This window comes from Rhodococcus sp. 05-2255-3B1 (genome assembly GCF_002258545.1).
GTDB lineage: Bacteria > Actinomycetota > Actinomycetes > Mycobacteriales > Mycobacteriaceae > Rhodococcoides.
Genome location: NZ_NOZC01000003.1, coordinates 1 through 341,519, shown reverse-complemented (window position 1 = coordinate 341,519; position 341,519 = coordinate 1). Strand labels below are relative to the sequence as shown.

The following is a 341,519-nucleotide window of genomic DNA, read 5'->3' as shown; positions in this document are numbered from 1 at the left end:
GGAAACGCCCGGTCCCATTCCGAACCCGGAAGCTAAGCCCTCCAGCGCCGATGGTACTGCACTCGACAGGGTGTGGGAGAGTAGGACACCGCCGAACACAATTTCCCAGAACACCCCCAGACCACCCGGTCCGGGGGTGTTCTGCATTTCGAAACCACACCCCACAAAACACCACACCCGACACCACACCCACACCCACCCGTGCCGAGTTAGCCCGCACCCACAGGGGCGAACGCGCGCGCAATTGCCGTGCGCGCGCACAATCGCACCCCGACCGCTCCCCAATCTGCGCGCACCTGACAAATGCGCGCGCATTCGCGACGATCAGGGCCGAACCCGGATGCCGGCGCGCACACCGGCGGCCACCCGAGCGTCTCGGCACCCCGACTGCCGCCCCTCCTCGCACCCCCTCCGACAAACGCGCGCGCATTCGCCACCTGCGCGCGGAATCGCACCCCGACCAGCCCCATTTTCCGCGCACCCGACGAACGCGCGCGCATTTGCGACGAGCGGGGTCGCGGCCTGAACTCGGGTGCGGGCAGACGACGCGACTGCGGACCGCGAATACGAGCGCAAAGGCGCGCGCATTCGCCGTCCGCGCGCACAATCGCACCCCGACCGCTCACCAATCCCCGCGCAGCTGACGAACGCGCGCGCATTTGCGGAATGCGGTACCGACGCGACGGGCTGCGGCAACTGCAAGGACCGGTAATGCGAGTCAGGCGTGCACGGCAACAGGCTCGTCGGCGGTGACTTTCACATCCTTGGGGTTCGCGAGGACCGTCTCGGCGGATCGACCTCGGAGCGTCACGCGATCGCCGAATTCCCAACGCTGCGCTTCGTCGTCCGAGGCGCCGTCCACGGCGGTCTTCGATGCAAGGATCGCTCCGGGGGAATTTTTCGCCAACTCGGACAGGCGAGCGGCTTCGTTCACCGGGTCTCCGATGACCGTGTACTCGAATCGGGACTTCGCACCGACGTTGCCGGCGACAGCGCGTCCCGCCGCGACGCCGACGGCGGCGCTGCATTCGGGAACTTCGACCACGAGTCGTCGGGCAATTGCTCGTGCCGCAGCCAGCGCCGAGCCACAGTGGTCGGGAATTTCGTTGGGGGCTCCGAAGATGGCCAGAGCCGCGTCGCCCTCGAACTTGTTGATGAAGCCGCCGTGCTCGTCCACCTCGTCGACCACCACGGCGAAGAACCGGTTGAGCAGGTCCACGACCTCGGTAGGGGGTCGGGATGCTGCCAGCTCCGTCGATCCCACGAGGTCGATGAAGAACACGGCGATATCGCGTTCCTGTCCGCCGAGCTCGCTCTCGGACTGCAGGGCCTTCTCGGCGACCTCGTGTCCTACGTGTCTGCCGAAGAGGTCTCGAATCTTCTCCCGATCGCGCACTCCGTCGGCCATGCGGTTGAACCCACTCTGCAGCTCGCCGAGCTCGGTGCCGTCGTACACCGCAAGGCGGACATCCATGTTGCCCTTCTCCACCTCGGCCATGCCTGCCCGCACATTGTTGATCGGGGACGTCGTCGCGAAACCACCGAGCACGGTCAGCGCAAGGCCGAAGACGATGGTGATTCCTCCGAGGGACAGGATGCAGACCGCGAGCTGTGTCGCTGTCGTTTCGGGGTTGATGAAGCGGAAGATGGCGATGATCATCAATCCGCTGACCGGCACGCCGGTGCCCAACAGCCACGACAGAATCGATCGGCCCATGACTCCGGCAATACGGATTCGGCGAGGATCCCCGGCTTCGAGGGCCCGAGCGGCAGCGGGACGAAGCGCGAATTCACTGAGTAGGTAGCTGAACGCGCAGACGACGGTGCCACCTGCCGCGATCGTGAACGCAACCTTGGGAATCGACGCCGCGTCGATGATGCCGTCGATCGTGGTGAGCAGCAGCAAGGCTCCTATCCAGAGCAGAATCTGGATTCGAGTCAGACGCCACGGCATTGCGAGGGTCGCGACCTGCTCCTCGCGGCTGGGTTGACGGTCCTCGATTGCCCACCGCAGGCTGTGCAGAGCGTGCGTGGTGCCCCAGACAGCACCGACGACGAAAGCCACGAACACGTATACCGGGACGACGATGAAATTCACCCACCAGTACTGATCCGTTCGCAGAACGTCCGGTCCGGGCACCACTACGCTGATCAGAACCCCCACGATGACTGCACCGATCAGGTTCGACAGGATCAGAAACACCGTCAGCAACAGCTGGATTCGGATCCGTCGTCGACGCGGCGACTCGGAGGTGTCGCCGAGCAGGCGGGAACCCAGGGGAGCGGCAGATCGTCTCAATTGCGGCATGGTCGTCACAGACTAACGGGGCTCCTGCCTTAAGGTGGTCGAGTGCGTCTAGTTATTGCTCGTTGCCAAGTCGACTACGTCGGCCGCCTCACCGCACATCTCCCGTCCGCTCGTCGCCTGCTACTCGTCAAGTCCGACGGATCGGTCAGCGTGCACGCGGACGACAGGGCCTACAAGCCGCTGAACTGGATGTCGCCGCCCTGCTGGACGGTAGAAACCACCGAGGGCGAGACGATCAAGTGGGTCGTCACCAACAAGGCCGGCGAAGAACTTCGTATCACCATCGATGACGTCGAACTCGACTCGAGCCACGAGCTGGGCATCGATCCCGGATTGGTGAAAGACGGTGTGGAGGCCCATCTTCAGGAGCTGCTGGCCGAGCATGTCAGTACCTTGGGTGACGGTTACACGCTCGTGCGGCGCGAGTACATGACGGCTATCGGACCAGTGGATCTGCTGTGCCGCAACGCTGATGGCGGAACCGTGGCGGTCGAGATCAAGCGACGTGGCGAGATCGACGGCGTCGAGCAGTTGACCCGGTACTTGGAGCTTCTCAACCGTGATCCGCTGCTGGCTCCGGTGAGCGGTGTCTTCGCTGCCCAGGTGATCAAGCCTCAGGCGAAGACGCTGGCCACCGATCGCGGCATTCGTTGTCTCACACTCGACTACGACGTCCTGCGCGGAACCGACAGCACCGAGTTCAGGCTTTTCTGACGACCGTCCGTGTCCGCCGGCGTGTTCTCTACACTGGACGGGTGCCCCGTCGTAATCAGCCCCGCAGAGCGAATCGGAGCGGCCCGAGTGTTCTCGGCCCGCCGACCGATTCCGTGCTGGGCGGCAATCGGGTCGAGGTCGGTCCGGACGGAGACGCTTACACGACTCGGATGATCCCCGGTGCCAAGGCGGTCAAGACGTATCGCTGCCCCGGCTGCGATCACGAGGTGCGGCCGGGCGTCGCACACATCGTGGCGTGGCCGTCGGACGATTTCGGCGGTGCCGACAATCGTCGGCATTGGCACACCGGGTGTTGGTCCGGGCGAAACACGCGAGGCCTCACCCGTAGATGGTCGTAGCGGGGGAGGCCAGGCGCAGGATCAGCTGAATCAGGACGAGGAGTCGGCCGATTCCTTCTGTTCCTCGGCCTTCGCGGCCGCTTTCTCTTCTTCCTTCTTCAGGATGGCCGTCGGGTCGGGGTTGTCGAGCAGCTCGCTTTCGCGATTGACCGAGGCGAGCATCGCCGGAACCGAATCGAGCTGGCCCCGGATTCCGAGCAGCTGGGCCAGTACGCGGCTGCGCAGCACACGCAGCTCCTCGGCCAGTTCCTTGGAGTGCGCGATCCGCCTTTCGGCCTGTTCACTGGCGGACTGAAGCCGTCGAGCAGCCTCGGTCGTCGCCTCTTCGATGCGTCGGGCGGCATCGGCCTTGCTGGACGCCTCTAGTTCCTCGAGGGCCGTGAGCACCTTGGTTCGGCGCTCGGCCATCGTGATCTCGAAGTCTTCCTGAACCTTGGCGCGCTTGGCCTCGGATTCGGCGGCCAACTTGTCGCGCTCGGCCTGCGCGGCCTCGACCACTCGGGCCGCCTCCGTGCGCGCCTGAGCCATGGTCTGCTCATGTTCGGCTTCGAGTGCCGTTCGGCGCTCTTCGAGTTCGGCCACCAGTGACTCGTGCCGTCCGCGCAGTCGGGCACTCTCCTGCTGCGCAACGGAGATCATTTCCTCGGACTCCGAGTGCGCCTTGGCGCGTACCTCGGATGCCTCGTCCGAGGCCAACCGCAGCATGCGTGAGATTCGATCGCTCATCCCCTCCGCCGTGGTGGGCGGAACCGACAGGCGATCGATGTCCTTGCGCAGTTCGTCGATCTCGTCGCGGGCGTCGTCGAGCTGCTTGGCCAGATCACGAGCCTGCGCTGCGGCCGCGTCACGATCTGCGGTCGTCAGCCGTAGTTCGGCGTCGAATCGCTCGAAGTAGTTGGTGACTTCGTCGCGATCGAACCCTTTCCGGACGATGGAAAAGGGAAGTTGCACCGTGGAAGTGCGCTCATGATCGATGGCCATGGCCGTCAATTTACCGGTGAGTCAAGTAGAGGGCCATACGGTTCGCTCACCGAGTTCGCTCAGTGCGAATTGTGATCAGGTTCGACGAGTTCGATGAGCACTCCACCGGCGTCCTTGGGATGGACGAAGTTGATCCGAGAATCGGCGGTGCCGCGGCGCGGGGCGTCGTACAGCAACCGAACTCCGCGAGCGCGCAACTCGGTCGAGATCTCTTCGACGTCGGTGACGCGGTAGGCCAACTGCTGCAGTCCCGGGCCGTTGCGGCCGATGAACTTGGCGATGGTGGACGACTCGTCGATCGGTGCGAGCAACTGCAGTGCAGCGGACTTCTCCGTCGCTCCGGGGAAGGACAGCATCGCCTCGCGGACACCCTGTTCCTCGTTGATCTCCTCGTGCACGGCAATCATGCCGAGGTGGTCTGTGTACCAGGCGATCGCGGCATCGAGATCGGGCACCGCGACACCCACGTGGTCGATAGCCGTCACCAGGTCGGAGCGCAGCGGGGCTCCCGTGTAAGACTGCGTGCTGGAGGTCATGGCCATGACGTTAGCGCCAGCTGCGTTTCGGTGTTCCGCCCGGCCGGTATCGGAAGGGAGCGTCGGAGCGTTGATCTCGACAAGGCCGTCTTCATACTTTCGGAGGAAATCGTGACCACAACAGTCATCGTCGCCGGTGCTCGTACGCCCGTCGGGCGCTTCTCGGGTGCACTCAAGGACTTCTCGGGATCGGACCTCGGCGGTATCGCCATCAAGGGCGCACTCGAGAAGGCCGGTGTTGCTCCGGATCAGGTCGACTACGTCATCATGGGCCAGGTTCTCACCGCCGGTGCGGGCCAGATTCCAGCCCGTCAGGCTGCGGTTGCTGCTGGTATTCCGATGACCGTGCCTGCCCTGACGATCAACAAGGTGTGCCTGTCCGGAGTCGACGCCATCGCATTGGCCGACCAGCTGATTCGTGCCGGTGAATTCGAGATCGTCGTTGCCGGTGGCCAGGAGTCGATGACCCAGGCACCGCACATGCTCGAGAAGTCGCGCGCCGGGTTCAAGTACGGCGATGTCACAATGCGTGACCACCTCGCGTACGACGGTCTGTACGACATCTTCACCGATCAGGCCATGGGTGCGCTGACCGAGCAGCGCAACCAGAGCACCGAGGTCATCACTCGCGAGGAGCAGGACACCTTTGCCGCCGCGTCGCATCAGAAAGCCGCAGCGGCCTGGAAGAACGGCGTCTTCGACGATGAGGTGGTTCCGGTCTCGATCCCGCAGCGCAAGGGTGAGCCGATTCAGTTCACCGCAGACGAAGGCATCCGCGCCGACACCACCGTCGACTCCCTCGGCAAGCTTCGCCCCGCATTCGACAAGGCCGGCACCGTGACCGCCGGATCGGCGTCACAGATTTCCGACGGTGCCGCCGCCGTCGTGGTGATGAGCAAGGAGAAGGCGGAGTCGCTCGGTCTGACCTGGCTCGCCGAGATCGGTGCCCACGGAGTGGTCGCCGGTCCCGACTCCACACTGCAGTCACAGCCGGCTCGCGCGATCGTCAAGGCATGCGAGAAGGACGGCATCGACCCGAAGGATCTCGACGTCGTCGAGATCAACGAGGCGTTCGCAGCGGTCGGAATCGCGTCGACGCGTGAGCTGGGCATCGATCCCGAGATCGTGAACGTCAACGGCGGAGCGATCTCGATCGGGCATCCCCTCGGCATGTCGGGAGCTCGCATCGCCTTGCATCTGGCACTCGAGCTGCAGCGACGCGGCGGCGGAGTGGGCGCGGCCGCCCTGTGCGGCGGCGGTGGACAGGGCGACGCCCTCATCGTTCGAGTCCCGAAGCAGTAGGCGGGTGGTGGCTCTGGCGCGGGACTGAGACCAGAGCCACTACGTTCCGTCGTAGCAAACCGGGCACAATAGCGGGTATGACCAACTTCTTCGACCTGAGCAGTACAGCCAAACGCTTCCGCTTCGTCGCTGTGCTCGAAGCGTTCACCTGGCTGGGTCTGCTGATCGGAATGGCGTTCAAGTACATCCCTGCCGATGGCAACGAAATCGGCGTGAAGATCTTCGGGCCCATCCACGGCGGCGTGTTCGTCGTGTATCTGGCCGTTGCCGTGTTGACGGCGGTCAAGCTCAAATGGGACATCAAGGCGACCCTGCTGGCGCTCGTCGCGGCGTTCCCCCCGTTCGGCACCGTGATCTTCGAGATCTGGGCCGCGCGCACCGGCCGTCTCGCCGAGTTGAGCACCGGCAGGCCCGCAGCCGATGCCAAGGTTCTGTCCTGACCGACCTGCACCGCCCGCCAGTGGATGACGCATCGCGTTAGTGACAAACTGTAGGGCGTGACTCGACCCGGTTCCCGTCCTCCCGTCCGCCCGTCAGCTGTTGTTCCCGCATCCATTGCCGGTGCCGTCGACCTGTCCGTTCTCAAGGACCGTCCGGCACCTGCACCCGCGGCCGAATCCGCAGGCGACGCGGGAGGACTGGCACCGATCGTGGACGTGACCGCGGCTACGTTCGAGGCCGAGGTTCTGCAACGGTCCACGCAGGTTCCGGTGATCGTCGACCTGGGGTCTGCTCGTTCGCCGCAGTCCCAGGCGTTGACGCGTCAGCTCGGACAGCTGGCCGTCGAGGCCGCGGGAACGTGGGTGCTCGCGCGGGTCGACGTGGACTCCAACCCGCAGATCGCGCAGGCATTCGGCGTTCAGGCCATTCCGACGGTCGTTGCCGTGGCAGCGGGCCAGCCCCTGGCCGACTTCCAGGGCACCCAGTCGGACGAGCAGTTGCGTCAGTGGCTGCAGGCAGTGGAGCAGGCCACGGCCGGCAAGCTCAGTGGTCCGCCCGGAGTCGCGGCTGCCGAACCGGAACCCGAGATCGAGGATCCGCGGATCGTCGCAGCCGAAGAGGCCATCGACGAGGGTGATTTCGTGAAGGCAGAAGCTGCCTACCAGGCGATCATCGACGCCGAACCGAAGAACACCGAGGCCGTCGCCGCACTGCGTCAGGTCAAATTCCTTGCGCGTGTGCAGAATCTGGCACCGGACGCGATTGCACTCGCCGACGCCGACGCCGCCAACGTTCAGGCTCGGATCGATGCCGCAGACGCCGAGATGGCCGGTCAGCAACCGGAGCAGGCTTTTGCGCGGCTGATCGACGGTATCAAGATCAGCGCCGGCGACGACCGAACTGCGCTGCGCACCCGTCTGCTGGAGCTGTTCGAGTTGTTCGATTCGGCCGATCCGCTGGTGGTTTCTGCGCGACGCAAGCTTGCGTCGGCCCTGTACTGACAGCGGTACTCAGCTGTAGCGTGCGTCGCACCGTTCCTTGCCGCCGAGAACTCCCGAACGGAAGGCATCGACTCGGGAGAAGCCGGACGGCAGGGTCGTACCGTTGACATCGCTGGCGGCGAGTCCGTCACTGAGCAGTCCGGACACGGCCTCGTCGAGATCGCCGGGGGAGAGCCAGACTTCGAGGTCCGTCGTTCCGCTCTCGAGGCTCATCGCCGAGGTGATCACTCCGGACAGACAGGCCGATCGCAGGGCGGCCTGCGGATCGTCGAGCGACTGGCCTGCTTCCTTCTGCACCGCGAGCGTGTAGCGCGAGGCGAACAGCACGTAGGCGCTGTAGTCGCCGGAAACGTTGAGCGGCAGGATATCTCCGCGTCGGGGTGTCTCGGGCTGTCCGACTTCGGCCAGGTCCTCGACGTCGACACCGATGGTGTTGGTCGACGGGCAGTACGACACCGGCGCGGTGGGCTCGGCGTCGGAGCATCCGGTGTCCGAACCGGAATAGTCGATGTTCGGCGGAACAGCGACGGGCAGCACGGTTTCGAAGGATCGAGTGAAGGCACCGAGGGTGTCCTCGGTGACCGGTAGCTCACCGGAGTCGTCCGGGTCGCTGAACTTCTGCGGCAACGATGCTCGACGCGAATCGATCTCGGCCTCGTCGATACCGGTGCAGATTGCCGCGCCGTTGGTGAAGCCGAGCTGCACTGCGGTGACGCGCTCGAAGGCAGAGCCGTGTACCGATTCCGGATCGTTGGGGTCGACGTCGCGCACGGCGACTGTCGCGGCGAGAACGCCGTTGAGTCCGTCCGAGGTGTTGATGGTGAAGTGCGGTGCATCGTCTTCGGCGACGTGGCGGATGAACGCGCCGGCGAAGCAGTCGGCCTGTTGCTCGGCAACGATGGTCGGAGTGTCGTCGCCGACCAGGCCCGATTGATGCTGAATGGCGTGGCCGTATTCGTGGGCGATCACCATGACCACCGACATCGGTCCGAATGCGTCGACGAGAGCCGGGAGCAGAATGGTGCGATCCCACCCGATCGAGTCGTCGCGAGTGCAGTAGGCGGCGTTGGGAATACCGCCGGTGCGGTCTCCGCAGAATCTGATGCCCGATCCCTCGTCCTCGGACGCGTCCCACGAGACGACCTTCGAGACCGGGGTGAACGAGCCCTTGAACAAGTTGGGGTACTGCTCGGCCCAGAACTGCTGGATGTCGTCGATCGCGTTCGTGCCGAGAATGTCCGAGTCGGTGCCCTCGGCGTTCTCCACGGTGATCGTCGAATCGGGGACACCGGGACGGGGCCCGCTCGGCCCGTTCGTGACCGGAAGTCCGGCGACGGTGAACGGGTTCTCGTAGATCGATACCGCGTTTCCGCTGACGGTCTGTGCGCACGAGGTCAGCAGGAGCAGCCCTGCAGTGGCGGCCGCGGCCAGAAGTCGGGGTGTGCGGCCGCCACTCATCTATCGCTCCAGTTTTATCCAGATCGCCCCGTTGGCAGGAAGGGCGACCTGGCCAGACGCCGGTCGACCGTGCCACGAGTGCGATGTAGCCGTCACTTCACCCAGGTTGCCCACGCCGGAGCCCCCGTACTCCGTTGCATCGGTGTTGAGGATCTCGATCCAACGGCCGGGTTCCGGTAGTCCCACACGATAGCTGCCGTGCTCGTTCCCGGAGAAGTTGAAAATACACGCGATGACCGAACCGTCGGATCCGTACCGCAGAAAGCTCAGCACGTTGTTCTCGGTGTCGTTGGCGTCGATCCACGAGTATCCACTCGGCGAGGTGTCGAGCGTCCACAGTGCCGGATGGGTCTTGTACGTCGAGTTCAGATCGGACACAAGGGTTTTCACGCCATTGTGCAGAGGTTCCTCGTCGATCTGATACCAGTCGAGGCCGCGTTCCTCGGACCACTCACGGGTCTGCCCGAACTCCTGTCCCATGAACAGCAGTTGCTTACCGGGGTGCGCCCACATGTAGGCGAGCATTCCGCGCAGCCCTGCTGCCTTGGCGTAGTCGTCTCCGGGCATCCGAGTCCACAGAGTGCCCTTGCCGTGTACCACCTCGTCGTGGCTGATGGGGAGCAGGTAGTTCTCACTCCACGCATAGACCAGGGAGAAGGTGATCTCGTGGTGGTGGTAGCTGCGATGGATGGGGTCACGCCCGAGGAAGCCAAGGGTGTCGTGCATCCAGCCCATGTTCCACTTCATGTTGAACCCGAGTCCGCCGACGTTCGTCGGGCGGGTGACGCCGGGCCATGCGGTCGACTCCTCTGCCACCGTGACGACACCGCGGTGCTTCTTGTGCACCGTCGCGTTCATCTCCTGCAGGAAGGTCACGGCCTCGAGGTTCTCGCGGCCGCCGTAGATGTTCGGCGACCAGCCGCCCTCGGGACGGGAGTAGTCCAGGTACAGCATCGACGCCACGGCGTCGACGCGCAGTCCGTCGATGTGGAACTCGTCGATCCAGTACAGCGCGTTCGCGACCAGGAAGTTGCGGACCTCGCGCCGCCCGAAGTCGAAGACCAAAGTGCCCCAGTCGAGTTGCTCGCCGCGCTGCGGGTCACCGTGCTCGTAGAGCGGGCCGCCGTCGAACCGAGCCAGGGCCCATTCGTCCTTGGGGAAGTGGGCGGGAACCCAATCGACGATGACACCGATTCCGGCACTGTGGAGGTGGTCGACGAAGTAGCGGAAATCGTCGGGGCTGCCGAAGCGAGAGGTCGGTGCGTAGTACGAGGTCACCTGGTATCCCCAGGACCCGCCGAACGGGTGCTCGGCGACCGGGAGCAGCTCCACGTGGGTGAAGCCGGTTTCGGTGACGTATTCGGCCAACTGCTCGGCGAGTTCGCGGTACCCCAGTCCCGGCCGCCAGGACGCCAGGTGGATCTCGTAGACGCTCATCGGTGCCTGCGTCGGCTCGATGCCGGCCCTCGTATCGAGCCAGGACTCGTCGTTCCAGGTGTACGAGGATGCAGTCACCACCGAGGCCGTCGACGGTGGAACCTCGGTGGCGAAGGCCATCGGGTCGGCCTTGTCCTTGACCGAGCCGTCGGAGCCGTGGACGCGGAACTTGTACAGCGCGCCCGGCGCGATGTCGGGCGCGAAGATCTCCCACACTCCGGTCGAGCCCAGTACGCGCATCGGCCATGTGCGGCCGGTCCAGCCGTCGAAATCGCCGACCAGCGTGACGCCCTGGGCTGCGGGTGCCCAGACCGCGAACGACGTGCCGGTGACGGGGCCGTCCGGTGTCGCGTACGACTGTTGGTGCGCGCCCAGAATGTCCCACAGACGCTCGTGTCTGCCCTCACCGAACAGGTGCAGATCGAGTTCGCCGAGAGTGGGCAGGAAGCGGTATCCGTCGGCGGATTCGGAGACGTGTCCACCGGGCCACGTCACTACGAGGCGGTAGTCGATCAGGTCCTCGAACGGGAGGAGAGCAGAGAAGACTCCGTGCGCGACGTGGGTCAGCTCGTGGTCGACGCCACCGATGCGGGCAACGACCTTCTCGGCGTCGGGCTTGAGGGCCCGGATCGCGGTTCCGCCCGGCACCGGGTGGGCACCGAGGACGGAATGCGGGTTGTAGTGCCGCCCTGCAGCGATGAGTTCGAGATCGTTGTCGGGCGGGGCTGCGACGGTGTCTTCGGGCGTCGTCGGATTCTCGGTCACGTTGAATCCCTTCACTTTCGGTTGCCGCGGTAGGCCAGTTCGATTCGTGCCGGGTACGGGATGTGGGGGAGCGTGAAGATGTGCGCCACCGACGTCCAGGGCTCGAGCCGAACGAAATTGGTGTGGCCCCAGTCGTAGTGAACGCCGCTCACTTCGTCCTTGATCGTGAGGGTGTCCTGCCAGTCGTGACCGAGGGCGGGCATGTCCAGGTGGATCGTGCCTTCCTCGGCTCCGAAGGGATTGAGGTTGATCACCACCAGGATCGAGTCACCGGTCTGCGGGTCGAACTTGGAGTATCCGATCAGCGCCTCGTTGTCGATGGTGTGGAAGTGGATGTTGCGGAGTTGCTGCAGCGCCGGATGCGCACGCCTGATCGCGTTCAGCGTGGTGATCCACGGTTCGAGCGACTCGCCGCGGGCGAGTGCACCCTCGAAGTCGCGCGGACGCAGCTGGTACTTCTCCGAGTCCAGGTACTCCTCGCTGCCCTCTCGCACGGCTTGGTGCTCGAACAGCTCGTAGCCCGAGTAGACGCCCCAGGTGGGAGCCATCGTCGCCGCGAGAGCTGCTCGGAGAGCGAACATTCCGGGCCCGCCGTGCTGCAGGCTCTCGTGCAGGATGTCCGGGGTGTTGACGAACAGGTTCGGCCGCGCGTCGTCGGCGCGTCGAGCGTGTTCCTCGGCGAACTCGGTGAGCTCCCATTTCGCGGTACGCCACGTGAAGTAGGTGTACGACTGCGTGAAACCGCGCTGCGCCAACCCGTACATACGCACCGGGCGGGTGAACGCCTCGGCCAGGAACAGCACGTCCGGGTCGGTCTTCTTCACCTCGGCGATCAACCATTCCCAGAAGTCCGGCGGCTTGGTGTGTGGATTGTCGACTCGGAAGACCTTGACGCCCAGCGAAATCCAGTATCGGACAACGCGGAGCACCTCTTCGTAGATGCCGCGTCGGTCGTTGTCGAAGTTGACCGGGTAGATGTCCTGGTACTTCTTCGGAGGGTTCTCGGCGTAGGCGATGGTGCCGTCCGGAAGGACGGTGAACCACTCGGAATGTGTTGCAGCCCAGGGATGATCGGGAGCAGCCTGGAGAGCGAGATCGAGCGCCACTTCGAGGTTGTGTTCCTGCGCGGCGGCGACGAACGCGCGGAAGTCGTCCTCGGTGCCCAGTTCGGGATGGATGGCGTCGTGCCCGCCGTCCTTCGAGCCGATGGCCCACGGCGACCCGACGTCCTCGGGGCCGGGCGTCAGCGTGTTGTTCGGGCCCTTGCGGTTGATGGTGCCGATCGGGTGGATGGGCGGCAGGTAGACGATGTCGAATCCCATCCGCTCGATGCGGGGCAACTGCTCGATCGACGTCGCGAACGTGCCGTGCCGAGGCGAACCGTCCTCGTTCCACCCACCGGTCGACCGGGGGAAGAACTCGTACCACGCACCGTTGAGCGCGAGATTGCGATCGACCCACACATTGACCGCGCGAGATCGAGTCACCAATTCGCGCAGCGGATGCGCGAACAGCAGTTCGGCGACCGCCGGCGCGAACGCCGAGGACACGCGAGCCGGCAGCGGGCGGTCGGTATCGCGCAGCGCGGCGGCGACATCGGCCAGCATCTGCCTGCTCTCGGCCGGAACTCCGGTGGCGGCCCGCAGGAACAACCGGGCCCCGATCTCGAGATCGTTGGCGAGTTCGTGGGCACTCTGGCCCACTCCGAGCTTGGCTTCGACGGCGTGACGCCAGGTGCTGATCGGATCGCTCCACGCTTCGATGCGGCAGATCCAGTAACCCGGCCGAGAGGGGACGAACACCGCGTCGAACGTGTCGGGTTCGCGGCCCGGTGTCATCGGGATGCGTTCGAGTTTGCCTCCAGGCCCGCGCACCGACAGTGTCGCGGCCACCGCATCGTGACCCTCGCGCCAGACGTCGGCGGAGACTGGAAACGTCTCGCCCACCACCGCTTTCGCGGGGTACTTCCCGGTCGTCGTATCTGGAAGGACATTGTCGATACCAAGTCGACCTGTCACTTCACACTCCATTCTTCGCTAGAGGTATGGCTGCGCGGGCGCAACCTCTGATCGAACCGATATTGGTGTGCTTCTACTCGTCAACCGTAGTGCAGCAATGCAGATGGCGCGTGCGCCGACGCATACCGCCCGCGGTGGGCACTACATCTCGGATTTCGTCCAAGCCGCCCATCGACACAGGTGTGCGTGGGTAGGGTTCGACCCTGTGAAAGCTTTGCGTCGATTCACCGTCCGAGCCCACCTTCCCGCCCGCCTGAATGCCCTCGCCGAGCTCTCGACAAACCTCAGGTGGTCGTGGCACCCGTCGACGCAGGATCTGTTCGAGCACATCGATCCACTGTTGTGGACCGAGCTCGAGCGCGATCCGGTGGCCGTATTGGGAGCCGTCGCACCTGCGCGTCTCGAGGAACTCGCGGCCGACGAGCACTTCCTGGCCGAGTTGGACGCCGCCGAGGCCGATCTCCACGACTACCTCGCTCGACCGCTCTGGTACCAGAACGAGCTGGCCGAGGGGCGTGCTCTGCCGTCGGGCATCGGGTATTTCTCGATGGAGTTCGGTGTCACCGAGGTCCTGCCGAACTACTCCGGCGGGCTCGGAATCCTCGCCGGCGACCACCTCAAGGCTGCCTCGGACCTGGGCCTGCCGTTGATCGGTGTCGGGCTGCTCTACCGCTCGGGCTACTTCCGTCAGTCGCTGACGGCCGACGGCTGGCAGGCCGAACGCTATCCGTCCCTCGACCCGCACGGTCTGCCACTGCGGTTGCTCACCGACGACGGCGACTCTCCGGTGCTGATCCACGTCTCGATGCCCGGATCTCGGGTGCTGCGAGCGCGGGTGTGGATCGCCCAGGTGGGACGCGTCCCGCTGCTGCTGCTCGATTCCGATATCGCCGACAACGACCCGGAGCTGCGCGGGGTCACCGACCGGTTGTACGGCGGCGACCAGGATCACCGCATCAAGCAGGAGATACTCGCCGGTATCGGCGGAGTCAGGGCGATCCGGGCCTACACCCGTGCGCACGGACTGCCCGATCCCGAGGTGTTCCACATGAACGAGGGCCACGCCGGATTCCTTGGCGTCGAACGGATACGCGAACTCGTCACCTCGGGAACACTGGACTTCGATGCAGCGCTGGCGGCGGTGCGAGCGGGCACCGTCTTCACCACCCACACCCCGGTCCCCGCCGGAATCGACCGGTTTCCGGCCGATCTGGTGCGGCACTACTTCGCAAGCGCGGACGGCGGCGCGGACTCGGCGCTGCTGCCGGGGTTGCCGATGGATCGAATTCTCGCCCTCGGCGGCGAAGCCGACGCCTCGGTGTTCAACATGGCGCACATGGGACTGCGTCTGGGGCAACGTGCCAACGGGGTGTCGAAGTTGCACGGCATCGTCAGCCGCGAGATGTTCAACGACCTGTGGCCGGGATTCGACGCATCCGAGGTGCCGATCGGATCGGTCACCAACGGCGTTCATGCTCCGACGTGGTCCGCCCGGGAATGGGCGGAGTCGGGGCCGATGTCCTCGGACGAGGTGTGGTCCACGCGCAACGCCCTGCGGGCACAATTGGTGGACGAGGTACGGCGTCGGGTACGGCGCTCGGCCCTAGAACGCGGCTCGACCGAGGCCGAGATCAGTTGGACAGCAAACGTTTTCGATCCCAATATTCTCACCGTCGGATTTGCTCGACGAGTGCCGACGTACAAGCGCCTGACCCTGATGCTCCGCGAACCTGAGCGACTTCGCGCCATGTTGCTCGACCCGGTTCGCCCGGTCCAGTTGGTGGTCGCAGGCAAGTCGCACCCCGCCGACGACGGCGGAAAGGCGCTCATCCAGCAGATCGTCAGATTCGCCGACCAGGCCGACGTACGGCACCGCATCGTGTTCCTGCCCGACTACGACATGTCCATGGCTCGATTCCTGTACTGGGGATGCGACGTGTGGCTGAACAATCCGTTGCGACCGCTCGAAGCCTGCGGTACCTCGGGCATGAAGTCCGCGCTCAACGGCGGCCTGAACCTGTCGATCCGCGACGGGTGGTGGGACGAGATGTACGACGGGGAGAACGGCTGGGCGATCCCCACCGCGGACGGCGTCACCGACGACAATCGGCGGGACGATCTCGAAGCCGCTGCTCTGTACGAACTGCTCGAACAGGCGGTACTACCCAAGTTCTACGACCGCGGTGACGACGGGGTACCGAGTCGCTGGATCGAAATGGTGCGGCACACCCTCGAGCAGCTGGGCCCGAAAGTGCTGGCGTCGAGAATGGTTCAGGACTACACGCTGGGTTACTACGCCCCCGCTGCCGAGTCCGCCCGCGCGGCTTCGGCCGAGAACAACCGCGGTGCCTCGGATGTCGCGTCGTACCGCCGGCGCGTCGAACAGGCATGGAGCGCAGTCAAAGTCACCCGGGTCGACAGTGACGGTCTGCCGGACACCCCGGTGATCGGCGCGGATCTCTCGCTGCGCGCCGACGTCGATCTCGGCGGACTCGACCCGTCGGACGTCGTGGTGCAGGCGGTCGTGGGACGCGTCGATGAGGAGGAGAACCTCACCGACATCCGCACGACGGCCATGACGCACGTGGGTACCGAGGGTGGTGAGCACATCTACGCGGGCGAGACGCTGCTGCCGCACAGCGGCGCAGTGGGATACACGGTGCGGGTGCTACCTCACCACCACGGCCTCGCCTCGGATGCCGAGCTCGGTCTGGTGGCGACTCCGTAGCCGGGCGCGCTACTTTCCGGCCAGCCGGGTGAGCGCCTTGCGCACTACCTCCGGATCCGAGGTCTCCCAGAACGGCGGCAGCGAGGCGCGCAGGTAGCCGCCGTAGCGGGCAGTGGCAAGTCGTGAATCGAGAACGGCGACAACACCTTTGTCGTCGACGCTGCGGAGCAGTCGGCCGACGCCCTGCGCCAGGAGCAGGGCTGCGTGGTTGGCGGCGACCGCGAGAAAGCCGTTGCCGCCCCGGGATTCGACGGCCTGCTGCCGGGCGACCAACAGCGGATCGTCGGGCCGCGGGAACGGAATGCGGTCCAGGATCACCAGGCTCAGCGATGGGCCGGGGACGTCGACGCCCTGCCACAGCGACAGCGTCCCGAACAGGGACGTGGCCTCGTCGTCGGCGAACTTCTGCACCAGTGCGCCGGTGGAGTCGTCGCCCTGGCACAGAATCGGGGTGTCGAGGCGCTCGCGCATCTCCTCGGCGGCGGCTTTCGCGGCCCGCATGGACGAGAAGAGTCCGAGCGTGCGACCACCGGCGGCGCTGACCAGCGACTCGATCTCGTCCAGAGAGGACTTCGAGAGGCCGTCGCGTCCGGGCGGAGACAGATGCTTGGCGATGTACATGATGCCTGCCCGGGCATGGTCGAACGGCGAGCCGACGTCGAGCGAATTCCACCGAATCGACCCGGTGTCGGACGGTGGTTCCACACCCGACGCCATCGCGGTGTCACTGCGCGAGGGCTTCTCTGCAGGCAGGCCCCAGTTGACGGCCAACCCGTCGAACGATCCGCCGACGGTCAAGGTCGCGGAGGTGAGCACCACGGTGGACTCGGCGAACAGGCGAGCCCGCAGCAGTCCGCCCACCGACAGCGGCGCGATACGGACCGTGCGTTTGACGTTGCCGCGAAAGTCGTCGACGGCATGCCAGACGACGTCCTTGCGCTTGGCCGGATCTGGTTCGTCGAACGCCGTGAGGACACGAACCGCGCTGTCGTGAACCTCGTCGACCGCGACCAGAGCCGCGCTACGAGCCGCGGCAGCCTCGGGATCGCTCGCTGCCATGCCCTGCTTGTTGGGGCCGATCGCGGTGCGCACTGCCCAGGCGGCATCACGAATCGAAGCCAGTGCTGGGCCGACGCCGTCGGGTAGGGACTGCCACCGGCTCGGCGGAAGCTCGTCCAGAATCGCGGCCCAGTTCTCGGCGGCACCCTCGAGCTGATCGACCGTCTCCTCTTCGATCAACTTGGCGCTCCGCCGAGCCGCGGCGGTGACGGTTGCGGCCGACAGCTCCTCCGTGGCCACACCGGTCACCCGGTCGACCAGTTCGTGGGCCTCGTCGACGACCACGACGTCGTGCTCGGGCAGGATCTGAATTCCGGTGATCGCGTCGATCGCGAGCAGCGCGTGATTGGTCACCACGACGTCGACCTGGGCGGCCTCGGTGCGGGCGCGTTCGGCGAAGCAGTCCTCGCCGACGGGGCAGCGGGACTTGCCCAGGCATTCGCGGGCGGTGACGCTGACCTGCCGCCAGGCCTGATCGCTGACCCCGGGCACGACGTCGTCGCGGTCGCCGGTCTCGGTCTCGGACGACCACTTGGTCAGCCGTACCACCTCGCGGCCCATGCGTGAGACGGCGAAGGGGTCGAACAGTTCCGCATCCGGGGCCTCCTGCGCAGCACCGGTGTGGATCTTGTTCATGCACAGATAGTTGTTGCGGCCCTTGAGGATTGCGAATTTCGGTCGACGGCCGACAGCCTCGGTCAGGGCGTCGGACAGGCGCGGGAGATCGCGGTCGACCAGCTGCCGTTGCAGTGCGATGGTGGCCGTGGAGACGATGACGGTCCTGCCCGATTCCACAGCGTGCCGGATGCTGGGAACGAGGTAGGCAAGAGACTTGCCGGTTCCGGTGCCTGCCTGCACCGCCAGATGCTCACCGGTGTCGATCGAGTGCGCCACCGCCGAGGCCATCGTCAGCTGATTGCTGCGCTCCTTGCCGCCGAGCGAGTGCACCGCGACCTGCAGGAGAGCGGGAACGGTTGGCAACTCGGTCTTCGACGGCACCGAAGCAGACTACTGCCGATCGCCCACTCGCTTCGGTACCGACACCGCTGTCACCCCTCGACGAAGCGGGTGGGTATGGCCGGTTCGCCCTGAGACAGTTTCAGACCCTCCCACGGGAGGCTGACGAGGCGTCGGGCCAGCAGGTTACGGCCGTCGGCGAGCGTGGGGAGGTCGGCGACTCGTTCTCCGCCGCGGACCAACGGCGTGGTCAACGTCTCCACCGTCAGATCGCTCTCGACGGTCGGCGGAGCGTCGAACGGGTGGACGATCTCCTCGACTGCGGTGCCGGTGCTCCGCGCGGTGCGCAGCGCCGCTTTGGTACCGCCGCGCGATTCCTTGTGACTGCTGCGCTTGGCGACGGGGATTCCGTCGACGGTGACCAGTTTGTAGACCATGCCCGCAGTCGGGGCACCGGAACCGGTCACCAGAGACGTTCCGACGCCGTAGGAGTCGACCGGCTCGGCCCGCAGCGCGGCGATGGCGTACTCGTCGAGGTCGCCCGAGACGACGATCCTGGTCTTCGGCGCTCCCAGGGCGTCCAGTTGGTCGCGGACCTGGCGCGCGAGCACGCCAAGGTCGCCGGAGTCGATGCGCACACCGCCGAGTTCGGGCCCGGCGACCTCGATGGCGTTGGCGACACCCTGGGTGATGTCGTAGGTGTCGACGAGCAGGGTGGTGGCCACTCCGAGAGCGCGTATCTGAGCCACGAATGCGGACCGTTCGTCGGGGCCGTCGGCGGTGGTGTGCAGCAATGTGAAGGCATGCGCCGACGTGCCCGCGCCTGGAACGCCGTGCCTGCGGACGGCTTCGAGGTTGGACGTCGCAGTGAATCCCGCGAGGTACGCCGCGCGCGAGGCGGCGACGGCGGCTTCCTCATGGGTGCGACGCGATCCCATCTCGATGATCGGACGGGACTTCGCGGACGCCACCATCCGTGCTGCCGCGGATGCGATCGCACTGTCGTGATTGAGGATGGAGAGCACGAGCGTTTCGAGGACGACGCACTCGGCGAAGGTGCCGCGAACGGTCAGAACGGGAGAGCCCGGGAAGTACAGCTCACCCTCGCGGTAGCCGTCGATGTCGCCGGTGAAGCGGTAGTTGCGCAGCCATTCGACGGTCTCGGCGTCGAGGAATTCGGCGACGATCCGCAACTCCTCCTGGCCGAAGCGGAAACGTGCAATCGCATTGAGGATGCGTCCGGTGCCCGCGACGACTCCGTATCGGCGACCGCCGGGCAACCTGCGCGCGAACACCTCGAAGCTGCAGATTCGATCTGCGTAACCGCTGGCCAGGGCCGCCGACAGCATCGTGTACTCGTACTGATCGGTCAGCAGTGCTGTGCTGGCACCGTCGCCGGGATTCGCGTGATCTGTGGTCGCATCGTTGCTCACCTCGCACACACTACGAGCGAAGGGGCGAGCGTGGGACGCTGGCCCGATACGCCGTACCCTGTTGGGCATGCCTTGGTTGACGGTGGATGGATCGCTTCTGCCCGTGGACGGCTTCTCGGCAGGGGACGTCGTCGCCGCGTCTCCGCAAGCGGTCCCGGCACAGACCGAGGCCGTCGCGGCCGACGAAGCGCACGACACCCCCTGGGTCACCATCGTCTGGGACGATCCGGTCAACCTGATGCACTACGTCACCTATGTGTTCCAGAAGCTGTTCGGCTACAGCAAGGCCAAGGCCACCGAGCTGATGATGCAGGTGCACTCCGAGGGCAAGGCCGTGGTGTCGAGCGGAGAGCGCGACGCGATGGAGAACGATGTTCGACGGCTGCACGCGGCCGGTCTGTGGGCCACCATGCAGCAGGACAAGTAACCAGCTCACCACCTTTTCGTCAGTGAAGGACATCAGCAACAGTGCGCACGTGGACGAGACGGAATTCGTTGTCCGGGGTCAAGATAAAATCCGAGATCGATGCGCGTGAGGCTGCCGTGCTTCGGTCTCTCGTCGGCTCGGTTCTCGGCTTGCTGCGTGACCGTTCCGCCGCCGCTCCCACCGACGAGCTCGCAGCGCTGACCGGTCTGCGGACCGGCCACAACAGTCCGCCCGAGGATGCCGCACTGGCCCGGCTGCTGCCGGACTTCCATCGCGCCGATCCCGACCGCGACGAGGAGGATCCGACCGATCTCAACGGGGCTCTCCGAGGACTTCACGAGCCCGAGATCATCGACGAGAAATTGGCTGCCGGATCGATGATCCTGGCCACTGTTCCCGAGTCGGGTGGCAAGATCGTGCTGACCCAGGAGCAGGCGGACGCATGGTTGACCGGCCTCAACGACGTGAGGCTGGCGCTCGGCACGACGCTGGGGATCAGCGCGGACACGCCCGACGTCCTCGACGAGGGTGATCCTCGCGCTCCGCATCTCGACGTGTATCACTGGCTGACCTGGATGCAGGATTCTCTCGTGCAGGTCCTCATTCCCTAGGACGCGCGCGTGACCGCTGCATTCCAGACACCCGGACCACGGGACAGCCTGACCGATGTGACAGGTCTGCTGGTCGGCCATCATCACGACCTCGACGACGACGCCACGATGGGGTCCGGTTCGGCGACCGGCTGCACCGTCGTACGTGCTCTCGGAGGTGCCACGGCCGCGGTCGACGTTCGCGGCGGGGGGCCGGGAACGCGCGAGACCGATCTGCTCGATCCGAGCCATTCCGTGCAGCACGTCAACGCGATTCTGCTGACCGCGGGCAGTGCCTACGGGCTGGCGGCCGCGGACGGCGTCATGCGATGGCTGGAAGAGCACGGCCAGGGCATTCCGATGGGCAGTCCCGATCATGTCGTTCCGATCGTGCCGGCCGCAGTGATCTTCGATCTTCCGGTAGGCGACTGGGCGGCGCGTCCGACGGCGGAGTTCGGTTACCTCGCTGCCGCCGCAGCAGCAACCGAATTCGAGACCGGATCGGTCGGAGCAGGAGTCGGTGCTCGCGCCGGAGTGCTCAAGGGCGGCGTCGGTACCGCCAGCACGGTGATCGAGGGTGGCCCTGCCGACGGAGTCACCGTGGCGGCACTGATGGTGGCCAATCCGGTGGGGGCCGTGTTCGATCCGCGCACGGGGCTGTTGTGGGGAACCGGCACGTTCGGGCCCGCGGCGTTCGGTATGCGCAAGCCCGATGTGAACCAGCTGTGGGCCGCGCTCGCCCTCGAACCCAAGGGCACCGCGCTCAACACCACGATCGGTGTTGTCGCCACCGATGCTGCGCTGTCGTCGGCGTCGTGCAAGAGGATCGCCGTCGCCGGTCACGACGGTCTGGCGCGTGCCGTTCGACCGGCACATTCCCCACTCGACGGCGACACGATCTTCGCCGTGTCCACCGGCACCAGACCCGTCGGCCCGGAGTCCTCGGTACCCGCCGCGTTCTCGGTGGAACTTCCGGTACTGGCCGCGGTCACCGAGGCCGCGGCGATCGTCGTCGAGCGCGCCATCGTCCGGGCCCTGCTCGACGCCACCTCGGTGGCCGGCATTCCTACGTATCGCCAGATCTTCACGTCCGCGTTCGGTGGCTCGGGAGTCTGAGGGACGCGGGCCTGTCACCTCTGTTCGGTACCGTGGTGGGACCGAATTCGGAGGCGATCATGAGCGAGATCAGTAACCGTCCTGCCCAGCGTGAGCGGCCGGTCTGGATGCAGGCCGCCATGCTGGTGGGAGCATTCACGGTGCTGCTGTGGGTCATCGAGTTCATCGATGTGGCCAGCGGATCGAGACTCGAACGCAACGGTATCGAGCCGCGCTCGGTCGAGGGGTTGTGGGGCATTCTGTTCGCGCCCGTGCTGCACGACGTCTGGCAGCATCTGATCGCCAACACCGTGCCCATCGTCGTACTCGGGTTTCTGGTGCTGCTGTCCGGACCGGCGCGTGGGCTGGCGGCCACCGGGGTCATCTGGGTGGTCGGTGGGTTCGGTACCTGGCTCACGGCCTCTTCGTACACCAATACGATCGGTGCCTCGATCCTGATTTTCGGCTTCATCGCCTACCTGCTCGTCCGCGGCTTCTTCACCCGCAGACTCGGCCAACTCGCGATCGGCGTCGTGGTGTTCGTCCTGTACGGCAGCGCCCTGTGGGGCATCCTTCCGAGCGAGCCGAACGTCTCGTGGCAGGGACATCTGTTCGGCGCGGTGGGCGGAGTGGTTGCCGCTCGACTGTTGTCCGCCGATGCGCGGGCCGAGCGGGCGCGGATGAAGTCGCTCGACCGGCCCACTCCGTAGGCGCTGGGTAACTACGGACACAGCTGTCGCCTACGGTGAATTTCGCCGACTCGCGCTGTGAATACTGCCCGAACGTTTCGAGCGATGCGCTCGGCGTGGCAGCATGGCTTTCATGCGAATTACCGTCCTGGGATGTTCGGGCAGTGTGTCCGGACCCGATTCGCCCGCGTCGGGCTACTTGCTGGAAGAAGAGGAGACCTCCCCGGTCGTCCTCGACTTCGGTCCCGGCATCCTCGGGGCATTGCAGCGCTACGCCGATCCGGGAGATGTGAGTGTTCTGCTCTCACATCTGCATGCCGATCACTGCCTCGACGTTCCGGGGCTGCTGGTGTGGCGGCGCTACCATCCCACTCCGCCGGAGGGACGAGCGATCGTCTACGGACCGAAGGACACGGCGTTCCGGCTCGGCGTCGCCTCGGCCGAGTGCGGTGGGCAGATCGACGACATGTCGGACACCATCGACCTGCGTCGCTGGGTGGACGGCCGCACCGTGGAGTTCGGAAAGTTGTCGATTCTGGCTCGGCAGGTGTTCCATCCGCCGGAGTCCTACGGCATGCGTGTCACCACCGCGCAAGGCCGCACGTTCGCGTACAGCGGAGACACGGGAATGTGCCAGGCGGTGCGAGAACTGGCGGACGGAGCCGACGTGTTCCTGTGCGAGGCGTCCTGGACCGACAGTCCCGAGCGGCCGGAGGGAGTGCACCTGTCCGGAACCGAGGCCGGCCGAATCGCGCGAGATGCAGGGGTGGGGGAGCTGCTGCTCACGCATATTCCGCCGTGGACCTCACGGGAGGATGTCATCGCCGAGGCGAAGGCAGAGTTCAGCGGACCGGTGCACGCGGTACTGCCAGGGGACGTCTTCACCGTCTGACGACGCGCTAGGCTTCGAGTCGTGTCCAGACGAGAAGACGGCAGGGCGGACGACGAGCTCCGCACCATCAAGATCACCCGCGGATTCACCAGCCACCCGGCAGGGTCGGTGCTGGTCGAGTTCGGCAACACCAGGGTGATGTGCACGGCCAGTGTCGAGGAGGGTGTGCCGCGCTGGCGAAAGGGATCCGGTCTCGGCTGGCTCACTGCCGAATACGCGATGCTCCCCGCTGCAACCCACACCCGTAACGGCCGCGAGTCCGTCAAGGGCAAGGTCGGCGGCCGCACCCAGGAAATCTCTCGATTGGTCGGACGCTCACTGCGAGCATGCATCGATCTCGCTGCGATCGGCGAGAACACCATCGCCCTCGACTGCGATGTACTCCAAGCCGACGGTGGTACCCGCACCGCGGCTGTGACCGGCGCGTTCGTCGCTCTCAACGACGCAGTCACCTATCTGCGCGCCGCGGGACGACTGGCCGATCCGCAGCCGATCTCGTGCATGATCGCCGCGGTCAGCGTCGGCGTCGTCGACGGCCGAGTGCGCCTCGATCTGCCCTACGAAGAAGATTCGCGCGCCGAGGTCGACATGAACGTCGTCGCCACCGACACCGGCACGCTGGTGGAAATCCAGGGAACCGGGGAGGGCGCGACGTTCCCGCGCACCACACTCGACAAGTTGCTCGACTCCGCGTTCGTCGGTATCGAGAAATTGTTCGAGGTGCAGAAGGAAGCCTTGGCGTTGCCGTATCCCGGCGAACTGCCCGAGCCTGCAGCCGCGGAATCGAAGAAGAAGTTCGGTGCCTGAGTCGAAGCTTCTGGTCGCGAGCCGGAACGCGAAGAAATTGCGCGAACTCCGGCGGGTGCTCGACGCCGCCGGAGTGGCCGGAATCGAACTGGTGGGCCTGGACGAGGTGCCGCCGTTCCCGGAGGCTCCCGAGACCGGAGCGACCTTCGAGGAGAATGCGCTCGCCAAGGCGCGTGACGGCGCGGCGGCCACCGGAATGCCTTGTGTGGCAGACGATTCCGGGATCGAGATCGATGCCCTGAACGCGATGCCCGGGGTGCTCTCGGCGCGCTGGTCCGGTACGCACGGGCAGGACGAGGCCAACACCGCACTGGTTCTGGCGCAGTTGAGTGACACCCCGGACGAGCGTCGCGGAGCCGCATTCGTCTCGGCGTGTGCCCTGGTGATTCCGGGCGGCACCGAGACGGTGGTCCGGGGCGAATGGCGCGGGGTAGTGGGCCGAGAGCCAATAGGGGAGAACGGCTTCGGCTACGACCCCATCTTCGTGCCCGAGGGCGACGGCCGCAGCGCCGCGCAGCTGAGCCCGGAGGAGAAGGACGCCGCCTCGCATCGTGGTCGCGCGCTTCGCATGCTCGTTCCGAGCCTCGGCGAGCTGGCGGGGCGGTAGCTCGTGGCGATGCGAACCGTTTCGATGCGGACGTCGGTTGTGTTCGCCGCCGCAGCCGCACTGTGCCTGGCGGGCACCCCGGCCGACGCGGCACCCGCGGCCGGCTCCTTCGCCGAGGCCCTCGCCTATTCGATCGCGCACCCTGGCGTGACGCCTCCGGGCGCGAACGATTTCTCGTGTGTTCCGAGCGCGCAACATCCCGAGCCGGTGGTGCTGGTGCACGGGTTCCTGGAGAATTCCTACGACAACTGGGCATCGCTGTCGCCGACGCTGGCCGAGGCCGGATACTGCGTGTTCGCCATCGACTACGGCAACACCGGGCCGGTTCGGGCGTTCGGTGCGCTCGAACCCATTCCGGAGAGTGCCGCGGAACTGTCGATGTTCGTCGATTCCGTACTGGAGTCGACGGGCGCGCAGAAGGTGTCGATCGTGGGGCACTCGAAGGGCGGCACCGTGCCGCGCTACTACGCCCGCTTCCTCGGCGGAGACCACACGGTGGCACGGATCGTGGCGTTGTCTCCACCGAACCACCCGACGGCGGGCCCGCCGACCCAGGACGACGTGCTCGAGCGTCTGAACGAGGGCAGCGACACCGTCTCGGGTATCGACTACACCACCATCGTCACCCGGTACGACCAGATCGTCGTTCCGTACACGGCGTCACTGCTCAGCGGCGCGGGCAACACGAACGTGGTGTTGCAGGACCTGTGCCCGGCCAACGTCGTCGAGCACACGGGAATCTCGTACGATCCGCTGGCTCAGCGGCTGGTGCAGAACGCATTGGATCCGGAGAACGCGCAGCCGGTCGACTGCTGACGTCAGACGCCGAAGTCGGCTTTGACCTGCTTGGTGCGCTTGTGCTCGACGTAGAAGGACAGGAACGGGATGGTCCCGGCGAGCAGTGTGCCGATCGTGCGGGCGGCGGGCCACCGCACCTTGATGGCGAGATCCACCGTGAGCACGAGGTACACGAGGTAGACCCAACCGTGCACGACGGCAATCCAATTGGGCACGTTCTCGACCTTGAAAACGTACTTGGCGACCATCTCGGTCACGAGAACGAGCAGCCAGATTCCCGTGGCGTAGGCCAGAACGCGATAGCGCAGCAACGCGGAAGCGATCTTCTGGGTCTTGTTCGCAGACGCCTGCGTCTTGTCCGGTGCCGAACTCACGTGGTGCTCCTGTCGGTCCCGCGGGATTCGTTCAGCTCCGCGAGGTAGCTGTTGTATTCGAGCAGTTGCCTGGCTTCGGGATCGTCGAGGTCCCTGGCGTCGGCCGCCGGGGCCTGCCGCTGGGGGAGCAGGTCGAGGGGCACCTCGGTGGGTCCGTCGGGCCGCACTGCCGCCGCCTCGTCGGAGTCCTCGTCCTCGAGGCGGACGAACTTGCGGTAGGCGTAGACCACGAACACTGCGAACAGGGGCCATTGGAACGCGTATCCGAGGTTCTGACCGTTGCCGCCTACTGCCTCGAAGCGTTCCCACTGCCACCAGCCGAGTCCCAGGCAAACCGCCGCGGACACGATGACCAGCGCAATCAATGCTGGCCGACGGTTCGGGCGGGAAGAAGTCACCCTTCGACGGTACCGGAGGTACTACTACTGGAGGTAGTCGCGTGCTGCGGCCCGGCGGTGATTCTCACCATGGACGGCTCGGGTGCGACTCATGCCCGACGACGGTTGGCCCGTGCCTGGGCGAGTTGCTCGGCCCCGGGCCCGGCCACGTCGGCGAGAGCGCTGCTCCGTCCGGTCAGAACAAGTGCCAGGGTGCCGGCCGTTCCTTCGATGACCGGGCCCTCGCCACGGCTCCAGTCGAGATCGGTCGCGCGCCATTGCAGCCGAAGTTCGGGGCCCTTGAACGGTGCCGCGCCGGTTGCGGGTACCAGGGAGTCGAGCATGGTGATCATGCGTTGCTCGGGGACGTGGTGTTCGATGCCCAGCGGCCTGCACACGTCGAGTCCGTGCACGATGACGTCGGACAAGGGGGCGAGCGGACCGTGGCCGGGCGGGGTGAATTTCTTGTCTGCGTGAGCGGTGAGCAAGGCGGGCAAGTCGTCCTCATGCTCGCGACGAACGCGCGTGGTCATCAGTTGATTGGCGCGGTCGAAGTTGCCGCGCGTACGCACCATGACCAGTCCGAACTGCCAGAGCGGGACGATCAGCGGCACCACCAGATGGGCGGCGACGTCGCGGACCGTCCAGGCCTCGCACAGCGAGGGTGTGTCCCATTGTTCGGGAGTGAGCGTCTCGAGAGTCGTTGCGAGAGAACGTCGTTCGTCGGAAATCTCGGCGAAGATCGCGTCGTCGTCGGGGTTGCTGGACATTCGAGCCGCCTTCACACGTCGGAACCTGCAGAAGTCTCGAGAAAATCCGGGTCGAACGACCGTCGTGCGCGAGGGGGGACTTGAACCCCCACGTCCGAAGACACTGGAACCTAAATCCAGCGCGTCTGCCAATTCCGCCACTCGCGCGTGCCGATGAAGTCTACAACCTGGGCGGTCACCGTCGCCGGTGCGGGCGAACGTTGCAGGTGTACACCGTACGGCGCCCGCTACACTCGGCGAGTGGCATCGAAAAAGGACGTCCCCTTCGACCCGGCCCGGACCCTCGGGCTGCTGTGGCGAGTCGACGCCAAGCCGAGTCGCACCGGACTGAGCGTGGATGCGATCGTCGACGCCGCCATCGAACTGGCCGATGCGAACGGCCTCGAGTCGGTATCGATGCGGAACGTGGCCGAGCATCTCGGGGTCGGCGCGATGTCGCTCTACACGCATGTGCCGGGTCGGGAGGACCTGGCCGACCTGATGATCGATCGAGCGCTTGCAGGTCTCTACTCTCGCGTCGACGAGCCGTCCTCCGTAGCTGGCGGATGGCGTCCCGCGATGCACTTCGTCGCCGAGCGCAATTGGACTCTGTACCAACGGCATTCGTGGCTCCTCGAAGCGGAGGGTGCACGCCCCGTGCTCGGTCCGCACACCAACGACAAATACGAGGCCGAGTTGCGTCCCCTGGTCGGCATCGGCCTGAGCGACGTCGAGATCGACTCCGTTCTCACGCTGGTACTCACTCACGTCTCCGGAACCGCGCGAGCCCTCGCCGGCGTGGCGCGTGTCAAGGAACAGTCGGGCATGTCCGACGCCCAGTGGTGGGCGGCTACCGCGCCGATCCTCGAACGGGTCATGGAGCGCGAACGATTTCCGGTGTCGTCTCGGGTCGGGACGGCCGCGGCGACGTCGTACGACGCCGCCAGCGACCCCGTGCACGCCTACCGGTTCGGGTTGGAGTGCATTCTCGACGGCGTGGAGGCACTGGTGTCTCGCGGTCAGGATGCCGATCGCAGTTCCGCTTCGGAGTGACGCTGCTTCGGCTTGCGTGATTTGTGCTGGTATCGCCACACGGCATGCTCGAGCGAGGCGAGATCGATGCCGAGTGCGTTCGCTGCCGCTGTGAGGATCACGGGGGAGCGGTCCTCGGCGATTCCGGCGGCGAGGTTCCGGTGGAGGGGTTCGAGAGCGTCGGCGACGAACGAGTTCGAATGGGCGGTCGCCTTGTCGGTACGCACGCCGAGATTGACGAGCATGCACTCCCAGGTGGTCTCGCCGAGACCGGGGATCGCGCGGAACGCCTCGAATTGTTCTTTCGTGTGCTGCTCGAAGTCGGTCGAACAGCTCAACCCCACCGAGATCATCGTCTGTGCCGCTACGGCTGCAGCAGCTGCCTTGGTTCGACTGTTTCCCGGAACCAGTTGACGGTTGGACAGAATCTCCACGGGTAGATCCGGAGTAGTGGTCAGTTCGGCGAGGGTTGTCAAGTCGTCGAGTCGGTTATCGCCGCGATGCGATCTCCATCGTTGGACCACCGCGCGGACCCCGCTGGTCGGGCTCCCGTACGGAGCCCGTGCGGAGAAGATCGCATCCAGCAACGCCGCCTCGCTCTCGCCGCGCCATCCCGGTGTCCAATGCGGCGAACGCGATTGCGGCACATGCGATTCGATGTGCAGAATCATCGCGTCGAGTTCGTCCACGGTGCAGATGTCCGTTACCGATGAATACATGAATTCCCCCCGGAGTTCGTCGACCGCTCTCGGCGATGAGCGGCTCGTTCGCACAAGGTAGAGGACCGCACCGACAAGGTCGCGTGGCGCTCGTCTGTGCTCGAGATCACATCACGAAAAGATAACGAAAAATGCGAGGCTTTCCTCATGTTCTGACGTCGCGCCCGATGCTCTCGCCAGCGTGGATGCGGGTTACCGATGGGTCGGGTAAACAAAAAGTAAAGCCGGTTCGAGCGACGTACTCGCTGGTAGCACTCGGACGTCCGAGCAAACCTGAGGATTTCCTCATGATTTTGTGTCAACCTTGAGCAGCGCGGAGAAGACCTGTCGACGAGGACCGGCTCACCGCTTCGACCCTGTTGCCCACGACGCGCCAGGGCAGTCATCACAGCGAACGCCCCGACCCCCGAGGCGTCCACGAGAGGAATCTTCAGCCTTGACGATCAACGAGAGCACACCATCACACGGACGAGGTTCGCGAAGCACCGGCAACGCAGACAAATCCCCTAGAAGCAATGGCGGCTCTCGGACTCTGGCAGATCGTTTCGCCGCGGGCGAGCCGTACGCACTGGCCTTCGGTGGCCAGGGTGCACCGTGGCTCAGCTCCCTCGAAGAACTGGCTCGCGACTCCGCGCTCGAACCCGAACTGACCGATCTCGTCAACGAGGCTGCAGTCACTCTCGCACCCGTTGCCGACGAGCTGCTGGTCGTACGCTCGGTCGGCTTCGACCCGATCGGCTGGATGCTCGAACAGGACCTCGCCGACGACGACACCGCCGGCTCGTACGGACCCTCCGAGGCTGCACTGACCTCCGCTGCCGTCTCGCTGCCCGGAGTGTTCCTCACTCAGGTCGCGGCACTGCGCGCACTGAAGTTGCAGGGACTCGATCCCGCCCAGAGCCCGCCGGTCAAGGTCGTCGGACACTCGCAGGGTCTCATCGCCGCCGAATCCGTCGCAGCGGACGGCGCGAAGGACGCGAGCTTCCTCGCGATCGCCCAGCTCGTGGGTGCCGCTGCAGGTCTCGTCGGCCGCCGCCGCGGCATCATCGGTGCCGGAGACCGCGCGCCGATGGTCTCGGTTGCCAACGTCGAACCCGCACGACTGCAGTCGATCATCGCCGAACTCGCGATCGCCGGAGCGCCGGAGCGATCCGCAGCCCTCGCCATCCGCAACGGCCGCCGTCGCGTCGTACTCTCGGGACCTCCCGCCCAGCTGGCCCGCGTGCAGGAGAAGTGCGAGCAGATCGCTGCCGAGGAAGAGCGCGACCGCGACGCCAAGAAGCGTGGCGGTGCCGTGTTCGCCCCGGTCTTCGAGCAGCTTCCCGTCGAGATCGGCTTCCATCATCCCGCCCTGGCAGACGCTGTCGAACTCGTCAGCGCCTGGGCACAGCGTTGTGGACTCGATGTCGAGCTCGCACGCGACCTTGCGCAGAAGATCCTCGTGGACTCCGTCGATTGGGTCGACGCCATCGACGGTGTCGTCGACGCCGGTGCCGACTGGATTCTCGATCTCGGTCCGGGCGACCTGCTCACCCGCATGACCACTCCGGCGCTGCGCGGACAGGGCGTCGGCATCATCGCCGCGTCCTCACGCGGAGGCCACCGCAACCTGCTCACCCCGGGAGCTGCTCCCGAGGTCCAGCCCGCATGGTCTGCCTACGCCCCCACGCCGGTCACGCTGCCCGACGGCCGAGTCGTGGTCGAGACCTCGTTCACCAAGATGACCGGACGTTCGCCGATCCTGCTCGCAGGCATGACGCCGACGACGGTCGACGCGAAGATCGTTGCCGCAGCTGCCAATGCAGGCCACTGGGCCGAGCTGGCCGGTGGCGGCCAGGTCACCGAGGACATCTTCACCGATCGTGTCGCCGAGCTCTCCACCCTCCTCGAGCCCGGCCGCGCCATCCAGTTCAACTCTCTCTTCCTCGACCCGTACTTGTGGAAGCTGCAGCTCGGCGGACGCCGCATCGTGCAGCGCGCTCGCGCAGCGGGTGCGGCCATCGACGGCGTCGTCGTCACCGCAGGCATCCCTGAGCTCGACGAGGCCGTGGCTCTCATCGAAGAGCTGTCCGAGGCCGGAATCAGCTATGTCTCGTTCAAGCCCGGCACCGTCGCGCAGATTCGCGCCGTCATCCGTATCGCCAACGAGGTTCCGTCCTACCAGGTCAACGTTCACATCGAGGGCGGCCGCGCAGGCGGACACCACTCGTGGGAGGACCTCGACGACCTGCTGCTGACCACCTACGCCGAGCTGCGCTCACGGCCCAACCTCGTCGTCTGCGTCGGCGGCGGCATCGGCACCCCCGAGCGGGCAGCGGAATACCTCACCGGTACCTGGTCGGCCGTGCACGGCTACCCGAAGATGCCGCTCGACGGAATCCTCGTCGGCACCGCAGCGATGGCGACCCTGGAGGCCACGACGGCTCCCGAGGTCAAGCAGCTTCTGGTCGACACCCCCGGAACCCCCGACTGGGTCGGTGCCGGTACCGCCACCGGCGGAATGGCCTCGGGCCGAAGCCAGCTCGGTGCCGACATCCACGAGATCGACAATGCGGCATCTCGGTGCGGCCGACTGCTCGACGAGGTCGCCGGCAACACCGACGCCGTGGCCGAGCGTCGTGACGAGATCATCGCCGCACTCGACGGCACCGCAAAGCCCTTCTTCGGTGACGTCGCCGACATGACGTACCAGCAGTGGCTCGTTCGCTACCTCGACCTGGCTGTCGGAACCGACTCGCGCAGCGAATTCGACTGCGGCGGCGAGTTCACCGATGCCGTGACCGAGGCACGCGAATCCGTGTGGCTCGACATCACCTGGCGGACACGCTTCCTGGAGATGCTGAAGCGTGCCGAGGCTCGCCTGCATCCGGTCGATCGCGGACCCATCCCCACCCTGTTCGCCGACGCCGAGGTTCTCGAACGCCCACGCGCCGCACTGAAGTCACTGCTCGCGCAGTTCCCCGACGCCGCCGACGTGGTTCTGCACCCGGCCGACATCACCTTCTTCACCTCGCTGTGCCGCATGCCCGGCAAGCCGGTCAACTTCGTCCCCGTCGTCGACGGCGATGTGCGTCGTTGGTGGCGCAGTGACTCGCTGTGGCAGGCACACGACGCCCGCTACTCGGCCGATCAGGTCTGCGTCATCCCCGGTACCGTCGCCGTCGCGGGCATCACTCGCGTCGACGAGCCCGTGGGCGAGCTGCTCGATCGCTTCGAGAAGGCCACCGCAGATCAGCTGCTCGCCGAGGGCATCGAGCCCACGGCCGTCGCCAGCCGTCGCCACGCCGAGATCGCACCCGGACTGCTGGGTATCGTGCTGGCTGCTCCCGACGTCACCTGGGCCTCTCGCATGACGCAGAACCCCGTTGCACGCCTGGGTGATCCGGCCGACTGGACCGTGGAATCCGAGACCGTCGCGGCGCACCCGCAGACCGGCTCGTCGCTCACCGTGCTCGATTCCGAGCACGTGGAGCTGCTGGTTCCGCTCGCTCCGGGCAAGGAAGTTCGCATCCGCCTGACGGTTCCGGCCTCGACGATCGACGGCGGCGCGCCCGTCGTCACCGCACAGGACGCCCAGCAGGCCATGTCGGCTCTGCTCGGAGTTGCTGCAGGCCAGGAACTTCCGGCTGTCAAGAGCGGCGTTGCCCGGCTGAACATCGCGTGGATCCCCGATCTGATCGCCGACCACGCAGGCGTCACCGGATCCGGACTGCCGGACTCGCTGACCGTCAGCGGCAAGGCCGTTCCCGACGTCCTCGTCGGTGCCTGCTGGCCCGCCGTCTTCGCCGTCCTGGGTGCCACTCGCAACGCCGAAGGCATCGACGTCATCGAAGGCATGCTCGACCTGGTGCACCTCGATCACAGCGTCGCCCTGGTCGGCGAATTGCCCACCGACGCCTCCATTCTCGTGGTCAAGGCCGCGGCCGGAGAGGTGCTCGACACCGATCTCGGCCGCGTCGTCGAGGTCACCGTCGAGATCGGTGCCATGCTCGGTGAGGGGCTCGACGCTCCCGCCGTCGCAACTCTGGTGGAGCGCTTCGCCATTCGCGGACGCACCGGCAAGGGCGAGCTCGTCGACCCGGCTCGCGCCGGCGGCTCGGTGAGCGCCGACGCACAGGACACCCCGCGTCGTCGCCGTCGTCAGGCCACCATCGTCGCCCCTCGCAACATGGCCGCGTTCGCTCAGGTCTCGGGCGACCACAACCCGATTCACACCTCCGACGCCGCGGCTCTGCTCGCCGGTCTCGGCAGCCCGATCGTGCACGGCATGTGGCTCTCGGCCGCTGCCCAGCAGACGGTCACCGCAGTCGACTACGCGGACACCAAGACTCCGCCGCGTCGCCTCACCGCATGGACCGCACGCTTCCTCGGCATGGTTCGACCCGGAGCCGAGATCGACGTTCGCGTCGACCGCACCGGATTCGACCAGGGTGCCGAACTGATCGAGGTCTCCTGCCGTGTCGCAGGAGAACTGGTCATGGTCGCCACCGCTCGCACCGCGCCGCCGAAGACCGTCTACGCCTTCCCGGGCCAGGGCATCCAGCGTGCGGGCATGGGCCTGGACGCACGGTCCCGCTCGAAGGCCGCACGTGAGGTGTGGGAGCGTGCCGACAAGCACACCCGCAGCGCGCTCGGCTTCTCCATTCTCGCTGTGGTGCGCGACAACCCGACGTCGCTCAAGGCGCGGGGCGTCACGCACAAGCATCCTGACGGTGTGCTGCACCTGACCCAGTTCACCCAGGTCGCGATGGCCGTTCTCGGCGTCGCACAGGTGGCCGAACTGCGTGAATCCGGTGCGTTCGTGGAGAACTCGATCCTCGCCGGCCACTCCGTCGGTGAGTACAACGCCCTCGCAGCCGTCGCCGGTGTGCTCCCGCTCGAAGCCGTCCTCGAGGTCGTCTTCCAGCGTGGATCGGCCATGCACGCGCTCGTTCCGCGTGATGCGAGCGGCCGCAGTGACTACCGCATGGCAGCGATCCGCCCGTCGCAGATCGGCCTGGCCGACGAGGACGTACAGGGCTTCGTCGCCGGTGTCGCAGCAGAATCCGGTGAATTCCTCGAGATCGTCAACCTCAACCTGCGCGGCTCGCAGTACGCCATCGCAGGCACGGTTGCCGGCCTCGGCGAGCTGGAGAAGAAGATCGCGATCCGCCGTGCCGAGTTCGGTGGCAAGGCCGCCTACATCATGGTTCCCGGCATCGACGTGCCGTTCCACTCCACGGTGCTGCGTGGCGGAGTCGACGACTTCCGCAATCGCCTCCAGACTCTGCTCCCCGAGCAGATCGATCCGGCGATCCTGGTGGGTCGCTACATCCCGAACCTGGTGCCCAAGCCGTTCTCGCTCGAGCGCGAGTTCGTTCAGGAGATTGCCGATCTGGTTCCGTCCGAGCCGCTGAACGCCGTTCTCGCGGAGTTCGATTCGTGGGCTGCTCGGCCGAGCGACCTGTGCCGCGTGATTCTGACCGAGCTGCTTGCTTGGCAGTTCGCCAGCCCGGTGCGCTGGATCGAGACCCAGGACCTGCTGTTCGCAGACGAGTCCGACGGTGGCATGGGCGTCGAGCGCTTCGTCGAGATCGGCCTCGGTGCAACTCCGACCGTGGCGAACCTCGCGTCGCAGACCCTCAAGCTGCCGGGCCGCTTCGGCCACCCGGTCGAGGTACTGAACCTCGAGCGCGAGGCTGCGATCATCTACGGCACCGACACCGACCCGGCTCCGGCCGACGAGGAAGAGTCGGCACCGGTGGAGGCCGCTGCTCCGGCAGCAGCTTCGGCCCCTGCCGCGGCACCCGCGCCCGCTCCGGCCGCAGCACCGTCCGGCGGACCTCGTCCGGACGACATCGCGTTCGTCGCGGCCGATGCGACCAAGATCCTCATCGGTCTGTGGACCAAGCTGCAGCTCGATCAAATCGGGCCCGCCGACACCATCGAGGCACTGTGCGACGGCGTGTCCTCGCGTCGTAACCAGCTGCTCGTCGACCTCGGTTCCGAGCTCTCGCTCGGTGCCATCGACGGCGCAGCCGATGCCGACATGGGTGCGCTCTCGGGCACGGTGAACAAGCTGGCTCGTACCTACAAGCCGTTCGGTCCGGTGCTCAGCGACTCCATCAACGACCACCTCCGCAAGGTCTTCGGCCCCTCGGGTCGACGCCCGGCCTCGATCGCCGATCGCGTCAAGAAGACCTGGGAACTGGGCGACGGCTGGGCGCACCACGTCACCGCCGAGGTCGCTCTCGGTACCCGTGACGGTGCCTCGGTTCGTGGTGGCGCACTCGGCGGCCTGGCCGACGGCGCTCTCGCCGACGGCAACGCAGTCGACAACGTCATCGACGCGGCCGTGGCCGCGGTGGCCGCACGCCGCGGCGTCGCAGTCTCGATGCCGCAGGCAGGCGGCGGGGCCGGCGGAACCGTCGACGCTGCTGCTCTCGGTGAGTTCACCGAGCACATCACCGGCCGCGACGGCGTCCTCGCCTCCGCAGCCCGGCTGGTACTCGAGCAGCTCGGACTCGCCGATGCTCCCAACGCAGTGCTGGCCGAGGATCCCGATGCCGCTCTGGTCGAGCTGGTTTCGGCCGAGCTGGGATCCGACTGGCCTCGCCTCGTCGCCCCGGCGTTCGACGCCAAGCGCGCCGTCCTGATCGACGACCGATGGGCAACCGCGCGTGAGGATCTGGCCCGGTTGTGGCTCGGTACCGCAGGCGACATCTCGGTCGAGTCCTTCGCCGGCGCAGGCAATGCCGTTGCGTCGCAGGCACAGTGGTGGAAGGCCAAGGCCGACCACGAGAACAAGACGGTGCTCGCCGAGACCTTCGGACGCATCGCGGATATTGCGGTCGCATCCGAGGACAAGGGTCAGTGGTCCGACGAGGTCGCAGTGGTCACCGGCGGCAGCAAGGGGTCCATCGCAGCTGCGGTGACAGCCAAGCTGCTGGCCGGGGGAGCGACGGTCTTCGTCACCACCTCCAGGCTCGACGACGAGCGACTCGGCTTCTACCGCAGCCTCTACCGCGACAACGCACGCAGCGGAGCATCGCTGTGGGTGGTTCCGGCCAACATCGCGTCGTACACCGACGTCGATGCGCTCATCGAGTGGATCGGCAGCGACTTCGTCGACACTGCTGGTGGCGCGAAGACCTTGGTCAAGGCCGCAGCGACGCCGACGATGCTGTTCCCGTTCGCCGCACCGCGGGTCATGGGCGAGATGTCCGACGCCGGAGCTCGCGCCGAGATGGAAATGCGCGTGCTGCTCTGGTCGGTCGAACGGTTGATCGGCGGACTGTCCAAGGTCGGTCACGACACCGACATCGACACCCACCTGCACGTGGTGCTGCCGGGATCGCCGAACCGCGGAATGTTCGGTGGCGACGGTGCCTACGGTGAGTCGAAGGCGGCACTCGATGCAGTTGTCGCCAAGTGGGGCTCGGAGAAGAACTGGGCCGAGCGGGTGTCCATCGCCCACGCACACATCGGGTGGGTGCGCGGCACCGGCCTGATGGGTGGCAACGATCCCATCGTCGAGGCCGTCGAGGCCGAGGGTGTGCGCACCTGGTCGACCGACGAGATGGCGACCGAGCTGCTCGAACTGTGCACGCCTGCCGCTCGCCGACAGGCTGCGCAGGAGCCGATCGTCGCCGATCTCACGGGCGGGCTGGCCAGCACCAAGCTCAACCTCGTCGAACTCGCTCGAGACGCAGCTGCGGCCGTGGCCGAGAAGACCGAAGAGGTCGTGGACAGTTCGGTTATCGCGGCACTGCCCGCACCGCCGCGGCTGTCGACGACGACCACCGCTCCGGCGTGGCCGACACTCGATGTCGACCCGAAAGACCTCGTCGTCATCGTCGGTGCGGGCGAGCTCGGACCGTACGGTTCGGCACGTACCCGCTTCGAGATGGAGGTCGACGAGCAGCTCTCTGCCGCAGGCGTTCTCGAACTAGCGTGGAACACCGGCCTGATCGCCTGGGAGAACGATCCAAAGCCGGGTTGGTATGACATCGAGTCCGGTGACCTGGTGCCCGAGGAGGACATCGCCGACAAGTACCACGACATCGTGGTCGAGAAGTGCGGCATCCGCACCTACGGCGACGACGGCGCGATGGTCGGCAACACCGCTCCGCTGATGACCTCGGTCTTCCTCGACAACGACCTGACGTTCGTGGTCGGAACCGAGATCGACGCCCGGTCGTTCGCAGCAGCGGATCCCGAGCACACGCTGATCACGCCGGTCCCGGATTCGAGCGACTGGCAGGTCACCCGCAAGGCGGGCACCGAGATTCGCGTCCCGCGCAAGATGAAGCTCACTCGCACCGTCGGTGGGCAGATTCCGACCGGATTCGACCCGACCAAGTGGGGCATCTCGCCCGACATGGCCAGCTCGGTCGACCGTGTCGCACTGTGGAACATCGTCACCACGGTCGACGCGTTCATCTCCTCGGGCTTCAACCCGTCGGAACTCATGCGCTGGGTGCACCCCACGCTGGTGGCCAACACACAGGGCACCGGCATGGGCGGCATGGAGTCCATGCGCTCGCTGTACATCGACACCCTGCTCGGTGATGCTCGTGCGAACGACATCCTGCAGGAGGCTCTGCCGAATGTCGTTGCTGCGCACGTGGTCCAGTCGTACATCGGTAGCTACGGCGCGATGGTTCACCCCGTCGCCGCCTGCGCCACCGCGGCCGTCTCCGTCGAAGAAGGCGTCGACAAGATCAAGCTGGGCAAGGCGCAGCTCGTGGTCGCCGGCGGCTTCGACGACCTGAGCAACGAAGGCATCATCGGCTTCGGTGACATGTCGGCCACGGCGGACTCGGCAGCGATGACCGCCAAGGGCATCAGCGATCGGCGGTTCTCGCGGGCGAACGACCGCAGGCGCGGTGGTTTCGTCGAATCCCACGGCGGCGGAACGATTCTGCTCGCTCGCGGCGACCTGGCACTCGAGATGGGCCTGCCGGTCCTCGGAGTGGTGGCCTACGCACAGTCGTACGGCGACGGAGTGCACACCTCCATCCCGGCTCCGGGACTCGGTGCGCTCAGTGCCGGTCGCGGCGGGAAGGATTCGGCGCTCGCACTCTCGCTCAACGCACTCGGCGTCAGCGCAGACGACGTGGCCGTGATCTCCAAGCACGACACCTCCACCGCAGCCAACGACCCCAACGAGGCGGAACTGCACACCCGCCTCGCCAAGGCCATCGGCCGTTCGGACGGCGCTCCGCTGTTCGTCGTCTCGCAGAAGAGCCTTACCGGACACTCGAAGGGTGGAGCGGCTGCCTGGCAGCTGATCGGCCTGTGCCAGGTGCTGGCGAACGGTGTCATCCCGCCGAACCGCAGCCTCGACTGCGTCGACGACAAGATGACCGCGTTCGAGCATCTGGTGTGGGCACGGGAGCCGCTGCGCTTCGGTGACTCGGTGCCGCTCAAGGCAGGTCTGCTCACCTCGCTCGGATTCGGCCACGTGTCCGGACTCATCGCCCTGGTGCACCCGCAGGCATTCGTCGAGGCCGTTCCGGCGGACCGGCGTGCGGAGTACATCGCGAAGGCGAACGAGCGCCGGATCGCCGGTCAGCGCAGGCTGATCTCCGCGATGGTGGGGGGAGACTCCCTCTACGAGCGGCCCGACGATCGACGGCTCGGACATGACGGGACGCCGGCCAAGACGTCACGTGAACTGGAGGCGAACGTGTTGCTCAACGAGTCCGCTCGCCTCGGCGAGGACGACGTCTACTCCTCCGGTCTGCCGGGTGCCATCTGATGGCGATCCTGGGAGTGGGTTTCGACCTGGTGACGGTGTCCGACTTCGCCGAGCAGATGGAGAAGGTCGGCACGACGATGATCCGCGACAGCTTCACCGCGGGCGAGCGCCGTCATGCCGCGACGAAGAGTTCCGATCCGACCCGCCACTACGCAGCACGGTGGGCGGCCAAGGAAGCAGTGCTGAAGGCATGGGCGACATCGCGATTCGCTCGGCCGCCGCAGATCGGTGACAACCCGTATCCGCTGATCGAGGTCGTCAACGATGCGTGGGGCCGGCCGTCCATCAAGTTGCACGGGATGGCGCAGGAGTTCCTGCCGACGGTGAAGATTCATCTGTCGCTGACGCACGACGGTGACATCGCCGCTGCCGTGGCCATTCTGGAGGAGTGAGTTCGCTCCGACAACGAGTCAGGCCCGTCCGATCCAGGTGATCGGGCGGGCCTTTCGTCTGTGCGGGCTCGGGTTGCTCAGGCTTGCTCGGTGTCGCTCGCCGAGCCGCCGGAGCGCCTGCTCTCCTTCTCGGCGACGAGCAGGTACGCCATCATGATGCGTTTGAGCTCGGCGACGGCGTCCTCGTGGCTCTGGCCGTCCTGCACGGAGAAGTTGAGCATCGAGTAGACGATGTGCACCAGCACCTGAGCCATGAGGTTGCGGCGATGCCGAGGCGTGCGCGGAGTGAGCGGTCCGAGCATGCGCGAGACCTGCTCGGCGAACTCCCGCTCGTGGATCACCCCGGTTGCGCGGGTCGACGGTGTCGACTGCATCGCGAGCCACACTTCGCGGCGCGACGGATCGGTCATCCACATGCCGGCCATGTGGTCGACGAAGTTGTTGAGGAAGCGCACCCAGTCCAGGGACGGCACCTCGCCGTCGAACTCGGCCAGCTCCTGTTGCACCCCGACGAGGTCCTGGCGGTTGAGCTCGCAGACGATGACGTACTTGTTGGCGAAGAACTGGTACAGCGTGCCGATCGGGAGTTCGGCGCGCGACGCGACTTCCTCGCAGGTGAACGACTCGAAACCGACGTCACTGAGCAACTCGCGTGAGGCTTGCAGTAGCGCGTCGAACTTGCGCTGGCTGCGTTCCTGGGTAGGACGCCGTCGCGGCATGAGCTCCTGAGTCTGTGCCGTCGACTCGAGCGCGGCGTCGAGACGGCGCGAGGACTGGGCACGAGCAGAGGATTCCACCCGGTCAGGCTATCCGGCGCGGGTGCTCGATATCCACAATGGTCCGCGAGGTCACGCCCGCAGGCTGCGCATCTGGCTCGAACAGGCGGGTTCCAGCCTAGGGTTTCGAAGAATCCTGGGGTCGATTACAAACGCCGGATCCTCATACTGTGACAAACTCCAAGACCGATCTGGGCCAATGTAACCGTCAGCAGGTATGGTTTAGGTAACAGAATCAAATTCCGTGCAGGGTGATCGTCGTTCGGAACCGCTGAACGACGTTCATGGTCGGGTGCCTCCACCCTGAGCACAGGGAGACTGCCATGGCAATTATTGGTATAGCGATCGAATCTGGCTCGATGCAGACAGTGCTGTTGGAGCCGACCTCGGGCGAGGTTCTCGCCGACCGGACGACCCCGCTCGATCCCGACGCCGCCTCGGTTCTCACCGCCGCGATCGAGACGATGCGCAGCGAGGCGGCGACGCTCGACGAAGACGTGGACGCAGTGGGAGTGGTGTATCGAACCGAGGAGGAGCGCGCGGAGTTCGCGGATGCCCTCGGCGACGAACCCGCAGTGCTGTCGTCGGTGACCGAGTCGTTCCTCGGCTGGCTGGCAACCTCGAATGAATTCGCCGACGCGAAGACCGTCCTTCTGTACTACATGGGCGACACGGGCGTCTCCATTTCTCTCGCCGACGCAGCCGACGCCTCGATCACGCCGGCGAAGACTGCTGCGCTGGACTCGATGTCGCCCGAGCGCATCGGCAGCACCATCCCCCTGGCGTGGGAAGTGGTCGATCAATCCGGCAAGAAGCCCGAGTTCGTTGCGTTGTTCGGCGACCGGTCCAGTAGTCGAGACCTGGTCGACATCCTGTCCCTCGGACTCGGCGTTCCCGTGGTGCGCGTGGGTGATGCGGACCAGGTCGCAGCGCGGGGAGCTGCGCTGCTGGCACATCAGGAGGAGCCGACAGCAGTGGCCGCACCGCCGGTGGCGACCGAGGAGTCGGAGCAGGTCGAGGCCGTCGAGACCGAGGTCGTGGAAGCGGACGAGATCGACGCCCGGATCGCCGTCGTCGAGGCCGCGGAGTCCGATCCAGAGGTAGCGGCGGACGCGGATGTCGACAGGGTGGTAGCGCCGCTTCCGGTGCCTGCCGTGCGGTCGGTCGTCGGGGCCGAGCCGGTCCGGTCGGCAGGCTCCGGGCGCAAGCTCGTGTTCGCCGCAGTGCTGCTGGCCGGGGTGCTCTCCGCAGGTGTCGCGGTCGCTGCGACGTTGCCGGATGAATCCGAGACGACTGCCGAACAGAGCGTCGATCGACGCGACGCCGGTACGGATCTGGTGGGGGCGACTCGGCAGGCGGGCCCCACCACGTCCGACCCGGTTGCGGCCGTCGTTCCACCGGCACCGGATATTGCTCCCCCGACCGAGGCGATTCCCCCGACAGTGGACCCGTGGGCGGTTGTCGAGCCCGCACCGACCACTGAGCCTTGGGTGCCACAGGATCCGCCACGTCAGGCCGTGGCGGCTCCGCAGCCGGCAACGACCACGGTGGCCCCTCCGCAATTCACCGTTCCCGTTCCCATTCCGGAGCCGGGTAAGTCGCCCGAACAGCTCGAACAGGAAGCGTGGGATCGGCACTGGCAGCAAACCGGTGAGTGGATTCATCAGGAGCTCTCCGGCGGCTGACGGTGAACGGTTTCGTATGACGAGTGATGACAGACTGGCTACGGCCCGTCTGTCATTTTCTCGTTTGGAGGATTCATGCCCGCCGATTCGCGACCCGTCGACGTTCGATCTGCAATCGCATCGCAGATGCCCCGAGCGAAATCGGAGCTGGCAGAGTTGGTCCGGTTCGCCTCGGTGCACGATCCTCGGCAGTTTCCGGTCGAGGAATGCACCGGTGCGGCGCAGTGGGTGCAACGGGCATTCGTCGACGCGGGAATTCCCGACGTCCAACTGATCGAGACGGTCGACGGCTCACTGGCGGTCGTCGGTTCGCGGCCGGCTCGCGCGGGAGCGCCGACCGTTCTGCTGTACTCGCACTACGACGTTCAACCTCCGGGTGACCGAACACTGTGGAACAGTGAACCTTTCGAGCTGACCGAACGGGACGGCCGTTGGTACGGGCGGGGTTCGGCGGACTGCAAGGGCAACGTGATCATGCATCTGCTGGCGCTACGGGCACTGGGGGAGTCACTCGACGTCGGCGTGCGCATCATCTGCGAGGGTTCGGAAGAGATGGGCACGGGCGGGTTGGAAGCGCTCGTGGAGCAGCGACCCGAACTGTTCGTCGCAGACATGGTCGTCATCGGCGATACCGGGAACACGAAGGTGGGATCGCCGACGGTGACGACCACGCTTCGCGGTATCGCGAATGTAGTAGTGCACGTGGAAACGCTTGCAGGAGAAGTGCATTCCGGAATGTACGGCGGTCCCGCTCCCGATGCGCTCGCAGCCTTGGTGCAGGTGCTCTCCACGTTGCGGAACGAGCAGGGCGACACCGTGGTCGACGGTCTGGACGGAACGCAGACCTGGGACGGGGTCCAGTACGACGCCGAGCAGTTCCGTGCCGATGCCGGGGTACTCGACGGCGTCGGGCTGGCCGGCTCGGGCTCGGTAGCGGAGGCGGTGTGGGCGCGGCCCGCTCTGACGATTCTGGGGATCGACTGTCCACCGGTGGTGGGGTCTGCTGCTGCGATCTCGCCTCGTGCGTCGGCACGGCTCAATCTGCGGGTACCGCCTGGAACGGATCCGCAGCGGGCTCAGGATGCCCTGGTGGCTCATCTGGAGGCGCGTACGCCGTGGAATGCGCGCGTCACCGTCGAGCGTGAAGCGATCGGATCGCCGTTTCGAGCCGGGACCGACGGGCCGGGATATGCGGCGCTGTCCGAGGCGTTGGAGGAGGCATTCGGGCATCCCATGGGGACGGCCGGCCAAGGTGGGTCGATTCCGCTGTGCAACGCGCTGGCTCAGGTGTTGCCGGACGCCGAGATCGTGCTGATGGGCGTCGAGGAACCTCGGTGTCGGATCCACGCTCCCAACGAGAGCGTGGATCCGTCGGAAATCGAGAAGATGGCCGTCGCCGAGGCGTTGTTCCTGCAGCGACTGGCCGGGTCCGGCAGTGAGGACTCAGACAGCTAGATCGCGGCGAAGCTTGGCGACGTGGCCGGTGGCCCGGACGTTGTACTGCGCCACCTCGATCTTGCCTGCCTCGTCGACGAGGAACGTGGAGCGAATGACGCCCTCGTAGACCTTGCCGTAGTTCTTCTTCTCCCCGAATGCGCCCCACGCCTGCAACGTCGTCTTCTCCTCGTCGGAGAGCAGGGGGAACGTCAGCTCTTCCTTGTCGCGGAACTTGGCGAGCTTGGCTGGCTTGTCGGGGGAGATGCCGATGACTTCCAGGCCTTCTCCGTTGAGCTCGGCAAGGCTGTCCCGGAAGTCGCAGGCCTGCTTGGTGCAGCCGGGGGTGCTCGCGGCGGGGTAGAAGTACACGATCACCTTCTTGCCTGCATAGTCGGCGAGAGAGACGTCGTTGCCGTCGGCATCGGGCAGGGTGAACGCCGGAGCGGTGTCGCCCGGCTCGAGCTTGCTGTATTCGGTCACCGCACGAGAGTATCGAAATGTCGTCGTGCTCTAGGCTCGACTGCGACAGAGACTATTTGCAACAAGTTGGAGGACACGTGGCCAAGGACACCGACCGGATCGAGCGCGAGATCGAGGCCGCTCGCAATCAGCTCGCCAGCACCCTGGACGAGCTGAGCGTCCGTGCCAGCCCAAAGAACATCGTCGCCAATACCAAGCAGTCCGTGGTGGCCAAGATCAACGAGCCGGCAGTGAAGTTCACTCTCCTCGGAGTCGGCGCAGTGGTGGCAGTTCTCGTGGTTCGCCGGATCTTCAACTGAGTCAGCAGGCGCTCCGACCAGCCGATTTCACATCTGGCGGTATCTGCTGTTAATGTTTCTCCCGCACCGCAGAGAACACGCGGTGCGGATCGGCGCCATTAGCTCAGTTGGTTAGAGCAGCTGACTCTTAATCAGCGGGTCCGGGGTTCGAATCCCTGATGGCGCACTGAGACCCCCGTTCGGATCATGATCCGGACGGGGGTTTTCTGTATGCACACCCAGCATCCAGGCAGCGGTCACTCGTCCGCGCCAGCGCATCTCGATCCGCTTCGCGACGGCGACGATGTTGTCGGGAGTGTTCCTGCCTGATTCCCACGCCTCGTAACGAGCGCGGGTGACACCCAGCTCTGCAGCCATCTCGGCCTGAGTCATCTGGGCAACCGACCGACGAACCTTGCGCAGGCAGTCGGCGAAGTCGAATTCGGGGTTCTCGGACGCCCGATCATCAACAGAGATTGTCATGTGGAAGAAGCTACCCATAACTACCGGAGACAGCAAGAGCTATGGGTAGGTAGTGGTAGCAATCACGGGTTAGTGCTTGCCATGTTTGTGTAGCTATGGCTACTCTCGGCCATATGACCGATAGCCATACGTACCCAGACGAGGTTATTGCGATCGGTGAGGCTGCCGTCATCCTCGGCGTCTCGGTGAAAACCCTTCGTAACTGGGAGGCCCGCGGTGCCATCTCGGCCATCCGCTCTCCCGGTGGCCAGCGCAGATTCAGACGTTCTGACGTCGAAGCGCTGGTAACTCCCTCGCAGTCCGCCTGACCCCACGAGAAAGGCCCGCCGAGTGCGTGCTCGACGGGCCCTGCGACACCCACTGAATTGGAGTGAAGATGTCAGACCCACATTCTACGGCCTTCCGATACATCCGACCGCGAGTAATTTTCGCCGCCGCCCTGCTCGGCGTCCTGCTCGCCGCATCCCAGAGCGCGGGGTGGTTGTGATGAGCGAGCCCAGCGAGAACCCGATCCTTGCTACCGACGTCGAGATGACGCCCGAGCTGGCAGCGAAGGTCGGCGATCTGTTCGACTACGCGCACCTCCACGTCGGGATCGGCGTGAACCCCGACAACCCCGACGACGCCTACATGCAGGCCATGACGGTCCCGAAGTCGCGACCCGTGTGCTTCAACCTGGCAGCGAAAGCATTGCGCGACTTGGCCGATTCGCTGGAGAAGCTGCACGAGATCGATGGGTGCAACAGATGAGCGCACTTGTCGAGAGTTTCGTCCGGGCCTTCACCGAGGCGGCCGAGAAGATCCCACTCGCCTGCTCCGTCTGCGGCAAGGTCGTCGCGCACGTGCACCCGCCGGCCCCGTCCGTCGCCCTCACCTGCTCGAAGTGCCGGGAGGTGACTCCGTGAGCGCCCAGAAGATCGTCCTGACCAAGACCCGCCTGTCGGGCAACGTCATGATCCGCGCCGACCGGAAGGAGCTCGACGAGCAGCTCGGCGCGGGCACCTGGGTGAACCTCACACTGCGCGGTCTCCCGAACTCGGCCGCGTACGCCCGCGAGAAGGCCGAGCAGTACGCGGCTATCGCCGACGAGCTCGACTCGTTGGTTGCATCGGAGCAGGAGGCGGACTGGTGAGCGAATACATCCAGGTCGACCACGGCCGCATCGTCGACGCACCGAACCCGAAGTCCACGCTCGACGTCTGGTGCGTGATCATTCTGCTCGTCACCGTCGCGATGATGGGTTTCGTCCTGTGGGCAGCGTCATGACGGCGTCGAAGATCTGCGGACCGGATGCGTTCCGCGAGGAGTACACCGAGATGCGCGGGCGTGGAATGTCTCACGACCGGATCGCTCAGATGCTCGGTGTCCAACGCGAGTCGCTGCTGCGTCGGTGCCTGCGCACCGGCATCTACATTCCGGAGAAGCCCGAAGTCGAGATGCGCGCCGCGCTCGATCGACTGATCGATTCCGGCCGGCCGTTCGTCGCATCCGATCTCGCGGAGTTCGAGCCCGGACCGCTCGGCAATGTCTTGAGACGGGCCGCGCGTGAAGGTCGAATCCGATCGATGGGCACCCGGGCTCGGTTTCAGGGCGGCACCCGCGTGCAGATCTGGTGCGCAGCCGAAGCCAGTCAGTCGGTGGCGTCATGACCGAGTATCCCACCAACCTCACCCTGCGCCCGATCGTCACGTGGCCCGGCAAGCCGACCGCCGTCCGTGAGCGATCGAAGTTCTCGGCCACGTGGAGCTCGACGCTCTCGCTGCTCGACCGCGAGCTGTCCAAGCTCGGCAAAGGGGCGCGCAACGCACCGGCTGTCCTCCAGATTGCCATGCGCGAGCAGGACTTTCGCCAGGATGGAATGCCGAGGGCGAACGCACGACCCGAACACCCCGGAGTCATCCTCGCGATCACCGACTCGATCAAGGGTCCGCTGTCGTTTCCGTGCGACAAGTACGACCTATGGCAGGACAACCTCCGCGCGATCGCACTCTCGCTCGAAGACCTGCGAGCGATCGACCGACACGGCGTCACCCAGAACGCCGAGCAGTACGTCGGGTGGAAGGCGATCGAATCCACCACCACCACGACGCCGCTGATCAGCCCCGAAGCGGCCGAGGAGGTTCTGAGAACAATCGCCGGTGACAACCACTCGGGTCTTGAGCTCGGAACGCTTGCTCAGGTTTACCGCCGCGCGAGGCGGAATGCGCACCCTGACCGACACGGTGGCGATCGATTGTTCTGGAACAAGGTCGAAGCTGCTGCCGCAGTTCTCGATTCAGTCGGGAGGCTCCGATGAAGGACTTCACATCCGAGATCGTCAGCGCGCCAGGCGTTTACTACGGCGTCAGTGACGTCGAGTACCACTCCGATCGGCTCACCCTCTCGTCGTCCGGAGCTCGCAAGTTGCTCCCGCCGTCGACGCCTGCGCAGTTCCAGTACGACCGCGAGCATCAGGCCCCGCCGAAGAAACACTTCGACGTCGGCCACGCCGCACACACGCTCGCTCTCGGTGAAGGTGCGCAGTTCGTGCGCATCGACGCCGAGGAGTGGCGCACCAACGCGATCAAAGCCGAAGTGCAGGCGGTGCGCGACGAGGGCAAGATCCCGCTCAAGCCCTCCGAGTACGACGCGGTTCGTGCAATGGCCGAGGCGATCCTGCGGCACCCGATCGCCCGCACTCTGTTCGAGGACGGCCGAGCCGAGGTCTCGCTGTATCACGTCGACCCCGAGACGGGCGTGAGCCTGCGCACCCGCCCGGATTGGCTCACCGAGCTCGGCCGGCGCACGCACGTCGTCGACTACAAGACGGCGGTGTCCGCATCGCCGCACCACTTCGCGAAGTCCGTCGACGACTACGGCTATCACGTCCAGGACGCCTGGTACACCGACGCCGTTCGCGCACTGGAGATCTCGGACGATCCCGGATTCCTGTTCGTCGTCCAGTCGAAGACCGCGCCCTACCCGGTCAACGTCTTCGAGCTCGATCCCGAAGCTCGCACCGTCGGCCGTGAGCTCGCTCGTCGCGGTATCCGCACCTATGCCGAGTGCACGGCATCCGGTCAGTGGCCGGCTTACCCGATCGACATTCACCAGATCAGCTTGCCGCGTTGGGCTGCAAGCAAATACGCAACGGAAGGCGTCCTGTGACCACCAACGACATTGCACCCTACGAGGCACCCGGCGGCGTTCAGATCTTCGACCAGCAGTCGGCACCGAACCGCGTCATGGAGCAGCTCCAGCAGCACGCCGACGCCATGAGCCTCGCCCTCGACCTCGCGAGGAAGATGTGCAACACCGATCTCGTCCCGAGGATGTACAAGAACAATGCCGAGAACGGCACTGCCGCAATCCTCTACGGAATGGAGATCGGGCTCAACCCGATCCAGGCGCTGCAGAACATCTTCGTCGTGCACGGCACCCCGGCGATATACGCGCGCACCATGGTTGCGCTCGTGAAGGCGCGCGGCTACTCGGTGTGGACCGTCGAGTCGACGGACGAATCGGTGACGGTGTCGGGTCGTGCGCGGGGTGACGAGCACGAGACGACGTCGACGTGGACGATCGAGCGCGCGAAGAAGGCCGGCTACGTGCCCACCCCCTCCACCGAGGATTCGCAACGTCGCCCAGACATCAAGGACGACTGGGTGACCGTCACGAAGACCTACAACGGCAAGTCGACAGTGTCGATCGTCGGCAACATGAAGTACGTCACCGACCCCCAGGCGATGCTCTACGCGAAGGCCGCGTCCGAGGTGTGCCGAAGGATCGCACCCGAAGTGCTGCTCGGTCTGGCGCACTCGGCCGAAGATCTGCAATCCGAGCCCGAACCGATCCAGGCGACGTCGACAGTCGATCGACCCGAGCCGAAGAACGTCGGCTGGCAGGACCGCCTCGGCGTCTCCGCTCCTGCTCCGGAGAAGTCTATTGAGCCCGAACCGGTTACCGACCGAAAAGCGGACGAGCCGAAAACGGTGCCGGAAACCGAGACACCCGAGCCGCCGAAGGAAGCGCCGAAAAAGCGTGCAACTAGCGCAAAAGCCCAGGCCAAGCCCGCCGAGAAAATGGACGACACTCCGGCCGAACCCGCCTCGGATCGGAGCGCAGAACCGGAACAACCGCAGGCCAAGCCGTCGTATTCGGTGCCCAAGGATGCCGCGACGGACGCGCAACTGAAAAGGCTCGGCGAGCTGCTCGACATCGAGAAGCTCGGCACCTCGGCCGAGAAACTCGAGTGGATCAACTCGACGTTCACGACGGCGTACATCAACCCCAAGCAGATGACGAGCAAGCAGGCGAAGGAAGCGATCGACTACCTCGCGGGCGAGCAGGCCAAGGAAGCGCAGCAGTGACCGCCGTCATTCGGGCGTGGGACTCCCGACACAACCCGGTCGGGTACGCGGTAGCCGAGTTTCAGACCAAAGCCGGAGCCTTCGAACTCTCGGGCGATCACCCGCTGGTCAAACTGGTCGAGCACAACGAGGCCGCTATCTCGTTCTTCACGATCCTCTCGACCGAAGAGCTGCAGTGGCGCTTGATCAACATGCGGCACGTCGGCGACCCGGTCGAGTACAACGTGCGCTTTGTCTCGCGGCCGTGGATCTCCGAGCTCCGACGTGAGCTCGTGTCCGATCAGTGGTTCGTCGAGAACGTGATCGAGCCCGCCGGTGGAACGGTGGTCGAGCCGTGACCGATCACCTCGAGGCCTCGCTCGACGCATTGAACAACACCGACATCAGCTCGTCGCTCGCCCACGGCCAGGCCGCATCCGTTCAAGCTCTGCGCGCCATCGACGGACGGCTGGACGCGCTCGTGGAGATCGCCACGCACGCCGTCGGCGTCCTGCTCGACGGTCGCGACGTCGAGGCCAATCTGTCGACGGATACGACGTTCGACAACGGGCCCGTGCCATTTACGCCGGTGCCGGATCCGGCTGCCGCCCGTGCCCATTTGATCGAGCAGCTCGCGGAGCATCTCGAGGCGACGTACATGCGGATCACCGTTACCCCTCATTGGCCGATCCTGGCCGAAGCCGCACTCGAATGGATGGAGAAGAACCGATGGTGAAAAAGAAGACAGTCAGCAACCCCCGCCCGCTCATCGATACCGCCCGGGTGAGTTTCGGCGGTATGTCGGAGGAGGCCTTCGAGGCTCTCGGCGAGGAGAACATCGGCGACATTCGGTACTTCACGGTCAAGGTGCGCGTGAAGAGCTTCAACGCCGTCGACATGGCCGAGTCCGGTGTCCGCAGGGCCGCGAACTGCAAGATCCTGAAAGTGGTCGAGGGCGTGAGCGAGGCCGTCAAAGAGGAAGACGACGGCCAAGGCTCGATGCTCGACGACGACGGCAAGGTGCCCGACGTCGATCCGGACGAGAAGGGCGAGCCTGAGAGCGAGAACGTCACCCCGATCAAGGCCAAGGCCGCGGGCCCGCAGTTTTCCGGTGGTGACGACGAGTGAACTACCCCAAGGCCGACGGCAGAATCGTCGTCATCCTGTGCCGGGGTATCGGTGAGCCGTACGGCAAGAACACCCTGTGGCTGGCGACCAGGAACCTCGATCCGAAGAGGTTCCTGGTCGTCGAGCTCGAATGGTCCGCACAGTTCGGCGCGATCCCGGTGTGGAACGGCCAGAGCTTCGGAGCGAGCGTGCACGCGGCCGAGACGGCGTTGCTCGAGCTCATTCGTGCCTACCCGGGGGCGGTCATCGTCGGCTACAGCGGCGGCGCTCAGGTGGCCGGCAACGTTGCATCCGAGATCGGCAAGGGCCTGCACGGGAACCTGTGGATCAAGGCCGTCGGCCTGCTCTCCGACCCGTCGAGGCACAAGGACCAGATCGTCGGCTTCGAGAACCGCGGCACACAGGGAATCATGGGTGGCCGGCTGATCCTGGGAAACTTCCAGCTCTGGCAGCTCTCAGCACCCGGTGACCCGATCTCCGATCTCCCGATCGGCAACGGCCTCGCCGAGCTCGCGAAGTACATCGAGTTCTGGTCGCTCGTCGATCCGGACGCGTGGATACGAGATCTCACGCGCAAGGCGCTGATGGGCCGACTCCGGTTCTGGGATCACTCGATCGACTGGCTCGGTGCCTACCAGTGGTCGCTCGGCTACACCCGCGACAAGCGGCACACGAGCTACCACGTCGATCGGATGCCGGGGCAGCCCTACACCTACGTTGAGCGTCTCGGCACGCTGATCGCAGGCCTGCGGTGAGCACCGAACGCGAATTCCGGACCGAGCTCGCCGAGGTGATCAATCGCCACTCGCGCGAGAAGCACTCGAACACGCCGGATTACATCCTCGCCAACTACCTCGCAGCCTGCCTCGGCGCATTCGACGCCGCGGTCGAGGCGCGCGGGATTCACAAGGGGGACATCACGTGACAGCAAACGAGGCGCTCGCCGAGGCGCTCGGTTGGGACTGGCAGGCGGCGGTGGGAGTCCCGACCGCCCACGACGCCGTCGAGGAAGTCATCCGGGATCTCGACGAGCTCGGCTGGGTCATCGTGTCGAAAGCCGACGCGGACGCACTGGGCGAATTCCGCGCCGAGGAGACGCGGCAAGTCCGGTGGAACGCATTCTGCGAGCTCTCGGACCTGCGCTGCCTGGACTGCAATCTGAGATACGGCGAGCGTAAGGACTATCCATGCCCACCCGGTTACCCCGGGGAAGGCGGGGACCACAGCTATGTCACGGCCGACGTCGAACGACTGACCAAGGAAGCGGGGCACGACAAATGAGCGCCGCAGCAATCTTCTACCTCGCGACGTCGGCCGTCATCGCGCTAGGCCTCATCGGGATTGCGATCGCAGTGCGCGTGAGCCCGTACGAGCGCCGCACCCTGGAAGGACTACGACCATGAATGACACCCTGGATGAGGACGCCCTATGCGCCGCGGTCGACCTCGTCGGCCGTTCCGGTGCAACCGGATTCGAGCTTGGCCACCTGCACGAGAATGTGCCTGTTGAAGAGGCGGGCTGGTACGCCCACGCTCAGTACCGCGGAGCTCGCATCACCGTCGAGGACAAAGCCGGACCCGTCGAAGCCGCCGAGGCTCTCGCGCGACGCGTCCTCAACGGCGCGCACTGCGCTCACTGCGGCAAGACGGTTTCGATGAACGGGTTCTCGAAGAGTCGGTGCCGCTGGACGCGTGAGGGTCGCAAGTGGGTGCGCGCATGCGAGACCAAGCGATGAAGGCACTCACCGTTCAGCAGCCGTGGGCATGGGCAATCATGCACGGCGGCAAGGTGATCGAGAACCGCACCCAGAACTGGAACTACCGCGGGCCGCTCGCGATTCACGCCGGCCAGCGTTGGTCGGACCGCGGCGAGCAATCACCGTTGGTAACGGCCGAGTACCGAAAGTTTGTGGTTAAGCATCACCTGCATAACCCACCCATGCCAGGAACGGGATGGATGTTCGGCGGCAAAATGGTCCGCTGGCCGTTCCGCTTCGGCGCGATCCTCGGCGTCGTCGATCTCGTCGACGTCCACCCCGAGGCCGGCTGCTGCAAGCCGTGGGGCGAGTCTGCGTACGTCGAGCACGGAGGCCGTGAGCGTCGTCGCATCGTGCACCTGGTCCTGGAGAATCCACGCCCGCTGGAAGAGCCGTTCCCCTGTAGCGGTGCCCTCGGCCTGTGGACGCCGCCCGAGTTCGAGGTGGCGTAATGCCCGCTCGAATTCAGCGCAGGCGAACCAAGGGCTGGAAGATGCCCCGCGGCGCGGTGTACGTCGGACGCCCGAGCATCTGGGGTAACCCGATCTGCATCACGCCCGAGGTCGACGAGCGCGGTCAGAAGTGGTTTCGCGTGCACGGAAGCCCGATGGACCGGTCGGGTGGTCCTGCGTTCGTCGGAGTCGAGACGGCACGCTATTTCGCCGCCAGGTACTTCGAGTGGGATCTGCGCAACGGACGGTATGGCCGTGACTATCCAAGTATCGCCGAGATCCAGCGCAAGCTCGCCGGCCGAGACCTCGCGTGCTGGTGCCCGCTCCCGCGAATCCTGCCGAACGGCATGACGAGCACCGAGGTGATGTGCCACGCAGACGTGCTGCTCGACATCGCAAACCAGGAGGTGAACTGATGCCCTACTACCAGGACGACACGGTCACGCTGCACCATGGTGACGCCCTCGATGTGGGCCGGCAGCTCGAACCCGGATCCGCCGATTGCATCGTGACCTCGCCGCCGTACTTCGGCCTCCGCGACTACGGCGTCGACGGGCAGATTGGGAACGAGCTGACGCCGACTCACTACATCGGACGTCTCGCGTTCATCTTCGACGAGCTGCATCGCGTTCTCGCCGACGACGGCACCATGTGGGTGAATCTCGGTGACAGCTATGAGCCGAGCAAGAACCTGCGGCTGATGCCCGCGCGCCTGGCGTTTGCGCTCCAGGGCATGGGCTGGATTCTCCGCAACGACGCGATCTGGGCGAAGCAGAACGGCATGCCCGAGAGTGTCACCGACCGCCTGACCAACCGTCACGAGCACCTGATGCTGTTCGTGAAGAACCGCAGCTACCACTTCGATCTGGACGCGATACGCGAGCAGTACGACGGCGACCGGCCGCTGTCTCGGCGATCTCGGTCCGGCGCAACCAACAAGGAAAACAGCATCGCCAAGCCGTGGGGACGGCCCGAGGCGACACCGCCCGGGAGCGCACCTCAGAGCAATTTCGGGCCCTCCGGTGAGCGCAACGGCAAGTTTCACCCCCAGGGCCGCAATCCCGGAGACGTGTGGTCGATCGCTACACAGCCGTTCCCTGGCGCGCACTTCGCGACGATGCCCGTCGCATTGGCCGAGCGTTGCGTGATGGCCGGATGCAAGCCCGGAGGAACCGTCCTGGACCCGTTCTCAGGCAGTGGCACAACAGGGCTCGCAGCCGCCCGTCACGGCCGCAGATACGTCGGTATCGATCTGAACCGCAGTTACCTCGATCTGTCGCTGTCGACTCGGCTCGCACAGGGCGGACTCGATCTATCGGGGGCACCGAGCTCGTGACCGCATCCCCCCTCTTCGACCTCGAGGACGGCGCTCAGCCGATCGATCGCTTCGACTGGGAGCGAGTCATCCGACGTGTCTCCATGCCCTCCGGAGCGATGTTTCTCGGTCTGACCCTCGCGACGTACGCGGACACGAACGGCTCGCGTGTGCGGCCAGGTACGGACCGTCTCGCGCGCGTCATGGGTGTCTCGGTGCCGACGGTGAAAAGGGGCCTGGCAACTCTGCGCGAAACCGGATTCATTCAGCGAGTCAAACAGGGAAATCGGTGGGCGCATCAGGCCGACGAATATCAATTGACGGTGCCGCCGAATTTGTTCGATCTGGAAATGCTGGAGCCCGGAGAGAGCGACAGCCTCGAAAGTCTGGGGATCATCGATGAGCCATAGAGAGTTATCCACAGGCCCCGGTCTACGGATCACCCATGATCCCCAGACCGACCACCCGACGAAAAGTCTGGGGATCATCTGGAACGAGTCTGGGGATCATCTGGCGAAAGTCTGGGGATCATTTCGGCAAGTCTGGGGATCACCCATGATCCCCCACCAACCCAAAGACACCAACCCAACTACACCAACCACAACACCAACCCACCGAACTCGCCTTCGAACTCAACTCACTACGGCGCGGGGTCGGGCAGGCAGCAGAAGAAATCTCTCGAATTCGGAATCGAAGGGGAATTGACGATGAATAAATTGACCGCTGGAGTTATCCACCGACTCGAATTGCCCCTCGAAGACACCGTCGAATTTCATCTCCCGGGATTCCGCAGAATGCTTCACGTGGCCGAGCATCGAAACCACGAGAAGTCCGGCAACGCGTTCGAGGTCTGGTACGAGCGCAACGCGTTCCCTCACGAGTCGGAGCTGGCGAAAGTCCGGTTCCGGATCGTCGGCACCGGCAGCCCGATCACGTTCCGCACCGGACCGACATACGCCGAGTACCTCGGCACCGTTACGACGCACCACGGCCTGTACGTCTGGCACGTGTACGTCGAGTATCCCGTGGTCGAGGAGGCGTGATCGTCATGGAGCAACGGAGTTTCGAGTGGCTGGAACAGCGCGACCTCGCCCTCACGATCCCGTGCCGAGGCTGCAAGGCACCCATCGGCCAGCCGTGCCGCGTGCGAGGCCGTGACGGCGAATGGCATGAGCTGGAGCACTTTCCGGCGCACCACGCCCGCCTGAACCGCGCCGAGCGTCTCCAGCGCATGCAGGACGCTCCGAAGCCCGACGTCACCTGCATCGTCGACGGCTACGGCACCATTCGCTCGACGATGGTGGACCCGATATGAGCGTCTGTGAAACATGCTGGGCAACAGCCAGCTTCACTGCCGCAATGGTCGGCGGAGACGTCGTCGAGCACTACCACGCAATTCTGGCCGACATCGAGAACCGCGGGATTCACCACCCCGAGTGGGTGACCCCGTGAGCGGCGCAATCGTCGGTCTCGACCCATCGATGGGCGCGGCCGGCATGGCGATTCTGCGCAACCCGCGCGTCGTCGAGGGCCGCAACCGTCCTGAGCTCAAGACCATCGGCACCCAGAACACCGGCGGAACCATCAGCCAGCGAGCAATGCGGATCGGCCTCCAGGGCGATCGCATCGTCGAGGCTCTGCCCGATCGGATCCGCCTCGTGCTGGTCGAGGGCATGCCGTTCCGACAGCCGAAGTTCAGCGGCCTGTATCAGGAACGCTGCGCCTTGCTGTACAGCGTCACGAGATTCCTTGCGCGCCGCGGAATCCCGGTCATCGAGGTCTCGGTCACGACGATCAAGTACTTCGCTACCGGTAACGGTCAGGCCGAGAAAGAGGACGTCGAGAAGGCCATGGGCGAGCTGTGGCCGGACGCGAATATCCACAACGACAACGAGTCCGACGCACTCGCCATAGCCACCATCGGAGCCCAGAAGCTCGGCTGGTACGAACCCGAGCTGCCCTGCCACTACGCACCGAAGATCGACTGGACGGGAGTCAACGGGTGAGCACTGTTGCACAACGGAGCGCAAGGCGATGGGGCCGTTTGCGAGCGGCACGGTCGAAGGCGACATCGCCTTGGGCGGAGGTGATGAGATCGATGTACGGATCGTCGCAGTGGCATTGCGAGCTCTGGTCAACGGGATCGCTGACGGCCGATCCCGTTGCTGCGGATTCGACGAAAGACGACCAGTTATGAGCTCGATCGCCTGCTTTCACTGCGGCCGGCCAACCGGCGACGGTCTCCCGATCTGCACCAAGTGCACCGAGATTCTCGTCCGGATGCTCCAGTCCGTGCCCGGGCTCGTCGCGGACATGACGATCACGCAGGCCCGACTCGACCGCATGAGCCGCGGCCGCGTCGGCGGAAAGAGTGCCGACACACCGCTTCCCATCTCGATCGACAAAAGCGGAAACGTCCCCATCCGGCGGCCGTTCGACCTGCTGGAAAACGAGATCACCACGTGGTCGCGCGACTTCGAGTCCCGCATTTCGCCGTCGGGCAGTCTGCTGGCGGCGATCGAGCGTCCCGGCCTTCTGCAGATGACATTGAATTGCAAGACCGGACGTCGGCACGACCAATCGACACTGTCCACGCAACCGACGCGCCTTTTCGAGGAGTTCGCGGTCTGGCTCGCGTGCCATCCGCACGACCTCCGCATGCACCCGGCGATCGACGAGATGTTCGACAGCCTGAGCGACGTCATTGCGATAGTGAACAAAGCGATCGACCAACTGCCCGAGCTGCGCTACAAGGGTGTTTGCCAGTACGTCGAATACGACCAGGGTCGCGAAAGGCGCTGCAACGCGGACCTCTACGCCGAGAAGGGCGAGGAATGGGTCCAGTGCCCGCGGTGCCGAGCGAGCTACGCCGTGGCCAAGCTCGATCGAGACATCCTCGCCCAGATGCGCGAAATGAACTACACCGCAGTCGAACTACAGTCCTTGCTCCGCGAGCTCGGCAAACGCGTCCCGAAGTCCACCCTGTATCGCTGGATCAACGAGCGAAAGCTGACGCCGCGCGGGTGGATGCGAGACGGCCGAATCATCCAGCGATGGATTCACCGCAACGACCCTGCCGTGTACCGCCTCGGCGATGTTCTCGATCTGGCGACGCGCACGGAACGTGTGCGCTCTTGACCAGGGCGTGTGTACAGTGGGACTCAAATCCCGCACTGACGAGGGCACCCATTTTCCGGATGCAGCCCCGTTTTCGTGCCACTCGAACCCCCTCGATTCGGCGTCAAACCTGCGCTCCGCCGTCATGACGCACCTCCGGGCAAGCACGCGCACCACGAAGCGTCCGCTGCGCCGCGCTCCAATCGAGGGCCCTACCTGAGAGGTGTCGATGAGCTACCCGAGTGAGCGCGCCGGCCACGGCCGCTGGACCCCTGTGATCCGCCCGTCGATCGGCATCCTGTGGGTGACCGATGACGAGGCACTGGGCTTCATCCCCCAGAACGGCATTGACCCCGCACCCATGGTCGAGCTGATCGAGACCTTCCACGCCGCAGGCAAGAGCGCGAACGAGGCCTTCGACGCGCTGCTGCTCATCGTCGGATCACAGGCCAGCTCAGGCGACGTCGACGACTGGCGACCCGACCGAGTCAACGGCCGGCGCACCCAGATCGGCCCCGTGCTCACCAGCACCTACGAGCAACCGCTGTGAGCGCCACCGGCCAGATAGGCGAGATCGTGGCATTCATTGCCACCATCACGGCCGCACGCAAGGAAGCCACGCCCGAGCAGCTCGAGGAACTCCAGCGCAAGCTCATCCCCCAGCTCGCGGCGATGCGAGTCACCAAGTCCATCGAGGGTGCGAAGACCGTACTCGCCGAGATAATGGGCGCTGAGTGGAAGCCCCGCGGGGAGCTCGCGGTGAGCCCCGAGTCGGCACTGACCCTGGTGGAGCAAGGCCTACGCGAGCGTGGCCATGACCCCGAGACCGTGTTCGCACCACCGAAGTAGGAGGCAGGGCCATGGCGGAGATTCCACAGAAGGTCGATCGCAGTGTCGTGGACGAGTTCCTCGCCAAGCTCGGCCTCGACCTGAGTAGCAACGTCAGGCAGGTCACCATCATCCCCGGTGGGATCGAAGTGGTGCAGATGCGCAAGACGCAGCCGGGTAGGAGCGGCGTCACCTATCGATACGGGCGCGAAGAACTCGCTACGGTGACCACTCGCATCGAGGTCGCGTTCCCGAAGTACACCGAGTGCCCCCACACCGATCGGGTGATCTGTGGATATGACGGTGATGACAACCCCAGTCTCGAATGCCTGTTGTGCGGATACATCGTCACCGGGCCCCAGATCGTCTCTGCACCACCGAAGTAGGAGATGATCGAGTCATGTCGAACAGCGAACGCGAGTACCTGCGACTGCGGGCGATGGCCATGCAAGCGGAGATGGAAGCAGCCAAGCTGAGGTTCGCTGCTGCCGCTGTCCGTGCGAGCGCTGCGATGCGAGCGTTCGCCGAGGCGTACCAGGACGGATTCGATGCCGAGGTAGCGCAGCATCCCGACCTCGCCGAGCTGAACGTCCAGATGGATTCGTTCTACCCCGATGCCTCGCGCTCGTAACCGCGTCTGCTCCATCCCCGGCTGCCACCTCATGCAGCCCGAGAGTCTCTGCCCCGCCCACCGGCAAGCACGTGAGCGGGGCAGAGGTACCAAACAGCAGCGTGGATACGGCGTCCAGCATGACCGCTTGCGTGCCCAGTGGAAGCCACGCGTCGCAACCGGGAACGTGCGCTGCTCTCGTTGCTCGAAGCTCATCAACCCGAGCGAACCATGGGATCTCGGACACGACGACCACGACCGAACCAAGTGGACAGGGCCCGAGCACGAGGCCTGCAACCGAGCAACAGGGGGGCGACGATGAGGCAGGAGCTCGACGCAGTGAAGGCTACGACCACGTGGCCCAACCCGTTCCTTGGTAAGCACGTCTATCCCGACTGGTCCAACACCCACGAGCGCAAGCAGATCGAGATGCTGTTCGGTACTGGTGATCGCTCGGCCTTCACGCTCGATTCGCTGCCCGCACAGCGCACTGGTTGGTATCGACCGTGACCAAGCATGAGCAGACGAGCGACGATGCCGAGCTGATCATCGACGCGGCCGACGGTCGTGTCGATCTGTTCTTCGCGACGGCCTACGAAGAGACCTTCCGAGTTCGTTACTCCCGCATCGAGTTTGCCCGCCTGCTATGGCAGGGCTGGGTCGTTCTCATCCGCTCTCTCTGACGCGCTCAGGGGGTGGGGGGTACCCCCTTCGAGGCCGGGGGGATGAACCGCGGGGGAGGGCGCTGAGTTGCGCGGAGGGTTCAAGAAACGTCGGTGAGCGCGATGCTCACCGAATCCGAGGCGGCGCGATGCCGTTGAAGGAGATCGAAATCAGATGGCCGGCAACCATGGCGGAGCGCGCAATAACTCGGGTCCGACCCGCGATCCGAACTCGGAGAGGTCCGAGAGTCTCGGCATCAAGTACCTGCTTCTGCCCGCCGCGGGCTGGAAGGGTCGAGCACCGAAGTGGCCGCTCGAAGGACAGTCCGATCGCGAGAAGGTGGTGTGGCGTGAGGTGTGGAAGACGCCTCAGGCCAAAGTCTGGTCCGAAGAGAAGCTGTGGCGTCTGCGGACAATCGCGATGTTCGTTCGATGGTCGGTCCGCGCGGAGCAGCCGGACTGCTCGGCGTCGATCTTGACGCAGGTCAACAGGCTTGCCGATCAGCTCGGCCTCACTCCGGCGGGGATGCTTCAGAACGGCTGGAAGATCGCGACCGACGAGGTGGGCGCGGCGCGCGAGCGCGCGAAGGCTGCCGCGGCCAGCGCTGATCTGCAGCCCCTTCAACCTCAGCCTCGACGCTCGCTGGCAGGGCTCGATGGCGGGGCCTGACGGCTTTCCGACTCTCGGTCATCTGGCCGAGGCATGGGTGCGCCAGCACTGTCGAGTGCCCGACAAGATGCGCCGCGGCGATCCGTTCGTATGGTCGGACTGGCAGTTCTGGATCTCGGCGAAGTACTTCGAGATTCGGGCGCACGCCGAGTTGCCGTCGACGGGCGATCTGCTGCTGAATCAGGCGTTCAGGTACCGGCGAGCGCAGATTATCGCGCCGCAGAAGACCGGAAAGGGGCCTCACGGAGCCTCGATGACGTGTCTGCATGCTGTGGGCCCGTCGGAATTCGGCGGTTGGGCGGGCAAGGGCGACGGCTATGCCTGCCTCGACCACGGGTGTGGCTGCGGTTGGGAGTACCCGTACCTCGAGGGCGAGCCGATGGGTGTCCGGCACCCGTCGCCGGTCATTCAGCTCACCGCGGTCAACCAGGACCAGGTCGGCAACGTCTGGAAGCCGCTGACGGCGATGATTCGGTTGGGTCCACTGTCGGATCTGCTGTTTCCGCACGACAACTGGATCCGAATTTCGGGAGACGTCGGCGGCGAGGATTTCGACCGCATAGATGCGGTCACGTCGAGCGCGTCGGGCCGTGTCGGTAACCCTGTCTCGTGGGTACTTCAGGACGAGAGCGGGTTGTACCTCAAGTCGAACAAGATGGTCTCCGTGGCGCAGACTCAGCGTCGCAACGCTGCCGGTATGGGCGGCCGATCGATCGAGTACACGAACTGCTTCGACACCTCGCAGAATTCCACTGCTCAGCAGACGTTTGACTCGGTGCGCGAGGACATCTTCAAGTTCTACCGCAAGCCGCCAGCGCACCTGTCCTGGAAGAACAAGCTCGAACGCCGCAAGATCCTCCAGTACGTCTACGAGGGCTCGCCGTGGGTGATCCTGGACTCGATCGAGGCCGACGCTGCGGAACTGAACGAAACCGATCCGGATCAGGCGGAGCGGTTCTTCGGCAACCGGAACACGTACGGGTCGGGCGTGTGGCTGCGAGATGGATTGTGGGACGAGCATTATGCCCAAACCGCAACCCTGGCTTCCTAATCCGCCGAAGGGTACGCAGGTCGCGGGCGCGTTCGACGGTTCGGAGAACGATGACTGGACTGCGATCCGGATGGAGACGCGCAGCGGGTTCCTGTTCACTCCGCGGTACGGTCCGGATCGGCGACCCGCGATCTGGAATCCGGCGGAATGGGGCGGGGAGATCCCGCGTGGTGAGGTCGAAGCCGCGGTCGACGAGATCTTCCGAACGTGGCGTGTCTCGCGGTTCTACCCCGACCCGTCGGGTTGGTACACCGAGATCGGCGCGTGGGCGCTCAAGTACGGCGAGGATGTCGTGTCGGAGTGGCCGAACGACAAGATCACGCGCATGCACGCGGCGCTGGTGCGCTTCCAGACCGACCTGAAAGCCGGACGGATCACACACGACGGCTGCCCGCACACCAGGATCCACTTCGCCAACGCCCGCAAGGTTGCCAAACCCGGTGACAGGTTCGTGCTCGGCAAACCGACCAACCATCAGAAGATCGACTGCGCGCAGGCGTCCGTCGTCGCGCACGAGGCCGCGTCGGACGCTCGCGCAGCAGGTTGGCCGAATGCGAACGCCAACAAGACATCCAACGTCATGTACGGATTCAACTGACAGCATCAGGAGGTGGCGTGGACGTACGCACAGCGCGCCGATACCTCGATATCGGTCTGGAGCGGCTCAAGCAGCAGCTCCCGCAGTGGCAACGCCGCCAGGAGTATTTCGAGGGCATCCAGGACGACCCGTTCGCGCCGGAGGGTGTGAATGCCGAGTACGCCTCGCTGCAGAAGCAGTCGATCGCCAACTGGCTCGGTCTGGCAATGAAGGCACCGGTCCAGCGCATGCGCGCCGACGGCATCATGGGCGGTGACGGCAAGGTCGATCTGGAGATGTGGCGCAACGTCATCCAGCCGAACCACATCGATGCCCGGCAGCAGATCGTGTTCCTGCAGGCCCAGATTCACGGCCGCGGAATCTGGTCGGTGTCGAAGAACCCGGCGAACCCGGACCGCCCGAAGATCTCCGTCGAGAACAGCAAGCGCGTGTGGATCGAGCCCGATCCCGAAGACCCGTTCACCGGAAAATTCGCGATCAAGACATTCTCGGAGGACCCCGATAGGTCCCCGAGCTCGCTTGTGTTGCCGAGCTCGCTCATGGCGTCGTACGAAACCCTCTGGGTCACCTACGTCTACGACGCCACGGATTGGAAGCGCTTCGAGCGACGCGGATTGAACGGCGAGTGGACGATGACCCGCGAGGGCCAGCACGGCCTCGGCGAACTGCCCTTCGTGGCCTGCGATTTCAACGTCGACGCCGACGGAATCCCGCGCTCTGCGATCGAGCCGCTGATGCCGCAGCAGGACGCGGTGAACACCATCCGCTTCAACACCCTGCTCGCGATGCAGTTCTCGGCGTTCCGGCAGCGCGTGTTCTCCGGCTACGACCCCGTGATGCGCGACGCGCAGGGCAACGTGCTGGTCAAGCGAGACGAGAACGGCAGCCCGATTCTCGACGCGAACGGGCACGAGCAGCCGATGCTTCGCTCACCGGGCAGAATCGGCGTCGATCGAGCGCTGGTGTTTCCCGGCGTCGATACCAAGGTCTACGACCTGGACGAGTCGAACCTGCAGAACTACATCAGCGTGTACGACACTTTTCTGACCAGCCTGTTCGCCACCGGCCAGGTTCCGCCCCAATACCTGCTCACCCGCATGGCGAACCTCTCCGGAGACGCGCTCACCGGTGCCGAATCCACACTGAAATCTCTTGTCGCAGAGATGAAACGCGCTGGCGGCGAGTCTCTCGAAACTGTCGTCCGACTCGCCAACATCGCCCGCGGCAAAGAGGGCAAAGACGACTACTCGATAGAGATCATCTGGGGTGACACCGAGGCCAAGAGCTTCTCCCAGATCATCGACGGCGTCGTGAAGCTCATCGGTGCCGGGTTCCCGAAGCAGGCGGCTTTCGAGATGCTGCCCGACGCCACACCGCCGAAGGTCGACGGTTGGATGACGCTGGTCGACAAAGAACGCACGCAGCAGAACGAGGTCGCCATGGCGGCCATGGCGGCGCTGACACCCGCTCCGGAGCCGACGGACGATGGCAACGCAGCCAACGACGGCGGCTGACCACTACCGAGACCAGCAGAAGGTCACCGCCGCGGCGATCTACGCGACGGGGAACCTCTGGGGCACCACTCCGCCCGAAGACTTCGACGGATGGTTCGAGGCGAACGCAGACCTGCTCGTCGGAGTACTCACCGCCGCGCAAGCTCGCGCGGTCAGTGGCGGCGGCGACTACGTCAAGAGCGCACTGAGTGAGATCGGTGCCGACCGAGATCCGGAAGCGTCGATCGACCCGTCCAGGCTGGTCGGTGTCGCCTCCGATGGCCGGCCCCTGGACTCGCTGCTGTACGGCGCGGTGATCACCGCGAAGTCGGCGATCGCACAGGCCGACGAGGTCAACGACGCCGTCGTGCGCGAGGCCTGGGGCAAGGGCAGGACCGCGCTCGGGGAACGAGTACTGACGCAGGTGGCCGACGCGGGCCGCTCGTCGACGATGCTGGAGCTGACGGTGCGCCCGGGCATCGGATACACCCGGCTCGTTCGTGTCGGTGGTTGTTCACGCTGCTCGGTCCTCGCGGGCCGGTTCTACCGCTGGTCGGATGGATTCCTGCGCCACCCGCGGTGCATGTGCCGCCACATCCCGACGACCGAGAAGGCCGCGCCGGAGCTCATCACGGATCCGCGCGAGGCCTTCGACGCGCTGTCCGAGGAGCAGCAGAACAAGATCTACACCCGCAACGGTGCCGACGCGATCCGCTCCGGAGCCGACATCGGCCAGGTGGTCAACGTCCGCCGTGGAAACGCCGGCCTTTCCACCGGGGCCGGACGGATCACGCGCACGAACGTCTACGGCCAAGACCTGTTCATCTCCACCGAGGGCACCACTAAGCGCGGATTCGCAGGCAAGCTGATTCGCTCACGCGGGCAAACACCTGCGACGTCGCCGAGGCTCATGCCCGAAGCGATCGCCGAGATTGCCGAGTCACGCGAGGAATACCTCCGCCTGCTCGAACTCAACGGCTACGCCTTCGACCGCAGCAAGCCTGGCAATCGTGGCTCGCTCACCGGCAAGACTCCACCACCGCCGAAGCCTCGCCCGCAGCCGAAACCGTCGATCGACCTCGATGCGAAACCGGCGCCGAAAAAGCCCGAGCTCACGGCCGAGGAGAAGAAGGCAGCGCGGGCGGCGGCGAAGATCAAGACCGCGCAGAACAAGGTGGCCAAGTCCGCGACCGCGCTCGATGCCGTAGCCGACAAGACCGCGATCGACGTCATGCCGTTGCATGCCCGGGCGATCGTCGATCGAGCGAACCTGAGAGACCTCCGGGACGGCAAGCGCGCGAAGATCGACGACGTCGAGAAGATCGCACGCAAGTTGCTCAAGGTCGAAGACGAGCTCAACGATCCGGACTTCGACATCTTCTATCTCAGCAGCGAGATTGGGCCGAAGTGGGCAACCGAGTATCGCGCCGAGTGGCGGCGCAATCTGCAGGACGCGTTACATCTGGCCGGCGAAATTAACGTCGCTCCGACCTCGGAGTGGCCGCTACCGGGACTCAAGCGCAAGGGCGCACTCGATCGGCACCGCACCTCGATCGAGCGAGACGTTCGGGCGACGAACCCGAACTACCTGTCCGGGACCGAGTACCAGATCAACTGCCAGCGCGTTGCGCAGGCCTACGAGCTCCGATCTCGCGGTTACGACGTCACCGCGAACCCGAACTACCGGAATCATCCAGGTAAGCCCGACGACCAGGGACTGACCGACGAAATGATCTTCGGTAGCTGGACGGACACCGGCCAAGCCCCGTCGTCGGGGCAGAACTACCTCACCGCAAAGTCGGCGGGGAACCTCGCCTCCATTGCACAGGCATGGGGTCCGGGCACGCGCGGATGGATCACAGCCGAATGGAAGGCCGGCGGCGCGCACATCTTCAACTTCGAGGTCGGCAAGAACGGGAAGGTCCGGTTCTACGATGCACAGCCAGGCGACCTCGACGCCTCCGATCACCTTGCGCGCATCGACTTCCACGGGCCGCGCAAAGGCGCGCGCATCTACCGAGTCGACGACAAGCTGCCCGTAGACAGCACGCGTACACTCGTCACACCAGCAGAGCTCATCAAGCCGATCGAGGAGGTACCGCGATGATCACATTCGACGACGCGCGGCACCGCGTCGAGCTTGAGTTCCCGCGAAGCGACTACGCCGGCCACTTCCCATCGATGGAACCGTTCGTCGCCAGCGTCGACGGAGCCGAAGACGGCCAGTCGTTCCTGATCCGAAGCGAGAAGCCTGCACTCGACGCCGCCGGTATGCCCGCGATGGACGTTCCGGTGATATTCGTCGAGAAGTCGAGCGGGATGGTCACATTCGAGCCGGTCATCCTGAACTTCAAACGCCTCGACAAGATGACGCCGGTCCACTCGACCGAGGTACCTACCAGCTAGACCACCCGCACGAGAGCAAGGCCCCGTGAGCAATTCGCTCCGGGGCCTTTTTCGTGCGCACATTCTTCCCCGCCGCGACGGCTGGGATGTTCCACCGCCCAGGGCGATCCTCGGCGGGCGACTCCGCGATGGAGGAAAAATGCAGGTCAACAAGCTCCCGCAGTTCACCGGCCCCGCTCGTGTGCGATGCACGGCGGCAACGGCATTCGAGGAGCGGTACCCCCGGCTCCGGTTCTTCAACGAGCCCGAGGGCGGGGCAGGCGGCGACAACGGCGGCGGTGCCGGTGCAGGCGGTTCGGGCGATCCGGACGGCGGCGACAACGGCGGCGCTGGCGGCGACGATGACGACAAGCTCGGAGACGGCGGCAAGAAAGCCCTCATCGCCGAGCGCAAACGAGCTGATGCCGCTGAGGCAAAGCTCAAGGCAGCCGAGGACGAGAAGCTCACCGCCGATCAGAAACTCCAGCGCGATGCTGACGAGTCGAAGACCAGGGTGGGCCAGCTCGAATCCGACAACGGCAAGCTGACGCTCGAAAACGGCCGTCTGCGAGCAGCTCTCACCGAAGGACTTCCCGTCGACTGGGCAGACCGCGTCCGCGGGGAAACGGACGAGGAAATGCTGGCCGACGCCAAGAAAATCAAGGCGAGCCTGCGTAGTTCCGGAGAAGGCGACCACACCCCGGGCGCGGGCGCTCGGGGCTCGGACGTCGAGGAAGCGACCACTCCCGGTGCGGGCACGTTGCGTGCTGCCTACAAGGAACTCAACAAGTAACAACACCGCGCGGCCAGTAGCCGGCGGCATCCGAACGACAGAAAGGCAGGTCGGCTATGGCCGTAACCCTGGTCGAGGCAGCGAAGCTGTCCACCACCAAGCTGCAGAGGGGCGTCATCGAGACGTTCATCCAGCTCAATCCGATCCTCGATCGCATCCCGTTCTTGTCGATCGAAGGAAACGCGTACGCGTACAACAAGGAAGCGAGCCTCCCGGGCGTTGCCTTCCGTTCGGTCAACGAGGCCTACACCGAGTCCACGGGCACGGTCGTCCAGGCCTCGGAGTCGCTGGTCATTCTCGGTGGCGACGCCGACGTCGACCGCTTCATCGTCAAGACGCGCGGTGATCTCAACGACCAGCGCGCGATCCAGACCGGCATGAAGATCAAGGCTGCATCGTTCTACTTCACCGAGCAGTTCTTCAACGGCGACGTCGCGGTCACCCCGAAGGGCTTCGACGGAATCAGGAAGCGGCTCACCGGCAACCAGGTGATCGACTACGCCACCAACGGTGCCGGCATCAACGTCGACGACTCGACGCGTCACGGATTCTTCGACGCGCTCGATTCTCTGGTTGCCGCCGTTCCCGGGCTGAACGCCACGAACGGCGCGCTGTACACCAACTCCAACATCATCGCGAAGACCAAGTCCGCCGGGCGGCGGATCGGCGGCGTGGAGATGGTCCGCAGCGACCTCACCGGCAAGCGTGAGGTCACGTGGAACGGAATCCCACTGCTCGATGCCGGATTGACCGCTTCCGGCGCGAACGTCATCCCGCAGACCGAGACTCAGGGCTCGGCAACCGACGCAGCGTCGGTGTACGCGGTGCGGTACGGCGAGGACGAAAGCGACGGAGCTGTCACCGGGCTGACCAACGGCGGAGTCGACGCGTACCAGGTCAACGACGGCAAGGAACTGCCCGACAAGCCCGCATACCGGACTCGTATCGAGTTCTACTGCGGCGTCGCGACTTTCGGCGGCAAGGCCGCAGCTCGACTGCGCGGCGTTCGGAACCTCTGAACCCGTCATAGTGCCCTCGCGGGCGCTATCCCCCAACGCACTTCGATCGAAAGGAAACACCATGGCTGACAAGCTGACCGGACCCGCCCTCGAAGAGGCGCTCGCAGCACGCGGGCTCCCCAGCGAGGGCAACGCCGACGACAAGCGCGCCGCCGTCGCCAAGTTCGACGCCGACAACGAGTCGTCGATCACCGAGCCCGTGCCCGTGGCGACAGCGGCACCCGAGACCACGACCGAGGAGTCGCCCGTGGTCGAAGAGGTCGCGGCCGAGCTCGGTATCGCTCCGTCGACGTCGACCGCGAGCACCACTCTCGACTCGGACTTCACGAAGCCGTCGGTGACTGCTCCGGGCGACGGTCCGGCCGACACGACCGATCCGCTCGAACGCGCCCAGAGCGTGACGCCGATCCCCGGTGCCGAGGCGCTGGCGGTCGGAACGGTCAACGCCGTTGTGCCCGCGCAGTTCCCGACCAAGCCGCAGCGCGACGAGTCGAAGGACCGTTTCGAGCAGTTCGAGTCCACCGCGCCGAACGGCTCGAAGGTCTGGGTTCGCCGCAATCTGGAAACCGGCGAGTCGGTGGTCCTGCGCACCGAGACAGGGGCAGTGGGAGGCCAGCGACTCGATGGCTGATACGCCACTCCAGTTGCTGGTCACCGTGGAGGCCGTACAGGCTCAGCTCGGCGAGGAATTCGCTGAGCCTGTACGGGCCCAGGTGGAGGTGTTCATCGCTCGCGCCTGCTCGGAGATGCTCCGGGCGGTGCCGACGATCAACGCGCACCTCACCGCGGCCGCGCTCGATCCTGTGCTCGTGCGCGGGGTCGGGGTCGACGTCGTCACCCGTGCGATCGAAAACATGCGCATCGGATGGCGCGTCACCGAGGAGACGTATCCGGACGTGACGACCCGGTTCGCGGCCGCGCCCGAGGAGTTCATCTACCTCACCGCGGCCGAGACCTCGAAGCTCCACCCGACGTCCACCAACGGTCCCCTCGCAGGATCGGCCGGCGCGTACATCGTGTCGCTGTCGGGCTGATGCGCCCCAGTTCGTTCCGGACGCCCATCGGCGTCGAGCGGCTCATTGGAGAGAACGCGATCGAGAACGAGTTCGCGCCGAAGGTGGTCATTCCGGGGCGGCGCACAAGCCGCTCTCGGACCTCGGCCGACTCCGAGAGCTCCGAGGTGGTCTCGGACACGCTCGTGCTCTTTCCCGCCGGTGTCGCAGTCGTCCCGTCCGGATCTCGCCTGACTCTCCCCGAGGGCGAGCAGAACCGCGTCTGCATCGTCGAGAAATCCCGCCTGGTCTACAAGCGCGACAACGTCACCGTCGCATACCAGGCGCTCGAAATCGTCTAGGAGGTTCCATCGTGCCTATCGATTGGTCCAGGGCTCACCAGGCCGAGCAGGCAGCCGAGGCGGGCGTAGCGGCCGCGGCCGAAGCACTGCTCGACGAGGTCCGCTCGGTGTACATCCCGGTGAAGTCCGGCGCACTCAGTGCCAGCGGCATGGCCAAGGCGAAGGGTCTGCAGGCGTCCGTCGGATTCACGAAGGCCTACGGAAAGAAGCAGCACGAGCGCGAGGACTTCGAGCACAAACGCGGTCAAGCGAAGTTCCTCTCGGAGCCGACGGAGAAGTTCGGCCCGCAGCTCGAACAGCATGTCGCCGAGGCGATGTCGCGAGTACTCGGCGGATGAGCCAGACCACCCGCAGCCAGCTCCGGACGGCCCTGGCGCTACACCTCGCCGCGGCCGGCCTGGCTCGCTACTACGAGTCCGAGCAGTACGGCACCACCAACGATCCGGTCAAGCCGGCGGTGTACCTCCGCGCGGTCATGCCGGACACCCCGGACACCGCGGTCACCATCTCCGTCATCGACGACAGGCGCGATCGGGATGCCCACAATCCCGATCTCTACGTCCGGCTCCGATTCCGCGGTGCCGGCCGATCTGTCCGTGCCGTCGACGACCCGGCGGATGCGGTGTTCAACCACCTTCACACCTTCGAGTCGACCGCAGATCGCCAGCGGTGGCCCGGAGGCGTGAACGTACTCACCTGTTTTCGGACGGTGAGCACGGAGTCCACTCCGGACACCACGGGCCGCTACATGCGGGCTGACACCTATCGCATCACCCTCAACCCAGGAGATTGACAATGCCTGTACTCAAGCCCCCGAATTCCGGTCTGCTGTTCACCTTCCGCGCCGCAGCGTGGGCGATGCAGATCAACACCGGCACCTACGCGTCGCCTGTCTGGGCGTGGCTGCGCGGTACGTCGAAGATCGAGCCGAAGACGACGGCGACCAAGCAGGACGACTCCGACAACGACTCGGACGGCTACGGCTCGGAGCTCGTGACCAAGCAGAAGCTCGACATCGCGATCGAGGGCAAGGTCAAGGGCGAGCGGTCACTGTCGACCGTCGTGCCCGATCCCGGCACCACATTCCTGCGAGCACTCGGCACCCAGGTCGGCTACGACAACGTCGCCGACATCCGGTACTGGCGAACCGATGACATCGACGAGGGCTACCGGTGCAACTTCGCGGTCGAGTACACCGACGTCGGTGGCGGCAACGAGGATCTGCAGAACTACCAGGCCACGCTGTCCGGCCGCGGCAAGCCGACCAGGATCGCCCGCCCGCAGACGACGCCGGTCAACGAGGTTCAGCGGATCCGCCTTATCGGCACCGGCCTCGGTGGCACGTTCATCGCGAAGTTCCTCGGCCAGTCCACGGCAGGTCTCGCGCCGACCGCCACGGCTGCGCAGGTGCTGACCGCGCTCACCGGTCTGTCGACCATCGGTGCGGGCAACGTCGCCGTCACCGCGGTGGCAGGCCTGAACGCGTGGGACGTCGCATTCCAGGGCACCCTCGCAGGCATCGACGTGCCGCTGCTCGTGCTCGACACGTCGGCGCTCACCGGCAGCGCTGACAAGGGCGGCGAGGTCACCACCCTGATCAACGGTCAGGCCGCATAACCCATGGCCTACGACAACCTTCGGGAGTTCTTCGACCCGGATCTCCTGCTTCCCGTCGGAGAGAAGACGTACCGGATCGCCTCGCCGAGCGCCGACGAGGGTCTGCGGATTCATCAGGTGTTCGCCGAGAAGGACGCGATGATCGACGACGCACAGGAACTCTCGCTGGTGTTCGGCCTGCTGGGCGCAACTCGCGACGACAGGACCGGGTTGTGGTCTGGCGGTGTGTACGGCGAGATGCGCGCCGACGGCGTGAGCTGGGCCGAGATCTGGCACGTCGGGCGCACGGCGCTCATGCATTTCGGCATGGGGGCCACCGTCGCACAGATCGCCTGGCACACCGGCGTCGGTGACCAGGGAAACCCGAGGCCCCCGGAGCCGAGCAAGAAAGCGGCTCCGGGGGCGAAGGGCGCTGCTACTGCAGAGGCGAGTGCAACGGGGCGCTCACGTGCGCCCCGGGCACGTACGGCCCGGAAGACCCCGGCGGGGGGCCGTTCGAAGAAGAGTTCGGCATCCGCGCCTGGTACCGCGACCTGACCGAACAGCCGAACAAACGGCCGGCGGCGGTCGTGGAGAAGTGGACGTGGCACGACGTCCTCAATGCCTGGACCGCCGTCGAGCTCGACTTCCAGGACCAGAGCATCTACGGAATCGACCTCGACTCCGGAATTCTCCTCCAGCGTTCCTGGCGCTGGCTCCAAACCCGAATCGTCGGGCTCATCACCGACTCCGACTCTCGGCTGCACCGAGTACTCAAGGCGACCGCCGGGAAGGAGGGCTGACCCATCGCACTCGACGTCGGCACGATCCGCGCGAATCTCGAACTCGTAGACAAGAACTGGAAGTCCACGCTCACGCGCGCCCAGTCCGACGTGAAGACGTTCGAGGGTCAGGCGCAGCGCAGCACGAAGAACGCAGGCACCGGGTTCGAGCAGGCCGGTGGCAAGGTTCTCCAGTTCACCGGCAACGTCAAGAACGCCGGCACCGCGGCCGCGGGCGCGAGCTCGGGACTCGCCACCGCGGCCAACGCTGCCAAGTCCACCGCGGGCGAGATGACCGGCCTACAGACCGCCACTCAGCACGCGGTCTCGACGCTGTCCGGATCCGGATCCGCCGGCGTCGCAGCGGGCGGCGGACTGACTGCCTCCGGACGCGCTGCCGGCGGCGCATCGAAGAACATGAGCGACTTCGCTCAGTCGGCTGCCGCCGCTGCTACCGCGATGAACAGCGCGGGCGACGCGACGAGCTCGGTCACATCTCAGTGGGAGAAGGCCGAACAGCAAGCGGCGCAGACCGGTTCGTCGTTCGGCGATCTCGTGGCCACCACGGTCGGTGTCTCGGCCGGACTCGAATCGGCCGCCGATGACGCCGACGTCGCCGAGGGTGGCGTCTCCGACCTCTCGCAGGCTGCCGATCGAGCGAAGGAAGCTCTCGGCGCAATGGGCCTGGCAGCCTCGGCCACTGGCTTGCTCGCGTTCTTCCAGGAATCAGTCATGGCTGCATCGGATCTCGACGAGTCCATGAACGCGATCGACACGATCTTCGGTACTGCGAACGGCACGATCTACACCTTCGCCGAGGGCGCGGGCAAGGCCATCGGCATGACCGAGCTCTCCGCACGCGAGGCCGCGGCTACGTTCGGCACCTACGGCAAGCAGGCCAACCTCGCCGCCGGAGAGAACGCGAAGTTCTCGGTCCAGATGGCCACGCTCGCAGGCGATATGGCCAGCTTCAAGAACACCAGCCCCGAGCAAGCCATCCAGGCTATCGGCGCGGCGTTCCGCGGTGAGTCGGATCCGATCGAGGCCTACGGCGTCATCATGAACGAGACGATTCTCAAGACCCGGGCCATGAAAATGGGACTGATCGAGAACACGTCCGAAGCGCTCGAACCGGCCGTCCGAGTCCAGGTCGCCTACGCCGAGGTGCTCGCCCAAACCGCCTACATGCAAGGCGATTTCGAGAAGACGTCCGGCTCGCTGTCGAACCGGCTCAAGACCCTGCGCGCCGACTTCGAGGCCCAGTCGGTCGCTGTCGGCAACAAGCTCATGCCTGCCGCCCAGGCGCTCGTGTCGCTGCTCTCCGGACCCGGCATGGCCGCGCTGTCCGGAACCTCGGCCGTCGTCGGCATGCTCGCAGACGGCGTCGGCGCTCTCGCGACGTTCCTCGCAGGCCTGCCCGGTCCGATTCAAGCCGCGATCGGCGCGCTCGTGGCGCTCAAGCTCGCGTCCATGTTGGCCGGCAGTCAGATCGGCCAGAGTCTCGTCCAGCGAATCGGTCAGGGCCGTGCAGCCATCGCCGGACTGGGAACCACGACGACCTCCGCCGTGAGCGCGATGCGCACCCAGTTCGGCTACCTGCAGCAGGCCACCCGCAATGCCAACGGTGGCGTCACGACCCTCGGTAGTACCATGCGGAACGTCGGCACGATGGGCATGTCGGCCTTCCGTGCCGGTGCTGGCTCGCTCGTCGGGTTCCTCGGTGGACCGTGGGGCGTCGCCTTCGCCGCTGCCGCTGCAGGTCTCGCGATCTTCATGCAGAACAACGCCGAGGCCAAGCGCTACGCAGAGAACCTCAAGGCTGCCGTCGTCGACACCGCCACCCAGGTCGAGCTCTCCGGCGGCAAGCTCACCGCGCAAGGCCAGCAGGCCGCGGCTGCGGCGCTCGAGACGATCAAGCTGCGTGACGGGTCGAAGTCGCTCGGCGAGGCACTCGACGACGCGGGGATCTCCACGGACCGCGCAGCCAAGGGCCTCGCCGGGATGCAGTCGGCCGCTAAGGCAACGCGCGCAGAGCTCATGCGCATGCACGACGAGCAGGTCTCGCAGATGGGATTCTGGGACGAGGTCAAGGGTGACTTCGGCAAGTTCTTCTCCGGTGAGCTGTTCGAGGGCGACGGGCAGTACAACGCGGACCAGGACACTCCCGCCGGCCAGATGCTCGACGCGTACGACAAGGCGACGGCGGAGATCGCAGCCAAGCAGGCCGAGCTCAAGCGGATTGCCGCATCCGGCGGCGACGTCGCATTCGCCAACGATGGCACCGCCGAGCTCGGTGCCATGGCCGAGGCGATGGACGAATTCGCGAAGTCGACCGACGGCGCTGCGAGCAAGGTCGACGCACTGGCGAAGGCGCTGTCCGGACTCAAGGAAGACAAGCTCGCGCTGCCCGAAGCGCAACAGGCCGTGAACGATTCGATGCGCGACCTCGACGGGCTCAAGGGCACCCTCGGCGAGGTCGGCGTCGACGACCGCGGCAACATCGACACCAAGACCGAAGCCGGATCGAAGGCACAGGACTCGGTGAGCTCGTTCGCGGACAGCTACAACCAGCTCGCCGCGGCGATGTACACCGTCACCAATTCCTCGGACGCCGTCAAGGCCGCGCTGCAGCCGCAGTACGACGAATTCCTACGCACTGCCGAGGCGATGGGCCTGACGCGCACGCAGGCCGAAGCCGTTGCGCTGCAGATGGGTTTGCTCCCGGAGAACGTCGCAATCAACCTCGATACGAAGAGTGTTCAGGCCGCACAGGAGCTCGTCGAGACCCTCGGCGACACGATCACCGGGATGCCGGACTCGCAGACGATCGAGGTGAAGTCGCTCACCGACGAAGCCCGAGCTGCCCTGGAGGCGATGCACTTCACGGTCGACGAGCTGCCCGATGGAAAGGGCTTCACCCTCACCGCGAACACCACATCCGCTCAGCAGGCTCTCGACGCAGCTCGCGGCACCATCGACGGACTGCCGCCCATCAAGGCCATCACGGTCGACGCCCCGGGCGCACAGGCAGTCGTGGACAAGCTTCGTGAGGTCGGGGTCGAGACGACGATCAACAACGACAAGAACATCGTCGTCACCGACAACTCACCCGAGACGATCCAACGGCTCATCGCGGTCGGTGCGCACGTCACCCAGCTCCCGGACGGCTCGTTCGCGATCTCGGACAACACCGACGTCGTCCGGGCCCGCGTCGACGGCCTGAACGGACTGAACACCAGCTCGACTCACGTCGTCACCGTCGAGGAGCGGAGGTTTCGCACTCAGCTCGGCATGGACGATGCTGCGTACGCCAGCCTGCAGCAACAGTTCGCGGCCAACGCGAACGGCAACATCATTCGCGCCTACGCTGCCGGCGGACTCTCGCCCATGTCCGGACGGGACGCGAAGGTCGTGCCGCCGAACACCTGGCGCGTCGTCGGTGACAGGCAGCAGAACGACGAGTTTTTCATTCCCGACACCGACCAGCGGCAACACGTCGCAATCGGCGCCGAATGGGCTCGACGTCGCGGCCTGACTCTCGTCGACGCGAAGAGTGCACGCGAGCGCTACGGACTGACCGCGTTCGCCAACGGCGGCGTGAGTCCGGGCTTCGGCGGTTACAGCGGCCCGGACCGGTCCGACTCGATGAAGCCTCGGAACATCTATGAGGCAGCGTCACTCGGCATCGGAATGGGCTTCGCAGCGCTGTCCGGAGCGAGCGGGCTGATCGGCATGGCGCAGTCCGGCCAGTGGGATCTCGGCCAGCTCGTCAAGCCGGAGTTCGACACGAGCTCGAACACCATCCCCGGCGGCGAGGCGATCATCGGCGCGCTCAATCAGCTCGTCGAGCAACAGCAGGAGATGATCAAAACGCTGCAGGCAGGTGGGTTGGTGCAGGCCAAGATCGATCTCGACACCAACTCCGGCGCAGCCGACATGGCGCTGATGAAGGCCGGCTTCGCGTGAAGGCGATCGAGTACGAGCTGCTCGGCGTCGACGGTTCGGTGTGGCCGTTCGGAGGCCTCGGCGACCCGATCGCTCGCATGCGCATCGTGACGATCGACGGACTCGGCGGCGCGGAGTTCACCCACGCGGACGTCCAGAACGTCGACGAGCATGGCGTGACGTGGAACGCGACAATGTACGACCCGAACTTCGTCACCATGTTCGTACGCTCGCAGCTCTTCCCGGGTGAGCTCGCAGTGGAAGTCGAGAAGGCTTTCCGCCGCGCGATCGGTGACGGAAAGAAGTTGGGCCGGTTCACTGCGCGCTCGCCTCGCTCCGACGGCACGGTCGAGGAGCGCTTCCAGCTCGTCCGCAAGGCCAAGCTGCTCCCCAGTCCGGACTACACCCGTACGCGCTACCTCGGCTGCTTCGAGTACGACGGCGTCATGCTGCGCTCGGACGAGTCCTGGTGGCGCACCCTGCCGTACGAGCGCACCTTCACCTCCGCGCAGTTCGCCGGGGCCAGCGTCGTGAACGTCTCCGACGAGCGCGTGTGGCCGTACTTCGAGCTCACCGGGCCCATCACCAACCCCACACTCGGACTCGACGGTGAGGCCGTCGCGCTGCCGAGCATCGGCGCGGGCCAGAAGTGGACGATCGAGACCGATCCGGATTGGTTCGAGATCCGTGACCACCTCGGCGTCGAGCGGTCAGCGATCGGCCGGCGCTGGTACAAGCGAGCTCCGGCCAGCGATCCGAAGAATCCCGTTCCCATTCCGGTGACGATCACCGGATCCGGTACCAGTGCAGCAACTCGCTTGAAAGTCGTTCTGCCGCAGCTCTACTACGAGGCCGCATGAGCCCCCCGGGTTGGGCTCGGCCGAACACCGTCGACGTCGACATACTCAACATCGAGCTCGGCACGCGCTCCGGCCAGATCATCGAGTGGACACCGCTCGGCTCGTACACCCAGGCCGAGATCATGTACCACTGGTACCTCCCGGGCACCATCAGCTTCGAGCTCAAGCCGGGTCACCGCCTGATCCCGCGTCTACGAGCACTGCGGCGCAAAGCGATTCACATTCGCGTGATTCGCAACGGCATCCCGTGGACCGGACGCCTGATGACGCACAACACGTCCGGCAACCCGCGCAATCCGACGATCCGATTCACCGGGGTGGACTACAAGTTTTGGCTCCAGCGCGGTCTCGCCTGGGTCAATTCCATGTTCCCTCCGGAGTTCCAGATCGGCCTCACCGGCAAGCAGGACGTCATGTTCGGCAACCCGGATTTCGTACTCAAGTACTTCGGCACGAAGACGTGGGTGCGGACGCGCCGGCCGATCTGCGCCGCGATGCCGCTGCACACCACGACCAGCGACTATCCGGACCTCGCGTCGTTCAACTCACTCGATTCGTTGCTCAGCTTGGTCGGTAACGCGATCGAGGAGCTCGCCGTGATCTCGATGCGCTTCACCCAGCTCAACGACGGTTTCTCGCTCACCCGCGATCGCCTCGATTTCGGGTGGAAGCTCGACCTGTGGGACGGCATCGGCCCGTCGCCGAAGGTGTTCAACGCGACGACGCTCTCGCAGCTCCAGTCGATCCTCGACGTCACGAGCGACAACTTCCTGAACTTCACCAATCCCAACAACTACCTGGGCCTGACCGATCCGAGCAGTTGGGGACGGATGCCCAGGGCCGGTTACGTTTTCGACACCATCGCGAAGAAAGACAAGCGTCAGGTGCAGTGGAGCACCGACGGCACTCAGGTGCTCGAGATGAACTACGACACCTCGCACGCAACCGCGACGAGGGCCGTGGTCGGCGGCAAGGCCCCCGAGATCTTGAACCAAGTGATCGAGTGGGGTGCGAACTTCGCGATTCAATTGCTGCTCAACGCAATTGCTCCCGGTCTCGGTCTCGGCCTGGTCGTCGGAGATCTGTTCGACAACATCTTCTTCGCCTACCAGCAGTTCATCGATTACGACCTCGAAGCGGAGATCGGAATCGACGACGCGTTCGCCGACATCTTCGCCGACAACACCGCCGCGTACAGCCTCGACGCGTACGCCACCGCGCAAGGTGCTCTCAAAGAGCACTCCGGTAGCGAGGCAATAGAACTCACCGTCCAGTCGGGCGGTGCAGACGGGCGCGGCATGAGCTTCGGAGTCGACGACGGCTCCGGACGCCGCTACCAGCTCGGTGACATTCACACCTTCTACGACCAGGGAACCACGATCGAGCAGTACATCTCGAGCGTGACGGTCACCGACAAACGCGACGGTCGAATCGTCGAGCGTCCAGTACTCGGCGAGGGCAACCGCATTCGCGGAATCTACGAACGGCTCGTCGTCGGGCAACAGAGCCTCGTGAGCTACTCGCGCGGCAACTCCAACAGCGTCTAGGAGGCGTGATGTCATTCAGAACTGTCTACGGGAACGACTGGTCGGAGAACGGTTGGCGGATGTGCAACCGGGACGAGTGCGTGACCGTCGATACCGCCCCGTACATGGATACCGCGCCACTTCGCAGAGGTGCACCGGCGATCATCCTCGGTGCATTCGCCGGAGTGCTGCATCGGACGGTCCGCAACTTCACCTCGCCCGTCTGGGGGTGGTCGAGAGACAACCTGGTCAAGAACTCCAACCACCTAGCGGGCACCTCGTTCGATGCGTGGGCACCGATCAGACCATGGGGCCTGCGGACCATGCCGCGCAACGAGATCGACGCTGTCAATCGCGCGCTGCAGGCATTCCCCGAGGTGTTCTGGGGCGCGGCGTGGGGCAAGCCCGACGAGATGCACTTTCAGATGCGCTATCCGGAAGGCGACCCACGCAACGACGCCGGCGTAGCGCGTATCAGGGGCGCGGGCATTCCGTCGCTTCCGCCGGCACCGAGTCCGGCACCATCGACCGGTCGGCCGACGATCCAGCGCGGCTCGACCGGCGAACACGTCCGCTTCCTGCAGGAATTCCTCAATCGGGTTTACCCCGCGTACTCGCGCCTCACGGTCGACGGCGATTTCGGGCCTGCAACGGAATCCGTCGTCCGCAACTTTCAGAGCCGCCGCGGTCTCGCCGTCGACGGCATCGTGGGTCCCGCCACCTGGAAGGCCCTCGGCCTGTGAACTATCGCTGGCCGTTCCTCGCTGCAGCGGTGATCCTCTCGGCCGGCGCGGCCGCGATCGCCTACGTCCTCGCTGTCGACATTCAGTCCGATGCCGATCTTCTCACCGAAAAGTCCTGAACACCAACACGAAAGAAGAGAACCATGACTACTCCCGATGCAGGCCTCGACGTGCTCCGCGATCTGCTCGCCGAACAGCCACTCGTCAAGCGCTACAGCAACACTGTCACCTCGCTCATCGGCCTGGCCGTCAATGTCGTCTGGGTTCTCGTAGGCCTCGGCGTCGAGATCCCGCTGCCGGTCCTCGGCGGTATCGCGATCACGATCCAGACTCTCGCCACCGTCGGAATCCGTTTCACCCCGAACGGTGTGACCGAGAAGCAAGTGATCGAGATCGAGGAATACGCCGGACGTCACCGCGAAATCGAGAACTGATCTACCGGTGGCCACCGCGGAGGACGGGGACGGTTGTGAGCGAAAGGCTATGTAGCAGTGGACGAGAAGACAGTCTCCCGCCTGCTCACGATATTGATCACCGTCGTGACGCTGGTGTGGGCAACGACGGTGCTGGTGGTGCTGTTCGTTCCCGATGCCCACGTCCCTCCCGAGGTGAACGTGATCATGCTGGCGCTGGTCGGATTCCTGACCGGCTCGTACGTCAAGGCGAAAAAGCCCGAGGATACGACGAAGGACGGCGAATCTGATGTCGACCAGTGATCTTATTTACTCGACGGTGCTCGCCGCTGTCGCCTTCCTGGCTGGGTTCCTGGTCGGGCAGGCGACAGCATGGCGTCGATCCGTCAACGGCGACGGGAAGACGGTGATCACCCCCGCAATTGCGGACAACGTCACGCGGAAGCGGTATTTCGGTGCATTCCTGGTCCTGATGGCGGTCGTGACCCTCGGCCAGGGCACGTACTACAACTACGAGCAGGGCAAGTGCAACGCCGACTTCCGGGCGACCCTGGAGGCGCGGTCGGCGATTCAGCGCAGCGACAACGCAAATGTCGTTCGGCTCTTCACCGACATCACCGACGACATCGCCACCGACCCACCCCTGACCGACGCCGAACGAGCCGAGCTCATCGGTCAATTCCAGGCACGGGCGCAGGAGAACGCGCGCGAGCGAGCAGCAACGCCGTACTCCAGTTCGGGCTGCTGAGATGTCGCTCCGGATACCGGATCGGACCCCACGGGGCAACGACGCCGCGCAGATCGACCTTCCGAAGTGGCTGCTCAGCCACGTCGCCGGGGCGATTCTCGATGGCCTCGACGGCATCTCGTTCGGAATCTTCAACCTCGACGACTTGGCGGACGAGCTGCGCGGCACGAAAACTGCAGCGAGCAATGCGAACACGAACGCGAACACGGCGATCAGCATCGTCACGACGGTGCAGCAGCAGGTCACAGCGTTCGACGTGAAGACGAATCGGTCGATCGGCGAGACGATCACACCGCTGGGATATCCGTCGTTCTCACGCTCGCAGCTCGTCATGCTTCCGAACACCAGCACCGGCACCGGTGGTAGCGGAGACAACAGCCACAGCCACACCATCACGCTCGGTCGAGAGCCGGGTAAGGCCTTCACGAACACCACGATCGTGACCTTCGTCCGGATCACGGCGGACGATGCGATCAAACTGATGTACTTCTACGCCAAGGGCGCACCGACGTCGTTGGTGGCACGTTTCTACCGCATGAATGCGGCCGGTGATCTCGCCGAGTTGCTGGGCACCTCAAGCGACCTGTCCGGGAACATCCTCTCCTCGTACACCACACAACTGGTCACGTTCCCCGACGAAGCTCTCGCCCGGACCGGCGACCACATCGCGATGGCCCTGACAGTGCAGGGGACGGTGACCGTCGCCGGTGTCGAGATATTCGATCCCGCACCGCTGCCGGGATTCAATCCGGTCAAGAACGGCGCGGTACTCGCGACAACCTCACCAGGGTCGACGGTCTCGCAATCCGCCTTGGACTTCACGTCGGGCTGGGTGACGTACGTGGAAGCGTCGCGGTCGATCGGCCAGGAGACTATCAAGCGCGCTCTGCAAGATCTCTACGACCGAGCCGACGGTCTCGGCCTCGGATCGTCGTACTCGACGTCGGGCGCAGGCCTCGGCCTGGGGATCAAGTCCAACGCCGCGGCATGGACAACAACGAACGACGGCTACGCCCACGTGCTCCACACGACACCCCTGGCGACGACGAAAACGCACGGCCGAATCACCGTCGGCTCGGTGAACTCCAGTGCAAGCGAACGTTTCGCGGGACCGGTCATGCGATCGAATGCGAACCGCTCGTCGTGGGGCGGCCTGTTCTTCGATAACAACGAGTACTCGTTGGTGAAAGGCACCGGCCCGAACGCGTTCTCGAAGCTACTGACTCTGCCGGTGACACCTATCGCAGGCGACGTACTTGAGTGGGATCTGCTCGACGCGCACTGGCTCGTCAGACGCAACGGCGCGGTCGTCATCGATGACAACTTCCCGACCATCGCCTACGGCCCGACGAACCTCTACGAAGGCATCTACGTCAGTCGCAGCAACTTCCAGTCCAGCGGAACCATCGCCGACTGGCTGGCCAACGACGTCGCCGACGTCGAAACCCCTGTCGCAGCATGATTGGAGCGCAGCAGTGACCGTACTCAGCGACCCGGTGAAGAACCTGGCCAAGATCGCCGACTTCGACGGCTCCGGATACCTCGAGGTGTGGACGAGCATCCGCGACGGCGGCGCAGACGGCATCCTGACCGACGATCCCGTCCACGTCCCGATCACCTCGACCGGCATCACGACTCCCGACCTCATCCCCGGGCCGGCCTTCTTTCGTCTCAAGCCCGGCGCTATGCGGCGCTCGATCGAAGGGCGCATCGTCATACCCGACACCGCGACGGCCCGGGTCATGGACGTCATCGCGGCCGCGGTCCTGGTCCCGGAGGACACTCCGGCAGATCTGATCGCACGCGCCACCGAGGCCTATTTCGCGACCAATCCCGGGATCACGTTCGTCGAGGACTCCGCCCGCCCCGGGTTGTTCTACCTCTCGAACGACGTCCCCGAGCCGGATCCGGACGGCGCTCTCGCAATCGCATCGCCGACGTACAAAGCCGCAGCCAAGGCCGCGGCCACGACTCGCCTGCGCGTGTTGTTCCTGGGTGATTCCACTAACGACGGCTACGGCAAGCCCGGTGGCCCCGATTCGTGGCGCAAGACCTGGCCGAGCAGGCTGATCGAGTCGCTCCGGACCGAGCTCGGTGTCGGTGCAGGCGGTCGAGGATGGGTGCCTGTCAGTCCACCGCTCGCACCGGGAAACTATGTCTACACCGACGTTTCGGAACTCTCGTCGAGCAATGGTCCGACAGTGACCGGGCTCGACCAGCTCAACAATCAGATCGGCATTCCCGGTGCCCTTTGGCTCCAGCGCGGCCATGCCAGCAACGTCGACACCGTTCGCTGGGCACTGAGCGGAGGAACCACCCGCGTCGACGTCGTCCACACCGGCTACGGGCCCGCAGGATCACTGGTGATCACCACCGCCAACGAACCTGCTCGAGCTGCAGCGGACTCGAACGGCGATCGCATCGTCACCCAGATCTCCAACCCCGGCGCGTGGGTGCAACTGACCTCGTCGGCCGGCAACGGGCTCGCGGGCCTGGGCATCGTCGAATACGTCGGTGACGTCGTATCCGGTGTGACCGGATACAACCTCTCCCAGGGATCGATGGCGGCGTTCGAGTACGCCGGGTGGCTCACTAACGGCGCGTACTCCACCAAGCCGATGATCACCGCGTTCGCCCCGCACGTCGCCCTGATATGCCTCGGCGCGAACGACTATCAACGCGGCCGCACAACCGCCGAGCTCGCGTCGGCCATGACAACCATCCGAGACCAGCTCGTGTCGGCCCGGGCAGGTATCGAGATCGTCTTCATCATTCGCCCGCTGCCGAACAACTCCTCCGGAGCGACGTGGGCGAGCTACTCCGAAACGATCAAGACCACCGCGGCGTCCATCGGCGCACAGTGCCTGGACCTGCGCGGCTTCACCGGCTCCGGTCTGTACATCGCAGACAACGTGCACTTCACGGACGCAGGCAATCTCGCCTTCGCCGGCCAGGTACTCGACTACATGAAAGTAGGTGCCTGACATGGCACGAGCGTTCGTGACCACCGGCGCGGATTCCACGCTGCCCGTCGACGTCCAGAAGAAACTCCCGGTCACAGTCGGCCCGACTGCGCCGACCGCACCCGGCGAGTACGCGTGGGTCGAGACCGACGGCAACGGCAACTTCATCGACCTACACACAGGAGAGAACTGACATGCCGAGCGTCTTCCAGAACCTCGAAGCAAGCAATGCTGCAATCGCTGCCGCGATCGGCGAGCGCGATGGCGTCGCGCAGCCCAACGCGAAGGGAATCGTGATACTCGGCGTCCGACGTGACGCGGACGGCGCGGTCCCGGCAGACGGCGACTGGAGCGCCTTCCAGACCGACGAAGCCGGACGGCTCAAGGTCGCGGGTATGACCGCCTCGTTCCCGGCCACCGTCGGCAACGTCGCGGCTGTCAACGACGCCGTCGTCGTCGACGTCTCACGCGCATCGAACATCGTCTTCCACGTCAAGAACACCGGGACCGCAGCGATGGCTGCGGGTGTATGTGCGTTCGAGGCGTCCCTGGACTCGACCAACGGCGTCGACGGAACATGGTTCTCGATCCTCGCCGCACGCACCAACGCCAGCACCGTCGAATCGGCCACGCCCGCACTCGCTCTCGCAGTGAACGTCGGCAGCGGGTACGCCTGGGAAGCCTCGGTCAACGCCTACAAGTTCGTGCGCGTCCGGTGCACCACTGCGGTCACCGCCAGCTCGATCGCCACCTGGACACTCATCCGCGGCGCATATGCCACCGAGCCAGCGCCAGCGATCCAGACGCACCCCGTCTCTCAGTCCGGGGTCTTCACCACCACCCCGGTGACGCCGACTCAGTACCTGCTCACGACAGCCGCATCGACGAACGCCGCGGTGGTGAAGGCCTCCGGCGGCAACCTGTTCGAGATGAGCTGCTTCAACCCGTCTGCCTCGGCGGTGTTCTGGAAGATCTACAACAAGGCAACCGCGCCCACCGTGGGTACCGACGTACCCATCCTCACAGTCCCCGTCGCCGCCGGTGCGCTCGCACAACTCCAGTTCGGCGCGGTCGGTAAGCGGCTCGGCACTGGCATCGCTTCCGCCCTCACTGCGGCCGCGGCCGCGACCGATACGGCTGCGATCGCCGCCGGAATTCAGCTCTCCGCCAGCTACACCTAAGCCCCCTCGAAGTACTTCAACCAACCCCGAAAGGTTCACTCGCATGCCCGAACTCGTCACACCGCACTGGGTCAACCGTCTCGTCCGACGCGACGAGCGCGCGATCCGCCTCGCTGTCCTCTCCGACTCCCAGGCCGAAGGCTTCGCGGCCGGATACACAGACGGTGTGCCCGACGTCCGCAAGACGTGGCCGGCACTGCTCGCCGAGGACTTCGCCCGCAAGGCCGGAGTGCGTGCGAGCCTGTGGCTGCAGGCCGACACCCCGAACGCCGACCACTGGAATTACAACTTCCGACCCACCTCGTTCGACGGCACGACCACCGCAGACCGCACAGGCGACACGAACGGCGTCCCGGGTTCGGTGTGGCTCAACGAGAACAACACGGCAGGGCAGACCAAGTCGCTGACCTGGCCGCTCCGAGACACGTACGCGGTCGACGTCTTCCTCGGTGGCTACCCCGAGTACGGCACCGGTGCCGTGACGATCACGCTCACCCTCGGCGACAACACCCTCGTCAACCACACGGTCACCCCGACCTCCCACGTGGAGGTCTTCTCGTACACCGACGCCAAGGGAATCGCATCGGTGAAGGTCCACAACGCGGTGAACGGAATCCAGGTGCTCGGTGTGCTCGAACGTCAGACCAGCAGCGACGACGTCGACGACCGCACCGGCATCGAGGTCTACAACTTCGGGTTCGCAGGCAAGCCCGCTGCGGACTTCGCGCAGTACACAGACATCAGTCTCGGCACCGTCCTGCCCGAGCTGCTCGCCGCGATCGAGCCGGATCTGGTGATCATCGCGCTCGGCGGAAACGACGCAGAGCAGGGCCGTACCGCCGCGCAGCTCGAAGCGGACCTCGTCACCATCGCGACCCACGTCAACGCCCAGACTCCGGACTCGGAATTCCTGTTCGTTGCAATGCAATACGACTACACCGGTGCAACGCCGCCGATCACCTGGGCCGACTACCGCACTGCGATCGCCAACGCGGCCAGCACCGCGGCCGGCAGCCTCGTCGTCGATACCCAGTACACGACACCCCCCGGTGGTGAGGGACTGTTCGTCGGAGACGGCGTGCACTTCAAGATCGCCGGAGCTCGATCGGTGTCCGACGCGATTCTTCCGACCTTGTGGCCGCGCTGATCTAGGATCGATCGCAGCGTCCCCCCCCGGCGCACACAAACCGCCCCACCTCGCTATCTCCGAGGTGGGGCGGTTTTCGCGTTTCGGCGGCTAGTTCCCGAGCTCCTCGAGCACGTCCGGTAACTGGTCCGGGCAGTACTCGCGCACGCTGGCCGTGAGCATCGTCGCGGCGTCCTGGGACGACATTCCGTTTCCGACCAAAACACCGAGGGATTGATTGACGCTCAGCCCGTCGCTGGCGATGCTCTTGCAGATCCGATGGCCGACCGCGATCTGATCGTCAGCCGAACCCGACAGGCCTCCGCTCTCGGCCGCGTCGATCACTGCCTGATCCGAGTCCGATCGAGCCGTACCGTCGGTCTGACTGCTACACCCGACGCAGAGTAAGACCGCTGCAAGCAGGACGGCTGCTGTCGATTTCACTCACGATGTGTACCAGATCAGGCAGCGGCGCTCTCCTGTTCCCGTGACATCTTCCAGCTACCCGCGAGGTCGGGTACCGACGACTTGTGATTCTTCACATCGGCCGGCCACAGCGGGACGGGCTTGCACAGCTCGTGCTCGTCCGCGGCCGGCACCGATCTTCTCGACAGCAGTACGACGAGGTGGGTTGTCGCGAGCAGCAGCACCGGCGGCACGGCGGCAATGGCAATGGCGATCGGGCCCGAGTCCCACACGTGGGCGACGTTGCCGGAGATCGAGAGCGCGGCCGACAGCGCGAGCAGCGACCAGGCGAAGGCCTTGCCCTCATCGAGCGCGACCACAGCAAGGGTTGCGCCGAGCACTGTCGCGTCGACGATGAGCGGAACTATCCAGGCCAGCGATGCCGGCACCTCGTTGTGAGCGGCCAGGTCTGCGAGCGCGGTGAAGGACAGGATGGACGAGCCGGTGGCCACCAGTATCGCGACAGCGACGGCGACGTTATGGGCAGTGATGCGAGGTCGAGTCATGGTTCTCTCCTGAGTTCAGGCAGCGTGACGGGTGAGTCCGAGTCCGGCTCCGGAGGCAGCCCGGCGGAGCGAGTCTTCTGGGACGTAGGTGTAGATCTGGGTGGTGGTTACCGAGGCGTGACCGAGCAGCTCCTGCGTTGCTCGAATGTCGCGTTCGACGGAATAGACGAGGCTGGCGTAGCGATGGCGGAGGCTGTGGGCCGTCCACCCGTCCGCCATGGCGCGCGAGACGAGCTTTCCGACGTAGCCGGCCGACAAGTGCCCGTCGATCTGACCGGGGAAGAACCAGCCGCGGGGGAGTAGGCGCAGGGTGGCGGCGAGCTCGTCATCGATGGGGATGATCCGCTCGTGCCCGCCTTTGCCGATGACTCGCAGCTGCCATCCATGCAGGTCACGCTCGATCTGATTGGTGTGCAGTCGGCTGCATTCACCGCGCCGGATACCGGTGAACACGAGCATGAGCAGCATCAGCTTCACGCGGGGATCGACGGTATCCAGGGCATCCTCGACGACGTCGTTGGGGGCCGGCCTCGGCCGAGCGCGCGGGATCTTGACGGGTTCGAGCTCGTGCGCCGGATCGACGGTGATGTGACCACGAGCCTGTGCCCAGCGAAAGAAGACACGCAGGCTTGATCGGTAGCTGCGCCGTGTCTCCGCTTTCCATTCGTGGCGTGCCATCCATCGTATGACGTGCTGGTCCGTCATCATCCATGGATCTACGTCGGGGTGGTCGTGGGCCAGTCGGCGAAGGTGGTACGTGCGGGTGTATCGCGTGTCGGCCGACTTGCCGGCCGCACGCAACCACTCGTCCCACGACAGGATCGCTTGTGCCCAAACATGATTCACAATGAGCATCTTCATGCCGGACATAGGTACAGGGCGAGCGGTACTTAACGGGCGGAATGAGCTGTTCGTAACCATCTCTATCCCTCAACGTGACATTGAGCTGTGAAGTGACACAAACTCTTTCGGCTGTTCCTGGACGCCTGTACCAAATGTGCTCGTGCTAGGCCCGGAGGCGTCGAATGCCTCGGCATGGCCGGCAGCCGCGTGGACGGCAGCGTGCAGGGCATCGATCCACTCGCGGGCCGCGTGCGGCGTGAGACGGCCGGACCACTCACCTGGCATGGAGAACTCCACGACCCCTTCGCGCGCGTACGCCATCGGATAGGTGCCTGGCGCGGTGATCCCGAACAGGGGGTCCCATTTCCCGAACTGCGCCACGCTCATGCCGGAATCGATTCGGGCATCGAGAAGTGCCGCTTCGCTCCAATGCTGGTCACAGGCGCGCAACCCTTAACCAGCGGGTCCGGGGTTCGAATCCCTGATGGCGCACAACAGGTGCCCCTGAACAGCATATTTGCTGGTCAGGGGCACTTTTTGTTGTCTGGTTATGTGTAGCCGACCGCAAGCTTCGCGAAAATCGCAACTCCCTGACCTGCGGGTTTTCAAGCGGCGGAGGACGTTTCAGAGACTTGACTCCCAATCGCAAATACCGGGAGTCAGGTCCCGGTTGCTATGCCGCTGACCTGCGAGTTGTGTGCCGGATTCGCACCGCCGGGTAGCTGATGGACGTCTGTGGATGCTCCAGTCATCACTTACTCATCTTTTTGAACCCTCGCAATCGAACGCAAGTGAACCGTGCAAGGCGGCGACTCACCTCGTTGAGGGGCTCCTCGCTCGGTGGTGCCAGTTCCCGGCCGAACGTGCTGGTGCCGAGCGCGACATCTTCACCGAAGCTCGTTCTATCGGCTGGTCGGGGGTTCGCGCGCCGAGGGATACGGACGGTCTCAGCGGCTGGTACGCACACTCACCCGAAGACTCCGGCGTCACCGGCCTTGAGGCGGACGCTACCAGTGACGGTCCCGCGCGTCGTGTGGTCGACGATCAGGCGTGACCGCGACACGAAGATCGGTGACGCACTGTGACTGTGAACCGGCTCGCGGCGGCCACGGGCCGTGGGGGAATGGTCGCCCACGTCAGCATCCTGGTCGAGGCAATCGCGCGTGGGGATCGGTGGGCGGTGGCGCGCCGCGCGACGGGCCCACTGCTGGAGCAGCTGCTGTCGGGCGATTTCGACGACACGTTCGGAACGGCATCGGAATCCGATCGATCCGTGGGTCTGGGCGGAGCGCCGGTGGTGGTGATCGACGAGAACGTGGCGATTGTGGTTGCGCCGGTGACGAACTCAGGATCGGGGTCGGTGGGCGCGGTGACGGCGCTGCTGATCCGGGCTTCTACAACTGGCACGGTGAGGCCGTGGTTCGTAGCGTCGCTGACGCAGGACCAGATGCTGCATAACGAGTTTCAGCGACGGGTGCAGCACGAGTCATTTCCGATCGACGCCGACCTCGACATCATCGCCGCCCACGGACCCCTCGATGCACGCGCTGCCTCGATCGACTGGGACGACGACTCGGTGATTCTTCGGCGCTCTGACACCGGCGTGGTGACCGTGGCGGACGCGCGCGCCGAGGCGGCAACGTGGCCGCGGGAAAGCTGGCATTGGCTCACGAACGCGGCCGACCGCGCTCTGCGCGGCCGGACTACAGGCGGGTGTAGCCCTCTCTCGACGTTACGTCGCAACGCGATAGTCGCATTCTCCGTTACCCAGCGTAGCCAGCGTCGATATTTTCGTACCTGCCCGCGACGGCGTCTGAATGCCCTAGCGCAGAAACTATTCCAACCCGAGTTGGGGCCTTCGTATCCGTAAGCGCAGACAATAGACGATCGCGGCTGTCGCTGTCGTGGGCAATCAGCCACCGTCCCCACCCGACACCCACGTCCGTGTCGGTCTCCGGGTGGGGTGGGGTGATGAGGGTGTGGGCGGCTACGAGCTGCCGAACAGGTTCCCCATCTCCACGCTGCCGAAGAACCCGCCGCCGGGAGGCGGGGGCGTGACCAGGGTGACCGGTACGCCGTCACCGAGGTTGAATGAAGCGATAGGCGGGATATCGGGGGTCAGAGTAAGACCGGTATCGGAGTCTCTGCAGAGAGCGGCGACAAGGTAGTCACCGTCGGGCAGTGTCGTGGTGTAGGTAGCCGTCCCGCCCACGGCCGGGGCAAAGGATCCGCCCACAACCGGCACGAATTGCTGGTCGACGATCACCGTGGTCGCGGGGTCGTCGGTTACCCAGACTTCGCAGCCGAAGAGGACTCCGTCGGACTTGACGTTGGCGAACTGGACGGTGATGACATTGCCTTCGGCTGTCACCTCGGCGTTGCCTGCGAAAACGACGGCTCCAGCCAGGGCGGGGTTGGCAATCAGGGCAAGGGCGGTCGCGCCGGATACGGCAGCGGCGGCAGCCAGGCGGCGGGCGGCGAAATTCATCAGGGGCTCCTTGCTATGGGCGATCAAGACTGATCGGTTCGATGCTGTCACGGGGATTGGTGTCCAAGCGTGTCTTTGCCATAAACCCAATCCCGCGACGAACCGAATCGAGACGCTCGCCGATGACACCAGAAAGGCGGGAGCATGCAGTCGATTCTCCCTACCGGGTGGCCACGGCGGCAGAAGAATTCGTTCTTCGGATGGCTTTCGAGTACTGCATGAACTGGAGCTTGGTTGCACGGTGACAGCGCGAAAGATGCTGTGGCGCAGTATATGCAGGGCTTACAGGTAACGCTGCATATCAAGTTCGGTCGTATTGTTCCGAGTTCGCGAGGAATGAGGCAGGCTGGGGGTGCGCCCGCGACGTCGGGCGCGGACCCACTGGGCTGACAGACTGACTCGGTGCGTCACAACGACTTGTCGAAGCGATTGTTGAGTGCCACGTGGTCTCCCTCGCTGGGATTCTGTGGGTGCGCCAGTACGGCAACCATATTGAACACCCTTGACGCCCGATGCCGTGACACGGTCACGGTCGTCGGCCTGAAGCGCCTGGATGGCTTCCGATGGCGACGCCGCGCACACTATCGTCGAGACGTATCCGCTTCCGATCCAGCCCTCGTACTGGGCAGGAATGAACATGTAATCCTCGAACAATCGCATACCACACGGTCTCATCTTGACGTTTTCAGACAATCCACATGGAGCTCCGCGTCTGTCCTGATCAAGCGGGGATGTGGACCTCTTGCGCACGATGAAGTGAAGTCGAGCGCGGCGAAGACAATCCCGGGTGGGGCTGTCGAATGTCCTTGCCACGCAGACGAGGAGTGCTGACGAGACTGGTCGAACGGGTACCTTGCACATGTCGCAGTCGGCTGCGGCTACCCGCATCGCAGATGCACTCGGGCGCAGTACGGCAACAGTTTCCGGTATGGCGAACCGAATATTTTCTTCGTCCTGCGGCTGCCAGTAGCGTGCCCAGTCCGTCACGGATCCGCACCATCGTCGATTGTCCGACCCATGCTGCATGATCGCCGTGAACCGCAACTGATGGTCAGTCGAAAGGAAGCTCTCCATGGCAGCCGAAACCGCCGTCCTGTCCGGTGTCACCGTCATCGTCTCTCACAAGACCCTGCCGAACCAACGCGACGCCGTCCGAGCCCTCTGGGAAAAGCACATGGCACCGGCCGTCCTCGACAACCCCGGACATCTCGCCTACTACTACGGTCTCGACGTCGACGATCCCGATGGCATCACAGCCTTCCAGCACTACCGCACCGCCGAAGACGCGCTCTCGTTTCTCCAGCAACCCGCCTACCGGGCGTACGAACGTGAAGTGGCACCGCTGTTGGCCGGCGCACCACAGGTGCGCAGCCTCGTCCCGACGTGGATCAAGTAGGTAAGTAGCGCCATGATCGTGATGGCGATCCGTGCACGCGGCCACCGCACTTGTTGCGGCGGAGCAGCGAATGCGGATTGGTGCGCAGCGCCGCATACTTGCTCGCGAGATGAAACTCCCACGGGTCACCTTCGCTTCGTTCGCCCTTGCCGGGGCGCTCGTCATGTCGGCTGCACCCGTCTCGGCGGCTCCCGTCGCTGCCGATTTCTACGGAGCGCCCGTCGTCGGCCTGGAGGCGTATGCACCCGGGTCCATCGTGCGCCGAGAACCAGTGCCGCAGCTCGACCTCCTGGGAGCACGCACCGAACGCATTCTGTATCGATCGGCCGATCCCCGCGATCGTGCGGTGGCGGTGTCGGGGCTTCTGGTGACACCGACTCGGGCGTGGGACGGTGCCGGACCCCGGCCCGTGATCGCCTATGCGCCAGGAAGTTACGGGGTTGCCGATCGTTGCTCGGGGTCGACCCAGCAGGGACTGACAACCACGATGCCGGCACTGCTCCCACTGCTGGCGCAGGGGTACCAGGTGGTCACGACGGACTACCAAGGGCTCGGAACCCCGGGTGAGTACGAGTTCCTGGGCCGGGTCGCCGGTGCCCGTGCACTGCTGGACGCGGCACGGGCCGCAGCACATGAGACCGGCGCGCCCGTCGTGCTCTACGGATACTCGGCGGGCGGCGTCGCATCGGCCGCCGCCGCAGAGCTCGCATCCACCTACGCGCCCGAGTTGTCCGTGGTCGGGGCCTTCGTCGGTGCCGCTCCGACCGATCCGGTGGTGCGCGTCGAAGGCCAGGACGGCTCCGCATGGGCCGCGACGATGCTGTACACGATCGACGGTCTGATCGGCGCACACCCCGACCTCGCCGACCGGATCCGCGCCCTCTTCAACGATCGCGGACGTGCGGCTCTCGATGCGGCACAGGACTTCTGTACCACCGACGCGCTCGCGTACGGACCGCTGCGATCCGAGGATCTGACTGCTGACGGCTCGTCCCTGGGAGAACTGATGACCGGGCCCGTGCTGGGGCCACTGACCGTGGCGAACACCGTCGGGTTCACCGCGCCCGTCGCGCCCGTGATGATCGTGCACGGCGTCCACGACGCGTCCGTCGAGATCGAGCAGAGCCGACTGCTCGCGCAGCGTTGGCGCGCCGCGGGTGCCGTGGACATCACCGTCCGCGAGTTCGATTTCGGAACCGAGCTCGTGCCGGAGTTCGACCACACGGCCACGAACGTCGCTGCCTACCCCGAGGTGATCGGGTGGATCGATCGACTTGTCGCGCGGGCGTGATGCGACGCGCAACAGGTGGTAAGTGACGTAGATCACCCGTGACCGATGTGCGCTTGCTCGCGTTCGATTCGACTCACTTTCGACAGCTACCAGGTGCAGGGCGTACCGGAAAGCCTGCTGCATCAGATAGCGGACCGACAGAACATGATCACCATTGGAAACGAGGCCACACCATGAGCAACCGCAGAAGTCTCTCCAGCCGACTCTTCGAGGGTCTCGGCCGCATCACATGGGGCTACGGCAAGCGAAAGCTGGAGGAACGGCGCGCACGCAAGCGCGGACAGCGATAAGCCGAACGGTGGGTGTCCGATTTCGGCACCCTCGGTCGGTACGGTGCAGGGATGGACGGATTCGAGGTAGGCGACGGAGTCACACCGCTGATCGGGCCCATGGCAGGTATGTACGGAACCGTGGTCTGGTTCTACGAGGACAAGCAACAGTTGCTCGTTCGCTTCGGCGCTTCCCAGCAGATGTACTACGCGGCGGACGAGCTGAAGCGATGGGGTGAGTAGTCGCCGGCTCGACCCAGATCGGAATAATTGAATCTTCACCGATGCTGATGGAGTCGACCAACCCGAATCGAAAGGTCCCACCATGCATCTGGGCGTAGACAGCTTCGTCTCTTCCGTGACCGATCCGACCGACGGCCGGGTGATCGCTCCCGAGGAGCGAATGGGTCACCTGCTGGAAGAGATCGCCCTCGCGGATCAGGTCGGGCTCTACTCGTTCGGCATCGGCGAGCATCACCGCAGCGAGTACTACGATTCGGCTCCGTCGATCATTCTTGCCGCGGCAGCCGCGCGCACCGAGAACATCCGACTCGGTAGCGCAGTCAAGGTGCTCAGCGCAGACGATCCGGTACGGGTGTTCCAGGAGTTCGCCACCCTGGATCTGATCTCCAAGGGCCGGATCGACCTGGTCGTGGGACGTGGATCCTTCACCGAATCGTTCCCGCTGTTCGGCCTCGACCTGGCCGATTACGACTCGCTCTTCGCCGAGAAGCTCGACCTCCTGCTGCAGATCCGCGACAACGTCGAGGTCACCTGGTCCGGTCGGCACCGCCCGGCGCTGACCCGCCAGGGTATCTACCCGCGTCCGCTGCAGGATCCGTTGCCGATCTGGGTCGGCGTCGGTGGAACGCCTGAATCCTTCGCTCGCGCAGGGCTTCTCGGGCTCCCTCTGATGATTGCCATCATCGGCGGAGAACCTCGACAGTTCGCCCCGCTCGTCGATCTGTACCGTCGCGCCGGAGCGCAGGCGGGCCACCCGCCGGAGCAGCTGAAGGTGGGCCTGCACGTGTTCGGCTTCGTCGCCGAGACCACGACGGCCGCAGCCGACACCATCTACCCCGGCTGGAACGAGATGTTCACCAAGATCTCTCGGGAACGTGGATTCGCTCGGCCCAGCCGGCAGCAGTTCGATGCCACCTCCGGTCCCAACGGTGCGTTCTTCATGGGAGATCCGAAGACGGTGGCCGACAAGATCCTGAGAGTGAGCGATCAACTGGGAGGTGTGGACCGGCTGTCGTTGCAGATGACCAATCCGCGACTGGCGCACAGTGACCTGTTGCGCGGGATCGAACTCCTCGGCACCGAGGTCGCTCCTCTGGTTGCAGGTAGTTAGCGCTGCGCTGGCGGCTCGGTCAGTTCGAGGCCCATTCCATTTCGTCGACGCCTGCGACAGGCGTCAGAAGAGAACGGATCTCGGCCGAGTACATGGTGCGTTTGATCTCGCCCAGGACGTCACCGCGGGTGCCGGCCAACTCGGCTGCGCGCGCGATGGCGTCCTCGCGCACCCGCTCCTGCGTCGAGACCGCGTCGACCAGGCCGAGCGCCATGGCGTCGCCACCGCCGTACCGGCGGCCGGTCGTCAGAGCCTCGTGGAACGCATGTGGAGCCAACCTGGCACGCACCATGTCGACGGTTCCCGGGCTGTACGTCGCACCGATGTTCACGCCGGGGAAGCAGAGAAATCCGCGATCGGATCGCATGATCCGGTAGTCGTGCGCCATCACGAAGAACGCGGCACCACCGTAGGTGTGTCCCTGCATTGCCGCGACGGTTTGCATCGGAAATGTCAGGAAGCGCACCAACATCTCCTGCACCGTCCCGATGAATCGGTTGATCTGGTCGAGGTTCTCGGCACCCCAGGACAGATCGACTCCCGTGGAGAAGAACTTTCCCGTCGCCGTCGTGACCAGCGCAGCAGGACCCGTTCCGGTCTCGATTTCGTCCAAAAGCGCGTTGATCTCGGCAACCCAGTTCGGGCTGATGCGGTTCTCGGTATCGTCCACACCTCGACTGCCGAGGTTCAGCACGAATACGTCGTCGAATCGTTCCAGGTATGGCATATCCCGAACGTACCCATTTTCTGTTGTTCTAGCTCACAACGAGGGAAGCGTCCGTGTTTGCCCGGGGGCGAAGCGGGTAGCTGTACGAGCACTATCGACGGAACGGAGGGCCGGTATGCCGACCAACGACGATCAACCACAGCTCAAGGACCAGGATCTCTACGAGAAATTGCGCGAGGACGGAAACTCGAAGGAGAAAGCCGCCCGCATCTCGAATGCCGCAGCGAAGAAGGGGCGAGACCAGGTCGGCAAGAAGGGCGGAGAATCCGGATCCTACGAGGACTGGACGGTCGACGAATTGACCGACCGAGCCAGGGAATTGGGTCTCGAGGGCTACTCGAAGCTGAACAAGGAAGAGCTCATCGACGCGCTACGCAGTCACTGATTCACTGCGGGCGAAGCGACGCGTAGTACTCCTGCAGCGACGGGTAGTAGTCGTCGAAACTCGGCAGCGGGGCGTCGTCCCTGGATGCGACGAGCATATCCAGGTAGTACTCCCAGCCGGGACCGATGTCGCCCAGACCGTCCGTGCTCTCGCAACTGTGCACCAGAACGACGACCGTCGAGCCGTCCCTGTCGTCGAGGCGAACCTCGAGCGGCCACTGCATCACGTCGAGCGTTCGCACGGCCAGCCGGCCGGGCGGCTCGCACGCTTCGATCGCCATGTCCGATGCAGGCTCGCCCTCCTCGAACCGCATCGTGACGCGAACGGTGTTCTCCGAGATGCGCTCCCACGGCCCGAACCACCTTGCCGTTCGCGACGATTCGGTGATGCTGGCCCACACGTCCTCGCGCGGAGCGGCGATGGTCCTGGTCAGCTCGAGAGCGAAGCCGGTGTCGGTGCTGCGCAGCGTGCCCGTGGGCGTCGGTTCCATCGACTGATTATGCGACTGCGGTGTCGCTGCCGTCGAGCACCATCATCATTGCGGTCGCGCGGGCACGGTGTTCGATCGAATCGACCGGGTACCCCACTGCTTCGGAGACCTTCGCAAGTCGGTGCGCCACGCTGCTGTGGTGCAGGTGCGTTCGGTCTGCTGTCGCCCGAAGGCTTCCGGATCCCAGGTACGCGCGAAGCGTGCCGAGCAACTCCCGGCCGTGAGGCGTGGCGCGCAGTTCGTTCGCGCGCACGAGGTCGGGAACGTCGTTGAGTGTCAACGAACTTCCCCTGTCCAGCAGGTTCAGCGCACCGAGCCGATCGGCGATCACGACGGGTCGGTACTCACTTGCCTGCGCCAGGGCGAATCGAGCATTCCCGAGGTGTCGATGGATATCGTCGGCGCGCAGGGCAAGGGAGACACCCAGATGGGAGCAGCCGACCGGCGGTGCGGACGGTTCGTTCGTCAGGAGGTAGAGGACGTGGTCGTCGACCGTGATCGGTACCGACCGACCGGCCGTCGGCGAGGCAGGTCCCGGCGGGGAGTCCGCGGCTGACATGGCCACTCTCACTCGGTCGGTCGGTTCGATGTGCAAGGCGGTCAGCGAGCTCAGCAGTGCGATGTCGTCCACAGGGAACAACACCGAACGGGTGTGTTCGGCAGCGGACGGACTGTGCCGTGGTACCAGAATGACGGCTGCGGTCAGGGCCATTCGATCGACGAGCATGTCGTCGAGAGCGAGCGCGGGTCCTGCGCGCTCGATCCACACCGAGCCCATCACGACGTCGTCGACGACAACGTCTTTGGCTGCCGACCGCTCGCCCGCGGCCTGAGTCAGCCAGCGGCCCTTCGGATCGCACCGCGCACGCTGGCGGTGTCCGCCGGACGTGCCGACGACGTCGATTCCGACCACGCAATCGGCGAGAGCAGCGCTGGCGCGGAGCATCGCGGTGGTGTCGGCGCCATGTCTGATCAGTGCGTCGAAATAGTCGATCACGCGCACCAGACCCGCGGAGTCGGCATCGAGCTCCGCGAGCCGGTACATCAGTCCTTGCATGAAGCGACGCTACGAGGCGGGTACGCGAAGGCGCAAGCCCCTACGCAGGGCGTCCAACGCTTCCGCATGTCCGCGCTTGCTCACCTCTGCTGTCGCCAGTAGCGCGGATCCGTGGAAAGTGCCGGGGAACGAATGCAATTCGACGCTCACGCCTGCCTGCAGCAACCGGACCGCGTAGTCGATGCCCTCGTCACGAAGCGGATCGAGCTCCATGGTCGAGACGTACGTCGGTGGGAGTCCGGCCAGATCGGTGGCACGAGCGGGAGCGGCGTAGATCGAGACGTTCGGGTCGTCCGGTCCGCTGTACGACTCGCCCAGGTAGTACTGCCACGACAGAATCGCGTTGGGCCGGTGCCACATCGGTGTGTCGACGAATTCCGTCATCGACACGGTGTGCAGTCGGTCGTCGAGTTCGGGAATCTCGAGCAATTGGAACGCCACCGGCACCACGCCCTCGTCTCGAGCCCGCAGCACCGTTCCTGCCGCCAGGCCGCCACCGGCGCTCTGACCGCCCACCGCGATTCTGTCCGGGTCCACGCCCAGTTCGTCCGCATGAGAGTGGATGTACGCCAGCGCCGCGTAGCAGTCGTCGAGCGGCCCGGGGAACGGCGTCTCGGGGGCGAGCCGGTACTCGACGTTGGCTACTGCGAAACCGAGTTCACGGACGACGTCCACGCAGTAGGGATCGCTGGACGCGGCTGTCCCGATGGCGAATCCGCCGCCGTGGATCCACACCAGCACGGGCAACGGTCCGTCGACGTGCTCCGGTGTGAAGAATCGAACGACGACGTCCGGTGCACCGTCGAGTCCAGGGACGGCGAGCTCGCGCAGGGAAACTCCGTCCATGGACAGGTCGGCGAGCATGGCGTCGACAAGTGCGGTGAAGGTCGATCGTGCTGCGGGAAGGTCGCCGAAATCGACACTCGGAAGCATCGTGACGGCAGCGGCGAGTTCGGGGTCGAGAGTGGGGAAATTGGTCATGAACCCATAGTCGGCACAATTGTGTCCTGTGTCACTTGTCGTATGGAGGAAGTGCAAGCGGTGCCGTCCGACGGGTGTCGGACGCCCGCCGTCGATCAACTCGGGGTGTAGAGCCTCTCGACCAAGCCGAGGGTCCACAGCGCGGTCAGCGGACCCCCGTCGTTGGTGAACTTGTCCGTCCGGACGATGCGGTCGCCGCGAACAGCCGGTAATCCGGTCCAGAGCGGGTTGGCGTTCATTGCCTGCAAGTCCTCTTCGGACGTGATGGCGGCAATCATTGCCACTGCGTCGGATGCGGCGGTGACGTTCTCAGGTCCGTACTCGATCTCCGGAGCGGCTGCGCTCCACGCGGAGCCGAAGCGGGCTCCCACATCCTCGAGCGCGATCGACGTCACCCGGTCACGTCCTATCGAGATCCCTCCTTCCTCCGATGTACTGATCGGCAGGACGGTGGTGTCGGCGATGGCATCGGCGTACTGCGTCGTGAGTTCGTCTACGCGAGTAGTGTATTCGTCGACAACTGCTCGGGCTCGGGCCTGCAGATTCAGTGCCGCGCCGATCGTTGCCACGTCCTGCTGCCAGCTGACTCCGGTTCCGGTGGAGCCCACCGGCAACACCGGCGCGATAGCACTCAACTGGTCGTAGATTTCTTCGATCACCTCGTCGCGGCCGATGATCAGGTCGGGATCGACGCGTGCGACGGCCTCGAGGTCGACGGTGTTTCGCGGATACAGCTCGGGCACTCCGTCTGCGAGCAGCATCCTGGTGGGCTCGGTCAGCGGGCCGGGAATTTCAGGTGGAGCCTCGGTTTCCACCGGCATCCCGACGATGGGTAGGTCGAACGCCAGGGCGATGTCCAGGTCGCGTCGTCCGTCGATCACGACGACCGACTCGATTCGATCCGGTACCTCGACGGTGCCGAACTGCGTGGTGACCGAATGGGTCGCCGAGTCCGACGTCGCCGGTTCGGTGTCGACACCGCAGGACGAGAGCAGGGATGCAACAAGGACCGCGCCGAGGACGACGTGCAAGCGGGGGAGTGTCTTCACAAATTAAGTAAACCAAACCTAAGTCGATGGTGAAGAGTCGGTCAATCGTCGTACTCGACTCGCACCGACACCGGGTCGGTCTGGAGCGCTCGGAAGCCCGCGCCGATGAGGCGTCCGAGCACCGGATTGTTCGAGAAGGATCGCGCTCGGAGCGCGACGTCGTCGTCGGGAACGAACGTTGCTGTGCCGGTACGCCATCGGCTGCCCACACGAATTCTGATTCTGGGTTCGTCGGTGATGTTGGCTCCCCAACCGGATCGGGTTCCGTGCTGGGAGATCAGCCAGGCTCCGGTCTCGTCGAACACTGCCGACACCGGTACCTGCCTGCGCAGGCCGGACTTGCGGCCGACGGTCTCGATATCGGTGACCAGGGAGGTTCGGACGCCGATCGACGTGAGTCCGTTGACGACCGGATTCGCGATGTGCTTGCCGATCCAGCGCTCGCGGCGAAACTTCGTCGCGGCAGCAGATGTCTCGACCCGAGCGGAGCCCCGGCGATTGCGGAACGCGTCCCAGCCGTTGCGCTGCATCATCGTAGCCGCAGTCTTCCATGCCGGACGGCTCGAATTCGGTTGCCGCCCAGCACCGATGAGCTGTAACTGGTCGGTGTGCCACTGCAGATCGAGAGCGCCGTTGATCTGCTTGAACGCACTGGATTTCGACGGGACGCGCAGAGCCACGCGCGGCGATTCGACCCGGTCGAGAGTGCCGTCGACCAGAGAGTTCGCGACGGCAGGGGTGAGGGCGGTCGGACGGCCGAGGCCCACCATGTCGCACTCACCCGATTGCACTGCCGCATTCATCACCGAGCGGGTACGGAAGCCGCCGGTGACCGCCAGTGGCACGCTTGCGGCCGCGTCTCGCACCGTCCGCGCGTACTCCAGGAAGTACGCCTCGCGATCGCGGGTGCTCGCGGTGCCCATCATCGCCGGTGATTCGTAACTGCCACCGCTGATTTCGATGAGATCTATGGATTCCCGAACGAGATGCTCGACGGTGATGCGTGATTCTTCCTCGCTGAACCCGCCGCGTTGGAAGTCCGCCGAATTCAGCTTGATTCCCACTGCGAAACTCGGCGACACCGCCGCTCTGATTGCGCGGACGACTTCGAGCACGAATCGCATCCGTCCGTCGAGGTCGCCGCCCCAGGCGTCGTCGCGTCGATTGGACAGTGGCGACAGGAACTGCGACACCAGGTAGCCGTGCGCCCCGTGGATCTGGACGCCGTCGAAGCCGGCCGTCTCGGCCACAGCCGCCGCGGTGGCGAATCGACCGATGATGTCGTGGATCTCGTTCTCGCTCAACGCCCGAGGTGCCGGAATCCCCGGAATGTTGGGTGCGATGGCAGATGGCGCAACGGGCTTGGTGCGGGTGACGAGCGGATTGGCCTGTCGACCGGGGTGATTGAGCTGCATCCAGATGGGTGCACCGCCGTCGGACGTCGCTTTCGCCCAGCGGGCCAGCGCATCGCGGTCGCGGTCGTCTTCGATGACGACATTGCCCGGTTCGCCGAGATGGGACCGGTCGACCATCACGTTGCCGGTCACCACCAGGCCGTAGCCGCCGGCACCCCACCGGCGGTACAGCGTTTCGAGGCGCGAGTCCGGGCCGTGCTCGGCGGTGGACAGTCCTTCGCTGAGAGCTGCCTTCATCACGCGATTCGGCAGGATCTGCCCGCAGGCGAGGGTGAGCGGGCTGCTCAGGTCGATCACGTCGGTGTCAGGGGACATGGCGTTGCTCCGGTTCCTGGACTGCGGCTCCAGCTATGATGGACAACATAGCTACAGAGGGACTGTAGATGTAACGAGTCGTCACGTCAATCATTGTGGCGTCCTCGGGAGGGGTTGGGATGGCGAATCGAAGCAGTGCTCGGGACGACATGTTGCGCAGCGCCGCACACCTGTTTCGTCGACGCGGTGTGGAGGCGACCTCGCTGGCGGACGTCATCGATCACGCGGGCGCACCGCGCGGCTCGATCTATCACCACTTTCCGGGCGGCAAACCTCAGTTGGTGGAAGAGGCGACCCGTACTGCGGGCGCCGCGATGAGCGCCATGATCTCGGCCGGCCTGGCTTCGGCCGGTCCGTCTGCGACCGTGCGGGCGATTCTGGACGGATTCCGCGGCGAACTGCTGGCCACGGACTTCGTGGCGGGCTGTCCTGTCGCGCCTGCTGCGCTCGACGGGTTGCATGCGCCGCAGGCGGTGGCCGCGGCAGGTGAGTCCTTCTCGTCCTGGGAGGACGTGATCGCGGCGTCGCTGTGGCAGCGCGGATTGACTCGCGAGCGATCGTACTCGTTGGCGACATTCGCGATCGCCGCCATCGAAGGTGCGCTGATCATGGCCAAGGCGCAGCGCTCCACGGCGGCGTTGGATCGGACCGAGGGGGAGCTGTCGGCCCTGCTGGAGGCGGTACTGGAGGCGTCGGCCGGCCGCTGACGTCGGTCAGGATGGGCGGCCGGTATTGCTATAACTGACAGTTACAGCTAACTTTCCTTCAATAACTATGCCGATCGTCATAGTGGAAGGAAATCAGATGTCGTCTCCCACCACCTCCCGTCATCTGGCGGATGTGCCGCAATTTCGTCGGCGATACCTCGCGCTGATCGTCATCTGCGCGGCCGAGCTGCTCGTCGTGCTGGACAACACCGTCGTCAACGTCGCCCTGCCCTCGATGGGGCTGCAGCTGCGTGCCGAGATGAGCGGATTGCAGTGGGTGGTCGACGCCTACACCTTGACGTTCGCTGGATTGCTGTTGGCGTTCGGGCACCTCGGCGATCGCTACGGCCGCAAGAAGGTCATGATTTTCGGACTGACAGGTATCGCGGTGATGTCGGTGGGCGGTGCCGTGGCCGCCGATCTCGGACAGGTGATCGCGGCCCGAGCAGCTATGGGTGTGTGTGCGGCCGCGGTGTTTCCGGCGACCCTTGCCCTGATCATCAACATCTTCACCGACGCCAAGGAGCGAGCGCTGGCCATCGCGGCCTGGACTGCCATGGCCGGGTTCGCCATCGCCATCGGCCCGACGGCGGGCGGATTCCTGCTCGAGCATTTCTCGTGGCACTCGGTGTTCTGGATCAATGTCCCTGTGGCACTGCTCGTTCTGGTGGCTGCGCTGGCTTGCGTGCCGGAGTCGAAAGCAGAGCACGTCGGTAAGTACGATCCTCTGGGCATCGCGCTGTCGTTGGCGGGCATCACGGTGTTGGTCTGGGCGATCATCGAAGCGCCACACAACGGTTGGTTGTCTGCTACGAGCATCGGAGCCTACCTGGCAGGATCGGCTGCCATCGTCGCATTCGTCTGGTGGGAGCTGCGAACACCGTCTCCGGTGCTGGATCTGAACCTGTTTCGGAACCGGCGATTCTCACTGCCCGCCTTGGCAATTGCCGTGGCGTACTTCAGTATGTTCGGCTTCCTGTTCATGATCACCCAGTATTTCCAGGGTGTGATGCAGTTGACCCCACTGCAGTTCGGTGTCCACTCGCTGCCCTTCGCGATATCCATCGCAATCGGTGCGCCGCTGGCGACGATCATCGCCCAACGCATCGGAACCACGGCCGTGATCGTCTTCGGTTTGGTGGTGATGAGCATCGGCATGTTCATCGCAGGGCAGGTGAAGGTCGAAACGCCCTATCTGGGGCCGGTTCTCGTCTCGATGGTTCTGATGGGCCTCGGCTTGGCGATCGTGCAGGGCCCTGCCACCGAGTCGATCATGTCCTCGGTGACGCTCGACGAGGCAGGTGCAGGATCCGCGGTGAACGACACCACCCGCGAGATCGGCGGAACTCTCGGAGTTGCCGTGCTCGGGTCGATCCTCGCATCGGTCTACACCGCACAGGTGAGTCCGAAGATCGATGCGATTCCCGACGCGATCATGGAGCCGTATCAGAAGGCGTTCGCTCGCGAGACCGTCGTCAGCGTCATCGAGATCGTGAAAGCACCCACGAACCCGATCTTTGCGACGCAGAAGGCCGACCTGATCCACGCGATGAAGGCGGCCTCGTTGGAGGGCTTCCAGCTCGCGTCGTTTGTCACCGTCGCGGCTGCCATGACGTGCGCGATCGCTGTTGCGCTGTTCCTGCCGTGGCGACGCCCCGAGGGGAGCGGTGTGCTTCTGGCGTGGCGTGAATCCAAGGACGCCGACGGGGTCAGTTGAACGGCGTTCCGCCGGTGACGGCGATGGTCTCGCCGGTGATGTAGCTCGACTCGTTCGATGCCAGGAACACATAGGACGGAGCCAACTCCGCGGGCTGGCCCGGGCGTCCGAGCGGTACGGTCTCACCGAACTTCTCGTACTTCTCGGCCGGCATCGTCGCGGGAATGAGCGGCGTCCAGATCGGTCCGGGTGCGACAGCATTGACACGGATGCCACGCTCTGCAAGATCGCCGGCGAGGCCTTTGGTGAAGGCCACGATTCCTGCCTTGGTCGTCGCGTAGTCCAGCAGTTCCGGAGAGGGATTCGATGCCTGAATCGAGGTCGTGTTGATGATCGTCGATCCTGCGTCCATGATTTCGGCAGCGCGTTTGGAGATCCAGAACAAGGCGTACAGGTTGGTCTTGAGTACCCGATCGAACTGCTCGGTGGTGATATCGGCGATGCCGCCCATCTGAGCCATTTGGAAAGCGGCGTTGTTGACGACGATGTCGAGCCCGCCGAGGACCTGGGAGGCGGTGTCGACCAGCTGCACGCACTGGGACTCGTCGGTGAGATCGCAGGCGATGGCTCTACCGGCGCGCCCCGCTCCCTCGATGAGGTCGACAGTGGTCTGCGCGTCCGGACCTTCGGATTCGAGGTGTGCGATGACCACGTCGGCACCCTCGCGTGCGAATGCAAGTGCAACAGCACGGCCGATGCCCGAGTCACCGCCGGTGATCAGTGCCTTGCGACCGTGCAGTCGATCCGATCCACGGTAGGTATTCTCGCCGTGATCGGGAGTGGAGACCATGTCGCGGGTCAGTCCCGGGTGCTCGAGGCGACCTTGCTCGGCCCGGTTGGGCATCGAAAATGCGGTGGTCGGGTCGGACTTGCTGAACTGGTCGGACATTGTCGATCCTTGCCTCGGTGTGCGTGAAATGCTCCACGCGGCAAGTCGAACGAGCCGCTTCGGTTCAGTGGAGACGACTCACGGCCGCAGCCCTTTGTGAGTCCATGTCAGCCCAGGGTCACCGAAACGACGAACTGGTAAACCTCGACAGGTCAGGCTGCGCGAGGATCGTCGACGATCGTCGCCAAACCCAGCGCGTCGAGGACCATGCGTGCGGGCCGCGTCGGAGCGAAGATCTCGAGGCGGTCTGCCGCGCGAGCGGCAGCGTCGATGATCACGCTCGCTGCGCCCGAGTACATGAACGACACCGCCGACAAGTCCAGCAGCACAACCGATTCGCCGCGCAGCGCCTCGTCGAGTTCCCCAGCCAAGCTGGAGCGCGATGTCAAATCGAGTTCGCCGCCGGCACGAACCACCGTCAGGCGAGGCGAGTAGGACTCGATACCGATCGAGAAGCGAGCATCGGCGGTCTCGGCGGTTGCGAAGCGGGAATCGAAGTGGTCGGTGACAGTCACGGTGCGAACCTCTCAGTTCGGATGGCCTAACGACCGACATGCGCTGGGTGGAACCCGAGGGCTACAGGTTCCGTTGCATGCCGTGCAGTAATCCTGACAGCGCAACGTCACCGAATCGAAGACTGGTCATCACAGATCGATAGCTAGTCGGTAACGAAGAGGTAACGGCAGATGTGACGGCGCTGAGCATCGTTCAGGGCAGTGTGTGGCCTGCCGTCCGGAACAGGCGGTACCACTCCTGCCTGGTCAGGCGTAGATCGGAACCTCCGGCGGCCTCGACGACTCGATCGGGGTTCGTGGTGCCGAGCACGACCTGGATGTCGGCCGGGTGCCGGGTGATCCAGGCCGTTGCCACTGCCGACGGGGTGGAGCCGTGTACGTCGGCGATCTCGTCGAGCGCCACGTTGAGTTCGGGGTAGTTCTCGCGGTCACCCACGAACACACCGGAGGACGTCCCGCTCTGGAACGGTGACCATGCCTGCAGGGTGATGCCGCGCGTTCTCGCGTAGTCCAGCAGACCGTTGTCGCGGTCGATCGACTGATCCTCGGTGCCCATGTTGGCGGTCAGCCCCGACGCGATCAACGGCGAGTGCACGATGCTCAGCTGTACTTGATCGAAGAGAATCGGTTGTTTCACAGCGGTTTTCAGCAACTCGATCTGGCCGGGTGTGTGATTGGAGACGCCGAAGCCCAGGACCTTGCCCGACTCGTGCAGGTGATCGAACGCTGCTGCGACCTCCTCCGGCCCGACGAGGGCGTCCGGTCGGTGCAGCAGAAGTGTGTCCAGGTGATCGACACCGAGGGCCGCGAGTGACGCCTCGACCGTGGTGACGATGTGTTCTTCGGAGAAGTCGAACCAGCCGTCGCGGATACCGACCTTGCTCTGAATGCTGATGGCCTCACGCTGCGACGGGGTCAGTGTCACCGCGTCGCCGAATCGCTTCTCGCACGTGTGCGGGGCACCGCCGTAGATATCCGCGTGATCGAACACCGTCACGCCCACATCGAGGGCAGTGTCCACCAACCTCCTGATCCGGGCGTCGTCCACGTCGGTGATGCGCATGAACCCCAGCACGATGCTCGAGACTTCTGTTCCGGTGTGGGGGAGGGGGAATGTACGCACCGTGAAATCTCCTGCTCGTCGACGAAGCGGTCCATGGAGTCTGTCAAAGTCCGCCGCGCGGTCGACACGGAAGGGCTTGTGCAAGGTATTGACAAGTTTGCGCAATATCTGCAATCGTTGTGCTCAGCATCACAACGAACCCCCGAGGTGAACCATGGCACCAACGCTCACGCAGGTGGCACAGCAAGCAGGCGTATCCCTGTCGACGGCATCGCGCGCGTTCAGCAATCCCGACCGTATCGGTGCCGACACACTCGCCCGGATCATCGCGGTCGCCGACGACATCGGCTACGTCGCCGCCTCGGGTCGATCGTCGGACACTCGCATTGCGGCGACCACCGTCGCGGTCGTGGTACCCGACATCGGCCACACCGTCTTCGCAAGCTTCGTCAAGTCTGCCCAGGCCCAGGGCTGGCATCGCAGGCAGACCATCGTCCTGACCGACACCGACGGAAGCGCCGACCGTGAGCGTGAGGTGATCGGGGAGTTGCAGGGGCGAGTCGACGCATTGATCGTCTGTGCGCCGCGCCTGCCCGCAGAGGACATCGTTCAGTTGGCAGGCGACACCCCGCTCGTGCTCGTCAACCGGTCCTCGGACGAATGTGATTGTGTCGTCGCCGATTCGGAGGACGGAATTCGGCAAGCCGTGGACTACCTGGCAGCTCTGGGGCACTCGCACCTCGCGTACGTCCAGGGATCGCCACAATCCTGGTCCAACGCCCGACGTGTCGACGCCGTCGAACAGTTCTGTGCCGCAAGAGGAATCGTGCTGGACGTGCTGGGCTGGCAGCAGGAAACCCTTGCGGGTGGTCACGCCGCCGCCGCCAGCGTCGTCGCGACGGGGGCCACCGCGGTCATGACCCACAACGATCCCATGGCCATCGGAGTCATGAACGGAGTCCGGTCGATGGGCCTGGCGGTTCCCGAGGATCTCAGCGTCGTCGGCATCGACGACTCACCTCTTGCCGAACTGGCGCATCCTGCTCTGACGAGCATCAGCGTGCCGATGGGTCGCGCCGGTCTCGTCAGCTCCGACCTGGTCTTCCAACGCGCAGCCGAGCCCGATTCGTCCGCGCGCACCATCCATCTCCCCACCCAACTCGTGGTCCGTGCCTCGTCCGGCCCCGTCCACACACGCACTCTCGTTCCGGGAAAGGACGAATCGAAGTGAAGGTCGTCATCGCAGATTCGAACCTGCTGCCCCATCGCGCCCGATTCGAGGATCGGATTTCCTCCGACGTCGCCCTGTCGTGGCACGAGAACTTCGACGTCGATGCGATTGCCGCCGACGTCGCCGACGCGACCGTGTACGTCGGCGGAAAGTTCCCGGCCGCGCTGGCCGAAGCATCGCCCAAGCTGCGGTTGGTGCACGTCGCCGGAGCCGGCACCGACGGCGTGGCCTTCGATGCCCTGAGCCCGCAGACACTGGTGGCCAACACCTTTCACCACGAGCGGTCGATCGCGGAGTACGTTGCCGCCACCGCGGTTGTGCTACGCCGCCGATTCCTCGAACAGGACCGGCAACTGCGGGAAGGCCGATGGGCGTCGCCGGTCTACGACCGGACGCTTCGGCAGTCCAGCTCACTGGGTTCGGCGACCGTCGGATTCGTGGGCTTCGGCCACATCGGCGCGCAGTCCTGGGCACTGCTGCGCGCATTCGGCTGCACCGGTATCGCGGTCACGGGCAGCGGTTCGGTCGACGCCGCTGAGAACGGATTGACCTGGGCTGCCTCGACGGACCGCCTCTCCGACCTGATGACCGAGGCCGACGTCGTGGTGGTATCCGCACCACTGAACGAGCGCACCACCGGAATGATCGGCTCCACGGAACTTGCGGCCCTGGGGGCCGAGGGGGTCCTGATCAACGTCGGACGCGGACCACTCGTCCAACAGGATGCGCTGTTCGAGGCGTTGTCGACCGGTTCGCTCGGGGGAGCCGCCATCGACGTCTGGTACGACTACCCGTCGGCGGACGGTGTCGGTGCACCATCGCCGCATCCGTTCCACACGTTGCCGAACATCCTGATGACACCCCACTCGTCCGGCATCACCGGCGAAACCTTCGAAGGCCGAGTCGACGACATCACCGCCAACATCGGTCGACTCGCAGCGCACGAACCACTGATCAATATCGTTGCCGGCAAGAACTTCATGGCAGAGGCAGTGATCTCGTGACCGACAGGATCATCGCTGCCGACGTGATCGTCTGCAGCCCCACCCGCAACTTCGTCACCCTCAAGGTGACCACCGCGGACGGCGTCGTGGGCTACGGCGACGCAACGTTGAACGGCCGGGAACTCGCGGTGGCGTCGTACCTACGCGATCACGTCGCGCCGTTGCTGATCGGCCGAGATCCGGCGCGCATCGAGGATACCTGGCAGTACCTCTACCGCGGTGTCTACTGGCGACGCGGACCGGTGACGATGGCCGCGATCGGGGCAGTCGACCTCGCACTGTGGGACATCAAGGGAAAATCGCTGGGGCAACCGGTCTTCCAACTTCTGGGTGGAGCCGTCCGGGATCGCATCCTCTCGTACACTCATGCCACCGGATGGGACACCGCGGAACTGATCGACTCGGTCGACCGGCGTCGGGCACAGGGCTTTCGCGCCGTGCGCGCTCAGTCCGGAGTCCCCGGGCTCGAGTCGGTGTACGGCGTGCACCGAGGGGCGCAGGGATACGAACCTGCTGGGCGCGGTGCATTTCCGGTCGAGGAAGTGTGGGATACCGACGCCTACCTCAACCATGTCCCCGGTGTGCTGGCAGCGGTGCGCGAGCACACCGGGTCCGACCTGAAGCTGCTGCACGACGCGCACCACCGGCTGACTCCGCAACAGGCTGCGCGGCTGGGCAAGTCGCTCGAGGACGTCGATCTGTTCTGGCTCGAGGACGTCACCACCGCCGAGGACCAGAGCGCCCTGCGGCTGGTGCGCCAACACACCACGACTCCGCTCGCCATCGGTGAAGTGTTCAATACCATCTGGGACTGCCAGCAGCTGATCTCCGAGAAGCTGATCGACTTCATTCGCGTCGCCATCGCGCACGCCGGCGGCATCAGTCATGTGCGCAAGATCTTCTCGCTCGCCGAGGTGCACCAGGTTCGCTGCGGACCCCATGGACCGTCCGACGTCTCGCCGATCACCCTCGCCGCGAGTGTGCACCTGGGCATGGCGACGCCCAACTTCGGAATTCAGGAATTCATGGGCTACGACCCGCTGGTCGACGAAGTGTTCCCACACGCATGGTCGTTCGCAGACGGCTATCTCACCCCGGGTGATGCGCCTGGCCTCGGCGTGGACATGGACGAATCGTTGGCGGCGAGCTATCCGTACGAACCCGCGTATCTACCGGTTGCGCGTCGCCTCGACGGTTCCATGACGGATTGGTGACGAGATGAGTGAAGCGAGACTGTCCCGTTCGGCACTCGCCGGCTCGGGGCTCGCCCCCACGCGGCCGGACGGAACCGGAATCGTGCACCTGGGACTGGGGAACTTCCACCGCGCACACCAGGCCGTGTACACCGCGGCCGCGCTGGCGCAGGACGGCGGACGCTGGGGAATTCTGGGTGTGGCCAACAGATCTCGGGCGATCACGGATGCCATGCTCGCGCAGGACCTGCTCTACGGGGTCGTAGAGATCTCTCCGTCCGGCTCGCGCGTGAGTGTGCCGGGAGCGCATACCGGAGTCATGGTTGCCGCGCACGACCCCGCGGCCGTCGTCCGAGCCATTGCCGACCCGGACGTCAGGATCGTCACGATCACCGTCACCGAGCTCGGCTACACGTTCTCGCCCCTGACCGGTGAACTGAATCTCGAATCGACTGCAGTGCAGCAGGATCTGGCCCGGCCGGACACGCCGACGACGACCGTGGGACAGCTCGCGCGAGCGTTGTCGGTGCGGGCTCGAAGTCACGGAACTCCGATCACGGTGGCCAGCTGCGACAACCTGCTGGGTAACGGGGACCGCACGGCGGCTCTCGTGCGCCAGTTCCTCACCCGCTGCGGTGCCGACGACGTGATCGATTGGTTGGCGACGTCGGTGACGTTCCCCAACTCCATGGTCGATCGCATCGTCCCGTCGAGCAGCGAGTCGTACGACGCAGAGTCCACTGCCCGATTGGGTGCAGTGGACACCATCGCCGTCCCGGCCGAGCCGTTCACTATGTGGGTGATGGAGGACAACTTCGTCGCAGGTCGTCCGCTTTGGGAGGCAGGCGGTGCCGTATTCGCTCGGCACGTCGAACCCTACGAGCTGATGAAGGTGCGGCTGCTCAACGGAACGCACTCTCTCATTGCTTATCTCGGCGCTCTGGACGGTCGCGCGACCATCCCGGATTCGATCGGACGGCCGTTCGTCGAGGCCGCGGCGCGAGCGGTACTCGTCGACGAATACCTCCCCACCGTGCCCGTTCCGGACGACGTGGACATCGAGGACTACATCGCTCAGCTGTTCGTACGGTGGTCCAATTCCGCTCTGGGCCACAGAACGGCACAGGTCGGTTCCGACGGCTCGGCGAAGCTGGCGCAGAGAATCCCGACCCCCGTGCTGTATCACCTACGCAACGGCGTTGTACCGCAACATCTATCGTTGACCCTGGCCGCGTATCTCTGCTGCGTGTGCCCTCCCGAAGGTTTCGATCCCGGCCCGCACGCACGTGCGATGGCCGACCCAGCACGTGCGCGATTGGCAGGACTTGCCGCCTCGGCAGCGTCCAGTGAAGATGTCGTTCGATCGGTTCTCGAACGTGGCGACATCCTTCCCGTCGAACTGGCCGAATATCCCGAATTCATCACACGCACAGCGGATTTGATGAATACTGTTGTCCGTCATGGTCCGATGGCAGCAGCCGTCGAAGCGGGGAGTTCTTCGCTCCGCCCTGTCGTCACAGCATCCCGGACCACACTCGACTGACTCCTTCCTTCCTTCCTTCCTTCTTCCTTCGTTCGGCTCAGGCCGTAACTTCACCCGAGGACAACCATGGACACGACCACAGAACCGTCGGATTCTCCGAGAATCGCTCCGGCCAAGCATGATCCGACCGCGGTACGACGCGCGGCGTGGGCCGGCCTCATCGGCACCACGCTCGAACAGTACGATTTCGTCATCTACGGCACGGCATCTGCGCTGATCTTCAACAAACTGTTCTTTCCCAACATCTCTCCGGCCGCGGGCATCATCGCCAGTTTCAGCGCGTACGCCGTCGGGTTCCTTGCTCGTCCGCTGGGTGGGCTGTTCTTCTCTCGCTACGGTGACCGCCTCGGTCGCAAATGGGTGCTCGTGGCGACCCTGATGCTGATGGGAGGAGCGACGATGGCCATCGGGCTGCTGCCGACATTCGAACAGGTTGGCCTACTTGCCCCGGTGTTGCTGGTACTGTGTCGGTTCTTCCAAGGCTTCGGAGCGGGAGCCGAACAGTCCGGTGGCGCAACACTTCTCACCGAGACTGCGGAAATCGGCAAACGTGGCCGATTGGCTGCCCTCGTCATGACCGGAGCGGCACTCGGCACCGCGCTCGGAGCCATCGCCTGGATTCTGGCCCAGTTGCTCCCCGATGACCAACTGATGTCCTGGGGCTGGCGAATGGTGTTTCTCAGCAGCATTCTGGTCACCGTTGCCGCGTTCATCATCAGGCGCAAGCTCAACGAGTCTCCGGTCTTCCAGGAGCTCAAGGCGGCCCAGGAGCGCCCGAAGGCACCGGTGAAGGAAGTGTTCGCCAACGGAAAGCGGCCGCTGTTCATCGTCATGTTCATGACCGTCGGCATCAGTGCACAGTCCTACACGTACCAGGTGTTCATGGCCTCGTACATGAAGAACGACGTCGGCGTGGACCCCACGTTCATCCCGAAGGTGTTGCTGATCGGAGCTATCTGTGGCGGCATCGCGGCCTGGGGCTTCGGATGGCTCTCGGACAAGGTGGGTCGCAAGCCGGTGTACATCGGCATCGTCGGCCTGCTCGTCGTTCTGCCGGTCCCGACCTTCATGGCGCTGAACACCGGCTCGCACACGTTGATCACCCTGGTGATGATCATCGGATTCATCCTGGCATGCCAGGGAGCAGTCGGCGTCACGATGAGCTACTTCCCGGAGATGTTCGGAGCCCGATACCGTTACGCCGGGGTGACATTGGGTCGCGAGTTCGCCTCGGTGTTCGGCGGCGGCATCGCTCCGCTGCTGTGCGCGGCTCTGATCACCGCGTTCTCCGGCTCCTGGGTTCCCGTCGCCGTGTACATGATGATCATGGCGATCTCGGTACTCGTGGCCGCGTCGTTCGCTCCGGAAACCCGCGACAGAGACCTGACCGATCCGGCCAACGCCACCGATCCTGTACTCGTCAAGGCTTGATCTGCAGTGTCGGTACTGACCTTCGGCGAAACCATGGCTTTGACCACCGCCCAGGACCCCGGTCCACTCGCACACGTCTCGACGATGCGGCTGGGTATCGGAGGAGCCGAGACGAATTTCGCAATAGCACTGCGGCGGTTGGGAGTTCCGGTCACCTGGGTGGGCCGAGTGGGTTCGGACAGCCTGGGTGACCGGGTGGCCAGGGAACTGCACGCCGAACGACTCGACGCACACGTCGTTCGAGACCCCGATGCACCCACCGGCCTGATGGTGAAGGAACGCCGTACTTCCACTTCGACTCGGGTCTGGTACTACCGAGCGGGGAGTGCAGGCTCCCGCTTCCGTATCGGTGACATCCCGGAGACACTCTGGGACGGAGTCAGGGCGCTGCACGTCACGGGAATCACCCCGGCGTTGTCGGATACGGCGTGCAAAGCGACGCTGTTCTACGTCGAGCGAGCCCGCGAGCGCGGCATCGCGGTGTCTTTCGACCTGAACTATCGCCGGGCACTGTGGACGAGAACCGAAGCGGCACCGGTGTATCGGCAGATCATCGAGCAGGCCGACATCGTGTTCGCCGGTACCGAGGAGGCAGCCATCGCCGTCGGTGACGGCACTGCCTCCGAGTTGGCGGAACGTTTGTGCGAGCTCGGCACGGACGAGGCCGTCATCAAGCTCGGCGACCGCGGTGCACTGGTACGGGCCCGAGGCACCGAATACGTCTGCACTGCAGTGCCGGTGGACGTGGTCGACTCGGTCGGCGCAGGGGACGGTTTCGTGGCCGGCTATCTGTCCGAACGGCTCGTCGATGCACCGATCGACCAGCGGCTGCGAACGGCGACGACCGTGGGTGCCTTCGCGTGCACGGTCCCCGGCGACTGGGAGGGCATGCCGCGCCGAGACGAGCTCGACCTGCTCACCTCGGAGGAGGCTGTCACCCGATGAACGAGAACGGACGGACGAGTACCACCATGACCGAAGTACCGCGCATTCCCGAGAAGACCGTCGCCCTGGTCGCCCATGCCGCCGACGATCTGCGTCTCGACACCGTCGCTGTGACACCCGCGGCACCGGACGAGGCAATCATCGCCATCGCCTACGGCGGGATCTGCGGATCGGATCTGCACTACTGGCAGCACGGTGCTGCGGGTCAGTCGGTGTTGAAAGCGCCGATGCGGTTGGGCCACGAGGCGTCGGGAACGGTGGTTCGTCGTGCCGAGGACAGCAGCGGTCCTGCCGAAGGCACCCCGGTGACCGTCCATCCGGCCACGCCCGGCGGAACGGGCGCGAAATACCCGGCCGATCGCCCCAACCTGTCGCCCGGCTGTCGGTACATGGGCAGCGCGGCACAGGTACCGCACAACGACGGGCTGTTCATCGGACACGTCGCCGTCCCGACGCGAATGCTCCGAGCCCTGCCGGCAGGACTCGATCTGAGAATCGCGGCGCTGGCAGAGCCCGCGAGCGTGGCCTGGCACGCTGTCGAACGCGCCGGAACCGTTCGGGGCGCAACTGTCCTCGTCGTCGGTACCGGTCCGATCGGTGCCCTCATCGTGGCGGTGGCCGCGCGGGCGGGTGCGGCGAACATCGTCGCGGTCGACCTGCAGGATTACTCGCTCGAAGTGGCACGTGCACTCGGTGCGCACCGGACGATCGATGCTCGCGACGGCGTGGCGATCGCCTCCGTCGAGGCAGACGTCACGTTCGAGTGCTCAGGTAATCACCGCGGTCTGGCGTCGGCGATCAACGGCACCATGCGCGGCGGACGCGTCGTGATGGTGGGGCTACCCCCGGCCGGTGATCAGCCGGTTCCGGTGTCGTTGGCGATCACGCGTGAGATCGACCTCGTCGGTTCCTTCCGTTTCAACGACGAGATGGACGACGTCATCGAGGCATTGGCCGACGGTTCCCTCGACGTCGGAGCGGTCGTCACGGCCGAATATCCCGTCACCGAGGCGCTCGACGCATTCGCGCTGGCGGCGGATGCATCGCGTTCGAGCAAGGTCCTGCTGACGTTCTGATCGAACAGAGCTCGACTACTCGAACTCGAGTCGCATGGATTGACTCGTCATCTGCAAGATGAGCACGAAGCCGGTGAGAGTCACCACGATCGGTGCCCACAGGACGACGGCGACGAACGTGTCGACAGCTCTGTCCACCACGATGTACACCGCGACGATGGAGGTAGCCAGCACACACAGCGCTATGTGTGCGGCCAGCCTCCATTTGTCGAAGAGGAAACCGGCCAGCATGCCGAGGGGTATGAGAAACGTGCACTTTCCGAGTGTCACCTCGGGCTCGAAGTCCGCGGTGATGGTGGCCCCGAAAATCGCGATATCGGCGATGACGACGAACGCGAAGGCCTGCCGGAGCGTCGGCCATGGACCGAACCACCAGAATGCGCCCATGATGTACGCGGCGATCATGCACGTCCACTGCACTATCGACGGGATCGGGGTGGTGGCACCGTAACCGAATGCCATCTCGAGGGTCACCACGACGGCCATGGCCAGACTCGCAGCCGAGACGACCCGTTTGACCCCCGTGGTCAGCGCGAGGGAGGCCATTACTCCGACACCCCAGTGATAGTGCTCGTTCGGCCGGTACGAAGCGCGTGTCACGTGTGTCCCCTTCCGTCGACCGCTTCAGGATTCAATCACACGCGACCGTAACGAGGATCATGTTTCTGCACTTCACCAGCTGATGCGTCCAGCGATCGAAGCGGCGTTCAGCCGATCAGCCGGTGTAACAGTTCGGGAAGCGTTTCGCCGATGTCGTGGCGACTGGCCACGCGGTAGCGAGCGCTGTCACCGAGTCGGCGCCGTCGATCCGCGTCAGCGATGACAGTCGAGATCGCCTCGGCCAGAGCCGCGGAGTCACCGGGTTCGACCAGTACCCCCGCGCCGTCGGAGAGAAATTCGTGGGTACCGCCGTGATCCGTTCCGATCACCGGCAGCCCGTGAGACATTGCCTCGAGTACCGACAACGGACCGGCCTCCGGGGACGTACTGGCCGAAATCACGACATCCCACCTGCGGAGTGCGGACTCTGCATCGGTGTGCCCGAGAAACTCCACCCTGCCGGCGAGGTCCGATTCGGCGGCACGTTCGTGGAGCTCCGATACGTAGTCGCGATCGCCGGGAAAGCTTCCGCCGGCCAACTCGACTCGGATGTCGGGGAGTGTGGCGACGGCATCGAGGAGAACTCGGTGCCCCTTCCAGGGTGTCAGCAACGCCAACATGCCGACCACCGGTGGGGTGTGAAGTTCGCCGCCGAAACGGGTCACCGGCCACGGCACTCCGTTGTGTGCCACCACCACCGGAAGGCCTGCCGCGCGGAGCGGAACGGCCGTTGCTTCCGAGACCGACACCGCGACCCGAATTGCCGGGCGGGAGAATCGAACCACCACGCGCTGCTTGAGAGAGTTCATGGTGTCGTGAACGAGCCAGGACGCACCGCGGGTCGGCCGGCACAATCGTGCGACCGGGAGCGCGAACAGGGAATTGACGACAGTTGTCGTGTCGGGTGCTCGCACGACGGAGCGCACTGCGCGTGCGGCACCGATCCACCTTACGAGCAGGCGCAGCGCGGCGATACCGCGTGCGGCACCGTGCTCACCCCCGAGCCCGAGTTCGTCGATCCGAATGTGCCGGGTTCCGCTCGGCAGGCGACGCGCCAATGGTCCAGCGGGGCAGGCGATCACAGTTCTGTGGCCGCGGCGCTCGGCCTCGTCGATCAAATTGAGCAGCACCTTCTCCGCACCGGAAACCTGTCCGGTGTGGGCCAGAAAGAGCACGGTCGACTCGTCGGTCATGTGTTGGCCCGTCTGTGTGGCAAGGGTGGTTCGCGAAAGCGAACTCGTGACTCGTCAGGCATGGTGCAGTAGAGCGACGGGGTCTCCGCACATCCTCTGCAGCGCTGAATCGACGACCGCGACGTCGATCATCTTGCTGCAGAACGATGCCGTGTAGGTCCGCCCACCGGCAATCTCGGCAATGAGCATCGTGCAGCCGTCCGGGCCGTCCGGTTCGAGTGATGCGGCCATCTGCGGTGGCCTACCGTCGTCGACCCAGTCGAGGTGATCGAACACTCGCACTCGCCCGAGGTCGCTGACGGCCAACCTCAATGTCCCAGGAACGTCGACGACCGAATCGTCGACCTGCGGTCCAGCGGACGACCGAACTCGCGTTGCGATGTCGCGGAGCTGCGACATCCCCAGTACCGCTATGGGCCAACCGGATTCGATCACCTCACGCATCGCCGTAGCGATAGCGACGGGTGTCGTGCCCGACGGCAGGTGAAGTGGAATACCGACGGCGAAGTTCCCGTGCGAATTCTGTTGTGCGGGATCGAGGTAGCGTCGACTGTTGAACAAGACCATGATGTGCTCGGCGACGTCGACGCCCTCTGCGCGCAGTGCCGCGCTCCACAGCGCGATCGAGATCGACGCGGCTGTCGCACCCGGCATGTTCTCGGCCGTCCAGTGCTTGAGTTCGTCCACCCGTGCTCGGCTCATGTACCCGGCACGGCTGACTTTCGCGGTTTCCCAGTTCTCGATTCTTCGGCGGGGAGCAGACCCGTCGTCGACCTCGGGTCTATGGCGTCCGCGCAGCCTACGGAAGTCCAAGATGGTCTTGGGGTTCCGAGAATAGTGACGCCACAATGCTTTCCACGTCGAACTCGCGGGCAATCCTGCCGCGAGCCCGGGAACCAGTGTCCCGTCGGCATCGTCGCAGAATGCCGCCAACATCATCACGCCGATCTGGCCATCTCCGATTCCGTGCGAGTAGTCGATGGCGAGATGGTCGTCGAACACGATCACGTCGAGCGGGCTGCGCTTGCCGTCTCGGGATCGAATCTCGGTGAGCATCCGACCCAGGTCGTCCGTGGGGCCGCTACTCGCGGTGACGTTCTCACCTGCGATGTCGGTGCGGTAGCGCCAATGCTGATTGTCCGACCGCGGTTCCAGTGCGAGGTGTGCCTCGGCATCGGCCTGTTCGGCGGCCGTGAGCGTTCGTCTCGTACGTCCGACGTCGAGACCACGAACCGGACCGACAGCGGTGATTATTCGGGTGTCGGCGAACACTCGATCCAGCGCAGTCGCGCGGTAGCGGTGCTCAGCGGACGGCATCGACGACCTCCTGCATTCGACTGCGGAAGTTGGCGCGAGAAAAGCCTTCCGCCCACGTACGGATGGCGGCGCGGTCGTAGTCCGCAGGGTCGAAGGAGCGCATGGCCTCGGCGAATCCGGCGATCACGTCGTCGTCGGAGCCTGGAGATACGTGCACCCCGGTCTTCCCGGGAACCACCGAGTCCATCGCACCGCCGTCGCCCAGGGCGATGACGGGTGTTCCGGTTGCCATGGACTCGACGGGGACGATCCCGAAGTCCTCTACGCCCGGCATCAGAAGGGCTCGCGTCGTGCGGTGCAGTTCGAGAAGCTTCTCGTGTGAAACTCGTCCCAAGAAGGTCGTTTTGGGTCCGGCAAGTTCTCGGCAGGCGTTCATCGCGCGACCGTCTCCTGCCACCACGAGGGGAACGTCGGCTTCGGCGGCAGCGCGGACCGCGATGTCCGGACGCTTGTAGGGGACAAGGCGTCCCGCGAGCAGGAAGAAGTTCTCTCGCTCGACGGACGGATCCGGTGTGAATCCCTCGGTGTCGACGGGAGGATGGACAACCACTGCGTCGTCGCGCCCCCACCAGTTGTCGATACGACGCGCAACTGCACTCGAATTGGCCACCACGGTGGTCAGTTTCGGTGCGGCGGCTATCTCGCATCGACGTGCGACGGCCGACAATGCCGTCAGTATCGCCGCTCCGGCTCGACCGCCACCCTCGCCTGCGCGCAACTCGGGGTCCCAGGCCCACCGTGCCGGGCTGTGTACATAGGCGATCACCGGGGAGTCGGTGGCGAACACGGCCTGGGTAGCGAAGGCATGGTGGCTGACGACCACGGCATCGAAACCGGTGAGCGGCATTCGGCGGAAGGCCAGCGGCATCAGCGGAAGAACGGGCGCGTACGACCGTTGGCCCAACGCGTTGTACACCCGATTGAGGCCGGTCGTGTGCGGCTCGCGACTGATTCCGGCCGGTACCCCTGACGGCCGAGAGATCGGCGCGAACACCTCGGCCGCAGGCCAGTGCAGAGCAAGTTGTTCGATGACGTGCTCGGATCCGGCGATCTCGGTGAATCTTTCGTGTACGACGGCAATTCTGTCAGCTGGCATGTCTCTGGCCTTCCGGCGCGATCGTCTGTGCGGTCCGTTCCACCCGTCGGGTCGACTTACCGCTCTGCAGGACCAGATGTACGGGGATGTCGAAGTCGTCGAGCAGCCGCAGTGCGGCGGTTGCCGCCTTCTTGTCTCGTCCGCGTTTCGAAACCAGCACCACCACGGTCTCGACGTCACCCACGTCGAGGTGCTGCCACCACTGGTCCGATACGCCGAATTCTGCGGTGGCTCGGCGAGGTTCGGTTGTCCGGTCCTGATCGTGATCCGACTCCGACACGGCACCCTCGCCGACCAACAGGACGATCACGCTCTCGCCCTTGGGAGCAGCGTGTCGAGCGCCTCTCGAGGCAGTCCGGTCGCCGCGTTCGAGCGCAGCGATCCGCGCAGCTACGGCAGGCGGCACCGTATCGCCCGACTTCGGGTCGAAGTGTGCACCGTACTTGCGCGAGACCCGACGGGCCCAGGAGCGAGAGGGCTTGCGTCCGAGGCGTCCTCGGAGCAGCACGATCAGTTCGGCCGCGACGATGAGAGCAGCGAGCGCTGCGACGAGTGCCTCCGAGACCGGTTTCGGCGATACCGGAGTGGTGCTCTGGTCGGGGTTCGACAGCACGACGAGTCGATCTCCGCCCGCTGTGGCCTGAACCTCGCTCAGGCGGGCGCGCAGATCGGCCAGCTCGGAGACGGCCGCGGGCCGACTCGGATCGTCGGGTGCCAGGGCATCGATTCGAGCCTGTTGCGCGTCGACTGCGGACTGTGCATCGCTCGTACGATCGCCGGAGTCGCGAATTGCATTGGCAGTGCTGGTGCTTGCCATGGTCGACACCATCGCCTCGGCCAGATCCGCGGCGAGTTCGGGAGATCGGGTTGTCACTGTCACGATGAGCAGTGCAGGCGAGGTGCCGGGGGAGAGCTCCACGCTCGAGGCGAGTTCCGCTGCGTCCATACCGGGATCGACCTGAGCGAGTACCTCGTCGAGAACACTGCGATCGGTTGCCAGTTCCATGAACGGCGCGCGCATCTGCTCGATGAACGCGTCACCGGGGACAAGAGTCTGGGCCGGTTCGATCTCGGTGACGACCGACGCGGCGTACTGCTTGTCGGTGAGTTCGCTCCTGAGGTAGAACACCCCTGCACCGACCAGCAGCGCGATGACGAGGGCTGGCAGAAATGCTCGGCCCAGCTCACGCATGTGGCCGGCCAGGTCGATGGGTGGGGGTACGTCGCCTCGGTGTACGGCATCGTGGACGGACATCAACCGCATATCCTTCCGTCGTTGATGCGAGCGGATGTACCGCTTCGGCGATTCGTGGAGCCGACGGGCTCGATGATAGCCGGGGTCGGGTGTCGGTCGCGTAGCCGTGCCGCCCGTGAATGAAATTGCACATCAACAACATTGGAATAACAAGCACGGTGATTTGTTGCGATCGCGAAACCGAACTTCGAGTCCGGACCGAGCCGCCCGAATCGGGCGATGTGTCCGTTGTTTCCGTGGTTCTCACTCGGATCGCGCACGGTGCCGTCCTTTCTCTGCCGCTCCCGGCAGTGGTGACTCGACGAGTCCGATCGCGACGAGCGCGTAGAGCACTATCGCGACCAGCAGCGCCGCCGCAGCGGAGACGAGCAGCCACAGGCCGGGGTGGTACTGCACCAGGAACCAGCCGCCGACCGTCGCAGCTGCCGCGATCACGACGACGACCGAAATCGACCGCACAGGAAACAGTTTGGAAATCGGCATACTCCGCGCGATCACTGCCCACAGCAGGACGAGCGTGGTTCCGATCGTCGCTACCGTGGAGATTGCAGCTCCGTCGTACGACATTCGCGGGATCAGAACGAGGTTCAACCCGACGTTCAGGGCCAGGCCGACCAACGCCACCACGGGGTAGTGTCGCTGCATTCCGGCCGATGCGAGCACGAAGATGCCCAGCATCACCAACGACATCAGCGCAGCGCCGATCACGAGCAGACGGGCTGCGTGCGCTCCGTCGATGAAACGGTCGCCGTACAGCAAGCCGATCAGCGGCTCGGCGGACGGTACGAACGCCGCGACAGCCATCGCCCCGAACAGTGCGAACAGCAGTGCAGCCGAACGTGTGCGCGCTCGAAATGCTGTGGTGTCGTGGGGCCACGACGCGACGAGCAGGGTGCTGATCGGTGCCACCGCGGCCAACACGAAGGTGTCGATCATGTCCGAGAATTTGTAGCCGATGGAGTACAGTCCCACGGCCTCGAACGTGTCGAGCAGGCTCAGCATCAACATGTCGATCTTGAGCATGGCGATGGTGAGAGCGAAGCCGATCGCCAGTGGTACGGCCTCTTTCAGATAGGGCCCCCAGCGACGGATTTCGATGTGCCGTGACGGTCGCAGACCCAAGGAACGGTTGCCGATGCCGAAGCCCTTGGTCACCAACTTGAACACTTCGTTGGCCACGGCCGGGAGAACGAAGATCAGCAGGGTGGGGGCAAGCACGGCCGCCAGGACGGTCAAGGCCAATTGGAGTGCTTGGCCTGCGCTTTCGGCGACGGCCACCAGGACCAGGCGATGACGGCTCTGGAAGAGGACGCTCAGGGCGTGGCCCGGCGTGGCGAACACGACAACCAGTCCACCCACGACCGTGGCGAGAACCACTTCGCTCGGATACTGCAGCAGGAGAACGTATGCGACGGCCAGCACGTACCCCAGCAGCCCGAGGACGGTCCGCAGAGCCAGGAACGACGATGCCGTTCGACCGATCTCCTCGGGATCGTCGTCCATCAACTTCGCCAGCACGACGCGTCCGACACCCAGATCGGTGACGACGGACATCAAGCCGAGCAGCGCGAAGACGAAGCTGAACTGACCCCAATCGTCCGGTCCGAGGGAGCGCGCGACCACGACGCTGCCTGCCCATCCCAGGGCTGCGATGATCACTCGGCTGATCAGGACGGCAATCGTGGCCTTGGCAGCGGCCTTCGGATCCGCGGCCACTGCACGGTAGTCGGGAGGTTGCTCGGTGCCGTCGAGTGCGAGGTCCTCGGCCATCAGACCACGCCTGCGGCTCGATATGCGCCGGCGGTGAGCTCTGCCGTTCGACGCCAGCTGATCTCGCGGGTTGCCACGGCTGCCGCGTCGACGAGGGCTGCGCGGGTATCTCCGTCGAAAGCGATGGGTTTCATCGCCTGTACCCAGTCGTCCACGTTCTCCGATTCGACGAGAACGGCACCGTCGCCGACGACATCGGGGAGGGCACCGACGGCACTGGCGACGACCGCGCCGCCCGAGGCCATCGCCTCGACGGGCGGGAGTCCGTAGCCCTCGTACCGAGAGGCGTACGCAGTGATGGTCGCGGCAGCGTAGAGGCCGGGCAGATCCTCGACGTCCACGTACCCGAGCCCCTGTGAATTGCGGGGGGCGTGGGGGCCGGTGGAGCCGGCCCCGGCCAACAGGCACGGTAGTCCGAGACTCTCCGCTGCGTCCGCCACCAGCTGAACGTTCTTGCGAGGCTCCACCGTTCCGACCTGCATGACGAAACGGTCCGGCAAGTCGTACTTGCGTCGAACGGCGTCCACCCGGCCCTCGCTGGGGACGCGAGCCCACGCTGCGGGTGCCAGGCCGACCACCGTGGCGTCGCGCCCGCTGACCGCCTTGATTCGATCGGCGGTGAACTGCGAGACCGCGATGAGCAGATCTGCGCGACGCAGTGCGCGCCGTACCAGTCTCTGCTCACCCAGTGCGCGAAATCGACTGGAAGCCGACGGCATGTCGATGACCGAGAGGTCGTGCACCGTCGCAACGGTGAAGGCCTTGGTGAGGAACGGCAGGTCGACGTCGAGGCCGTGCACCACATCGCAACGACCGACGGGGAGGGCACCGAGCACAGCGCGAGCCGCACCGCTGGTGACCGGCCTCTCCATCGCCGCGACCGAGGGTGGCAGATCGCCGACGGCGTCGCGCTGCACGCACGCGGCGAGATCGGTACCCGGTAGGCAATGTGGGAGCTCGTTCAGGAGTTCGCGAATGTAGGTCTGTACGCCGCTTCCGCCCGGTCGGAGGGCGAGCGCCCCGAAAACGATTCGTGTTGCGCTGCTGCGCATCCCACCACTCCTAACAAGAGCCAGAAATAGACATCGATCGGAAAGATCTCGAAATACGTGGAGACGAGACTGGCGAACATCGCGGCGACGATCGACGCACCGACTCCGAGGGCGAGCGCACCGTCGCTACCCGGTAGTGCCCGGGACAGGCGGGTGCACCACAGCAACGACGTCACCAACAGCGCCACGACGGCCCAGAGGCCGATCGGCCCCAGTTCGAGCAGCGCCTTGACGTAGTAGTTGTCCGGTTGATAGTTGGTCGACAGTCCGGATCGAGTGAACGCCTGACCCTCTGCGGTGGAAATGCGGTCTGCTGCAGACCCACTCGATCCCAGCCCCGTCCCGACTGGATGAACCAGAATGCTGGCGATGATGTTGGCCCAGCCGTCGCCGCGTTGACCCAGGCTGCTCGACGAGAAGAAGACCGACGTGATCTTGGGTACGAAGGGGACCGTGACGGCGACGGCCACTGCCGCCAGCGCGAACGGCGCGGCGAGGTAGCGGAAACGCACGGCGATCAAGTAGACGGCCCCGACGGCGAGTCCGAGGATCGCGCCTCGCACGATCGAGCTGGACATCGCGATCACCATCATCGGAGTCGCGCAGAGGAACAACAGGTTTCGCCGCCGACGCGGATCGGCCAGCGCTACCGCACCTCCGACCAGCAACGCCAACATCACGTACAGGCCGAAGGGGAACGGCAGATTGAACGTGCTGAACGTACGCAGCAGTCCGCCCGATGTTCGGACCTGCGTGCCGTATTCGTACCCCAGCGACACCAGTGCGGCGGGACCGGCCACCAGTTGCGCTATGCCGACCGCCGACGTGAACACGCCCATGCCCATGAGAACGGAAACGAGGTGGTCCCGATCGGTGGCGTCGAACGGTGCGAGCCACATGACGACCACCAGCAGGATGTAGAAGAAGGTGACTTTGATGCCGAACACGCCCACGACTCCGTACGTGGCGAACGCCGACACGCTGCCGAACACGACGAAGACCGCAGCGGCCGGCCACCACGGCACGAACACTCGAGGCGACGAGCCGCGGACGTGCCGTGGTCGACGCAACCACGCGCACAGGACCGTGAAGACGACGAGACCCTCCTTCCAGCCCGATACGATCCCGGGGAGGGGAACGAGAACCAGAAGTCCGTGCAGTGGAACAAGTCCGGCCAGCAGGAGAACCCCGCGCTGTGGCCGACGGTAGATCGCCGAGGCCACCGCACAGCCCAGCGCGAGCACCAGCGCTGCGCCGACACCGAGCGCGACGTACGTGATCACGCGGTGCCCCGAACGCGGTCGTGTTCGGCGTAGACCACGATCAGTCCTCGGCGCGCTTCAGAACGGCGAGAACCGTGAGAAACAGGATCTTGACATCGAGCCACACCGACCAGTTCTCGATGTAGTAGTTGTCCCACTCGGCGCGGTCGGCGATGGACGTCTGTCCGCGAAGGCCGTGCACCTGTGCCCATCCCGTAACACCTGCCTTCACGCGATGCCTCTCTCCGTACCGACGGATCTGCATCTCGAACAGGTCGACGTACTCGGGGCGCTCCGGCCGCGGACCGACCAAACTCATGTCGCCGCGAAGGACGTTGAGCAGCTGCGGAAGTTCGTCCATCGAGGTCTGTCGCATGATCTTTCCCACGCGCGTTCGTCGATCGACACCTTCGACGCCGCCGGGCGCGTCACCGGCCTTCCGCTCGAACTCGGCGTCGGAGGCACGGGGAGGCCGCATGGAACGGAACTTCAGGCAATCGAACGGCAATCCGTCGCGCCCGATTCGCTCCTGCTTGAAGAAGATCGGTCCAGGGGAACTCAGGCGCACGAGCAGCATAAGCGTCAGGAAGACGGGGGAGAGCAGCAGTAGGCCGAGCGCGGTCAGAACCCGATCGAGAACTCCCTTGAGTGCGAACTGCCACCCCTTGGGGTTCACGTGCGGTAGCACCATCAACGGCAGACCGCCGATGTGCTCGACGCGGGCGTTGACACCTACTGCGTCGTACAGCCTCGGCACCACCCACACTCGCATGCCGAGTCGATGCGCTGTCCTTATGGCACCGAGGAGCTCCCGATCCTCCGTCGGTGCGAACGCGACGATCAGTTCTTCTGCTGCCGTTCTGCGAGCGATGGTCTCGAAGTTGCTCGGAACTCCGAGGTGAGGCAGATCGGCCGGGTCGCCCGCCGAGGACAGGTCGGCGACCGGTGCCTCGCCCACGTAACCGACCGGAAGCAGACCGTACTCCGGGAATTGCCGTGTCCGTGAAACGAGTTGGTGGGCAATCGGATCGTTGCCCAACACGATGGTCGGTGCGGCGGAGCCGTACCTGGTTCGAATCAACCGCTGCACGACGACACGGATCAAGCGAGCAACGGCGATCGTCGCGGCACTCGCCACCCAGATTCGCAGTACGACGGCACTCGGCCGATAGTCGGTGTCGGCCACGAACATCGAGACCATCAACGCCAGTGATGCGAATGCGACGGCGGTTTCGGCCGGCCCGATCTCGTCGAGGAAGTTGCGCCGGAGTCCGCGGCGATACATCGACTTGGCGGCGAGGATGCCGACGAGGAGCGGCAGGAAAAGCCATGGCAGCCAGCCGGTCTCGGTCAGACTCCCCGAATACCACAGCAGTGCTGCAACCACGGCCACGACAGCAGCGAGGACGTCGACGGCCACGGTGATCGCCGAGTGCCACGGATCGACTCGGAGTCGATCCACGAGTGTTCGAGAGTCTACGACTGTGTCCGCCTCGGCAGCCCGAGAGCTGGTGCGCAATGAATCCAGGGTTTTGGGCACATCTACTTCCGGTGGCTAGTTCGGATCGGTGGTCCCGAATATCCCTTTTAATGTATACCGGGACGAAAGAGGCAACCCGGTCGACTTGTCAAAAAAACTCGAAGTCGGTTGTGGGCCGAAAAATGCTAATACCCGATGGGTATTTCGCCGGTTATTCGAAAATTCGCTCGCGAATGATCCATGCCAAATCCTGCAGTATCTGTACGTGGCCGGTAGTCCATTGACGGGGCTGCTGATCCCATACACAGAGGGTTCCGACTGAATGGCCCTCGTCGTCGGTGAGCGGGACTCCGAGGTAGGACACGAGCAGGTTGCCCTGCACCGACGGGTGATCCTTGAGCATGTCGTTGAGCCGTGCGTCCTCGACGACGAGTGGTTGTCCGAGGTCGATCGCGTAGCGGCAGATCGATCCGTCGAGAGGAACCTCCTGCGCGCCACCGAGTTCCGCAGGCAGCCCGAGAGCGCTCTTGAAGTACTGACGTTTGTCGTCGAGCAGCGAGAACGCAGCCGACGGAACGCTGAGGGCATCGGCCACCATGGCGACGACCCGGTCGTACCCGGCGTCGGAGTCGGTGTCCATCAAGCCCGTTCGGGTCACTGCGGCAAGCCTGTCCGGGTCGTCGATCGGGGTGCCGAACACTCGGGTGGCCTCGATCGGGTCGACACCGTTGTCCACGCCCTCCTGTAGAACTCGAAGCAGCGCACCGACCTCGGAATCGGGATCCTCGGACAGCTCTCGCACGATCTGATCGACCACAGCGCGTCGAATGTATGCCTCGGGGGACAGACCCGACTTCTCCGCTTGTGTGGCCAGCAACTCGTTCAGGCGGTCGTCGAAACCGGGAAATCCTGTTGTCATTGTCCAGATGGTAGTACAGGCCGTGACGTCTCACCGACGCCCGAGTCACTGCATTCCATAATTCGGTTTTCGGCGTGGTTCTGCGGCCGAGGACCGAGACAAACCCAGCTGCGAAGCAATATTGCCGGTATTCGATTTCGAATTCACCGAGGTTGCTAACATCTGCCGATGAAACCGAGTTCACCGCGGCGAGCGGCAACCGCGCTTGTAGTCGTGTTGTTGTCCCTGGCTGCCGGGTCGATGCCGGCGGCCGCATCCGTCCTGCGGGAGCAACAGGTACCGGGGGACAATCCGCCGTGTTCGCGGCAGTCGGATGCCGTTCGGATCGGAGTGTCACCGGGCGCTTCGATAGGTGCGCTGTCTCCGACGGATCTGGATCGAGAACTGACGCTCGCCCGCGACGCGGGGTCCTTCGCGGTTCGTCTCGACATCGATTGGTCTGCCATCGAGTCGACGCGGGGCAGGTTCGACTGGAGCCGAACGGATCGGGTGATCGATGCCGTTGTGGCCCACGGGATGTGCGTGCACGGCATCGTCGCGTACACACCGCGATGGGCACGTGTAGCCGGTGCCGTCAACGATTCGCACTCCCGTCCTGCGAACCCTGCGACCTTCGCTGCGTTCGCCAAGACCGTGGTTCAGCGGTACCAGAGCCGAATCAAGATATGGGAAGTGTGGAACGAGCCGAACATCGTGACGTTCTTCAAGCCCGTTCCCGATGTGGCGGCCTATTCGGCGCTGCTTCGAGCGACCTACACGGCGATCAAGCAAGTACAACCCGATTCCACCGTGCTCGCAGGCGGGATGGCACCCTCCGAGGACAAGGACGGCAACATCGCGGGTACGACGTTCCTGTCGAAGATGTACGCGCAAGGATCCAACAAGTACTTCGACGCCTTCAACGTTCACCCGTACACGTGGCCGTACCTACCCAACGACCCGGACACGGCGTCGTGGAACACCGCCATGAAGATGTGGTCCATGCGAGACACCATGATCGCAGGCGGCGACAGCGGCAAGCAGATCTGGATCACCGAGTTCGGTGCGCCAACCGGGACCGCACCCAACAGTGTCAGCGAGCAGGTGCAAGCGGACAGCATAGGGATCGTTCTCGATGCCGTCCTCGGCAACGACTGGCTCGGACCGGCCTACGTGTACAGCCTGCGCGACGCCGGCACCGACACAGCAGACACCGAGCAGAACTTCGGCTTGGTGCAGCGCGACTGGACGCCCAAGATCGCCTACGGACGCGTCGACGCCTACGCCGCCGAGCACTCCGGACGCTGATCGACCGACTCTCGGCCAATGCTTCGACCTGGTGAGCTATTGTCTGCGCATGAATTCGCAGCCGGGGGGCTCGATCCCAGATCGCATCGATGTCACGTTCGATTCTCACGGTGACGCCTGCGCGGCGTGGCTCTATCTTCCGAGGGACACCGGCCCGGCTCCGGTGATCGTGATGGGGCACGGCCTCGGCGGAACTCGGGAGATGCGGCTCGACGCCTATGCCGAGCGCTTCCGCGCCGCGGGATACGCCTGCCTGGTGTTCGACTATCGCTACTTCGGGGCCAGCGGCGGCGAGCCACGACAGCTGCTCGACATCGACGCGCAATTGCAGGACTGGGCCTCGGCGATCGCTCATGCCCGCTCACGTGCAGATGTGGACAACTCCCGAATCGTGTTGTGGGGCTCGTCGTTCGGCGGTGGTCACGTCATCGTCGCCGCCGCCCGAGACCAGCAGGTCGCGGCAGTGATCTCGCAGTGTCCGTTCACCGACGGAATTGCCTCGGGACTCGCGTCGAACACCTGGACATCGATGAAGCTGTCCGGCCGGGCACTGGGTGACCTGGCAGGTTCGGTGATCGGTCGACCTCCGCTGATGGTGAACACGGCCGGACGACCCGGGACGACCGCGCTGATGACCTCACCCGACAGCTACGACGGTTACCTGGCACTCGCGCCGGACGCCGACGAGACCTTTCACAACCGAGTCGCAGCCAGAGTTGCGCTGCATATCGTGCGGCACCGGCCCGGGCGTCGGGCCAAGGACGTTCGGTGCCCCATCCTGTTCGTCGTCTGCGAAACGGACTCGGTTGCGCCGGCGAAGGCCACTCTGCGTTACGCGCGTACGGCACCGCAGGGCGAGATCAAGACCTACGACGCCGGTCACTTCGAGATCTACCTGGGTGAGGCATTCGAGCGAGTGGTGGCTGATCAGATCGAATTCCTCACCCGCACGGTTCCACCGACTCAGTAGACGTCGCGTACGTATCGCTTCTCTGCGGCAAGGGCTTTGACGTAGGCCTCGGCACTGCTGGGAGCGAGTTTGCCGTGTTGTGCCACCACGCCCTTCAACGCGGCTTCGACGTCTTTCGCCATTCTGGACGCATCGCCGCACACGTAGAAGTGGGCACCGCGGTGAATCCAGTTCCACAGCTCGGCCCCGTGCTCGCGCATCCGATCCTGGACGTAGACCTTGTCCTTCTGATCGCGCGAGAAGGCGACGTCCAGGCGGTTCAGCGACCCGTCGCTCAGCATCGCAGTCAGTTCGTCGCGATAGTAGAAGTCCGTGTCGGCGTGCTGTTCACCGAAGAACAGCCAGTTGTGGCCGGTGTGCCCGAGTGCGCGACGCTCGTGCAGGAAGGCGCGGAACGGGGCGACGCCGGTACCCGGGCCCACCATGATCATCGGGGTGGTGGGGTCGTCCGGCGGCTTGAAGTGCGAGGTCTTCTGCACGAAGATTCCCACATCGTGGTTGGACGCATGGTCGGCCAGGTAGGTCGAGCACACGCCACGTCGCGGAACTCCGTGCACGTTGTACCGCACCGCCGAGACCGTCACCTGTACCTCGTTGGGGTTCTCCTTCGGACTCGACGAGATCGAGTACAGCCGTGGCTGCAACGGTTTCAGAACTCCCAGCCAGTCGTCCACCGAGGCTCGAACCGGGTGTGCAGCAAGCACGTCGATCGATTGACGACCCCACATCCAGTCGGACAGTGCATGCTTGTTGTCGGGATGCAGCATCGCCTCGAGATCGTCGTCCGCAGTCCGTCGATGGACGAACTTCAGCAGATCCGGTGTTGCACGGGCGATCTCGAGGTGGCGGCTCAGCGCCGTGCGCAGCGACATCGAGCCGTGTCCGGCGAGGTCGACGGCTGCATCGCTGTCCAGGCCGGTGGCGTCGAGCCACTCGTCGACATAGGCATCGCTGTTTCGCGGCCACACTCCGAGCGCGTCGCCTACCTCGTACTCGAGCGTGCCGTCGGGCAGATGGAATCCGAACTGACGGACATCCTTGACCGATCCGCGTGCGGTCAGTACCCGATTTCGTACGAGAGTCGTCACCAGCGGTGACTTCTTGCTGTACCGCTCCGGCTCCGCGCGGGTCTGCGGAACGGTGCGGGCAGACTCCACCCGTGCTTCCTCGATGGTGGTGTCGTCATCGCGCCGAAGCAGATCGACCACCGCATCGAGCCACGCCGCCGCCTCGCTCTCGTAGTCGGGCTCGCAGTCGACGCGCTCGAGCAGTCGCCGGCCACCCAGCTCGGCGAGACGCTCGTCGATCCTGCGTCCGTGGCCGCAGAAGTCCGCATAGCTCGAGTCCCCGAAAGCGAGTACGGCATAACGGATTCCCGGAAGCGTCGCCGCGGACTCGGCGGCGAGGCTGTCCCAGAACGTCGCGCCGTTGTCGGGCGCTTCACCGTCACCGGTGGTACTGCTGACGATCAGCACATCGGCCTCGGCGGGCACACGATCGACGGTGAACGTATCCATCGAGTGTTCGGCTATCGTCAGACCGGCTCCCCGCAGGTGGGCCAGGCAGGACTGGGCGTACTCCTCGGCGGTGCCGGTCTGCGAGGCCCAGAGCAGCAGCACCGGACGACCGCCTGGATCAGCAGTATCGGCCGATACGCCGGAGACAGCACCGTCGGTGTCGGGTCTACGCGAGAACAGTCCTGCGAGAACGCCGTCGAGCCATGCGTGGGTCTCGGGGGACAGGGGAGTCTGCGACGGCAGGGTGGGCGTTCCGGCGGCGCTGCGGCCCGCCTCACTGCCCAGACCGTCGAGAAGTCCTGCGATGTAACGCTGCTCGATGGTGGTCAGTGGTTCCGAAGGGCGCGCAGGGCGGCCGACGATCGTGGCGAGTGCATCGACCGGATCGTGGGAATGCTCGTCGTCCGCGGGTGAGGGTGATCGGGCTGCAACAACTCTCGTGAGCGTGACAGCGCACGCCTTGAACTCGGGTTGTTGAGAATACGGATCGATGGCGTCGTTGGTGACGGCATTGATGGCGAGATACTCACCGAATTCGTCGTTCCAGTGGAAGGGTGCGAAGCAGCTGCCCGGGAGCACTCGATCGGTGACGACGGCAGGGAGGACGGCTCGGCCTCGGCGGGACGCGACCTCGACGCTGTCGCCGTCGATCAGACCGAGCCGGTCGGCGTCGTGTGGGTGCACCTCGACGAAGGGCCCGGAATCGAGTTTGTTCAGTTTGGCGACCTTGCCGGTCTTGGTCATGGTGTGCCACTGGTGCGGCAGGCGCCCGGTGTTGAGCAGAAACGGGTAGTCGTCGTCGGGCATCTCGGCAGGCATCATGCTGGGCCTGGCGAAGAACTGAGCCCGACCGCTCGGGGTGGGGAAGGACAACGCGGGGATCGAACCGTCCTCGGCCACCCGTCGTCGTTGGCTGACCCCGTCGTTGAGGTAACGGATCGGGTGCCGGGTGGTCGACGCGTCGGGCGGACACGGCCACTGGATGGGACTTTCGCGCAGGCGATCGTAGGTGACTCCGCGAATGTCGTAGCCGGTGTTCGGATTCCAGAACTGCTTGATCTCCTCGAACACCTCCTCGGCGCTCGCATACGTGAAGGCATCGGAGTACCCCAGCGCGCACGCCATGTCGGCGATGATCTTCCAGTCCGGCAGCGCACCGCCCGGTGCCTCGAGCGCCGGTTGGAACAGCGTGAGGTTGCGTTCGGAGTTGACCATCACTCCGTGCGCTTCCGTCCACAACGCAGCGGGCAGCATCACATCGGCGTACTCGTTGGTTTCGGTATCGGCGAAGGCATCCTGAGTGATGACCAGCTCGGCGCGCTCGAGACCGTCGATCACCGTCGTTCTGTTGGCCACCGAGGCAACCGGATTGGTGCAGATGATCCAGCAGGCCTTGATCTCACCGGCAGCGAGCTTGGCGAACATCTCGATGGTTCCGCCGCCGACGTCGGTGCGCAGAGTTCCACGCGGAACGCCCCATCGATCCTCGACGAATTCGCGGTCGGCGTCGTTGACCACCGCTCGCTGTCCCGGCAGCCCCGGGCCCATGTATCCCATTTCCCGTCCGCCCATGGCGTTCGGTTGACCGGTCAGTGAGAACGGGCCGCTACCGGTCCTGCAGATGGCACCGGTCGCCAGATGGAGGTTGCACAGCGCATTGGTGTTCCAGGTTCCGTGCGTCGACTGGTTCAAGCCCATAGTCCAGCAGCTCATCCAGTTCTCTGCGCCGCCGATCATCGCGGCGGCGGCCCGCAGGTCTTGCTCGGCGAGACCGGTTGCGGCGCAAACCTTCTCCGGGGTGTAGTCGCTGAGGAACTCCGGCATGGCGTCCCACCCGTCGGTGAACTCCGCGATGAACTCGGGGTCGATGTCGCCGTTCTCGACGATGAGCGCGAGCAGACCGTTGAGCAGCGCGAGGTCCGAACCCGGTTCGAGTTGCAGGTGCAGGTGGGCCTTGTCCGCGGTGGCGGTGCGACGGGGGTCGACGACGATCAGCTTCGCGCCTGCCTTGACTCGGTCCATCATCCGCAGAAAGAGAATGGGGTGACAGTCGGCCATGTTGGAGCCGATGACGAAGAAGACGTCGGCGTGGTCGAAGTCCTCGTAGGATCCAGGCGGGCCGTCGGCACCGAGCGACTGTTTGTATCCGGTTCCCGCGCTCGCCATGCAGAGTCGGGAATTGGATTCGATCTGGTTGGTGCCGATGAAACCCTTGGCCAATTTGTTCGACAGGTACTGGGCCTCGATCGACATCTGCCCCGAGACGTACAGCGCGAGCGCATCGGGACCGTGTTCGTCGATGATCGCTCGCAGCCGCCGGGCGGTGTCGTTGATCGCCACCGACGTGTCCGTGCTCTCCGGGCGCTCGCCGCGGCGGTGCCGAATCCGAGCCTTCTCGAGCCGTCCGGGTCCGGCGAGCATGTCCGCGGTGGTGGTTCCCTTGGTGCACAGCCGGCCGAAGTTGGCCGGGTGAGACTTGTCGCCGACGGATTTGGTGACGACAGGCCTGGTCGCGGTGGTATCGGAGGTCAGGGATGGGCCGCCGACCTCGAGCACCATGCCGCATCCCACGCCGCAGTACGCGCAGAGTGTCTTCACCGTGGTGACCATGCATTCCACAGTGCCCGGCCCAGGGTGCGCCGTCATTACACCTCAGTTAGCCGGATATGACGTTGTCCTCACCATGCTCCGCCGAAGGCGGTGATGCGCGCCCGAGGAACGCAGGAAGCGGACGTGAGGTAACACGAACTTCCCGGTCTGCGATTGGTACTCGAACGTTACTCATCGAACGGGCTGTCGAGTGGAGTGTCCGATTCTTCGCTGGCACAATCGTCCCGGTCGGGTACGAAGTGGGAAGTGGTGTGGTTCATGAGGGTGTATCGCGGATTCGTCATCGCCGCGGTGGGAGTGGTTGCTTCGGTGGCAGTCCTGTCGGGATGTAGTTCCTCTTCGGACATCTCCGAACCGTCGGTGCCGATCGATTCCAACCCGATGACCGAGCTGATGAAGCCGAAGCTGACCTCCAGCGTTCTCGACGGTGCCGTCGGATTCTCGCCGGCGGACCCGGTGACCGTTTCGGTCGCCGACGGCAAATTGTCCTCGGTGACCATGCTCAACCCGGAGGGCGAGCCGGTCTCGGGTGCGATCTCGCCCGACGGATTGTCGTGGACCAACACCGAACCGCTCGGCTACGACCGCGAATACCGCGTTCAGGCCGACGCATACGGACTCGGGGGAGCGTCGAGCACCGTATCGAGCTTCACCACCAGCCAACCCGGTAACTTCACCAAGCCCTACGTATTGCCGAACCCCGGCGACGTCGTGGGTATCGGGCAGCCCGTCGCGGTTCAGTTCGACGAACCGATCACCGACAAGATCGCTGCGCAGAACGCGATCACCGTCACCACCACGCCCGCCGTCGAGGGCGCGTTCTACTGGGTCAACAACAAAGAAGTTCGCTGGCGTCCGCAGAACTACTGGGCACCGGGCACCAAGGTCGACGTGGCGGTGAACGTGTACGGGCGCGATCTCGGTGACGACATCTTCGGCCAGGAGAACGCCACGACGTCGTTCACGATCGGTGACGCCGTCATCGCCACCGCCGACGACAACACCAAGCAGGTGACGTTCAACGTCAACGGCCAGGACGTCATCACCATGCCGACGTCGATGGGCAAGGACAGCACCCCCACCGACAACGGGGTCTACATCATCGGCGACCGCTTCGAGCATCTCGTGATGGATTCGTCGACCTACGGCGTGCCGGTGAATTCGTCCAGCGGATACCGCACTCCGGTCGACTGGGCGACGCGAATGTCCTACAGCGGCATCTTCTTCCACTCCGCACCGTGGTCGGTGGGACAGCAGGGTTATTCCAACGCGTCGCACGGGTGCCTGAACCTGAGTCCCACCAACGCGAAGTGGGTCTACGACAACACCAAGCGCGGGGACATCGTCGTCGTGAAGAACACCGTCGGCGGAACGTTGTCGGGTACCGACGGCCTCGGTGACTGGAATATCCCGTGGGACGAGTGGAAAGCCGGGAACGCCACCACCGTCTGATCTCGAACCCGGCCCGGCCGGATCAGCTACGGTCGCGAGTCTGGTACAACGACGGGTCGATACCCAGGGTCTTCAGGTACGCCACCGGTTCGATGCTCGAACCGTTGTTGCGTACCTCGAAGTGCAGATGCGGTCCGGTCGAATTTCCGGTACTGCCGACTGCGCCGAGTACGTCGCCCGGTGCCACTTCGTCTCCGACGGCGACGGCGATGCTGGACTGGTGGCCGTAGTAGGTCTCGGTGTTGCCGCTCTTGACTCGGACGAGCTTGCCGTAGCCGTCGCCTGCGTCTCCGGCCTGAACGACGGTTCCGCCGGTCACCGCGTGGATGGGCGTTCCGCTGTCTGCGGCGAAGTCCACGCCCTGGTGGTACTGCGCTCCGTTACCGGTCGGGTTGTTACGTCCGCCGTAGCCCGAACTGATGCGGTACTTGCCCGCGTCGATGGGGAGCACCGCCCCGCCGAGCCCCACGGTCGGGGGCGCGGTCGGGAGTTCGATCTCGGGCAGGTCTGCCGTGGACGGTGCGTCGGCGACGTCGGGTGCAGAGAGAACGTCGCTGTCCAGAACGATGGCTGCGACCTGATTGATGAGCACGCCGGTGGCGTCGAGAACGGCAGCGAGAATGGCGGCCCGTTGCTGCGCATCGGGCTGCGGTATGGGGATCTGAGGTAGTTCGATCGTGGGTTGAGCGGTGGCCACCGCCGGGCTGAGCACGCCGGTTGTGCCGATGCACAGTGCTGCCGACAAGATCGAACCCGCTATGACTCTGTGCATTCTGCGACCCACGAAAAGCCTCCTCGTCTGCGTCCTCCGCGCACCGTCGGATGGGTGCGCGCAGAACGTAAGAACATGTTCGGTGACGCTTCGGGGCACGCTGAACTCACGTAGCAAAAAACACATGAATCACATTGGTACTTTTCTTCCCCAAAAGTGCCATTGGTAACCGTACGTCACATTAACCCCACAGGAAACCTGAAAGTTGAATTACAACAACGTAATTCGAGGTCAGGGTGGATGTGGGGGGTGACGGGGCGGCCCTCTGGGCTGGGTGATGGACGCACGAAAAAGGCCGGTCTCGCGAGGAGACCGGCCTTGTTCGTATGGGGTGAGTGACGGGACTCGAACCCGCGACACCCAGGATCACAACCTGGTGCTCTACCAGCTGAACTACACCCACCATGTGCGCATCAGCAGAACCGTTTCGGGCTCTCCATCAGCAGCGTCGACAATACTAGCGGGTTGAATCCCGGGTTGCTAATCCGCCCCTGCTTGCGTGTCGAGATCGTGAACGACTGCGGCGATATCGCTGGTAGAGGGCCCTGGCTGCGCCACGAATGCCGTGCGGCGGTAGTACTTCAGCTCTTTGATCGACTCCTTGATGTCTGCCAGAGCCCGGTGGGCAAGGCCCTTGGGAGGCTGTCCGTAGTAGATCCGCGGGTACCACCGGCGGGAGAGTTCCTTGATGGAGCTCACGTCGATCATGCGGTAGTGGAGGTAGGTGTCGAGCGCGGTCATGTCGCGGGAGATGAATCCGCGATCGGTCGCGATCGAGTTTCCTGCGAGTGGAACGGTCCCGGCCACCGGGACATGCTCCTTGATGTACGCCAGAACGCGCTGCTCGGCTTCCTCCAGCGTCACCGTCGACGCCCGCACCTCGTCGGTCAAGCCCGACTTGGCGTGCATGTCGGTGACGACGGCAGGCATGTTCGCCAACGCGTCGTCGTCGGCGTGGATGACGATGTCGACACCCTCCCCGAGGATGTTGAGCTCACTGTCGGTCACCAGCGCCGCAATTTCGATCAGCTTGTCCTTGCTCAGGTCCAAGCCGGTCATTTCACAATCGATCCACACGAGTTTGTCCTGCACTCGCACCACACTAGTGCGAGCTGCGATGCCACTAGGGTTTGCGGTGGCGATCGAGCCAGATCAGCATCAGCACACGTTCATGGAGGACGCGGACATGACAGTCGACCCGACGCAGCCGGAACCTACGCTCAGCCCGGCAGAGAAGGCGAAGGCAGCCAAAGCCGCTGCCGTCGAAGCAGCACGGGTCGCAGCCGAAGCGCTGGCCGCCGCCGACGCCGCCGAAGCCGAAGCGCTGGCTGCGGAAAAGGGGCAGCCGCAGGCATCGACCGGCAGAGCCGCCGAGATCGCCGCCGGATACGCCTCGGAGGGTGCCGCGTTGGAATTGGGAACCGTGGTGCTGGACGGCGTCACCGATCCGTCTGCCCGCATCCGAATCCCGTTGGCCACGTTGAACAGACACGGCCTCGTGGCAGGAGCCACCGGAACCGGAAAGACCAAGACGCTGCAGGGTATTGCCGAACAGCTGTGCGCCGCAGGCGTCCCCGTGGTCATGGCCGACGTCAAAGGTGACCTGTCGGGCCTGTCGAAGCCAGGAGCGGACAACGAGAAGATTCGCAGCCGAGCAGCGGACACCGGTATTGCGGACTGGGCTCCCACCGGCCATCCGGTGGAGTTTCTCTCGCTCGGCACCGAGGGAATCGGGGTGCCGGTCCGCGCCACCATCACCGCCTTCGGGCCGATTCTGCTCAGTAAAGTGTTGGGGCTGAACACCACTCAGGAATCCACCCTGGGCTTGATCTTCCACTGGGCCGATTCTCAGGGGCTGGCCCTGCTCGATCTCAAGGACCTGCGATCGGTGATCATGCACCTGACCAGCGACGAGGGCAAGGCCGACCTGAAAGGCATCGGCGGCGTCTCCTCGGCAACCGCAGGCGTCATTCTGCGCGCGCTGGTCAACCTCGAAGCAGACGGCGGCGACACCTTCTTCGGCGAGCCCGAGCTCGAGACCGAGGACCTGCTGCGAGTCGGGCCGGACGGACGGGGCGTCATCACGCTGTTCGAGCTCGGAGCGCAGGCAGCACGGCCGGTGATGTTCTCCACCTTCCTGATGTGGGTGCTGGCCGACCTGTTCCAGACGCTGCCCGAGGTGGGCGATGTCGACAAACCCAAGCTGGTCTTCATCTTCGACGAGGCGCACCTGCTGTTCGCCGACGCGTCGAAAGCATTTCTGCAGCAGGTGGAGCAGACCGTCAAGCTCATCCGCTCGAAGGGGGTCGGCGTCTTCTTCTGCACGCAGCTACCCACCGACGTCCCCAACGACGTTCTCTCCCAGTTGGGCGCGCGAATTCAGCACGCACTGCGCGCCTTCACACCCGATGATCAGAAGGCGTTGAACAAGACGGTGCGCACGTACCCCAAGACCGACGCCTACGACCTCGAGAAGGCACTGACGTCCTTGGGTACCGGCGAGGCCATCGTGACGGTGCTTTCGGAGAAAGGTGCCCCGACGCCCGTGGCCTGGACCAAGATTCGCCCGCCGCGCTCGTTGATGGACACCATCGGCAACGACGCCATCGCGGCGGCCGCGTCGTCGAGCACACTGTCCGTGAAGTACCGGGAAACGGTCGATCGTGAGTCGGCCTACGAACGGATGAACGCTCGGGTGGCCAACGCGCCCGCTCCGGCCGAGAAGTTCGACATCCCGCCGCTGCCGGCCGATCTGCCGGATCTACCGCCGAGCGAGCCGGACGGCCCGTCGGCTGCCGAGCGCATCATGGGCAACCCCGCCGTCAAGAGCTTTCTCCGCTCGGCCGCCTCGGCTGCCGGGCGGGAAATTTCGCGCAGCATCTTCGGAACCGGACGTCGCCGCAGGCGCTGAGATCAGTTGCCCAGCTTCTTGTAGAAGCTGCCGATGATCGGAGCGGAGATGCTACGCGGGCTGTACTGCCCGGCCGCCGACATGCCCTTGCTGAGCAGGCCCGGTACGACGCGCATCTTGTTCTTCGCCAGGCCGTCGAGGGACAGCTTCGCGGTGTAGGCGCTGTCGATCCACAGAAAGTCGGGAACCATCTTGTCCACGATCGAGGCCTCGGCCGGATCGGGTGTCTCGGTGCGGACCGGTCCCGGAGCCAGCAGGGTGACGTTGACGCCGGTGCCCGCGAGCTCACCGCGGAGCGATTCGGAGAACGTGTTGACGAAGGCCTTGGTCGCGGCGTACGTCGCATTGTTGGGGATGGCCATGTTGCCTGCCGCCGAACCGGTGATGAGGATTCCACCTGCTCCGCGGCCGATCATGCCGGGCATGACGGCCAACGTGAGGTCGTGTACCGCAACGGCATTGAGCTCGACCTGGTCGCGCTCGTACGCTGGATCGAGACCGGCCACCGGTCCGAACGTCGCGATACCCGCGTTGTTGCACAGGATCGAGATCTCGCGCTCGGCCAGCTCGGTGACCAGTTCCTGTCGCTGCTGACGATTCGACAGATCCGACTGACGCACCTCGACGGTCACGCCGTGCTCGGCTGTGAGCTTGGCAGCCAATGCCTCGAGCAGCTCGCCGCGTCGGGCCACCACGATCAGGGAATGTCCGCGGACGGCGAGTTCGGTGGCCAGGGCTTCACCGATTCCGGAGGAGGCTCCGGTGACGACGGCGCGGGCATCTGGACTGGGCTTGGGCAGGCTCACGGTGAGACAGGCTAGCGGAAAAGATCAGATCGTGGCCGCGAGCCGGGTGCCTTGCTCGATGGCCCTCTTGGCGTCGAGCTCCGCTGCGACGTCCGCACCGCCGATGACGTGTGTGGTGGTCCCCGCGGCCTTCAGTTCGTCGACCAGGTCGCGTACCGACTCCTGGCCCGCGCAGATCACGATGGTGTCGACCTCGAGAACGCGCGACCGTTCGTGCTTGTCACCGAAGGAGATGTGCAGCCCCGCGTCGTCGATCTTCTCGTAGTTGACGCCCGAGAGCTGATGCACACCTTTGGCTTTCAGCGCAGCGCGATGGACCCAACCGGTCGTCTTCGCCAGCCCGGCCCCGATGCGTCCCGGCTTGCGTTGCAGTAGGTACACCTCACGCGGAGACGGTGCGGGCACCGGAGTCGTCAACGCCCCCGGCGCGGCCTCGGGCTCGGTGACGCCCCACTCCTGCTTCCATTCCTTCAGATCCAACGTGGGGGAGGCGTCGGTGGTGAGGAACTCGGAGATGTCGATACCGATTCCGCCGGCACCGATGACCGCGACCCGATCGCCGACGGGCCTGCCGTCGCGCACCAGTTCTGCGTACGACAGCACCGACGGATGCTCGATGCCGGGGATGTTCGGAATCCGGGGAGTGACGCCGGTGGCGAGTACCACCTCGTCGAACTCGCCCGCGATCAGTTCTGCGGCGGTGACCCTGGTGTCGAGGTGCATTGCGACGTCGGCGGAGCGCAGTGCGCTCGAGAAATACCGGATGGTCTCGGCGAATTCCTCCTTGCCGGGAATGAGCCGCGCGATACCGAACTGTCCACCGATCTCGCTTCTGGCCTCGAACAGGCTGACGGCATGTCCGCGTTGCGCGAGATTGAGTGCGGCAGCCAGGCCTGCGGGTCCGGCTCCGACGACCGCGACCTTCTTGGTCTTCTTCGTCGGCAGCAGCTGCAGGTCGATCTCACGTCCGGCACGAGGATTGACCAGGCAGGAGACCTTCTTGTGGACGAACGCGTGGTCGAGGCAGGCCTGATTGCAGGCAATGCAGGTGTTGATCCGGTCCGCCGAGTCGGTCGCGGCCTTCTCGACCCAGAACGGATCTGCGAGCATCGGCCTGGCCATTGCGATCAACTGTGCGTCGCCGCGGGCGAGGATGTTCTCGGCGATCTCGGGCATGTTGATGCGATTGGACGCGGCGACGGGGATGGCCACGTGCTTCTCGAGCTTGCCGGTGATGTCCGCGAATGCAGCCCGTGGTACCGAGGTGACGATGGTCGGCACTCGCGACTCGTGCCAGCCGATGTCGGTGTTGATGATGTTCGCACCCGCGGCTTCGACGTCCTGCGCCAGTGCGACGATGTCGTTCCAACTCTGGCCCTGCTCCACCAGATCGGCCATCGACAGCCGGAACACGATGAGGAAGTCCGGGCCCACGGCTGCCCTCGTCTGCCGCACGATCTCCACGGCCATTCGCCGGCGGTTCTCCGCCGAACCGCCCCACTCGTCTCGTCGCTTGTTGGTGCGCTCGGAGAGGAACTGGTTGATGAAGTAGCCTTCACCGCCCATGATCTCGACGCCGTCGTATCCGGCGCTCTGGGCGAGCCGAGCGCAGCGCACGAAGTTGCGGATCTGCCAGCGGACGCCCCGCGAGGTCAGTCGCCTGGGCCGAAAAGGGTTGATGGGGGCCTTGATCGACGACGCCGAGACGCTCAGCGGCTGATAGGAATAGCGCCCGGCATGAAGGATCTGCAGTGCGATCTTGCCGCCCTCGCGGTGCACGGCAGCGGTGATCCGTCGATGTCGGCGGGCTTCGATGCGATTGGTCAGCTTGGCCCCGAACGGCAACAGCCAGCCGGTGCGATTGGGGGCATAACCCCCGGTGATGATGAGTGCGACTCCGCCGCGGGCACGCTCGGCGAAGTAGGCCGCCAATCGGCCGGTGTCGCGGGCGCGATCTTCGAGGCCGGTGTGAATCGATCCCATGATCACGCGGTTCTTCAGCGTGGTTGCGCCGACATCCAACGGCGACAACAGAATCGGATACGGGCCAGCGGTCTGCTCGATCGTCACAGCTTCTCCAATACCTCGGTGCACCACTCGGTGAATCCTTCTTCGACGCGAATTCCGCCGCGCAGCACCAGATATTGATGCAGCGCGGTGCCGGTGAGGGCAGCGGGAGCCGGAAAATCCTGTTTCTCGATCAGTCGATAGACGTCGAGGCGGGTGGCATGTACATCGCGATGGCGGGCGACCTCGACCTTGAGAGCCTCGATGTCGCCGTTGGCCGCACCGCGGATCTTGACGGCCAGCTCCTCGCGTAATTGCGAAGGGTCGGTCGACGCGGCGATCCAGCGGTCGAGTTCGGCCCGGCCCGCAGCGCTGACGGAGTACACCTTCTTGTCCGGCCTGCCGTCCTGCGCGACCGCCTCGCCGGTGATCCACCCGGCCCCGTCCATTCTCGTCAGAGTCCGATAGATCTGCTGATGCGTTGCGCTCCAGAAGAACCCGATGGACTTGTCGAAGCGACGGGCGAGCTCGTATCCCGAGCCGCTGAGCTCGGTCAGGGAAACCAGGATCGCGTGTTCCAAAGCCACACCCGAGAGTATGTATGCAACGCGGTGCTTATGCAACTAGGTGCACCTGGGCGCGAGTCCGACGCGGACTAGTGTTGGCAAACATGGGAACCCAGCCGGAGGCCGCTGTCGTCGGAGTCGCCACAACGCGCAAGCAGGTCACCGCCTGGGGGTTCTGGGACTGGGGCTCGGCGGCGTTCAACGCCGTTGTTCTCACGTTCGTGTTCTCGGTGTATCTCACCGATGCAGTCGGCGACGACCTACCCGGTTCGATCTCGGCCACCACCTGGTTCAGTTGGACGATTGCCGTGTCCAGCGTTGTGATCGCGCTCCTCGCACCGGTCTGCGGGCAATACTTCGACGCGCGTGGCAAACGCAAGTGGCTGCTCGGAGTGTTGACCACGCTGACGGTCGTCGCCATGGCAGGCCTGTTCTTCGTCCGAGACGACTACCACTATCTCTGGCTGGGCCTGCTGCTGCTCGGTCTCGGGTCCATCATGTTCGAGCTGGCCAGCATCCCCTACAACTCGATGCTGCGGCAGGTCTCCACGCCGGAGAACATCGGCCGGGTATCCGGGTTCGGTTGGTCCATGGGCTATTTCGGCGGAATCGTACTGCTGCTTCTGTGCTACGTCGGCTTCATCGCCGGCGATGGCGACACCCGCGGGGTTCTGGGTCTGAGTACCGACGGTGGACTCAACATCCGACTCGTCGCGCTGCTCGCTGCCGTGTGGTTCGCCGTCTCGGCCGTCCCGGTGATGTTCTCCGTTCCCGAAGTGCCGCGAGCCGTCGCCGATCCGAAGGCCGCCGAAGCCGGGTTCGCGGCCTCGTACCGTGTTCTGTTTCGCGATGTCCGTGAGCTGTGGAGCGCAGACCGGCGCGCCGTGTACTACCTGATCGCCAGTGCACTGTTCCGAGACGGACTTGCAGGTGTCTTCACCTTCGGGGCCGTTCTCGCCGTCAGTGTCTACGGCATCGGTGCGGGTGACGTTCTGCTGTTCGGCGTCGCCGCCAACGTCATCGCAGGCCTCGGTGCCATCGTCGCCGGGCGGTTCGACGACAGAATCGGACCCAAGAAGGTCATCGTCTTCTCGCTCACGTCCATGATCGCGGCCGGAACCGTTCTGCTGTTCGTCTCGGGACCGACGATGTTCTGGATCTTCGGGCTGATCCTGTGCCTGTTCGTCGGACCAGCGCAGTCGTCCGCTCGCACCTTCCTGGCCCGGTTGGCTCCGCCGGGACGAGAAGGTCAGTTCTTCGGACTGTTCGCGACGACGGGTCGTGCCGCGTCGTTCCTCGCACCGTCTCTGTTCGGCCTGTTCGTGTGGATGTTCGACGCCGACCGCGCGGGTATCGCCGGGTTGATCATCGTTCTCGCTGCCGGTCTGCTGGCGTTGCTGAAGGTGCGGGCTCCGGATCAGGTCTGAACGGAGTCGATACGGGCCAGGATCTCGGCCGTGAGTTCCAGTGGGGCTTCCTCCGGGATCCAGTGCGAGATGCCGTCCAGTTCGACGAATCGGTATGGTGCATCGACGAATTCGCCGCAGCGCTCCGCTCCCGCTCGACCGATGGCGGTGTCGCCGTTGCTCCAGACGTATGTGGTGGGCACGGTCACCGGCGTCAGGTTCGCGAACTCTCTGGTCATCGCGGCATACCAACTCGATGCGGCCGTCAGCGCCCCGGGGACGGTGAGATGACGAACGTACTCGTCGTCGAGGCTCTCGGCACCGAACATCGCGCGCAGACGCTGCGCGTCGTTCTCCACCAGAACTCGCTCGGCCTTCTCCGGCTCCCGAAGCAGGCCGAAGTACTTCGACCGCTCCTGCTGATCCGGATCCTGACGGATGGCCCAGTTGAATGCAGCCGAATGCGGGACCGACGCCGTGGTGAGCGTGGGCACGCGGTCCGGATGCTCGGCCGCCACGTGCCAGGCGACCACCGCACCCCAGTCGTGTCCGACCAGATGCGCCGAGGGCACCTCGAGTGCGTCGAGCAGGCCGAGAACGTCGCCGGTGAGACGTTCGATGCGATAGTGCTCGACACCGATCGGGCGGGCACCGGGGGAGTAGCCCCGCTGGTTCGGGGCGATCACACGACAGCCTGCGTCCACCAAGCCGGGCGTCACCGCGGTCCACGACGCGTTGGTCTGCGGAAAGCCGTGCAGTGCAACCACCGGAACACCGTCCGACGGACCCGATATCGCAACGTCGAACACGTACTCGCCGACTCGTACCTCGGTCATGAACATCCCTTCGCGGCCGTCTCGTTCTCGAACGGTCAAGCCCGTCGTGGTTCCCATCGGCTCATTCCGAGCATGATCATGCGGATCTGCTTCTCGGTCCGCTGAATCAGGTCCTTCTCGTTCTGACTACCCGGCCTGTCGATTTCCAACAGTCCGACCACCGCGGTGAGCATCGTCGAGACGAGTAGGTCGGCCGTCATCTCGAGGTCGGCGACGTCCCACTGCTCGAGGCCGGGCATGCGGGAGAGGTCGATGGTCAGCTCGCTGACGAACAGGCGTAGCTCGGTGGCGAAGGCGCGCCGCACCTCGGTGACGCCGCCGTACCGTTCACGACTGAGAAATCGGAACTGATCCTCGTGGGTACGAACCTGGCGGACCAGGATGCCGAAGGATTCGGTGGCGGTCGTGGCGCTCGGGTTGCGTCGAGCGTCGCGCAGCATCTGCCGCAGCATGCGCATGCTGTCCTCGACGAGCGCGACGCCGAGGTCCTCCATGGACGCGAAGTGTCGGTAGAACGCGGTGGGGACGATGCCGGCGGATCGGGCGACCTCACGCAGGCTGACGCTGGCGAAAGAGCGTTCGCGTAGCAGGTCGAGGGTGCCCTCGATCAATGCCTGACGCGTGCGTTCCTTGCGCTCGGCACGGGTCCCCGGTTCTGTCACAACGTCCAGTTTATGGGCGCGCATTCTGTGATCTCCCTTCCGGTTCCTCCCCGACACCCACGGAACGGTCGATTCGCTCTGTAACGGCTGTCACATAAACGTTGACAGGTACCGGTGTCGCTCTGCCACACTCATGTTAGTGCACAATCGTTCACTGAATGGGTCGTAGGTTTCGATCCGGTTAGGGAGGATGGAATGACGCTTCAAGAACGTCCGCCGCGGACCTCGGGTTTGCGCAAGTTCTCGCTTCTTTCCCTGTTCGAGGCCATGGCCACACCCCACGCGCTCGACCGGTACCTCGAACTGGTCGATCCCATGACGACCGTTCGAGACCTGCGCGGTGAGGTTACTGCGATACACCGGTCCACCGAAGAATCGTTGACTCTCACCATCCGCCCCACGCGTCAGTGGAAGGGATTCAAGGCCGGCCAGTTCGTTCAGGTCGGCGTCGTGATCGACGGTGTTCGTCACACCCGCTGCTATTCGCCTGCCTGCTCGCAGTACCGCAAGGACGGCCGGATCGAACTGACGATCAAGGCGCATCCCGAGGGGCTGGTCTCGCAGTACCTGCACAAGAACGCGCACGTCGGTCTGGTGGTCAGCCTGTCGCAGGCGGACGGCACGTTCGAGCTTCCCGAACCACGCCCGGCGAAGACGTTGCTGATCAGCGGTGGCAGCGGCATCACGCCGGTGCTGTCGATGCTCAGGTCGCTGCTGGACGAGGGGTACAGCAGCGACCTGACCTTCCTGCACTACGCGTTCACCGAGAACGACGTGGCGTACAAGAAGGACCTGGAGAAGATCGCTGCAGAGCACGAGAACGTGAACATCGTCTTCGCGTACACCGAGCAGAAGACGGGCGGCGACCTGTACGGGTTCTTCGGCCAGGAACATCTCGACGCAGTGGCCCCGTGGTTCGCCGAGGCCGACACGTTCCTGTGTGGACCTCCTGGGCTCATGAAGGGCGTGACGTCGTTCTTCGACGACGCAGGATTGAGCGAGCGGCTGCACCTCGAGGAATTCACGCCCTCGTTCGCCACCGTCAGTGACGACGTCACCGGAACCACGACGTTCTCCGGCAGCGATGTGACCTCGGAGAACGACGGCGAGACGCTGCTCGAACAGGCCGAGGCGGCGGGCCTCTCACCGGCGAACGGATGCCGGATGGGAATTTGCTTCACCTGCACCTCGGTGAAGAAGTCCGGCTGCACCAAGAACATCAAGACCGGTGAGACCGACACCGAATCCGACAAGAAGATCCAGCTGTGCGTGTCCGTTGCCGTGGGCGACGTCGACATCGACATCTAGATCCACCCCTGACACCGACAGTCCAGACCCATCTCGACCCGATCGAATTGGAGACCAGCAGATGCTCGGAACGATTCTCTCGATCCTGCCCACCACAGTCCTTCCCTTCCGCCGCAACGAGACGTTGCCGGACGAGCCGACCGTGCTGACCTACGAACAGGTCCAGGAACTCGGCCGCGAGCTCGACGATCTGCGCGCCCGCACCGTCGCCAAGCTCGGCGACGAGGACCGCGAATACATCTACAAGATCATCAAGGCCCAGCGCGGCCTCGAGATCACCGGACGCGCACTGATGTACCTGCCCTTCCTGCCGCCTGCGTGGCTGGCCGGAGTCGGTGCCCTCGGTGTTGCGAAGATCCTGGACAACATGGAGATCGGCCACAACGTCATGCACGGCCAGTACGACTGGATGCGTGAGCCCGGCCTGAACTCCGAGGTGTTCGAGTGGGACACCGTCTGCCCGGCGGATCAGTGGAAGCATTCGCACAACTACATGCACCACACCTTCACCAACATCGTCGGCATGGACCGCGACATCGGTTACGGCGTGCTGCGGATGGACCAGGAGCAGAAGTGGAACCCGTACTACCTCGGTAACCCGGTCTACGCGTTCCTGCTGATGACGTTCTTCGAGTGGGGCGTGATGCTGCACGACCTCGAAACCGAGAACATCGTGGCGGGCAAGCGCAAGTGGCACGACGTGAAGCCGCTGCTGCAGGGCATGTGGCGCAAGGCGGGCAAGCAGGCGCTCAAGGACTACGTGATCTTCCCGGCGCTGACCGGGCCGTTCTTCGTCTCGACCGTGGTCGGTAACGTGGCCGCGAACCTCATCCGCAACGTGTGGACCTACTCGATCATCTTCTGTGGACACTTCCCGACCGGAGTCCAGACGTTCAGCCAGGAAGAGACCGCAGAGGAGACCCGCGGCGAGTGGTACGTGCGCCAGATGCTGGGTTCGGCCAACATCGAGGGCACTCCGCTGTTCCACATCATGTCGGGCAACCTCTCGCACCAGATCGAGCACCATCTGTTCCCCGACCTGCCTGCGCATCGGTACCCGCAGATCGCGCCCGAGGTCAAGGCCCTGTGCGAGAAGTACGATCTCCCGTACAACACCGGCGGCTTCTTCCACCAGATCGGCACGGTGTGGGGCAAGATCTTCAAGCTCGCGCTGCCCAATTCGCTCACGGGATCGGCGGCGCCGGCCGGTGTTATCGTCGAGCGTAAGAAGACCAGCGCAGCGTGACGACTTCGAAGGGGGCGGTCCTGTTGGTAGGAAAGTTCGAGCGCAACAAGGACACCGTGCAGGAATTCACCGAATCTGCCGCGACTCACGTCGGCCGGATCGTGGTGATCATCGCCGGAGCCGTCCGCGACGTCACTCGTGAAATCGGTGACCTGATCACCGACGGAATCGAGATGCGCGAGGCCGCGAAGAAGGCGGAGCGTGACGCCCCGCTTGGCACCGTGATCAACGGTGAGTTCGAGACCCGCGAACGGTAGAGCGGTACAAGATCGACGCAGCGCCGCCCGAGCATCACTCGGGCGGCGCTGTCGTGTGTCCACGCTCAGCGTGCGCGCAGCCGCCACAACGACGTGGTCTCGCGCGAGCGCGCCTCGTGCAGCACATCGGAGCTGTCGGTGACGCGTGAGTGCGTCGGGGTGGTGTCGGTGCGGCCGACGACGGCCAGACCCGCAGCGTCGATGGCGGTGAGAAGGTCGGCGCGAGTGACCAGTTCGAGCAGTTCGGCGAGGTCGGAAACCACCAGCCATGCTTCACCGTCAGGCGTCAGGTGCCCGCGGAGCCGGCTCAGGAAGGATTTGAGCATTCGAGACCCGGGGTCGTACACCGCATGTTCGATGCCCGATGTCGGTTTCGTGGGGATCCAGGGCGGATTGCACACGATCAGTCCCGCGCGGCCGGACGGGAAGATGTCGGCCTGCACCACCTCGACTCGATCGGCGTACCCGAGAGCATCGATGTTGGCTCGTGCGCACGCGACCGACCGCGGATCCTTGTCGGTCGCGACCACCGAGGTCACCCCGCGCCGGGCGAGTACCGCAGCCAGCACGCCCGAGCCGGTGCCGATGTCGAACGCTCGGTCCGTGTCCGGCAGCGGGGCGTCGGCGACGAGCCGAACGTACTCGCCGCGGACAGGGGAGAAGACTCCGTAGTGCGGATGGATCGAGGCGTCGAGCGCCGGAACGAAGACGCCCTTGCGTCGCCACTCGTGTGCGCCGACCATCCCGAGCAGTTCGCGCAACGACAGCACGCACGGCGCGGCGTCCGGGCCGAGAGCGTCCGTCACGGCCGCCCGCACGTCCGGTGCCCGGCCGAGATCGAGACGGACATCCGAATCGAGTTCCACCAGAAGCATTCCCAGCACTCGCGCACGTCGCGCTTGGTACTGGCGGTGCAGATGGAACCGCTCCGCACCCGACGCGGCCGGCAGGTGTTTCGCTGCCGGTACCCGCCGGGCCATCGCCGTCAACAGCTGTCGTGCGTTGTTGTAATCGCCGCGCCACAACAACGCCTCACCGATCGTGGCCATCTTGTACGCGACGTCGGCGGTGGTCGAATCGTTCACGATCCGCACCACGCGCGGTGGGGGAGCGCCGTTCTCGGACTGCCAGCGAGACGTCCGCTCGCTACCGTCCTCGGTCCAGCCGATGATCGACGCTGCGTCCTCGTTCATGCGGCGGTGTGCGGGTACTCCGCACTGCGGTGTTGGAACGCAAGGATATTGGGGTTGACGATGACGCCGCTCCTGATCTCGATCGATCGCTCGATGGTGGCATCACGGCTCCAGGCCGAGGGGCCGTCGAGGACGGTTCGCAGGTACGGCAGCAACGATTCGCTGATCTCCCAGGTGGCCGAGTTCCACAGATAGGACGGGCTGTGGTCGACGGCGTAGTACTTGACGTTGTCGCCGACGGTGAACATGGGATCGGTGAACGAGGTGGGTCTGGCCCATTCGAAGCCCATTCCCTCGTCGCAGGAGACGTCGACCACGAGAGTTCCCGGTGCGAGAGTGGGCAGATCGTCGTTCGTCAGGAACGTCAACGGTGCATTGGTGTCCTGCAGAACACAATTGACGATCACGTCGTGGTCGGCGAGGAACTGGGACAGCGGCACCCGTCCCTCGGGCGTGAGAGCTCGGCTTCGTCGGGGATCGGCGTCGTCGAGATCGAAGTTCACGATGTTGGCCGAATGAATGGGCGACCCGACGGCCGTGACACCGCGTTGTGTCAGGACGTCGACGTCGTGGATGCCGTGCGCGTTCAGAGCGGTGACGGCACCGCGGGCCGTGGCCCCGAAACCGATGACCGCGGCACGCAACCGTCGGCCGTAATCGCCCGTGGAACCGATCAGCTGCAGTGCGTGCAGCACCGAGCAGTAGCCGGCCAATTCGTTGTTCTTGTGGAACACATGGAGATTGAACCAGCCGTCCTGCGTCCAGTGGTTCATGGCCTCGAACGCGATCAGTGTCAGTTTGCGTTCGACGGCGATCTGGGTGAGGGCTCGATCCTGGACGCAGTGCGGCCAACCCCACAGGGTCTGCCCGGGGCGAAGCGCGGCGAGATCCTCGGCCTGCGGCTTCGGCAGCAGGATCACATCGCAGCGAGCGATGAGTTCGTCGCGCGTGTGAATGCCCGCTACCTGGGTGGCCAGATGTTCGTCGGAGATTCCGAACGGTTCGCCGTAGCCCGATTCGAGAAACATGCGGGCTCGGATGTCGGCATCGATGCGATCGAGATGAAGTGGATGAATCGGCAGTCGCCGCTCATTCGGCTTGCGTGAACGTGAGAGGACTCCGAGAGTGAGCTGATGCACGTGTGACCCTTCGTTACCGTCGAGTCAACCACAGTGGGCCGAGGCGTCACGTGTTCGTGCTGGTCAGAGTGTGCGCCTGCGTGAATCGCTTTCACGCAAGGATACCCCGTTAGCGGTGCTGGATCGGGAGGTTGAGCTGCCTAGTTCGCCGGCCACGGACGGCGACGAACCGCAGGTCAGACTGGAGGAACGTCACTATCAACCCCAGCGTCGGCTCAGTGAATCGGAAGTGGATCTGCTGGTTTCGGAGTACGAAGCCGGCAAAACAGCTCCGGAGGTAGCCGAGCTGTTCGGGATCCATCGGCAGACCGTTGCGCGGCTGTTGGCGAGCAGGGGAGTGACGACTCGTTCGCGCGCTCGGATCGATGCCAAGCTCCTTGCGGAATTGACCTGGCACTACGAACGCGGGAGGTCCACCGTGGAGCTGGGACGGCAGTACGGGCTCGCTGCGAGCAGTGTCGGCAAGGCGTTGAAGAAGTCCGGCGTGACGCTCCGGCAGCCGAAGTTCAATCGGTGGGCAGCCCGAGACGAGTAGTTACGTTCAGGCAGCTCGGTCGTCGGCTTCGTGTGGATCATCGTGTTCAGGTGGCTTGCTCTCCTCCATTGCGAGTGCGACGAGAACCTTCGCAATCTGGTGGAGGTCGGGCTGTGGTTCGAGGACTGAGCGGACGTAGATGACCCCGCAGCCTCTGGTCATAGTCGACGGGGGAACGTACATTTCACCGCGCATAGCATCGCCGTCCGGACGTATCCGACTTTGCCTTAAGCGCCGACAAATGGTTGAGGAGTAGGGAAACACGCCTTGATGCTCTAACCAGACCGTTCTTAGCCGGTGGTGCTAGGTAAAGAATGCGGGCGAAATAGTTCAAGGCATATCAACCGCACACGACTACATCTGGAGTAGCTCTCGCATCGTCTTTTGACCCAAATAACTTTCTAGCGAATGCTCTCCTTCATGGCGTGATCCTGACTTCGCTAGTCTGCCAATTTGCTGTCCGACAAGAACCTCCCATGGCTTATCTGAGCCAAGAATTTGACCTACAAGAATCATACGAATTTCCTTTAGGTCAAACCCCTTTCGATCCAAACCGCCGTTTTGAAACTCTAAAACTTTGGAAGACTTTAGATGATCGGGATACCTATCAATCCAATCTCCAATGCTTTGCACTACCTCTGTCCACGACAAATTGACTGCCGCTAGAACGTCGTCGCAAAGTAGTAAATTCTCTGCTGCTCGGCACGATAGCCGCATCCGCTTCACGGGCCAAACATCCACTATAGCCTCAGGAGAATCATCGCGATCACGGAGGGAGAAACCCACGGCACCATCATATACCGAGTTAAGCACCTGACCTAATCTAGTCTCGTAACCGTCCATCATGGACACCCCACCGCACTCCACCGGATACATACGCAAATTTCCTTGGGCTGTCCTAACCGCCTGCTGCCAGATTCGGACATCGTCCTCACCTTCAACCAAAAGGGTTGGCGAATCACTGAACACCCGCGTCAACGGATGTGCACCAAATACGGGAAGGAGCTGACGATACATATCGTCAATTGGCTCGAACAGAAAGCTCTTTTGGCGAGCCGTCATTAGACAGACCGCAGCGTCTGTGTACTTGGCCAGCTCGCCAAGTATCGGTGTGCTGTGAGTGGCGAGCAGAACATCAAAGTCGAAGCGCTCGACGAGGTCTTTTAGGAAAATCATCAAGCGACTCTGAAGATCGGGATGCAGGTGAACGTCCGGTTCGTCAAGAATAAGTAAGCCACGGCCATCTTTGGACACCTTTTGCGCAAACACTAAACATTCAATTGCTAGTGATATTAATTCAGATTCGCCGCTACTTATATCCTTGGCTGGGATTTCACTACCTGTCGTCTTATCGTACATCTTGAACGCTACGTCAGTGCCCGTGGACTTTATTTCAATGTTATCTAACAATCCATTTATTTGGCCCAGATAATCCGAGAAAAACAGGTCCACTTTCAGGCCCATCTTTGTTTGCTGTTCAACCGTCCGAAGCACACCAAGCTCTAGCTGCCGGTATTGGGCAACCGTTTGTTCTCTGAATTGATTGAATCTGTTGGCGCGGCGAGTGTCGTCAATCCAGGTTGGAATCTGAGCCATGTTGGTGTCGACGGTTGGTTCATAAGACAAGGTGCCACCACGTTCAGGGGTAATATATTTTGACTGCGTCCAGTCGCTGGTCGCCGCAGGAACGCCAGCATCTATGCGTTTCAAGACGGTGCTTTTACCGCTTCCGTTTTTGCCAAGCAAAACGTTGATTCTCGACATGCCGTTGAAATTATAATCACCGAAATTTACAGTCACGCCATTACCGTCTTTCTAAATTGCACTCCTTTAGAGCCACGGTACACTAGGTAACCGACGTGTACCTGTAACACGGGAAGAGTCACCACATCACTACCCTGCCCTCAGCAGCTGTCCGCAGATCACGGTTCAACTGCGGCGTTGATTGCGATCTTCTCTAGTCAAGCCGGAGTGAAATCGTCGACCAGCGTCAGCGTCACGTGACCACCCTGACCGAGCGCTGACTTGTACGGCGAATCGCGGGCTAAATCGAGCAAAAGCAGTCGGAGCCTCGCCGGTCCCTCCAGTGCATTCAGGTCCGCGTTGACAACGCACGAGCGCTCTCGAGGACCGTGCGCATCTCTGCGCCATCGAGAGGGTAATTACTCCGCTCAGAGTTTCAGGGTGCGAGCGCGCTGCTGTGCGGCCACGGCTGCCTGCTGCTCGTGTGCGAAGAGCAGACGGGGTCTGTGACGCTTCTCCTGTTCGAGCGAATTCGGACAGTAGGTCCTCCCGATATCGCCCAGATGGCTGCATGTTCGTCGGGTGCACGAAGGCAAAGATATCGCGGGTTTCGCTGTAAGTACGGGACAGGTTCGCGGACGTACCGCACGCCCTGTTGACGGCCAGGATCTCAAAATTCGTGTCGTGAACGAGCGCGGGAAGCGGGATGTTTTCAACAAGCTGCTGCGCAGAGTCATTAGTGACGCATCTTCGCTGCCGCATGTCTTCACCTGCACAGAGTAAGCGGGCAGCGTTCGCCGTCCACCAAGAAGTTACCGGTTGGTAAGCAACGCCACAGCCTGAAAGGGCCCGCGCAAGCAAGTCAACCGCCGATTTGCCAAAAAGTGGAAGTGGCTGCTTGTTTACCGGCTGATTGGCACCCACCCGCACAGGTGCCTCATCGACGCGGGGGCGTGGTTCACTGCTCGACTGCTGGTGTCACATCTGTACCTGGAGCACCCGCGCGGGTGCTCCAGGTACAGATGATCTTCTATCTCATGCTTACCAGGGTCGACTGGCGTTGTCGCTGGCTATTTGTCGGCCACAGGGAAGTGACGTGAGACAAAATCCAGAATGGACTGCCGGAAGTACGGCGAGAACGATTCGTCGGGAGTGGCAGCCTGACTGAATGCATGGATGCCATTCACGTATCGCGGATCATCGCGGAGCAACCAGGGCCCACCGCTCGCGCCCTTACCAAGCTTGCCCTTTTTACCCACCACTTTTCCGCCGTCGAGGCTGCGTGTATATCGACCGTCGCTTTCAATCATGTATTTGCCACCGTCGATCGCCGAGGGGTAGCCGATGTCTATCCATTCACCCTCAGCAGGGCGCTCCACCTTCATTCCCAGGTAGCCCAGCAGGTCGCCAATATTTTTCCCGGTACTACTTGGATCGAGGCGGATCAAACCCACGTCGTAGGCATCAGTGTCATGCACAACCCATTCGTCGTACACCCACGCCTTATTCCAGTTCCACACACCAAACGGCGCGACACTGTCCGCGTAGGCCGGGACAAAATGAATCTTGGAGGACCAAGAACGCGATGCGCCGTCATAGAGATTGTGTGCTGCCGTTATTAGCCCGTCTTTGGCGATCGCACTTGCTGATCCGACGTAGTCCTTCCCGTCAGACACAAAAAACAACTTCCCGATCGTGCGGTACGGGTATGCCGTGGGGTCCGGTACACGGCGCGCGGCGAGCGTCGCCTCGCTGACCTGATGTTCGTCGGGGTTGAACCCGCTCCGGGAAGTACTGGTTGTGGCTTGCGGGGTGGGCGGCTGGGAGATGCCACGGTCGTCGTCTACGGCCGCTCGACCGAGGGCAGCTGGCGATACCGTCCGTCCTTTCGGTTGAGCATTCGCCATTCGCTCGGGCGTCCAGTAATCGGAAATTGCTTGCGGGTCGTCCGTTTGATTCGATTCATGGTCCATCAGAGGGTCCTTCAGTGGTTTCGGGAGGCCGGGCGGCAGATGTCGGTATTCGTGCCGCCCGGCATGGCTTCTGTGGTGGTGTCGGCTATTGCTGCTGATCTGGGCGCGCCGGCGACGGGCTGGCATACAAGGCGCTGCACACCGGATAGCATGCGCCTCAGCGCGAGGCCAGCCGCTATGCGACCGCCCGTCTATCAGTTCTGCTACTTACTACCTGCGACCGCAGCAATGACCGCCGAGATGCGATCGCTCACATCACTGAGCTGCTTGCTCTTACCGTCGGTAAGAGTCATGGTATTCAGCAGGTCTTTGAGGGTCCCGTATTGCTGGATTGTGATCTTGCCCGCCACGAGATTGTCATACAGCTCAAGAAGTTTCGCGTTTTTTGCGGCCTTCTCAGCGCCCAGACGCCGCTGCAACCCAGCTGACTTCTTGGTGTCGATGCAGCCGGTCTTTTGTAGTTGCAGGTCGGTGAAGTATTGCTGCGTGTCGCGGCCGCAGGATAGGGCGAGATTCATCGACGATGCGACGGGTACGGCGATTTTGCCTGTGAAAGAGACGTCTTGTTTGTAGGAAATGCTTTGTTGAAATGAATTTTTAGCAAACCCAAGATTGACCGACGCTTGCCATGGAAGCAGTGAGGAGCCCCAAGTATCCTTCTGCTCCGGCAGGACTTGCGGGTCGGGATTCGGCTCGAACCGAAACAATCCTTCTCCGGACGTTACTTGCTTGTTGATTGCCTCGAACACCGTTTTGGTGGTTTCCAGCAACTGCCGACCGAACTGGTCACCGCCAGAACCCTCACGGTAACGGATCTTGATGACGTTCTCGCGGATCAGCTTCTGCGCGATCTTGTCGTACTCGGTGCCGAACTTGAACCAGCCAAGATTGAGACCCGAGGAGACAGTGTCCCGCGTGTACTCCCAAACCTGCGATAGGTCGCATTCGATGCTCGCTTCCCACGGGTCCCCATAGAAGTCGGCCACGCCTGTGATGTTGGCTCCCACCTGCGGTGTCGACGGATCGTCTCCGCTGCCCGCGATCGACGCGCCAGCCATTTCAGCAAACAGACTGTTGCCAGAGGCGATCACGTAGTTGAACGTCGACCCGAACTTGACCGTGCTAGGAAACTCCGAGCTTGACCCTTCACCCATCTGAGCGAATGCCTTCGCAAATACTGGCTGTACCTTCACCTCTCGAACCTCAAGTGGGACGAGGCGAAATTTGTCGACGCTGTACTGCTGCGAGATCGCGTCGCTTATTGCGTCTCGCTGGTCCCGCGTGATATCAGGTGTTGCTCGGCCCGCTAGCACACCCCCGACGACACTCTGGACATTCGCGTCACCGCTCATCGCGCGGTAGTAGGGCTTCTCGTTGATACCGAAGTATTCAACGCTGAAATTGAGCAGCGTCTCCTTGTTTACGGCGTCAATACGGGCAGGTAAGTAGTGGAACAGGTCGGTTTGGTCAGAGTCTTGATACGCGATCACACCATCTGCTGCGATCTGTCGATTCAGTACAGCACCCATTGGTTTGCCCTCCAAGATGAATGAACCCCGCCGCGACGCGCTCACCCGTGGATTGGTCTCGCAATGAGTTCGGCGTTGTTCGCGTGAATTTGACCTTCTGATAATTTCACCCGCAGGGTGGCGCGTCAGTAGGCAATATTGTTCATTTCGCGAGAACGAGTACCCGAAACGAGCGCCGGCCGCGGTCACTGGTACTGCTCGAAGAAGGGAACCCGCTCATGGTGGCTGAAATCAGCGAGATATCGTACCCACACTTCCAAACGTGGGTCGCAGCTGGAACTTAGGACCACCGCGCAGGCACGCTGCACGGAGGACACCTCCAGCTTCTGGAACACGCGATTAACGTGATTTCTGACGGTTGAGACTGAGAGGCGGTTCACTATGGCAATCTCCGAGGGTGATGCACCGACGAGAAGGGAGCCCAGTACGGTGCACTCGCGGTCTGTGAGCGTCTCTATCTGGCGAGCCTCGTGTGCGCGAGCGAGCATTACTGAGGTGAGACGGCTGTCGGGGAGGAGACCCTCGTCAGAGAAGTAGGCGGTCATCAGATGATCAAGCTGGTCAAGGAGAATATTGAACGGTGAATCAGCGTTGAGGGCCGATAGTGCTCCCTGGGATGCGACTCGGGCTAATTCAGCAAAAGCGGACTTGCCGCCAACAAAGACCGTCTGCTCGATATTCTCGAAAGCGCTAGTTGTCAGGAACGTTGGCCCCGTCGCACGTCCGATGAGAGCGATGGTCAGCAGAGGTCGAGCTGGGGCCTCCGACAGCAGGTCTGAAGGTCCGATGCGCCGCAACGTCGTATTCCTCCATCCGATGACGGGGAGGGTGTAGGTCAACGCATTTGCAAGCGGACCACACTCATGCGGGTTGGTGTAGACAACATGAATGGGTTGACTGTGGTGCGAAAGCTGTTGTGGCGTCATCCGCTTGGCGAGGAAAGTGGCCAATTCGAGCAATCCCGACACAGAGCGCGAGGTGCATACACCGCGCAAGCTTGAGCGCGACCCGGGTGCGACATGCCACGATGTCGGCGTAGTTCATAACCACGCTAATCCTGCGCGGTGCGGGTCGGGTTCTGCTTGCTCTCCACCCCAGCTTTGCGGCCACTGCTTATCCTCGTCGTTTACCTGATGCGGCGAGCGTCCGTCCGCGCGGCGAACTCGCGCCGCACGGACGTCCTGCTGCAAGACAGCTACCTTTTAGGACCCTCCGCTTCTCGCTGACGACGTTGGATTGCCTCTCTGGCCGTTCCTGAACCAGTGGTCAAGGCTGATCATATCGATGTACCGTCGCTCGATACCGAGCGCTTCCGCTCGACCCAATGCGGCCGCACGGTCTATTGAAGTGGCGGGCACTGTCCATCCTGTTCGGTCGTGCTCACGCGCCAAGATGTCGATTACCGGCACAGGTTCAGAATCGTTGAGGTGCACAGTCTCGCCGCGCAGAAAGTCGGGCTCGTGTGCCAGTTGTGCGATACCGCGGGCGAGCCCGTCGACATGGATAGTTGACAGTAGCGCAGACCCGTCATCGATCACCGCAGCGAAACTGCCCACGATCGAGACCAGAGCAGGGATGAACCATCGGTCTCCCGGTCCGTAGATCAAGTGGGGACGGACCACGAGGCCACCGGCGTCGCGGATGTGTTGCTCCCCAGCCGCACGACTGCGGCTGGCGGGTGAACGTGGATTGAGTGGTGCACCGTCGACGGGCAAGTTCCTGAAGGGTCCGGTGCCATACACCGACGCGGTACTGACATAGACCAACCGTTCGACGCCTCGGTCGGTAGCCGCGCGGGCGACATTCGCAATCCCTCGGTCATTCACCTCTGTGCAGCGCTCTGCGTCACCGCCAACGTAAGAGACACAGCAGATAACGATGTCCGCCTGCGACATAGCGCTGTACATACTAAAAGGATCGAAGACGTCACCGGTTACGTAACGAACGCCGTTGACGCGGCCATCGATCGGTTCGGAGTGAACGAGACCAATTACCCGGTTATAATCGAGCAACGCCAGCCGTCGTGCGACCGCAGACCCGACGAATCCACCAGCTCCCAGCACCAGCGTTGTCATACGAGTTCCTCCCGACCCGAACTGTTCGGTAGCTTCTTGGAGGGTCGAAACGTTTCCGGCAGCGGAGACACGAGTGGAAAGCCAGGTAGTCGATGCAGGAGCGCGCTGAACTTACTCGCCATGCGGTGATCTTGGGGGCGGCAAAGAGTTTCGAGAAGTTCGGGTACGCAGCGAGTTTGAACACCATCTTGCAGTACTGCGGCGTCACGAAGGGGGCGATGTACTTTCACTTCAAGTCGAAGGAAGACCTGGCTCTGGCAGTTATCGCAGCGCAGCATGGCATGGCCATGGAAGGTACTAAGGTCGTTGCCGCCCACAGCGACTCCGCTGTCGAGTCTTTGGTTTTGGTGAGTCAGGAGATGGCGCGACAGCTCGTCACTGAACCTATTGCGCGCGGCGGCATGCGCCTGACAATGGAGATTGGCAGTATCCAGGGACCGATCGAGCAGCCGTACCGGGATTGGATCGAAGCGATCCGGCAGCTTGCGACACAAGCGGTGTCGGACGGTGATCTGGCCAAGGGCATCGATATTGATGGGCTTGCGACATTCGTGGTGGGGTCGTTCACTGGCGTCCAAATCCTGTCCGAGATGCTGACTGGCCGCGGTGACCTCTACCTTCGGCTGCGGCAGATGTGGGAACTGGTGCTTCCGACGATCGTCAGCAGGCCAAAACTTGCATACATGATGCGCCTGGCAGGGCTGCCGCCTCGGAATTGGAACGACCCGTTGAATTGACAGGTTGAGGGCCGTCTCCGCCCGGAACGAAGAGCACATCAGCACACAGATTCTGTCGAAATGTCGAACTGCGCTGTTGTGCGGCCTGACTGAGCAAACGTAACGAAAAATGGTCCGCGTTTAGGGCTGGAGGATTGCGCCACAACTGCGAGGTTGCAAGGCGAGTCCCACTCGGTGAAGAGCGGAAACTTTGCCGCCAGTCGCGTCAGTTGCAGAGTCGGATTGTTCTCGCGGTACCTGGACGCTTGGATTGCGGCATCGAACATAACCATGCCAGGAATGTGATCAAGTGGGTGGTCGAAGAGTGCGTGGTTCCTGGGATCTGGAGCGCAAAACAGCTCGTCCGCTGAGACGTTCGCGGCGATAACTACGTCTTGTTCTTCGGCACGCCCGACACAGTTTGCAGGGATCACGACACTGCCCGGTGGGTTAGTTCTGCGGTCGGCGAGAGTCGAATCTCGGCCACCCCTCATTCGCGAGTAACAGGTTGGTGTGACACACCGGGTGATCGCGTTGAACCGGGCAAGAATCCGCGTACCTTCTCGAAGCGTTCCGGCTACCTCAACGCGGGATACGGTCCCGTCGCGGGAATCCAACCCCGCCGTTGTCACATCGAGGACGAGTGGCGTGGGTGCTGGGCTTACCCGGAGCGCGTCGAGCATCTCGAAACTCAGCTGCTCCATGAGAAATTTGAAACACTGGGGAACGAGAAACTTGGTGTGACATAGCAATATGACGGCCTGGCGAAAAGCCTCGACAGCAATCAGCGGGTCATGCCGTTCCCGAGTAGGCCTGAAGCCCCGGTGTGAAGCCGGGACCTGCACAGCGATCTTGGCGTCGGCAGAGCCCTGCACGACTCGGTAGTCAGTAAGGAAGACCTCGCTGACCGCTCGTTTATGGACAAGCTGACGAGGAACCGTAGTCGTGTAACTCAACTGCATGGGCCTTTTGTACCCTACAAAAAACCAACTGGACAGAATTGTTACGGAAAACTTATGTGGCCATCCGACAACGGCGTGTTGGACAGCTGATGGCGAAATTCTGTCTGGACACCGTAGCTAATCGCTCCGCCCGATGCGGCCAATTGGCATGGTCAGCAGTACGCCTGACTCGGGTGCGGCAAGCGCTAGCGGCCCTGACCAGGACTTATTAACCGCCTCGCGCAAGAGGTGGGCCCAGCGTCCGCACGTCGCCAGTGAACGAACTATGCATGTCTGCATAGTCAAATGTTTGCGAGGATCAGTAGAGGCACGGAGAATCGCAGTGTGTCGCAGCTCACATACATTGCTGTGGCGTACCAACCTACCGGTATGGCATCTTGGGTCTCGGGTCCTAGACGCTCGATCGGGAATGGACAGATATCGCTCGCCCGCAAGATCTATGCCATGCCGGCATCCGACTGTGGGATCAAACTTCGGCGCTGATGAGGAGCATATGGCTGTATTAGGCATCTCGGGACTTTTCGGAACCGAGTCTGACGACTATGATCCTTCAACATTTTTTGCGTTCTATCACGACGCAGCCGCATGCCTTGTGGACGGCGGCGAGACCTTGGCCGCAATTGAGGAAGAGCGCCTGAATCGCGACAAACACACTAACCGGTTCCCGTTGTTATCGTCCCGTGCGTGCATCGACCTGTCCCAACTGCAGGTCTCAGATATCACACATATCGCGTATTTCTTCGAGGAGGAGTATACCGACCGAGATGTGGCAAGGATTGCTATTGACGATCCGTTGATGCCTTTAACGCCATCCAGGACGTTGTTGCACGACCGCTTGGGCGAGGCCTTCGACGAAGACGTTAGTGACCGACCCACGATATTCGTAAGCCACCATCACACACACGCCGCGTCGGCATTTTACGATTCGGGTATGGCAGAATCTCTAATAGTTATTTCTGACGGGAATGCCGAACGGGATGGAACAAGCATATTCTTTGGGGATAAAAGTGGCTTGAGGCTTCTCAGAACCTATGACAGGTCGGATTCGCTCGGACACTTCTACACCACGATCACAAAGATGATCGGCTATCGAAATTTCGATGAATACAAAGTGATGGGTCTTGCGTCCTTCGGTAATCCTCGGATTTACCGTGAGATGCTTGAGCGTACATATTGCCTATCCTCTGATGGCGGCTATCGGCTGCAAAACGAAAACCTGGTAGCGAACCTTTTTGAGGCCGGCTTTTCGCCCCGACGCTCCAGCGAGAAGTTGACGAAGCAGCATCAAGATTTGGCTGCGGCAGCGCAGGAAGTGCTAGAGCGAATAGCGCTGCATATTATCAGATATTGGCTGAGGGAAACGGGGTCTCAGAACCTCTGTATGGCGGGTGGGGTTGCTCAAAACACAACTCTAAACGGCAAATTGCTAAAGTTGTCTGAACTACGGCAGATCTACATTCCTCCGTCCGCTCACGATGCAGGAGCCGCACTCGGGGCGGCAATACTGGTCGACCAGGCGAATGGTGGCAATCCCGCCAACCGCAGCTATAGCCGAACATCATATCTAGGTCCAGACCTGGGGTCTGAAGAGAAAATTGCAGACCGTTTGGAGGAGTGGTCTGACTTCATCACTTATGAGAGGCCTGAGGATCTCAACAATGTTGTAGCCACCGCCCTGAACGGTGGATCCATAATTGGCTGGGCGCAAGGACGAGGTGAGTTTGGGCCGCGGGCACTTGGTAATCGAAGTATCCTTGCGGACCCGCGCCCGGCCGACAATCGGGACCGTGTGAATCTTATGATCAAGCAGCGGGAAGATTACAGACCTTTCGCCCCAGTAGTGACAGCCGAGGCTGCGGAGCGTTACTTTGAATTGTCGGGGGTTTCGGCTGATCATAGTCATATGAGTTTTGTCGTACCAGTTCGACCAGAATTTCGTGACCAGCTGGGAGCGATCACGCACGTGGACGGGACAGCCCGCGTCCAAGTTGTCAAACGCGAGCAAAATCAAAATTTATGGTCCCTCTTGCACGCATTCGAATCTATTGCCGGGGTTCCGATCTTACTGAACACCTCGTTTAACAACAACGCTGAGCCTATCGTGCAAACGATCGACGATGTCATTTCGACGTTTGTAACGACGGGCCTTGATCTCGTGGTAGTCGGCCCATACATTGTTCGTCGCCCGAACGCAGATCGGAAAGCGCTGACATCGGCCAAAGTCGAGCTAATGCCATTTGTGCGAATAGCCAAAGAGATTGACAACACCGGTGTTCGGTCCGAAATATTCCGGACAGCCGCTCCGAATCGCAGATTTTTTGTAAGCGAATCTCTCGCTGCGTTATTAAACGACTGTGACCAAAATGCAACCATTCCGGCCCTCCTCGTAGACGAATTGTGGGACCTGTGGGATCGTCGGCTGATTCGTGTAACGCCAAAGAAGAGTTAGAAAGTCCGTTTTCTATACCAGCTTTAGGAACGGCGACGGTAGAGCGGAAGGAGTGTCATAATGGAGGTTCCGTCACCTACGGTAAACCGAGGTACGGCTGCGGAAGACTTACGAACATTCGGATACTGCGTTGTAGCTGATGTCCTGAACGATGACCGGGTGCATGAGCTAAAGAGTCGGATTCGCGACGTTGCTGAAGCGGAGCAGTCCAATGGGTCGGCTTGGACGTCTAATGGCAACCAGAAAGTCTTCAATCTAATTAACCAGGGCTCAATTTTTCTGGATCTGGTTGAGCATCCGATTGCGATCGACTTCGCATGCCAGCAGCTGGGTCCGGACCCCTTGTTGTCCAGTCTGGTTGCGAATATCGCTCGCCCCGGTAACAAGCAGCAACAATTACACGCTGATCAGCAATACGTTCCTGACCCATGGCCGAACGTGTTCTCGATGAACATCGTTTGGGCGTTAGATGACTTTACTGAAGAGAATGGCGCAACGGTGGTAGTCCCGGGGAGTCACCGGGATGGTCGAGCGCCGTACTCGGGCGCAGGGCCCCTGCAATCCATTACTGGGCCGGCCGGGAGCATGGTTGTCCTCGATGGACGCGTTTGGCATGCGGCAGGTGCAAATCGGACTGCAAGTCAGTATCGTACCGCTGTGCTAGCACATTACTGTGCGCCGTATATAAGGCAGCAAGAGAACGTCTTTCGATCTATAGATCCCGAGGTAAGGCGAAAGCTCACGCCGACGCAGCGAAAGCTTCTTGGCTACGACATATGGTCAGGGCTGGGTGTCGTCAACGGGACCCCACGAGATTGGGTAGGAAGGACTATCCGGAGTGGTCCTACTAATGCCGACCAAATCTTCGACGAGTAGGCGATGATCCCCATGCACAAAGGTTTTTACACAAGGCACGCAGAGGGTTTGAGGGAAACGCCGAGTAAGGGTCGTGTTCTTTACCTTACAAACCAGTCTCCTTACCCGCCGCGTAGCGGTGGTCAAACACGAGAATGGCAACTACTGTCTCGCTTGGACAATGGTTATGAAGTTCATCTTGTTATCGTCACTCCCCATTTCAGCAGAGACATTGCATACTGCGACAACCTTCTTGACTGCTGCCGCTCGGTTACCATCTTTGAGGCTGAACCAAACTCCACGTTTGAATCGCAGATCCCACACCGTGTATCTGCCCATGCACGCAGTGAGGCGCAACAACACGTCCGCGACGTTCTGGATCAGACTTCGGTAGACCTGATTCACATCGAGGGCTACTTCATGATGCAGCATTTGCCGGACGAATGCGATGTGCCAATCTTCCTCTTGGAGGAGAACATCGAGTATGATCTCGATCGTTCTCGTGCCGAAGTGCTGGGCTCGTCGGCAACGGATTGGACTGTGGCTCGTGACATGGAGCATGCGGCCTGGCAGCGAGCCCAGCGATGCGGCACGGTCAGTATGGACGACGCGTCGGTGATGCGTAATGTCATGCCAGATATTGCCGTTGACTTTCTTCCAAACGGCTGCGACCATTTCTCCGCAGACGACGCCAGTGAATTACCAACGTTGGCCGCAGGGGCCGCACGAGTTGTCTACACAGGAAACACGGACTGGGGTCCGAGCAGAGATGCGACCCGCTTCCTAGTTCGGGACGTGTGGCCCCGCGTGCTAGCGGAACTGCCCGACGCTGTGCTCGATGTTGCAGGGAATGGGCCGGAAGCTGACCAATTTGGGGTGGACGAAGCTGACCAGACCGTGCGGTTCATTGGGGCGTTGCCCAGTTTTGGCCCGCTCTTGCACGCTGCCGACGTTTTTGTCTGCCCGCCACGATTTGGCGGCGGAGTCAAGTCAAAGATCTTGGAGAGCCTACACGCGGGCTGTGCAGTGGTCAGCACCCCGGTGGGATTGCAGGGTCTTCCCCACGTAATTCACGATGCGGTAATTTGTCGTGAAACCCCTGAGGAACTCGCAGCGGCAATTGTGGGATTGATCCGAGACCCAAAGCTTGCCGAAAGATTACGCGCAAAGGTCCGTCGGGCAAGAGTCGCGTTGACCACGTGGGACGACGCTGTTCGTCGGCTAGACAAAGCATGGACGGCTACGATTACTTCAGGAATTTCTGGACAAGTCCAATTCCAACCCAAACCCCAGTTTTCTTCAAGTCAATTTGAACCTGTCTAACTGTTCGACTGTACCGCCTAAAACCAACCTGAGGAGACAACTATGCCATCTGTTTCATCGTTCAACGAGTGGGATCCGCTAGAAGAGGTCATTGTAGGTACGGCCCGTGGTGCCGGAAAGCTCGCCTTCGAACCTGCTCTGAGTGCTTATTACCCGATGGGAGATTCTCACCGGACATTCGGCGGGGAGAGTTATGACCCAGCCGATATAGATCGCGCAGAAAGGCAGCTTGATGCTTTCGCTGCGACACTTGAAAAGGAAGGCGTAACTGTACGCCGGCCGGATCCGCTCGACTACATGACGGGGTACTCCACTCCTGATTGGAGTGTGCCTAACGGACACGCTCAGACTTGCCCGCGTGACACGCTGATTGTGGTCGGTGACAGAATAATCGAGGCACCGATGGCGCAGCGCGGCCGGTTCTTTGAGTATCGAGCGTACCGATCGCTCGTCCGTGAGTACTTCCGCGACGGTGCGCAATGGGTATCTGCGCCGCGACCACAGCTGACGGAGCGTTCGTATGTCGCTGACTACACCACTGAAGATGAACTCTATGACTTCACGGGTCATCCGGCACTGACGGAAGCGGAGCCACTGTTCGATGCCGCTTCATTCACCAGGTGTGGCAAGGACATCTTTTGTCAGCCCGACGTCGTTACTAATCAGTTCGGTATAGATTGGCTTGAGAGGTATCTCGGCCCCGACTACCGGGTCCGGACAGTCGAGTTTGTTGACCGCCACCCTCAGCACATCGACACTACGCTAGTGCCGCTACGTGCGGGTCTCGCTCTGACTAATCCAGAGCGCCCGTTCAAAGACAACATGGCCAAGTTTTTCGCCGACAACGATTGGAATTTGATTGATGCCGTGCCGTCGGTGCGTACGGGTGAGCCCTCGGCGCGCGACGTTAGCAATTGGATTTCGATTAACTTGCTGATGATAAACCCGGACACAGCCGTCATCGAAAGAGCGGAGGAGCCACTGAAGGAGCTCCTTAATTCTCATGGTATCGACGTGATTCAGTGCGAGTTTGATGCTGTGTTCCAGTTCGGCGGCAGCTTCCACTGCTGCACCTTGGACGTGCGCCGTAAGGGCGTGTTGGAGAATTACTTCGACTAAACGTCGGTTTGCGCAAGTAACGAGAGGCTGGACTGTGAATAGGCAACGTGCGTTGACCGATGGGGCCGTCGAGATCAATGCCGGTGTTCTCGCGAAACCTAGCTTGCTGGGTGGCGTTTGCAATGGATCGGAGCCGCTTTGGGCGCTTCGTGCCAAGGGCGCTCACATCTGGGATCAGCAAGAACGGTGTTACCTTGACCTAATGATGGGTTTTGGATCGGTGATTCTAGGTCACGCGGATCCTGTCGTTACGGATGCTGTCATCGAAGATATTCGTGGAGGAATCTCACCGACACTACGAAAAGTCAAGGAACAGGATCTCGCCGAGTTGCTGGCCAGTGTGGTACCCAACGCGGAAATGGTCATGTTCCTCAAGACCGGCTCGGACGCGACAAGCGCCGCAGTGCGCGTTGCCCGCGCTTACACTGGACGTTCGGTGGTGCTGCGGTGGGGATATCAAGGCTGGCACGACTGGTGTGCACCACGAGGCAGTGGAATCCCTACGGTCTATCGCGACTTAACTGAGAATCTACCCTTCAATGATATCGAGTCCCTCAGGAAAGCGTTTGCTCAAAACAAGGGCGAAGTAGCCGCCGTAATTGTTATGGTTGCCGATAGTGAAGTGCTAGACCGGGAGTACTTACTGGAGGTACGCCGGCTCGCGGATCTTCATGGATCGTTGTTTATCCTCGATGAGGTGCGTACCGGATTTCGTTTAGCACTCGGTGGAGCTCAAGAATATTTCAACATCGATGCCGATTTGGTTGCGATAAGCAAAGCGATGGCTAACGGCCACCCGATGGCGGCGTTGACGGGGCGTCGTGAGGTAATGCGTACGGTTGCTGATGTCTCAATGTCGTCGGTATTCTTCAGGAGTACGGACGGCATTTCGGCCGCGATCGCAACGGTTCAATCTCTGCAATCGACTGATGCTATCAGTGTTGTTTGGGAGCGGGGTAGGCAGCTGCAAGAAGGCATGATTGACGGTGCAGCTAAGGCGGGCCTTCCGGTGCATGTGATTGGGCTGCCTCCGATGCCTTTTCATCGGTTCGAGCTCACTGGTACGAGTCTGGTGCGCGCGCTCGACGTCTTTTACGAAACCACTTGGAAGGAGGGATTACTGCTCCACCGCGATCATCATTGGTTCACCTGTGCTGCAATGTCTGTAGCGGATATCGAGCGTGCAATTTCCATCATTGGGATGGGTTACCAGGCGGTGGCGAATGCGCTGTGACACCTACCGCTGGCTAGGTACTCAATGATCCTTGCTACCAATGACGACGGTATTAATGCGCGAGGTTTAAATTCCCTACGTTCTGCCCTCGTAAATTCCAATCGTGATCATATCCTCTGCGGCAACGTGCAGGGTTGGACTGCCGCAGGTACCTCTTTAGCGACTCCTAACGGATCGCCTCAGGTAGCTCGGTTTTCTGATCATGTCTGGCAATTCAAGGATTCACCTCCGGGTCTGATGGTGGCGGCTGCATGCTCCGGAGTTATGGGAACTGTGCCCCGCGCCGTGATATCGGGTGTAAATCACGGTCCGAACGTCGGGCGTCTGGTCCACCACTCAGGAACAGTTGGCGCTGCAGTTGCTGCTGTAGCTTTTGATCTCGCAGCAGTGGCGGTCAGTTGCGATGATGTCTATTCCACCGGAGGAGTTGAGGACGGGCCGCTACATCTGGACCTTGCCGCAAACCTCGGTCTGGCCATACTTGATATAGCCGCGGACAACGGCCCGGGCACATTACTGAACCTAAACGTGCCGAATTTGCCGGTCGATGCCATTGCGGGCATCCGTGTGGCCACTTGTGCAGATGTCGTCCCTGAAGTCGAGGTTGGTTTTGGTGGAAAGCTGCTGCTTGGAGTGCGTATTCGTGAGGCCTCTGATATTAGCGATGTCGCACTGCTGTCTGCAGGATTTGCGACCGTTACCGTGCTCCGGGGTCAGGTCGACCCCGTGACGTTTGCAGATCGTGTATCGGAAGCGGGGGACAGATTCTTTGAAACCAAATCTCTTTATCGCTGAAACCTGAGCATTAGGAGGACAAAATGGAAACTGTAGAGTCCCGGACCGACAAAACTACTAGATCAGCCTGGATTGCTGGACTAAACCACGGCGCGCATGATGCTTCCTGTGCTCTCTTGCATGATGGTGAGTTAATCGTCGCCGTCGAGCAGGAGCGCCTATCCCGCCGTAAGCGGGCCGTCGGCCAGTCTCCTGCGCATGCACTGCGCTATTGCTTGGACTACGTAGGTATAAACCTGTCTGATGTCGATGTGGTCGCGCTCGGATCTGATCACGACTTGCTAGCGAAGTGGCTTCGGATTGACGGAGCTGAACGCCAAAAGACGTTGCCCTTTGATCGACCAGAGTGGCTGTTTCCCTCCGAGGTGTTCGGAGGAGAGGTGCCGCGCAGCGTTCGCCCGGTTGCCCATCATCTGGCCCACGCAGCGAGTGCTTACTGGCCTAGTGGATTCGAGAACTGCGCGATACTGGTCATCGATGCTATGGGTGAGGAGACTGCGACATCCATTGGCATCGGGAGGAATGGCAAGATAGAAATTATCGAGGCGTTCGGAGTAGACACCTCGCTCGGCTTTTTTTACGAGGCCGCTTCCGAATTTGCTGGTCTTGGGCGCAACGACGGCGGGAAGCTGATGGGTCTGGCTTCATATGGGCGCGCAAAATACCCGGCAAGCATTGAATATCGAGATGGTGCCCTAGCCTGGAGTGGCGTACCAGCGCCGACTACTTTCGGCCGTTCTGCCATTGAGGAGCGTTCTGCCGCGCTTCAACACTATTTCTCGCAAAACTCGTACCCGTTCGCGCCGCGCCGGGGCGAGTCGATCATGGCGTACGCGGATTTCGCAGCGTCAGCGCAGGCCGCGCTTGAGAATACGGTGTTGGCCTTGGCGCGTCGAGCCCAGGAACTGACTGGTTCGTCTCGTTTGGTCGTTGCGGGCGGCGTTGGGCTGAACTGCACAGCCAATGGCAAACTCGCCGACGCTGGCATCTTCGAGGATGTTTACGTTCAGCCGATGGCTCACGATGCCGGAGTGGGGCTCGGTGCGGCGCTGGTCGTGGCGAGCGAAGTCGTCGCGCAACCACAAGCTCAAATGCAGCATGCCTACTGGGGGCCCGATCTTCCTGAGCACGATACTGTTGCTGCATTCGCTTCCGCAGGTATAAGAGCGGAGCGGCTTGAGTTTGAGTCGCTGCTTCCGCGTGTTGCTCAACTGATCAGCGCTGGCGGAATTGTCGCCTGGGGGCAAGGGAGGGCTGAGGTTGGACCGCGGTCCCTGGGTGCGAGGAGCCTGCTTGGTGACCCTCGTGACCGTGAAAGCCTGACCAAGCTGAACGTCGCGAAGGACCGTGAGATGTGGCGTCCGCTGGCCCCCAGCGTTCAGGAGGAGCGGTTTGGCGAATTCTTCGCCGGTACGCCGAACGCCTTCATGATCATGGCGTCTCAAGTTCACGCTGATGCCAGGAAACGCATTCCTGCCGTAGTCCACGTCGATGGGTCAGCTCGTCCTCAGGTTGTCAGAAAAACGGACAATCCCGCGTACCACGGACTACTGGACAACTTCGACAAACTTGCCGGGGTACCGGTACTTGTGAACACGTCATTGAATGTAGCGGAGGAGCCCGTTGCGTCTTCCGCAGAGGACATCCTGCGGACCTTCAGCAAGTGTGGTGCCGATGCAGTTGTCGTCGGAAACTACATGGCGATTCGGGACTAGGCGATGGATCTTGATGCCGTTCTACTTTCGGAAATCGCACCATCGGAAGTCCGCAAGGGCTGCAGCTTTCGCGCTGGACCCGACGACGAACAATGGTTTTTGGACTCTCGGCGTGACAACCGGCCGACACTAACTTCGCAATGCTGGTGGGAGTTGCCACCATCGGCCGATCCACAGGTCCTTGAGGTTGCCCTACGAGAAGTCGTGGCCGGCCACGACATCTTGTCTAGTCGATTTGAGTACCGTGATGACCAGGTGTGGTGCATACCTGGAGAGCATCCTCCTGAAATCCTCAGAGTCACGGAGAGCGGCCCAGAGTGGGCATCTACTGGTTTTGTGGGTGGTATTGATCCTCTAATAGACCCGTTGGTTAGGTGCCTGGTAGGCATCGGCGACACAAGAAGTCGATTTGGGATCGAATTGAGTCACGCTACTGTTGACGGCTGGGCTTGGGATTTACTTGTAGACGAATTATCGCAAGTGTACAACCGCATACTTGCGGGTAACAATGTCACGTTGAATCGGAGCCCACAGTTAGGGGACTGGGCTGATCGGCAATGGCGCAGAATTGGGAATGATGACGCGCTCATTCGTCGATGGGCTGACTACTTGGAGTCGGCCGGAATAAGACCCCCAGATATAGAGATCGATACCTCGAACCACTCTGGGTCACTGACTTGGTCGGTTTCGATGGAGAGTTGGAAGACGTTACAAACCGTTGCATCCCGACTTCGTTGTACCCCGACAATACTGTTGCTCGGCTTACTCGGGTGGTCGGCCGTCTGGGTTCATGGCGATGCCCGCGCTGTCCGTGTGCCTTCGCTAAATCGTGACCTGCCTGGGTCCACAGAGATCATTGGCAATTTAAGCAGCCAGCTTCTCGTTCCGTTCGCGGGTGATGGTTTTCACTCCGTGAAGGCCGCAGTGAGTTGTGCGCGATCAGGGTTGCTGTCCGGGGCCGATCTTTCACCGATGTCCTTCGACCGGGCCGCGCGGAGTCTGTGGTCAGACGAGCAAGTTTCTCAACTTCACTGCTGGGCCCCGTTTCTTGCCGTCGAAGCTCAGACTAGTTCTGGGGACGAGTGCGGGCCGGCTGGCGGTCAGGTAATTCTGGAGTGCTCACCGCCTGACGCTCAGCCTGGTGCCGAGATCGCGGTTGTCGCGGGTAAGCAAGAATTGCTGATCTCGGCAAATTGGCGAGGTATGCCACTAAAAGAGGCGCAGAGATTTATCGACGTGGCAGAGCAATTCGTTGGGCGAATCGAACGTGTGGATGTGTCGCGCCATGATTGATACCGTGCTTGTTGACGCTGGTGGCGTGCTATTCAATAATATCAATGAAGAAACTGACTTTCTCGATAGAATTGCACACAGATATGGCGCAAATCCCGATGGTCTAGCTAGTCACGTCCGACTTTTCCAGCGTGATTACGAATCGGATGACAGACACGTGCATGATGTCCTGAGTGAGGGGTTGAGGAATTCAGGTAGCCAATTCAATGACAATATTGACTGGACCTGGGTGGACGAACTCTATCTGGCAAGTGTGGTCCCTCAAAGAGCCGTGTTCGAGGCTATACTGCGATGTCGCTCCGAGAATTCCGACATCAAGTTTGCCCTAGTGAACAACGAAGCTGCACATTGGGATCGCTTAAAGAACCAAACTTTCCGGCATTTCGATTTGTTTGATTTTGCATGTTCCTCATGGTTACTGGGCCTGGTAAAGCCGGATCTGAATTACTTCGATCGGGTGCTTTCAATGTGTGAGGCAGATGCGAAGCAATGCCTTCTTGTGGACGATAGGCGGGATGTCGTTGCTGCGGCGGCGCGACTAGGGATCAGGACATTTCGTGTAGACAGTCCTTCGCAGATACGACATGCATTGAAAGGGCTGTTCTAAATGCGAGCCTCAGAGATCGCCATTCCGTCGAAGTTTGCCACAATTATGTCGTCCCGATACGGGGAGGCTGGGCAGAGCTGGCTCCTAAACCTCCCGGAAGTCATAGCGAGTCGCTGCGAAGCGTGGGACTTACGGCCAGCCGGACCAATTCGGCACGGAAACTGCGCAGTCGTAATACCGGTTGACCGGCCTGCTGGGTCTGCGGCACTGAAAGTTTCATGGGTCGACGGAAAGACACGACATGAGTCAGCGGCCCTCGCGCAGTGGAAGGGATCGGGCGCTGTGCGGCTGCTCGACGTAGACGCCTGCTCTGGGTCGCTACTACTGGAGTTGCTTGATGCAGATCGGACTCTCGAAGGCATCGAAATAGATGCAGCGGTGGCGATGGCGGCGAAGCTCCTGCGCCGACTGGCTATCCCGGCTGGCGGTGGCATTCCGCTTCTGAGCGCGCAAGCCGTCAGCTTGGCGGCTGACTTGAAGTTATTGTGGCAAGACGTCGGTCAGTCGTCGATACCGCAATACTGGCTGGATGCGGCGCTAGACGCATGCGCTCAACTCGGGTCGTCGTCAGCTCAGTTAATTGTTAACCACGATCTGCACTACGGCAACGTGCTCGCCGGCGAACGCGAGCAATGGTTGGTGATCGATCCCAAGGTTGTGATTGGTGATCCTGAGTTTGGAGTCGCGCCGCTTCTATGGAATCGGTTTGCAGACCTGGATGGACCAGCTGCTCTTCGTCGGCGATTCGACATGGTTATAGATAATGCAGCTCTAGATCATCAGCGCGCGGTCAGTTGGTCAGTGTTTCGTGTCGTTGACTATTGGCTTTGGTCGCTTCGAGATGGTTCGGACGTTCCAGCGTGCGCTGACTTAACACGTTGGTTAGTTAGTTTGGCTCGTTGATGACGTGCTCAACTCCAATTGTCCGATGCGGGCGGTCCCAGACTGTAATCTTCTACTCCATCAATTTGTACAGCCTAAAATTAAAAGGCGTACACAAGAAAAAGTCTGCAATTATTTGCAAACGGAATAAACAGATTCGGTGCTTTTTACATCCGCTTGTGCCTATCGTAAATTGCGCTCGCACGCTTAGCAGTGCCTGTAGAAAAGGGTGGTACACGTAATGGCAATTTCAAATGGGCTTGAGTTTGATGTTATAGCTAGCTTTCTGGAAATAGTTCGGACTCAACCCGACTATCCCGCGGTCGTTGAAAACGGTTCGGTTGTGACCTACCGCCGCTTGTCTGAACTAGCCGCAAGTGTTGCGAGTTCGATCAAACCTCGTACAAACTTGCATGACGCCCCCATTGCGATCATCGAAAATTTTAGCGCGTATTCGATAGCGGGAGTTCTCGGGATATTGGCAGCGGGTCGTTGTTTTTGCGCCGTTGACCCATCGATACCCCCCGACGGCCAGACCGCGATGTTAGACGCAGCAGGTGTAGAGGAATTGGTCGCTACGTTACCCGCGGACCCAATTCCTGATGTGCAGCGGGTACTTCGGCCGGTCTGGTCCGACGCCGAGCTGACGGTTGATCAAGTCGTTGCGCCGCCGCAGAGTTCGCCGGCCTACATCCTTTTCACATCTGGCACTACGGGGGTACGTAAAGGTGCGGTCTTACCCCGCAGTGCTCTTTCGACAGTAGTTCCGGAGCTCGTACGTCTGTACGATATTCGCCCTACAGACAAAGTTCTACATTTCACTCCACTGTTCTGGGATACGAGCCTTGAGGAGATTCTTCCCACACTGACTCAGGGCGCGACACTCGTTATCGACAATTACGCGACCACAGATCTACTCGGTGTCCTGGCGTCGCAGAAAGTTACGGTTTTGAACTTGCCCACTTCTTACTGGGGCGAGTTTGTCAGCGACCTGCTGGATAGTCGATCAGAAATTCCATCGAGCTTGCGAACTGCAGTTATTGGCGGCGAGGCCCTGCGTATGGACATGCTTGATAAGTGGCGTCGACTTGACGCCAAACACGTTCGATTAGTCAATACCTACGGTGCGACTGAAACAGGGATGGTCACTCATGCTATCGACTTGACCGAATTCGAGGTTGGTGTTGACGGAACGTCCTCCTCCGCATTGCCGCTTGGCAGGCCTCTCCCGCACGTAAGCCAAAAGCTTGTTGATAAGGCCGGGAGGGAAGTGACTGCAGCAGGGGCTGAGGGAGAGCTTTATTTATCAGGCGAAAATATTGCGCTTGAATACAGGGGGCAACCCGAACTGACGGCCAGGCGGTTACCGGAGCTGGATCTCGGGGATGGTACACGTCGTTACTTTCGGACTGGCGACATAATGCAGACGGACCAGTCTGGCTGCCTCTATTTTCGTGGCCGCGTGGACCACGTAATAAAAGTTCGAGGTATACGGGTCGATATAACTGAGATTGAAGCCTGGGTGGCCAGCCATCCGGACGTGCGTGCGGTAGCTGTAGTCGAGGCAATGAAGGGTGACCATAACACGCTAATCGGGTACGTTGTGGCGGAACCAAACGTTGACGAGCAGCTATTTATAGGTAGTATCCTGCGATATCTAGGTGCGAATGTACCCAGGTATTTGATACCAGGACGTTTACAGTCGGTACCTGCGCTTAAATACACCACAACTCGAAAAGTCGACCGGATCGCCACTCGGAGATATTACGAAAATGAACACCGTGTCCACTGATCTGTCGCGTTCTAAAATGCAGAGGGGTGCCGGTCCGTTCCAGTATCTATTGTGGCTGGTGAAACAACAGCGTGCGCTTTTAGGTTGCAGCATTTTTATGGGTACGTTGTGGATGGTGCCTGTTGCTCTGTTGCCCTTCGCGGTTGGTCAGGCGATCGACCAAGGTGTGGTGCATGGATCCATCACCTCGCTTTGGCTGTGGTCACTCGTGATCCTCGGATTAGTTTTGCTGCAGGCAGCGACCGGCGCTTTGCTTAATCGTGCAGCGGAATTGTCGGGTCTACATGCTCATGTATCAAGTCAGCGAGATGTCGTGATGCAGGTAACGGAGTTGGGGTGCGGTCTCAGCACAGTTAGGCGAACTGGAGATACGGTGGCCGTAGGAACCAATGACGTTGAACGATTGGACGACGGCTTCGAGGTTGTCGGTCGCGCGATCGGGTCTGCACTGGGGGTCGTGCTTGTGGTCGTCCTGACTTTCGCGATCTCACCAATGTTGGCGTTAATCGTGCTATTCGGGACGCCGCTTGCAGTGCTAGGTCTGGGCGCACTGCTGCGTCCGCTGCGAGACCGGAACGAGATCCAGCGCGACCAGATCGGAACGGTCACGGCGAGGGCCGTTGACATCGGCTTTGGACTGCGTGTCCTTACGGGAATTGGGGGCCAGGATCGCTTTGTAGAACGTTTTCTTAAGGCAAGCGCAGACGTCCGGAGGGCTGGAGAGGCAGCTGGACGCAGTGCTGGCGTTCTGGCCGCTGCGGGTGTGCTCCTGCCCGGTTTAGTGGTGATCGTGGTGACGTGGGCCGGTGCTCGGCTCGCGCTCTCTGGTGAGGTCGCAGCTGGGCAAGTCGTAGCGTTATACGGGGCATCCGGATTTCTGGTGCTAGCTCTAACTAATCTGACTGAGGCAAGCTCAGTGCTAACCGAGACTTGGGTAGCGGCCGGTAGAGTAAGTCAGTTCGTCCGTCTCACGTCACCTCTTGTGCCCGCGGCGAACTCGCGACCACTCCCAAATAGTCAGCTGTCACTGTACGACGGCACCACCCAGATTTCAGTAGCCTCAGGCGCATTGACCGTCATCGGCGGCTCGACAGTCGAATCTCGTGCGCTCGGTGCGAGGCTTGCACGGCATGTCGACAGTGACGATGGGCTGGACGTTCTTGCCGACGGTGTGTCTTTGAGATGCGCGGACCTAGACGAAGTCCGAACAAGGATCCTACTGTGTAGCCACACCGACGTGCTGTTCTCCGGCACCTTGAGTGAAGAGCTGCTGTCTGTCCGGTCAAGCATAGCCGGCCCCAAACTTGAGGATGCGTTGCTGGCAGCGAATGCCATGGACATTATCGACGCATTGCCCGAAGGTCTGGACAACACAGTTTCGGAGGGCGGGAAGTTCTTTTCTGGCGGCCAACGTCAGCGACTAATTTTGGCTCGTGCTATCTACGCGGACCCGGAAGTGTTGATTCTCGATGCGCCAACTTCGGCTGTTGATTCTCAGACGGAGGCCCGGATCGTTGACGCTCTGTATGAGCTAAGGCGCGGACGCACAACGATTGTTATGAGTAACAGCTCATTATGGAGAAACCGGGCGGACCACGTTTATGAGGTGCCAGCAGGGTCGGCAAGCCGGGCCAGGCCAGGGAACGGAGTGCCAAGATGAGGAAAGGGCTCCCTCTCGCGACAAGCGCCGAGGTCCGCAGTTGGGTGCGCGAATACCTCCGCGCAAACGCGCTCCGCACTGGGTGTGCCACGCTTTTGTTCTTGCTCGCAATGACAGCTGCGTTGATTGCACCTCAGCTGGTCGGAATCTTAGTGCAGTCCGTCAGGGAGGGGGCTGACACTAGCCGAGTAGATTTGATCGGCCTAGTCCTCCTGGTCTCGTTGGTAGTGCAGGCGACGTTGGCTGGAGCAGCGCGTGCACAGGCTGCAATACTTGGCGAGCATGTCCTTGCGAATACCCGCGACAAGTTCGTTGATCGCACAGTGAGGCTCCCGCTTGACGTTGTGGAGAACGCAGGAAATGGCGATCTTCTTAGTCGGGCGACTTCGGATGTTCAAAAGCTGAACGAGAGCGTCCGTTACGCGGTGCCACAGATAGCCATGGCGCTACTTACGATTGTTCTGACCGCGGGTGCAATGATATGGACGGCTCCGAAACTGGCGCTGGTAATGTTGGTCGGTACTCCAATTCTGGTTGTTGGTACTGGTTGGTATCGCAGACGTGCGCCTCAGGCATTTGAGCAACTGCTCGACGAGTGGGCTGAGGTGCGTGGCGGTGTACAGGAAACGATCGTTGGGGCGAGCACCGTCGAGTCCCTCCGATTGGCAGGTCGGAGAAGACGGCAAAACGACCGTATTGTTGGGAAGGCCGCCCGTACGCGGAGGCGCATTGTGAAACTTCAGACTGTCTTTTTGCCGTGCCTGGATCTTGGTGTGTTCTTGCCCATGGCAGCGATGGTTCTAGTCGGCGGGCTTGCTTATCGGCATGGCATGGTCGAACTAGCAGCGCTCACAGCGATGGTGCTTTACGTGGAGCGATTAGCAGAACCACTAGTGGACTTAGTTTCGTGGTTAGACGAGCTGCAAATGGGTAACGCAGCGCTACGACGTATCCTGGGGGTTCAGGCTATTCCTGTTGATCGCGGCAGTACCGATATATCTTCGTGCCCGACGGGACAGACTGTAGATATTTCCGAGGTCGGTTTTTCTTACCGTGCCAGCCGTTCAGTGTTAAACAACATAAATCTTTCTATACGCGCGGGCGAGTTTCTAGCGGTAGTCGGTGCTTCCGGTGCTGGTAAATCGACTCTCGGGAAGCTGATTGCTGGTATTCATCGTCCGACAGCTGGCGTTGTCCGGATCGGTGGTGTCGATATCGACAAATTTTCCTCGGCCGATCTCCGTAGCGTGGTTGCCATGGTTGCTCAGGAAACCTACATTTTTTCAGGTACCGTGCGCGACAACTTGACAATGACAGGACGCGCAGATCGCGAATGGAGCGAAGCTGAACTGTGGAAAGCACTCGAAGTAGGCGGTGCGTATGAATGGGTCAAGTCGCTCGAAAATGGCCTCGACACTGACGTTGGAACAGGGGAAGTTGCGGTCCCGGCTGGCGAGGCTCAGAGCCTCGCTTTGGCGCGTGTGGTGTTGGCTAACCCTCTTGTCGCCGTACTCGACGAGGCCACCGCAGAACTCGATTCATCGAGTACGCAGCAGCTGGAAACGTCCCTAGTCGCAGCTTTGCGGGGACGCACAGTTGTTGCAATCGCCCACCAACTTAGTATCGCGCAGACCGCAGACCGTGTCGCGTATATGGAGGGTGGATCGGTCGTCGAGTTAGGCACGCATGCCGAGTTGGTCGATGCCGGCGGCCAGTACGCGAAATTATGGGAGTCTTGGCAGCCGCCCGACCTGCAATCACGGCACGAGCAAAGAGAAATCTGTATGGAAGGATTAATGTTCGATGACGAGCGAATCGATTAAAGTCCAAGTTGTAAAGTTCATTCAGTCGGATATCTCAGAAACCGTTGGCGGACAGGTGAGTGAGCAGGATCTTAGGTCGTCTTTCTTCGAGCTTGGTGTGGACTCACTCGACCTCGTGAAGTTGGCTCGAGGAATATCGCGGAAATTCGGCGTCAGATTGACGATGGTGGACCTGCTTGCGGAGAATTCCAGTCCGCTCATTCTTGGCGGGGTCGTCGCCCAGCGTATGGGAGAAGGGGATCGGCATGAATCACAAGTACAATGAGTCATCGGAAATGCGTGAGACCATCTCAACAGATGAGGCAAACGGAGTCGCGGGCCAGCCAGTCCAGTACGTCCGGAAGGAGTTAGTCGAACCTGACTGGTGCCGGTTTCCCGGCTTTCGCACTGTAACGGCCCAACAGTGGCGTGACCCACAGTGGCAGCGCGCTCACTGCATCAAGAATGCTAGGCAGCTTCGAGATGCAGTCGGCGGGCTTCTTACTGATGGGTTCTACGAGGATCTTGCGGCAGATCAGGACGTAATGGCCACAATGTCAATGCTACTACCGCCCCACATGCTAAATACGATGGTGCCCACGAGCGGCATGGGAGGGGAGGACCCGGGCGAGTTCACCGAAGCGTTCTATCGGGATCCCGTGCGTCTTTACATGATGCCGGTGTTGTCTGACCGCGATCTTTGGTGGCCCGACCACCCGTACGCGTCCCGTGATTCGCTGCACGAGGCCGAAATGTGGGTTACTGAAGGGCTAACACACCGGTATCCAACCAAGGTGCTCGCAGAACTTGTCTCGACCTGCCCTCAATACTGTGGTCACTGCACTCGCATGGACCTTGTGGGTAACTCGACACCGCAAATCGAAAAAACTCGTTTCGTGCTGAAGCCAGTCGACAGGCAGTCGAAGATGATTGACTACATCCGGCAAACTAAGCATGTCCGCGACGTTGTCGTTTCGGGTGGAGATGTTGCTAATGTGCCTTGGTTGCAACTGGAATCGTTCCTAATGCAGCTGCTTGAGATTGATTCGGTTCGTGATATTCGTCTAGCCAGCAAGGCGTTAGCTGGTCTGCCGCAGCATTGGTTGCAATCAAAGGTAATTGACGGAATGGAGCGAGTCGCCAAAGTAGCAGAAGAGCGCGGTGTGAATCTTGCCTTGCATACCCATATCAATAATGTGCAGTCTGTGACGCCATTAGTGGCCGAAGCAGCCCGCGCTATGCTGGCGGTGGGAGTGAGGGACGTTCGGAATCAAGGTGTTCTGATGAGGGGGGTGAACAGTACTTCTCAGGGTCTACTCGATCTTTGCTTTGCTATGCAGGATGATGCTGGAATCTTGCCGTATTACTTTTACATGTGCGACATGATTCCGAACTCGGAGCATTGGCGAGTGCCGGTGTGGGAGGCGCGCGAGCTCCAGCGATCCATTATGGGATATCTTCCAGGCTATGCAACGCCACGGATTGTTTGTGATGTGCCGTACGTCGGAAAGTGCTGGGTTGATCAAGTGGTCGACTACGATCGAGTGCGAGGTATCTCTTACTGGTCGAAGAACTACAGCACCCCTCTTGAGCGCACCAATGACGGAGTGACGGAGGACCAATATGTCTACTATGACCCGATCAGTTCACTGTCGAGCGAGGGAAAGCAGTGGTGGATGTCACAGCAGCAGTCGTCCGGGGTGGCCTAGCAAATCTTAGGAATCAAAGATCCACCTCTGGGAGCAACCTCTGTTCTACCTATAACAGCAGCGTCAAGGGGACGGGCGGATCGTGCGGGGCGGTTGCTACGAAATTGTCCCACGGAGCCGGAGCAGGCCGACGATCTCACGAGCGTCCACCGCGATCGGCGAATGAATGAACGTCCACGCTTTGGGGACGACTCGCCTGTTGGTGGGGTTTGTGCGGTCGACAGCGCGATTGGCCTCAGCGGTGTAGCGGTCCCGCTGGTTCGTGTTGTGTGTTTTGGAAGCCGCTATGCATGGCGTGTAGGCTATGCCGGTGGCCGGGTAGACACTCGGCCACCACAGCTGCCATTGATATAGCCAGAAGTACAGATCAGGAGCTTGACGAAAATGCCCACAATCTCGCAACTCGTCCGTAAGGGACGCACTCCGAAGTTCAAGAAGATGAAGACAAAGGCGCTGGCTGACTCGCCCCAGAGGCGCGGCGTGTGTGTGCGCGTATACACGACGACTCCCCGTAAGCCGAACTCAGCCCTGCGAAAGGTTGCCCGCGTGAGGCTCACCAGTGGCGTTGAGGTCACCGCATACATCCCTGGCGAGGGCCACAACCTCCAGGAGCACTCGATGGTACTGGTTCGGGGCGGTAAGGTTCGCGACTTGCCTGGTGTTCGCTACCAGGTCATCCGCGGGGCACTGGACACGCAGGGTGTGAAGAGTCGAAATCAAGGCCGCAGTAAGTACGGAGTTAAGAAACCGTCCAGCTAATCCTTAACGGGCTCCTCACTGGTCTTCCAATCCCAGTGGGGTTCAGGAGTCAGGATGAACCCATCGATTCCTCGAAGGATTGAAGCAGTGAGCGATCCATTCCGCGACTTTGATAGTGCGTGCAGCTGCCTGGATCGAGAAGCGTGGGACGACGCGGTACGCCTTTTTCGGCGTGCACGAAACAGTTTCTTCATTCAGGGCAACCTGGACAGCGCATCGGTGTGCGATATGAACATCGGCGTCGCCCTTGAATCTTTAGGCGATTTCACTGGTGCGCTGAGCGCGCTGAACGATGCAGCAGATTTTTTCTCTCGTAACAACGAGAGTGAGAAGTTAGCCGACTGTCGGGTCAATCGCGGCGTGGTTCTTGAGGCCCTGGGGCGCAGTGGTGAAGCTCTTGCGGACTACGAATCCGCATATTCTTTATACGCAGAATTAGATATCCCGCAGAACGCGGCGGTATCGAAGATTAATTCTGGGATCGTTATGGAGACTTTGGGCGACTATCGGCACGCGGTGGTCGCATTCGAAGTGGCCAAGCGTTTGTTTGACGAGATCGGGGATGAGGAGGGTTCGGCAGACGCAAGCCGCGCCCTCCAGCGTCTTGATGTTTACGGCACGTAAGCCTGGCTCACTCGGTTGTGTCAGTTGTTGGCGTAGCCGGCGACCGACAACCACGATGTACCCGCCGGAGAGACGACCGTCAAGGCCCAGTACTGCGGGCAGTGATGACCGCAAATGAGTCGTAGGCTAAGTCGCTATTAGTTTGCGGGTAATCTCCTGAGCTACCGACGGGTACGCCACCAGCCCCTCAGTACCAGGCAACCAGCGGTCGGAGTTTGAGCCTATCAACCGGGTCAGACTCCGCTTAACGTCCGGCTGCCCGGAGACACCCGCGGCTCGAATCATCAACGATGAGCCCTGCCGACCCGCCCACCTCCGTTAATGCGCCGCGAATTCCCTTACGGGTCTGTCGAGTAGCAGGCAGCGCGTCCGCCCAATATCACGGGATTAGTACACAGATAGTGTTGTCGCGACCGTACGAGATTTCGCGATTATGGTAGCGAACGGGTACGTCGTTTATGTCTCCTGCTGGCGCGTCTATCAAATCAAGCAACCCATCGGTCGTTAATGCCTCATGGCGGGACTTTATCCAACGCTGACCGGTAGTCAAAACCGTGTCGTATATTCTCGCTGGGAGCCCGATTGCAATGCCTACTTCAGGAAATTTGCGGAAAACGTAAGGCATATCCTCCGCGGTCGAAGATTGGAGTCCGCCAGACCGAAATTCTGCTTGCTCGCGGTCGGCGATTGCGGAGACCAACGGCCAGTAATGCAGAAAATCGCCAAGGCTTGGGTTCAATATAAATTCCGGTGGCACCGGCGGCGGGTCATGTAGTTCTGCGACCCACGATCCGTTTGCAAAATGGCCAACGTGCACATATGAGTGTTCAACTGTGGCGGTTGAACCAATTCGCATGGTTCTTGCCTGGTCTTTTGCTCTAGCCTTTTCGGTGCCGCTGAGCGACGCTCCGAAACGACCCTTGGCTTCTAAGTTCACAAAAATACGCCTCCGTGGTCAAAACCAATAAAATCGGGCCGCGATCCGCTCATTGAACGGCCATTCGCAAGCAAGTAGCTTTCGTAGTGGACAAAGTAGTCAAGATCCAGTACATGTTCGGCGAACAGTTTAGCTTGCAACTGACCGAGAAAGAAGCTCACCATCCCCTTTTCGGTAGGATTCATATGATAGTAGCTTGCGCTTCGTGTCCAGCGGCTCCGCGACTCCACGAGATTCGCGTCTACCATTGCAGCCCTCTAAATCAAGTCTAAGAAACGTGGCCGGCGAAGGCCCTCCACACCAAACGGAGTTACTTGAATGGTGCTGGCCGCGTGCAGTAGGCGCGCACGGTCGACGGCAAAGCTGCCTCGTGTTTGCGCAGGTGGGGTGGGAAACGCATGTAACGAATAGTCTATGTAAGCCAAACTGTCCTCATTTTATTCACTAGTTGATTTGCGGCCTTGTTAAACGTTAGCTGGCGTCGCGGCAACGGAAGAAGCGGTCAGATCGGCTCCTGCCGGGTCGGCGCGCCGGCTGGCTAAATCCGGCTTGTATTTCGCCATGTCGATGCTGCTTCGGCAAACTACATTAACGATACCGTGGGTCGGGCCGGCGATCTCGACCATCCCTGCCCAGCAGCCGCGACGCCGGGACCCAATCTGCGGTGCTGCACAGTTCGATGTGTTCTCAGCCGAGTGTGAATTGCGGGCAGCATCATTGCGCGCTTTGTGGAGGTCTACATGTTGGCTTTAGGTATCCCACACCTTTACGCTAAGAAGCTCGGGCAGAAAACGGTAATTGATCGCATTCGGTCCTATCGGCGCTGGCAGCTATTGTATTTGTTAGGTTTCCACTTTGGCTAGTGCCTCGTACGCCAGAACAGGAAATTGAGCTGAAACCGTAGTTGTAGTTATGAAATCTGTGCCGTTCTTTTGGCTATAACAGTGGCCAACGAATGTAGGCAACCCGAAATGCTGTGCCGCCTCTTCGCGAGTGAGTGGGGGTGCTTGTTCGACGGATTTTGTTTCGTAAGTAAATCTTCCTTCAGTGACAGTGACCAGCGCAATTCCGTGAGTGGTTGCGTATGCTACTGCGCCTTTTTGAAATGGTGCCGTTGAGATAAGAACCGCCTTGTTGGCACCGACTGATTGCTGTTTGCTGTGGAGAACTTGAACCAAGTCGCGTTTAATCGGATGATTGTGTTGTTTGGCCTCGATCAGGGTGAGAATATTCATCCCTGCGAGCTCATACCGTACTGTCGCGTCGAAGTTGTATGCGCCGTCGGTCCCTCTGATCACTTCATGGTGCTGGATCTGCAGGTTGTCGATCCCATCTACGTTCTTAAGAGGGTCGAACAGCGAGGTCACAAACACCTCGAACTCTGCCGGGCTCAGTTCGACTTGCGGGTATCTCGCGGTCTCTGGTTCTATTGCCTCGTCATCCGGAGTTGTCATTGTCTCAGGATGTCACGCCGGTCGCGTCGGTGCGGTGGGTATACGATAGTTTCTTACTGTTGCATCTAGCCATGGGCGCGATGTCGGTTTCGGGCGAGCCGTGGTTTCTATCTCCTGTCAGGGCGCAACGTCGGCCGCTGCTTTACGGTTCGTTGTCTACCAGGACTGACTCAGGACGGTGATGTCCTTGGCTGTTAGCTTCGCACGGATTTGGGCGCGTTTGACGATAGTGATCGAATCAGGTGATCAGCGCTCTATCAATTGCGTCGGGAAGCGTTACGGCACCACGAAGAAATGCCGCTACCTGCCGTCGCATACGAGCAAATTCCTCGGGGTCGTGGGCGCTGATAGCTCTTAATGATCCTGCGGCTTCATGCCTCCGCCGCACGAGTCGTTCGGATACTACGAGGTCAGTGTTTCGAGGAAAATCTGCAATTCCCGTTGCGGTCTCAAGACGCGCGATCAAATCGATAAGCCCATCGGCCCAGTCCGGTGGTGTTGGCTGGAATGCACCCATTATCTCAACTTGCATCGCTGGGGGTGCTTTCAGCTCGCTCGCAACGTGCGCAAGGTAGGTGTCGAAAGCGTCGGCAAGGGCCCGCTGGTTGTGAGTGGGGATTTCACCTTCTGCGAGCCGATCCTTAACGACTGCTGCCCATTCACGCCCGTCAGAGACGCGGTAGAGGCCAACTAGCACGACGATGTGGAGGGTTAGAATGGAGAGCGCCTCAGCATACAGCCAGCGCAACGCTGACGTCTGGTCATCGTTGATCTGAGGAGTCCAGTGGAGGTGCAGCTCTTCGAGTGCTCCCAGAACCCGCTTTGCCGCCTGCCACGAATCCAGAAACCAAACTTCGGAACGTAGGAACCAGTAGGTCCTTTCGAGTTTGGGTTCACCCTTTACTGCCTTGCGCGCATGAAGATCGGCCTCGAACGCCAGCCGGCCATGTGCGCCAACGTCCTTGAGGTCTTCTGGAAGGTTTGCCGCTTCCCATCGGTCGAGGTCATTCATACTCATAGCTGTAACCCGAAGAGACCGGGCTGTGTGACGGACGCGAGTCGACGGCCGTTGTGCTGTTATTACAATTCCACTGTCCGCTTGAACAAGCTGCATCAGCCCGGCCATCCAGATAGCACGATCTAGGGGTTTTGGAGCGTTCTTGCCGGTGCCACTCTTGGCCTCGCCGATAGTTTTGGTGAGGGTTAGTCGTGCGGTTATGTCGAAGGACAGCAGATCCAAGTCTGTGACGATGAGCGGTTCAGGGTAGAAATGCCTCTCCAAGCTGATGCCCCTGCGGGAGTAAGCGCCTTGGAGGAACTGCATCCGAGCAAGCCGAATCTCAAGCTCATCGCCGGGGTTAATCTGATTCCGCGGTGAGATCGATTTCTGAGCAGCAGCACTTCGCCGCGCGGAGGTCGGCCGGCTGCCGGTCGACCTCCGCGCGGCTAGCTTTCCCCCGTCATCGTCGAACAGGGTGTTGTCGCCGTCTTGCTCAGGGGGTGTCGCGTCGGGTTGCACTTTGCGCCGCCTTTCGGGCTTCACGGAGCCGCAACACTGCGGATTCAGCGATTTCGTTTGTAGCGCCGGAGTCAGGCAAGTTCGTTCGATCAGCCTCTGGCGAGGTCCAGTTGCTTGGAGGTTGAAGTGATCCGAGGTCGGCCGCAGAGCCATCGCCACCGCCGTAGGAGGCTTTGATCCAGCCGAGGCCGCCTTCCACGATTTCGCGTTTTACCAGCTGAAGGTATGCCCGCCCAGGCGCACTGCTGGCAGGCGAAACCGCGACGATCCCATTGGCTTCGAGCAAATGGTAGTCCGATGCGATGTTAGATGCTGGTCCGACTTGTCCTCTGTTCAGCAGTGCTTGGACGAGCACGCGCGGATCGTAGATGCGCCCACGTTCCGCGATGGCTTTCTCGTGCCCGTAGAGGATGTGGGCGACGAACAGCTTTCGCTTGTGGAGCACCTCGGTAGTCTGCAGCTTGTCGTCTTCGGATTCCAACAGCGGAGAGAACAGATAGGTTTGGTGGCCGCCTGTAGCACTACTCTTGACCGTTGCTGCCTGGACAAGACCTACTTTTCGCGCGGAGGACAGCATTCCTGTCTGGAATCCACCGTATGAGCTGAGTACCATTCCTGGCCGATCGGCAGCCTGCTCGCACAGCCCAAGAAGTGAGTCGCGCTCAGCGGGCGGGAGGCTCTTCAGGAATGCGGCGATCGAGATATGTTGAGCGGACCAGACATTCGGGTTGTACACGACATACTCTCCGAGGTCCGCAGACCTAACGCGCTGGTTGACTCCCGCAGCATAAGTGAGCTTCATTGCCTCTTTGACAACCTCATCGGTATAGCCTCGGCCATGCAGTTGTTCTGCATGTTGATCGACAGTCAGAGGTGCCCAGCTCGCGAGCTCCGTGCAATGGAGCACTGCCCATTCCACGTCGGTCGGATGGTACTTCTCGGTCACCTTCATGGCCTGGTCAATGACTCGCCCAGATAGTCCGACAAATTCCTCGATCGACGCTACCCTGGCAGTGGCAAGATCCAACTTGTAGTCAATCAGGTCGGCGGCCTTGAGCTTCGGGAGCACTTCGGTGTATAGCCTTTGCTCGGCTATACCGGCGTGAGCTGCAAATTGCACAGCCATGGCGCCGGTGAGCAAAGCGTGGTCCTTGAGGGTAACGGCGTAGCTCATGGCCTCACCGGCCGCGATGAGCTGCCCCAGTTGGGCGCGGACGACATGATCGGTGATAACGCTGGCCTGTTGGTGGATAAAGAACAGGGCGCGGCCTAATCGGGGGCTGCTCGCTGGCGTCGATGTTGGTCCTAATGGCGCACTTGTCACGCCCGCCAGAGTATCTGGTCTGCACTAGCTGACGTGTTCGATCCCCCAACGATTTCGCGGTCGCGCACACACCAGGCCCGTACCAAGCGTTGGAATCAAAGACAACCCACTCCAGACAGGTCGATATCGAGCGGACTGACCATTTCCGTGACTTCCTCTGTTCTCGAAAATATTGGTTCCATGCCCAGCGGAACCAGCGCTGTATCGGCTGCGTCCAAGCTTGTGTGGACGAAGAACACCTAGCGATTGCCGAGATCGGCTATTCGCCCGACGATCCGGCTGTCATTGCAGCCGCGCTACGGGTTCGTTCTGAATTGGCTGTGCTGGGAAGGCGGTACGGGCGATTCGCTGACCTGGCAAGCCGATCGACGGATTGCTTCGCAACCGATGTGCTCAAGCACCATCGTCTACTGGAGGGCGGATGCTAGAGCCGCTGGTTGTGCAGCCAGACGAGTTGCGCACTCTCGCCGCAGAGGTTGACGGCGTCCAAATTGAGATCGCGTTCGACGCAACCGACACCCACCTGGCAGGGGCCGGATCCCTTGTCGCTGGGTCATTGGTCGCTGGTGAGCTGTCAAAGGTGGACGCCAGTTTGCTCATCGCCTTGTCGGAGGTAGTTGATCAGCTCGCGACCTTCGGCGCGCCTCGCCCAGTGCGCGACTGACTACGAGCAGGCCGACACGGCGACTGCCCGCACGATTGAAGCACCAACCGAGTGACGTGTCTACGAAGCACGATCAAATCATGGGATCCGGCGACTGCCGCTGACCAGACGAAGATGCTCGACGACATTGCTGAAAGGCTGTCGACGAAGACACAGCACCTCAGTTCGCGCGTGACGAATCTCCCCGACAGTGGATCCTGGAGCGGGGCAGCGTAGACAGCGGCAGACGAGACGATGCAGTCCTACGCGTGGGATGCAGCGGAAGGCTGAGCAGGGTCGGACCGTCCGCTCCACGGTTATTGCCGGCCTGACGAACATCGACTCGGCACGACTGCGTCAGCTACAGCTTGCCGAGCTGGCGGAGTTGGAAGGCATTGTCGTCGCTGACAATTGGAGTCTGGCGGCGCGTGACCCGACCGCGCAGGACGCTGCGTTGAAGCTCGCGGAGTGGAGGGCTTCGATCGACATGGGACTTGCCAGCCTGGCAGAAGCCAACATGACGTCGGCTGCAGCCATCCGTGCCGCGGTCGGGGAACTTCGCGGCGTGAACAACGGGATGCACGGCTTCTTTCCGATCGCGCTGGCAGGTCTGGGCCTCACTGTCGAGCTGGCCACCGCCGCAGGAGTCATCTAGCGGGGCAGTGCTCATCGCGCTGCTCCTCGACAAGTTCGCTGGTCTCGCCACGCCGCAGGACATCCTCGACAAGATTCCCGATGTCTTTCGATCCGAAGACGGTCCAGGTCAGTACGAACCGCGCAACCACCATATGTCCGAACGAGCGACGGACTACCAGGAGCAGGTGACCGGTAGTCCCCTTGGAATCGAGTACGTGGTCGACGGAGTCGCGTTCGATGGCTTCCGCGACGGCAGGTTGAAGGATGCCAAGGGGCCCGGATACGAGCAGTTCCTCGACGAGAGCGGCGAGTGGAAACCGTCTTTCAAGGGCGCTGCAGCTCTTGTCGAACAAGCCCGTCGACAGCTCGATGCACGTCGAGTCTGCCGGCCACAGTCCAGGTGTTGGGCTCGGGCAGCGGAACTTACCTGCAGCTATCTGGAGCCCCTATGGCACCGAGCTTGGACGATGCACTGGCAGTTCGGCAGGCACTGGTTTACGAGAACCACTGAACTCGGCGATGCTCTCGACACTCGCCGTCATGGTGTCGGCAGAATTGTCACGAACCGCGTGACCTAAAGCCCTGCACGCTGCATGGACCTAACAGCACCGAATGTTCAGATCAGTGTGCAGCGTTGAATGCTTCTTCTACGGAGACTGGAATGCGGCCGCGTGCGGAGATCTCGTATCCGCTTGCAAGCGCCCACTCGCGGATGGCACGGGTTTGAGCGGCGTCGCGCTTCGGCGAGGTGGCGGCAGTCGTACTGCCTCCTGCAGAGGGCTTACGACCTTTTCGTCCACCGACCTTGGTGCTGTACCCGATGTAGTAGTCGAGCTTGCGGTGGAACTCCTTGGCGTTCTTGTCGCTCAGATCGATCTCGTACTCGTTGCCGTTGACCGAGAATGTGATGTTCTCGCCGGTACCGTCTGGGATCTCTTTGTCGTCGAGATCATCAATCAGCTGCGTGTATATTTGCTTGGCCATCCGAATCGCTCCTGTTCTCTAACGTTCTAGACCGCAATCTGCGTGCCATGTTAGTACTATGTTCGAACGATTGGCCAAGTGAGGGGCAACGAGTGTTCAGTTCAGCCGTCAGTCCTCCGCTGCATCGTCACGACAGGCCATCGCGACAAGTTCGTCAGCCTCCAGAAAATGCTGGGCGCGTAGTTTGCCATCGTCTTTAAGGCCCCACAATGTAAAGCCATCAGGGCTCAACTTCTCAAAATCTGAATTGAACTCCCCAGGCGTGACGAACCGAATCAGGAGACGTAATGTATCAGATCGAGGCTTGACGCTCAGCAGCTTTCGTCCAGCGTCCTCTCGCAAAATGTGATGACCTTTCGTGTCAAAACAGATTACTGACGATTTCGTCCACACGACAAAGTCTGGGTAAAAGTTATCGGACTCACCAATCGAAATGAGGGGGATTCCGTAGCCTGAACGCGGATGGTTTCGCATCCATGTCAGACCGGAGCGATCGAGAGTGTAAGCAAACTCTTTCTCAAGGCCATTCATTCCCTCGTAGCCGGCATGGATCGAGTGCTCGAACCGCTCGATGTCAGTTTCTCGAACCAGGATCGGACCGACGATATACGGGTTGGGCTTTCTCTGTATCAGCGTCACGTTCTCAATAAAAACGCGGACGACCTTTTGTGCGACCTCCCGGACTTGAGAAAAAGCCGGGCTCCCCACGCCGATTTGAGCATCGAACCTGGGATCAGCAGTGCTAGCGACGTCGAGTGCGCGAGAAAATAGCCGAAGGACCTCACGATGAAATACCCAGCGCGCAGAAACTTTGCTTGGTTCTTCGTAGTCTTCCCATTCGGACTCGCTCGCGCTGCCCCCAACCAACTGTTCAGTGATTCGGCGACTGCCGGACCCGGCGATATTGGAATCAGGACCGGACGAATAATCGATCAGTTGAGCCAGAATCTTCTCAATCGGTTGAACGGCGTCGATTGGATTGGTGGCTGTCCTTGGTATTTCTCGGCGCACTCTTGGCTTGAGCTGTCTTGCTCGTGGACTTTGTGGAGCGGACGCCATGATCTTGACATCGGGTATGTCAGTTCCGAGACGTTCGGCCACGTCGGCCAAGATGGCATTGAACACCTCGTTTCGATCAACCCGGACGTAGAAATGAGCAGTGTTCAAACGTTCCGATGCGAAATGCGTCGCGTACGGCTGCCGAAGCACGCGTCCTATTACCTGAGTTACTTGCACATTCGACTCCATGGACTTGTCCACGTAAGCGAAGTAGACCTGTGGGTCGTCCCACCCTTCTTGAAGGGTCAGGTTAAAAATGATGTGCTTGTAGCTGCCTGCGGTAAAGTCTGTGTAATCGTTATCGCCACCTTTGAAAAGTACAAACTCATCGGGAAGCGGATAGTCCTTGTGGGTATCCAGGTTGGAGTACACGGCGATTGTGGCGGGGTCGATGTGGTGGTGTTCAACCAAGAACCGCCAAATGAGGATCGGGGGAGCCTGGCGTTGATCAAACGGCTGAGCAGGGTCGTCGCGCCGGAATGCGTCATGTGCGACGACATTAGTCTTGCAGATATAAATTGCTTTCGGATCTACGTCAACCCCGTAGTCCAAGGCGTCCTGTTCTGCCTCTGCCATGTCCGACAACAGGGCAGATACCGTCTCCTCCATGGGCGATTTGTACCCCGCGAGGCTGAGGGTGTTCTTCACTAGACCGTTTGCGACAACTGAGGAAGATCGAACTTTTGTGGTGAGCCAGTCATCCGAGTGGCCCGCAGCTCGCAGCAGATCGATTTCCCGGAGCATAAGAGGGGGAAGTTGCATAGTGGCACTAGCGAGCAAGAGCGCCTCCGGCTGCAGCTTCAAAAGCAGCTCCGTCTGCTGCTCCGATAAGTTGTGGGCTTCGTCGTAAACTATGAACAGCGGGCGTCGTTGTTCTGCGGAATCCAAGCGTTCCCGTAAAGCATCCCAAGTCGATCCTCCCGTCGAGTCGATGTCAGACCTGTAGATCGTGAGGCTTCCATTTTCCATATCTTTACGATTGAATGTGCCAACTGTCGCAAAAAATAGGGAAGGTTTGGTCGCCACTTCAACATCACTTGACGAATATTCCCCTAATGGGCGGACCGTTACATCTCCAAGAACGTGGTAGTACTTGCCGCTGGGCTGAAGATTTGCGTACGTTTGAGCGACAACGACCCTGCCACGTGAAAGCCAGAGAATCACCGGCGCGATCTTACAAGCGGTGGACATTTGGGCAATAGCGTCAGCCAGGATTAGCGTCTTTCCTGCACCCGTCAGGGCGGCAACGGATTGAAAGAAGGGTACCCACTGCGGGTTCTTTCGGGTGCCCTTCGAGACTTCATTTCCTTGGTATTCGATGAATCTCTCTGAAATTTGTGTTGAGGCTTCACGCTGGAAGGGGTACAGACTAATCACGATGTCACCTCGTCTGAGTAAGCTTCCGTCCGAAGGTCAAGGCCGAAATCAATTAAGATCTGATCTGGAATTCGATAGAATCGAACGTCTTCCGTGCCGAACATGTTGTATCTGGCGTATACGTGATAAAAGGGTTCAAGCTTCGCCCGACGCCCTTCCGCGACGCAGGCCTCGTAGACGTCTTCAGTCAGATCTGTGTTTCCGTCTGGACCACCCCAGATGAGGTAGAAGCCTTGACCCGCAGAGTTCGTTCCGACTAGATATTGGAAGGACGGGTCGTTAAAGGTGACGAGGGATGCCCCCCGTCTGCGGTTGGAATCATGATGGGATGCAATGACGGTATCTACCATCTCCTCGCGTTCCATCTGTAGCACGATTTTGGCATCGACCCTTTTGGTCAGGGACTTGAAGCCAAATCCGCCATCTAGCGGGACGCCCTTCTTATTTTTCCACTCGCCGGTGATCACACGCTGCAAGCGGTCGGCGGTAAGCGTTCTGGCGTAAGAGTCTCCACGCTGCGGGCGACCCTGCTCGATGAGTATGAAGCGTCGATCACTTCCGGCTGCTGCGTTCAACGCCAGGACCGCGTGACCTGTTGTGCCTGATCCCGCGAATGGATCGAGCACGAGTCCTTCCGGCGGGCACCAGAGCTGGAGTACTTTTTGCATTAGCTTCAGCGGTTTTACTGTTCTAAAACCGTGATCACGGCCAACAATCGCGCTGAGCTCGTTCACGCCTGTCTGGCTATGACCGGACTGCTCGTGGTCCCATGATATAGACCCCAGCGCCTCCGGGAAGTCATGATCCTGGTCGGCCCAGTAGGTCATGGGGACGATGCCTTGCTGGACGTTCTTCAAATATCGCTTGTGCTGGGGGCGACCGGTGCCCGAGACACCGAAGTAAACGATCGGCCACGGTCCATCTTTCAGTATTTTTTCGGCACGACCCTTTGACCTTGCTGGCTTCTTCATGACAAGGGCCTTTACACCCTTCAATACCTCGTCAGCGGGGACGCCAGCGACGCGAGCGCGGATCTCATCGTCGTGAAGGTCTCGTTCGGTGTATTCAGTTCCCCACTCCGACAAGGCCGCCCGGATGCTGGACCGCGCCAGCGACCAGCATCGGCCCTCAGGGGGATAGTGAAGTTCTCCTGTAAACGGGGATTGTATCGCGTATACCATTGGTTGATTCTTTGCTGCTTTGCCTGCTGAGAGGTCGCCAGATTTCCAGATCTGCGAGTCTCCGTCGCGGTTCTGATAGCGCGCGTCCATGTCGATCTCGCGGGGGAGTAGGGCAGTTGAGGCTCGATCATCGTCACGTGCATAGACGAGGATGTATTCCGTCGCCGTGCTGACGTGTGACTTGTCGGAGCGGGGTGAATAGGATTTCTGCCAGTTGATAATCGCTAGGCGGTTCGACTCCCCGAAAATTTCATCCATCATTTGTCCGAGATGAAACAGCTCTCGGTGATCAATGCAAATGGCCATGACCCCGCTAGGCTTGAGCATGGAATGCATCATCTGCAAGCGCGGGTACATGAATTTCATCCACTTGGTGTGCCGGGCAGGGTCGTCCGATGGCACCCACTCGCCAAGGCCTGAGTCGTTGGGATCGTCATCCCACCTATCGTTATAGCGAAAGTCGTTGCCGGTGTTGTATGGAGGGTCTGTCACGATCACGTCGACGCTCCCTCGCCAGCGGTACAACGAGGCGAGGGCTTGCAAGTTGTCTCCCTCTATGAGCAGGTTCTTCGATTGGGCCTCTGCATCGCCCACCGAGAGGGTCTTGTCTGACCGCTGAACCCGGGGCCTGACGAGCCGCGCAATCCGGCGGGCCTGCTGCTTGCCGACAAATGAGATGTTGACGCCGCGTTGTGACTTCTCGCTGACGAGGTTGATCAGGTCCTCGTACGTCAGATCGCGGCCTGCGGCCGCCGCAACTTCGCTGAGCAATTCCTCGGCGCTGAGGTGCGGAGTCGTCTCTGTGTCGTTCACGCGGCGTTCCTCGCGGTCGTAAGATGGGCGGTTTCAGGGGATGGCTGGTGATGGACTACGAACACCTAGGCCCTGCCGACCTTGATGTGCGGATGAGTGCAGTGGTCACCGCACAAGGTAATCACGAGTCACTGACAGGCCATAGCAACTGGTGCCCTCCGGATGCCCATTGCTTGGATGAATCAGGTATCCACGTGTGAGTTGTTGCGTAGGGGCACTCGATGTTGACCTAGCCGCTCGGCTCGTTCAACAGCTCGTGGGGGTCGATCTGGAGTATCGACGCCATTCGCTCCACGGTTCGAAGGGTGAGATTTCGTTCGCCGCGTTCTACGCCGCCCATGTAAGTCCTGTGTACGCCCACCACCTCGGCGAACGCCTCCTGGCTATAGCCGCGTTCCAGGCGATACCGGCGCAGATTGCGCCCCACGACCTTCTGCAGCTCACCTTCCATAACAACCCGATACGCTTCCGGGTTGCTACTTGTAGGTCTACATACTTACAAGTAGCATTGCCGTTCCGAGGAGAATGGAGCAGCGGTGAACGTACCGAAGGTCACGCCCTTGGCCCTTTCGTCGGTCCACGTACCCGAGGTCCTCCACGCGAGTGGCGACTGGGAGGAGCTTGCACCGTTCGGTCCGCCGTACTGGAGACCAAGGAGCGAGGCGGAGCTACAGCGCAAAATCAACGCAACAGCCGGCCCGGTGCCGGCGACCGAGTACACCTTCGTTCTCCAAGTCGAAGGTGGCCGCTTGGTAGGCGAGTGCTCACTACACGGCATAGATTGGCGGAACGGACTGGGACAGGCGGGAATCTGCCTATGGAACCCACAGGACCGTCGCAAGGGGTTTGGGCTGACTGCTGTCGACTTTGCTCAGACGTGGGCGTTCGACCACCTGCGTCTGCGCAAGCTCGAAGCCTGGGTGGTCGATGGGAACACCGGGTCGCTGGCGCTGTTCGCACGACTGGGCTGGCGGCAAGAAGCGACGCTACGGTCCCGTTACTTTCACGCTGGAAGTCACAAGGACGTTCATGTACTGGCGCAGTACTCGGGGAGATAGCCGCGCAAGCTCAATGTCAATCTATGCGTTGAGCTACTGTTTTGGTACAATAACCACAAGTAATGGCAAATCCACAACGTTCTACGATCGCATTTCGACTACGCAAGACAAAAGCAGCCTTGCTTGTTGTTGGTCTTACTTTCTCCGGGATAGTGTTGATTGCCGCGAATGGTTGGCTGTCATCTCTCGATCTCGGCGTGTGGAGCTGGTTGCATTCCATCCCTATTAGTGAACTCGGCGGAACCCTCTTCGGTGCGGGAGTTCTCGGCACGCTGTTCGAGTACAGCTTCCGGAAAGACCAAGAAGAGGCAACGGTCGAACAGTTCCGTCAAATTGTCCGCGAACAAGCACCGGCGATGCGGGATGCAGTTGTCGAAGGCTTCGCCATCCACCCCGAGGATCTCAAGCGCGTCGCGAATCCGGACCTCCTCGACGACATCGCTGCAAATGTTATGAGTCTTCGACTTGGCGATGCGCAGTTTGCGCGCGAGATATATACCGAGATCCGTGACCAGGCGATCCGGGCATCGGAACGATGGCACGACGTCGAAGTTCGGATCCGGCTCTCGGATGCACTAGAGAGAAGTGTCGAAGGCACTCCTCTGTTCGACGTTAGTGTGGAGTGGGAGTACACCACGGTTCCATCCGGCAGCGTCCGTCGGTTCGCCTGCGTGTCTGATCGTGCCGAATACAACGAGCTTCTACTCGACGTGCCGGCAACATCGCCGTGGTTCATGACGCCGCGACCCGGCATGGATGCTGCCGACCGCGAGTCATACGAGTTCCTTGAACTCACCGTCGACGGGGTACCGCAGTCAATTCGGCGCAGCTCGCGCAAGGGCGGCCAGATCTACACCGTCACACTCGACGAGCAGGCGCGGAGCGGCCAACCAGTCCGCGTGCGGCAAGTGTTCCGAACCGTCACGCCGACGTGGGGTCACCGCATGTACTTTGAGCTGCCGCAGCCATCACGGAATCTTTCCGTGTCGATGGATTATACGAATACGTCGATCTCACACCTGGGCGTCATCGATGCCGTCGCTACGGCCAAACCCGCTCAAGTTGTCCGAACCCCGGAGAAATCGTCCGGGCGGGAACTCACCGTAGAAGCGCAAGGGTGGCTTATGCCGAAAACCGGGTTCACCTTCACTTGGACCCTGGAGGCAGAACTGCCCCAGAACGGTGAACGTCCTAGGGCAGCCTGAACCGAACCTTCCCGCACTAGTCTCCGCCGCCCATGGTGGCCTCCCTCCGTTTCACACGTCCCGAAAATGCTACTTATAAGTGTACAGTGACGGGCGCGTTGGAAGCCATTGTGGCGGCGGTACCCAACCCGCCGGGAGCGAAGCTATTGCGCTCAGTAAGACTGCGCGCACAAGACGACGGTCAACACGACCATGCCGTCGCTGCGGGGCGTGCCACGGCAGGTGAACGCATCGGTGTTCGCTTCGGGTTCGCGGTGGCCCAGGACAGTCGACAGGTTCTCAATGCTTGCCTCCGACAACGTCCAGCCAAGAGGCACCTCCATCGAAGGACCGCGTGGCGGGGAGACGGTAATCATCGATCCGTTCACCGATTGCGTGATGTTGCGTAGCGCCTGATCGTCGCTCCTAACGCCGTCTGGTGGATAGAAGCGCGAGTTGGGGAGCTCGCGAGCCTCCCGGAACAGCAGATCTCTACACGGCTGCCCTGCGCCTTCTGGCCGCTCGGCGGTTTCATCCCTCTCCAGTTGGTCGAACGTGAACGTTCCATCCTTCGTCCTGGTCGGGCAGGACGAGTCGTAGGCCAAGCTGATTCGTTGCACCCACGCCGCGGATCGCGAGTGAGCACAGTGCCAACGTCGACGGCAGGGCAATGAACAGGGCTGCAGGTCCGGCGTCGATAAGCTTGGAGTGTCCGTCCTGGCGGAGTAGCCACGCTGCTAGCGCGCCTGCGGCCGGTCCGACGAACCAGATGACGACCGAGGCTGGTGGATGGAACTTTTGGCCGTTGGTGCTCGGGGTGTTCTGCACCCACAATTCGAACACCAAGCTGGTGCGACGGCGGCCAGACGCCAGAGGCCAAAGGCCAGGGCTGCATAGCCCACTAGAGCGATCAGACCGGACATCGGCGACTCGATCCACTAACGGAACCGTGCTTTAGCGCTTCCGAGCTTTTCTGCTAGCGGCCAGGTCGAACCGTTCGGGTAAGTCAGTGAGCGAGTGGGAGGTGCCTATATTGCGGTGGAGGGGAGCCTAGATGACAGCGAGGTGCAACCTCAGCCCCCGGTGGTCGAGGAGAACCGAATGAAGCGATGACCTCCGCGCAGGAAGTCATGCGACTGACTTGATGTTTGTATTCTTGCTCGAACCTGAAGTCATTCAATTGAATGAGAAGCCATCAGCGCTGCTCCTGGATCACGGGAATCCTGTAGCGTGACACTTCCCGGCAAGGAGGCGACATTGGGCACATTTGAACGCAGGTTCCGACTAGACGTCCTGCCAGACATCGCATTCACTCGGTCGGTAAGGATCCATCAAGTTTACTGGCGGCTCGGTCATGAATGGTCAATCCGCATTCGTCAAGAGGATGATCCTGCTGACTACAAGCACACCATCACTATTAAAGGTCCACGCACTGGCGCAGATCGTCCGCAGATCAGTGTCGATGTCTTCAAAGACGTTGCCGACTTGGATCGTGGTGAGAAACTTTATATCCTGGAGGCCTTTTTGGGCTCGGGCGTGCAACACGCTATCGATAAGACGAGGCATTTTGTAGAAATTGACGGAATTACGTGGGAGATTGACGATTTTGAGGGCGCTCCTGCTGGGTTAATTATTGCCGAAGTGCGCTCTGAAGACGAAGAGCTGATCCGTTTGGTCGAGCCTCCGTCCGAATGGAACGGGCGGGAAGTGACTGCCGATCCGTTGTACAACAACGAGAACCTCGCATATGACGAATGCCTGTGGGTAACAGGATGACGGACGCAACCGTTCTCTTAGGAGCTGGCGCGTCCAACGATGCCGGAATTTCAACGTCAGCGCAACTCGTTGATCAAGTTGGTGACCGAATCACAGATGACCCGCGTCTTCACGCGATTTATGATGCCATCAATGCCGGATGCCTTATGCGCTCGGCCTCGTCGAGAATTTCCGGAGTTAGTCTGCCGTGGCCGACTATTGAAGATGTCGCGAACACGATCGACGCGCTCATTGATCACAAGAACTCCGACATTGCGCCGTTCGTCGCTGTGTGGAGTCCCCTGCTCGCATACGTGGATGAAGCAGAGGATGTGTCCCACGCTACACGGCAGGCAGTGGCCAAAGTGTTTCAACAGAAGTTCGTCGACGCGTCGAGAGGCGAGACGGACACTATTGACACAAATTGGGCATCTTGGGCGGGTGACCTTATAGGCGCGCTACAGCGACGTCCGTCTGCCGACAATCTTCTTCGAAGCTTGAAGCGACGGATCCCCTTCATTATCGCTGAGCTCCTCGCAGTGCCGGCCGGCGCGGACCTCAGTTACTTGGCCCCCTTGCTCGAACTCCGGTCAGAAGGCGAGCAACTGACTATCGCGACTCTGAATTATGATCTCACAATTGAAGTGGTGTGTGGGAAATCTAAGGTCTCATATTCGGACGGCCTCGAAAGCTGGATCGGTGGCGAGCCGGACTTATTTGGCGATGCATCCATAGCGCTGCATAAGCTACACGGATCGCTCGATTGGGAGCGTGACGCGGAGGATCATTACCGAAGAAAGATTGTTACTGTTGACCCCGCGCAGCCCGGAATCATTTTTGGGGGGAGAAACAAGTTAACGACGCGAGGTCCCTACCTCGACCTGTTGTGGCGGTGGCGATCGGAGCTGGCACTCAAATCCACACTCGTCGTCATCGGCTACTCTTTCGCGGACAGCCATGTCAATGGGCTGCTGATCCAGTGGGCTCGCACCACCACGGCCCGGAGGCTTGTGATCGTCTCTAGAAGCACGTCGTGGCACTCGACTCGAACTGGCCAGTGGCTCCTGGCGCATGCAACGAAGACCAAGCGCTTCCAACTGGAGCATGTCGTAGGGACGGCGCGGACTGGCACCCCGCAAAGCGTAGAACACGCGATGAGACCGCTTTAGTGCGATGAGATGCGGTTTCGGTGCACGCGGGGACTGGACCCGCTTGTCTGCTCGGTCAAAGCACCGACCGTCGCGCTTGCTGGGTTTGTAGCCGGAAGGACCCTGTCGCTTCGAGTCTGCGGCCGCGTCCCCACGTTGTCGGCAGTCTCCGATAGCATCGCGTGGTAGGCAAGGGAAGCCACGTCTCGTGGCTCCAAATATCTGGAATACTTGACAAAAGGAGTAAAGTGATGATAATGGGAAATAGATATGGAACAAGACTGTCGCGCATCCCAGTACGAGACAACCAGTTGTCCAGAATGTGGACACGACTTGGATTTACCTCCGCCTGCGCTCATTGGGAGGTTTAGCGTTATGGTGTTCATGTCTGAAGCCGCGCCCCTAGCTCCAGCGTTCAAGCGTGAGGCGGAGCGTGAGGAGAAGGCGCGACGTAAATGGCAGCACACAGCAGAAACGGCGTCGCAGTTGCTCACGAAGCGAAAATTCTCTTCGTCAATGGACTTCCTAATGGCACTAAGCGCTGAGGCAGAGGTTAGTCGCGCAATTGCAAAACGTGTTTATGCAGATCTGAATGGCAGGGTCAATCCAGACACTGGCCGAGTAGAACTTGCCCAGCAGTAAATTTGGGCGCGTGCGCCCCCATGACCCGTCTAACGAAACTGCCGATGCAAGTCTTAGGGACTGTTTTGAGATTGACTTTGATCGCGTTCTTTACTCAGCTGAATTTCGACGATTAGCTGGCGTAACTCAGGTCATATCTCCGCAAGACGATTATGTTTTCCATGACCGGCTCACCCATAGTCTGAAAGTTTCTCAGATGGCGGCGAGGATCGCTTCGTATTTGAGGCGGTCTTACGAAGCGGGGCATGGTAAGGGCTCGGCTTCTAGTGAACTAAAAGTAAATCCGACGGTTTGCGCTACCGCGGGTCTTATCCACGACATCGGTCACCCGCCATTCGGCCACGCCGCCGAAACGGTGCTCCAAGAAGCGCTGAATGCTGGGGTTAAAATCGGACGTGGTACCAATAGGGCACTTCTGGCTGACTCGTTTGAGGGAAATGCTCAAAGCATGAGAGCAATCGCACGGTTAAGTATGCGCAAGCACCGTGAGAAAGAGCAACGCGGAATGAACTTAACCTGGCGTACGCTTGCGGCTGCGTCCAAATACCCTTGGACGCGCGATCAGCAGCCGCAGTTTTACAAGACGACTGGAGAAAAATGGGGGTTCTATGACTCCGAGAGGGACTACCTCGATCTTCTTGTTGAGAAACGTTTGATTGAACCTGCGCAGATCGGCAACGCTAAGAATGTCGAAGCGTCGATCATGGACTGGGCTGACGACATAGCGTATGCAGTCCATGACGTTGAGGACTTCTTTAGAGCTGGGCGCATACCTCTCCATTCGCTATCGCTCAGCTGGGAATCTCGCGACGATGACGAAAATGGAACGTGGAATCAACTTCTTCGTCGTACTAGCGAGAAGGTATCATCCTATTATAGTAAGCAGGAGGACGCCCCTACTCTTGGCGATATTAGCGAACTTGCCGCTGAGCATATTGTTACATGGCTTCCATCGCATCCGTTTGATGGCTCCCATAGGTCGCATGCTGACATTCACACTTTTGGAAGCGCGATAACTACATTCTTGCAGTCATCGTGTTCGATTAAGAACAGTGCGGTAGGTAATGGGCATGCATTGTTGATTTCTCCAGAGGCTCGTATAATTGCCGAGTTCTTGAAATCTACTACCGTGACTTTTGTAATCAACGATCCGGTGGTTGCTACAATGCAGCGCGGTCAGTCAACGGCAATACGCGACGTTTTCGAATATTTGTTAGAGACAACTCTAAAGTCCTTCAGCAAGAATGATTCGTGGCTTGCTCAGCGCAGCCTACCCCCACGTCTGCGTGAGTACGTTGGCACAAGCTACGCAGAGGCCGAGCCGTCGGATTCTGAAGATGCGTTAGCGGCCCGCGGTGTGGTCGATTTCTTATGCAGTCTCACCGATAAGCAGACCAGTCTCCTGCATCAGCGCATAACGGGAGACTCTATTCAAAGTCTTCCTCCTTACTGGCTTACGGCCTAGCTCCAGTCCCAAGGCGATTCCGGTTTCCAGTCGCTAATGTCATCCCAGGTGCTCACCGGGTTGGAGGCAAGATTTTCGTTGTTGAAACGCTTGTCGGATGTGACCTCGCGGTATGCCCACCTGGGCATCTTAGCTGCGCGTACATCGTCGTCTTCGGTGTCGTCGTGCTCGGTGCCTTTCATCGCCTCAAGTTCGGCCACGATTAGGCCCGCATTGTCGTCCTCGAATTCATCAATATCCCATATCTGAGCTGAGTCGGCGTCTACAAGGTGGTACCGCCGCTTGCGAATTACCAAATCGGACCGGTCAATAATTCCTTGGGCAAACTGCACCGGCACATCGATCTCGTACTCCTCGCGTTCATCTCCGTATTTCGGTCCCTTCGCAGTGATTTTTCCAGCTTTATCTTCATAGGTGAACTCGCCAGCGTTTCGCGCCGGGTCCTTGATTACGCGTGCGCGGATCGCGTAGCCGTCAATTTTCCAAATGTAGCCCTGAATTATGTATTCCCAGCTCAGTCCTTTGAGGATCGAGTGGTCGGCTAGGATGAACTTTCGCTCACGCTCATATACAGGTTTGTCAGCTGCGGTCATCGTGGTTTCCTTGCTTAGTAGGGTAATTCGAGTCTTTTTGTGAATTCTTCCAGCGCTTGAATCGTTGCTGTGCTGCTTGGGCGGTCACTCCCTGTGATTGACCGATGTGGCTCCAGCTGATGCCTTGCCGTTGCGCTGCCTCGATCAAGATTGACAAGTCTCGTTGCCGTACCTCGATTTCCACATGCAGCCGCCGGATTGCATTGAGCAGCTCGATCTGGCGTTCGGACGCGCTCTGCCGGTACGCGGGGGACCTCAGCAGGGCCTTCACGGAGGGGGTACCAGGCTCACGAGAGCTACTTTCCACGGGCTTCCTCCTTGTTTGCCCTGCAAGGAACGGGACTGGCCGGATGGACCAATTATCAATGCCTATTGACGTTTGTCAACCGAAGGCTGGCTGTTTGGTGAGTTCTGCATCGAGCATGAGGGCAACGGCGTACGTGTGCTAGTTGAGCGGCCGTGGGTAGCAAGCATCGTCCCGGCAGTGCGGAGCACGACTGGCGACTCCTTGCATCTGTTCGGTTAGAGGCAGTCTCGTCACTACGTTCCCGCACCACCAGGGGCGCGGTCGTCAGAATCTTGAGTTCGGCGTCGGTAGCGCGCGGACCGTTGTTGCGCCGCCTGCGGTGATAGAGCCCCTTGTGCCAGCCCAATCTTTCTCCAGCTCACCCCCTGCCGTTGGGCTGCATCGATCAACATATTGAGATCTCGCTCCTTGGTCTCGACCTCGACAAAAACGCGACGAATCGCGTCGAGCAGATTGCGCTCGCGCTCCGCTGCGCTAAGCGCGAGATCAGGCGAGCTCAGAAGCTTACCGATATCAACTCTGGTCTCCTCAGGCTCATCAGTCACAACATTGACCTTCCCTATAGACATCGCAGTGCCGCCGACATAGATTGATGACCATCAACGAAACGTTGATGAACGTCAACCTCGTGAGGCAGGTGGACATGACGGTACCAAGTATCGGCGGCAACGGAGTGGTGGTCGAACAGCTTCAGGTTTGGCGCTACGGCGTTTCAACTCCAAGTAGGGCTGCACCTCGCACGGAACGGCTCTGTGATGGTTGCAGATGCACTCAAGTTGGAGATCGTGTTTGTCGTCGCGGCGAGGGCGAAATCGTAGGTGGACCGCGCGCAGTACTACCGGTTCTTCTTCGGGCCAGATAGCGCACTTCGGGGTCGCTCAGTAACTGACAGGGAGAGGATTGTGATCGCGTGACCAATGAACTTGAACGCTGGGGGAACCTCACGTCGAATGTTGTCCCCAGCCGGGATGAACGTAATCACCGCAAGTCTCTGGCGAAGGTCGTCCAGGAGGCCCGGCTCGCTGGGCTGAAGGTTGATGCAGAGTCGGCGTTGACTGCCCGCATCATGGAGCGTGCGGTCGACATCGACGCGTATCGGAAGCAGCTGGCCAATGGTGACCCTGTGCTCGATGCGGTGCTGACCCGCATCGAGATCGGATTCGTCGACAAGGCTGGTCGGATCCAGCGGAACTTCGGGTCGGAGTTCCCCTCGTGATCGTCACTGTTCTTGTCGGCCTTGGGAGCTTTGCTCTAGGGGCGGCAGTTGCGCCGTCGGCCGCGCACGTGCAGCGCCGACGGCTTCGGAACGTAGCTGACGAGTCCGTGGTGCTGCGCGAGTTCGAGCGCGACGAGTTGGAGAGCGACTTTGCCGTTCACGTTTCGGCCGTCCGGTGCAAGGTCAGTGAGTTTGCCGACGAACTCGCCGACGGCGATGCGCAACTCCGCGACTGTATGCGTCATTTCGAGCAGGGCGGTGGTCGCCCGTGATGGTGCTCGCGATTCTCCTAGTCGCAGTCGGCCTCGTGATGCTGGGCGGCGGCATTCTGCTGGTCGATGCGTACGAAAGTGTCGAAACCCAAGAGCAGCGTCTCCGCCGCGACGTTCTTAGGGCAGATCAGCAGGTCCAGCGTGAATATCGCGAGGCTCGCCGCGCGATGAACATCGCGTCAGGTCAGGCGTGGCGAAACCTGGCCGACTGACAGGTGAGTCCGGCTGGGGGCGTTCGCAGCGCCCTCAGCCGGACCGCGTGGACAAAATGCAGCACCCACAGAACCCCACGGCAATGAAGAACTGAAAGGAACACACATGCCCACCTGGCAGTTTAGTCAGCAGACTGCTTCCCAGTCAGGCTTCGACGGCAGATGGCTTGCTGTTCATCCTGCTGGGCCGCCTGTCGACGCAGTTGTCGAGCCTGACGGTCCGGTAGTCCCTGTCGGCTTCCGCATATGCGCATGGTTTGGATGCACTGGCGGCGCACGGTTGATCTGCGCACGAAGCGCTCGGAGCAGTGATGAGCGGTAGCAATCCGAAATCGTGGCTCGATCAACTGATCGGTGCGGCATTCGCGATCCTCATCGCGGCTATCGCGCTGTACTGCGCAGTCGCACTTATCCAGTCAATTCTGCCGTTTCTTCTCATCGCAATTGGCATCCTTACAGTCGCTGGAACTATCGTATTCGTTGTGATTCTCACATCACGAAATGGATGGTAATTTTCAGCCAATTCTCAACCGAAAGACCCGCTGCGGTCGGTGTTGTGAAATTGTCATATGTCGTTGTTTGTTGCATGAAAGCAATGCATAGTAAACCTATCGCCGTTGCTTCAAAGCAATGGGAACGGCCGAAAAGGCTGAAAATACAAAACTAATGCTAAACGAAATGGAGGACAGCTATGTCGAAAACACGTCGAGTAAATCATCGTCGGGGGAGCCGTGGCACCAGAAAAGCCGACCGGCACCTCACCGTCACGTCGGAACGACGTAACCCTCCGGATCTCCGCAAACTGAGTCGTGCCGTCATTGCACTCGCCATGGCGGACATGGCCAGCGAAGTGCCGATGGGATCGGAGACGGCCGCTGGTCATGCGCCGCTCAGTACCAGCAACGCAGGCAAGTCCGAGGAGGGTCGATCATGAGCCTTGACCTCGCCACCGAACAGCTGACGCCGAACTCGATGGTCTGGCAGCAAGTGTTCTTTCCCCACCCGCTCACCGCAGCTGCGGCAACGTCCATTCTTCGGCAATGGTCGGCGGAACGGCATGCGCCACAATTGGTTCTTGAGGTACGCGCTGATGATCGCGGCGTCGAATACGTTGTCGGGAGTCAACTTCGGCACGCGTCCCGAGTTCGTCGCTCGATCGAACAGCTCGCGCCCGGAGCGGTCGTGACCGGGTTCGAGCCGGGTGATCGAAATGACGTCGCAACAGCTCGGCGTATGACCTTGACCAGTCGCAACCACCCGCTCGAACCGAGCGACCAGCCGGCCTCCAGTCGTGCCATCCTCCACGCCATGACGGCCGTGAAGCGCGGCGAGGAGCTCGTGCTGCAGCTGACACTCGGCCCGCGTCGACGCCCCAGCGCGCCGTCCAGCTCGGCAGCTCGCTCCGGGCAGTCCTACGTCAGCCAAGTACTCAGCGGCACCCAGCGTGAGCGCCCAGATGCCCGGCAGGCCATAGTCCGCAAGCTCGGCCAGCACGGCTTCGCTGCAACGCTGCGTATCGGGGCTCGGGCCACAGCGCCGGAGCGGCGGAAAACGCTGTTGCTGTCGTTGGCGTCGTCACTGAGCACGGTCGAGTCTCCAGGCGTTCACTTTCGCCTCCGCCGCGACGATGCGACAAAGCTGAACCGTCCCCGCTCGACGTGGTCGCTATTCACACGATCAGTTGATCTGTCCGTGCTAGAGGTAATGGTTCTGTCCGGCTGGCCAGTCTCCGACCGAGACGATCCATTTCCTGGGCAACCTCCCCGCCACCCAAAACCCGTCCGGCCAACTGACGCCGTACGGGCAGGAGAGCGCATCGTCGCCACCGCCAATGCTCCGGGCGCAGGATCGGACACGATCGGCTACAGCGTGACCGATGCCATGCGGCACAGTTGGATCATCGGACCCAACGGGGTTGGCAAGAGCACCCTGCTCCTGAACTTGGTCGTCCAGGACCTCGATGCTGGCCGACCTGTGGTGGTGATTGAGCCTAAGGACCTCGTCACCGACATCCTTAGTCGGATCCCGAAACACCGTCATCGCGACGTGGTGGTGCTCGATCCGCTCGACGCCGCACCCGTCGGCGTCAACATGCTGAGTCATGGCGTCAACGGCCGCTCGGACGGACGCAGTCCGGAGTTAGTCGCCGACTCAGTGTTCGGGACGCTCCACGCTCTGTACGGCGACAGTCTCGGACCCCGCTCGGCCGACATCCTCCGCAACTGTCTCTCCGTGCTCGCTCGCCGCGACGATGCATCGTTAGTGATGGTGCCGTTGCTGTTGATGAATCCTGGCTTCCGCCGCTCGGTCACTCAGCACGCGATGCGCGACGATCCGTATTCGGCCGGACCGTTCTGGCAGTGGTTCGACTCGCTTTCACCGGATGCTGCCGCGACGGTTGTGGCTCCACTCTCCAACAAGTTGCGGCCCCTCCTCACCCCACACATGCGGGCCGTACTCGCCCAGCGGCAACCTCGGTTCACGATGCGTCAGGTGCTACGGGAGGGGAAGGTGCTCCTCGTTCCTCTTCAGAAGGGCGTGATTGGACCCGATGCCGCCCAGCTTCTGGGAGCGCTGGTCGTCGCGGAGCTCTGGCAAGCGATTCGTGAACGCGCGTCGATCCCCGAGTCGGATCGCGATCCCGTGATGATCTACATCGATGAGGTGCAGGACTATCTGAAGCTTCCGACGGATCTCGGCGATGTTCTCGCGACCGCACGGAGCCTACGAGCCGGCCTTCACCTGGCGCACCAGTTCGAGGCGCAGCTGCCCAAACCAATGCTCGATGCGGTGCGCAACAATGCGCGATCACGAATCGCCTTCCAGTTGCAGGCCAGCGATGCCCGCGACATGGCCGCCGGACAGTCGGTCTTGGCGTCAGAAGACTTCACGTCGCTTCCGGCTCACCACGTCTACGCCAGCCTGATCCGCGATAACTCATCCCAGCCGTGGGCGTCAGGTACGACACTGCCACCGCCTCCGAAGATCAGCGATCCGGACAAAATCCGGGCGCTCAGCCGCGAGCAGTACGGCCAGCCGCTCGACGAGATCGAAGCCGGGTTTGCCGACTTACTCGATACGAACCGAATGGAGTCCAACGGACAAACTAGTGCCCAGCACGGGCGGAAAGTGAGGCGCTCATGATGACTCCTGCAGATCCAACATCACCGCATCTCCGCGACGAAACAGCAATTCACGCAGAACAACCGGATGTTGCAGTCGGTGTTCCGTCCGGGTCGGCAAGTCCTCCTGTGTCTGTGCCGGTCAGTGCGCATTCTGTCGTGTTACGGGAGGGGACTGATGCTGCCAATGCTGGCAGCACCACCGGCGCGGCGGCAACCAACCAGCCGAAGCGGCGGCGAACACGAAACCTCGCTGAGACAGCAGACCGGCTGTCGGACCGTGACTGGCAGATACTGCGGTCGGTGTCGGCCCATCGGTTTCTCACGACCGCCCAGATCGCCCGATTGCACTTCGCGGACCACTCAACGGCATCCGGCCCGACCCTTGCGCGACGAGTGCTTGGTCGCCTTAGGGACCGTCGATTAGTGGCAACTCTGGAACGCCGTGTCGGCGGGGTCCGGGCGGGGAGTGCTGGGTTGGTGTACTACGTCGATGTCGTCGGTGACCGTATTCTCCGTCGGGAAGCAGAGCGGCCGTCGAGGCGGCGATTTACGGAACCGAGCCCGACGTTTCTGCGGCACACGCTCGCCTTGGCCGACACCCATGTTTCACTCGTCGAGGCCGAGCGTCGGAACGAATGTCAGCTCGTGCGTCTCGACGTCGAACCAGCCTCGTGGCGTAAGCATCTGGGGCTCGGCGGCGCGCAGCTCGTACTGAAGCCTGACCTGTACCTCGAAACCGCAGTGGATGCTGCAAGCCCGTACATCAACAGCTGGTTCTTGGAGGTGGACTTAGGGACAGAACACCTGCCTGCCTTGATCCGGAAATCGCGTGACTACGACGCCTACTACCGGTCCGGAACAGAGCAGGCGGGCAGCGGATCGTTTCCGCTCGTGGTCTGGATGATGAGCGCGCGTGACTCGTCGACCACGGACAGGCGTATCGCCGCGCTTCGGAAGGCCATCGATGATGATGACCGGCTCGACGGCACCCTGTTTCGCGTCGTTCGGCCGGAACAACTGATGACCCTTATTCGGGGCGGAGGTCAGCGATGATGGCGCGCCACGGAGGCGAACGGGAGGACTATGCCACAGGGCGGCAGCGGACCAAGTATCGGGCGATCCTGGCCGATCCGCCTTGGGACGTCCATCAGAAGGGTGCACGGGGCGCCTCGCGCCACTACTCGCTGATGGACCTTGACCAGATCAAGCAAATGCCCGTGGCGGATCTAGCTGAGGACGATGCGCACCTGTGGCTATGGGTAACCAACGCCACGCTCCGCGACGGATACGACGTTATGGAGGCGTGGGGATTCACACCGCGCTCGCCACTGACGTGGATCAAGCCACGTATCCAGCTCGGTAACTATCTCCGAAATGCCACCGAACATCTGCTGTTCGGAACGCGCGGCAAGGCCCCGGTGAAGTTCCGATCGCAGCCGACATGGATGTTCGCACCGGTACAGGATCACTCCCACAAGCCGGAAGAGCAGTACGCCGTCATCGAACGGGTCAGTGGTGGACCGTACCTGGAACTGTTCGCCCGGAGGGCACAGCCAGGATGGGACGCCTGGGGGAATGAGATTGACTCGAACGTCACGATTCCCGGCTATCCGGTCCCGTCCGATCGGGTCGAATCCCCGCCGTAGCGAGCGCTGGTCGCTTCGTCGGTGTCATGCGGCCGTACCCGTCAACGCACTTCGCGCTGACCGGCCGCACAGCACCGAGGAGGCGCTATGTCCAACCCTGAAAGCAACCTCAAGACACTTGCTATCCGTCTCAAGCCTGAAGTCCATGCCCAGCTGAGCTTCATCGCCCAGCTGCGCGGACAGACGATTAACGATGAAGGGCTGCTCGCCGTCGCAGCGCACATTGCACAAGCGAAGGCGGATCCAGCGCTACTTGCCAAGGCTGACGAAGCTCGACAAGAAATCGAGCGCGATGCGGCTGTGAGACGCGACGCGATTGCGAGCATGTTCGATGCAAGCACAACTGATGTCGCTAACGAAACGCGCACAGCGCGCCCACGGCGAACGCCGAAAGGGGAAGGGGCAGCGCCCGACTGACAGATCGTCAGACCGGCGCAGAATACCGCCGGCCGGGTCGGTGGATAGAGCGGCCTAGTGCCACTATCCGCCGCCCGGACCGGCTAACCCACCGGGTGGTAGTGCACGAAGTGCCGCACGGGTAAGGAAGAAAAAGGTTCAAACCATTGATTTTCAGCGGGTTTGGTGTTGTAGAAAAGTCGAAGTTCATTGCATTGGTGCAATAGGCAGAGTTATTATCGAAATACGAACGGAGACAATAGAAATGACACCTAAGCAACTCAATGATCTTACGAAGGTCCTCAGGGAGAGGCGAGAGTCCCTCGCCTGGTCGGCCAACGAAGTCGCGCGGCGAGTGGGGATTAGCAACACAACGTATTGGCGCATCGAAGACGGTCAGATTGCGAGCCCAAAAGCTGAGACCCTCCAGGCGATCGGTGAGGTCCTTGGTATTTCAGCCGGAGACTTGTTCGCAAGTGCTGGATGGATACCCAAGAAAGAGCTGCCGACCCTCAGACCGTACCTGCGCATGAAGTACGACCTGCCGCCTGAGGCGATGCGTGAGATCGAGGCGCAATTCGATGAGATTGCCAAGAAGCACGGCATCAGCTTCGACGAAACGAGCGGTCCTCTCAATGGGGAAGACGAGTGACCCAGTAGATAAAGCAATACAGCGACACCCGAACCAGGGGGAGGAGGAGATAATGACAGATCGAAACCAATTACAGACGCATAGTGTTCTCGCACACCTGCGCTCAGTCATCCCGCGACGCAGCGACGTGACGCATGACGAGGCGCTCCGCATCGCCGAACTGCAGGCAAACAAACTACTCGCCGCACACGGCGTCATCAACGGTGCAACGCCAACCGAGATCATCAGCGAACTGCCGAAAATCGAGATTTCGTACACGGGCAGTCTCATTGCCGGAGCCAGCTACTGGGACACGGCACGGGGCACGTGGGTGATTCTCCTGAATCGCGCCGACTCGTTGCCGCGTCAGCGCTTCACGCTCGCGCATGAGTACAAACACATCATCGATCACGGTCGCAGTCGTGATTTGTACCGCGGAAGCAAGGTCGTCTCTGCCTCAACGCAAATCGAACGGATAGCTGACTATTTCGCAGGTTGCCTGTTGATACCCCGCCGCGCGTTGAAGGGAGCTTGGGGATCCGGCATGCAACGAACGGACGATCTCGCAGCGCACTTCGAGGTGAGCGCACTGGCCATCGCAGTGCGACTTCGCCAGACGGGGTTAGTCGATGTTCCCCAACGGTTTCGCAACCACACAACAATAGGAAGTTGCGATGCCGGGGAGAAGAACACGGTAAGTGCGCGAGCGAGGGAGTTCACATCGTGACCACCAATCAGGCGACGACAGAACCTGCTGACGCGCACCCGGCGAAGAGCGCGGTTTCCTACCTACGCGTCTCGACCAAGGAGCAGGCCGAACGCGACGGCGACCCCGAGGGGTACTCGTTGCCTGCTCAGCGAGAAGCGAACAGGCGCAAAGCGGCAGCGAAAGAAGCTGTCATCGTGGAGGAGTTTGTTGAGCGTGGAGAGTCGGCAAAATCGGCCAAGTCGCGTCCTGAACTCCAGAGATTGTTGGGATATCTGAAGACCCATACTGTTGATTACGTCATCGTGCATAAGGTCGATCGTTTGGCACGGAATCGTCTCGACGACGCTCAGATCCACTGGGCGATCAAGCAGGCTGGAGCAGAATTGGTGTCCGCCTCAGAGAATATTGACGAGACACCGTCGGGAATGCTCCTCCACGGCATCATGAGTTCGATCGCTGAGTTCTACAGCCAGAACCTCGCATTTGAGGTGAACAAGGGCATGGAGCAAAAGGCTCGCACAGGTGGCACGCCAGGGCGAGCTCCTCTGGGGTATCAGAACGTTCAGGTAATCAATGATGACGGGGCTCAGGTGCGCACAGTTGTCGTCGATCCGGAGCGAGCGCCGCACATCACCTGGGCATTCTCGGCTTACGCGACGGGAGACTGGACGCTCAAGTCGATGGCGTCCGAGCTCGAACATCGCGGTCTGACCACCCGACCGACGCCGAAGAGTCCTGCGAGACCGATCAAATACAACAGCCTGTACAGAATTCTGACTACGCCGTATTACAAGGGCGACGTCGTGTACCGCGGCGCGCAGTACCCGGGTCGACACCAGCCACTGATCGACGAAGTTACCTGGGACAAAGTCCAGGACGTGCTGTCTTCTCATGCAACCGGTGAGAAGCAGCGCGAACATCCGCACTACCTGAAGTCATCGGTCTACTGCGGCAATTGCGGCAGCCGACTGATAATCACGAACTCCAAAAACCGCTCCGGGACGGTGTACCCGTACTTTATTTGCTTGGGGCGTCATCAGAAGACGACTGACTGTCAGATGAAAGCAGTGCTCATCTCGGTCGTAGAGGAGTTGGTGGAGAAGCACTACCTCACCGTCCGGCTCGATCCAGAGCTTGCTGAACAAATCCGGTCGTTGGTACGGGACGACGTAGCGACATACCGGTCTGGCGTCGACCGGGAGCGGAGTGACCTGACCAAGCAGAAGGTTCGGCTAGAGTCGGAGCGGATGCGGCTTCTGCAAGCGCACTATGCAGGAGCTGTGCCGATTGATCTTCTGAAACAGGAGCAGGACCGGATCGCACACAGCCTCTCGGGCATCGAATCTCGGCTGTCAGCCGCAAACATCCAGTCCAACGCATTCGACAGCGCCGTCGAGAGAGCCTTGCAGTACGCAGTAAATGCCGAGCGGGCATACCGGGCTGCGGCGACCAAAGGTGGCGGAAGGCAGGCGAGGCGGTTGCTCAATCAGGCGTTCTTCAAGAGTATCTTCGTGCATGAGCACTATGTGACTGTCGAGTGGGCTGAGCCATTTGACACCATTATGAGTGCTGACATCGCAGCTGCGGCAATGCGGCACTCTCGTGGCCAGCGGAACCCTGCACTCGAAGCAGACGATGTCCCGCCATCGGTGCTGACCAGCGAAGACATAGAAAAACCTGCGCCTTGCGGCGCAGGTTTGAATGTGACTGCTCTGGTGCCCCCGGCAGGATTCGAACCTGCGACCAAGGGATTAGAAGGCCCTTGCTCTATCCCCTGAGCTACGGAGGCTGGCGCGTGCGGGGTGGACCCGCTCGAGCACGGTTGACGAGTGTACCTTTCCGCCCGTGCCGTCGAAGCAGGCACGGGGCGAGCTGGCATCCTGAGGGAAGCCGGTGTTCTCGGAATCCTTCCGACCTGTGCCGAAGGAGGTTCGATGCACGACATCTTGGACGACGTACTGCACAGCTGGCAGTCCGGCGACGTGGCCGCGGTCGCGACGGTGGTTCGCACCTTCGACTCGGCTCCGCGTCCGGTCGGTGCGTCGATGGTCGTCGGTTCGGACGGTGCCGTTGCCGGATCGGTCTCGGGCGGTTGTGTCGAGGGTGCGGTGTACGACCTCGCACAGGACGTGATGGATTGCGGCGCGCCCGTTCTCACGCGATACGGGATATCCGACGACGACGCTTTTGCCGTCGGACTCACCTGCGGCGGAACGCTCGACGTCTTCGTGCAGCGGATCTCTCGGCACACGTTTCCCGAATTCGAGGCTCTCGTCGCGGACGTTCGCGGCAACGTGCCCGTGGCAGTGGCCACCGTCGTCGCACACTCCGATCCGGAACGGCTCGGCCGAAGGATCGTCGTCGGAGAATCGGGCACCCGTGGCTCGCTGGGCAGCGCGCGGGCCGACGCCGCCGTGGCCGACGATGCGAAAGGGCTTCTCGCCGCGGGTCGTTCGGCTGTTCTGACCTACGGCCCCGACGGTCAGCGACGAGGGGAGGGGATGGAGGTGTTCGTCTCGAGCCACGCTCCGCCGCCGCGGATGCTGGTGTTCGGAGCCATCGACTTCGCCGCCGCGGTGGCGCAGCAGGGCGCATTTCTCGGCTACCGCGTCACCGTCTGCGACGCACGGGCAGTCTTCGCGACCCCGCAGCGGTTCCCCGCCGCCGAGCAGGTCGTGGTCGCGTGGCCGCACGACTATCTGTCCGAGCAGTTCGCGGCGGGAGAGGTGGACGAACGCACTGTCGTCTGTGTGTTGACGCACGACCCCAAGTTCGACGTGCCGCTGCTCGAAGTGGCGTTGCGCATCCCCTCTCTGGCGTTCGTCGGCGCGATGGGATCACGCCGTACCCACGACGACCGCACGGCTCGGTTGCGTGCGGCGGGTCTGACAGAGACCGAACTCACTCGTCTGGCCAGTCCGATCGGGCTCGACCTCGGGGCGCGGACGCCGCAGGAGACAGCGGTATCGATCGCCGCGGAGATCATCGCCCACCGTTGGGGCGGTACCGGTGAACCGCTGCGCGCCCGACGCGGACGCATCCACCACGACGCGACCGAGGCCGTGAGCACGGGCAAGTACGACGCTGTGTAGGACTCGCGTTTCGACTACCGCCGATCACCTCTTACTCTGGTGGTATGGCAACACCGGATCTCGAGAAGACCGAACCCTCGACCGCCGAATTGCAGGCGGACGATGTCCGGGCGGATGTGGATCCGCGTTCGGCCACGACCACGGTGTTCGTCACCGCGGGCGTCATCGCGGGTGTGGTTGCCGCACTCATCGTGATGCTCTCCGCGTCCGACGCCCTGGTGTTGCTCGGAATACCGGACCCGGGCCCGGCCACGACCTACGGTCTACCTGCCCTACGGGCGATAGGCGAGATCGCCGCCGTCATCGCCATCGGATCGTTCCTGCTGGCCGCGTTCCTCGTACCGCCGCAGAAGAACGGCGTGCTCGACGTCGACGGGTACCGCGCCGTGCGGACCGGTTCGGTCGCCTCGATCGTCTGGGCCGTCTGCGCGTTGCTTCTCGTGCCGCTGACACTCTCCGACACCTCGGGGCAGCCCTTCACCGAAGCCATCAAGCCGGCGAACCTGTGGGTCGCACTGGACCAGGTGGAGATCGCCAGCGCCTGGCGTTGGACCGCCATCATGGCCGTTGTGCTCGCCATCGCGTCGCGCACGGTGTTGCGGTGGGCCTGGACTCCCGCACTGCTCGGGTTCTCCCTGGCGACGCTGCTGCCGATCGCGCTGAGCGGCCACTCCTCGGCGGGCGGATCGCACGACATCGCCACCAACAGCTTGATCCTGCACCTCGGAGCCGCGTCGCTGTGGGCGGGCGGACTGTTCGCGCTGCTGGCACACGTTCGCAGGCACGGTGCGCATGCCGATGTCGCGGCTCGCCGATTCTCCACGATCGCCGGAGTCTGTTTCGTGGTGATGGGCATCAGTGGCGTCATCAACGCGTTGGTTCGCGTATCGATCTCCGACCTGTTCACCACCACCTACGGCCTGCTGATCGTGGGCAAGATCGTGGCCCTGATCGTGCTGGGAGGTTTCGGCTGGATGCAGCGTCGCCGCGCACTACCGGCCCTGGTCGCCGATCCCTCGGCCCGCGGGCCGCTGCTTCGCTTCGCCGGAGCCGAGGTACTGGTCCTCGCGGCGACCATCGGACTGGCCGTCGGGCTCGGCCGCACACCGCCTCCCGCCGAGATCGACCCCGATCTCACGCCGACCGAGGCTGCACTCGGATACGACCTCAGCGGCCCGCCGACGTTCGCGCGAATGGCGCTGGACTGGCGCTTCGATCTGATCTTCGGTACCGCTGCCATCGTCATGGCCGTGGTGTATCTGATCGGCGTTCGTCGACTGCGGCTGCGCGGCGACGCGTGGCCCGTCGGCCGTACCGTGGCGTGGGTCCTGGGCTGCCTGACGCTTCTGATCAGCACGTCCTCGGGAATCGGTCGCTACTCCACGGCCGTGTTCAGCGTGCACATGACCGGTCACATGATGCTCTCGATGCTGGCACCGGTCCTCCTCGCGCTCGGTGGTGCGTTGACGCTGGCATTGCGGGTGCTGCCCGCGGCGGGCAAGGACGGCGTTCCCGGGATTCGTGAATGGCTGTTGCTCGGACTGCACAGTCGAATCTCGCAGTTCCTGACCCATCCGCTCGTCGCCTCGCTGATCTTCGTCGGCGGCTTCTACGTCCTCTATCTCGGTGGCATCTTCGGAGCGGTACTGGACAGTCACGGCGCGCACCTGCTGATGAACCTGCACTTCGTGCTCAGCGGTTACCTGTTCTACTGGACCGTCATCGGTGTCGATCCGTCTCCGCGCAAGATCGCTCCGGTCACCAAACTCGCAGTCGTGTTCGGTTCGCTGCCGTTCCATGCCTTCTTCGGAGTGGCACTGATGAGTATGAACACCGTGATGGGTGCCTGGTTCTACCGGACGCTCGGGCTGGATTGGAACTCCGATCTGCTCGGGGATCAGAAGCTCGGCGGCGGTATCGCCTGGGCCACCGGCGAGGTTCCGCTGGTGCTCGTCATGCTGGCGCTGCTGATCCAGTGGTCCCGCAGCGACGATCGGGATGCCAGGCGTGGTGACCGCGCCGCCGAGCGCGATCACGATGCCGATCTGGCCGCGCACAATGCGATGTTCGCCGAGCTCGCTCGACGCGATCGAACCGGCGAGCGCTGATCGGCCTTCGGGTCAGTCCGTCTCGGCGATCTTGCTCAACAGTCGGTTCAGCTCGACGCGTTCCGCGGGCTCCAGGCCGTCGAACATGTCCGAGGACACCTGACGGCGTGCGTCGTCGATCCGGTCCAGCAGCGCACGGCCGGTGTCGGTCAGCTCGACCAGGACGGCTCGCCGATCGCTCGGATCCTGTTGCCGCGTCACCAGATGCGCCGCCTCGAGCGAGTCGACGATGTCGGTGGCCGACCGCGCCACGATCCGCAGGTGTTCGGCCAAATCGCGTAGTCGCACGGACTCGGGCTCGCGCGCCAACACGTGCAGGGCTCGGCTCTGCGAAGGATTGAGGCCGAACGGTTCCAACGCAGCCATGTGGCTGCGTCGGATGCGCCGCGCAACGGCCATGAACGAATCGCTCAGGTTGGGCGAGTGTCCGGTTTCCATGCAACGGATCATAGCGACGGTTGCCGGCTACCTCATAGTGAGGTAGCCTCTGCATATCACTTCGGTGACCCCGCACTTCAGCTACCACGGAGGTCTACTTGGAAAGCCGACCCGAACGTTCTCTCCTCGCGTCCGATCCAGCACCCGTGCGCCGAGTCCTGGCTCTGTTCACGCCCTACCGCCGCAAGATCGCCGCCGTCAGCGCGATCATCGTCGTCAGCGCGATCATCGCGCTCGCGTCCCCCTTGCTTCTTCGCGAACTCCTCGATCATGCGATACCCGACCGCGACGTCACGCTCGTCAGCTTCATCGCACTCGGCATGATCGCAGTTGCAGTCGCCACCAACACTCTCGGCGTCGTACAGACCTGGATGTCCAACGGCGTCGGTCAACGACTCATGCACGATCTTCGCGTCCAGGTCTACTCGCACCTGCAACGCCAATCCCTCGGGTTCTTCGCGCGCACCCGCACCGGCGAGGTCCAATCACGTATCGCCAACGACATCGGCGGCATGCAATCGGTGGTCACCAACACCGCCACGTCCATCGCGCAGAACGCCACGACCGTTGCCGCGACGGTGGTCGCACTCTTCCTGCTGGACTGGAAGCTCGCCACGTTCTCGTTGATCATCCTGCCGGTCTTCGTCCGCGTCGCCCGCCGCATCGGCGACGAGCGGCGCAAGATCTCCACGAAACGACAGAAGTTGCTCGGCGACCTGTCGGTGCAGATCGAGGAATCACTGTCGGTCAGCGGCATTCTGCTGGGCAAGACCACCGGTTCCGCCCAGGCTCTGACCGACAAGTTCGCCGCCCGGTCCCACGAGGTCGCGGGCGTCGAACTCGCGGCGATGATGGCCGGAAAATGGCGAATGGCCACCATCCAGATCAGCTTCGCCGTCATGCCTGCACTGGTGTACTGGTTCGCCGGCATCACCATCGGGCAGGGGAGCGCGCTGACGATCGGCACCCTCGTCGCGTTCACCGCTCTGCAGACCCAGTTGTTCCGGCCCACCATGCAGTTGCTCAACACCGGTGTCGAGGTACAGGCCTCGCTCGCCCTGTTCGGTCGCGTGTTCGAGTACCTCGATCTACCGATCGACGTGGCCGAGCCCGCCCACCCGGTGGCACTGCCCCGGGAGACCGTCCGCGGCGACGTCGCATTCCGCGGTGTCGACTTCACCTACGCCGCGGCAACGGTTCCGACCTTGAGCGTTATCGACCTCGCGGTCCCGGCCGGAAGCACTCTCGCCCTGGTCGGTGCCACCGGATCCGGTAAGACGACCCTGGGCTATCTCGTTGCGCGGCTACACGATCCGACGGCCGGAACGGTGACCATCGACGGCATCGATCTGCGGGAGCTCGCGTCGGAGACGATCGCGGACCTGGTCGGCGTCGTCTCCCAGGAGACGTACCTGTTCCACGCCACCATTCGAGAGAACCTGCGATTCGCCAAACCCGACGCCACCGACGAGGAGATCGTCGCGGCGGCTCGCACGGCGCAGATCCACGACTTCATCGACGGCCTCGACGACGGCTACGACACCATGGTCGGCGAGCGCGGGTACCGCTTCTCGGGCGGTGAGAAGCAGCGCATCGCGATCGCCAGAACGGTGCTGCGCAACCCGCCGATCCTGGTGCTCGACGAAGCGACCAGTGCTCTGGACAATCGCACCGAACGCGCAGTGCAAACCGCGCTCGACGGCCTGATGGAGGGGCGAACGACCATCCTCATCGCGCATCGACTGTCCACGGTGCGCTCCGCGGACCGCATCGCAGTACTCGACCACGGCGTCGTTCGCGAGGTCGGAACCCACGATTCGCTGCTCGAGAACGACGGCATGTACGCCCAATTGGTCCGTGCCGCAGACGATGTCGTGGACAGTGTGGCTGCATGAGAGTGACCGGGTGACCCCACTGCGCACCATCGCGAGCCGCGTCGAGTGCGAGACCGACGTCAAGAAGTCCAGGTTCGTTGCCGTCGTCGATCGCGCGGGCACCGAAGCGGAGGCGCGGGCGGTGATCGCCGCAGCTCGCAAGGCCGATCCTGCTGCCGGACATCATTGTTCGGCTTTCATCGTCGATTCCTCGGCCGGCGACACACTGGCCGACCCCGATCAGCGCATCGAGCGGTCCAACGACGACGGTGAACCCGGTGGCACGGCAGGTACACCGATGCTCGACGTGCTCCGCGGCCATCACCTGACCAACGTCGTCGCGGTCGTCAGCAGATACTTCGGCGGAACCAAGCTGGGCACCGGCGGACTGGCGCGTGCCTACGGCGGCGCGGTGACCGAGGCCCTGTCCGGAGCGACGTTCCTGACCCGGGAGCGACGCGAGATCATGACGCTCGAACTCGATCACGCCGAGGTCGGCCGGGTGGAATCGGAACTGCGGGGGCACGGAGTCCTGGTGGTCGGCACCTCCTACGGTGCGTGCGCGGTACTGACCGTCGCGGTGCCGGACGCCGATTCGACTGCGGCGCTTGTTGCTTCGCTCACTGCGGGCCGCGTGGTTCCCGTGCTCGACGGCCACACGTACGCCGAAATTCCCGACTAGCACACCTCCCCGACATTCTCGGCTCTCACGGACCCCGATTCCGGCCGTTCATCCACAGACCGGGCAGTTGTCCACATTTCGCCGACTCGTTCACCGCGGACGTTCTCCGCGTAGCAGTCTCGAACTCGATCGCAATCACGCGACATCGATCGAGGGGAAGACAACATGTACGAAGCACAATGCGCCGTGGTCGGCACGGTCATCACCAATCCCGTCAAGCGCTCCACGCCCACCGGCGACGAGGTCCTCAGCTTCCGGATGGCCAGCAACGCCCGACGGCAGGACCGCAACACCGGCGAATGGACCGACGGTGGAACCCTCTACCTGACGGTCACGTGCTGGCGTCGCCTGGTGCGCGGCGTCGGGGCGTCGCTGATGAAGGGCGACCCGATCATCGCCTACGGACAGCTACGCACCAACGAGTACACCAATCGTGACGGAGTCGAACGCGCAGATCTCGAGATGCGGGCCAGTGCCGTCGGACCGGATCTCGCGCGCTGCAACGTCTCGATCCACCGGACGCGAGCGGTGGCATCCGACGCTGCGACGGACGGCGATCCGGGAGCGACCGAACCCGTGGACGCGGATGAGGATCGCGATCACGACCGCATCGACGACGACGTGCGCGAGTCCGTTCCGGCCTGACGCAGACCCGGGACCCGCCGTCCGCGCTGCATCGGAACCTACGATCGGGTGTGGACGGCGGCTGCGCCCTCGGGCGGTGGTGCCGGAGACTCGCTCGCACCGATAAGCTGGGCGTCATGGCTGAATTCATTTACACCATGAAGAAGGTGCGCAAGGCGCACGGCGACAAAGTCATCCTCGACGACGTGACGATGAGCTTCTATCCGGGAGCGAAGATCGGCGTCGTCGGCCCCAACGGCGCCGGTAAGTCCAGCATCCTCAAGATCATGGCGGGAATCGATCAGCCCGGAAACGGTGAGGCGTTCCTCGCTCCCGGTGCCTCGGTCGGCATCCTCATGCAGGAACCGGTCCTCGACGACACCAAGACCGTTCGTGAGAACGTCGAGGACGGCCTCGGCGAGACGATGGTCCAGCTCAAGCGGTACAACGAGATCGCCGAGCTGATGGCCACCGACTACTCCGACGAGCTGATGGAAGAGATGGGCGAGCTGCAGGAAAAGCTCGACCACGCCGATGCCTGGGAGATCGACTCACAGCTCGAACAGGCGATGGACGCGCTGCGCTGCCCGCCGCCCGAGTCGCCCGTCACCAACCTCTCCGGTGGTGAGAAGCGCCGCGTGGCGCTGTGCAAGCTGCTGCTGAGCAAGCCGGACCTGCTGCTGCTCGACGAGCCGACCAACCACCTCGACGCCGAGAGCGTGCTCTGGCTCGAGCAGCACCTGGCCGCGTACTCGGGTGCAATTCTCGCCGTCACACACGACCGGTACTTCCTCGACCACGTGGCGCAGTGGATCGCCGAGGTCGACCGCGGACACCTGTACCCGTACGAGGGCAACTACTCCACGTACCTGGAGAAGAAGGCCGAACGCCTCGAGGTATCGGGCAAGAAGGACCAGAAGCTGCAGAAGCGCCTCAAGGACGAGCTCGCCTGGGTTCGCTCCGGTGCCAAGGCGCGTCAGGCCAAGAGCAAGTCTCGTCTGGCTCGTTACGACGAGATGGTGGCCGAGGCCGAGAAGACCAGGAAGCTCGACTTCGACGAGATCCAGATCCCCAACCCGCCGCGCCTCGGCGACGTCGTGGTGGAGGTCAAGAGCCTGGACAAGGGCTTCGACGGCCGCGTACTGATCAAGGATCTCTCGTTCACGTTGCCCCGCAACGGCATCGTCGGCGTCATCGGCCCCAACGGTGTCGGTAAGACGACGCTGTTCAAGACGATCGTCGGGCTCGAGGAGCCGGACGGCGGTGAGGTCAAGATCGGACAGACGGTCAAACTCAGCTACGTCGACCAGAACCGGTCGGGCATCGACTCGAAGAAGACGGTGTGGGAGACGGTCTCCGACGGCCTCGACTTCATCACCGTCGGCAACTCCGAGTTCCCGTCCCGCGCGTACATCAGTTCGTTCGGGTTCAAGGGTCACGATCAGCAGAAGCCTGCAGGAGTTCTGTCCGGTGGTGAGCGCAACCGTCTGAACCTGGCGATGACACTCAAGCAGGGCGGCAACCTGATCCTGCTCGACGAACCGACCAACGACCTCGACGTCGAAACACTCGGATCGCTCGAGAACGCGCTCGAGGAATTCCCCGGTTGCGCCGTGGTCATCTCGCACGACCGGTGGTTCCTGGACCGCACCTGCACGCACATCCTGGCGTGGGAAGGTGGCTTCGGCGACAACGAGGCCGCGTGGTACTGGTACGAGGGCAACTTCGAGGGCTACGAGGCCAACAAGGTCGAACGCCTCGGACCCGACGCGGCCCGTCCGCATCGCGTCACACACCGGAAGCTGACCAGGGACTGACGTGGCAGGAAAGACCTTCACCTGCACGCTCCAGGTGCGGTGGGGAGATTCCGATCGCCTCGGCCACGTCAACAACACCCGCTTCGTCGAATACCTCCAGGAAGGCCGCGTTCAGTTTCTGAACGCGGTCTTGGGAGGCTCGAAGCAACGGGGTGCGGCCGTGGTCCGAAAGCTCGTCACCGATTTTCTGCACCCGATTCTCGACGACTCCGGACCGTTGACGATCGAGCTGTGGGTCACGCGTATCGGGACCACCTCCTACGGCGTCCGGCACGTGGTGACCGACCGCGACGGAAAACTGTGTGCGGACGCCGAGGCGACGATGGTCGCCTTCGATCTCGCCACCTCGTCGTCGCGTCCTCTGGACGAGCACGAGCGGGGACTGCTCACCGAGTACCTGCACGTCGAATAGAGCCGTCGCGCAGTTCGCGCCACGCGCTGGGTCTGCGAGGTCACTGCGGTAACGGGGTGTTCGACACTAAGGTCGAGTAGTCATCGACGACCGGCGATCGGCGGGCGTCGGGAAAATCCTCACGAGGGAGTACTCGAACACCATGCCACGCTCGCTGGACCTGCCCGACAACGATTGGGCCAACGGGCTCGACGACCGACTCCTGGCCGAGCTGGCGACCCTGCGTGCCGAGTACTTCGAGCACGTGGACACGACGGCCGTCGGAGCGTCCGCGCACAGCCCCGACACCACGTCCTTTCATCGGCACGTCCGGTTGGCCGCGCAGCGGCGTCCCGAGACCGCGAACGTGGCGGTTCACCGACCGAGTGAGTCGAGTTCTGCCGCCCATCGGGCCGCGGGCAGCTACCTGCAGATCGTCACCGACGACATGCCGCTCCTCGTCGAATCGGTCATCTCGCTGCTCTCCCGACTCGGCATCGAGTACACCGACGTGATTCATCCCATCCTCTCGGTGGCCCGCGACGCCGACGGCAAGCTGACGGGCCTGACCCCCGACGGTCGACGCGAATCCTGGATTCACGTTCAGCTGCATCCCGCCACGTCCGAGGACGCGCTCGCCCGCGTCGAGTCGGAGGCGCGCCGGGTGTTGGCCGACGTGCGTCAGGTGGTCGGCGACACCGATCGAATGCGTCGGGTGCAGGCCGAAGTCGCCGATCTGCTCGACGAAGCGGCCCAGCGGGCCGGTGATCCGGAGTCCGACATCGCCGTCGATCATCGCGACGCCGCCGCGTTGCTGCGTTGGCTCGGGGACGGCCATTACACGCTCCTCGGCTACCGCCGCTACCGGATCGACGGAGTCGACGGCGCACGGACGGCCACCGGCGACGAGTCGAGCAGTCTCGGTGTCCTGCGCGACGCGGCGCACGAGGTGGACGGCTCGGAACTACTCGGTCAGCGCGATCTGGTGACCCTGACGCAGGGTGCGAGTCCGGCCACGGTGCACCGCGCGGTCTACCCCTACTTCGTGAGTGTTCTCGACAACGAGAACTCCGCCGAGCACCGCTTCGTCGGCGTCTTCACCGTCACGGCGCTGCACGAGAACGTGCTCGACATTCCGGTGATCGAGCGTCGGGTTCGATCGGTGATCGCCCGCGCAGGCCACGATCTCGGGTCGTTCTCCGGTCAGGCGATGCTCGAGGTGCTGCAGTCGATGCCGCGCTCGGAACTGTTCGCGACCTCTGCGGCCTGGCTGTTCGAGACCGCGAGTGCTGTTCTGGCACTTGGCCGTCGGCGCAAGGTCAAACTGTTCGTCCGGCCCGATGCCAGCGGCTCCTTCGTCTCCGCCCTGGTGTACCTGCCGCGCGATCGTTACACCACCCGTGTGCGTCTCGCCATCCAGGATCGGTTGCTCCGTGAACTCGGTGGTACCTCTCTCGACTACACAGCGCGCGTGACGGAATCGGACCTGGCGCTGTTGCACGTGACCGTTCGTCGCGCACCGGGAACGGCGTCGACGGAGCTCGGTGCCGAGGACATCACCCGGATCGAGGGGGCGCTGACCGAGACCACCAGAACCTGGGAGGATTCCCTCGGCGACGCAGTCTCGCTCGACCGTACGGTCGACCCGCTGCGTATTCAGCGGTACACCGAGGCGTTCCCCGAGGCCTACAAGCAGGATTTCAGTCCGGCTCGGGCGGTCACCGACATCGCGCGCCTCGAAGGGCTCGGTGCCGAGTCGATCGACATGCAGCTCTACCGCAACGAGCAGTCCGCCGTTGGCAGTTGGCGGTTTTCGTTGTACATCGGCGGCGCGGGCGTCTCGCTGTCGCAGGTGCTGCCCATTCTGCAGAGCCTCGGCGTCGAGGTCGACGACGAACGACCGTACCCCGTGGTTCGGCCGGACGGAATGTCTTGCTGGATATATGATTTCGGGCTCTCCGCCTCGCGCGAGATGCTGCGCTCGGCAATCGACGGTGACATCGATGCGGAATTGTCCGAGGCAGGCACCGCCGATCGTGAGAGCCGAGTGCAGCATCGGTTCACCGACGCGTTCGCGGCGGTGTGGAGCGGCGCTGCCGAGGCAGACCGGTTCAACGAGCTGGTCATGCGCGCGGGCCTGCACTGGCGGCAGGCCGTGGTGTTGCGCGCCTACGCGAAGTATCTGCGCCAGGCCGGTTTTCCCTACAGTCAGTTCAACATCGAAGGTGTGCTGCTGACGCATCCGCGCACCGCTCGGCTGTTGGTCGGGTTGTTCGAGGCGCAGTTCGATCCCGAGGCGAGCTCGGAGGAGAACGCGCAGTCGATCGGTACCCAGCTGGGGGAACTGATCGACGAGGTCGTCAGCCTCGATGCCGACCGAATCCTGCGCAGCATGTTCGAGCTGATTCGCGCGACCTTGCGAACCAACTACTTCGTGGTGGGAGTCGACGGCGAACATCGCGAGTACCTCTCGCTCAAGTTCGACCCGCAGTCGATCGCCGAATTGCCCAAGCCGAAGCCGAAGTTCGAGATCTTCGTGTACTCACCCCGCGTCGAAGGTGTGCACCTGCGGTTCGGGGCCGTGGCTCGCGGCGGACTGCGCTGGTCGGATCGACGTGAGGACTTCCGGACCGAGATCCTCGGACTCGCCAAAGCCCAGATGGTCAAGAACGCCGTCATCGTGCCGGTCGGAGCCAAAGGCGGATTCGTCGTCAAGCGGCCCCCCGTCGTGACCGGTGACGCCGATCGAGATCGTCAGGCCCATGCCGAGGAAGGCAAGGCCTGCTACCGGCTGTTCATCGCCGGGTTGCTCGACATCACCGACAATCTCGACCGTGCCACCGGAACGGTGACGGTTCCCACCGGCGTCGTACGCCGCGACGGAGACGACACCTACCTGGTCGTTGCCGCGGACAAGGGCACCGCGACGTTCTCCGACATGGCCAACGACGTGGCCGCGAAGTACGGCTTCTGGCTCGGCGACGCCTTCGCCTCCGGTGGTTCGGCCGGCTACGACCACAAAGCCATGGGCATCACCGCCAAGGGTGCGTGGGAGAGCGTCAAACGCCACTTCCGCGAGCTCGGAATCGACACGCAGAGCCAGGATTTCACCGTCGTCGGTGTCGGCGACATGAGCGGGGACGTGTTCGGCAACGGCATGTTGCTCAGCCGGCACATTCGCCTGCTCGCCGCGTTCGATCACCGGCACATCTTTCTCGATCCCGACCCCGAGCGTGAGTCCTCGTTCGCCGAGCGGGAGCGGTTGTTCGCACTGCCGCGGTCGTCGTGGGCGGACTACGACACCTCGCTCATCAGTGCGGGCGGTGGAGTGTGGGAACGGACCCGCAAGTCCGTCCCGATCAGTGCGGCTGCACGTGCCGCCTTGGGGCTGGGCGATTCCGTGGACGCGCTGTCTCCGCCGGAGCTGGTGAACGCAATCCTTCGGGCTCCGGCCGATCTGCTGTGGAACGGCGGAATCGGCACGTACATCAAGGCATCGACCGAGACCAATGCCGAGGTCGGCGACAAGGCCAACGACATGGTCAGGGTCGACGGAATCGACGTCCGCGCCGCAGTGGTGGGGGAGGGCGGCAACCTCGGAGCCACCGCCCTGGGCCGCATCGAATACGCCGCTGCCGGAGGCAAGATCAACACCGACGCCGTGGACAACTCGGCGGGTGTCGACTGCTCCGATCACGAGGTCAACATCAAGATCCTGTTGGAAACGGCCATCACCAACGGCAACCTGGCGCGCGAGGATCGAGACGAGCTGCTCGCGTCCATGACCGACGAGGTGGGCAGATTGGTGTTGTGGGACAACATCATGCAGAACGAGCTGCTCGGCACATCGAGGTTCGACGCACCGAGCCTGGTCACGGTGCACAGCCGGGTGATCGAGGACCTGGAAGTGCGCCGCGGACTCGACCGAGAGCTCGAGGCGCTACCGACCGAGGCGGACCTGCGTCGACGCAAGCAGGACGGCCGAGGATTGACCTCGCCGGAACTGGCGACGTTGATGGCTCACGTGAAGTTGGCGTTGGAAGCGGAGTTGCTCGACAGCGAACTCCCCGACAGCGACGTCTTCGCTCCGCGGCTACCCAAGTACTTCCCCGAGCCGCTGCGCGAGCCGTATGCCGACGCGATCACCGCACATCCGCTCCGGCGGCAGCTGGTGGCCACGACGCTGGCCAACGAGGCCATCGACTGCGGCGGCATCACGTTCCCCTACAGATTGACCGAGGATTCGGGTGCGGCAGGCACCGATGCCATTCGCGCGTTCGCGGCCGCCACCGAGATATTCGGACTCGACGAGGTGTGGAACTCGATCAGGGCCGCGGACGTGCCGACAGCGGTCTCGGCCGAACTGTTGCTCGAGTCGCGCCGCATGCTCGACCGCGTCTCGCGGTGGCTGCTCGCCAACCGTCCCCAGCCGCTGGCCGTCGGAGCCGAGATCAGCCGGTACGCCGGCCAGGTGCGGGCACTGCAACCGTCGGTGTCGACGTGGATCTCCGGGCATCAAGCCAGCGACCTGGACTCGCGATCGGCTGCGGCGATCGAACGCGGCGCGCCGGCCGACCTGGCTCGTCGGATCTACGGGTTGCTCGACGTGTACTGCCTGCTCGACATCATCGACATCGCCGACATCGTGGATCGGGACGGAGCCGAGGTCGCCGAGCTCTATTTCGCCCTGGACGCGCACATCGGTATCGACTGGTTGCTCACTGCCGTCTCCAAGCTGGCTCGTGGAGATCGCTGGCACTCGTTGGCGCGCTTGGCCCTTCGCGACGACCTGTACTCCTCTCTCCGGGGAATCACGCAGGCCGTACTGGCAGGCGGCGAGCCGGAGGAGTCGGTAGCGGAGAAGATCGCGGAATGGGAGTCGACCAACTCGTCCCGGCTCGCGAGGTCTCGCGCGGCATTGACCGAGATCGCCGAGTCGGGAACCCTCGACCTGGCCACCCTGTCGGTCGCTGCCCGACAGGTGCGCAACATGGTGCCGTGACCGACACGGTGCCGTGACCGACATGGTGCCGTGATCGACACGGTGTCATGACCTTCCGCACCACGTCGCAACTGCCGAAAACGACGACACTCGACCGAGAAGAGGGATTGACCACGTGAGTGTGCCCGACGCCCATCTGTCCGACCAGCGACCTGCAACCGCGCGAGTGGGCTTCCATGCCACCGTGGACGTGCGGTGGTCGGACATGGATGTGTACCAACACATCAACCATGCCCGGATGGTCACTCTCCTCGAAGAGGCCCGCATTCCGTGGCTGTTGGTGGACGGGAGGCCCACGGCGAACCTGCGTCACGGAGCGGTGATCGCGGATCTGCACGTGAAGTATCGAGGCCAGCTCCGGCACGAGGACGGTCCCCTCGATGTCTTCATGTGGATCGATGCGGTGCGGGCGGTGGACTTCGTCGTCGGTTACGAGGTGCGGGCCAGGGGTGCCTCGCTGGACACCCCTGCCGCCGTCGTGGCCTCGACGCAGATCGCGGCGTTCGACATCGATGCGCAGCGGTTGCGTCGACTCACCCCGACCGAGCGCGAGTTCTTGATGAGCTGGCAGCGTGTATGAGCGCGTACTGACCGTTCCCGACGCGGTCGAGCGGGAGAACCTCGCGACGTTCTGCAGCAGGGCGCTGCGTCTGGACGAAGCTGCGGTGATCCGTATGCGGACCCGAGCGGGTGGCGGTGTTTCGTGTTGGGCAGCAACGGGTTTCGATGCGCTGGCAGCGCGGGTGATCACCGGAACCGTGGTGCCCGACGACACCAGTGCCGGTGCCGACGTGTTGGTTGCGGCGGCGGCGCAGGCGGTCGACGGTGTGATCGACCCGGGGTTCTCGATGGATTCCGCGTGGCGCGGTGCCCTGCCGCCGGACGGCGGATTCGACCATCTCGACGATGTGCCCGCCAGGGTGCTCGTGGGGCTCGCGCAACGCGGCGTCGCACTGGCCAAGGAGCACGGTAGCAGCCACGGCCCGCCGAGTTCGTTGCTCGAACAGGAAGTTCTCCACGTCGCCGGTGACGCCGACGACGTGTCGATCTCCATGCGGACGGTGTTCGCCCTCACCGCAATGGGTTTCGTTCCGCACAGCGGCAGCGACCCGTTGACCGTCGACATCGACCCGGATCGAATCGCACCCGACGAGGTCGTTCGGGTGCGCGTGTCGAAGGTGTGGCTACGCCTCGATGCCCGCTACGGGTCGATCTTCGCTCGTCGGGCGGGACAGCAGTTGTCGCTCACCGTCGAGCGTTAGACGAGCCACGCAGCAGCGTTCGCCGGAAGTTTGCCGTCCACCATCCGGGCACTGGCCAGCAGCAACTCGCCGGGAGGCAGCGGGATCGACTCCTCCGACGCGTTCAGGGCACAGATCAGACCCCCGCTTCGGCGAAACGCCAGGCAGCCGGGAGGTGATCCGTACCAATCGATTCCGGTGCCGGTGAATTCCGGACGCAGCGCCCGCAGTTCGAAGGCCGTCCGGTAGAGGCTCAGCATCGAATCGACGTCCTCGAGTTGCGCCTCGGCGGTGTACCCGTCCCACTCCGGCGGCATCGGCAACCAGGTTCGATCCGTGGAGGAGAATCCGAAGGGCGGTGAGTGTCCCTCCCAGGGCATCGGCACCCGACAGCCGTCTCGGCCACGTTCGGCATGCCCGGATCGCTCCCACACCGGATCCTGCAACGCGCTGTCGGGCAGTTGCACGTTGGGCAACCCGAGCTCGGCACCGTTGTACACGAAAATTGTTCCGGGAAGGGCCAATTCGACGAGAATCATGGCGCGGGAGCGCGCCCGACCCCGGTCCCCACCGCCGTACCGGGTGACCTCGCGCTCGACGTCGTGGTTCGACAATGTCCACGTGGGAGTTCCGGCAACCAGTTCGACAGCGGCGAGGGAATTGGAGATGGCGTCGCGGATGGTCGACGCATCGAAATCGACACTGGCCAGCCGGAAGTTGAAGCCCAGGTGCAGCTCGTCGGGCCGGATGTATTCGGAGAACCGCACGTTGTCCTGCACCCAGATCTCGCCCACGGTCACCGCGTCGGGGAATTCGTCCATGACGGCTCTGATGCGTCGATGCAGCTCGTGGACCCTAGGGTTGTTGAATCGGGGATCGTCGTCGTCGTTCTTCATCAACGCGTTCAGTTCGAGACTCATGTCGGCCAGGTCCACCGGTTTGGCCATACCGTGCGCCACGTCGAGTCGGAAGCCGTCGACGCCGCGGGAGAGCCAGAATCGCAGGGTGCGCGCGAAGTCCTCGAACACCTCGGGATTGTCCCAGTTCAGATCCGGCTGCTCGGGCGCGAAGATGTGCAGGTACCACTGGCCGGGGGACCCGTCGGGCTCGGTGATGCGGGTCCAGGCCGGGCCACCGAAGATGCTCGGCCAGTTGTTCGGTGGCTGCGAACCGTCGTCACCCCGTCCGTCTCGAAAGATGTAGCGGGCTCGTTCGGCACTACCGCGCGTAGCTGCGAGGGCCGATCTGAACCACGGGTGCTCGCTGCTGGTGTGATTGGGCACCAGATCCATCGTGACCTTGATGTCGCGCGCATGAGCCTCGTCGACCAACGCGTCGAAGATCTCCAGGTTGCCGAACAAGGGGTCGATGTCGCGAGGATCGGACACGTCGTACCCGTGATCGGCCATGGGCGAGCGCGTGATGGGTCCGATCCAGACGGCGTCGATACCAAGCAGTTCGAGGTAGCCGAGCTTGTCCCGAATTCCGTCGAGGTCACCGATGCCGTCACCGTTGGAGTCCGCGAACGACCGGGGATAGATCTGGTAGAAGACGGCGTCCTGCCACCACAGCAGCTCGGAGCTTTCGATCGGATCGGTCACAAGGGGCAATAGTGCCAAACGATCGGCCGCGGAACGATTCAGGGGCGTTGGGGCACAGTGGGAGGCAGGATGTCAGGTCAACGAACAGTAAAGCTTTGTGCTCATTCACATGACCGACTCGTGCCGTTTCGTTGAGAAAGTGTTGTATGTTTCTGCTCTGGCAACCAGTAGCGGCGGAAGCCGCGCCCGACGGTGAGGACGCGACGGAAACCATGATCACTTCGACCATCGAAGCCGTACGACTCGGCGACATCGCACTCGACGACAGCCCCATCGAACCCACCTGGATTCTCGAAGGAAACCCGCAGGCGCGCCTCGCCGAGTGGTCGAAGAGCATCGACGGCACTACTACCACCAACGTATGGGACTGCACTGCGGGACGTTTCCGTTGGTACTTCGCCGTCGACGAGATCGTGCACATCATGGACGGTTCGGTGACCGTGTCCAGTGACGACCACGCACCGCGCACCCTGCTCCCGGGTGATGCTGCACTGTTCCGTGCGGGCACCTGGTCGGAGTGGCACGTCGAGAACTACGTACGCAAGCACGCCATTCTGCGCCAGCATCTGCCGGCGCCCGTGAGTTTCGCACTCAAGGTGGCTGGTTCCGTTCGCACCCGCATGGGCAACCTCAAGGCCGCTGCCGGCGGCAAGAGCCCGCAGCGGGTCGGATCGCTGTAACCCGCTGCGCTGCCGCCGTCAGATCGCCGAGTTCATCATCGAATTGGCGGCCATCTCCATGTAGTCGATCAACTGTGCTCGGTGCGCGGAGTCCATGACCTTCGGGTCGATCGACGCGATCGCGATGTGCATGCAGCGAAGCCACGCGTCTCGCTCCATCGGTCCGATCCGAAACGGGTTGTGTCGCATCCGCAATCGAGGATGGCCGCGCTCGTCGGAATACGTCCGCGGACCGCCCCAGTACTGTTCGAGGAACATCCGCATCCGCCGTTCGGCCGGTGCCAGATCCTCCTCCGGGTACAACGGGCGCACAATCTCGTCCTTGGCGACTTCCTCGTAGAATTTCGCCGTGAGTGACCGGAACGTCTCGGCACCGCCTACCGCGTCGTAGAACGTCTGCTGCGGTTCGGTCATCACACTCTCTCTGTTCGTTCCTGGTCGGCGTCGCTCACCATCATGGTCTGTTCAGTTGCCGCGCTCGGCCACGACCCCACCCGGGCGACCCAGGGCGTACGGTGCCTTGATGTCGGCATCGTCGAATGCCTGGAGTATCTCCTGGTGGAGTCGGCGCTGCACGGCCCACTGGCGGCCGGGGCGGGTCTTGATCGTGATGCGGATGGTGACCGTGTCGGCGCTGACCGCATTGACCCCGAGCATCTCGGGCGGTTCGAGAATGTCGTCGGCGAAGTCTTTCGACTCCACCACCTTCAGCGTGGTGCGTTCGGCGACTGCGCGGGCCTCGTCGATGTTGGCCGTGTGGGACACGGGCAGATCGAGAACGGCGACCGCGAAGCCCTGACTCATGTTGCCCACGCGCAGCACCTCGCCGTTGCGGCAGTACCAGACCGTGCCGTTGACATCCCTGATCGTCGTGACGCGTAGCCCCACGCTCTCGACGGTGCCGGTCGCTTCACCGAGGTCGACGACGTCACCCACTCCGTACTGGTCCTCGAGGAGCATGAAGATGCCCGACAGAAAGTCTCGAACCAGGTTCTGGGCACCGAAGCCCAAGGCGACACCGACGATGCCCGCCGAGGCGATGAACGGAGCGACATTGACCCCCGCCACATCGAGCACCGAGAGCACGAACCACGTGAGAATCATGACCGAGACCGCCGACTTGAGCACCGAGCCGATCGTGTTGGCCCGTTGTTTGCGACGCTCGTTGAGAATCGCGCCCTTGACGGTGCTCGACGACCGGTCGCGGAGCGGGCGCAACAGCATCGGAGACTTCCCGACGTTGTTGCGGGTGAATCGGTCGATCAGTTTGTGCAGGACCAGTCGCAGCACGATGGCGAGGACCAGATAGCCCAGAGCCTGCAGCGGACGATCGACCAGCCAGTCGCGTCCGGTCTCAGTCAACTCGAAAGCTCGGGTGTCGAGATCTCGCAACAGCGACGGGTCGGGAAGGGACGATGCGGACAGGAAGGTTGATACGGACACCCGAAAAGTCTACGGAGACGTCGAGATCTCGCCAGTCACGCTGCGCATGGAGCCGCCGATCGTCGATCGTGAACGCGAGGACGCGAGATGTTCACCGTTCGGCAACAGAAAATGCCGAGAAAAAGGCTGTGCGTGGACGGTGTATTCGTGTTCCACTGTCACTCGTGTTCCACGCAAGCCATGCGCGGGCGCCGACTGTCTCTGGAGCAACGCATGAAGAACTCGCAACACCGCCATCGACAACTCCCGCCCACTGAGGGCCGCACCGCGCACGACCAGCGTGAGACGGCCTCGGGGGCTTTTCCGCTGCGTGTGGTGCCGACGGCTCACACCGCCACGGGCGACGACGCCGTTCCGGCGTGGGTCAAGCGCCGTGTGCTGCTCCTCAATGCCACATTCGAACCACTGACCGCGCTTCCGATGCGCCGGGCGGTGGTTCTTCTCGTTTGTGGGAAAGCCGACGTGGTGCACGACGATCCGGAGGGCCCGTTCATTCGGTCTGCGGACTTCTCGGTCCAGGTGCCGTCGGTGATCAGATTGCGGACGTTCGTCCGTGTTCCGTACCGAGCGCGAGTGCCGATGACCCGCGCCGCGCTGATGCACCGCGACCGGTTCCGGTGCGCGTACTGCGGAAGCAAAGCCGAAACCGTCGACCATGTGGTCCCGCGTAGTCGCGGAGGTGGCCACTCGTGGGAGAACTGCGTCGCATGCTGCGCCTCGTGCAACCATCGCAAGGCGGACAAATTGCTCAGTGAGATCGGCTGGACACTGCGCGCCCAGTTGGTGCCGCCCAAGGGTCCGCACTGGCGACTGTTGGCGACGACCAAGGAGCTCGACCCGACGTGGCTCGCGTACCTCGGTGAGGGTGCTGCCTGACGCGGTCGGGTCTGCACATTTCGGTCACAACACCGGCCCCGACGTGGTCCGACGCGCAATTGTCGACTAACGTCACACCCCGTGAGCATTTTTGAGACCACGCTGATATTCGGGGTGATTCCGGTTGCGGTGATCGGACTCCTCGGCGCGTTGTCCTACTTGACCGACAAGCAGCCCGGTATGGACGTTCCGCCCTACCGACTGACGGACGAGTGGACGCGCGAGCCATTGCTGTGGAGTGCTACGGACGAGGTGACTCCCTTCGGAGGCCACGGTTCGCACGACGCCGACACAGCCGACTCGATCGGAGGTTCCGCAAGTGGCAAGTGGTGAACTCGTCCGCAGTGACGTCAGAGAAGAAGACCTGCCTTTCGGGGCTGCGCTCACCTCGAGCGGCCGTGTCTCGGCGGCTCACGAGTTCGGGACCGCCAATCCCGAGCACCTGCCGTTCGCCACGCAGGACCTGGTTGCGCTCGACGACGCACTCACCCAAGCGATTCGGCAGACCAAGATCCGGTTCAACGTCTACATCGGTGATCTCGGCGTCGATCCGGCCGCGGGTGCGGATTCGGTGTTCCCCGGGACTCCCGATGCCGTTCGTTCGGTGCTGATCGCCGTCGACCCCAATCGGCACGCACTCGAGATCCGCACCGGCAAGCGAGTGTCCAACCGAGCGACCGACCGGGTCGCACAGTTGGGTGTCACCGCGGCCCTCGGCCCGTTCCGCGACGGAAACCTCATCGACGGTCTGGTCACCTCCGTCCGGGTGATGGCCGCGTCCATCCTGAGCCCCTAGCTCCCTTCCTCCCGACCGCGCTCGTACGACGAGGGCCGGTTGCTCCACCTCCGGGTGGAGCAACCGGCCCTCGTCGTCGGTGCCGTCTAGATCAGCTCGCGTCGAACTCCCGTGCAGCGAGAGCCCGAACGATGCCGGCCCGGCCCTCGATCACCAGGCGTCGGAGCGCGGGCGGTAGGTCGCCGTCGAGGAACCCGTCCGCTGCAGCGAGGGAGTCCTCCGAGATCGACCAGGACGGGTACAGGCCCACCACGACGGTCTGCGCGACCTCACTCGAACGACGCGCCCAGACACCTTCGATGGCGTCGAAATAGCGGGCGACGTACGGTTCGAGCAGCTCGCCCTGACCTGGTCCGGCGAAGCCGCCGATGATCGAGCGGGCCGTGATGTTGGGAACCGCATCGTCGTCCACCACCGTCGTCCAGGCCTGCTCCTTGACCTCCGCGCTGGGCCGAGCGGCTCGTGCAGCCGCTGCCGACCGGGCTCCGGCGGCAGTGTTGTCCCTGGCCGCCTCGGCGTCGATCACCGGCGAGTCCAGGCCGTCGGCGTCGATCGCACCGGCACCGGCCAGCGCCGTGACGATGCGCCAGCGCAGATCGGTATCCACGCCGAGGCCGTCCAGCGACTGCCCCTCCACATCACCGTCGAGCAGTGCCCTCAGCACGTCGATGTGACGGTCGCCGAGCTCGGTGCCGGTGAGAGCATTGACGAATGCCAGCTGGTGATCCGAGCCTGCTTCGGCGGTGCGCGCCAGGTCGAGCAGTGCATCGGCGAACTCGGGGGTACCGTGCTCGGCCGCCCATGCCGGGTCGGCATAGCTGGAGATTGCGGTCTGGGCCTGCAGCAGAAGTCGTTGCACCACACCCACTTCCGTCTCAGCGCCGATTCCGCGCTGGACGAGGGCCACGAAGTCTCGCGCCTTCATCTCGGCGGATCGAGTCATCTCCCAGGCCGCCGACCACGCGAGGGTGCGGGGGAGTGGCTCGGCGATGTCGGCGATTCGAGAGAGAAGGACATCGAGCGAATCCGGGTCGAGTCGCACCGCGCAGTACGTCAGGTCGTCGTCGTTGACCAGGACGAGCTTGCCGCGCGAGACGCCGACCAACGCATCGACGGTCGTCGACTCGGCAGCGTCGAGGTCGAGTTCGACGCGGTCGGTGCGCACCAGCTTGCCGTCGACGTCGTCGTAGATTCCCACCGCGATGCGGTGCACGCGATGCTCGCCCGCACCCGGGGCAGCACCGGTCTGCAGCACCGAGAAGCGGGTGAACTTGCCGTCGGCGTCGACGTCGAAATCCGGGCTCAAGGTGTTCAGGCCGGTGGTGCGCAGCCACTGGGCACCCCAGTCGGAGAGATCGCGTCCCGACGACTTCTCCAGAGCGGCAAGCAGATCCGAGAACGTGGCGTTGGCGAAGGCATGATCGACGAAGTACGCCCGCAATCCGGCGAGGAAGTCCTCCTTGCCGACGTACGCCACCAGTTGCTTGAGCACACTCGCGCCCTTGGCGTAGGTGATGCCGTCGAAGTTGACCTCCACGGCCGCGAGATCGGGAATGTCGGCGGCGATGGGGTGCGTCGACGGCAACTGGTCCTGACGGTAGGCCCAGGCCTTCTCGACGTTGGCGAAAGTGGTCCACGCGTTGGTGTACTCGGTTGCCTCGGACTGGCACAGCACCGAGGCGAACGTCGCGAACGACTCGTTGAGCCACAGGTCGTCCCACCACGTCATGGTCACCAGGTCGCCGAACCACATGTGTGCCATCTCGTGCAGCACTGTCTCGGCGCGCCGTTCGTACGAGTACCGCGTCACCTTGGACCGGAAGACGTAGTCCTCGAGGAACGTGACGGCACCCGCGTTCTCCATGGCACCGGCATTGAACTCGGGCACGAAGAGCTGGTCGTACTTGCCGAACGCGTAGGGAGTGCCGAAGTTCTCGTGGTAGAAACCGAAGCCCTGCTTGGTCTCGGTGAACAGGCGCTCCGCGTCCATGTGCTCGGCAAGTGAAGCGCGGCAATAGATTCCGAGGGGAATGGTGCCGTGGTCGTCGGTGTACGAGTCGGTCCACTCCGCGTACGGTCCGGCGATCAGTGCGACGAGGTAGGTGCTCATCAACGGTGTCGTGTCGAACACGTGCTCGCCCGCCGCAGGCTCGGCGGCGTGCGCGGCATTGGAGATGACCGTCCAGCTCTCCGGCGCGGTGACCTTCAGATCGAAGGTGGCCTTGAGATCGGGCTGATCGAAGCAGGCGAACATACGCTTTGCATCGGCGGTCTCGAACTGCGAGTACAGGTAGACCGTGCCGTCCGACGGGTCGACGAAACGGTGCAGTCCCTCGCCCGTGTGCGAGTAGACGCAGTCCGCATCGATGACGAGTTCGTTGTGCTCGGCCAGATTCTCGAGCGCGAGGCCGGTCGACTCGTCGTAGTCGGCGGTATCGAGATCGGTGCCGTTGAGCGTCGCGGAGCGGATCGTGCTCGCGATGACGTCCACGAAAGTCGACGCCCCGGCGGTGGCCGCGAACGTGATGGTGGTGAGCGAGCGGAAGGTCTTCTCGCCCGGATTGCCCTCGCCGTCGGTGAGATCGAGAACGATCGCGTACTTCGTTTCCCCGATGATCGCCGAACGCTCGGAGGCTTGGTCACGCGTCAGGTTGGGAGCAACCACTTCAGTCGACACCTCTTCGTGTAGTTATGGATAGTGCCTTCCATCCCATCACGTCACGCGTACCCCTCGCTGGCCGACGGGCCGTGCGGAATGTCTGCGCGGTGGGCGGTTGTTACGCAATGAAGAGACGTTGACCTCGACTTCCAAGGAGTAGGACAGTGGCCGGTTCAGGACAGAAAGACACTGCGGATTTTTGGTTCGACCCACTGTGCCCGTGGTGTTGGATCACCTCGCGGTGGATTCTCGAGGTGCAGCAGGTGCGCGACATCGACGTGAACTTCCACGTCATGAGCCTGGCAGTACTCAACGAGGGCCGCGATCTGCCCGAGGAATACGCCGCGATGATGAAGAAGGCCTGGGGGCCGGTTCGGGTGGCGATCGCCGCAGCCAAGCTGAAGGGCGACGAGGTTCTCGCCCCGCTGTACGCGGCCATGGGAACGCGAATTCACAACGAGGGCAACAAGGATTTCGACGTCGTGATCTCGGAGTCGCTCGCGGAACTGGATCTGCCCGGTGACCTTGCGAAGGCCGCCGAGAGCACCGACTACGACGAGGACCTGCGGACCAGTCATCACGCGGGCATGGACAAGGTGGGGCCCGATGTCGGCACCCCGACCATCCACGTCAACGGCGTGGCCTTCTTCGGCCCTGTGCTCTCCCGAATCCCGCGCGGTGAAGAAGCAGGCAAGCTCTGGGACGCGTCGGTGATCTTCGCGTCGTACCCGCACTTCTACGAGCTCAAGCGCACCCGCAACGAGGACCCACAGTTCGACTGATCGCATGACCCTCGTGCGCGGAAATTCGTACCCTGCTACGAGTTTCCGCGCACGGGGTTCGTCAGGCGACGATCCGATCCGAGCTGTCCTCGGTACCGAACGTCCGATGCTCGCCGACGTGAAACCGCCTCGCCGACCACGCCGCTGCGGCCGCGTCGAGAACATCGTCGACGGCGGGTCCGGGCGGCAGATCCGCGAGATCGAGGTGTTCTTGCCAGCGCATCAGGGTGGACAAACGCTGCCCGGCGCCTCGGCCAGACTTCTTCGACGCGAACGTCGTCGTCGGTGACATCGCCCGGAACGAGCATTCGGGATGTACCTCGACGTACCGGTCCCGGTCGAAGTCGGCATCGAGCCAGGCCTTCACGGACGGCAGGATGTGCCACGTCTGCTTGCTGATCGCCTTGCCGGTGAGTTGCCGAGACACCGCACACGCTTCGGGATACGACTCGGCGGCGAGCACGTCGACGACCGGCGTGTGGAAGATCGAGCTCCTCGCCGTTCCGAGAAACCTCTTGGCCTCCAGTTCGCTGACGCGATAACCGCCCCGGGGCAACGACAGCGGCATGTCGACTCCCACTCGTGCGCAGTCCCGAGTCACCTCGAGCACGTCGGCCACCGACGCGCAACCGGTCCACGTCAGCGTGGTCCCGGCCGAGATCGCGACCACCCATGCGCCCTTCGCGCCGTCCACACCGGCGAATTTCTCGGCTTCGGAGTTCACCTGTCAGACTCTAGGCATGCGCGTATACCTGGGTGCCGACCACGCCGGCCTCGAGTTCAAGAATCAGATCATCGAACACCTGACGGCGACCGGGCACGAGCCCGTCGACTGCGGTGCCTTCGACTACGACCCCGTCGACGACTACCCGGCATTCTGCATCGACGCAGCACGCCGCGTAGTCGCCGATCCGGGTAGCCGCGGCCTGGTGCTCGGCGGTTCCGGAAACGGCGAGCAGATCGCCGCCAACAAGGTGCCCGGCGCTCGCTGTGCGTTGGCGTGGAGCGTCGAGACCGCGAAGTTGGCCCGCGAGCACAACGACGCTCAGCTCATCGGCATCGGCGGCCGCATGCACACGCTGCCCGAAGCCCTCGCGATCGTCGACGCCTTCCTCGGTACCCCGTTCTCGGGCGAGGAGCGCCACCAGCGTCGCATCGACATCCTGTCCGAGTACGAGCGCAGTGGCGAGGCACCCGAGGTGCCGGGAAAGCCCGCATAGGTGCCCGAGGGTCACACTCTGCACCGACTGGCTCGGTTGCACGGACGTCGGTTCGGCGGGGCACCGGTTCGGGCGAGCAGCCCACAGGGGCGGTTCGCCTCCGGTGCCGCGCTGATCGACGGCCTCGTCCTCGAGAAGGCCGAGGCCTGGGGCAAGCATCTGCTGCATCGGTACGAGTCCGATCTGATCGTTCACATCCATCTCGGTCTGTACGGGAAGTTCACCGAACAGGCTGTGCCGCTGGACGATCCGGTCGGTGCCGTGCGATTGCGCATGGTGGGGGAGAAGTACGGTGTCGACCTGCGCGGCCCCACCGCCTGCGAGATCTACACCGAGGAGCAGGTCGACGCCCTGGTGGCGCGCCTGGGACCGGACCCGCTGCGTAAGGACGCCGATCCGGACGCAGCGTGGGCGCGAATCTCCAAGTCGCGCACGGCAATCGGCACGTTGCTGATGGATCAGAAGGTGCTCGCCGGAGTCGGCAACGTCTACCGCGCCGAGATCCTGTTCCGGCACGAGATCAACCCCATGCGGCCCGGCAAGGACCTCGATCGAGCCGAGTGGGATGCGATCTGGTTCGACCTCGTCGACCTCATGGCGATCGGTGTCCGACGCGGGCGCATCATCACCATCCGGCCCGAGGACGATCACGGCGACACTTACGGTGCACGGCGACCGCGGTCCTACGTCTACCGCAGGCAGGGGTATCCCTGCCGGGTGTGCGGAGCCGACATCCTGCACTCGGTGATGCAGGCTCGAAACCTGTTCTGGTGCCCGGTCTGTCAGGCGACCTAGAACCCGCCGAAGTCGCCCCCACCGCCGAAGTCGGCTCCGCCGTCGAACATGCCCCCGCCGCCGTCGTCCATCGCACCGTATTCGGTGTCGCCGCCGGAGTAGTCGTCGCCGCTGCCCCCGTCGGAACCGTCGGCCCCCATGTCTTCGCCTGCCGCGGTCTCCTCCGGCACCCCGGCCATGCCGGAGAACATCGCCGAGAACAGGAACATCGAACCCATTCCCCATGCACCTGCCACCAAGGCCGGCCGCCACCACGGCTCGGAGTACCAGCCCGCGGGTACCGGACGACCCGCGACTCGGCCACCGGGGTAGTAGTTCGGGGTGCGATCGGACGGATCCGGCGATGCCGCGATCTCACGGCCCTCGAAGTCGACCTTGCGATCCTCGGTGACTCGACCCGCCTGCTGCTGGCCGTCGATGCCCTGGACCTCCGGGCCCGGGTCCATGCCCATCGCCAGGCGGGCGGCGCGGATGTAGTAGAGACCCTCGAGCGCCGTCTGCTTGGCCAGTCGGGCCTGTTCGGGGGTAGTGGCCTGGTCGATCTGCGAACCGGCGGCGATGTTGCGTTCGGATGCGTCGGCCAGGGCCTGCTTGGAGGCGGTGTCGGTGCCGATCAGGTTGTAGACCTGGCCGCCGAGACGCTCGATCGACTGCCGGGCATCGGCCTTCGCGTCGGCCAGCGCGGTTTCGGCCGCCGCGGCCGAGTTCTTCTTGCTTCGCAGCACCAACAGGGCCACTGCGGCGATGACGATGACGATCAGGACGATTTCCACTGCGGACCTTCCGCCGACGATGCATGCCCGGTTCGTACGGACAATTCGGACACCGTCCAGGGTACGCGGACACGAAAAAGCCCCGCACCAGGAGTGCGGGGCCTTTCGGTGGAGCCGATGACGAGAATCGAACTCGCGTAGCCTGTTTGGAAGACAGGGGCTCTACCATTGAGCTACATCGGCGTGCAAACAACAGTCGTGGGATCGCCAGTTCCGTCGCCTGCGTTTCAAGACTGTACCCAACGCCGACGCCGGATTCCAAACCGGCCCGCCGCGAGCGGTTCGTCCGAACGTCATCGGTGGGGCGCCCACGGGGGGCTACTATCGGTTGCTGTTCAATGGTGTCCGTACGACGGGGTGTGGCGCAGCTTGGTAGCGCATCCGCTTTGGGAGCGGAGGGTCGCAGGTTCAATTCCTGTCACCCCGACAAAAGAGAGCCGCAGGCACGGCTCGCCGTGTTCGTGGCGAGCGAGAGCAGACAGCACACCGGAACCACCAGCAAGCAAGAACCACCAGAAGGAGCATGTCCCGTGAAGAGCACCGTCGAGCAGCTGAGCCCGACGCGAGTCCGTATCAACGTTGAGGTGCCCTTCGAGGAGCTCAAGCCTGATTTCGACCGCGCGTACAAGGCTTTGGCTCAGCAGATCCGCCTCCCCGGCTTCCGTCCCGGCAAGGCTCCGGCCAAGTTGCTCGAGGCTCGTGTCGGCCGTGGTGCGGTTCTCGAGCAGGTCGTCAACGACGCTCTTCCCTCTCGCTACTCCGAGGCCGTGACCAACGAGAAGGTCAAGGTCATCGGCCAGCCCGAGATCGAGATCACCAAGATCGAGGACGGTACCGAGCTCACGTTCACCGCCGAGGTCGACGTCCGCCCCGAGATCGATCTGCCCGACTACTCGACCATCAGCGTCGTCGTCGATCCGCTCGAGATCAAGGACGAGGCCGTCGACGAGCAGCTGCAGTCGCTGCGCCAGCGTTTCGGCACCCTGACCGGTGTCGATCGTCCCGTCCAGTCGGGCGACTTCGTCTCGATCGACCTCTCGGCCACCGTCGACGGCGAGAACGTCGAAGAGGCAACCGCGAGTGGGCTGTCCCACGAGGTCGGCTCCGGCCAGCTCATCGAGGGACTCGACGACGCGATCATCGGCGTGTCGGCCGACGAGTCGAAGGAATTCACCTCCACTCTCGTTGCCGGTGAGTACGCAGGCAAGGAAGCCGTCGTCACGGTCAAGGTCGTGTCCGTCAAGGAGCGCGAGCTGCCCGAGGCCGACGACGAGTTCGCTCAGCTGGCCAGCGAGTTCGACACGTTCGACGAGCTGCTCGCCGATCTGAGGACCCGCGTCGAGCGAGTCGCGAAGGTCGAGCAGGCCGGTCAGATTCGCGACAAGGTGCTCGAGACGCTGCTCGACACGATCGAGATCCCGGCTCCCGAGGCCGTCGTCAAGGCCGAGGTCGATTCCCAGGTGCACGAGGCCATCCACGGCCTCGACCACAACGAGGAAGCTCTCGCCGAGCTGCTCGAGTCGCAGGGTTCGAGCCGCGAGGAATTCGACAAGGACGTCAAGGAAGGTGCCGAGAAGTCGGTGCGCACCCAGCTCCTTCTCGATGCGATCGCCGAGGCCGAGAACACCCAGGTCGGGCAGGAAGAGCTCACCGAGCGAATCATCTTCCAGGCGCAGCGCTACGGCATGCCGCCCGAGCAGTTCATTCAGCAGGTGCAGCAGGCCAACCAGCTCGGTGCCGTGTTCGCCGATGTCAAGCGCGGTAAGGCGCTGGCTTCGGTCGTCGAGCGCGTCACCGTGACCGACACCACCGGCGCGAGCGTCGACACCGCAGAGCTGTTCGGCAGCCCCGCCGATGCTCCCGACGAGGTCGAAGCAGCAGATTCTTCCGAGGGCGAACAAGAGAAGTAACGCTCACAGCGAACGACGGCGGTTCCGGGACTCCGGAGCCGCCGTCTTTCGTTAGTGTCTGTGTCAGGAACCAACGATTTGTTATGGAAAAGGCAGGTACCGTGACTGTTCAGAATCCGGCGGCTTCGCACCAGCAGAGTCCCGTCATGACTTCGGCTGCAGCAGGGCTGAATCTCAGCGACTCCGTGTACGAGCGTCTGCTTCAAAACCGCATCATTTTCCTCGGTACCCAGGTCGACGACGACATCGCCAACAAGTTGTGCGCTCAGATCCTGCTGCTCTCGGCCGAGGACCCCACTCGTGACATCGCGCTGTACATCAACTCGCCCGGTGGCTCGGTCACCGCGGGTATGGCCATTTTCGACACGATGGAATTCGCCGAGTGCGACATCGCGACCTACGGAATGGGTCTGGCTGCCTCGATGGGTCAGTTCCTGCTCTCTGCCGGTGCCAAGGGCAAGCGCTACGCCCTGCCGCACGCGCGCATCATGATGCATCAGCCTTCGGCCGGTATCGGCGGCAGTGCCTCCGACATCGCCATCATGGCCGAGCAGTTCGCGCACACCAAGCGTGAGATGGCCGAGCTCATCGCCCAGCACACCGGCCAGACCGTCGAGCAGATCACCGAAGACTCAGATCGTGACCGCTGGTTCACGGCGCAGGCGGCCAAGGAATACGGGTTCGTGGACCACGTCGTCAGCCGTGCGCGGCAGGCCGGCGGAATCGGCGAGTAACTCGGCCGCTCCCGGCGACCCTCGATCACTTACATCTTGGAGAAACGATGACAAACCTGTTCGACCCCAATCAGCTGCCGTCCTCCCGATACATCCTGCCGTCCTTCGTCGAGCACTCCAGCTACGGCGTGAAGGAATCGAACCCGTACAACAAGCTGTTCGAGGAGCGCATCATCTTCCTCGGCGTCCAGGTCGACGACGCGTCCGCCAACGACGTCATGGCGCAGCTGCTGGTGCTCGAGGGCCTCGACCCCGACCGAGACATCACGATGTACATCAACTCGCCCGGTGGCTCGTTCACCTCGCTGATGGCGATCTACGACACGATGCAGTACGTCCGCGCCGATGTTGCGACCGTCTGCCTCGGCCAGGCCGCGTCGGCCGCGGCCGTCCTGCTCGCCGCAGGCACTCCCGGTAAGCGTGCGGCGTTGCCCAACGCGCGCGTGCTGATTCATCAGCCCTCGAGCGGTGGCATTCAGGGCCAGGTGTCCGACCTGGAGATCCAGGCCGCCGAGATCGAGCGCATGCGTCGACTCATGGAGACCACCCTCGGCCGCCACACCGGCAAGGATCCCGACGTCATCCGCAAGGACACCGATCGCGACAAGATCCTCACCGCGGAACAGGCCAAGGACTACGGAATCATCGACACCGTGTTCGAGTACCGCAAGCTCTCTGCCCAGAAGTAGCAGAGCGAGTATCACCGGTCGGACCTGACGGGTCCGGCAGAAGATTCCGACGCCGGGCGTGAGTGTGAAACTCCGCCCGGCGGTCGTGATCGACGACCCGAATGGTCCATTCGACGAAATCGGGTGGCGAATCACCGGAAACAACCCGCCCATGTTCGGCGAACACGGGTACCGTCGCATCCAAGAACTCGGTCGACCGAAGTCGGCATGACGACAGACCGAGAAGTAGCCCACGAAGGTTTCGGCCACACCCGGTCGGCGTGGGTCGTACGCGGACAAGGAAGTAGGAACCTCCGAATGGCACGCATCGGTGACGGTGGCGATCTGCTGAAGTGCTCCTTCTGCGGCAAGAGCCAGAAGCAGGTCAAGAAGCTCATCGCTGGACCAGGGGTGTACATCTGCGACGAGTGCATCGACCTCTGCAACGAGATCATCGAAGAGGAATTGGCCGAATCGAGTGAGGTCAAGCTCGACGACCTCCCCAAGCCCTCCGAGATCAAGGACTTTCTCGAGAACTACGTGATCGGTCAGGACGCTGCCAAGCGCACGTTGGCCGTAGCGGTCTACAACCATTACAAGCGCATCCAGGCCGGTGACAAGGCACGCGACGTGCGAGGCGAATCCGTCGAACTGGCGAAGTCGAACATCTTGATGCTCGGACCGACGGGGTGTGGAAAGACGTACCTCGCGCAGACCCTGGCCAAGATGCTCAACGTGCCCTTCGCCATCGCCGACGCCACCGCGCTCACCGAGGCCGGATACGTGGGCGAGGATGTCGAGAACATCCTGCTCAAACTGATCCAGGCCGCGGACTACGACGTCAAGCGCGCCGAGACCGGCATCATCTACATCGACGAGGTCGACAAGATCGCTCGCAAGAGCGAGAACCCGTCGATCACGCGTGACGTGTCCGGTGAAGGCGTGCAGCAGGCGCTGCTCAAGATTCTGGAAGGAACTCAGGCCAGCGTGCCGCCGCAGGGTGGGCGCAAGCATCCGCATCAGGAGTTCATCCAGATCGACACCACCAACGTGCTCTTCATCGTCGCCGGTGCATTCGCCGGACTCGAGAAGATCGTCTCCGATCGGGTCGGCAAGCGCGGGCTCGGATTCGGAGCCGAAGTTCGCTCGAAGGCCGAGATCGACACGCAGGATCACTTCGCCGAGGTCATGCCGGAGGATCTGATCAAGTTCGGTCTGATTCCCGAGTTCATCGGGCGACTGCCGATGATCGCGTCGGTGACGAACCTGGACAAGGAGTCGCTGGTGACGATTCTGTCCGAGCCGAAGAACGCGCTCGTCAAGCAGTACCGCCGGTTGTTCGACATGGACGGCGTCGAGCTCGAGTTCACCGCCGAGGCCCTCGAAGCGATCGCGGACCAGGCCATTCTCCGAGGAACCGGTGCTCGTGGACTGCGCGCGATCATGGAAGAAGTTCTGCTTCCGGTGATGTACGACATCCCGAGCCGCGACGACGTGGAGAAGGTCGTCGTGACTGCCGAGACCGTGAACGACAACGTGCTGCCGACCATCGTGCCGCGCAAGCCCGAGCGTCCGGAACGCCGCGACAAGTCTGCCTGATACGCGTCGACCGAGCTGCCGAACAACGACGAATCCCCGACCTCATCGCGAGGTCGGGGATTCGTCGTTTTCGCTGTGTTCAGCCGATGATCACCGCGTGCGCGCCGGGAACGTCGGTCAACGCGGCGAATCGGTCTAGAACCAGGGGGTCGTGGCCGGGCACGACGGCACCGGAGCCGGCGGCGAGCTCTCGGATTCGGTCGAAGGCCCCGTACATGTCCGGCAATGCATGCAGGATCGCGAACGGGCTGTCGTCCTCGAAGTTCTCGTAGAAGTGACTGGCGTCGGAGGCCAACACCACCGGGCCGCGGTCGGTGTTCACCCTGACCACCTGCATGCCTGCAGTGTGTCCGCCGACGGCGTGCACGGACAGCCCGGGGAACAGGTCGAGATCGCCGTCGACGAGGTCGAGTCGACTGCCGCGATCGGCGGTTCCGATGTGTTCGGTGTCGGCTCGCGAGTGCAACCAGTGCTCTCGGGTGATGCGGGCGGCCCACGGCCCGGTCCAGTACTCGAGTTCTCTGCGCTGCACCACGTATCGTGCGATCGGGAGCTCCGCGACGACCCCGGTGTGGTCGTAGTGCAGGTGGGTCAGGATGCAGGTGTCGATGTCGTCCGGTGTCAGGCCGAGCTCGCCGAGCAGGTCGATCGGCGATCCGTGATAGTCGAGCCCGTCGACAGATTCTGCTGTGGCAGCGGATATTCCGGCGTCGATCAGCACCGTGTTGTTCTTCGAGAGGGCGAGCCACACGTAGTAGGCCACCGTCTGGCTTTCGGTACTGCGTTCGTCACGTTGGTGAAAGAGGTTGCTGCGCAATGCCGTTCGACTGGCATACTGCAGGGCGAGCACCGTCCAGGTGCCCGCCGCTGCAGGTCGAAGTGCGTCGATCACGATGTCGGTCAGACCGACGCGACGCGCGCGCTGTCGGTGGTGCGGGTCCGAACACCGAGCTCGTCGGTGGGGGTACGGAAGGTCTCCTTCGAGGTCGCGACGATCACGACGTTGATGGTGCAGAAGACCGCGGTGACGATCGCGACGGGTAGCCACGCACCGATCTCGGCTCCGGCGATCGCGCCCGCGATGGTCGGCGCGAATCCTGCGATGGCGAAACCGATCTGGGTTCCCAGTGCGGTTCCGGTCAGGCGGACCCGGGCCGGGAACATCTCACCGTAGAACGAGGGCCAGACGCCGCCGGTGGCGCTGTGCACGAAACCGAACATCACGATGCCGAAGACGAAGATGAGAACGTAGTTGCCGCTCGAGATGGACCACAGGTAGCCGAACATCAGGATCGCGCAGCCGATGGAGCCGAAGAGGAACACCGGCTTGCGACCGATGCGATCCGACAGTGCACCGAAGAAGGGCAGTGCGAACAGTGCGACGACGTTGGCGAGAACGCCGACCCACAGCATGGGGGTGCGTTCGAGGCCGACGGTGTTCACGGCGTAGGACAGCGCGTAGACGGTGAAGATGGTGCTGACCGAGGCGATGACTGCGGCCAACATGACGCGGACCACGGCCGACCCATGCTCGCTGAGCAGTTCGGCCACGGGCAGGCGCTGCGGCTCGGTCGAGGCCTTCTCTTCCTCGAAGACCGGGGTCTCGTCGAGCGAACGGCGGATGACGAAGGCGGCGACGACGACGAAAGCGCTGAGGAAGAACGGGATTCGCCAACCCCAGCTGAGCAGTGCCTCCTCGGGGAGCATGGCGACGGGCAGGAACACGGCGGTGGCGAGAATCTGTCCGCCCTGAGTGCCGCTGAGGGTGAAGCTGGTGAAGAATGCGCGCCTGTTGTCCGGTGCATGTTCGAGCGTCATCGAGTTCGCTCCGGCCTGCTCGCCGCCGGCGGAGAATCCCTGGCACAACCGAAGCAGCACCAGGATGATGGGAGCGGCGATGCCGATGGATTCGTACGACGGCAGGACGCCGACGCCCAGGGTGGCGATTCCCATCAGCAGGACCGTGGCGACCATGACCTTCTTGCGTCCGTACCGATCACCGATGTGGCCGAGGACCAGTGCGCCGAGCGGCCGTGCAAGGTATCCGACGCCGAAGGTGGCCAGGGCCAGCAGGGTGCCGGTCGCCGGGTTGGAGCCCGGGAAGAACACGCGGCCGAAGACGAGCGCGGCGGCCGTGCCGTAGATGAAGAAGTCGTAGTACTCGAGGGCGCTTCCGACCCATGCGGCTGTCGCCGCTTTGCGCGGGTTCGCCCCGGGGCGAAGCGGCGTCGGGTGGGTGCCGGGGGTGTGCGAATCCATCGTTCTCGTGTCTCTCTTCGTGAGGCGGGGGAGCGTAGGCGCTGGTCGACGATGCGTTCTCGGCAATCGGACCGCTAATGTACTAAATGGTTAACACCGGGTGCCTCTGAATACTGAACGTGATCCATGCCACGTGTCAACCCCTGACGTGACGAGACCTACCGAGAAATCGCGAATTTCAGCGAGAAGGCGAGGTCAGGAACGCGATGATCATGTCGCCGAGCATCGAGCGCAGCCGGTCTCGATGCCGGGGATCGGTGAGGTCACGGCCGAACAGGGCCTCGAAGGTGTACCGATTCGACAGGCGGAACACACAGAAGCTGCTGATCGTCATGTGCACGTCGAGGGCATCGACGTCCGTCCGGAACACGCCGTCCGCCTGGCCTCGCGCCAGGATGCTCGACAGCAGCTCCGCGGCGGGATTGCCGAGGTTGCTCAAGGCCTCGGACGTGGAGATGTGTTCGCCGCGAAGGATGTTCTCGGTGGAGACCAGGCGAATGAAGTCGGGATTTTCCTCGTGATGGTCGAATGTCAGCGATGCGATGGCACGAATGGCCTCGACCGGTCCGAGGCCTTCGACGTCCACGTCTCGTTCGCGCTCGCGAATGCGCATGTACGACCGTTCGAGCACGGCCTTGTACAGGCCTTCCTTGTCGGTGAAGTAGTAGTACAACATTCGCTTGGTCGTGTGTGTCCGCTCGGCGATCTCGTCGATGCGCGCTCCTGCGAAGCCCTTGTCCGCGAACTCCTCGGTGGCCACCTCGAGGATGTTGTGCCGGGTCAGGTCGCTGTTGCGTCGACGCTTGACGCCGGGTCCGCTGGTGTCGTCGGACGTGTCGGTTGCGCGCGGAGCCATGGAGCAACTCTATCGGCGCCGATTGTGGCGAAAGGGTTGGGCGCGAGGCAGTCGCGTAGTACCGTCGAGCTAATTCACCAATTCGTACATTAAGGCTCGAGGAGATCGACATGCCGGAATCCCTGCTCTGCGGACTGATCGGGACGGGTATCGGCAAGTCGCTCACGCCCGCGATGCACGAACGAGAGGGCTCCGAGCACGGGCTGACCTACCAATATCGGATCATCGACCTGGACAGCCGTGGACTGACCGTAGAGGACCTTCCCCGTCTCGTCTCCACCGCAGCGGACCTCGGATTTCGGGGACTCAACATCACGCACCCGTGCAAACAACGCGTCATCTCCTCTCTCGATGCGCTCTCCGAGGACGCCGCCCGACTCGGAGCCGTCAACACCGTGGTGTTCGCCGACGGCCGGGCCGTCGGCCACAACACCGACTGGTCCGGATTCGATCGCAACTTCGGCCGCGGATTACCCGGTGCCGACCTAGGCGACGTGGTGCAACTCGGTGCCGGGGGAGCAGGGGCGGCCGTCGCCTACGCGATGGCCCGCCGCGGCGCAGGCAGGCTCACCCTCGTGGACGCCGATCCGCTGCGGGCACAACAACTACGGGAATCCTTGTCCGTGATGTTCCCGGACGTCGAGATCCTCTCGGCGGGCCTCGACCGGCTCGCCGCCGTTCTCGACACCGCGACCGGCCTGGTGCATGCCACCCCGATCGGAATGGTCGAACATCCCGGATCTGCTGTGCCCGAGTCACTGCTGAACCCGAGGATGTGGGTCGCCGAGGTCGTGTATCGGCCCGCCGAAACCGAATTGCTCGCTGCTGCATCCCGAGCTGGGTGCCGAACGCTCAGCGGAACCGGAATGGCAGTGTTCCAGGCCGCGGACGCGTTCGAGATATTCACCGGACGCACTGCGGACGCCGATCGCATGATCGCGCACATGAGCGCGCTGATCGCGCTGGAGGATCGCGCGACCGCAGGGGTTCTGGCATGACGCGCATCGCAACGTCGGTGGCCACGGTATCGCTCAGCGGTTCGCTGGACGAGAAGATGCGCGCCATCGCTGAGGCCGGGTTCGACGGTTTCGAGGTGTTCGAGCCGGACCTGATCAGCTCGCCCGACCTTCCCGAGGACGTCGCGAAGAAAGCAGCCGACCTCGGTCTGACCGTCGACCTCTATCAGCCCTTCCGTGACGCCGACTCGGCCGATCCGGAACAGTTCGCCCGCAATCTCGTTCGCGCCGAACACAAATTCGACGTGATGGAACAGCTGGGGTGCGATCTGCTGTTGGTCTGCTCCTCGCCGCTGGCCGGTGCCGTCCGTGACGACGCCCTGCTGGTCGAGCAGATGGCAACCCTCGCCGAACGTGCGCATCGGCGCGGAATGCGACTGGCGTACGAGGCGTTGGCGTGGGGTGCCCACGTCAGCACCTATCGCCATGCCTGGGACATCGTTCGGCAGGTCGATCATCCCGCGCTGGGAACGTGCCTGGACAGCTTCCACATCCTCTCTCGCGGTGACGATTCCGCAGGCATTCGCGAGATCCCGGGCGAGAAGATCTTCTTCCTCCAGTTGGCCGACGCCCCGCACCTGGTGATGGACGTACTGCAGTGGAGCAGGCACCACCGGTGCTTCCCCGGGCAGGGCAGCTTCGATCTGGCGCGCTTCGGAGCCGATGTCGCCGCCTCCGGGTATTCCGGCCCGTGGTCGCTCGAAATCTTCAACGACGTCTTCCGGCACTCCGACACCGGCCGCACGGCATCCGACGCGCACCGGTCGCTGCTGTACCTCCAGGAGCAGGTGCGCGGCGTCGAAACACCCACGGACGGAAACGATCTGTTCGCGCCGCCACCGCCGGGTCCGATCGAGAACGTCGTCTCCCTGCGGATCGCGGCAGGGCCTGCGAAAGCAGCGCAGCTGGGCACCACACTGCGGCACCTGGGCTTCGATCTCACCGCAGCACACAGCGAACACGGACTCAGCCTGTTCACCCAGGGTCCGCTGGCCGTCGCCGTCGACACCACGGTGGACACGTTGTGGACGGCGCCGGGTGTCCCGGCTCATCTACCGGCGTTGGCCCAGATCGGGGTTCGCAGCGAGCGCCCGGATCTGTGGCTGACTCGGGCCCGCGCACTGGGAGTCACCGCATCCACCGTCTCCATGCCCGGTGTGGCCGACGCGACCGATGCGGTGGTGCGCCTGGCCGTGACCGGTGCAACGTCGCTGGACCTACGCACCCGCGACAGTGCGGGTGCCTGGCAATCGGCGTTCGATCTGGTGCCGAGGGTGGTGGAGGAGAACCGGGCATGCGTCACGCACGTGGATCACATCGCGCTCGCCGTGCCTGCCGAGAGCTGGGACGGGGTGATGCTGCTGCTGCGCTCGGTGTTCGGCATGGTGCCACACGAGGGCCAGGACGTCGTCGACGCGATAGGCCTGGTTCGCAGCCGAGCCCTCACCCTCGCCACCGCCAACGGCACGATTCGACTCTCGCTCAACATGGTTCCCGGCCGCCCGTCCGACTCGGACCCGCTTCCCGCGGCCCGGCGCGGAGGCGTCGGACACGTGGCGTTCGGATGCGAGGACATCCATGCCGCTGCGAGAGCGATGACCGAACGCGGGCTCACCCCGTTGCGGATCTCGCCCAACTACTATCGCGATCTCGACGCGCGATTCGGGCTCGGCCCCGAGACCCTGGACGCGATGCAGCGTCTGGGGATCCTGTACGACGCGGACGCGACCGGCGGCGAGTTCTTCCACTTCTTCACCGAGACCGTCGGCGACGACCTGTTCTTCGAGGTGGTCCAGCGCGTGGGTGGCTACGAGGGCTACGGAGAGACCAATTCGGCCGTGCGACTGGCGGCGCAACTGCAGTAGCAGTCACCGGACGGTGGTCAGCCGATTCGCTCGAACACCGCAGCGAGTCCCTGGCCGCCGCCGATGCACATCGTCTCGAGTCCGTAGCGGACCTCTCGGCGGTCCATTTCGCGCAACAGCGTCGCCAGAATGCGGGCTCCGGTGGCTCCGACGGGATGGCCGAGCGAGATGCCGGACCCGTGTGGGTTCAGTCGCGGATCGTCGGGGTCGATGCCCCAGGACCTGGTCACGGCGAGAGCCTGCGCGGCGAATGCTTCGTTGAGTTCGATGATGCCCATGTCGTCGAGACTCAGTCCCAGCCGTCCCAGTGCCTTCTCGCTCGCGGGGACCGGCCCGATCCCCATCGTGCGTGGAGCCACGCCTGCGACGCCCCAGCCCGCCAATCGTGCCAGCGGCCGAAGGCCCAGTGCGGCAGCTTTTTCCGGGGTGGTGACGATGGCGATGGCGGCACCGTCGTTCTGTCCGCTGGCGTTTCCTGCGGTGACGGTCGACTCGGGGTCGATCGACGCGCGGATCGCCTTCAGCTTCGCCAGTGACTCCACGGTGGTGTCGGCTCGCGGATGCTCGTCGGTGGTGACGAGCAACGGATCCGATCTACGTTGGGGGACCGACACTCCCACGATCTCCTCGGCGAACACACCGCTGTTCTGCGCGGCGACTGCACGTCGGTGGGACTGGACTGCGAGTGCGTCCTGATCGGCGCGGCTGATGGAGAACTCCGCGCGCAGGTTCTCTGCGGTTTCGATCATGCCGCCGGGAACCGGAAAGTTCTTGCCGCCCGCGGTCACTCGCGCCCGGGCGAGGCGGTCGGACAGAGCCACGGCCTCGGCCTTGACGCCCCAGCGCATGCCGGTGGCGTAGAACTCGGTCTGACTCATGCTCTCGACACCGCCCGCCAGCACCAGATCGTTGCCGCCGGACTGGACCTGCATGCACGCCTGCAACACCGCTTGCAGACCGGAGCCGCAGCGACGGTCGACCTGCATCCCGGGGACGTCGATACCCAGATCTGCATCGAGCGCGGCAATGCGTCCGATGGCCGGTGCATCGCCGTTCGGGGACGCCTGACCGAGGATCACGTCGTCGATGTCGGCACCGGAAATGCCCGTGCGGGTGACCAGTTCGGCGATCACCGCACCGGCAAGAGCCTGGGCGGAGATGTCCTTGAACTGGCCGCCGAAGCGACCGACCGGGGTCCGAAGTGGTTCGCAGATCACGGCATCAGGCATGGGTGGTTCCTCGCTTGTCGTTGGGTCCGGTGCTCACCCGGAGCAGGTCGATCTCGATGGCGCGGGTGGCGTCGAGCAGAGCCGGTAGCAGTTCGGTGCGCACCGCATCGGCGGAATGCCGCGCGGCCTGGGTCGAGACGTTCGCCGCTGCGACCACGGCTCCGTGTCCGTCGTGGATGGGAGCCGCGATGGAGCGCAAACCCTCTTCGAGTTCCTGGTCCACCAGGCAGAAGCCGTCGGATCGGACCCGGTCGAGTTCGCGGCCGAGCGCGTCGGCAGTGGTGATGGTCTTACCGGTGAGCGGAGTCAACCGCACCCGATCGAGGTATGCCGCGAGTTCGTCGGCAGGCAGTCCGGCCAACAGCACGCGCCCCATCGATGTTGCGAACGCGGGAAATCGGGTGCCGATGTTGATGCCGACGGTCATGATGCGGCTGACCGGAACACGGGCGACGTACACCACGTCGTCACCATCGAGAATCGAGACCGAGGACGACTCGCGCACTCGTTCGGCGAGAGCCTCCAGGTGCGGTCCCGAGACTTCCGGGAGCGACAGGCTCGACAGGTAGCTGTAGCCCAGCTCGAGCACTCGCGGGGTGAGCCAGAACATCGAGCCGTCGGTACGGACGTAGCCGAGTTCGACGAGGGTGAGCAGGAACCGCCGAGCGGTGGCTCGGGTGAGGTCGGTGGCTCGGGCGACATCGGAGAGTGTTCGACGCGGATGCTCGGCGTCGAAGGCTCGGATCACCGCAAGACCACGGCCCAGTGACTGGACGTAGTCCGAGGACGGCGGCGGCGATTCCGCGGAGTTCACGAGGTACCCGATTCGGTCTCGGCCGATGTCTCGGCGATGGCCGTGTTCGCGAGACCGAATGCACTGTTGCTGTTCGGAACTCCCGCGTACACCGCGGTGTGCAGGAACACCTCCGCCATCGTGTCCGGCGCAGTGCCCGCTCGCAGGGCGGCCCGAATGTGCATGTCGAGTTCGTGCTGGTTGCCCACCGCCGTCAGGATCGCCAGGGTCAGCAGTCGGCGGGTGTGGTGATCGAGTCCTGGCCGATTCCAGATGTCACCCCATGCAGTGCGGGTGATGAAGTCCTGGAACGGTGCGGTGAAGTCGGTTCGCGCGGCGACGCTGCGGTCGACGTGCGCATCACCGAGGATGCTGCGCCGCACCGCCATTCCGGCATCGTGGGCAGCTGCGCGTCCGAGCGCATACGCATCCGCTCCGATGTGTGCGGCGATCGCCGCGGTGACGAGCCCGGCTTGTTCGACGTTGGCCAGGTGCGCGGCCGGGTCGAGAACTCGGAACGTCGATCCGATGACGCCGTCGGCGATGATCTTCAGGTCCTCGGGCGTGGTCGAGGGGTCCTGCCGGCCCGCGATCACCAGGGTCGGAGCGGTGATGCGGTTCAGATCCGAACGAGAGTCCCAATCCGACAACGCCTCACAGCATGCTGCGTAGCCCTCGTCGGACGTGCCGGCGATCATCCGGCGATGCCGGTCGACGAGATCGACGTCGCGAGCGGCCAGTTCGGGGGTGAACCAGCGCTGGAGGACGGCGTCGGCCAGGGACGCGGTTCCCGCCGACCTGACCGTTGCGGCCCGATCGAGCCATTGCGCCGGCTCACCGAACCTGGCCGAGGTGCACAGCAACGTCAGAGTGATCACGCGCTCCGGGCGGTGGATGGCGATCCACTGCGAGACTGCGCCGCCGAGCGAGAGACCGACGATGTGTACACGCCGTAGATTCAGGGAATCGATCAGTGCCAGAACATCTTCGGCCAGTTCTGCGACGGAGTACGGGCCCGATGGCACCGGCGATGCCCCGTGCCCACGAAGATCGACGGCGACCACATGGGCAGAAGCGGACAGTGGTCCGATCTGCGGGTTCCACATCGATCGGTCGGAGCCGAGCGATCCGATCAGCACGACGGTCTCCGCGTCGGCGCGGGGTCCTTCGGTGCGTTCGTGAGCAAGTGCGACGGTCATCGTGAATCCTTCGATTCTGTGGTGAGTTCGGTGTCGAGGGCGTGCTCGGCGAGGATCGCGTCGACCAGCTCGGGCGCGTGGCCGAGATACGCGGCCGGATCGAGTAGTTCGCGCACCGTCGACGGTGGCAGGAATGCCGTGATGGCAGGGTCGCTGTCCAGCGGCGCTCCCACCGCGCATCGCGCAGTGACTATCTCGCGGGCCTGCTCGGTGTGCGCTGCCAATGCCGCGGTGACACGTTCGGCGAGCAGCGCTCCACCCGTCGCATCGAGATTGCGGCCCATCGCCTCCGGATGAACGTGCAACCCGCTCAGGCTCTGCGAGAGTCGATGGGCGGCACCACCGGTGAAGCGCAGCAGATCGGTGATCGTCTCCCATTCGGCATGCCACGCTCCTGCGGCGCGCTGATGTTCGTGGTCCATGTTCGACAAGACCGTCGACACCGCACCCGGGACTCGCCGGGCCGCAGCCCGAGCGGTGATGGCCGCAACGGGATTTCGCTTGTGCGGCATCGCCGATGATCCACCCGGCGCGTCCTCCGAGACCTCGCCCAACTCGGTGGCGGACATCGACACGATGTCCTGGGCGATCTTGCCGATCGTTCCTGCCGCGATGCCCAGGGAACACGCGATGTCGGCGATCGCGGTGCGGTCGGTGTGCCAGGGAGTGTTCTGTCGAGCCAAGCCCAGTTCGACGGCCATCGCCGCTGCGATGGCGGGTCCGTGCGGATACACGGCCGCGAGAGTGCCTGCAGCACCGCCGTACTGGACGGCGCACGCACGTCGAACGGCCGCGATCCCGGTCTGCGCGCGGCGCAACCCCGAGAACCAGTTCGCGGCCACCAGACCGAAGGTGGTGGGCAATGCCTGCTGTCCGAGAGTGCGCGCCGCCATCGGGGTGGTCCGGTGGGTCAGAGCAAGACCCCGCGCTGCCGCACTCGCGGCGTCGAGCGAGCCCTCGATCGCACCGAGCGCATCGCGGGAGACGAGCATCAGCGCGGTGTCCATGATGTCCTGGCTGGTGGCCCCGGGATGCACTGCCGTAGCAGGAACATCGGCCTCGGCCACCTCGCTGCGAAGGATCTTCACCAACGGGATCACCGGATTGCCTCCGGCCGCCGAATCCACTCCGAGCCTCGCGATGTCCAGTCCCGCTCCGAGTTCGGTCGCAACAGAGGTGACGACCTCGGCGTGACCGGCCTGCACGAGACCGACCGTGACCGCGGCCCGGGAGAGCGCCGCCTCGACGGCGAACATCGCTGTCACCCAGGCTCGGTCGCCTACGAGCGGCGCAACGGTATCGCTACCGAACGTCGGATCGAACAGTGCCCCTCGCTCGGATTCCATCGTCCCCTCTCGGCAATCGTGTGTCACAGCGCGAAGAACGGAGTCTCGTCGCCGTCCGGATCGGTGTTCTGCAGCACGATGTCCAGGTGATACCCACCGTGGACCGGTGCTGCGACGAGTCTGGCACGCTTGTGCGCAGGCATGGCGGACAACACCGGATCGACCGCATTGGCCTCGACTTCGTCGGGAAAGTACACCCGTGTCACAGCTCGGTCGAGCATCCCGCGAGCGAAGACGCTGACGTCGATGTGCGGTGCTTCGACACGATCGTCCTCGGCCGGCAACGGTCCGGGCTTGATCGTGGTGATCGACATCGTCCCGGTCTCGTCCGCGAACGCGCGCCCGAAGCCGCGGAAACCGACTGTGCGTGACGCCACCGCGCCGCGCGGATCGTCGGGGTGATCGAACCGGCCGTAGGCATCGGCCTGCCAGGTCTCTATCATGGCGTCGGACATGGGGTTTCGGGCTCCGTCGATGACCGTGAACGAGACGGTGATCTCGCCGTCGGTGCCCTGCGGTACCACGCTCTCACCGTCGGGCCACAGCAGTCCGATATGGACGTATGGACCCACTGTCTGAGACGGCGTCTGGCCGAACGGTGCGGTGGTGAAGTCGGCACCGGAGACCACCGGGTAGCGCGGGGCGAACTCGGGATCAGTCATCGTGGTCGTCTTCCTCGAAGGGGGTGGCGTTTCGGCCGCGGAGCACGATGTCGAATCGGAATCCGAGGGCCCAGTTGTCCTGTGTCGCTTCGTAATCGAACGCGCCGATCATTCGGGCTCGCGAGTCCTCGGGTGCGGCGTTGAAGATCGGATCCTGAAAGAACATGGGGTCGTCCGGGAAGTACATCTGGGTCACCAGTCGCTGAGTGAACGCCTGGCCGAACAGCGAGAAGTGAATGTGGGCCGGCCGCCACGCGTTGTGGTGGTTGCCCCACGGGTATGCGCCCGGCTTGATCGTGGTGAAACGGTATCGACCCTCGGCATCGGTGAGAACGCGTCCGGTGCCGTTGAAGTGCGGATCGAGCGGTGCAGGCCACCGATCGCCGGTGTGGCGGTAACGGCCGCCTGCATTGGCTTGCCACACCTCGACGAGGGTGTTCGGAATCGCCCTGCCGTCGCTGTCGAGTACGCGGCCGTGCACGATGATCCTCTGCCCTTGTGCCTCACCGCCGTTCGCCAGGGTGAGATCGGCGTCGGCGGCGGTGACACGTCCCTCGCCCAGCACCGGTCCGGTGATCTCGGTGAGTCGCTGGGGGAGCAGGGTCAGCGGCTGCGCCGGATGCCGAAGAGCGGTGGTCCGGTACTCGAGGAAGTCGAGCGGGGCATGGACCCCCGATTGATCCCGATACTCGGGCGGGAGAAGAAGCATCGAAGGTTCCTCACGATTGTGGTGATCTACGCAACAGACACCATAGCGAGATGTTCGCATTGTGGCAACCTGTTCATATTCCGCACAACATGCGGTAGCGTGCGTCTCATGTTGGACAAAGTCGTGGCCAGCGCCACCGAAGCCGTAGCGGACATTCCCGACGGATCGTCGATCGCCGTCGGCGGTTTCGGATTGGTCGGAGTGCCGGAGATTCTCATCGACGCCGTGCTCGCGCAGGGTGCGACCGATCTGGAAACCATCAGCAACAACTGCGGGACGGATGGCTTCGGCTTGGGAGTGCTGCTGGCGCAGCACCGTATTCGCCGGACCATCAGCTCGTACGTCGGTTCGAACAAGGAGTTCGCGCGGCAGTATCTCTCCGGAGAACTCGAGGTCGAGCTCACCCCGCAGGGCACCCTCGCCGAGCGACTGCGAGCGGGCGGTGCCGGCATTCCGGCGTTCTTCACCCCCGCAGGGGTCGGAACTCAGGTCGCAGACGGCGGATTGCCGTTGCGTTACGACGGCAGCGGCGGTATCGCACTGGCCAGTCCTCCCAAGGAGACCCGCGAATTCGACGGTGTCACCTACGTGATGGAACGCGGAATAGTCGCCGACTACGCGCTCGTGCACGCATGGAAGGGCGACCGACACGGCAACCTGGTGTTCCACGCCAGTGCACGAAACTTCAACCCGCCGGCCGCCGAGTCGGGGCGCATCACCGTCGCACAGGTCGAGCATCTGGTCGAGCCGGGGGAGATCGGACCGGACGAGATACACACCCCGGGTATTCACGTGCAGCGGGTGGTCCACGTCGGACCGGTCGAGGTCGGCATCGAGCAGAGGACGGTACGAGCATGAGCGAGAAGATGACCCGCGAACAGATGGCGGCTCGGGTGGCGCAGGAACTCGGCGACGGTCAGTACGTCAACCTCGGCATCGGCATGCCGACTCTCGTGCCCAACTACATCCCCACCGACGTATCGGTGATCCTGCATTCGGAGAACGGAGTGCTCGGTGTCGGCCCCTATCCCACCGAGGACGAACTCGACGCCGAGATCATCAACGCGGGCAAGGAGACCATCACGGTCCTGCCCGGTGCGTCCTACTTCGACTCCGCGCAGTCGTTCGGAATGATCCGTGGCGGCCAGGTCGACGTCGCAGTACTGGGGGCGATGCAGGTCAGCGCCACCGGTGATCTGGCGAACTGGATGATTCCCGGGCACATGGTCAAGGGGATGGGTGGCGCGATGGACCTGGTGCACGGAGCGCGACGCGTCATCGTGATGATGGAACACGTCTCTCGCAAGGGTGAGCCGAAGATCCTCGAACGCTGCTCTCTGCCGCTCACCGGCAAAGGCTGCGTGCACCGCATCATCTCGGACATGGCCGTACTCGACGTCACCGAACGCGGACTGCGCCTCGTCGAGACCGCGCCCGGTGTGTCCGTCGACGAGGTCAGAAATGCGACCGCTGCCGAACTACTGGTGGACGCCGACGTCTGAGACGTGAACGCGGTGGGCGTGAGAGTAGATGTTCATGGACCTACCGCGGAGGAAGCCGACGACCGTCAAACCGGACTCGGTGGCGAGGTCGACCGCAAGCGAGGACGGGGCCGAGACCGCTGCGAGAATCGGTATTCCGGACATCACGGCCTTCTGGGCCAATTCGAACGAGGCGCGGCCGCTGACCATGAGCACTGTGGCCTGCAGGGGAATTCGATCGTTGGTCACCGCCCAACCGACCACCTTGTCGACGGCGTTGTGGCGTCCGACATCCTCACGTAGAACGAGCATCTCGCCGTCTGCGGTGAACAGGGCGGCGGCATGCAGACCGCCGGTGGCATCGAAGACCTTCTGCGCGGCCCGCAACGTGTCGGGTAGCCCGGACAGAGTATCGGACGTCACGACGACCGAATCGGCCACGGGGGAATGCTTGGTGCGCAATCGAATTGCGTCCAACGATCCCTTGCCGCACACCCCGCACGAGGACGTCGTGTAGAAGTTCCGTTCGACGCCGGTCTCCGGTGGAGCGACACCCTCGGCCAGGGTGACGTCGAGGACGTTGTAGGTGTTCGCGCCCTCGTCGTCGACCCCGTCGCAGTAGCGAGCCGCTGCGATATCGGCCCCCGAGGCGATCACACCTTCGGTCAGCAGGAAGCCGTGAGCGAGCTCGACGTCGTGGCCGGGAGTTCGCATGGTGACGGCCAGCGCTGTGCCGTCGACTCTCAACTCCATCGGCTCCTCCACCACGAGGGTGTCCGGGCGCTCGACGCGGTGCCCACTCCTGAGTCGGACGACGGGTCTGCGGGTAGTGATGCGGCCCATCAGTGTCGGTTGGATTCGCGGTGACGACGGTGACTCATTCTTCGATTGTGGACCCCGGCGTTCTCGGGCCGTCGACGCGGTCGGTCATTGCGTTCACCAACGACACCATGCGCGGGTGATCGACGAGGTCGTCGACGAGTACTCGCTTGCCTTCGGCGTCGGCCAACGGGATCTTCCAGTTCTCGTACTGGGTTTCGTCGGTGCCGGGCTGGTTCTGGATGCGATGTTCTCCGACTGCGTCGACGAGAGCGACACCGATCAGCAGGGACGGACTGCGCTGGACGAGGCGATGCAGAGCTTCCACCGTTCGGTGGTTGTCGGCGTCGGCGTCGAGCAATCCGCGCTCACGCGCCAGCTCGAGGACCGCCTCGCGTTTTTTCGCGTCGACCTCCTTCTCGGAGTCGATATCGCGTTCGAGAAGGCCGAGACGTGATCGCAGGTCGATGTGTTCGCCGTCGAGATATCCGGCCGTGGGCGGCAGGTCGTGCGTGGTCACCGACGTCAGACACAGACTGCGGTAGTTCTCGGGCGGGATCGGTCCGGATTCGTCGGCCTCGAACCACAGGATCGAGGTGCCGAAGATGCCGCGTTCGGTGAGGTACTCCTGCACCATCGGCTCGAAGACGCCGAGATCCTCACCGACGACCACCGCGCCTGCGCGTTCGGCCTCGAGGGCCAGGATGCCGATCAGGGCCTCGTGGTCGTACTCGACATACGTTCCGCCGCCTGCGTTCTCGGCCTCCTGCGGAATCCACCACAGGCGGAACAGGCCCAGGATGTGGTCGACGCGGATACCGCCGGCATGACGCAGGATCGTGCGCAGCATGTCCCGGTACGGCACGTATGCCAGCTCGCGGAGTCGGTCGGGATCCCACGGGGGTTGATTCCAGTTCTGGCCCTGCTGGTTGAAGTTGTCCGGCGGTGCGCCCACCGTGACTCCCGACGCGAGCACGTCACCGAGCGCCCACGCGTCGGCTCCGCCCCGCGCCACGCCGACGGCGAGGTCGTGCATGATGCCGATGTCCATTCCCGCATCGAGCGCCGCACGCTGCGCGGCGGCCAACTGCTCGTCGCAGATCCACTGCAGCCACATGTGGAAGTCGATGCGCTCGGCGAGCTTGGTGCGCTGCTCGAGCACGAAGTCGGTCCGTGGGTGCGCTGCTCTGTCGGTCCACGCCGAATTCTCGGGTCCGAATTTCTCCGCCAATGCGCTCCACACCGCGAAATCGCGCAGTCCGGAACCCTCCCGTTCGACGAATGCACGGAATGCGGACTCGCGGGCCGGGCTTCGTTCCACCTTGTGAACACGTTCCAGGGCACGCAGTTTTGCCCTGAATGTCGAGTCTCGGTTCAGCTTCCCGGTTCGCTTGTTGGCCTTGTCGAAACGCTTCGCGGCTTTCTCGACCTTGGCGAACTGTTGCGGCGACAGCAGTGCGGTCTCGCGAATGTTCTCCACGCGGATGTAGAGCGAGTTGAAGAACCGGCGGGTGGTCGGCAGGTAGGGCGACGCCTCGACCGGTGTGGTGGGTCGGTCGGCGTGCAGCGGATTGACGAGAAGGTAGTCGAACCCGTGCTGGCGGCCCGCGATGTCGACCATGTCCTCCAGGTCACCGAGATCACCGATTCCCCACGACCGCTTCGATCGCACCGAATACAACTGGGTGAGCAAACCCGTGCGCTGCCGGTCTGCCAGTTCTGCATTGGGGGACAACGACTTCGGCGTGACCACCACGACCGTGTCCGAGGTTCGGACCGTGTTGTCCTCGCTGATCGTCGTCGCGGTCAGGCTGTGCCAACCGAGCGGTGCGCTGCCGGGAACGACGAACGTGGCGCGACCGATCAGGCGGCCGTCGACCTCACGGGGATCGACCCAGACGTCGGCTTGGGTCACCTCGATGGTCTCGCCGTCCTCGGAGACCATCGAGACCTCGACCGGATTGCCGTGTGGCACATGCACCCACACCACTGCATCGGTGCCCTGGGTCGCCACCACCACCGGCGGAAGCAGACGCCGCCACGGCGCGTTCTCGATGTCGGCCCGAGCTCGGTCGACGTCCTCGGTCGATTCGGTTGCGTAGCCGCGCGCGGCGAGCACTCGACGCAGGGTGTCGTCGCTCACTTCGCGAACGGTGTCGTCCCAGCCTCGGTACGAGGTCGATGTGCCGAGACGTCGAGCGAGAGAGCGAAGTGCCTGCGAGTAGTCCACATCGATGATCGTGCCAGTTCGCTACGTCCCCGTCACCCGGGCCGGGCGGTTTCGGGTCGACCGGGGTCGGGTGGGCGAACTGCGATGAGGTGGACACGACAGTCGGTCTCGCGAGACAGGACGATCGAAACCGTCGTGGTGTCCGCGAAAATGGCGGGTGCCGCGGCGGCGGCGTGGACTCTGGCCACCGAACTGCTGTCGATGTCGCAGCCATTCCTCGCTCCCTACGCAGCGGTGTTCCTGATCGAGGTGACGATCAGCCGAAGCCTGCGCTCGGCGGCCGAGCAGATCGCCAGGGTGACCGCAGGGGTTCTCGTCGCGGCACTCGTGGTTCGCATCGTCGGCCATCCGAGTGTGGCTCTGGCGGTCAGCGTCTTCGTCGGTGCGCTCGTGGGCCGTTGGTCGAAGTTCGGTACGAGCGGAATCTGGATACCGGTGACCGCGCTGCTGATGGTCACCTACGGATCGGCATCCGATCCGGTCGCCTTGGTGGACAGGATCGTCGAGCTCGCGGTCGGTGCCGCAGCCGGTGTGGCGGTGAACGCTCTCGCAGCACCGCCGCTGTACTGGCGGCAATCACAACACGCGGTGGAGTCGGTGTCCTCGGCCGCGGGATCCCTGTTGCGGGACGTCGCCTCGATCCCGTTCCGCCGTTCCACGCGCTCGGAGACGACGTCCGTGTCGCCGGTGCCGACTTCGTGCGTGCCCTGGCGGACGTGGTCGAGGGCCGGTGCGATGCGCGCCGTACCCAGGCGGACGTGGTCGACCGGGTCGCTGCGGCGGAAGAGACGTTGGCGGTGCTCGTGCACACGGTGGTGGCGTCCGGGCAGGGATCCGCCGGCGCGACGATGAGCGCAGGCAGGCTCGTGGGGCCGGCAACGGCAGCGCTCCGAGCGCTCACCTGACGCCTGTGTTGCTTCCGACTGCCAGGATTGAAACGCCGGGCGCTGGGTAGTCTGGCTCGGCGAACGGTAAAACGACTGCTCGGCGACGATGGGAAGTGCGGATGGCTGGGGTCAGCAAGATCGAAGAACTGGAGCGAGGTTCCGGTGCACCCGTCGAGCTGAGGGTGCGTGCAGAGGCAGACCAACTTCCTGTGGTTCGTGCCGTCGCCGAAACCCTCGCAGTGCTCAGCGACTTCACGCTCGACGACATCGCCGATGTGAAGTTGGTCGTCGACGAGGTGTGCTCGCAGCTGATCAAGGGCTCGGTCACCGATGCCGAGCTGTCGTGCATGTTCGCAGTGAGCGACTCCGGAATCCGAATCGTCGTCACCTCCACCCTGACACCCACTTCCGTACCGAAGAAGGACAGCTTCGGCTGGCACGTGCTGCAGACGTTGACCGACGCCATCGAACTGCGTGCCGACGACGCGGTAGACGACGAAGCAGGTCGCACGGTCGCGATCGACGTGGTCAAGCGGAGGAGCAAGGTCTAGTGCCTGTGCCGCACGAACGAAGCACACGGCGAGAGTCCGACGATTACAGCGACGTTGTCGCCCTGATCCAGCAGATGCAAGCGCTCGACGAGAATTCACCGCAGCGCCGAGTGCTGCGCGATCGCATCATCACCCGCTGCCTTCCTCTCGCAGAACACATCGCCCGCCGCTTCGGCGGTCGCGGCGAAGCACACGAGGACCTCCTGCAGGTCTCACGCCTCGGTCTGGTGAACGCGGTCGACAGATTCGACATCGAACGTGGTTCGGATTTCGTGTCGTTCGCCGTACCCACGATCATGGGCGAGGCTCGCCGGTACTTCCGGGACGCAGGATGGTCGGTTCGGGTGCCGCGGCGCATGAAGGAACTGAACTCGATGATCTCCCAGGCGGTGGGATCGTTGTCGCAGAAGCTCGGTCGAGCTCCGACTGCCAGCGAGATCGCCGTCGAGCTCGGGATCGACGTCAAGGAAGCCTCGCAGGCGTTGCTTGCGCGCAGCGCGTATCAGACCGTCTCGGTCGACTCGGTGGTCAGCGAAGATCGATTGCCGCTGATGGACACCCTCGGTGCCGACGATCCCGAACTCGAGAAGATGGAGAGCTATCTCGCGGTGCGCCCCGCGCTCGAGAAGTTGCCCGAGCGTGAGCGTCGCATCGTCGTGCTCAGATTCTTCGGGTCGATGACCCAGACACAGATCGCGGAGAAGGTGGGGATATCGCAGATGCACGTCTCGCGAATCCTGGCTCGCACGCTCGCTCAGCTGCGTGAGGACCTCGGCGAGGACTGACAGCGGCCGGTGGAGCTAGGCTCGCTGGATGAGCATGTACGACGACGTCGACGAGTACATCGGAGCCCGTCGGGTCACAGGCCTGGCGGCATCGCACGATTTCTCGCGGGCGGTGATCGTGGTTGCCGCACTGGACGATTCGCGGACCGAGTATCGAACGTCGTTGTGGGAGATCGATGTCGACGGTGGTTCGTCGGCCCGACGCCTCACGCACGGCGAGTGGGGCGAGAGCGCTCCGGTGTTCACCCCGGCCGGCGACTTGTTGTTCTCCCGCCGATCGAGCAAGGACGATCCGGCCCGGTTGTGGATTCTTCCTGCCTCGGGCGGTGAGGCGCGAGTGCTCGAGACTCGGTCGGCCGGTCTGAGCGAAATCCGAAGCGCCCGTTCCGGACACGCGCTGGTCGGGTTCTCGCCGGTGTTCGGATCGTCGCGCACCGATGAGGACGACAATGCCCTGCGCACCGAGCGCAAGGCGAACAAGGTGGATGCAATTCTGCACACCGGGGTTCCGGTGCGTTTCTGGGATCACGACCTCGGTCCTGCCACCCCGCATCTGTTCGCCGGATCGACCGACGGTACGACGGTGTTTCGTGATCTGACCTCGGATGCGGCGGGAGCTCTGCACGAGGCGGCGTTCGACATCAGTGCCGACGGTGCGTTCGTCGTGTCCACCTGGGCCGTACCCGGCGCTCTGGCGACCGTGCGGACGGTGCTGGTGCGCATCGACACCGCGACGGGGGAGCGCAGCACGATCGTCGACGACGTCGATGCCGATCTGGGCGCGCCGGCGATCTCGCCCGACGGTGCGTCCGTGGTGTTCGTGCGTGAATCGCTCTCCACTCCCGAGGATGCGCCTCGAATGACGCTGCAGCGCTACGACTTCGGGACTGCTTCCGTCGTCGATGTCGCGCCCGGCTGGGATCGATGGCCGATCGACCCGGTGTGGTTGCCGGACGGGTCGGGGGTACTGGTGACCGCGGACGACGACGGCCGGTCGCCGATCTTCGTCGTCCGCGAGGGCGCTGAGCCGCGTCGGCTGACGAACACCGACGACGCCTACACTCACGTTCACGTGTCCTCGGACGGAACCAGGGTGCTCGCACTCGCCGCGTCCTATCTGGCCGCCCCGCATCCGGTGTCGATCGATCTGTCCGACGGCACCGTTGTGGACCTCGACACCTCCATCGACCGCAGTCCGTTGCCCGGAACTCTCACCGAGATCGACACCGTCGTCGACGACGGAGCCCGGGTGCGCGGTTGGCTGGCACTGCCCGATGGGGCCTCGGACGCGGCACCCGCACCGCTGCTGCTGTGGGTGCACGGTGGTCCGCTGAGCTCGTGGAACACCTGGTCGTGGCGGTGGAATCCCTGGCTGATGGTCGCCCGTGGGTACGCGGTGCTGCTGCCCGATCCGGCTCTGTCCACCGGGTACGGCCAGGAGTTCGTGCAGCGCGGCTGGGGTGCGTGGGGAAAGGCTCCGTTCACCGATCTGATGGCGTTGACCGATGTCGCAGCCGCGCTACCGCACATCGACGACACCCGCACCGCGGCGATGGGCGGATCCTTCGGCGGCTACATGGCCAACTGGATCGCCGGGCACACCGACCGGTTCGACGCCATCGTCACCCACGCGAGCCTGTGGGCGCTCGATCAGTTCGGGCCGACCACCGATGCCCCGTACTACTGGGCTCGCGAGATGTCTCCGGAGATGGCGGTGGAGAACTCCCCACACCTGTTCGTCGCGGACATCGCCACGCCGATGCTGGTCATCCACGGCGACAAGGACTATCGAGTGCCGATCGGCGAGGGCCTGCGGCTGTGGTACGAACTGCTCAGCGAATCCGGCCTGCCCGCCGACGACGAGGGCAACACCGACCATCGTTTTCTCTACTTCCCGGCCGAGAACCACTGGATTCTGAGTCCCCAACACGCCAAGGTCTGGTACGAGGTGGTGCTGGCATTCCTGGCGCAGCACGTGCTGGGCGAGAGGGTGTCGATGCCTCGAATCCTCGGCCACTAGAATCGACCGGTGACCAGTTCAGCGCCAGAGCACTCAGAGAACCCCGCCGATTCGATCGACCTGCCCAAGAGCTGGGATCCCAGTGCGGTCGAGGCGGAGCTGTACCGGTCCTGGGTCGACGCCGGGTACTTCGAAGCCGACGCCACCAGCGGCAAGCCGCCCTACTCCATCGTGCTGCCCCCACCCAACGTCACGGGCAGCCTGCACATGGGTCACGCTCTCGACCACACGTTGATGGACGCGCTGAGCCGTCGCAAGCGGATGCTCGGGTACGAGGTGCTGTGGTTGCCGGGCATGGACCACGCGGGTATCGCCACCCAGACCGTCGTGGAAAAGCAGCTCGCCGCCGACGGAAAGACCAAGGAAGAGTTCGGCCGCGAGCTGTTCATCGACAAGGTCTGGGACTGGAAGCGTGAATCGGGCGGAACCATCGGTGGGCAGATGCGACGCATCGGCGACGGTGTGGACTGGAGCCGAGAGCGATTCACCATGGACGACGGCCTGTCCGAGGCCGTGCAGACCATGTTCAAGCGGATGTTCGACGACGGTCTGATCTATCGCGCCGAGCGACTGGTCAACTGGTCTCCTGTGCTGCAGACCGCCATCTCCGACATCGAGGTCAAGTTCGAGGACGTCGAGGGCGAACTCGTCTCGCTGCGATACGGCTCGCTCGACGATTCCGAGCCGCATGTCGTCGTCGCGACCACCCGAGTCGAAACGATGCTCGGCGACACCGCAGTTGCGGTTCACCCCGACGACGAGCGGTACAAGGCTCTCGTCGGCACCACCCTCGAGCACCCGTTCACAGGGCGGCAGATCCCGATCATCGCCGACGACTACGTCGATCCCGAGTTCGGCACCGGTGCCGTGAAGATCACCCCGGCTCACGACCCCAACGACTTCGAGATGGGTGTGCGGCACTCGTTGCCGATGCCCTCGATCATGGACAAGGCAGGTCGGATCGCCGACACCGGAACGCAGTTCGACGGCATGGACCGTTTCGAGGCGCGCGTGAAGGTTCGTGAAGCACTGGCCGAGCAGGGCCGCGTCGTCGCCGAGAAGCGTCCCTATCTGCACAGTGTCGGCCACTCCGAGCGCAGTGGCGAGCCGATCGAGCCGCGCCTGTCGCTGCAGTGGTGGGTCAAGGTCGACACCCTGGCGAAGGCGGCCGGTGACGCAGTGCGCAACGGCGACACCGTCATTCACCCGAAGAGTCAGGAACCGCGCTGGTTCGCCTGGGTCGACAACATGCACGACTGGTGCATCTCGCGTCAGCTGTGGTGGGGTCATCGGATTCCGATCTGGTACGGACCCGACGGCGAGACCGTCTGCCTCGGACCGGGGGAGACGCCGCCCGAGGGCTGGGAGCAGGATCCCGACGTTCTCGACACCTGGTTCTCGTCCGGGCTGTGGCCGTTCTCGACGATGGGGTGGCCCGACGCCACGGCGGATCTCGAGAAGTTCTATCCCACCGGTGTTCTCGTCACCGGATACGACATCCTGTTCTTCTGGGTCGCCCGCATGATGATGTTCGGCACCTACGTCGGAGCGGACGACGCGATCACCGCGGGCAAGTCGGGGCCGCAGGTTCCGTTCCGAGATGTGTTTCTGCACGGCCTGATTCGGGACCAGTTCGGCAAGAAGATGTCGAAGTCGCGGGGCAACGGCATCGACCCCCTCGACTGGGTCGACCGTTTCGGTGCCGACGCGCTGCGCTTCACGCTCGCTCGCGGCGCGAACCCCGGAGCCGACATGTCCGTGGGCGAAGACCACGCCCAGTCGTCGCGCAACTTCGCCAACAAGTTGTTCAACGCCACCAAGTTCGCTCTGATGAACGGCGCGGCACCGGCAGATCTGCCTCGGCGCGTCGAGTTGACCGACGCCGACCGATGGATACTCGACCGGCTCGAACAGGTTCGGGCAGAGGTGGATTCGGCGTTCGATCGGTACGAGTTCAGCAAGGCCTGCGAGGCGCTCTATCACTTCGCCTGGGACGAGGTCTGCGACTGGTACCTCGAGATCGCCAAGGTTCAGTTCGCCGACGACGCCATCGCCGCCACCACGCGCGGAGTTCTCGGTAACGTCCTCGACGCCCTGCTTCGGTTGCTGCATCCGGTGATTCCGTTCGTCACCGAAACGCTGTGGAAGGTGCTCACCGGCGGCGAGTCGCTGGTGATCGCGGCGTGGCCCACTGCCGCCACCGAGTCGTTGGATCCTGTTGCGGCACAACGCATCGAGGACATGCAGCGGCTCATCACCGAAATTCGCCGATTCCGCAGCGATCAGGGACTCAAGCCGTCCCAGAAGGTGGCGGCCCGCATCGTCGGAGTCCCCGACTCCGATCTGGACGGGCAGATTTCGGCGGTCACCGCACTGGCTCGACTGACCGAGCCCGCCGAGGACTTCGCGGCCACGGCCTCGGTGGAGGTGCGCCTGAGCAAGGCCACCGTGGTCGTCGAACTCGACACCTCGGGCACCGTCGACCTCGTCGCCGAACGGGCCCGCCTGGTGAAGGATCTGGCCGCTGCGGAGAAGGAACTGGCGCAGACCACCGGCAAGCTCGGCAACGAAGCGTTCCTCGCGAAGGCACCGGATGCGGTGGTGGACAAGATCAGAACACGCCAGACGATCGCGGGCGAAGAGATCGCACGCATCTCGGCGCGGCTCGAATCGATGGGAACCTAAGTGACCGAACCCGACGCCGCCCTGCCGCTACCTCCGCCGAGCCCGGTTGATCTGGCCGAGCTCGCCCTCGTGGAGGCCGAGCTCGACAAGCGTTGGCCCGAAACCAAGATAGAGCCGTCGACGGCTCGGATCTCGGCGCTGATGGATCTGCTCGGGTCGCCGCAGAAGGCGTACCCGTCGATTCACGTCGCCGGCACCAACGGCAAGACCTCGGTGACTCGCATGATCGATGCACTGCTCACTGCCTTCCACCGACGCACGGGCCGAACCACCAGTCCGCACCTGCAGATGGCGACCGAGCGGATCAGCATCGACGGGCGGCCCATCTCTCCGCGGCTCTACGTCGACACCTACAACGAGATCGCACCGTTCGTCGAGATGATCGACGCGCAGTCCGAGGCTGCGGGCGGACCCCGAATGAGCAAGTTCGAGGTGGTCACGGCCATGGCGTTCGCTGCGTTCGCCGAGGCCCCGGTCGAGGTCGCCGTCATCGAGGTCGGACTCGGTGGGCGTTGGGACGCCACCAACGTCGTCGACGGCGAGGTCGCCGTCATCACCCCGATCGGCCTCGATCACGTCGAGTTCCTCGGCGACGACCTCGCCGGGATCGCAGGCGAGAAGGCGGGGATCATCAAGAAGGCCCCGGAATCGCTCGTGCCGCGCGACACCGTCGCGATTCTGGCGAAGCAGCAACCAGAGGTCTCCGAGGTGCTGCTGCGGGCGGCGGTGCAGGCGGATGCCGCGGTGGCGCGGGCCGGATCGGAATTCACCGTGCTCGGCAGGCAGATCGCCGTGGGAGGCCAGCAACTGGAACTGCAGGGGCTCGGCGGGGTGTACACCGACGTTTTCCTGCCGTTGCACGGCGAGCATCAGGCGCACAATGCCTCGCTCGCACTCGCGGCGGTCGAGGCGTTCTTCGGTGCCGGTCCGGATCGCCAACTCGATCAGGACACCGTGCGCGGCGCGTTCGCGACGATCGTCAATCCGGGTCGGCTCGAGCGGGTTCGCAATGCCCCGACCGTGTTCCTCGACGCCGCGCACAACCCGCACGGGGCGGCAGCGCTCGCCGCCGCCCTCACCGACGAATTCGACTTCCGCAAACTCGTCGGCGTCGTCAGCGTCATGGCGGACAAGGACGTCGGAGCGATTCTCGACGCACTGGAACCGGTGTTCGACGACATCGTCGTCACCCACAACGGGTCGGCGCGGGCGATGGACGTGGACGCGTTGGCCGACATCGCGGTGGCCAAGTTCGGTGACGAACGCGTCGTGGTGGCGTCGACACTGCCCGATGCCCTGGAAACGGCGATCGGGCTGGCCGAGGAGGTCGCCGAGCCGGGGGAGGCCGTGTCCGGTGCCGGAGTCGTGGTGACCGGATCCGTGGTGACCGTCGGTGCAGCTCGCACTCTGTTCGGAAAGGACCCCGCGTGAGCGAAACAGAGTTCAGACCACCCACGAACGACCCGTGGAAGGGGTTCCGCGGTGTCGCGGCGGGCACCCTCGTGCTCGAAGCCATCGTGACGCTGCTCGCGCTGCCGGTGGTGGCGACCCTCGGCGGCGGCGCGACCTGGTTCTCGACGACCTACATCGTGGCGTTGGCCGTCGTGATGGTCCTGGCGGCGGGCAAGCAGGGGGAGCCGTGGGCGATGAAGCTCAACCTGATTCTCCAGCTGTTCGTCGTGGCCGGGGCGGTGTTCCACCTCTCCATCGGTGCCGTCGGCCTGATCTTCATCGCGGTCTGGCTGTATCTGCTGTACCTGCGCCGTGACATCACCGAGCGGATCCGACGAGGAATGTTGCCGGGGCAGCGCGACTGATCGGGGAAACCCGTCGGTTTCGGCGATGCGGCGCGCGCTGCATCTCCGGGTTCCATTACTGTCGTCTTTCGTGACCGACCGCACCCTTGTACTGATCAAGCCCGACGGAGTTGCCCGGCGTTACGTAGGAGAGATCCTCGGCCGCGTGGAGAGGAAGGGTCTGAGCATCGTCGCACTCGAGCTCAAGACCGTCTCCCGCGAATTGGCCTCGGCTCACTACGCGGAGCACGAGAGCAAGCCGTTCTTCCCCGAACTCCTCGAGTTCATCACGTCCGGACCGGTCGTGGCCGCAGTTCTCGAAGGCCCCCGCGCCATCGCGGCCTTCCGTCAGATCGCAGGCGGCACCGACCCCGTGGCCAAGGCGGTTCCCGGGACCATCCGCGGTGACCTCGCCCTGGACGGTCAGCAGAACCTGGTACACGGATCGGATTCCGTGGAATCGGCCGAGCGCGAGATCGCACTCTGGTTCCCCGGCCTCGCCTGACCGTTCTGCCGTCGACAGAAACAGCAACGTTCGTCAGCCACGCCGCACCCGTCGGAAACCCGATCGGTGCGGCGTGGCGAGTACGCATCACAGCGTGTGGGATACTCGACAACAGATCGACTCCACTGCACCAGTACGTACAGGTTTCACGCTCCACCCGAAGCGCAGGCTTCACGGAAGTTCGCTAGACCGGTGTGATGGATTCGATCGGATGACTGTCGTCTATCCGCTGCCCGTCATCGCAGATGCTCGAACGAGAGACAGGCTCGTTCGCGTTCTTGCTTGATGATCAGGCGCTCGGATCGCCGGTACACCACCATCCAGCCAGGCACTGCACACGCTGTCGTCGACCACCGAGAACTACGAAGTGGTCATCGGCTCGGGTGCGGAGCGAGACCGAACAGCTGACGTCCAACCCGACGTGAGTACACAAGGATTGCCCTCGCGTGGCCGCGTCACACCCGAAGTCGGATGGACGCGCCCGGGGGCCCGAGGAGACTACGTGGCCGATCAAAGCCCGCCCGAAGATGTACAGAACGAAAACACAGGACGTACGGAGGCCCCCGGCCCGGTGTCGCCTGTGGAAACCGACGCGGTGTCGTCGGCGCAACCCGACACCATCGAGCTGCCGACCAGGCTGCGCGTGCACGCATTGGCGAAGATCCTGGGCGTCACCAGCAAGCAGCTGCTCGTCACCCTCGGTGAGCTCGGCATCGAAGCGCGCAGTGCTCAGTCGAGCCTGAGCCGTGACGTCGCCGAGTCCGTTCGTGATTCGGTCAACGGCCCCACAGCAGCAACTCTCGATTCCTCGACTGCCGAGCCGACTCCGGTGCCCGACGTCGATTTGCCTGCTGTCGATGTGCCTGCCGCCGATGCGCCCACAGACGAGGTTCCGTGGTCCGAGCCGCAGCTGTTCACCAGTGCGCCGGCTCCTGAGTCGAAGGCCGCCGCGCCCGCGGCAACGACCGACCAGCCCACAGCGACGACGTTCGCCACCCCTCTGTTCCTGCAGCCCGCCGCTGTCGATGCTCCGGCGACGGAATCGACGGAATCGACGGAGTCACCGGCCGAGCCTCCGGCTCGCCGTCGCCGCAGCCGCAAGGCCGCCCCCAAGCACGAGGCTGCGAACGCCGAGAGCAGTGCCACTACCGACAGCAGCGAGTCCGCAGTGATGCCGGAGACCGGTGCATCCGAGGTCTCCGCCGTCGAGACCGACCGGTCCTCCTCCGAGGCCGGCGAGTCGGCCGAAGCCGAGAGCTCGACCGACGGTGACGGCGACGACGATCAGTCTCAGCCTCGACGTCGCCGGCGCGGCCGTCGTGGTCGCGGACGCGGTCGCGGCGAGCAGTCCTCGGACGAGTCGACCGACGAGAACTCGGACGACGATTCCGACGGGGACACCGACAGCACCGACACCACCGATTCGACCGACGCGGAGTCGAGCGACGACGCGGACTCGGACGAGTCCTCGGCAGGTGACGGGCAGCAGTCGAACTCGGGACGACGCTCGCGTCGGTCACGTACTCGCAGCCGTTCCTCCGACCGTCAGAACTCCGATTCGACCGACTCCTCCGACGACGCGCGCACCGCGGACTCCTCGGCCGAGGACGGCGACGACGAGTCCGATTCCGGAGCCCAGGACAACTACGACGACTCCGACAACGGTGGTTCGGACGGAGACGGCTCCAGCCGCCGTCGCCGTCGCCGTCGCAGGCGCAAGACCGGAGCCGAGGCCGCTGCCGAAGGCGCGACGTCCGAGGACGATCCGCCCAACACCGTCGTGCACGAGCGTGAGCCACGCAACAAGAGTCGCGCACCCCGGGACGAGGTTCAGGGAATCACGGGTTCGACGCGCCTCGAGGCCAAGCGTCAGCGCCGCCGCGACGGGCGCGATGCCGGCCGTCGTCGTCCGCCGATCCTCACCGAGTCCGAGTTCCTGGCGCGCCGCGAATCCGTCGACCGCGTCATGGTCGTGCGCGAGAAGGCGACACCGGATCATCCGCTGACCACACAGGTTGCCGTGCTCGAAGACGGCGTGCTCGTCGAGCATTTCGTCACCAGCAGTGCCACCGCGTCGATGGTCGGCAACGTGTACCTGGGCCGCGTCCAGAACGTGCTGCCCAGTATGGAAGCAGCGTTCATCGACATCGGCCGAGGCCGTAACGGTGTGCTGTACGCAGGCGAGGTCAACTGGGACGCTGCCGGTCTCGGCGGGAGCGCGCGCAAGATCGAGCAGGCCCTCAAGCCGGGCGATCAGGTTCTCGTGCAGGTCAGCAAGGACCCGGTGGGGCACAAGGGTGCTCGCCTAACGACGCAGCTCTCGCTCGCCGGTCGCTTCCTCGTCTACGTGCCAGGTGGAAGCTCCACCGGTATCAGCCGCAAGCTGCCCGATACCGAGCGCAAGCGGCTCAAGGAGATCCTCCGCGACATCGTGCCTCCCGAGGCAGGCGTCATCATCCGCACCGCAGCGGAGGGCGTCAGCGAAGAAGAGCTCGCACGTGACGTGACTCGCCTGCAGGCGCAGTGGGCCAGCATCGAAGAACGCTCGGCCAACGCCGAAACCGGCAAGGGCGTGCAACCGCAGACGTTGTACGAAGAGCCCGACATGCTGGTCAAGGTCATCCGAGACCTGTTCAACGAGGACTTCTCCAAGCTCGTCATCGAGGGCGACAAGGCATGGACGACGACGTCCAACTACGTCGAGACCGTGGCCCCGGACATGATGGAGCGGCTGCACCGCTACGAGGCGGACGGCAGTTCGGTCGACGTCTTCGCTGCGCACCGCATCGACGAGCAGCTGGCCAAGGCTCTCGATCGCAAGGTCTGGCTGCCCTCGGGCGGCACCCTGGTGATCGATCGCACCGAGGCGATGACCGTCGTCGACGTCAACACCGGCAAGTTCACCGGCTCCGGCGGCAACCTCGAAGAGACCGTCACCCGCAACAACATCGAGGCGGCCGAGGAAGTCGTTCGCCAGATGCGTCTGCGAGACATCGGCGGCATGATCGTCGTCGACTTCATCGACATGGTGCTCGAGTCCAACCGCGATCTCGTACTGCGGCGGCTCACCGAGTCCCTCGGACGCGACCGGACTCGCCATCAGGTGTCCGAGGTGACCTCGCTCGGACTGGTTCAGATGACCCGTAAGAAGCTCGGTACGGGGCTCGTCGAGGCGTTCTCCACCACATGCGAGCACTGCCAGGGTCGCGGCATCGTCGTGCACCCGTTCCCCGTCGATGCAAAGCCGGACAACGACGGCGGACGGTCGAATTCGTCGCGGTCCGACAGCAGCAACTCGGGAACGAGCAGCAGGCGTCGACGCGGCAAGGACAACAAGGCCGACGGCAACGATCGGTCGGACGGTGGCGACCGGGCGTCCTCGAACGATCGGGCAGGCACGGGAGACGGTCACGAGCACCCGGTGGTCGATCCGTCGATCAAACGAGCGCACCCGGTGGCGCTGGCCATGGCCGCGCATCACGACGACGTGGTCGCCGACGTCAGCCCGGCCGATGTCGAGACACCGGCACCGGCCGAAGCTGCCGGCGGCGACGCAGTGGTGACCGTGGTCTCCGCCGACGACGTGGACGTTGCGGCCGCGTCGGTCGCCGACGCCGAGACCGAGGCCACCGAAGTCGACACGCCCGCCGAGACTGCGGCCGACGAGCCGTCGGCTCCGGTGGCTGCCAAGGCTCGACGCGGACGGCGGGTGGCCCGCAAGGCTGCCGCGCCGACCGGCACAGCACCCGACGCGGGCATGGTCATCGTCGTACCCGCCACGGACGACTCGGGGGACGCCACGTCTTCCGACCAGGCCGGGACGGCACCCGACGAGCCGTCGGCACCGCTCACTGCGGCGGCCGAGCAGCCAACGGAGCCCGTCGAGGTGCCTGCCGCACGTCCTCGCAGACGGCGCGCAGCAGCGCGGCCTGCAGGTCCTCCGGTGGACGTCGATGCCTAGCAGAGCAGGGCAGTTTGACCCTGGCCGTCTCCCTGCCGTAACCTTGATAAGTCGCTCCCGGTGACACCGTTCTGCCGTGCCGTAGTGGTGCTGTAGGAAACAACGGTTCTCGAGCGGGTCGGAATGATCGTCATCCCGACCGGCCGATAGGGAGCAAGCAAACACGTTTTACCAGACCAGTCGTGTTGCCATGCGCAATGCGAGCAAGTTCGAAGAAGCAAGGGGTAGCCCTCCGATGGCAACGTACGCGATCGTCAAGACCGGCGGAAAGCAGTACAAGGTCGCTGTTGGTGACCTCGTCAAGGTCGAGAAGATCGAGGGAGCGCCCGGCACTGCTGTCTCGCTTGCTCCGGTCCTCGTCGTAGACGGATCCGACCTGACCACCGATGCAGACAAGCTGGCGAAGATCTCGGTCGCCGGTGAGATCGTCGAGCACACCAAGGGCCCGAAGATCCGCATCCACAAGTTCAAGAACAAGACCGGATACCACAAGCGTCAGGGACACAGGCAGAAGCTCACTGTCCTCAAGGTCACCGGCATCAAGTGACCAGGTCCCTTCGGACCCGCGTTCTCCCAAGCTGATTCACCCCGAGGAGGGTATGCAACATGGCACACAAGAAGGGCGCATCGAGCTCCCGTAACGGTCGCGACTCGAACGCTCAGCGCCTCGGCGTCAAGCGTTTCGGCGGCCAGACCGTAGGCGCAGGCGAGATCCTGGTTCGTCAGCGCGGCACGCACTTCCACCCCGGCGTCAACGTCGGCCGTGGCGGCGACGACACCCTGTTCGCACTCGCCCCGGGCGCAGTCGAATTCGGTGCCAAGCGCGGTCGCAAGACCGTGAACATCGTTCCGGTCGCTGTAGAGGCCTAGTCCTTCTGCAGCGCTCGCGCCCACGATGGCCGACGCGACCGGGCAACTGCTCGAGTCGACCATCCACGGCGTACGTTCACAGCTCCCGATAGGGGCGGACCAGGGTCATGAGACCGGTCCGCCCCTATCGCTTTTTTCTCCCGCTTTTTCTTTCACGAAAGGATCGAAGACAGCTATGTCACGATTCATCGACCGCGTGGTGCTGCACGTCAGCGCCGGCAAAGGTGGCAACGGCTGCTCTTCGGTTCACCGCGAGAAGTTCAAGCCTCTCGGTGGCCCCGACGGTGGCAACGGAGGACAGGGCGGCGGAGTCGTGTTCGTCGTCGACAGCAACGTCCACACTCTGCTCGACTTCCACTTCTCCAGCCATGCCAAGGCAGGCAACGGAACTCAGGGCATGGGCGGCAACCGCGAGGGTGCCAACGGCGAGGACCTGATCCTCAAGGTTCCCGACGGCACCGTCGTGCTCGACAAGAAGGGCAACGTCCTCGCCGACATGATCGGCGAGGGAACACGTTTCGACGCCGCTCCGGGCGGCCGCGGTGGACTCGGCAACGCAGCTCTCGCATCGAAGGCTCGACGTGCCCCCGGATTCGCACTGCTCGGCGAAGAGGGCGTCGAGCGCGAACTCGTCCTCGAACTCAAGTCCGTCGCCGATGTGGGCCTCGTCGGTTTTCCGTCGGCCGGTAAGTCCTCGCTGGTTTCGGTGCTCTCCGCCGCGAAGCCGAAGATCGCCGACTACCCGTTCACCACACTGGTGCCCAACCTCGGTGTCGTATCCAGTGGAGACACCACGTTCACCGTCGCCGACGTCCCCGGGCTGATCCCCGGCGCGAGTCAGGGCCGCGGTCTCGGACTGGACTTCCTGCGGCACCTCGAGCGATGCGCTGTGCTCGCACACGTAGTCGATTGCGCCACACTGGATCCGGGTCGCGATCCGATCTCCGACGTCGACGCCCTCGAAGCCGAGTTGGCGGCCTACAAGCCGGCTCTGTCCGGTGATGCCAGCCTCGGTGATCTCGCCGATCGGCCCCGCATCGTCGTACTGAACAAGGCAGACATTCCCGAGGGTGCCGAACTCGCCGAGATGGTCACCGCCGAGTTCGAGTTGCGTGGGTGGCCCGTGTTCACCATCTCCGCGGTGACGCGTGCCGGTCTCAAGCCGCTGACGTTCGCGTTGGCGAAGCTGGTCGAGGAGTACCGCACTGCGCATCCGGCTCCCGAGCCGCGGCGTCAGGTGCTGCGTCCGGTCGCCAAGAACGACGACAGCTTCAAGGTGGTGAAGGATCCGGACATCCCGGACGGCTTCATCGTTCGCGGTACCCGACCGGAGCGGTGGGTACGCCAGACGCAGTTCACCAACGACGAGGCCGTCGGCTACCTCGCCGACCGTCTCGCGCGGCTCGGCGTCGAGGACGCACTCATCAAGGCCGGCGCTCAGCCCGGTGCTTCGGTCACCATCGGCGACGTCTCGTTCGATTGGGAGCCGCAGACCCCGGCCGGTGTCGAGATCACGATGACCGGCCGTGGCACCGATGCCCGCCTGGATCAGGTCGAGCGCATCGGCGCATCCGAACGCAAGCATGCCCGCCAGGTTCGTCGCGGGCTCGATACCGAACAGGAGTAGCCGTGGTGGCGGTGCGTGAATCCGATTCGCTCGCAGAGGCTCTCACCGATACCCGTCGCACGATCGCCGATGCCAAGCGCATCGTGGTCAAGATCGGTTCCTCGGCTCTCACCAGCCTCGACACCGGTCTGGATCTGGGCCGACTCGATCTGCTCGCCGACGCCATCGAATCTCGGATGCGCAGCGGCACGGACGTGGTGGTCGTGTCCTCCGGCGCGATCGGCGCAGGGATGGCACCGCTGGGCCTGACCAAGCGTCCACGAGACCTGGCGACCAAGCAGGCTGCGGCGAGCGTCGGACAGCTCGCTCTGGTTCATGCGTGGAGCTCGTCGTTCCACCGGTACGGACGCACGGTCGGACAGGTTCTGCTGACGGCCGAGGACATCGCGCGGCGAACCAACCATCGCAATGCTCAGCGCACCCTGGATCGGCTGCGCTCGCTCGGTGCCGTGGCCATCGTCAACGAGAACGACACGGTCGCCACCGCGGAGATCAGGTTCGGCGACAACGATCGCCTGGCTGCCCTGGTCGCCCACCTCGTCGGAGCGGACGCGCTGTTCCTGCTCTCGGACGTGGACGGGTTGTACGACGGTGATCCTCGCAAGGGCGAGGCGACGCTGATCCCGGAGGTGACCAGCCCCGAGGATCTCGACGGCGTCGTCGCCGGTTCCGGGGGAGCGCTCGGCACCGGCGGAATGGCGTCCAAGCTGTCCGCTGCGCGTCTCGCAGCCGATGCCGGTGTTCCGGTGCTGCTGGCTGCGGCATCCGATGCGGCACACGCACTGACGACGTCCGCGGTGGGTACCGCCTTCGCTGCTCGGCCGACGCGGTTGTCGGCCCGCAAGTTCTGGGTCCGTCATGCCGCGGATGCCGCGGGAGAACTCCACCTCGACGCGGGGGCGGTGCGTGCAGTGGTGGATCGGCGACGGTCGTTGCTGTCCGCCGGTATCACGTCGGTGACGGGATCCTTCCACGGCGGCGATGTGGTCTCGTTGGTCGACCACGGCGGCGTCCTGGTGGCTCGCGGGGTCGTCGCGTACGACTCGGCGGAGCTGGCCGGAATGCTCGGGCGGTCCACAGGGGAGTTGGCCGCGGAGCTACAACGACCTGTGGTTCATGCCGACGATCTGGTTCCTGCCTGATCGAGGTCGTCGGCCAGCGCGGTCGCCACCTCAGAGCAACCGGCATGGACTGTGAGAGAAGCGAATTCGTCGCCGCGGGTGGTACCGCGGTTGACTATGACGATCGGCTTCGACTTCTTGGACGCGTGCCTGACGAACCGCAGGCCGGACATCACGGTCAGCGAGGATCCGAGCACCAACAACGCATCGCTTCGGTCGACCAGATCGTATGCCTCGGCGACACGCGGCTTGGGAACACTCTCACCGAAGTAGACGATGTCGGGTTTCAGTATGCCCGAACATGATTCGCAGTCGACCATTCTGAAGTGCGCGGTCGAGGAGATGATCGCGTCGGCATCGGGCGCGATCTCGACGCCGTTTGCGGGTGCAACCGACTCGAGGAAACCCGGATTGGCACGATCGAGTCGCCGGGCCAGTTCGAAACGCGAGATCAATCGCTCGCAGTTCAGGCAGCGAACGCGGGCGTAGACGCCGTGCAGGTCGATGACGTTCCGGCTGCCCGCCTTGGTGTGCAGCATGTCGACGTTCTGGGTGATGATGCCGGTGACGACGCCGGCCCGTTCGAGTCGGGCGAGTGCTCGGTGCCCGTCGTTGGGTACCGCGGCATCCATGTGTCGCCACCCGACGTGGTTGCGTGCCCAGTAGTGCCGACGAAATTCGGCGTCACCGATGAACTGCTGGAATGTCATCGGGTTACGCGGGGGTGACTGCGGACCGCGGTAATCGGGAATGCCGGAGTCGGTGGACATGCCTGCGCCGCTCACGACGGTGACCGTCCTGCCCTCGAGCAGAGAAGTCAGCTGCTCGTACAGGACTGCGGACACAGGAGTTGCATTCACTTCGTCCAGGATAGCGATCCATCGCCCGATGAGCACCGTATCGACGCCTACGGCCCGCACCCGACGCGGAAGCGTCGGTGCGGGCCGTCAGGGACGTACTGGTGCTACGCGGGTACCTCGACGAGGGGGTACACGCCGTTCTCGTCGTGCGTCTCGTTGCCGACGACCGGGGGATTGAATACGCACAGCATGCGCATCGTGGTACGCGGCTCGACGGTGTGGCGCTCGTGTCCGTTGAGCAGGTACATCGATCCCGCACCGAGCTCGTAGGTTTCTCCGGTCTCGCGGTCGGTGAGCGTTCCCTCGCCCTCGATCAGCCAGACGGCCTCGACGTGGTTGGCGTAGTGGAAGTTGTTCACCGTGCCGGCCTGAATCGTGGTCTCGTGGAACGAGAATCCGACCTTGTCGCCGCCGAGAATGATTCTCTTGCTGCGCCAGTTGCCGTCTTCGCTCTCGATGTCGCGATCGGTACCGGTGATCTCCTGGGTGGTGCGAACGATCATGCGATGTCCTCCTTCGATGTCGGTTGCTGCGGACGGACGGTCAGGAAAGCACCTTGGCGACGGCGCTCTCGATGACGTCCAGACCGCGGTCCAGCTCGTCCATCGTCGTGGTCAACGGTGGGAGCAGCTTGACGACTTCGTCCTTCGGTCCTGCCGTCTCCACGAGCAGATGCTCGTCGTAGCAGAGCTGTGAGACCTTGCCGGCCAACTCGGCGTCGTCGAACACCAGTGCCTGGACCATGCCGCGGCCGCGAGTGGAGATGCCGTCGAACTTTGCGCAGAGCTTGATGAAACGATCCTGGATGTGCTCGCCCTTGGCGAGGATTTCCTTCTCGAAGCTGTCATCGGACCAGTAGTGGTCGATGGCGGCCTTCGCCGTGACGAACGAGGGGTTGAAGCCGCGGAAGGTGCCGTTGTGCTCGCCCGGTGACCACACGTCCAGCTCGGGCTTGAACAGGGTCAGTGCCAGCGGCATACCGTAGCCGCCGATGGACTTGGACAGCGTGACGATGTCCGGGGTGATGCCGGCTTCCTCGAACGAGAAGAACTGTCCGGTGCGACCGCAGCCCATCTGGACGTCGTCGACGATCAGCAGGATCTCGCGACGCGAGCACAGCTCCGCCAACGCGCGCAGCCATTCGGGACGCGCCACGTTGATGCCGCCCTCACCCTGGATGGTTTCCACGATCACTGCGGCCGGGCGGTTGAACCCGCTGCCCGAGTCGTCGAGTACGCGCTCGAACCACTGGAAGTCCTCGGTGACTCCTCCGAAGTAGTTGTCGTACGGCATCGGAGTGGTGTGCACCAACGGAATTCCGGCGCCGGCACGCTTCATCGAGTTGCCGGTGACCGACAGCGCGCCGAGTGTCATGCCGTGGAATGCGTTGGTGAAGTTGATGATCGCCTCACGCCCGGTGACCTTGCGTGCCAACTTCAGGGCCGCCTCGACGGTGTTGGTGCCTGTCGGTCCGGGGAACTGGACCTTGTAGTCCAGGCCGCGGGGGTCGAGGATGTTCTTCTTGAACGACTCGAGGAATTCGCGCTTGGCGACCGTGGACATGTCCAGTCCGTGGGTGATGCCGTCGCTGGTGATGTAGTCCACCAACGCACCCTTGATCATGTCGTTGTTGTGGCCGTAGTTCAGTGCGCCTGCGCCACCGAAGAAGTCGAGGTAGTCGTTGCCGTCCTCATCGGTGATCACCGAGTTCTTCGCGGTGGAGAACACGGCGGGCCACTGGCGGCTGTAGCTCCGCACTCCGGACTCGACGGTCTCGAACACATCGGGCTTCTCTGTTGTGACGGTGTTCTTTTCGGTCATGTTCTGCTTGTTCCTTTCGTAATTCCGCGATGCGTCGGGGCCTACGGTGTAGAGCTCCTCCGCTTCGTGGCTATCAGGGAAATCGTTGGGCGCGAACAAATCCGACTTGACGATGTCGGTGCCTCGCTTACGTGCGAGGCTCGTGAAGGTTGCGATGGACGCTTCGTTGTCCGGGCTGATCGTCGTTTCCAGATGCGTGATGCCCTGTGGCTCGAGGCGGTCGAGCAGCTCCATCAGCATGCGACCGGCAAGTCCCTTGCCACGCTGGTCCGCATCCACGGCGACCTGCCACACGAACAGTGTGCGGGGGGCGTCCTGGCGGATGTATCCGGTGACGAAACCGACTGCGCGGCCGTCGATGTCGGATACGACGGTGGTGGCCGCGAAATCACGGCACCACAACACGTACGAGTAGCTGGAATTGAGATCCAGAACTCGCGAATCTCTTGCGATCTCCCAGAGCCGGACTCCGTCGGAGATCTGTGGCTTACGAAACTTCACTGCGTCCGGCGCAGTGAGCGGGGTACCTCTCAGCAATGCGGGCTTCATAGGAAAAACAAACGTAACAAGGTCGCCGAGGCATATCGAGTGAGTCCGCAGATCGACCCCCGAAACGGACATGCTTCCCCTGGTTAACCACCGATTGTGATGGTGGTCACACATTCCTGACCCAGCTGGCTGTACCCAGCGCTGCAGAAATCAAACCATGCAATTTCGACCGGTCGTCATTTCGGTGTTGCGAGAGCGAACGGCAACACCGCCGAGGCGCCCGCTGACGTCAGAGCCGACGCCGCACAGGTGAACGTCCACCCCGTGTCGGTGACCAGATCGATCAACAGGATCGGTCCCGTCACGGACGATACGTCCGGAACGTCCCACGAGTCCACCAGCCCGGCGACCCGAAAGGCCGAATTGGCGGCCGACACGGGTGGATGACCTGCCCTGACCTGCATCACCCCGAGATCCTCCAATTTGCCGACCGATGCCAATCGCGCGGCGATCGACCGCACCAGGAGCGGGTGGGTAGGGGAGTCGAGAGCCAGAACGGCAGTGGGCCGCTGCTTCCAATCCCAGTTGGCGAGCACGGTGATGCACGCCTTCTCCAGTGCATCGGTGGCCGGAGCGTCGGGCGCATCGAGCAGGGCACGCAGTCGGCTGCCCCAGCCCAGGTCGGTGAGCCGGCCCAGTACACGCCCGGGTTCGTGGGGGTCGGAGATCTTGCCCGAGAGCGAGACACCGAGCTTCTTCATACCGCTGGGCCACTGCTTTCTGGGCTGCAGGTCGATGCCCGGCCGATCCAATCGTGCCCTCGCCGAGTCGACCGAGGCCGCATCCACCGAGGCGGACAGGTGCTCACCGGTGCAGTTGTCGCACCGCCCGCATCGGTCGGACTCACTACCGGGTGCGCCCAGGTCCGGGTCGTCGAGCTGTCTCCGCAAGAACTCCATCCGGCAGCCGTCGGTGCTCTGGTAGTCGATCATGGCCTGCTGTTCGCGGTCCCTGGCCTGCTCGAGACGCTCGTAGCGGGACGCGTCGTACGTCCATTGCTCCCCGGTCGCCATCCAGCCGCCACGAACGCGTCTGACCGCGCCGTCGACGTCGAGGACCTTCAGTACCATCTCGAGCCTGCTGCGGTTCAGCTCGACCAGCGGCTCCAGTGCCTGCGTCGACTGAGCCTTCTCGGTGTTCAATGCATCGATGACCTGCCGCACCAGATGTTCGCGGGGGAAGGCGACCGAGGCGAAGTAGCTCCAGATCTGCCGATCCTCGTGGCCGGGAAGCAGCACCACATCGGCTCGTTCCGTGGCGCGACCGGCACGCCCGACCTGCTGGTAGTACGAAATCGGAGACGACGGTGCCCCCATGTGCACCACGAAACCGAGGTCGGGCTTGTCGAAGCCCATGCCCAATGCGGACGTGGCGACCAGGGCCTTGACTCGGTTGGCCAGCAGGTCACCTTCGAGCGACTCGCGTTCGGTCGGGTCCGTCTGACCGGTGTACGAGGCCACGACGTGCCCCTGATCGGTCAGCAGCGCCGCCAGGTCCTTGGCCGCCGACACCGTCAGGGTGTAGATGATTCCCGAACCGGGCAGCGTCTTCAGATGATCGCCCAGCCACGCCGCCCGTTCGGTGGCGTTGTCGATCTTCACCACGGCCATGCGCAGAGAGTCGCGTGCGAGCCCGCCGCGCAGGACGAGTGTGTCTCCGCCGCCGACACCCAACTGCGCCGCGACGTCGTCCACCACGCGGTCGTTCGCCGTCGCCGTGGTCGCGAGTACGGGGATACCGTCGCGCAACTCGGCGATCAGAGTTCTGATTCGTCGGTAGTCGGGTCGAAAGTCGTGGCCCCAATCGGAGACGCAGTGAGCTTCGTCGACCACGACGAGGCCCGCGTCCCCGGCCAGGGACGGCAGTACCTGATCGCGGAAATCGGGATTGTTCAATCGCTCCGGACTGACCAGCAGCACGTCGAGTTCACCGGAGTTGACCTGCTGATGAATGTCGTCCCATTCGGTCATGTTGCCGGAGTTGATGGTGGCGGCGCGCACGCCCGCCCGCTCGGCGGAGGCAACCTGGTTGCGCATCAGCGCCAACAGCGGAGAGACGATGACCGTCGGACCCAGGCCCTGCGCGCGCAGCAGCTTAGCCGCGATGAAGTAGACCGCCGACTTGCCCCAACCGGTCCGCTGCACCACCAGCGCCCGCCGCCGATGCACCACGAGGGCCTCGATGGCCGTCCACTGGTCTTCGCGCAGCACTGCATCGGGGCCGGCGAGTTCGCGCAACAGTTCCTCGGCGCTCTCGCGCAAGTTCCCGGTCGTGGGCTCCGTGGTCGTTGTCATAGGCTCCATCGTGCAGTAGGCATCCGACATCAAACACGGGCCGGGCGGAAACGGTCGGACCGAGCAGCCCGAAAGGATCATCGGTGGTCGATCCCGATTCCGATTCGATGCCGGCCGACCAGGGACCCGTGCACCGTCACCTGTGGGCACTGGCAGTGGTGTTCGTCGGCGGAGCGGCGGGTACGGCAGTCCGCTACGTGATCGAGGAGCAGCTCCCGCATTCGGCATCGCAGTGGCCGACGGCGACCTTCGGCATCAACATCGCCGGTGCATTCGTGCTCGGCCTTCTGCTCGAGTCACTGGTTCGCGGTGGGCCCGATGCGGGAAATCGGCGCAGGCTGAGGTTGCTGGCAGGTACCGGGTTCTGCGGTGCGTTCACCACGTACAGCACCTTCGCCCTCGAGACGGTCGAAGGGTTCCGGAGTGGGTTCACCGGGGTGGCCGTGGCCTACGCAGTGGTCAGCGTGTTTGTCGGCATACTCGCCGCCTGGGCCGGAATCGCACTGGCAGGCAGAGTGGTTCGATGATCGCGCTGTGGATCGCAGTGGCCGGCGGGCTGGGGGCAGTCGTTCGCTTCGTCGTCGATGCGGAAGTGAAGTCACGTCTCGCGGCACGGACGAGCTTTCCGTGGGCGACACTCGGCATCAACGTGTCCGGGTCGTTCCTGCTGGGGGTGCTGGCCGGATGGGTGATGTTCCGAGCCGGCTCGACCGACGTCCAAGCCGTCATCGGCACCGGGTTCTGCGGCGGGTACACCACGTTCAGCACGGCGAGTGTCGAGACCGTCCGGTTGCTACAGCAAGGGCGTCGACGCGATGCCGCAGTCAACGCGATCGTCTCGCTGCTGGCGTCCGTCCTCGCATGCGGCGGTGGTCTGGCCCTCGCGTCGATGTGAGGTCGGAAACCATGATGGTTCGTTCCGCGGGCTCCACTCACGCCTGACTGACGCGAACCATGTTCCCGGCGGGATCGCGGAATGCCGCGTCGCGCGCTCCCCACGGCTGACTGGTCGGTTCCTGCAGAATTTCGGCGGTGCCTGCCGCGCGTATCTTCTCGAACGCGCCGTCGAGGTCGTCTGCGCGGAACCACAAACCGGGCAGTTCACCCTTGGCGAGCAGCGCAGCGATCTGATCGCCGAGCTCCTGGGACCGTCCCGCATGCGGCTGTGACAGTACGATCGCGATTTCGGGTTGATCGGCGGTGGACAGGGTTATCCACCGGAAGCCGTCGTTTACCACCTCGTTCTTCACCTCGAGTCCGAGGGTGTCGCGATAGAAGGCCAGAGAGGCATCGGGGTCGTCGGTGTAGATGTGGCCGTGGCTCAGGGAAAGTGTCATGTCGCAAGGCTAGGACGCGTCGGACGACATCGCTTCTTCGATTCTGCTCGATTGCGCGGAGATCGCGGTCCGTATCGGTCGGCCCATGGCCAGGGACACGCAACTCGGCATCCCCTGGCTGTCGCTGTGATCACGGGCGCGGTACGCGCTGGGTGTCTCACCGACGATCTCGGTGAAGCGGGAGCTGAAGGATCCGAGACTGGTACAGCCCACTGCGAAGCAGGCCTCGGTAACGCTGACATCTCCGCGGCGCAGCAGGGCCTTGGCGCGCTCGATTCGGCGGGTCATCAGATGTGCGTACGGCGTCTCACCGTAGGCCTCGCGGAAACGGCGACTGAAGTGCGCGGTGGACATCGATGCCGTGCGGGCCAGAGCGGGAACGTCGAGTGGCTCGGCGAATTCGCGATCCATTCGGTCGCGCGCGCGGCGCAGACGTCGGAGTTCGTCGAGGTCGGGGGTGTTCATCCAGTGGCCGCATCTCGCAGTGCGTCGATGTCCTCGCGAGTACCCGAGGACGTGCTCGCACCCGGCCTCGTCGCGGCGAAAGATCCTGCAACGCAGGCCCATTCGACTGCCTTGCGCGGGCCGTCGAACCAGGACGCAGCCAGTGCTCCGGCGAATGCGTCGCCGGCCCCGGTGGTGTCGACGGCGTCGACGCGCGGAGCAGGGACCTCGAACGATTCCGAGCCGCGGTACCGAGCGCCTCGGGCACCGAGTGTGGTGATCACGTGCGTCACCTCGTTCAGCCGGTTTCCGAGTCGGCTTTCCTCGGCCTCGTTGACCACGAGCACGTCGGTTGCCGCCACCAGGGCGTCGGGCAGATCCTGAACCGGTGACGGGTTCAGCATCGTCACCACACCGCGAGAGCGTGCGTACTCGAATGCGGTCACCACGGTGGCGAGGGGAATCTCCAACTGACACAGGAGAATGTCGGCGTCGGAGATGACGGTCAGGTCGTCGTCGGTGAGGTCGCGAACGCGTTCGTTGGCCCCGGGGACCACGACGATGTTGTTCTCGGCGTGATCGTCGACGGTGATGGCGGCGATGCCGCTCGAACCTGCTGTGGTGCGCAGCGCGCGGTCGTCGACTCCCGCGCTCGACAGGGTCCGGCGCAGTGTTTCCCCGAACTCGTCGTCTCCGACCGCTCCGATGAACGACACAGGAACGCCGGCTTTGGCGGCGGCGATGGCCTGATTGGAGCCCTTGCCGCCCGGCGAGGTGGTGAACGATGTGCCCAGCACGGTTTCGCCGGGTTCGGGCAGGGACGGTGCCCGGGTGATCAGATCCATGTTGATGCTGCCGAGCACGGCGATGCGAGGGTTCGAAGCGGACACCGACGAACTGTATCGCTCGGGCGGATGCACTCGTCCCTGAACTGCCAATTGCAGATTGTTGACAATCCTAATTCGGTGGGTGACGATGGCAGCCATGACAGCGTCGACTCGCACCCACCTCAGCCCGGCACTCAAGCAGGCGACCCCGATCGTCGTCGATCACGGAAAGGGCAGCTGGATCATCGGCACGGACGGGCGCAAGTACCTCGACTTCACCACCGGTATCGGCGTCACCAGCACCGGGCACTGCCATCCCCGCGTGGTCGAGGCCGCCCGCGAGCAGGTGGGCAAGATCATCCACGCTCAGTACACGACAGTCATGCATCAGCCGCTGCTGGCGCTGACCGACAAGCTCGGCGAGGTACTACCGCCCGGTCTCGACAGCGTCTTCTACGCGAACTCCGGCTCCGAGGCCGTCGAGGCATCGATTCGGTTGGCGCGCATGGCGACCGGACGGCCCAACATCATCGCGTTCCACGGAGGGTTCCACGGACGCACGGTGGCGGCCGCGTCGTTGACCACCGCGGGCACCAAGTTTCGGTCCGGATTCTCACCGATCATGGGCGGTGTGCATATCGCGCCGTTCCCGTACGCGTTCCGATACGGCTGGGACATGGACACCGCCGTCGCCTTCGCGTTGAAGGAACTCGACTACCTGCTGATGACGATGTCGAGCCCCGCCGACACCGCTGCGTTCATCATCGAGCCGGTACTCGGTGACGGCGGTTATCTGCCCACGCCTCCGGAGTTTCTCGAGGGCCTGCGCGAACGCGCGGACACCCACGGGATCGTCCTCATCGTCGACGAGGTGCAAGCGGGGGTCGGCCGTACCGGGAAATTCTGGGGTCATCAGCACTCGTCGATCACTCCCGACATCGTCATCACCGCGAAAGGTCTGGCCAGCGGATTTCCGATCTCGGCGATCGCGGCATCGACCGAGTTGATGAGCAAGGCCTGGCCCGGATCGCAGGGCGGCACGTACGGCGGCAATGCCGTCGCCGCTGCGGCGGGTGTCGCGACGCTCGACGTCGTGCGTGAGGAAGGTCTGGTCGCCAACGCTGCCGCGCAGGGCCGAGTTCTGCTCGACGGCCTGCTCGCACTGAAGTCCGAGCACTCTGCAATCGGTGATGCACGTGGACTCGGCTTGATGCAGGCACTCGAATTCGTCGACAGCGCAGGCAATCCCGATGCTGCGGCCGCTCTGCGCGTACAACAGGGCGCGATCGACGAGGGGTTGTTGCTGCTCACCTGTGGCGCGCTCGGCAACGTGGTCCGGATCATCCCGGCGCTGATCGTGAGCGACGACGAGATGCGGCAGGGCCTCGACGCGTTGTCGCGCACACTGAAGAACGTGCTGTGACGGCTGCTTCCGTTCGGTCCCCGGTTCCTGCACTCGTGCAGGAAGTACGCGAACTGGGCATCGAGATCGACGACTCGGATCGGCGGCTCGCCGAGTACTCCTACGACGCCTCGAACTACCGAATTCCGCCTGCCGCCGTCGTGTTTCCGCGCAATGCCGATGACGTGTCCACCGTGGTTTCGCGGTGCGCCGCTGCCGGAATCGCGGTCATCGGCCGAGGCGGCGGAACGTCCATGGCGGGCAACGCGATCGGTCGCGGCATCGTGCTCGATTTCTCTCGCCACATGAATCGCGTGATCTCGGTGGACACCGACTCGCGAACGGCGGTGGTGGAACCGGGAATCGTCATCTCGGAGTTGCAGCGAGAGTTGGTGGCGCGCACAGCCGGGGAATTCACGTTCGCCCCCGACCCGTCCAGCAAGACACGCGCGACGGTCGGCGGGGCGGTCGGCAACGACGCATGCGGTAATCATTCGGTGCGCTACGGACGAACAGCGGACCACACGGTGGCGATGGACGTGGTCACCGCCGACGGGCACCTGCTTCGAGTGACTCGTAGCGGTGTGGCGGCAGTGCATTCGCAGGATTCCGCGGCAACCGATGCGGCCGAACGTATCTCGCGTGAGCTGCAGTCGCTGGCGGCGGACAACCTCGCCCTGTTCAGAGTCGAGCTGGGCCGCATACCGCGACAGGTCTCCGGATTTCACCTGTCGCATCTGCTGCCCGAGAACGGGTTCGACGTCGCTCGTGCACTCGTCGGAAGCGAGGGCACCTGCGCGGTGATCGTCTCGGTCACCGTCGCCGTCGTGCCCGTACCGCGGGCCGCGCTGTTGCTCTGCCTGGGCTACGACGACGTGGTGGCCGCCGCGGCCGACGTGACGGCCATTCTCGAGTTCTCGCCTGCCGCGGTGGAGGGTATCGACGACAACATCGCCCGGACGATGGAGTACCGCCGCGGACCGGACTCCGTCCGCGGTCTGCCCGCGGGAAACGCCTGGCTCTACGTCAACCTCGACGGTGCCGATACCGCCGAAGTGGAGAACAAGGCCGCCCGTCTGCTCGAGGCGCTCGGTCTTCTTGGCCGCGTCAAGGAGGGCCGCATCGTCACCGACCCTGCCGATCGAACAGCGCTGTGGCGAGTACGTGAGGACGGCGCGGGGCTCGCGACCCGCCTGGCCGGCGGAGCCGAGTCCTGGGGCGGCTGGGAGGACGCCGCCGTCGCACCCGAGAACCTGTCCGCCTATCTCGCCGACCTCAACGTGCTTCTGGCCGAACACGATCTGACGGGGGTGATGTACGGACACTTCGGTGCCGGCTGCATGCACGTGCGCATCACGTTCGATCAGCGCACCGACGCCGGACGACTAGTGATGAACGACTTCCTGCGCGCCGCCGCGCGGGTGGTGGTCGAGCACGGCGGCAGCCTGTCCGGTGAGCACGGCGACGGCAGGGCACGCTCGGAACTGCTGCCGGTGATGTACTCGTCCCGCATGCTCGACGCGTTCGCACGATTCAAGCGCATCTGGGATCCCGGCGGCATCCTCAACCCGGGGTCGATCACCGATCCGGAACCGATGATGGACAACCTGATGCTGCAGGGCATCCCACAGCGGGAATGGAAGACGACCTTCGATCTGCACCAGATCGGGACGCGGGCAGACCTGGATCCCTTCGTACACGCAACTCAGTCGTGTGTCGGTGTCGGTAAATGCCGCACAGCGTCCGGAGGCGTCATGTGCCCCAGTTTCCGCGCCACGGGCGACGAGAAGGATTCGACGCGGGGTCGAGCACGAGTGCTGCAGGAGATGGTGCGCAGTTCGCCGACAGTTGCCGACGGATGGGCCTCGAAGGACGTGGCCGAATCGCTCGATCTGTGTCTGTCCTGCAAGGCCTGTTCGTCGGATTGTCCTGTCGGAGTGGACATGGCGACGTACAAGTCCGAGTTCCTCGATCATCACTACGCGGGGCGACTGCGGCCGCTCTCGCATTATTCGCTTGGCTGGTTGCCCCGCTGGCTGAAGGTGACGAAGAGAACGGCACCGTTGCTCAACCGTCTGCTCACCCCGCGCATCGCAGCACTGGCGGCTCGGCTCGGTGGGCTGACCACCGAGCGGCCGTTGCCACGATTCGCATCGGCGAAGGAACTGGCGCGAGAAGTCCGGCTCGGCGGCGGCCGCGACGCGGACGTCGTGTTGGTCGTCGACACCTTCACTCAGGGTTTTCGTCCCGAGGTCGCGGGCGCGGCTCAGCGCGTGCTCGAGGACTCGGGCCGCAGCACCGAATGCCGGACCGACGTGTGCTGTGGTCTGACCTGGATCTCGACGGGCCAGCTGAAGGCCGCCCGCGCGCACCTCACGAAAGCCGTTGCAGCACTGGACGACGGCACCGACCGGCCCATCGTCGTCACCGAACCGAGCTGCGCGGCGGCGTTCCGCAAGGACATGCCGGAGTTGGTTCCCACCCCGGCCGCGAGACGAGTCGCGGCGCGAGTACAGAGTTTCGCGGGCGCGGTGATCGATCAGGCCGCGGCCGGGTGGGTGCCCACGGCGGAGATTCCCGACTCGGTGACCGTACAGACCCACTGCCACGAATATGCGGTGTTCGGCAACGCTACCCAGCGCACGGCATTGGCCTCCGTCGGTATCGACGCGGTGCGGGAGGCCACCGGATGCTGCGGCGTGGCAGGCAATTTCGGCTTCGAGTCTCGGCACTTCGAGCTGAGCATGGCGGTCGCCGAGCAGGCCCTCGCGCCGGCGCTCCGTGACGCCGAGCCGGACACTCCGATTCTGACCGACGGATTCTCCTGCCACATGCAGGTGCGTCAACTCACCGGTGACCTGACCGGTGACGCGTCCGTACACCTGGCGCAGATACTCGATCCACGTTCGACGAAAGGACCGCGGCCATGACCGCCAGTTCGACCACCAGCCTCACGCGTCCTACCATCACGGCTCCGACCGACCTGTTCATCGCGGGCACGTGGACCGCCGCAGCGTCCGACGCCCGGTTCGATGTCATCGATCCCGCCAGCGGCGAGGTCATCGCCAACGTCGCCGACGGCGGCATCAAAGATGCCGAGAACGCCATGGCCGCAGCGGTCGACGCCGCCGCCGACTGGGCCGCGACGCCGCCGCGTGCACGTAGCGAAATCCTCCGCGCGGCATACGAACTGATCATGGCGCGGTCGGAGGAGCTCGCTGCGATCATCACCGCGGAAATGGGAAAGCCACTGGCCGATGCGCGGGGTGAGGTGGCGTACGGTGCCGAGTTCTTCCGCTGGTTCTCCGAGGAGGCGGTGCGCATCTCGGGCGATCACACCCTCACCGGAGACGGCAAGAACCGCATCGTGGTCACCCGAGCACCCGTCGGACCGTGCATTCTCGTCACTCCGTGGAACTTCCCATTGGCCATGGGAACTCGCAAGATCGGCCCTGCATTGGCGGCAGGATGCACCGTGGTGTTCAAGCCGGCCGAGCAAACTCCGTTGACGGCACTGGCCCTGGCCGAAATTCTGCGCGACGCCGGTGTTCCGGCGGGAGTGGTCAATGTCGTGACCACCACCGACGCGTCGGGTGTCGTGGGCTCGTGGATGAGCAGCGGTTCGGCCCGCAAGATCAGCTTCACCGGGTCGACGGCGGTCGGCAAGATCCTGCTCGAACAAGCTGCATCGACCGTGATGCGCACCTCGATGGAACTCGGTGGCAACGCACCCTTCATCGTCATGGACGACGCCGATCTCACGCGCGCCGTCGACGGTGCGATGGTCGCCAAGATGCGCAACATGGGTGAGGCGTGCACCGCCGCCAACCGATTCTTCGTACACCACAGTGTCACAGCGCAGTTCGCGGAGGCGCTCGCCGAGCGGATGGGTGCACTGTCGGTCGGGGCCGGAAGTACACCCGGAACCGAGGTGGGTCCACTGATCGACGACGCGGGCCGCACCAAGGTGCAGACACTGGTCGACGACGCCCTCGGGCGCGGCGCACGTGCGATCGTCGGGGGAGTGGCCCCGGACGGACCCGGCTACTTCTACCCACCGACGGTCCTCACGGACGTCGACGCGGCGTCGGATCTGATGTCACAGGAAATCTTCGGGCCGGTGGCAGCAATCGTCCCGTTCGACACCGAGGACGAGGTGATCGCCCTCGCGAACGACACCGAATGGGGACTCGTCGGATACGTCTTCACCCAGGACATCGACCGTGCTCTTCGGATGGGTGAGCGCCTCGAGGTGGGCATGGTCGGCCTCAACACGGGGCTGGTGTCCAATCCGGCTGCGCCGTTCGGTGGCGTCAAACAGTCCGGACTCGGCCGCGAGGGCGGAAAAGTCGGCATAGACGAATTTCTGGAGTACAAATATTTCGCCATTCCCCGAGGCTGAGAGAGGTTTTCGATCATGCCCAGTTCGAGACGACTGACGCCCATCGACGCACGCAACACGTCGATGGTCATTGCCGACCAGATTCGCGACCGCATCATCGACGGGTCCTACGCCCCAGGGGAACAGATCAACGAGGCCAACGTCGCCGCGGAACTCGAGATCTCGCGGGGACCGGTCCGGGAGGCGTTGCAGCGTCTCAATCAGGAGGGGCTCCTCGTCAGCTACCGGAATCGAGGCGTGTTCGTCGTCGAGCTGAGCAGCGAGGATGTCACCGAGATCTACGAATCCCGCGCGGCGATCGAGGTCGGTGCCGCGTGGACTCTGGTGCACGGCGATCGCGCTCGTTTGGTTTCGGCTGCCGATGAGCTCTCGGCCATCGTGATGCAGATGCAGCCGTTCATCGATCGGGCGGACTGGCGAGGTCTTGCCGAACGGGATCTGGCGTTTCACACCGCCCTGGTCGCGGCAACGCGCAACAGCCGAATGTCGCGAATGTACGCCACGCTCGCTGCAGAGGCGCGAATCTGCATGGCCAACCTCGAAACCGCGTACTACCGGCCCGAGGCGCTGGTGGAGGAACACCAGCTGATCGTCGACCTCCTGCTCGGATCCGACTGGGACGCACTGGAAAAGGGCGTGCACGAGCACATGGACACCGCTATCCACGATCTGACTCGCGCCATGGTCGAGGAGCAGGCAGAACACTCGGCGCTGGCCACTCCGGGTTAGTCGCCTGCCCGCAACACAGCATTTACATCCGAAGTCTTGCGAACCTCTCGCGCCAGCGCTTAGCCTGATTGTCAACAATCTACTAAAACGACTTCCTTGAAGGGGGTGCCCGTGAACGACTCACCCGACGCCGCCTACGTCACCGCACTCGGACCCGACGAGACCACAGGACGGGCCGCTCCAGGCCTGGCTCGGTACCCCGATGTTCCGAACAGCACGCCGATCACCTTCACCGACGAGGAGTACGCCGCCCGGCTCGCTGCCGTCCGAGAGCGGATGGCAGCGCAGAACCTCACCGCGCTCATCGTCACCGATCCCGCGAACCTGTACTACCTGCTCGGCTACAACGCCCTCTCCTTCTACACCCCGCAGATGCTGTACGTGCCCCTCGACGGAGAGATGTACTTCTTCGCCCGCGAGATGGACGCCAACGGCGCGTTTCGGACGTCATGGCTGCCGCAGGATCGAACGTTCGGCTACCCCGAAACATTCGTACAGCGCAAGGACACCCACCCGTTCGTCTGGGTCGCCGCAAAGCTGCGGGAACTGGGACTGGTGAACAACTTCGAACACGGCCAGGTCGGGCTGGAGATGGACTCGTACTACTTCAGCCCGAAGGCATTCGAGGCACTGGTGAAGTCGCTACCCGAATACCGCTTCACCGACTCCTACGAACTGATCAACTGGGTGCGCGTGGTCAAGTCGCCGGCGGAGATCGCCCTGATGCGCGGTGCCGCCCAGGTGTGCGAGTCGGCGATGTCGGCCGCGTACCGGTCGATCTCGGTCGATGAACGGCAGTGCGACGCAGCTGCTGCCATCATGAACGCACAGGTACGCGGCACCAAGGAGTTCGGCGGCGACCACCCCGCCATCGTCCCGATGCTGCCCACCGGTGCCGGAGCCGACACCCCTCACCTGACCTGGTCGCATCAACCCTTCGTGCGGGGCGAGACCACCGTCGTCGAACTGGCCGGAGTGTTCCGGCGCTACCACGTCCCGATGGCGCGCACCATCGTTCTCGGAAAGCCAAGTCCGCGTTTGGATTACCTCGCCAAGTCCACCGGGGAAGCCCTGAACGACGTGCTCGCAACCGTACGGGCAGGCGTCACCGCCACCGAGCTGGCGCAGGTGTGGAACACCAGCCTGGCCAAGCACGGACTGCACAAACCATCGCGCATCGGCTACTCGATCGGCATAGCCTACGCACCCGACTGGGGTGAGCGCACCGTCAGCCTGCGCACCGACGACGAGACGGTACTCGCCGAGAACATGACGTTCCACATTATCGGCGGAATGTGGATGGACGACTACGGATACGAGGTATCCGAGGCCGTTCGTGTCACCGAGAACGGCCTCGAAACCTTCACCGCATACCCCCGAGAACTACTGACGAAGGAGTGAGCATGACCGCCACCGCACAAGGTCGCCCCGCAGGCTCCACTCCTGTTACGAAGGGTCGTTCCGCAGGCTCCACTCCTGCCACCCATGGTCGTTCCGCAGGCTCCACTCCTGCCACCCATGGTCGTTCCGCAGGCTCCACTCCTGCCATCCCCTGGGCACTACGAACCGACAAGCTGGTGGGATCGGTGATCGATTCGTCGACATCGCTCCTCGCCGCGCAGAAACACGACATCGTTCGATTCGCCATGGGATCTCCTGCAGCCGAGACGGTTCCGGCCGCTGCGTTCACCGAGATCGCCGGCAGCGTACTCACCGCGGACGCATTCGATTACGGTGCCACCGAGGGTGATCCGGGTTTGATCGACGCGTTGCTCGCATACCTCGACTCGGTGGGCGAACCCACGACCGAGGAGCGGGTGGTGATCACCTCAGGCGGAATGCAGGGCCTCGACATCGCGTGCAAGCTGTTCATCGACCCGGGCGACCTGGTGATCGTCGAAAGTCCCACGTACACCAACGGAACCGCGACCGTACTCAGCTACGGAGGTGACATTCTCGAAGCTCCGATGGACAGTGACGGCCTCATCGTCGAGGCGTTGCCCGAGCTCGTCGAGCGCGCAGGTCGAGTGCCGAAGATGATCTACGTGATTCCCAACTTCCAGAACCCGTCCGGGGTCACCCTGTCGCTCGAGCGGCGTCAGCTGCTCATCGAGCTGGCACACCGGTGGGGATCGGTCATTCTGGACGACGATCCGTACGGCCTGCTGCGCTTCTCGGGGGATCCGATTCCCAGTTTCGGCACGCTCAGTCCGAACGACCCGTTGATCTTCTCGGTTCGGACCTTCTCCAAGATGATCGCTCCAGGACTGCGAGTGGGGTGGGTGGACGCCGCCCCCGAGGCTCGGCAACTGATCGTCAACGCCAAACAGGCCATGGATACGTGCACCAACCTGCCCGGTCAGCGGATGGTGGCCGAGTACATCCGGCGCGGCCTGCTCGACGAGCATCTTCGATCGTTGGCCTCGGTGTACCTGCCCCGCAAGGTCGCGATGCAGAACAGCATCGAGAGGTACTTCGGCGAGTCGATGTCGACGACGGATCCCGAGGGAGGCTTCTTTCTCTGGGCGACGTTGCGCGGCAACGATGTCGACTTCTCGACGCAGGACCTGTTCGAGACGGCGCTGGCCGAGGGCGTGGCCTACATACCGGGGCCGGCATTGTCGGTGGGTGGGAAGTTCCACGACTCGTTACGGCTGTGCTTCGCCTCGTCGACGCCCGAACGTATCGACGAGGGGATCAGGCGGCTGGCGGCAGCGGTGGAGAAGTCCAAGCATCTGCTCGCCTCCGATCCCACCCGATGACCGTCTCGGATTCCGAACGCGCTCTGCTGGATTCGATCGACGAGCACGAGATCGTGACTCTGACAGCGGCGTTGATCGACGCGGGTGGCGAAAACCCCGGCGACACGGAGGAGAAGACCGCAAAGGTTCTCGCCGAGCACTGTCGCGCACTGGGATTCGACGTTCGAACCGTCGAGGTGGTTCCGGGTCGGCCCAACGTCATCGTCTCGATCGGATCCGACGATCGCCCGGGAGTCCTCTTCGTCGGGCACTCGGACGTGGTCCCCGCGGGAACGGGCTGGACCACCGACCCCTTCTCCGCCGTGGTTCGAGACGGCCGCATCGTCGGCCGCGGGGCCTGCGACATGAAGGGCGGCCTCGCCGCCGTCGTGGCCGCGATGACCGCGGTGCAGCGCGCCGGTCTTGCCGACGAGCATCCGATGACGTTGGCGTGCCTGGTCGACGAGGAAGACACCGGTCTCGGCATCCGAGCGTTCGTGGCCGACCCACCACTGCGGAACCACAGCCACTGCGTGGTGGCCGAGCCGACGGATCTGGTCACCATTGTCGGTTGCCGAGGCGCCGCCAATCTGGAGATCGAGATTCGCGGCCGCTCCGCACATGCGGGACAACCTCGTAACGGAGCCAATGCCATAGCGGCTGCAGCGCGCGTCATCGCGATCATCGACGACTGGCAGATCGAGCTGGACGGCAAACCCGACCCCGAGTTGGGCCCCGCCACCTGGAACGTGGGAACCATCTCCGGTGGGACGGGAACCTCGATGGTCGCCGATCGCTGCACGCTCACCGTCGATCGGCGACTGCTTCCCGGCGAGCGCGCCATCGATGTCGTCGACGAATTGCGCTCACGTATCGAAGCAGCGGATGTGACCGGATCCGGTATCGAGGTGACAATCGACGTCGCGATGGAGATGCCCGGCTTCCTGACCAGCGCAGACAGCGGATTGGTCAGCACCGCAGTGCAATCGGTCCTCGACACCGGATCTGCGAGTTCGACTGACATCTGGACTGCTTCGTGCGATGGTGGTTTCGTGGCACAGCAGATGGGTATCGGCACCGTCGTGCTCGGTCCGGGGGAGATCGAAAACCAGGCACATCGGCCGGACGAATCCGTGGCCGTGCGGCAATTGACCGACAGCGCAAGGGCGTACGCGTTGATAGCCACCAGAATCGCTGCGCCACCTGGTCTTTAGCTTCCGAGAAGGGGGTTGGCCGAAAAGCACGTTCCGGTTGGCCGTACAGTCGAACGCTGCGAAGTACCACACCGACGCTCCATGTTGTTCACAAAAGCGAGAGGTATTTCGACCGTGACCGAAAATTCAGGGTCGGCATCCACGCCGACCGGATATCCACCGAGCACCGACACGCTGAGCCCGAACGAGACGAAGATCCTGCACCGAGCGATCGGCGGATCGGCGCTCGGAAACGCAGTCGAGTGGTTCGACTACGCGGTGTACGGCTATCTGGCCGTGTACATCGCCGCGAACTTCTTCCCGTCCGAGGACGGGGGCGCAAGCCTGCTCTCCACTTTCGCCGTGTTGGCCGCGTCGTTCATCATCCGCCCCATCGGCGGCATCGTGCTCGGCCCACTCGGCGACCGCATCGGTCGTCAGAAAGTCCTCGTGCTGACCGTCTCGATGATGACGTTGGCCACGGCGACGATCGGTGTGCTGCCGACATTCGACACCATCGGCATCGCCGCACCGTTGTTGCTGCTCGTCTGCCGATTGGTGCAGGGCTTCTCCACCGGTGGTGAGTACGGTGGCGCAGCAGTGTTCATGGCCGAGTACGCGCCGGACAAGAGGCGCGGATTCTTCGGATCGTTCCTCGAATTCGGCACCCTCGCCGGCACCGTGGGCGGTGCCACCCTGTGCACCCTGCTCAACGTCGCGCTCGGCGACGAGACGATGGAGGCCTGGGGCTGGCGCATCCCGTTCCTGGTCACTCTGCCGCTGGGCATCGTTGCACTGTGGTTGCGGACCCGCCTCGAAGATTCTCCGGTGTTCGCCGAGGCCAAGGAGGACGGCGGCACGGTCGACGAGGGTGCGGGCGGAGCGATCACCTCGCTCAAGGCCACCATGACGTACTGGCAGCGGATCCTGATCCTGATGGGATTCGTGTTGCTGCTGAACATCGCCTACTACACGGTGCTGACGTTCTTGCCCTCGTATCTGAGCGACACGTTGGGCCACAGCACGACTCAGTCCAACTTCACTCTCGTGGCCATCATGATCGTCATGATGGCGATCATCAACCCCATCGGCGCTCTGTCCGACCGAGTGGGCCGAAAGCCGTTGCTGCTGGCGGCCTGCGTCGGGTACTTCGTGCTCAGCGTTCCGCTGTTCCTCCTGATCATCAACACCGGACTGATTGGCCAGAGCATCGGCCTGCTCGGTCTCGGAGTGTTGCTGGTCATCATGTGCTCGTGTGTGTCGTCGACCCTGCCCGCGCTGTTCCCCACTCAGGTGCGTTACGGAGCGTTCGCCATCGGATACAACGTCTCGACGGCGCTCTTCGGCGGTACCGCTCCGCTGATCCTGACGTTCCTCATCGAACGAACGGGCTCGAACCTGGTCCCGGGCTGGTACATGATGATCGCGGCAGCCATCGCCTTCGTGCCGATTCTGCTGATGCCGGAAACCGCAGGCCGTTCGCTGCGCGGAACCCAGTGCCCCGGCGACAACGACGACGAGGTGGCCGCGTCCGGGGTCGAGCTCGTCGGCTACAAGAAGAAGTAGTGGCACCGGTCCTCGTCGTTCTGCACGCCGGCGACCTCCCCGACGGGCTCGACTCCGTCGCGGAGGTCGCCGACGTCCGGTACGCCACTGCCGACACCCTCGGTGATGCGGTCGACGGTGCCGACGCGTTGTTGCTGTGGGACTTCTTCTCCTCCGCAGTCGAATCGGCATGGCCGCGCTGCAGTTCGCTGAAGTGGATCCACATCGCCGCTGCCGGCGTCGACTCGTTGATGTTCGACGAGCTAGTGGAATCCGATGTGGTCGTCACCAATTCGCGGGGCGTCTTCGATCGGCCGATCGCAGAGTTCGTGCTTGCGCAGATCCTCGCCTTCGCCAAGGGCTCCGAACGTTCACGTGCACTGCAGCATTCGAAGATCTGGCAGCACCGCGAGACCGAGCGCATCGATGGTGCTCACGCGATGATCGTGGGTACCGGCGCGATCGGCCGCGCGATCGCGAGCCTGCTGAGCGCGGTGGGAATGTCGATCTCGGGTGTGGGTCGAACGGCACGAGAGGGCGACCCAGATTTCGGCACCGTCTGTGGCAGTGCCGATCTCGCGGCTCGAGTAGAGCGTGCCGACTACCTGGTGCTGGTCGCCCCGTTGACCGAACAGACGCGAGGAATGGTCGACGATTCGGTGCTGGCCGCGATGAAACCCGGTTCACGCGTCGTGAACGTGGGCCGCGGGGAGTTGCTCGACACCGAGGCACTGCTGGCGCACCTGGCCACCGGGCACATCGCAGGTGCCGCACTCGACGTGTTCGAGACCGAACCGCTCTCGGCCGACCATCCGTTGTGGACGGCCGAGAACGTGATCGTCACACCGCACATGAGCGGTGACGCCTCGGGATGGAAGCTGCGACTGGCAGAATTGTTCGCCGACAACGCACGTCGATACTTCCGCGGCGAACCGTTGCTCAATGTCGTGGACAAGAAGCTCGGCTTCGTGGTCTGAGGTCGTGGTCTGAGGTCTCAGTAGGCCCGCTCGTACTGCGGCGCCACGGCCGGGAGCATCTCGACGCCGAGTTCGCGGGCAGCGCGCCGCGGCCAGTACGGATCCCGCAGGAGTTCACGCGCCAGCAGCACGGCCGTCGCCTCGCCCAGCGAGACGATGTCCTCCGCCTGCTTGGGTTCGGTGATCATGCCGACCGCGGCAGCGGGCATGGTCGTCTCGTTCTGGATGCGCCGCGCGAACGGAACCTGGTAGCCGGGACCGACCGGAATCTTGGCGTGCACGTTTCCGCCGGTCGAGGTGTCGACCAGATCCACCCCGTGCTCGGTGAGGATCTGCGCCAAGGCCACCGTCTGATCCGACGTCCAGCTCGGAGCCTCCAATGCGGGCGTGCCCTCCCCACCGGGTCGTTCCGCAGACTCCACTCCTGCAGCGTTCTCGGGCTCGTCGAGCCAATCCGTCGCCGACAGGCGAACGAAGACCGGAAGCTCGGCCGGCCACACCTCACGCACCGCGTCGACGACCTCGATCAGCAGCCGCGTGCGACCCGAGAAGTCGCCGCCGTACGAGTCGGTCCGCGTGTTGCTGGCGGGGGACAGGAACTGGTGCAGCAGGTAGCCGTGTGCGCCGTGTATCTCGACAACCCGGAATCCTGCTTTCAGCGCGCGCTGAGCGGCAGTCCGGAAGTCGTCGACGATTTTCGCGATGTCCTCGGTTGTGGCCTCCCTCGGGGTCGCGTAGTCACCGAACGCAACCGCGCTCGGGCCGACGGTCTCCCAGCTTCGGGGATCCTCGGCGGGCAAGGACTTGCCACCCGACCAGGGAGCCGCGGTCGACGCCTTGCGGCCCGCGTGTGCCAGCTGGATACCCGGCACGGTTCCGAAGGACTCGATCTCGGTGACGATCGCTGCCAATGCGTCGGCCTGAGTGTCGTTCCAGATACCCAGGTCCGACGGGCTGATTCGACCCTCGGGGCTCACCGCGGTGGCTTCGGTGATGATCAACCCGGCACCGCCGATTGCCCGGCTCACCAGGTGGGTGCGATGCCAGTTGCCGGCGACGCCGACACTGTCACCCGCCTCGTCGGCCGAGTACTGGCACATCGGTGCCATCCACACCCGGTTCGGGAAGGTGACCTCACGCAGGGTCAGAGGCTCGAACAGCGCACTCACAAGTGGTTCCTCCGGTCTTCGGGCGGCGTCGACGGTCGGTCGACGATCTTCACGCTGTGCTGCAACGACGCGGCGATGCAGCTTCATTCCCGGCCCCTATTAGTGTGTAGTTCATGACAGCTTCCGTCTCGGCCGAACCGGTGACCACGACTGCCGACGAGCGAGAGAACGTGCACGCCGCAGCCCGCCGAGCGCGCACCGCATCACGCGCGCTCGCGCTGCTGACGACTGCAGAGAAGGACGCTGCGCTGCATTCCGCGGCCGACGCGGTCGTCGCTGCAGCGGAGTCGGTACTCGCCGCGAACGCAGTCGATATCGAGAACGCGCGAGCGGCCGGTACCGACGAGGGGCTGCTGGACCGCCTGCGGCTGACCGCGTCGCGCATCGACGGCATCGCCGCCGGTCTGCGACAGGTGGCCGGGCTGCCCGATCCGATCGGCGAGATCATCCGTGGTTCGACGCTGCCCAACGGGCTGGAGATTCGGCAACTGAGAGTTCCGCTCGGCGTGGTGGGCATGGTCTACGAGGCTCGGCCCAACGTCACCGTCGACGCGTTCGGTCTCGCGTTCAAGTCCGGCAACGCGGTGCTGCTACGTGGTTCGTCGTCGGCGGCACGGTCCAACGTGGCACTTGTCGAGGCACTGCAGGGAGCGTTGCGCGGTCACGGTCTGCCCGAGGCCGCGGTGCAACTTCTCGGAAGCGCCGACCGTGCCACGGTCACCCACCTCATCCAGGCGCGCGGACTGGTGGACGTGGTGATCCCGCGCGGTGGAGCAGGACTGATCGCTGCGGTCGTGCGCGACGCAACGGTCCCCACCATCGAGACCGGCGTCGGAAACTGCCACGTGTACATCCATGCTTCTGCCGATCCGGAGACGGCCGAGAAGATCGTGCTCAACGCCAAGACCCGACGGGTCAGCGTCTGCAACGCCGCCGAGACCGTGTTGGTGGACTCCGCGATCGCCGAGACCATGGTGCCCCGGCTGCTCCAGGCGTTCCAGATGCACAGCGTCACTGTGCACGGGGACCTGCCCGGGCTCGTGCCTGCGCGCGACGAGGACTGGTCGCAGGAGTATCTCTCCCTCGACATCGCGCTGAAGGTCGTCGGCGGTATCGACGAGGCGATCGAGCACATCGACCGATACGGCACCGGCCACACCGAGGCGATCGTCGCCGCCGACATCGGTGCCGCGCGCGAGTTCACCCAGCGGGTCGATGCGTCCGCGGTGATGGTCAACGCGTCCACGGCGTTCACCGACGGAGAGCAATTCGGCTTCGGAGCCGAGATCGGTATCTCGACTCAGAAGCTGCACGCGCGTGGACCCATGGGATTGCCCGAATTGACCTCGACCAAGTGGACCGTGTGGGGCGACGGACACGTCCGAGACTGACACCCCTCGAAGTACCGGCCAGACCCGATCATCAGGAGCTGTGACATGGATCGTGCCCTACCGACGACACCCCCGCTGTTCGCCAGCGTGGACGACGTCCAGAGGCGCCTGGCCGAGACGGGCTATCTGGCCGACAAGGCCACCGCCACCTCGGTGTTTCTCGCCGATCGCCTCGGCAAGCCGCTGCTGATCGAAGGTCCGGCGGGAGTGGGCAAGACCGAGTTGGCCCGTGCCGTCGCGCAGACGACCGGGGCCGAACTGGTGCGGCTGCAGTGCTACGAGGGTGTGGACGAGGCTCGCGCGCTGTACGAGTGGAACCACGCCAAGCAGATTCTGCGCATCCAGTCCGGTACCGCGGCCGATTGGGACTCGACCAAGCTCGATGTCTTCTCCGAGGAATTCCTGTTGGCGCGGCCGCTGCTGCAGGCGATTCGTCGTACCGATCCCACGGTTCTGCTCATCGACGAGACCGACAAGGCCGATGTCGAGATCGAAGGTCTGCTGCTCGAGGTGCTCAGCGACTTCGCGATCACCATTCCCGAACTCGGCACGATCGTGGCCGAGCGGACGCCGTTCGTGGTGCTCACCTCCAATGCCACCCGTGAACTGTCCGAAGCCCTGAAGCGTCGCTGCCTGTTCCTGCATCTGGACTTTCCCGACGCCGACCTCGAGCGCCGGATTCTCGCCAGCAGGGTTCCCGAACTGCCCGAGGCCGTCGCCGAGCAGATGATCAAGACCGTGCGGGTACTGCGCGCGATGCAGCTCAAGAAGTTGCCCTCGGTGGCCGAGACCATCGACTGGGGACGCACTCTGTTGGCGCTCGGTATGGACACCCTCGACGACGATGCGGTTCGCTCCACACTCGGTGTGGTGCTCAAGCATCAGTCGGACCAGGTCCGCGCGGCAGCCGAACTCCGGCTCAACTGACATGCAGGCCCCGCACGGAATTCCCGGTCACCTCGTCGGTTTCGTCGATGCGCTGCGTCGGCGTGGAATTTCGGTCGGGCCGTCGGAGACGGTCGATGCCGGACGCGTCCTGTCGGTTCTCGACCTGCTCGATCGGGAGGCCGTGCGCGAGGGTCTGGCCTGTGCACTGTTGCGCCGGCCGACGCATCGCGGAGTCTTCGACGCCCTGTTCGACCTGTGGTTTCCGGTTGCATCGGGCACCAGGGACTCGGGGCAGATCGATACCGCGTTGCCTCGCACCGACGCCGGCGACGTCGACATCGATGCGCTCCGCGAGCTGTTGGTGGATCTGCTCTCGGACGACTCGGCCGAGGCCGCGGAGTTGACCCAGATGCTGGCAGCGCAGATGGTCGAGGAACTCGGACAGTACAAGTCCTCCAACGGGCCCTCGTTCTCGGCGTATCAGGCCCTGCGCGACGTTGCGCCCGAAACGTTGCTGCGCAAGATTCTCGACGGATTGCTCGGGCGCAGCGAAAACGCGCCCGATCGCCCCACCGACGACTACGAGTCCGAGGTCGCCAAACGCACTGCCGCGCAACGTATCGCAGACCTACGCAAGATGGTCGAGAGCGAGACGAGGCGTCGTTCGGCAGAGAAGCTGGGCCGTGAGCGGGTAGCGAGCTACGGGGTGCCCAAGCTCGCCGAGGAAGTCGACTTCCTGCGGGCCTCGGACACCGAGATGGCGGCGCTGCGGCGTAACGTCACCCCTCTCGCCCGGCTGCTGGCGTCGCGACTTGCGGTGCGGCGCAGCCGAAGCAGACACGGCTCGATCGATCTGCGTCGCACGCTGCGCAAGTCGATGTCCACCGGCGGTGTCCCGATCGACCTGGTCGAGCGCAAGCCTCGGAGAGCACGCCCCGAACTCGTTGTGCTGTGCGATGTCTCGGGCTCGGTGGCAGGATTCAGCAATTTCACTCTGCTGCTGGTGCATGCACTACGCGAGCAGTTCTCGCGCGTGCGCATCTTCGCGTTCATCGACTCCACCGACGAGGTGACGCGATTCTTCGATTCCGGATCCGATCTCGGAGCCGCGATGAGCCGCATCATCGGCGAATCCGATCTCGTGACGTACGACGGACACTCGGACTACGGCCATGCACTGACGACGTTCGACGAGAAGTACGCCCATGCGGTCACCAGTCGCAGTTCGGTGCTGATTCTCGGTGACGCCCGCACCAACTACCGCGAACCGAAGCTGCCGGCGTTGGCGCACATCGTGTCGGTGGCCAAGCATGCGTACTGGCTCAATCCGGAACCGAAATCGCAGTGGGGTTCCGGCGATTCGGCGGCCAAGGTGTACTCCGACGTGATCGCGATGCACGAGTGCCGATCGGCTCAGCAGCTCGCCACCGTGGTCTCGCGTCTGCTTCCGGTGTGAGGCATGTGACGCCCAGCGGCAACCCGGACGTAGAATCGGCGGTTGTGCAGCGCGAATCCGAACCCGGCGACGATACCGGTAGGCAGTCCGTCCGCCGTTTGGGCGTGATGGGCGGCACCTTCGACCCGATTCATCACGGGCACCTCGTCGCCGCCAGCGAAGTGGCGGACAAGTTCGCTCTGGACGAGGTGATCTTCGTCCCCACCGGAAACCCGTGGCAGAAGGAAGGCAAGTCGGTCAGCCCGGCAGAGGATCGCTACCTGATGACCGTCATCGCGACGGCGTCCAATCCGAGATTCTCGGTCAGCCGGGTGGACGTCGACCGGGAGAAGTCCACCTACACCGTCGACACCCTGCGCGATCTGCGATCGCAGCATCCCAATGCCGAGCTGTTCTTCATCACCGGCGCGGACGCGCTCGAGTCGATCCTCACGTGGCAGAACTGGGAGGAGTTGTTCGAGCTCGCCAAGTTCGTCGGCGTCTCGCGTCCCGGGTTCGAGCTCGGCGTCGAACATCTGGCCAACCACCTTCGATCGCTACCCGCCGACACTCTCACATTGATGGAAATCCCTGCACTCGCGATATCGTCGACGGACTGTCGACTTCGAGCCGGTGAGAATCGGCCGGTCTGGTACCTCGTACCGGACGGCGTCGTGCAATACATCTCGAAGAGGAATCTCTACAGACCACGAGGCGCTCAGCGTCTCGACGGATCCGTCACCATGTCGGAACCAGCGCCCCAGAAGAAGCAACCGGCAGGGTCGGTCACCAGCGCAATGACCGAGAACCCGAGCCATACGAGTGGGAGTACACCGAAGTGACTGCAACAGCCGAAGCCGCCGAGATGGCGCGGATCGCCGCGCTCGCAGCCGACGACAAACTGGCCGGCGACGTGGTGATTCTGGACGTCTCCGATCAGCTCTACATCACCGATTGCTTCGTCATCGCCTCCGCGCCCAACGAGCGTCAGGTCAACGCGATCGTGGAGAACATCGAGGACCAGCTGCGTGAGGCCGGACACAAGCCGGTCCGCCGCGAGGGCACCAGAGAAGGCCGTTGGGCGCTGCTGGACTACTCCGACATCGTCGTGCACGTCCAGCACAACGAGGAGCGGAACTTCTATGCACTCGAGCGGTTGTGGAAGGACTGCCCGACCATCGAGGTTCCCGGTCTCGGACAGCATCCGGCTCCGGAATCGGAGCAATGATCAGACGGCTCATCCTGCTTCGGCACGGTCAGACGGAGTACAACGCCACCGACCGCATGCAGGGTCAGCTCGACACCGATCTGTCCGAGCTCGGCCGCAGCCAGGCGAAGACGGCCGCCGCCGAGCTGGCGACGCGTGATCCGATCAGGATCGTCTCCTCGGATCTGCGGCGAGCTCTGGACACTGCGAACGCGCTCGGAGACGCGGCCGGTGTGGCGGTGTCGACGGACGAGCGTCTGCGCGAGACCCATCTCGGTCAGTGGCAAGGGCTCACCCACACCGAGGTCGACGACATCGCTCCCGGGGCACGACCGGCCTGGCGTGCGGACGCCACCATCGCCCCACCCGGTGGGGAGAGCCGCATCGACGTCGCCCGACGCAGCGTGCCGCTGGTTCGTGAACTCACGGCAGGAGTCCCCGAGTGGGGTGCAGGCGGCAGCGAGCGACCGCTCGTCCTCGTCGCGCACGGAGGTCTGATCGCGGCGCTCACCGCCGCGCTGCTCGATCTACCGACCGATCGCTGGCCGGTACTCGGAGGCCTCGCGAACACCAGCTGGGTTCAGCTCGGCGCGCACGGCCCCGGCGAGAACCCGTCCTGGCGACTGGACGTGTGGAACGCCTCCGCGCGGGTGGCCAGTGACGTCCTCTGAGACGGCGCGGCCCGCGCTGCTCGTCCTCGCGGACTCGTTGAGCTACTACGGACCCGAGGGCGGACTGCCCGTCGACGACCCGCGACTGTGGCCCAATCTCGTTGCAGCGGAACTGGATTGGACGGTCGAGTTGGTTGCGCGCATCGGCTGGACGAGTCGTGACGCGTGGTGGGCCCTGACCCAGGATCCGCGAGTGTGGGCAGCCATTCCCCGTGCCGGTGCCGTCGTGCTCGGAATCGGCGGCATGGATTCGCTCCCGTCACCGTTGCCGACTGCGCTCCGGGAGCAGATCAGATACGTCCGACCGCCTGCCCTGCGGCGCGTGGTTCGCGCGGGATACCAAGCGGTGCAACCCGTTCTGTCGCATCTCGGTTGGCCCGTTGCGCTGCCGCCGCGGCTCAGCGTCGAGTATCTGGAACAGACCCGTGCGGCACTGGCGTACGTGCGTCCCGAACTTCCCGTCATCGGTACCTATCCATCGGTGCACCGCTGCGATGCCTACGGCAAGGTCCACTCCGGTCGCGAACCCGCCGTCCGCGCGCTGCGTGCGTGGAGCTCGGACAGGAACGTCCCCATGGTCGACCTCGCCGACGCCGTGCGACCGAACATCGAGTCCGAGAACGCGAACCCCGACGGCATCCACTGGGGATGGGACGCCCACATCGCAGTCGCCGATGCGATGCTCGAGGTGCTGCGACCCGTCGCCGCCGCCCGATCGATGATCGAAACGCCGTGACCGTCGCCGTCGTCACCGACTCCTCCTCCTGCCTGCCGGCCTCACTCGCCGCAGAGCGAGGCATCACGCTGGTGCCACTGCACGTGCTGGTCGACGGAATCGACCACCGTGAGGGTATCGACGAGATCCCCGATCAGTCCTCTTCGGGCAAGCAGGTGACCACTGCGGGGGCCTCTCCGGGTGAGCTCACCGAGGTCTACGCCGCGGCTCTCGAACGCAGTCGAGGTGCCGGTGTGGTGGCACTGCACATCTCTCGGGGACTCTCGAGCACCTGGGAAGCTGCGCGCCAGGCCGCAGATCACGTGGGCTCGGCCGTCCGAGTCGTCGATTCCGCCTCGGCCGGAATGGGACTGGGCTTCGCAGTACTGGCTGCGGCAGCCACCGCCGCCGGGGGAGCAGAACTGGACGCGGTGTACCGCGACGCCGTCGCCGCGTCGACGACGTCGCGATGCTTCATCGTCGTCGATCGACTCGACCACCTGCGACGCGGCGGCCGAATCGGTGCCGCTGCCGCCTTGCTCGGCACGGCGCTGGCGATGAAGCCGGTCCTGCACATCACCGACGGCAAACTCGTGTTGCGGGAGAAGACGCGGACCTCGTCCAAGGCGCTGACCAAGCTGGTCGATGCAGCCGTCGCTGCCGCGGAGGAGGTCGGTGACGAATCGGGGGTTGCACTCGCGGTGCACCACATGCAGTGCCCCGAGCGGGCCGAGGACGTAGCCGCGATGCTGACCTCCCGGATACCGCATTCGACCAGCATCGACGTCTATCCTTTCGGTGCCGTTCTGGGTGCTCACGTAGGCCCGGGCGCGGTCGGTGTCGTCGTGGCGTCCGGACGTCGATAGGCGCGTCGCGTCCCGCGTTCATCCACAGCCTCCGGGTTCGTACACAGGGCAGTCTGCGACCTGCAGTCCTCGGTGAACGAACCGATCGTGCGCACTAGCGTCCTCGAGCATGGGCGGCAACGACGATCGGGCGCACACGGTGGCGCGATTGAACTCCGTGCGCAGACAACACGATTCCTCCCGCGATCGTGCCGTGCCCGAGGGCGTGCGACCCGACGCCGAGTCCACGGATCCGGATTGGCTGCTGCTGGAAGCACAACGAGAAGGTGCCCCGTGGTCGGCCCTGCTGCCGGCGCGGTGGCGATCCGCCCGCGTGAACCCGGGGAAACAGGGGGCGCTGGCGATGGCGGCGGCCGGAGTCTTCGTCGTGCTGGTCGCGGGATTCGCGGTGGCCAGGGACGCACCGAGTCCCGCACCGGCACCACCCCTCGCTGTGGTCGCGACCGACAGCTCGGACACCGATGGCACGGTGGATACCGATGGCACGGTGGATTCTGTGCCGACCGCCGAGGCCGAACTCGTGGTGAGCGTCGTCGGGCTCGTGACGCGTCCCGGATTGGTTTGGCTGCAACCGGGTTCGCGAGTTGCCGACGCGCTGGCCGCGGCAGGCGGCGCTGTCGAGGGTGCCGACCTACTGGCGCTCAACATGGCCGCGCGAGTCGCCGACGGTGATCAGGTCGTCGTCGGCGTCGTGCCGCCCGAGGCAGCTCCACCGGTCAGCAGTACGACATCCGAGATCGAGGCATCGACAGACGGTAGCGGCGTACCGGCCGGGGTCGGAGGTTCCGCGCCCGGCGGGACGGTGGACCTCAACGCCGCGACCGTGGCAGAACTGGACGCGCTGCCCGGGGTAGGGCCGGTCACCGCGACTTCGATCGTGAAGTGGCGAGAGATCAACGGCCGCTTCACATCCGTGGATCAGCTGTCCGAGGTGGACGGCATCGGGCCCGGCAGACTGGCGAAGATCCGCGACCTGGTGCACGTCGGATGACCACCGGTGCCGCGTCCGCCCCTGCGCCACAGACCGAGGATCTTCTGCCGTTCGACGTGCGACTGGTTCCGGCCGCTGCGGTGTGCTGGTCGATCACCGCGGTCGGAATTCTCGGAGGACCCGCTGCTGCCCTGGCTGCTACCGCCTCGGCGGTTGCGGTGGTGCTGCTCCTCGCGGTGGCATTGCACGGGTTGTCTGCTCGGCGTGCCCGGCCGGGTCCGAGTCGGTCCGGTGCGGCGGCGGTGATCGTGCTGGCGCTGTGCTTCGGGGGAGCGATCTGGCTTCAGATGCGCTCGCTGGCAGAGCATCCCGTGGCGGCGGCGGCAGAGAATCGAGCCTGGATCACCGCGACGGTGCGGCCGGCGGAGGACCCGCGCCGTCTGACGGCTCCCGGGCCCGCGACCGTGATGGTGAAGGCCGCGATGACGCGCGTCGACGTGGGCGGCGAGGCGTGGAACGTCGGTGGAATGGTGTCGATCATCGCACCGGAGTCCAGTTGGTCGGCATTGCTGCCGGACCAGGTGGTCACCGTGCGGGGCAGGCTCGGCGAGCCAATTCGGTCGGACATGACCGTGGCCGTGATCCGCACTTCGGGTCCGCCGGTCACCGTGGACGAGCCTGGAACGATCTCTGCTGCGGCCGCCACTTTCCGATCGAATTTGGCTGCGGTGGCGCAGAATTCGATGCCACCCGATCGTGCGGGTCTGCTGCCCGGTCTCGTGGTCGGCGACGTGTCGCGGCTGGACGAGACGGTATCGGACAATTTTCGGGCGGCAGGCCTCACACATTTGACCGCTGTGTCCGGAGCGAACTTCTCGATCCTGATCGGTGCGATTCTGTTGGTGTTGCGAGGTGTCGGGGTCGGACCCCGCACCACGGTCGCGGTGGCGTTCGTCGTACTCGTGGCGTTCGTGATCGTGGCCCGGCCGTCGCCGAGTGTGCTGCGGGCGGCAGTGATGGGGTCGATCGGCTTGGTGGCGTTGGTCACCGGCAGGCGCAGGCAAGCGGTACCGGCACTGTGCGGTGCGGTGTTGGGGCTGCTCGCGTGGTGGCCGAGGCTCGCGGTGGACGTCGGGTTCGTGCTGTCGGTGTTCGCCACCGCCGGGCTCGTACTCGTCGCTCCGATCTGGGTCGACTGGCTTCGGGCCCGTGGCTGGCCGAGAGTTGCAGCGGAAGTGGTGGCGGTCGCCGCGGCAGCGCACGCGGTGACGGCGCCGATGGTCGCGGCCGTGTCAGGAACGTTCAGCGTAGTGGGAGTGGCCGCGAACGTGCTGGTGGCACCGGTCGTCGCTCCGATCACCGTGGTGGGCTTTCTGACGGCGGTGACCGCCACCGCCAGCACCTCGCTCGCGGAGCTGATCGCGCAGTTGGTGTCGGCACCGCTGTGGTGGCTGATCACGGTGGCAGAGAGGGCCGCGTCGGTGCCGGGCGCGGGCGTCGTGGTCCCCGATGGCGTCGGGGGCGCAGCACTGGCAGCGTTCTCGACGACCGCGCTGCTGACGGCGTTGCGTTTCAGGGTGTTTCGATGGACGGCCGCAGCCGTGGCGATGGCGACACTCGCGATGTGGACGGCGCACGTTCTCTGGTGACCGCTCGGTCTTCGAGCGGATGCTCGCAGTGTCGGTCGCACATGGCACGATCATGGTCGTGACTTCGAGTGTGGCTCCTCTGCATCTGGTCCTCGGCGACGAGGAACTTCTGATGGATCGCGCGGTAGCCGCGATCGTGGCTCAGGTGCGTGCGAATGCTGCGATTCCGGGGGAGGACCTGCCGGTCACGCGGTTGCGCACCGGTGATGCCAGTGCCCCGGAACTCGCCGAACTGCTCAGTCCCTCGCTGTTCGCCGAGGATCGCGTCGTGGTGCTCGAGGCCGCGGCCGAGGCAGGCAAGGACGCTGCTGCTCTGGTACTCGACGCCGCTACCGATCCGCCCGAGGGTGCAGTGGTGGTTGTCATGCACTCCGGCGGCGGCCGGGCCAAGGCGATGGTCGGTGCGCTGCAGAAATGCGGTGCTCAGGTGCACGAATGCGCCAAGCTCACCAAGCCCGCCGAACGTATCGACTTCGTGCGCGGAGAGTTCCGTACCGCCGACGTCCGGGTGAGCGGCGACGTGATCGAGGCGGTCGTCGAGTCGGTGGGCAACGAACTTCGCGAATTGGCGTCGGCCTGTTCGCAGTTGGTCTCCGATACCGGGGGCAAGGTCGATCTCGCCGCGGTGCGTCGGTACTACTCCGGCAAGGCCGAGGTGTCCGGGTTCGACGTCGCAGACAAGGCGGTGATCGGAGACCGAGCCGGCGCGCTGGAGGCTCTGCGGTGGGCCATGCACCGGGGCGTGGCGCACGTGTTGCTCGCCGACGCGTTGGCCGACGCCGTCCGCACGATCGCGCTGGTGGGTTCGGCGGGCCGCGGCGACCCCTTCCGCATGGCAGGGGAGTTGGGCATGCCGCCGTGGAAGATCAAGAAGGCGCAGGGTCAGGCGCGCGGGTGGAACGGTCGATCCATCGCCCAGGCGCTGCGTGTGGTGGCGCAGTTGAACGCCGACGTCAAGGGTCAGGCAGCGGACGCGGACTATGCAGTGGAGAAAGCGGTGGCCGAGGTCGCATCACTGGGCAGGTAGCGTCGACCGACCGCAGAGCGCAGGACAGGCACAGCGCAGTACAAGCCCTGCGCACTGAAAGTTCGGCGCACGAGAAAGCCCGCCGCGTCCTTCTCGGATGCGGCGGGCTTTCTCGAGCTCAGAGAGTTATCAGAGCTTGTTGACTGCGAGAGCCAGTGCCGACTTCTTGTTGGCTGCCTGGTTCTTGTGGATGACGCCCTTGCTGGCGGCCTTGTCGAGCTTGCGGCCTGCATCGAGAAGAATCTCGGAAGCCTTGTCCTTGTCGCCCGCAGCCTGTGCCTCGCGGAACGAGCGGATGACGGTGCGAAGGGAGGACTTCACCGACTGGTTGCGCAGGCGTGCACGCTCGTTGGTGAGAATCCGCTTCTTCTGGGACTTGATATTGGCCACGCGTAAAATCCTTGTCGTCTTCGTCGGTATTCCGGTCAGGGCGATCCATGCTGGAATGCCCGAAGTCTGCTGCTGAGCGTTGGAGCCCTGCGCCGAAGACCGAGAATACCAGCACGATCGGCCAGAACCCAATCCGGACCGGGGTGACGATGCGTTTCAAGAAATTAACGCTTCTACCGCGCCTAACTCCTGTCTCTGTAGCAACATGGCCAGAATGAGTCCGCGATCGGCAACGCATGCCACCACCAAGGCCAAAGCGACCAAAACCAAGTCAGCGGATCGTGACGAACCCGAAGCCGACGGAGTGTTCGGCGGGTATTCCGACGTCGGAAAGTACAGTCTCGCCTTCGACGAGATGTTCGACGCCGACGGGCGCACCCGAACTCCGTACAAGGGCATCCACACCGCACTCGCCCCGGCGAACGCGGTGGACCTGGATGCGAGATCCGACGCGCTGGGACGAGCCTTCATCGACCAGGGCATCACCTTCTCTCTGTCCGGCCAGGAACGCCCCTTCCCGCTCGACCAGGTACCCCGTGTCATCGCGGCGGGCGAGTGGTCACGTCTCGAGCGCGGCATCAAGCAGCGCGTCAAAGCTCTCGAGATGTTCCTCGCCGACATCTACGGCGACCAGGAGATCCTGCGCGACGGAGTGGTACCCAAGCGGCTGGTGACCTCCTGCGAGCACTTCCACCGAGAGGCGGTCGGCATCACGCCGCCCAACGGTGTGCGTATCCACGTCGCGGGCATCGACCTCATTCGCGACGCGCAGGGCACGTTTCGTGTCCTCGAGGACAACCTCCGGTCACCGTCGGGCGTTTCCTACGTCATGGAGAACCGTCGCACCATGGCCCGGGTGTTCCCCGATCTGTTCGCCAGCCACCGCGTCCGCGCCGTCGGTGACTACGCCTCGCATCTGCTGCGGGCACTGCGCGCGTCGGCCGCCCTCAACGAGGCCGACCCGACCGTGGTGGTTCTCACTCCTGGCGTCGCCAACTCGGCGTACTTCGAGCACTCGCTGCTCGCGCGACTGATGGGCGTCGAGCTCGTCGAAGGACGCGACCTGTTCTGCCGAGACAACATCGTCTACATGCGCACCACCGAGGGCGAGCGTCAGGTCGACGTCATCTACCGACGCATCGACGACGACTACCTCGACCCCATGCAGTTCCGTCCCGACTCGGTGCTGGGAGTTGCAGGTCTGGTCAATGCCGCTCGGGCAGGCAACGTCGTCATCTCGAGCGCTGTCGGGAACGGCGTCGGCGACGACAAGCTCGTCTACACCTACGTGCCGACCATCATCGATTACTACATGGGCGAGAAGCCGCTGTTGGCCAACGTCGACACGTTCCGGTGCTGGCTCGACGACGAGTGCGAGGAAGTTCTCGACCGCATCGACGAACTGGTCATCAAGCCGGTGGAAGGCTCGGGCGGCTACGGCATCGTCTTCGGGCCCGACGCCTCGCCGAAGGAACTCGCCACGATCAGCAAGAAGGTTCGCGCGGATCCGCGCGGTTGGATCGCCCAGCCCGTCGTGCAGCTCTCGACGGTGCCGACCAAGATCGGCGATCGATTGGTACCGCGCCACGTCGACCTGCGGCCGTTCGCCGTCAACGACGGCGACGACGTCTGGGTGTTGCCCGGCGGCTTGACCCGGGTTGCGTTGCCGGAGGGATCCCTGGTGGTCAACTCGAGCCAGGGCGGCGGCAGCAAGGACACCTGGGTACTCGCCACCCGAACCTCTCTGGAGGAGCAGGAGCTCGCCGGCGAGGAGATCGTCAGCGTTCCACCGGAGTCGCCGATGGCCGAACAGGGCCCGGAGCTGACGATGGACCAGCAGATGAATCAGCAACAGCAACAACAGCAGCAGCAACAGCAGGCAACGAACTCGGACTCGAACGGCGGTGGACAGTAAATGCTCGCGCGCAACGCAGAGTCGCTCTACTGGATCGGACGGTACGTCGAGAGAGCGGACGACACCGCCCGCATTCTCGACGTCACCGTCCACCAGCTTCTCGAGGACGCCACGGTCGATCCGGACCACACGTCGCGAGTGTTGTTGCGAGTGCTCGGCTTCAAGCACGAGCCGGACGTCTCGCTCGACGTGTGGTCGCTCACCGAGGTCGTCGCCTTCAGCCGGGACGGGTTGGGTTCGATCGTGGACTCACTGTCCAGCGCACGTGAGAACGCCCGTGGTGCACGAGAAGTCACGTCCAGTGAGATGTGGGAGTGCTTGAACACCACGTACAACGGTTTGAACGAGCGCATCAGGGCGTCCAAGCGCACCGGCCCGGCCGAGTTCTTCAGCTACATCGAGGAGCGCGCCGCGATGTTCGCCGGTCTCGCGGACTCCACCCTCAGTCACGACGACGGCTATCGCTTCCTCCTGCTCGGTCGCTCGGTCGAGCGCATCGACATGATCGTTCGGTTGTTGCTCTCGCGAGCCGGTGACCGGCCGTCGTCGCCGGCTTGGGTCACGGTGCTGCGCTCCGCCGGTGCTCACGACACCTACTTGCGCACCTACCGCGGCGCGCTCGACGCCCAGCGAGTTCTCGAATTCATGTTGCTGGACAGGCTCTTTCCGCGCTCGGTGTTCTACGCACTCAACGAGGCGGAACGTTCGCTCGATCAGCTCGACCATCAGCCCAACAGTCGAGTCGGTGCACGCGCCGAAGCGCAGCGCCTACTCGGCCGCGCTCGTAGCGAACTCGAATTCCTTCGTCCCGGTGAAATTCTCGACGATCTGCAGGAGCGCCTGCTCTCCCTGCAGGAAACCTGCCGTGAACTCGGTGACGCGATCTCCAAGCAGTACTTCCATGCAGCTCCGTGGGTTGCGTGGACGGACGCCGGCTCGGGAACATTCGAAGATCAACTGGAAGGTGAACTGTGAGCTGGCGTATGCGTGTCGTGCACACCACGGGCTATCAGTACGACGCACCGGTGACGTCGTCGTACAACGAGGCTCGGTTGACGCCGCGAAGTGACAACCGGCAGAACGTGATTCTGAACCGAGTCGAGACCGACCCGGTGACGCGTTCCTACCGCTACACCGACTACTGGGGCACAGCGGTGACGGCGTTCGACCTGCACGCACCGCACACCGAGCTCGAGGTCACCGGATCGTCGGTGGTCGAGACCGACCCCTTCGTCTACCCGGACGAGAACGCCTCCTGGGAGGAGCTCGCGAGCGAGCAGGTGATCGATCGCTTCAACGAGGTCCTCGACAACACCGAGTACGTGCCGAAGAACAGGCAACTGGCGTCGGTGGCGAAGAAGCTGTCCAAGGGCCTACCGCCGCAGGAATCGGTGGTGGAGATCGCCAACTGGGTCAACCAGGAGATGTCCTACGTGCCGGGGACCACCGGCGTGCACACCTCGGCCGTCGAGGCGTGGTCGGAGAAGAAGGGCGTCTGCCAGGACTACGCCCACTTGACGTTGTTGATGCTGCGCAGCATCGGCATCCCCAGCCGGTACGTCTCGGGCTACCTGCACCCGAAGAAGCAGGCCGCGATCGGTGCGACCGTCGAGGGCCAGAGCCACGCCTGGATCGAGGCGTGGACCGGCGCCTGGTGGGGTTACGACCCGACCAACGCGATCGCCGTCAACGAGCAGCACGTGTCGGTCGGACTCGGCCGTGACTATGCCGACGTGCCACCGCTGAAGGGCATCTTCTCCGGCGGCGGTTCGACGGCTCTCGACGTGGTCGTGGAAATCACCCGGTTGGCGTGAGCCCGATGCGCGTTGTGCGTCCTTCGCGGGACGCACAACGCGCGCGCATCAGTTCCAGCCGAAGTCGCGACGCAATCTGTTTGCGACGGAATCGAATTGGGGCTTGCTCAGAATCGCACCCTCGCGGCGGATGCCGTCCTCGGGCACGTCGAGCACTCGATCCAGTCGAATCCAGCTCGGTCGGCCCTCGGCGTCCCAGGACCCGGACCCGATCGACTGCCAGTCACGGTCTCCGTCGCGGCTGCTCTGGCTCGACAACATCAGGCCGAGCAGGTCGTTGCCCTCGCGTCCGATGACCAGCACCGGGCGGTCCTTGCCCTGGCTGGCATCTTCCTCGTAGGTGACCCAGGTCCAGACGATCTCACCGGGGTCGGCCTTGCCGTCCAGGTCGGGGGAGTACTCGATGGTGCGGGCGCGCTGCGCTGTAGGTCTGGTCTGCGATGCCACCGGACGCCCCGGACGAGGTGCCGGAGCGGACGTGCGCGCGGCCGTTCCGCTGATCGCGTCCTTGCCCTTCTGCAGGGCTCCGGACTTCTGCAGTTGACGCAGCAGCCGAGGTCCCTCGCGCATCGCGATCTTGCCCAGTTCCTTGCCGAATCTGCTCCAGTTGCCAGCCATGCGGCGAGTGTAGCGATGCAGACGCTGCTGCTCATCGCCCGAACCGCGGCAACGTGAACACCCGACTCGGACAGCCGGGGACGGCGCACCGTTCTCGGCGTGGGACGATAGGGAAACCCGTTCGCTCATTTCGAACACGCCAGCCGAAGGATACGAGTGCCCAGCTTCGCCGACACGACGTTCACCGATCCGTCCAGGATCAGGAACTTCTGCATCATCGCCCACATCGACCACGGCAAGTCGACGCTGGCCGACCGGATGTTGCAGCTCACGGGCGTCGTCGACGACCGGTCGATGCGCGCTCAGTACCTCGACCGGATGGATATCGAGCGCGAGCGCGGCATCACCATCAAGGCGCAGAACGTCCGGCTCCCATGGGTCGTCGACGGTGAGGAGTTCGTGCTGCACCTCATCGACACGCCAGGCCACGTCGACTTCACCTACGAGGTGTCGCGCGCACTCGAGGCCTGCGAGGGTGCGGTGTTGCTCGTCGACGCCGCGCAGGGCATCGAGGCGCAGACGCTCGCGAACCTGTACCTGGCCCTGGACAAAGAGCTCACCATCATTCCGGTGCTCAACAAGATCGACCTGCCCGCTGCCGACCCGGATCGCTACGCCGCCGAGATCGCCCACATCATCGGCTGCGAGGCCGACGATGTGCTGCGCGTGTCCGGCAAGACCGGTGTGGGCGTGGAGGAACTGCTGAACGAGGTCGTCAAGCTGGTTCCGGCCCCGGTCGGCAATCCCGACGGCCCGGCCCGCGCGATGATCTTCGACTCGGTCTACGACACCTACCGCGGCGTCGTCACCTACGTCCGCGTCGTCGACGGTGCGCTGAACCCGCGCGAGAAGGTCACGATGATGTCGACCGGCTCGACGCACGAGCTGCTCGAGGTCGGGATCGTCTCTCCCGATCCGAAGGCCACCAAGGGCCTCGGCGTCGGCGAAGTGGGCTACCTCATCACCGGTGTGAAGGACGTCCGCCAGTCCAAGGTCGGCGATACCGTCACCACCTTCCGCAAGGGCGCGACCGAGCCGCTGACCGGCTACCGCGAACCCCGTCCGATGGTGTACTCGGGCCTCTACCCGCTCGACGGCTCGGATTACCCCGACCTGCGCGACGCACTCGAGAAGCTGCAACTCAACGACGCGGCCCTGACCTACGAGCCGGAGACCTCCGTCGCGCTGGGATTCGGCTTCCGCTGCGGCTTCCTCGGTCTGCTGCACATGGAGATCACCCGCGAGCGGCTCGAGCGGGAGTTCAACCTGGACCTGATCTCGACCTCGCCGAACGTGGTCTACCGCGTCGAAATGGAAGACGGTGCCGAACACATCGTCACCAACCCGTCGTACTGGCCCGAGGGCAAGGCGCGGGAAGTGTTCGAGCCGATGGTCAAGTGCACCATCATCTCGCCGAGCGAGTTCATCGGCTCCATCATGGAACTCTGCCAGGGACGACGCGGAGAACTCGGCGGTATGGACTACCTGTCCGAGACCCGAGTGGAGCTGCGCTACACCATCCCCATGGCGGAGATCATCTTCGACTTCTTCGACATCCTGAAGTCCCGGACGCGTGGATACGCCAGCCTCGACTACGAGGAGATCGGCGAGCAGAGCGGCGCGCTGGTGAAAGTCGACATCCTGCTGCAGGGTGAAGCCGTCGATGCGTTCTCGGCAATCGTGCACAAGGACGCTGCTGCCGCCTACGGCAACAAGATGACCACCAAGCTCAAGGAACTCATTCCGCGTCAGCAGTTCGAGGTACCGATCCAGGCCGCCATCGGCTCTCGCATCATCGCCCGCGAGAACATCCGCGCGATCCGCAAGGACGTGCTGGCCAAGTGCTACGGCGGTGACATCAGCCGTAAGCGCAAGCTGCTCGAGAAGCAGAAGGAAGGCAAGAAGCGGATGAAGACGATCGGTCGCGTCGAGGTGCCGCAGGAAGCCTTCGTCGCCGCTCTGTCCTCGGAATCCTCGTCGGACAAGCCGAAGAAGTAGAGCAGCTCCTGGTCGCCGGCAGCGACCTCACACCCTTTCTGCCGACTGCGCGCCCCCGCTCACCTCGGAGCAGGGGCGCGCAGTTGTCAGCAGGGACGCGCGGTCCCCACCCAATCCGGTCACGAACGGCGCGCGAGTACATTTCGAAACTGTGACGACCCCGATTCTGAAGCAGCTACGTGTTCCCGTCGTCGGTGCGCCGATGGCAGGCGGCCCAAGTACTCCCGAACTCGCCCGTGCAGTCTCGGAGGCGGGTGGGCTCGGCATGATCGCCGGTGCGTTGCTGACGCCCGACGCCTTTGCGGCGCAGATCGATTCGGTCCGCGATCTGCTGTTCGGAGTCAATCTCTTCCTGCCCGAGGAACCATCGGGTGCGGACGTGAAGTCCTATGCCGAGCACCTCGCGTCCTGGTTCGAGCGTTTCGACGCGGAGCCGGGAGAGCTGGTCCGACGCGACGACTTCTACGCCGAGAAGTTCGCCTGGTTGCTCGCGCACCCAGTACCGCTGGTGTCGAGCACGTTCGCGACGTTCGACGCGGACGAAGTCGCGCAACTGCACGCCGTAGGAACAGAGGTGTGGGCCACCGTCGCCACCGCGTCGGACGCGTCGGTGGCCACCGCCAACGGTGTGGACGCTCTCGTGGTGCAGGGTCCCGAAGCGGGCGGGCATCGCGGCACTTTCGACGGCTCGGCCCCCGACGAGCCGCTGACCGAACTGCTGACCGCGGTGCGTGAGATATCCGATCTACCGCGAATCGCCGCCGGCGGACTGATGGACGGCAACGACATTGCGCCACTGCTCGATTCGGGTGCCGCACATGCCGCGCAGCTCGGAACCGCGTTTCTGAACACACCCGAGGCCGGCACCAAGCCGGTGCATCGACAGCAACTGACGGTCGCTTCCGACACTGCAGTGACCAGGGCGTTCTCCGGCCGACCTGCGCGGGGGTTGGTGAACGAGTTCATGCGCGAGAACTCCGAGGCCGCACCACTGGCGTATCCCGATCTGCACTACCTGACCGCGCCGATGCGGGCGAAGGCCGCGGCTGCTGGTGATCCGTCCGGACTCTCGATGTGGGCCGGCACCGGGTTTCGCCGGGCACAGGCGAAGCCCGCGGCCGAGCTGGTCGCCGAATGGGCGAGGCAACTCGGCCGCTGAGCCCTCCCGCTCAGGGGTTGGAGTGGGCGGGCTGGAAGTGCCCTGCCACCTGAGCTTCCTCGGCGCGGATGACGTGCACCACCGCGTTGATCAACGCGAGATGGGTGAACGCCTGCGGGAAGTTGCCGAGATGACGGCCGGTGCGATGGTCGATCTCCTCGGCGTAGAGCTTGAGTGGGCTCGCATACCCGAGCAGACGCTCGCAGAGGTGCTTGGCGCGAGGAAGTTCGCCGATCTCGACCAGCGCCGACACGAGCCAGAAGGAGCAGATCGTGAACGTCCCTTCCTCGCCCGCCAGACCGTCGTCGGTGGTGTCGGTTCGGTAGCGCAGGACCAGGCCGTCCTCGGTCAACTCGTCGGCGATGGCCAGCACCGTCGCACGAATGCGTTCGTCCTCGGCAGGCAGGAACCGAAGCAGCGGTGCCAGCAGCAGTGACGCATCCAGCGACGGGTCACCGTAGCGCTGAGTGAGAACACCCCGAGAGTCGGTGCCGTTCTCGAGAATGTCCGCCTTGATCTCGTCGGCGATCTCGTTCCACTTGGCCGAATACTCCGTCTCGCCGTGGATGTCGGCGAGCTTGGCACCTCGGTCGAGCGCAACCCAGCACATAAGCTTCGACGAGGTGAAGTGCTGCGGTTCACCGCGCACCTCCCAGATGCCGCGATCGGGCTTGCGCCAGTTGGCGATCGCCTCCTCCACCTGCCGCCTGAGCAGGGGCCACAGGAATTCGGGCACGTGCTCGCGCGACTTGACATGCAGGTACACCGAATCGAGCATCGTCCCCCAGATGTCGTGCTGCTCCTGGTCGTAGGCTCCGTTGCCGATACGTACCGGACGTGCGCCGTCGTATCCGGACAGGTGCGGCAGTTCACTCTCGTCGAGCGTCTTCTCGCCGCCGATGCCGTACATGACCTGGAGGGGATTGACCTCGCCGTTCGCCGTTGTCGCCACGTCGGACATGAACGCGAAGAAGTCGTTGGCCTCGCGGTCGAGTCCGAGTGTGTACAGGCCCCACAGCGCGAACGTCGAATCACGCACCCATGTGTAGCGATAGTCCCAGTTACGTTCTCCACCAGGGGTTTCCGGAAGCGATGTAGTCGACGCAGCCAGCAGGGCACCGGTGGGGGCGTAGGTCAGACCCTTGAGTGTCAGGGCGCTGCGCTGCAGGTAGCCTCGCCACGGGTGATCGGGGAATCGGCCGATCGTGATCCACTGCCGCCAGCATTCGGAGGTGCGCCACATCTTGTCCGCGGCTTCGTCGAACGTCTGCGGCGCAGGCAGATCCGACCACGAGAGAGCAACGAAGACGTTGTCGCCCTCCGTCATTCGGGTGCGGGCGCGGGCTTCGCGTCCTTCGATGCCGATGCGGAGGTTGGTGGTCAGCTTCAACGTGGGCTGATCACCGCCCGCGCTGGCCTCGCAGGTGGCGGTGGTTTCCTCGTACACCTTGCCGGTGTACTCCCACTTCGCGGGCGCGCGGTGGTAGTCGAAGGCCGGCTCGCAGCTCATCTCGAGTTCGACCGTTCCGCTGACGCACTTGATGGTGCGCAGCAGGATGTGCTCGGCGTCCCAGTCGCTCGGTGCGCGCTTGTGAGTACGAGAGCGCTGGTCGGTGTTGTGCCACGGTCCCATGACGAGTGCATCGCGCACCACGAGCCAGCCGGTTTCGGTCTGCCACGTCGTCTCGACGATCAGGCCACCGGGCAGGTATCGCCGCGCTGCGGGCACCGATTGACCGTACGGCCCGACCCGGAAGTGTCCCGCGCTGCGATCGAGGACCGCGCCGAAGATACTGGGGGAGTCAGGGCGAGGCACGCACATCCACTCGACCGATCCGTTGCGAGCGATCAGACAGGTCGTCTCGCAGTCCGAGAGGAACGCGTAGTCGTCGATCGGCGGAAAGGCACTGCGATAGGACGTCAGGGTGGACACCGGTGCGTCGGTGCTGCCCAACGCTCCCTGAACTTCGACCCCGCCCAGACCTGGATGCCCCGACCCCATGGCGGGCTCGTCGGCCACCGGGGGCACTGGCGAAACATCTTCGTATGCCGTCATGGCGTAATCATCGACCGATCCACGGCATGCGTCCACTGCTGGTCGTCGGTCGGCGTGGCGTGAGAGCGGAACGAGCTGGTTTAAGCTGCGAGGGTGGAATCGATCGCACGCTGGTGGGACGGCGTCGAACTGTGGGTGACGGGTTTGCCGTTCGTGCCACAGTCGATAGTCGTGCTGCTGGTCATCGTGCCTACCGCGTTCCTGCTGGCACGTGTCTTCGATCGCGTGCTCGCGGTGGTTCTGCACCTGCTCGGGCGTGATGCACGGGCTGCTCGCGACGCGGAGCTGACGGGTGCGACCACCACTACGACGAAGGATGGACAGTAATGCCTCGGTCTCGGGTCACGTTGGCGCTCATCGCGCTCCTGGTGCTGGTTGTCATCGCCTGGTTGCTGACTCGCTAGCCGATTAGAGTCGGTCCGGATCCTCTGCTAGATTCCTGACCGTGTCTTCTGCCGCCGAGTACCGCGTCCGCCATCAGTTGGCGTTGATTGCTGTCGGCATCCTGGCAGTCGCCGATATCGACTGTTGTTGATTTCTTCCTTCGTCGAATCGGTTCCGTCGATCCGTTGCCCGCGTGCCTGCATCTCGCGGTCGGGTTCGTGGCGAATCCTCTGTGGTTCACGGTGATCTCGCGATGGCACGCGGACACGGTGGTGCTCCGGTTCGACTTCGGCCATGTCGACTTCTGCCCAGCTCGCATTCACTGCACATCATCACGAAAGGTCCTCTCTCGATGAGGCACAACTCTCGCTACCTACTGACCACCTTCGCGGCCGTGGGAACCCTTCTCCTCACTGCATGCGGGGGTGGATCGAGTGACGTCGTCGGCGGTGAGCCGGACACCGCCAGCGGTCCCGCATTGACTCTCGTAGGGTACGCCGTACCCAAGAACGGTTGGGACGCAATCGGTCCGGCGTTCGCAGCCACCGAGGACGGCGAGGGCACGGCGATCAACGCCGACTACGGCGCATCGGGCAATCAGTCTCGCAAGGTGGCCGACGGCGCACCCGCCGATATCGTCAATTTCTCGGTCGAACCCGACATCACCCGTCTGGTGCAGGCGGGCAAGGTCGACGAGGACTGGAACCAGAATGCCTACGGCGGAGTGCCGTTCGGCTCCGTGGTGACCATCGTCGTGCGCGAGGGCAACCCCAAGAACATTCGTACCTGGGACGATCTGATCAAGCCGGACGTTCAGGTGATCAGCCCCAGCCCGCTCAGCTCGGGCTCGGCCAAGTGGAACCTGCTCGCCCCGTACGCGGCGAAGAGCAACGGCGGCCAGGACAGGCAGGCCGGTCTCGATTTCGTTCGCACCCTCGTCGCCGATCACTTCCCGGTTCAGCCCGAATCCGGCCGCGCCGCAACCGAAGCCTTCCTGCAGGGCCAGGGTGATGCGTTGCTCAGCTACGAAAACGAGGCGCTGCTCATCGAGGAGCAGGGACAGAACGTCGAGCACGTGGACGTTCCCGTCACGTTCCGCATCGACAATCCAGTGGCCGTGATCAACAGCAGTGCCAACCTCGACCGCGCCAATGCGCTGAACGATTTCATCTACACCGACGAGGGGCAGAAGATCTGGGCGGAGTCGGGCTTCCGACCGACGAACCCGGACATCGCGTCGGAGTACTCGGAGAAGTTCTTCACCCCCGAAAAGCTGTACACGATCGATGATCTCGGTGGCTGGACCCAGGTGGACGCAGACCTGTTCGGAGACAACGGTGCCATCGCCACGATCTACCAAGACAGCACTCGGTAGAGATGTCCGTATCGAACAGTGACCGAGCGCCGTCGGAATCGGGTGCCCCGCCCAGCACGACACCTCGATTTCGTGCTGGGCGGGAAGGTCGGAAATTCCGTGGCCCGGGATCGGTCGGTCCGTTCGGCCTCGGAGTCGCCGTGTTGTGGCTCAGCGTGATCGTGCTGCTTCCGTTGGCAGCATTGACGGTTCAGTCGTTCGACGGCGGTCTGGCCGGCTTCTGGGATGCGGTCACCGTGCCGCGTGCACTGGCCACGTTCAAGGTCACCCTCCTGGTGTCCGTCGCAGCGGCGGTGATCAATCTGTTCCTGGGAACCCTCATCGCGTGGGTCCTGGTGCGGGACGAATTCCCGGGTAAGCGATTCGTCAACGCCCTGATCGATCTGCCGTTCGCGCTGCCGACCATCGTGGCCAGCCTGGTGTTGCTGTCTCTCTACGGACCGGCGAGTCCGATCGGATTGGTGTTCAACGCAACCAAGCCCGCGGTGATCGTCGCGCTGCTGTTCGTGACGTTGCCGTTCGTGGTGCGTGCGGTGCAACCGGTGCTGATCGAGCTGGACAAGGACGTCGAGGAGGCGGCCGCCTCACTGGGTGCGAACAACTGGACCATCTTCCGACGCATCGTGCTGCCGGTGCTGTTGCCCGCCGTGCTGTCGGGAGGAGGTCTCGCGTTCGCCCGAGCGATCGGCGAATTCGGATCGGTGGTGCTCATCGGAGGCAACATCCCGAACGACACGCAGGTGGCGTCGCAGTACATCCGCGAACTCATCGAATACGACCGGCCCACCGATGCCGCCGCGATCTCGGTGGTGCTGTTGGCGATCGCGTTCGCAGTGTTGTTCGTACTTCGCGTGGTGGGCAATCGCCTGGCCCGACGTGAGGAGCAGATCTCGTGAAAATCGGCCTGCCGATCAAGTTGACGCTGCGCACCGTGGCTCTGCTCTACCTCGCCGTTCTGGTGCTGTTCCCCCTCGGGGCAATTCTCTATCGCACCTTCGAGAACGGCGTGGTGACGTTCTTCGAGCAGATCACCACGCCTGCAGCTCAATCCGCCCTGCAGTTGTCTCTGCTCATCGTCGCGATAGTGGTTCCGATCAACATCGTGTTCGGCGTGATCACTGCATTGGCGCTCGTGCGAGGACGGTTCCGCGGCAAGGGCGTACTCGAAGCCGTCGTCGATCTTCCGTTCGCGGTGTCGCCGATCATCACGGGCGTTGCGCTGATCCTGTTGTGGGGAGCCAACGGATGGTTCGGTGGCGTCGAGAGCCTCGGCTTCAAGGTCATCTTCGCACTTCCCGGCATGGTCATCGCGACGATCTTCGTCACGCTTCCGTTCGTCGTGCGCGAGGTCGAACCCGTGCTCTACGAGATCGGTGAGGAGCAGGAAGAGGCCGCCTCGACGCTGGGTGCGTCGTCGTGGCAGACGTTCTGGCGCATCACTCTTCCGGCGATCCGGTGGGGCCTGACCTACGGTGTCGTACTCACCGTCGCGCGTTCGCTCGGCGAGTTCGGTGCCGTCATCATGGTCTCGACCAACCTGCCCGGCATCTCTCAAACACTGACGCTGCTGGTCAATTCACGATACGAGGACTTCAACCAACAGGGCGCGTACGCCGCGTCCACACTGCTCATGGCGATCGCCGTCATCGTGCTGCTGTTGATGACTGCCCTCGACAAGAAGAGGACGAAACAATGACCGAGGCATCCCCCGAGATCGAGATCTCCGTCGTTGGCGGCAACAAGCACTACGGCGATTTCGCCGCGCTCGACAACGTCAGCATCGACATTCCCAAGGGATCGCTGACGGCGCTGCTCGGACCCAGTGGTTCGGGCAAGTCCACTCTGCTTCGCTCCATCGCCGGACTCGAGCAGCTCGACTCCGGTCGAGTGGTGCTCGCAGGCCAGGATGTGACGTGGGTGAGTCCGCAGCGCCGCGAGATCGGATTCGTCTTCCAGCACTACGCGGCGTTCAAACACCTGACGGTGCGTGACAACGTCGCGTTCGGCCTTCAGATTCGCAAGCGGCCCAAGGCCGAGATCGCCAAGAAGGTCGACGAGTTGCTCGAGATCGTCGGGCTGGCCGGTTTCCAGACCCGCTACCCGGCGCAGCTGTCCGGTGGACAACGCCAGCGCATGGCACTGGCTCGCGCTCTCGCCGTCGACCCGCAGGTGCTGCTGCTCGACGAGCCCTTCGGCGCGCTCGACGCGAAGGTGCGTGCCGATCTGCGGACGTGGCTGCGTCGGCTGCACGACGAGGTCCACGTCACCACCGTGCTGGTGACCCATGATCAGGAGGAGGCGCTCGACGTCGCCGATCGGATCGCGGTGCTCAACAAGGGCAGAATCGAACAGGTCGGCACTCCGGAGGATCTCTACGATCGCCCGGCCAACAACTTCGTGATGTCGTTCCTCGGTCAGGTGGCCAGACTGAACGGACTTCTGGTGCGGCCGCACGACATTCGCGTCGGACGCGACCCGTCGTTGGCGCAGGCTCAGGCGAGCGGGACGGCCGAATCGGCCGGTGTGACGCGTGCCGTCGTCGAGCGGGTGGTGCACCTCGGCTTCGAGGTGAAGGTCGAATTGAAGAACGCGGCAACCGGTGAACTGTTCGCGGCCCAGATCACTCGCGGAGACAGCGAGGCTCTCGGCCTGCGCGAGGGCGAGACCGTCTACGTACGAGCCACCCGCGTGCCCACGATCGCCGACGCCACCGACTCGCGTGCGACGGTGGAGTCGTAGCGGCGCGACGCCAGTTCGGCCACGGCCGGGTGCGCGCCGATGACCTCGGCGTGCACCACGTTCGGTAGGCCTGCCACCGACGCTTCGATCCGGTCGGTGAGCAGTCCCGGGGCCAGGAACCAGGGTGCCACGACGATGCGGTCGGCTCCCAGTGCGCGCAGCTGTGCGATCGCGTCGGTGGGGGACGGGGAGACCGACGTGGCGAAGCAGGTCACGGCTCCGGCCCAGTGCGTTCCGGCGAGCAGCTTCTGTGCGATCACACGGGTGCGTTGATTCGCCGGTGCCACCGAGGAGCCGACGGCTGCCAGAGCGATGCCGACCGTCGAATCGGAGACTTCGACGCCGGTATCGGCGATCCGATCACGGACCGCCTCGATGAGGAGTCGGTCGTCTCCCAGAACGTCGGCCTGCCTGATCGACACGAGAGGGTGTCGCGTCCTCGCTGAGTCCAACAGCTCGGGCAGATCGACTTTCGCGTGGAAAGCCTTGCCCAGCAACATCGGAACGGCGACGATGCGGCTGTGACCGGCAGCGGCCAGGTCGTCGACCACTTGATCGACGCGGGGCTCGGAAAGATCGAGAAACGCGACACGCACGTCCAGGTCCGGTCGCCGCCGACGCAGGACGTCGACGGCGCGGTGGACCGCTGCGCTCGAGCGCGGGTCACGGCTGCCGTGGGCAACCGCGATCAGTGCGCTCACGCCGGAACTGCCGACCCCAGCTCGACGGCAGCCAGAGCGTTACCCACGAGTCCGGCAGCCAACGTGTTGCCACCGGCCGGATCGATCAGCAGGAAGCTGCCCGTGTGCCTGTTGACGGCGTAGTCGTCCGCCACGATCGGCTCGGCGACGCGCACGGAGATGCGGCCGATCTCGTTGAGCTCCAACGACTCCGGTCCTTCGTGAGCGATGAGCTCCTGCTCGTCGAACCGTTCGACCAGTGTTCCGACGATGGCCTGGGTGGTGCGAGTGCCGTGCTTGAGCAACAGACGAGCACCCGGGCGAAGCGGCTTCTCGGCGAGCCAGCACACAGTGGCCTCGAAGTCGCCGATCGGCTCGGGCGCATCCTGCGGTGAGGCGATGGTGTCGCCGCGGGAGACGTCGACGTCGTCGGCCAGGACGAGGGTGACGCTGCGTCCGGCATGAGCGGTACGCAACTCGCCGTCGGCGGTGTCGATGCGCTCGACTGTGGTTCGGGTGCCGGAGGGCAGGATGACGACCTCGTCGCCGACGTCGACGGAGCCCGCTGCGACCTGCCCTGCGTATCCGCGATAATCCGGGAATTCCGCGGTGCGGGGCCGGATCACGTATTGCACGGGGAAACGAAGACCGACCCGGTGCGGTTCGGCATCGACCGGAACCGACTCGAGGTGCTCGATGAGGGTCGGACCGTCGTAGTACGGGGTCTTGTCGGACTTCACCGCGACGTTGTCGCCGTGCAGTGCGGACACCGGGATCTCGATGACGTCCTCGCTGGACCACCCGAGCGAGGAGGTCAGCGAGTTGAACTCGGCCGAGATCTCGGCGAACACGGTTGCTGGGTCCTCGACCAGATCGATCTTGTTGACCGCGAGCACCAGGCGCGGAACGCCGAGCAGGGCGAGAACCGCTGCGTGCCTACGAGTCTGGGTGATGACACCCTTTCGGGCATCGACCAGAAGGATGACCAGCTGAGCCGTCGACGCGCCGGAGACGGTGTTGCGGGTGTACTGCACGTGGCCGGGGGTATCGGCGAGCACGAAGGAGCGGTGCGGCGTCGCGAAGTAGCGGTAGGCGACGTCGATGGTGATGCCCTGTTCGCGCTCGGCGCGTAGGCCGTCGACGAGCAGCGACAGATCCGGTGTCGCCAGTCCCTTGTCCACCGAGGCCCGTGTTACGGCATCGATCTGGTCTGCCAGAACGGATTTGGTGTCGTACAACAGCCGTCCGACGAGGGTCGACTTACCGTCGTCGACGCTACCTGCGGTGGCGAGGCGAAGAAGTTGCGTTCCTGTGCTGCTCATCAGAAGTATCCTTCTCGTTTGCGATCTTCCATGGCAGCCTCGGAGACGCGGTCGTCTCCGCGGGTGGCTCCGCGTTCGGTCAGTCGTGACGCCGCTACTTCGGCGAGGATTGCCTGGTTGTCGGCGGCCTCGGACAGCACGGCACCGGTGGTGGATCCGTCGCCGACGGTGCGGTAGCGCACCGACAGGGTCTGCAGCTCTTCGCCCTCGGCCGGTCCGCCCCAGACGCCGGGCGTCATCCACATGCCGTCGCGCTGATACACCGGGCGCTGGTGGGCGTAGTAGATGCTGGCCAACTCCACATCGTCACGGGCGATGTAGCGCCAGATATCGAGTTCGGTGAAGTTGCTGAGCGGGAACACACGCACCTGCTCGCCGGGAGAGTGCTTGCCGTTGTACAGGTTCCACAGTTCGGGGCGCTGCTTCTTGGGCTCCCATTGGCCGAATGCGTTGCGCAGCGAGAAGATTCGTTCCTTGGCGCGGGCGCGTTCCTCGTCGCGTCGAGCACCACCGAACACGGCATCGAACCGGTTCTCGGAGATCGCGTCGAGAAGAGGCACGGTCTGCAGCGGGTTGCGGATGCCGTCGGGACGCTCGGTGAGACGTCCGTCGGCGAGGTACTGCTCGACGCTGGCCACGTGCAGGCGCAGGTTGTACTTGGCGACCACGTGATCGCGGAAGTCCAGCACCTCCTGCAGGTTGTGGCCGGTGTCGACGTGGAGCAGCGCGAACGGCAGGGGAGCGGGCCAGAACGCCTTGATCGCCAGGTGCAGCAGAACGGTCGAGTCCTTGCCGCCGGAGAACAGGATGACGGGGCGCTCGAACTCGCCCGCCACCTCGCGGAAGATGTGGATGGCCTCGGATTCGAGTGCGTCGAGGGTGTCGAACCGATCTGCATCGAGATGGGTTCGACCGACGGTTGCCGAGGTGAGGTCGAGTGTCATGAGGCGTGCAACCCACATTCGGTCTTGGCCTTGCCGGCCCAACGACCGCTGCGCGGGTCGGCTCCGGGGGCAGGTTTGACGGTGCACGGTGCGCACCCGATGGACGGATAGCCCTCGTCGACGAGGGGATTGACCAGAATCGAATGCTCGTCGATGTAGGCCTGCATCTGCTCGTCCGACCACGGTGCGATCGGGTTGATCTTGACCAGGCCGAAAGCGTCGTCGAACGAGATCAGCGGAGCGTTGGCACGGGTAGGGGCCTCCACTCGCCGGATACCGGTGACCCAGGCGCTGTAGTTCGCCAGTTCCTTCTTCAAGGGTGCGACCTTGCGCATCGCGCAGCACCGGTTGGGCTCGCGGGCGAACAGGTCCTTGCCCTCGATCGAATCCTGTTCGGCGACAGTCTTCTCGGCGCGGGCATTGACGACATTGACGCCGTAGACGGCCTCGACGGCGTCGCGCGTTCCGATGGTCTCGGCGAAGTGGTAGCCGGTGTCGAGGAACAGCACGTCCACACCCGGGTGAACCTGTGCGGCGAGGTGAACGAGAACCCCGTCCTGCATGTTGGAGGCAACGATGAAGTCATTACCGAAGGTGTCCTCGGTCCACTGCAGCAGCTCCAGTGGGCTCGCCCCGTCGAGTTCGCGGGCACCGCGCTCGGCGATGTCCTTCAGTTCCTCCACCGTCAAATTCAGCCTGGTACTCATCGCAAATCCGCCTCGTCTGCTCGCACGGCCCACTGAGCGAACCGTTCGCCGTCCTCGCGGTGCTTGTCGAAATTGCGCACCACTCTGTCGATGTAATCTCCCAGCTCGGAGCTGTTCACCTTGTGCTGGCGCAACTTTCGGCCGAACGCACTGTCCAGACCGAGGCTGCCTCCGAGATGAACCTGGAAACCCTCGATCTGATTCCCGGCTCCGTCGTCGACCAACTGCCCCTTGAAGCCGATGTCCGCGATCTGCGACCGCGCGCACGAGTTGGGGCAGCCGTTGATGTTGATCGTGATCGGAACGTCGAGTCGACTGTTGATGTCGGACAGGCGCTCTTCGAGCTCCGGCACCAGAACCTGTGAACGCTTGCGGGTTTCGGCGAACGAGAGCTTGCAGAACTCGATGCCGCTGCAGGCCATCAGGTTCTTGCGCCAGTGCGACGGCCGGGCAGGAAGGCCCAGCGCATCGAGATCGGAGATCAGCTGTTCGAGCGTCTCGTCGGGAACGTCGAGCACGATCAGCTTCTGGTACGGCGTGAATCGCACGCGATCCGATCCGGCCTTCTCGGCGGCATCGGCGACGGCGGCGAGGACAGTGCCCGAGACACGGCCCGCGATGGGTGCCACGCCGACGGCGTTGAGGCCGTTCTTGAGCTTCTGGATGCCGACGTGGTCGCGGGGCCGAGCGGGCTTCTCGGGAGCCGGGCCGTCGATGAGCTTGCGGTGCAGGTACTCGTCTTCGAGGACCTGGCGGAACTTCTCGATGCCCCAGTCCTTGATGAGGAACTTCAGGCGCGCCTTGGTGCGAAGCCGGCGGTATCCGTAGTCGCGGAAGATCGAGACGACGCCCTCCCACACATCGGGAACGTCCTCGAGCGGGACCCAGACGCCGACGCGCTGCGCGAGCATGGGGTTGGTGGACAGTCCGCCGCCGACCCACAGGTCCAGACCCGGTCCGTGCTCGGGATGCACCACGCCGACGAAGGCGCAGTCGTTGATCTCGTGCACCACGTCCTGCAGGCCGGAGATCGCCGTCTTGAACTTGCGCGGCAGATTGGAGTACTCGGGCTTGCCGATGTAGCGCTCGACGATCTCGTCGATGGCGGAGGTGGGGTCGAGGATCTCGTCGACGGCCTCGCCTGCGAGCGGGGAGCCGAGAACGACACGGGGGCAGTCGCCGCACGCTTCGGTGGTCTTCAGGCCGACCGCTTCGATTCGACGCCAGATCTCGGGGACGTTCTCCACCTGGATCCAGTGGAACTGCACGTTCTCCCGATCGGAGAGGTCGGCGGTGTCGCGGCCGAAGTCCTGGGAGATCTGCGCCAGTGTGCGAAGCTGCTCGAGATTCAGCGCGCCCGCGTCGCAGCGAATGCGCATCATGAAGTACTTGGCCTCGAGCAGATCGATGTTGTCGTCACCGGTGAACGTGCCGTCGTAGCCCTGTTCGCGCTGGGTGTAGAGGCCCCACCACCGGAAGCGGCCGCGAAGATCGCCCTTGTCGATGCTGTCGAAACCCTGCTTGGAGTAGATGTTCTCGATGCGGGCGCGCACGTTGAGCGGGTTGTCGTCCTTCTTGGACTGCTCGTTGGCGTTCAGTGGCTCCCGGTAACCCAGTGCCCACTGGCCCTCGGCCCGACGCTTGGTCGGCCGCGGCGTGCGCTCCCGTGGTGTGGCGGGGACAGCGTCGGTGGTCGCGTCGCTGGTCGACGACATGCATTGCTCCTGCATCTTTGTGCTGGCCGGTAACCGGGACGAAACCGCGGACATCTGCGCTTTCGACGACAGCGGGAAACCGGTGGATCGAATGGACGTGCTCGAAGGAGGGCTGGTCAGCAGCCGGTCGTGTGTCGACACGACGCGCTGCAGACACGGCCGAGATCGACGTGGCGGCGCGCCACGAGTCGAATTCCTGAGTCGGTCACGGGTGCCATTGTGCCACGTCATCGCGGCGACGGACGACGGCGGCAGCTATTTACCCCGATTTCGGGGTAAATAGGCTGGCAGGGCGAGTGGGATCGGGTGGGCCTGGACTCTGGGACACTGGAGGGCGTGAATACCGTCCTACCCGTCCCGTCCACCTTCGAGCTGCCGACCGAGGCATTCGACGGGGTGGGGGACCGCGCATTCGGGATCTACGTGCACGTCCCGTTCTGCGCCACTCGATGTGGGTACTGCGACTTCAACACCTACACGGCCGGTGAACTGGGAACGTCGGCGTCACCGCAGTCCTGGTTGGAGGGCCTGCGACGTGAGTTGGACATCGCTGCCGGGCTGATCCAGGCCGGTACGGACCGCGTTCCGACGGCAGACACCGTCTTCGTCGGCGGTGGCACGCCGTCATTGCTCGGGGGCGACGGGTTGGCCGACGTCCTGGGGGCGGTGCGGTCCAGCTTCGGCCTGACCGACGGCGGCGAGGTGACCACGGAATCCAACCCCGAATCGACGTCGCCTCGATTCTTCGACCGGCTCCGTGATGCGGGCTTCACTCGTATCTCGCTCGGAATGCAGTCCGCTGCGCCACACGTGCTCGCCGTGCTCGATCGCACGCACACGCCCGGTCGCGCGGTCGCCGCAGCCAAGGAAGCACGTGCGGCGGGATTCGAGCACGTCAATCTCGACCTCATCTACGGCACCCCGGGCGAGCGTGACAGTGACCTGGACCAGTCTCTCGCCGCGGTTCTCGACGCCGGTGTCGACCACGTCTCGGCCTACGCGCTGATCGTCGAGGACGGCACCGCCATGGCCCGCAAGGTTCGTCGAGGTGAGCTGCCTGCCCCCGACGACGACGTACTGGCGAGCCGATACGAGCGCATCGACACGGAGTTGAGCGCCGCAGGCCTGTCCTGGTACGAGGTGTCGAACTGGGCCACCGACGCCGCAGCGCAGTGCCGCCACAACATCGGCTACTGGGACGGCGGCGACTGGTGGGGCGCGGGACCCGGTGCACACAGTCACATCGGCGGCACCCGGTTCTGGAACGTCAAGCACCCGGCCGCATACTCCGATCGCCTCGCCGCAGGTCACCTACCGGTGCTGGGCAGCGAACTGCTCAGCGCCGAGGATCGACACCTCGAGGAGCTGATGTTGACCGTGCGGCTCCGCTCGGGAGTGCCGAGAACTCTGCTGGGGCCGGCAGAGCGCGTCGCTGCCGAGCAGACCGTCGCGGACGGGTTGATGGTGGCCCGGGGTGACCATCTCGTGCTGACCGACCGGGGCAGATTGCTGGCCGACGCGGTGGTGCGCACCATCGCAGCCGCCTGAAAAACCTGGCTCAGGCTCCGAGGGCGTCGTAGTCGAACACCCTGGCGTGCAACACAGTTCGATTTCTCAGTGCGGCACGCACAGCGCGGTGCAAGCCGTCCTCGAGATAGATGACGCCGCGGAACTGCACCGCGTGGGGAAACAGATCACCGTAGAAGGTGGAGTCCTCGGACAGCAATCTGTCCAGCTCGAGCACCTTGGTGGTGGTGACGATCTCGTCCAGGCGGAGCTGGCGCGGCGGGATTCTCGACCAGTCGCGGATGGACAGGCCGTGCTCGGGGTACGGCTTTCCGTCACGAACACCCTTGAAGATCATCGCGAGCCTCGAGCCGCTGGACCGAATCGAAAGAACGTTTCCACTCGGACCACAGTAAGGCCTTGCACGAGCATGTGTTCGCCGGCTACTAGACTCGAGCGACGATTGGAAACGAGAACGGAGGTGGGCACCGATGTCGAGCACCGACGACAGGCGGTTCGAGGTTCTACGAGCGATCGTGGCGGACTACGTGTCCACCCAGGAACCCGTCGGTTCGCGTGCGCTGGTCGAGCGCCACAACCTGGGAGTGTCCAGTGCAACGGTGCGCAACGACATGGCTGTGCTCGAGGCCGAGGGCTACATCGCCCAGCCGCACACCAGCTCCGGTCGGGTGCCGACCGACAAGGGCTATCGGCAGTTCGTCGACCGGATAGCCGACGTCAAGCCACTGTCTGCTGCCGAACGTCGCGCCATCCTGGAGTTTCTCGAGAACGGCGTCGACCTGGACGACGTGTTGCGACGCGGCGTTCGATTACTGGCCCAGTTGACCCGCCAGGTGGCCGTGGTGCAGTACCCCACGCTGTCGGCGTCCTCGGTGCGCCACCTGGAAGTGGTGGCGCTCACCCCGGCCCGGCTGCTGCTGGTGCTCATCACCGACTCCGGTCGAGTCGATCAGCGCATCGTCGAACTCGGTGACGTGATCGACGACGAGAACTTGGCTCAGCTGCGGCGTCTCCTCGGTGGTGCGCTGGAAGGCAAGCGGCTGGCGGCGGCGTCGGCTGCGGTGGCCGAACTCGCCGAGAACGCCCCGCCCGCGCTGCGCGACGCGATGATTCGATCGGCAACGGTGCTGGTGGAATCACTCGTCGAGCACCCCGAGGAACGCCTGGTACTCGGCGGCACGGCGAACCTGACGCGCAACGCCGCGGACTTCGCGGGCGACGCGGGGTTTCCCGGGTCGCTCAGAGCGGTACTCGAGGCACTGGAAGAGCAAGTGGTGGTGCTCAAGCTGCTCGCCGTGACACAGGACACCCGAACGGTCACGGTGCGGATCGGCGAGGAAACGCAGGTCGAGGAGATGCGCGGAACGTCGGTGATTTCCACCGGGTACGGGTCGGCTGGCATGGTCCTCGGAGGAATGGGTGTTCTCGGGCCGACCCGAATGGACTACCCAGGAACAATCGCGTCGGTCGCCGCGGTTGCCAGGTACATCGGCGAGGTCCTGGCCGAACGCTGACGACGAGCGAGAACCGATCGAACGACGGCCGCGGGGGCGCGGGCGGCCGCACACAGCACTATCGAACGAGATTCATCTTCTAGGACGAAAGAGACGACGTGGCACGGGATTATTACGGGACTTTGGGCGTCGGCCAGCAGGCGACGGACCAGGAGATCAAGCGCGCCTACCGCAAACTGGCGCGAGAACTGCACCCGGACGTCAACCCGGACGAGGCCGCGCAGGCACGGTTCAAGGACATCTCCACCGCATACGAGGTGCTCTCGGATCCGGAGAAGCGTCGCATCGTCGACCTCGGCGGCGACCCGCTCCAGCAGGGCGGCGGAGGCGGCGGCGGTGGATTCGGTGGAGCCGGATTCGGCGGCGGCCTCGGGGACGTGTTCGAAGCGTTCTTCGGTGGCGGCGCGGGCGGCTCCCAGCGCGGGCCCAAGGGCCGTGTGCAGCCGGGCGCGGACTCGCTGCTGCGTACCAAGCTCACTCTCGACGAGTGCGCCACCGGCGTGACCAAGCACATCACCGTTGACACGGCGATCCTGTGCGACCTGTGCACGGGCTCGGGCACCAACGGCGACTCCAAGCCGGTCCGCTGCGAGACCTGCGGAGGTGCCGGTGAAGTGCAGTCGGTACAGCGCTCGTTCCTCGGCCAGGTGATGACCAGCCGTCCGTGCCCCACCTGCCGCGGCGCCGGCGAGACCATCCCCGACCCCTGCCGCAAGTGCGGCGGCGACGGTCGCGTCCGGTCGCGTCGCGACATCTCGGTCAAGGTGCCGGTCGGCGTGAGCAACGGTATGCGGATCCGACTGGCCTCGCAGGGCGAGGTCGGTCCGGGCGGCGGACCCGCGGGTGACCTGTACGTGGAGATCGTCGAACAGCAGCACGAGGTGTTCGTGCGCGACGGTGACGACCTACACTGCACCGTTCGCGTCCCGATGGTCGACGCGGCACTCGGCACCTCGGTCACCGTCGACGCGATCATCGACGGACCCACCGAGATCTCGATCGAGCAAGGCACACAACCGAATTCGACCACGGTGCTACGCGGTCACGGTATGCCCAAGCTGCGGTCGGGCATTCGCGGCGATCTGCACGCGCACCTCGAGGTGATCGTGCCGACCAAGCTCGACAGCAAGCAGACCCATCTGCTCGAACAGCTCAGGTCGATGCGTGACCGCGACTCGGCGGAGGTGGTCACCACCGGCTCGGCGCACAGCGGTGGCCTGTTCTCGCGGTTGCGGGAAGCTTTCAGCGGTCGCTGATCGATGGCCCCCACGGTCTTCTACCTCTCCCCGCTGCCGAATGTCGGCGAGGTCGCGGTGCTCGACGGCAAAGAAGGTCATCACGCCGCGACGGTGCGACGCATCCGCGTCGGCGAGCGGGTGCTGCTCGGTGACGGAGCGGGCGGTCTGGCCGACACGGTCGTGGCCGCAGCGGAGAAGAACCGACTGGAGCTGACAGTCCAAGCACGTAGCGAGATGCCGCGTCCCACTCCGGTGGTGACGCTGGTGCAGGCATTGCCGAAGGCGGACCGATCGGAACTGGCCGTCGAGCTGGCCACCGAGGCAGGCGTCGACGCCGTGGTTCCCTGGCAGTCCGCGCGATGCGTCGCCCGGTGGGAGGGCCCGAAGGCATCCAAGGGCGTCGCGAAGTGGCGGAGTACCGCGGCGGAAGCCGCCAAGCAGTCGCGTCGGGCATTCATCCCCGAGGTCTCCGAGCTGCACGATTCGCGTGAGGTCGACGCTTTCGTGCGCGGCGTCGTGGAGCGCGGTGGAATCGTGGCGGTGCTGCACGAGGCGGCCACCTCGGCGTTCCGAGACCTGCCGTTCGACTCGGTGCCCGAGGTCGCGATCGTCGTGGGACCCGAGGGTGGCCTCGACGACCGAGAGGTGGCCGCCCTGACCGAGGCGGGTGCAACCCCGGTCGTGCTCGGCCCTACGGTGCTGCGGACCTCGACGGCAGGAGCGGTGGCCCTCGGCGCGCTCGGGGTTCTGACCTCGCGGTGGGCACAGTTGCCGCCCGACTTCCAGAACGCATGAGCGCACGGATCAAGATCGCCTACGGCGATCACCCGGAGCAGTTCGGCCATCTCTATCTGCCGGCCGAACCCGTCGACGACACGACCCCGGTGGTCGTGGTGGTGCACGGCGGGTTCTGGAGCGGACAGTACGGATCCAATCTGGGTACCCAGTTCGCCCGCGCCGTGGCCGGAGCCGGAGCGGTGGCGTGGAACATCGAGTACCGACGCGTCGGCGCAGGCGGACACTGGCCGGAGATGCAGTCCGACGTGACCGCAGCACTCGACGTGGTCGCGGGGGAACTGCAGCACCACGCCCCGGTCGGGATCGACGACGTGCGCGTGATCGGGCACTCCGCAGGCGGGCACCTGGCCGTGTGGCTCGGCGGAGAGACCGGCACGAAGGTCCGCCCGTCACGCATCGTCTCGCAGGCCGGCGTTCTCGATCTCGAACCGCGAGGTGCGTCGGGACGCACCAACCCGGCGGTCGAGGCGCTGTTGCAGGCCCGGTACCAGGACGACCCCGCGCTGTACCGATCCGCCTCGCCTGCTGCCCGTGCACCCATCGGTATCCCGACGATCTGCCTGCACGGGGCCGAGGACGTCCAGGTGCCCGCCGCGCAGAGCGAGCGGTACGTCGCGCTGGCGCGAGCCGCCGGAGACGACGCCCGACTGACGATCGTGCCTGGGGAAGACCACTTCGCTTTCCTGAACCCCGATTCGCGGTGTTGGGCGCTCTCGCTCGACGCCGTGCTCGGTGCCACCGCCGGTTAATGGGAATGCGCATCGTTGCTGCGGCGTTAAACTCCATCCATAGCAAGTGCACATCCGAGCAGCCGACACCAGAGAGCAGGCCATAGCCACCACGTGAGTGAACACAGCGAATTTCCCGCCGAGCGTGACGTTCGGTCCACCTTGGAACTCGCCCCCGAAGCGGTGATGCCACTGCTGGGACAGTCCGACGAGAATCTGCGGGCGCTCGAACAGATGCTGACGGCAGACATCCACGTACGAGGAAACGCCGTGACGCTCACCGGAAAAGTGGCGGATGTGGCGCTGGCCGAACGGGTGATTTCCGAGTTGGCCGCGCTGGCCAAGCGTGCTCAGCCACTGACTCCCGATGCGGTGCGCCGATCGATCGCCATGCTCACCGAGGGCGTGTCGGATTCACCGGCCGAGGTGCTCAGCCTCGACATCCTCTCGCGCCGCGGCAAGACGATCCGGCCCAAGACGCTGAACCAGAAGCGGTACGTCGATGCGATCGACGCCAACACCATCGTGTTCGGCATCGGCCCGGCCGGTACCGGCAAAACGTACCTGGCGATGGCGAAGGCCGTGCAGGCATTGCAGACCAAGCAGGTCAGCCGCATCATCCTGACGCGTCCTGCAGTGGAGGCGGGGGAGCGCCTCGGCTTCCTGCCCGGAACGCTGCACGAGAAGATCGACCCGTACCTGCGCCCGCTGCACGATGCGTTGCACGACATGATGGACGACGAAGCGATCCCCAAGCTGATGCAGGCGGGGGTCATCGAAGTCGCCCCGCTCGCCTACATGCGCGGCCGCACGCTCAACGACGCATTCATCATTCTCGACGAGGCACAGAACACCACCGCCGAGCAGATGAAGATGTTCCTGACGCGACTCGGATTCGGGTCGAAGATCGTCGTCACCGGCGACGTGACCCAGGTGGACCTTCCCGGTGGCGCGCGATCCGGGCTGCGCGCGGCGTCCGAGATCCTCACCGACGTCGACGACATCCACTTCGCGCAGCTGACCAGCAGCGACGTGGTGCGGCACCGATTGGTTTCGGAGATCGTCGACGCGTACGAGCGGTTCGAGTCGACGTCGGAAGGCGTCATTCCCAATCGGGCGCAACGGCGGACCGGTGGACCGCGTTCGGCGAGAAGATGATTCAGGCGTACGGAACGACAGATGCAGGCAACGAGAGCGTGGGTAGTGGCTAGATGAGTATCGAAGTGTCCAACGAGTCGGGGATGGACATCTCCGAACCCGAGCTGGTCTCGGTCGCACGGTTCGCGATCGCCGGCATGGACGTGCATCCCGCCGCGGAACTGTCGATGGTGCTGGTGGATTCGGCCACGATGGCCGATCTGCACATGCGGTGGATGGATCTGCCCGGCCCCACCGACGTGATGTCGTTTCCGATGGACGAGCTCGAGCCGGGCGGTCGTCCCGATGCGCCCGAGCCAGGACCGGCGATGCTCGGCGACATCGTGCTGTGCCCGTCGTTCGCCGCGGATCAGGCTGCAGCTGCGGGACATTCGCTCGAGCACGAGTTGGCGTTGCTGACCGTGCACGGTGTGTTGCACCTGCTCGGTTACGACCACGCCGAGCCGGACGAAGAGAAGGAAATGTTCGAGCTGCAGAACCGACTGCTGGCCGAATGGTACGAGGACGCAAGGCGAGCGGAACAGGCTGCCGAACAGGCCGCCCGCGATGCCCGGCTCCTCGGCAAGGCCGGTTTCGTCGATGGACTCGATCGATGAGCTGCGTCGTCGAACAGGTGGAAGTGTGGGGTCGTAGCGCGTGAGCAGTGCTGCTGCGCTCATCGTGTTCGCTGTCCTTCTGGTGCCTCTCGGAGGCCTGTTCGCTGCCGTCGATTCCGCGCTGAACACGGTGTCGCGGGCGCGAATCGACGACATGGTCAAGGACGAGCGCCCCGGTGCCGCCGGCCTCGTCGTGGTGGTCGGCGACCGCCCGCGGTACGTCAACCTGATGGTGCTGCTGCGCATTCTGTGCGAAATCGGCGGCACGGTGTTGCTCGCGGGTGGCCTGACGCAGTTGATCGACTCCACCACGGCACTGGTGATCAGCGCGGTGGCGATGGTGTTGGTCAGTTACGTCGTGATCGGTGTCGGTCCGCGAACCCTCGGTCGGCAGAACGCGTACTCGATCGCGTTGGCGGCAGCACTGCCGCTGCGTGCACTCGGGTGGCTCCTCGGGCCGATCAGCCGCCTGCTCATTCTCATCGGTAACGCGATCACCCCCGGTAAGGGATTTCGCAACGGCCCGTTCGCTTCCGAGATCGAACTGCGTGAACTGGTGGACATGGCCCGCGAGCGCGGTGTCGTGGCCGACGACGAACGGCGGATGATCCAGTCGGTGTTCGAGCTCGGAGACACCTCCGCCCGTGAGGTCATGGTTCCGCGCCCCGAGATGGTGTGGATCGAGTCCGACAAATCAGCAGGACAGGCCACTTCGTTGGCCGTGCGCAGCGGCCACTCCCGCATCCCGGTGATCGGCGAGAACGTGGACGACGTGGTGGGGGTCGTCTACCTCAAAGACCTTGTGCAGCAGACGTATCACTCCACAGACGGTGGCCGCGGAGTGCAGGTGTCCGAGGTGATGCGTCCGGCCGTCTTCGTTCCCGACTCCAAGGCGCTCGACAGTCTGCTCGCCGAGATGCAGCGCGATCGCAACCACATGGCCCTGCTCGTCGACGAGTACGGAGGCATCGCCGGACTGGTGACCATCGAGGACGTGATCGAGGAAATCGTCGGCGAGATAGCCGACGAATACGACTCGGACGAGGTTGCGCCCATCGAGGAACTGGACGACGGACGTTATCGGCTGTCCTCGCGGTTGCCGCTCGAGGACCTCGGCGAGATCTTCGGTATCGACATCGAATCCGAGGAAGTCGACACCGTCGGTGGACTCCTCGGCTACGAACTCGGCCGAGTACCGTTGCCCGGTTCGCAGGTGATCACCCACGGACTCCTGCTGCGCGGAGAAGGTGGAGCCGACCCGAAGGGGCGCGTCCGTATTGCCACGGTCCTGGTCGAGAAGCTCGAACCGGACGAAGAAACCACCGAGGACGACGACTCGTCGGACGTCACTCGCCAACACTGAAATCTGGAGGTGCTCTTGTGTCAGAGCAGAACAACGGTGAGTTCCGATCCGGATTCGTCTGTTTCGTAGGTCGACCCAACACCGGCAAATCCACACTGACCAATGCGTTGGTGGGATCGAAGATCGCCATCACGTCCTCACGTCCCCAAACGACGCGGCACACCATCCGCGGCATCGTGCACCGAGAGCACGCCCAGCTGATCCTGGTCGACACCCCGGGCCTGCACCGACCGAGAACGCTACTGGGTCAACGCCTCAACGACCTGGTGCAGGACACCTACTCCGAGGTCGACGTCATCGGACTCTGCATCCCCGCGGACGAGAAGATCGGGCCCGGCGACCGGTGGATTCTCGAACAGGTGCGGCACATCGCGCCCAAGACGACGCTCATCGGCATCGTGACCAAGATCGACAAGGTCAAGAAGGAACGCGTCGTACAGCAGCTGATGTCGCTGTCGAAGATGCTCGGTGAGAATTCGCACGTCATTCCGGTGTCGGCCGAATCGGGCGAACAGATCGAGAAGCTGGTCGACCTGTTGGCCTCCGAGCTCCCCCCGGGCCCGGCGTTCTACCCCGACGGAGAGTTGACCGACGAGCCCGAGGAAATCCTCATGGCCGAACTCATCCGTGAGGCCGCGCTCGAAGGCGTCCGCGACGAGCTGCCACACTCGCTGGCCGTCGTCATCGACGAGGTCACCCCCCGCGAGGGTCACGACAACATGCTCGACGTGCACGCCATCATGTACGTGGAGCGATCGAGCCAGAAGGCGATCATCATCGGCAAGGGTGGTTCGCGACTCAAAGAGGTCGGCACGGCGTCGCGACTGCAGATCGAGAAGCTACTCGGCACCAGAATCTACCTGGACCTGCACGTCAAAATCGCGAAGGACTGGCAGACCGACCCGAAGCAGATGGGCAAGCTCGGCTTCTGACCGGAGCGGCTTCGCCGCACGTGCACGACAATTCGTAGCAGACTACGAAGTTTCGCTCACCTGGTCCACCAGGGATCGGGGCGCTTGCGGTGCCACTGCAACACGTTCTCGAGCTGAGCGGCCACCGACACCAGTAGCGGCTCCGAGGATTCGTGGCCCATCAGTTGCAGACCGATCGGAAGGCCGGCGGTGGTGAACCCTGCCGGCACGTTGACGCTCGGCCAGCCAAGCACGTTCCACGGCCAGGTGTAGGGACAGTGCTCGGTGATCACCCGATCGGTGTCGGCATTGGAGATGCCGTCGATGGCCTCGATCCGCGGCGGTGGGGTGGCCGTCGTCGGGGCGAGCACGATGTCGTACTCGTCGAAGAATCGGCCGATACGACGCCCGATGCGCGGCTCGGCGGCGCGGGCTGCACGGAGCGGCGCTCCGGCGAGAGCTCGGCCGCTCCTGGCATTGGCTCGGGTCCTCGGGTCGGCGAGAGACGGATCCGGCAGACGGTCCACCCAGGCCGCCACACCGGCCAGCGAGCGGGGTAAGAAGTTGAGCCCCAACAGCATTCCGTAGGCGGGGTCGTCGACGACCACTCGATGTCCGAGCAGTCGCAGCACCGCGGCCATCTCGTACGCGGCAGCCGCGATCTCGGGGTCCAGGGGTGCGGGCGTCGGGATGAAGGGCTTACGCAGGCTGAGCGCGATGCGCAGCGAGCCGGGGTTGCGTCCGACGGCATCGGAGACGGTCAGTGGTTTCGGACGATGGAGATCTCCGTCGTGACTACCCGAGACCACGTCGAGGAGCAGTGCCGCGTCGGCCACGGTACGTGCGAGCGGGCCGATGACGGTGATGCCGTTGAACGCCTCGGGCTCCGGCCACGACGAGATGCGTCCGCGTTGCGGCTTGATCCCCACGAGATTGGTCCAGGAGGCCGGAATTCGCACCGAGCCGGCACCGTCGGAACCGAGAGCGGCAGAGACCAATTCGGCAGCCACTGCGGCAGAGCTCCCACCCGAGGAGCCGCCGGGGGTGCGCTCGCGGTCCCATGGATTGCGGGTGTGCCCGAAGGTGCCGCCGGTGAAGGGCCATTGGCCGAGTTCGGGGCTGTTGGTCTTTCCGACGATGACGGCCCCGGCCGCACGCAGTCTGCGCACCACCTCCGAATCCGTGGTGGCCGGTGGAAAGTTGCCCGCGCAGCCGAAGGCGGTCGGCTCCCCGGTGACGTCGACGTCGTCCTTGACGGCAACGGGAACGCCGAGCAGGGGAGCGGTGGTGCCGGCGGCGCGCAGCCGGTCCGCTTCGGCGGCCTCGGCGAGGGCGGCGTCGCGGCGCACCAGGCGGAACGCGTTGAGTGTGGGTTGGCTCTGGTCGATCCGATCGAGCGATTCGGTGACCGCCTGTACCGAGGTGATGCGACCCGACGCGAGAGCGGCGGCCTGGGCAACGAGAGTCGACCGATGGAAATCCACGCCTGCACAGTATCGACTTCTCGTCAGCGCGGGAACGGTCGCCGCCGCTGCGCGCGTGGGACACTGGACGACGTGAGGCCATACCGTGACAACGCAGTCGTCCTGCGCCAGCACAAGCTGGGCGAGGCCGATCGCATTGTCACGCTGTTGACCAGGGAGAACGGCATCGTGCGGGCGGTCGCCAAAGGGGTTCGCCGCACCAAATCCAAGTTCGGTGCACGGCTGGAGCCGTTTGCGCACATCGACGTGCTGCTCTATCCGGGACGCAACCTCGACATCGTCACCCAGGTGCACACGGTCGACGCGTTCGGTGGAGACATCGTGGCCGACTACGGCCGCTACACCACCGGCTGTGCGGTTCTCGAAACTGCCGAGCGTCTGGCCGGTGAGGAACACGCTCCCGCGCAGCGCCTGCATCAGCTGACCGTGGGCGCACTGCGTGCTCTTGCCCAACACGTGCGGCCGCCCGAGTTGGTGCTCGACGCATACCTGCTGCGCGCGATGGGCTTCGCCGGATGGGCACCCGCACTGACCGATTGCGCGCGGTGCGCCGCGGTGGGGCCGCACCGTGCGTTCCACGTCGCTGCCGGTGGTGCGGTGTGCGTGCATTGCCGACCGCCGGGCTCGGCGACGCCGTCGACCGGGGTACTCGACCTGATGGTGGCGCTCGAGCGAGGCGAGTGGGACTACACCGTCACCACCTCCGATGCCGTCCGCAAGCAGGCCAGTGGCCTGGTGGCGGCTCATCTGCAGTGGCATCTCGAACGACAGTTGCGCACCCTTCCGCTCATCGAACGCTCGCACCCGCACCAGGTGCCGCTGGCCCAACCTGACTCCGTGTTCGCCGACACCGTCGGGCAGGATGGGGACCGTGATTCGACGACGCGAGCCGCAACCCCGGCCTGACGAACGGCCGGCGGTGCGCCCGCCGGACCCGCACCCCTCGGGTGCGCGGCCACCGATCCTGCAGCCGGAACTGATTCCTCGTCACGTTGCTCTGGTCATGGACGGCAACGGTCGGTGGGCACAGGATCGTGGATTGCCGCGAACCGCAGGGCACGAGCAGGGCGAAGCGGTACTGATGGACGCCGTCTGTGGCTGCATCGAGATCGGTGTGCAGTGGTTGTCCGCGTACGCATTCTCGACGGAGAACTGGAAGCGCAGTCCCGACGAGGTCAAGTTCCTGATGGGCTTCAACCGGGACGTCATTCGTCGTCGACGCGACGAGATGAACGAGATGGGCGTCCGGGTTCGCTGGGCCGGCCGTCGCCCGAGGTTGTGGGGCAGTGTCATCAAGGAACTCGAGGTTGCCGAGGAGTTGACGAAACGTAACACCGTGATGACCTTGACGATGTGCGTCAACTACGGCGGCCGAGCCGAGATTGCCGATGCCACAAGGGAAATCGCTCGACAGGTGGCCGCGGGCAAGCTGAACCCGGAGAAGATCACCGAGGCCACCGTCGCCAAGTACCTCGACGAGGCGGACATGCCGGACGTGGATCTGTTCCTGCGTCCGTCGGGGGAGCAGCGGACGTCGAACTTCCTGCTGTGGCAGTCGGCGTACGCGGAGTTCGTGTTCCAGAAGAAGCTTTTCCCGGATTTCGACCGTCGGGATCTGTGGGAGGCGTGTATCGAATACGCCTCGCGGGACCGACGATTCGGTGGAGTCAAGTATGAGTGAGGACGCGAACGGGACGCCGGACGAGGGGCTTTCGTTGCAGGCCCGCGCCCAGTTGGTGCTCTCGCAGTTCGCGACGGTGACACTCGGCGACGAGGGATCTCTCGGTTTCGACTACGCGGGCGCTCTGTGCTCGCTGCGTGCCGTTCGACTCTCGCCCGAACTCGAGGTGCTCTCGCTCACCGCGGTCTTGGCTTGGGACCGGCCGCTGAAGCCGGCTCTGCACAAGAAAGTTGCCGACCGCAATGCGGACTCGCAATTCGGCGCGATCTCGGTCAACACCCACGGCAAGCTCGCGGATGTGTTGTTGCGCTACACCTTTCCCGCGAACGGTCTGGACGACGAGGCGATGTTGACGATGCTCATTCTGGTGCTCGCCGGAGTCGAGAAGGCGCGTGAGGGCCTACTTCCCTGACTCGTCAGCTAAGGTTTGCCTGTACTTAGTTTCTAGTAGAGGTGGATGCGATGACTGTGCGGTGGACCCGAATGCTCACGGTAGTGGTGGCGGTGATCACCCTCGGTGCGGCCGTGACGGCCTGTTCGACCACCGACGACGTCGACACGGCGACGCAGTCGGCGGACGGTGCGTTCCCGGTTGTCATCGACCACATCTACGGCAGCACGACCATCGCCGAGAAGCCCACGCGCATCGTCACCCTCGGGGTGTCCGACGCCGATGCCGTCATCGCGCTCGGCACCGTTCCCGTCGGGAACACCGGGTACACGTTCTACGAGACCGGACTCGGTCCCTGGACCGACGAGTTGGTCGGTGACGCGCCGTTGACGCTGCTGGGCTCGGAGTCCGAGCCTAACTTCGAGCTGATCGCCTCGCTGGCGCCGGATCTCATCACCGGACTCAACGCGGGTTTCGACGAGGCGACGTACGACAGGCTCAGCGGCATCGCGCCGACGGTCGCCCGACCTGCAGGATCTGCTGCCTATGCCGTCGATCGTGAGGTTGCCACCGACACCATCGCTCGCGCGATGGGTGAACGCGACCGCGGTGAGCAGTTGAACGCGCAGACCGACGCCGCGCTCGAGCAGGTTCGAAACGAACATCCGGAGTTCGCGGGCAAGACTGCAGCAGTGGTGCTTCCGTACGACGGCCAGTTCGGCGCATATCTGCCCGGTGATGCCCGCGGCACATTCGTCACCTCACTGGGCTTCGAGGTCCCGGAATCGATCCGCGCCCAGGACGACGGCACCAACTTCTTCGTTCCGGTCTCGTCCGAGAACATTTCGATGCTCGATGCGGACCTGGTGCTCTATCTCGGTACCGGTGCCGACATCGACGTGGTGGCGGAGAACCCGATCTTCGGAACTCTCGATGCTGCTCGGCGCGATGCGATCGTGCCGTTGTCCACCGATCAGCGTGGAGCGATCACGTACAACTCGGTGCTGTCGATTCCGTTCGCCATCGACGCGTTGGTACCTCGCATCGCTGAGGTCGTCGCCTGAGCGGAATCACTGGGGGGCTGCGGTGCACTGACTGCAGGTGCCGAAGATCTCGATCGTGTGGCTCACGTCGCTGAAGCCGTTGGATTCGGCGACGCTCTGCGACCACTTCTCGACGGTGGGGCCTTCCACCTCTACGGTGAAACCGCACGAGCGACACACCAGGTGATGGTGATGTCCGGAGGAGCAGCGCCGGTAGACCGACTCGCCGTTGTCGGTGCGCAGAACGTCGACCGTCCCGGCGTCGGCCAAGGTCTGCAGTGTCCGATACACCGTGGTGAGCCCGATACCCTCACCGCGCTTGCGCAATTCGTCGTGCAGATCCTGTGCGGACTTGAACTCCTCGATGGTGTCGAGCAGATCGGAGATGGCACTGCGCTGCTTGGTGGCCCGCACTCCGACGACGACGGGTCGTCGCGATGTCGCGGTGTCGGTGGACTTGTCGGTCACAGGTTCCGGCCTTCCTCGGCGTGGGCCACGGCGTCGACGACGATATGGGAGAGGTGATCGTCGACCAATCGGTACAGGACCTCGCGTCCGTTGCGTTCTCCGCGCACCACACCCGCTGCCTTGAGCACTCGAAGGTGCTGGCTGATCAACGGTTGCGTGACGCCGAGGGCGACGACGAGTTCGTGTACGCACCGCTCGGACTCACGCAGCTGCAGCACGATGGCGATGCGCACCGGGGCCGCGAGTGCCCGCAGGATGTCGCCCGCCGCGGTCAGAGTCTCCTTCGGCGGGATGTGAGCCGGGGGAGCGGCGGCGAACGGATCGCCGGAGTGCAACGGGTGCTCCGGGTCCTGCCGGTGGGTCGAACTTGCTTCCACTGTCGAATCCGTGGACACGGTTGCGGCTCCTTCGGTCGCCGGTTCGTTGTCGGCGGACTCTCCCTGCACGAGCGACGTCATGACACCAGGTTAGTGCAGTAGTTGTTATTGCAAATCGTATTCATTGTGATATGCACAGGTGCGCATGTCAACTTCCGCAGCCGACCGCTGTTCGGTTTAGACCGCCGAGCCAGATAGTCTGATCAGGGCGAAAACCGCCCGTCACCTCTTACACGATGTAACCGAAGATGGAGAGCTCCGCCAGTGGCACCCAAGTCCAAAGTCGAAACCGTCGCCAACCTCGCCAAGCGCAGAGGCCTCGTCTACCCGTGCGGCGAGATCTACGGCGGTACCAAGTCGGCCTGGGACTACGGCCCGCTGGGCGTCGAGCTCAAGGAGAACATCAAGAAGCAGTGGTGGCGCAACATGATCACCAGCCGCGACGACACCGTCGGGCTGGACTCCTCGGTGATCCTGCCCCGGCAGGTGTGGGAGGCGTCGGGCCACGTCGAGACGTTCTCCGACCCGCTGGTGGAGTCGTTGCACACGCACAAGCGGTACCGCGCCGATCACCTCATCGAGGCCTACGAGGAGAAGCACGGCCACCCGCCGGAGAACGGCCTGGCCGACATCCGCGACCCGGAAACCGGTGAACCCGGCTCCTGGACCGAACCGCGTGCATTCTCGGGTCTGCTCAAGACCTTCCTCGGCCCGGTCGACAACGAAGAGGGCCTGCATTACCTGCGTCCCGAGACCGCACAGGGCATCTTCGTCAACTTCGCCAACGTGCTGACCACCTCACGCAAGAAGCCACCGTTCGGCATCGGCCAGATCGGCAAGAGCTTCCGCAACGAGATCACTCCGGGAAACTTCATCTTCCGCACCCGTGAGTTCGAGCAGATGGAGATGGAATTCTTCGTCAAGCCCGGCGAGGACGACGAGTGGCATCAGTACTGGATCGACTACCGCATGAAGTGGTACACCGATCTCGGTATCGATCCGGAGAACCTGCGGCTCTACGAGCACGCCAAGGAAAAGTTGTCGCACTACTCCAAGCGCACCGTCGACATCGAGTACAAGTTCGGCTTCCAGGGCAGTGCGTGGGGCGAGTTGGAGGGCGTGGCGAACCGCACCGACTACGACCTCTCGGTGCACTCCAAGGCGTCGGGCCAGGACCTGAGTTACTACGAGCAGGCCACCGACACCCGCTACACCCCGTACGTCATCGAGCCTGCGGCCG

The 341,519-nt window shown here is 63.8% G+C and carries 330 protein-coding genes, 6 tRNA genes, 1 rRNA gene and 3 pseudogenes; 227 read left to right on the top strand and 113 right to left on the bottom strand.

The window, feature by feature from the left end; translation table 11 throughout:
• Window positions 1–97, top strand: a 5S ribosomal RNA gene (rrf, locus tag CH249_RS02200); the annotation flags it as partial.
• 621 nt (window positions 98–718) lie between these two features.
• Here the strand turns inward: rrf and CH249_RS02195 are convergent.
• Window positions 719–2,308, bottom strand: coding sequence for an adenylate/guanylate cyclase domain-containing protein (locus tag CH249_RS02195; RefSeq protein ID WP_094682723.1), 1,590 nt, complete (start codon window positions 2,306–2,308; stop codon window positions 719–721).
• A 42-nt stretch (window positions 2,309–2,350) separates the two neighbouring features.
• Between CH249_RS02195 and nucS the strand changes: the two genes are divergently transcribed.
• Together nucS and CH249_RS02185 are read left to right on the top strand one after the other, a co-directional pair.
• Window positions 2,351–3,022, top strand: coding sequence for an endonuclease NucS (nucS, locus tag CH249_RS02190; protein ID WP_032394670.1), 672 nt, complete (start codon window positions 2,351–2,353; stop codon window positions 3,020–3,022).
• Window positions 3,023–3,063: 41 nt separating this feature from the next.
• Window positions 3,064–3,381 (top strand): ATP/GTP-binding protein, encoded by a 318-nt coding sequence (locus CH249_RS02185; protein ID WP_094682703.1) that lies wholly within the window; start codon window positions 3,064–3,066, stop codon window positions 3,379–3,381.
• Window positions 3,382–3,411: 30 nt separating this feature from the next.
• Here CH249_RS02185 and CH249_RS02180 read toward each other — a convergent pair whose 3' ends face one another.
• Window positions 3,412–4,362 (bottom strand): hypothetical protein, encoded by a 951-nt coding sequence (locus tag CH249_RS02180; protein WP_032394669.1) that lies wholly within the window; start codon window positions 4,360–4,362, stop codon window positions 3,412–3,414.
• A gap of 59 nt (window positions 4,363–4,421) precedes the next feature.
• The gene (gene mce / locus CH249_RS02175; RefSeq protein WP_373453494.1) at window positions 4,422–4,904 is read right to left on the bottom strand and encodes a methylmalonyl-CoA epimerase; all 483 of its coding nucleotides are present in this window, start codon (window positions 4,902–4,904) and stop codon (window positions 4,422–4,424) included.
• A gap of 105 nt (window positions 4,905–5,009) precedes the next feature.
• Here mce and CH249_RS02170 point away from each other — a divergent pair, with 105 nt between their 5' ends.
• From CH249_RS02170 to CH249_RS02160, 3 genes are all read left to right on the top strand, one after another.
• Window positions 5,010–6,200 (top strand): acetyl-CoA C-acetyltransferase, encoded by a 1,191-nt coding sequence (locus CH249_RS02170; protein WP_032394813.1) that lies wholly within the window; start codon window positions 5,010–5,012, stop codon window positions 6,198–6,200.
• Window positions 6,201–6,268: 68 nt separating this feature from the next.
• Window positions 6,269–6,640, top strand: coding sequence for a DUF3817 domain-containing protein (locus CH249_RS02165; RefSeq protein ID WP_176459279.1), 372 nt, complete (start codon window positions 6,269–6,271; stop codon window positions 6,638–6,640).
• Between the two features lie 114 nt (window positions 6,641–6,754).
• Window positions 6,755–7,642: a tetratricopeptide repeat protein gene (locus CH249_RS02160; RefSeq protein ID WP_094658060.1), complete on the top strand. Its 888-nt coding sequence runs from the start codon at window positions 6,755–6,757 to the stop codon at window positions 7,640–7,642.
• Window positions 7,643–7,651: 9 nt separating this feature from the next.
• Here the strand turns inward: CH249_RS02160 and CH249_RS02155 are convergent, their stop codons facing one another.
• From CH249_RS02155 to CH249_RS02145, 3 genes are read right to left on the bottom strand one after another with little or no spacing between them, the layout of a single operon-like run.
• Window positions 7,652–9,100 (bottom strand): metallopeptidase, encoded by a 1,449-nt coding sequence (locus CH249_RS02155; protein WP_094682702.1) that lies wholly within the window; start codon window positions 9,098–9,100, stop codon window positions 7,652–7,654.
• A complete protein-coding gene (gene glgB, locus CH249_RS02150; RefSeq protein WP_032394811.1) occupies window positions 9,101–11,302 on the bottom strand; it encodes a 1,4-alpha-glucan branching protein GlgB in 2,202 nt (733 codons plus the stop codon).
• Window positions 11,303–11,313: 11 nt separating this feature from the next.
• The gene (locus CH249_RS02145) at window positions 11,314–13,320 is read right to left on the bottom strand and encodes an alpha-1,4-glucan--maltose-1-phosphate maltosyltransferase (protein WP_032394666.1); all 2,007 of its coding nucleotides are present in this window, start codon (window positions 13,318–13,320) and stop codon (window positions 11,314–11,316) included.
• Window positions 13,321–13,525: 205 nt separating this feature from the next.
• Between CH249_RS02145 and glgP the strand changes: the two genes are divergently transcribed.
• A complete protein-coding gene (gene glgP, locus CH249_RS02140) occupies window positions 13,526–16,048 on the top strand; it encodes an alpha-glucan family phosphorylase (RefSeq protein WP_094682701.1) in 2,523 nt (840 codons plus the stop codon).
• A gap of 9 nt (window positions 16,049–16,057) precedes the next feature.
• Here glgP and CH249_RS02135 read toward each other — a convergent pair whose 3' ends face one another.
• Together CH249_RS02135 and CH249_RS02130 are read right to left on the bottom strand one after the other, a co-directional pair.
• Complete coding sequence (locus CH249_RS02135; RefSeq protein ID WP_032394664.1) at window positions 16,058–18,106, bottom strand: ATP-dependent DNA helicase; 2,049 nt, start codon at window positions 18,104–18,106, stop codon at window positions 16,058–16,060.
• Between the two features lie 50 nt (window positions 18,107–18,156).
• On the bottom strand, window positions 18,157–19,506 hold the full coding sequence (locus tag CH249_RS02130; protein ID WP_094682700.1) for a nicotinate phosphoribosyltransferase: 1,350 nt from the start codon (window positions 19,504–19,506) through the stop codon (window positions 18,157–18,159).
• Between the two features lie 58 nt (window positions 19,507–19,564).
• On the opposite strand from CH249_RS02130, the gene clpS reads away from it, so the two are divergent.
• From clpS to CH249_RS02090, 8 genes are all read left to right on the top strand, one after another.
• Complete coding sequence (gene clpS / locus CH249_RS02125) at window positions 19,565–19,924, top strand: ATP-dependent Clp protease adapter ClpS (RefSeq protein ID WP_176459275.1); 360 nt, start codon at window positions 19,565–19,567, stop codon at window positions 19,922–19,924.
• A 41-nt stretch (window positions 19,925–19,965) separates the two neighbouring features.
• Window positions 19,966–20,535 carry a DUF2017 domain-containing protein gene (locus CH249_RS02120; RefSeq protein WP_032394662.1) on the top strand — a complete coding sequence of 190 codons (570 nt, stop codon included), beginning with the start codon at window positions 19,966–19,968 and terminating at the stop codon, window positions 20,533–20,535.
• Window positions 20,536–20,544: 9 nt separating this feature from the next.
• Complete coding sequence (locus CH249_RS02115; RefSeq protein WP_094682699.1) at window positions 20,545–21,630, top strand: P1 family peptidase; 1,086 nt, start codon at window positions 20,545–20,547, stop codon at window positions 21,628–21,630.
• A 59-nt stretch (window positions 21,631–21,689) separates the two neighbouring features.
• Window positions 21,690–22,319: a rhomboid family intramembrane serine protease gene (locus CH249_RS02110; RefSeq protein ID WP_094682721.1), complete on the top strand. Its 630-nt coding sequence runs from the start codon at window positions 21,690–21,692 to the stop codon at window positions 22,317–22,319.
• A gap of 112 nt (window positions 22,320–22,431) precedes the next feature.
• Entirely contained in the window at window positions 22,432–23,190 is a 759-nt protein-coding gene (locus CH249_RS02105; protein ID WP_176459274.1) for a cyclic nucleotide-degrading phosphodiesterase, read from the top strand.
• 21 nt (window positions 23,191–23,211) lie between these two features.
• A complete protein-coding gene (gene rph / locus CH249_RS02100) occupies window positions 23,212–23,997 on the top strand; it encodes a ribonuclease PH (protein ID WP_045194515.1) in 786 nt (261 codons plus the stop codon).
• Window positions 23,990–24,604: an RdgB/HAM1 family non-canonical purine NTP pyrophosphatase gene (gene rdgB, locus CH249_RS02095; RefSeq protein WP_094682698.1), complete on the top strand. Its 615-nt coding sequence runs from the start codon at window positions 23,990–23,992 to the stop codon at window positions 24,602–24,604. The genes rph and rdgB overlap by 8 nt, the downstream gene beginning before the upstream one ends.
• Window positions 24,605–24,613: 9 nt before the next feature.
• On the top strand, window positions 24,614–25,420 hold the full coding sequence (locus CH249_RS02090; RefSeq protein ID WP_045199507.1) for a triacylglycerol lipase: 807 nt from the start codon (window positions 24,614–24,616) through the stop codon (window positions 25,418–25,420).
• Between the two features lie 2 nt (window positions 25,421–25,422).
• On the opposite strand, the gene CH249_RS02085 is transcribed toward CH249_RS02090, so the two are convergent.
• The 4 genes from CH249_RS02085 to CH249_RS02070 all read right to left on the bottom strand — a co-directional run bounded on the left by CH249_RS02085 (window position 25,423) and on the right by CH249_RS02070 (window position 27,070).
• Window positions 25,423–25,776: a DUF3817 domain-containing protein gene (locus tag CH249_RS02085; protein ID WP_032394657.1), complete on the bottom strand. Its 354-nt coding sequence runs from the start codon at window positions 25,774–25,776 to the stop codon at window positions 25,423–25,425.
• Complete coding sequence (locus CH249_RS02080; protein ID WP_032394656.1) at window positions 25,773–26,174, bottom strand: glucitol operon activator; 402 nt, start codon at window positions 26,172–26,174, stop codon at window positions 25,773–25,775. Before CH249_RS02080 ends, CH249_RS02085 begins: the two co-directional genes overlap by 4 nt.
• Window positions 26,175–26,263: 89 nt before the next feature.
• Window positions 26,264–26,923, bottom strand: coding sequence for a maleylpyruvate isomerase family mycothiol-dependent enzyme (locus CH249_RS02075; protein ID WP_094631393.1), 660 nt, complete (start codon window positions 26,921–26,923; stop codon window positions 26,264–26,266).
• A gap of 65 nt (window positions 26,924–26,988) precedes the next feature.
• Window positions 26,989–27,070: transfer RNA gene (locus tag CH249_RS02070), tRNA-Leu, on the bottom strand.
• A gap of 93 nt (window positions 27,071–27,163) precedes the next feature.
• Here CH249_RS02070 and CH249_RS02065 point away from each other — a divergent pair.
• Window positions 27,164–27,955: a TetR/AcrR family transcriptional regulator gene (locus CH249_RS02065; RefSeq protein WP_094647406.1), complete on the top strand. Its 792-nt coding sequence runs from the start codon at window positions 27,164–27,166 to the stop codon at window positions 27,953–27,955.
• Here the strand turns inward: CH249_RS02065 and CH249_RS02060 are convergent.
• Entirely contained in the window at window positions 27,922–28,653 is a 732-nt protein-coding gene (locus tag CH249_RS02060) for a hypothetical protein (protein ID WP_094682697.1), read from the bottom strand. The two genes, CH249_RS02065 and CH249_RS02060, sit on opposite strands and share 34 nt — an antisense overlap.
• A gap of 436 nt (window positions 28,654–29,089) precedes the next feature.
• Here CH249_RS02060 and CH249_RS02055 point away from each other — a divergent pair, with 436 nt between their 5' ends.
• Both CH249_RS02055 and CH249_RS02050 read left to right on the top strand, forming a co-directional pair.
• Window positions 29,090–38,395, top strand: a complete 9,306-nt coding sequence (locus CH249_RS02055; RefSeq protein ID WP_094682696.1) for a type I polyketide synthase — start codon at window positions 29,090–29,092, stop codon at window positions 38,393–38,395.
• Window positions 38,395–38,787, top strand: a complete 393-nt coding sequence (locus CH249_RS02050) for a holo-ACP synthase (RefSeq protein ID WP_008715184.1) — start codon at window positions 38,395–38,397, stop codon at window positions 38,785–38,787. The genes CH249_RS02055 and CH249_RS02050 overlap by 1 nt, the downstream gene beginning before the upstream one ends.
• 77 nt (window positions 38,788–38,864) lie before the next feature.
• Here CH249_RS02050 and CH249_RS02045 read toward each other — a convergent pair whose 3' ends face one another.
• Complete coding sequence (locus tag CH249_RS02045; RefSeq protein WP_371828362.1) at window positions 38,865–39,506, bottom strand: TetR/AcrR family transcriptional regulator; 642 nt, start codon at window positions 39,504–39,506, stop codon at window positions 38,865–38,867.
• A 416-nt stretch (window positions 39,507–39,922) separates the two neighbouring features.
• Between CH249_RS02045 and CH249_RS02040 the strand changes: the two genes are divergently transcribed.
• Complete coding sequence (locus CH249_RS02040) at window positions 39,923–41,248, top strand: hypothetical protein (protein ID WP_094682695.1); 1,326 nt, start codon at window positions 39,923–39,925, stop codon at window positions 41,246–41,248.
• Window positions 41,249–41,323: 75 nt separating this feature from the next.
• On the top strand, window positions 41,324–42,703 hold the full coding sequence (locus CH249_RS02035) for a dipeptidase (RefSeq protein ID WP_094682694.1): 1,380 nt from the start codon (window positions 41,324–41,326) through the stop codon (window positions 42,701–42,703).
• Here CH249_RS02035 and bcp read toward each other — a convergent pair.
• Window positions 42,692–43,165, bottom strand: coding sequence for a thioredoxin-dependent thiol peroxidase (gene bcp / locus CH249_RS02030; protein ID WP_032375973.1), 474 nt, complete (start codon window positions 43,163–43,165; stop codon window positions 42,692–42,694). The two genes, CH249_RS02035 and bcp, sit on opposite strands and share 12 nt — an antisense overlap.
• Before the next feature lie 77 nt (window positions 43,166–43,242).
• On the opposite strand from bcp, the gene CH249_RS02025 reads away from it, so the two are divergent.
• Together CH249_RS02025 and CH249_RS02020 are read left to right on the top strand one after the other, a co-directional pair.
• Complete coding sequence (locus CH249_RS02025) at window positions 43,243–43,464, top strand: DUF3618 domain-containing protein (RefSeq protein ID WP_057478111.1); 222 nt, start codon at window positions 43,243–43,245, stop codon at window positions 43,462–43,464.
• Window positions 43,465–43,556: 92 nt separating this feature from the next.
• Window positions 43,557–43,630 (top strand) — tRNA-Lys (locus tag CH249_RS02020).
• 128 nt (window positions 43,631–43,758) lie between these two features.
• On the opposite strand, the pseudogene CH249_RS28685 reads toward CH249_RS02020, so the two are convergent.
• Window positions 43,759–43,836: pseudogene (locus tag CH249_RS28685) on the bottom strand (helix-turn-helix domain-containing protein); the annotation flags it as partial.
• Window positions 43,837–44,039: 203 nt separating this feature from the next.
• On the opposite strand from CH249_RS28685, the gene CH249_RS02015 reads away from it, so the two are divergent.
• The 61 genes from CH249_RS02015 (at window position 44,040) to CH249_RS01755 (ending at window position 83,389) form a co-directional block, all read left to right on the top strand.
• Window positions 44,040–44,234 carry a MerR family DNA-binding transcriptional regulator gene (locus CH249_RS02015; protein WP_094682693.1) on the top strand — a complete coding sequence of 65 codons (195 nt, stop codon included), beginning with the start codon at window positions 44,040–44,042 and terminating at the stop codon, window positions 44,232–44,234.
• Between the two features lie 178 nt (window positions 44,235–44,412).
• Entirely contained in the window at window positions 44,413–44,676 is a 264-nt protein-coding gene (locus tag CH249_RS02010; RefSeq protein WP_143544354.1) for a hypothetical protein, read from the top strand.
• On the top strand, window positions 44,673–44,831 hold the full coding sequence (locus CH249_RS27750; RefSeq protein WP_179273089.1) for a hypothetical protein: 159 nt from the start codon (window positions 44,673–44,675) through the stop codon (window positions 44,829–44,831). Before CH249_RS02010 ends, CH249_RS27750 begins: the two co-directional genes overlap by 4 nt.
• Window positions 44,828–45,058, top strand: a complete 231-nt coding sequence (locus CH249_RS02005; protein ID WP_094682691.1) for a hypothetical protein — start codon at window positions 44,828–44,830, stop codon at window positions 45,056–45,058. Before CH249_RS27750 ends, CH249_RS02005 begins: the two co-directional genes overlap by 4 nt.
• Complete coding sequence (locus CH249_RS27745; RefSeq protein WP_179273090.1) at window positions 45,055–45,192, top strand: hypothetical protein; 138 nt, start codon at window positions 45,055–45,057, stop codon at window positions 45,190–45,192. Before CH249_RS02005 ends, CH249_RS27745 begins: the two co-directional genes overlap by 4 nt.
• Window positions 45,189–45,575 carry a hypothetical protein gene (locus CH249_RS02000; RefSeq protein ID WP_094682690.1) on the top strand — a complete coding sequence of 129 codons (387 nt, stop codon included), beginning with the start codon at window positions 45,189–45,191 and terminating at the stop codon, window positions 45,573–45,575. Before CH249_RS27745 ends, CH249_RS02000 begins: the two co-directional genes overlap by 4 nt.
• Window positions 45,572–46,222 carry a molecular chaperone DnaJ gene (locus CH249_RS01995; RefSeq protein WP_094682689.1) on the top strand — a complete coding sequence of 217 codons (651 nt, stop codon included), beginning with the start codon at window positions 45,572–45,574 and terminating at the stop codon, window positions 46,220–46,222. Before CH249_RS02000 ends, CH249_RS01995 begins: the two co-directional genes overlap by 4 nt.
• The gene (locus tag CH249_RS01990; RefSeq protein ID WP_094682688.1) at window positions 46,219–47,073 is read left to right on the top strand and encodes a PD-(D/E)XK nuclease-like domain-containing protein; all 855 of its coding nucleotides are present in this window, start codon (window positions 46,219–46,221) and stop codon (window positions 47,071–47,073) included. The genes CH249_RS01995 and CH249_RS01990 overlap by 4 nt, the downstream gene beginning before the upstream one ends.
• Complete coding sequence (locus tag CH249_RS01985; RefSeq protein WP_094682687.1) at window positions 47,070–48,275, top strand: hypothetical protein; 1,206 nt, start codon at window positions 47,070–47,072, stop codon at window positions 48,273–48,275. The genes CH249_RS01990 and CH249_RS01985 overlap by 4 nt, the downstream gene beginning before the upstream one ends.
• Window positions 48,272–48,613, top strand: coding sequence for a hypothetical protein (locus CH249_RS01980; RefSeq protein ID WP_094682686.1), 342 nt, complete (start codon window positions 48,272–48,274; stop codon window positions 48,611–48,613). The genes CH249_RS01985 and CH249_RS01980 overlap by 4 nt, the downstream gene beginning before the upstream one ends.
• Entirely contained in the window at window positions 48,610–48,990 is a 381-nt protein-coding gene (locus tag CH249_RS01975; RefSeq protein ID WP_094682685.1) for a hypothetical protein, read from the top strand. The genes CH249_RS01980 and CH249_RS01975 overlap by 4 nt, the downstream gene beginning before the upstream one ends.
• A complete protein-coding gene (locus CH249_RS01970) occupies window positions 48,984–49,382 on the top strand; it encodes a hypothetical protein (protein ID WP_094682684.1) in 399 nt (132 codons plus the stop codon). The genes CH249_RS01975 and CH249_RS01970 overlap by 7 nt, the downstream gene beginning before the upstream one ends.
• Window positions 49,379–50,137 carry a hypothetical protein gene (locus CH249_RS01965; RefSeq protein WP_094682683.1) on the top strand — a complete coding sequence of 253 codons (759 nt, stop codon included), beginning with the start codon at window positions 49,379–49,381 and terminating at the stop codon, window positions 50,135–50,137. Before CH249_RS01970 ends, CH249_RS01965 begins: the two co-directional genes overlap by 4 nt.
• Window positions 50,134–50,307, top strand: a complete 174-nt coding sequence (locus tag CH249_RS27740) for a hypothetical protein (protein WP_179273091.1) — start codon at window positions 50,134–50,136, stop codon at window positions 50,305–50,307. Before CH249_RS01965 ends, CH249_RS27740 begins: the two co-directional genes overlap by 4 nt.
• Window positions 50,304–50,663: a hypothetical protein gene (locus CH249_RS01960; protein WP_094682682.1), complete on the top strand. Its 360-nt coding sequence runs from the start codon at window positions 50,304–50,306 to the stop codon at window positions 50,661–50,663. Before CH249_RS27740 ends, CH249_RS01960 begins: the two co-directional genes overlap by 4 nt.
• Window positions 50,660–50,785, top strand: coding sequence for a hypothetical protein (locus tag CH249_RS28275; protein ID WP_256988037.1), 126 nt, complete (start codon window positions 50,660–50,662; stop codon window positions 50,783–50,785). The genes CH249_RS01960 and CH249_RS28275 overlap by 4 nt, the downstream gene beginning before the upstream one ends.
• Window positions 50,782–51,117 carry a hypothetical protein gene (locus CH249_RS27470; RefSeq protein WP_143544353.1) on the top strand — a complete coding sequence of 112 codons (336 nt, stop codon included), beginning with the start codon at window positions 50,782–50,784 and terminating at the stop codon, window positions 51,115–51,117. Before CH249_RS28275 ends, CH249_RS27470 begins: the two co-directional genes overlap by 4 nt.
• A complete protein-coding gene (locus CH249_RS01950; protein WP_256988035.1) occupies window positions 51,099–51,590 on the top strand; it encodes a hypothetical protein in 492 nt (163 codons plus the stop codon). The genes CH249_RS27470 and CH249_RS01950 overlap by 19 nt, the downstream gene beginning before the upstream one ends.
• On the top strand, window positions 51,590–52,006 hold the full coding sequence (locus CH249_RS01945) for a DUF4326 domain-containing protein (protein ID WP_094682680.1): 417 nt from the start codon (window positions 51,590–51,592) through the stop codon (window positions 52,004–52,006). Before CH249_RS01950 ends, CH249_RS01945 begins: the two co-directional genes overlap by 1 nt.
• Window positions 52,006–52,926: a site-specific DNA-methyltransferase gene (locus CH249_RS01940; RefSeq protein WP_094682679.1), complete on the top strand. Its 921-nt coding sequence runs from the start codon at window positions 52,006–52,008 to the stop codon at window positions 52,924–52,926. The genes CH249_RS01945 and CH249_RS01940 overlap by 1 nt, the downstream gene beginning before the upstream one ends.
• Window positions 52,923–53,315: a helix-turn-helix domain-containing protein gene (locus CH249_RS01935; RefSeq protein WP_094682678.1), complete on the top strand. Its 393-nt coding sequence runs from the start codon at window positions 52,923–52,925 to the stop codon at window positions 53,313–53,315. The genes CH249_RS01940 and CH249_RS01935 overlap by 4 nt, the downstream gene beginning before the upstream one ends.
• A 393-nt stretch (window positions 53,316–53,708) precedes the next feature.
• Window positions 53,709–53,948, top strand: a complete 240-nt coding sequence (locus CH249_RS01925) for a hypothetical protein (RefSeq protein WP_094657977.1) — start codon at window positions 53,709–53,711, stop codon at window positions 53,946–53,948.
• A complete protein-coding gene (locus tag CH249_RS01920) occupies window positions 53,945–54,220 on the top strand; it encodes a hypothetical protein (protein WP_094682676.1) in 276 nt (91 codons plus the stop codon). The genes CH249_RS01925 and CH249_RS01920 overlap by 4 nt, the downstream gene beginning before the upstream one ends.
• Window positions 54,217–54,357, top strand: a complete 141-nt coding sequence (locus CH249_RS27735) for a hypothetical protein (protein WP_179273092.1) — start codon at window positions 54,217–54,219, stop codon at window positions 54,355–54,357. Before CH249_RS01920 ends, CH249_RS27735 begins: the two co-directional genes overlap by 4 nt.
• The gene (locus CH249_RS01915; protein WP_179273093.1) at window positions 54,354–54,911 is read left to right on the top strand and encodes a crossover junction endodeoxyribonuclease RuvC; all 558 of its coding nucleotides are present in this window, start codon (window positions 54,354–54,356) and stop codon (window positions 54,909–54,911) included. The genes CH249_RS27735 and CH249_RS01915 overlap by 4 nt, the downstream gene beginning before the upstream one ends.
• Before the next feature lie 274 nt (window positions 54,912–55,185).
• On the top strand, window positions 55,186–56,043 hold the full coding sequence (locus tag CH249_RS01910) for a hypothetical protein (protein WP_143544352.1): 858 nt from the start codon (window positions 55,186–55,188) through the stop codon (window positions 56,041–56,043).
• Window positions 56,044–56,251: 208 nt separating this feature from the next.
• On the top strand, window positions 56,252–56,572 hold the full coding sequence (locus tag CH249_RS01905; protein WP_143544351.1) for a hypothetical protein: 321 nt from the start codon (window positions 56,252–56,254) through the stop codon (window positions 56,570–56,572).
• On the top strand, window positions 56,569–56,871 hold the full coding sequence (locus tag CH249_RS01900) for a hypothetical protein (RefSeq protein WP_094682672.1): 303 nt from the start codon (window positions 56,569–56,571) through the stop codon (window positions 56,869–56,871). The genes CH249_RS01905 and CH249_RS01900 overlap by 4 nt, the downstream gene beginning before the upstream one ends.
• An 11-nt stretch (window positions 56,872–56,882) precedes the next feature.
• Window positions 56,883–57,236: a hypothetical protein gene (locus tag CH249_RS01895; protein ID WP_094682671.1), complete on the top strand. Its 354-nt coding sequence runs from the start codon at window positions 56,883–56,885 to the stop codon at window positions 57,234–57,236.
• Window positions 57,237–57,250: 14 nt separating this feature from the next.
• Window positions 57,251–57,481, top strand: coding sequence for a hypothetical protein (locus CH249_RS01890; protein WP_094682670.1), 231 nt, complete (start codon window positions 57,251–57,253; stop codon window positions 57,479–57,481).
• 297 nt (window positions 57,482–57,778) lie between these two features.
• Entirely contained in the window at window positions 57,779–57,970 is a 192-nt protein-coding gene (locus CH249_RS01885; RefSeq protein WP_094682669.1) for a hypothetical protein, read from the top strand.
• Window positions 57,967–58,143 carry a hypothetical protein gene (locus CH249_RS27730; protein ID WP_179273094.1) on the top strand — a complete coding sequence of 59 codons (177 nt, stop codon included), beginning with the start codon at window positions 57,967–57,969 and terminating at the stop codon, window positions 58,141–58,143. Before CH249_RS01885 ends, CH249_RS27730 begins: the two co-directional genes overlap by 4 nt.
• Window positions 58,144–58,297: 154 nt before the next feature.
• Window positions 58,298–58,792, top strand: a complete 495-nt coding sequence (locus CH249_RS01880) for a hypothetical protein (RefSeq protein WP_094682668.1) — start codon at window positions 58,298–58,300, stop codon at window positions 58,790–58,792.
• On the top strand, window positions 58,779–59,843 hold the full coding sequence (locus CH249_RS01875) for a terminase (protein WP_094682667.1): 1,065 nt from the start codon (window positions 58,779–58,781) through the stop codon (window positions 59,841–59,843). The genes CH249_RS01880 and CH249_RS01875 overlap by 14 nt, the downstream gene beginning before the upstream one ends.
• A complete protein-coding gene (locus CH249_RS01870; RefSeq protein ID WP_094682666.1) occupies window positions 59,815–60,441 on the top strand; it encodes a terminase in 627 nt (208 codons plus the stop codon). The genes CH249_RS01875 and CH249_RS01870 overlap by 29 nt, the downstream gene beginning before the upstream one ends.
• Before the next feature lie 17 nt (window positions 60,442–60,458).
• Window positions 60,459–61,955, top strand: coding sequence for a phage portal protein (locus CH249_RS01865; protein ID WP_179273095.1), 1,497 nt, complete (start codon window positions 60,459–60,461; stop codon window positions 61,953–61,955).
• Complete coding sequence (locus CH249_RS01860) at window positions 61,927–64,041, top strand: toxin glutamine deamidase domain-containing protein (protein WP_094682664.1); 2,115 nt, start codon at window positions 61,927–61,929, stop codon at window positions 64,039–64,041. The genes CH249_RS01865 and CH249_RS01860 overlap by 29 nt, the downstream gene beginning before the upstream one ends.
• The gene (locus CH249_RS01855; protein ID WP_094657961.1) at window positions 64,038–64,340 is read left to right on the top strand and encodes a hypothetical protein; all 303 of its coding nucleotides are present in this window, start codon (window positions 64,038–64,040) and stop codon (window positions 64,338–64,340) included. Before CH249_RS01860 ends, CH249_RS01855 begins: the two co-directional genes overlap by 4 nt.
• Window positions 64,341–64,479: 139 nt before the next feature.
• Window positions 64,480–65,112 carry a hypothetical protein gene (locus CH249_RS27725; protein WP_094682663.1) on the top strand — a complete coding sequence of 211 codons (633 nt, stop codon included), beginning with the start codon at window positions 64,480–64,482 and terminating at the stop codon, window positions 65,110–65,112.
• A gap of 56 nt (window positions 65,113–65,168) precedes the next feature.
• Window positions 65,169–66,131 carry a major capsid protein gene (locus tag CH249_RS01845; RefSeq protein ID WP_094657959.1) on the top strand — a complete coding sequence of 321 codons (963 nt, stop codon included), beginning with the start codon at window positions 65,169–65,171 and terminating at the stop codon, window positions 66,129–66,131.
• Window positions 66,132–66,192: 61 nt separating this feature from the next.
• Entirely contained in the window at window positions 66,193–66,762 is a 570-nt protein-coding gene (locus CH249_RS01840; protein WP_094657958.1) for a hypothetical protein, read from the top strand.
• Window positions 66,755–67,165, top strand: a complete 411-nt coding sequence (locus tag CH249_RS01835) for a hypothetical protein (RefSeq protein ID WP_143544349.1) — start codon at window positions 66,755–66,757, stop codon at window positions 67,163–67,165. The genes CH249_RS01840 and CH249_RS01835 overlap by 8 nt, the downstream gene beginning before the upstream one ends.
• Window positions 67,165–67,485 (top strand): hypothetical protein, encoded by a 321-nt coding sequence (locus CH249_RS01830; RefSeq protein ID WP_094657956.1) that lies wholly within the window; start codon window positions 67,165–67,167, stop codon window positions 67,483–67,485. The genes CH249_RS01835 and CH249_RS01830 overlap by 1 nt, the downstream gene beginning before the upstream one ends.
• An 11-nt stretch (window positions 67,486–67,496) precedes the next feature.
• Window positions 67,497–67,823, top strand: a complete 327-nt coding sequence (locus tag CH249_RS01825) for a hypothetical protein (RefSeq protein WP_094657955.1) — start codon at window positions 67,497–67,499, stop codon at window positions 67,821–67,823.
• The gene (locus CH249_RS01820; RefSeq protein ID WP_094682662.1) at window positions 67,820–68,278 is read left to right on the top strand and encodes a minor capsid protein; all 459 of its coding nucleotides are present in this window, start codon (window positions 67,820–67,822) and stop codon (window positions 68,276–68,278) included. The genes CH249_RS01825 and CH249_RS01820 overlap by 4 nt, the downstream gene beginning before the upstream one ends.
• A 2-nt stretch (window positions 68,279–68,280) precedes the next feature.
• Window positions 68,281–69,102: a phage tail tube protein gene (locus tag CH249_RS01815; protein ID WP_094682661.1), complete on the top strand. Its 822-nt coding sequence runs from the start codon at window positions 68,281–68,283 to the stop codon at window positions 69,100–69,102.
• 3 nt (window positions 69,103–69,105) lie between these two features.
• Window positions 69,106–69,639: a hypothetical protein gene (locus CH249_RS01810; protein ID WP_094682660.1), complete on the top strand. Its 534-nt coding sequence runs from the start codon at window positions 69,106–69,108 to the stop codon at window positions 69,637–69,639.
• Between the two features lie 32 nt (window positions 69,640–69,671).
• Window positions 69,672–69,884, top strand: coding sequence for a hypothetical protein (locus CH249_RS01805; protein WP_094682659.1), 213 nt, complete (start codon window positions 69,672–69,674; stop codon window positions 69,882–69,884).
• A gap of 90 nt (window positions 69,885–69,974) precedes the next feature.
• Window positions 69,975–73,829, top strand: a complete 3,855-nt coding sequence (locus CH249_RS01800) for a hypothetical protein (RefSeq protein ID WP_094682658.1) — start codon at window positions 69,975–69,977, stop codon at window positions 73,827–73,829.
• The gene (locus tag CH249_RS01795) at window positions 73,826–74,668 is read left to right on the top strand and encodes a hypothetical protein (RefSeq protein ID WP_094682657.1); all 843 of its coding nucleotides are present in this window, start codon (window positions 73,826–73,828) and stop codon (window positions 74,666–74,668) included. Before CH249_RS01800 ends, CH249_RS01795 begins: the two co-directional genes overlap by 4 nt.
• On the top strand, window positions 74,665–76,215 hold the full coding sequence (locus CH249_RS01790; protein ID WP_094682656.1) for a hypothetical protein: 1,551 nt from the start codon (window positions 74,665–74,667) through the stop codon (window positions 76,213–76,215). Before CH249_RS01795 ends, CH249_RS01790 begins: the two co-directional genes overlap by 4 nt.
• Before the next feature lie 8 nt (window positions 76,216–76,223).
• Window positions 76,224–76,937 carry a peptidoglycan-binding protein gene (locus tag CH249_RS28175; protein WP_094682655.1) on the top strand — a complete coding sequence of 238 codons (714 nt, stop codon included), beginning with the start codon at window positions 76,224–76,226 and terminating at the stop codon, window positions 76,935–76,937.
• On the top strand, window positions 76,934–77,056 hold the full coding sequence (locus CH249_RS28270; protein ID WP_256988027.1) for a hypothetical protein: 123 nt from the start codon (window positions 76,934–76,936) through the stop codon (window positions 77,054–77,056). The genes CH249_RS28175 and CH249_RS28270 overlap by 4 nt, the downstream gene beginning before the upstream one ends.
• Before the next feature lie 24 nt (window positions 77,057–77,080).
• Window positions 77,081–77,371, top strand: coding sequence for a hypothetical protein (locus tag CH249_RS01780; protein WP_094682654.1), 291 nt, complete (start codon window positions 77,081–77,083; stop codon window positions 77,369–77,371).
• Between the two features lie 57 nt (window positions 77,372–77,428).
• On the top strand, window positions 77,429–77,653 hold the full coding sequence (locus tag CH249_RS01775; protein ID WP_094682653.1) for a hypothetical protein: 225 nt from the start codon (window positions 77,429–77,431) through the stop codon (window positions 77,651–77,653).
• On the top strand, window positions 77,640–78,098 hold the full coding sequence (locus tag CH249_RS01770; RefSeq protein ID WP_143544348.1) for a hypothetical protein: 459 nt from the start codon (window positions 77,640–77,642) through the stop codon (window positions 78,096–78,098). The genes CH249_RS01775 and CH249_RS01770 overlap by 14 nt, the downstream gene beginning before the upstream one ends.
• A gap of 1 nt (window position 78,099) precedes the next feature.
• A complete protein-coding gene (locus CH249_RS27720) occupies window positions 78,100–79,560 on the top strand; it encodes a hypothetical protein (RefSeq protein WP_179273096.1) in 1,461 nt (486 codons plus the stop codon).
• A 13-nt stretch (window positions 79,561–79,573) separates the two neighbouring features.
• Window positions 79,574–81,082, top strand: a complete 1,509-nt coding sequence (locus CH249_RS01765) for an SGNH/GDSL hydrolase family protein (protein ID WP_179273097.1) — start codon at window positions 79,574–79,576, stop codon at window positions 81,080–81,082.
• A gap of 1 nt (window position 81,083) precedes the next feature.
• On the top strand, window positions 81,084–81,254 hold the full coding sequence (locus CH249_RS27715) for a hypothetical protein (protein ID WP_179273098.1): 171 nt from the start codon (window positions 81,084–81,086) through the stop codon (window positions 81,252–81,254).
• A gap of 1 nt (window position 81,255) precedes the next feature.
• On the top strand, window positions 81,256–82,242 hold the full coding sequence (locus tag CH249_RS01760; protein WP_094682650.1) for a hypothetical protein: 987 nt from the start codon (window positions 81,256–81,258) through the stop codon (window positions 82,240–82,242).
• Window positions 82,243–82,285: 43 nt separating this feature from the next.
• Window positions 82,286–83,389: an SGNH/GDSL hydrolase family protein gene (locus CH249_RS01755; protein WP_094682649.1), complete on the top strand. Its 1,104-nt coding sequence runs from the start codon at window positions 82,286–82,288 to the stop codon at window positions 83,387–83,389.
• Window positions 83,390–83,479: 90 nt separating this feature from the next.
• On the opposite strand, the gene CH249_RS01750 is transcribed toward CH249_RS01755, so the two are convergent.
• The 5 genes from CH249_RS01750 to CH249_RS27710 form a co-directional block, all read right to left on the bottom strand.
• Window positions 83,480–83,713, bottom strand: coding sequence for a DUF732 domain-containing protein (locus CH249_RS01750; RefSeq protein WP_256988024.1), 234 nt, complete (start codon window positions 83,711–83,713; stop codon window positions 83,480–83,482).
• Between the two features lie 116 nt (window positions 83,714–83,829).
• The gene (locus CH249_RS01745; protein WP_094682647.1) at window positions 83,830–84,339 is read right to left on the bottom strand and encodes a DUF2637 domain-containing protein; all 510 of its coding nucleotides are present in this window, start codon (window positions 84,337–84,339) and stop codon (window positions 83,830–83,832) included.
• Between the two features lie 15 nt (window positions 84,340–84,354).
• Window positions 84,355–85,200 carry a tyrosine-type recombinase/integrase gene (locus CH249_RS01740; protein WP_179273099.1) on the bottom strand — a complete coding sequence of 282 codons (846 nt, stop codon included), beginning with the start codon at window positions 85,198–85,200 and terminating at the stop codon, window positions 84,355–84,357.
• A gap of 69 nt (window positions 85,201–85,269) precedes the next feature.
• Window positions 85,270–85,569 (bottom strand): hypothetical protein, encoded by a 300-nt coding sequence (locus CH249_RS01735; RefSeq protein WP_094682646.1) that lies wholly within the window; start codon window positions 85,567–85,569, stop codon window positions 85,270–85,272.
• A gap of 580 nt (window positions 85,570–86,149) precedes the next feature.
• Entirely contained in the window at window positions 86,150–86,317 is a 168-nt protein-coding gene (locus tag CH249_RS27710) for a hypothetical protein (RefSeq protein WP_179274302.1), read from the bottom strand.
• Here CH249_RS27710 and CH249_RS01730 point away from each other — a divergent pair.
• Window positions 86,306–87,052, top strand: coding sequence for a hypothetical protein (locus CH249_RS01730; protein WP_094730822.1), 747 nt, complete (start codon window positions 86,306–86,308; stop codon window positions 87,050–87,052). The genes CH249_RS27710 and CH249_RS01730 overlap by 12 nt on opposite strands.
• A 117-nt stretch (window positions 87,053–87,169) precedes the next feature.
• Here the strand turns inward: CH249_RS01730 and CH249_RS01725 are convergent, their stop codons facing one another.
• Window positions 87,170–87,670 carry a hypothetical protein gene (locus CH249_RS01725; protein ID WP_094631400.1) on the bottom strand — a complete coding sequence of 167 codons (501 nt, stop codon included), beginning with the start codon at window positions 87,668–87,670 and terminating at the stop codon, window positions 87,170–87,172.
• A gap of 1,072 nt (window positions 87,671–88,742) precedes the next feature.
• Here CH249_RS01725 and CH249_RS01715 point away from each other — a divergent pair.
• From CH249_RS01715 to CH249_RS01700, 4 genes are all read left to right on the top strand, one after another.
• On the top strand, window positions 88,743–89,066 hold the full coding sequence (locus tag CH249_RS01715; RefSeq protein WP_218828367.1) for a putative quinol monooxygenase: 324 nt from the start codon (window positions 88,743–88,745) through the stop codon (window positions 89,064–89,066).
• 70 nt (window positions 89,067–89,136) lie between these two features.
• Window positions 89,137–90,357, top strand: a complete 1,221-nt coding sequence (locus CH249_RS01710; protein WP_143544345.1) for a lipase family protein — start codon at window positions 89,137–89,139, stop codon at window positions 90,355–90,357.
• A 341-nt stretch (window positions 90,358–90,698) separates the two neighbouring features.
• Window positions 90,699–90,869, top strand: a complete 171-nt coding sequence (locus CH249_RS27705; protein ID WP_176459068.1) for a hypothetical protein — start codon at window positions 90,699–90,701, stop codon at window positions 90,867–90,869.
• 82 nt (window positions 90,870–90,951) lie between these two features.
• Window positions 90,952–91,980, top strand: coding sequence for an LLM class flavin-dependent oxidoreductase (locus tag CH249_RS01700; protein WP_032394649.1), 1,029 nt, complete (start codon window positions 90,952–90,954; stop codon window positions 91,978–91,980).
• Between the two features lie 19 nt (window positions 91,981–91,999).
• On the opposite strand, the gene CH249_RS01695 is transcribed toward CH249_RS01700, so the two are convergent.
• Window positions 92,000–92,707 carry an enoyl-CoA hydratase-related protein gene (locus CH249_RS01695; protein ID WP_045194528.1) on the bottom strand — a complete coding sequence of 236 codons (708 nt, stop codon included), beginning with the start codon at window positions 92,705–92,707 and terminating at the stop codon, window positions 92,000–92,002.
• A 115-nt stretch (window positions 92,708–92,822) separates the two neighbouring features.
• On the opposite strand from CH249_RS01695, the gene CH249_RS01690 reads away from it, so the two are divergent.
• Entirely contained in the window at window positions 92,823–93,092 is a 270-nt protein-coding gene (locus CH249_RS01690; RefSeq protein ID WP_032394647.1) for a Rho termination factor N-terminal domain-containing protein, read from the top strand.
• 1 nt (window position 93,093) lies between these two features.
• Here the strand turns inward: CH249_RS01690 and CH249_RS01685 are convergent, their stop codons facing one another.
• The 5 genes from CH249_RS01685 to CH249_RS01665 all read right to left on the bottom strand — a co-directional run bounded on the left by CH249_RS01685 (window position 93,094) and on the right by CH249_RS01665 (window position 98,399).
• Window positions 93,094–93,582, bottom strand: coding sequence for an SRPBCC domain-containing protein (locus tag CH249_RS01685; RefSeq protein WP_094647472.1), 489 nt, complete (start codon window positions 93,580–93,582; stop codon window positions 93,094–93,096).
• A gap of 7 nt (window positions 93,583–93,589) precedes the next feature.
• Entirely contained in the window at window positions 93,590–94,639 is a 1,050-nt protein-coding gene (locus CH249_RS01680) for a helix-turn-helix domain-containing protein (protein WP_256988021.1), read from the bottom strand.
• Window positions 94,640–94,648: 9 nt separating this feature from the next.
• Window positions 94,649–95,620, bottom strand: a complete 972-nt coding sequence (locus tag CH249_RS01675) for an alpha/beta hydrolase (protein WP_094647474.1) — start codon at window positions 95,618–95,620, stop codon at window positions 94,649–94,651.
• Between the two features lie 95 nt (window positions 95,621–95,715).
• The gene (locus CH249_RS01670) at window positions 95,716–96,669 is read right to left on the bottom strand and encodes an ABC transporter substrate-binding protein (protein WP_256988020.1); all 954 of its coding nucleotides are present in this window, start codon (window positions 96,667–96,669) and stop codon (window positions 95,716–95,718) included.
• Between the two features lie 41 nt (window positions 96,670–96,710).
• Complete coding sequence (locus CH249_RS01665; RefSeq protein WP_094647476.1) at window positions 96,711–98,399, bottom strand: nitroreductase family deazaflavin-dependent oxidoreductase; 1,689 nt, start codon at window positions 98,397–98,399, stop codon at window positions 96,711–96,713.
• A 119-nt stretch (window positions 98,400–98,518) separates the two neighbouring features.
• Between CH249_RS01665 and CH249_RS01660 the strand changes: the two genes are divergently transcribed.
• Window positions 98,519–99,106: a TetR/AcrR family transcriptional regulator gene (locus CH249_RS01660; protein WP_256981203.1), complete on the top strand. Its 588-nt coding sequence runs from the start codon at window positions 98,519–98,521 to the stop codon at window positions 99,104–99,106.
• A gap of 97 nt (window positions 99,107–99,203) precedes the next feature.
• The gene (locus CH249_RS01655) at window positions 99,204–100,823 is read left to right on the top strand and encodes an MFS transporter (protein WP_094647479.1); all 1,620 of its coding nucleotides are present in this window, start codon (window positions 99,204–99,206) and stop codon (window positions 100,821–100,823) included.
• On the opposite strand, the gene CH249_RS01650 is transcribed toward CH249_RS01655, so the two are convergent.
• The 3 genes from CH249_RS01650 to CH249_RS01640 form a co-directional block, all read right to left on the bottom strand.
• Window positions 100,816–101,712 carry a glucose 1-dehydrogenase gene (locus CH249_RS01650; protein ID WP_094682642.1) on the bottom strand — a complete coding sequence of 299 codons (897 nt, stop codon included), beginning with the start codon at window positions 101,710–101,712 and terminating at the stop codon, window positions 100,816–100,818. The genes CH249_RS01655 and CH249_RS01650 overlap by 8 nt on opposite strands.
• A gap of 152 nt (window positions 101,713–101,864) precedes the next feature.
• Window positions 101,865–102,227: an STAS domain-containing protein gene (locus CH249_RS01645; protein ID WP_094631028.1), complete on the bottom strand. Its 363-nt coding sequence runs from the start codon at window positions 102,225–102,227 to the stop codon at window positions 101,865–101,867.
• 193 nt (window positions 102,228–102,420) lie between these two features.
• A complete protein-coding gene (locus tag CH249_RS01640; RefSeq protein WP_094682641.1) occupies window positions 102,421–103,350 on the bottom strand; it encodes an aldo/keto reductase family oxidoreductase in 930 nt (309 codons plus the stop codon).
• A gap of 154 nt (window positions 103,351–103,504) precedes the next feature.
• Between CH249_RS01640 and CH249_RS01635 the strand changes: the two genes are divergently transcribed.
• From CH249_RS01635 to CH249_RS01605, 7 genes are all read left to right on the top strand, one after another.
• Complete coding sequence (locus CH249_RS01635; RefSeq protein ID WP_094682640.1) at window positions 103,505–104,521, top strand: LacI family DNA-binding transcriptional regulator; 1,017 nt, start codon at window positions 103,505–103,507, stop codon at window positions 104,519–104,521.
• Window positions 104,518–105,525, top strand: coding sequence for a 2-hydroxyacid dehydrogenase (locus CH249_RS01630; protein WP_094682639.1), 1,008 nt, complete (start codon window positions 104,518–104,520; stop codon window positions 105,523–105,525). Before CH249_RS01635 ends, CH249_RS01630 begins: the two co-directional genes overlap by 4 nt.
• Window positions 105,522–106,739 (top strand): D-mannonate dehydratase ManD, encoded by a 1,218-nt coding sequence (gene manD / locus CH249_RS01625; RefSeq protein ID WP_094682638.1) that lies wholly within the window; start codon window positions 105,522–105,524, stop codon window positions 106,737–106,739. The genes CH249_RS01630 and manD overlap by 4 nt, the downstream gene beginning before the upstream one ends.
• 4 nt (window positions 106,740–106,743) lie before the next feature.
• The gene (locus CH249_RS01620) at window positions 106,744–108,261 is read left to right on the top strand and encodes a mannitol dehydrogenase family protein (protein WP_094682637.1); all 1,518 of its coding nucleotides are present in this window, start codon (window positions 106,744–106,746) and stop codon (window positions 108,259–108,261) included.
• A 66-nt stretch (window positions 108,262–108,327) separates the two neighbouring features.
• Window positions 108,328–109,692 (top strand): MFS transporter, encoded by a 1,365-nt coding sequence (locus CH249_RS01615; protein ID WP_094682636.1) that lies wholly within the window; start codon window positions 108,328–108,330, stop codon window positions 109,690–109,692.
• A gap of 6 nt (window positions 109,693–109,698) precedes the next feature.
• Window positions 109,699–110,637, top strand: a complete 939-nt coding sequence (locus tag CH249_RS01610) for a sugar kinase (RefSeq protein WP_094647493.1) — start codon at window positions 109,699–109,701, stop codon at window positions 110,635–110,637.
• A 26-nt stretch (window positions 110,638–110,663) separates the two neighbouring features.
• Window positions 110,664–111,713 carry an L-idonate 5-dehydrogenase gene (locus CH249_RS01605; RefSeq protein WP_256981204.1) on the top strand — a complete coding sequence of 350 codons (1,050 nt, stop codon included), beginning with the start codon at window positions 110,664–110,666 and terminating at the stop codon, window positions 111,711–111,713.
• 15 nt (window positions 111,714–111,728) lie between these two features.
• Here the strand turns inward: CH249_RS01605 and CH249_RS01600 are convergent, their stop codons facing one another.
• From CH249_RS01600 to CH249_RS01555, 10 genes are all read right to left on the bottom strand, one after another.
• On the bottom strand, window positions 111,729–112,313 hold the full coding sequence (locus tag CH249_RS01600; RefSeq protein WP_179273100.1) for a giguanylate cyclase: 585 nt from the start codon (window positions 112,311–112,313) through the stop codon (window positions 111,729–111,731).
• A gap of 107 nt (window positions 112,314–112,420) precedes the next feature.
• The gene (locus CH249_RS01595) at window positions 112,421–113,506 is read right to left on the bottom strand and encodes a glycosyltransferase family 4 protein (protein WP_094682634.1); all 1,086 of its coding nucleotides are present in this window, start codon (window positions 113,504–113,506) and stop codon (window positions 112,421–112,423) included.
• A gap of 54 nt (window positions 113,507–113,560) precedes the next feature.
• On the bottom strand, window positions 113,561–114,823 hold the full coding sequence (locus CH249_RS01590; protein WP_256988006.1) for a hypothetical protein: 1,263 nt from the start codon (window positions 114,821–114,823) through the stop codon (window positions 113,561–113,563).
• A complete protein-coding gene (locus CH249_RS01585) occupies window positions 114,810–115,919 on the bottom strand; it encodes a glycosyltransferase (RefSeq protein ID WP_032394631.1) in 1,110 nt (369 codons plus the stop codon). The genes CH249_RS01590 and CH249_RS01585 overlap by 14 nt, the downstream gene beginning before the upstream one ends.
• Window positions 115,909–117,174 (bottom strand): hypothetical protein, encoded by a 1,266-nt coding sequence (locus tag CH249_RS01580; RefSeq protein ID WP_094682715.1) that lies wholly within the window; start codon window positions 117,172–117,174, stop codon window positions 115,909–115,911. The genes CH249_RS01585 and CH249_RS01580 overlap by 11 nt, the downstream gene beginning before the upstream one ends.
• 243 nt (window positions 117,175–117,417) lie before the next feature.
• Window positions 117,418–118,944 carry a flippase gene (locus CH249_RS01575; protein WP_094682633.1) on the bottom strand — a complete coding sequence of 509 codons (1,527 nt, stop codon included), beginning with the start codon at window positions 118,942–118,944 and terminating at the stop codon, window positions 117,418–117,420.
• Complete coding sequence (locus tag CH249_RS01570) at window positions 118,944–119,996, bottom strand: glycosyltransferase family 1 protein (protein ID WP_032394629.1); 1,053 nt, start codon at window positions 119,994–119,996, stop codon at window positions 118,944–118,946. Before CH249_RS01570 ends, CH249_RS01575 begins: the two co-directional genes overlap by 1 nt.
• Window positions 119,906–121,279 carry an O-antigen ligase gene (locus CH249_RS01565; protein ID WP_032394628.1) on the bottom strand — a complete coding sequence of 458 codons (1,374 nt, stop codon included), beginning with the start codon at window positions 121,277–121,279 and terminating at the stop codon, window positions 119,906–119,908. Before CH249_RS01565 ends, CH249_RS01570 begins: the two co-directional genes overlap by 91 nt.
• Before the next feature lie 40 nt (window positions 121,280–121,319).
• A complete protein-coding gene (locus tag CH249_RS01560) occupies window positions 121,320–122,720 on the bottom strand; it encodes a sugar transferase (protein ID WP_256981206.1) in 1,401 nt (466 codons plus the stop codon).
• A gap of 229 nt (window positions 122,721–122,949) precedes the next feature.
• Complete coding sequence (locus CH249_RS01555; RefSeq protein WP_094631038.1) at window positions 122,950–123,657, bottom strand: GAF domain-containing protein; 708 nt, start codon at window positions 123,655–123,657, stop codon at window positions 122,950–122,952.
• A 168-nt stretch (window positions 123,658–123,825) separates the two neighbouring features.
• Here CH249_RS01555 and CH249_RS01550 point away from each other — a divergent pair, with 168 nt between their 5' ends.
• A complete protein-coding gene (locus CH249_RS01550; RefSeq protein ID WP_094631039.1) occupies window positions 123,826–124,944 on the top strand; it encodes an endo-1,4-beta-xylanase in 1,119 nt (372 codons plus the stop codon).
• A 49-nt stretch (window positions 124,945–124,993) separates the two neighbouring features.
• Window positions 124,994–125,914 (top strand): alpha/beta hydrolase, encoded by a 921-nt coding sequence (locus CH249_RS01545; RefSeq protein ID WP_032394625.1) that lies wholly within the window; start codon window positions 124,994–124,996, stop codon window positions 125,912–125,914.
• Here the strand turns inward: CH249_RS01545 and CH249_RS01540 are convergent.
• On the bottom strand, window positions 125,908–130,041 hold the full coding sequence (locus CH249_RS01540; protein WP_094682632.1) for a bifunctional nitrate reductase/sulfite reductase flavoprotein subunit alpha: 4,134 nt from the start codon (window positions 130,039–130,041) through the stop codon (window positions 125,908–125,910). The two genes, CH249_RS01545 and CH249_RS01540, sit on opposite strands and share 7 nt — an antisense overlap.
• Window positions 130,042–130,299: 258 nt before the next feature.
• Here CH249_RS01540 and CH249_RS01535 point away from each other — a divergent pair, with 258 nt between their 5' ends.
• Window positions 130,300–131,493 carry an Ig-like domain-containing protein gene (locus tag CH249_RS01535; RefSeq protein WP_032394794.1) on the top strand — a complete coding sequence of 398 codons (1,194 nt, stop codon included), beginning with the start codon at window positions 130,300–130,302 and terminating at the stop codon, window positions 131,491–131,493.
• Between the two features lie 22 nt (window positions 131,494–131,515).
• On the opposite strand, the gene CH249_RS01530 is transcribed toward CH249_RS01535, so the two are convergent.
• The 3 genes from CH249_RS01530 to orn form a co-directional block, all read right to left on the bottom strand.
• Window positions 131,516–132,277 (bottom strand): M23 family metallopeptidase, encoded by a 762-nt coding sequence (locus CH249_RS01530; protein ID WP_032394623.1) that lies wholly within the window; start codon window positions 132,275–132,277, stop codon window positions 131,516–131,518.
• A 315-nt stretch (window positions 132,278–132,592) separates the two neighbouring features.
• Window positions 132,593–132,668, bottom strand: a tRNA-His gene (locus CH249_RS01525).
• A 77-nt stretch (window positions 132,669–132,745) separates the two neighbouring features.
• Window positions 132,746–133,357 (bottom strand): oligoribonuclease, encoded by a 612-nt coding sequence (orn, locus tag CH249_RS01520; RefSeq protein WP_094658041.1) that lies wholly within the window; start codon window positions 133,355–133,357, stop codon window positions 132,746–132,748.
• A 94-nt stretch (window positions 133,358–133,451) separates the two neighbouring features.
• Here orn and CH249_RS01515 point away from each other — a divergent pair, with 94 nt between their 5' ends.
• Complete coding sequence (locus tag CH249_RS01515; protein WP_094682714.1) at window positions 133,452–135,176, top strand: helicase HerA-like domain-containing protein; 1,725 nt, start codon at window positions 133,452–133,454, stop codon at window positions 135,174–135,176.
• Window positions 135,177–135,178: 2 nt separating this feature from the next.
• Here CH249_RS01515 and cmrA read toward each other — a convergent pair whose 3' ends face one another.
• From cmrA to CH249_RS01500, 3 genes are read right to left on the bottom strand one after another with little or no spacing between them, the layout of a single operon-like run.
• Window positions 135,179–135,982: a mycolate reductase gene (gene cmrA, locus CH249_RS01510; protein ID WP_032394622.1), complete on the bottom strand. Its 804-nt coding sequence runs from the start codon at window positions 135,980–135,982 to the stop codon at window positions 135,179–135,181.
• 24 nt (window positions 135,983–136,006) lie between these two features.
• Complete coding sequence (locus tag CH249_RS01505; protein ID WP_179273101.1) at window positions 136,007–138,052, bottom strand: NADPH-dependent 2,4-dienoyl-CoA reductase; 2,046 nt, start codon at window positions 138,050–138,052, stop codon at window positions 136,007–136,009.
• Complete coding sequence (locus tag CH249_RS01500) at window positions 138,049–138,576, bottom strand: PadR family transcriptional regulator (protein ID WP_094682631.1); 528 nt, start codon at window positions 138,574–138,576, stop codon at window positions 138,049–138,051. The genes CH249_RS01505 and CH249_RS01500 overlap by 4 nt, the downstream gene beginning before the upstream one ends.
• 83 nt (window positions 138,577–138,659) lie before the next feature.
• On the opposite strand from CH249_RS01500, the gene CH249_RS01495 reads away from it, so the two are divergent.
• Window positions 138,660–139,982 carry an MFS transporter gene (locus CH249_RS01495; RefSeq protein ID WP_094631044.1) on the top strand — a complete coding sequence of 441 codons (1,323 nt, stop codon included), beginning with the start codon at window positions 138,660–138,662 and terminating at the stop codon, window positions 139,980–139,982.
• Here CH249_RS01495 and CH249_RS01490 read toward each other — a convergent pair.
• Window positions 139,973–140,803 (bottom strand): alpha/beta fold hydrolase, encoded by an 831-nt coding sequence (locus CH249_RS01490; RefSeq protein WP_094682630.1) that lies wholly within the window; start codon window positions 140,801–140,803, stop codon window positions 139,973–139,975. The genes CH249_RS01495 and CH249_RS01490 overlap by 10 nt on opposite strands.
• A gap of 29 nt (window positions 140,804–140,832) precedes the next feature.
• On the bottom strand, window positions 140,833–141,483 hold the full coding sequence (locus CH249_RS01485; RefSeq protein WP_254924267.1) for a TetR family transcriptional regulator: 651 nt from the start codon (window positions 141,481–141,483) through the stop codon (window positions 140,833–140,835).
• 171 nt (window positions 141,484–141,654) lie between these two features.
• Between CH249_RS01485 and CH249_RS01480 the strand changes: the two genes are divergently transcribed.
• From CH249_RS01480 to CH249_RS01470, 3 genes are all read left to right on the top strand, one after another.
• Window positions 141,655–142,767, top strand: a complete 1,113-nt coding sequence (locus CH249_RS01480) for a ferredoxin reductase (protein WP_094631046.1) — start codon at window positions 141,655–141,657, stop codon at window positions 142,765–142,767.
• Between the two features lie 61 nt (window positions 142,768–142,828).
• On the top strand, window positions 142,829–144,013 hold the full coding sequence (locus tag CH249_RS01475) for an acyl-CoA desaturase (protein ID WP_032394619.1): 1,185 nt from the start codon (window positions 142,829–142,831) through the stop codon (window positions 144,011–144,013).
• Window positions 144,014–144,036: 23 nt separating this feature from the next.
• Complete coding sequence (locus CH249_RS01470; RefSeq protein ID WP_032394788.1) at window positions 144,037–144,270, top strand: hypothetical protein; 234 nt, start codon at window positions 144,037–144,039, stop codon at window positions 144,268–144,270.
• Window positions 144,271–144,335: 65 nt separating this feature from the next.
• Here the strand turns inward: CH249_RS01470 and CH249_RS01465 are convergent, their stop codons facing one another.
• Together CH249_RS01465 and CH249_RS01460 are read right to left on the bottom strand one after the other, a co-directional pair.
• The gene (locus tag CH249_RS01465; RefSeq protein ID WP_052049350.1) at window positions 144,336–145,463 is read right to left on the bottom strand and encodes a class I SAM-dependent methyltransferase; all 1,128 of its coding nucleotides are present in this window, start codon (window positions 145,461–145,463) and stop codon (window positions 144,336–144,338) included.
• Window positions 145,460–146,602: a N(5)-(carboxyethyl)ornithine synthase gene (locus CH249_RS01460; protein ID WP_094647508.1), complete on the bottom strand. Its 1,143-nt coding sequence runs from the start codon at window positions 146,600–146,602 to the stop codon at window positions 145,460–145,462. The genes CH249_RS01465 and CH249_RS01460 overlap by 4 nt, the downstream gene beginning before the upstream one ends.
• A 229-nt stretch (window positions 146,603–146,831) precedes the next feature.
• On the opposite strand from CH249_RS01460, the gene CH249_RS01455 reads away from it, so the two are divergent.
• Window positions 146,832–147,137, top strand: a complete 306-nt coding sequence (locus tag CH249_RS01455) for a hypothetical protein (protein ID WP_143544344.1) — start codon at window positions 146,832–146,834, stop codon at window positions 147,135–147,137.
• 354 nt (window positions 147,138–147,491) lie between these two features.
• Here CH249_RS01455 and CH249_RS01450 read toward each other — a convergent pair whose 3' ends face one another.
• The 5 genes from CH249_RS01450 to CH249_RS01430 all read right to left on the bottom strand — a co-directional run bounded on the left by CH249_RS01450 (window position 147,492) and on the right by CH249_RS01430 (window position 154,457).
• Window positions 147,492–148,937 (bottom strand): ATP-dependent endonuclease, encoded by a 1,446-nt coding sequence (locus CH249_RS01450; protein ID WP_143544343.1) that lies wholly within the window; start codon window positions 148,935–148,937, stop codon window positions 147,492–147,494.
• Between the two features lie 1,013 nt (window positions 148,938–149,950).
• On the bottom strand, window positions 149,951–150,853 hold the full coding sequence (locus CH249_RS01445; RefSeq protein ID WP_094682627.1) for a serine protease: 903 nt from the start codon (window positions 150,851–150,853) through the stop codon (window positions 149,951–149,953).
• Between the two features lie 203 nt (window positions 150,854–151,056).
• A complete protein-coding gene (locus tag CH249_RS01440; RefSeq protein WP_143544342.1) occupies window positions 151,057–152,382 on the bottom strand; it encodes a hypothetical protein in 1,326 nt (441 codons plus the stop codon).
• Between the two features lie 185 nt (window positions 152,383–152,567).
• Window positions 152,568–153,332, bottom strand: a complete 765-nt coding sequence (locus CH249_RS01435) for a LuxR C-terminal-related transcriptional regulator (protein WP_143544341.1) — start codon at window positions 153,330–153,332, stop codon at window positions 152,568–152,570.
• A 252-nt stretch (window positions 153,333–153,584) separates the two neighbouring features.
• On the bottom strand, window positions 153,585–154,457 hold the full coding sequence (locus tag CH249_RS01430) for an NAD(P)-dependent oxidoreductase (RefSeq protein ID WP_094682624.1): 873 nt from the start codon (window positions 154,455–154,457) through the stop codon (window positions 153,585–153,587).
• 92 nt (window positions 154,458–154,549) lie between these two features.
• Here CH249_RS01430 and CH249_RS01425 point away from each other — a divergent pair, with 92 nt between their 5' ends.
• The gene (locus tag CH249_RS01425) at window positions 154,550–155,194 is read left to right on the top strand and encodes a ScbR family autoregulator-binding transcription factor (RefSeq protein WP_094682623.1); all 645 of its coding nucleotides are present in this window, start codon (window positions 154,550–154,552) and stop codon (window positions 155,192–155,194) included.
• 38 nt (window positions 155,195–155,232) lie between these two features.
• Here the strand turns inward: CH249_RS01425 and CH249_RS28680 are convergent, their stop codons facing one another.
• Entirely contained in the window at window positions 155,233–156,135 is a 903-nt protein-coding gene (locus tag CH249_RS28680) for a ScbA/BarX family gamma-butyrolactone biosynthesis protein (protein WP_094682622.1), read from the bottom strand.
• Window positions 156,136–156,595: 460 nt separating this feature from the next.
• Here CH249_RS28680 and CH249_RS01415 point away from each other — a divergent pair, with 460 nt between their 5' ends.
• From CH249_RS01415 to CH249_RS01340, 17 genes are all read left to right on the top strand, one after another.
• Window positions 156,596–158,584, top strand: coding sequence for a carbamoyltransferase C-terminal domain-containing protein (locus CH249_RS01415; RefSeq protein ID WP_179273102.1), 1,989 nt, complete (start codon window positions 156,596–156,598; stop codon window positions 158,582–158,584).
• Window positions 158,585–158,644: 60 nt separating this feature from the next.
• On the top strand, window positions 158,645–159,460 hold the full coding sequence (locus CH249_RS28675; protein ID WP_094682620.1) for a phytanoyl-CoA dioxygenase family protein: 816 nt from the start codon (window positions 158,645–158,647) through the stop codon (window positions 159,458–159,460).
• A gap of 153 nt (window positions 159,461–159,613) precedes the next feature.
• On the top strand, window positions 159,614–160,762 hold the full coding sequence (locus CH249_RS01405) for a glycosyltransferase family 4 protein (protein WP_179273103.1): 1,149 nt from the start codon (window positions 159,614–159,616) through the stop codon (window positions 160,760–160,762).
• A gap of 42 nt (window positions 160,763–160,804) precedes the next feature.
• Window positions 160,805–161,881 (top strand): amidinotransferase, encoded by a 1,077-nt coding sequence (locus tag CH249_RS01400; protein ID WP_143544340.1) that lies wholly within the window; start codon window positions 160,805–160,807, stop codon window positions 161,879–161,881.
• A gap of 52 nt (window positions 161,882–161,933) precedes the next feature.
• On the top strand, window positions 161,934–163,115 hold the full coding sequence (locus tag CH249_RS01395; protein WP_179274300.1) for an aminotransferase class III-fold pyridoxal phosphate-dependent enzyme: 1,182 nt from the start codon (window positions 161,934–161,936) through the stop codon (window positions 163,113–163,115).
• Window positions 163,116–163,139: 24 nt separating this feature from the next.
• Window positions 163,140–163,910, top strand: coding sequence for a 5'/3'-nucleotidase SurE (locus tag CH249_RS01390; protein WP_094682616.1), 771 nt, complete (start codon window positions 163,140–163,142; stop codon window positions 163,908–163,910).
• A gap of 23 nt (window positions 163,911–163,933) precedes the next feature.
• Complete coding sequence (locus CH249_RS01385; protein ID WP_094682615.1) at window positions 163,934–165,625, top strand: carbamoyltransferase C-terminal domain-containing protein; 1,692 nt, start codon at window positions 163,934–163,936, stop codon at window positions 165,623–165,625.
• Between the two features lie 3 nt (window positions 165,626–165,628).
• Window positions 165,629–166,918, top strand: a complete 1,290-nt coding sequence (locus CH249_RS28670) for a condensation domain-containing protein (RefSeq protein WP_094682614.1) — start codon at window positions 165,629–165,631, stop codon at window positions 166,916–166,918.
• Window positions 166,911–167,525, top strand: a complete 615-nt coding sequence (locus CH249_RS27460; RefSeq protein WP_094730823.1) for an HAD family hydrolase — start codon at window positions 166,911–166,913, stop codon at window positions 167,523–167,525. Before CH249_RS28670 ends, CH249_RS27460 begins: the two co-directional genes overlap by 8 nt.
• Window positions 167,526–168,428: an aminoglycoside phosphotransferase family protein gene (locus CH249_RS01375; protein ID WP_094682613.1), complete on the top strand. Its 903-nt coding sequence runs from the start codon at window positions 167,526–167,528 to the stop codon at window positions 168,426–168,428.
• Window positions 168,429–168,648: 220 nt separating this feature from the next.
• Entirely contained in the window at window positions 168,649–170,199 is a 1,551-nt protein-coding gene (locus tag CH249_RS01370; protein WP_094682612.1) for an AMP-binding protein, read from the top strand.
• A complete protein-coding gene (locus CH249_RS01365; RefSeq protein ID WP_179273105.1) occupies window positions 170,189–171,859 on the top strand; it encodes an ABC transporter ATP-binding protein in 1,671 nt (556 codons plus the stop codon). The genes CH249_RS01370 and CH249_RS01365 overlap by 11 nt, the downstream gene beginning before the upstream one ends.
• A complete protein-coding gene (locus CH249_RS01360) occupies window positions 171,856–173,682 on the top strand; it encodes an ABC transporter ATP-binding protein (RefSeq protein ID WP_094682610.1) in 1,827 nt (608 codons plus the stop codon). Before CH249_RS01365 ends, CH249_RS01360 begins: the two co-directional genes overlap by 4 nt.
• Window positions 173,663–173,947, top strand: a complete 285-nt coding sequence (locus CH249_RS01355) for an acyl carrier protein (RefSeq protein ID WP_094682609.1) — start codon at window positions 173,663–173,665, stop codon at window positions 173,945–173,947. Before CH249_RS01360 ends, CH249_RS01355 begins: the two co-directional genes overlap by 20 nt.
• Window positions 173,928–175,370, top strand: a complete 1,443-nt coding sequence (locus tag CH249_RS01350; RefSeq protein WP_256988002.1) for a KamA family radical SAM protein — start codon at window positions 173,928–173,930, stop codon at window positions 175,368–175,370. The genes CH249_RS01355 and CH249_RS01350 overlap by 20 nt, the downstream gene beginning before the upstream one ends.
• 384 nt (window positions 175,371–175,754) lie before the next feature.
• On the top strand, window positions 175,755–176,129 hold the full coding sequence (rpsL, locus tag CH249_RS01345; protein WP_094682607.1) for a 30S ribosomal protein S12: 375 nt from the start codon (window positions 175,755–175,757) through the stop codon (window positions 176,127–176,129).
• An 87-nt stretch (window positions 176,130–176,216) separates the two neighbouring features.
• A complete protein-coding gene (locus CH249_RS01340; RefSeq protein ID WP_179273107.1) occupies window positions 176,217–176,753 on the top strand; it encodes a tetratricopeptide repeat protein in 537 nt (178 codons plus the stop codon).
• 379 nt (window positions 176,754–177,132) lie between these two features.
• On the opposite strand, the gene CH249_RS28170 is transcribed toward CH249_RS01340, so the two are convergent.
• The 5 genes from CH249_RS28170 to CH249_RS01320 form a co-directional block, all read right to left on the bottom strand.
• Complete coding sequence (locus CH249_RS28170; RefSeq protein ID WP_218828369.1) at window positions 177,133–177,690, bottom strand: hypothetical protein; 558 nt, start codon at window positions 177,688–177,690, stop codon at window positions 177,133–177,135.
• On the bottom strand, window positions 177,687–177,875 hold the full coding sequence (locus CH249_RS01335) for a hypothetical protein (RefSeq protein WP_094682605.1): 189 nt from the start codon (window positions 177,873–177,875) through the stop codon (window positions 177,687–177,689). The genes CH249_RS28170 and CH249_RS01335 overlap by 4 nt, the downstream gene beginning before the upstream one ends.
• Window positions 177,876–178,532: 657 nt before the next feature.
• On the bottom strand, window positions 178,533–179,144 hold the full coding sequence (locus CH249_RS01330; protein WP_094682604.1) for a restriction endonuclease: 612 nt from the start codon (window positions 179,142–179,144) through the stop codon (window positions 178,533–178,535).
• A 238-nt stretch (window positions 179,145–179,382) separates the two neighbouring features.
• The gene (locus CH249_RS01325; protein ID WP_143544338.1) at window positions 179,383–180,468 is read right to left on the bottom strand and encodes a hypothetical protein; all 1,086 of its coding nucleotides are present in this window, start codon (window positions 180,466–180,468) and stop codon (window positions 179,383–179,385) included.
• A gap of 169 nt (window positions 180,469–180,637) precedes the next feature.
• Window positions 180,638–181,987 (bottom strand): hypothetical protein, encoded by a 1,350-nt coding sequence (locus CH249_RS01320; RefSeq protein WP_094682602.1) that lies wholly within the window; start codon window positions 181,985–181,987, stop codon window positions 180,638–180,640.
• A 917-nt stretch (window positions 181,988–182,904) separates the two neighbouring features.
• On the opposite strand from CH249_RS01320, the gene CH249_RS01305 reads away from it, so the two are divergent.
• Both CH249_RS01305 and CH249_RS28665 read left to right on the top strand, forming a co-directional pair.
• Window positions 182,905–183,285, top strand: coding sequence for a hypothetical protein (locus CH249_RS01305; RefSeq protein ID WP_094682599.1), 381 nt, complete (start codon window positions 182,905–182,907; stop codon window positions 183,283–183,285).
• Window positions 183,286–183,418: 133 nt separating this feature from the next.
• Window positions 183,419–183,844: a Tox-REase-5 domain-containing protein gene (locus CH249_RS28665; RefSeq protein ID WP_373453498.1), complete on the top strand. Its 426-nt coding sequence runs from the start codon at window positions 183,419–183,421 to the stop codon at window positions 183,842–183,844.
• A gap of 43 nt (window positions 183,845–183,887) precedes the next feature.
• Here the strand turns inward: CH249_RS28665 and CH249_RS01295 are convergent, their stop codons facing one another.
• From CH249_RS01295 to CH249_RS01280, 4 genes are all read right to left on the bottom strand, one after another.
• Window positions 183,888–184,250 carry an Lsr2 family protein gene (locus tag CH249_RS01295; protein ID WP_094682597.1) on the bottom strand — a complete coding sequence of 121 codons (363 nt, stop codon included), beginning with the start codon at window positions 184,248–184,250 and terminating at the stop codon, window positions 183,888–183,890.
• A gap of 108 nt (window positions 184,251–184,358) precedes the next feature.
• A complete protein-coding gene (locus CH249_RS01290; RefSeq protein WP_094682596.1) occupies window positions 184,359–186,686 on the bottom strand; it encodes a DEAD/DEAH box helicase family protein in 2,328 nt (775 codons plus the stop codon).
• The gene (locus CH249_RS01285) at window positions 186,683–188,680 is read right to left on the bottom strand and encodes a site-specific DNA-methyltransferase (RefSeq protein WP_256988000.1); all 1,998 of its coding nucleotides are present in this window, start codon (window positions 188,678–188,680) and stop codon (window positions 186,683–186,685) included. The genes CH249_RS01290 and CH249_RS01285 overlap by 4 nt, the downstream gene beginning before the upstream one ends.
• Window positions 188,681–188,909: 229 nt before the next feature.
• Window positions 188,910–189,131, bottom strand: coding sequence for a helix-turn-helix domain-containing protein (locus CH249_RS01280; RefSeq protein ID WP_094682595.1), 222 nt, complete (start codon window positions 189,129–189,131; stop codon window positions 188,910–188,912).
• 85 nt (window positions 189,132–189,216) lie between these two features.
• Here CH249_RS01280 and CH249_RS01275 point away from each other — a divergent pair, with 85 nt between their 5' ends.
• On the top strand, window positions 189,217–189,738 hold the full coding sequence (locus CH249_RS01275; protein ID WP_094682594.1) for a GNAT family N-acetyltransferase: 522 nt from the start codon (window positions 189,217–189,219) through the stop codon (window positions 189,736–189,738).
• Between the two features lie 62 nt (window positions 189,739–189,800).
• Window positions 189,801–190,943: a hypothetical protein gene (locus CH249_RS01270; protein ID WP_094682593.1), complete on the top strand. Its 1,143-nt coding sequence runs from the start codon at window positions 189,801–189,803 to the stop codon at window positions 190,941–190,943.
• A 152-nt stretch (window positions 190,944–191,095) separates the two neighbouring features.
• Here CH249_RS01270 and CH249_RS27455 read toward each other — a convergent pair whose 3' ends face one another.
• The gene (locus CH249_RS27455) at window positions 191,096–191,527 is read right to left on the bottom strand and encodes a hypothetical protein (RefSeq protein ID WP_143544337.1); all 432 of its coding nucleotides are present in this window, start codon (window positions 191,525–191,527) and stop codon (window positions 191,096–191,098) included.
• A 625-nt stretch (window positions 191,528–192,152) separates the two neighbouring features.
• Between CH249_RS27455 and CH249_RS27450 the strand changes: the two genes are divergently transcribed.
• The 3 genes from CH249_RS27450 (at window position 192,153) to CH249_RS01250 (ending at window position 195,932) form a co-directional block, all read left to right on the top strand.
• Window positions 192,153–192,698: a hypothetical protein gene (locus tag CH249_RS27450; protein ID WP_143544336.1), complete on the top strand. Its 546-nt coding sequence runs from the start codon at window positions 192,153–192,155 to the stop codon at window positions 192,696–192,698.
• Window positions 192,695–193,846, top strand: coding sequence for an SIR2 family protein (locus CH249_RS01255; RefSeq protein ID WP_179273108.1), 1,152 nt, complete (start codon window positions 192,695–192,697; stop codon window positions 193,844–193,846). The genes CH249_RS27450 and CH249_RS01255 overlap by 4 nt, the downstream gene beginning before the upstream one ends.
• Window positions 193,847–194,477: 631 nt before the next feature.
• Entirely contained in the window at window positions 194,478–195,932 is a 1,455-nt protein-coding gene (locus tag CH249_RS01250; RefSeq protein WP_179273109.1) for a deoxyguanosinetriphosphate triphosphohydrolase family protein, read from the top strand.
• Here the strand turns inward: CH249_RS01250 and CH249_RS01245 are convergent.
• The 3 genes from CH249_RS01245 to CH249_RS01240 form a co-directional block, all read right to left on the bottom strand.
• Complete coding sequence (locus tag CH249_RS01245; protein ID WP_094682588.1) at window positions 195,929–196,525, bottom strand: hypothetical protein; 597 nt, start codon at window positions 196,523–196,525, stop codon at window positions 195,929–195,931. The genes CH249_RS01250 and CH249_RS01245 overlap by 4 nt on opposite strands.
• Window positions 196,512–196,796: a hypothetical protein gene (locus CH249_RS27445; protein WP_143544335.1), complete on the bottom strand. Its 285-nt coding sequence runs from the start codon at window positions 196,794–196,796 to the stop codon at window positions 196,512–196,514. The genes CH249_RS01245 and CH249_RS27445 overlap by 14 nt, the downstream gene beginning before the upstream one ends.
• Before the next feature lie 269 nt (window positions 196,797–197,065).
• Complete coding sequence (locus CH249_RS01240) at window positions 197,066–197,377, bottom strand: hypothetical protein (RefSeq protein WP_143544334.1); 312 nt, start codon at window positions 197,375–197,377, stop codon at window positions 197,066–197,068.
• Window positions 197,378–197,742: 365 nt separating this feature from the next.
• On the opposite strand from CH249_RS01240, the gene CH249_RS27440 reads away from it, so the two are divergent.
• Window positions 197,743–198,048: a hypothetical protein gene (locus CH249_RS27440; protein WP_143544333.1), complete on the top strand. Its 306-nt coding sequence runs from the start codon at window positions 197,743–197,745 to the stop codon at window positions 198,046–198,048.
• Between the two features lie 35 nt (window positions 198,049–198,083).
• Here the strand turns inward: CH249_RS27440 and CH249_RS01235 are convergent, their stop codons facing one another.
• Complete coding sequence (locus CH249_RS01235) at window positions 198,084–198,293, bottom strand: hypothetical protein (RefSeq protein ID WP_094682586.1); 210 nt, start codon at window positions 198,291–198,293, stop codon at window positions 198,084–198,086.
• Window positions 198,294–198,316: 23 nt separating this feature from the next.
• On the opposite strand from CH249_RS01235, the gene CH249_RS01230 reads away from it, so the two are divergent.
• From CH249_RS01230 to CH249_RS28660, 8 genes and pseudogenes are all read left to right on the top strand, one after another.
• Window positions 198,317–198,532 carry a hypothetical protein gene (locus CH249_RS01230; protein ID WP_094682585.1) on the top strand — a complete coding sequence of 72 codons (216 nt, stop codon included), beginning with the start codon at window positions 198,317–198,319 and terminating at the stop codon, window positions 198,530–198,532.
• Between the two features lie 930 nt (window positions 198,533–199,462).
• Window positions 199,463–201,676: a type IV secretory system conjugative DNA transfer family protein gene (locus CH249_RS01220; protein WP_179273110.1), complete on the top strand. Its 2,214-nt coding sequence runs from the start codon at window positions 199,463–199,465 to the stop codon at window positions 201,674–201,676.
• A complete protein-coding gene (locus CH249_RS01215; RefSeq protein WP_094682583.1) occupies window positions 201,673–202,710 on the top strand; it encodes a replication-relaxation family protein in 1,038 nt (345 codons plus the stop codon). Before CH249_RS01220 ends, CH249_RS01215 begins: the two co-directional genes overlap by 4 nt.
• Window positions 202,707–203,303, top strand: a complete 597-nt coding sequence (locus CH249_RS01210) for an MT-A70 family methyltransferase (protein WP_256987999.1) — start codon at window positions 202,707–202,709, stop codon at window positions 203,301–203,303. The genes CH249_RS01215 and CH249_RS01210 overlap by 4 nt, the downstream gene beginning before the upstream one ends.
• 87 nt (window positions 203,304–203,390) lie before the next feature.
• Entirely contained in the window at window positions 203,391–203,720 is a 330-nt protein-coding gene (locus tag CH249_RS01205) for a hypothetical protein (RefSeq protein WP_094682581.1), read from the top strand.
• 244 nt (window positions 203,721–203,964) lie between these two features.
• Entirely contained in the window at window positions 203,965–204,351 is a 387-nt protein-coding gene (locus CH249_RS01200) for a helix-turn-helix domain-containing protein (protein ID WP_094682580.1), read from the top strand.
• A 52-nt stretch (window positions 204,352–204,403) separates the two neighbouring features.
• Window positions 204,404–205,057 (top strand): ImmA/IrrE family metallo-endopeptidase, encoded by a 654-nt coding sequence (locus tag CH249_RS01195; RefSeq protein ID WP_094682579.1) that lies wholly within the window; start codon window positions 204,404–204,406, stop codon window positions 205,055–205,057.
• A pseudogene (locus CH249_RS28660) lies at window positions 205,054–206,136 on the top strand (recombinase family protein); the annotation flags it as partial. The gene CH249_RS01195 and the pseudogene CH249_RS28660, both read left to right, overlap by 4 nt.
• 616 nt (window positions 206,137–206,752) lie before the next feature.
• Here CH249_RS28660 and CH249_RS01185 read toward each other — a convergent pair.
• Window positions 206,753–206,828, bottom strand: a tRNA-Arg gene (locus tag CH249_RS01185).
• Between the two features lie 145 nt (window positions 206,829–206,973).
• Here CH249_RS01185 and CH249_RS01180 point away from each other — a divergent pair.
• Window positions 206,974–208,131, top strand: a complete 1,158-nt coding sequence (locus tag CH249_RS01180) for an XdhC family protein (protein WP_094682711.1) — start codon at window positions 206,974–206,976, stop codon at window positions 208,129–208,131.
• A gap of 44 nt (window positions 208,132–208,175) precedes the next feature.
• Window positions 208,176–210,239, top strand: a complete 2,064-nt coding sequence (locus CH249_RS01175) for a cytochrome c oxidase assembly protein (RefSeq protein ID WP_179273112.1) — start codon at window positions 208,176–208,178, stop codon at window positions 210,237–210,239.
• A 12-nt stretch (window positions 210,240–210,251) separates the two neighbouring features.
• Here the strand turns inward: CH249_RS01175 and CH249_RS01170 are convergent, their stop codons facing one another.
• Entirely contained in the window at window positions 210,252–210,677 is a 426-nt protein-coding gene (locus CH249_RS01170) for a MarR family winged helix-turn-helix transcriptional regulator (protein WP_254924271.1), read from the bottom strand.
• Window positions 210,678–210,823: 146 nt separating this feature from the next.
• On the opposite strand from CH249_RS01170, the gene CH249_RS01165 reads away from it, so the two are divergent.
• The 8 genes from CH249_RS01165 to CH249_RS01130 all read left to right on the top strand — a co-directional run bounded on the left by CH249_RS01165 (window position 210,824) and on the right by CH249_RS01130 (window position 222,329).
• Window positions 210,824–212,572 carry an ABC transporter ATP-binding protein gene (locus CH249_RS01165; protein WP_094682578.1) on the top strand — a complete coding sequence of 583 codons (1,749 nt, stop codon included), beginning with the start codon at window positions 210,824–210,826 and terminating at the stop codon, window positions 212,570–212,572.
• Window positions 212,573–212,582: 10 nt separating this feature from the next.
• Window positions 212,583–213,233: a YigZ family protein gene (locus CH249_RS01160; protein WP_230596663.1), complete on the top strand. Its 651-nt coding sequence runs from the start codon at window positions 212,583–212,585 to the stop codon at window positions 213,231–213,233.
• A gap of 165 nt (window positions 213,234–213,398) precedes the next feature.
• Entirely contained in the window at window positions 213,399–213,878 is a 480-nt protein-coding gene (locus tag CH249_RS01155; RefSeq protein WP_094631065.1) for a single-stranded DNA-binding protein, read from the top strand.
• Between the two features lie 116 nt (window positions 213,879–213,994).
• Window positions 213,995–215,674, top strand: coding sequence for an energy-dependent translational throttle protein EttA (gene ettA, locus CH249_RS01150; protein ID WP_032394612.1), 1,680 nt, complete (start codon window positions 213,995–213,997; stop codon window positions 215,672–215,674).
• 1 nt (window position 215,675) lies between these two features.
• Window positions 215,676–216,086: a thioesterase family protein gene (locus CH249_RS01145; RefSeq protein ID WP_094682577.1), complete on the top strand. Its 411-nt coding sequence runs from the start codon at window positions 215,676–215,678 to the stop codon at window positions 216,084–216,086.
• Window positions 216,087–216,228: 142 nt separating this feature from the next.
• The gene (locus CH249_RS01140; RefSeq protein ID WP_094682576.1) at window positions 216,229–221,067 is read left to right on the top strand and encodes an NAD-glutamate dehydrogenase; all 4,839 of its coding nucleotides are present in this window, start codon (window positions 216,229–216,231) and stop codon (window positions 221,065–221,067) included.
• Between the two features lie 115 nt (window positions 221,068–221,182).
• Window positions 221,183–221,647 carry a thioesterase family protein gene (locus CH249_RS01135; protein ID WP_052049348.1) on the top strand — a complete coding sequence of 155 codons (465 nt, stop codon included), beginning with the start codon at window positions 221,183–221,185 and terminating at the stop codon, window positions 221,645–221,647.
• Window positions 221,640–222,329, top strand: a complete 690-nt coding sequence (locus tag CH249_RS01130; protein WP_045194580.1) for a hypothetical protein — start codon at window positions 221,640–221,642, stop codon at window positions 222,327–222,329. The genes CH249_RS01135 and CH249_RS01130 overlap by 8 nt, the downstream gene beginning before the upstream one ends.
• Here the strand turns inward: CH249_RS01130 and CH249_RS01125 are convergent.
• Complete coding sequence (locus CH249_RS01125; protein WP_094682575.1) at window positions 222,326–223,909, bottom strand: glycoside hydrolase family 13 protein; 1,584 nt, start codon at window positions 223,907–223,909, stop codon at window positions 222,326–222,328. The genes CH249_RS01130 and CH249_RS01125 overlap by 4 nt on opposite strands.
• 212 nt (window positions 223,910–224,121) lie before the next feature.
• Here CH249_RS01125 and CH249_RS01120 point away from each other — a divergent pair, with 212 nt between their 5' ends.
• On the top strand, window positions 224,122–224,589 hold the full coding sequence (locus CH249_RS01120; protein WP_094682709.1) for a cupin domain-containing protein: 468 nt from the start codon (window positions 224,122–224,124) through the stop codon (window positions 224,587–224,589).
• 18 nt (window positions 224,590–224,607) lie between these two features.
• Here the strand turns inward: CH249_RS01120 and CH249_RS01115 are convergent, their stop codons facing one another.
• Both CH249_RS01115 and CH249_RS01110 read right to left on the bottom strand, forming a co-directional pair.
• On the bottom strand, window positions 224,608–225,003 hold the full coding sequence (locus CH249_RS01115; RefSeq protein WP_032394607.1) for a globin: 396 nt from the start codon (window positions 225,001–225,003) through the stop codon (window positions 224,608–224,610).
• Between the two features lie 51 nt (window positions 225,004–225,054).
• Window positions 225,055–226,014: a mechanosensitive ion channel family protein gene (locus CH249_RS01110; protein WP_045199538.1), complete on the bottom strand. Its 960-nt coding sequence runs from the start codon at window positions 226,012–226,014 to the stop codon at window positions 225,055–225,057.
• A 231-nt stretch (window positions 226,015–226,245) separates the two neighbouring features.
• Between CH249_RS01110 and CH249_RS01105 the strand changes: the two genes are divergently transcribed.
• The 3 genes from CH249_RS01105 to CH249_RS01095 all read left to right on the top strand — a co-directional run bounded on the left by CH249_RS01105 (window position 226,246) and on the right by CH249_RS01095 (window position 227,704).
• A complete protein-coding gene (locus CH249_RS01105; RefSeq protein ID WP_179273114.1) occupies window positions 226,246–226,908 on the top strand; it encodes an HNH endonuclease in 663 nt (220 codons plus the stop codon).
• Between the two features lie 81 nt (window positions 226,909–226,989).
• Entirely contained in the window at window positions 226,990–227,241 is a 252-nt protein-coding gene (locus CH249_RS01100) for a membrane protein (protein ID WP_032394605.1), read from the top strand.
• Complete coding sequence (locus CH249_RS01095; protein ID WP_032394604.1) at window positions 227,228–227,704, top strand: DUF5130 family protein; 477 nt, start codon at window positions 227,228–227,230, stop codon at window positions 227,702–227,704. Before CH249_RS01100 ends, CH249_RS01095 begins: the two co-directional genes overlap by 14 nt.
• A gap of 91 nt (window positions 227,705–227,795) precedes the next feature.
• Here the strand turns inward: CH249_RS01095 and pepN are convergent, their stop codons facing one another.
• On the bottom strand, window positions 227,796–230,369 hold the full coding sequence (gene pepN / locus CH249_RS01090; protein ID WP_094682574.1) for an aminopeptidase N: 2,574 nt from the start codon (window positions 230,367–230,369) through the stop codon (window positions 227,796–227,798).
• Between the two features lie 158 nt (window positions 230,370–230,527).
• On the opposite strand from pepN, the gene CH249_RS01085 reads away from it, so the two are divergent.
• Window positions 230,528–231,145 carry a DsbA family protein gene (locus CH249_RS01085; RefSeq protein WP_045194585.1) on the top strand — a complete coding sequence of 206 codons (618 nt, stop codon included), beginning with the start codon at window positions 230,528–230,530 and terminating at the stop codon, window positions 231,143–231,145.
• Window positions 231,146–231,206: 61 nt separating this feature from the next.
• Here the strand turns inward: CH249_RS01085 and CH249_RS01080 are convergent, their stop codons facing one another.
• Window positions 231,207–231,869, bottom strand: a complete 663-nt coding sequence (locus CH249_RS01080) for a DUF429 domain-containing protein (protein ID WP_094631070.1) — start codon at window positions 231,867–231,869, stop codon at window positions 231,207–231,209.
• A 16-nt stretch (window positions 231,870–231,885) separates the two neighbouring features.
• Between CH249_RS01080 and CH249_RS01075 the strand changes: the two genes are divergently transcribed.
• Entirely contained in the window at window positions 231,886–232,365 is a 480-nt protein-coding gene (locus tag CH249_RS01075; RefSeq protein WP_032379225.1) for a ribose-5-phosphate isomerase, read from the top strand.
• Complete coding sequence (locus tag CH249_RS01070; RefSeq protein WP_032394602.1) at window positions 232,366–233,160, top strand: Fpg/Nei family DNA glycosylase; 795 nt, start codon at window positions 232,366–232,368, stop codon at window positions 233,158–233,160. It begins immediately after the preceding gene.
• Here CH249_RS01070 and CH249_RS01065 read toward each other — a convergent pair.
• Both CH249_RS01065 and CH249_RS01060 read right to left on the bottom strand, forming a co-directional pair.
• Complete coding sequence (locus tag CH249_RS01065; RefSeq protein ID WP_032394601.1) at window positions 233,157–233,933, bottom strand: hypothetical protein; 777 nt, start codon at window positions 233,931–233,933, stop codon at window positions 233,157–233,159. The two genes, CH249_RS01070 and CH249_RS01065, sit on opposite strands and share 4 nt — an antisense overlap.
• A 109-nt stretch (window positions 233,934–234,042) precedes the next feature.
• A tRNA-Gly gene (locus CH249_RS01060) sits at window positions 234,043–234,116 on the bottom strand.
• A 170-nt stretch (window positions 234,117–234,286) separates the two neighbouring features.
• Between CH249_RS01060 and CH249_RS01055 the strand changes: the two genes are divergently transcribed.
• From CH249_RS01055 to clpX, 5 genes are all read left to right on the top strand, one after another.
• Window positions 234,287–234,360: transfer RNA gene (locus tag CH249_RS01055), tRNA-Pro, on the top strand.
• A 103-nt stretch (window positions 234,361–234,463) separates the two neighbouring features.
• On the top strand, window positions 234,464–235,843 hold the full coding sequence (tig, locus tag CH249_RS01050; RefSeq protein ID WP_032394780.1) for a trigger factor: 1,380 nt from the start codon (window positions 234,464–234,466) through the stop codon (window positions 235,841–235,843).
• An 83-nt stretch (window positions 235,844–235,926) separates the two neighbouring features.
• A complete protein-coding gene (locus CH249_RS01045) occupies window positions 235,927–236,577 on the top strand; it encodes an ATP-dependent Clp protease proteolytic subunit (RefSeq protein ID WP_082073666.1) in 651 nt (216 codons plus the stop codon).
• A 47-nt stretch (window positions 236,578–236,624) separates the two neighbouring features.
• The gene (locus CH249_RS01040) at window positions 236,625–237,266 is read left to right on the top strand and encodes an ATP-dependent Clp protease proteolytic subunit (RefSeq protein WP_008715342.1); all 642 of its coding nucleotides are present in this window, start codon (window positions 236,625–236,627) and stop codon (window positions 237,264–237,266) included.
• Between the two features lie 297 nt (window positions 237,267–237,563).
• Window positions 237,564–238,844, top strand: coding sequence for an ATP-dependent Clp protease ATP-binding subunit ClpX (clpX, locus tag CH249_RS01035; protein WP_094682573.1), 1,281 nt, complete (start codon window positions 237,564–237,566; stop codon window positions 238,842–238,844).
• A 79-nt stretch (window positions 238,845–238,923) separates the two neighbouring features.
• Here the strand turns inward: clpX and CH249_RS01030 are convergent, their stop codons facing one another.
• From CH249_RS01030 to CH249_RS01020, 3 genes are all read right to left on the bottom strand, one after another.
• Window positions 238,924–239,736, bottom strand: a complete 813-nt coding sequence (locus CH249_RS01030; RefSeq protein ID WP_256987993.1) for an N-acyl homoserine lactonase family protein — start codon at window positions 239,734–239,736, stop codon at window positions 238,924–238,926.
• Window positions 239,737–239,744: 8 nt separating this feature from the next.
• Complete coding sequence (locus CH249_RS01025; protein ID WP_032394599.1) at window positions 239,745–241,103, bottom strand: MFS transporter; 1,359 nt, start codon at window positions 241,101–241,103, stop codon at window positions 239,745–239,747.
• Window positions 241,104–241,281: 178 nt separating this feature from the next.
• A complete protein-coding gene (locus CH249_RS01020) occupies window positions 241,282–241,959 on the bottom strand; it encodes a TetR/AcrR family transcriptional regulator (protein ID WP_032394598.1) in 678 nt (225 codons plus the stop codon).
• 110 nt (window positions 241,960–242,069) lie between these two features.
• Between CH249_RS01020 and CH249_RS01015 the strand changes: the two genes are divergently transcribed.
• Window positions 242,070–242,957, top strand: a complete 888-nt coding sequence (locus tag CH249_RS01015; protein WP_094682572.1) for a shikimate dehydrogenase — start codon at window positions 242,070–242,072, stop codon at window positions 242,955–242,957.
• A complete protein-coding gene (locus CH249_RS01010; RefSeq protein ID WP_094682571.1) occupies window positions 242,954–244,840 on the top strand; it encodes a sugar phosphate isomerase/epimerase and 4-hydroxyphenylpyruvate domain-containing protein in 1,887 nt (628 codons plus the stop codon). Before CH249_RS01015 ends, CH249_RS01010 begins: the two co-directional genes overlap by 4 nt.
• Before the next feature lie 17 nt (window positions 244,841–244,857).
• Here CH249_RS01010 and CH249_RS01005 read toward each other — a convergent pair whose 3' ends face one another.
• From CH249_RS01005 to pcaH, 6 genes are read right to left on the bottom strand one after another with little or no spacing between them, the layout of a single operon-like run.
• Window positions 244,858–246,069 (bottom strand): acetyl-CoA C-acetyltransferase, encoded by a 1,212-nt coding sequence (locus CH249_RS01005; protein ID WP_032394595.1) that lies wholly within the window; start codon window positions 246,067–246,069, stop codon window positions 244,858–244,860.
• Window positions 246,062–246,883 (bottom strand): IclR family transcriptional regulator, encoded by an 822-nt coding sequence (locus CH249_RS01000; protein ID WP_094631076.1) that lies wholly within the window; start codon window positions 246,881–246,883, stop codon window positions 246,062–246,064. Before CH249_RS01000 ends, CH249_RS01005 begins: the two co-directional genes overlap by 8 nt.
• Window positions 246,880–248,061, bottom strand: a complete 1,182-nt coding sequence (gene pcaD, locus CH249_RS00995; protein WP_094682570.1) for a 3-oxoadipate enol-lactonase — start codon at window positions 248,059–248,061, stop codon at window positions 246,880–246,882. The genes CH249_RS01000 and pcaD overlap by 4 nt, the downstream gene beginning before the upstream one ends.
• Window positions 248,058–249,407: a 3-carboxy-cis,cis-muconate cycloisomerase gene (gene pcaB / locus CH249_RS00990; protein ID WP_094682569.1), complete on the bottom strand. Its 1,350-nt coding sequence runs from the start codon at window positions 249,405–249,407 to the stop codon at window positions 248,058–248,060. Before pcaB ends, pcaD begins: the two co-directional genes overlap by 4 nt.
• A 23-nt stretch (window positions 249,408–249,430) precedes the next feature.
• Window positions 249,431–250,069 carry a protocatechuate 3,4-dioxygenase subunit alpha gene (pcaG, locus tag CH249_RS00985; protein ID WP_094682568.1) on the bottom strand — a complete coding sequence of 213 codons (639 nt, stop codon included), beginning with the start codon at window positions 250,067–250,069 and terminating at the stop codon, window positions 249,431–249,433.
• Window positions 250,062–250,778, bottom strand: a complete 717-nt coding sequence (gene pcaH, locus CH249_RS00980) for a protocatechuate 3,4-dioxygenase subunit beta (RefSeq protein ID WP_094682567.1) — start codon at window positions 250,776–250,778, stop codon at window positions 250,062–250,064. Before pcaH ends, pcaG begins: the two co-directional genes overlap by 8 nt.
• A 108-nt stretch (window positions 250,779–250,886) precedes the next feature.
• Here pcaH and CH249_RS00975 point away from each other — a divergent pair, with 108 nt between their 5' ends.
• Complete coding sequence (locus CH249_RS00975; RefSeq protein WP_179272913.1) at window positions 250,887–251,636, top strand: CoA transferase subunit A; 750 nt, start codon at window positions 250,887–250,889, stop codon at window positions 251,634–251,636.
• Window positions 251,633–252,280: a CoA transferase subunit B gene (locus tag CH249_RS00970; RefSeq protein ID WP_094631079.1), complete on the top strand. Its 648-nt coding sequence runs from the start codon at window positions 251,633–251,635 to the stop codon at window positions 252,278–252,280. Before CH249_RS00975 ends, CH249_RS00970 begins: the two co-directional genes overlap by 4 nt.
• Here CH249_RS00970 and fdhD read toward each other — a convergent pair.
• Window positions 252,257–253,102, bottom strand: coding sequence for a formate dehydrogenase accessory sulfurtransferase FdhD (fdhD, locus tag CH249_RS00965; RefSeq protein WP_094631080.1), 846 nt, complete (start codon window positions 253,100–253,102; stop codon window positions 252,257–252,259). The genes CH249_RS00970 and fdhD overlap by 24 nt on opposite strands.
• Before the next feature lie 34 nt (window positions 253,103–253,136).
• On the bottom strand, window positions 253,137–255,308 hold the full coding sequence (gene malQ / locus CH249_RS00960; protein WP_094682566.1) for a 4-alpha-glucanotransferase: 2,172 nt from the start codon (window positions 255,306–255,308) through the stop codon (window positions 253,137–253,139).
• An 84-nt stretch (window positions 255,309–255,392) separates the two neighbouring features.
• Here malQ and CH249_RS00955 point away from each other — a divergent pair, with 84 nt between their 5' ends.
• The 13 genes from CH249_RS00955 to proB all read left to right on the top strand — a co-directional run bounded on the left by CH249_RS00955 (window position 255,393) and on the right by proB (window position 272,137).
• Entirely contained in the window at window positions 255,393–256,160 is a 768-nt protein-coding gene (locus CH249_RS00955) for an aromatic acid exporter family protein (protein WP_094682565.1), read from the top strand.
• A 154-nt stretch (window positions 256,161–256,314) separates the two neighbouring features.
• Window positions 256,315–256,746, top strand: coding sequence for an anti-sigma factor (locus CH249_RS00950; protein ID WP_045194606.1), 432 nt, complete (start codon window positions 256,315–256,317; stop codon window positions 256,744–256,746).
• Entirely contained in the window at window positions 256,746–257,531 is a 786-nt protein-coding gene (locus CH249_RS00945; RefSeq protein ID WP_032394586.1) for a SigB/SigF/SigG family RNA polymerase sigma factor, read from the top strand. Before CH249_RS00950 ends, CH249_RS00945 begins: the two co-directional genes overlap by 1 nt.
• A 28-nt stretch (window positions 257,532–257,559) precedes the next feature.
• Window positions 257,560–259,551: an alpha/beta fold hydrolase gene (locus CH249_RS00940; protein WP_094682564.1), complete on the top strand. Its 1,992-nt coding sequence runs from the start codon at window positions 257,560–257,562 to the stop codon at window positions 259,549–259,551.
• Between the two features lie 9 nt (window positions 259,552–259,560).
• Window positions 259,561–262,236 (top strand): valine--tRNA ligase, encoded by a 2,676-nt coding sequence (locus CH249_RS00935; protein WP_032394584.1) that lies wholly within the window; start codon window positions 259,561–259,563, stop codon window positions 262,234–262,236.
• Window positions 262,237–263,667 carry a folylpolyglutamate synthase/dihydrofolate synthase family protein gene (locus tag CH249_RS00930; RefSeq protein WP_045194613.1) on the top strand — a complete coding sequence of 477 codons (1,431 nt, stop codon included), beginning with the start codon at window positions 262,237–262,239 and terminating at the stop codon, window positions 263,665–263,667.
• Window positions 263,664–264,053, top strand: coding sequence for a DUF4233 domain-containing protein (locus tag CH249_RS00925; protein WP_032394583.1), 390 nt, complete (start codon window positions 263,664–263,666; stop codon window positions 264,051–264,053). The genes CH249_RS00930 and CH249_RS00925 overlap by 4 nt, the downstream gene beginning before the upstream one ends.
• Window positions 264,054–264,123: 70 nt before the next feature.
• Window positions 264,124–264,537: a nucleoside-diphosphate kinase gene (ndk, locus tag CH249_RS00920; protein WP_094647785.1), complete on the top strand. Its 414-nt coding sequence runs from the start codon at window positions 264,124–264,126 to the stop codon at window positions 264,535–264,537.
• 502 nt (window positions 264,538–265,039) lie between these two features.
• The gene (locus CH249_RS00915) at window positions 265,040–268,498 is read left to right on the top strand and encodes a translation initiation factor IF-2 N-terminal domain-containing protein (protein ID WP_094682707.1); all 3,459 of its coding nucleotides are present in this window, start codon (window positions 265,040–265,042) and stop codon (window positions 268,496–268,498) included.
• A gap of 235 nt (window positions 268,499–268,733) precedes the next feature.
• Window positions 268,734–269,045 (top strand): 50S ribosomal protein L21, encoded by a 312-nt coding sequence (gene rplU, locus CH249_RS00910; protein WP_032394581.1) that lies wholly within the window; start codon window positions 268,734–268,736, stop codon window positions 269,043–269,045.
• A 59-nt stretch (window positions 269,046–269,104) separates the two neighbouring features.
• A complete protein-coding gene (rpmA, locus tag CH249_RS00905) occupies window positions 269,105–269,368 on the top strand; it encodes a 50S ribosomal protein L27 (protein ID WP_032379202.1) in 264 nt (87 codons plus the stop codon).
• 175 nt (window positions 269,369–269,543) lie between these two features.
• Window positions 269,544–270,995, top strand: a complete 1,452-nt coding sequence (gene obgE / locus CH249_RS00900) for a GTPase ObgE (RefSeq protein WP_094682563.1) — start codon at window positions 269,544–269,546, stop codon at window positions 270,993–270,995.
• A 2-nt stretch (window positions 270,996–270,997) separates the two neighbouring features.
• The gene (gene proB / locus CH249_RS00895; RefSeq protein WP_179272914.1) at window positions 270,998–272,137 is read left to right on the top strand and encodes a glutamate 5-kinase; all 1,140 of its coding nucleotides are present in this window, start codon (window positions 270,998–271,000) and stop codon (window positions 272,135–272,137) included.
• Here proB and CH249_RS00890 read toward each other — a convergent pair.
• The 5 genes and pseudogenes from CH249_RS00890 to CH249_RS00875 form a co-directional block, all read right to left on the bottom strand.
• Window positions 272,110–272,976 (bottom strand): Sir2 family NAD-dependent protein deacetylase, encoded by an 867-nt coding sequence (locus CH249_RS00890; protein WP_373453495.1) that lies wholly within the window; start codon window positions 272,974–272,976, stop codon window positions 272,110–272,112. The two genes, proB and CH249_RS00890, sit on opposite strands and share 28 nt — an antisense overlap.
• 104 nt (window positions 272,977–273,080) lie before the next feature.
• Window positions 273,081–273,479, bottom strand: coding sequence for an ectoine synthase (locus tag CH249_RS00885; protein ID WP_032394579.1), 399 nt, complete (start codon window positions 273,477–273,479; stop codon window positions 273,081–273,083).
• Window positions 273,480–273,519: 40 nt separating this feature from the next.
• Window positions 273,520–274,797: a diaminobutyrate--2-oxoglutarate transaminase gene (gene ectB, locus CH249_RS00880; protein ID WP_256980518.1), complete on the bottom strand. Its 1,278-nt coding sequence runs from the start codon at window positions 274,795–274,797 to the stop codon at window positions 273,520–273,522.
• A gap of 48 nt (window positions 274,798–274,845) precedes the next feature.
• Window positions 274,846–275,346 (bottom strand): annotated as a pseudogene (gene ectA / locus CH249_RS28265) (diaminobutyrate acetyltransferase); the annotation flags it as partial.
• Window positions 275,347–275,522: 176 nt separating this feature from the next.
• Entirely contained in the window at window positions 275,523–277,640 is a 2,118-nt protein-coding gene (locus tag CH249_RS00875; RefSeq protein ID WP_094631124.1) for an ATP-dependent DNA helicase RecQ, read from the bottom strand.
• A gap of 107 nt (window positions 277,641–277,747) precedes the next feature.
• Between CH249_RS00875 and crcB (CH249_RS00870) the strand changes: the two genes are divergently transcribed.
• The gene (gene crcB / locus CH249_RS00870; protein ID WP_094631125.1) at window positions 277,748–278,167 is read left to right on the top strand and encodes a fluoride efflux transporter CrcB; all 420 of its coding nucleotides are present in this window, start codon (window positions 277,748–277,750) and stop codon (window positions 278,165–278,167) included.
• Window positions 278,164–278,535: a fluoride efflux transporter CrcB gene (gene crcB / locus CH249_RS00865; RefSeq protein ID WP_045194623.1), complete on the top strand. Its 372-nt coding sequence runs from the start codon at window positions 278,164–278,166 to the stop codon at window positions 278,533–278,535. The genes crcB (CH249_RS00870) and crcB (CH249_RS00865) overlap by 4 nt, the downstream gene beginning before the upstream one ends.
• Window positions 278,536–278,572: 37 nt before the next feature.
• On the opposite strand, the gene CH249_RS00860 is transcribed toward crcB (CH249_RS00865), so the two are convergent.
• The 3 genes from CH249_RS00860 to CH249_RS00850 are packed head-to-tail and all read right to left on the bottom strand — an operon-like array spanning window position 278,573 to window position 280,311.
• The gene (locus tag CH249_RS00860) at window positions 278,573–278,977 is read right to left on the bottom strand and encodes a VOC family protein (RefSeq protein ID WP_094631086.1); all 405 of its coding nucleotides are present in this window, start codon (window positions 278,975–278,977) and stop codon (window positions 278,573–278,575) included.
• A 9-nt stretch (window positions 278,978–278,986) separates the two neighbouring features.
• Window positions 278,987–279,442: a helix-turn-helix transcriptional regulator gene (locus tag CH249_RS00855; protein ID WP_094682562.1), complete on the bottom strand. Its 456-nt coding sequence runs from the start codon at window positions 279,440–279,442 to the stop codon at window positions 278,987–278,989.
• A complete protein-coding gene (locus CH249_RS00850) occupies window positions 279,439–280,311 on the bottom strand; it encodes a ribokinase (protein WP_254924276.1) in 873 nt (290 codons plus the stop codon). The genes CH249_RS00855 and CH249_RS00850 overlap by 4 nt, the downstream gene beginning before the upstream one ends.
• Window positions 280,312–280,405: 94 nt before the next feature.
• On the opposite strand from CH249_RS00850, the gene CH249_RS00845 reads away from it, so the two are divergent.
• From CH249_RS00845 to CH249_RS00805, 9 genes are all read left to right on the top strand, one after another.
• Window positions 280,406–281,671, top strand: coding sequence for an aspartate aminotransferase family protein (locus CH249_RS00845; RefSeq protein WP_032394574.1), 1,266 nt, complete (start codon window positions 280,406–280,408; stop codon window positions 281,669–281,671).
• Entirely contained in the window at window positions 281,668–284,580 is a 2,913-nt protein-coding gene (locus CH249_RS00840) for an FAD-binding and (Fe-S)-binding domain-containing protein (RefSeq protein WP_094682561.1), read from the top strand. Before CH249_RS00845 ends, CH249_RS00840 begins: the two co-directional genes overlap by 4 nt.
• Entirely contained in the window at window positions 284,577–286,052 is a 1,476-nt protein-coding gene (locus CH249_RS00835) for an NAD-dependent succinate-semialdehyde dehydrogenase (RefSeq protein WP_094682560.1), read from the top strand. Before CH249_RS00840 ends, CH249_RS00835 begins: the two co-directional genes overlap by 4 nt.
• Before the next feature lie 15 nt (window positions 286,053–286,067).
• Window positions 286,068–286,781: a GntR family transcriptional regulator gene (locus CH249_RS00830; RefSeq protein WP_230596661.1), complete on the top strand. Its 714-nt coding sequence runs from the start codon at window positions 286,068–286,070 to the stop codon at window positions 286,779–286,781.
• Between the two features lie 222 nt (window positions 286,782–287,003).
• Window positions 287,004–288,182, top strand: a complete 1,179-nt coding sequence (locus CH249_RS00825; protein WP_179273125.1) for a Xaa-Pro peptidase family protein — start codon at window positions 287,004–287,006, stop codon at window positions 288,180–288,182.
• 2 nt (window positions 288,183–288,184) lie between these two features.
• Window positions 288,185–289,543: a PLP-dependent aminotransferase family protein gene (locus CH249_RS00820; protein ID WP_373453496.1), complete on the top strand. Its 1,359-nt coding sequence runs from the start codon at window positions 288,185–288,187 to the stop codon at window positions 289,541–289,543.
• A complete protein-coding gene (locus CH249_RS00815) occupies window positions 289,540–290,736 on the top strand; it encodes a M20 family metallopeptidase (RefSeq protein WP_094682559.1) in 1,197 nt (398 codons plus the stop codon). Before CH249_RS00820 ends, CH249_RS00815 begins: the two co-directional genes overlap by 4 nt.
• Before the next feature lie 114 nt (window positions 290,737–290,850).
• A complete protein-coding gene (locus CH249_RS00810) occupies window positions 290,851–292,281 on the top strand; it encodes an MFS transporter (RefSeq protein ID WP_230596658.1) in 1,431 nt (476 codons plus the stop codon).
• Window positions 292,281–293,237 (top strand): D-2-hydroxyacid dehydrogenase, encoded by a 957-nt coding sequence (locus CH249_RS00805; protein WP_094682558.1) that lies wholly within the window; start codon window positions 292,281–292,283, stop codon window positions 293,235–293,237. The genes CH249_RS00810 and CH249_RS00805 overlap by 1 nt, the downstream gene beginning before the upstream one ends.
• A gap of 17 nt (window positions 293,238–293,254) precedes the next feature.
• Here CH249_RS00805 and CH249_RS00800 read toward each other — a convergent pair whose 3' ends face one another.
• Window positions 293,255–294,406, bottom strand: coding sequence for an NADH:flavin oxidoreductase/NADH oxidase (locus CH249_RS00800; protein WP_045194637.1), 1,152 nt, complete (start codon window positions 294,404–294,406; stop codon window positions 293,255–293,257).
• A gap of 113 nt (window positions 294,407–294,519) precedes the next feature.
• Here CH249_RS00800 and CH249_RS00795 point away from each other — a divergent pair, with 113 nt between their 5' ends.
• The 11 genes from CH249_RS00795 (at window position 294,520) to holA (ending at window position 305,186) form a co-directional block, all read left to right on the top strand.
• A complete protein-coding gene (locus CH249_RS00795; RefSeq protein ID WP_094682557.1) occupies window positions 294,520–295,797 on the top strand; it encodes a glutamate-5-semialdehyde dehydrogenase in 1,278 nt (425 codons plus the stop codon).
• 45 nt (window positions 295,798–295,842) lie between these two features.
• The gene (locus CH249_RS00790; RefSeq protein WP_032394569.1) at window positions 295,843–296,724 is read left to right on the top strand and encodes a MoxR family ATPase; all 882 of its coding nucleotides are present in this window, start codon (window positions 295,843–295,845) and stop codon (window positions 296,722–296,724) included.
• Between the two features lies 1 nt (window position 296,725).
• Window positions 296,726–298,141 carry a VWA domain-containing protein gene (locus CH249_RS00785; protein WP_094682556.1) on the top strand — a complete coding sequence of 472 codons (1,416 nt, stop codon included), beginning with the start codon at window positions 296,726–296,728 and terminating at the stop codon, window positions 298,139–298,141.
• A gap of 107 nt (window positions 298,142–298,248) precedes the next feature.
• Window positions 298,249–298,962, top strand: a complete 714-nt coding sequence (gene nadD / locus CH249_RS00780) for a nicotinate-nucleotide adenylyltransferase (RefSeq protein WP_373453499.1) — start codon at window positions 298,249–298,251, stop codon at window positions 298,960–298,962.
• A complete protein-coding gene (gene rsfS, locus CH249_RS00775) occupies window positions 298,959–299,348 on the top strand; it encodes a ribosome silencing factor (protein WP_032394567.1) in 390 nt (129 codons plus the stop codon). The genes nadD and rsfS overlap by 4 nt, the downstream gene beginning before the upstream one ends.
• Complete coding sequence (locus CH249_RS00770) at window positions 299,345–299,998, top strand: histidine phosphatase family protein (RefSeq protein ID WP_094631095.1); 654 nt, start codon at window positions 299,345–299,347, stop codon at window positions 299,996–299,998. The genes rsfS and CH249_RS00770 overlap by 4 nt, the downstream gene beginning before the upstream one ends.
• On the top strand, window positions 299,985–300,734 hold the full coding sequence (gene octT, locus CH249_RS00765) for a diglucosylglycerate octanoyltransferase (RefSeq protein WP_094682554.1): 750 nt from the start codon (window positions 299,985–299,987) through the stop codon (window positions 300,732–300,734). The genes CH249_RS00770 and octT overlap by 14 nt, the downstream gene beginning before the upstream one ends.
• A complete protein-coding gene (locus CH249_RS00760; protein WP_094647560.1) occupies window positions 300,731–301,579 on the top strand; it encodes a DegV family protein in 849 nt (282 codons plus the stop codon). The genes octT and CH249_RS00760 overlap by 4 nt, the downstream gene beginning before the upstream one ends.
• A gap of 109 nt (window positions 301,580–301,688) precedes the next feature.
• A complete protein-coding gene (locus CH249_RS00755; protein WP_094682553.1) occupies window positions 301,689–302,570 on the top strand; it encodes a ComEA family DNA-binding protein in 882 nt (293 codons plus the stop codon).
• Entirely contained in the window at window positions 302,567–304,159 is a 1,593-nt protein-coding gene (locus CH249_RS00750; protein WP_094682552.1) for a ComEC/Rec2 family competence protein, read from the top strand. Before CH249_RS00755 ends, CH249_RS00750 begins: the two co-directional genes overlap by 4 nt.
• Window positions 304,160–304,217: 58 nt before the next feature.
• Complete coding sequence (gene holA, locus CH249_RS00745; protein ID WP_371828359.1) at window positions 304,218–305,186, top strand: DNA polymerase III subunit delta; 969 nt, start codon at window positions 304,218–304,220, stop codon at window positions 305,184–305,186.
• A gap of 129 nt (window positions 305,187–305,315) precedes the next feature.
• On the opposite strand, the gene rpsT is transcribed toward holA, so the two are convergent.
• The gene (gene rpsT / locus CH249_RS00740) at window positions 305,316–305,576 is read right to left on the bottom strand and encodes a 30S ribosomal protein S20 (protein WP_027497522.1); all 261 of its coding nucleotides are present in this window, start codon (window positions 305,574–305,576) and stop codon (window positions 305,316–305,318) included.
• Between the two features lie 355 nt (window positions 305,577–305,931).
• On the opposite strand from rpsT, the gene CH249_RS00735 reads away from it, so the two are divergent.
• From CH249_RS00735 to CH249_RS00725, 3 genes are read left to right on the top strand one after another with little or no spacing between them, the layout of a single operon-like run.
• The gene (locus CH249_RS00735) at window positions 305,932–307,491 is read left to right on the top strand and encodes a circularly permuted type 2 ATP-grasp protein (protein ID WP_254924288.1); all 1,560 of its coding nucleotides are present in this window, start codon (window positions 305,932–305,934) and stop codon (window positions 307,489–307,491) included.
• Complete coding sequence (locus tag CH249_RS00730; protein ID WP_032394562.1) at window positions 307,492–308,466, top strand: alpha-E domain-containing protein; 975 nt, start codon at window positions 307,492–307,494, stop codon at window positions 308,464–308,466.
• An 8-nt stretch (window positions 308,467–308,474) separates the two neighbouring features.
• Window positions 308,475–309,305 (top strand): transglutaminase family protein, encoded by an 831-nt coding sequence (locus tag CH249_RS00725; RefSeq protein ID WP_032394561.1) that lies wholly within the window; start codon window positions 308,475–308,477, stop codon window positions 309,303–309,305.
• Window positions 309,306–309,353: 48 nt separating this feature from the next.
• On the opposite strand, the gene CH249_RS00720 is transcribed toward CH249_RS00725, so the two are convergent.
• Window positions 309,354–309,923 carry a type II toxin-antitoxin system PemK/MazF family toxin gene (locus tag CH249_RS00720; RefSeq protein WP_032394560.1) on the bottom strand — a complete coding sequence of 190 codons (570 nt, stop codon included), beginning with the start codon at window positions 309,921–309,923 and terminating at the stop codon, window positions 309,354–309,356.
• A 150-nt stretch (window positions 309,924–310,073) separates the two neighbouring features.
• Here CH249_RS00720 and lepA point away from each other — a divergent pair, with 150 nt between their 5' ends.
• Together lepA and CH249_RS00710 are read left to right on the top strand one after the other, a co-directional pair.
• Window positions 310,074–311,921: a translation elongation factor 4 gene (lepA, locus tag CH249_RS00715; RefSeq protein ID WP_045194648.1), complete on the top strand. Its 1,848-nt coding sequence runs from the start codon at window positions 310,074–310,076 to the stop codon at window positions 311,919–311,921.
• Window positions 311,922–312,072: 151 nt separating this feature from the next.
• Complete coding sequence (locus CH249_RS00710; protein WP_094682551.1) at window positions 312,073–313,080, top strand: nitronate monooxygenase; 1,008 nt, start codon at window positions 312,073–312,075, stop codon at window positions 313,078–313,080.
• A gap of 10 nt (window positions 313,081–313,090) precedes the next feature.
• Here CH249_RS00710 and CH249_RS00705 read toward each other — a convergent pair whose 3' ends face one another.
• Window positions 313,091–315,082: a glycoside hydrolase family 15 protein gene (locus CH249_RS00705; protein WP_373453500.1), complete on the bottom strand. Its 1,992-nt coding sequence runs from the start codon at window positions 315,080–315,082 to the stop codon at window positions 313,091–313,093.
• A 147-nt stretch (window positions 315,083–315,229) separates the two neighbouring features.
• Between CH249_RS00705 and CH249_RS00700 the strand changes: the two genes are divergently transcribed.
• From CH249_RS00700 to CH249_RS00675, 6 genes are all read left to right on the top strand, one after another.
• Window positions 315,230–315,463 (top strand): hypothetical protein, encoded by a 234-nt coding sequence (locus CH249_RS00700; protein WP_045194654.1) that lies wholly within the window; start codon window positions 315,230–315,232, stop codon window positions 315,461–315,463.
• A gap of 118 nt (window positions 315,464–315,581) precedes the next feature.
• Entirely contained in the window at window positions 315,582–315,671 is a 90-nt protein-coding gene (locus CH249_RS28655; RefSeq protein WP_327205197.1) for an Ms4533A family Cys-rich leader peptide, read from the top strand.
• A 201-nt stretch (window positions 315,672–315,872) separates the two neighbouring features.
• A complete protein-coding gene (locus tag CH249_RS00690; RefSeq protein WP_094682550.1) occupies window positions 315,873–316,895 on the top strand; it encodes a sulfate ABC transporter substrate-binding protein in 1,023 nt (340 codons plus the stop codon).
• 2 nt (window positions 316,896–316,897) lie between these two features.
• Window positions 316,898–317,791, top strand: a complete 894-nt coding sequence (gene cysT, locus CH249_RS00685; protein WP_256987982.1) for a sulfate ABC transporter permease subunit CysT — start codon at window positions 316,898–316,900, stop codon at window positions 317,789–317,791.
• Window positions 317,788–318,591: a sulfate ABC transporter permease subunit CysW gene (gene cysW / locus CH249_RS00680; protein WP_032394553.1), complete on the top strand. Its 804-nt coding sequence runs from the start codon at window positions 317,788–317,790 to the stop codon at window positions 318,589–318,591. Before cysT ends, cysW begins: the two co-directional genes overlap by 4 nt.
• Window positions 318,588–319,634, top strand: a complete 1,047-nt coding sequence (locus tag CH249_RS00675; RefSeq protein ID WP_094647570.1) for a sulfate/molybdate ABC transporter ATP-binding protein — start codon at window positions 318,588–318,590, stop codon at window positions 319,632–319,634. Before cysW ends, CH249_RS00675 begins: the two co-directional genes overlap by 4 nt.
• Here CH249_RS00675 and CH249_RS00670 read toward each other — a convergent pair.
• Genes CH249_RS00670 through CH249_RS00650 form a run of 5 tightly spaced genes read right to left on the bottom strand, consistent with a single transcriptional unit; the run spans window position 319,565 to window position 325,002 of the window.
• Entirely contained in the window at window positions 319,565–320,335 is a 771-nt protein-coding gene (locus CH249_RS00670; protein ID WP_094682549.1) for a sirohydrochlorin chelatase, read from the bottom strand. The genes CH249_RS00675 and CH249_RS00670 overlap by 70 nt on opposite strands.
• Window positions 320,332–321,636, bottom strand: coding sequence for a sulfate adenylyltransferase subunit 1 (locus tag CH249_RS00665; RefSeq protein WP_045194662.1), 1,305 nt, complete (start codon window positions 321,634–321,636; stop codon window positions 320,332–320,334). The genes CH249_RS00670 and CH249_RS00665 overlap by 4 nt, the downstream gene beginning before the upstream one ends.
• Window positions 321,636–322,580, bottom strand: coding sequence for a sulfate adenylyltransferase subunit CysD (gene cysD / locus CH249_RS00660; RefSeq protein WP_094682548.1), 945 nt, complete (start codon window positions 322,578–322,580; stop codon window positions 321,636–321,638). The genes CH249_RS00665 and cysD overlap by 1 nt, the downstream gene beginning before the upstream one ends.
• Window positions 322,577–323,287 (bottom strand): phosphoadenylyl-sulfate reductase, encoded by a 711-nt coding sequence (locus CH249_RS00655; protein ID WP_032394757.1) that lies wholly within the window; start codon window positions 323,285–323,287, stop codon window positions 322,577–322,579. The genes cysD and CH249_RS00655 overlap by 4 nt, the downstream gene beginning before the upstream one ends.
• Window positions 323,284–325,002, bottom strand: coding sequence for a nitrite/sulfite reductase (locus tag CH249_RS00650; RefSeq protein ID WP_094682704.1), 1,719 nt, complete (start codon window positions 325,000–325,002; stop codon window positions 323,284–323,286). Before CH249_RS00650 ends, CH249_RS00655 begins: the two co-directional genes overlap by 4 nt.
• A gap of 336 nt (window positions 325,003–325,338) precedes the next feature.
• Between CH249_RS00650 and hemW the strand changes: the two genes are divergently transcribed.
• Entirely contained in the window at window positions 325,339–326,550 is a 1,212-nt protein-coding gene (gene hemW / locus CH249_RS00645; protein WP_094682547.1) for a radical SAM family heme chaperone HemW, read from the top strand.
• A gap of 10 nt (window positions 326,551–326,560) precedes the next feature.
• Here hemW and CH249_RS00640 read toward each other — a convergent pair whose 3' ends face one another.
• Entirely contained in the window at window positions 326,561–326,866 is a 306-nt protein-coding gene (locus tag CH249_RS00640; RefSeq protein WP_008715485.1) for a type II toxin-antitoxin system VapB family antitoxin, read from the bottom strand.
• A gap of 133 nt (window positions 326,867–326,999) precedes the next feature.
• On the opposite strand from CH249_RS00640, the gene hrcA reads away from it, so the two are divergent.
• The 8 genes from hrcA to era all read left to right on the top strand — a co-directional run bounded on the left by hrcA (window position 327,000) and on the right by era (window position 334,856).
• Complete coding sequence (gene hrcA, locus CH249_RS00635) at window positions 327,000–328,043, top strand: heat-inducible transcriptional repressor HrcA (RefSeq protein WP_027497502.1); 1,044 nt, start codon at window positions 327,000–327,002, stop codon at window positions 328,041–328,043.
• Between the two features lie 98 nt (window positions 328,044–328,141).
• Window positions 328,142–329,299 (top strand): molecular chaperone DnaJ, encoded by a 1,158-nt coding sequence (gene dnaJ, locus CH249_RS00630; RefSeq protein WP_032394547.1) that lies wholly within the window; start codon window positions 328,142–328,144, stop codon window positions 329,297–329,299.
• Window positions 329,300–329,302: 3 nt separating this feature from the next.
• On the top strand, window positions 329,303–330,076 hold the full coding sequence (locus CH249_RS00625) for a 16S rRNA (uracil(1498)-N(3))-methyltransferase (RefSeq protein WP_094682546.1): 774 nt from the start codon (window positions 329,303–329,305) through the stop codon (window positions 330,074–330,076).
• Window positions 330,073–330,828, top strand: a complete 756-nt coding sequence (locus CH249_RS00620) for a S9 family peptidase (protein ID WP_032394545.1) — start codon at window positions 330,073–330,075, stop codon at window positions 330,826–330,828. The genes CH249_RS00625 and CH249_RS00620 overlap by 4 nt, the downstream gene beginning before the upstream one ends.
• A gap of 93 nt (window positions 330,829–330,921) precedes the next feature.
• The gene (locus CH249_RS00615) at window positions 330,922–331,965 is read left to right on the top strand and encodes a PhoH family protein (RefSeq protein ID WP_032394544.1); all 1,044 of its coding nucleotides are present in this window, start codon (window positions 330,922–330,924) and stop codon (window positions 331,963–331,965) included.
• 53 nt (window positions 331,966–332,018) lie between these two features.
• Window positions 332,019–332,561 (top strand): rRNA maturation RNase YbeY, encoded by a 543-nt coding sequence (gene ybeY / locus CH249_RS00610; protein ID WP_032394543.1) that lies wholly within the window; start codon window positions 332,019–332,021, stop codon window positions 332,559–332,561.
• A 40-nt stretch (window positions 332,562–332,601) separates the two neighbouring features.
• Complete coding sequence (locus CH249_RS00605; RefSeq protein ID WP_032394542.1) at window positions 332,602–333,924, top strand: hemolysin family protein; 1,323 nt, start codon at window positions 332,602–332,604, stop codon at window positions 333,922–333,924.
• Window positions 333,925–333,941: 17 nt separating this feature from the next.
• Complete coding sequence (gene era / locus CH249_RS00600; RefSeq protein ID WP_094647579.1) at window positions 333,942–334,856, top strand: GTPase Era; 915 nt, start codon at window positions 333,942–333,944, stop codon at window positions 334,854–334,856.
• A 56-nt stretch (window positions 334,857–334,912) separates the two neighbouring features.
• Here the strand turns inward: era and CH249_RS00595 are convergent, their stop codons facing one another.
• Window positions 334,913–336,319 carry an amidase gene (locus tag CH249_RS00595; protein ID WP_094647796.1) on the bottom strand — a complete coding sequence of 469 codons (1,407 nt, stop codon included), beginning with the start codon at window positions 336,317–336,319 and terminating at the stop codon, window positions 334,913–334,915.
• 72 nt (window positions 336,320–336,391) lie between these two features.
• On the opposite strand from CH249_RS00595, the gene recO reads away from it, so the two are divergent.
• Genes recO through CH249_RS00575 form a run of 4 tightly spaced genes read left to right on the top strand, consistent with a single transcriptional unit; the run spans window position 336,392 to window position 339,455 of the window.
• Window positions 336,392–337,225, top strand: coding sequence for a DNA repair protein RecO (recO, locus tag CH249_RS00590; protein ID WP_008715506.1), 834 nt, complete (start codon window positions 336,392–336,394; stop codon window positions 337,223–337,225).
• A complete protein-coding gene (locus tag CH249_RS00585) occupies window positions 337,182–338,000 on the top strand; it encodes an isoprenyl transferase (RefSeq protein WP_045194677.1) in 819 nt (272 codons plus the stop codon). Before recO ends, CH249_RS00585 begins: the two co-directional genes overlap by 44 nt.
• Window positions 337,993–338,412 (top strand): hypothetical protein, encoded by a 420-nt coding sequence (locus CH249_RS00580; protein ID WP_094682545.1) that lies wholly within the window; start codon window positions 337,993–337,995, stop codon window positions 338,410–338,412. Before CH249_RS00585 ends, CH249_RS00580 begins: the two co-directional genes overlap by 8 nt.
• A gap of 50 nt (window positions 338,413–338,462) precedes the next feature.
• Entirely contained in the window at window positions 338,463–339,455 is a 993-nt protein-coding gene (locus CH249_RS00575) for an iron-siderophore ABC transporter substrate-binding protein (RefSeq protein ID WP_082073669.1), read from the top strand.
• A 6-nt stretch (window positions 339,456–339,461) separates the two neighbouring features.
• On the opposite strand, the gene CH249_RS00570 is transcribed toward CH249_RS00575, so the two are convergent.
• Both CH249_RS00570 and CH249_RS00565 read right to left on the bottom strand, forming a co-directional pair.
• Entirely contained in the window at window positions 339,462–339,902 is a 441-nt protein-coding gene (locus tag CH249_RS00570; RefSeq protein WP_094631107.1) for a Fur family transcriptional regulator, read from the bottom strand.
• The gene (locus CH249_RS00565; protein ID WP_306436624.1) at window positions 339,899–340,360 is read right to left on the bottom strand and encodes a metalloregulator ArsR/SmtB family transcription factor; all 462 of its coding nucleotides are present in this window, start codon (window positions 340,358–340,360) and stop codon (window positions 339,899–339,901) included. Before CH249_RS00565 ends, CH249_RS00570 begins: the two co-directional genes overlap by 4 nt.
• A 183-nt stretch (window positions 340,361–340,543) precedes the next feature.
• Between CH249_RS00565 and CH249_RS00560 the strand changes: the two genes are divergently transcribed.
• Window positions 340,544–341,519: glycine--tRNA ligase (locus tag CH249_RS00560; RefSeq protein WP_094698878.1), on the top strand; the 976-nt coding region annotated here is incomplete at its 3' end.

Bases quoted from the DNA above. Each gene is read 5' to 3' on its own strand.
- CH249_RS02195 (WP_094682723.1), bottom strand. From the start codon at position 2,308: ATGCCGCAATTGAGACGATCTGCCGCTCCCCTGGGTTCCCGCCTGCTC.
- CH249_RS02180 (WP_032394669.1), bottom strand. From the start codon at position 4,362: ATGGCCATCGATCATGAGCGCACTTCCACGGTGCAACTTCCCTTTTCC.
- mce (WP_373453494.1), bottom strand. From the start codon at position 4,904: ATGGCCATGACCTCCAGCACGCAGTCTTACACGGGAGCCCCGCTGCGC.
- CH249_RS02155 (WP_094682702.1), bottom strand. From the start codon at position 9,100: ATGAGTGGCGGCCGCACACCCCGACTTCTGGCCGCGGCCGCCACTGCA.
- clpS (WP_176459275.1), top strand. From the start codon at position 19,565: ATGCCTTGGTTGACGGTGGATGGATCGCTTCTGCCCGTGGACGGCTTC.
- CH249_RS02110 (WP_094682721.1), top strand. From the start codon at position 21,690: ATGAGCGAGATCAGTAACCGTCCTGCCCAGCGTGAGCGGCCGGTCTGG.
- CH249_RS02105 (WP_176459274.1), top strand. From the start codon at position 22,432: ATGCGAATTACCGTCCTGGGATGTTCGGGCAGTGTGTCCGGACCCGAT.
- CH249_RS02090 (WP_045199507.1), top strand. From the start codon at position 24,614: ATGCGAACCGTTTCGATGCGGACGTCGGTTGTGTTCGCCGCCGCAGCC.
- CH249_RS02075 (WP_094631393.1), bottom strand. From the start codon at position 26,923: ATGTCCAGCAACCCCGACGACGACGCGATCTTCGCCGAGATTTCCGAC.
- CH249_RS02060 (WP_094682697.1), bottom strand. From the start codon at position 28,653: ATGTATTCATCGGTAACGGACATCTGCACCGTGGACGAACTCGACGCG.
- CH249_RS02050 (WP_008715184.1), top strand. From the start codon at position 38,395: ATGGCGATCCTGGGAGTGGGTTTCGACCTGGTGACGGTGTCCGACTTC.
- CH249_RS02045 (WP_371828362.1), bottom strand. From the start codon at position 39,506: ATGCCGCGACGGCGTCCTACCCAGGAACGCAGCCAGCGCAAGTTCGAC.
- CH249_RS02040 (WP_094682695.1), top strand. From the start codon at position 39,923: ATGCAGACAGTGCTGTTGGAGCCGACCTCGGGCGAGGTTCTCGCCGAC.
- CH249_RS02035 (WP_094682694.1), top strand. From the start codon at position 41,324: ATGCCCGCCGATTCGCGACCCGTCGACGTTCGATCTGCAATCGCATCG.
- CH249_RS02015 (WP_094682693.1), top strand. From the start codon at position 44,040: ATGACCGATAGCCATACGTACCCAGACGAGGTTATTGCGATCGGTGAG.
- CH249_RS02010 (WP_143544354.1), top strand. From the start codon at position 44,413: ATGAGCGAGCCCAGCGAGAACCCGATCCTTGCTACCGACGTCGAGATG.
- CH249_RS27750 (WP_179273089.1), top strand. From the start codon at position 44,673: ATGAGCGCACTTGTCGAGAGTTTCGTCCGGGCCTTCACCGAGGCGGCC.
- CH249_RS02000 (WP_094682690.1), top strand. From the start codon at position 45,189: ATGACGGCGTCGAAGATCTGCGGACCGGATGCGTTCCGCGAGGAGTAC.
- CH249_RS01995 (WP_094682689.1), top strand. From the start codon at position 45,572: ATGACCGAGTATCCCACCAACCTCACCCTGCGCCCGATCGTCACGTGG.
- CH249_RS01990 (WP_094682688.1), top strand. From the start codon at position 46,219: ATGAAGGACTTCACATCCGAGATCGTCAGCGCGCCAGGCGTTTACTAC.
- CH249_RS01970 (WP_094682684.1), top strand. From the start codon at position 48,984: ATGGTGAAAAAGAAGACAGTCAGCAACCCCCGCCCGCTCATCGATACC.
- CH249_RS28275 (WP_256988037.1), top strand. From the start codon at position 50,660: ATGAGCGCCGCAGCAATCTTCTACCTCGCGACGTCGGCCGTCATCGCG.
- CH249_RS27470 (WP_143544353.1), top strand. From the start codon at position 50,782: ATGAATGACACCCTGGATGAGGACGCCCTATGCGCCGCGGTCGACCTC.
- CH249_RS01950 (WP_256988035.1), top strand. From the start codon at position 51,099: ATGCGAGACCAAGCGATGAAGGCACTCACCGTTCAGCAGCCGTGGGCA.
- CH249_RS01945 (WP_094682680.1), top strand. From the start codon at position 51,590: ATGCCCGCTCGAATTCAGCGCAGGCGAACCAAGGGCTGGAAGATGCCC.
- CH249_RS01940 (WP_094682679.1), top strand. From the start codon at position 52,006: ATGCCCTACTACCAGGACGACACGGTCACGCTGCACCATGGTGACGCC.
- CH249_RS27735 (WP_179273092.1), top strand. From the start codon at position 54,217: ATGAGCGTCTGTGAAACATGCTGGGCAACAGCCAGCTTCACTGCCGCA.
- CH249_RS01910 (WP_143544352.1), top strand. From the start codon at position 55,186: ATGCTCCAGTCCGTGCCCGGGCTCGTCGCGGACATGACGATCACGCAG.
- CH249_RS01905 (WP_143544351.1), top strand. From the start codon at position 56,252: ATGAGCTACCCGAGTGAGCGCGCCGGCCACGGCCGCTGGACCCCTGTG.
- CH249_RS01895 (WP_094682671.1), top strand. From the start codon at position 56,883: ATGGCGGAGATTCCACAGAAGGTCGATCGCAGTGTCGTGGACGAGTTC.
- CH249_RS01890 (WP_094682670.1), top strand. From the start codon at position 57,251: ATGTCGAACAGCGAACGCGAGTACCTGCGACTGCGGGCGATGGCCATG.
- CH249_RS01885 (WP_094682669.1), top strand. From the start codon at position 57,779: ATGAGGCAGGAGCTCGACGCAGTGAAGGCTACGACCACGTGGCCCAAC.
- CH249_RS01880 (WP_094682668.1), top strand. From the start codon at position 58,298: ATGGCCGGCAACCATGGCGGAGCGCGCAATAACTCGGGTCCGACCCGC.
- CH249_RS01875 (WP_094682667.1), top strand. From the start codon at position 58,779: ATGGCGGGGCCTGACGGCTTTCCGACTCTCGGTCATCTGGCCGAGGCA.
- CH249_RS01870 (WP_094682666.1), top strand. From the start codon at position 59,815: ATGCCCAAACCGCAACCCTGGCTTCCTAATCCGCCGAAGGGTACGCAG.
- CH249_RS01860 (WP_094682664.1), top strand. From the start codon at position 61,927: ATGGCAACGCAGCCAACGACGGCGGCTGACCACTACCGAGACCAGCAG.
- CH249_RS01855 (WP_094657961.1), top strand. From the start codon at position 64,038: ATGATCACATTCGACGACGCGCGGCACCGCGTCGAGCTTGAGTTCCCG.
- CH249_RS27725 (WP_094682663.1), top strand. From the start codon at position 64,480: ATGCAGGTCAACAAGCTCCCGCAGTTCACCGGCCCCGCTCGTGTGCGA.
- CH249_RS01845 (WP_094657959.1), top strand. From the start codon at position 65,169: ATGGCCGTAACCCTGGTCGAGGCAGCGAAGCTGTCCACCACCAAGCTG.
- CH249_RS01840 (WP_094657958.1), top strand. From the start codon at position 66,193: ATGGCTGACAAGCTGACCGGACCCGCCCTCGAAGAGGCGCTCGCAGCA.
- CH249_RS01835 (WP_143544349.1), top strand. From the start codon at position 66,755: ATGGCTGATACGCCACTCCAGTTGCTGGTCACCGTGGAGGCCGTACAG.
- CH249_RS01830 (WP_094657956.1), top strand. From the start codon at position 67,165: ATGCGCCCCAGTTCGTTCCGGACGCCCATCGGCGTCGAGCGGCTCATT.
- CH249_RS01820 (WP_094682662.1), top strand. From the start codon at position 67,820: ATGAGCCAGACCACCCGCAGCCAGCTCCGGACGGCCCTGGCGCTACAC.
- CH249_RS01815 (WP_094682661.1), top strand. From the start codon at position 68,281: ATGCCTGTACTCAAGCCCCCGAATTCCGGTCTGCTGTTCACCTTCCGC.
- CH249_RS01810 (WP_094682660.1), top strand. From the start codon at position 69,106: ATGGCCTACGACAACCTTCGGGAGTTCTTCGACCCGGATCTCCTGCTT.
- CH249_RS01790 (WP_094682656.1), top strand. From the start codon at position 74,665: ATGAGCCCCCCGGGTTGGGCTCGGCCGAACACCGTCGACGTCGACATA.
- CH249_RS28175 (WP_094682655.1), top strand. From the start codon at position 76,224: ATGTCATTCAGAACTGTCTACGGGAACGACTGGTCGGAGAACGGTTGG.
- CH249_RS01780 (WP_094682654.1), top strand. From the start codon at position 77,081: ATGACTACTCCCGATGCAGGCCTCGACGTGCTCCGCGATCTGCTCGCC.
- CH249_RS01770 (WP_143544348.1), top strand. From the start codon at position 77,640: ATGTCGACCAGTGATCTTATTTACTCGACGGTGCTCGCCGCTGTCGCC.
- CH249_RS27720 (WP_179273096.1), top strand. From the start codon at position 78,100: ATGTCGCTCCGGATACCGGATCGGACCCCACGGGGCAACGACGCCGCG.
- CH249_RS27715 (WP_179273098.1), top strand. From the start codon at position 81,084: ATGGCACGAGCGTTCGTGACCACCGGCGCGGATTCCACGCTGCCCGTC.
- CH249_RS01760 (WP_094682650.1), top strand. From the start codon at position 81,256: ATGCCGAGCGTCTTCCAGAACCTCGAAGCAAGCAATGCTGCAATCGCT.
- CH249_RS01755 (WP_094682649.1), top strand. From the start codon at position 82,286: ATGCCCGAACTCGTCACACCGCACTGGGTCAACCGTCTCGTCCGACGC.
- CH249_RS01745 (WP_094682647.1), bottom strand. From the start codon at position 84,339: ATGACTCGACCTCGCATCACTGCCCATAACGTCGCCGTCGCTGTCGCG.
- CH249_RS01740 (WP_179273099.1), bottom strand. From the start codon at position 85,200: ATGAAGATGCTCATTGTGAATCATGTTTGGGCACAAGCGATCCTGTCG.
- CH249_RS01735 (WP_094682646.1), bottom strand. From the start codon at position 85,569: ATGAGCGTGGCGCAGTTCGGGAAATGGGACCCCCTGTTCGGGATCACC.
- CH249_RS01730 (WP_094730822.1), top strand. From the start codon at position 86,306: ATGGTCGCCCACGTCAGCATCCTGGTCGAGGCAATCGCGCGTGGGGAT.
- CH249_RS01725 (WP_094631400.1), bottom strand. From the start codon at position 87,670: ATGAATTTCGCCGCCCGCCGCCTGGCTGCCGCCGCTGCCGTATCCGGC.
- CH249_RS01715 (WP_218828367.1), top strand. From the start codon at position 88,743: ATGGCAGCCGAAACCGCCGTCCTGTCCGGTGTCACCGTCATCGTCTCT.
- CH249_RS01710 (WP_143544345.1), top strand. From the start codon at position 89,137: ATGCGGATTGGTGCGCAGCGCCGCATACTTGCTCGCGAGATGAAACTC.
- CH249_RS27705 (WP_176459068.1), top strand. From the start codon at position 90,699: ATGGACGGATTCGAGGTAGGCGACGGAGTCACACCGCTGATCGGGCCC.
- CH249_RS01700 (WP_032394649.1), top strand. From the start codon at position 90,952: ATGCATCTGGGCGTAGACAGCTTCGTCTCTTCCGTGACCGATCCGACC.
- CH249_RS01695 (WP_045194528.1), bottom strand. From the start codon at position 92,707: ATGCCATACCTGGAACGATTCGACGACGTATTCGTGCTGAACCTCGGC.
- CH249_RS01690 (WP_032394647.1), top strand. From the start codon at position 92,823: ATGCCGACCAACGACGATCAACCACAGCTCAAGGACCAGGATCTCTAC.
- CH249_RS01685 (WP_094647472.1), bottom strand. From the start codon at position 93,582: ATGGAACCGACGCCCACGGGCACGCTGCGCAGCACCGACACCGGCTTC.
- CH249_RS01680 (WP_256988021.1), bottom strand. From the start codon at position 94,639: ATGCAAGGACTGATGTACCGGCTCGCGGAGCTCGATGCCGACTCCGCG.
- CH249_RS01675 (WP_094647474.1), bottom strand. From the start codon at position 95,620: ATGACCAATTTCCCCACTCTCGACCCCGAACTCGCCGCTGCCGTCACG.
- CH249_RS01665 (WP_094647476.1), bottom strand. From the start codon at position 98,399: ATGTCCCCTGACACCGACGTGATCGACCTGAGCAGCCCGCTCACCCTC.
- CH249_RS01660 (WP_256981203.1), top strand. From the start codon at position 98,519: ATGGCGAATCGAAGCAGTGCTCGGGACGACATGTTGCGCAGCGCCGCA.
- CH249_RS01655 (WP_094647479.1), top strand. From the start codon at position 99,204: ATGTCGTCTCCCACCACCTCCCGTCATCTGGCGGATGTGCCGCAATTT.
- CH249_RS01650 (WP_094682642.1), bottom strand. From the start codon at position 101,712: ATGTCCGACCAGTTCAGCAAGTCCGACCCGACCACCGCATTTTCGATG.
- CH249_RS01635 (WP_094682640.1), top strand. From the start codon at position 103,505: ATGGCACCAACGCTCACGCAGGTGGCACAGCAAGCAGGCGTATCCCTG.
- CH249_RS01620 (WP_094682637.1), top strand. From the start codon at position 106,744: ATGAGTGAAGCGAGACTGTCCCGTTCGGCACTCGCCGGCTCGGGGCTC.
- CH249_RS01615 (WP_094682636.1), top strand. From the start codon at position 108,328: ATGGACACGACCACAGAACCGTCGGATTCTCCGAGAATCGCTCCGGCC.
- CH249_RS01605 (WP_256981204.1), top strand. From the start codon at position 110,664: ATGACCGAAGTACCGCGCATTCCCGAGAAGACCGTCGCCCTGGTCGCC.
- CH249_RS01595 (WP_094682634.1), bottom strand. From the start codon at position 113,506: ATGACCGACGAGTCGACCGTGCTCTTTCTGGCCCACACCGGACAGGTT.
- CH249_RS01590 (WP_256988006.1), bottom strand. From the start codon at position 114,823: ATGCCGTCCGCTGAGCACCGCTACCGCGCGACTGCGCTGGATCGAGTG.
- CH249_RS01585 (WP_032394631.1), bottom strand. From the start codon at position 115,919: ATGCCAGCTGACAGAATTGCCGTCGTACACGAAAGATTCACCGAGATC.
- CH249_RS01580 (WP_094682715.1), bottom strand. From the start codon at position 117,174: ATGTCCGTCCACGATGCCGTACACCGAGGCGACGTACCCCCACCCATC.
- CH249_RS01575 (WP_094682633.1), bottom strand. From the start codon at position 118,944: ATGGCCGAGGACCTCGCACTCGACGGCACCGAGCAACCTCCCGACTAC.
- CH249_RS01570 (WP_032394629.1), bottom strand. From the start codon at position 119,996: ATGCGCAGCAGCGCAACACGAATCGTTTTCGGGGCGCTCGCCCTCCGA.
- CH249_RS01555 (WP_094631038.1), bottom strand. From the start codon at position 123,657: ATGACAACAGGATTTCCCGGTTTCGACGACCGCCTGAACGAGTTGCTG.
- CH249_RS01550 (WP_094631039.1), top strand. From the start codon at position 123,826: ATGAAACCGAGTTCACCGCGGCGAGCGGCAACCGCGCTTGTAGTCGTG.
- CH249_RS01545 (WP_032394625.1), top strand. From the start codon at position 124,994: ATGAATTCGCAGCCGGGGGGCTCGATCCCAGATCGCATCGATGTCACG.
- CH249_RS01540 (WP_094682632.1), bottom strand. From the start codon at position 130,041: ATGGTCACCACGGTGAAGACACTCTGCGCGTACTGCGGCGTGGGATGC.
- CH249_RS01535 (WP_032394794.1), top strand. From the start codon at position 130,300: ATGAGGGTGTATCGCGGATTCGTCATCGCCGCGGTGGGAGTGGTTGCT.
- CH249_RS01515 (WP_094682714.1), top strand. From the start codon at position 133,452: ATGACAGTCGACCCGACGCAGCCGGAACCTACGCTCAGCCCGGCAGAG.
- CH249_RS01495 (WP_094631044.1), top strand. From the start codon at position 138,660: ATGGGAACCCAGCCGGAGGCCGCTGTCGTCGGAGTCGCCACAACGCGC.
- CH249_RS01490 (WP_094682630.1), bottom strand. From the start codon at position 140,803: ATGTTCATGACCGAGGTACGAGTCGGCGAGTACGTGTTCGACGTTGCG.
- CH249_RS01485 (WP_254924267.1), bottom strand. From the start codon at position 141,483: ATGCGCGCCCATAAACTGGACGTTGTGACAGAACCGGGGACCCGTGCC.
- CH249_RS01480 (WP_094631046.1), top strand. From the start codon at position 141,655: ATGACGCTTCAAGAACGTCCGCCGCGGACCTCGGGTTTGCGCAAGTTC.
- CH249_RS01475 (WP_032394619.1), top strand. From the start codon at position 142,829: ATGCTCGGAACGATTCTCTCGATCCTGCCCACCACAGTCCTTCCCTTC.
- CH249_RS01465 (WP_052049350.1), bottom strand. From the start codon at position 145,463: ATGAACGAGGACGCAGCGTCGATCATCGGCTGGACCGAGGACGGTAGC.
- CH249_RS01445 (WP_094682627.1), bottom strand. From the start codon at position 150,853: ATGGACCATGAATCGAATCAAACGGACGACCCGCAAGCAATTTCCGAT.
- CH249_RS01440 (WP_143544342.1), bottom strand. From the start codon at position 152,382: ATGGGTGCTGTACTGAATCGACAGATCGCAGCAGATGGTGTGATCGCG.
- CH249_RS01430 (WP_094682624.1), bottom strand. From the start codon at position 154,457: ATGACAACGCTGGTGCTGGGAGCTGGTGGATTCGTCGGGTCTGCGGTC.
- CH249_RS01425 (WP_094682623.1), top strand. From the start codon at position 154,550: ATGCAGGAGCGCGCTGAACTTACTCGCCATGCGGTGATCTTGGGGGCG.
- CH249_RS28680 (WP_094682622.1), bottom strand. From the start codon at position 156,135: ATGCAGTTGAGTTACACGACTACGGTTCCTCGTCAGCTTGTCCATAAA.
- CH249_RS28675 (WP_094682620.1), top strand. From the start codon at position 158,645: ATGGAGGTTCCGTCACCTACGGTAAACCGAGGTACGGCTGCGGAAGAC.
- CH249_RS01400 (WP_143544340.1), top strand. From the start codon at position 160,805: ATGCCATCTGTTTCATCGTTCAACGAGTGGGATCCGCTAGAAGAGGTC.
- CH249_RS01390 (WP_094682616.1), top strand. From the start codon at position 163,140: ATGATCCTTGCTACCAATGACGACGGTATTAATGCGCGAGGTTTAAAT.
- CH249_RS01385 (WP_094682615.1), top strand. From the start codon at position 163,934: ATGGAAACTGTAGAGTCCCGGACCGACAAAACTACTAGATCAGCCTGG.
- CH249_RS28670 (WP_094682614.1), top strand. From the start codon at position 165,629: ATGGATCTTGATGCCGTTCTACTTTCGGAAATCGCACCATCGGAAGTC.
- CH249_RS27460 (WP_094730823.1), top strand. From the start codon at position 166,911: ATGATTGATACCGTGCTTGTTGACGCTGGTGGCGTGCTATTCAATAAT.
- CH249_RS01375 (WP_094682613.1), top strand. From the start codon at position 167,526: ATGCGAGCCTCAGAGATCGCCATTCCGTCGAAGTTTGCCACAATTATG.
- CH249_RS01370 (WP_094682612.1), top strand. From the start codon at position 168,649: ATGGCAATTTCAAATGGGCTTGAGTTTGATGTTATAGCTAGCTTTCTG.
- CH249_RS01360 (WP_094682610.1), top strand. From the start codon at position 171,856: ATGAGGAAAGGGCTCCCTCTCGCGACAAGCGCCGAGGTCCGCAGTTGG.
- CH249_RS01355 (WP_094682609.1), top strand. From the start codon at position 173,663: ATGACGAGCGAATCGATTAAAGTCCAAGTTGTAAAGTTCATTCAGTCG.
- CH249_RS01350 (WP_256988002.1), top strand. From the start codon at position 173,928: ATGAATCACAAGTACAATGAGTCATCGGAAATGCGTGAGACCATCTCA.
- rpsL (WP_094682607.1), top strand. From the start codon at position 175,755: ATGCCCACAATCTCGCAACTCGTCCGTAAGGGACGCACTCCGAAGTTC.
- CH249_RS01335 (WP_094682605.1), bottom strand. From the start codon at position 177,875: ATGAATCCTACCGAAAAGGGGATGGTGAGCTTCTTTCTCGGTCAGTTG.
- CH249_RS01330 (WP_094682604.1), bottom strand. From the start codon at position 179,144: ATGACAACTCCGGATGACGAGGCAATAGAACCAGAGACCGCGAGATAC.
- CH249_RS01325 (WP_143544338.1), bottom strand. From the start codon at position 180,468: ATGCAGTTCCTCCAAGGCGCTTACTCCCGCAGGGGCATCAGCTTGGAG.
- CH249_RS01305 (WP_094682599.1), top strand. From the start codon at position 182,905: ATGCAGCGGAAGGCTGAGCAGGGTCGGACCGTCCGCTCCACGGTTATT.
- CH249_RS28665 (WP_373453498.1), top strand. From the start codon at position 183,419: ATGTCCGAACGAGCGACGGACTACCAGGAGCAGGTGACCGGTAGTCCC.
- CH249_RS01295 (WP_094682597.1), bottom strand. From the start codon at position 184,250: ATGGCCAAGCAAATATACACGCAGCTGATTGATGATCTCGACGACAAA.
- CH249_RS01280 (WP_094682595.1), bottom strand. From the start codon at position 189,131: ATGGAAGGTGAGCTGCAGAAGGTCGTGGGGCGCAATCTGCGCCGGTAT.
- CH249_RS01270 (WP_094682593.1), top strand. From the start codon at position 189,801: ATGGCAAATCCACAACGTTCTACGATCGCATTTCGACTACGCAAGACA.
- CH249_RS01255 (WP_179273108.1), top strand. From the start codon at position 192,695: ATGACGGACGCAACCGTTCTCTTAGGAGCTGGCGCGTCCAACGATGCC.
- CH249_RS01245 (WP_094682588.1), bottom strand. From the start codon at position 196,525: ATGACCGCAGCTGACAAACCTGTATATGAGCGTGAGCGAAAGTTCATC.
- CH249_RS01235 (WP_094682586.1), bottom strand. From the start codon at position 198,293: ATGACGCATACAGTCGCGGAGTTGCGCATCGCCGTCGGCGAGTTCGTC.
- CH249_RS01220 (WP_179273110.1), top strand. From the start codon at position 199,463: ATGAGCCTTGACCTCGCCACCGAACAGCTGACGCCGAACTCGATGGTC.
- CH249_RS01215 (WP_094682583.1), top strand. From the start codon at position 201,673: ATGATGACTCCTGCAGATCCAACATCACCGCATCTCCGCGACGAAACA.
- CH249_RS01210 (WP_256987999.1), top strand. From the start codon at position 202,707: ATGATGGCGCGCCACGGAGGCGAACGGGAGGACTATGCCACAGGGCGG.
- CH249_RS01205 (WP_094682581.1), top strand. From the start codon at position 203,391: ATGTCCAACCCTGAAAGCAACCTCAAGACACTTGCTATCCGTCTCAAG.
- CH249_RS01200 (WP_094682580.1), top strand. From the start codon at position 203,965: ATGACACCTAAGCAACTCAATGATCTTACGAAGGTCCTCAGGGAGAGG.
- CH249_RS01195 (WP_094682579.1), top strand. From the start codon at position 204,404: ATGACAGATCGAAACCAATTACAGACGCATAGTGTTCTCGCACACCTG.
- CH249_RS01180 (WP_094682711.1), top strand. From the start codon at position 206,974: ATGCACGACATCTTGGACGACGTACTGCACAGCTGGCAGTCCGGCGAC.
- CH249_RS01175 (WP_179273112.1), top strand. From the start codon at position 208,176: ATGGCAACACCGGATCTCGAGAAGACCGAACCCTCGACCGCCGAATTG.
- CH249_RS01170 (WP_254924271.1), bottom strand. From the start codon at position 210,677: ATGGAAACCGGACACTCGCCCAACCTGAGCGATTCGTTCATGGCCGTT.
- CH249_RS01155 (WP_094631065.1), top strand. From the start codon at position 213,399: ATGTACGAAGCACAATGCGCCGTGGTCGGCACGGTCATCACCAATCCC.
- ettA (WP_032394612.1), top strand. From the start codon at position 213,995: ATGGCTGAATTCATTTACACCATGAAGAAGGTGCGCAAGGCGCACGGC.
- CH249_RS01140 (WP_094682576.1), top strand. From the start codon at position 216,229: ATGCCACGCTCGCTGGACCTGCCCGACAACGATTGGGCCAACGGGCTC.
- CH249_RS01120 (WP_094682709.1), top strand. From the start codon at position 224,122: ATGATCACTTCGACCATCGAAGCCGTACGACTCGGCGACATCGCACTC.
- CH249_RS01115 (WP_032394607.1), bottom strand. From the start codon at position 225,003: ATGACCGAACCGCAGCAGACGTTCTACGACGCGGTAGGCGGTGCCGAG.
- CH249_RS01105 (WP_179273114.1), top strand. From the start codon at position 226,246: ATGAAGAACTCGCAACACCGCCATCGACAACTCCCGCCCACTGAGGGC.
- CH249_RS01075 (WP_032379225.1), top strand. From the start codon at position 231,886: ATGCGCGTATACCTGGGTGCCGACCACGCCGGCCTCGAGTTCAAGAAT.
- CH249_RS01045 (WP_082073666.1), top strand. From the start codon at position 235,927: ATGGAAAAGGCAGGTACCGTGACTGTTCAGAATCCGGCGGCTTCGCAC.
- CH249_RS01040 (WP_008715342.1), top strand. From the start codon at position 236,625: ATGACAAACCTGTTCGACCCCAATCAGCTGCCGTCCTCCCGATACATC.
- clpX (WP_094682573.1), top strand. From the start codon at position 237,564: ATGGCACGCATCGGTGACGGTGGCGATCTGCTGAAGTGCTCCTTCTGC.
- CH249_RS01025 (WP_032394599.1), bottom strand. From the start codon at position 241,103: ATGGATTCGCACACCCCCGGCACCCACCCGACGCCGCTTCGCCCCGGG.
- CH249_RS01020 (WP_032394598.1), bottom strand. From the start codon at position 241,959: ATGGCTCCGCGCGCAACCGACACGTCCGACGACACCAGCGGACCCGGC.
- CH249_RS01015 (WP_094682572.1), top strand. From the start codon at position 242,070: ATGCCGGAATCCCTGCTCTGCGGACTGATCGGGACGGGTATCGGCAAG.
- CH249_RS01010 (WP_094682571.1), top strand. From the start codon at position 242,954: ATGACGCGCATCGCAACGTCGGTGGCCACGGTATCGCTCAGCGGTTCG.
- CH249_RS01005 (WP_032394595.1), bottom strand. From the start codon at position 246,069: ATGCCTGATGCCGTGATCTGCGAACCACTTCGGACCCCGGTCGGTCGC.
- pcaD (WP_094682570.1), bottom strand. From the start codon at position 248,061: ATGACCGTCGCACTTGCTCACGAACGCACCGAAGGACCCCGCGCCGAC.
- pcaB (WP_094682569.1), bottom strand. From the start codon at position 249,407: ATGGAATCCGAGCGAGGGGCACTGTTCGATCCGACGTTCGGTAGCGAT.
- pcaG (WP_094682568.1), bottom strand. From the start codon at position 250,069: ATGACTGATCCCGAGTTCGCCCCGCGCTACCCGGTGGTCTCCGGTGCC.
- pcaH (WP_094682567.1), bottom strand. From the start codon at position 250,778: ATGCTTCTTCTCCCGCCCGAGTATCGGGATCAATCGGGGGTCCATGCC.
- CH249_RS00975 (WP_179272913.1), top strand. From the start codon at position 250,887: ATGTTGGACAAAGTCGTGGCCAGCGCCACCGAAGCCGTAGCGGACATT.
- CH249_RS00970 (WP_094631079.1), top strand. From the start codon at position 251,633: ATGAGCGAGAAGATGACCCGCGAACAGATGGCGGCTCGGGTGGCGCAG.
- fdhD (WP_094631080.1), bottom strand. From the start codon at position 253,102: ATGGGCCGCATCACTACCCGCAGACCCGTCGTCCGACTCAGGAGTGGG.
- CH249_RS00955 (WP_094682565.1), top strand. From the start codon at position 255,393: ATGAGGTGGACACGACAGTCGGTCTCGCGAGACAGGACGATCGAAACC.
- CH249_RS00950 (WP_045194606.1), top strand. From the start codon at position 256,315: ATGGCTGGGGTCAGCAAGATCGAAGAACTGGAGCGAGGTTCCGGTGCA.
- CH249_RS00940 (WP_094682564.1), top strand. From the start codon at position 257,560: ATGAGCATGTACGACGACGTCGACGAGTACATCGGAGCCCGTCGGGTC.
- rplU (WP_032394581.1), top strand. From the start codon at position 268,734: ATGGCAACGTACGCGATCGTCAAGACCGGCGGAAAGCAGTACAAGGTC.
- rpmA (WP_032379202.1), top strand. From the start codon at position 269,105: ATGGCACACAAGAAGGGCGCATCGAGCTCCCGTAACGGTCGCGACTCG.
- obgE (WP_094682563.1), top strand. From the start codon at position 269,544: ATGTCACGATTCATCGACCGCGTGGTGCTGCACGTCAGCGCCGGCAAA.
- CH249_RS00885 (WP_032394579.1), bottom strand. From the start codon at position 273,479: ATGATCGTTCGCACCACCCAGGAGATCACCGGTACCGATCGCGACATC.
- ectB (WP_256980518.1), bottom strand. From the start codon at position 274,797: ATGACCGAAAAGAACACCGTCACAACAGAGAAGCCCGATGTGTTCGAG.
- CH249_RS00875 (WP_094631124.1), bottom strand. From the start codon at position 277,640: ATGACAACGACCACGGAGCCCACGACCGGGAACTTGCGCGAGAGCGCC.
- crcB (WP_094631125.1), top strand. From the start codon at position 277,748: ATGCCGGCCGACCAGGGACCCGTGCACCGTCACCTGTGGGCACTGGCA.
- crcB (WP_045194623.1), top strand. From the start codon at position 278,164: ATGATCGCGCTGTGGATCGCAGTGGCCGGCGGGCTGGGGGCAGTCGTT.
- CH249_RS00860 (WP_094631086.1), bottom strand. From the start codon at position 278,977: ATGACACTTTCCCTGAGCCACGGCCACATCTACACCGACGACCCCGAT.
- CH249_RS00855 (WP_094682562.1), bottom strand. From the start codon at position 279,442: ATGAACACCCCCGACCTCGACGAACTCCGACGTCTGCGCCGCGCGCGC.
- CH249_RS00845 (WP_032394574.1), top strand. From the start codon at position 280,406: ATGACAGCGTCGACTCGCACCCACCTCAGCCCGGCACTCAAGCAGGCG.
- CH249_RS00835 (WP_094682560.1), top strand. From the start codon at position 284,577: ATGACCGCCAGTTCGACCACCAGCCTCACGCGTCCTACCATCACGGCT.
- CH249_RS00830 (WP_230596661.1), top strand. From the start codon at position 286,068: ATGCCCAGTTCGAGACGACTGACGCCCATCGACGCACGCAACACGTCG.
- CH249_RS00820 (WP_373453496.1), top strand. From the start codon at position 288,185: ATGACCGCCACCGCACAAGGTCGCCCCGCAGGCTCCACTCCTGTTACG.
- CH249_RS00815 (WP_094682559.1), top strand. From the start codon at position 289,540: ATGACCGTCTCGGATTCCGAACGCGCTCTGCTGGATTCGATCGACGAG.
- CH249_RS00795 (WP_094682557.1), top strand. From the start codon at position 294,520: ATGACAGCTTCCGTCTCGGCCGAACCGGTGACCACGACTGCCGACGAG.
- CH249_RS00790 (WP_032394569.1), top strand. From the start codon at position 295,843: ATGGATCGTGCCCTACCGACGACACCCCCGCTGTTCGCCAGCGTGGAC.
- CH249_RS00785 (WP_094682556.1), top strand. From the start codon at position 296,726: ATGCAGGCCCCGCACGGAATTCCCGGTCACCTCGTCGGTTTCGTCGAT.
- nadD (WP_373453499.1), top strand. From the start codon at position 298,249: ATGGGCGGCACCTTCGACCCGATTCATCACGGGCACCTCGTCGCCGCC.
- CH249_RS00770 (WP_094631095.1), top strand. From the start codon at position 299,345: ATGATCAGACGGCTCATCCTGCTTCGGCACGGTCAGACGGAGTACAAC.
- CH249_RS00755 (WP_094682553.1), top strand. From the start codon at position 301,689: ATGGGCGGCAACGACGATCGGGCGCACACGGTGGCGCGATTGAACTCC.
- CH249_RS00750 (WP_094682552.1), top strand. From the start codon at position 302,567: ATGACCACCGGTGCCGCGTCCGCCCCTGCGCCACAGACCGAGGATCTT.
- CH249_RS00735 (WP_254924288.1), top strand. From the start codon at position 305,932: ATGTTCGACGCCGACGGGCGCACCCGAACTCCGTACAAGGGCATCCAC.
- CH249_RS00730 (WP_032394562.1), top strand. From the start codon at position 307,492: ATGCTCGCGCGCAACGCAGAGTCGCTCTACTGGATCGGACGGTACGTC.
- CH249_RS00725 (WP_032394561.1), top strand. From the start codon at position 308,475: ATGCGTGTCGTGCACACCACGGGCTATCAGTACGACGCACCGGTGACG.
- CH249_RS00720 (WP_032394560.1), bottom strand. From the start codon at position 309,923: ATGGCTGGCAACTGGAGCAGATTCGGCAAGGAACTGGGCAAGATCGCG.
- CH249_RS00705 (WP_373453500.1), bottom strand. From the start codon at position 315,082: ATGGGGTCGGGGCATCCAGGTCTGGGCGGGGTCGAAGTTCAGGGAGCG.
- CH249_RS00690 (WP_094682550.1), top strand. From the start codon at position 315,873: ATGAGGCACAACTCTCGCTACCTACTGACCACCTTCGCGGCCGTGGGA.
- cysT (WP_256987982.1), top strand. From the start codon at position 316,898: ATGTCCGTATCGAACAGTGACCGAGCGCCGTCGGAATCGGGTGCCCCG.
- CH249_RS00675 (WP_094647570.1), top strand. From the start codon at position 318,588: ATGACCGAGGCATCCCCCGAGATCGAGATCTCCGTCGTTGGCGGCAAC.
- CH249_RS00665 (WP_045194662.1), bottom strand. From the start codon at position 321,636: ATGAGCAGCACAGGAACGCAACTTCTTCGCCTCGCCACCGCAGGTAGC.
- cysD (WP_094682548.1), bottom strand. From the start codon at position 322,580: ATGACACTCGACCTCACCTCGGCAACCGTCGGTCGAACCCATCTCGAT.
- CH249_RS00655 (WP_032394757.1), bottom strand. From the start codon at position 323,287: ATGAGTACCAGGCTGAATTTGACGGTGGAGGAACTGAAGGACATCGCC.
- CH249_RS00650 (WP_094682704.1), bottom strand. From the start codon at position 325,002: ATGTCGTCGACCAGCGACGCGACCACCGACGCTGTCCCCGCCACACCA.
- CH249_RS00640 (WP_008715485.1), bottom strand. From the start codon at position 326,866: ATGATCTTCAAGGGTGTTCGTGACGGAAAGCCGTACCCCGAGCACGGC.
- hrcA (WP_027497502.1), top strand. From the start codon at position 327,000: ATGTCGAGCACCGACGACAGGCGGTTCGAGGTTCTACGAGCGATCGTG.
- CH249_RS00625 (WP_094682546.1), top strand. From the start codon at position 329,303: ATGGCCCCCACGGTCTTCTACCTCTCCCCGCTGCCGAATGTCGGCGAG.
- CH249_RS00620 (WP_032394545.1), top strand. From the start codon at position 330,073: ATGAGCGCACGGATCAAGATCGCCTACGGCGATCACCCGGAGCAGTTC.
- ybeY (WP_032394543.1), top strand. From the start codon at position 332,019: ATGAGTATCGAAGTGTCCAACGAGTCGGGGATGGACATCTCCGAACCC.
- CH249_RS00585 (WP_045194677.1), top strand. From the start codon at position 337,182: ATGGGGACCGTGATTCGACGACGCGAGCCGCAACCCCGGCCTGACGAA.
- CH249_RS00580 (WP_094682545.1), top strand. From the start codon at position 337,993: ATGAGTGAGGACGCGAACGGGACGCCGGACGAGGGGCTTTCGTTGCAG.
- CH249_RS00575 (WP_082073669.1), top strand. From the start codon at position 338,463: ATGACTGTGCGGTGGACCCGAATGCTCACGGTAGTGGTGGCGGTGATC.
- CH249_RS00565 (WP_306436624.1), bottom strand. From the start codon at position 340,360: ATGACGTCGCTCGTGCAGGGAGAGTCCGCCGACAACGAACCGGCGACC.